The sequence below is a fragment of the Bradyrhizobium sp. SZCCHNS1050 genome, from assembly GCF_032484785.1.
Classification (GTDB): Bacteria; Pseudomonadota; Alphaproteobacteria; order Rhizobiales; family Xanthobacteraceae; genus Bradyrhizobium.
On record NZ_JAUETR010000001.1, the window covers coordinates 3,274,450 to 3,735,822 of the forward strand.

The following is a 461,373-nucleotide window of genomic DNA, read 5'->3' on the forward strand; positions in this document are numbered from 1 at the left end:
CCGGTCCTCGGCGATCTCGGCGCGCACCAGCTTGGGATCGAGATAATAGGGACCGGATTCCGACTGCGGCGTCAGGATGCAGGCGTCGTCGGCATTCGCCGATGCGGGAGCTGTCTCCGACGCGGCGCGCGCCGGCGGCGTCAGCAGCGCTGCGCCCGCCGAGAGCAGGCCGAGAACGCCACGGCGTGTTGCGTTGGTCAGAGCAGCCTCCCGCAGTCGAATGCGACGGAAGCGGCAGTCGATCAGCCGGGCATGGCAACAATCGGACGCCCGGCGGCCATTCGGCCAGGAGCCCGCTCACACCTGCGTCAGCGGCTTCTCTCCATGGCGCTCCGAGAGCGTGAAGATCTCGACGCCGTCGGCGGTGACGCCGACCGAATGCTCGAACTGCGCCGACAGTGAGCGGTCCCGCGTCACCGCGGTCCAGCCGTCGGACAGGATCTTCACATGCGGCTTGCCGAGATTGATCATCGGCTCGATGGTGAAGAACATGCCGGGCTTGAGCAGCACGCCCTCGCCGGGACGGCCGACATGGATGATGTTCGGCTCGTCATGGAACAGCCGGCCGAGACCATGGCCGCAGAAGTCGCGCACCACGCTCATGCCCTGCGGCTCGACGAAGCTCTGGATCGCATGGCCGATGTCGCCGGTGGTGGCGCCGGGCTTCACCGCGGCGATGCCGCGCATCATCGATTCGTAGGTGACCTCGATCAGCCGCTCGGCCTTGCGCGCGATCGGGCCGATCGCATACATGCGGCTGGAATCGCCGTACCAGCCGTCGACGATGAAGGTGACGTCGACATTGATGATGTCGCCTTCCTTCAGCGGCCGGTCGTTCGGCATGCCGTGGCAGACCACGTGGTTGATCGACGTGCAGGTCGAGTAGCGATAGCCGCGATACATCAGCGTCGCCGGATAGGCGCCGTGGCTGAAGGCGAAGTCCCGGACGAAATCGTCGATCCGCGAGGTCGGCACGCCCGGCTTGACGATGTCGGTGAGCGCATCGAGGCACTTCGACACCAGCGCGCCGGCCTTGCGCATGCCGGCAAAGCCGCTCGGGCCGTGCAGCTTGATCTGGCCGTTCTTGCGCGCAGCGGTGTCGGTCGCTTCGATATAGTTCATGGGCCTGTTTCGTTCTCAGGGGTGTCGCGGGGTGATCGCCTAATTTAATGATCGTGCCGGCCGGTGCAAGCCGGGTGTGCACGGCCGGATCTGCCGCCTAGCCGGTCGGCACCTCCAGCGTGGTCTCCACCGGCAGCGCACCTCCGCGAACGCGAAGCTCTCGCACCGGATACGGCACCCTGATGCCCTCGCGCTTGAAGGCCTCCCACAGCGCCAGCATCACCTCGCTCTTGACGCTGTCCATGTAGCTGGGGTCGGCGATCCATGTGGTCAGCGAGAACTTCATGCCGGCCTCGGTGAACTCGGTCAGCAGGCAGTTCGGCGCCTTCGATTTCAAGGTGCGCGGCGTCTCGGCCGCGATCTCGGTGGCGAGCTTGCAGACGACCCGGGGATCGGCGTCGTAGTTGGTGCCGAAATTGACCTTCACCAGCGTGTTCTTGTCGGTGTAGGTCCAGTTGGTCACCTTCTGGGTGACGAGGTCCTCGTTCGGGATCAGGAACTCGCGGCCGTCGCCGGCGGCGACCGAGATGTAGCGCGTGTTCATCGCGCTGATGCGCCCCGAGCTGTCGCCGATGGTCACGAGATCGCCCGGCTTCACCGATTTGTCGGCCAGCAGGATGATGCCGGCGACGAAATTGGCGACGATGCGCTGCAGGCCGAGGCCGATACCGACACCGGCGGCGCCGGAGAAGATCGCGAGCGCCGACAGGTTGATGCCGACCGCGCTGATCGCAATCGCGACGCCGAGGATCATCAGGCCCATGCGGACCATCTTGATCAGGAGCACCTGGATCGACGGCGTCAGGTCGGTCGAGCGCGTGATGCGGCTCTCGACGAAATTGCTGGCGATGTTGGTCAGCCACAGCACCGCGAGCAGCAGCACGCCGAGCTTGATCACCAGCAGCGGCGTCAGCCTGAGGCCGCCGAGCACGACCGAGATGGAATCGAGCGCGTCGACGACGTTGTCGAGCTGGCCGATGATGCTGAGCGCGGCAACCAGCCAGGCCGAGATCGACACGATCTGCACGATGAAGGTGCTGCGGATCACCGAGGTGATCAGCCGGATCACGAGCCAGGCGAGCGCCAGCTTGAGCGCGACGGCGAGCAGGTAGCTGCGGCTCGGCCAGGTCCACAGCAACATGCCGGTGCGGGCGATCCGCATCAGGATCACGAACACGACCGTGGTGACGCTCTCCAGCAGCACCCGTAGCAGCTGCCGCAGCGGGCCAGGCCAGCCCATCGCCAGCGAAGTCAGGTCGATGCGCGCACGCACGGCGGCGCTCGCCGCAAAGGCGATGCCGGCGCCGCTCAGCACCAGCCCGAGTTGAAGATAGAACCACGGCGAGGTGACCTCGGCGCCGATCGAGCGGCCAACGGTCTGCAGGAAGTCGAGAACGTCTTTCAGGTCGAGGTCCATCAGCGGGGTCTCGGAGGGGAACAGTGGCGCGGGTTGGCCGGATCTGCGGAATTTAGTTCGGTTTCGTCACAGGCGATTGCCGCGAAATATACCCCGAACGCGGGCAAGGATGGAAAAATGGGCATATCGCCGCGATAAGAGCAAATCCGGTTGGCGTGCAAGTGTGGCGACGATAAGGATGTAAAACTCGGATCCATCAACGTTTTTTCATGTCATCCCTCGACGCCGTCAGCATTGCGATCCTCCTCGGTGCGGTCCTCGTCATGGCCGGCATCCTGTCGAGCCTGCTGGCGTTGCGCTTCGGCGCACCGCTGCTGCTGGTGTTCCTGGTGATCGGCATGCTGGCGGGCGATTCCGGCCCTGGTCATATCGAATTTCAGGACGTCCGTACCACCTATCTGGTGGGCTCCGTCGCGCTGGCGCTGATCCTGTTCGACGGCGGTCTGCGTACGCGCTTCCAGAGCATCCGCACCGTGCTGGCGCCCTCGATGGTGCTTGCGACCGTCGGCGTGCTGATGACCGCCTTCATCACCGCGCCCGTGGCGAAATATGCCCTCGACCTCGGCTGGACCGAGGCGATGCTGGTCGGCGCCGTCATCGCCTCGACGGATGCGGCGGCCGTGTTCCTGCTGGTCCACGCCCAGGGCCTGCGGCTGCGCCCGCGTGTCGGTGCCACGCTGGAGGCGGAGTCCGGCAGCAATGATCCGTTCGCGGTGTTCCTCACCCTGATGCTGGTCGAGCTGATCTCGGTCGGTCACGGGTCGTTCGGACATTTCGTGTTCGAGCTGATCCGCGAGGCGGTGCTCGGCACGCTGTTCGGCATCGTCGGCGGCCGCCTCGTCGTCATCGGCCTCAACAAGGTCGCGCTGCCGCAGGGCCTCCACGCGCCGTTCGTGACCACGGCCGCGCTGGTGATCTTCGGCATGGCGCAGATCGCCCACGGCTCCGGCTTCCTCGCGGTCTATCTCGCCGGCCTCATCGTCGGCAACCGGCCGACCCGCGCGCACAACTCTGTCGTCACCTTCCTCGACGCCGCGACGTGGCTCGCCCAGATCGTGATGTTCGTGCTGCTCGGGCTGCTGGTGTCGCCGCAGCGGCTGCTCGACAGCCTCCTGCCGGCGATTGCTGTTGCGCTGATGCTGATGCTGGTGGCGCGACCCGTTGCGGTGTTTGTCTGCCTCTATCCGTTCCGCTTCAACTGGCGGGAGAAGGCGTTCATCGCCTGGACCGGCCTGCGCGGCGCGGTCGCGATCTTCCTCGCCTCGATCCCGCTGCTGGTCGGCCTGTCCAGCGCCTATCTCTATTTCGACGTCGCGTTCGTGGTCGTGATCATCTCGCTGCTGGCGCAGGGCTGGACGCTCGGCGTGGCCGCGCGCAAGCTGCACGTGGCGCTGCCGCGCACGGATCGGGGCCCGCGCCGCATCGAGCTCGATCTGCCCGGCCAGCTCGAGCAGCAGCTGGTCGGCTATTCGATCCGCTCCAAGAGCCTGTACTTCCGCCGCGGCCTGATCCCGTCCTGGTCGAAGCCGACCCTGGTGATCCGTAACGAGCAGATTCTGTCGCCGCCCGAGGCCGAGCCGATCGCGCCGGGGGACTATCTCTATCTGCTGGCGCCGCCGGAAAAGGCCGAGTCGCTCGACCGCTTCTTCGTCGACATGCCGCCGTCGGCCGCGCCCGACCCGCATCTGCTCGGCGACTTCATGGTCTCGGCCGAGCATACGCTCGACGAGGTCGCCGGCATCTACGGCGTCAAGCTCGGCGAGGGCGAGGACAAGCTGACGCTCGCCGACTATTTCGACATCCATCTCGACAACGCGCCGAAGGAAGGCGCGACCGTGGCGCTCGACACCATCGTGCTGGTCGCCCGCTCGATCTCCGGCGGCCGCGTCAACGTGGTCGGACTGCGTCTGCCGGAGGACGAGGAGGATGTGCCGGTGCTGACGCGCAAGGAGCGGATGAAGCGCAAGCTGGCCAGTGTCTGGTCGTCGGTCGCAGGGGTGTGAGCGTCATTCTGCCGCCGGCAGGACGGCGATCGAGATCGCATTCTCCGGCGCGCCGCTGACCTGCAGCACGAAAGGCTTTGATCCCAGCTCGTACTTCATGGTCTTGCGAATGCCGTCGCAATCGGTGGCGCCGCTGAAGCCGGCCGGCTTGAGGATCTTGCCGTCCTGCACCACGTCGATCCAGGCCGCGGCCGACAGGCTGATGGTGTAGACGCCGGCCTTGGGCGCTCCGGCGATCCGCGTGAGGCCGGCGAAGCTGCCGTCCCTGGGCGCGCGCTCCGGCGGCATCGCCAGCTTGGCGTCAGCCGTCGGACGCAGCTCCAGCACAATCCCGGTCGCGGGAATAACGGCCATCTCGGCGCCAGATACGAGCTTCTCGCGGTCGGCTGCGGTCAGCGCGGCGTGCTCGCGCGCGATGTCCCATTTGAACTTGTCGCAGCCGCTCGGTTCGGCGGCAACCGCAGCCGAGTTCGCGGCCACCGTAACGAGGAAGGCGGTCGTGGCGGGACGGATCAGGATCATGACGGACTCGCGACTGTTACGCCGCGCAGCGGCGCGCGGCATCTTGATACCGCGATAACAGGAGGTGGAGGGACCGTCATCCCCTTCGATCGCCGCGCTGACGGCGCGAGCAATATCATCCTATGGCAATCGTCCCGCCGCTGCGACTCCCAATCACGGCAGCGTCGGCCGAATCAATTCTTGGCGTCCGGCGCATGCAGCACCGCTCGGCAGCCAGGCGGCAGTTGCGCCATCGTCAGCGGTTGCGGCGGCTTAGGGGGCTCTTTCGGCGGCAGCGGATGCAGCACCGCATCCGAGAACCAATAGTCGAGGTCGCCGCAGCCATCGCCGCCCTCCTGGTTGGTCTGGCCGTGGCAGTCCGGATTGCCCGGCGGGCACACCATGCGGATGTGGAAGTGATAGTCGTGGCCCCACCACGGCCGCACCTTGGTGAGCCAGCTACGGTCCCCCCTCGCGTCCCGGCACAGCGCCTTCTTGATCGCGGCGTTGACGAAGATGCGCTGCACCGACGGCTCCTGGGCCGCGGCGCGGATCACGGCGACGTGGCCCTTCGTGAACACCCGCGGATCGACATCGAGGCGATCAGGCCGAACCATCATGACCGCCGACATCTCCTCGCGCTCGTTGCGCGACAGCCTGTGGTCAGGCATCGGCGTCAGCCAGATGTCGGCGTCGAGCCCGATTTGATGGCTGGCATGGCCGGACAGCGCTGGTCCGCCGCGCGGCTGGCCGATGTCGCCGACCAGGATGCCGGGCCAGCCGGCATCCTTGTGCGCGCGGGTCGCCAGCCGCTTCAGCAGCGCGATCAGGTTGGGATGGCCGAAATTGCGGTTGCGCGACAGCCGCATCACCTGCCAGCCCTCGCCGTTGACCGGCATTCGCTCGGCTCCGGCGATGCAGCCGCGATTATAGGTGCCGATCACCCTGGTCGGTTGCGCCGACGGCAGGATCCTCCGGGCGAACAGCTCCTTGGCCGGCGTATTCGGATCGTCCGGATGCGCCAATGGCGGCAGGGCCTTTGGCTCGACGCTGCCCTTGTCCTGGGCATGGGCCGGGGCCGCCACGGCAATGACGGCCGAACTGATGATGGCGACCAGAATCAGGCGGACATGCATGGCGCCAGTGTAGCGTCTGCCGACCGGCCGAGTTGCCCAATTCTACGTCAACAGCGGGTCATTCGGGCCGTTTTAACCTGGCTCTAACCCTGCTGCCGGATTGGCGGAACCGGCTGAACACGGCTCAATTGCGTGAGTTCGTTCGGTAAATGAACAATAAGCGCAGGGCCATTGCACGGTATGCGGGTCTTTTCTGGCCCGTGGCAACCGACGTCACTTATCGCTGGTTGTACAGCAGCCCTTGGTTGATCCTCCGCGCAAGTCTCAACTCTCCAAATGCGCGAGTGCATCCACCTGTTCCCGTAACCAGTGGCTGTCGCGCCCTGCATCAAGATACCATTTTTTCAGAAACGTGGCCGAAAACTGCCGTTCGAGAAGGAGAGTGAGGCACGCGATGCGGCCCGTTCGGCCACCCACGGCAAAAAAGCGCAATCGCGTGCCAAGCGCCCGCGATGCAGTTCACCCGGTCAAGCCAAGCCCGAGATTGCGTTGGCACAATTTGCGCAAGCTCGCCCCCGTCGATGAGATCGGCGGCAAGTGCGCCGAAGTGGCGATGGCTGAGGCGAAGAAGGCGCATGATCGGCTCATCGAAGCGATCGACATTCTTCCCGAGGGGATCGTGTTCCTCGACGCCGACGGCCGCTACATTCTCTGGAACAAGAAATACGCCGAAATCTACAACCGCAGCTCGGACCTGTTCGAATCCGGCGCCCGGCTGCAGGATACGATCCGGATCGGCGTTGCCCGCGGCGACTATCCGGAAGCCGCGGGCCGCGAGGAGGAGTGGATCGCCGAGCGGCTCGAAAAGCTGTTTCATCCGAGCGGTCGCCATGAGCAGAAGCTGTCGGACGGCCGTACCATCCTGATCGAGGAGCGTCTGACCGGCGATGGCGGCATCGTTGGCCTGCGCGTCGACATCACCGAATTGAAGCAGCGCGAGGAGTCGTTCCGCCTGCTGTTCGACGGCAATCCGGTGCCGATGATCGTCTGCGCGACGGATGACGGGCGCGTGCTCGGCGTCAACGAAGCGGCGGCCCAGCATTACGGCTACAGCCGGGACGCCTTCGAGCGGCTCAGCATCCGCAGCCTGCAGGCCTATGATAGCGAGCCGCCCTGGGCAGGCGAGCAGTCCAGCGAGGAGCAGGCGGCGCGCACCTGGAAGCATGTCCGCGCCGATGGCGCCCTGATCGATCTCGCGATCTATTCGCGCCATCTCGTCCACAACGCCCAGCCCGCGGTGCTGCTGGCGCTGATGGACATCACCGAACGCAAGCGCGCCGAGGCGCGGCTCGCCTTCCTGGCCCAGCACGACGCACTGACCGGCCTGCCGAGCCGCAACCTGCTGCGCCAGAAGATCGATGACAAGCTCACCCAGATGCGGCGCGGCTCCGAGAAGATCGCCGTGCTGGTGCTCGGCCTCGATAATTTCAAGTCGATCAACGATACCCTCGGCCACGCGGTCGGCGACCGGCTGTTGCGCGGGGTCGGCAAGCGGCTGCGCTCGGTCCTGCGTCAGGAGGACATCGTCGCGCGACTGAACTCCGACGAGTTCGCGGTGGTGCAGGGCGGGCAGGCGCGGCCGGAGGATGCGGCCCAGCTCTGCCGCCGGCTGCTGGAGGCGATCGCCGATCCCTATCTCATCGACGGCAGTTCGGTGACGATCGGTGCCACGATTGGAATCGCCATGGCGCCGAACGATGGCGACGACGCCGAGAAGCTGCTCAAGAATGCCGACATGGCGCTGTCGCGCGCGAAGAACGAGACGCGCGGCTCCTTCAGCTATTTCGAATCCGGCATGGATGCGCGGGCGCAGAGCCGGCGCAAGATCGAATCCGAGCTGCGCGAGGCCATCCAGCGCGACGTGCTGCAGCCGCATTATCAGCCGCTGATCGACCTCTCGACCGGACGCATCACCGGTTTCGAGGCGCTGGCGCGCTGGCCGCATCCAGAGCGCGGCATGATCCCGCCGTCGGAGTTCATCCCGGTCGCCGAGGAGACCGGCCTGATCTCGGCGCTCGGCCGCGCGATGTTGCGGCACGCCTGCAACGACGCCGCGAAATGGCCGGACGACGTCCGTGTCGCCGTGAACATGTCGCCGCTGCAGTTCCGCGTCGGCAACGTGCTGTCGCTGGTGATGGACGTGCTGAAGCAGTCGGGCCTGCCGCCGAGCCGGCTCGAGCTCGAGATCACCGAGACGCTGGTGCTGGAGAAGAGCGGCCAGGTGCTGGCCACCCTGCATGCGCTGCGCGCGCTGGGCGTGCGCATCTCGATGGACGATTTCGGCACTGGCTATTCCAGCCTGAGCTATCTGCGCAGCTTTCCGTTCGACAAGATCAAGGTCGATCAGTCCTTCATCCGCGGTCTCGCGGCCAATCGCGAGGCGCAGGCGATCGTCCGCTCGATCGTCAGCCTGGGCAAGGGGCTCGGCGTCATCATCACGGCCGAAGGCGTCGAGACGGAGGCGGAGCTGCGCTGTCTGCGCGCCGAGGGCTGCCATGAAGGGCAGGGCTATCTGTTCAGCCGGCCCCGGCCCAATGTCGACATCGTCCGGCTCTTGCAGGCGCAGCGGGATGCCATGGACGGTACCTCACCCGGCAACGCGCTGGTGGCTTGAGCGAGCGACGTTGGCCGATGTTGGACGCGCCTCGAAGCGCCGCCGATAGGCCGCGGGCGACGTTCCGACGATGCGCCGGAAAGCGACGCGAAACGTTTCGAGCGACCGGTAGCCGCACTGCGCCGAGATGTCCGCCAGGGAGAGCGTCGCATTCTCCAGCAGCTCCCGCGCCCGCGTCATGCGCTCCTGCTGCAGCCAGGCCGCAGGGCTCGCGCCCGTGCTGTCCTGGAACGACCGCAGCAAGGTCCGCTCGCTCATCCCGGCGCGTTTTGCCATCGCGCTGACCGCAATCGGCTGCTCCAGTCGCCCCCGTGCCCAATCCATGACGGCGCCGATCGTCCGTCCCGGGCGGGCCTGGACCGGTGCGACGACGTATTGCGCCTGCCCGCCGTCCCGGCGCGGCGGCATCACCAGCCGCCGGGCAACGCTGTTCGCAACCTTGCTGCCGAAATCGCGCCGGACCAGATGCAGGCAGGCGTCGATGCCCGCAGCGCTGCCGGCCGAGGTGATGACATTGCCCTCGTCGACATAGAGCGTGTCCTCTTCGACGCGAATATTCGGATAGAGCCGCTTCAGGTCGGGAATGTGCCGCCAATGCGTGGTGGCGCGCCTGCCGTCGAGCAGGCCAGCGGCGGCCAGAACGAACACGCCGGAGCAGATCGACAAGCACCGCGCGCCGCGCGCGGCCGCCTGCGCGATGGCGCGCAGCAGGCGCTCGGGCGGCCGCTCGGTGCGATCGCGCCATCCTGGAACGATGATCGTGCTGGCTTGCTTCAGGCGTGACAGGGGCGCGCCGGCCTCGACCACGATGCCGCCGGTCGCGCGGGCACGCCGCGCTTCGGCAGAGACCACCGTGAACCGGTACCAAGGGAAGTCGAACTCCGGCCGCGGCAGCCCGAAGACTTCGACCGCGATGCCGAACTCGAACGTGCACAGCCCGTCATAGGTGATGACGGCGACCAATCCCGGATTCGGGTGTGGAGCATGGGTTGCGGCGCGGGGCATTGGCGGAAACTTACCGAACTTTGTCCGATCCGTCACTTGGGTCGCCCCGGGTAGCGCGCGAGATTGGAGGAGCTCACGCAACGTCGCAGGAGAGAGACGATGACGACCCATGTCACCGAGGTGCCCGCAGCCCCGTCAGCCCAGGCGCTCGCCCATTTCGAGGCGATGCTCTCATTCGAGACCGATTGCTGGGACGTGCACGAGAGTCTGCATGCAGCAGCTCCGGACTTCATCCTGGTGGATGTCAGGGGCCCGGCCTCGTTTGCCAAGGGGCACATCACCGGCGCCATCAACATCCCGCACCGGATTATGACCGCGGAGCGGATGGCCGAGTACGCGAAGGACAGGCTGTTCGTGGTCTACTGCGCCGGCCCGCACTGCAACGGCGCTAACCGCGCCGCGATCCGGCTTGCGCGGCTGGGACGGCCCGTGAAGATGATGATCGGCGGCATCACCGGCTGGCTCGACGAGGGCTTTGCACTCGCGACCGGCGATTGAAGCGGAGGCCCGGCTGTTACCTCATCACCAGCGTCGTCCCCGCGAACGCGGGGACGACACCGATTTTGGAGCTCGCCGCCTTGGAAGGCTGCGAGCCAAGAGGGCGGGATGGCGAAAGTCGCTCGCTACGCCGCCTTGCGCAGGCCGGCGAGGAAGGTGTCGACGCTCTTGAACAGGTCGTTCGCACGCTTGCCGAGGTCGCGCGTGGCGACCATGACGTGGTCGGCGAGCTCGCGTGACTGCTCGGCGGCGTCACTGGCGCCGACGACGTTCTGCGATACCTCGTTGGTCCCGGACGCCGCCTGCTGGACGCTGCGCGCGATCTCGCGCGTCGCCGAGTCTTGCTGCTCGACGGCGGCGGCGATGGTCGCGGCAATGCCACTGATCTCCTGGATCGTTGTGCTGATGCCGCCGATGGCGGTCACGCAGTCGGACGTCGCGGCCTGGATCGAGGTGACCTGGCCGGCGATCTCCTCCGTCGCCTTGGCGGTCTGTCCGGCCAGCTCCTTGACCTCGGCTGCCACGACCGCGAAGCCGCGGCCCGCCTCGCCGGCACGCGCCGCCTCGATGGTCGCGTTGAGCGCCAGCAGGTTGGTCTGGCTCGCGATCGCGTCGATCAGGCGCAACACGTCGCCGATCCTCTCGGCGGCTGCGGCGAGGCTGCCGACCATCTCGGTGGTCTGGCGCGCCTTGACGACCGCGGCATCGGCCACCTTGCTGGAATGCGCGACCTGGCGACCGATCTCGGTCACCGAGGAGGCGAGCTCCTCGGAGGCCGCAGCGACGGTCGACACGCCGCTCGAGGCTTCCTCGGACGCGGCAGCGGCGGCCGCTGCGCGCTGCGAGGTGCCGTTGACGCTGACCGTGATCTCGTGGACGACGCGCTCCATGTCCGCCGTGGCCTTGGCAACCGAGGACACCACGCCCTTGACGTCGGCCTCGAACCGGTCGGCCATCTGCCGCTGCAGCGCCTGCTTCTCCTGCTCGGCGCGGTGTTGCGTCGCCTCCTGCGCCTCGCGCAGGCTGGCCGTCTCGATCATGTTGCGGCGGAACACGTCGACCGCCTGCGCCATCGTGCCGAGCTCGTCCTTGCGCTGGCCGCCGGGGATCGCGACCTCGGTGTCGCCGCTCGACAGCCGGTGCATGACGGCGGTGATGGCGACCAGCGGGCGCGAGATGCCGCGAGCGACGAACAGCGCGACGATGACGGCGAGCAGCAGGATTACGACCGTGCCGATGATCAGCTGCTGCTGCGCGCTGGCGGCGGCGGCCTCATAGGCGGTGGTGTCCTTGATCAGCTCCAGCACGGCGATCGGGTCGCCGGCGTAGTTCCTGATCTGGCCAGCATAGACCGCGGCGGGCTTGCCGGCCAGGGTGGCATCGCGCAGCAGCGCCGTGCCCTTGAACACCGCGAGCACCTCGTCCGGGGTGGCGACGGTCTCGTCGCCGAACGTCGAGGACAGCCGCTTCGGCTGGCCGTCGTTGATCCAGTAGACGGCGAGATCGATGCCGAAGCGCTGCTTGGCGCGCTCGACGAATTCCTTGCCGAAGGCGGCGCCGACGTCGACGGTCGCGATCACCTTGCCGTCGCGCACGATCGGGGTCATGCCGAAGATGCCGAGCGACAGCCGGCTCTGCTCGACGCCGGCGATCAGGCGGCCGGTCTGGTTGGCCTGCACCACGGTGATGCGGCGCTTCGAGGTGTCGTCGCCGAACACCTTGGGCTCATGCACGCGATAGAAATTGGTGGCCGGCGGCGCCCATACGTTCACCAGCGGAATGCCCTGCGCCTTCAGCGACGTCATGGCGCCGCCGAGCAGGGCGCCAAGCGCGTCGCGGTCGCCCTTGAGGTAGGCGTCGGCGATCGGGGGCAGCGCCGCCAGGGTGGAGCTGACCGCCAGCGCGGCGCGGCCTTCATAGTCGATGCCGGCCGACACGCTGTCGAACTGCAGCTTGAGTTGCTGCTCCAGCGCCAGTCGGGTCAGAGCGCGCTGCTGGATGACGGAGAAGGTGCCGAGCACGGCACAGGCGATGGCGACGGTCAGCGAGAGCGCGATGATCAGGCGGGCGGAGATCGACCGGAGGCGGGACATTCGGGGCATTCCTTGCTTTGCAGCAAGGGTCTCAGGATACCATTAAGGAACAGATACCGTAGTTGCACGGGAGCGCTGGTTCCGCTTTGGAATCCGGATTTTCTTCAGCCTATCGTGCTGATGAAACCAGAGAGGGGGGCGGGCCCGCGCCTCAGCTATCCACCTTGAGGGCGGCGATGAAGGCTTCCTGCGGGATGTCGACCTTGCCGAACTGCCGCATCTTCTTCTTGCCTTCCTTCTGCTTCTCCAGAAGCTTGCGCTTGCGGGTGATGTCGCCGCCGTAGCACTTCGCGGTGACGTCCTTGCGCAGCGCGCGCACGGTCTCGCGCGCGATCACCTTGCCGCCGATCGCCGCCTGGATCGGGATCTGGAACATGTGCGGCGGAATCAGGTCCTTCATCTTCTCGACCATGGCGCGTCCCCGGCCTTCGGCGCGGGTCCGGTGCACCAGCATCGACAGCGCATCGACCGGCTCGTTGTTGACGAGGATCTGCATCTTGACGAGATCGGCCGGCTTGTAGTCGGTCAAATGATAGTCGAACGAGGCGTAGCCCTTGGAGACCGATTTCAGCCGGTCGTAGAAGTCGAACACCACCTCGTTGAGCGGCAGGTCGTATTTGACCATCGCGCGGCTGCCGACGTAAGTCAGCTCCTTCTGATTGCCGCGGCGGTCCTGGCAGAGCTTGAGCACGCTGCCGAGATATTCGTCCGGCGTCAGGATCGTCGCCTCGATCCAGGGCTCCTGGATCTCGGCGATCTTGACCACGTCGGGCATGTCGACCGGGTTGTGGATCTCGATCTCCTCGCCGTCGGTCAGCTTCATCTTGTAGATGACGCTCGGCGCGGTCGCGATCAGGTTGAGATCGAACTCGCGGGAGAGACGCTCCTGGATGATCTCCAGATGCAAGAGGCCGAGGAAGCCGCAGCGGAAGCCGAAGCCGAGCGCGGCGGACGTCTCCATCTCGAACGAGAAGCTGGCGTCGTTGAGCCGGAGCTTGCCCATTGCGGCGCGCAATGTTTCGAAATCATCGGCATCGACCGGGAACAGGCCGCAGAACACGACCGGGATGGCCGGCTTGAAGCCCGGCAGCATCTCCGAGACGGGCTTGCGGTCGTCGGTGATGGTGTCGCCGACGCGGGTGTCGGCCACCTCCTTGATCGCGGCGGTGATGAAGCCGATCTCGCCGGGCCCGAGCTCGTCGACCTGCGTCATCTTCGGCGTGAAGAAGCCGACGCGCTCGACGTCATAGGCGGCCCCGGTGCCCATCATCCGGACGCGCTGGCCCTTCCTCATCACGCCGTCGACGATGCGCACCAGCACGACGACGCCGAGATAGACGTCGTACCAGCTGTCGACCAGCAGCGCCTTCAGGGTCGCCTCGCGGTCGCCCTTGGGCGGCGGCAGGCGGGTGACGATCGCCTCCAGCACGTCGGGAATGCCAAGGCCGGTCTTGGCGGAGATCATCACCGCGTCGGAGGCGTCGATACCGATCACGTCCTCGATCTGCTGCTTGATCTTCTCGGGCTCGGCCGCCGGCAGGTCGATCTTGTTGAGGACCGGGACGATCTCGTGATTGTTGTCGAGCGCCTGATAGACGTTGGCGAGCGTCTGCGCCTCGACGCCCTGGCTGGCGTCGACCACCAGCAGCGAGCCCTCGCAGGCCGCCAGCGACCGGGAGACTTCGTAGGCGAAGTCGACGTGGCCGGGCGTGTCCATCAGGTTGAAGATGTAATCCTTGCCGTCCTTGGCATGGTAACGCAGGCGCACGGTCTGCGCCTTGATGGTGATGCCGCGCTCGCGCTCGATGTCCATCGAATCGAGCACCTGCTCCTTGCCCGCCATCTCGCGGTCCGACAGCCCGCCCGTCATCTGGATCAGGCGGTCGGCCAAAGTGGACTTTCCATGGTCGATATGGGCGACGATGGAGAAGTTGCGGATGTTGGGAATGGGGGCGGTCGTCATGGGTCGCGCAGATAGCACCCCAAGCCCCTCACCAGCAACCATATTGCTGAATTTCCAGGGGCTTTCTTCACGGCAAGCTGATTCCCCGCGCCGCCAAAACAGGCTACCGAGGGCGGATGTCGAGTACCTCTCTTCCGCCTCTCGCGGCGCGCATGCGCGGCCGTCTCGGACCGCGGCGAATCTCCGCCTGGCTGGTGGCGCGCGCCACGGCGCCGGCAACGTCGATCTGGGTCGTCGTCACCTTCGCGATCGTCCATGCCGTGCTGTGGACGGCGGTCCTGACCAATCTGAAGGCGGCGCAGGACGTCCACATGGACGTCGCCGAGGCCTATGCCTGGGGCAGCCGCTTCCTGCTCGGCTACGGCAAGCATCCGCCGCTGTCGGGCTGGATCGCCGGGCTGTGGTTCGCGGTGTTTCCGGTCAAGGACTGGGCGACCTATGCGCTGGCGATGGCCGTGAACGGCAGCGGCCTCGTCATCGTCTGGCTCGCGAGCCTCAAGGTGGTCGACCGCCGCCGCGCCTTCTTCGTCGTGGTGATGGTTGCGCTGTACCCGATCTTCAATTTCAAGGGCTTCAAGTACAACGCCGACCTGGTCCAGCTGCTGACCCTGCCGCTGCTGGTGCTGGCCTATCTCAACGCGTTCGAAAAGCGCAGCGCCGCCTCCGGCCTGTGGCTCGGCCTCGCCGGCGCGGCGGCGCTGATGACCAAATACTGGGTGCTGACCATGATCGGCGCCATCGGCCTTGCGGCGCTGCTGCACCCGGAACGGTTGCGCTTCCTGGCGTCGCCCGCGCCGTGGATCGCGATCGTCACCATGCTGGTGGCGATGATCCCGCATCTGGTGTGGCTGTGGCGGGTCGATTTCGTCGCCATCACCTATGCCGGGGATGTCTATACGCTGTCGGATCGCGGCCGCGCCGCCGAGCTCGTGCTCGGCTATGTCGGCCACAATCTGGCGCTGCTGGCTTTGCCGGTGGCGCTGGCGGCGCTGGTGATGGCCTGGCCGCCGCGATTCGCCTTCCGCAACTGGCGCGGCGGTCCCAATCCTGGCGTGAATGTAAGCCAGGCGATCAATGTTTGGCTGGTGCAGGCGATCGTTGCCGTCGGGCCGCCGCTCGGCGGCCTCGCCTTCACGATCTACATGAAGACCGATTGGGGCATCTCGCTGTTCTTCCTGGTGCCGCTGGCGCTGGTCGCAATTCCCGCGCTGCGGCTGCGATCGGTCATGCTGCCGCGGCTCGCCGCCGTCTGGCTCGTCCTGTCGCTGCTCACGCTGATCGCCTCGCCCTGGATTGCCCGGCGCGAGATGGCCGCCAATCCGAACGGCGCCACCGGCTATGGCGCCCGTTCGGAGCTGGCGCGGGAGCTGACCAAGGCCTGGCATGCCCGATTCGGCTCGCCCTGGCCGCTGGTGGCCGGCTTTGCCGAGATGAACACGCCGATGACCTTCTACAGCCCGGACCACCCAAGGCCGTTCACGGTGCCCACCACGCCCGAGGAGACCTGGAGTTCCGGCCTGAGCGCGCTGGAGGACCTCAAGCGCGAGGGGTTCATCGGCATCTGCGACACCACCGACAACCGGATCGCGGCCTGCGAGGCCTGGATGGCCAAGGAGGCCCCGAAAGCCGAGCCGCTGGTCATGACCACGCAGCGCTTCTTTCACGGCCAGGCGGGCCCTGCAATCGTTTGGAAGGTGTATATTCAGGCATCGGGGGGATAGCTCCGCGGTCGTCCCGGCCAAGCGCTCCTGCGCGCGAGGCCTCCCGATCACCGGAGCAGGGAATCGAGCTGGCGGATCAGCTCTCCGACCCGGCCTCCTCCGGGCGGCGGACCAGGATAACGCCTGAGGACGTCCACGACCTCTCGAGAAGCAAGGAGCCGTGATCGCGCGAGGTAGTCAGTGCCGACGGCGGGAACGTCTCCGGCCGAGATTTCGAAAGCTCGCGCCGCGTGGCCGGCAGCTCCGAGGATGTGCTTGACCTGGGAAGGGTTCGCGAGGGGATGAAGGAAGCCCGCGCCCGCCGCGGCAAGGGCAGCGCGAGCGGCCTCATAGGCCGCGCGCAACCCTTCATCGCGGGCTTCGATTGCCGCCCGCTGCGCCGCCCACGCGCTATCCCGTAGGGATTTGCTCCGACTCCCGCCGCTCGCAAAGCTTCGGGCGGCCTGTATTGCGGCTCGTGCACGAAGATCATCCGGTCGGTCGCGTTCGAAGATCGCCAGCGCCGGATGTGCAGAGAGGGCCGCGTATTCAGCCACGGCTCGCAGGTCTGCCTCGCTCAGCCGAATAGTGCTACTGGACATGCCATCCTTACCGCGTCGCTATGCGAGGATAGGCGCAAATCGGGTAGAATGCCCCATTGCGGCATGGCGAAACGCGTTTCGGGAGGCCCTTACACGCCTTCTTCGTGGAACTTGTCGTTCACCAGGTCGGTGATCGCCTGCAGCGCGGCCTCCGCCTCGGGCCCGGTGGCGGAGACCAGGATCTTGGTTCCCGGCGCCGCCGCCAGCATCATCAGGCCCATGATCGAGCGGCCGCCGACGGTCTCGCCGCCGCGCGTCACCCAGACCTCGGCCCGGAACTTCTCGACCATCTGCACGAATTTCGCCGAGGCCCGCGCATGCAGGCCGCGCTTGTTGGTGATCAGCAGCTCTCGCGAGATGGCTCCGGCAGGGACAGCCGGGCCGGCGACGTTGTCCTGCTGAGCATCCTCGTCGCTCATTTGCCGGCGAGCACCCGGCTGGCGATGGTGACGTATTTGCGTCCCGCCTCCTGCGCCATCGCGATGGCGTCGGGCAGCGAGCGCTCCTCGCGCACCTTGGCGAGCTTCACCAGCATGGGCAGGTTGATGCCCGCGAGCACCTCGACCTTGGGCCGGCTCATGCAGGAGATGGCGAGATTCGACGGCGTGCCGCCGAACATGTCGGTGAGAATGGCGACACCGTCGCCGGTGTCGACGCGGTTCACGGCTTCGATGATGTCGCTGCGACAGAGATCGGAATCATCGTCGGCGCCAATCGTGACCGCTTCGATTTGTTTTTGAGGACCCATGACGTGTTCCAGCGCCGCCCTGAACTCGTCGGCGAGGCGCCCATGGGTCACCAGTACCAGGCCAATCATCGGATACTCCTCGCGGGCGCCTTGGGTGCACCGCACGAACGCGCCACTTTGACCATCCGGAGCCCTCGCGCAAGAGGGCATATTCGCGAGTCTCCCGGATTCTGGCATACAGAATGGGAGGGGGCGGCGGTCTACTCGGTCGCGATAGTGGGGCTGATATGGTTACCAATTTGCCCCACACAATCGGCCGAAAGATTACCGGAACATGAAAGCTTGAGTGGTAATTAGTTCCGCCACAACCAGCGGGAGGGGTGAGAAACCCGGGCCGACAGGTATCCGTGGCAATTCGATACCGTTGAGATGAATCCGAAGCGATTCGGCGTTCGGCAGGCGGGCAGCGTCCTCGGCCATCAGGTCAACCACAAGCCCAAGTTTCGCCTCCGACACATGGTCGCAGGCGCGGATTCCAAGGCCGCGGATCTCGATCAGCCCGGCCAGAGCGGGCGCGGGGCTCACCCACATTTCCCCGCCGCGTGTGGCGAGATGAACACGGTCGTCGCCCACCAGAACCGTTGGCGGCAGCTGTCCCGCGCGTCCGGCGAGGATCAGATCGAAGGCGAGTCGGGATTTACCGGAACCGGAGGGGCCCCGGATCAGGACGGCCTGCTCCCCAACCTGGACGGCAGACGCATGGATGCTCGCCGTTTCGTTCGTCACGACGCCGGCAGCCGGACGACGAAGCGAGCCCCGGCCGAGGTCGGATGTCCGTCGGCGTCAACAGGGCCGGGCCGGTTCTCGGCCCAGATCCGCCCGCCATGGGCGTCGATGATCTGCTTGGAGATCGACAGGCCCAGCCCGGAATTCTGGCCAAAGCCCTGGTGCGGCCGGTCGGTATAGAACCGCTCGAAGATGCGCTGCAGGGCGTCCTCGCGAATGCCGGGGCCGTCATCATCGACGGTGATCTCGATCTCCGAGCGCACGCGCCGGCAGGTGATGCGCACCTTGCCGCCGGCCGCGGAGAACGATTGCGCGTTCGACAGAAGGTTGGAGATCACCTGGCCGAGCCGCGAATCATGCCCGGGCACCGAGAAGGTGTCGTTGGCGCCGCGGCCCTCGAAGCGGACCTCGACGGTGACGTCGGTGCCGAGCTTGGTCTCGTTGGCGACCGAGGTCAGCGTGTTCAGCAGCCGGCGCAGATCGACCAGGGTCATGTCCTGGCGCTGCAGCTCGGCATCGAGCCGGCTGGCGTCGGAAATGTCGGAGATCAGCCGGTCGAGCCGCTTCACGTCGTGCTCGATCACGGCGAGCAGGCGGGCGCGGCTGTTGTCGTTGCGCGCCAGCGGCAGCGTCTCGACCGCCGAGCGCAGCGAGGTCAGCGGGTTCTTGAGCTCGTGGGCAACGTCGGCGGCGAACATCTCGATCGCCTCGATGCGGTTGTAGAGCGCGTCTGTCATGTCGCGCAGCGCCCCGGAGAGATGGCCGATCTCGTCGCGGCGGCGGGTGAAGTCGGGAATCTCGACGCGGGTCTTGATGCGGCGGCGGACCCGCTCGGCACTGTCGGCGAGCCGGCGCACCGGACCGGCGATGGTGCTGGCGAGCAGCAGCGACAGCACGATCATGACGGCGGAGGCGACGCCGCCGACCTTCAGAATGGCAAGACGCTCGGCGGTGACCATCTGGTCGATGTCGTCGCCCTGCGTCGACAGCATCAGGGCGCCGTGGATGGTGCGCGAGCGCTGCACCGACACCGCGACCGAGACGATCACTTCGCCGCGCGAATTGACCCTCACCATGCTGCGCTTCTGGCCCTTCAGCGCGTCGGCGACTTCCTCGTAGCCGTTGCCGTTCTCCGGGCCATATTCGCGGTACAGCGGCAGGTCGCCGCGATTGAGCCAGGTGCGTACCGAGATCAGCGCACGCTCGACGAAGCCGGGCTTCTCGCTCGACGGCGGCGGCAGGTCGAAGCGCAGCACGTTCTCCAGGTTGCGGCTGTCGAGCAGGAGCCCGCCATTCGGATCATAGATGCGCGCGCGCGTCTTGGTCGGCGAGATCAGCGTGCGCAGCACCGGCGCGACGCGTTCCGGATTGATCGGGAAGTCGAGCGGCGAATATTCGTCCGGCGCGCCGTAGCTCTCGCCGGGCTTGAGATCGAGCAGGCGCTCGGGATCGATGGTGATGGTGTTGGTCTGCACCGTGGCCGAGGCGGCGATGGCGCCGGCGATGATCTCGGCCTGCACCAGGAGGCTCTGCGCACGCGCATCGATCAGGCCGGCGCGGAACTGCGACAGGTACAGGATGCTTGCAACCAGTGCGAGCAGGCCGGCGATGTTCAGCGAGACGATGCGGCGGGTGAGGCTCGAGAACGACAGCGCGAACAGGAACTGTCCGGCGCGGCGCAGCCAGCTCAGCGGACGCTGCCAGCCGGAGACGTGCGGGGTCTCGTCCGCCGCCTCGGACGCGATCGCGGCGGCGGCGTCGTGGGCATTCACGGCTGGGTCAAGCTGCGTGCGATCGAGCAATGTGAGTGCTCCGATTCCGAATTTCGTAGGGGTTGTGCGGCGAATTCCCGCGAGAACTCGACTTGCCGCACCCGAATTCGCCGCAACAATGGCCCCGTTCCGGCATCTGCGCTCGGACAAACGCGCAGGAGGCGTAGCCTATCCAATCGAGACCGCGACGTCAGCGCGCAATTTCGCATGACGTCGCGCAAGGCAATGCTTCAGGTCCCTTGCTGCAGGGCTTCAGGTTTCCTTGAAGCGATAGCCGACGCCGTAGAGGGTCTCGATCATCTCGAACTCCTCGTCGACCATCTTGAACTTCTTGCGCAGCCGCTTGATGTGGCTGTCGATGGTGCGGTCGTCGACATAGACCTGGTCGTCATAGGCCGCGTCCATCAGCGCATTGCGGCTCTTGACCACGCCCGGACGCTGCGCCAGCGCCTGCAGGATCAGGAACTCGGTGACGGTCAGCGTGACCGGCTCGTTCTTCCAGGTGCAGGTGTGACGCTCCGGATCCATGCGCAGCAGGCCGCGATCGAGCGCCTTGGCGTCGTTCTCCTTCGGCAGCGCCGTCGGATCCTTCGGCTGCGAGCGGCGCAGCACGGCCTTGACGCGCTCCACCAGCAGGCGCTGCGAGAACGGTTTGCGGATGAAGTCGTCCGCGCCCATCTTCAGGCCGAACAGCTCGTCGATCTCCTCGTCCTTGGAGGTGAGGAAGATCACCGGCAGGTCGGACTTCTGGCGAAGCCGCCGCAACGTCTCCATGCCGTCCATGCGCGGCATCTTGATGTCGAGGATGGCGAGGTCAGGCTGGCTGGTCCGAAAACCGTCGAGCGCCGACGCACCATCGGTATAGGTCATGATCCGATAACCCTCGGCCTCGAGCGCGATGGAGACGGATGTCAGAATGTTGCGGTCGTCATCGACCAAGGCGATTGTGGGCATGAGCCTGCTTTCAGAGTCTGGTTACGCCGAGACTTCGAGAATCAAGATAAGGGCCGCATATTTGGGCTTCGAACATGGTCAACGAGCAATGCAAGCTGGGCTGAAGTGTGACCGAGTTCCACAAATACCATGGCAAAGTCTTGTGCCGCGCCCAGGTTTGTGGCCCGTTTAGCCGAAAAAAGGCCTTCATTGCAACTGGATGGACGAGGGAAAAGACGATGTCTGCGAGCTTTAACCCTAACCGCGTGACGCAATCCCTGCTGCGCCGAAGCCGGCAGGGCGCACTTGCGACCTTGATGGTTGGTACGGGCGATCCCTACTGCTCCCTCGTCAACGTCGCCACCGCGTCCGATGGTGCTCCGATCATCCTGATCTCGCGATTAGCTGTACACACCAGGAATCTACTTGCCGATTCGCGCGTATCGCTGATGCTCGACGAACGGGCGCCGGGCGATCCGCTCGAGGGAACTCGCATCATGCTGTCGGGCAAGGCCGAGCAGGCCACCGACGACAATCGCGAGATGATGCGCCGTCGGTATCTCAATGCGCATCCGTCCGCTGCGGACTATGCGGATTTCGCCGACTTCTCGTTCTTCGTGATTCGTCCGTCAGGCGCGCATCTCGTCGCCGGATTCGGCCGCATCGTCGATCTCAAGCCCGAGCAGTTTCTCACGGATATCTCCGATGCTGATGAACTGATTCTGGCAGAGCAGGGCGCTGTCGATCACATGAACGAAGATCACCGTGAGGCGCTCGCCCTCTACGCGACGAAGCTGCTCGGCGCCGAAGCCGCGGAGTGGCGGTGTAGCGGCTGTGACCCGGAAGGATTGGATCTGATGGCCGACGGCAAGACGCTACGGCTCGGGTTTCCCGAGCGCGTAACCACGCCCGGGGCGTTGCGCAAGATGCTTGTGCGGCTTGCTGACGAGGCACGCGCGAAGTGAGGTGTAGTTCGAGCCCGCTTTGATGGCTGTGCTCATCCTCTCGTGACGAAAGACGACAAAGTTCACGCATGAACGCAGTTGCGGTGAAGCTCGATGAGTACGCTCCCTGTCCAGCGGAGGGCAAGCGCCGCGCAAACCCATGGCGTGGGCGCGAGTGAGCTCGTTGACGTCGCGGCCGGGCGAAGTCGGGATTATGTGATCCCGCAAGCGCGAGGCAATCGTGAATGGAAGCTGGCTGATCGGGTGGGCGACGACACGGCTGATCACCGACGCATTCCGTCGGCTCGGGCGGCGTCCCTTGATCGGTTGCAGCGAGGCGGTGCGACGGGCGTTGGCCGGATGCTCGGTCTTCGCCTTGGTCTTCGCTTGCCGGCGCGAATTCGTCGATTTGAGCGTCGTTCGTCGTTCTCGTGAAACCCAACCGCGCTGATATATCTGTTGCGTTGCAGCAACTCAGCGGGGCGCAGGCGGCTGCTGCTGGAATGTGCATGGAGCGGCAAAACATGAGCTACGTACATCACGGTTTGCCAATAACCAATTGGGCCGGATCGTCTTGGCAAGACCAGCGTTGATCAGTATTAGGTCGGCGACCGCGCTTCGATAAGGCGATGTAACGGCAACGGTCACCGCGCAACGCGCGCGACTGCGCGCAACAGATGCGGGCTCTCAGGAGGGATCTTCGTGCAAGAGACGGGTATTCGCAACGGCGCCTTCGGTGCCGACAAGTTCGGCTTAAAGAACCTCAAGCAGGTGCACTGGAATCTCGGCGCTCCCCAGCTCTATCAGTATTCGCTGGCGGCGGGCGAGGCGGTGCTGTCGGCCGACGGGGCGCTGTGCGCGGATACTGGCGAGTTCACCGGCCGCAGCCCGAAGGACAAGTTCACGGTGCGTGACGCCTCCACCGAAAAGATGTGGTGGGCGGGCAACCAGGCGATCACGCCCGCGCAGTTCGAGGCGCTGCATCAGGACTTCATCAAGCACGCCGAAGGCAAGACCCTGTTTGCGCAGGATCTCTATGGCGGCGCCGATCCGAGCTTCCGCATCAAGACGCGCGTCTTCACCGAACTTGCCTGGCATTCGCTGTTCATCCGCACGCTTCTGATCCGCCCCGAGAAGATCGAGCTCGACACCTTCGTGCCGGAGCTCACGATCATCGACATGCCGAGCTTCCGTGCCGACCCGAAACGCCACGGCGTGCGCTCGCAGAACGTCGTCGCGATCGATTTCGCCCGCAAGATCGTCCTGATCGGCGGGTCCTATTATGCCGGCGAGATGAAGAAGAGCGTGTTCACCACGCTCAACTACTACCTGCCCGAACGCGGCGTGATGCCGATGCACTGCTCGGCCAATGTCGGTTCGAACGGCGACACCGCTGTCTTCTTCGGCCTGTCCGGCACCGGCAAGACGACGCTGTCGGCCGATCCGAACCGCACCTTGATCGGCGACGACGAGCATGGCTGGGGACCGTCCGGCGTGTTCAACTTCGAGGGCGGCTGCTACGCCAAGTGCATCAAGCTGTCGCAGGAAGCCGAGCCGCAGATCTATGCGGCGTCGACCCGGTTTGGTGCGGTGCTCGAGAACGTCGTGCTCGATGAGGATACGCGCGTTCCCGATTTCGACGACGGCTCCAAGACGGAGAACACCCGCTCGGCCTATCCGCTCGACTACATCCCGAACGCCTCGCGCACCGGCCGCGCGCCGCATCCGAAGAACGTCGTGATGCTCGCCGCCGACGCCTTCGGCGTGCTGCCGCCGATCGCAAAGCTCTCGCCGGCGCAGGCGATGTACCACTTCCTGTCCGGCTACACCGCCAAGGTCGCGGGCACCGAGCGCGGCTTGGGCTCCGAGCCGCAGCCGGAATTCTCGACCTGCTTCGGCTCGCCGTTCCTGCCGCTCGATCCGTCCGTCTACGGCAACATGCTGCGGCAGCTGATCGCCGAGCACAATGTCGACTGCTGGCTGGTCAACACCGGCTGGACCGGCGGCAAGTATGGCACGGGCTCGCGCATGCCGATCAAGGTGACGCGCGCGCTGCTGACGGCGGCGCTCGACGGCAGCTTGCGCAACGTCGAGTTCCGCACCGACAAATATTTCGGTTTCGCGGTGCCGACCGCGCTGCCGGGCGTGCCGACCGAGATCCTCGACCCGGTCAACACCTGGAAGGACAAGGCCGAGTTCGACAAGACTGCGCGCGCGCTGGTCGGCATGTTCCAGAAGAATTTTGCCAAGTTCGAAGCCCAGGTCGATGCCGAGGTCCGTAACGCCGCGCCGGATCTGAAGCTGGCGGCGGAGTAGGGCTGCAAACGTCAAGGGGGCGGTCGCGTTGCGGCTGACCCCACATTTTCCCGCTCCGCCCCGTTCAATGCACGAGAGGCGCGAGCTCAAGCCATACCCACAGCTGTCGTCCCGGCTCAAGGCCGGGACGACGCCGTTTTCTTGGCTTGCGTCCCGGCTTTCACGCCTTGAAATACGCGATCTGCGTCGTCGTCGCGAGCAGCCGGCCGGACGGCGACCATAGCTCGCCGTGTTGGTCCTGGTAGCTGCGGTTGAACACCTTGGCGTCTGCGGTCGCGAGCACGTGCGTGATGTCCTCGGCCGCGAGCTCGTCCCGGCTGACGTGGAAATAGGTCGTCAGCGACACCGTGCCGAACGGCACCAGCTCGCCGCGGGCGTGGAAGACGCGACCGAAGAAGGCGTCCGACATCGATAGCACCGACAGGCAGTCGAGCTTGCGCGGCTTGCGGTCGGAGATCCACAGCCGGGAATAGCTGCTGTGCGGCTCCCCCGACGATGCACCAAACGTTGGACGGCCCTCGATGAAGCGGAAATCGTACTGCTTGGTCCAGGACATGTTCGTGTCGGGATGTCGCTTGACCTGATCGAACGGCGGCGCCTCGGGCTTTGTGGCCGGCTGATGCGACCAGGACGGCCGGCGCTCGGCGAACACGGCGGTGGCGAGCGTCGCCGCGTCAGAGTCGCCCTGGCTCAGCTCGACGCACCAATGCTGCGAGGAGCGGTTGGCCTTCACCAGCCGCACGTCGAGATCGAACGGCCCTTCCGCGATCGGCGCGCAATAGTTCACCGTCACCGCCAGCGGATCGCCCTGAATTTGCGGATGCTGGATCAACGCGCGCAGCACGGTCGCCGCCGTGACGCCGCCAAACGGGCCGACGAACGCCCAGTAATCCGGGCTGGTCCGTCCCTGCCAGCGGCTGTCGCCGGCGGTGACGCGGGTGGCCTCGTCGAACAGGTGAGCTGGCGGTTCGGTCATGCATTCCTCCCGACGGTCATCGTATGATGGCCGTCAGATGAAACGCAATGGAAGGCCTCTGCAATGACGTCATGGGTCATTGCTGAAGGCGAGGGGAAGGGCCCGTCACGCCCGCTGCGCTTGCACCGGCGCCATCGCCAGCCCGACCGGCACGTTCCAGATGTCGTCGGCATATTCGCGGATGGTGCGGTCGGAGGAGAACCAGGCCATGCGCGCGACGTTGAGGATCGAGGCGCGGGTCCAGGCCGGCACGGTCTGCCAGCGCGCATCGATGCCGCGCTGGGCCTCGTAGTAGGAATCGAAATCGGCCGAAACCATGTAGTGGTCGAGATGGCGCAGCGCATGGGCGATCGGCTCGAACCGGCCGGGTTCGTCCGGCGAGAACGCGCCGGACGCGATCGCATCGATCGCGCGCGCCAGCCGCGGTGACCGGTGGATCACGTCGGACGCGTCCAGTCCCTGCTTGCGGCGGAGCATGACCTCGTCGGCCTCCATGCCGAAGATCGCGATGTTGTCGGCGCCGACATTGTCGCGGATCTCGATATTGGCGCCGTCCAGCGTGCCGATGGTAAGGGCGCCGTTCAGCGCCAGCTTCATGTTGCCGGTGCCGGACGCCTCCATGCCGGCGGTCGAGATCTGCTCGGACAGGTCGGCTGCGGGAATGATCGTTTCCGCCAGGCTGACATTGTAGTCGGCCATGAACACGACCTTCAGCTTGCCGCCGATCGCGGGATCGTTATTGACGACCTCCGCGACGTCGTTGATCAGCTTGATGATCAGCTTGGCATAGCGGTAGCTCGCCGCCGCCTTGCCGGCGAAGATCTTCACCCGCGGCACCCAGTTAGCTTGCGGGTCGTCCTTGATGTCCAGATACAGCGCGACCGCTTCGAGGATGTTCAGGAGCTGGCGCTTGTATTCGTGAATGCGCTTGATCTGCACGTCGAACAGCGCGCCCGGGTCGAGGCGCACGTTCATGCGCTCGCCGATCAGACGCGCCAGCTGCACCTTGTTGTGGTGCTTCACGGCGCGGAACTTCTGGTGGAAGCCGGCGTCGGCGACGTAGCTCTCGAGACTCGAGAGCAAGGTCGGATCGTCGACGACGGCGTCGCCGCAGGCCTCGCGCAAGAGGTTCGTCAGCTTGGGATTGGCGAGGGTCAGCCAGCGGCGGAAAGTGATGCCGTTGGTCTTGTTGGTGATGCGGCCGGGATAGAGATGGTTGAGATCGTGGAACACGGTCTCCTTCATCAGGTCGGAATGCATCGCCGAGACGCCGTTGATGCGGTGCGAGCCGACGAAGGCGAGCTGGCCCATGCGCACGCGGCGGCCGCTCTTCTCGTCAATCAGTGACACCGAGGCGCGGTAGTCGATGTCACCCGGTGCGCGCTGCTCGGCGAGCGCGAGATGCTGCGCATTGATGCGATAGATGATCTCGAGATGGCGCGGCAGCAGCCGCTCGAACAGCTCGACCGGCCAGGTCTCGAGCGCTTCGGGCAGCAGCGTGTGGTTGGTATAGGACAAGGTCGCGATGGTGATCTTCCACGCCTCGTCCCAGCGGAAATTGTGCAGGTCGACCAGGATCCGCATCAGCTCGGCCACGGCGAGCGAGGGGTGCGTGTCGTTGAGCTGCACCGCGGCCTTCTGCGCCAGGCTGCGCAACTGGCCGTCGGAGCCGAGATGGCGCTTGACGAGATCTTGCAGCGAAGCCGAGACGAAGAAATATTCCTGGCGCAGCCGCAGCTCGCGTCCCGCCGGGCTCTCGTCGTTCGGATACAGGAATTTGCAGATCGCCTCGGCGCGCGCTTCTTCTGCCGAGGCGCCGAGATAGTCGCCGGAGTTGAACACGTCGAGCTTCAGCGGATCGGGCGAGCGCGCCGACCATAGCCTGAGCGCATTCACGTGCTGGCCGCGCCAGCCGACGATCGGCGTGTCATAGGCCACCGCCTGCACGGTCTCGCCTGGATGCCAGATCGCGCGAGCCCGGCCCTTGTCGTCGATGTGCTCGACGCCGCCGCCGAAATGAACGTGATAGACCACCTCGGGGCGCTGGAACTCCCAGGGATTGCCGAACGACAGCCAGACGTCGGGATATTCGTGCTGCCAGCCGTCGACGATGACCTGGCGGAACAGGCCGAAATCATAGCGGATGCCGTAGCCGATCGCAGGGATCTGCAAGGTCGACATGCTCTCCATGAAGCACGCCGCGAGCCGTCCGAGGCCGCCATTGCCGAGCGCGGCATCGGGCTCGCATTTGCGCAGGTCCATCAGGCCGACGCCCAGATCGCCGAGCGCGGTCTCGAACACCTTCATCAGGCCCATGTTGTTGAGCGCGTCGGTGAACAGACGGCCGATCAGGAATTCGAGGCTGAGATAATAGACCCGCTTGCGCCCGGCGTCGTAGCTCTCCTTGTCCGCGGTCAGCCAGCGATGCACGATGCGGTCGCGCAAGGTCAGCGCCGCGGCGTGGTACCAGTCCTGCTGCGTCGCCTGGCTCGCCTCCTTGCCGATGGCGAGGCGAAGCTTGGCCAGGATGTCGCTCTTGATCTCCGCGACCGCCAATTCGTCGACGGGCTGGCCGGTGCTTACGAAGCTGCGCTGGGACGGCTGATCTGTCACCTTGGAAACCTGTGATGCTACGAGGAACCGGTAAAAGCATACGATGGTTGCGCGCGGTCCGAAACCCGGGGAAAGGCTGGTCCGCACAGCAAGGTGATGGAAAATGATGCAAAAACGGGGCCGGAGTTCCGGGGGCGGAACGCGCTAGGATGGTGCAGGTGCGTCGTGGAGTTGAGGGCTCTCCCCATCGTCATCCCGGCGAAAGCCGGGATCCAGACTCACCTTGTGAGGCGAGCGACGAACATCTGCTCGATCCGACGGCGCCAATCCGGCTCGTATTCCGCGTTCATGCCTTCGGCCCGCAGCACGGCCGCGGCGAACGCCTGCGGAGAGGGCGGTTGGCCGTCCAGCATCAGGTCGTCCGCGGTGAGGCGGCTGCAAAAGCCCCAGTCCACGCATAGGCCGCGCAGCAGCCAGTCGAGACGCTTGCGCAGGGCTGCATCGGTTTCGGTGTTGGAATTCTCCATGAGAGCGGCGCGCCTCCTTTGAGAAGGGATGGACAATCGGCTAGGAACAAATTAAGAACAACTTAGCAAGCGATCGTTTATCCTGACAGCGATTCGATCCGCCAGCCCCCCGGCATCAGTGCATCCCGCGAGGACACCCATGTCCAATATCGCCTTCGATCCCCTGGCCCTGACCCGCATTGCCGACTTCGCGCGCAGCCTGACGCGGCTGCACAAGGCCGCGCGGCGGCGGGCCATCGACGACGACCAGATCGACCGCGCCTTCAACGCCGTCTGCATGTCGGTCTGGGGCTACACCACCGACGACATTTCCGACGATCTGTTCTCGGCCACCGACCACACCTTCCTCGATGGCCTCGACGAGGCGCGGGCGCGCATCTTCGCCGCCGAGCAGGGCTACGACCTGGTCGACGACGAGGGCATGCTGACCGATTGGTGGGGCTTCTGCTGGATGATCCTGGCCGAGAAACGCGGCCTGCTGACGCCGGACAACCGCGCCGCCGCGCGGGCGGCGATCGAGGAGAAATATCTGGAAGCGCCGAACGTCATCGGCGTGATCGTCGCGCGCTAGGTCAGCATTCCGTCATTGCGAGCGCAGCGAAGCAATCCAGGGTGGTGTGCGGGACTCTGGATTGCTTCGCTGCGCTCGCAATGACGAGTCCGGGCTCAATCCACATCCGCGCGCTTGGCGCGGCCGGTGGCCGGCTTCGGCGCGATCGTCAGCGGCGGCGCGACGCTGACATTGCTGGCGCTGGCCTCCGGCGGCGGCATCGCGGCGAGCGCATCGGCCGCCAGCATCTCGGCGCGCACCGGTGCGACCTTCATCTCGCTCAGCTTGGCCCGCATGTCCGAGTTCAGCCCGGGATAGGAGGCGACCGGCTTGAAGTCGGCCGGCTGGCTGCCGCCGCCGCGCGGGCCGGAATAGGCGACGAGCCCGTCGCTGGTCGCGACCACGTCGCCGGGCCGCAGCGAGGTGTCGAGCGACAGATCGACCGGCGCCAGCCCGGCCGGATCGCGGCCGTTGCAGGTGCAGTCGGCGCGCAGCGCCTGGCGATAGGCGAACGCGTTCTCGCTGTCGGCATAGCGCTCGCCGTTCGCCGCCGTGGCGTAGTCGATGTTGGAGCCGAAATAGATCTTGGTCGGGCTGGCCGGGCAGAACGCCTGGCACATCTGCGCCGGCGAGGCGAGGCCGCGGGTCAGCGGAAAATAGCGGCCGTCGCAGACGCGCACGCAGAACGCCGCGCCGGATCCGCCGCTCGCGGCGCGCGGCTGGGCGGGGGCCTGCGGGTTGGTGCCGAACGGATCGGCGAAGAAGCTGCCTTGCGCCGCCGGCCGCTGCGATTGCGGCTTGGTGAAGCCGCCGAACAGGAAGTCGAACAGGCCCTGGGCCGACGCCATTCGCGGCGCCAGCGCGCCAGCCGCGACGAGGCCGACCGTCGCCGCGACAGCGACGTGGCGGGACCTCCGCCGAAACGACAACACGCTACGCAACGCCCGCTCCATCGCCAGGATCTTCACCGCAAAGCCACGCCGTGACGCGGCAACCCGCGTCGCTCGATCATGTGCGATCGAACGTGCCTTGCCCAAGGCATGGCGCCATCAGCTTTGCGGTAACCTTAACGGGCGTTGGTAAATGAGCGGTATGCGCGGGCGGCGAATTGCGCCGCGCGCCAGGCGCCTCAGAGGAATTCGTGCGCCTTGTAGAGCGCCCGGAACGGCAGGCCGGCCTGGGCGAAGGTCTCGGCGGCGCCTTCCTCGCGGTCGACCATGGTGAACACCAGCGCCACCTCGGCGCCGGCCTCGCGCAGGGTTTCCACCGCCTTCATCGCCGAGCCGCCGGTGGTGGTGACGTCCTCGACCACGACGATGCGTTTTCCCGCCAGGGTCTCGTCGCGGGTCAGGCCTTCGATCGCGAGCCTGGCGCCGTGCTCCTTCGGCTTCTTGCGGACGAAGAAGGCCGCGATCGGATGGCCCTTGATCCAGGAGATCTGGGCGATCGCGCCGGCGAGCGGCACCGCGCCCATCTCCAGGCCGCCGATATAATCGAAGCCCTCGTCCTTCAGCGCCTCATAGGTGAGCTCGGCGAGCAAGGTGGCGCCCTCCGGGTCCATCATGGTCGGCTTCAGGTTGAAATAGAAATCGCTCTTGCGGCCGGAGGCCAGCGTGACCTCGCCACGGCCGAACGAGCGCCTGCGGATGATCTCGAGGAGGCGGGCGCGGGAGGCGGATTTGGACACGGCGTTTCCCCTGAGGGTGGATTCTTGGGTGGCGCAATCTATCGGGGGCGGGCGGCGGAGACCAGCCGCCACGATGTCCCATCAACAACGGTACGTTTGAAGCCGGATGCAGTTTCGAGCTAATGGAGCCCGCGACCAAGCAAGGACGGTTGGGAAGGATGCCCCGCATGACGATCGAGCTGTACACCTGGAACACCCCAAACGGGCGCAAAATCTCGGTCGCGCTGGAGGAGATGGGGCTGCCCTACCGCGTCGTTCCGGTCGACATCACCAAGGGCGCCCAGATGGCGCCGGAATTCCTGGCGATCAGCCCCAACAACAAGATCCCGGCGATCGTCGATCCCGACGGCCCCGACGGCAAGCCGGTCAGCGTGTTCGAATCCGGCGCCATCCTGCTCTACCTGGCTGAGAAGACCGGCCAGTTCCTGCCGAAATCCCTCGCCGAGCGGATCCCGGTCTATGAATGGCTGATGTGGCAGATGGGCGGTTTCGGCCCGATGCCCGGCCAGGTGCACCATTTCATCGCGCTGACCAACGAACAGGACCGTGCCTACGGGCTCAAGCGCTACATGGCCGAGACGGTCCGGCTCTATGGCGTGCTCGACCGCCGGCTGGCGCAGCACGAGTTCGTCGCAGGCGCTCTCTCGATCGCCGACTTCGCCATCGTCGGCTGGGCCTGGCGCCACCCGCGCCACAAGGTGGATCTCGCCGACTTCCCGAACGTCAAGCGCTGGTACGATACCCTGATGGCCCGCCCCGCCGTGAAGCGCGGCATGGAAGCGAAGCTGGACTGAGAAGCTCATCGGCCGTTCCTTGCCGACGATGACTTCCGAGATCTTTCGGCACGCGCGGTGCCCCCTCTCCCGCTCTCGTCCGCCTTTGCCGAGAGGCTTCGGCGGACAAGGCGGGGGAGCCGATGGAAATCACCCCCGCCGCGCCTCCAGCGCCATGCGCACCGCAAGTCCCGCGAGCACCGTGCCCATCAGATAGCGCTGCACGAGCGCCCAGCTCGGCCGTGTCGCCAGGAACAGGGCAATCGATCCTGCCGCCATGGCGATCATGGCGTTGACGCTGACGCTGATCACGATCTGGATCGCGCCGAGCACCACCGACTGCGTCAGTACGCTGCCGACAGCGGGATCGATGAACTGCGGCAGCAGCGCCAGATACAGCATCGCGATCTTCGGGTTCAGCAGATTGGTGGCGAGCCCCATCAGGAACAGCCTGCGTGGGCTGTCGATGGCGAGCGTCCTCACCTGGAAGGGCGAGCGTCCACCCGGCTTCACCGCCTGCCACGCCAGATAGAGCAGGTAGGCAGCGCCGGCGAGGCGCAGCGCGTCATAGGCGAACGGCACGGCAAACAGCAGCGCCGTGATGCCGAACGCCGCGGCCAGCATGTAGACCAGAAAGCCGACGGCAACGCCGCCGAGCGAGACCAGGCCCGCGACGTGACCCTGCGTGATCGCGCGCGAGATCAGATAGATCATGTTCGGCCCTGGTGTCAGCACCATGCCGAGCGAGACGAGGGCGAAGGCGAGCAAGGATGATGTGTGCGGCATCACTGGTTCGATGATCGGGATCTCTGCCGCTGCTTTAGCGCGGACGATCACGCATCGTCATCCGGTCAATTGCACCGAGAGCAATCAGCCCGCCGCCGGCGGCGCGACGTCCAGCGCAGGCAGCGGTCTGCCGGAGCGGTCGAACACACCGGCGATGCTCAACGCCAGCAGGACCAGCAGAATGGCCGCCGCGAACGGCACGGAGTGCCCGATCATGGCGAGCAGGCAGGCTCCCAGCGCGATCACGAGGCCGATCTCCAGCGGCGCGATCGGCTCGCCGGCGTCGCTCCGCGCCTTCCAGTGGAGCGCGATCCCCGCCGCCACCATCGGCATGTCGTAGATCATCGCATAGGGCGTGGCGATGATGCTGCCGACCGCGACCAGCGCGATCGCCTGCTGCGTTGAGCCGCGTCGCCAGGCATCCCAGACCATCACGACGACGGAGCAGGACAACAGGAGCTGAACCAGGTAGCCGATCGGCGGCGGCGCGCCGAGCGCGTGCAAGCCAGCGATGACCGTCGGCATCATGTGATCGAGGCTGACCTGGTTGGCCTGCAATTGCGCCTGATAGCTCGGAAACTTCACGATCCATTCGAGCCAGATCCACGGATCGAGCGCAGCGCTGGTGACGACCGCGACGATCACGGTCGTGGCGATGGCCGAGAGGATGGCGCGCCAGTTGCGTGACGCCAGCAGCACGACCGGCATCAGCAGCACGAATTGTGGCTTGTAGGCGAGCAGGCCGAGCAGCGTGCCGGCAACGATCGGGTGGCGCGCGAGCAGGCGCAATCCGCCGATCAGCAAGGCCGCCGAGAGAAATCCGTTCTGGCCGGTAATCGCGTTGATGAGCGTCGTCGGCGCGGCGAGCAGCGCAAGGCCCGACAGTGTGCGCCAGTCGCGGCCGAGCGTCGCCAGGCCATACAGCGCGAACGTCAGCGAGATCCAACAGACATAGGCGACAGGCAGCGCCAGCATCCCCAGCGGGATCAAGGCCAGCAGGAAGGTCGGCGGGTAAGGATAGGGAAATCCGCCGCCGCCGAGGGCGGGATCCAGCGTCTGCTGGTAGCGCGCGAGCGCGACAGGATCGTAGATGCCGGCGCCGGACAGCGCGGCATATTTGCCGAACGACCACAGGCCGAAGAAGTCACCGAACGCCGGCTGCGGCGACGACAGCGTCCAGCTGACGAGATAGGCGCCGTTGTAGAGCGCCATCGCGACCAGCAGGATCAGCACCGCGCGCCGGTCGCGCGTCTTGGGGTGAGCTGCGGATGAGGTCGCGGTCATGGAGCTCTTCGTTCTGCGCCCTCGGCGCAGTCGTGGCATGGGGATGATCGGAGCTGTCAGCGATCGCTCGCGTGCGGTGCCTCTCCAACCTTGCCAGGGTGCGCTGCACGTCGTGTTACCGTCCGTCCATCCGGCCAGGCGCGATCTCATCGTGCCTAACGGGGGGTAAAATCGCCGCGTTCCGAGTGACCGTGAACAGGGGACGGCGTCATCTCTCCGCATCGGGCAACGCGATCGTCAAGATTTATATTGCTATTTTTCCGAAGTCATGCTCTATTCAGCGCATCCCGTCCTCATGCAGAGGGGCGTACGCGTCGTCACGATACGTTGAGGCGGGGAGCGGTGGCCGCGGGCCTGTCAGGTGCTTTTGCGCTGGACGATTGGCAGTTCGCGGACGTTCAAGCCGTGTGGTCCTGGCGCCCCGAAGCTGGCGCCAAGCCTGCGTGACATCACGTGTCGCGCTGGTGACGGGGGCAAACAAGCCGGTCCCCGGGGAGAGCTCGGAGCAGACGTTAAGCCCATCGCGCAGGGAGGGCCGGGCCTGTCCGGCTGAACCTGTGGTACCTGCCGCCTGCATTCTTTTGAGCAGGCGGGCCACGGGCCTCAGTCGGGGCCCGGCCTTCCCTGCGCCCTCTGCAAAATTCAGAGGGCGAACGACATGCATCCCTCGAGCAAATCATGCTGCGAGAAGGCTGAGGCATGTCTACGGCTCGCGTTGCAGCCAATGATCATCGTATCGGGGAGCATCAAACGGATGCGTATGAGGGCTGCGTTGCGAGGCACGCTGCCCACCCTCCCCTGGAGGGGGAGGGTCGCCTCTCATGAGCGCAGCGAAACGTGAGGCGGGGTGGGGTGATCTCTCCACAGGCGCCAGCGCCCGCGGCTCACCCCACCCCGCTCGCCCGCTTCGCGTGCGATCGACCCTCCCCCTCCAGGGGAGGGTGGCATCTCGCTCGTGGACGGATTTCGGCGCACGCGATGACGAAGCAGAGATCACCGCGATCAGCTCAATGCGCCTCGTCCCAATTGTCGGCGGCCCGCGCATCGACATGCAGCGGCACCGACAGCAGCACCGCCGGGAAGGGGGCGTCCTGCATGACGTGCTGCACCACCGGCAAGGTCGCGGCGACCTCGCCGTTCGGCACCTCGAAGATCAGTTCGTCATGCACCTGCAGCAGCATCTGAGCCGACAGCTTCTTTTGCGCCAGGGCCTCCTCGACGCGGATCATGGCGCGCCGGATGATGTCGGCCGCGGTGCCCTGCAGCCGCGCGTTGATCGCGGCGCGCTCGTTGAAGGCGCGCACCGAGGCGTTGGAGGCCTTGATCTCGGGGTAATGGCACTTGCGGCCGAACAGCGTGGTGACATAGCCGTGCTTGCGGCAGAACTCCTTGGTCGCGTCCATGTAGTCGCGAATGCCGGGGAAGCGCTCGAAATAGCGCTTGATGTAGGCCGAGGCCTCCTCGCGGGCGATGCCGAGCTGGTTGGCGAGGCCGAACGCGGAGATGCCGTAGATGATGCCGAAATTGATCGCCTTGGCGCGGCGGCGCACCTCGCTCGGCATGTCCTTGATCGGCACGCCGAACATCTCGGATGCCGTCATCGCGTGGATGTCGAGCCCGTCCTTGAACGCCTGTTTCAGCACGGGGATGTCGGCGATCTCCGCGAGCAGCCGCAACTCGATCTGCGAGTAGTCGGCCGACACCAGCTTATGGCCCGGCGTCGCGATGAAGGCGCGGCGGATCTTGCGGCCATCTTCGGTCCGCACCGGGATGTTCTGCAGATTCGGCTCGTTCGACGACAGCCGGCCGGTGGTGGTCGCCGCCAGCGCGTAAGTGGTGTGCACGCGATGCGTCTGCGGGTTGACATAGGTCGGCAGCGCATCGGTATAGGTCGATTTCAGCTTCGAGACCTGGCGCCATTCCAGGATCTTGCGCGCGAAATCGTTGCCCTGCTCGGCGAGATCATCGAGGATGGAGGCAGAGGTCGACCAGGCGCCGGTCTTGGTCTTGGTGCCGCCCGACAGGCCCATCTTGCCGAACAGGATGTCGCCGATCTGCTTCGGGCTGCCGACATTGATCGGCTCGCCGGCCAGCTCCTGCAACTCGGCCTCGACGCGCGCCGCGGTCTGGGCGAAGTCGCCGGACAGGCGCGACAGCACCTGGCGGTCGATCGAGATGCCGCGCCGCTCCATGCGCGCCAGCACCGACACCAGCGGCCGCTCCAGGGTCTCGTAGACCGCGGTCATGCGCTCCGCCGTGAGGCGCGGCTTCAGCACGCGCCAGACCCGATGGATGACATCGGCGGCTTCCGCGGAATGCGCGGTCGCGCGATCGATGGCGACCTGCTCGAAGGTCAGCTTGTTCCGGCCGCTCCCGATCAGCTCACCTTCACTGATCATGGCGTGTCCGAGCACGTGCTCGGACAGCGAGTCGAGCTTCTGCGATCCACGTCCGGCGTCCAGCGCGTAGCTCATCAGCTGCACGTCGTCGGTGTTGGTCAGGGTGATGCCGGCCTGCGCCAGCATCACGGCCGTGAACTTGATGTTGAAGCCGATCTTGAGCAGGCCGGCCGATTCCAGGATGGGCGTCAGGGCAGCGAGCGCCTCGCTGTCCCTGATCTGGCCAGGTGCGAGCCCGGCATCGAACAGGCCGCCGCCATCGCCGGCCTGGCGATGAGCCAGTGGGATGTAGCAGGCGTCGTTCGGCGCCAGCGCCAACGCGATGCCGCACAGGCTGGCCTGCATCGGATCGATCGAGCTGGCTTTGACATCGATGGTGACCCGACCGAAGTCATGGACGCGGGCGAGCCACGCATTCAGCTCCGGTACGGTGCGCACGGTCTGATATTTATCGCGATCGATCCGCGCGCTCTTGGCCGCCTCGGCCCTGGACTCGGCGAGGCTGGCGGGTGTGCCTTTGCTCATCGCCGACTTGTCGGTGCGCGGGTCACCGCTGCGAGGAGCGGCGGCTGGCTTGCTCAGTGTGCTCCCTCCCCCGCTTGCGGGGGAGGGCGGGGTGGGGGCTGCGGCCGGACTCGATCCCACCTTCAACTGTTCATCCGCCGACACGTCGGCCGGATCGATCTGCGAATACTCGGCGACGCGGCGCGTCAGCGTGGTGAACTCCATCGCCTTGAGGAAGGCGATCAGCTTGCGCGGATCGGGCTCGTGCACCGCGAGGTCGTCGAGTGGCACATCGAGCACGACCTTGTCGTCGAGCAGCACCAACTGGCGCGAGATCCGCGCCTTCTCGGCGTTCTCGATCAGAGCCTCGCGCCGCTTCGGCTGCTTGATCTCGCTTGCGCGCGTCAGCAGGCCTTCGAGATCGCCATAGTCGGTGATCAACTGCGCGGCGGTCTTGATGCCGATGCCGGGCACGCCCGGCACGTTGTCGGTGGAATCGCCGGCCAGCGCCTGCACCTCGACCACCTTCTCCGGCGGCACGCCGAACTTCTCGATCACCTCGGCGACCCCGATGCGCCGGTCCTTCATCGTGTCGTACATCGTGACGCAGTCGTTGACGAGCTGCATCAAATCCTTGTCCGAGGACACGATGGTGGTGGTGGCGCCGCGCTCGCAGGCAAGCCGCGCATAAGTCGCGATCAGGTCGTCCGCCTCGAAGCCCGATTGCTCCAGGCACGGCAGGTCGAAGGCGCGGACGGCCTCGCGGATCAGCGCGAATTGCGGGATCAGGTCGTCGGGCGCCGGCGGCCGGTGCGCCTTGTAGTCGGCGTAGATCTTGTTGCGGAACGTGACCTCGGACTTGTCGAACACGATGGCCAGATGCGTCGGTCGGTCGGTCTCGGGCATGTCGCGCAGCAGCTTCCACAGCATGTTGCAGAAGCCGAGCACGGCATTGACCTGCAGCCCGTCGGACTTGCGGTTGAGCGGCGGCAGCGCGTGATAGGCGCGGAAGATGTAGGACGAGCCGTCGACCAGGAACACATGGTCGCCGTTGGCCGCGCCCTTGGCGGCGGCAGGCACAGGGGCGGCGGGCGTGGCGGCGGCTTTCTGGGGAGCTTTGGGCATGGCCGCAATGTAGGGATTTTCGCTCGCATTGACAGCCGTGACGACGCCATGCGCACCGGATTTTTCCGCCCCTCAGTCCGGTCGGACGCAGCGGGTCAGGAACTCCATGACGGCGCGAATGAGGGGCGTGCGCCTGAGGTCGCGATGAACGATGAGCCAGATGTCCCTGCTGATGGCCGCGCCGGCTTCGAAGCGGGTGAGGTCGGGATCATGATCGCCGAGAAAATGCGGCAGGGCGGCGAGCCCCAGCCCTGCGCGCGCCGCTGCGGCCTGGCTCTCGAGATCGCTGCTCCGAAACACGATCGGGCGCTGCCCGGCGACCGCCTTCAGCCATTGCTGCTGGGGTGCCGAATCCATGCTGGCATCATAGGCGATGAATCCGAGCGCATGCTGCGGCGTCTCCTTGAGATAGTGCGGCGCGCCGTAGAGGTTGAAGCCGAAGCGGCCGATCTTGCGTGCGATCAGGCCGGGCTCGTCGGGACGGGACAGTCGCAGAGCGATGTCGGCTTCCCGTCGGTTGAGCGAGGCGCTGCGCTTCTCGCCGATCAGCTTGATGATGATGGCGGGATGCCGTCGGCGCAGCTCGACCAGCCGTGGCGCGATCAGCCTGTTGGCGAGCGTCGGCGGCGCGCTGACCGAGACCTCACCGGCCAGACCGGGACGCGATGCGACCACGGCGCGCTCGATCGCGAACGCGGCCTGCTCCATCGGGCCGGCGGCCGCGGCGAGGCGGCGGCCGTCCTCGGTCAGCTCATAGGCCCGCGCTCGGCGGTCGACCAGCTTCAGCCCGGTGGCCCGTTCCAGGGCCGCGACCCGGCGGGCCACCGTGACATGATCGACGCCGAGACCACGTGCGGCGGCCGACAGCGTGCCCTCGCGGGCCAGCGTCACGAAGTGGTGAAGGTCGGTCCAGTCGATCCGCATGTTCGAATATTCACAACAGGGGAGCCAAATTGGGCAATTCCGCAGAATGCCAACGCTGACCACACTGTCCGGATCAAGGCAAGATGTGTGGAGACGGGCATGGTTGCTATCGTTCGACTGAAGTCACCCGGCGGCGCGGAGAATCTGGTGCTCGAGAATGTTGAGCTGCCGGCGCCGGGCGCCAACGAGATCCGGCTGCGCCACACCGCGATCGGCGTGAACTTCATCGATATCTATCAGCGCAGCGGCCTCTATCCGCTGCCCGACGGAATTCCTGGCGTCGAAGGGGCGGGGGTCGTGACGGCGAAAGGCGCGGACGTGACAGAGTTGTCCGTCGGCGACCGCGTCGCCTATGCCGGCGCCCCGGTCGGCGCCTATGCCTCGGAGCGAAATCTGCCCGCCTGGCGCGCGATGCCGCTGCCCGACGCCGTGTCTGAAGCGAGCGCTGCGTCGACCCTGCTGAAAGGCATCACGGCGGCGATGCTGCTCAATCGTACCTATGCCGTCGGAGCCGGAACGACGCTGTTGGTGCACAGTGCCGCCGGCGGGCTCGGCCAGGTGCTGACGCGACTGGCTCGGCTGCGCGGCGCGACCGTCATCGGCACGGTGAGCTCGGAGGCCAAGGCGGAGCTCGCGCGTGCCGCCGGCGCGCGCCATCTGATCGTCGGCCGGGATGCTGACTTTGTCGATGCCGTGAAGCGATTGACCGACGGGCGCGGCGTCGATGTCGCCTATGATGGCGTCGGCGGCAAGACGCTTGCGCGGACGCTCGCCTGCGTCAGGCCGTTCGGGACGGTCGCCAGCATCGGTCAGTCCGGCGGTCCAATTCCAAGCCTTACCGTCGAGGAGCTGGGGCCGCGCCGCAGCCTGTCGCTGGCACGCCCGAGCGTGATGGCCCATATCAACGATGTCGCCGACTATCGCAGGGATGCAGCGACGGTTCTCGCCGCGCTCGCCGATGGCGATCTCGTCGGCCACGGCACCGCGTATCCGCTGGCGCGGGCCGTCGAGGCCCATATCGATCTGGAGAGCGGCCGCAGCCGTGGCGCGCTGCTTCTGGTGCCCTGACGGTGACGCTACTCCGCCGGCTGCAACACGGCTTTCGGCTTCGGCGGCGCGATCCAGAACGCGATCGGGCGCTCGAACAGGAAGCGTGCGCCGAGGCGCAACGCGAGGCGCCAGATCACGAGCGCGCCGAGCACGCCGGCGACGGTCACGAGCAGGGAGATCGTGCCGATGTCGGCGATGGCGCCCGTCTTCAGCAACAAGGTGCGGGTCGCCGCCATCGGCAGGAAGAAGGCGAGATAGATCACGATCGAATGCTCGCCGCAGAACCGCAATGCGTTGAGGAGCTGCGCGCGCGCCAGCAGCGTGCCGGCGATGATGATGGCGACGGCGCCGGCATAGCCGAGCATGAGGGAGACAGCCGGCCATTCGCTGACACCGAGGTTCACCAGCGATTGGTTGATCACCGCCCAGGCGAGCAGGCCGACGATGGCGAGCATCGGCTGCGACCGCGCGCGATCCGACAGCGCGAAGATGGTGGGCGCGAACAGATAGCCCGAATAGATGTAGACGAAGCGGGCGCAGAATTCGTCGATCACGGTCCAGCCGGTGACGATGTGCGCCATTTCGAGGCCGGCCGCGACGCCCCAGATCACCGGCGCGGGCAGCTTTCGCGTCAGTTTGATGACGACGAAGAAGATCGGCAGCAGATAGATGAACCACAGCGTGCCGAACGGCTCGATGAAGGATTCCAGGTACAGGTAGCCGGCGTGCGGCCAGCCGGATGCGGCGGCGAAGCCGGGCGCCTTGAAGCCGAACTGGATGGTCACCCACAGGACGTAGAAGTAGGCGAAATGCACGACCTTGCGGTCGAGATAGGTACGCCAGTCGCGGTTGATCACCAGTGGCAGAAACAGGCCGGAAATCAGGAAGAAGTCGGGCATCCGGAACGGCTTGGCGAAGGCGACGACGGCGTGCATGAAGCCGGTCTCGCCGGCGGCGAGCTCGACGCCGAGCACCGAGTGCATCATCACCACCATGATGATGCAGATACCCTTGGCGTAGTCCACCCAGTCGATGCGCGTCTCGGTTCCGGCCGTTTTCGGCGTACCATTCGCGGTCATGCTGTCCCTCTTTGGCGCGGAGCTGCCGCATTGTCGGGCAGAGCCGTTAATACTCCTCCTTGTCATCCAAACGTCATGCCGTTTTCTAAATTCCCCTTGAACCGCAAATGGTTTAAGACGCGAAAGTATTAACCTTGAAGGATGGGTTTCGATGCGAATTGCGATGATCGGCACGGGCTATGTGGGTCTGGTGTCCGGTGCCTGCTTCGCCGATTTCGGTCACCAGGTGACCTGCGTGGACAAGGACGAGAGCAAGATCGCCGCGCTGCATCGCGGAGAAATCCCGATCTTCGAGCCCGGCCTGGATGCGCTGGTCGCGGCCAACGTCAAGGCCAAGCGGCTCGATTTCACCACGGACCTCAAGCAGCCGGTCGCCGAGGCCGACGCCGTGTTCATCGCGGTTGGTACGCCGTCGCGGCGCGGCGACGGACACGCCGACCTCACTTACGTCTATGCCGCGGCGCGCGAGATCGCGGCCTCGCTCACCGGCTTCACCGTGGTCGTGACGAAGTCGACGGTGCCGGTCGGCACCGGCGACGAGGTCGAGCGCATCATCCGCGAGACCAATCCGACGGCCGACGTCGTCGTCGCCTCCAATCCGGAATTCCTGCGCGAGGGTGCCGCGATCCGCGATTTCAAATGGCCGGATCGCATCGTCGTCGGCACCGCGGACGAGCGCGGCCGCAAGGTGCTCGGCGACATCTATCGCCCGCTGTCGTTGAACCAGGCGCCGATGATGTACACCGAGCGCCGCACCGCCGAACTGATCAAATACGCCGCCAATGCGTTCCTCGCCACCAAGATCACCTTCATCAACGAGGTCGCCGATCTCGCCGAGAAGGTCGGCGCCGACGTGCAGGAGGTGGCGCGCGGCATCGGTCTCGACAACCGCATCGGCTCCAAGTTCCTGCATGCCGGTCCGGGCTTCGGCGGCTCGTGCTTCCCGAAGGACACGCGTGCGCTGATCAAGATCGCGCAGGACTACGACACGCAGCTGCGCATCGTCGAATCGGTGCTGGCGGTGAATGACAACCGCAAGCGCGCGATGGCGCGCAAGGTGGCGCATGCCGTCGGCGGCAATCTGCGCGGCAAGACGGTCGCGGTGCTCGGCCTCACCTTCAAGCCGGAGACCGACGACATGCGCGAGGCACCGTCGATCCCGCTGGTGACCGGTCTGCTCGACATGGGCGCCAAGGTCCGCGCGCATGATCCCGTCGGCATCGAGCAGGCCAAGAAGGAGCTGCCGGAGATCGCCTACTACGACGATCCCTATGAGTGCGCGACCGGCGCCGATGCGATGGTGCTGGTCACCGAATGGGTGCAGTACCGCGCCATGGATCTCGATCGCCTCAAGGAGGTGATGGCTCATCCGGTCGTCGTCGATTTGCGCAATGTCTACCGCCCCGACGAGATGGCCGCCCACGGCTTCGTCTACGAGAGCGTCGGCAGGCCGTCGGTGAAGGGCGGTTGACATGGCATTGTCATACCCTGCGCAGGCGGGGTATCCAGTACGCCCGATCTTCGTGATCCGCGAGATTTGCGCTTACTGGATCATCCGCCTTCGCGGGTGATGACGGGTTACTGCTATTGCCCTTTCGCTTCGACACACCGCTGCCCATCGATGCCGTGCTGGACGAACTGTCCGGCGCGCTCGAACGCAGCAACACCGCCGTGCTGGTGGCGCCGCCCGGCGCCGGCAAGACCACGCGGGTGCCGCTGGCCTTGCGTGATGCGCCGTGGGTCGGGACTAAGAAGATCATCGTGCTGGAGCCCCGCCGGATCGCGGCCCGCGCCAGCGCCGAGCGGATGGCGAAGTCGCTCGGCGAGCGCGTAGGCGACACCGTCGGCTATCGCGTGCGGTTCGGCTCGAAGGTCTCGCGCGCGACCCGCATCGAGGTCGTCACCGAGGGCATCTTCACCCGGCAGATCCTCGATGATCCCGAACTGACCGGCGTCGCTGCCGTGCTGTTCGACGAATTCCACGAGCGCTCGCTCGACGCCGATCTCGGCCTCGCATTGGCGCGCGATGCGCAGCAGGGGCTGCGCGAGGATCTCCGTATCCTCGTGATGTCGGCGACGCTCGACGGCGCCCGCGTCGCCAGACTGCTCGGCAATGCGCCGGTGGTCGAGAGCGAGGGCCGCGCCTATCCGGTCGAGACCCGTTATGTCGGCCGCAAGCCGGATGCGCCGGTCGAGCGCCAGATGGCCGAGACCATCGCCAGCGCGCTGCGCGCCGATGCCGGCTCGGTGCTGGCGTTCCTGCCGGGCGCGGCCGAGATCCGGCGTACCCAGACCATGCTCGCCGAGCGCGTTCATGATGCCAGCGTTGAGATCGTGCCGCTGTTCGGCGCACTCGATTCCGCCGTCCAGGACCGCGCGATCTCGCCCGCCCCGAAAGGGCAGCGCAAGGTGGTGCTGGCGACCTCGATTGCCGAGACTTCGCTGACCATCGAAGGCGTCCGCATCGTGGTCGATTCCGGTCTCGCCCGGGTGCCGCGCTACGAGCCGGACATCGGCCTCACCAGGCTGGAGACGGTGCGGGCTTCGCGCGCCGCTGTCGATCAGCGCCGCGGCCGCGCCGGCCGCACCGAGCCTGGCGTCTGCTACCGGCTATGGGACGAGCCGCAGACGGCCTCGCTGGCGGCCTATACGCAGCCGGAAATCCTCAGCGCCGACCTGTCCTCGCTGGTGCTCGACCTGGCGCAATGGGGTGTCAATGACCCCTCCGCGCTGAGCTTCCTCGATCCGCCGCCGCAACCGGCTTGGAAGGAGGCAAGGGACCTGCTGCGCGAGCTCGATGCGCTCGATGCCGATGGCAGGCTGACCAACGAGGGCCGGCGGCTGCGGGCGCTGGCGCTGCCGCCGCGGCTGGCGCGGATGATCGTCGATGCCGCCGACCACGGCGCGGCGGCGCAGGCCGCCGACATCGCCGCCATCCTGACCGAGCGCGGGCTGGGCGGCGACAGCGTTGATCTCGAGGTGCGGCTCGATCAGTTCCGCCGCGACCGCTCGCCGCGCGCGCAAAGTGCCCGCGACCTTGCGCGGCGGTGGGCGCAGCAGGTGTCGTCCGCGTCCGCCCGCGCCGGAGACGCGGACATCTCCACCGGCCTGATGCTCGCCTTCGCCTTTCCCGACCGGGTCGCGCGCAATCGCGGCAATGGCAGCTTCGTGCTCGCCAATGGCCGCGGCGCCGCCGTCGACCCCGCCTCGTCGCTGGCGCGCGTGCCGTATATCGCGGTCGGTGAGCTGACGGGAACGGCGGCCAGCGGCCGCATCCTGCTGGCGGCGCCGCTGGCGATCGAGGATATCGAGCGGCATTTTGCTGCACATATCGAAGCGAGAGACGAGGTCAGCTTCGATCAAAACGCGATGGCGTTGCGGGCGCGCCGCCGGCGCAAGCTGCATGCGATCACCATGGCGGATGCGCCAGTCGCGCTGACGCCGTCGGAGGAGACCGCGCGCATCTTCGCGGAAGGGATCTGCGCGGCCGGGCTCGACCGGCTGCCCTGGTCGAAGGCCGCCAGGCAGTGGCGTGACCGCGTCACCTTCCTGCGCAAGGCGGAAGGCGACAGTTGGCCGGACCTGTCGGAGGCGGGCCTGGCCGAGCGGCGCGAGGACTGGCTGGTGCCGCTGCTCGCCGACAAGACCTCGCTCAAGGACATATCGCCCGGCGACGTCTCCGACGCCGTGATGGCGCTGCTGCCCTGGGATCTCCGCGCCCGGCTCGACCGGGAGGCGCCGACGCATTTCGAGGCGCCGACCGGCACCATGCTGGCGATCGACTACGAGGCCGAGCAGGGGCCCACCATCGCGGTGCGGCTGCAGGAGCTGTTCGGCCTGAACGTCCATCCCTCGATCGCGCGCGGCGCGGTGCCCCTGGTGCTGGAGCTGCTGTCGCCGGCGCAGCGGCCGGTGCAGGTGACGCGCGATCTGCCCGGCTTCTGGCGCGGTTCCTATGCCGCGGTCCGCACCGACCTGCGCGGCCGCTATCCGCGCCATCCTTGGCCCGACGATCCGGCCCATGCCGAGCCGACCCGGCGGGCCAAGCCGCGGGGGACGTAGCTCATGCAAATTGTACCGCCGCCGTCGTTGTCGTTAACGCTTCACTCATCGTTTTCGCCAAAATGGCGGCGGCAGCCGGTCGTTCGCAGTCGCCCGTCAGCGGCTTTGATGGTCAAATCGGTTGCGGGGTAAAGTCGGGCGTTTGCGTCATGCGTAACATAATGATCTTCGCGGCCGTTCTCGTCGGTCTCGGCACCTTCATGGCGCAACTGGCCGATCGCCTGACCCCCGCGTCGGCATCCGCGACGCCGTCCGCGCGGGTTGCCACGGCGGAACCGTCTGCTGCGGGCCAGCGCAGCCTGAGCATTCCGACCGACCGCCGCGGTCACTTCCGCGCCGACGGCCGCATCGACGGCCAGCGCATCAGCTTCATGGTCGATACCGGCGCCTCGATGGTCGCGCTGAACGAGAGCTCGGCCGCCCGTTTCGGCCTGCGTCCGGCGCGCGGCGACTACACCGCCACCGTCACCACGGCCAACGGCACCGTGAAGGCCGCCCGGGCCAGGCTTGCGATGGTCGAGCTCGGCGAGCTCACCGTGCGTGACGTCGATGCCCTGGTGCTGCCCGATACGGCGCTGTCGGAGAATCTGCTTGGCCTGTCGTTCCTGTCCAAGCTGAAGCGTTTCGCCTACGCCAACGGCCAGATGGTGCTGGAGCAGTAGGCTGCACCGAAGCGGAATGTTGTTTCGCGCGTCACCGGCCCCCACATACCGGCAGGCAGGCCGATCCCGAGTCGCAGTCATTGAATAGTTCGTCGGGTGGCCTACTCGAGCGGTCCTGCCCGATTGTTGCCTGCATTCCTCTGCCTTCTGACACTGTTGTCTGACGTCGTGCTAAGCACGAATGCCTTCTTCCATTGATGTGATATTGCCGAGGCCGTCTCCAGATGTTTCCGAAACCCAAGCCCGTCCTGGTTCCCAATACCTACGCCTTCGAATCCGAGCCGATGGTGAAGCCGACGGGCTTCCGCGAGTATGACGCGCGCTGGCTGTTCAACAAGGAGATCAATCTGATGGGGGTGCAGGCGCTCGGCATGGGGCTGGGCGCGCTGATCGCCGAACGCGGCGTCAAGCAGGAGATCGTGACCGGGCACGATTTCCGCGGCTACTCCGCCTCGATCAAATACGCCCTGATCTCGGGCCTGATGGCCGCCGGCTGCAAGGTGCATGACATCGGCCTTGCCGTGACGCCGATGGCCTATTTCGCCCAGTTCGATCTCGACGTGCCCTGCGTCGCCATGGTGACCGCCTCGCACAACGACAACGGCTGGACCGGCGTGAAGATGGGGGCCAACCGCCCGCTCACCTTCGGCCCCGAAGAGATGACCCGGCTCAAGGAGATCGTGCTCGAGGCCGCGTTCAAGAATGGCAGCGGCGGCTCCTATCAGTTCCATGAGAATTATCCGGCGCGCTACATCGCCGACCTCACCAGCCGTCCCAAGCTGAAGCGCAGGCTGAAGGTGGTCGCGGCCTGCGGCAACGGCACCGCGGGCGCGTTCGCGCCGCAGGTGCTGGAGGCGATCGGCTGCGAGGTTGTCCCGCTCGACACCGAGCTCGATCACACCTTCCCGAAATACAATCCCAATCCCGAAGACATGGAGATGCTGCACGCCATCCGCGATGCCGTGCTCGCGCACGAGGCCGATGTCGGCCTCGGCTTCGATGGCGACGGCGATCGCTGCGGCGTGGTCGACAATACCGGCGAGGAGATCTTCGCCGACAAGGTCGGCGTGATGCTGGCGCGCGACATGTCGGCGATCCACAAGGACGCGCAGTTCGTCGTCGACGTGAAGTCAACCGGCCTGTTCATGACCGATCCGGTGCTGCAGGCGCAGGGCGCGAAGACCGCCTACTGGAAGACCGGCCATTCCTACATGAAGCGCCGCACCAACGAGCTCGGTGCGCTCGCCGGCTTCGAGAAGTCGGGCCACTTCTTCTTCAACCGCCCGTTCGGGCGAGGCTATGACGACGGTCTGGTCTCGGCGATCGCGATCTGCGAGATGCTCGACCGGGCGCCGGGCAAGTCGATGGCCGACCTGAAGAACGCGCTGCCAAAGACCTGGTCGTCGCCGACCATGTCGCCGCATTGTGGCGACGAGGTCAAATACGGCGTCGCCGACGCTGTCGTGAAGCACTTCCAGGCGCTGCAGCAGCAGGGCGGCAAGGTGGCGGGGCAGAAGATCCGCGATCTCGTCACCGTCAACGGCGTCCGCGTCACCGTCGAGGACGGCAGCTGGGGTCTGGTGCGAGCGTCATCCAACAAGCCCGAGCTCGTGGTGGTGGTCGAAAGCCCGGTGTCCGAGCAGCGCATGCACGACATGTTCGAGGCGGTCAACGAGGTGCTGCGGACGCATCCCGAAGTCGGCGCCTACAACCAGACGATCTGAGGCCGCGTCGATGATGTCGCGCTAGGGCGCTGATCCCATCCTACTCGATGGGATCAAGCGGCCCTCAGGGAGCTCAGGAACTGATCGACCTCGGATTTGAGCCGGGTCGATTGCGAGGTGAGTCCGGTCGCGGACTCCAGCAGGCGCGAGGCGGCGCTGCCGGTCTCGTCGGAGGCACGGGTCACGCTGCCCATGCTTTGGCTGACCAGCCGCGTGCCTTCGGCCGCCTGCTGCACGTTGCCGGAAATTTCTCCGGTGGCGAGGCCCTGCTGCTCGACCGCGGTGGCGATCTCCTTGGAGATGTCGTCGATCTCGGCAATCGTTCCCCCGATCGCCTGGATGGCGGAGACGGCGTCACCCGTTGCGCTCTGGATGCTCTGCACCTGGCTGGAAATTTCCTCGGTGGCCTTCGCGGTCTGGTTGGCGAGTGCCTTGACCTCGCTTGCCACGACGGCAAAGCCCTTGCCGTGCTCGCCGGCGCGCGCCGCCTCAATGGTGGCGTTCAGCGCCAGCAGGTTGGTCTGGCTGGCGATCGTCTGGATCAGCGTCACCACCTCGCCGATCTTCTGAGTGCCGGCAGCCAGGCTCGCGACCACGGTGTTGGTGCGGCGAGCTTCGTCCGCCGCTTTCGCGGCGATCTCCGCCGACCGCGTCACCTGCTGTGAGATACTGTTGATCGACGCAGTCAGCTCTTCCGTTGCGGCAGCGACCGTCTCGACATTGGTCGACGCCTGTTGCGAGGCGCCGGCCGCGGCCGACGTCTGGCGCGAGGACTCCGCGCTGCTCCGGCTCATCGACGAGGACAGGCTCTGCATCTCGTTGGCGGCGACGGCCACCGCCTCGACGATGCCGCCGATCTTGCGCTCGAAGCCTTCCGCAAGCTCGCGACGGGCAAGATCAGCCTGCTGCTTGACGCGTTGCTCGGCCTCGAACCGCTCGGCGGTGGCGCGCGCCTCGGCAGCGATCGCCGATTCGGCTTCCGCGGTCTTGCGCGCGCTGGTTTCGAACAACTGCGTCAGCTTGAGCGCAAGGGCGATGAGAACACCGGCCTCGATCAGCAGGATGACCGCATGCAGCACAACGCGGCCGAAATCAGCGCCGCCCGGGTAGATCGCTGCAGGAAAGACGAAGTTCAGGACCAGATGGTGAAGCGCGACGGCGACGGTGCCGGCCAGGATCGGCCGGTAGTCGCAATATGCGACCAGACAGGCGAGCGCGGCGAAGAAATACATGTGCATGTCGATCTGCCAGGCATGTCCGGACATCTGGTAGACAAGCACGGATACACCGCCCATGACGGCGACCGCGACCGTGAGCTGGGTCGACAAGGTGTCGCCGGCGCTGCGCCAGGAAAGGGTCGCCACCACCGCCATGACGACCATGAGCATGGTCGGCATCAGCCAGTCGCCGCGCGACAGCCCGATGATGAGGGAGAGCGGAACGTGAACCCAGAGTACCGCCAGCAGAAGCTTGCTGGTCGTGTGCCGGAGGGTTGCCAGATCGCTGGTCTCGACGTTCATTTCCGATTCCCCCAAAGAGATCATTTTGCAAGGCAGGCGGAGACCGCCTGCGGATCGATGATGAGCCAGGCTCCGGCCTCGCGCAGCCGCGCCGAGCCGTCGTGTTCGCCGGGACGAACGACCAGCAGCGATGAAATGGTCGTTGTGCGCACGAGCGCGGCGTCAGCCGAGGCCGCAGCGAGCATCGCGTGTTGCGCGCTCCACCAAGGTGGGAAAGCGACGGCCACGATTTCGCTCCCCGCGCGCACTTGGAGTGACAGCGCTGCGACCGCGACAAAGCTCGCGATCAGAAGCGCCGTGGCATTGAGCCACGGGCGCGAAGACTGAGGTATGGTTGCACCGGACGTCATCACATCCAAGAATAGAGGGATGGGAATAACTTCCGGTAAACGTTCGTTAGGGATGACGACTGGAGTTCGGGACGCCGGCGCTGCAACGTCCAAGCGGCCCGGAATGCTCGGCTCAGACCGGCGGCACCGGCAGCGCCGTGACCGACTTGATCTTCTCCATGGCGAAGCGCGAGGTGACGTTCTTCAGGGGCACCGCGCTGATCAGCTTCTTGTAGAAGACATCGTAGCTCTGCATGTCCGCAACGACGACGCGCAGCATGTAGTCGACGTCGCCGGCCATCCGGTAAAACTCCATCACCTCCGGCATCGAGCTGACCGCCTCGGCGAATTTGCGCAGCCAGGCCTCGGAATGGTCGGCACTCTCCACCGACACGAACACGGAGATGCCGAGCCCGATCTTGTTCTGATCGACCAGGGCCACCCGGCGCAGGATCACGCCATCGGCCTCCAGCCGCTGGATGCGCTTCCAGCACGGTGTCGACGACAATCCGACCCGATCGCCGATCTCGGCGACGGAGAGCGATGCGTCCTCCTGCAGGACCATCAGAATCTTGCGGTCAATGGCATCGAGCCGGCGATTGGCCTCGGAGCCTTGGGCGGCGACATCGGTCATGGAGAAACTTGTTCCATAGGAAGGCTATAAAACCCTCATATAGAGAAAATCGTTCCAAGGCAAGGATCGGCCGTTCAGCCCTTTGCGGCCGGGTCTGGCCGTTTCCGCAGAGGGCCGGGCTGGTTTCCTGTTACCGCTCGTCGTTCTCCTTCAGCCAGCGGCCGACCAGATGATGAGCAATGGCGAACGGATGCGGTCCCGCCAAGCCATCCGGATGCTGCCGCAGTAGCATCTGCCGGGCCTCGTCGCGGCTGAACCAGCGCACGTCCTCGAGCTCGGTGCGGTCGATGACGATGTCTTCGTTGAGCGCTCGGGCGCTGCAACCGATCATCAACGACGACGGATAGGGCCAAGGCTGGGTCATGTAATAAGTCACGTCGGTACAGCGAATGCCCGATTCTTCGAACACCTCGCGCCGGACGGCGTCCTCGATCGTCTCAGCCGCCTCGACGAAGCCGGCGAGGCAGGAATACATGCCGGCCGGAAACTGCTTCTGCCGCCCGAGCAGGCACTTGTCGCCCGAGGCGACCAGCGAGATCACGACCGGATCGGTGCGCGGGAAATGCTCCGTCTTGCAGCTCGGGCATTCGCGCTTCCAGCCGCCCTCGCGCATCGCGGTCTTGGCGCCGCAATTGGCGCAGAAGCCGTGGCGCTGATGCCATGATACCAGGGACTTCGCCATCGCGATCGTCGCCAACTGGTCGACCGGGATCGCGCCCTGCATCGCCACCCCGCGCAGCTCGGTGACCGCCACATCGTCGCGCCCGGCGAGCTTCTCGACGGCCGCCGGCGAGATGCCCATGCCGAACACCGCCGCTTCGTCCTGCAGCCCGAGGAAGATCGTTCCCGGATTGGCACCGAACTTCAGCGCCTCGTCGATCGACAGCAGCGCGCGCAGCTTGTCGCCCTCGCGCTTCAGCACCAGCGAATCGCGATGCACGACATAGGCCCGCGTCGACGGCTTGCTTTCAAAGGCGATCAGCTTGTCGTCATGGAAGCGCAGATGGGCGGCGCGATCGATCGGATGGCCGACGAAGGCCGGCTTGCCCAACGGAAACAAGTCGAATGGCGACATCTCTCACCCTAGCCAGATCTTGCGCCTGATAGCGCTGATGAACTGCTGCACCTCCTGCGCATCGTGGGGCACAGCGGGCGCGGCGCCCCACACCGGTCGCGGCCAGGCCACGTCACTCGTGCGTCGCGCGATGATGTGGACGTGCAACTGGGGCACCATGTTGCCGAGCGCGGCGACGTTGAGCTTGTCGCATTTGGTGATCTCTTTGAGCGCGCGTGACGCCCGCGTGATCTCGGTCATCAGCTGCGCCTGCGCGACCTCGTCGAGATCGATGATCTCGACCGCGCCCTCGCGCCGCGGCACCAACAGCAGCCAAGGATAGTTCGCGTCCTTGATCACCAGCACGCGGGACAGCGGCAGGTCGCCAATGTCGATCGTATCCTTCGCAAGTTGCGGATGCAGCGACCAGGCTGATTCGGGCATGCGGCGGTTCCTGGCGGATGGTCAGGTGGGGAGCTCGCGGGCACCTAAAGCCTTTCCGAGCTGCGGCACAAGCCCGCGGGGCGGTAGACTAGGCCGGCGAAGCTCGCGCTTGCTTTCCGGACCATTTGGCCCCAAATAGGCAGCGGGAGATTGGCGGTGGACGAGCCACTCGCCAACCGGGTCAGGTCCGGAAGGAAGCAGCCCTAACGAGGTCCGGATCGGGTCGCTCGTCAGTCTCCTACCTGTTTTCTCGAGCGAATCGCGCAAAGATGGCGGGGACCCCGCGCAGGGCGGGCGCTCGACCGCGCTCCGGCTGATTGCGTCGACGATCGCGATCGATGCCGGCCTGGAATGCTCACTTGCGGATCGCTCGATGACCGACGCTGGCGCCCCACCTGTTCCGCCTGACAGCGCCGACGCTCCCGCCAAGCCCTACCGGGTGCTGGCGCGCAAATACCGCCCCTCCAGCTTCGCAGATCTGATCGGCCAGGAGGCCGTGGTGCGCACCGTCTCGAACGCGTTCGAGACCGGCCGGATTCCGCAGGCCTGGATTCTGACCGGCGTCCGCGGCGTCGGCAAGACGACCACCGCCCGCATTCTCGCCCGCGCATTGAATTACGAGCTGCCGGACGGCTCGGTGAAGGGGCCGACCATCCATATGCCGGTGCTCGGCACCCATTGCCAGGCGATCATGGAAAGCCGGCACATGGACATCCTCGAGATGGACGCGGCGTCCCACACCGGCGTCGATGACGTCCGCCAGATCAATGACAGCGTCCGCTATGCGCCGGCCAGCGCGCGCTACAAGGTCTACATCATCGACGAAGTCCACATGCTGTCGACAGCGGCGTTCAACGCCTTCCTGAAGACCTTGGAGGAGCCGCCGGAGCACGCCAAGTTCGTGTTTGCGACCACCGAGATCCGCAAAGTGCCGGTGACGGTGCTGTCGCGCTGCCAGCGCTTCGATCTGCGCCGCGTCGAGGCCGACGTGCTGATGAAGCATCTTTCGGGCATCGCGACCAAGGAAGGCGTGACGATCGAGCCCGAGGCGCTCGGCATCATCGCGCGCGCCGCCGAAGGCTCGGTGCGCGATTCGTTGTCGCTGCTCGATCAGGCGATCGCGCACAGCGCCGGCGAAGTCCGAGCCGACGATGTCCGTCAGATGCTGGGCCTCGCCGACCGCACCCGCGTGATCGACCTGTTCCACCATCTCGCCAGCGGCGACATCGCTGCCGCCTTCAAGGAATTCCGCGAGCAATATGACGTCGGCGCCGACCCCGTGGTCGTGCTGTCGGATCTGGCCGAGTTCGTGAACTTCGTCACCCGGGTGAAGGTCGTGCCGGCCACGGCCGACAACGTCGCCTTCAGCGAGACCGAGCGGCTGCGCGCGCGCGACTTCGCCACCAAGCTGTCGATGCGGGTGCTGTCGCGGATGTGGCAGATGCTGCTCAAGGGCATCGCCGAGACCCAAGGCGCGACGCGCCCGGCCGCCGCCGCGGAAATGGTGCTGGTACGGATTGCCTACGCGGCCGATCTGCCGACGCCCGACGAAGCCATTCGGATGATCGACCAGAACGGCGGCGGATCTCCCGTTGTCACGAACGGCGGCGGAGCGCGTGCTGCGCCGGCATCCACCATGAGCGCGGGAACGCCGCCTGTGATGACGTCGGCGCCGATGCAGGCGCCGCGCGCGCAAGGCCCGACGCTCGCCGCAGTCGGCGGCTCGATGCGCCCGCAGGCGATGTCGTCACAGCCGGCGCCGGCAACACAGGACCAGCCCGCGCTACGCATCGCGAGCTTTCAGGAACTCGTCGCGCTGGCCGGCAAGAATCGTGACCTGATCACCAAGAGCGCGCTGGAGATGGACGTGCGGCTGGTCCGCTTCGAAGAGGGACGGCTGGAGATCGCGCTGGAACGGACGGCGCAGCGCTCGCTTGTCTCGGACCTCGGCCGCAAGCTGGAAGACTGGACCGGCCGGCGCTGGACGGTGATCGTTTCCAACGAGCCGGGTCAGGCGACCTTGCGCGAGCAGAACCTGCGCGCCAAGAGCGAGCGAGAGGCGGCGGCGGAGGCCGATCCGCGCGTACAGGAGATCCTGGCGCGGTTCCCGGGCACCAAGGTGGTCGAAGTGCGCCGGCTCGCCCCCGAGCCGCCCGAATCGGACGCCAGTGCTGTCGAGCCGCCCGACGAGTCCGACGATGATGATTTCTAGAGCATGATCCGGAAAAAGTGGAAACCGGTATTCCTCGCGACAAACGCCAAAGGCGTTTGCGCGGAGATCATGCTCAACAAGATGGCTGATGATGAGGTGCTCCGATGGCTGACTTTCTCGGCATGATGAAACAGGCGGCGCAGCTGCAGACGAAGATGCAGGAGATGCAGGAGGAACTCGGCAACGTCGAGGTCGAGGGCATCTCGGGCGGCGGTCTGGTTGCCGTGCGCATGACCGCCAAGATGGACGTGAAGAGCATCAAGATCGATCCGTCGCTGCTCAAGCCGGAGGAGGCCGAGATCCTGGAGGACCTGCTGGTCACCGCGCATGGCGATGCGCGGCGCAAGGCGGAAGCCGCGATGCAGGAGAAGATGCAGGCCATCACCGGCAAGCTCGGCCTGCCGCCAGGCTTCGGTTTTGGTTAGTTGACCTGATGACATTCGTGAACTGATGGCCGTCGCTGGTCCTGAGATCGAACGCCTGATCCAGCTGCTCGCGCGCCTGCCCGGCCTCGGGCCGCGTTCGGCGCGGCGCGCCGCCCTGCATCTCATCAAGAAGCGCGAGGCGCTGATGGTGCCGCTTGCCTCGGCGCTGCAGGTCGCGATCGATCGCATCCAGGTCTGCAAGACCTGCGGCAACATCGATACGCAGAATCCCTGCACGGTGTGCACCGATCCGCGGCGCGATCCCGCGATGATCGTCGTCGTCGCCGATGTCGCCGACCTCTGGGCGCTGGAGCGCGCCAAGGCCTCGAACGGCCGCTATCACGTGCTCGGCGGCACCTTGTCGCCGCTCGACGGAGTCGGTCCGCAGGATCTCACCATCGACGCGCTGGTGCAGCGCGCGCATGCGCCGGAGGTGCAGGAGATCATCCTCGCTCTGAACGCGACGGTCGACGGCCAGACCACGGCGCACTACATCACCGACCTCCTGCAGGAGGCGAACGTCAAGGTCACGCGGCTGGCGCATGGCGTGCCGGTCGGCGGCGAGCTCGACTATCTCGACGAAGGCACGCTCTCGGCCGCGATGCGGCAGCGGACCTTGTTCTAAGCACAGACGGAAGTGAATTGATGACGAAACGCGGATTCGGCAAACGGCTGGCTTTGGGCGCGATTCTGGCGGCACTCTCGGCGCCGTCGGTGCTGGCGCAGCAAAGCGAGGCACCGCAGAAGGCGGGGCGTCCGCTCAATGCCGGTGACGTGCTGTCGGGCGAGCTGACGGCGCTGAAGCTGAAAGGCGCCAAATCGGGCCAGCCCTCCGCCGCCTATCAGATCACCAGCGAGCCGCGCCGCCTGCCGCCGCCGAGCGGGCTGTGCAATCTCGAGACCGGACCGGAGACGTTCCAGCTCGTTACCGCGAACACGGCGCAGGCCTCGCAGCTCAAGGGCCTGCTCGGCAAGCAGATCGCGGTCAAGGTCGACGAGATCGCCTGCGCCCAGGATGCGGGACAGATGAGCGAGGCGGTGGTGACCAAGTGGAGCTTGGTAAAGCGGTGACACTTGGGACGCTGCGAGCGCCGCGTCCTGACTTCTGCAGTCATCGCCCGGCTCGACCGGGCGATCCACTACGCCGCGGCCCCTCGGTTGATAGCTGACGTCTCTGGAATACAGGGTCACCCGCCTTCGCGAGTGACGACAGTTGACGGTGAGGCGGCAGCTACAGCTTCACCGGCCCCAAATCATCGAAATGCCCACGCCGTTGCAGCCAAGCGAGCAGCACGAGGCTCGGGATCGCGACGAGCACGCAGATGACGAAGAATGCAGGCCAGCCGGTCGCTTTCGCCACATAGCCCGCGCCCGATGACAGATAGGTTCGTCCAACCGCGGCGAGCGCGGTGAGCAGCGCATATTGGGTCGCGGTGTGCAGCGGGTTCTGGCACAGCGCAGAGAGATAGGCGACGAAGATCACGGTGCCGATCGCGCTGGTGAAGTTCTCCGCAGAAATCGCCAGCGCCAGCGCCCACTGATTGACGCCGACGATGGCGAGCCATGAGAACGACAGGTTGGCCAGCGCCTGCACGATGCCGCCGATCCACAGGCTGGTGGCGAGCGAGTAGCGCCGCGCGACGAAACCGCCGGCAAAGCCGCCGGCGAGCGTGGCGGCGAGGCCGACGCCTTTCACGATCGCGGCGTAGTCGACCTTGCTGAAGCCGAGATCGATCACGAACGGCGCGGTCATCGTGCCGGAGAAGGCGTCGGTGAACTTGAACAGCACGACGAAGGCGAGCGCCGTGAGCGCATCACGTCGGCCGAGGAATTCGACGAAGGCTCCGGCAGCCGCGTGCATCACGCGGGTGAGCGCGGTGTCCGCACCCATCGCGGCCTCCGCCTGCTGCGACTGGGCCGGCTCGGTCGCCGCGAGGGCCGTGATCGTGCCGATCAGCACCAATCCGGCCATCGCAACATAGCCCCACATCCAGGACGACGGACGCGTCAGCCCCGAGTTCTCGAATGCACTGACCACCACCAGTGCGCCGGCGGTCGAGACCAGCATGCCGATGCGGTAGGCGGCGACATACGCCGCCATGCCCGCGGCCTGCTCACTCTCCGGCAGGCTCTCGACGCGGAAGGCATCGACCACGATGTCCTGGGTCGCCGACATCGCGGCGACCAGCAGCGCGGCCAGCGCCACCATGAACGGCGCGTGCGCCGGGTCGGTCAACGCCAGCAGCAGGATGGCGGCGATCAGCAGCAGTTGCGCGAACACCAGCCAGCCGCGCCGCCGCCCGAAGGCGCGCGTCAGCAGCGGCACGTGCAGCGCGTCGACCAGCGGCGCCCAGAGGAATTTCAGCGTGTAGGGCGTGCCGACGAGCGCGAACAACCCGATGGTCCCGAGGTCGACGCCGAGCTCGCGCATCCAGATCTGCAAGGTCGAGCCGGACAGCGCCAGCGGCAGCCCCGACGAAAATCCGAGGAACAGCACCACGAGCACGCGCGGCTGCAGATAGACGGCCATGCTCTCGCGCCAGGTGGGGGCTTTTGGCGCAGCCTCGGGCTTTGCGCCGGTCGCGGTGATGTCGGAAGAAGCCTCAGGTACGGTCATGGATGGGTGGTAGCAGATTTGCGCAAGAAACGCTCCCCATCTCAGCTGTCATCGTCCGCGAGCCGGGCGATGACAGTCTTGGCAAAATTCAAGCTGCGACAAGGGCGAGCTACCCAATCACTCGCCCGCCTGCACGCGTCCCGCCAGCGGAAACAAATCCGGCGCGGTGCTCGTAGCCGGCGCGATGCGTGGCGACTCCACCGGCGTGTCTTGTTTGCTGAAGTCGAGCTCCTCGATCCGCGCGGCGCGCTTCTCGATCTTGTCGGCCGAGATGAGGATCTGGCGGATGTCCTCGCCGACATCGCCGAAATGCTTCTGCAGCTTGAGCACGCGCTCGCGCAAGCGGCCGAGATCGTCCCCGAGATGGATCACCTCGTTGCGGATCTGGTCGGCGGCGTCGCGGATGCGTGCGTCCTTCATGATCTGCTGCATGACCTGGATCGCGAGCATCAGCAGCGACGGCGACACCAGCACGACGCGCGCGCGATATGCTTTCTGGATGACGTCGTCGAAGCCATCATGGATCTCGGCATAGACCGATTCCGACGGCACGAACATCAGCGCGGTGTCCTGCGTCTCGCCGACCACCAGATATTTCTCCGCGATGTCGTTGACGTGACGCAGCACGTCGGTACGCAGGCGCTGTGCGGCGGTGCGCTTCTCCTCGTCCGTCTCCGCATCATGCAGCGCGGTCACGGCTTCCAACGGAAACTTGGCGTCGATGCACAGCGGCCGCGCATCGGGCAGGAACACCACGCAGTCGGGCCGCTTGCCGCTGGCGAGCGTGTGCTGGAACGCGTAGCTGCCCTTCGGCAGTCCGTCCTGCACGATCGCCTCCATCCGTGCCTGGCCGAACGCGCCGCGCGACTGCTTGTTGGCGAGGACGTCGCGCAGGGTCGTGACCTGGGTCGTCAGCTCGCTGAGATCACGGTGGGCATTGTCGATGATGCCGAGCCGCTCGTGCAGCACGCGCAGACTATCCATGGTGTGCCGCGTACTCTGCTCCATCGACTGTCCGACGCGATGAGTCACCGCATCGAGCCGTTCGTTGACGCTGCGGGCAAGATCAACCTGCCGGCCGGCGAGCAGCTGCGCCATCGCGTCGACCCGGCCGGAGGCCTCGCTCTGGACGCGGATCATCTCGCTGAACCGTTGTTCGATCTCATCGCTGCGCATCGCCTGCTGGGCCGCGAGCTCGGCGCCGCGCCGGCCGGAACGCACCACGGCCGCCACGATCATCACGAGCAGCAGCACCACCAGCACGCCAAATCCGATCAGCGCATCGCTGGCGCGGACCGGAAGGTCGCCGATCATGATGACGACAGGATTGAGGGACTGGCTGGCGGCGGTCATCACGCCCGTCTATCCGATTCGCACAAGCTCGCGAACGAAGAGAGAACATTTATGGTTAAGGCCAGGTTAAGAATCATGGTTAACGAGGCGTTGAAATTCATGGTTAGCGAAGTCTTAACTGCGAGCCATCACATTGACCGCGCCGGTTCCGCGGCTTAAATCGCGCGCCATGTCCCTAAGAGAAATCATCATTCTGCCGGACCGGCAGTTGCGGCTGGTGTCCAAGCCGGTCGAGAAGGTCACGCCGGAGATCCGGCAGCTGGTCGACGACATGTTTCAGACCATGTACGACGCGCCTGGCATCGGGCTCGCAGCGATTCAGGTCGCGCAGCCGCTGCGCGTCATCACCATGGATCTGGCCAAGCCCGACGCGAACGGGGAAGGCAAGCGCGAGCCGCGCGTCTTCATCAATCCGGAGATCGTTGCCAAGTCGGACGAGCTGTCGGTCTACGAGGAAGGCTGCCTGTCGATCCCCGAATATTACGAGGAGGTCGAGCGGCCGGCGCGGGTGCGCGTGCGCTTCACCGATCTCGACGGGCTGGTTCGCGAGGAGGATGCCGAGGGGCTCTACGCCACCTGCATCCAGCACGAGATCGACCATCTCAACGGCGTGCTGTTCATCGACTATCTGTCGAAGCTCAAGCGCGACCGCGTGATGAAGAAGTTCGCCAAGGCCGCCAAGCGCGCCAGCGAGTAACGATCAACTCTCTCCTCCGTCATGCCCGGGCTTGACCCGGGCATCTACGTCGCGCCGCGCGTTACAGGCAGCTCGACGTGGATGACCGGGACAAGCCCGGCCATGACGCGGAGGATTCGGCAATGCAGGATCTTCCACCAGATGCCGCTTCGCCTGATCTTCATGGGCACGCCGGATTTCGCCGTGCCGACCCTGCTCGAACTCGCCGGCCACGGCCACGAGATCGCGGCGGTCTATACGCGCGCGCCCAAACCCGGCGGCCGCCGCGGCCTGGCGCTGGTGCCGACGCCGATCGAGACCGAGGCGCGCCGGCTCGGCATTCCCGTGCTCACGCCGAAGACGCTGAAGACCGAGGACGCGCTGGCTGCGTTCCGCGCCCATGAGGCCGATGCCGCCGTTGTCGTCGCCTATGGCATGATCCTGCCGCAGGCGATTCTCGATGCACCGAAACTCGGCTGCTACAACCTCCACGCCTCGTTGCTGCCACGCTGGCGCGGCGCCGCGCCGATCAACCGTGCCATCATGGCAGGGGACGCTGAAAGCGGCGTGATGGTCATGAAGATGGATGTCGGTCTCGACACCGGCGACGTTGCGATGGCCGAGCGTCTGCCCATCACCGACGCGATGACGGCGTCCGATCTGCACGATCGCCTCTCGCGGATCGGTGCCGACCTGATGGTGCGCGCGATGGCGGCGCTGGAGCGCGGCGGGCTGACGTTGACGAAGCAGGCCGAGGAGGGCGTCACCTACGCTGCCAAGATCGAGAAGGCGGAGGCGCGGATCGATTGGACGAAGCCGGCGCATACGGTGCTGCGGCACATCCACGGCCTGTCGCCATTTCCCGGCGCCTGGAGCGAGGTCGTGCTCGACGGCGAGGCGGTACGGCTGAAGATGCTGCGCTGTGAGCAGGCCGGCGGCGCGGGCGCGCCCGGCACTGTTCTGGATGACCAGCTCACCATCGCCTGCGCCGACGGCGCGATCCGCATCACCGAGCTGCAGCGCGCCGGCAAGGGCCCGATGAAGGCCGCGGATTTCCTGCGCGGCACCCCATTGAATCGCGGTGCTCGTTTTTCGTAACGCTGTCATACCCCGCGAAAGCGGGGTATCCAGTACGCTGAGACGTGCATTGTCGCGCCGAGACGTCGGCGAATACTGGATCGCCCGCCTGCGTGGGCGATGACGGCAGCAATAGACCGAATGCCCCGCTACAAGCTCACCATCGAATATGACGGCGCGCCGTTCTGCGGCTGGCAGCTGCAGGAGACCTTGCCGTCGGTGCAGGGCGCGCTCGAAGCGGCGGTGCAGGCGACCTGCGGCGTGCCCACGCGTGTGCACGGCTCAGGCCGCACCGACGCCGGCGTCCACGCTACCGGCCAGGTTGCGCATTGCGACATCGCCAAGGAGTTCCGCCCGGACAAGCTGCGCGACGCGCTCAACGCGCATCTGCGGCCGAACCCGGTCGCGGTGCTCGCCGCCGAGATCATGCCCGACACCTTCGAAGCGCGGTTCTCCGCGCGCAGGCGGCACTACCGTTACCGGATCGTCAATCGCCGCTCCAACCTCGCGCTGGAGGTCGGCCGCGTCTGGCGGGTGCCGCAGCGGCTCGATTCCGATGCAATGCATGCAGCCGCGCAGCGGCTGATCGGCAAGCACGACTTCACGACGTTCCGCGATACCGAATGCCAGGCGAAATCGCCGGAGAAGACGCTGGATCAGCTCGACGTCGTGAGGGACGGCGATGCGATCACCATCCTCACCTCCGCCCGCTCCTATCTGCATAGCCAGGTCCGCTCGATGGTCGGCTCACTGGTGTGGGTCGGGCAGGGTCGCTGGACCGCCGATGATCTGGCCGCCGCGCTCGCCGCGCGCAACCGCGCCGCCTGCGGCGTCGTCGCGCCGCCGGAAGGGCTTTACCTCGTGAAGGTCGACTACTAATTGCGGCCGTTCCGGTCGAGATCGCGGTGGCGCACAATTGAGGCGCCAAGCGATCGAGATCGCTGCCGCGGAGACCTCCTGGATTCCTTCGCTGCGCTCGCAATGATGCGCAGAGAGGGGGTCACGCGAAGTAGCGATCGAGAATGCCGCGATAGATCTTCGTCAGGGTGGCGATGTCGGCGACCGAGGCGCGCTCGTCGATCTGGTGCATGGTCTGGCCGACCAGGCCGAACTCGATCACCGGGCAGTAGCTCGAGATGAAGCGCGCGTCGGAGGTGCCGCCGGTGGTAGAGAGCTCCGGCTTGCGGCCCGTCACGCTCTCGATCGCCGCAACCGCGAGGTCGGTGAACGGTCCGGGCTTGGTCAGGAACACGTTGGAGTTCGACGGCAGCCAGTCGATGCGGGCGCGGATGCGATTGCCGCAGGCCTTCGTCAGCCGCTCCTCGACCAGCGCGCGCAGCGTCTCCTGCGTATGGCAGTCATTGTAGCGGATGTTGAACTTCGCCCGCGCCAGTCCGGGAATGACGTTGCTGGCGGTGTTGCCGACATCGACGGTGGTGAATTCGAGATTCGACGGCTGGAACTGCGCGCTGCCGTTGTCGAGCGGTTCGTCCGACAAGGCCACGATCAGGCGCGAGATGTCCGGCACCGGGTTGGAGGCGCGGTGCGGGTAGGCGACGTGGCCCTGCTTGCCCTCGACGATCAAGGTGCCGGACTGCGAGCCGCGGCGGCCGATCTTGATGCAGTCGCCCATGACCTCTTGATTGGACGGCTCGCCGAGCACGCAATGGTCGAACCGCTCGCCGCGCTCGGCCGCCCACTTCAACAGCTTGATGGTGCCGTTGATCGAGACGTCCTCCTCGTCGCCGGTGATCAGGAACGAGATCGAGCCCTTCGGCTGTCCGCTGTGATCGCGCAGATAGTCGAGTGCAGCCGCGACGCTGCAGGCGATGCCGCCCTTCATGTCGACGGCGCCACGGCCATAGATGTAGCCGTCCTTCACCTCGCCCGAGAACGCCGGCAGGCTCCACGCCGCTTCATCGCCGGGCGGCACCACATCGGTGTGGCCGGCGAACGTGATGTGCGGCCCGTCGGTGCCGATGCGGGCATAGAGGTTGTCGATGTCGGCCGTGCCTGCTTCGGAGAACGTCACGCGATGCGTCGTGAAGCCCGCGTCTTTCAGCAGGGCCTCGAGCACGCCGAGCGCGCCGGCATCGGCCGGGGTCACGGAGGGGCAGCGGATCAGGTCGCGGGTGATGGCGAGGGCATCGGTCATGCCTTTCGCTTAACATGCTATTTTGCCGGCGGGCTAGTGCTGCCGATTGCCGCTTCCCCTCGCGGCGGGCTCGCAACGTGCGGGGTGAACTCCAGCTCCTTGTGCTGGTTCCAGGCGGGCGCGGGCGGTCTTGGCTGGCCGGAGCGTTCGCTGGATCGGACCTTCGGCAACGGGTTGGGCCCGAAGCGATTGGTCCAGGGATCGCCGGCAAGGCAGTACAATTCGATGAAGGCCCACAGCGAGAGCAGCGCACCAGCGCCGCCCACGATCGCTGGAATGACCGTCCCGGGAATCCGCTCCGCGTACTGGTTGACCAGCCCGGGCACGACGAAGAACGGAACCGTCCACCAGCCGCTCCTGTCGCGGTCATGCAGCCGCTTGATGGCGCCTGCGGCAAACACCCAGACGAACACGGGGGTGAGGATGACGTGGAAGGTGGCGGGGACGATATCGGCGCGGGTCAAGCCGCGAAAGGTGTCCGGGTCGAGGACCGCGAAGATGTCGGTCAGATTGAAGCTGAAGGCCGTCGGGCCGCCCAGCAGCCTGCTCGCGCCCGCCACCAGCGCGGCGGCAAAGACCATCCAGCAGAGCACCACCAGCAACGACAGCCAGAGCTTGGCGCGGTTGATCCGGCCGTGGAAGCGAAACAGAAACCAGGTCCAGTCCATGGACGTCCTCCGGACCGATGGCTTGGCCGGCCCGGAGATTCGTTGCCGCGGCCGCAGCCGCGGTTCAATCAGTCGCGCAACAGCTCGTTGATCGAGGTCTTGGAGCGGGTGCGCTCGTCGACGCGCTTGACGATGACGGCGCAGGCGGTGGAGGGGCCGATCTGGCCGTTCTTCATCGGCTTGCCCGGCAGCGCGCCCGGTACCACGACGGCATATTCCGGCACCTCGCCGACGAAAACCTCGCCCGTCTCTCGGTCGACGATCTTGGTCGACGCGCCCAGGAAAACGCCCATCGACAGCACCGCCCCCTTGCGGACGACCACGCCCTCGGCAACCTCCGAGCGCGCGCCGATGAAGCAGTCATCCTCGATGATCACGGGGCCGGCCTGCAGCGGCTCCAGCACGCCGCCGATGCCGACGCCGCCGGAGATGTGCACGCGCTTGCCGATCTGGGCGCAGGAGCCGACCGTCGACCAGGTGTCGACCATGGTCGCCTCGTCGACATAGGCGCCGAGATTGACGAAGGACGGCATCAGCACGACGTTCCTGGCGATGAAGGCCGAGCGGCGCACGATCGCGCCGGGCACGGCGCGGAAGCCGGCGTCGCGAAAGCGGTTCTCGCCCCAGCCCTCGAACTTCGACGGCACCTTGTCCCACCACGACGCCTGGCCGGGGCCGCCGGGGATCACGCTCATGTCGTTGAGGCGGAACGACAGCAGCACGGCCTTCTTGAGCCACTGGTTGACGCTCCACTTGCCGTCAGTGCCGCGCTCAGCGACCCGGGCCTCGCCCTTGTCGAGCAGCTCCAGCGCGCTCTCCACGGCGTCGCGGACCTCGCCCTTGGTCGTGGTCGAGACGCCATCACGGGCATCGAAGGCGCTGTTGATGGTGGATTCCAGGGCGGACAGTGACATCGGTCGATCCTCGCTTGGTCCCTGGGCAGAAAGCCGGGGACGGCCGTGTACGAGCATGGTGGGCAGGGCGGCTTTTTCGGGATTTGGACCCGGAGAGTCAAGGACGCATCGGTGGCGGGGGCCGTCCGCGCGGGAGGTGCGGCTTATCATGCTCCGTCATTCCGGGATGGTCCGAAGGACTAGGCCCGGAATCTCGAGATTCCGGGTTCGATGCTTCGCATCGCCCCCGGAATGACAGCTCAATGCGTGGCGGGTTTCACCCCACCAGCCGCTGCAAGAACCCGGTCAGATCGTCCGTGACATGATCGACATGCGGATCGTCGCGCCCCGCCAGCTCCCAGTCCTCGCGCACCACCTCCTTGGTGCCGTCGGGCACGACCAGCACGGTCGTCATGCCGAGGTCGTGTGGCACCGCGAGGTTGCGGGAAAGGTCCTCGAACATCGCGGCCCGCGTCGGATCGACGGCATGCAGCTCGAGGAACTTGTCATAGGTCTCGCGCGCCGGCTTCGGCGTCAACTCGGCGGCGATGATGTCGAATACGCCGTGGAAATGCGCGGCAATGCCGAGCCGCGCCAGCACCGCGTCGACGTGGTCGACCGAGCCGTTGGTCAGGATCAGCTTGCGCCCAGGCAGCTTCTCGATCGCCGCGCCCATCGCCGGGTTCGGCTCCAGCGGCGAGTGGTCGATCTTGTGCACGTAGGCAAGGAAGTCGTCGGCGTGCACGCCGTGCTCGGTCATCATGCCGCGCATCGTGGTGCCGTAGCGGCGGTAGTAGTCTTTCTGGATGCGGCGCGCCTCCTCCGCATCGACCTTGAGCCAGTTGGAGACGAACTCGCCGATCCTGGCATCGACCTGCTGCCACAGATTGACGTGATGCGGATACAGCGTGTTGTCGAGGTCGAACACCCAGGTGTCGACGTGATCGAAGGCGCGAGGGGATTTTGTCATGTGGGCGTCGGTCCATCCTGCCTTCGGTCATCATGCCCGGCTAGGGCGGCATATTCCGCTGTCGTCCCGGCGAACGCCGGGACCGATACCGCGGAAGCTATCTTGCGGCATGATGGCTGATGCCGATGGCCCAAACCTCGGCCGGTGGTTATGGATCCCGGCGTTCGCCGGGATGACAGCTGTGGGTGTTGTGGCAACGTGGGCAACATCGCTATGCCCATCACGGCAGCGCGAAGCGCAGCGTCTTGCCGCCGCGGGTGATGTCGACGGCGGTGAATCCGGTGGCGGTGAAGCCGCGGCTCGGGCAGTCGCCCTGCTCTGATGTCTCGAACTTGTTCTCGCGGGTGCAGAGCTGCACCAGCCCGCCCCAGTTCAGCGGCTTGTTCTTCAGTTTGATGGTGCGGTTCTCATCGTCGACCGCCTCGGCGAAGCTGTAGACCTTCTTCGGCTGCCCGGTGATGTCGGGATGCAGGCATTTGCCGGCATCGATGCGGTACCAGCCGCGGCTGACCACGGTGCGGCCGTCGTCGGTGCCGACCGCCGCCATGACCTTGTGCGGGGTGTCGTTGCACCAGGTCAGCCCGGTGGGTGAGGGCGTCTGCACCGCGTCCACCATGGCCGCGAAGAAATTCGGCTGCGACACGACGTCGGATGACAGCCCGCGGCTTTTCAGGAACGCCGCGAGCGCGGCTTGCGTCTTCGGCCCGTCGACGCCGTCGATCGGCGAGGCGTCATAGCCGGCGATGCCGAGCAGCCGCTGGATGCCGGCGAGCCGCGCCTGCTCGTCGTCATATTCGGCGCTCTCGGCGAGATAGGCGATCAGGGTGCCGTCGTCGGCCTTGCTCGGCGTCACCTGCGTGAACGCCGCCGGCGTCTGACCGGTGCGGCACTGGCGGGCGGCGGCGATGACGAAATTGTCCGCCGCCACGCACAGCTGGTCGTTGCCGTTCTCGGCGAGCGGCGACGCGCCGTAGAGGCTGAGCGCGCGTGCATGCAGGAGAATGCGGTCGGCGGTCATCGTCCCCTGCAGCACCACGCGGCAGGTCGCCGGATCGAGCCGGAACCAGCCGCGGGTCGCGGTTGCCGCCTTCTCGTCGATGCCGATTGCGGCCTCGACGACGTAGCTCATTCGGTTGCAGAGCTTGAGGTCGGCGCGGGCGGGGGTGAGGGAGGCGAACAAGGCCAGAAGGATCACAGTGAGGCTGAGCGGAGCGCGAGTCCGGAAGGGTTTGATACGCCCCGCTCTCTCCCCATCGTCATGCCCGGGCTTGACCCGGGCATCCATGTTTCTCGCTCCGAACTCGCCGAACAACGTGGATGGCCGGGCTGTCTGCATTGCGAAGACGCGCTCCGCGCTTTCGCCCGGCCATGACGGAGAGAGTTGGCGGGAAGTGCTCACTTGTGGATCAGCGTGCCCGTGCCCTGGTTGGTGAACAGCTCGAGCAGCACGGCATGCTGCACCTTGCCGTCCAGGATGACGACGCCCTGCACGCCCTGCTCGAGTGCGTAGATGCAGGTCTCGACCTTCGGGATCATGCCGCCGGAGATGGTGCCGTCGGCGATCAGCTTGCGTGCGTCCTTCACCGACAATTCCGGAATCAGCTTCTTCGACTTGTCGAGCACGCCGGGCACGTCGGTGAGCAGCAGGAGGCGCTTGGCCTTCAGCGCACCGGCCACGGCCCCGGCGAACGTATCGGCGTTCACGTTGAAGGTCTGGCCTTCCTTCGAGGTCGCCAGCGGTGCGAGGATCGGGATCAGCTCGTAGCCGATCAGCTGATTCAGCAGCGTCAGATCGACCTTGTCCGGCTCGCCGACGAAGCCGAGATCGACCACCTTCTCGATGTGACTGTCGGGATCGACCATGGTGCGGGTCGCCTTGACCGCGCGCACCATGTTGCCGTCCTTGCCGCACAGCCCGACGGCCTTGCCGCCGGCCTCGTTGATGTAGCCGACCAGCTGCTTGTTGATCGAGCCGGCCAGCACCATCTCGACGATCTCGATCGTCGCCGCGTCCGTGATGCGCAGGCCGGCGGCGAATTCGGAGACGATGCCGAGGCGCTTGAGCATGGTCGCGATCTGCGGGCCGCCGCCATGCACCACCACCGGATTGATCGCGGTCTGCTCCAGCAGCACGATGTCGCGCGCGAACGCTTTTGCGGTGTCCTCGTCGCCCATGGCGTGGCCGCCATATTTGATGACGATGGTTTCGTCGTCGTACTCCTGCATGTGCGGGAGCGCTTCGGACAGGATGCGGGCCTGATCGAGCGGGCTGATGGTGGTCGCGTCGGTCATGTCTGGGAGGTCTCGGCTGTCGGGGGCGTCGCGCCGCGTTCTAGCCGATTGCCGCCCGCGGCGCAAAGCGCCGGATCACGCCCGCCGCGGCCACAGCGCGCAGACCGCGAGTGCGAGCCAGCTCGCGATCTGCAAGCTACCGCCGATCGGCGCCGCGAACGGAAACAGCCGGTCGCCGGTGAACTGCCGCATCAGGAGGTCGCTGGCGAACAGGGCCGGGCCGAGCACGAAGCCGATCGCCGTGACCAGGCCGATGCGCCGATGAACCACGCCGCGCTCTGCCAGCGCGATGGTGCCGAGCAGGGCGCAGGCGTGGAACAGCAGCATGGTGGAGGCGGTCGCGAGCCGCGCTGCGTCGGGCTCGTGCGCGGCCTTGGCCGCCAGCGCGACGCCGGCGGCGCCCATCAGCCCGGCCATTGCGACCAGGATTCGCCACGGCGTCATCATGTGCTGCGCTCTTCCAGCAGCCGCACCATGGCGGCACGCAGCTCCGGCATGCCGGTGCCGGATCGTGACGACGTCGCCAGCACGTGAGGAAACGCCGCCGGATGCTTGGCGAGCGCGGCCTCGGTCTCGGCGATCCGGCTTGCGAGCTCAGCCGGCTTGATCTGGTCGGCCTTGGTCAGGACGAGCTGATAGCTGACGGCGGACCGGTCCAGCGTCTTGAGGATCTCCTGATCGACTTCCTTCAGCCCATGACGGGCATCGATCAGCACATAGACGCGGGCGAGAGAGGCGCGGCCGAGCAGGAATTTGTGGATCAGCTCGGTCCAGGACGCGACCTTGGTCTTCGCCGCGGCGGCATATCCATAGCCGGGCATGTCGACCAGCCGCAGCGGCGCATGCTCGGGCCCCTCGAAGAAGATCAGCTCCTGGGTGCGGCCCGGCGTATGCGAGGTGCGCGCCAGCGCGTTCTGGCCGGTCAGCGCGTTGATCAGGCTGGACTTGCCGACATTGGAGCGGCCGGCGAAGGCGACCTCGATCGCCCCCATCGGCGGCAGGCTTTCGATCGAGGGAGATGCATGGGTGAAGCGCCACGATTGGGCGAACAGCTTGCGACCTTTTTCGATCAGGCGCTCGTCGGTGTCGTGGCTGGTGGTCATGACAAGGCCTCGCTCTTCGTCATGCCCGGGCTTGACCCGGGCATCCACGCCCATTGCGCGGGATATCAAAACGTGGATGGCCGGGACAAGCCCGGCCATGACGGTAGATGGTTGGTTGCTTCAGCGGCTCACGCCGCCTTACTCGTCACGCCGCTTTTTTTTTGAACGTGCCGCGGATGTTGTCGAACAACTCCACCTTCACGCCATTGCGGCGCATGATGAAGCCCTGCTGCAGCACCGAAAGCGTGTTGTTCCAGGCCCAGTAGATCACGAGGCCGGCCGGGAAGCCCGCGAGCATGAAGGTGAAGATCAGCGGCATCCAGTTGAAGATCATCGCCTGGGTCGGATCGGGCGGCGTCGGGTTCAGCTTCATCTGGAACCACATCGTGATGCCCATGATGATCGGCCAGATACCGAGCGCGAGGTAATGGCCGAACAGCGGCAGCTGGGTCGGATCGAAATGCAGGAGCCCGAACAGCGTGAACAGATTGGTCGGATCCGGAGCCGAGAGATCCTTGATCCAGCTGATGAACGGCGCGTGCCGCATCTCGATCGTGACGAAGAGAACCTTGTAGAGTGAGAAGAACACCGGGATCTGCAGCACGACCGGGAGACAGCCGGCGACTGGGTTGATCTTCTCCTTCTTGTAGATCTCCATCATCTCCTGCTGCTGCTTCATCCGGTCGTCCGGATAGCGCTCTTTCAGCGCCTGGAGCTGCGGCTGGATCGCCTTCATCTTGGCCATCGAGGCATAGGACTTGTTAGCCAGCGGGAAGAACAGGGCCTTCACCAGCACCGTCACCAGCAGGATCGAGACGCCGAAATTGCCGAAGAAGCGGAAGAAGAAGTCGAGCGCCAGGAACATCGGCTTGGTCAGGAAGTAGAACCAGCCCCAGTCGATCAGGAGATCGAAATGGTTCAGCGCGAGCTTCTGATTGTAGCCGCCGAGGCCGCCGATCGGGAAGTTGATGCCGACCACGCCGGCTTCCTTGGCGCCGGCGAACAGCCGGGTGGAGACCGACGCCGAGCCGCCGGCCGGCACGGTCTGCGGGGTCTCGACATAGTCGGTCTGGTAGCGGTGCTGGTTGTCGACCAGCTTCGACGAATAGTTCGCCTGCAGCCGCGCATCGGTCATCGGCAGCAGCGCCGCCGCCCAATATTTGTCGGTGATGCCGAGCCAGCCATTGGTGACGTCGAACTTCGCCGCCTTCTCGTCGTCCATCTTCTTGTAGGTGAATTCCTGCAGGCCCTTCTCGCCGAGATAGCCGATCAGGCCTTCGTGCAGGATGTAATAGCCCGACACGTGCGGCGTGCCGTGACGCGAGATCAGGCCGTAGGGATACAGCGTCACCGGTGCGTTGCCGGCGTTGGTGACGTCGTCCTTGATGGTGAAGAGATAGTGATCGTCGACGCTGATGGTGCGCTGGAAAGTCAGGCCGTCGCCGTTGGTGGTGGTCAGCTTCACCGGGGTCGACGGCGTCAGCGCATTCGAGCCGTCCTGCTGCCAGACGGTGTTCTGGTCGGGCACCTGCACCTTGGCGCCGGCGGCGTTCACCCAGCCGAACTCGGCATAATAGGGCTCGGCGGTGTTGGACGGGGAGAACAGCACGATCGCCGGCGATTTCGGATCGACCGTCTCGCGGTACTGCACGAAGGCCAGGTCGTCGATGCGTGCGCCCTTGAGCGAGATGCTGCCGGTCAGCCGCGGTGTGTCGATCTTGACGCGCGGCGTGGCGGCGATGGCGGTGTCGCGCGGCATCACGCCGGTGCCGGTCACGGCGCCGCCCGGCGCGCTCGGGCTGCCGGTCGCGGCCGCGCCCGGCTGCGGGGTGGCCGACGGCGCGGCGCTGTCGGGCTGCGTTGCCGGCGCCTGCTTCTTGGCGAGCTCGGCCTGCATCTGGGCCTGCGCGCGCTGCTTCTCCATCTGCGGTCCGTTGTAGAAGACCTGCCAAAGGATCAGCACGAGGCCGGACAGAATGACGGCGAGGATGGTGTTGCGATTGTCGGTCATCGTTTTCTTATCGTCTCGTCGTTCAATCCGGTTTGCGGGAATGCGCGTCCGGTGCGGGAGCGTTTGGCTTGTCCGCATCCGACGGCTTGCGCGGCTGCGGCTTGGCCTGCGGCCGGTCGAGGCGGCGGAGCGTCGCCTGGAGATCGGCGAGCATGGTCTGGAAGTCGCGTGACAAGGCATCCCGCCGGCCGACCAGCACGTAGTCAGTGTGCGGCCGCATCGACAGGGGATCGAGCCGTTTCACAAGCTCGCGCAGCCGCCGACGGATGCGATTACGCTCCGTGGCGGTGCCATTCTTCTTGGTGACGGTAAAGCCGATCCGGACCGGGCCCCGGTCCGGCCGTTCCCGGCGCTGGACGACGAAGGCAGGGCTGTTCGCCCGCACGCCATCGGCAACGGCGAGGAAGTCCGCCCGCTGCCGTAGCCGATCCATGATGGAAATCTCCGGGACAGACGCCCTGGCTTCAGGCGCTGAGACGCTTGCGGCCCCGGGCGCGACGCGCGGCAAGGACCTTGCGGCCGCCGGTGGTGGCGAGACGGGCGCGGAAGCCGTGACGGCGCTTGCGCACCAGTTTGCTGGGTTGATAAGTCCGCTTCACGGGTCGTTCTCCGCTGACGGGCAATTTGCCAGTTGACAACTTGCCTGCTTGAAATGTCGATTGATGTCCGGTGATGTTTACGGGCCCGAAATGGACCGCTGCCGGCCCTGAAATCGAGCCGCTCCCGGGCGAGCCGGGTCATCGCGGACGGTTGGCGCGGCTTATAAGGGAGCGTCCTGCCTTCGTCAATCGCGGCAAGACGTCATAGGCGGTGCAGGGATCGACGACGCCGAGATCTCGTCAAGACCTTCGTCACCAGCCGTGGGTCAGCGTCGCGAACGACACGAGGCAGGACGAGAACGCAAGTCCCTGCGCACAAGACCCTGCGCACATGACGAAGGCAAGAATGGCTTCGGCGCGGCGGGGTTGAAGACGTCAGAGATCGTGCAGTTTCGGGTTCCATTATGAACGATTTGGAAACCGGAACATGAGCGATCCGTAATTTGACCGGACTCCGGTGCAGTCCCATCTTGCGGTCCCGTAAGGGTGGGGTGTCTCTTACAAGGGCGATACGTGACCGAGAGCGACAACCAGCCAATCCTGGAGCGCCTGCGACCGAAACGGTCGCGGCGGCTCGGCTTGTCTGGAAAGCTGCTGCTGTTGACCATTCCGCTGGTGATGATCGCGGAGGTGCTGATCTACGTGCCGGCGATCGCCAATTTCTGGACCAACCGGCTCAACGACCGCCTGGCGGCCGCAAATACCGCTGCCCTGGTGCTCGACGCCGCACCGTCCGGCATGGTGCCGGATTCGCTGGCGCGGCAGATCCTCACCTCCATCAACGCGCGCGGCGTCGCCATCAAGATGGGCCAGCAGCGCCGTCTGCTCGCGAGCGCCGACCTGCCCGCCTCGATCGACCACGACTTCGACATGCGCGACATGACGGCGTGGTCGTCGATCGTGAACTCGCTGACGATGATGACGGAGACCGGCGACCACACCATGCGGGTGATCGGACCGGCGCCCGGCCGCGCCCAGTTCATCGAGGTCGTCACCGACGAGAAGCCGCTGCGCAAGGCGATGTACCGGTTCTCGCGCAACCTGCTCGGCGTGTCGCTGCTGCTGGCGGTGCTGACCGCGGCGCTGGTCTATCTTGCCCTGCATTTCCTGTTTGTGCGGCCGATGCGGCGCCTCACCGCGAGCCTCGTCGGCTTCCACGAAAATCCGGAGAGCGTGGCGCGAATCATCGTGCCGAGCCAGCGTTCCGACGAGATCGGCGTCGCCGAGCGCGAGCTCGCCGACATGCAGCGCGACCTCGTCTCGATGCTGCATCAGAAGAGCCGGCTCGCCGCGCTCGGCCTCGCCGTGTCCAAGATCAACCACGATCTGCGCAACCTCTTGGCCTCGTCGCAGCTGCTGTCGGACCAGCTCGCCAGCGTGCCGGATCCGCGGGTGCAGCGCTTCGCGCCGAAGCTGATGCGCTCGCTGGAGCGCGCCATCGCGTTCTGCCAGTCGACGCTGTCCTACGGCAAGGTACAGGAGCCGGCGCCGGACCGCCGCATGGTGGTGGTCGAGCCCGTCGTCGCCGAGGTGCGAGAGACCGCCGGCCTGTCGCCGGATGCCTCGATCACCTGGATCGCGGCGATCGAGCGCGGGCTGAAGATCGATGCCGATCCCGACCAGCTGTTCCGCGTGCTGCTCAACCTGGTGCGCAATGCCGCCCAGGCCCTGGACAGCCTCGCGGCGGACGCCGGCGTGCGCCAGATCCGCATCACCGGCCGCCGCGAAGGCGGGGTGGCGATCCTGGAGGTCTCGGACACGGGTCCCGGTGTCCCGGCGAAGGTGCGGGAGCACCTGTTCGAGGCCTTCCGCGGTGCCGGTCGTCCGGGCGGCTCGGGGCTGGGCCTTGCGATTGCGGCCGAATTGGTCCGGGCCCATGATGGCGACATCCAACTGGTCGAAGGGACCCTGGGGGCCACCTTCCGAATCACGATCCCCGACCGTCCTGTCGAGCTGCAGACCTTCTGGACCGAGCGCGCCAGCGCCTGAACCCGGACCGGCCTCACCCGCCATTCCCGCGGGCGATGCCGCAGGCGTCGAGCCCGGAACTCCTGGCGTGTCGGAACGAAGCCCGTCCGCTCCGGCCATGCCGAACCGCGCCGGCGCGTCTGCGGAAAAATGGTCGCAAAATGTCCCGCTCCAGCCTTGCCAAGCGGTCTCCGAGCCGTTAGTCAGGGGCCCTTCGCGAGGCCTGCCGGCGTTTGCCGCTCCGGCCTTCCGGGATCCGGCCACTGGCCCGGAGCCTGCCAAATGCGAAAAACGCGCCCGTAGCTCAGCTGGATAGAGCATCAGACTACGAATCTGAGGGTCGGACGTTCGAATCGTTCCGGGCGCGCCATCTATCCTATTCACATATCATCGATTTCCGCATTGGCTGAAAATCGCCCCAGACTAAGATCTCCATTTAGTCTGGGTTTTAGTCTGGGGATTTTTAGCTGGACTCGAGACTCGTTTGCGCTCTACGAAAGTGGGGAGCTGCCCTCCAGGCCTCTTACCGACGCTCTCATCATTGGCCGTCTTTGTCTTCGCTTGGCCAAAGGTTCGCCGTCACGGTCCATGCTTCCCCCCAACCATGACCAGTCCTAAAAGTCGAACCGCAACCCGACCGTTATCGATCGCGCGACCGCTATCGTGAGTCCGAGTCCCTCCCTCTCCGCCATCCCAGCGTTTGCATCTGTTCGCTGCCGTCCGCCAACCCCCTGAAAAATAGCCATAATTTTAGCGTTTGGATGCATTCTCGCGTTCGCGCCGGTTCGCCCCGAAAACGTGGGTAGACGCGTGCAGGACGCGGGTAGCATCGTGGGTACGGCTGCCAGGCAGAGATGGCGCATCCAGTGGGCCGCCCGACGGCACTGAAGGGTGCGAAGGTCAAGAAGCCCGGCATGTACGCCGACGGAGCCTCTATCTGCAGGTTACAGGCGACGGCGAAAACACGCCTGCCAAATCCTGGATCTTCCGCTTCACCCTTCGCGGCCGCTCCCGCGAAATGGGCCTCGGTTCTTTCTCGATCTTTGGGCTGGCCGAAGCGCGCGCAAAGGCGGCCGAGTGCCGACGGCAGGTTTACGAAGGTATCGATCCGATTGAGGCTCGCCGAGCGCACCGCGCCCAGGCTGCCCTTGAGGCAGCCGCCGCGCTGACCTTCAGGGAGTGCACCAAGTAGTATCTCGCGGCTCACAGCGCCGGCTGGCGCAACGCCAAGCACGCGGCGCAGTGGAGCTCGACGCTTAAGACGTACGCCGAGCCGGCAATCGGGTCGCTTTCGGTTCACGGCATTGACACCGCGCTGGTGATGAAGATCATCGAGCCCTTGTGGGCGAAGAAGCCGGAAACGGCCTCGCGACTGCGCGGCCGAATCGAAGCCGTGCTCGATTGGGCGACGGTGCGCGGCTTTCGTCAGGGGGAGAATCCAGCGCGATGGCGCGGGCATCTCGACAAGCTGTTGCCGGCGCGCGCCAAGGTGCGCAAGGTCAAGCACCATGCGGCCTTGCCTTATGATGAACTACCCGCATTCATGACCGCGTTGCGCGCCCAGGACGGCGTTGCGGCACGGGCGCTCGAATATCTGATTCTCACTGCGGCGCGCACCGGCGAGGTGATCGGCGCGCGACCTGAAGAGATCAAAGACAAGGTCTGGACGGTACCGGCCGGTCGCATGAAGGCTAGTAAGGAGCACCGCGTTCCATTGTCCGCAACGGCGTTCGCCATCATCGAGAAGCTGCGCAAGGAGCAGGGCGGAATATTCCTGTTTCCGGGCGGCAAGCCTGACAAGCCGCTCAGCAACATGGCCATGCTGGCACTGCTCGACCGGATGGACCGTTCCGACATCACGGCCCATGGCTTTCGCTCGACCTTCCGGGACTGGGCCGCCGAATGCACGAACTATCCGAATGAAGTGGTTGAGATAGCGCTGGCTCACATGATCAACAGCAAGGTCGAGGCGGCTTACCGCCGTGGTGACTTGTTCGAGAAGCGCAAGGCGCTGATGTCGGACTGGGCCGAATTTTGCATGGCAAACAACAGTGCGGATCGGGCCATCATCGCGATCCGCGCATGAATTGCCCATTGCCTGTCTTGCGATGTGTATCGCTCCGCTGCTGCCGGAGCGTGGGCGGCGCTGTCCTATGTCCATGTAGGCTCATAGCCCGCGGGTCGTTGGTTTAAATCCAACCCCGCAACCTATTTTCCTTATTGCAACTCTAGCTTTTGCCGCGCGGCGCCGTATGTCCTCGGTACGTTTAAGACCTGCGTTCGACAGAGGCGACGATGATGGAAGAGCAAAAGGAGGAGAAGGTGCCGAACCTTACGAACAGTTCAACGAATCTGTTATGAGGGCGTGGCGTGTTTGACTGCATCGAATTCTCATGAACGACCCTCGTACCCATCCAGTCGATTGTGCTGACAGAGATCCAGGGTGATGAGCCAATGGTGGACAGGCGTTTGTTGTACGCGGCGTACAGGCTCTCCACGATACATTCTGCTCCCGATGGATCGTCAAAGGAGGTCCATGGAACTTGCTTTCTCATTAAATCAGAGGCGTCCTTGTTCGCTGTGACGAACAGGCACAATCTGGATCTCGCCTTCAAGGACCACGCTTGGCTCGGTTATAAGTTCGAGGCGTTCAAAATATCCGGTTATTCAGACAATGAGCATTACTATGAAACCATTCCAAGAAGCCTCGCGCGCTTCATCTTTGCAGCAAATTCGGGGGAAGACGTTGCGGTGTTCGATCTCACCGACGGGCAAATGCAGTACCTCCGCCGCAGGAAACCGGCAGAGGCGCCCGGAACGGTGGTCGGACCGCCGGCCCTTTTCAGTGCCGAGATTGATATGCTAGCGACGGACGACGATCTACGGCGACTTGCGCCAGGAGCGCAAATATTGATGCCGAGCTACTCATTACACTATGACAGAAGTAGCGAGCGGCCTGTGATGCGGGGAGGAATTGTTTCGAGCGATCCCGCTAGCGATTATCAAACCGAGGGACAGGAGCCCGCTAGGCGCGTGCTGCTCCAAGTGCAATCTGCCTCCGGAGCTTCTGGCGCGCCTGTCTTCGCCCAACTGGATGCTGAGGCCGTGCTACTTGGTGTAAACGCTGGCCAGCTTTTGATTGGCGGGTTGCCGTCCGGCTTCTCGTATTGCTTCAAAGCGCAATGCATTCGCGAATGCATTCAGAATCTGATCGCCCTGCGAGGGTAGCTCCTCCTTGCTTCCGTATTCGATGGTGCCGCAGAAGTTTTCGGAACATGGCAGTCAAGGAATTTCGATCGCACGATGAATCCGTTCGCCAGCGCACTGCTTTCCAATTCGACGTAAGTCAGGCTGCTCGATTCTACTGAGCGCCGACATTCTCTAGTGCTGCTCTGATAGAGCTCGATATCTCTCCCTGAAACTAAACCGGGCGTGCTGCTCAAGCTTCGAAATCGCCGCATCATCCGCCGCATTCTTCGAATATGTGGCGACTCCCAAAGCCTCATCAACCACGGCAATGATCCACGAGTGGGTAAATGTGCCGCCAGTTCCGTGTTCATCGTACTTCTTTTCGCGGTAATGCTGCAATTTGACGAGTAACACTAGGCGCTGCGCTTTCGCAGCGAGCAACTCCCTCATAAATTGCGCGTCGCAATATAGTGCGTCACCCTGTTCGCGATCCGCTCGTCGTCCATGGCCGGTGTGCCGACCCCAAGCGAGTGATTGAAAGGCATGCCGGCCAGTAGGCTCATTCCAAGCGGTTTGCCATGCGCCGGTTGCCCTCAACCTACGCTCCTTAATGGTCCGACCAGCTGGGCAATGACGAGCAAGCGCAGAGCGCGACCCCAGCGGATCGTCTTCGTCTAGCTTACATTCCGCTTCTCGATTGAATGTCCAAGGCTCCAGCGGAGCGTATTCGTCGCCTAGACGATCGTCAGGATGATGATCGGGCAACCACATGTGGAATTCCGAGGAAGTAGTTAGGCTCCGAGCAGCCAGATCGCTATCTCCTTCAGGCACGAGAGCGGACATAATCGAGACGCTCACATTGTCCGGCGAACTCCACGAGCCCGCCACTATCAATCGATCATCCACGGAGAGGTTGGCTCCGATCCCTGCAAGGGATAAGAGCAAAGTGGAATCGTGAGCAGGTGTATCCTTGTTTCCATTACCCGCGATAAGGTCGTGCTGAGCAAACGAAGGATAAAGACTCGTTCCATCGGCTAACCAAAGTCCGTCTTTTCTCGTAATAGAAAAGCGTGCAACAAAGTCCTCCCAAGGATCTTCCCACTCATGGGCCTTTTGCAGGGGGGTGGTCAGGAGAAGTTGTCCGCCCACGATCGCGAGAGCATGCCATGCGAGATACGTACCATAATTGTGATACTCGTCGGCAGTCCCCAAGTTGTAGTTGCGCGTATCTCCTCGCTTTGGACGGCCGGCGAAATCGTACATCGACTTCACATTTTGGTCCCAGCCTCGTATGCACGTGACGAGTTGATCGCGGATTTGCCAATCGGGCATTCCAAATAGACGACCAAGTCTGCCCGGTTGATACTTTTCGAAATCATATTCGAAACCAAAATCAGGCGTTGGCTCTGGGATGTCATTTGGCCGTTTAGAATATCGCGCCGCCGAATGCTTGGAGGGATCTCCTACAAGTTGGAACTGCGAAGCGTTAATTCCAGCCAAAGACCTTGCGAGTTGTCGAGCGTTGCGATCTCTCTTGCCTTTAGTGATCGCGAGCAGCGCGCGCTTTGCGGCCTCACGCATTCCCACATGAGGGAAACCATCATTCAAAGCGATCGCCTGAAGTTCGTTGGTAAACTGCGCGACCTGCTCTGGAAAGTCGAGTGCCACGCGGCCGATCGCGATAAGGAGCCATAGTCGCGCGTGCAGAACAAAAAATGGCAACGATCGATCTTGGAAGGGGCCCGCGTCAGAATCCTTGGAACACGCAAATAAATGAGTGATTACTTCCCACTTTCCCAGGCGTGCCAATTCCCGGACGGCGTGGGCGGCGCGCCATCGCATGGCTGCTTCTGGTGCGCCGAGGCAAAGCCATACGAGCCCTGCCACGGTACGAAGTTCGTTCTCGCCCGGATCAAGCTCGCCACGCCATGCTCCATCCCCCACGTTATCGGCCAATCGTGCTGTACCACTATCCATCAATCTTTCGAGGGCTTTCTTGGCGACGGCCGGATCTGCCTTCTCCGAGAGCAGCGTCCCCAGATTGAGCCAGGTGGTCGAGGCTGCATCTATATCCCGAGTAGTTGCCGCCTCCACAAGCTTCATGGCGAGCTCCCATCTAGGTCGCCCGGAAACCTCCGCAAGTTTGTTAAGTTCCCAATTAAAGCCCCACGACTTCCCGAGCAATTCCGCTGCATGATCTTGGATGAGCCTGCCACCAGCGGCGAGACTATCTAAGCCGGAAGGCGAGTCCGGCTTCCAATCGCGTTTAGTGTCTTCTAGTAGCGCGTTCTTTGTGAAGAGTTCCGCGTTCCTCGCTCCAAGCAGCGCTTCGATGTGTCTGCCGCGATCACCATACGACACTCGAGCCCTCAGTCGCTCGAATGCGAACTGCTTAAGCTCTAATGCTCCGTCCAGTTCGGATATTGTGTCTAGGAGCGCTTCAAGTGAAGCTGGATCTAACGGGTCAGTATGCTCCACTTTCATTGTGATGGTGGCTCGCTTATCGGGTTTTTCTCGATGCATGTCGGGCTGACCCGCCAGAGGTGGCGTATTTCGGTCAACGGTACGACGGTGAGAAGCCCGGTCCCTAAGGTCATCCAACTTACTTCTGACTGATGCGAAGACTTGTGGCGAGCTTTCGAGAACTGCGCGTACCTCATCGAGCCGATAATAATTACCAGAAGGGTGCGCGCGCTCGTAGGCGCGCAAAACGTCAGAGAAGAGTGCGACGCTTGCTCCGACGTCGATAAGGGACTGGCACAAGTCTTTCCAGCCCCAATCCCACATCTCAACAAGGTCAACTAACCCCAGCATGCCGACGGCGCTTTCTGGCGAGAGAAGTCGATCGCGAACCAAGAAGCACAGCGCAGGCGGAAGCGTTAGTTCTAGATCTACTTTGTCTCGATCATGCCAGCGTCCGATCTGGGCAAGGTAGCGAAGTCCCCAGATCCGAGAGAACGCTTGGCCAGTCAGCGCCCACGGAAACTTGCGCGAGTCATAGTTGTTCAGCTCGCAAACCTTGGCGACTCGGAGGGCTGAGATCGAGCTGAGGGGGCCACTGCGAATCGATGTAGAAAACGCAAGGAGCTCATTTGTGAAGCCATAGTCACCGGAACCTATTGCGTCGAGCTCGGTAAGGCCTCGGTGAAAAATCGCCCGCGCTTCGTTTTCATCCGCGGGCAGAATTGCTCTTGCCAGCTGCGCGAACAGGGCAGCACGGCCGGTCACATCGTCTTCGTTCTGTATGCTATTGACCGCCTCAACGGCCAGCCTACCGGCGGTTATCTTGCCGGTCGCTTGGTTTGCAAGTTGGGAGATGAATTGGAGACGCCAGGCAATAGGATAGGCGTTGCTGCTTTCCGCGCAGGTAGCAAATCGAGCTGCGGAGTGCGAGTTGACCTGCCCAAGGGCGGTCAAAATAGCGGTCCCAGTCGATGAGTACAAATCGTCCAAGAACTGTTTCTTGGTGTTGAAATCGTACGATCTCTCCTTGGGCGCATTCTGATAGTTCGCCCAAGCGTCGAAGAAAGCGTTGATCCTCGTCTCAACTTCGCGTTCGTCTCTGGCGGTGACAATGGCGACCAAATCGCGGACCAACTGCAGCACTGATTTGACTTCACTCCGTATCCGTCGGGGTGCGTCTTCCAAGTCTGATGGCGAAAGGGTGCGATCCTTAGGTTTGTCTTCTCCCTTGGATTTTGTTTTCTTTTCATCAAGCTTCTTAAGTAATAGGCTTATCTGATCCGTCTCTGCTGCCGGACAGGTCTCATCGTTGATCAAGCCGTAGAGCTCGGAGGGCAAACATTCAAATAGCGTCGGCTCCCTGTTCTCTGCAGCTGCTCGCGCCGCGACAGAGAGCGCCCACGGAACGATGTAATGAGCAGACCAGGGATGGTGAAGGGAGTAGAATTGATATCTGCGCGGCGAGGCATGTTCGATTATTGCGATCGCCTCCTTTCCCAAGCCCAAATGGGCAGCGCGCAAAGCGCATCGGATCAAGGCCATTCGGTAACTGTTTTGCTCTCCTCGCATTTCGAAGTCGTCGCCGATTTGGTCGGTATTTTTCGCAACAGAAACGACACGTCGGAGCAATTTGCGGCTGACGTCAGCGGAAAGCTCTGGGAAGACGTAGAAAGTTGCGGCGATCAACGAGGCCGGTGGATGGCGGCACCGGCCGAGTGTCTCAGCGAGATCCGAAAGCTGAGCAAATGCCCCAGCGGAGTGGGATACTCGCGCGAGTTCAAGCATTCGAACCGAGAGCTGATATCCGTACCAGCCATACCACCGGGCAAGAAAACGTGCAGCATCGACGAAGCGCCGGGCTCTGACGAGATAAAATGGGATTGAGACCCGATCATCGATTTGGGGATGGATGCGATCTCGGAACTCTCGATTCTCAGCGTTTTGTTCTACCCAGCGGAGCCATTCGTCGGCACGAACAACGTGATTATGGGCATCTCCTTGGGTCCCCTCCGTTGTGTATGCAATGGCTAGCCGCGCATGTCTCGTTCCAGGCCAACTCGTTCGTACTTCGAATAATCGTCGGAGGGTTTCGGTATCACCCAAGGTAACAGCGAGGTCAGCATTGTTCAGCAGATAGGTCTCGCCTCGTTCGTCCGCGAGAGCAATTGAGGAGAGCTCAACAAGCACATCAACAGCTGTGTTAAAGTCGGCAGCCTTGGCGGCAGCACTTAGCGCAGTCTTAAGCCGGTTTAGGCGAATACCTCGCTTAGCCACGTCGCTGCTGAGTTCACTTGGAAATCTCTGGTCAAAAGCTAGTTGCCTTAAGGTCTCTACTTGCCCCATGGCAAATAGTAGGCCCGGCAAGGCGCGCGCAGCGTATACTGACGTCGACTGGGCGGCATTGAGACGTACAACTACGTTCGTGAGCAAATCGAGTTTAGCTCCGTATTTCTCACTGACGAGCGTCTCCGTAGGCTCATCGCGAAAAATGAGTCCGTACCGCGTTCGTTCTAAGAGTGGCGACAAATCGGCAGCAAGACTTTCGGCCTCGGCCTCCGATAGTCCGAACGCGGTAGCGATCTCCTTTACCGGCACCGGCGGGGGTAAGACAGACAGCGCGCACAGGAATGTAGCGATCGCGTCTTTTTGAGCGCCACTTTGATCGGCCTGCCGTATTGCGCGTTCGATGCGCTCTTCTATGAGCGACGGAAGTGCAACCTTGGTGTCCGTTTCAGTTTCACCTTGCAAGGAGCGGTCCGGTGCGATGAGATTGGCAAGTACCCTGGGATTTCCTTCCGAACGAACGGAGAGGACGCTAATCTGTGCTGATGTCGCTTCCGGCCGCCTCGCGTGTACAAATTTCTCGATTTCCGAGGGTGTAAATGGACGCAGCTCGAATTGCTGGCAAGACGCATTTCCGATGGCTTTCTCGCGCCGTTCCGTCCGTGCAGTCGCGAGGAGCACTAATCCTTCGATCGCCTCCGTTCGGTGAGATAGACTCTCTAACAGGTCTCGTGGAAATGACGGTTGCCCGCGGTTTGCCGCTTCGATTGCTGAGTTGTCTGCAGCGTCCATGATGATGATGAGCCGCGCTGCGGGCCTTGTTCGCCGTAAGGTGACGAGCGATTGCTCAAATCGCTGCAGGCTGCGCCGAATGACTTCGCTTGGATCGCTAGATTCAGGGAGAATAGGATCGCACAGACCGCGACACGCCAGTTCGTTCACTATGTGGAGCAAGCCTCGTTCAGGCCGGTGACGGCCATCCGTTGGAGACCGATAAGCCCCGCCTCCGAAGCAGTCGAACAAAACGACTTCGTCGGTATCCGCGAGCTTCTTCGCGGCGCTTTGAATAAAAACGGTCTTTCCTACTCCACCTGTGGCGTGAAGAACCCAGCAGCCACTTGAACCCACCTCCTTAACGAACTCTGCCAGCTGCACGCGCTCGACGACGTCGCCGACATTGGGGAAGGCGTCTCGCGCCGGAAGCAATTGCTCCTCGTCGGCAACACCGAGCGCTGCGAGAATGTCGACCTTCACGATCAGCTTGTTGGTTTGGCCAGCAGACCCCGCCTTGTCGCGAACGAGTTTGCGAAGGTCTCCAAGCCGAGCCCTTGCCAGGGCATCGTTTGATGCCGACCAATTTGCGATGATTGCTGCATTGGCGCCCTCGATTTCCCCAAGCTTGGCAGTCCTTGCCTGGATGCTAAGCCGTGGAAGAAATTTGGCGCAATGCGCCGGCGAAAGATTTACAGCCTGCAGAAGCTGATTGTACTGTTCCTTCGGTTCGCCGGTCAGAGCGGTCGGATCCGCAAAGCCTGCCAGCGCGGACTTGAGATCTTCCGAGATAGGGCGGTTCGTAATGAACGTGTATCTAAATCGATCCCACGTGCCGGCCTCTCCGTACTTTTTGATGAAGTCTTTTTCCGCGTCACCGAATTTTTCCAGCGTTTTCTTAAGGTCGAAGGCTCTGATACCAGTTTCCGCCTTCGCCACAGAATATTTAAACTGGGCAACCTCAATTCGCGAGGCGTCTTCGTACGTTGCGGATTGACCGAAATATAGCGTCGCGTCAGCAATCTCGATAATTGCCGGTGAGGCGTCCTCTTCGATATCGTCAGACAAACCTTCAACAGCAATCCCACAGAGGTCATCCTTTGGGAGAAGCAGACCTAGCGCTCGCCGCGCTACCCACGCCTCGTGAAACTGATGGCCGTCCCGAGAGGCTCTTACGATATCGACGGAGGCTTCAGACATCAAAATGAGGCTTCAGACATCAAAATATTAAGTGCGAGTCGCACAATGTCTCCAATCGCCGTTGCATCGGGAGCCGGACCGCGGATGGATCGTGGATCTATTCATTGGGGTTATCGCGTGGCGATGATTCGGTTCAGGTTTCCTTGAAGGCGTAGAATACAAATGTTGAGGCTTATCGTCAGCTGATTTTCGACTGGAAGTCACCTGTGCCATCGACTCGATCGCGGATCTTGTCTGCGGTTGATCGAAATGTACACGCTTTGCGTGTGCAATCCCAGAGTCAAATTGACCTCGTCGAAAAGGGAGTCTGCGGCCCCAGGCCGGTAAGGCAACCGTTCGGAATCAGGAGGCGGAAAATGGTGGGCCAGTGTAGTCGCTGCGCTCCGGTCCGCACTAGCTCGCTTGTCTTCCGGCCTGTGACGGCCAACTCTCTGCTCGTCGGCGTAGGCCTAGCCGGTGTTGACCACGGATATATCCCGAGCTGCTATCCCAGTCCGAACGGTGGGCATCTCGGCTGGGCGGCACGCTGACAATAGGTGAGGCAATAGTCGTCCTGTCGGGCCCAACTCGTTGGGGCCGACAAGTGGATCGCACAGGCAACTAACCGGCGCCTCTTCGGGATCCGGCTGCAATCAGGCGCTCTGGGGTCGTATGCAGCGCAGCTGCCAGGCGCGCAAGGACAACGATGGTCATATTGCGCTTTCCCCGTTCGACCTGAGAAATATAGGTACGATCAAGACCTGCCTCGAAAGCAAGTTCCTCCTGAGACCAGTTCAACGCTTTTCGCGCTCGTCGCACGTTCGCAGCGACTATCTCCACAATTGCCGATTCATCCACCATGAGGACAAATCGAAAAGAATGTAGACTATTGGTCTACGGACTATGAATCCCATTTCTGATTGCCAAGTTGTAGACGATGGTCTACATTTCAGGTCCGGCCCTTAGCCAGACAATCGGATGGGGAATGAGAAATCGAGGGTGGTCGCTATGCCAGGTCGTGGCAACGTCGAAGATGGCGCTCTGAACACAAGCGGGTCCAGATCGCTACCCCGCAAGGAGCATGCCTCTGGTGATCGCGTAATGGCCGTTACGGCTATCGATTATTGCGGCCACGTACTGACGGTGGTCAGCCAATCTGACGGGACCTGGGGATCCACTCAGTCGGCCGAGGTCATTCCGTTCATGACCATAATGTTCGGAGGGCCTCTGGGCCAGATAACGTGGACAGCCGATACATGGGCGAACTCCCTTCGAAACCACGAAGCGGCGGTCAGCAAGCTGATCGAGTCGATTTATTCGTCGGGCCGCGTCTGAACGGCTGAAGCGGCTCGTTGGGTCTTGAGGATCGTCGGACAAGCTGCCATCGAGCGCCGATTTGTTAGCTGAAGGAATGATGCCAGCCCTTGTCGGCCGGACCGGCGGCCACGGGCGGAAACTTCGTTCCCAGCTGCTCGGCTGCGGGACGACCGCTAACCTCTACCGTGAGCGGACTTCATCGAGGTCGCCGTTCGGACGCCATCCGACTGGATCTGCAATCCAGCGGTTGATGTCGGATTCGTGCCAGCCAGCCCCATTGGTGCTGATCTTCAGCTGAGCTGGGAACGTGCCTTCGGCGATCTTGCGGTAGATGGTGGACCGGGACAGCCCGGTCCTCGCCAGGACGGTTTTCAGGCGGATGATCCGGTCTGGTTCGCGCATGGCCGCTCTGCCCCTTGCTGGCAGTTTCTGAGTGCTGGTGATCCAGACAGGGCAGGCCTTCGTAAGCGCGCAAGAACGTTTTCGTGTCGTAGCAGGGTAGGATAGACGCGGCGGAAAATAGGCCGAGTTAGCGTTCGAGGCCGCGGCCTCTTCCAAGATCGATGCCGTGGGCGACGGCGAGTTCCTGGCCGAGCCGGCGGCCTGACTCGAACGCGATGCCGAGCTCCCGCTTGCGATTGTCGAGGAGCGATTCCAGTTGCGGATCGCGTTCGAGGCTTCTTGCCATGTCGCCCATCGCCGAGCGCGTGGCCCTGTAGCCGGAGAAATCGCCCGCCTGATACTGGCGCAGGCTGGCCTGGTCGAGCCTCTGCCAGTCCGCCACGAAGCGGTCGGCGCGGCGGCTCGGATCCATACGCAGTTCGGTCTCAAGCTGGAGCGCGCGGATGGCGCGGTTGACCCGGCTGCCAGCCGCCTCGCGGGCAAGCTCCGGGTTCTTCTTGTAGGCGGCTTCAGCATCGCGTGAGCCATAAGGCCGCACCTCCTCGAACACCTGACGGGCCTTTTGCAGTTCTTTCACCTGCTCGGGACTTACCTCGCCGCCCATCTCCTGCGCCTCAAAGATCGCATCCACGGCGCGGGCATGACGCACGAGCGCGCGGGTACGCACGCGACGCAATTCCTTTTCCGCCTCTTCCGGCAGCTTCCTTTCCGGCGCTTCTGTTCCGCCCCTAAGGGTTGCCGTGTCACTCCTTTCTCTTTCCGGCGTTTCCCGCTCCGGCCTTTGTCGACCATCCGGGTCGGGCATATCTGATGGAGAGCGAAGGCCGTCCAACACGTTGCGTATTTTCTCGGGTACGACCTTGCGCACGATCTCGGCCACGCGCTCGCGGAAGGTGATCCCGCGCCGCTCGGCGTAACTCTGCACCGGATCGGCCCGGTCGTAGTCCGATGCCATGTCCTTGGACCGGTCGCGCGAGAGGGGGCGGACCAGCGGGTCCCGCCCGGCAAAGTCATCGCGGCCATAATGCAGGTCCACGCCGTCGCGGTGTCGGGACAGGGCGACATAGCTGCTGTGGGCGTCCATTCCCGGCGTCGCCAGCACATGGACGCGGTCGACCGTCATGCCCTGCGCCTTGTGGATCGTCGCCGCATAGCCATGGTCGATCCGGTCATAAACCTTGAGGTCGAACCGAACGGATCGGCCATCGTCGGTCTGCACGGTCATGGATTGCGCGCTGACCTGCGCGACGATGCCGAGCGTACCGTTTTTTACGCCAAGACCGCGTTCGTTTTGCAGAAACATGACGCGATCCCCGCTGGCAAAATTTCTCGCGCCGCGCTCGACTGTCAGGCGGACGTCATCCCCCAGATCGCCGGCGGCCCGCATTCGCTCGCGCGCTGCCTCGTTGAGAGCGCGGACTTCGTCGTTGGTGTGGGTAAGGATGATCCGGCTCTTGCCGGGCGACGCCTGCCGGTCGCGGTCCCAGCGCTCGATCAGATCGCCGCGCGCCTGCTCGCGTGTCTGGGCCTCATGCACCATGCCGTGGGAGCGATAGGCTTCGAGCGCGTTGCCGGTTCGGCGATTGGCCAGATCGCGCGTGGCGTCGCGCTGCCAGTCCTGGCGCTGACGGCGCACTTCGCCGATTTCCGCGCCGCCGTGTCGCTCATGGATCGAGCGGAATGCCGCGCCGGCCTCGATGGCTTGCAGTTGTTGCGGATCGCCGACCAGCACGACCTTGGCGCCGGCCTCCGCCGCATGGGATAGGACTCGCTCCAACTGGCGCGTGCCGACCATACCGGCCTCGTCGATCACCAGCACATCGCTCGACCTGAGCAGGTCGCGGCCCTGTCCCCAGCCATGTTCCATGCTGGCGATTGTGCGGGACGCAATGCCCGATCCGCTTTCGAGATTTTCCGCCGCAATGCCGGACAGTGCCACGCCCCGGACCTCGTAGCCCGCCGCTTCCCAGGCCTCCCGCGCCACGCCCAGCATCGCACTCTTTCCCGTTCCGGCGTGGCCGACGACAATGTCGAGATCGCGTCCATCGGTGATATGCGCCAGCGCCTCGGCTTGTTCGCCGGAAAGGACAAGGCCGCGCGCTTCCGCGCGTGCCAAAGCGGCCTCGCGGTCCGCGTCCCGCATCACATGGCGTTCCCGTTCCGCCATGAGTCCGGCTGCGCGGTGCAGGCGCTGTTCGGCCTCAATCATCTCGCGGGTGGTGAAGCGATCGTCGCCGCGACCGTCGTTGCCGAGTTCGACCAGGCCAGGTGCACTACGCATCGCACTCATGACCTCATTGAACTGGTCGATCCCATCGCTGTGCCGGTGCGCAAACTTCGCCATGTCGCGCTGTGTGAAGGTCGATTGTTGCCGGGTGATAGCGTCCAACCCAATGGAGGGATCCGCGATGATCTGCGCGCCATTGCTGTGCGCGATCTCGCGGTGCATCTCGGCGCGATCGGCCTCGCTCCCTTCGCCCTCGATGCCGCGGTCCTCAATGCGTTTGGCGGGTGCGCCGATCTGGCTTTGCGGCTCCAGCGCGATGCCCTGGGCTTCCAGACTGCGATGGTCGATCCGCGCGTCAATGTCGAGCTCCGCCAGCCGCTCATTGGCGATCTCCGCCCAGCGTTCACGCCAGCGCTTGACCATCTCCGTGCGGTTCCACTCCCGCACCTTTTTGCCAAAGCCGTTCTCGTCCACCGCGCGCATGGTGAGCATGACATGGGCATGCGGTTTAGGCATGCCGTCCTCGGCCATGTCCCAATGCACATTGAGATCGGCGAGCATGCCCCGATCGACGAATTCGGCCCGAGCGAAGTCGCGAGCCAGTTCGATGCCCTGAGCCTCACTCATCTCGCGGGGAAGGGCAAACTCGACCTCGCGGGCAAGCTGGGCATCCTTGCGGATTTCGAACGCCTCGACATCGTTCCACAGCCGTTCGCGGTCGCTCCATGCCTGCGGCGCATTCTCCGGCAGCATCACCTCGGAATGGACGACGCCGCGCTTGCCAGAAAAGTCGTGGCTGCGGTCCAAGCGCTGGTCGCGCAGCCGCGAGCCCGAACGGTAGGCGGCTGACGCCACCGCGCTGGACCCAGACTTGCGGCCAATGACCTTGACGTGAAGATGATAGATCGCCATCGCGGCCGGATCATCTACACGGCGAAGCGCACGTCGGCACGACGTATAAGCGCGCCCTCCCTCGAAAAAATCTCGGCAGGGATCGTACCGTCTCAGCCCGTCCTGATGACCCTACAGCATTGTCCTGGGTGCCCAGCTATCATTTCTCCATCAACACTCATGGAGGCGACGATGCGCAAACCGAGGGATTTTGATGCAGACCTAAAGGCCCTCGAAGACAAAGCGCGCGGACTGAAAACCCGTAAGGTGCGCCAGCTAGGCGAATTGGTCATCGCCACCGGAGCCGACACACTCACCGTTGAAGAACTGGCTGGCGCGTTGATCGTGCTAGCCGAGACGAAAGAGGCCGGAAAGAGGGAGGCATGGGCCAAGCGCGGGGCCGCGTTCTTTCAAAGCCGGTCGCGGCGAAATGCACCGACAACTGAACGCAACGTGGACGGCCCTCCTGCGCAACCGAGCGGCACACAACCGGCAGCAAGCCGCAAGGGCGGGACATGAAATGCGCGCGTGGCAGGTCGAACGCCGTAAGCGCACGCTGCATCTTATTGAACTGGGTGGCCTCATCGCCAAAGCCCGCATCGTGGAACTGACCGGCGATGATCGCGCCATCATCTACGGCGCGCTGCTCTGGATGGCTGACAAGCTCCAAAGCGATCAGGGCGAACATGCTCGTGAGCTATGGATTGCAAAGGGAAAGCAAGCGTTCGAGGCTGCCCCGGCGAGACACAAGGGGAGAGGTCGGAATGTTTCGGCAGCTCTTGGTTAATGCGCCACAATCGTATGTCAGCCAAGCGACTACGTACCCGGAGCGACGCTCGATAATGCGATAGCGCTGGAAGCGGCGGAGGGGCGGCTACGTCAACGCTAAGGTAGCCAGTCCCGCCCGCCCGGTCTCCAGAGCGCCTCGGTCACAAAAAATGACGACGGGCGCCGAATAGATCCGGCGCCTCTTGCACTTATAGTCTCGTTACGGGCTGTGGCGCCGTCGCGGCCCAGGCACGAAATTACACCCTGATTGCGTCCTCCAACCATCCGTATATTCTCCGTCCTGGAGGAGCACGTCATGGTGTGGGGTTTGAAAAAATCGTCGGCGCCGTCGCCAATTGTTGAGCCGAAGAAGCCCGAGCAGTCTCCGGACGAGATCATTTCGGAAATGCTCAATGCCTATCAGCAGCACTTCTACGAGCAGCAGAAAGCCCGGCTAGATCCTTCAGCCGAAGAAGCTAAAAACCTGATAAAGCGAGCCGAAAGGCTGATTCAGGATAGCCGCATTGGGTACTCAATTTGCGAGCTAGTGGACCACACAAAGCGCTGGCCGTCCTGGTCCAGACGCGACGACTTCCAAAAATACGTCGGCTTCCCTGCCCTAGACATTTCCGCCACTGTCTCAAAGACCGATGGGCGAGACCCGCACGACAAGGTGACCGTGCATTTCATTTATTCCGGCAGGCAATACGCCACGACTTTCGTGGACGAAGGCATCCCGAGTTGGGACGAAGACTACAACCGGTATGGCAGGGTCGAATTTTTCGCAGGCAGCGATCGTATGCTCGGTGTCGAGATCATCGCCGATACCAAGAGGGGATTTGAGTATGAGCGGTGGACATTTTGGACAGTCTTTGCGTTCGCGCCGGGTCAATGGATGAAAGATCTAGTTGAGATAGCGGCGCATATCGATGCGCACCGGACGAGCAGCCGCAATCAGCTCTTCGATGACATCGCCATCGAGAAAGCCAAGAATATCCGTCTCTGACTTTGCTTCCACACACCGTCGCCATACTTCCGCGTGAGTGTAGGCACATGCGTGCGCCTCTGCGCACGCATGTGCCTAGTCCCTTTGCTTTTCCGTCCTTTGTTCGCGCGTGCATCAGTCCGCGACTTCCTATCGTCTGTTTTCTTCCCTTTTTCCTGTGCTGCATTCCATCCCGTCCGGTGATGGTTCCGTCCATGAAAAGTGCAGGCAGAACAACCTCCGCTTCCTCCGGTCGTACGTTTATCCTCGCTTTAACGGGCTGTCGTATCGAGTCCATGAGCGGAGCGACGTGCGCGAACGCTCCGATTGGCGGAGGGAAGAATTCCTGCGGGAGGCGACCAAACGGCTCGACGAACAGCGCGCCAGTTTCCTGTACCATGCCGTCGATACGGTCTTCGCTTCACGAACAAAAACCGGAACCCGGTCGCGACCTTGATGCGACGGTATAAGCGATACCGTTTAACGGCACGATCCGCTCGTTCATCCGACGGCTGATCGAATTGCCCCTGCTAAGGACTGAAGAGCGCAAGCGATTGACGAACTGATGCCGCTGCGAGGTCGCACGTGACGCCGCCTTGAGATCGACAATTTGAGGGATGGTTGATGACCGTGCCGCGGAGAATCCCGACCTCGCCGGAGGCTCATCGCGTCGAGTGCGCAGGCCGTCACACCTTCTTGCGGCGCGGTCGAATTCCGCCTTGTCGTCGATCGATCAGGAGCGTTCCGTCTGGTCCCGGAGAAACCTCTTCAGTACGGCGCTCCCGATAGTGGCTTGCGCGATGAGCGAGGATATCGAACGCCTCGTCCAGCCGCTGTTGACGTTCGGATGCCGATGCGGGGGCCGGTCCGGCGGCCACGCTCAGGACCTGCTTGTCGATCGCAAAAAATACCCCGTCGTCGATCTCCCGCCCGACGTAGCCTTCGCTCGCTGCGTCCAGCAGGACGGCGTTCTCGCTATCGAGAAAGAACGAATAGGCCTCGGTGATCATTTCCCACTCGTCGAACGTCACTTTGATGCCGTTCACGTTTCCTTCGGGATCGATGACTTGTCCTTCGGCGCCTGAGGCCTTCAGCGTGAAGAACGTCGCGCAGCGGGTCGCGGGTTGGGTGCCGTTAACCGAGCGAAGCGCAGAGACTTGCCCGAGGGCCTTGCCGATCGCGGTCTGTGCTGGCCGGCGGACGCGACCCTTGCTCTCAAACACGTGCATCTCGGCCTTCTTCACGCCGATGAAGTCGGGTCGACTCTTCAGCGATGGAGGTGAAGCTCCCGTCTTCGGCGATGCCGCAGCGGACGATGTGCCCCAAGTCGTCGATTCGAAACCGGCGACGTGAAGGAGAAATTCGATGTCCATCCGGTCCTGTGCGAACCAATGCGTGAAAGCCTGGCCCAGCAGGAAAGAGACGCCCACCTTCTCCGTCTGCTCTAGATTGCGGAAGTATGCCGTCGTGCGCAGTGCCCGATCGAGGTAGCCGTACGCCATCGCGGAAAGCATTCGGATTCGCCAAGGACCGACTTTGCGGGACGCCTTCTTGCGGCTCGGATAGCCGACTGTCAGCAGCGACCGGATTATGTCGGCCCGCGTGGCGGTTATGTCCGTCGAGCCGTTCAGCTTCGCGAGTGCTCCCGTGAATTGCGACACCACGACCTTGCCGGCCATCAGCCCCTCGCCTGCGAGTTCACTCGTCTTGCGCCGGAGTCTTCTCGGCCGGCGGCGCGCTCAGCCGCTTGGCGAGAGAAAGTCGTCCCGCCCGACGCGCGCCCCGTTCGAGACAGGTGAGCAGGTTCGTCTTGTCCAACATTCGCGCGGTACGAGTCCGCAACTCCGCGCCGTCGCCTAGGGATTTCAGATAGGCCGCGGCCCGTTCTTCGAAGAGCTCCGGATAGAAATCCCCGCGGCCCAGATAGAAGAGTGCTTCGAGGTCCGCGGCTTCGTGACTGGTGATCGTCTCGCTTAGGGCATCCACGCATTCGCGTCTCTTCTTTATGTTCGCGATCAGACCCGCCGACCTGAAGCGGCTCCCTTGGACGACCTCAGGCTCCCTTCCCGCGCGGTCGGCGTGGAGGGTGCGCCATTTCTCGACGACGAGCATTACCTCGTCGTCGAGCAAAGAAGGAAGATCGGTCTCGCCGCCGATCATCCCGTAGAATTCGCGGTTGGCCTTGATCGCATCGATGGCTTTGCTGAATTGGGTGTTGCTGAGCGCGAAGCGCGCCTTCACGGCATTCTTCGCCTCGGTAAAGGCGTCGCTGCCCCAGTCGGCGAGGGGAGGCATCATGCCAGCGATTTCACGGAGATCCGCGCGCGAGCAGCGGGACGTGTACGTGCCACTCTTCCGCTCGGCGACGAAGCCGATCGTTCGGTGCATTATTCCATCGACTACCGACGACAGTTCCTTGAGGCTGTCGCGGATGACGACGATGTTCGCCAAGGATTCTCCCTTGAGGCTCGTCTCGCCGTCGCGGTTGATGTGGTACCGCAATTCCTGTCCGTCATCGTCTATCCGATCGAGGCTGACGACGAAGCGCTCCAGGGCCTTCAGGTGGTTCCGTATCGCTTCATCGGCGACGCCGGCCGCGACCAGGTGGTCCCAATGTCCCTTGATATCGTGATTGGCCGCATGCCGCTGCGCGATGACGCCGCAATCGAACAGCTGCCCGGCGACGAATTTGAGGACGAGTTCGATGGCATGGCGTGCATTGTAGAGAATCGGAAGGACGAGCGTGTCTCGTTTGGCGAGCATGTTCTGGTCGATCACCGCGTTGGCGAGCTCGCACGCGGCTTCTAGATAACCTTCGACATAGTGAAGTTCGTCGCCCTGTTTCCCGATGCAGGCGTTCCAGGTGCTTTCTTCAGACAGACCGAAAAACGGGTCGTCGCTCATGTCGCTCACTCAGAGGCAGCCTCTCTCTGGGCTCGGATTTATAAGACGAGCCGGTATATTTGGCACGAGGCGACCGGCGCGACCGCTAGAATGCTGTTGTCGACTAAGCAAGAGGCTCCAACTCCACGGTCTTCCAGTCCGGCTTGGTGCCGAGATCGAGCAGCTTTCCGATCGCAGACACGTACAAGGTGAAGCCATCCTGCAATATCGCTTCGACGGTCATTCCACTTCGCGGTTTCAACGAGCCTCCGTGTGTGGCTTGATTTCGAAGTTCATAGAGCGAGGCGATCGCCTGCCGATTTCGCGAACGCACGTCGACCTGTCCGCCGACCAGTTGTGCGCACCTCACGCTTACCTTCCAGCTCGGCGGAGCATTGTCGCCCAGCTCGCTCAAGGCGATCTCGAAGGCGAGCGCGAGATCCAGGACACGATCGATCGACTGTTTGCGGGATTGGCTCAGACGGAATCTCTCCATCGATCGGAGGAGCCGCGAGCGTTGATCGCCGACCAGTCCTGCATATCTCCCGGTACTCGTGGTGATCCGATCGCCATCGGCCGCCACCGCGAGCTTAACGGATGGATGGATCTCGGGCAGCAGCCAGGTCAGGCTGTTCTCCCACTCAGCCCATTCGAGTTCTCTGTCCGCGTATTCGAACCAGCATGCGACGGCGACAGGACTGCCGACGCAGGAGGCCTGAAGAACGATGGAGAGCTCGTCTACCTTCCGCATTGCGCCGTTCATGACTTCGAAGGCCGCCGCGTCGCCTCGGATGTAGGGAAAATTCAGAAGCGTCTCGACGAACGCAGCCGTCGGACGGTCATAATATGTCTGCAGGAGCCACTGCGACCCGTCATAGCAGGGGTGCGCCCGATCAAGGATCCTTCTTTTCATGTGGGACTCGGTAAGAGAGTCGAACGGCATCAAGCGCGACTGCGGCCCTATGACAACTTCGCGATCGATCCGCAATCCCCAGAAAGCAGCCTTGAAGAGACCCGTCGTTTCGCGCGTGGTCATCAGGCGCGTAAGCCAGGAAGTCGCGCCGTCGACGTCGTCGGCGAAATGGACGCCTTTGTCGAAAAACCGTACAGCCAGACCATGGGCGTCAATGACTGGTCCCGAGCCGCCGCTGAACAGAACCTTGCCTGCGATTGCGCGATAGGCTTCGGATCGTTCGATCGCGGCCACTAGCGTGGCGAGGGCGCCGGCACTCGGGCCGCCGCCGAGCAGCGTCGGCTTCGGCTCCTGCCGCTTGTAGTCCTTCGAGACTGCCTCCAAAGCAGTTCGGAGAACACCGGCGTCGTCTTCAAACATCGCCCTCGGTCCCTTTCGCCAAGGTCACAATTGTGTCCATTGCGATCAGTCCTCGCTCGCCGAGATACCGCATCCTCGTCTTCGGTCCGCCCGCTGCCGCGTCCGAAATATGCTCCGGTATCTCCAGATCCAGAAGCGCGTGGGCCGGCGTGACGAACGCGATGTCGGTCGCGGCGGCGTAGCTGCATGATGCGATCCCGAACACGCGCCCGGCGGCGTCGAAGACGGGACCGCCGCTCGACCCACCGTGCAGGTTGATGCTGGTCCGGAAATAAGAGGGTTCAGCTTAGCCGACGGGCCGCGCTCCTCAAAGTGCTCCGCCATCCTTTATTGAACTCGCGCATGACCTTGCCCCCAAGTTTTTATCCAGATCTGAGTTCGTTCGGGCGGTTGGATGTGCCCATCCGGGCGGTGGTAGCGGCGGGAGCTGGCGCGGAGCTCACGGCATAGCGCAGCGCTAGATCCCGATGCGGATTGCAGGTGGTGGCGAACTCGGATGGCGTCTTCCATCCGAGCTGGGAGTGCGGTCGAGCGTCGTTATAGTCGGCCTGCCAGCATCGGAGCGCAACGCGGGCCTGGGCGAGCGAGGTGAACAGCGTCTCGTTCAGCAGTTCGTCCCGCAGGCGGCCGTTGAAGCTCTCGATGAAGGCGTTCTGCATGGGTTTCCCCGGTGCGATGTAGTGCCAGGCGATGCGGCTCTGATCGGCCCATGTCAGGATGGCATTGCTGGTGAGCTCGCTGCCGTTTCCGCTTCGCAGCGGGCGTTACCACTTCTTTCCAAGGAGATCCTTCAGGGCGGCATTGTCCAGCATGGCGTCCGCCAGCAGCCGCTTGAGCCGCGTGTTCTCGTCCTCCAGCGTCTTCAGCCGCTTGGCCTCCGAGACGTCCATTCCGCCGAACTTGGCCTTCCACTTGTAAATGCTGGCGTCGCTCACGCCATGCTTGCGGCAGAGATCGGCGACCGGAACGCCGGCCTCGTGCTCCTTCAAAATCCCGATGATCTGCTCTTCCGTAAAGCGGCTGCGCTTCATGCTCTGGTCCTCGTTGGGGCCAGAACGAACTTCAAGCTGGATTAAGCCCGAGGGGCAAGGTCAATAGCGATGCCGTCGCGATGGCGATGGCGATGGCGGTTCGGGAGGAGCTCGGCAAACTCTTGAAGGCGCGCCAGCTTCGCATGACGAGGCTCTTCTTCTATGGGCCGTTCGCTCTCTCGGTCTTTCTCGGTCAGCAGCTTACATCGATCGGGAAGGTCCAGTTGTTCGAGTATCGAGACCCCGGTTATGTTCCGAGCTGCCTTCTGAAAACCTAGCCTCCCGTTTATCGTATCCCTTCCCGTGCCCGCTCTTGTAAACGACCAAAATTGATACGACTTCAAAAAGCTTTCGAGGAGGAGGCCGAGAAGGCTCCGACCTCATAATCTACAGCGAAGCGTAATCTCGTCCGCGAGGCGCTGCCCACCGAAGCGTTCGCGCCGATTGCTGAGCGGGCTTCTTAGGCAACGAACGAGTATGGCGCAAACCCCTTATCGTCAGACTGCGAACGTAAGATTCTGCGCGACCAACGGGCGATATGCAATACGATCGGTGTTAGCGATCGGTAGGCTAATGTAAGCTGCGGCCAACCGGTTCGAAAAACTTCACAAAACATAGCTCAACAGACTCGTGCACTCATGGGGGATTGGATGGCCAAGAAAGACGAGCCGCTCGGATTTGACATCCTGGAACGTGCGGATAGCCTGTTTGATGGCATTTCCGACCTGACCTTGTTGGTATTGAAAGCACATTTGTTGTTAGAGGAGGAGCTTTATAATCAATTGCGAAGGCTCTTTCCCAGCCCCGAGCAATACGACAGGCTGAATCTTCGTTTCATTCAGAACATCATGCTTGCGCGGGCGTTCTGTATCCGAAGAACGGCTGAGGGACAGCCTATTGAGCACGTCGAGTTATGCTGGGATGCGCTGGAGGCGCTCAATACTTTTCGAAATAGACTCGCTCATAATTTAGAGCCTGGGGACGTCAATAATCTCTTAGCTCGCTTGCAACTGACGCAACCGCAACCGCTTTCAATCGACGATCCTGAGCTCGTATCGAAGCTTAACATTCCGATTGGATTTTTGCTGCAGTTTGTCTCAAGCCTAATTGCTTTTAGCAGCTTCGATATCGCTGTGCATCCACTGCCTGCGGCTGGACCGAATACATTTGACGTAGAATGATACGTGAGCTGAGCGGTAAAAATAGATAAGGGGTGAGTAATTCCAGGCGGGCGCTCCCTCGGCAAAACTGTTCTAGCTGTATCCATTCCTTCTAACCGAAAGAAAGCATCTATGCGGCGGCAGTAGTGACCTCGGTAAATTCGGCGGTGTCCTAGCTAAGTTGCAGCCGTAGAGTCCTGAGCGCGGAGACGGATGGCGGATCTTCGAAGAGAATCGCCGTCAAGGTGGCGGCGTCTCGAAGCCTACGCTCTACGCTGCCATCAGCGTTTTCGCAGATCTGATTTCTAATTCGAACCGCCGCGCCGGCCCCTCCACCTTTGCACTTAAGAGCCATCCAAACAAACGAAGATCACGTTTCACCTCGAAGCCATGCACAACCAGCTCTGATATTCTTTGCTGCTGGTGACGCAGGTGATCCCTTAACAAGCGATCACGCGTGATGTACCCGGCGTTCACGCCGGGAAGCGAATGGTTCATCAACAGATGAATGTCGAGCTCCGAAACACCTGCCGCTTGTGCAAGCGTGCGATAGCTCTGCCGCAGATCGTTGCCCCATTTAGAAAGGACATTTCGATCTTCCTTGTGCTCCACGAGATGTCCTAGTTCACTGTCGGCTGGAAACAACCATAATTCCCCTTGCTCGGGATACATGATACGCCCCCACCTGATTGCTCGGATTACGCAGCGGATCATCGGTCGCGATAGTGGGATGTCGAACGCCTTCTCCTCGCCACCCTTGGGCTTCGGGATATGGATGAGCCTTCCTTGTAGATCGATATGCTCCATTCGGATCTTCTTAAGCGCTGTTGGTCGTGATCCACTGAGGAGCGTCAAAAGGTGAAATTCCCGCCTTAGCGGATTGTCCATTGCGCGCAGCTCCTTAAGCCAGCCGCTGATGTCGTTCGGGCCCATTCCCGTGTTGCGCCGATGTTCTTTGTTCCAATCGATAGCGGAGACGGGATTTGCGGCAGGCAAATCGGTATTGCTCTTCCGGGCGTGGTTGTAGACTGCCCGCAGACTGCGCAGGGCTCCGTTGGCAATATAGGGGCCGTTTTCCTTCGTAATCTTGTCGTGGCGTTCAACGACAAGATTGGGCTGGCGGCCAAGCCGAGCAAGCGGATTGTCGAGCCAATCCTTGAACAGCCGCTCCATGTGATCTCGATAGTTTCCAATGGTCCCTGGGTTTCGGCCTTTGCGTTCCATGTGCGCATCGCGATACCGCTCCCAGGCCTGTCGAAGCGTCATTGAACCGGGTTTAATTTTCAGAGCTTCACCAGGACGCTGGCCTTTGGCGATCGAACCTAGTGCTTCCTTGGCCTTGCCACGCGCCTGACGCGTGGTCATCTCGCCAAGCTCGCCGAGCTTTACCTGGGCACTGAATTCACGAACGCCGTCGCGCCAGAACTCCCCTTGCGCCATGAAAGTCTTCCGGCGCTTGCCGACCAGGACGAAAAACCCCGGAAGCTCGCTGTCGCGCACCTTGTACTGCTTTTCCCTTGCGCACAGGCGCGCAATGCTCTTATCGGTGAGAATCTCACGCTGATCAGCCATTGGTACCTTCACCATCTTAGTCTGGGTTTAGTCTGGGGAAGTTCTCGATGAGAATTATCGAGGTCGAATCACGCCAGACTACGCTGCGACACGAAAATACATGGCTGATCAGTATCTTACTTGGAGGGCGAGAGTGTGGCGGGGTACCGCCGCGTGCCGTCTGAAAGCGTCAAATTCATACTACGAATCTGAGGGTCGGACGTTCGAATCGTTCCGGGCGCGCCATTAAATCAACGGCTTAGCCAAAATCGCCGTTTGAAATGTGGAAACTAAAACGGTTTTTCAAACGGTTTTGCTGAGCGACATGCGTGCTTGCGGGCGGCGCCGCTCCCGGCAGGAGATGGCGTCCAGGTCGGAGAGTTGACGGGGGTTCGAATCCTCGCCCTACCGCCCTCCGCGGCCGCTCCCCCGAATTGGTCCTTGTTTCTCCCCTCCCTAATGGCGCTGTCGTATATGCCCAGGTTCCCTAGAGAGCGAAAGCTAGCCCTCGTCTCCTCTAAGGCGCCGACCGCCGTTCGGCCCAAGCTCTTGTGAGTGCCGCTATGCGTGCGGGCTACTACCGCGCGCGACGTCGTCACTTGTTGCCAGTCTCGCAGATGAGATCAACGCGCGAAGCTTCGGCCAATCTACCGCCAAGCCATCCGCAAGCTACCAACCGTCATGCAGTCGACGTCGAGTTACTTAAAGATCTTGAACGTGTTCGATCATTTTCTATTTCTTCGCCAGCAGATCAGCTTGCGAGAATATGTAGAGCGCCACTGTTAATCCGAAGAGCTAAGCATCCAGTAAATCTGGCTTCAGCAACTTCCAAACTTCGATCTTTAATGCCTTGGCGATCTTTTCGATGTTGTCGATCGACACATTTCGTTCACAGCGCTCTACCGAACTGACGTAGGTTCGGTTGATTTCAGCGTCGTGTGACAGCGTCTCCTGGCTAATACCCTGGGCCGCTCGCAACATTCGCATGTTACGGGCCAGGATCTCCCGCGCTCGGCGTCTATGGGCTCGCTTTTCCACGACGCATATCCAGCCGATTGACGCTTATAAGGCGACTTGCTATAGGTATCAAAATGACGACTATGAGGTACATTGCTCAACGCCTCAGGATGCTGATGGGGCAATCTGAGCTTGGAGCAGGTTTCAGGTCATGGGCAATATCCGAGATCTGCCGCGCTGCAGTATTCGCCGAGCGTCGCGTCCAAGGCGGCACGACGCAAAGCTGATTGCGCTTGGTAAGCAATATGATGCTGCGACTCGAGAGCTTTCGTTATTGGAAATGGATGAAGCTGCTTCGATGGCTCATATCGAAGCGTTCTTGGCTAGCATGGAGCCTCTGGAGCGCGCGATCCTATCGACTCCGGCTGATGGCATAAAGGGGATCGCGGTAAAGGCTCGTCTGGCAGCCCACATTGTCTCGCACTACTGGACCGTGTCACCGGATTGTCTAGACCTCGAAGCCCGAGCATTTCGGCTCCTGGTGGATGCAGTGTGCTGTGTCGCAGGAGTGTCGCTTCCCTTCGAGGCGACTCGAGCCCAGGTCGATCCTCTAAAGTTACCAAGCGTGGCCATGCAGCAGAAGCTTCGCCGCGGTGATCTAACTGGATAGCCGTTGCAGAAAGTGATTGGCTATATTGAGCTCACCCGCGTTGCGGCAGCAGTGCTTCTTCAGTTGTCATCGAATTTAATGTTGGACGCCATCCTACCGGATCTGCGATCCAACAGTTGATCTCGGATTCATGCCAGCCGGTCCCGTTGACGCTGATCTTGATCTGAGCTGGGAACGTGCCCTCAGCAATCTTACGGTAGATGGTGGATCGGGAGAGTCCGGTCCTGGCGAGGACGGTCCTTAGCCGGATGATGCGGTCTGGTTCGCGCATGGCCGCGCTGCCCCTTCCTGGTTGTTTCTGATGCTTCTGAGATCAGACACGCCAAGCAGTTGGAGGCAGACAAGAGGATCCTCGTGCGGTGTCGGTTGTGGCGTAGAGCCGGCGGCAAACAGGATGGGTCAAATTGTAATGCCCCGGCCTCTGCCGAGATCGATGCCATGGGCGAGAGCCAGTTGCTGGCCGAGCCGTCGGCCTGACTCGAACGCGATGCCAAGGTCGTTCTTACGGCTGGCGAGGATGGATTCCAGTTGTGGATCACGTTCGAGGCTTCTCGCTATGTCGCCCATTGCAGAGCGGGTCGCCTTGTAGCCGGACATGTCGCCGACCTGATATTGGTGCCGGCTAGCTTGGTCGAGTTTCTGCCAGCGCTCCACGAAGCGGTCAGCGCGGCGGCTTGGATCGGTGCGCAGCTCGGTCTCGAGCTGGAGTGCGCGCACGGCGCGCCCGACCTGGCCGCCGGCGGCCTCACGGGCCAGCTCGGGGTTCTGCTTGTAGGCTGACTCGGCGTCATGTGAGCCATAGGGTCGCACCTGCTCGAAGGCCTGCCGAGCCTTCTGCAGCTCTTTGACCTGCGCAGGTGTGGCCGCGCCGCCCATCTCCTGCGCTGTGACGATGGCATCGACTGCGCGGGCATGGCGGACGAGTGCCCGAGTGCGCAAGCGACGCAATTCCTCGCCCGGCTCTTCGGCCACCTGCCTTTCCGGCGCTTCGATGTCGCGCCGGTCGGCTCCCGTCCGCTTCGCTTCCCTTTCCGGCGATGCCTGCTCCGGCTTGCGTCCGCCATCCAGCCGGAGGGCATCTGCAGGCGAGCGCAGGCCGTCGAATATATCGCGCAGCTTCTCCGGCACGATCTTGCGCACTATCTCGACCGAGCGCTCGCGGAACGCGATCCCGCGCCGTTCGGCATAGCTCTGGACCGGATCGGCCAAGTCGTAATCCGAGGCCATATCCTTGGCGCGGTCGCGCGACAGGGCGCGGGTGAGCCGGTCCGCATTGGCAAAATCGTCGCGACCATAATGCAGGTCCACCCCGTCACGATGCCGCGACAGTGCGACATAGCTGCTATGGGCGTCCATACCCGGCGTTGCCAGCACATGGACGCGGTCGACCGTCATGCCCTGGGCCTTGTGGATCGTGGCGGCATAGCCATGGTCAATCCGGTTGTAATCCTTGAGGTCGAAACGCACGGATCGGCCATCGTCGGTCTGCACGGTCATGGATTGCGCGCTGACCTGCTCGATGGTCCCGAGCGTGCCATTCTTCACGCCAAGCCCGCGCTCGTTCTGCAGGAACATGACGCGATCGCCGCTGGCGAAGGTTCTCGCGCCGCGCACGACCGTCACATGCACCTCGTCGCCCAGATCGCCCGCGGCCCGCATCCGCTCGCGCGCTGCCTCGTTCAGGGCGCGGACCTCGTCGTTGGTGTGGGTCAGGATGATCCGGCTGCGGTCCGGCGACGCCTGCCGGTCGCGGTCCCAGCGCTCGATCAGATCGCCGCGCGCCTGCTTGCGGGTCTGGGCCTCGTGCACCGTGCCGTAAGCGCGGTAGGCTCCGAGCGCCTGGCCCACTTTGCCGGTTGCCAGATCGCGCGTGGCCTCGCGCTGCCAGTCCTGGCGCTGGCGGCGCACCTCTCCGATTTCCGCGCCGCCGTGACGCTCATGGATGGAGCGGAACGCCGCGCCCGCCTCGATGGCCTGTAATTGTTGCGGATCGCCGACCAGCACCACCTTTGCGCCAGCTTCGGCTGCATGGGACAGCACGCGCTCGAGCTGGCGCGTGCCGACCATCCCCGCCTCGTCGATCACCAGCACATCACTGGATCTGAGCCGATCACGGCCTTGTTCCCAGCCATGCTCCAGGCTGGCGATCGTGCGCGACGCAATGCCCGATCCGCTTCCGAGGTTTTCTGCGGCAATGCCGGACAGCGCCGCGCCCCGAACCTCGAAGCCGGCTGCCTCCCAGGCGTCCCGCGCCACCCCCAGCATCGCGCTCTTTCCCGTCCCGGCATGGCCGAGAACGACGCTGAGATCGCGTCCGTTCGTGACATGCGCCAATGCCTCTGTCTGTTCACCAGAAAGGACCAGACCACGCGCTTCCGCCCGCGCTAAGACGGCTCGGCGGTCCACGTCGCGCACCCCGTGGCGCTCCCGTTCCGCCATCCGTTCAGCGGACTGGTGCAGGCGCTGTTCCGCCTCGATCATTCCGCGGGTGGTGAACCGATCCTCTCCGCGGGCATCCTTGCCGAGTTCGATCAGATCGGGCGCTCCCTGCATCGCGCCTACCACCTGGTTGAACTGATCGAGCCCGTCGCTGTGCCGGTGCGCGAACTTGGCCAAGTCCCGGCGTGTGAACGTCGATTGCTGATGGGTGATAGCATCCAGCCCGACAGAGGGATCGGCGATGATCTGTACGCCATTGTTCCGCGCGATCTCGCGGTGCATCTCGGCGCGGTCGGCTTCACCCCCTTCGCCTGCAATGCCCTGAACCTCGATGCGTTTTGCCGGTGCACCGATCTGGCTTTGCGGCTCCAGCGCGATGCCCTGGGCTTCCAGACTGCGATGGTCGATCCGCGCGTCGATGTCGAGCTCGGCCAGCCGCTCATTGGCAAGCTCCGCCCAGCGCTTCCGCCAGCGCTCGACCATCTCGGTGCGGTTCCAGTCCCGTACCTTCTGGCCAAAACCCTTCTCGTCCACCGCGCGCATCGTCAGCATGACATGGGCATGGGGCTTGGGCACGCCGTCCTCGGCCCTGTCCCAATGCACGTTGAGGTCGGCGATCATGCCGAGACCCACGAACTCACCCCGAACAAAATCCCGGGCCAGCTCGATGCCCTGCGACTCAGTCAGTTCTCGCGGAAGAGCGAACTCGACCTCGCGGGCCAGCTGCGCGTCCTTGCGGGTTTCGGCCGATTCAACATCATTCCAAAGCCGTTCGCGATCGCACCATGCCTCCGGCGCGTTCTCTGGCAGCATCACCTCGGAATGAACGACGCCGCGCTTGGCGGAAAAGTCCTGATCACGGCCGAGCCGCTCGTCACGCAGCCGCGACGCCGAGCGGTAGGCCGCTGATGCCACCGCACTGCTCCCGACCTTTCGGCCAATGACCTTGACGTGAAGATGATAGATCGCCATCGCGACCAGATCACTGGCACAGCAAAGCGCACGTCGGAACGACGTATAAGCGCGCCCTCCCTCGAAAAAATATCGGGAGGGACTATCCCGTCTCAGCTCGTCCTGACGACCCTAAAGCATTGCGTCGACCGCCCAGCTATCGTTTCTTCATCAACACTCATGGAGACGACGATGCGCAAACCGAGGGACTTTGATGCGGACCTGAAGGCACTTGAAGACAAGGCGCGCGGCCTGAAAACCCGTAAGGTACGCCAGCTCGGTGAACTCGTTATCGCCACCGGAGCCGACACACTCACCGCCGAAGAGCTGGCGGGTGCGCTGATCGTACTGGCCGAAACCAAAGAAGCCGGAAAGAAGGAGGCATGGGCCAAGCGCGGCACCGCGTTCTTTCGAAGCCGATCGCGACGAAATGCGCCAGCAACTGACCGCAACGCAGACGGCTCTTCTGCGCAACCGAGCGGCGCGCAACCGGCATCAGGTCGCAAAAGCGCGACATGACACGAGTACGTGGCAGGTTGAGCGCCGAAAGCGTACACGGCGTCTCATCGAGCTGGGTGGTCTCGTCGTCAAAGCCGGCCTCGTCGAACTTACCGGCGACGATCGCGCCATGATCTACGGCGCGCTAATCTGGATCGCGGAGAAACTTAAGGGCGATCAGCGCGAACAGGCGCGCGCGCTCTGGACCACAAAGGGAACCCACGCGTTCGGCATGGACCCAGTGTCACACAAGGGAGTGGATCATTGATACGCGAAATGGCACGCCGGCCAAGATCGAACGCGCGAGTCAACGTTGACCCCGATAGAGGACTTCTGCCATTCCGGAAGCGTTCACTGTCTGACACTGAGTCGATCGGCGTGGGGCTTTGATCCACTTGGTATCCATCATTCTGATCCGAGCGGCTCTGTCCAGTCACGGGAGAAAGCGCAGACGCTGCGATGAATGACTCATCTTGGCGAGAGGCCGCGGGACAGCCAATGAGCGCCAGCGTTCTGTCGATCTCCTCACAAAGAATAGCCAGCGCCTTGGCTGCCGCGGCCTCGCCGCTTGCGGCCAATCCATAGAGGACGGATCGACCGAGCAGCACCGCCTGGGCGCCTAAAGCAATTGCTTTGACAATATCGGAGCCACGACGCACGCCGCCGTCGACCAGCACGGGCCCGAGATGGCGGACCTGGGGCAGAATCTCCATGGGCGAGACGGAGTCGTCGAGCTGTCGCCCGCCGTGGTTCGATATCACCACCGCATCGGTGCCGATAGCAAAGCAGCGCGCGATGTCTTCCGGACGGCACACGCCTTTGACCAGCAGGCGTCGCGGCCAGAGATCGCGAAGGCAGGCGAGATCATCCAAATCGAAGCTTGCGTCCCTCTCGCGCCGCAGAAGTGCATTTTGTGCCTGCAGTGTGGTTGCGTTGTCAGCGGCCAGATTTGCGAGCGTTGGCGTACCGTTCATGAGAATGCTGGCCGTCCATCGCGGATGCGTGAGAGCGTCGAGGATCGTTCGGGCTGAATAGCGCAATGGGATCTGAAACCCGTTCCGGAGGTCTCGCTTGCGCTTTCCGTTGACGGGGACGTCGACGGTTAGGATCAGGGCTGCGTATCCCGCGTTCGCTGCACGGTCGACAAGGCTCGCCGCGAGCTGCCGATGGACGACGTAGAGTTGGAACCAGAGTTCGCCTCCGACCTTTGCGACGGTCTCCAGACGCTCGTTGGAGGCCGTCGAAAGGCCGAACGGAACGCCGGCTCGCTTGGCGGCCGTTGCAAGCGCGGTGTCTCCGTTCGGCCAGATCGCGCCGTTCAGACACGTTGGTCCAACCACGAGAGGGGCAGCGATCCTGGTGCCCAGCAGATCGACATCGGTCGTTCTCGTGCGGACGTCTCGCAGGCGGTGCGGCAGCAACTTGATCTTGCTGAATGCCGCGACGTTTTCCGCAATGGTCCGCTCGTCCTCGGCGCCGCCTGCGAGGTCGTCGAACAGCATCGTCGGGAGACGCCGCTGGCGAGCCGCGTCAAATCCCATATGGAAGCGGGTGGCATCATGGTGTCAGCATCGAGTGCCTTCTCGCGGAATTTCCGGATGACTCAGGGGCTAAACCGCTGTCTCATTTGATTAGATGGCGCGTTCGGAAGCGCTGCGCGCTTGAGTATCGTAGGTCACGGAGGATGTGCTCGTCATATTTTGCGCGCGGGGATGTGGCGACCAACGACGGCGAGACCGGTCATGGCGACACCCATCATCAGGGGATAGCCGTTCTTTCCGCCGGCCTTGATCACTGTTGCTCCGGTAAAGGCGCTGGGGCTTGCTCCAAGTCGGCCAAAAGCGAGAGCGGAGGCCGTGCCCGTGGCCTGGACAGTGGTCGGGTAGACGTGCGCGCATACGGCATACATGGTCGGCTGCAGAAGCTCTGCACACCGAACCCGGCTATCAGAATGCCGGTCTGCAGCGCGATGTTGACGCTGGTCAGGTAAAACGCGGTGGCGGCAGAGCATCGACAATGAATTGATGATCAAGGACTCGGTCCCAAACCACGGCGTCTATCCCATGCCGATCGGAAGCAAGGGTGCTGCTATGGTCGATGCCCGCGACATCGCCGAGGTTGCCGTGATCGAGCTGGTCCGTCGCGACCGGGCTTCGGAAAAGCTTCCGCTCGAGACCATCAATCTAGGCGGCTCCGATACGTCGACCGGCCCGCAAGTTGCGAAGATTTGGACGGACCTCCTAGGTCGAACGATCATCTACGTCAGCGACGATCCGAGCGCTTTCGAGGCATACATGGCGACCTTCACGCCAAAGTGGACGGCTTACGAGATGCGTTTGATGGCCGCTCGCTAGGTGACCGACGGCATGGTCCCCGCTGCCGGTGACGTCGAGCGGTTGAACCAAATTCTAGGCCGACCCCTGCACACCTATGGCGACTTCGCGGCTGGAGACCTACCCGCCCAGAAGGCGGCGGCTTGAACTGCGCTTCAAAGTCAACGTCAAATGATGCAAGTCCTCGATCACGGGGTTGGGCGGGCAAGATGATGCCCCGCTAGCCGAGCCGATGGAGACCGCCCATTGCGGCGCGTGGATGCCCGAAAGCCGGATTGCCGGATCTTCGCTCCGAGCTGGGGCCGGCGGGATGCATGCATCCCGCCGCAGTACCAAGAACGGTTCCTATGCTAGATCAAACTTCAGTGTGCCAAGCTTCTCAATCCGGCTGATGATCTTATCGCCGGCCTTCAACCAGACCTGCTTCTCCTTCGGCATTCCAATGATCACGCCCTCCGGAGTGCCCGTAAAAATGATATCGCCTGGCTCCAGGGTAAAAAGTTTCGAGGCATAAGAGATCACCTTCTGCGGATTGAAGATGAACTTCGAGGTATGCGACGATTGTCGTGGCTGGACTTCATCATTCACGAATGTCTCGATCGTAAGGCTGTTCGGATCGACCAGATCGGCCGAGACGAAATAGGGTCCAATAGGAGCAAATCCATCCAGCGTCTTACCAACCATCCACTGGCCACCCATCTCTAATTGGAGGTCACGTGCAGTGAAATCATGGCCGACGGCATAACCGGCAACATAGTTGAGTGCCTCTGTTTCTGGGACATTGCGCGCTGTCTTCCCAATGATCACGACCAACTCGGTTTCGTAGTCGAACTTGTAAGAGACGTCAGGTGTAGGCAATTTTACAGTGCAATTGTGTGCGGCAAGCGTATTGTTGTACTTGTTGAAAAGAACAGGAACTTTTGGAAGTTTTTCGCCGGCCTCTTCCGCGTGCGCCTTGTAGTTGAGTCCGACGCAAATAATCTTACCCGGGCTTGTAAAGAGCCGGCCAAACTTGATTGTTCCTTCGTCCTTTAAGAACTCCGGCTTGTTGTTTGCCGCCGCAACCAGACGTTCGAGCGAGGCGGCGGTTCCACGCGAGAGCAGTTCGTCAATGCTTGTCGGCACGACCAAGTCCAGGGTCTTGCTGGCTAAGGCTACATCAAGAATCCCGTTTGACAGCTTGACGCCAAGCGACTCACTGCCATCAGCCTGAATAAAGGACAACAATGTAAGCCCGCGCGGCATTTGTCTTTCCGCACTCTCCGCCGTGGTTGAGTGCGCTCCGTCGGCCTGTGACAGAACTGTGCTCCCTAATCCAGCTACAACTGCAGTTTTTATAAAGTTCCGGCGGGTCGTCACGCTCGTCTCCATCATTGTGCACGCAAGAGTCGGAATCGTTGTCCGTAAAGCTGAGGAGATCAGATGGTGCGCGATGTTGCAGTCAATCTCCATCGTCGAAGGGGGCCTACTTGGTCGACAGCACCTCGCCGAACCGCTCCCACTGCTTGCCGGTGAAACGCATGAACTGCACCTGCTCGACCGGCAGGTGATCGCTCTCGGAAGTGTTGACCTTGATGCCGGGTAGCAGCATCGGCAGCTCCAGGTCCTTGATCGACAGCGCCTGCTTGAGGATGTTCTCGCGCGACAGATCGTTGCCGGCGGCCTTGAGCACGTGCTCGAGCACCATGCCGTTGTTGTAGCCGTTGACGTAGTTGGAATCGCGGATGTCGCCGTCGGGTACATATTTCGCCATGTACTCGCGCCAGCCCTTGACGCCGGCATCGTCGGCCCAGACCGGATCGAGAGGGTCCTTGACATAGGCGGTCGAGATGATGCCGGTGCCGGCCTCTAGGCCGGCCGGCTCCATCACCGAGGATATCCACACCGAGACGTTGGTCAGGAAGGTCATCGGCCGCCAGCTGATTTCATAGGTCTTGCGAATCGCCTGCGCGGCGAATTTCGGCGTCGCGGCGATGATCAGCGCATCGGCTCCGGTCGATTTCAACTTAACGATCTGCGAGTCGATGGTCGGCTCGGTCGCCTCGTAGCTCGCCACCGTCACCGCGGTGTCGAAGCGCTCGCCGAGCACGTCCTTCAGCCCGGCGAGATAGTCGCGGCCGAAATCGTCGTTCTGCGCCAGGATCGCGAAGGTCGCATCCGGCTTCTTCTGCAGCGCGTAGCGCGCATACATCCGCGCTTCGTTGCGGAACGGCGCCATCACGCCCATCAAGGCCAGAGGAAATTGCGCAGGGTCGCCGAACTTCGAGGCGCCCGAGGCCACGAACAGCTGCGGCACCTTCTTGCCCTGGAGATACTTGGCGATCGCGGTGTTGTGCGCGGTGCCCATGGTCGAGAAGATGAACGACACCTCGTCGCTCTCGACCAGACGTCGCGTCTGCTCCACGGTCTTGGGCGGCACGTAGCTGTCGTCCAGCGAGATCAGGTTGACCTTGCGGCCGTTGATGCCGCCGCGGTCGTTGATCATCTTGAAATAGGCCACCTCGCCCTTGCCGAGGATGCCGAAGGCGGACACCGGCCCGCTGTAGGGCATGGTCTGTCCAATGCGGATCTCGGTGGCGGAGACGCCGGGCTGATCCTCGGCGCGGGCTGGCATACAGAGCGCGGATGTGACGATCAGCAACCCCGCGGCTGCGATGGCGCTTCGCATGGACACCTCTCTGATCGGCCGCATTGGTGGCGGTCCTCGTGCGTCACCATAGGAGGGGCTTGGCATCAGGGCAAGGAAAATATATTTTATAGGTAAAGTATACTTTGTTGTGCTATGGTAGGGGCAGCCATCAAGAGCGAACGTATGTCCGGAAGCGCCACCCAGACCGTCTATGAGCAGCTCCGCGCCGGCCTGCTCGCAGGCCACTTCCGCCCGGAAGAGAAGCTGAAGATCAGCGAGCTCGGATCCTCCTTCGACGTCAGCCCAGGGGCGGTCCGCGAGGCGCTGGCGCGCCTGACGGCGGAAGGGCTGGTCACGGCAATGCCGCAGCGCGGCTTCCGCGTCGCGCCGGTGTCGGTTGCTGACCTGCGCGACCTCAGCGACATGCGCATCGAGATCGAAACCAAATGCCTGCGGCGTGCCATCGCCCAAGGTGACCTCGCCTGGGAAACAGCGATCGTGGCCGCCCATCACAGGCTGGCTTCGACGCCGATCCAGGCCGACGATGGCAGCTTCTCGCCGGCCTGGACTCTGGCGCATGGCGACTTTCATGCTGCCCTGGCCCAGGCCTGCGGCAGCGCCTGGATGATGCGGGTGCGCGATCTGCTGGCCGCGCATAATGAGCGCTATCTCGACCTCGCCCGCAAGACCGATCGCGGCAACCGCGATGCCGCGGGCGAGCACCGCGCACTGATGAAGGCGGCGCTCGCACGCGACACTGAGCGCGCGGTCAGCGTAATGACGGCACATATCGGCAAGACGCGCGATACGATCGAAGCGGCACTCATGCGAGCGGAGATGGACGACGTCCTTTGAGGGATCTGCGAGTTGGCCTCGCGAGCGGTGCTCGGGGGAAGTAAATCCGCACGCTCAGACGCCTACGCCTGCCGGCTTGACCGCCAACCTGCGCGACAGCATCCGCGCCCTTCGGACATTCGATAGAGTACGTTTTTTTTGGTTGGTCGCTCGTTGTTTGAAGTCAAGCCGACTCGTGCGCAAGCCCGGCTGCACGCCGTCCTAGCGTGTCGCCCTCCCCTGCTAACGTGCGCTGTGTCGACTAGGCAACGCGCTTTGTCGGGATAGGTTGATGTGTGGCATCTCGACGTCAACGCTTGGTTGGACGTGCGGGCCTGAATTGTCTATCGACAAGTAGTGCCCCGTTGTCACGTCCGACCTGTGCTGTTCGACCGCTCACGTAGCTGCGCCGAATGCTTAGCTCCGAGCCAGGGGCCAGCTGACGTGACGTCAATCGCTCCTGATCCTATCAGGAAAGCTGCGGTTGTTCGCGCCAAACGAGCGCTGCTATCATGAGTCCTGCTCGTCGGCCAGCATCTCCGTCGCGACTGTCGTCAGACGCTCGATCAGCCGCTGCAAGGTCTGCAGCTCCTCTTTGCTAAGATCCTTCAGCAAGCGCCGGTTGCGCTCGACGGCTGCGGAAAGGATAGTGTCGTGCACGGCGCGCCCTGCTTGGGAGAGCGACACCAGAATTTCCCGTGTGTCCTTCTCATTAACGGTCTTGCAGATCAGCCCTCGTCGGACCAGCTCAGCCAGTGCGCGGCTGATCTGCCCCTTGTCCATGCCGACGCTTGCGGCAAGCTTGGCAACGCTGATCGGGCGGCGCCGGCCCAGCGATGCCAAAATCCCGAACTCGACCGAGGATAGCCCAACGAGTCTTTTGTAGCGAAGGACAGCACCCCGCCGAAGCAGGTTCGCGAGGACGATGATGCGGGACGACATGATCGCGGTGATCGGCGCAAGCCCCCCGTCGTCCAGTTCCGGCGTCGCGTCAACCTGGTGGCGTCGAGGAGCAGCTGCTTTCTTCATGGTGATGCTTTGCCAGCAAAGGTCGCGGCTGCCAATTCGAAAGATCGTTGACATTGTCATCGGTCTCGGATTTGATCGGCGAAAGCTTAAAAGCCCGGTCTCTGCAAGACTGGCCAAACGGGGAAATGCCAATGACTATCAGCCAAACGGATCGTGAGCTCGGCACCGGCTATGCGTTACGAGCCGCCGCAACGCGGACTGAGCTGACGATGGTGGGGCGCGGCACCCCGATGGGTGAACTGTTGCGCCGTTATTGGCATCCGATCGGCTTAGCCGCTGACGCCGGTGACACTCCGAAGAGAGTGCGCGCGCTTGCGGAAGATCTGGTGCTGTTCCGGGACAGGCTTGGGCGAGCCGGCCTTTTGCGCGCGCGCTGCTGCCACCGCGGCACTACGCTGTACTACGGCAAGGTCGAGGAAGACGGCATCCGCTGCTGCTATCACGGCTGGAAGTTCGACCATGAGGGGCGCTGCATGGAACAACCCTGCGAGCCCGAAGGCGGTCTGTTCAAGGAGCGGGTAAGGCAGCCTTGGTATCCGGTCGAGGAGCGCTACGGACTGATCTTTGCCTATATGGGGCCAGCCGAAAAGAGGCCGGTGCTGCCGCGCTATGAATGCCTCGAGCAACTCGATCCCGGAGAGTTCGTCGAGGCCGATGACAGCTCAATCGGTGGCGGCGGACCGGCCGTGATTCCGTGCAACTGGCTGCAGCATTTCGAGAACGTGGTCGACCCCTATCACGTTCCGGTTCTGCACGGCTCATTCAGCGGGCCGCAATTCACTAACATGATGGCCTCGATCCCCGACGTGACGTTCGAGATGTCTGCCTCCGCAGTCTCGGTCCGTTCGACGCGGAGGCAGGACGATGGCAAGTTGTTCTATCGCATTGCCCAAGCTGTGCTGCCGACGCTGCGGGTCGTGCCGAACCCGCGAGTCGCAGAGTTCGCGCGTGTCGAATCCATCGGCTGGGTGCTTCCGATCGACGACACCTCGTTCCGCATCTACGTCGCCGGGCGGGCTAAAAATCCGGGTGATACCGGTCGCATGCGCTCCAAATTCAACGGCAAGTTCTGGTGGGACATGACCGAAGAGGAGCACCAGAAATTTCCGGGCGACTATGAGGCCCAGGTCGGGCAGGGCGCGGTGACGATCCATTCCGAAGAGCATTTCGGCCAGACTGACCGTGGAATCGTCATGCTCCGACGCTTGCTCAACGATCAGCTCGACGCGATGGCCGCGGGCCGCGATCCAGTTGGGGTCTCATTCGACCCGGCTGCAGAGCCGATCATTTTCGATGCGGGCAACTACATGCGGGAAGCCTGAGCTGCATCGTGACGCGATAAGACAAGAGAGCGCGACGTAAGCGCCCCGAGCCCAATTAGAATCCGGAGGAAACAAGTGGCCGATCTCGCCTCATCGGCGGCGACTGCGCGCGCCGCCACTCTTACGCCGCCAACGCGGCGCTATTTCGTACTTGGGTTGCTAACGATCGTCTATGGCCTGAACTTCCTCGACCGCACTATCTTCAACGTGCTGATCGAACCCATAAAGAGGGAGTTCGCGCTCAGCGACACAATTATGGGCCTGCTCGCTGGCTTTGGCTTTGCGCTATTTTACTCACTTCTCGGTCTTCCGATTGCACGGCTTGCCGACCGGCTCAACCGGCGTAACATTATTGCGTTAGCCCTGGCGTTCTGGAGTGCGATGACCTGCTTTTGCGGGATCGCGCAGAGCCTAGCGGGGCTCGCCGCTGCTAGGATCGGTGTCGGCATTGGCGAATCGGCCGGCACTCCGGCATCGCAGTCGCTGATCTCCGACATGTTCAGCAAGAATGAGAGGCCGCGCGCGCTCGGCATCTACGCCGTCGGTACCTATCTCGGCGTCTTCCTGGGCTATTTCATTGGCGGCTATATGAGCCAACATTACGGGTGGCGTGCCGCGTTCTGTTCCGCTGGCCTGCCAGGCCTCTTGCTCGCCATCGTGCTCTGGTTCACCGTGCCAGAGCCGCCGCGCGGCACGGCCTCCGCCGCCAGCGTCGCGTCTGGGACGATCGGACCGACCCTGCGCTTCCTGGCCAAACAACGCAGCTTTGTCATCGTGCTGATCGGCTTCTGCCTGACCTCGTTCACGAGCTATGCCACGTCGGTTTGGACCCCACCCTTCCTGTCACGCGTGCACCATCTTAGCAGTGCCGAGATCGGGTTCTATGCCGGCACCTTCAAGGGCCTTTGCGGGATGGCCGGCACGCTGGCTGGCGGTCTCGTCGTTACGCGGATCAGTCAGCGGGATGATCGCTGGAAGCTATGGGCACCGGCGGTGATGTCGGCGCTGGCTGGACCCGTCTTTGCTGTCTGTATGCTGACTGACAGCTTTCCCTCGATGCTTACCCTGCTTGCGCTTGCCTCGTTCCTGATCGGCTTTCATCTCGGACCGATCTTCGCTATCGGCCAGACTGTTTCCCGTCCCAACATGCGGGCGTTGTCTGCGGCCATCCTTCTGCTGACAGGCACGTGCTTCGGTCAGGGCCTCGGGCCGCTCACCGTGGGGTTGATCAATGATGTGCTGAAGGACGATTTCGGTGTCGATGCGATACGCTACTCTCTTCTATCCGCGAGCCTGACAACACTGCTCGGCGCATCTCTGTTCGCGCTCGCTGCCCGCAATCTCCGTGACGATATTATTCGTGCTTCATAGGTTGGTTGAATTCATCGCTCGATGACGAAGCGCTTAATAGGAGCCGGGCGTCCGACATATTCGTGTTTAGGCCGACGTGAGAAGACTGCGAGTGTCGCGCCAGCACAATTGACGCATCGAAAGCGCGCCGAGGCGGCTTCCAGGTCGATCCTCGGTGATATGCCAGCTCTTGGGGCTCCGCCTGGACCTGATCGCCTCCGCGACGAATGAGCATCGCTGGCACTTCGTTACACAATGAAAGGGAGACTGGCGATGCTCCCGAAACTCTACATTCTCGCTGACGCCGCTAGCATATTTCGTGCGACTAAGCAGGTGTTAACCCTGTTCATTGCCCGACAAGCCCTTCATCGGGCAATCGTCCAAACAAAACTGTTTACCGAGCGAGGCATCCCACGGCTCTACGAGCTAACGGACCTCCTCTCGAAAGCGACCAGTGCCGAGCCGCCACCGGCTCTGGCAGCTCGCTCCGAGGCATTTCAGTTTGCAAGGATTGCGACGGCTCATGTCGCAGGCATTGCCAAAGCTCCAGCAGCCACCGCGCCAGTTTTCCACGCATCGCGTGGAAGAGGCGCCAAGGGGACGAGCACCCACGCGATCTCGATGTACCAGCATCTCAACCGCGTATCGGTCGTTGCACGCGCCATCAAGTACGCGCTGACATCCTTTGCAGCGGGCGCGGCTGTCTCTGTGACATGCGGCCAATCCGACCCAAACACCAATCGATCCTCTGAAATCTCGACCAGCCGCCGCCCGATCGCAACCGCGTTGGCGTAACCCGGACCGGACGCCCTATCCTCGTGATACGGACCCGATAGCTTGATCCAAGTACGCCCCTTGTTGAGGAGACGCAAAATAACTCGCCAACCAGGGTCGGGCTCGAACTGCGGTAGCTTTACTCGACCGACATGATCCAGCACGAGATCTGTAGGGAGAGAATTGAGCAGGTCTTCAAAGCCCATGAGATCGTGAGCCCTCATGTGAAGCTGAACATGCCAGCCGAGCTCCGCTATTCGGTCGGCAAGTGGCTTCATCATGCTCATGGTTGTTGCGCCGGCTTGCACCTGGTTAAACCTGATGCCGCGGATCCCCGTTTCGTTCCAGCGGGCCAGATCCAGGGACGATGCTGTTTCGTCGATGACGATGATCGCGCGGACGCGCCCCTCGAACCTCGACAGCGCCTTCAGCGTGCAGCCGTTGTTCGTGCCGTATAATGACGGTTGCACGATAACACCTCGGGACGTCCCTAGCTGGTCAGCGAACACCCGATACTGCTCGACGGTCGCCGTCCGGTTCGACACGTGCGCGTTGGCTAGACTAGGAAAGGACGCATCCATGACGTGAAAGTGGCAATCGCATGCGTCATCAGAATACTGCTCGAGCCGCTGGCGGCTCAGCTTGCCGCGGAGCGCGGTTCAGACGAGCTTGCCAAGCAATTGGAGTCCTGCAATCGACGGATGGCCGGCGCGATCGCTAAATCAGGCCCGCAGTCGATCGTCAGGATTCAGGAAGCCAACCGCGCGTTCCACCACCTTCTTCTCGACAGCGCTGGTGCGCCTCGATTGTGGACAATCCTGGATACGCTGATCGAAATGCCGATTATCACACGGTCGTTTCAACTGTACACACATGACGAATTGAAACAGAGCCTGCATCAACACGAAGATCTGACACAAGCGGTGGCATCCCGAAACGGTGAGTTGGCGCGGGACATCATGTAACTGCATCTGCGAATGTCACATAGCCGGTTCGTGCGACGCCGCCGAACTTGGCGTAGGGACCAAACCCAGACGCCTTCGGACCTAGACGAGTAGAACGCATTGGAGGGGACTAGCGTCGGTACTCGCGCGTGGGCCCTGAATGCGTGCTCTCACAAGGTGTTGGGGGACTCGGGGAGAAGGATTGGCTGTCGATTCATGACTCATGCCGCCAACGGGTGCTGCTGCGATCGACTCGCGGGCGTATTGAGAGGCTCCGACCACACCCCACCGTGACACGGCCTTCACATTCAGCCTTAATCGTTTGCCGTTTTCCGCTGCAATTCGGCGCTATGATGTGGGTGAAGCAGTGGCAGCTGATGCCAAGATCCGTCTAAGAGCCTGATGCGAAACTAAAATCTGCCTCGAATGTGCGGACACTCTATCCGCCAGTTGTACGATTTTACCAGTCTCCGATCATGGGCTGCTTCGCGGGCGATATTGCGCGGTTGCCAAATTGTGAAAGCCGGTTGGGCTGCTCTCAGCAACGTACGATCGATAGGACAATGTGCGGTGGTAGGACCTCACTTGCTGTTCCGCAGATGACATATCTCGCCGTGACACGGGCAGACGCGTACGACCTCTTGGCCTGTCGGATCGCGGGCAAGTGCCGCGACGTTCGCGAGGATGTCAATTCGCTCGCCTGGGAGTCCTGGCCGGAGGGGCTTCAAGCTTCTGACCAGGAATCGAAGGGCACATGTGGCAACGATGAGTACATGCCGCACGCCAATTGTCGCTGTGTCGAAACGCGTCCAAAATCCTGGCGTTTGGCCAGGCCGACTAGGGACGAATCTTCGATGGAGCGAACCCAAACTCCTTCGCAAACCTCCGAGAGAAGTGCGCGAGATTCGTAAATCCCCAATAGTAAGCAATCTCCGAAACCGATGCCTTCAGGGGATCGCGCCTGAGGAGATACTCCTTGCAGCGTTCGAGTCGCAAACGCATGATCGTCTCAGAAAGAGACTCTGGCTCATCTCCAAAAAGCCGATGAAGCTGGCGTACGCCAAGCCCCATTTCGTCGGCTATAAATTTCGGCCCCAGCTTCGGATTGCGAAGATTAGCCATGATAAGCTGCTTGATCCGCTCTATCGTCAGCAGCTGATAGTTTGTACGGCTGCCTCTGATAGTCTCATAGGCAAGTTCCAGTCCTTTCCAAACCTCATCTTCTATCGTCTGATCGAGATCGCAGTCCTCAGCAAACGGATGATGCCGCCGCAGGATCTTTCGCAGACTCTCTGATACATATCGGCCGGCTCCAACCGCACCATCGAAACAGAACGTCTTGCTGAGATTCCAGGCAGGGAAGCGTTGCCGAAAGTCATCACCGCGAAGCTCGAATATGACGTGCCGCATGTCCCCCGGGAAGCCGTGCATGTAGGGTTGATTGGTGTCGTAGAGAACGCAGTCTCCCTCGTTAAGTACGAGACAGTCGTTGGCCCTGTTGACGAACGCCTTGCCGCGGCTCAGGAGGGTAAGGAATACCGCATCCTTCTCGACCCTGCGGATCAGGTCGGGAGTGCGCTCGACGACATGCTGCCCACCCGCGATATCGATCAGTTTCATTGCGCCAAAATCGACGTATTGAAACTGGGCCTGAAGCCCGGTTGGCTCAAGCGACGTGCACCGAAGCCCGACGACCCTGTCAGCGCACTTCTCTTCCCAGAAGCTGATACGCCGGGGCGGAGGAACCGCAGCGGTATCAAATTTGATAGGCCGTCCCGCGCGGCCCTCCGCAAGGCAGGCTGCTTGCATGTCCCCTCCCGGTCATACCCGCATATTTTTCGATATGCTAACCGGTCGCGCCAACCGCTTCAATGGCCATGATGCCGTCCGCTTGCCTTCACAAAAGCAGGACAAGTCGAACGCTCGCTCCAAACGACCGAAAATTGTGTTCTCCGGCCCTGTCAACCCTAGTCAATATCATCCTTGAGTTACGATGATTTTCACGTCGGCCGGGTTGCTCAGCAAGCGCTCGAAGCCATCTCGCACGACGTCTCCCAGCTGGATTTGTCGCGTTACGATGCGTGACGGATCGAACAGGCCAGCAGCGACCAGGGCGATGAGATCCGGGTAAACGTGCCGGTAGCCGACACTTGAGATGAGATCGATTTCCCGATTCACCAAGCCGAAAGCGTTCACGGTAGGCGGTTTCCCGAAAAGGCCAACAAGGACAAGACGCCCGCCCTTTCGCAACACTTCGAACGCACCTGTGAGGGTCGACTGAACGCCGACGGCTTCGAAAGAGATGTCGACGTCCTGGACATGGTCGGACAGAGAATCACGATTGGTATTCACCGCGATTGTCGCACCAAGGTCAGCGGCCATCTGGAGGCGCGCATCGGAAAGATCGCTGACTGCGATCTCGCGCGCACCCGCGAGCTTTGCCAGTTGAACGATCAAGAGTCCAATGGGGCCAGCGCCCACCACCGCACAACGCATCCCGGCACCCAAGCCGCTCCGCCGCAGGGCGTGAAGGGCGACGGCTGCAGGTTCGAGAATGGCAGCCTGGGTAAAGGAGACCTCATCAGGTAGCGCGTGGGCCATGTAGGCAGGAATCGTCGCCTCCTCGGCCATGCCGCCATCGCCCATGAGCCCGGCAAAGCCCATCGACTCGCAAAGATTGTAGTCCCCGCGTTGGCAAGCGCTGCAGCTTCCGCATCGGTACTCCGGCTCGACGACGACCCGTTGCCCCATGCGGAAGCCGGTCACACTGCTGCCCACCTCGCTCACAGTGCCGCAGAACTCGTGCCCCAACACGATCGGCGCCTTGCGCCGCGATAACGGATGCTCCTGCAGGACCGGAATCGCGTGAGGCCCATTCACGTATTCGTGGAGATCGCTTCCACAAATTCCGCATTTTGCGACCTTGATGCGAAGTTCATGGGCTGAGAGCGCGGCGCTATGTCGAGCCTCTACTCTGATATCTCGCGCGCCATACCAAACGGCGGCGGCAAACCGACGGTCGTCCACGGTGAACCTCAGCGGAACAGCTTGTCAATGTAGGCCGCGCCGATGCCGACCTTGTCGTAGTGTTTGCGGGCCAGATCGATGTACGTGTGCACGTCGAAATAGCCGTCTGGATCACCATTCTCGTTTAGCCAGATGAGGGGGCCGGTCACATTGAACTGAACCCGCATCGGCTCATCACTCTCATACGCGACCAGCGTATGACCTTCGCCGGGGGTTTCGTAGACGAAATCACCCGCGGTCGCGGTCCAGTCGTGCTCGAGATAGCCCCACTTGCCGGAAATCGTGTAGGCGAAAACCTGATGAGGATGGTAGTGGCGATTTACTAACCCGGCCTTCTTGGCCATCAGGATGTCGCACCATCGGTTTTGCGACGGTGAGATCCAGAGGGGACGCGTTGAAACGGTTTCCGTGAGTGGGACGTAATAGCGCTCGTCGTTGATGGGCGCGTTCGGAATGTAGACTTCAGGTTGCGCGTCTGGCTGGAAGATCTTTTCAATCGGCTTGATGTTTCTCCAGAACTCTTTTGTCGCCGCCTCGGGCATCGGAATCCTCCACTTGAATTGAGGCTGGCACCTTTACATGAACGTCGCGGAAGCTGTTGCGAGGCGGTTTGATCCAGAGCGGCCGATCGTTTTGCTCACAGCGACATGCATGGTTCTGGCTTGGGACAACGCGGGGAGCCTCGGCTATGAAACCGAGCCGCTTCTTCAGCGAGCCGGCCCAGCACAGGCTTGTCGCGGGTGCGGATATGGCGGGCAATGCAGGTCAAGAAGCATGGCCAAAGAAACACAGGAGGGGGAATATGGACAGTAAGCGTCTCACAGGTATGACGCGTCGGTCGGTCTTGGCGGCGGGTGTGGCGGCGCTTGCAGCCCCCGCAGTTTTGCGGGCGAAGTCGTCCGGCACGATCAAGATCGGATTTGTGAGTCCGCGGACCGGGCAGCTCAGTCAATTCGGCGAGACCGACGAATATGCTCTCAATTGGATTCGTAAGTTCCTCGGAGACGGTCTCGAAATCCGGGGCAAGAAGTATCCAATCGAGATCCTCGACCGTGACGCACAGTCGAACCCCAATCGCGCCTCCGAGCTCGCCGGCGAATTGATCCAGAATGGAGAGGTCCACCTCATGGTGCCGGCCTCGACGACGGACGTGACGCTCCCAGTGTCGGAGCAATCCGAGCTCTACGGCGTTCCCTGTGTCTCATCGACGGCGCCGTGGCAAGCCGTGATCATGCCGCGCGGCGGCGGCCAGTTTCAATGGACTTACCATTTCTTCTGGGGCCTTGAGGACATCATTGCCACCTATGTCAACATTTGGAGATCCACCGAAAGCAATCACAAGGTCGGCTTGCTTCTTCCCAGGAATACGGACGGCGAGGTCTGGGGCGACGAGAAGATCGGACTGCCGCCATCGATGCGCAAGGCTGGCTTCGAGGTCACGGCGCCAAGCAAGTTTCAGCCTCGCACCAACGACTATTCTGCGCAGATCGCGGAGTTCAAGAAGGCGGGCTGCGATATTCTCGGAGGCCTCGTCTATCCGGGCGACCTGAAGACCTACGTGCTGCAATCGGCGCAGCAAAACTGCAAGCCGCGTGTCGTCACAGCTGCAGCGGGGCTGCTCTTCCCGTCTGCGGTCGAAGCAATCGGTCCGCTGGGAACGGGAATGAGCACCGAGGTGTGGTGGACACCCTCTTTCCCGTACAAATCATCGCTGACCGGCGAGACGTCCGCGGAACTTGCGGCAAAGTGGGAGAGCTCGACTGGCAAGCAATGGACCCAGCCGCTCGGATACTCGCACGCCATTTGGGAGGTCATCATCGATACACTGCGGCGGAGCCAAGATCCGCTGGATCGCGGGGCGATTCGGGATGCGCTCAAGACGACGGATCTGCATACGCTGGTTGGTCCGGTGAAGTTCGGTGGCGTGCACCCGAACGTTTCCAAGACGCCGATCCTCGGTGGCCAGTGGCTCAAGGGCGACAAGCGTCCCTTCGATCTCAAGATCGTGGAGACCTCGCTCTATCCGATCATGGAGCCCGAAGGCAAACTTCGGCCCATGTCGTGGTGAACCCCATGGCCGTTGAACGAATGGACCGCGCCTCGGGCGCGGTCCTGCTGTCAGCTCGTGGCGTTTCGAAATCGTTTGCCGGCTTGCATGTCGTCAAGAATGTCGACCTTGACGTCCGAGCAGGCGAGGTCCTGGGGGTGCTTGGTCCAAATGGAGCAGGGAAGACCACCCTCTTCAATCTGATCAGCGGTGACCTCGCATTGAGCTCCGGCGAGATCACACTCACGGACCGGCCCATTTCGAAGCTGCCAGCCCATCGACGAGCTGCGCTTGGGATTGGAAGGACCTATCAGATCCCGCGCCCGTACGGGGCCATGACGGCTTTTGAGAATCTTCTGGTCTCGGCGATGTTCTCGGCGGGGAAATCGGAGCGGGACTCGTCTCGGACCTGCCTGACGGTGCTTGAGGATTGTGGTCTGTCTTCCCAGGCGAACCGCCCGGCAGGCTCGCTGACCCTTCTCGACCGCAAGAGACTTGAGCTGGCGCGAGCCTTGGCGGGTCAGCCGAAGCTGCTGCTGCTGGACGAAATCGCGGGCGGGCTGACCGATGAAGAAGCTGCGGATCTGGTCCTGCTGATCCGGAAGATCCAACATAGCGGCGTGACGATCATCTGGATCGAGCACGTTGTCCACGCCTTGATGACGGTCGCAGACCGCATGATGGTTCTCGATTTCGGCTCCAAGATTGCGGACGGCAGGCCAGGTGACGTCATGGCTGATCCGGAGGTTCGTCGAGCGTACATGGGGATGGAGGCATGACCGCAATCCTTGAGGTGCGCAATCTGTGTGCGGGTTACGGCGACTTTCAAGCGCTCTTCAATGTCGATCTTGAAATCGCAGCCGGCGAAGTTATCGCGCTGATCGGCGCGAATGGCGCGGGCAAGAGCACGCTCTTGAAGGCCATCACAGGTCTCGTAACTCCCAGCGCCGGCAGGATCGCATTCGCAGGCGAAGCGACTGCGAATCGTCCGGCGCACGCCCTGGTGCGCAAAGGTCTCGCGATGGTTCCTGAAGGGCGCAGATTGTTCAGGGGAATGACGGTGGAGGACAATCTGCGCGTCTGCCTTGACCGGGCGCGAACGGATGTCGAGCCGGCATCGCGATGGACGATTCCGCGAATCCATGAGCTGTTCCCGGCATTGAAGGAGCGCCGTCGCGAGCTGGTCGAAAGACTGTCGGGCGGGCAGCAGCAGATGGTTGCAATAGGCCGTGCGCTGCTGGCACAGCCTCGCTTGCTTCTTTGTGACGAGATCTCACTGGGTCTCGCGCCCAAGGTCGTCAAAGAGATCTATCAGAAGTTTCCAGAGATCCGTGCGAGCGGCACGTCGATCGTGATCGTTGAGCAGGACGTGTCTCTCGCAAAATCCTCGAGTGATTTCCTCTTTTGCATGCTGGAAGGGCGGGTGACGCTCTCCGGTCCGTCGCGCGAGATCGGTCTCGAGGAGATTTCCCGCGCATACTTTGGAGCACATTCATGAGGTGGCTGGACGCGCTCGTTCAAGGTGCTCTTCTGGGCGGGCTCTATGCCCAGTATGCTCTGGGAATGGCGTTGATGTTCGGTGTGATGCGAATCGTCAACATCGCGCATGGCGATCTCGTCATCCTGCTGGCGCTGCTCGGAATATCTCTTGTCAGCGTGCTCGGAGTGTCGCCGCTTGTTGCACCCTTTCTGCTGGTGCCGGTTGGTGTTCTCATCGGGTGGGCTCTTCAGCGTGGAGTCCTGAATAGAGTCGTCAAGGCCGATCCGCTGCCATCCCTCGTTGCAACATTCGGCCTGTCGATCGCGTTGCAGAACCTGATGCTGCAGATCTGGTCGGCCGATACGAGATCGCTTTCGCTTGGTGCGCTCTCGTCCATGTCGATCGAACTGGGTTCCATCTATGTGGGAGTCCTCCCGCTCTGCGTGTTTGCCTTCGCGGTCGCACTAACGGCCTGCCTTCATCTGGCACTGCAATTCACGAAGTTCGGACGTGCCTTGCGGGCGGCTGCGGCCGACGGAGAGGCTGCAACTCTATCGGGGGTCGACACCAAAGGAGTCTATGCAGTCGCTACCGCCATTGCAGTTGGCATTCTCGGCGCAGCAGCCTTTTGCCAGGCGACGCGCACGACCGTGGCCCCGGCGGATGGTGGCGCTCAGCTCATCTACGCGTTCGAAGCCGTCATCATCGGAGGGATGGGCCATATCAGTGGCGCATTTCTCGGGGCCATGATCGTGGGCATCGCGCAGGTGGTCGGCTCTCGTGCCGATCCGGGATGGGGCATCCTGTCCGGTCATATCGTTTTTCTACTCGTGCTCGCCTTGCGTCCGCAGGGCCTGATGTCCCGCACCTGAGCAGCCAGCAAATCGATGCCTGATTCCAACGTAATTTTGTGGCGGCAGACGACTTCTAGCGTCATTGCGCTGGCGGTCAGTGTGTTGATCCTCGTGGCCATTCCGACCATGCCGTATTGGGCGAGCAACGGTCACATTCGATGGGCGATCGAATTGAGCTGTCTCGTGGCGATCGCCCAGATGTGGAACTTGCTTGCTGGATATGCCGGACTGGTATCGGTCGGCCAGCAGGCATTCATCGGGGTCGGCGGCTACACTCTTTTCGTACTGGCCAACAACATGGGCTTCAATCCGTTCTTGACGGTACCACTGAGCGCTTTCGCTGCAGCTGTGGTTTCGGTCCCGGCCTATGTCCTGTTGCGTCGACTCGACGGGCCCTATTTCGCCATCGGAACGTGGGTATTCGCTGAAGCACTTAGGCTGCTCACGGCAAATATCCCCTATGTGAACGGCGGCTCAGGCATGTCACTGCGCGTGATGGCGCAGTACACGGCGGATCAACGAGCTTTGGGTCTGACGATCATGAGCTCACTCCTGCTGTTGTGCACGGTCGGAGGGTCCTACGCGCTCCTGCGCTCGCGCTTCGGTCTCGCTGTCATGGCGATCCGCGACGAGCCGGTCGCGGCAGCGAGCCAAGGCGTCAACGTCAAGAGAATCCGCCTGATGATCTGGATGCTGGCTGCGGCCGGAACGGGAATGGCTGGGGCATTGTACTACGCCGCCCAACTGCGTATCACGCCCGACGCAGGTTTCGACCCCTATTGGTCGTCAATCTGCATTTTCAGCGTGATGGTCGGTGGTGTAGGGAGGTTGGAAGGGCCTATCATCGGAGCGCTGCTGTATTTCTTCGCTACGCGGTTTCTTGGCCAGTACGGCGCGACCTATCTTGTTGCGCTTGGTCTGTTGACCCTTCTCATGGCGCTATTTTCGCCTGGCGGCCTCTGGAGCCAGCTGTCGAAGCTCGGGAATTGGCCTTGGTTTCCGGTGACTAGGACCGTTGTTAATCTGCCCCGACGGGCGGAGGACGTGAAAAGTGCAGGTGGAGCAGGGGGACTCGCGCCGCGACATTCCAGCGGTGGTTGATCCGCGATCCGCCTCGCGCCATAGATCATCCAGCGGTCCCGTCAAGGATCTGTCCGGTGGTCGGCTTGGGCAGAGTTACCGTTGCTCTTTTGGGAAGCCCACCCTCATGATGGCTGCGGATAGCGCTACTCCGGCGCGCAAGGACATCGAAGCTCGGATCACGCCCCTGACCTCCCTGATCGGGTCAGCAATTGCCCGTGATCGTTCGCCGTTTTCCGGTACAATCCGCCGTTCTGATGGGGGTGAAGCAAAGGGCAGCCTGCAATGAGATCTACCTAAGCGCTTGAGGTGCAATGACAATTTTCTCGATCCGCGCGGACTCCCTCTCCGCCAATGCCTCTGAGGTCCTATAAATCATCGAAGCCGTCGAGATGGCTATGGCGTGGCCGAAGCAACGCGTTCGAGAAGAGCCAGTAGCCCGCGGAGAATTTCGAGCGGAGCCGGCGGGCACCCCGGGACATGCAGATCGACCGGCACGACCTCTCCCACGCCCCCCACCACGGCATAGCTGCCGGCGAAGCACCCGCCGTCGTGGGCGCAGTCGCCCACGGTCACGACCCACTTCGGATTTGGTGTTGCGTTGTAGGTCCGCTCCAGCGCCATGCGCATGTTCTTCGTCACCGGCCCAGTCACCAGCAGCACGTCCGCGTGGCGCGGTGAGGCGACGAAGCGGAGGCCGAAGCGTTCGAGATCGTAATAGGCGTTGTTGAGTGCATGAATTTCCAGCTCGCAGCCGTTGCAGGAGCCGGCGTCGACTTCGCGGATCGACAGCGACCGGCCAAGGCGTCGGCGGGCCGCCCGCTCCAGCGCAGCGCCCACTTCTGCAAATGCCCGGTCGTCGGCCGACGGCGCCGGCTCCGTCAACGGCATCTGCACGAGACTCTGGAACAGCAGCTTTCTCATCTGGATGGACGTCCCTAGAGGTCGTGGCCCGAGTAGGAGCAGTTGAATGATTTGTTGCAGAGCGGGAAATCGGCAACGATGTTGTCTTGGATCGCGGCCTCCAGCAGCGGCCATTGGAACCAGGAAGGGTCACGCAGATGGCAGTGCGCAATGCTGTTGTCGGCATTGAGCCTGAGCCAGACCAGGATGTCGCCGCGAAAACCCTCCACCAGCGCCATGCCCTCGCGAACCTCGCCGGCCATGGGCAGATCGATCCGCAACTCGCCCTGCGGCATCCGCTCCAGCAGTTGGGTGACGAGCCCTAGACTCTGCTCGATCTCGCGAACGCGAATCCACACCCGCGCGTTGACGTCGCCGGCCTCGAGCACAGGAATCTCGAAGGCGAGCTTGTCATAGGGCGCGTAGGCAAGATGCTTGCGTGCGTCGAAGGTGCGGCCCGATGCGCGGCCGATGAAGCCGCCGGGTGCGTATTGACGGGCGAGATCGGCCTTCACCGTGCCCGTGGTGACGGTGCGATCCTGGAGCGAGGCCGTGTTGTCGTAGAGTTCGACGAGGGCTGGGAAGCGTGCCTGGATATCGCTCACCAGCGATCGGATCGCCTGGATGCCATCCTGGTTGATATCGGTCGCAACGCCGCCGGGCAGGATCAAGTCGCGCATCAGGCGGTGCCCGAAAACATTGCCCGCGCCGCGCAGCACCTTCTCGCGTAACACGCCGCAATGGGCCAGCATCAGGGCGAAGGAAGCGTCGTTGCAGATTGCGCCGAAATCGCCGAGATGATTGGCGAGACGTTCCAGCTCCGCCATCAGCGCGCGCAGATGGTGCGCACGCAGCGGAACTTCCACCCCCAACGCAGCCTCCACCGCGCGCGCGAAGGCCAGTCCGTAGGCGACCGTGCTGTCACCGGAGGCGCGAGCTGCGAGCTTGCCCGCCTTCCCAAGGTTCGCGCCCGCAATCAGGCCCTCGATACCCTTGTGCACATAGCCGAGCCGAGGCTCTAACCGCACCACGGTCTCGCCGTTGGCGGTGAAGCGGAAGTGGCCGGGCTCGATGATGCCGGCATGGACCGGGCCGACCGGAATCTGATGCAGGCCGGCGCCTTCGACGGGAAGGAACGCATAGGTCTTGTCGATCGGCGTCGGCTCGGGCTTCGCAGCGAGCGGATGCCGCAGGCCCCAATTGCCGTGGTCGAGCCAGGCGCGCGGGTCCGGCAGGCCCTGCGGCTCCAGGCCGCGGAGATCGCGGATGGTCCGTTCCAGCCGAAGTGCCGGTGGGTGGTGCAGACCGACCGACGGATAGCGGCGGGTCGGGCAATCGAGCGTGACGATGCCGACCACAGTTTTCGGCGCATCGAGCAGCGCCATGTGAACGCGATCCGCCTCGCCCCAAAGGCCGAGCAGTTCCCAGTCGGCGCCGGCAAGTCCCGCGATCGCCGCGTTCCAAGTCGCGACGCCGACGACGGCGCGCGGCCAGGGACAGGGGCTCGATGCAAGCTCGCCTTGGCGCAGGAGTTCGTCGAGGCCCATTGCGATCACCCCAGAATATCGGCGACGTGCCGGAACCACATGACCAGCGTGGGCGGGAGGAAGATTCCGGCGATCAGCACGAGACCGAAATGCACGATCATCGGCATGTAGGAGGCATCCGATGGTGCAGTGCTCCCGGTCGGCGCGCCAAAGGCGATACCGTTGAGATGATAGAACAGCGCGCCGAGCGCGAGCAGGATGCCGAACACGAGCGGGATGGCAAGCAGCGGCTCGCGCGCGAAGGTTGAGGTCACGACCAGGAATTCGCTCATGAAGACGCCGAACGGCGGCAATCCGGCGATGGCCACGACACCGATCACGAGGCTCCAGCCGAGCGCCGGATGGGTCGCGGTCAGGCCGCGGATATCGGCGATCTTCTGCGTGTCCTTGATCTGCGCGACATGGCCAACGGCAAAGAAGATTCCCGACTTGGTAAGGCTGTGCATCACCATGTGCAGCAGCCCGGCAAAATTGGCGACCGGGCCGCCCATCCCGAAGGCAAAGGTGATGATCCCCATGTGCTCGATCGAGGAATAGGCGAACAGGCGTTTGATGTCGCGCCGCCGGTAGAGCATGAAGGCGGCGAACACCAGCGACACCAGACCGAGTGTCACCATTAGGGGTCCAGGAGCCACCGCGCTCGGATTGGCTGCCAGCACGATCTTGAAACGAAGCACTGCGTAGAGTGCGACGTTGAGCAGGAGGCCGGACAACACCGCGGAGATCGGCGTCGGCCCTTCCGCATGCGCATCCGGCAGCCAGGCGTGCAGCGGCGCCAACCCCACCTTAGTGCCGTAGCCGAGCAGCAGGAATATGAAGGCGACGTTGATCAGCGCCGGATCGAACTGTGAGGCATGCGCGACCAGCACCGTCCAGACCATGCCGTTGATGCCTTCGCCCACCACGGGGAGCGCAGCCATGTAGACCAGGATGGTACCGAACAGTGCGAGCCCGATGCCGACGCTGCCGAGAATGAAATATTTCCAGGCGGCTTCGAGCGCTTCATGGGTGCGGTAGATGCCGACCATCAGCACGGTCGTCAGCGTCGCCAGTTCGATGCCGACCCACATCAAGCCGATATTGTTGGCGGTCAGCGCGAGATTCATCCCGCCCATCATGACCTGGAACATGGCGTGGTAGAAACGCAAGTATGCAGGCGTCAGCCGCCCGGTCGCCAGCTCGTGGCCGATGTAGCTTGCCGAAAACACGCTGGTGGTGAAGCCGACGAAGGTATTGAGCACGATGAACGCGATGTTGAGTTCATCGACGAACAGGTAAGAGCCGGGCTGGATGTGATCGGCGAAGAACATCGAGAGCGAGGCCGCGAAGGTCAACCCCGACGCCAGCACGTTGAGGCCCGCGGACAGCCGATAGCCGGGAAGCAGGGCCAGCACAGCGGCCGAGACGACCGGAATGACGGTGACGAGGACGACGCCCTCGTTGGTGGACAACATCATCGGCGCTCTCCGCGAAAGCGATCCAGCGCCTGGACATCGACGGTATCGAAGCGCTCGCGGATCCGGAACAGGAAGACGCCGATCACGAAGAAGGCGATCAGGATCGAGAAGGCGACGCTGATCTCGACCACCAGCGGCATGCCGCGCGCGCCGGTGCCTGCGAGCACCAGCCCGTTTTCGAGCGACATGAAGCCGACCACCTGGCTCACGGCGTTACGCCGGCTCACCATCATCAACAGGCCGAGCAGTACGACCGCCAGCGCGAAGGCGAGGTCCTCGCGCGCGAGCGGATCGGCGGCGGGGGTGACCTTCAGCATGACCGTCATTGAGAGCGCGACCAGTCCCATGCCGGTCAGCATGGTCGTTCCGGAGCCGATCACGGTTTCGATCTCGCGATGGATGCCGAGCCGCTGGATGATGCGATGCAGCCCGACCGGCACGACCACGGCCTTGAAGACCAGCGCGATCATGGCGGTGACATAGAGATGCGGCGCGCTCTGGACGTGGGCCTGCCAGGCGACCGACATCGCGAGCAGCACGGCCTGTAGCGCAAAGGCGTTGAGCAGGGCATAGAGCCGGTGCTGTGTGATCATCAGGAAGCTGACCAGCAACAGGCTGCCCGCCAACAGGTGCGCGACGTCGAATGTCAGTCCGTGCGCCATTGCTAGAGGCTCCTCGATACGAACAACAGCAGCGTGCCGAGCAGGCCGAGCATCAAGGCAGCGCCGATGAAATCCGGTAGGCGGAACACCCTCATCTTCGCAATGGCGGTCTCGAACACGCCGAGCAGAAAGCCGAACACAGTGAGCTTGGCGAGATAGCCGGTGAATCCGGTCAGATGGCTTGCGGTGCTCGCGCTGGGCGCAGCCAGCGTCCACGGCACGAAGATGCAGCCGATCAGCGAGATGTAGAGCAGCAGCTTGACCGCGGCGGCGAGTTCGATCATGGCGAGGTGGCGACCTGAATATTCCAGCACCATGGCTTCATGCACCATGGTGAGTTCGAGATGGGTCGCCGGGTTGTCGACCGGAACGCGGCCGTTTTCGGCGATGGCGACGATGATCAGCCCGACCATCGCAAGGCCCAGCGAGACACGCAGGCCGACGCCCGAGGCGAACAGATCGGCCACGGCCGAGAGCTGCGTCGAGTGCGCGACCAGCGCCATGGTGAAGACGACCAGCAGCATGGCCGGCTCGGCGAGCGAGGCGATCATCATTTCCCGGCTCGCCCCGATGCCGCCGAAGGCGGTGCCGATATCCATGCCGGCGAGCGCGAGGAAAAACCGCGCGCTGGCGAGCAGCGCGATGATGGCGATGAGGTCCGCGGACCAGCTGAACAGCAAACCCTTGGCGAAGGTCGGCACCAGCGCGGCGGCGACCCAGGTCGCCGCGAAGATCAGATAGGGCGCGACGCGGAATATCCACGAGGCATTGTCCGCGACCACGACCTCCTTCTTCAGGAGCCGTAGGATATCGCGATAGGGCTGCACGATCGGCGGGCCGCGGCGGCGCTGGAGACGCGCCTTCACCTTGCGGATGAAGCCGGTCAGCAGCGGCGCCGCCAGCAGCACCAGCATCATCTGCGAGACCTGAACGAGAAGGGCGGAGATCAGCTCCATATCGCCAGCACCAGCAAGAGCAGCACGAGGGAGAGGAAGACAAGACTGAGGTAGCGGCGGATGGTGAGGAATTGCAGTTTGTTGAGCTGGAGCGCGGCGCGTTCGACGGCGCCGGCAACCGGCTCGTAGAGCCAGTCCCACACCGGATCGGCGATCGTCAGTGTGAAGCGGGCGGCGCGTGTGTCGCCGGGCGCGGGCACGGTGACCTCTTCACTCGTAAAAGGAGTCCGCGCCAGGAACACGCGGCGGATAGGCTGGGCAAAGCTCGAGCCGGAATATTGCGTCAGCGGACTGGGATCGGGAAAGCCGCAATCCCATGCCGGGCCGCGGCGGATCGCGTGCGAGGCGAAGCGGTGGATGGCCCACACCGCCAGCAGCGCGGACGTGGCGATGAAGAGAAAGACGAGCAAGCCGTTATAGGAGCTGCCGGTTTCGGCCTCCGGCACGATCGTGAGCCAGGGCCGGCTCCCCTGCGTCGTCAGCGCCGTGCCGGCAAGCTGGTGCGTGATCGGGGCGATGGCATCGATGATGAAGCCCGGAACGATGCCGGCGATCAGGCAGAGCAAGGCAAGTGTCGCCATGGCCGAGAGCGAGAAGCGGTCCACTTCCGTTGCTTGTCCCGCTTCCGTGCTGCGTGGACGGCCGAGGAAGGTGATACCAAAGGCCTTGACGAAGGTCGCGCCCGCCAGCGCTGCTGCGAGCGCGAGCAGGCCGCCTGCCGCCGGCACCATGACCTTCAGCAACCATCGCGCCAGGTCGGGACTCTGAAGCACGGCCTGGAAGGTTAGCCATTCCGACACGAAACCGTTCAGTGGCGGCAGTGCCGAGATCGCCATGCAGCCGACCAGGAACAGGAAGCTCGTCACCGGCATGCGGTGGATCAATCCGCCGAGACGATCCATGTCGCGCTCGCCGGTTGCGGTCAGCACCGCACCGGCGCCGAAGAACAGCAGGCTCTTGAAGAGGGAATGGTTGAGCACGTGCAACAAGGCCGCCGTTATGGCCAGCGCGGCCGCCGCATTCATGCCGTCGGCTCGGAACGACAGCGCGAGGCCGAGCCCGATGAAGACGATGCCGATATTTTCAATGGTCGAATAGGCGAGCAGCCGCTTGACGTCGTCCTGCATCAGGGCCTGCAACACGCCGAGGACCGCGCTCAGGCTGCCGATCGCGAGCAGTAGCGCGCCCGACCACCAGGGCAGGTCGCCGGCAAGATCGAACACGATGCGGATGAAGGCGTAGATCGCGACCTTCGTCATCACGCCGCTCATCAGAGCCGAAACGTGACTTGGCGCCGCCGGATGCGCAAGCGGCAGCCAGGCATGCAGCGGCACCAGCCCGGCCTTGGATCCTGCACCGATCAGGACCAGTACGAGGACCATCGCAGCCGTCAGCGGCGTTCGCACGCCATGTCTGATTGTCTCGAAGTCGTAACTGCCGCCCGGCCCGGCGAGCAGGCCGAGGGCGAGCAGGAGCGCGAGCGTGCCGAGGCTCGCCATGATCAGATACACGTAGCCGGCGCGTCTGTTCTCGGGATCGCGATGATGCGCGATTACGAGCGCCCAGGAGGCCAGTGACATGAACTCCCAGGACAACAGATAGCTGAAGGCATCAGCCGCCAGCAGGACCAGATTCATTCCGGCGAGGAAGGCTGGAAAGAACGGCAGCACGCGATGCGGCTCCTCCGCGTGTGCGCCGTAGCCGAGCGCGTAGAGACTCGCTGCGGCGCCGCCGATATTCACGACAACGAGAAAAAAGGCCGCGAGCGCATCGATCGCGAAGTGTGCGCCGATCCAGGGCAGGCCGAGCGGCAGAACGAGGTCAGTCGGAGCGCCGGCATGGCCGGCAAGCGCGAGAACCGAAAAAACCGTCGCCGCGCTGCACAGCGCCAGCATGGCGCCGTAGATGATGCGGGTCGCCGCATACCCGCGCGAGATGGCTACCGCCAACAGCGCAACCCCCAACATCGCCGCTGCGCAGAGCATGAGGAATGCAACGACACTCATCTCAATTGGATCCTATGCCCTTTTCGCCATACCCTTCACGTGGCGCGAGTCGGAGAGTGCGGGCTCCTTGAGCCGGACTCCGCGGCCTCCGGTCTGACTGGCGGCTCCGTCGCCGATAAGTTCGATACCGCTCTGGCTCAGCGCCTCGATCAATTTCATCAAGGAATCGACGTTGCCGCGCACGACCCCCTCGCTCGCTTCCATACGCTGGATCGTGGGGACCGAAAGGCCAGACAGTTCGGCAAGCTGGCGCTGGTCGATGTCAAGAAGCGCCCTGGCCGCGCGGAGCTGTGCTGCGGTGATCATCGTTGAGATGCCAGTACTGATACTTGGTACATCAATACTGCACGTAAAAGTGCTAGCTGCTCGCTCAATTATACCAATGAAGTTGTTTTGTATAGCTATGTTGATGTTCGAGACCTCATTTGCCGAAGATTTTGTCCCAGGCATCAACGCATTGGAGGGTGCGTATTGCAGGCCGCCATTGATCGACTCGCTTGATGGACTTTCGGCGATGACGGATTATTGGCAGAACAGGTCGTTGTCGGGGGCCAAACCCTATTCTCCGGCCGTAGCTCAATTGGTGGGTTTGGGTCGGGGAAGAACGAAAATGCGTTCTCTTTCAATGGAGATTGACTGATACTCTCTCCGCCACAGGGGAGCTTGTGCCGTCATCTATACAGAAGAGCGGATCGCTACACACGTTTCGCGCGTCTAGGAGCCGACACTAAGCACCTCTCTCCCACGGAGTGAGCTCTTGCTGTTCCGCGATCGCTGACTTCAGCCCGTGTTGCCCGCGAATGTCGTCAGCGATAACATGGGCACGTGGGTTGAGAAGTTGCGAGTTGGTGGATTTTGGCCACGGACGGATATTTGGGCTATTCGCATTCAATGCCGCAAATACCGCACTGCTGATCGCTTGTTGTTGGCGTCGTAGGTGATCCTCCAGCAGCTTAGGGCGAGTGATGTAGCCAGCGTTCACGCCGGGAATTGCGTGGTTCATCAGCAGCTTTGCATCGAACTCCGACACGCCGGCTGCGGCGGCGATGGTGCGAAAGCTCTGCCGTAGATCGTTACCCCATTTCGACAGCGTGGCCCGATCTTCTTTCTGCTCGACTATGTGCCCCGACACGCTGTCGGCCGGGAATATCCATTGGCGGGCGTGCGACGGATGCATCTGATGTCCAAAGCGCATGACTCGGATCAGGCAGCGGATCATTTCCCGAGATAGAGGAATGTCGAAGGCCCGCTTCGCGCCGCCCTTGGGCTTCGGAATGTGCAGGATCCGTCTCTTGAAATCGATATTGCCCGGAGTGGTTTCCTGCAACGCGGTGGGCCGACATCCCGAAAGCAGCGTGAAGAGATGGAATTCACGGCGGATCGGATTGTCCAAAGCCGACAATTCGGAAAACCAGGCCCTCAGATCACCGGGCCCCATTCCGGTGTCGCGTCGCTTCTCTCCATTCCAGTCGATAGCCCCGACGGGATTATCGGGCGGCAAGGTCTTGTTGGCTTTGCGGGCGTGGGAATAGATGGCCCGGAGAGTGCGCATGCTTCCATTCGCAATATATGGCCCGTTCTCCTTGGTGATTTCGTCATGTCTCTCGACCACCTTTGCTGGGTGGCGGCCCAAATCTTCCAATGGCGTATCGAGCCATTTGATGAAGATTCGTTCCACGTGATCCCGATAGCTCTCGATTGTGCGCTCGCTACGGCCTTTCCTAATCATGTGGGCGTCGCGATATCGCTCCCACGCTTGCCTGAGCGTGATGCCGCCGGATTGATGCGCGGTCGGGCTATCCCCGCTGGCCGCGACGCGACTCGGTTTCGACCCGGCCTTGGGATGCTGACCCCGGCTTATCTGAGCAAGATATTCTTTGGCAGTCGCTCGGGCCGTCCTTGTCGAGAGTTCTTTGACGTCGCCGATTGCGACCCGGATCGACGTCGCTCGCTTGCCGTCCTCGCGAAGGTCGCCTTGGACGGTAAAGGTTCGTTTCCGCTTTCCGACGACGACGAAGAAGCCCTTCAGTTCGGTGTCGCGCGCCAGATACCAGCCCTTCCTCGGGGTCGGCAGGCGAGCGATTTCTTTGTCGGTCAGCAGGAGGCGGACATCGGCCATCGGAGCGCTCCGAAACTAAAACGGTTTTTCAAACGGTTTTGGCAAATCGGGGAGTTCGACGGTTCGACCCCGACCTTGTAGGAGGATGTGCGATAAAAGGCTCGAAATTAAGGACTTTTGCGTCTATCGTTGCGCTGTGGCGTACAGTTGGATAGCGTGGCGAAGCAATGTTTTTGAACTACGAATCTGAGGGTCGGACGTTCGAATCGTTCCGGGCGCGCCATTTGCCGATGATCCACACCACGTTCAGTTCGCACGTCCATCGCTTCCGATCGATGCGTCGATCGGCGGATCTCGGGTGCGCAGGAGAGCAATCTTGAGTCGCTTCTGGTCCGAGCTCGTTCATCGGCTGTCGCCCTATGTGCCCGGCGAGCAGCCGCAGATCCCGGGCCTGGTCAAGCTCAACACCAATGAGAGTCCGTTCGGGCCCTCGCCGAAGGCGATCGGGGCCATACGGGCCGCCGCGGCCGACACCTTGCGCCTCTATCCCGATCCCCAGGCAACGCGGCTGCGCGAGGCCCTCGCGGCCTATCACAAGGTCTCACCCGAGCAGGTGTTCGTCGGCAACGGTTCGGATGAGGTGCTGGCGCATGCCTTCGCGGCGCTCCTGAAGCAGCCGGCGCCGCTTCTGTTCCCTGACGTGACCTACAGCTTCTATCCGGTCTACTGCCGGCTGCTCGGAATCGACTACGCGACCGTTCCGCTCGATGCCGAGATGCGCGTGCGTATCGACGATTATGTCGGCCGTCCCGGCCCGGTGATCATCGCCAATCCGAACGCACCGACCGGAATTGCGCTGTCGCGTGCCGAGATCGCACGGCTGGTTGCTGCCCGCAGCGACGCGGCCGTCGTCATCGACGAGGCCTATGTCGATTTCGGCGCCGAGACCGCGATCCCCTTGATCTCCGAGCATCCCAACCTGCTGGTGGTGCAGACGATGTCGAAATCGCGCGCGCTCGCAGGACTCCGCGTCGGCTACGCGATCGGCGACGCCGCGCTGATCGAAGGCCTGACGCGGGTCAAGGACAGCTTCAACTCCTACCCGCTCGGCCGCCCCGCCCAGGCCGGCGCGATCGCCTCGATCGAGGACGACGCCCATTTCCAGCAGGCGCGCTCGGTCATCATGAAGAACCGCGCGGACCTCACCGCCGCGCTGGTTCGTCTCGGCTTCGAGGTGCTGCCGTCCAGCGCCAACTTCGTCTTCGCCCGGCATCCGGGCCATTCCGGCCAGGCGCTGTCCGCAGCGTTGCGCCAGCGCGCCGTGCTCGTCCGCCATTTCACCGCCCCGCGGATCGTGGACTATCTGCGTATCACCATCGGCTCGGAGACGGAGCTCGCGCGGCTGACGGACGCGCTGCGCGAGGTGTTGGCGCAGAATGATTGAGGGCCGTGGCTGAGACGACGATCGGTCGGAGCCGATCCGCCACGGCCGGCACACTCTGCGACGTCTGGATGCCATTGCTCCAAGACATCAGGCCCGGATCGCGCGCGCAATCGCCAGTAGCCGCGGCACCTGCACCTCAATGTCCGCCGTCACGTCGCGGTCGAGCCTGTCGCGCCAGCGCGCAGGAATCGCCGCCAGCCCATGGGTGGCGCCGGCCAGCATGCCCGCGAGCGCACCCGTCGTGTCGGCATCGCCGCCCTGGTTGACGGTCTGCACAAGGCATTCGGTGAACGAGTCGGCGGCAAGATAGTGGTGCAGCACGGTCTGCATGGTGTCGACGACGAAGGCCGAGCTCTGCCCCGGATAGGGGACGAAGCTGAAGGCGCGGTGCTTGCCGATCAGAGCATCGGCTTCGCGGCGGACGGCGTCCTGTCCCTCACCCAGCAGCAAGGCGTGAGTCATGCGCACCAGCGCGATGCAGGCGTCGTCCGACAGCGGATGATGGTGCGTGGCGCGTGCCTGCGCCAGCGTCCAGGTCTCGGCGTTGTCCGGTGCTTCCAACGTCGCGAGCGCCACCGGCAGCACGCGCATCGCCGCGCCATTGCCGGCGTCGCCTTCGGCGTAGACGCCTTCGACCGTGCCGTGCATGACGTAGCGGCGGATGCCGCGGCGGCAGGTGTTGCCGACATCGGCCGGCCCGGTCCGGAGCCAGGCGGCAAACTCCTCGCAGACGTCGCGCGCGTCGAAGCCGCGCTTGCGGATCAGCGAGCGTCCCAGCGCCAGCGACATCTCGGTGTCGTCGGTGACCTCCCCCGGCCTGAGCTTGAGCCAGCCGCCGCCGATGATGTCGCGATGCACGCCGTATTGCGCGACGATCTCGCCTCGGGTCATGAACTCGACGGTGGCGCCGAGCGCGTCGCCGATGGCAAAGCCGAGATAGGCCGCGAGCGCGCGTTCCTCGACATCGGGTGCGGTCATGCTGCGATCCGCTCACACATAGTCGACGCTCACGCGGTAGTCGCCGCCAATCACGAGGTATTCGCCTTCGCCCTTCAGCGCATGTGACGACAGCAGGCCGTTGAAGAACACGATCTTGCTGACGGGAATCCGCGCGGTGAGGATCATGTCGCCGAAGCAGCCCGCAGTGTCGCGGTCGGAGGAGAACGAGACGAGGTTGTTGAGCCGGACCACCGCCTCGCGCCGCGTTGTTCGCGCCACGATCCAATGCTCGTCGAACGAATTGACGCCGCGATGCAGCGTCAGATGCGTCTCGCCTGGAAAGGCGAAGCGGCGGATCGCCCATTGGCAGAATTCGAACAGCAGATCGAGCTGCACCCAGATCGCATTGTTGTGGAAGCGGCTCGACATCTTCTCCTGGACATAGGTCGTCCAGGCCCGGCTTGCCACGCGTTCGATGATCTCCTTGTGGTAGGACGGACCGAGGCCGAACCGGCTCTCGACCCAGCCCTTGAGCACGGCGCCCTCCGGGCCGTTGCTGTCGAAGCCCCAGCCCTGGATCAGCCGCAGGAAGGACGAGCGGAAACGCCGCTGGCCGCCGGACGTCGTGGCGCGTTGCTCGGGATCGAGGCCGAACATCGCCATCATGTAGGCCGAGAAGGCCTGGCCGGCCTCGTTGAGATGCTCCGCCTGCGCGAGCATCGTGAACAGGCTGGGGTTCATCTCGGTGACGCCCCAGATGTGCAGCGGCGCCGCGCTGTCGTTGAAGGCGCAGCTCGCCAGCCATTCCGAGGGACGTCCCACGAGATTGGTCGAATGGCCGATGCCGCGCCGTGCTTCGTCGTTCATGACGCGCATGATGCCGCGTCGGATGCGAACAGGAAAGTCTACGGCGGTGACACCGGCGAGGAGCGATTGATTGTCAGCTGCAGCCGCCGCAGCCGCCGCCACCACCGCCTCCACCACCACCTCCGCAACCGCCACCGCCGCAACCACCGCCACTGCTGCTCAGCGCCTTGGATGTTGCCAGCACCGAAGCGTAGGCGGTGCCGGACAGCACCGCCGCGCCGGTCAGTGCGACGGCCAGTAGCAATTCATGCTCGCGCGGGGCGCGGGCTGCGCGCGCATGGGTCGCCTGATAGCTCCGCAGCACCTCGTTGCCGGCGTATGTGCGGGAGGGCGCCTTTGCGATCATCGCCGCGCCCAGCGCCGTAAGACCGAGTAGTAGTATTAGAAAGCCTACGTCGTGTTGCCGCGAAGCGCCGACGAGGACCTTGATCAGTCCGAACAGGATGAGCGCGCCGACGAACGGCAACACGGTCTTGCGGAATGCCACCATCTGGCTGTCGGTCGGTGCATAGCCGAGAGCCTCCAGCCGCGCCTGAATGCGCGCCGTAAGTGGCGCAAGCGCCTGCTGGAATTCCTGCCGTGTCATCTCCGGGCGGAATGCAAGCCGCGGCGGACGGTCCATCAGCGCCGCCAGCGACGTCTGATCAGTCACTGTTATCTTGTGATCGCGGGCGGTGAAGGTTGCTGCGCCGTTCGCAGCGAAGCCGAGCAGCACGGTATCGCCGAAACGTGGCGCGCCGCCGGCGAGATAGGCCAGCTCGAGCTCGTTCAAAGGCGGCTGGGGCTTGGCCGCGGCCGGGCCGATCGTGCCGCGTAGAGCGAAGGCCTTGAGGAAAATGATGGCGCCGAGAACGATGTAGACGAGTAGGAATGGGCCGGCCGTCCAGTCGAACGGATTGAGCGCCATATTCATCTCCTGAACAGCCGCCGCAGCCATGCGCGGGGCCGGGGCAGAATGAGCCAATGGGTGAGGTCGGTGACGTGATAGCGCGGTCCGGCGAAGCGGATGTGTGTCGCAGGCCACAGATCGGGGCTGGGCGGACCGAAGAAGCGTTCATGCAGTGCCAGCGTCTCGGCATATTGCCGGCGGTAGGTCATCTGCGCCTGCGGTCCGCCGGGCGTCGGATCATGATGCAGCGGGGCCTGGAGCCGTTCGCCGCACCAGATCACCCAATAGTCGCGCGAATAGATCAGATGCTGGTGCCAGACCTCGTCAACTACCTCGCTGGGCGTCACCGGCGTCGGCGAAACCATCGCGAGAAAGCAGAAGCGGCGATAGGCCTCGATCGCGGCCCGGGCCTCATCGAGGCTCCAGCCATGGTCGCGCGCCAACCGCTGGGTGAAGTTGAACGGCGTATCCGGCTCGAAATCATGCGCGGCAATGCGCTGCCATAAGTCCTGTCGCGCAGGTGCCCAGTCCGGCTCGTCGGCCTGGACATCGACCTTGACCTGCGCGCGTCGCACCGAAGGCTCCCGGAGATCGTGCACGGCAGCACCTTAGCATAGATGCGCGCCGAGTTCCACGGGGGCAGGCGTCGCCGGCAGGTATGCTGAATATCAGCCTCCAAGACGGACCCTGGTCTGTGCCAATTTGCGCCACTCGGCGTCGAGTTGGGCCGAAAGGTCGCGCGCCGCATCCGGTGAGAGCAGTCGCGCGATGGCCGGGGCCTCGATCGGATCGACCGCGGGGAGCGTGGCACAGCCCAGATTGGCAAGGCTCGCACGGAGCGGCGGGTGGGTCGAGTTCGGGTCCTCCATGGACTCCTCCTCGATCGTCTTGGCCGCAGCAGCGGTGAGCGCATCATGGTCGCGGATGTCGACGAGATGGGTCGACATGCGCTGCAGCGGCGTCGCCGGCAGGCTGATGGCGCCGAGCATGTCGGTCTCCAAGGGAGAGAACACCAGCTCGCGCAGTCGTGCCACGCCACCGGCGATCAGCACGAGCGATCGCGTCATCTCGGATGGTCCCATAAGCGCGGCCGCGCGCCGGTCGGCGGCCAGCTCATTCTGACGTGAGAGTGCGAGATACTCCCTGTTGACCCATCCAAGCACGGCACGCAGCAGCCGTGCTGCAATCCGGCCGGTGATGGTGCGATCGGGGTTCGCATAATGCAGAACGTTCTCGCAGGCGCGCAGAAAGTCGAACAGATTGCCGGCCCCGGTGATGTGACGCAGCTCGGCATGGGCAACCTCGTGGGCGATGGTGGCGCGGATTGCCCGCTCGTCGAGGATCATCAGCAGCGGCAGTCCGACGGTCATCGTGACGTGCTGGCGGAAGATGCCGGCATAGCCGCGCGCTTCGCTGATCGACGCATTGAACTCGGCGTCGAACCGCAGCGTGCGCGTCGGCTTGGCGAAGGCTGGATCGAGCTCCTGCCAGATCCGCCAGAGCGCGGGCGCCATTGCTTCGTCCAGGACGTTGCTCCGCTCGCGCCGGGCCGGCACGAAAAGAATTCCGAGCGCCAGCGCGACGGCGGCCGCGACCACGCAGAACATGATGGGGGCGGTGATGAGCGCAACTCTCGTGTAGTCGTCCAGCGCGATCAGCCAGATGAACAGCAATCCGGCGGCCAGCGCGACGACCGGCAGAACAGCGTAGCGCCCGAGCAGCAGGATGCATGACAGAACGAGACGCTTCATTTACACGCCCGGTACGCCGTCCTCGGGCCGCACCAGCTTGATGTCCTGTGCTGCGGCCCACGACCAGATGTCCTGGCGCTTCAGCGCGGTTGCCATCAACTCCGGAAACTGATGCGGCGTGCAGGCGAACACCGGACAGCCGAGCGCGGCCAGGATCGCGGCGTGCTTGGCGTCGTAGGCCGGGCGGCCATCGTCGTTGAGCGCGAGCAGCACGATCAGGTTGACGCCCGACGAGACCAGCGCCTTGGCGCGGGCCAGCATCTGCTCGGCGATGCCGCCCTCGATGAGGTCGCTGATCAGCACCATGTGCGTGCGCGCCGGCTCGCGCACCAGGCGCTCGCAATAGGCCAGCGCCTGGTTGATGTCGGTGCCGCCGCCGAGCTGCACCGAGAACAGCACCTCGACCGGATCGGCCAGCTCCTCGGTGAGGTCGATGATGTTGGTGTCGAACACCACGAGCTTCATCGCGATCGCCGGGATCGAGGCCAGCACCGCGGCGAAGATCGAGGAGTAGACGACGGAGGTGCCCATCGAGCCCGACTGGTCGACACACAGGATCACCTCCTCCAGATTGGTCCGGCGCGCGGCGCGCGCGTGCCCGATCAATGTCTCCGGCACGATGGTGCGATGCTCGGCCTGCCAGTGGCGCAGGTTCTTGCCGATCGTGCGCGGCCAGTCGATGTCGCCGGCGCGCGGTCGGCGGGTGCGGCGGCGGCGGTCGACCGCACCGCGGATCGTCTCGGTGGTGCGGGCATCGAGCTTTTCCATCAGCTCCTTGACGACCTTGGCGACGACTTGGCGCGCCGTCGACTTGGTCTTCTCCGGCATCACCGAGCGCAGCGCCATGAGGTCGGCGACGAGATGCACGTCGGCTTCGAGGGCTGCGAGAAACTCAGGCTGCAGCAGCATCTCCTTCAGGCCGAGCCGCTCGAAAGCGTCCTTCTGGATCACCTGCACGACCGGTGCCGGAAAGAACTCCCTGATGTCGCCGAGCCAGCTCGCGACGCGCGGCGCCGAGCCGCCGAGACCGCCGCGTCGGCCGCCGCCGCGCTTGCCGCCGGAGCCGGCGTCATAGAGTCCGGCCAGCGCCGCATCGAGGCGCCGATCGCGATCGGACAGGCCGGCCTGGTCGTCGCCGCCAAGCACGAGGCGCCAGCGGCGGTTGCGCTCGGCATCAGCGTCGTCGCTCATCGATTGGCCTCCTTGATCGGCCGGTCGGCGCCGAGGATGGTCAGCAGCAAGGGCAGGGCCGCGTCGAAGCCGGCGGCGGTGGCCGGCAGCGGCGCGGGCGGCAGCAGCGGGCTGGCGTCGGAGGTGGAGCCGACGGCCAGCGGCCGCTGCCTGGCCAGTTCGTCCAGCAGGCGCCGCCGCTCGTTGCGGTCGAAGCTCGCGAAGGCACGGCGCATCACCGGCAGCAGGTTGTTGAACGCCTCGTCGTCGATCGCAGCCAGCCAGCCGTCGATGATCCGGCGCAGCATCTGGTCGTGCAGCAGCACTTGGCCGCTCTGGCCGAGAAACCCGTCGAGCCAGTCGCCGGCCTCCAGCGTCGGCACGCTGTGGGACAGCGCGCGCGACAGTGCCAGCGCGGTCTGCTCCGGTGACACGATGCCCTGATCGTACAGCACGCGGTTCGCCAGGCCCTTCAACAGCGGATGCGCCGCCGCATCGGCGGCGACGTGCAACAGCGCGCGGCTCCAGCCGTCGCGCAGGCCGCGATCCTCGATCAGTCCGATCGCGACGTCGAGCCGCGCCAGCCTGCCGCGGAGATCGGCGGCGACGTCGGCCTGCAGGCTGCGGCAGGCATAGACGAGGCCGGCACAGATCGCCTCGACGAGGCTGGTCACCAGCAGGCGCAGCGCCTCGGTCGGCAGCGCCCGTGCGGTGCCGTAACGCAGGATTTCGGCGAGCGGCGGCACGGCCTCGGTGAGATCGGCAACATCGCTTGTCGCGGCCGAGCGCTGCTGCAGCAGCGCGATCGTCGTCTCGGCCGCCTCGCTCAGACCCGCTTCGAGACAGCCGCGCACGATGGCCGCGACGGTGTTCAACGAGGTCGCCGCCTGTGCGTCGGTGACGGCGGCATTGCCCGCAGCCTGCGCGACGGTGGTGCCGTGCACCAGCGCCTCGACGAGACGCACCGAGAATTCCGGCTCCCAGCGCAGGCGCCAGTTCTCGCGAAAGGTGCCGCGGCTCTGTCCCGATCCCTGCAACCGTCCCCACGGCACCTGGATCAGGCCCAGCCGGTGCAGGAGCTGCGACTTGGCAAGCCCGGCCTCGCTGCGCAGGTCGAGCGCGATGTCGGTGTCGAGCGCCTCGGGCTTCAGCTTCAGCTTGCGCTGCCAGCGCGCGAGATCGGCGGCGAGCGGCATCTGCGGCACGCTGTCGTCGATCTCGCCGACACGTTGCCCGATGATGAGCTGCTGCTCGATCAGGCGGAACGGCGCCGTCTCGCCCTCGCAGAGCGTCGCAAGGCTCGCCTCGCGCATCTCGGCCAATCCCGGCAAAGCGACGTCGCGCAACGCGGCCAGCGTGATCGCGAGCCGGGACGCCTCGATGACAGATGCCGTCGATGCCGGCCGCCCGTTCCGCCGCAGCAGCTCCGCGACACGGGCCTGCCAGCGGGTCGTGAAGCTGGTGGCGTCGAGCGCGGCGGCCTGGCCGTGCTGCAGTCCCTGCCACAGATGCGCGTACCAGCCCGGCGAAATTACGCCGGCGCCATAGCCGGACGCGGCGGCGAGGCGCGTCTCCGTCCACGGCACCCAGGTGGCGGTGACCTTGACCTGCGGCAGCCCCTTCAGCAGCGCGCGATCGTCCTTCAGCGCCAATTTCCGCCGCAGCGCCGGCACGTGCCAGGCGCCGCAGATGACGGCGACGGCCCCGTCCTGCTCGCCGAGCGCCGCCGCGATTTCCAAGCGCATATGCGCTTCGCGGCGCAGCTCGCGCTGGGCTTCATCGGCAGGCTGGTAGGGCAGCGGATCGATCTTGTCGCGCAACGCCGCGATCGCGGCTTCCAGCGCGGCAAAAATCTCCGGACCATGCACCCCCTGTTCGACGATCGCATTCCACCAGGACTCGCTGTCGTCATAGCCGGCAAGGGTGGCGAGATAGGCCAGCGGATCGCGCCGGATCTGCGCCAGCTCAGGATCGACCGTGTCCGGCTCATCTGGCGCAGTCGCATCGGCGTCCTCCGGCGCGGCCTCGCTTTCATTGCCCTCCGGCTGCTTCGGCTTGGCCCGTTCGGCGAGGCGGTAGGACGCCGGCAGGTCGATGAAGCGGACCGGCCGTCCCCTCGCCAGCGCCCAGCGGATCGCCTGCCATTCGGGCGAGAACAGCGCGAACGGAAAGAAGCTCGCATTGGCGGCATCGTCCTGGGCGTGGACCAGCAGCGCGATCGGCGGCGCCATCGCGGGCGAGGCGGCGAACGCGATCAGCTCATCGGCATCCGGCGGCCCTTCGATCAGCACCACGGCCGGATCGGCCGCGTCGAGCGCTGATAGCACGGCGCGCGCCGATCCCGGCCCGTGATGCCGGATGCCGAGCAGATGCAGGCGATCGGGTTGCGGCGCGGCCATGTCAGATCACGTCGCGGATCGCGCCGTACAGATCGGCCCACGGCTTGCGCTCGCGCACCACCGTTTCGAGATATTCCTGCAACACGACCTTGTCCTGCACCGGATCCTTGACGATGGCGCCGACGAGGTTCGCCGCCATGCTCTGCGCATCGATCACGCCGGAGCCGAAATGGCCGGCTTCCGCCCAGGCGCCGATGGTCACCGCGATGGCCTCCGCCGTCGACAGCGAGCCCGACGGCGACTTCAGCTTGAGCCGGCCGTCGAGCGTCTGGCCGTCGCGCAGCTCGCGGAACACCGTGACGATGCGCATGATCTCCTGGTCGGCCGGCGCGATCTTCGGCAGCTCGAGACCGCCGCCGATTTCGCCGACGCGCTTGGTGACGATCCTCACCTCCTCATCGAGGTCGGCCGGCAGCGGCAGCACCACGACGTTGAAGCGCCGCTTCAGCGCCGAGGACAATTCGTTGACGCCCTTGTCGCGCGCATTCGCCGTCGCGATCATGTTGAAGCCGCGCCGGGCGTGAACGGCGTCGTTGATCTCCGCGATCGGCATCAGCTTCTCCGACAGCACCGTGATCAGCGTGTCCTGCACGTCCGACGGCATGCGGGTCAGCTCCTCGAAGCGTACGATCCGCCCCGCTTCCATCGCGCGCATCAAGGGCGTCGCCACCATGGCCTCGCGCGAGGGGCCCTTGGCGAGCAGCAGCGCGTAGTTCCAGCCGTAGCGGATCTGGTTCTCGTCGGTGCCGGCCGTGCATTGCACGATCAGCTCGGACGAGCCGGAGATCGCGGTGGCGAGATGTTCGGAGACCCACGACTTCGCCGTGCCGGGCACGCCGAGGATCAGCAGCGCGCGGTCGGTCGCGAGCGTCGCCACCGCGGTCTCGATCAGCCGGCGGTTGCCGATATATTTCGGCGTGATCTCGACGCCCGATTTGGTGCGGCCGCCCATCAGATAGGTCACGACCGCCTGTGGCGACAGCCGCCATTGCGCCGGCCGCGCCCGCGTGTCCTCCTGCGCCAGCGCCTCGAGCTCGTGGGCATGCAATGCTTCCGCGGAGCGGCGCAACTGGCCGTCGCTTGGGCTCGCATCAGCGTTTGTCATGGGCGTGCTCCGGACTGTTTGATGGTGCGTTACGTCGGCAACGCGAGAACGAGGTCGGTGAAATCCTTGGCCGCGCGCGCGGTCGCGGGGGACAGCGGGGTGAGCGTGGCGACGAAGGCGGGCATCGTCGCGCGCGGCATCAGCGCAGCCATGAGCACCAGCCGGCCGTCGTCCTTCTGCGCCGCCGGCGTCGTCGCGTCGGCGAGGTCCTGAATCGCCTTCTGCCAGGCCGGCGATGCGAGCACGCGTTCGGCGACCTGCGGCGCGAGCGGCTGGCGGGCCTTCGCCGCCAGGGACATCAGCGCATATCCGTGCAGTGCGTCACCGCCGCAGAGGCGCGCGCCGATGATGCGCAGCACGGTGTCGTCATCGCCCTCGGCCGCGGCGGCATCCATCAGCAGCGTGAGCACGCGGTGCTCGGACGGCGGCAGTGAAGCGATCAGCGCCTCGGGCAGCGCGCCGACCGCCGTGGCGAGCGCGGTGAGCCGCAGCCCGCCGAACAGCCGCTCGCGCAACGCCTCGGCCTCCTGCCATTTCAGGCCGTCGGCCGGCAGCTTGAAGGTCACTGTCGACGCCGCGCCGAGGCCGATCTTGGCCAGCAACGAGCCCGCGCGCTGGAAGCACCGCGCGGCCTCGGTCAGCCGGGCGCCGTGCTCGGTGCGTTCGGCGATCCGGGTCAGGAGCTGTGCGGCGATCTGCTTGACGCTGTCGGCGCGATCGGCGCTCAGGCTCTCCAGAAACGGCTGGTCATCGGAGCCGAGGCCGACCATCAGTGCATCGAGCAGCGCAGCGCGGACCGGCGCGGGCTCGCTCTTCCAGACCGATTCGATCAGCGCGCGGCCGTCGGCGGGATTGTTGCGGCGCTGCTCCGCCACGAAGGCGCGGCGCTGCGTCTTCGGGAAGGTGGTCCAGTTCTCCATGGTGATGCGTTCGAAGAACAGGCCCTTGGTGGCATCGTCATCGGCGTCGGAGGCGATCAGCGCCAGATAAGCGCGCTCGGCGAGGCCCTGGTCCTCGGCATTGGCTTTGATGTGCGGCACGAAATCCGGCAGATCGAACGGATGCAGCCGGCAGCCGGCGGCCTGGATACGGCGCAGCGCGAGCGGCAAGGCGCTCGACGCCAGCGACTTCTCGACGCTGCGCGCCAATGCCTTGAGCGCGCGCCGCGCCGCCTCGGGCAGGATGGGCCGCGCGTCCTGGTGCAGCCGCAGGGCGGCGTCCGGGACGGGATCGGCGACAGGCGCCGCGGCGCCGGCGAAGCGCTGCCATTGCGCGGCCAGCGCAAGGAGTGGCAGCGCAGGCTCGCGTCCGTGTGGCAACAGTTCGGCCAGCGCCGGCGGCGTCGTCAAGGGCTGCCGCGCCAGGCCAAGCAGGAAGGATTGGCGCAGGCGGGCATGGCTCTGGGGATCGATCGCGCTCGCCATCGTCAGCCCTCGTGATGCCAGCGGCCGAGCGCCGTTTCGGCGGCCAGCACCTGCGCAATGCGGCCGTCCCACAGACACAGCAGCGACAGGTCGTCGAGGCCGAGCAGCGGCGTCAGTTGGTCGAACTGGCCGCGCTCCACCGCGATCGCAGCTCCGGCCTCGTCGGCGATGACGAGCGCACCCTTTCCCGCGGTGTGAAGCGTGACGCCCGCGAGCAGCAGCGGCCAGCGATCGAGCCACGGCAGCGCGGCGAGCCGCGCCGTGTAGTCCTGCAGCGCTGGGGCGAGCCCCGGCAATGGCCGCGGCCAGGTCGCGGTCGCCGCCGTCTTGCGGCTCGCCAGCAGCCCGCGCAACGGCGCGGCCGACGGATAGAACACGACCTCGCCGTCGATGATCTCCCCCGGCGCGAACGGAAATCCGGCGCCGCCGCCGGACACCGGCACGAAATCGATCAGCACCGCGGCGCGTGGCTGGCCGGGGTCATCGCCCGTGTTGACGAGCCACGTCTCCAGCCTGCGCAGCTTGTCCGGCTGCACTTCGGACAGGTTGGCGGCAACGATCCACACGCTGCTCGCGCGCGGGGCCGTGGCGTCCGCCAGCAGCTCCTCGCGGCGCAGCGACCAGCCGACCGCGCGTCGGACATCCTCGCGCAGCGGTGCCGGCAGCCGGTCCTGATGCCGGTAGGCCGAGGCGATCAGGGACATGATGCCGAGCTGCTCGATGGCGAGATCGGCGCGGCGATCCTCTCCGACGCGATACAGTTCGGATGAGAGCTGGTCGAGCCGCGCAGCGAGGCCGCCGGCCTTGGTGTCGACCAGTCGCGTCGACAGCGTGCGCGCGGCGGACGCGGCGCGGGCGGCGAAATCGGCAAGCCCCTGGTTGAGCTGATCCGCGATCCAGCGCTCCAGCTCGTCGAGTCCGGCGAGGATCGTCGCCTCGCGCTCGGCCCTGATCCGCTCGCGCTGCGCCTCGGCGCGCGCGGCAGCCTTTGGGTCGGCGGGAGCAATCGTCGCGGCCTCTGCCAGGGCAGCATCGAGCGACGGTGGCGCGCCCGCATCGTCGCCCTCCGGCTTGGGCTTGCCCGGCGCGCGGCCGCTCGAGCCGCGCCGCCGCGCGCTCCAATCCTCGACCCATTGCGGCGGGCTGGTGGTCTCGAACCGCTCGGGCTTGTCGACCCGCTGCCACAGCACCGCCAGCACGTGCTTGCAGGGAAACTTGCGGCTCGGGCAGGTGCATTTGTAGCCGCTGCCGTCGGCCGCGGCGACCACGCGATACGGCGTCGCGCCGGAGCCCTGGCATTCGCCCCACAGCACCTCGGCATCGCTGCTCGCGGCCAGCATTGGCCAGTTGGCAGGCTTCACGAGCTTCAGCGCTGCGGCGAGTGAGGCCTGATCAGGCGCGAGCCCTTCGATTCGTTCGCGTGTCAGAGACACCCACTCTCCCAACCGGCTGATCGCGCGATGCCGCACTCCCTAGCAGATGGCGGCGGAGCCGCACAACAATTCCAGCGCGATGCCTGCTGATTTCGCTTCGCGTCGCGCGGGAAAGAAACTGAGCGATCTGCGCAACGCTCGTCGCGTCACGCGCACGCCGGCGGAACTGCGGAGTTTCCTGGGCGGGCATGAGGCGGGCGCGATATCTCCGACGCCGCGGCGAGCTCGCGCACCGGACGCTCTGAAATCGCCGCCGCTCATACGGAACTACATCGCCGTTTCGCCGTCGGAACGGCTCGTCCGTGAAGCACATCAGCGCGCTGTCGGGCCCGTTGTCTTCCATCACATCGAACCCCGCTGCTCGCGCGCGCTGTGTTCAGCACGGAGGCCATCAGCATGGCCGCCCTTGGAATTTTTCCCGGCCATGCACTGGTGAGATGCCCGGATCATCCGCGTCGTACTGTAATCCTGCGGTAAGGCCGTGACGCTAGCTTCAACGCGTCCTTGATCGAGGTCAGATCGGTTTGCCATCGACAGCGTGTCATGATGAGCCATTGCTCGCCGTCTCTCGATGTGGCGTTCGATCGGAAGGACATTGGAGCGCCGCCGCAGACCCGAAAGCCCGGCCTGATCAGGTCGGCTCCGTCCCACCTGCGGCACCTTCCATCATGATCTGGCGCCGCATGGCTTCGAACGTCGTCGGAGTCCAGTGAGCAGGCCGTTCGGTTTGTGTCCCAGCCCCACACGTCCGAACGGCCTGCCATGATGGAGCTCGGGGCGGTGCTCGCGCTCACATGTTCGTTGTGCATCTGCCATCCGCCGTCTGTAATGATGCGGTAAGCCGCAGCCACGAGGCTCTCGCAGCGACGGCCGAGCCGATCGCAAGGAGAACCCAATGAAACGAATTTGCGCGCTCATGATCATGGCCTCGACCATCGCTGGCACGATCGCCACGCCGGCCAACGCTGGCGGGAATCGCGGAGCGGCGGTCGCCGCCGGCGTCGTCGGAGGTCTGGCGATCGGAGCCCTGATCGGTTCGGCGGCAACCGCCCGTTCCGCGCCCACCTATGTCTACAGCTACGACGACTATCCGCCGCCGCGGGTCGTCTATCGTCGTCACCGCGTCTATGAGTACGACGCGGAATACGGCAACTATGGCGACGGCTATTTGTCCGGCTACCGGGACGGCTATTCCGACGGATCCTGGGACAACGACTGAGACCGCCGCCCGAGGACAAGGTCCCGCCAATACGGGACCTTGTCCTTGGTCCGAATGTTCGGATGCGCTGACGAGGCTGCCGCGTCCGGCGTTGCCTCAATCCTATGGTTCCTTCGGCCGCGTCACCAGGAATGCCACCACCGTTCGTGTGCATCCTGTCCAGCCGAGCAGCCGCGCCTGCACCGCGAACTCGCGCTTGACGTAGGTGCCGGATCGGGCGGCCGCCGCTTCCGCCGCGCCGATGCAATCCGCCTGGTCGCGGAAGCACAGCGAAATCCAGCCTTCGCTGCCAGAGTCCGCACCGGTCTTGTGGATCGAGACGGGCAGACCGTAAGCGGGATGATCAGCGCTGTAGAAGGCGGTTGCGAGCGCGAGACTCTCGGTGCCGCCGACATGCTCGAGCGGCTTCCCCGTCAACTCCCGCCATTGGCGCGTCGCTTCCCGCGCGGTCTGCTGGTAGAAGGTGCGGCCTTCCTCATAGCCGTGCCTGTTGCGGTAGAAGGCGTGGAGCGGCGCCGCGACGATCGCAGCCAGGACGGCGATCCCGGCCGTCAGCACCGCGATGTTGACGGTGTGGAAGCGCGCGATCGGATAGCCTGCGCCGCAGACGATCACCACGACGAACAGGAACAGTCCCTGCAGCGCCCATAGCGACGGCAGGTCGGTGCCCATGATCAGCGCGTTGATGACGGGCAGACCGACCGTGCCGATGGCGATATAGGACAACAGCCGGAGGCCGCCGTTCAGCGCGGCCATCTCCGTGGTGAAAGACCTGATCCTGGCGCCGGCGACGATCAGCCAAGTGGCAGCCGGCACGGCCATCGCGGCCGCGAGCCCCAGCAGGAAGAACAGGGAATCCCGCGACGACGTTGCCAGGGTGGAGCGCGCGTGCATCAGCGCGTGCTGGATGGGCGCTGCGTCGTGTCCGACGAGCCAGTCGAGATGCATCGACAGCGCGGCGAGGCCTGCGGCCGTGGAGATCCATGGCGACGCCGAGGTGAAATAGGCGCGTCGCTGCGGATGCGCCATGGCGGCGAATGCGAAGCTCATCACCAGAAAGATCGAGTAGTACTTGCCGAGCAGCGCGAGCGCGGCCGTCAGGCCGGCGGCCGCCGCCCAGGGCATCGTTCGCGTTTCGAACGCGCGCAGGAAGCAGTAGGTGGCGAGCGGCCACGTCGCCAATTGCACCGAGTTCGCGTTGAAGCGCTGCGCGTGAAACTGATAGGCCGGCGTCAGCATCAGCAGCAGCAGCACGATCACCCGCTTGTCCCCGACGACGAAGCGGCGCGAAATCAGGTCGACGAACCACAGCGCCAGCGCCGCATTGGTCATCGCCATCAGGTGGAACGACCAGTCGGAAAGAGGGAAGACGGCGGTCCAGGCGCCGGCGATCCAGCCCATCAGTGGCGGATGCTTGTCGTAGCCCCAGGCGAACTGCCGTCCGAATGTCCAGGTCTCGATCACGTCGGGATGCAGGCCGGCGCCGGCATAGGCGATCGAGAGATAGGCCGTCCACACGGCCACGAAGCACACCAGCAGCAGCGGCACGGCCCAGCCGGCCTCGATGCCGTCGAGCCAGCGCAGGAACGGACGGCGCCAGGCCGCCGGATGACAGTCCGACCGTTCGGCGACGGTCGAGAACGCAAAGCCATGGAACATGTCGGTGTTGATCAATGATGAGGCGACGGATGTGACGCGCGATCGGCAGCCGCGGCCGACAAAGAATGGCGGATCGCCCGGTATGTCCGGTCGATCATGCGGCAGGCTTCATGCGGGCGAATCCTCGGCGCGTATTTGAATGCCAGTCTAGGCCGAGACGATTACGAAAGGCTGACGTCGAAAATCGTATCATCGCGGCATGGCACGTCATACCACCGCAATCGCGCCGGCCGAGAAGTCGTTCAGCTTGCAACTGAGATATCGCGATGGAGGCTCGATCAGCCCTGGCAGATCGGGTCGACTTCGATTGAGCGCTGAAAAAAACAACGGTATCAAAATGCCGCCGACGTAATCCTATTGTAATCCGTCTGTAATGATAGGAACAGCCGATTGTCGATGTTGCGGGAGGATGGCGTGCGCGTTCTGGTCGTTGAGGACGATCCCCAGCTCGGGCTCTGGCTGCGGGATGCACTCGCGACGGCGTTCGGCTCGTCGGACATCGTCACGACGCTCGACGAGGCGCGGGCGGCGATCGCGGTGCGCAATTTCGAGCTCGTGGTGATTGACCGCGGACTACCGGACGGCGACGGGCTGGCGCTATTGCCGGACCTGCGGCAGCAGAAGCCGAGCCCCGCGACCGTGGTGCTGACGGCGCTCGACGATCCCGCCGACATCGCGCGTGCGCTCGACGAGGGCGCGGACGACTACGTCGCCAAGCCGTTCGAGCCGATCGAGCTGGTGGCACGAGCGAGGGCGGTGCTGCGCCGGCTGTTTCTCGACCGCGGCGCGATGGTCTCGATCGCCAATCTGGGCTTCGACATCGTCAATCGCGCGGTCTGCGTCGACCAGGCGCCGATCGTGGTGCCCAGGCGCGAACTGGCGATCCTCGAGGCGCTGGTTCGCCGCAGCGGGCGGGTGGTGCTGCGCGAGACGTTGGAGACCGCGGCCTACGGCTTCGAGGACGAGATCCAGTCGAACGCGATCGAGGCCCATGTGTCGCGGCTGCGCCGCCGCCTGCGCGAAGCCAATTGCAGGGCGACGATCAGGCCGGTGCGCGGCCTCGGCTATCTCCTGAGCGGCGAGTGACGCAGGTGAGGTGGCAGAAGCTCAGCCGTATCCGCCGCTCCATCACGCTGCTCTCCGCGACGCTGATTGCGGTCGTTACCACCATCATGCTGATCTGCGCCGCTGCCTTGCTGATCCGCTTCGGCGGCGACGATGACGGCACGTGGGGTGCGGCCGACGTTGCCGACGCGCTGAAGGAGGCCGTGGCTCGCGATGCTGGCGGCCAATTGCTCGTGAAGCAGACGCCCCGCCTCGACACGATCATGCAGGACTTCCCGACGTTCTGGTACGTCGTCTCCGACAAGAGCGGCGAGGTGAGCTACGGGCCGATTCCGAAATGGCGGCCGCACAAGGGTCCGTCGTCGCAGAACGGCACCAGCTTCCTGGCCTATGCGATCGACGGCGAGACCCGGCGCCTGAAACGGATGATGGCGGTCCGCAATACGCCGGTCGGCGAGGTCTTGATCGAGACCGGCGGCGTCGCCTACACGTCGACGCAGCTGATGACGGGCACCTTGACCGACGCGACCATCGTCGCGCTTCCGATCATCCTGGTCCTGGTCGCGACGGTGCTGGCGGCGCTGTTGTTCGTGCCGACGCTGATCGCCCGCCCGGTGCGTGCGGTCGCACGCGCGGCCGAGATGATCGACGGCGTTCCCGACGGCCGAAGGCTGCCCGAGCGGGACGCGCCGGCCGAATTGCTGCCGCTGGTCACCGCCTTCAACCGCGCCTTGTCGCGCATCGACCACGCCGCCGAGGCGCAGCGCAACTTCCTGTCCAATGCCGCCCACGAGCTGCGGACCCCGCTGACCAACGCCCGCACCATGCTGGAGGCGGTGCCGGATGCCGGCCTGCGCGCGAAACTGGTCGGCGAGAACCAGAAGCTGTCGTCGATCGTCACCATGCTGCTGCAACTGGCGCGGATTTCGCTGGAGCCGGACGAGCTGGGCGAGATCGACCTGGTCGCGTTGGCGCGGCGCGTCACCGCCGAGCATGTGCCGATGGCGCTGCACTCCGGGCTCGAGATCGGCTTCGCCGGCTGCGATGCGCCGGTCCGGATCCGCGGCTCGGAGCCGGCGATCGCGGTCGCGCTCTCCAACCTGATCAGGAATGCGGTCGCGCATGCCGGCGCGGGCGGTCCGATCCTCGTCGAGGTCGACGCCGCGGCGCGCCTGCGCGTGATCGATTCGGGGCCCGGCCTGCAATCCGATCAGCCCGAACGCCTGCTGCAGCCGTTCGAGCGCGGCCACGCCCGCGGCGAAGGCATGGGGCTCGGGCTTTCGATCGTGTCGCAGGTCATGGCGACGCATCAGGGCCGCGTCGCGCTGCGCGAGACGCCGGGCGGCGGCACCACGGTCGAGCTCAGCTTCGCGCGCGCCGCGCCTTCGCAAGGCGACGCTGCGGATGCGACATTGCCGGCCGCCCGGCGCACGGCCGAGCAGGCGGGATCGCCGCCGCGCGCTTGATGCCGGGACGTCGTTTCCGGCGGCCCGCGCTCAGCGCGGCTCCCTGCTCCGCTGCCACTTCAGGAAGTCGCTGTAGAGTCGCGCGGCCTCGTCCGGCGACATCCGCGCCTGCGCCTTGCGCTCGTCGAGAAACTTGCGGAATTCGGCCGGGTTGGCATCCTGGCCCGGCGACTGCATCGCGCGGGCGCCATCGAGCCATTCCTGCGCCGCCTTGAAGCGGACCAGGCCCTGCACCGGCGCCGACAGCACGGTATCGCGCCATTTCGGATGCCGCGGCGGCGATTGCAGCACCTGGATCTTGCCGAACAGCGCGTCGACGAACCGCGCCGTACGGCGATAGCGCTCGCTGTTCTCCGGCCAATTGTAGACCATCAGCACGGTCGAGGCGGCGACGGTCTCGACCTTGGTGCCCGGCGGCACCAGGTTCGGATATTCCTCGGACGAGAACGACGACGGCAGATAGATGTCCTGCAGCGCGTGGTCATAGGGGACCGTCAAGAGGTGCAGCCGGCCGCCCTCGTTCTTGATGCCCTTGATGATCGGCGCGTCCTTCGACACCGATGCGATCCAGGCATCGCCCTGGCCGTCGATCAGCTTCTGCAGCCCGCCGGTCGGATCGGTCTGGGAGTCGATGTCGGCGCGAATGCCGAGCCGGCGGAAGATCGTGCGCGCCGCCGGCAGGCCGATCGAGCGCTCGGCGAACACCCGCCGTCCATTGAGATCCTCCAGCGAGCGGATCTCGCGCCGCGCGACGATGTGGACGTCGTTGTGGAAGAGCTGCGCGATGTAGCGCACGCGCTGGGCGATGTCTGGAATGTTGTATTCCGTCTTCACGAATTCCAGCGCGTCGGTGGTGACGAAGCCCATGTCGATGTTCTTCAACATGATGATGTCGATGAGGTTCTGCGCCGAGCCCCTGCCGAGGATCGGCAGCACGCGCAGGCTCTCGCCCTCGTCGAGCACCGCGGCCATGTCGGAGCCCATGACCGACATCGGCCCGCCGATCGGCGCGGTGATCACGGTGACGGTGCCGGAGTTCAGCGCCTCGCGGTCCGGCAGCGTACCGACGGCGCCGCCGGTGGGCGGGCGCTGCGGCAATTGCTGCGCTCGGGCGCTGCCAGACAGCGCCACGAGGGATGACAGAACACATGCAAATAGGAATGCGCCAACAGTTACGCGCGCGACACGATTCACCGAACGCTTCCTCGATACATTCTAAATTGACAGTGGACTTAGCAGTTCGATCCCGGCCGAAGTTTGGCCGTGAGGTGGCGATCCGCGAGATGCTGCAAAGTCGCCCGGCCCGCTTCACCGCTGTGCTGAAAATGCGGTGCAGGAGCGTGATCGAGTGTTGCGATCGGGGACCGGCGCTGAGCGCGCCGAATCCTCGATCACAGGCCGTGTTCGGTGGAGAACGACCGTCCTGCGTGCGTGTCGAAACGTCGCACGCCTGGCGCTGAATGGTGGCGTCGCGCGCCGGCGCTCACGCGCTCGCCGCGTCGAGCCGCGCGACCTGGTCCGCGGTCAGCGCGAGCTCCGTCGCCGCCACCAGCGTGTCGACGTGCTCGGGCCTGGTGGCGCTGGCGATCGGCGCCGTCACCGAGGGCTTGGCCAGCAGCCACGCCAGCGCGATCGAGGCCTGCTGCGCTCCGGTCTCCCTTGCGACCGCGTCCAGCGCGGCGAGGATGCGCATGCCGCGCTCGTTCATGTATTTCGGGATGCCGCGCTGTCCGCGCGGGCTCTTGCCGAAATCGGCCTCCGAGCGATACTTGCCGGTGAGGAAGCCGGCGGCCAGCGAGAAGAAGGTGATGACGCCGACGCCGTAGTTCTCGCAGACGCGTTGCAGCGCGCCTTCGTAGGATGCGCGCTCGGCGAGGCTGTATTCCGGCTGCAGGCTCTCATAGCGCGGCAAGCCGCTCTTCGCCGACAGCTCGAGCGCGGCCCGCAGCCGCTCCGCCGAGAAGTTCGAGGCGCCGATGACCCGCACCTTGCCGGCCTTGATCAGCCTGTCATAGGCCGCCAGCGTCTCCTCCTGCGGCGTCGTCTCGTCGTCCTTGTGCGATTGATAGAGATCGATCACGTCGGTCTGCAGCCGGCGCAGGCTGTCCTCCACCGCGCGCGCGATGTAGTCGGCCTTCAGCCCGACCTTGCCGTCGCCCATGTCCATGCCGACCTTGGTGGCGAGGATGACACGATCGCGATTGCCGCGCAGCTTCATCCATTTGCCGATGATGGTCTCGGACTCGCCGCCGCTGTGGCCGGGCACCCAGCGCGAATAGACGTCCGCCGTGTCGAGGAAGTTGATGCCGGACTCCAGCACCTTGTCGAGCAGGCGGAACGAGGCCGCCTCGTCCACCGTCCAGCCGAACACGTTGCAGCCGAAGCAGAGGGGCGGAACGTTGAGGCCGGAACGGCCGAGCGGGCGCATCTTCATGGGAGGCTCTCGATCTGAATGATGTTGGCTGCATCCGTCGCGGACGCCTGCCGCAGATTGCCGTCATTCGTCGCGCGAGACCAGCGCGGCAGGAGCATGGCGGGCCCGCCCGGCCGCATCCAAACCGTGGCGCGGCTGCCCCGAAGTGGGTCCGGCAGCGTCAGACTTTTCACTCACTTGCCGATGATGGTCGCAGCCTGCGAACGCCTCGCAGCTGGAGACGCGGGGCCATGATCAAGGAGTCCGTCTGATGAACACGCTGACCTATGACCAGCTCGGGCTGAGCTCAGATGGCCTCATGATGCCCGATCCGGCCGCGGCGGCGAAGAACACGACGACCAATATGGATGCGGCTGCCTCGCCTGTCGTGCTGCCGCCCGGCGCGGTGTCGGATCCGGTGGTGCACGCCGACGGCTCCGAGACCGTCTCGGTTCACACCGGCGGTCTCACCTTCAACCTCACCTTCGATGCCGCCGCTGCGGCCGCGCCTGAAAGCTTCCGCGCCGGCGTCGAGCAGGCGGCGGCGATCCTGTCCTCGGCGATCACCGATCAGGCCACGGTCAACCTCGCGATCGATTTCGCCGGCACCGGCGGCGGCGCCGGCGCCAATGTCTCCAATGGCGTGTTCGCCAGCTACGCGCAGCTCCGAACCGATCTGCAGGACCACGCGGCGGCCGGCGACACGGTGTTCGACAACCTGCCGACGGGGCGGGCGGTGCAGGGCCATTCCCAGGTGTTCGTCGCCAACGCCCAGGCCAAGGTGCTCGGGCTCATCGATCCAAACAGCACGACGACGGAGGACGGCTTCGCCGTCTTCAACACCGACATCCCGACGCAGTCGCTGGTCGGCGTCGCGCTGCACGAACTGTCGCATGCGCTGGGACGGGTGCCGTCGCCGGGCAATCTCGACATCTTCGACCTGTTCGACTTCACCAAGCCGGGGCAGCATCTGATCAACAACAGCATCAGCTCGGCGCCTCCCGCGTATTTCTCGCTCGACGGCGGGCTCACCAAGATCGCCGATTACGGCCAGATGTCGGACCCGGCCGACTTCCTCAACACCGGCATCCAGGGCGCCCGCGATCCCTTGAACGAATTCTACAATCCGACCACGTCGCAGACGCTGTCGCCGATCGATCGCGTGGTGCTGGAGACGCTCGGCTACAATATCTCGACCCCCGACACGCAGGCGCTGCTCGCCCAGATCCCGCACGCCGCCGGGGTCGCCGCACCGGTGCAGACGCCGCAGCAGGCCGTCGCGATCGCCTCCGCGGTGGCCGCCGAGACGGCCGCCAGCCTCACCAAGCTGGGTGATGCCGCCGGCGCCGCGCAGGTGCTGGCGAATGCCCAGGCCGACGCTGCTGCGCTGAATGGCGCCGATGCCGGCGCGAACCATGACCACGCAACGGCCCATGCGTCCTATTCCGCCGAGCCGCACCACGATCCGATGATGCTCGCGATGCATCTGCACGCGATCAGTGCGAACTGAGGCGGTCGCTACCAGCAGAGGATTGATTGGGCGCGAGAAGGCCATCGCGTAGTCGATCTAAGTCATGCCCGCCATTTCATCGTCGTCATGGCCGGGCTTGCCCCGGCCATCTCCGTCGCACTCGCCTGAACTGAAAGGCGTGATGTAGCCAGGCGATCGGGCGGATCGGAGGTGCGGTCTGCTCACGATCGATCGCCATGTGTCCGACGCGACAGGTCAGGATCGCTCGCGGTCGCGTTGTCGGTCGAGCTTGCGCAGATAGCTGAGGCCGCACACGGTCAGCCGGCCGGGATCATGCACGCCTTGTTCGGCCAGTCCGCGGATATGCCGCGCCAGGGCGCGCCGCGCTCCCTGGTCCAGATCGTGTCTGGCCACGCGACGATAGATCTGCATCGCTCGAACGAGCGGCTTTGCGAGTTCGATCTCAGGCATCCGGGCCAACGGGCGGCGACGGCGATGGTTCCGACGCATCAGGGCGCAGGCGCCGGCTTGGCCGGGCGCAGCGTGACAACGACGGGAATAGCGATCGCGTAGATGGCGACGACCGACAGCCAGATCGCCCCGGGCCATTCGTCCCTGACGGCGAAGTACAGGCTCGAGAAGCCGAGCGGCGCAACGATCGAGGCGAGGCTGACCGTGGCGGCGAGCACGCCCTGGAACTGGCCCTGCAAATGTGCGTCCACCTGCCGGGTGGCGATCGACTGCAGGGCCGGCATGCCCATGCCGCCGAGCGCGAATAGCGGCATGGCGCCGAACACCATCCAGCTCTGCCTGGCGAACGCCATGGCCGTGAGCGCCGTGCAGACACAGGTCACTCCGGTCAGGATGGCGCCGCGCTCGGTCAGCAATCTCACGGCCGGACCGGGAAGGAATATCTGCGCCAGCATCTGGCACACCCCGAAGGTGCCGAGCGACAGGCCGATCCAAAGACCGCTCCAGTGGAAGGTGTCGCCGCCCCACAGCGCCCAGCAGACGCCGTAGGCCTCGCCGGTCGCGCTGAACAGGAAGAAGAGGAGAACGACCGGCAGCAGGCTCTTGACGGCGAACACCCAGCGCAGTGGCCGCAGCGGGTTCAGAACTGCGATTTCGATCCTGCCGGAGTCCGGCGGTCGCGATTCCGGCAGCATCAGCAACGCCAGCAGGGCGTTGCATCCGTTCAAGGCCGCCGCCACGACGAACGGCAGCCGCAGCCAATGGTCGCCGAGCGCGCCGCCGAGCACGGGCCCGATGATGAAGCCCATGCCGAACATCGCATTGAGCAGCCCGAAGCGGCGGGGCCGCTCGTCCTCGCGCGAGATGTCGGTGATGTAGGCCGTGGCCACCGAGACGTTTGCGCTGGTGACGCCGGCGATGGCGCGGCCGAGCAGGAGCATCCAGAGATCGGATGCAGCGGCCAGGAACAGGTAGTTGACGATGGCGCCGGCCAGCGAGACCAGCAGCAGCGGGCGCCGGCCGAGCCGATCGCTCAGCGAGCCCAGCACCGGGGCGCAGATGAATTGCATCGTGGCGTAGAGCGCCGTCATGACGCCGAGAAGGAACGCCACGTCGCCGGTGTGGGTCACGTCATGCAGCAGCGACGGCAGGATCGGAAAGATCAGCCCGATGCCGGCGGCATCGAGCACGATGGTGAGATAGATGACGGCAACAGCGCTGGTCATGGCGCGCTCCGGTGCACGCGAGCCGACGGCGCAGATGTGCGCGACAGCTCGCTGGAGCCTGACGATCGGTCAGGCGATTGATGTGTGGGAGACGCTGGGCCGGTCCGTGCCAGAAAGGCAGATGGACGGCTTGTACTCGGCCGCAGGCAACGGCCGCTTTTCGCGACAGGCGCCGTCTATACGTGACGATCGGGCAGCGCAAGCGGCTTTTTCCGAACGACGATCGGCGCGTTCAATGCATAGTTGAGCGCCGGTCAGTGAGCGCCTCCCGTCGCAGCAGGTCCTGGGCGACCGCTTGACGAATGTATCATCAATTGATACATCCATGCCATGATCAGGAGCTTCCGCGGCAAAATCACAGAAGCCGTGTTCAATGGCGAAAACCCGAAGGGCTTTCCATCCGATCTGGTCAAGGTGGCACGTCGAAAGCTGCGCTACCTCAATGCCGCGGCCGATCTCGGCGATTTGAAATCGCCCCCCGGCAATCGCCTCGAGGCACTCGTTGGAGATCGCCACGGACAACATTCGATCCGCATCAACGATCAGTTCCGGGTGTGCTTCGTCTGGACGGCAGAAGGCCCCGCGGAGGTCGAAGTCGTGGACTATCACTAGAAGGGACGCTGCGATGACCAAGAAGCTCAAGCCCATGCACCCCGGGGAGGTTCTGCGCGAGGAATTCCTCATTCCGCTCGAGATGTCCGCGGGTGCCCTCGCGAAGGTGTGCGGCCTGCCGCGGACACGGATCGAGCGCATTGCCGGCGAGCAGACCGGCATCACGGCTGACACCGCGCTCCGGCTCGCCAAGGCGCTCGGCACGACGCCGGAGCTCTGGCTCAATCTGCAGACTGATTACGACGTCCAGATCGCGAAGCGCGATCTCGGCAAGATTCTCGATCGCATCGAGACGGTGAACAAGCCGCGGGCGGCTTGACGGCTGGAGGCTTGAGCCGTCCGCAAGGCAGGTGGATCTGAAGTTTCGTGCACTGTCACTGTAACCCTGGCTCAATCTGAAAACGGACTGCGATCTCCAGATCGCGAAGCGCGATCTTGGCAACACCCTCGACCGCATCGGGAACGTGAAAAAGCGGCGGTCGGCTTAAAGGACTGGAGGCTTGGCTTGTCCGTGGCCAATTGGACCTCAAGTTCGTGCACTGTCACCGTGACGAATAGGTGTTAAGGCTGGCGATGGTGAATTCGTCGCTCATCCGCAGCCATTCCTATTAATTAGCTTGACGATTACTATGCGAATGCAACCATAAAGAGTGTATTCTTTAATATCAATGGCCCGAGCGGTCAATATTCAGTAGTTCGACCATTTGCAAGAGAGGCAATCGATCCCGATGCAAGTAAGCCAAAGTACGACCGCGCAGCCCGGATTTTTGCCGCTCGTCATAGTAGGAGCAGGACCTGCGGGTCTTGCGGCTGGAATTTCTTGTTTAACGTCTGGCATCGACTTCCGAATCATCGACATGGGTAACTCGCTTGAGGGCCGCAGTCATGCAAGTCTCTCGGACCTGGGTCATGGGATCGGCGGAGCGGGTCTTTACTCAGATGGAAAGTTCTCGTTCTATCCGTCCGCAACGCAGCTTTGGCTCTTGGAGCCGCGTCATGATCTTGAAAAATCGTACGAATGGATGGCGTCGGAGCTGCACCGAATCGGAGTTCCATTACCGAACATTCCCTCGGACGTCTCAACCACGGAATCGACAGATTTAATAGCCGAACAGTTTCTAGAGAAGTCTTACGCGTCGCTTTATGCTAATTTTGAACAACGAGAAATCCTAATCCAGAAGATGCAAGGTGCTCTAACAGGTCGGATCTGGTCAAATACGAGGTTGTACCAAGTTGAAGAACATGAGCGAGGGCGTCTGAGCTGCCACCGAAGTTTCATCCAGCAGAGTTTAGAGTCCGGGTGGGTTGTACGCCGAGTGGCGCGGGTGGAGCAACGGGCGATTGGCGGAGCTGGTCGGGGTTGCGCAGCCGATCGCCCGTTGCGGTGAGGTTGGCGGCAAAGGCCGCAGGGGTCTGGTATCTCAGCGAGGAATGCGGCCGCGCGTTGTTGTAGTCGGCAACCCAGGCGGCGAGCCTGCGCCTGGTATCATCGAGACCGAAGAACAGCGTTTCATTCAAGAACTCGTCGCGCATCCGGCCGTTGAAGCTCTCGACGAAGGCGTTCTGGATCGGCTTGCCCGGTGCGATGAAGTGCCAGTCGATCGCGTTGTCCCTGCACCAGGCCAGCATCGCGTTGCTGGTAAACTCGGTGCCGTTGTCCGAGACGATCGAGCCCGGCTTGCCGCGCCGGGCGATGATCGAGGTCAGCTCCCGCGCCACCCGCCGCCCCGAGAGCGAAGTGTCGGCAATCGCGCCCAGGCACTCCTTGGTGACGTCGTCAACGATGTTGAGGATGCGGAAGCGCCGCCCGCCTACGAACTGATCGGACACGAAGTCCAGCGACCAGCGCGCATTCGGCCTCGCATCGACCAGGATTGGCACGCGGACGCCGCAGGCCTTGCGGCGGCTGCGGCGCTTGCGCACCGTGAGCCCTTCCTCCCGGTAAAGTCGATGGACGCGGTTGATCCCGGACGGCTCGCCCTCCCGCCGCAACAGAATGAACAGCCGTCGATAGCCGAAGCGCCGCCGCTCGCTGGCGAGCTCGCGCAAGCGGCCCCGAAGCGCGGTGTCGGGGGGCCGGCGGGACCGGTAGCGGACCATCGTCCGGTCCGCTCCGACGATCGAACAGGCCCGCCGTTCCGACAGGCCCAGCTTGGCCTGCAGGTGCGCCGCCGCGGCGCGCTTGGCGGCAGGCCTTACCATTTTTTTGAGAGCAGCTCCCGCAGCGCGGCCGCATCGAGCATCTGCTCGGCCAGCAGCTTCTTCAGCTTGGCATTCTCGTCCTCGAGCGCCTTCAGCCGCTTGGCTTCGGAGACGTCCATGCCGCCGAATTTAGCCTTCCAATTGTAGAACGTCGCTTCCGAAATCCCGTGCTTCCGAGCCAGATCGGCCGTCTTCGCACCGGCCTCGTGCTCCTTCAAAACCGCGATGATCTGCTCTTCCGTGAACCGCTTTCGCTTCATCTGTCCGTCCTTCGTCAGGCCGGACTCTAAATCGTTCTGGAGGAAATTCTTAGGGGCAGGTCACCGGGACGACAGCGGAGAACGAGGCGGGTGCGTGCCCATGCCATCAAGCTTGGCGCGCGCTCGACAACTACTTCCTGATCTTCACGCCCTTGGTCGTGAACCGCTGCGGCCGCGGCTCGGCTCGCACCGGCCGCCGCGTGACGGCGGCCTTGCCCGTGCCGGGCGGCTGATGCGCGGGCACCAGCTGATCCGGGCGGGAGCCGATCAAATCGGCGCGGCCCATGGCGCGGAGCGCGTCGCGCAGCACCGGCCAATTGTCCGGATCGTGATAGCGCAGGAACGCCTTGTGCAGGCGTCGCTGCTTCAGGCCCTTGATCGCCTCGACCTTGTCGCTGCCGTCATGGCGGACGCCGCGCAGCGGGTTGACGCCGGTGTGGTACATCGCGGTGGCCGTGGCCATCGGCGACGGCAGGAAGGTCTGGACTTGATCCGCGCGGTAGCGGTTCTTCTTCAGCCACAGCGCGAGGTTCATCATGTCCTCGTCGGACGTGCCGGGATGCGCGGCGATGAAATACGGGATCAGATAGTACTTCTTGCCCGCCTGCGCCGCGGCCGCATCGAACATCTGCTTGAAGCGGTCATAGCTGCCGATGCCCGGCTTCATCATCTTGTCGAGCGGGCCGCGCTCGGTATGCTCCGGCGCGATCTTCAGATAGCCGCCGACGTGATGCGTGACCAGCTCCTTGATGTAGGCCGGGCTCTCGACCGCGAGGTCGTAGCGCACGCCGGAGGCGACCATCACGCGCTTGACGCCCTTGACCTCGCGCACCTTGCGATAGAGCCGGATGAGGTCGTCATGCGAGGTGTTGAGGTTCGGGCAGATCTCCGGAAACACGCAGCTTGGCCGGCGGCACGCGGCCTCAACCTTGGGGTCCTTGCACGCCATCCGATACATGTTGGCGGTCGGGCCGCCGATGTCGGAGATCACGCCGGTAAAGCCCGGTGTCTTGTCGCGGATGCGCTCGATCTCCTGCAGGATGGAGCCCTCCGAGCGGCTCTGGATGATGCGGCCCTCGTGCTCGGTGATCGAGCAGAAGGTACAGCCGCCGAAGCAGCCGCGCATGATCGTCACCGAGAACTTGATCATGTCCCAGGCCGGGATCTTGGCGTCGCCATAGGACGGATGCGGCGCGCGGGCATAGGGCAGATCGTAGACGCTGTCCATCTCCGCCATGGTCAGCGGGATCGGCGGCGGGTTGAGCCAGAGGTCGCGGTCGCCATGGCGCTGCACCAGCGGCCGCGCATTGCCCGGATTGCTCTCGCGATGGAGCACGCGCGAAGCGCGGGCATAGGCTTCCTTGTCGGCCTCGACCTGCTCGCAGGACGGCAGGCGGATGACGACGTCGCCCTTCTCCCGCGCCGCGCCTTCGTCGGCGGAGTCGAGATCGTCGGCGTGCAGCTCGACGAAGCCCTCTGGCACTTTGCGGAACAGCGCGGTGCCGCGGACCGACTGGATGTCCTTGGGCGCTTCGCCGCCGGCGATGCGGTGCGCGACCTCGATCACGGCGCGCTCGGCATTGCCGTAGATCAGGATGTCGGCCTTGGCGTCGGCCAGTACCGAGCGGCGCACCTTGTCGGACCAGTAGTCGTAATGCGCGATGCGGCGCAGCGACGCCTCGATGCCGCCGAGCACGAGCGGAACGTCCTTGAACGCCTCGCGGCAGCGCTGCGCATAGACCAGCGTGCAGCGGTCCGGCCGCCTGCCGCCTTCGCCATTTGGCGTATAGGCGTCGTCGCTGCGGATGCGGCGATCGGCGGTGTAGCGGTTGACCATGGAATCCATGTTGCCGCCGGTGACGCCGAAGAACACGCGCGGTTTGCCGAGCGCCTTGAACGGCTCGGCGGAGTGCCAATCGGGCTGCGAGATGATGCCGACGCGAAAGCCCTGGGCCTCGAGCAGCCGGCCGATGATCGCCATGCCGAAGGAAGGATGGTCGACATAGGCGTCGCCGGTCACCAGCACGATGTCGCAGGCGTCCCAGCCGAGCGCGTCCATCTCCTTGCGGCTCATCGGAAGGAACGGCGCAGGCCTGAGGTCCGCGCGATGGCGCGGCCAGGAACTCAGCGGTGGGGCGGTGAGGGCGATGTTCATCGCCCACGCATAGAGCCGCAGCGCTGCGAGTTCAACCGAAGCCCCGGTCGCAGGCGAGGGCAGGTGGTCAATTTGTCCGGAATGGTTCCCGCGGCGTTGCGCGGCCGACCTGACGTCGCGGTTCCTGCCGTCTCAGTTGAGGTGATGCGACGCGCCGTTGCGGCGCTTGAGCCAGCCATGGCCGAAATAGGCCAGCAGCGCGGCTGCGGCAAGCATGATCCACATCGAGGGCATCTTCGAGCGCGGGCTGCCGCCGGCCTCGCCGACCGTGACGGGCGCCATGCCGGGCTCGGTCATCGACACCAGCCGCAGGCCGGCGGCGTCGGTCGCGCGCCGCATGTCGGCGATGGCGGAGTGGGGCAGCGGGTCGGACGCGAACAGCCGACCTGTCGCCGGTGCGTCGGACGCGGCGAGGTCGCTCGGCGGCGGCTCCATCGAAGACTGCGCGGCCTGGGTGCCGGAGGGCAGCTGCGCAAAGGAGTTCAGGTTCGCCGGCCGATGCGGCTTCGGTCCGTGCTGCGCCATCCGGTCCGGCTTCTCGGCCTTGTCCATCTTCTTCGGCGTCATGCTCTGCGGCACCGCGACCCGCACCTGCGGCCGCGAATAGGACGCCGGCTGGGTGACGGCCAGCATGCGGTCGGACCAGGCCATATAGGCCTTGCAGAGATCGTTGCAGTACTGGCCGTTGACCATGTCGCCGTTGGCGGGGCCGGCCTGCGCGGCGCCGGGCGCGGCAATGCAGATGACGGAGACCAGCGCGGCGGCCGCTCCGAGCCTCGACGATGTCAAAACAGGCAATGCGCTCAACTGGCCGATCATCGCAATTTCCCCCGTCGCGGTTTCACGCCGTTTGAGGAATAACGACAGCTGGTCTGGTCGAGAGTTGGATCAGATCGCGTCAACATCCGGATGAGTTGAGGTCAATTTGCTGATGCGAGGCGTTATCAATAAAAGGGGACGGGCTTTGCTGTTCGACATCGACGGCACGCTCGCTGATACCGATGCGCTGCATCTGCAGGCCTTCAACGCGGTGTTCGGGCCATATGGCCATGCGTTCGACCGCGCGCGGGCGGCACGCGAACTGCTCGGCCGATCCAATTTGTCGATCTCCGCCCAATTTCTGCCCGATGAGCCGCCCGAGCGGCGCGCGGCGGTCATGGCGCAGAAGGAGGAGGTGTTTCGCAGCCTCGCCGCCGGCGCGGTGCAGCCGCTGCCGGGCCTGATGGCGCTGCTCGATCGGGCCGCGGCGGCGGCGATTCCAGTGGTGGCCGTGACCAACGCGCCGCGGGCCAATGCCGAGCTGATCCTGCACGGGCTCGGCCTGATGGACCGGTTTCGCGCCGTGGTCATCGGCGACGAGCTGCCGCACGGCAAGCCGCACCCGCTGCCCTATCTGGAAGGCCTGCGCGCGATCGATGCCGTGCCGGAACGGTCGGTCGCCTTCGAGGATTCCCGCGCCGGCATCGCGGCGGCGACGGCGGCCGGCATCGCCACCGTCGGCATGCGCACCAATCTCGGTCACGACGAGCTGATCGCGGCCGGCGCGGCGCTGACCGCGGCTGCGTTCGACGACGCCGGCGTGCTGGATCTGGTGATGGCGCGGCTGGGAGGGAGATTGTGAGCGACGCGTCGCCATCCGGCGATAATGCCGCCTGCGGCGGAGCTGACATGTCGCTGACATCCGGCAACAGCTTGCGGTCACCGCGCTTGCGGCATGGTGTCGACGAACGCGGCCGCCGGGTTGGCCGTGACGAGATCAAGGTGAGACGCATGCGCAAGTTGTTGATCGCGGCCGGCCCCTCGGAACAGCCGTTCCGGCTGATGTTGCAGGTCGATGACGAGGGATCAGCATCCAATCAGCGCGGCCGTCGCCCCAGTGGAGCAGGGCGAGCCAAGCGCGCCGATGGCCGCGCCAAGCGTTCGGCCCGGCCGTTTCGCTGGGCGCAGCCGTCGCGCGCAATGGCCGCCATCCTTCGCGGCTTGCGGGCGACGCTGCTGGCGTTCTCTCCCGTGGAGATCCGGAGCGATGTGAGCGTACGCCAGGAGGCCTTGCGGGACATGTCGCCGGTTGTGCCGCGGCTCCGCGCCGTCGGCGGCTGCGGAGGAACGCGCGAGGCCGCCGCCGTGCCGGCCGGCGCGCTCAATGCGATGGTCTGCGCTGCGGCCACGCCGCGCCATCACGTCCGGTCGATGGAGACGCCGCGTGCCCAGCGCCGGCGGCTGCGCGCCTGCTGATCGCATCACCGCATGGGTGCCCCTGCATGCACCGTCCGTCGCAACTTGCTTGTCCGCAGCCCGATGCCGTGATTGAAACGGACGGTGCGCGCCAGGCTCGCTGTGCTCGCCTCGCAGAAGGACGGATCGATCATGTTCGTGGCGCGTGTCCTGCCGATGGCCGCCGCCTTTCTCTGCGCGACCGCCGCCCTCGCGGCCGACAAGCCCGGCGACACCAGGGGTACGGTGCTGGAGCCGTCGCCGGCCAATCTTGCGCTGACCTGGAGCGGGGCCAACCTGGTGTTGCCGGCGACACTCGCCGGCGGACGGCGCTGGGAGGGCCGTGCGGAGGACGCGCCCGACGTGATCGGGATCGCGCCGCTCGTGATCGTGATGCACGGGTCGAGCGGCGTCGCGCCGGCGGTGAAGGAGTTCCAGGCCTGGCTCGCCGACGAGCTCGGAGTGGCATCGGTGGCGCCCGACAGCCTCGCGATTCCCGACCGGCTGACCTACACCTCGCCGGTCGACGTCGCGACCTATGAGCACGTCCACGCCTTGCGGCTGGCCGAGCTGGAGAACGCGCTGAAGGCGTCGCGCGACTGGAGCTGGGTCGACCGGCTGCGGATCGTGCTGGCGGGCACCAGCGAGGGCGCGGTGGCGGTCGGCCGCTACGCCGGCAAGGACGTGGCGGCGCGGCTGATCTTTTCGTGGTCGTGCGAGGACAACTACTTCGTCACCGCGCCCGGACTCGGCATCGGCCCGACCGAGCCGGTGCTGAACGCGATTTCGGCGCGCGATCCCTATTTCTCGGCCGCCAATCCCTGGAACAAGGACCGCGCCGTCACCGGCTCCTGCGCCGCCGCGCTCAAGGACGATGCGAAGGCGGAGGTGATGGTGATCGATGCCGACGTCCATACGATCCTGAACCGGCCGGAGGTGCACGAGCGGAGCGCGCGATTCCTGCGCGGCGTGTTGGATCCGTGATCGGGCGGGCGGAGGTTTGACGAGTGCTGAGACTGCTCGTGCTCGAAGGCAACTCGCTGGACGGCCGGCGCCGCTGGGCCGAGGTCGCCGGCGCCACGCCGTCGGAGAGCTACGCGGCCGTGCTGCGCGCGCTGGCGCCGCACGCGGCGATTGACATCGCCACGCCCGCTGATGCCGATGCGCGCCTGCCGCAGCCGATCGAGGCCTATCAGGGCATCGTCATCACCGGATCAGCGCTCAACATCTATCAGCGCGAGCCGGAAGCGCTGCGCCAGATCGAGCTGGTGCGGACGATCTTCGCGCGGGGCGTGCCGATGTTCGGCTCATGCTGGGGACTCCAGCTCGCAACCGTGGCGGCCGGCGGCGAGGTGTCGCTCAATCCGGCCGGCCGTGAGGTCGGCTTTGCGCGCAAGATCGCGCTGACGGAGGCGGGCCGCGACCATCCGATGCATGCGGCGCGGGGCGCCGTGTTCGATGCCCCGGCGATCCATAGCGACATCGTCACCCGGCTGCCGCCGGATGCGACGGTCACCGCGCATAATGCCATGAGCGAGGTGCAGGCCGCGGAGATCCGCAGCGGCTACGGCCGGTTCTGGGGCGTCCAATATCATCCCGAATTCAGCCTGCAGGACGTTGCCTGGGTGCTCCGCCGCATCGGCCAGCCGCTGGTCGAGGAGGGCTTCTTCGTCGATCCGGCGGAGCTCGAGCGCTACGCAGCCGATCTCGCCACCCTGCATCACGACCGCGCCCGGCGCGACATTCTGTGGCGGCTCGGGCTCGACCAGGACGTCGCGAATGACGGGGTCCGGCAGGCCGAGATCAGCAACTGGATCGCCTCGCTCGCGTGACGCTGAGAACGCTACCGCATGAACTGAATGATGAGCGGCGCCAGCGCCACGTTCATCAGCCCGACCAGCACCATCACGAGGCCGGCGATCGCGCCTTCCTCGCGGCCGATCTGGTGGGCGCGCGCGGTGCCCGCACCATGCGCGCCGACGCCGAACAGCGCGCCCTTGGCGAGCGTCGAGCGCAGTGGCAGCCGCGCCAGCACGACGTCGCCGACGGCGGCGCCGATGATGCCGGTGAGCACGACGAACACGGCCGTGAGATCGGGGATGCCGCCGATCTCGCCTGAGACTTCCATCGCGAACGGCGTGCTCATCGAGCGCGGCAACAGGCTCAGACGCAGCTCGCCATCGATGCCGAGGACATAGGCCAGTGCCCAACTGGTCGCCACGGCGGTGAGGCTGCCCGCGACCATGCCGGCCAACAGCAGCGGCCAGCGGCGGCGGATCAGCGCGCGTTGCTCATAGATCGGCACGGCGAAGGCGACGGTGGCCGGGCCGAGCAGCGCCACCAGCCAATGCGTGCCGCGGATGTAGTCGCGATAGGAGACGTTGAGCGCGAGCGCCGCGATCATCAGCAGCGCGGGCGCCACCGCGAGCGGCATCAGCCACCAGCGCGGCCAGCGCCGGTGCACGCGCTTCGCCAGCAGATAGAGCAGGATCGTCGCGAGCGACCAGACCGCCGCCTGGATCAGCGGCTCACGCCACAGCGCGGCGAGGGTCATGACGCTCGGTCCAACGGTAGCAGAGGTCGATCGTGAGCGCGGTCACGCACATCACGGCGGTGGTGCTGACGACGATCAAGGCAAAGATCTTCAGGCCAAGCAGGCCGAACAGCTCGCGATGGTCGAGCAGCGCCAGCACCGCCGGCACGAAGAACAGCAGCATCTCGGCGAGCATCCAGTTCGCGCCGCGCTTCATGCTGGCGACCTTCAGCCCGCCGGCCAGGAACAGGGCGAGCGCGAGTGCCATTCCGATGATGCCGCCGGGCAATGGCAGGCCGGTCGTCCGGGCCAGCGCCTCGCCGACAGCCCAGAACAGGCCGAGCAGGCCGATCTGCACCAGTCGGCTGCGGCGGAACAGGCGATGGACCCCAATGGAAATGTTGCGATGCATCATGCGGCGGCGTCCAAAAAGTGATTGTGCTTTTCAAGGTATGCCGCATCGCAGCATGTAGAAAGCGAATTGAATGAATGGTAATAAGTCCAAAATAGAATACTAGGGCGCGATTATGGAACTCCGTACCCTCAGGACCTTCGTCGAGGTCGTCCGGCAAGGCGGCTTCTCCCAGGCCGCCAAGGTGGTGTTTGCGACCCAGTCGACCGTGAGCAAGGCCGTCAAGCAGCTCGAGGACGAGCTTGGATTGCCGCTCTTGGACCGGCTCGGCCACAAGAGCCGCATGACAGCGGCTGGCGAGATCGTCTATCGCCGTGCGATCCGGCTGCTGACGGAGCGCGATGATCTGCAGGCGGAGCTCGCCGAGCTGCGCGGCTTGACGCGCGGCGTGCTGCGCCTCGGCCTGCCGCCGATCGGATCGAGCACGCTGTTCGCGCCGTTGTTCGCGCTCTACCGCCAGCTTCATCCGGAGATCGAGATCCGGCTGGTGGAGCACGGCAGCGACCGGCTCAGCGAATTGCTGGCTGCAGGCGACATCGATTTTGCCGGCCTGCTGCCGCCGATCGCCGATGAGTTTGCCGCGCAGATCGTGCGCCGCGAGCCGCTGATGGCGCTCGTTTCTGTCGAGCATCCGCTGGCCCGCCGCGAGACGATCACGCTCGCCGAGCTGCGCGACACGCCGTTCGTGCTGTTCGAGGCCGGCTTCGCGCTCAACCGCATCCTCCGCGAGGCCTGCCGCCGCAACGGCTTCGAGCCGGTTGTGGCCGCGCGCAGCACGCAGATCGATTTCATTGCCGAACTCGCCGGCGCCGGTCTCGGGGTTGCCTTTCTGCCGCGCATGATTGCGACCCAGCGCACGCAGGTGCCGATCAGTCTCGTCCTGCTCGACGAGCCCGGCACCGAATGGACGCTGGCGATGGCCTGGCGTCGTGGCGCCTATCTCTCGCCGGCCGCGGCGGCGTGGCTACGGCTGGTGCGCGAGCGCGGCGAGGCGTGAACATGAGTGCGACGATGTCGCTTCATCTGTGAGGAACGTGCGGCGAGACGGTCGGTGTCGCCATGGCGATTGGAAAGGACCTGAGCTCTACGCACAACTCGCAACGATCGAACACCTGTCGCAACGCCGCGAAAGCGCGAGCCCGGAGAGGCGACCTCGGACGTGCGGACGGGAACGGCAGGAGCTGACGAAGGTTGCCTTCGCGCATGACTCGCTGAGCTGCGCTCCCACAGGCTGACGTCCCGTGCGTGACTGAGTGCGCGGGAACCAGGGGTGCTTTGACGCGTTTCCGCCTGCTCCGAAAGAACGTGACACGCGCAGGCGTGCCGCGAGCCCATTGATTGAACCGGAGGGGCAGGATGTGCCGCTGGATCGCGTACCGCGGTGAGACGACCGCCTTCGAGCACTATGTGACCGAGCCGGAACATTCCCTGGTGACGCAGAGCATCCGCGCGCTGGAATCCACCGCAGGCACAAATGGCGATGGCTTCGGTCTGGGTTGGTATGGGGATCATCCTGAGCCCGGCCTGTATCGCGAGACGCGCCCGGCGTGGTCCGATGAGAACCTCCGCTATCTCTGCCGACACCTGCATTCACATCTGTTCTTCGCGCATGTGCGCGCCGCGACCGGCACGGCCGTGACCCGTCAGAACTGCCATCCGTTTGCCTGCGGCCGCTGGCTATTCATGCACAACGGCTTCGTCGGTAGCTGGAACAGGCTTCGCCGCAAGGTCGAGGCAATGATCCCGGACGCGCTGTATCCGTCGCGGCTCGGCACCACCGATTCCGAAGCCGTGTTCCTCGCCATCGTCGGCGCCGGCATCGATCAGGACCCGATCGGTGCGACATCGAACGTGCTGCGCGCGCTCCGCCAGCTGGTCAACGAGGACGGTCTGCGTGAGCACCTGCGCTTCACGTCCGCCCTGTCGAACGGCCACGATCTCTACGCATTTCGCTTCGCTGCGAATGATCGCGCCAACTCGCTTTACTACCGGGAAGATGGTGATCAGGTCATCGCCGTCTCCGAGCCTTTTGACAAGGAGCCGGACTGGATCGAGGTTCCGCCCGATCACGTGCTGGTCGCGCGCGCGTCCAGACGCGCTGAAATCGTTCCGCTATTTGACGCAGACTCTGCCGGTTTCGCCGCGGAACACAAACGAAGACAGAGGGTTGTCGGCGGCACCTAAGAACAACAGGAACTGGATGATCCGCGATGTGCGGCATTTGTGGTGAAGTCAGGATTTCCGGACAGCCCGCGCTCGCGGCGCTCGGCCGCGTCAACGATGCGATGCAGGCGCGCGGTCCCGACGCCACTGGCCTCTACGTGCAGGGCGGAATCGCGCTGGGCCACCGTCGTCTCAGCATTCTCGATCTATCAGCCGCCGCGCAGCAGCCGATGATCGATGCCGCGCTCGGCCTCGGCATCGTGTTCAATGGGTGCATCTATAATTTCCGCGAGCTGCGCGCCGAGCTGCAGGCGAAGGGCTATCGCTTCTTCTCCGACGGCGATACCGAGGTGATCCTCAAGGCCTATCATGCCTGGGGCAAGACCTGCGTTCAGCGCTTCAAGGGCATGTTCGCCTTCGCGCTGTGGGAGCGCGACAGCGGACGCGTCGTGATCGCGCGCGACCGTCTCGGCATCAAGCCGCTGTACTACACCGAGGGGCCAGGCTTCCTCCGCTTTGCCTCGTCCCTGCCGGCGCTGCTCGCCGGTGGTGATGTCGACACCTCGATCGACCGAACGGCGCTGCATCATTTCTTCAGTTTTCACGCCGCCGTTCGGGCGCCGCGTACGATCCTCAATGGCGTGAAGAAGCTCGAGCCGGCGACGTTGCTGACGATCGAGCCCGATGGAACGCAGCGCCGCGAAAGGTACTGGCAGTTCAGCGTCGGCGCGTCGCGCTCTACCGATCGCGCCATGAGCCAGGAAGAATGGTCGGATGCATTACTGGACGCGATGACATCGGCGGTGGACCGTCGCCGCGTCGCCGACGTGCCCGTCGGTGTGCTGTTGTCGGGCGGGCTGGATTCGTCGCTGCTGGTCGCGCTGCTGTCCAAGCTGGGACACGAGGACATCCGCACCTTCTCGATCGGCTTTGACGCTGTGGGCAAGCACACCGGCGATGAATTCCACTACTCCGACATCATTGCACGGACGTTCGGCACCAACCACGAGCAGATCAGGATAGGCGGCAACCGCGCGCTCGACGCCTTGCCCCATGCCATCGCGGCCATGTCCGAGCCGATGGTCAGCCACGACGCGGTCGCATTCTATCTCCTGTCGTCCGAGGTCGCCAAGCGTGTCAAGGTGGTGCAGAGCGGGCAGGGTGCGGACGAGGTGTTCGGCGGGTACAGCTGGTATCCGGGCTTTCTCTCGGCCAACGATCCCGTTCAGCAATATCAGAATGTCTATTTCGACTGGACGCATTCGGATCTGCAGCGGCTGCTGGCGCCGGAGTGGCTCGGCGGCGACGAGAGCCTGGCATTCGTGGAGCGCTTCTTCGCAGCTCACGCTGGCGCTTCGGCGGTGGACAAGGCTCTGCAGATCGACACCGAGATCATGCTGGTCGACGATCCCGTGAAGCGGGTCGACAACATGACGATGGCGTTCGGGCTGGAGGCCCGCGTGCCGTTCCTCGATCACGACGTGGTGGAGCTCGCCGCGCGCATCCCCGCCGAGCTGAAGGTGAAGAGCGGCGGCAAGCACATTCTCAAGGAGGCGGCACGCCGCTGCGTGCCGGCGGAGGTGATCGACCGTCCCAAGGGATACTTTCCGGTGCCGTCGCTGCGCTATCTGCGCGGCCCGTTCCTCGACTATGTCCGGGACGTGCTCAACGACGAGAAGGCGCGCGCACGCGGCCTCTACCAGCGCGACCTTATCGACCACATGCTGCAAAACCCCGAAGCCGAGATGAGCCCCAAGGGACATTCGCGGCTGTGGCAGGCGGCCCTGCTCGAGGCATGGCTGCAGACTCACGGCATTTGACGTCTGACAGGATTGATCACATGGGATTGGATCCACGCATCTTGGAGAAGCTGCGGCTCGGCCTGAGCGATGACGAGCGTCGTCTGGTGATCCGCTCGGCCACCGGCAGCGAGGAAGTCACGGAATATTCGTTCGGCATCGAGGAGGAGTACTTTCTCGTCGATGCGCAGACGCGCGATGTCGCGATCCGCACGCCGGACGATCTGTTCGAGGCCGCCAACTGGTCGACCGGCGGGCAGGCCATGCGCGAGATGCTGCAGGCGCAGCTCGAGGTCGCCACCAACGTGCATGTCGATGTCGGCGATGCGCGCGAGGAGCTGAAATTCCTGCGGCGTGAGGTTGCCAGCGTGGCGAGTCAGTATGGCCTGACCATTCTGGCCTGCTCCACGCATCCGACCGCGACGTGGCGCAGCTCACAGCCGAGCCCCAAGCCGCGCTACGCGGAGATGATGGAGGACCTCCGCATCGTCGGCCAGCGCAACATGCTGTGCGGCATGCACGTGCATGTCCAGTTGCCGGACCCGGACCTGCGCTTCGCGGTGATGCGGGCGATGCTCCCTCACATCCCGGTGTTCGTCGCGCTGTCTGCGTCCTCGCCGTTCTGGAATTCGCGCGAGACCGGCCTGAAGGGCTATCGGCTCGCCGCCTATGACGAGCTGCCGCGCAGCGGCCTGCCCGAGCTCTTCACCTCGAAGCAGCAATATGATCGCTATGTCGCGGCGCTGACGAAGTCCGGCGTGATGCCGGACGAGAGCCATGTCTGGTGGGCGATGCGGCCGTCGCTGCGGCATCCGACCTTGGAGTTGCGTGCGCCCGACGTCTGCACGTCGGTGGATGACGCCGTGGCGATTGCCTCGCTCTATCGCGCTTTGGCACGCTACCTCTATCTCAATCCCGATCTTGCGGAGAGCGTCGGCAATGTCGAGCGCGCGATCGCGGTCGAGAACAAGTGGCGGGCGCAGCGCTATGGCACCGACTGTCTGTTCGTGACCGAGGACGGTCCCGTGACGGGCCAGGAGATCCTCAACCGCATGATCGCGGATGTCGCACCGCATGCGGAGGCTCTTGGATGTCTCGCCGAGGTCGAGCACTGCCGCATCATCATGCAGTTCGGCAGCTCGGCCGACTATCAGCTGCAGGCCTATCGCGAGTCCGGCGGACAATTGTCGGCCGTGACGCGCTGGATCGAGTCCGCGACGGTGTCGCGCGCCGAGCCGCCGCGCTCACAGGCACCGGTCGAGCCGGCACAACGACGCGGGCCTAGGTCGGCTGCCTGATCACACGGCCGTCGCGCGCGATGAGGCGGCCGTCCTTGTAGACTGAGCGGCCCTTTGGCACGGCGACGACGGCCTCCGGCACGTGCTCGGCATCGAGGGTGATGAAGTCGGCCCGCGCGCCGACGCGCAGGCCGTAGTCCGCAAGCCTCAAGGCCTTGGCGCCGGCCTCGGTGACGAGGTCAAAGGCCATCCGCAACTCGTCATCGACATAGAAGCCGGAGCGATAGCCGACCATCATGGCGCGGTTCAACAGATCGCCGTCGCCATAGGGCCACCAGGAATCGCGGATGTTGTCGTTGCCGCTGAACACGGTGACCCCCGCCGCGCGCAGCACCGCCACCGGCGGGAAGGGCCGCGCGCCCGGAGCGTTGGTCATGATGGCGACGCCAGACGCCGCCAGGACGTCGGCAATCTTCTTCAGCGGGTCAGCAGGCAGGTCGCCGAGCGCGTAGGCGTGGCTGACCGCGACGCGCCCTTGCATGCCGAGGGCGCGCGTGCGCGCCGCGATCTGCTCCAGCTCGAACAGGCCGAGCATGCCCGGATCGTGCAGATGGATATCGACATCGACGCCGTGCTTGTGGGCTGTGCCGAACACGACGTCGAGATGCCTTTCGACGTCGCGGTCGAAGCTCGCGGGGTCGAGCCCGCCGACGAGGTTGGCGCCGAGCCGGATGGCCTCGTCGAGCAGCTCGGGCGTGCCCGGGCTCTTGAGGATGCCGCTCTGCGGAAAGGCGACGAGCTGGATCTCGATCAGCTCGCGATACTCGTCGCGGACGCGCAGGATCGTTTCCAGCGATGTGAGGCCGACGGAGCCGTCGACCATCACATGGCTGCGCATCCGCGTGGTGCCGTGGCCGATGCAGAGATCGAGCTGGTTGCGGGCGCGCACGTCCATCGGCGCCGCCGCCGCCATGTTCTGCGCCTGGAACGTGACGCGCTCATGCACGTCGAAGCCGTTGGTGCACGGCTTGTGCGGCTTCCAGGCATCGCCGTAGAAGCTGGTGTCGAGATGGATGTGGCCCTCGACCAAGCCTGGCACGAGCAGCGCGCCGCCGAGATCGATCACCTCGCGCGCCTCTGGGCGCTCGGTCTCAGCGAGAACACCGCTGATGCGGCCGCCGTCGACCGTGATCGCATGGCGCGCGCCGCGGTCGAGCCGCGCATTGATGAACAGCTTGTCGACGGCCATGCACGATCCTTCCCATCCATCCGCCAGCATCGGAGCCGCCGGAGGGGCGGTCCGATGCTGGTGCCGATGAGACCACATTCTTGGCGAGGAGCCGCGACAGCCGCAAGCGTCTTCAGGCGGCGATCGCCTGCGGCAGTCCGGCGAGCCAGTCGCGCGCCAGCGTCACATCCGCCTGCGACAATTGGTGCCCCGCCGGAAGCGTCGTGTGGGTCACGTCGGCGCCGGCCTCGGTGAGCTGCGTGCACAGCTTCGCCGAATTGCTGGCGGGTACGATCGGATCAGCGAGCCCCGACAGCATCAGCACCGGCCGGCGCGCGAGCCTGGCGGCCGGAGGATGCGCCAGCGGCACCATGGCGCGGAACAGCACTGCACCGGTCAGCGCTTCCGGCTGCAGCAGCAGCAGCGCGGCGGCGATGTTGGCGCCGTTGGAGTAGCCGACCGCGACCGGCGCTCCGATCCCGTAGTGCTGACGCGCCTCGCCGACGAAGGCGCCGAGCTCCAGCGCGCGCCGGCGGACGTCGTCCTCGTCGAACACGCCCTCGGCAAGCCGGCGGAAGAAGCGCGGCATGCCATGCTCGAGCACCTGTCCGCGCGGCGACAGCAGGGCGGCGCCGGGCGACAGCGTGGCGCCGAGCGGCAGCAGATCGTTCTCGTCGCCGCCGGTGCCGTGCAGGAGCAGCAGTGGGGCTGCTCCCGGCGTGTGTCCCGGCTGGAAGCGGTGGGTGAAGGACAATGCCACGGTCATGATGCGGCCTCTTCGAGGTTGGGCAGCACGCCTTCGATCTGCTTGCGGTGCGATTCGAGGAAGGCGGGCAGCTTCAGGTTTCGTCCGAGCTCGGCGACCGGCTCGTCGACCGCGAAGCCCGGGATATCGGTCGCGATCTCGAACAGCACCCCGCCTGGCTCACGGAAGTAGATCGAGCGGAAGTAGTTGCGGTCCTTCTGCTCGGTCGGATGCAGGCCGTGGCGATCGACCAGCCGCTGCGCCATCACGCCCTGTGCGGCGTCATCGGCGGCGCGGAAGGCGATGTGATGCACCGACCCGGCGCCCTGCGCGCCGCGCAGGAAGCCCTTGGCCTCGTAGATGTCGACCACGCTGCCCTGCGCGTCGCCCGGCGCCTTGAAGCGGATGACCGAGCCTTCGCGGCCTTGCTCTGCAAAGCCGAACACATCGGTCAGCACGGCGGCGGTCTTCTCGGCGGAGTCGAGCAGCAGGGTCACGCCGTGGAAGCCGCGGATCGCGTGCTCGGCCGGAATGTCGCCATTGCTGCAGCCGGGCTCGTTCTCCGCGCCGGGGACGCCGACCAGCGCGAGCGCCATGCCGTCCGGATCGGCGAACGGCAGCACGGATTCACCGAAGCGCTTCTCCAGCGCCTCATAGGCGATGCCCTTCTCGGTCAGGCGCTGCGTCCAGTAGCCAAGGGAGCGCTGCGGCACCCGGAACGCGGTCTGGTGGGTCTCGCCGACGCCGCGGCGGCCCGGCCGCACGCCGGCCCAGGGGAAGAAGGTCAGGATGGTGCCGGGGCGGCCGGTCTCATCGCCGTAGTAGAAATGATAGGTGCCGGGATCGTCGAAATTGACCGTCTTCTTGACGAAGCGCAGGCCGAGGTCGCGGGTGTAGAAGCCGAAATTGCGGATCGGATCGCCGGCAATCGCAGTCACGTGGTGCAGTCCGGGCATGTGGGTCTCCTGTCGATGGGCCGCCGAAAGGGCCGTTGATTTCCTGGGCACAATATTGGCCGGCTTTGATTTGGAGACAATCCGTGCTCTTGTGACGTCTCTGTCTACGATTTGGCGACAATGGCGGGCCTATGGACAAGCTGAGCAGCCTGCGGGCCTTCGTGAAGGTGGTCGAGAGCGGCAGCTTCGCCGAGGCCGGCCGGCAGTTGCGGCTGTCGCGCTCGGCGATCTCGAAATATATCGGCGAGCTTGAGCAGAGCCTCGGCGTGCAGTTGATCGTCCGCACCACCCGCCATGCCAGCCCGACCGAGACCGGCCAGCTCTATTTCGAGCGTGCAGTCTCGATTCTCGCCGAGCTCGACGCCGCCGATCAGGCCGTCAGCCAGTCGCAGGCCGCGCCGCGCGGGCTCTTGCGCGTCAATGCGCCGATGTCGTTCGGCACCATGCGGCTCGGTCCCGTCGTCGCCGATTTCATGGCCCGCTATCCCGAGCTGCAGTTGCAGATCGTGCTGAGCGACGACCTGCTCGATCCGGTCCAGGACGGTTTCGATGTGACCTTGCGGATCGCCGAGCTGGAATCGTCGAGCCTGGTGGCGCGGCGGATCATGCCGGTGGAGCGCGTGATCTGCGCCGCGCCGGCCTATCTCGCGCGGCACGGCACGCCTGGCAGCCCGGAGGAGCTGCGTCGTCACACCTCTCTCACCTACGGTTTCCTGCTGACCGGCAATCAGTGGAAGCTCACCGGCCGCGACGGCGACCACTGGGTCCAGCCGGCGTGGTCGTTGTGCGTCAACAATGCCGAGGTGCTGCGCGACGTTGCCATCAGGGGACAGGGCATTGCGCTGATCCCGCGCTTCATTGCGGCGGACGCGCTCGAGAGCGGCGCGCTGACCGCGATCCTCGCCGATTACGCCGCGCCGCCGCTCGCGCTGTATGCGATCTATCCGCCGACGCGGCACCTCTCGGTGAAGGTGCGGCTGTTCATCGACTTCCTGGTCGAGCGCTTCGGCAAGGAGCGCGACGTGACCAGCCCGTAGGCTGAGACTGAACTGCAAATCGCCTCGAACCTTTAACCTGGCGCTGATAGTGTTCCGAACCGGCAGCAGAGGGAACGATGCATGGGGCGGCTGAGCACGCATATTCTGGATACAGTCAGGGGCAAGCCCGCGGCCGGCGTCGCGATCGATCTCGATGTCCTCGAGCCGGACGGCTCCTGGCGCCGCGTCAAGCAGGTCCGGAGCAATGCCGACGGGCGCACCGACCAGCCGGTGCTGGCGGACGATGACTTCGCCACCGGCACCTACATGCTGACCTTCCATATGGGAGCTTATTTCAAGGCCCATGGCCTCGCCTTGGGCGACCCGCTGTTTCTCGATCTGATCCCGCTCCGCTTTTCCGTCGCCGATGCCGGCGCGCACTATCATGTGCCGCTGCTCGCGACGCCCTGGAGCTACCAGACCTATCGCGGGAGCTGATCCGGATGAGTGCTGACGTCTATCCGCGCGACATGGTCGGCTACGGCCGCACGCCGCCGCATCCGCGCTGGCCCGGCGATGCCCGCATCGCGGTGCAGTTCGTGATCAACTACGAGGAGGGCGGCGAGAACAACATCCTGCACGGTGACGCCGCCTCCGAAGCCTTCCTGTCCGAGATCGTGGGCGCCCAGCCGTGGCCGGGCCAGCGCCACATGAACATGGAATCGATCTACGAGTTCGGCTCGCGCGCCGGCTTCTGGCGGCTGTGGCGGATGTTCACCGCGCGCAAGCTGCCGGTGACGGTGTTCGCCATCGCGAGCGCGATGGCGCGCAATCCGGATGCTGTTGCTGCGATGAAGGAAGCCGGCTGGGAGATCGCCTCCCACGGCCTGAAATGGATCGACTACCGCGATGTCCCCGAGGTCGACGAGCGCGCCGATATCGAGGAGGCTATCCGGCTCCATACCGAGCTGACGGGCGAGCGGCCGCTCGGCTTCTACCAGGGCCGCACGTCGGAGCGCACGCTCGACATCGTGTTGAACGAGCAGGGCTTCGTCTACAGCGCCGATTCTTATGCGGACGAATTGCCGTACTGGATCGCAGGGCCGCACGGCCCGCAACTGATCGTGCCCTATACGCTCGATGCCAACGACATGCGCTTCGCCACCCCGCAGGGCTTCAATTCCGGCGACCAGTTCTTCGCCTATCTGAAGGACAGTTTTGATACGCTCTACGCGGAGGGCGCGGAGAGCCCGCGCATGATGTCGGTCGGGTTGCACTGCCGGCTGGTCGGCCGCCCCGGGCGCGCGGCCGCGCTGGCGCGCTTCCTCGACTACATCACGGGTCATGACAAGGTCTGGGTCGCGACCCGGCTCGACATCGCGCGGCACTGGATCCGGACGCATCCGCCGGCCGGCGCGTGGCGGCCCTCGCAGATGTCGCGCGTGCTGTTCGTGGAGCGCTATGGCGACATCTTCGAGCACTCCCCGGAGATTGCCGACCGCGCCTATCGCGCCGGCCTGTCCGCATTCGACGACGCCGCGGACGCGCTGCATACGACGCTCATGAACGTCGTCCGCGCCATGAGCCGCGACGAGAAGCTGAAGCTGATCCGCGCCCATCCGGAGCTCGCCGGCCGCGAGGCACTGGCGGGTGAGATGACGAACGACTCGATCGGCGAGCAGGGTCGGCTCGGCTTCACCTCGCTGTCGCGCGCCGAGTTCGAGCGCGTCGCCGACATCAACCGCCGCTATCGCGACAAGTTCGGCATGCCGCTGATCGTCGCTCTGGCGCTGCACGCCGACCGCCCCTCGGTCATCGCCGAGATGGAGCGTCGCATCGGCAACGACCCGGACAGCGAGATCGCCAACGCCATCGACCAGATCGGCCACATCACCCGGGCCCGGCTGGCGAAGAAGTTCGATCAGGACTGAGCAAGGATCCGCTCGGCGTCGGCAGCGACATCGAGCAGCAGGCGGTCGTGGCCGCGGGCCGCGATGAGTTGCAGACCGAATGGCAGCCCGTGAACGTTGGCGCCGCAGGGGATCGAGATCGCCGGCACGCCGGCGTGATTGGCGTAAGGCGTGAACACCGCATGCGCGCGCGGGCTCGCCGGCTTGCCGCCGATCTCGGACGGGCCGAGCTGCGTGAACGGCCAGGCGACGCAGGGCACGGTCGGCGCCAGCAGCACGTCGGCCTGTGTGAAGAAGCTTGCGAAGGCCCGCGCGATCTGCGCGCTTGCCTCGAGCGCACGCGCGACGTCGGCGCCGCTCAGGCCGAGCCCGCGCTCGATCTGCTTGGCGATATCTGGATCGAATTGCGCCGGATCATTGTGGAAGGCATCGCCGTAGAGCGCGGCCAGCCCGGCATGCTGGAGCGGCATCACCGCGTCCTCGGCAAGGCCGGCCGGCCAGACGGGATCCTTGTCGACGATCGGCATGCCGCCGGCGCGGAGGCGGTCGACCGCCCGCCGCAGGCCAGCGCTGATGTCGCCATCGACCGCGACGTCCAGCCCGAGTCGCGGCGAGAACGCCACGCGCAGCGGCGTTGCATGATCCGCCGCGGCCACATCGAACGTATCAGGATCGCGCGGATCGGCGCCGGCCATGATCTCGAACGCAAGCCTGGCATCGCCGACATCGGCCGCAATCGGCGCAATCACCGAGATGCGCCAGAATGGCTCGGGGAATCCCGGGCCGTAGGCAATGGCGCCGAACGACGGCTTGAAGCCGACCACGCCGACATGGGCCGGCGGCCGGCGGCTCGAGCCCCCGGCATCGGTGCCGATCGCGAGCGGCACGAGCCCAGCCGCCACCGCAACGGCGGGACCGCCCGACGAGCCGCCGGGCGTGAGCTGCCGGTCCTGCGGATGAACGGTCGGTCCGAACAGCCGCGAGGTCGTCACGCCCTTGCAGGCGAACTCGGAAGTTGCGCCGATGCCAACGATCACGGCGCCAGCGCGGCGCAACCGCGCAATCGCGATCGCATCCTCGGGCGCGATGAAATCAGCGAACAGCCGCGAGCCCTGCGTGATGCGCCAGCCCTCGACCCAGATGTTGTCCTTGACCACGATCGGCACGCCGGCGAGCGGCATTGCTTCGCCGGCGGCCACGCGCGCATCGACGGCATCGGCCTCGGCGCGCGTTCGCGCCGGATCTGTGGTGACGACGGCGTTGAGATCATGGGCCGCGGCGATCCGCGCCAGCGCCTGCTCGGCCATCTCTCTGGCCGTGCTCCGCCGCGCCATGACGGCGCCTGCGATGTCACTCGCGCGCATGGGATCGCTCCATCAGCAGTACGGCTGTGCCTGCGGCCGCCGTCAATCCGAGCGCGACGAAGCTGCCGCCGAGTCCCACGCGGGGAGTCAGCAGCGCGACGAGCAGCGGTGCGGCGACAAGGCCCAGGAACGAGGCGGTGAGCACTGCGCCTGTCGCCTCGGCGACGCGTCCGGGCTTGGCGAGATTGGCGATCTCGGCGATGAACACGCCGTTCCAGCCGCTCGCCGTCAGCCCGAACACGATCGTGAGCAGGATCAGGATCGATCGGCTCAGCAGTGGCCCGCAGAGACCGAGCAGCATCGCGCAGATGGCCATGCCCACGCCCGCCATCAACAGCACGGCGCGCGCCGAGCGCAGGCGCGTCGCGACCACGCCCCAGCCCAGCCGTCCCATCAGGCCGGCGCCTTGCGCCGACGCCAGCACCCAGCCGGCCTCGACATGGCTCAGCGCGAGCTCTGACGTGCCGAAGCTGACGAAGCAGGTGTTGAGGATGACCTGCATGCCACTGAACGGAATCGAGGCGACGGCGAGCGCGGCCATGCGGCGGTCGGCGCTGATCAGTCGCAATCGATCGAACAGGCCGAGCCGCGGCATGGATGGCGGCGTCATGGCATAGGCCGGTCTGAGACGCTCGAAGCCGGCGAAGGCGATGGCGGCGCAGACGATCACGGCGGCATAGGCGGAGCTCGGCGCCAGCAGCACGGCGATCGGCGGTAGCAGCAGCGAGCCGACGACGGCGCCGATCTGGTTGCCGGTCTGCCGGCTCGAAAACACCATCGCGCGCTTCTCGGCCGGCACGAGCCGTCCGAGCAGCGCCGAGCTTGCCGGCGTCTCCGGTCCGACCGCAAGGCCGAGCATCAGCCCGGCCCCGAGCAGCGCCCATCCGCTCTCGAACAGCGCCAGCGACATGCCATCGCAGACGGCGACCGCGCACAGGGCCGCCACGCGCAGCGAGCCGACGCGCTGGACCAGCGTGCCGCCCCAGAACGAGGAGACGAGGCTGATGGTGAAGGCTGTGGTGGAGAACAGCGACAGTTGCTCGATGCTCAGTCCAGCGCGCGGCGCCACGACGCCCGGCGCGAACAGCGCCAGCGACACCAGGGCCTGCAGCGCGGTCATCGCAGCGACTGCAGGCCACAGCGGCGGCGCTGGCGCTGATGCTTGCTTCGCGGCTATCATGCCGCGACAACCTGATGGCGGAGCACGAAATGGCCGGTGGAATCTCGGTTCATGCGGTTGATGTGGCGAACGGGCGCCCCGCGCGTGGCCTGCGCGTCGCGATCTGGCGTGTGACGCCCGATCGCACGCTGCTCGCGGAGGGACAGCTCGGCGCCGATGGCACCCTGGAGGCGCCGGTCGTCGGGGGCGACGGCGTGACCGCCGGCGAGTATGAGGTGCTGTTTCATGTCGGCGAGTTCTTCGGGACTGGCGCTCAGACGAAATTCCTCACCACAGTGCCGTTTCGCTTCGCGATCGACAAGGTCGAGGAGCATTTTCACCTGCCGCTCAAATTCACCCCGTGGGGCTATTCGATCTTCCGCGGGGCTTAGAATTCGCCTCCGGCAAAGGTGGCAATCAGTTTCTCGTCATGCCCGGGCTTGTCCCGGGCATCCACGTCCATCCGCGATTGCCGGCCGACGTGGATGGCCGGGACAAGCCATGACGGCGCTGATGGAGACAGGCACAAGCTGGCACCGACGAGACCCGAGCGGCCCTAGCCCGTCAGCCGCTTCGACAATCCCGTCGTGCGCTCCATGATCGCCATCAGGGCCACCGTGGCGATGATCAGCACACTCGACAGCGCGGCGATGGTGACGTCGAGCTTGCCTTCGAGGTCCTGCCACATGCGGATCGGCAGCATGTCGGTGGCGGCGTCGCGCAGGAACAGCGACACCGGCACGTTGTCGAACGATGACATGAAGGCGATGAAGGCACCGGAGATGATGCCGGGGCGGATCAGCGGCAAGACGATGCGGCGGAACGTGTAGAGCCTGGAGGCGCCGAGGATCGCCGAGCTTTCCAGCAGGGTCGGCTCGAGCTGGGCCAGTGCCGCGACGGTGTTGCGGACGACATAGGGCACGCAGACGATGGTGTGGCCGATCACCAGGGTCAGCAGCGACACCGGTAGGCCGATCAGCGAGAAGAACATCAGCGCCGCCAGGCCGAAGGCGAGTGCCGGCAGTACCAGCGGCGACATGAACAACGAGTCCAGGAGCTTCGCCGTGAGCGTCTTCGAGCGCGAGATCGCCAGCGCCGCGGCGACGCCGAGCATGATCGACAGACCCGTCGACCATAGCGCGACGACGAGGCTGTTGCGTGCGGCGAACTGCAGCTGCCAGGCGTTCCACAATTCGACGTACCAGCGGGTCGAATAGCCCGGCGGCGGGAATTTCAGCGAGAAGCCGGACGTGAAGGAGACGATCACCACGACCAGCGACGGCGACACGATCAGGATCAGCGCCAGCACGGCAACCACCGTCATCACGATCTGGAAGCTCAGCGCTTCCCAGTTGCGCTGGCGCTGGCTCATCTGGCGTCTCCATAGCCGCGGGCACGCCGCCCGAGGGTCGAGAACAGCGCGACGATGGCGAGCACTGCGAACAGGAAGATGATCGAGATCGCCGCGGCGAACGGCCAGTTCTGCAGGGTCGAGGCCTGCTGGTAGAGATACATCGGCATGAACAGCATCTGCCCGCCGCCGACCAGGGACTGCGTGATGAAGGCGGTGATCGCGGCGGCATAAGTCAGGGTGCAGCCGGCGATGATGCCGGGCATCGACAGCGGCAGCATCACCTTGACGAAGGTGCGCCAGCTACCGGCGCCGAGCGAGGCCGAGGCGTCGGAGAGATTGGGATCGATGCGGCCGATCGCGGTGATCAGTGGCAGCACCATCAGCGGCATCTGTACCTGCGCGAGCGCCGCGACCAGTCCGCCTTGCGTGTAGATCATGCGCAGCGGCGTGCCGATCAGCCCAAGCGATTGCAGCACGGAGTTGATGATGCCTTGCCGGCCCAGGATCACGATCCAGGCGAAGGTGCGGACGACGACGCTGGTGAGTAACGGCAGCAGCACGATCATGATGATCAGGGTCTGCACCCGGCTGCCGGAGCGCTGGTACAGCCAGGCGATGGGATAGCCGAGCACGAGACAGGCGAGCGTCACCTCGGCGCCGAGCAGAAGCGTCGAGCCGAGCACGGCGAGGCTGAAGGGGTCGGTCAGGAATTTGACGTACTGGCCGAGCCCCCACACCGTCGCCGCGGTGTCGTTGTGCAGCGAGAGAAAAAGAAGTTGCGCCAGCGGCAGCACGAAGAAGATCGCGAACACCAGGCCCAGGGGCAGAGCAAGCCCCAGGCTGAAGCTGGTCACGTCTCCAGGTGCGGTCGTGGCGCTCTTCATCGCGTCAGATCTTGATGTCGCGATTGAACTTCTCGATCCAGGACGCGCGCTGCTCGTTGATCTTCTTCCAGTCCTGGAACACGAACTTCTTCTTCAGCTCCGCGGTGTCCTTGGCGAGCACCTTGGCGATCTCGCCGGTCATCGCGACCTTGGTGTTGGTCGGCACGATCAGATAGGGCGAATTCATCAGGATAGTCTGCACCTCCGGTGACAGCGCCGCCTCGATCAGCTTGAAGGCAAGCTCCTTGTTCGGTGAGTTCTTGACGATGTGGATCGTGGTCTTGAAGGCGATCGCGCCTTCCTTGGGCGCCACGAACTCGACGGGCACGCCGCGCGCTTTCAGGATCTGGATGGCGTTGAAATTGCCGGGCGAGATGTCGATCTGGCCCTGCTGGAACAGGGTCGCCAGCGCGCCGGGATTGGCGGCGACGGCGGCGAGGTTCGGCTTCAGCTCCTCCAGCGCCTTGAAGCCCTCGTCGACATTGGCCTCGGAGCCGCCGCGCATGCGCGCGATCTCGACCAGCCAGCCGGTGCCGAGCGTGGAGTTCAGGTTGGTGATGCCGACCTTGCCCTTGAACTCGGGTTTCCACAGGTCGGCCCAGGAGGTCGGCGGCGTCTTCACGGTCTCCGGATTGTAGGTGAGGCCGACGACCTGGAAGAACGGCGCCGGGCCCATCGCGTCCTGCGCTTCCGGAATCAGGTCCTTGAAGTACGCGCTCTTGTCGGCCGGGAACGGCTCGACGAGATCCTGGCCGATCGCGACCAGCGCCGGACCCGGGTCGTGCAGCATGACGTCGATCGGCGGATTGGCCTTGGCGGCGTTGACCTTGGCGATCTGGTCGACCGACAGCATCGGATCGAGCACGATCGCCGCATCGGCGTTGGCCTTGCGGAAGGCAGGGACGAGCACGGCTTTATGTGCTTCTTCCCAGCTGCCGGTGAAGGTCGCGAACACCAGCGGCCGCGCCTGCGCGAGGCTCAAGCCCGGGAAGGCGTGCATGGCTCCCAGCGTCAAGGCGCTGGTCAGGAGCCGGCGGCGATCAAGCATCATGTTCCACTCCGATGTGTCTGTTGGTCTATTGCGGGAAGACGGTGGCGAGGCCGGGTGCGATCGGCGCGACCCGCACCGGGGCGCCGGCCTCGCGCAGCGGCGTGCCGCCGGTGCGGGCCTGCGAGATCTTGATGCTGGATCCGTCCTTGGCCTTGATCTCGTGGACGACGGTGGCGCCGAGCGGCAACGCCATGCCGATCTCGCCGGCAAAGCCGGTGTCGTCGCTGACGAAGGTAAGGTGCTCGGGACGCAGGCAGACGGTGACCTTGTCTGAGGCACTGACCGGATGCGGTGCGCGCGCGATGATCTCGCCGCCGGCCTCCAGACCGACCTTGACACTGCCCGCGTCGGTCGCGATCACGGTCCCCTTCATCTTGTTCGCCGTGCCGACGAAGCTGTTCACGAACAGCGTCTGCGGTTGGTCGTAGATCTCGGACGGCGTGCCGAACTGCTCGAGATGACCATGGCTGAGCACGGCGACGCGGTCGGCCATCGACAGCGCCTCCTCCTGGTCGTGCGTCACGATCAAGGTTGTGGTGCCCGCCATGCGCTGCAGCCGCTTGACCTCGATCTGCATGTCGAGCCGCAAATTCTTGTCGAGCGCCGCGAACGGCTCGTCGAGCAGCAGGATCGACGGCTTGATCGCCAGTGCGCGCGCCAGCGCCACGCGCTGCTGCTGTCCGCCGGACAACTGCCGCGGCAGCCGCTCGCCGAACGGGCCGAGCTGCACCATGTCGAGCAGCCGCTGCGCTTCCTTGTTGCGCGTCGCCTTGTCGACGCCGCGCGCGGCGAGGCCGTAGCCGACATTCTCGGTGATCGAGAGATGCGGAAACAGGGCGTAGTTCTGGAACACGATGCCGACGGCGCGGCGGTTGGGCGGCAGCGCGTCGACGACGTCGTTGCCGATGATGACGCGCCCCTCGCTCTGGCCGATGAAGCCGGCGATGATGCGCAAAAGCGTGGTCTTGCCGCAGCCCGAGGGCCCAAGCAGGGCGATGATCTCGCCGCCTTTCACATCGAGATTGACGTCGGAGACGGCCATCGTGCCGCTGGCGAAGCGGTGCGTGATCCGATCCAGAACGAGCGACTTGGCGTCCGATACGCTGGCCATGGGCTTCCTGCTCTATTCGTTTGAAAAAGCAAGAAGCGTGCCGCCTTTTCAGGCAGTGGCGGCTGCTTGTGTACAAAAGAGGATATGACAGGTACGCCAGTATTAAGATGCCATTCCAGCTAGGAGGCACGGGCGTGCGCCGACGGCGATGCGCTCCCTCTCCCCGCAAGCGGGGAGAGGCAAGGATCGAGCAAGCCCACTAACAGTGTCGTCCAGCTAACCGTCGCGATGCTCCAGCCGTGCGGCCAGCGCCGCGGGCAAGCCCGTCGTCGGTTTCGCGGCCGGGCGGCGGAAGGTGCCGGCGGTGGCTTTGCGCATCTTCAAGGCGAGCAGTGCTTCGGCCTGCTTCACCGCCGCGATCACCTGATCGACCACCGGCACCGGGATACGATGCGCGACCCGGGCCGCGAGGCCGGACAGCGGCGCGCCGGCGAAGATCAGGACGTCGGCCTCGTTCTCCTCGACCGCGCGCAGCGCCAGCTCGACCAGCAGCTCCTCCTTCTCGTGCTGCACGTCGGAGATCTGCTTGAAGCTGCCGTCGAGCATGCGGATGCCGGCGCAGCGCTCCATCAGCCCGTGCATGCGCACGCACTCCTCGTACCAGGGGCCGAGCGCCTGCGCGAAGGTGACGATCGCGAAGCGCCGTCCAGCCATGCAGGCCGTCAGCATCGCGGCCTCCGCAAGCCCGATCACCGGCACGTCGAACAGCTCGCGCGCCGCGAACAGGCCGGGATCGCCGAACGCAGCGATGATCGCAGCGTCGAAGGTGCCGTGACGCTCCGCCAGCATCTCCAGTGCGACGGCGCCGCCGATCTGCGCCTCGGCGCGGGTGGCGATGTAGGGCACGCCGCGCGGCGCGGTGCAGGGGATCAGGGTGGTGCCGGGCGCAGCAGCCTCCCGGCCGACCTGCAGCATCAGGTCGGTGATGTCGGTGCGGATGTTGGGATTGAGCAGCAGGATGTTCATGGCGCCTCGCGAGTGGATATGCGAGCTTGCCCGAGGGATTGCCGCATTGTCCACAACGGTGACCGTCAGAGCGCGCCCTTGACCACGATGCCTATCAGCGTGGCGAGCAGAGACAGTATTGCACCAAGGCTGAGCAGCCGCCGCAGCTTCAGGAACCAGGCTCGTCGATCGTCGCCGCCGAAGCTGAACTCATCGTAGACCAACGCGGTCAGCAGCGCGGCTTCGAGCAGCACCAACGCGGGCAGCGGCGGCAGCAACAGCGCGACCCAGCCGAGCAGGGACGGCGTCACCCCCCAGCTCATGCGCGGCCAGACTGCCAGCGCCGGCGTCTGCACGGCGACGCCCCAATGGATCGCGCCGAGAAAGCTCACGATGACCGCGCCATAGCCGATCTGCGCGCGCAGCGCGGCCAGCCGGATCGGATCGTCACCTGCAATCACCAATGCGGCGAGGCCCGCGAACGGAATCAGCCCGGCGAGGCCGAGAATGCGCATCGGAGCGGGGACGCCGGACATCATGACGCTAGCCTCCGCGGCTCCTGGCGATCGCAGTGGGCGTCCGGCCGCGGTCGGATCGGCAGCGGTCCGAGCAGTATCTCACCTCGTTCCAGTCGCGTGCCCATTTGCGCCGCCACGCAAACGGGCGGCCGCACGCAGCGCATATCCTGGTCGGCAAGTCGGCCTTGCGCCGCATCTTCGGCATGGCGTCACCACGGGACCCGCATGCCGCGCCGGGGCAGGGCGGCATCTGCCGCCTCCCTGCCGGAACGCGTCGCGGTCCGCTCGTCCGTCACGTTCGCCCTCGCCGATCAGTGCGACGCGCCGGCTTCCGGCCGGCACCGTCCACGCTGAACAACGATCGATGGGCGCCGCCGGATCAGTGGCCGGCGGGGCGCTCGTGGTTGCGGCTCAGGCTTTGGTCACGTGGACGGCGGGCGTGGTACCGCCGTTCCACTTGCCCTCGATCGCGCGCTCGATCTGGGCGGCCAACTGCAGCAGCAGGCCGTCGTCGGCCTGCTTGCCGATCGCCTGGATGCCGAGCGGCAGGCCGTGCTCGTTGGTCGCGAGCGGCAGCGAGATCGCCGGAATGCCGCAGAGGTTGGCGAGCGGCGTGAACGCGAAGTTGCGCCAGAGATTCTCGAACCAGTTGAGCACGTCCGGATTGTCGCTGATCGTCAGATATTCGGTAGTGCCGATCTTCGGGGTCGGCAGCGCGGTGATCGGCGTCAGGATGATATCCCAGTCCTCGAAGAAGGCGCCGAAGGCGCGCGAGGTGGTGTTGAACACCGCCTGCATCGCCGCGCGCTCGGCGAAGCTGGTATCGCGGCCGGCCTCCCAGATGCGGATGTTGATGGGCTCGATCAGCTCGGCCGGCGGCCGCTCGAGCTTGCGCGACGCGAGCAGGTTGTTGATGACGATCGCGAAGTTGGAGATGTAGCAGGTGGTCTGCGCCGCGAATGCGGCGCGATAATCCACGTCGGGCAGCGCGTAGCCGACGTGGTGGCCGAGGCCCTCGAGGAACTTGCCGACACGCGCCAGCTCTGAAGCGATGTGCGGCGTGGCGCGATAGTCGCCCCATTGATGCGACAGCGCGATCCTGAGCTTGCCGGGATCGCGCTTGATCAGCTCGACGTAAGGCTCCGGCGTGGTCCAATACGGCATGAACTCGCCCGGCGCGCCGCCGCGGCAATGATCGACGAACGCCGCGGTGTCGCGCACGCTGCGCGACTGGCAGCCCTGGATCGAGACGAGGCCGGAGAGATCCGACAGATGCGGCGCGATCGAGAACACCCCGCGCGAGACCTTCAGCCCGATATTGCCATTGACGCCTGCGGGAATCCGGATCGAGCCGCCGCCATCGGTGGCATGCGCGATCGGCACCACGCCGGCGGCGACCATCGCGGCACTGCCGGCCGACGAGCCGCAGGTCGTGTAGTCGGTATTCCACGGATTGCGCGTGACATAGACGGCCGGGTTCTCGGCCGAGCTGCAGACGCCGAACTCCGGCGTAGTGGTGCGGCCCATCAGGTTGAGGCCGGCCTTGCGCATCTTCGCCGTCAGGTGCGTGTCGGCGGCGGGACGGTTGCCGCGCATGAACAGCGAGCCCTGCTCCTGCAGGCGCCCGGCCATGGTCGGCCCGAGATCCTTCATCAGGAACGGCAGGCCGGCGAAGGGGCCTGCGAGATTGGCGCCGGCCTTCGCCGGATCTTCGACGGCGTCGGCGAAGACTTCGATCACGCCGGACAGTGCGGGATCGACTTTTGCGATTGCCTCGGCGGCCTGCCTTGCCAGCTCCGCCGCCGTCAGCTCGCCGCTGCGAACGCGCGCCGCGAGCGCCATGCCATCTTGCCGGGCCCACTCGTCCCAGCTCATCGCCAACGTCATCTGTCTTCCGATCCTTGCGCGCCGACCATCGATGCTACGCGTCCGAACGGTGCGATGATCAGGCGCTGTTCCACTTCCGGCCGCGAACCTTAGTTTGCACGAGAGCCAAGTCAATCAATCGCCCTGCATGCTGCCATACGATCCTATCATGCGGCGCGGCCGACCATCGTCCGCAATGAAGCCGACATACGAGCCGTTCCGGAAAACGGGACTGCGGCCCGCGGCGCCGGACGTTGACGCGCGTCAAGGCCGGCGCATGGCGCGCGTGCTTGATGCGGTCTATGGATATCCTGACCTTTGGCGCGGCGGGCGCCGCGCTGCTCGTCACGCCCGGCCCAACCAACACGCTGCTCGCCACTGCCGGTGCGAGCCGTGGCGTGCGCGCATCCGTTCATCTGCTGCTCGCCGAGCTTGCCGGCTATCTGCTCGCGATCGCGACGCTGCGCATCACGCTCGGTCCGCTCGTTGCGACCGCGCCGCTGGTCGGACATGCTCTTCGTGTCGTGGTCGTCCTCTATCTGCTGCACCTCGCGGCCGCGCTCTGGCGCCACGGCAGCGGCAGCGCAAGCGATGCGGCGCCGGTCACCCTGCGCGGCGTGTTCATCACGACGCTGTTCAATCCAAAGGCCATCATCTTCGCTTTCACCTTGCTGCCGCTGGAAGGCGATGCGGCGAGCCTATGGCCGTTCCTGGTCGTGCTCGGGCTCTCGACCGCGACGATCGGAGGAGCCTGGATCGTGCTCGGCGCGACGCTGCGCTGCGGTCTCGGACATGTCGTGCCGGCGTGGCTCGGCTATCGCTGCAGCGCTGCGGCCCTGGCGCTGCTCGCCTGCGTGATCCTGGCGCCCGCCCTTGGCGCGCCATGAGCGGTTCCGCTTGTTACATTGTTGCTGATCGACAACCGCGCCGGCCACGTGCTATCCGCTCGCCGAACAGGGGGCGCGGTGCGCAGCATTGGCAAACGAGACATCACGAGCCGTCCGCGCATGCTGCGCCGGATCGTGGCCGCCTGCCTGATGCTCGCTTATGTCCTCGCGGGCGCGCTGCACGGCGCTTGTGACATCGACGTCGCCCATCCCTCCGCGGGCAAGCCGGAGATCGCGTCGCTGCTCGACCGAGCGGGCCACACCGATCAGCGCGGCATCGCCGACCATCATTGCCATGGCTGCTTCTCGGTGGCCGTGCCGCAGCCGCAGTTCGCCGCCGTGCCGGCCGAGGTCGTGGCCGCAACCGGCTGGGCCGTTCCCCTGCTCAGTGCAGGCGTCCTCCCCGAGTCCGAGTCTCCGCCGCCAAAACGCCTGAGCTGACGCAACGTTCCGGACGGCCGACGCCGTCCATCCTTGCCCGTCCAGACAGGTTCATCTCATGCCATTCCCCGGGATGGCTGCGCGTGCCATCGGCGCCGCAGCCCTGCTCGCTCTGTCCGTGCACGCCTCCGCGGCGCAGACGCTGACCCTCCGCGCGGCGCTGTCGCGCGCCCTCGCCGCCAATCCACGGCTATCCGCCGCCGACCGCGACATCGGCATCGCCTCCGGCCAGCGGCTCCAGGCCGGCGCGCTGCTCAATCCCGAGCTGTCCTACGAGCAGGACAATTCATTCGGCTCGGGTCAATATCGCGGCACGCGATCGGCCGAGACGACCTTGCAGATCAGCCAGGCGTTCGAATGGTTCGGCAAGCGCGACGCCCGCATCGCCGCCGGCCAGGCCGGCGTGCGCGCCGCCGAGATCCAGCGCCAGGCGGTACGGCTGGAGATTTTGTCGGAGACCGCGATCGCCTTCGTGACGGTGCTCGCCACGCAGCGGCGCATCCAGATCCTCGACGATCAGGTCGCAGCGCTCGATCGCCTGACGCCGCTGCTGCGCCGTCGCGTCGAGGCGGGCGCGTCGTCGCCGGCGGAGACCGGCCGCGCCGAGGTCGCCTCGGCGCTGGTGCGAGCCGATCGCGAGCGCGTCAAGGCGACGCTTTCGAGCGCACGCCGCGAGCTCGCCGTGCTGATCGGCGACAGCTCGGCGAAGCTCTCGGCCGTCACCGGGCGGTTCGATGCGACCGGCCAGCCGCCGGCGTTCCAGACCGTGATCGCGGCGATCGATGCCAATCCGCAGCTCGTCCGCTGGACCGCGGTCTACGCGCAGCGCAATGCCGAGCTGCTGCTGGCGCGGCTGAAGCCGTACCCCGACGTCCGCATCGGTGCCGGCTGGCGGCATTTCAACGACACGCAGGACGACGCCGTCAGGCTCAGCGTCTCCGTGCCGATCCCGGTGTTCGACCAGAACCAGGGCAACATCCTCTCGGCGCAGGAAAGCCTCGCCAAGACCGAAGCCGAGCGCAAGGCCAACCGCAACGCGCTGCTGGTGATCGCCGGCCGCGCCTACGACTCGCTGCAGGGCTCGCTGCGGGAATTGTCCGTGCTGCGCGAGATCGCAATTCCGAAGGCGCAGGAGGCGGCCGACGAGATCGCGCAGGGCTACAGCGCCGGCCGCTTCTCGTTGCTCGAGGTGCTGGACGCACAGGCGAGCGTGGCGCAGGCGCGGCTGCGCGAGCAGGAGGCGCTGCAGAACATCCATGTCGCCGTGGCGACGATCGAAGGCCTGGTCGGCCGTCCCTTCACCCTGGAACGGGAGACTGCGCGATGAGACCATCCACCGTCATCCTCATTGTCATCCTGGCGGCCGCCGCCGGCGCCGGCGCATCGCGCCTGCTGGTCGAGGCGGAGCCGCAGGCCCAGGCAACCGTCGGCCATGCCGATCATGCCGAGAAGGCACCGAAGGACCATGTCGAGCAGGACGAGCATGGCGCCGACCGCATCCGCATCAGCGACGTGAAGCTCGCCGCGGCCGGCGTCGAGCTCGCCGAAGCCGGCCCTGCGACCTTGTCGGATACGCTGGCGTTCAACGGCGTGCTGCGCGCCAATCAGGAAGCGCTGGTGCAGGTGACGCCGCGCTTTCCGGGCATCGTCCGTGCCATCAAAAAGCGCATCGGCGACACCGTCGCCAAGGACGAGCTGCTCGCCGCGATCGAGAGCAATCAGAGCCTGACCTCGTATGATCTCAAGGCGCCGATCGGCGGCACCATCATCGACCGCCAGATCTCGCTCGGCGAATACGCCTCCGAGCAGAAGCCGGCCTTCGTGGTCGCGGATCTCTCCACGATCTGGGTCGACCTGTCGATTTATCGCCAGGATCTCCGGCGCGTCCGGCTCGACGACGAGGTGCTGATCGATCCAGATGACGGACGCGGCGCGATCCGCGGCCACGTGTCCTACATCGCCCCCGTCGGCGCCAGCGAGACGCAGACCGCGCTTGCCCGCGTCGTGCTGGCCAATCCCGACGGCCGGCTGCGCCCGGGCCTGTTCGTCACCGCGCGGCTGGTTCTCGCCAAGCGCAGCGTCGCCGTGGCGGTCCGCGCGAGCGCGATCCAGACCCTGGAGAACAAGACCGTCGTGTTCGTGCGCGAGGAGGGCGACAAGATCGAGGCGCGCCCCGTGGTCACCGGCGAGTCCGACCCGACCTATGTCGAAATCCGCGATGGCCTCGCCGCCGGCGAACACTACGTTGCCGAGAACAGCTTTGTGGTGAAGGCGGAGATGGGCAAGGGGGAGGCCGAGCATGATTGACGCGATCCTCGGATTTGCCGTGCGCCAGCGCTGGCTGGTGCTGATCGTTGCGCTCGCCGCCGCCGGATTCGGCGCCTGGAATTTCACCCGGCTGCCGATCGACGCCGTGCCCGATATCACCAACGTGCAGGTGCAGATCAACACCAAGGCGCCCGGCTACTCGCCGCTCGAGACCGAACAGCGCATCACCTTTCCGGTCGAGACCGCGATGGGCGGCCTGCCGAAGCTGGACTACACGCGCTCGCTGTCGCGCTATGGGTTGAGCCAGGTCACCGTCGTGTTCCAGGACGGCACCGACATCTATTTCGCGCGCCAGCTCGTCAACGAGCGCATCCAGCAGATCAAGGATCAGCTGCCCCCGGGCGTCGAGGTCGCGATGGGACCGCTCTCGACCGGGCTCGGCGAGATCTTCATGTATGCGGTCGAAGCCAAGCCCGGCGCCAAGACGCCTGATGGCACCGACTACTCGCCGACCGATCTGCGCACCATCCAGGACTGGATCATCCGACCGCAACTGCGCGGCGTGCCGGGCGTGATCGAGGTGAACACGATCGGCGGCTTCGAGCGCCAATTCCACGTGCTGCCCGATCCCGGCCGTCTGATGGCCTACAAGATCAGCTTCCGTGACGTGATCGCGGCGCTGGCGTCCAACAATGCCAATGTCGGCGCCGGCTATATCGAGCGCAATGGCGAGCAATATCTGGTGCGCGCGCCCGGCCAGGTCGGCAGCGCCGCCGAGCTGAAGGACATCGTGATCGGCGCCCGCGGCGGCACGCCGGTGCGCATCGGAGACGTCGCCGAGGTGACCGAAGGGCGCGACCTGCGCACGGGGGCGGCGACGCTCAACGGCGAGGAGGCGATCCTGGGCACGGCGATGCTCCTGATCGGCGAGAACAGTCGCGCCGTTGCGCGCCGCGTCGCCGCCCGGCTCGACGACATCGCGAAGTCGCTGCCCGAGGGCGTGGTCACGCGCACGCTCTATGACCGCACCCATCTGGTCGAAGCGACGATCCGCACCGTGGAGAAGAACCTGCTCGAAGGCGCCGCGCTGGTCGTCGTCGTGCTGTTCCTCCTGCTCGGCAACATCCGGGCCGCACTGGTCACAGCCTGCATCATCCCGCTGTCGATGGCGATGACCATCACCGGCATGGTCGAGAGCAGGGTGAGCGCCAACCTGATGAGCCTCGGCGCGATCGATTTCGGCATCATCGTCGACGGCGCCGTCATCATCGTCGAGAACTGCCTGCGGCTGCTCGCCCAGGCGCAGCATCGCAAGGGCAGACTGCTCACGACCGCCGAGCGGTTGCAGACCATCATCAGCGGCGCGCGCGAGGTGATCGGGCCGAGCCTGTTCGGCACCGGCATCATCGCCGTGGTCTATCTTCCGGTGCTGACGCTGACCGGCGTCGAGGGCAAGATGTTCACGCCGATGGCGCTGACGGTGCTGATGGCGCTCGGTGCCGCCGTGCTGTTCTCGATCACCTTCGTGCCGGCAGCGGTCGCGATCTTCGTCACCGGCAAGGTATCCGAGCGGGAGAACCTCATCATGCGCGGCGCGCGGCGGGTCTACGCGCCGCTGCTGCGCGGCGTGATCGCGCACCGCCTGATGGTCGTAACTCTGGCCGTGGTGATCGTCGCGGCGAGCGGCTTTGCCGCGACGCGCATGGGCGGCGAGTTCATTCCGAGCCTTGACGAGGGCGACGTCGCGCTCGCGGCCCTGCGCATCCCCGGAACGAGCCTCACCCTCTCGGTCGACCTGCAGAAGGCGCTGGACGCGCGGCTGCGACGCATCCCGGAGGTGAAGGACGTGTTCACCCGCATCGGCACGGCCGAGGTCGCGACCGATCCGATGGCGCCGTCGCAGGGTGACGGCTACATCATGCTGAAGCCGCGCCAGGCGTGGCCCGACCCGGCGAAGCCGAAGGCGCAGCTCGTCGCCGAGATCGAGGCGGCGGCCGACGAGATCCCCGGCAGCAACTACGAGATCTCGCAGCCGATCCAGTTGCGCTTCAACGAGCTGATCTCCGGCGTGCGCAGCGACGTCGGTATCAAGATCTTTGGCGACGATCTCGATATCCTGCAGGGCGCGGCGCGCCAGGTCGAAGCCGCGATCCGCGGCGTCAATGGCGCGACCGACGTCAAGACCGAGCAGGTCGCGGGGCTGCCGATCCTGACGGTCAGGATCGACCGCCAGGCGCTGTCGCGCTACGGCCTCAGCGTGGCCGAGGTGCAGAGCGTGGTCGAAATCGCGATCGGCGGCAAGGCGGCCGGAAAGCTGTTCGACGGCGACCGCCGCTTCGACATCGTCGTCCGCCTCCCCGAGCGTCTGCGCGGCAATCTCGATGCGATCCGCGCGATCCCGATTCCACTGCCGGCGGGTGAGGAGGCGAATGCCGCGCCGCTGCGCACCGCCTTCTCCTCGGCCGCACAGCCGCGCTACGTGCCGCTGTCGTCGGTCGCGGCCGTGGCTTCGGCGCCGGGGCCGAACCAGGTCAGCCGCGAGAACGGCAAGCGGCGGATCGTCGTGTCAGCCAATGTTCGCGCCCGCGACCTCGGCTCGTTCGTGACCGAGGCGCAGGCCGCCGTCGCGGAGAAGGTCAAGCTGCCGCCAGGCTATTGGATCGGCTGGGGCGGACAGTTCGAGCAACTGGTGTCGGCGACCAAGCGTCTCACGATCGTGGTGCCGATCGCGCTCGCGCTGGTGTTCCTGCTGCTGTTCATGAGCATGGGTTCGTTCGCCGATGCCGCGCTGGTGTTCTCCGGCGTGCCGTTGGCGCTGACCGGCGGCATCGCGGCGCTGCTGCTGCGCGGCCTGCCGCTGTCGATCTCGGCCGGCGTCGGCTTCATCGCGCTGTCAGGCGTCGCCGTGCTCAACGGCCTGGTCATCATCGCTTTCATCGAACGGCTACGCCGGGAGGGACGCTCGGTGCGGGCCGCGGTGGAGGAGGGCGCGCTGGCGCGATTGCGGCCGGTGCTGATGACGGCGCTGGTCGCCTCGCTCGGCTTCGTGCCGATGGCGATCGCGACCGGCGCCGGCGCCGAGGTCCAGCGCCCGCTCGCCACCGTCGTCATCGGCGGCATCATCTCGTCGACGATGCTGACGCTGCTGGTGCTGCCGGCGCTCTACGTGCTGTTCAGACGCGAGGCGCGGTCCGCGTCGGCATAAGCGGCATGCAGTTCCCGACTTGATAGCTGCATGCCGCCCGCCCGCGACGGCGTCGGGACCTAGTTGAAGGCCATCGGCGCCGCGCTGGCCATCCAGCCGTCGGAGCGTGCATTGCGGGCGAACCGCTGATATCTCGGCGCACGGGCCTCGCGCGTGACACGAGCCGCTGCGCCGAACATCGTGGAACCGCCGTTCGGGTTCACGATCGCGTAGCCGGCGATCGACCGCGGATGCTCGCGGGTGACGTGACCGCCGGAATTGCCGTCATGCACATACCAGACATTGCCGGCGACCTGCTGCTGCAGGATCATGACGTGGCCGGAGCGGACCGCCGCCATGCCCGGTGCGGGAGCCGCGCGTGGAAAGCGACGCCAGTTGGATGCGAGATTCAACTCGGGAATGACCCGGCCGAACGTGTAGAGCGACGCTTCGCAGCCGCAGAAGGCATGCGGGCATCCCGACGGCCGGCCACCGACGACGCGGCCCTCGCCGGGGATCGAGGCCATGGCGTTCATGAAGGAGTGATGGTGACGGTACGAGTAGTGATGATGATGGTGACGAGGACGCGCCTCGGCTTGAACGGAGAGAGCCAGCAATGCGGCGACGACAATTACAACGCGGTACATTCGGAGGACTCCTGTACACTGTGAAATCCCCCTGCCGCGCGCCAATCAACGTCCAAACATGTCCTCAAAGTGACCGAATCACCCCTGAGCCATGCAAATGCGGGACGGCGCTGCCCGCTCGGACTGGTTCCAAATCATTCGAAGTGATTGACTCTCGACGTCGAGAATGACTCACAACAAATGAATGTTCCGCCTTGGGAAGATCAGACTACCTACTAACAGCGCGGCGACCGCGGCCGGCCTTCAGTCGTCCTAATAGCCACAAAGATGCAATGAGGATAAATAACATCCTCCACGCGTGCGGCGCTCTTGGGCATTTCGTTCCAGACCACGACAGGAGATCGTCATGACCACGTTCCGCGGCAGTTGCCTCTGCGGCCGGGTCGGCTTCGAGGTCGATGGGCCGTTCGACAACTTCCTCAATTGCCATTGCTCGCGCTGTCGCAAGGCCAGCGGCACGGCGCACTCCTGTGAGGTCATCGTCAAGGCGTCGGCGCTGCGGTGGATGCGGGGCAAGGCGAACGTCACACGGTTCGACCTGCCGCAGGCGCGCAGCTTCGCCACCGCCTTCTGCAGCACATGTGGCAGCCCGATGCCGCATCTGACGCGCAGCGGCCGCGAAGCGATCATTCCCGCCGGGAGCTTCGACGAGCCGCTCGGCGCCGCTCCCGATCGCCATGCGCATTGGGCGTCACGTGCCGACTGGTACGTCGATGGTGACGGGCTGCGCGTCGAGGACTGACGCAATCAGAATGCCGCTCGTCGGGCGACTCATGCCCCTCACGCCGAGATCGGACAAGCCTGTCGAGGCTTCATATCCGCCCGATCGCCGCTGCGTCCGGAATCCGATTTCACGAGCAAGTCCGGGCTGATTTGGGCTGTCCAGTCCCGGCAGAAAAAATATCCTGCTTGGCAATTTCGGAAAATCATGATTGTTTGTCGCTGTCCCGCCTCATCGACGAGGGGCGCTGCGCGGTCGTCACGAAGCGTGAAGGTGGGATGTGATGGGCGGGCCGGTTTGCAGCGTGGTCATTCGCGCGGACGAACAACATCGGCTCGCACGGTCAAGTCGCGTGGTCCTGATACTCCGATGCCAGTATCAAGCCTGCGCTGGCGCCAATGGCGCCGCGTGGGTGACGGTGACCAAAAAGCCCGGCGCACCGGGGAGAACGCGAAGCAGCCGTAGCGCCATCGCGCAGGGAGGGCCGGATCATCCGGCTGGACCTGTGGTACCTGCCGCCTGCATTTTTTGAGCAGGCGGGCCACGGGCCTCAGTCGAGGTCCGGCCTTCCCTGCACCCTCTCGTTTGAAGAGGGTGAGACCACTGTATCACTCGGACGCCTGGGCGCCGCGAGGCTACGGACGCACATCCCCATATGCACATCCCATATACCTCAAAATTGTTGATCACGACGGCGCCAATGGCTCGGTGCCCACCCTCCCCTGGAGGGGGAGGGTCGGTCGCCCGCGAAGCGGGCGAGCGGGGTGGGGTGATCTCTCCGCGAGCGCTTGTGCACGTGGAGAGATCACCCCACCCCGGCTCACGTTTCGCTTCGCTCACCACGAGGCGACCCTCCCCCTCCAGGGGAGGGCGGGCACCGAGCTCGCGGCTTAGCTTTGGAGAGCGACTGATGCGGATCCATAGGGCCCGTTTTGAGGTGTCGGCTATGTTTCCGAACACCTTCACGGCAGTTGTCCGGGCCATGCCCTGCACGGCGACGAGGGCGGAGAGGCGATGCAGGAGCCGTCTCCCGTTCACCATTGACCGCCCCATCGATTGGCCTATCTCTTCAACACCGCAAAGAAACGGAACTGGATCCCCTGATGACCGCACATCCGCGCAACTTCGATGCCGCCATCGATCCCGTCAAGCTCGACCGCCTGGCCGAGGTGGCGGTGAAGGTGGGCCTGCAATTGCAGCCGGGTCAGGATCTGCTGCTGACCGCGCCGTCGGTGGCGCTGCCGCTGGTGCGCAAGGTCGCCGAGCACGCCTACAAGGCCGGCGCTGGGATCGTGACCTCGTTCTTCTCCGACGAGGAACTGACGCTGGCGCGCTACCGTTTTGGCCGTGACAACAGCTTCGATCGCGCCGCCGACTGGCTCTATCAGGGCATGGCCAAGGCGTTCTCGGAGAATACCGCGCGGCTCGCCATCGTCGGCGACAATCCGATGCTGCTGTCCGGCCAGGATCCGGCCAAGGTGGCGCGCGCCAGCAAGGCCAACTCCAAGGCCTATCAGCCGGCGTTGGAAAAGATCACCAATTTCGAGACCAACTGGAACATCATTGCCTATCCGAGCCCGTCCTGGGCCAAGCTGGTTTTCCCGGACGTGCCGGAGGAGGTCGCGGTGGCGAAGCTCGCGGACGCGATCTTCGCAGCGTCGCGTGTCGACCGCGAGGATGCCGTGTCTGCCTGGGAGCGCCACAACGCGGTGCTGCGCGAGCGCACCGAGTGGCTCAACGGCCAGCGTTTCAGCGCGCTGCATTACACCGGACCCGGCATGGACCTGACGATCGGTCTTGCCGACGGCCATGAATGGGAGGGCGGCGCCTCGACTGCCAAGAACGGCATCACCTGCAACGCCAACATTCCGACCGAGGAAGTGTTCACGACGCCGCATTGCCGCCGTGTGTCGGGTCACGTCGTCAGTTCCAAGCCGCTGTCCTATCAGGGCACGCTGATCGACAACATCCAGGTCAGATTCGAGGAGGGTCGCATCGTCGAGGCCAGGGCTTCGAAGGGCGAGGAGGTGCTTAACAAAGTGCTCGACACCGACGAGGGCGCGCGCCGGCTCGGCGAAGTCGCGCTGGTGCCGCACTCCTCGCCGATCTCCAAGAGCGGCCTGTTGTTCTACAACACGCTGTTCGACGAGAACGCGGCCTCGCACATCGCGCTCGGCCAGTGCTACTCCAAATGCTTCGTCAACGGCACGTCGCTGTCGCCGCAGCAGATCGCAGCCCAGGGCGGCAACCAAAGCCTGATCCACATCGACTGGATGATCGGCGCGGCCGACACCGACATCGACGGCCTCCATGAAGATGGCCGCCGCGTCCCGGTGTTCCGCAAGGGCGAGTGGGCCTGACGCATGACAGGCCGGCGCCACGCGTGCACCGGCCCGAAGCGAGCCGCGAGCCGCGAGCGATGCTCGCGGCGGTGTCGTCGTCGATCGAACCTGCCTACTGCTTGGCGCTGCCGGTGGTGGCCTGAACGTCGATCGTGATCCGCTCCGACATCACCGGCTTGTTGTGGGGGATGTGGCTCCAGTCGCCGAGCACGAGCTGCAAGGTGTGCTTGCCCGGCGTGAGATTGACCGAGGCTTCAGTCTGGCCCTTGCCGAAATGCACGTGGCCGGCATCGACCGGGATCGCCTCGTTGAGTGCGTCGCCCTCGAGCGCGGGCGCGTCGATCAGCAGGTGGTGGTGCCCGGTGTTGGGAGCCTCGGTGCCGGACGGCGCGACGCCCATGCCGGACAGGCCGAAGCGGATCAGGACCGGCGAGGAGACGGTGTCGCCGTCCTTCAGGTTGATGAAGTAGGCCTTGGCGTTTTCGGGGGCGGGCGTTTCGCCCGCCATGACGAGACTGCTGGTTGCAAGGGCGGCGGCGGACAGCGTGAGGGCGAGTGCGAGGCTCAGTCGGCGCATCCTGGGAAATCCTTATCTCTGCGAAGGCGGCAAATCTTTAAAGGTGACGGCACGGCGCAGGATGGGCAGGGCGACCGGAGGGGCGCCTGTCCGCATCTTGCAGTGCGAGCAAACAGTAGATCAGCAGGTTTGGCGAGGCCGCGAACAAATTGCGGCGTTCGCGTGAAGTTTATAGCGCTTGCGTGTTTGTGATGCGACGGCTGGTCGCGGTGGTCTGTTCAAATCTTAACGACTGCGGAAAGCAGCCATTAGGTGCAATCGGCTACGCTCGCAAGCTCGTGCCGGCGTTCGCCCGGTCATTTCAGTCCCATGCATTTGAGGTCCAAGATGTCTCCGTCCTTGATCGAAACCGCCAATCTCGCCGTCGACCTGGCGCCCGCTCCGATCGAGCCGTCCTGGATCATCGAGGGCAATCCGACCGCGACCTCCTGCACCATCGCGCGCAGCAGCGACGGGCTGGGCTCGACCATCGTCTGGCACTGCACCGAGGGCAAGTTCAACTGGTACTACGATTTCGACGAGACCATCCTGATCCTCGAAGGCGCGATCACGCTGGAGAGCGAGGGCATGCCGGCGAAGCGCTACGGGCCGGGCGACGTGATCTTCTTCCGCGACGGCGCGCATGCCAAGTGGCATGTCGAGGGTCACGTCAAGAAGCTCGCCTTCTGCCTGAAGACCCAGCCCTACGTGCTCGGCCTCGCGGTGCGGGTCATCAACAAGCTCAAGCGCATGTTCCTGACGCCGGAAGGCCGCCGCGGCACCAGCCTTGCGGGCGCCTAGACGCCGTCGAGGATGATCACGGTCGGGACCTGTGGCAGCAGCTCGCGCGACATCTTCAAGGTGCGCTCGGCGCGGCGGTCGATCTCGAACTGCTGGCCGATCTTGCGCATGAACTCGTCGAGCGGCGTCGCGAAGCGGTGCATCGGCAGCACCACCGAGGCGCGCAGCCGCTTGGTGATCTCCGAGATGCCGTCGAGCGACATCGTGTAGGTGCCGTCGATCGGCACCATCACCACGTCGAGCCGGCCGATCGCGGCGAAATGCGTCTCGTCGAGCTTGACGTGCAGGTGGCCGAGATGGCCGATGCACAGGCCGGCGACCTCGAAGATGAAGATCGAGTTGCCGTCCTTGATCATGTCGATGCCGATGGAATCTCCGAAATAGCGGCGGGTGTCGGTGGTGATGTTGCGGATCAGCACGTCGCCGATTCGCTCGAAGATCTGGGCCGGCTTGCCGTCGTCGCCCCAGCCGCGCAGCACATGCGGGATGCGCGAATCGGGCGCCAGCGTGTAGTGCGTCGAATGCGCGCGGTTCATGGTGATCACGTCGGGCAGCCGTCCGACCTGATAGGCGCCGCTGTAGTCGGTCGCGATGCGGATGCCCATCGGCGTGTCGATGAAGTAGGTCGAGTGGCCGGCATAGGTGATCGTCACCTCGTTGCCGGCAGACGCCGTCCGGCGCAGGCTGACCGGCGTCGCGCGCGGTTGGTTGCCGGCCATCGCCAGGCACTCGCTGGTGCGCGGCCCCGATTGCGCCAGAGCGGGCGATGCGAACGCGACCAGCACGGCAAGCAGCGAGACCAGCGAGCGCAGCATGGCAGTTCCCCTTCGACAGCGGGTGTGAGTGTAGCGGGGAATCCGGATCAGAACTATCCTCGGCGCAACGGCCGGCTCGAGAGCGCGGCGCGACGACGTGGAGAGATGGCATGACGGATCGGGTGTTGCAGCCGTTGCGGGAAATCGACGCAGGCGTGCTCCGCATTGCCTATGTCGAGAGCGGGCCGGCCGATGGCCCCGTCGTCATCCTGCTGCACGGCTATCCCTACGATATCCACTCCTATGTCGAGGTCGCGCCGCGCCTCGCCGCGCAGGGCTGCCGCGTCATCGTGCCCTATCTGCGCGGCTATGGACCCACTCGTTTCCGCGACGCATCGACGCCGCGCTCGGGCCAGCAGGCCGCGGTCGGCGCCGATCTGGTCGCGCTGATGGATGCGCTGGCGATCCCGCGCGCCGTGTTCGCCGGCTATGATTGGGGTGGCAGGGCTGCCTGCGTCGGCGCGGCGCTGTGGCCCGAGCGCTGCACGGGCCTGGTCTCCGTGAACGGCTATCTGATCCAGGACATCGCGCGGGCATTGGAGCCGGCGCCGGTGCCGCGCGAGTTCGCGTTCTGGTATCAGTGGTACTTCCAGACCGAGCGCGGCCGCGCCGGGCTCGCCGCCCACCGCGCCGACATCGCACGGCTGCTGTGGCAGCAATGGTCGCCGCAGTGGCGCTTCGACGATGCGACCTTCGCGCGCGCGGCGGAGGCGTTCGACAATCCCGATCACGTCGATGTCGTGATCCACAGCTATCGGCATCGCTACGGGCTGGCCGATGGGGATCCGCGCTATCAGGAGCTGGAGCGGCGATTGGCGACCCTGCCCGTCATCACCGTGCCTACGATCACGCTCGATGGCGACGCCGACGGCGTGATCCCGGCAACGGACGGCCAGGCGCATGCTGCGAAGTTCAGCAACCGGATCGGCCATCGCGTGATCGCGCGGGCCGGCCACAATTTGCCGCAGGAAGAGCCGGAGGCGTTCGCCGCCGCCGTGACGGAGCTGCTGCGCTGAACGCTTCACGCCCGCGCCGGGCTCAGCTTCCAGGCCGCGAGCAACAGGCCCGCGGTCATCAGGCCGCAGACGATGGCGGCCTCGGGCAGCGCGAGCGCCAGCGCCGCGGTCGCCGCCCAGCCGATCGAGGAGAACGCCTCGGCAAAGGTCGCCAGCCGCGACGAGGTCTGGCGGCGGCGAAACTGGCTGCGACGCGCCTGGATCCGGAACCAGAGCTGGATGGCCGTGGAGGAGACGGTCGCGACCAGAACGGCAACGGCCGTGACCACCGCCTGCGCCGGTGCGACCCAACCGAGCGCAAGCACGAGCGGAGCGAAGATCATCGCGATCGTGATCAGCACGACCTCGACCTTGGCGCGCACGATGCGCGTCGCCGGCAGCGGCGCCGTCGCCACCAGCTCGGGCGCGTCCTCGCCGGAGATGGTGAGCCAGGCGAGGCCGCCCGCGAGCTGGCCCGCCGCCATCACGACGACCGGCGTGATCAGGAACACCGCCTGCGAGCTGTCGGAGTAGCTGCGCCACAGCAGCAGCGCCGGAGGCACCAGATAGAGCAATTGCATCAGCGTCTGCGAGATCAGCCAGGGATCGCGCCGCAGCAGCATGAACTCCTTGCGCCGCAGCGCCTGCTGCCGCGAGCCGCCCCGAAACGACCTGACGCGTGCGCCGGCGCGGCTGGAGATGCCCTGGGCCGCGGCGCGGATCGCGGTGTCGGCGAAGCGCGGCGAGAACACCATCATGACGACGCCGAGCAACAACAGTCCGGCTGCCAGCAGAATCAGCAGCGCCTGGCCGTCGCCGAGCGCCGCTCGAGCCGGCAGCCAAACAAGACTGTCGGGATCGGGCGCGATGGCGGCCGCGGCATCCGAGGTGAGGATGGCGAAGCGCGACAGCGTGCCATAGGACACGATCGCCGCGATCTGCAGCACGATGACGAAGCCGGCGCCGATCACGGCCGCCAGGATCTGGGCGACCAGCCGCGTTCGCGCCGGACCAATGAGGCGGAACAGGACGATCGTGATGGCAATGGCGACCGCGGCCGCCGACAGGCCGACGGCCGCGACCACGACGAACGCCGCGAGCCAGCGCGTGCCACCCTCGATCAGCAGCACGTCGACGAAGGGGGTCGCGAGCAGCAGCGCCATGCTGGTCACGGAGAGCGCGATCGCCGCGATCCGGACGGAGAAGATCTCGGCCAGCCGCACCGGCGACGACATGATGAGATCGAGGTCGGCACGGGCGTAGAACACGCGTGTGACGGATTCGATCGCCTGCGACAGCATCAGCGCCCAGGACAGCATGATGGTCGCGGTGATGACGATCAGCGCGGTCTTGTCGAGCGGCAGCTCGAGATCGGCGTAGCGACCGACCACGACCCAGGCCGGCAGATGCATGAGGGCGCCGAACAGCACGAGACCGATGATGGCGGCCCGCGTGCGGCGGCGCCTGCCGGCCGTGATCATGCCGAGCCATTCCCGCCAGGCGAGCCGGAGCTCGTGACGGGCGAACCAGGCGAGCGTCGCCGCCCGCGTCATGCCGCGGACTCGACGTCGACCAGTGCGATGAACAACTCCTCCAGGCTGGTGTCGGTGCGACCGTTCTGCTGGCGCAGCTCGGCCAGAGTGCCTTCGGCGACGACGCGCCCGGCGGCGATCACGCCGATCCGGTCGGCCATGCGCTCGGCGACTTCGAGAATGTGCGTGGTCATGATCACCGTGCCGCCGCGGCGGACGCGCTCGGCGAGCAGGCCCTTGACGTGCCGCGCCGACACCGCGTCCAGGCCCGTCAGCGGCTCGTCCAGGATGATCAGCCGCGGGTCGTGGATCAGCGCGCCGGCGAGCGCGACCTTCTGGCGCATGCCCTTGGAAAAGCCTTCGCAGCGCTCGTGCAGATGCGGCTCCAGCCCGAGCGAGACCAGAAGTTCGGTTGCCGCGTTACTCGAGGTCGCCGGATCGATGCCCCACAGTCCGGCGACGAACTCGAGATATTCGAGCGGCGTGAGCTTGTCGTAGATCATGGGCTCGTCGGAGACCCAGGCCATCACCTGCTTGGCGGCGATCGGGTCGCGCAGTGCATCGATGCCGAAGATCTCGATCCGCCCGGCATCCGGCCGCAGCAGGCCCGCGACCATGCGCAGCGTCGTCGTCTTGCCGGCGCCGTTCGGGCCGACCAGTGCATAGAATTCACCCGAGCGCACCACGAGGTCGAGCGCATCGACCGCCGGCCGCTCGAAACATTTCGTCAGTTCTCGCACGGCGAGGGCGGGGCTGCCTGGGGTCATGACGGCACTATCGCCTCGTTCGGTTCGCGTCTGCAATGTGGATGCAACTCGTTGCGGCGCGGTGAACGAGCCGCCGCATCGTGTCCTTCGGTGCCGGCCGGTTCCGTCGGCGCACTGGCCGCATTCCTTCCGTCCTCGTCCCGTGAACTCCCGGCCACGTCTCAAGTTGTGGGCACGCGGCAACGATGCGCGATCGTCAATAGTTCACGGAAGCCGTCCCCTCAGGCGACAGCGCCCGGACCTCCGCCATCAGGGGCAAAGCCTGATACCGGGAGATGCCGGTCTCGTCGATCACGAACAACGGCCGCACCTGCCGCGCATCGCTGTCCTGGATCATCGCCATGCGCTGATTGTCGAGCATCAGCCAATGCCCGTCGAGGCGCGCCGCCGCGACGGCGTGATCCTCGTCCCGGACGACATCGTGCAGGATCACGATCCGCAGATCGTCGATGGCAACGCCGGCCATCCGAAGCGCGACGAGCTTGGCGATCGCGTAGTCCTCACAATCGCCGGCACGGCGTTCGAAGGTAGCGAGAGGGGGGGCCCACACGTCCACCTGGCCATATTGAGCGAGATCACTGGCCGGCCGGATGGCCAGATTGACCGCCCGATTGATCTCGCCGAGCCTTGCCCGTCCCGCCCGGAGACGGCCCTGATCGATGATCGCCAGCAGGCTGAGGGCGGCAGGGGAGACGCAGCGCTCGCGGTCGCCATCGCACAGCGCAAGCTGCACGCGCTCGTCTTCGAGCTTGCGCGCGAGCGCCAACCACTTGTCGCGCAACGGGCCTGCCTCCAGGCCGACCCGCGGCAGGCCGAATGGCTCGGCCGTATCCTCGATGGCGGTTGCGAACCCCAATGGCTGCGCGACAGGACCGGCGCCCGCTGGGCCGCCGATCCATATGGCGGCGCTGGCGGCCGCGGCCGCCAGCGATGCGCGCATCAGCGCGAGAAAATTCATGTGACGCCCCGTGCCCGGATCTCGGCCGGCGCGACGCAGCGCCTGACGGAACCGGATGCTTGTTGGGGGTCAGCATGGGTGCGGAGGCTTGGCCTCTGCTTAAAACCGGCAATCCGGCGACCAAATCGCAGGATTTACGCTGAACGTTGTGTTGCTCCGATGCGACAAATCCTAGCGAAAGCTGAACGATGGTCGCGAAGGTCTGGAGGGTTCGCGGTGAAGTTGTGCTTCGAACCCATCCGCAGCTCCTGCCAAATTGATGCAATTCGTCGATTCTTGTTCTCCCACCCGAAGTCCTCCACTTGAAATCCGTTGTCAGGGGTAAGCCAGTGCGGATGTTGATGTCGGCAAAGGTATTGGATGGCCTATGAATACTTGGAATTACTTTTGTTTTCTGAAGAGAGGTGAATTTTGACTTGGCAAGTCTCAGCCCGGGCTAGCTTTAAAGAGGGCAGAAACTCGACAACATCGTAGCGATCCCGCGGAAGCCGCCGTTTTTGGCCACCTGAAGCACAAGCTGAAGGTGGTTCCGCCAGACACTTGCCAGTGATATGCACGCCTTGAACACTCATTCTTATGTATTCATTAACCATAGTCGGTGGCCCCTTGAATTACGCTGGCAATTTTGACGCCGCGCTTTTCTCCGAAGGCCGGGGCGCCTCTTCGCACGGTCACGTGCGGCTGGAGACGCCGCATGCCCATGCGCCGACCGACGCGATCGTCGTTCCGGACGCGCATTTTCTGTTCAATGCCGATTTCAAGCGGTCTGGTCTCGACCTGATCCTGTCGTCCAACGGACGCGAGATGGTGCTGCCGGACTATTTCAAGGGCGAGAAACGCGCGCCGCTGGCCTCGCCGGACGGCGCGCATCTGACCGGCGACCTCGTCAACGCGCTCTCCGGCGCGGTGCAGGTCAGCCAGGCCGGGGCGGCCGCGAGCGTGAGCAAGGTCATCGGCCATGTGACCAAGCTGCAGGGCACCGCGACGGTCATCCGCAACGGCGTTTCGATCCTCCTTCACAACGGCGACAACGTCGAGAAGGGCGACGTCGTCCAGTCCGGCTCGGATTCGACGCTCGGCATCACCTTCATCGACGGCACCGTGTTCGGCCTGTCGTCCAATGCGCGGATGGTGCTGAATGAAATGGTGTACGACCCCAACGGGTCGAACAATTCCTCGCTGATCAGCCTCGTCGCCGGCACGATCTCGTTCGTGGCCGGCGAGACCGCCAAGCACGGCGACATGAAGGTCGACACGCCCGTGGCGACCATGGGCATTCGCGGCACGGCCGTGCTGGTCGAGATCGACTTCACGGTGCCGGGGCAGGGCAGTCTGCCCGATGCCAAGTTCCAGGTGCTGGTCGAGCCCGATGGCCACACCGGCTCCTACGTCCTGTTCGACAAGACGACGCTGCAGCCGATCGCTGTGGTGAATCAGGCCGGACAGCAGATCCAGATCAGCAACGGAATCGTGAATCAGAGCGCTGTCCCGCTCACGCCGGACATCCAGAAGCTCATCAATGACGTCTTCACGCTGAAGTTCACCGACAACAGCAATCCGAAGTCGACGACCCATTTCACCGACATCGGGGTGCCGCAGACGCTGACGCCGCTGACCTTGCCCAATGGCACCAGCGCGACGCCGATCATCCGCGTGGTCGACGACACCGGCGCGACGATCGGGACTGGCCAGACCGGCGAGCAGCTGTCGCACATCCCGGGTCCGCCGGAAGTCAGGATTCTCGATACCGGCGGCCGGCTGATGACGGCTTTCGGAATTATGGAGCGCGCCGGTCAGACCGGGAACGGCGCCGATCTCGACGCCGTGCTCAGTCGCGTCAATTTCGTCGACGTCAATGGCATCGACCGGCCGACGGTGTCCGTCAGTTTCAGTTCCTACGCCTATAAGAGCGCGCAGCAGGCCGACGTCACGGCCTCGTTGAATGCCCTACAATTGCAGGACGTCCTGGCGACCGCGGTGAAGATCACGGTCACGCCCGATCCGAACAACAAGAATTTCGGCACGGCGACGCTGACCTACAGCGTTCCCGACAAGTATTTCGATTTTTTGGCGGCAGGTGAAACGCTGACACTGACTTACATCGTCCGCGTCGACAACAACTTTGCGCCGTCCAACGAATTCGCTCTGGTCCCGATCACGATCACCGTGACGGGGACCAACGACAAGCCCGAGATCGTCGCGAGCGTCCAGACCATCGCGTTCGAGGGCGGCACCAGCGTGCCCGGCGGCCCGCTGACATCGGACGATCCGACCTCAGGCACGCTGACCTTCACGGACGTTGATCTCACGGACAGCCATACCGTCTCGGCGAAGCTGACCAGCGCGGTTTTGGAGGGCGGCGGCAGCATTCCGCCGGCCCCGTTCGCGCTGTTCGAACAGGCCCTGACTGCGTCTCTGGCCTCCGACAGCACCGGAAGCGGCACCGGCAAGATCAATTGGAGCTTCGCCAACCTGCCGGTCTATGTCGCGGATTTCATTCCCGCAGGCCAGACGCTGACGCTCACCTACACCGTGACCGTGACGGACTCGCAAGGCGCGACATCGACGCAGACGGTCACGGTGACGATCACCGGCACCGACGATCCGGCGGTGGTCTGGATCGCCACGACGCAGCCTGGCGAGAGCAGCGGGGGGCAGGTTCATCTGTGGAGCGACGGCGCGAACTGGGCAACCGGTCTGGCTCCGACCGCCGATGATGACGTCATCATCATCACCGATCAGCTGCACGGCCTGACGCCGGCCTTTCCGGTGACGGTCGACGACAACGCCTACGCCTACGCCAAATCGGTCACGCTGAATGATTTCGGCGGCGGCGCCGTTCCGGAGCTCGACAATAACGGCACGCTGACGATCAGCGGCGCGCTGACGGCCAAGGCCGACTCGCTCATCTACAACTTCTCGGGTGCGACGATCACCGTCGGCGGCTCCGCGCAGATCCTCGAGCAAAGCGAGTTTCACAATGCCGGCACGGTGCTGCTGGCTGGCGGCGGCGTGTTCGGGGCGAACGCCGGCATCTTCAACACCGGAACGATCGAGCTGTCCGGCGGTACGCTGACCGTGCATGGTGACGTTGCGAACGCCGATGAGGACAGCTCCGGCCTCATCCAGGTCGACCTGGGCGCGACGCTGACCCTGGAGGGTGGCAGCATCGATGGCGGCACCATCCTGATCCAGGGAATGCCGATCGTTCAGAATTTTGGCACGCTGGAGAACGACGGGCAAACGCCGCCGCAGGCCAACGGTCTGCTCGTCCTGAAAGGCGGAGCCGACATCAGCAATGGCCAGCTGACCAATTTCGGCGCGGTCGATGTGTCTGGCGCCGGAAATGCCATCTCGAACGAGATCGTCACGAACGTCGGCCTGATCGACATCAAGGCGGGTGGCGCGCTTGCGCTCGCCAACGACACCAGCATCGACAATACCGACGGTACGATCACGGTCGAAGACGCCGGAACGCTGACCCTGTCACAGGCGCGCGTCAGCGGCGGCACGCTGATCAACGAGTCCGGCGGAGCGGTGGCCCTGATCGGCCACGCCGCGCTGATCGGCGGGACGCTCGACAATTTCGACACGATCGCCGTGTCCGGCAGCGGCAATGCGTTCGAGGACGAGACGATCACGAATGCGAACGCCGCCGCGATCACCATTGCGCTGGCTGGTGCTCTCTCTCTGAGCGGCACGAGCATCGCCGGCGGCGCTATCACCAGCGATGGGACGATCTCCGTCGACGGCGACAGCACGATCGACGGCAGCGCCGTCGCTGGCGGAGAGCTGCTGATCGGCGAGACCGGTCCGCTTGCGGAAATGACGGCGATCCTGACCGTTCAGGGCGGCGCGTCGTTGACCGATGTCGACATCACGATCGGCGACGGCTCGACGCTCGAGGTTGCTGCAGACGAGACCGCGACCCTGGCCGGTGTCACCGTCGACAATTCCGGCACAGTCCAGGTGGACGACGGCGCGCTGCTAGTGATCGAGAGCAGCACGATCACCGGCGGCGATCTCGTCAACCACGGCATCGTGCATGTCGAGACTGCGGCGGCGACCACGTTCGACAATGTCACCATCGATAACACGGACGGTCAGATCATCATCGATGAGGATGGTGAGACGCCGGTCCCGTCGACGCTGGTGCTCGACGGGAGCACGACGCTCACCGGCGGCACCTTGAAGATCCAGATCGCGGGCACGCTGGAGATCGCCGGTCACGTGACGCTGAGCGGGGTAGACGTCGAGAATCTCCACGTCTTCACCGTCGATCTCGGCGCCTACCTCGATCTCGCCGACACCAAGGTGAGCGGCGATGGTGAGCTGCATGTCCATGGCACGATCACGGCGAGCGGCACGAGCGGCCTCAGTGGAACGATCTACAACGACGGCACGATCGAGATCACGGGCGGTACGTTCGAGATCACTGGCGATGTCCAAGGCTCCGGCCAGATCAAGGTCGATGCCGACGCCATCCTGAAGATCGACGGCCATATCGAACAGACGATCGACTTCAGCAGCAAGGGAAGCAGCGAGATCGTCATCGACGACGCCAGCTTCTCCGCCAAACTCGCCGGCCTCGGCGTCGGCGACAAGATCGACCTGCAGACGATCAAGTGGAGCGCGGCGACGACGGCGACCTACGATTCGGAAGCGGGCGTGCTCAGCGTCATTGACGGCCAGGGCCACCGCATCGATCTGACGCTCGTCGGCAACTATAGCGATGCGCATTTTGCCGGGAGCGATGATGGCCATGGCGGAACGCTGATCACGCTCATGGCGAAGGATGACGTGCCGGTGGTCGCCGATCCCGACCAGGCCGGCGCCATCACTGAGACGCCCAGCACGACCGGATCGTCAGATCCGCGCAGCGTCGGCGGCACCATTCACTTCACCGATGTCGATCTGACGGACCGCCCGACGGCTGCCATCCTCACCAATGCGCAGACGGTGAAGTGGACCGCGGCCGACAACACCGATCTGTCCGGTCAACTGACGCCGGACCAGGTCTCTGCGCTCGCGCAGGCGCTGCATCTGGTTCAAAGCGACAACACCAACAACGGCTCTGTCGATTGGACCTATGCCATCGCCGATGGCTCGCTGGATTTCCTCGGCGACGACCAGACCGTCACGGTGACCACGACCGTGACGCTCGACGACCATCGCGGCGGCACCGCGGCCTCGACCATCGTCGTCACCATCACCGGGACAAACGACCTGCCGGTGGTCAAGTCGGTGGCGCAGGCCGTTGTAATCGCCGAGCACTCCGGCAAGTCGGAATCGAGCGATCTCGACACCGCGCACGGCACGATCACCTTCACCGATGCCGACGTCGCCGACACGCATGCGGTCAAGGTGATCAACGTCGAAGTCGATGGCGCCCACAGCGGTCTTCCCTCGGACACATCGCTGCTCAAGAGCTGGCTGTCGCTCGGAGCTCTCACCGATTCCGTGGGAGGCGCTACCGCATCGCAACCCTGGACCTTCTCCGCCCAGGACAAGGCGTTCGACTATCTCGGAGCCGGCCAGCACGTGACGCTGACCTACACAATCGAGATCGCCGACGGCCACGGCGGCGTTCAGAACGTGCCCGTGACCATCACGGTCAATGGCGCCGAGGACGCGCCCGTCATTGCCGGCGAGACCAATCCGACCGTGCAGACCGTCGTCCTGGCCGAGCGGGCGACCGTGCTGGCGAGCACCGCCAAGACCAATGCCGAGGGCATGCCGACCGAGACGTTCGATCGCGTGTCGGAGGGCTCGATCTCCGACAACGGGCGCGGTCACGGCAGCTTCTACAGCGAGGCGCTGCACGCAACCTTCACGGCCAGCGGCAATGCGGGAATCGTGCACGGCTCCTCCCCGGTGTCGGCGGCGCCCTACATGGCCGACGGCGCCGACAAGACCAACTATCTCAGCGTCGGCAGCCACGCGCAGGAGACCATCACCTTCGACAGCGTCAAGAACAGCTTCGGGCTGTATTGGGGCTCGGTCGACAGCTACAACAGCATCTCCTTCTACAACGGCAACAAGCTGGTGGCGTCCTACACGGGCAGCGACGTCGCGCCGCTGCTCGCCAATGGCGGGCAGGCGTCGCTGGCCTCGAACGGCTATGTCGAGTTTCTCGGCCTGTCGCCGTTCAACAAGGTGGTGCTCGCCAGCAGCCAGAATGCGTTCGAGCTCGACAATGTTTCGGCCGGCTTCATCGCCGATCAGCCGGTGAAATTGACGAGCGGCATGTCCGGCACCTTGACGGTGCTCGACAGGGATGTCGGCGACACGCTGACCGCTTCGGTGGTCCAGAACGGCGTGATCAAATACAATGGCTTGCCGAGCCTGCCTTCGAACGCCCATGTCCAGGCGCTGGCCGACGCCCACGCGATCACCTTCGACAGCGCGATATCCGATGGCGACTCCGAGGTGCTGCACTGGACATATCATCCGGCCGATGTGAACCTGGATTTTCTCAATCCCGGTGACACGCTGACCGTGACCTATCAGGCGGACGTCAGCGACGGCCGAGGCGGAACTGCGACCAAGGCGCTGACCGTCACGTTGGCCGGCAACGGCGCATCGACGATCAACGGCACGGACCAGAACGACAATTTCGTCAATGTCGGCGGCGGCGTGACGATCTTCGGCAAGGACGGCAACGACACCTTCGTCTTCAACCCGCATTTCGGCAGCGCCACGATCGGCGATTTCGATCTCAACAAGGACATCGTCGAGCTCGATCGTTCGCTGTTTGCCAGCGTCGAAGCGGTGGTCGCTGCCGCGCAGTCGGCCAATGGCGGCCACGACACCGTCATCACCGATGCGGTGCATGATACGCTCACGCTCAAGGGGGTGACGTTGGATCAATTCAAGGCGCATCACGACGGTTTCCACCTCGTCTGAGCCCGCACGTCCGTCTGCGATGCGGGCGCCGGCGTTGCCAAGCCGAGCGCTCGTTGGAGACGATCAGACGCCTCGGATCGCCCGCCTCGGCGTGATATCGGATGCTGCATGAAGCGATTGAGAGCAGTTCCTCGATGGTTCGCACGCAAGTTCGGCTTTGCGCGCCTGATGTGCCTGGTGCTGCTGGTCGCCTTCGCGGCGCTGCGCGCTGCCGATCCCCCGCCGATGCAGGAGCTGCGCCTCCGCACGTTCGACAACTTCCAGGCGTTCAGCCCGCGGGTGAAGACGGTGCGTCCGGTCACGATCGTCGATATCGACGAGAAGAGCGTCGCCGATCCCAAGCTCGGTCAGTGGCCGTGGCCACGGACGCGGATCGCTGAGATCATCGAAAAGCTCACACGCCTCGGTGCCCTCGTCATTGCGTTCGACGTCGTGTTTGCCGAGCCGGACCGGTTGAACCCGGCGATTGCGGCCGAGACCTTTCCCAATCTCGACGAGGCAACGCGCGAGAAGCTGAAGGCGCTGCCCTCGAACGATCAGGTGCTCGCCGATGCTCTGCGACGGTCGCGGATCGTGCTCGGTGAGACGGCCAGCAACGAGGTCCGCGCCGATCTCGACAAGACCTTGCCGGTCACGGGCGTTGCGACAATCGGGCCCGAAGCCGATGGCTTCATGGAGAGCTACCCGGGACTGTTGCGCAACGTTTCGGTGATCGAGCATGCCGCGTCCGGACGTGGGCTGTTCACGATCCCGCCGGAGCGCGACGGCATCATCCGTCGTGTGCCGATGATTCTGCAGGCGCAGGACATCACGATGCTGGCGCTCAGCTTCGAGATGCTTCGAGTGGTGAGCGGCGCTGACACCCTGGTGATCAAGGCCGATATCGGCGGCATCAAGAGCCTTCGCATCGGCGGTTTCGAGATTCCGACGGATCGCAAAGGCAGGATCTGGGTGCACTATGCCCGCTCCGATCCGTCGATCTACGTGTCGGCCATCGACGTGCTCGAAGGGCGCGTGCCGCCGGAGAAGATCGCAAGGAAGCTGGTCCTGATCGGACCGTCCGCGATCGGCCTGAACGACATCAAGACGACGCCGGTCGATCCGGCCATGCCGGGCGTCGAGGTGCATGCGCAGGTTCTCGAATCCGTCCTCACGAACTCGATCCTGTCCCCGCCGTTCTGGGGGCTTTCGGCCGAGTTCTTCGGTGCCGTGATCTTCGGTCTGCTCGTGATCGTGTTCGCGCCGCGGCTCGGTGCCGTCACGCTGGTACTCGTCGGCGCCCTGTTCGCAAGCGTTCTGATTGGCCTCTCCTGGTACGCCTATACGCAGCACCGGTTCTTGATCGACTTCACCTATCCGATGCTGTCGACCACGGCGATCTATCTGACGCTGATCTTCGCCAGCTTCATTCGCGAGCAGCAGCAGCGCAAGGAGATTCGCGGCTGGTTCGCCCAATACATGTCGCCGGTGCTGGTGGAGCAGCTCGCGCAATCGCCGGAAAAACTCGTGCTCGGCGGCGAGGAGCGCGAGATGACCATCATGTTCTCGGACGTGCGCGGCTTCACCTCGATCTCGGAAAGCTATAAGCACGATCCGCAGGGCTTGACGACACTGATGAACCGCTTCCTGACGCCGTTGACCGACGCGATCATCGCGCGCAAGGGCTATGTCGACAAGTACATGGGCGATGCCATCATGGCATTCTGGAATGCGCCGCTCGACGACCGGGAGCATCACCTCAACGCCTGCACGGCGGCACTCGACATGCTGGACAAGATCGACGAGGTCAACCGGCAGCGCGAGCAGGAGGCCGCCCATGGCGGCCATGTCTACATCCCGCTCAACGTTGGCATCGGCCTCAATACCGGCATTGGCGTCGTCGGCAACATGGGCTCGGAGCTCAAGAAGAACTATTCGGTGCTGGGCGACAGCGTCAACCTCGCCTCGCGTCTCGAAGGCCAGACCAAGGAATACGGCTTTCCGATCATCGTCGGCTCGGCAACGGCGATGGCGGTCAAGGACAAGCTCGCGATTCTCGAGCTCGACTTCATCATGGTCAAGGGTAAGACCGAGCCGGAGGTGATCTACGCCATCGCCGGCCGCGAGGACGTGATGTATTCCGAGCGCTTCCAGTTGCTCCGCAACCTCACCATCGAGATGCTGGCGAGCTATCGCAGCCGCGATTGGGAAGGGGCGCTGGCCGCGATCGAGCGCGGCCGCAAGAGCGACCAGGGACAAGACTTGGCCAAGCTTTATGATCTCTATGACGCACGCATCCGCAACTACCAGGTCAATCCGCCGCCCGAGGATTGGAACGGGGCGTACGCACTGCTGACGAAGTAGCCGGTGCTCCGTTCCCGAGTTCGCATCATGTCGCGGCGGCCTCGTTGGCCTGGTCCGGTGCCCGCGCGATGAGTATGCTCATCATTTGCAGACCACATAAGCCGAATAGGGCGGGCAACGCTTGCTGCGCTCTTCCGTGCCGGGGACGGGGCGGGTCGAGTGCCGTGGCGGGAGGCTTCGCTTGGCACGCGGCAGCGTGCCCGCATCGTGCTTCGATGACGATGGGATGAAGGGGTTTCCAGGCCCATTGGATGATGTCTGGGCGTCCACCGCCGCGAGCTTGCCGATGAATGCGAGCGACAGGATGACGAGCTTGACCGAACGATAGCGCGCTCCAGTCTGCGGGACGAGTACAAGGATAGCGCAATCGAGCAGGCGTCGAGCGCATCGCGTTTGTTGCGAGGTTGCAACAGCGGGATAAGAAGCAACTTGTGTCATGTGACGTCGATTGCACGAAACTGCGCGTGCTTGTAGCATGTTTCTACTCAAGATAGAAAGTGCTGCAGATGGGGGGCATCGATGCAGTCTTCTGAGGACAGGAGTGCGGCTGGTTTGACGCGGGGCAGGCCGGCACGGGGTGCGATCAAGCGTTTCACTCTACCAGTTGCGGGCAGCCTCATCGCTGCTGTGGCTTGTGTGCTCGGGGCGGGCGCGGTGTCGGCCGCGGATCTCCCGGTCAAGGCGCCGCCTCCGCCGGTCTCTTTGTGGGAGTTCGAGGTCGGCGCCCGCTATTTCTACAGTTCGGGCCGCACCCGCTACACGTTGGGCGATCCTTTCGTCGCTGGCCAAACCAATTCTCTGCTGACCTACAAGAATCTCAACAGCCATGCCGGCGAGGGGTTCGCCAGGGCCGATCACAGTCTGGGTTTCTTCGCCAAGGGCTTTGCGGGCGGTGGCAACATCTTCAGCGGCAGGCTCAACGACGAAGACTTCCCGCCGGCCGTCATTCCGTACTCGAATACGGACAGCAGCGTGAACAGCGGCAGGCTTTGGTACGGCACGGTCGACGCCGGCTACAATTTCTGGAGGGGGCCGGCGTTCAAGGTCGGCGGCTTCGTCGGCTACAATCATTTCTACGAAACCGTGAACGCATACGGATGTACCCAGGTCGCGACCAATCCGTTTATCTGTGGTCTCGATCCTGTTGCGGGGGGCGTGCTGGTGCTCAGCAAGACCGAGAACTGGGATTCGCTCCGCGTGGGGTTGAACGGCGTCTTCAAGCTCGGCCAGAGCTGGAACGTCACCCTCGATGGCGCCGTTCTGCCCTATGTCCGGTTGAGCGGATTCGACAATCACTGGCTGCGCCCCGACATCAATCCGCTTCGGCAATCTGGAAATGGCTGGGGCTACCAGCTCGAGGGCGTTGTGTCATACGACGTGACGAGAAATTTCAGCGTCGGCGTCGGCGGCCGCTATTGGTACGCCCGGACGACCAGTGGGACCACCCAATTTCCTGGAGTCCCGGGGTCGCCCACGACCTTCAGCTACGAGCGGTACGGCGGCTTTCTCCAGGCCTCCTACAAGTTTGACTCGGGCGCCTTCGGGAAATGAAATACTGGCTGTCGTGCTGAAGAGGAAGCCCGGCAAAACGCCGGGCTTCTTTCTTTGCGAGCGCGACGGCAGCCGGCCCGGTCAGTTATTCCGCCCCGATCGTCGTGAGGTCCTGGAACCAGTGTTGCGCCTGCACGAACTTCTTGACCTTCGGCGATAGCGCGTGCGGGTTGGTGTCGTGCACGACCCAGACCAGCACCGCATCGTCGACCACAGCCGCATGCGCCTGCGCGATCAACTCGTCCTGCTTGGCCGGATCGAACGTCTGCTTGGCTTCAGCAATCAGCGCATCGACCTTGGGATTCTTGTAGCCGCCCCAGTTGACGCCAACGGGTGCGATCTGGTCGGAGGCGAAGAAGCGGACGATCGCGTAGAGCGGGTCCGATGTGACATAGGCGATGTTGTTGGCGGTGATGCCGGCGTTCATCTCGTCCGCCGCGCCCTTGCGCCAATGCGTGTACAGCGTCTCCAACTCCACGACCTTGAAGTCGATGTCGATGCCGATTTCCTTGAAGCTCTGCTGCAGATATTCGTTCATCGGCAGCGACAGCATCTGGCCGGTGCCGCCCTGCGCGATGATGAAGGTCGTCTTCAGCGGCTTGGCTGGCGAATAGCCGGCTTCCTCGACCAGCTTCTTCGCGGCGGCGAGATCGTATTTCAGCTCGAAGGTCGGCTTGCCGAACCACGGGCTCGACGGGTCGACCTGGCCCTTGGCGGGCTTGGCGAGGCCGTTCATCAGCCCGACCACTTCGTCGCGATTGATCGCGAGATTGAGCGCCTTGCGCAGGCGGATGTCGGTCCAGGGCGAGCCCGGCAGCACGCTGAGATGATAGTTCCAGACATGCGGCGTGACGTTGTCGACGAGCTTCATGCCGGCCGCCTTGAGCTGCGGCACGGCGTCCGGCGCCGGCGTCTCGATCAGGTCGACCTGGCCGGCGAGCAGCGCGTTGGTGCGCGTCAGCGCCTCCGGCATCGGCACCAGCACCAGCTTGTCGGTCTTGGGCAGCCGGTCCTTGTTCCAATATTCGGAATTCTTGGTGAGCTCCGCGAGCTCGCGCGGCACCAGTCTGGTCAGCTTGAATGGTCCCGTGCCGGAGGGCTGACTGGCGAACTTGTCCCAATCCTTGCCGAGCTTCTCGTACTGCGCCGGGCTCGAAATCAGGAACCACAGCATCTGATAGGGGAAGAAGGAGTCGACCGTCTTGGTGGTGATCTCGATCGTGGAGTCGTCGATCTTGGCGTAGCTCGCGACTGAGGGAAGGCGTGTTTTGACCTGCGCGCTCTGCCGCTTGTCGAACTGCGGTGCCTTATCGTTGAGCACCTTGTCCAGATTCCAGATCACCGCATCGGCATTGAAGTCGCTGCCATCGTGGAACTTGACCCCCTTGCGCAGGGTGAAGCGCCATTTGGTCTTGTCGGCCTCGTCGATCTTCCATTCGGTGGCGAGGCCGGGAATGAGCTTGCCCGGTCTGTCGGCGATGCTCATGTCCCAGGCCACCAGCGGATCATAGATCGTGTAGCCGGTAAACTGATAGGCGCCGGCGCCGCGATCGGGCTGGCCCGTCGTCAGCGGAATGTCCGCCATCGAGATGCCGTAGCGCAGAACCGTTTCGGCCCGCGCCGCGACCGCGGAAAGACTGAGCGCGAGCGTAGTGGCGAGTAATGAGAATCGGATACGCATGAAGATGAAGCTCCGTTGAAACCGGATCAAATTCGACGCGCAAGACCTGCAATCGGGGTGCCAAGCCTCTGACCGGATCGTTCGAGCACAAACGGTTGTGACCTCGCGTCGCAGGCACGAGATCGGGAGCACCGCTGGCATGGGCGTTGCATAATGCTGCCCAGAATTTAGCCAGCTGATCGGAGACCTTGATCGTGCATTTGCGTATTGCGACCTCAATGACGACGCGCGTGGCCGTTGCGGCCGCCATGATGACCAGCGCTGCCATCCTCGTGCTGCCGGCGCAGGCGGGCGCGGAAACCGTATTGCGCATCGGCATGACTGCCGCAGACATTCCGCGCACGCTCGGCCAGCCCGATCAGGGCTTCGAGGGCAACCGCTTCACCGGCCTCACGATGTACGACGCGCTGACGATGTGGGACCTGTCGTCGGCGGACAAGCCGAGCGTCGTCATTCCGGGCCTCGCCACCGAGTGGAAGGTCGACGAGGCCGACAAGACCAAGTGGACGTTCAAGCTGCGTCCCGGCGTCACCTTCCATGACGGCGCGCCGTTCAATGCCGACGCCGTGGTGTGGAACGTCGAGAAGGTGCTGAAGCAGGACGCGCCGCAGTTCGATCTGAGCCAGGTCGGCGTCACCGCCTCGCGCATGCCGACGCTGGCATCGGCGCGCAAGATCGACGATCTCACCGTCGAGCTGACGACAAAGGAGCCGGACAGCTTCCTGCCGATCAACCTCACCAATCTGTTCATGGCGAGCCCGACGAAGTGGCAGAAGCTCTATGAGTCCGCGACCGGCGCCGACGACAAGGCGAAGTCGCAAGCCGCCTGGGCCGCCTTCGCCAAGGATGCCTCGGGCACCGGTCCGTGGAAGATGGCGAAGTTCACGCCGCGCGAGCGGCTGGAGCTGGTCAAGAACGATGCCTATTGGGACAAGGCGCGTGTGCCCAAGGCCGACAAGATGATCCTGCTGCCGATGCCCGAGGCGAACGCGCGCACCGCGGCGCTGCTGTCCGGACAGGTCGACTGGGTCGAGGCGCCGGCGCCGGATGCGCTGCCGGAGATCAAGCAGCGCGGCTTCAAGCTCTACGCCAACGAGCAGCCGCATGTCTGGCCCTGGCAGTTCTCGCGCGTCGAAGGCTCGCCGTGGAACGACATCCGCGTTCGCAAGGCTGCCAACCTCTGCATCGATCGCGAGGGCCTGCGCGACGGCCTGCTTGCCGGCCTGATGGTGCCGGCGACCGGAACCTTCGAGAAGGGCCATCCCTGGCGCGGCAACGTCACCTTCGAGATCAAGTACGACAAGGCGGCCGCGCAGAAGCTGATGCAGGAGGCTGGCTACGGCCCGAACAAGAAGCTCGAGGTCAAGACGCAGACGTCGGCGTCGGGCTCGGGCCAGATGCAGCCGCTGCCGATGAACGAATATCTGCAGCAGGCACTGGCCGAGTGCTATTTCGACGTCAAGCTCGACGTCATCGAGTGGAACACGCTGTTCACCAACTGGCGCCGCGGCGCCAAGGATCCGTCCGCCAACGGCGCCAGCGCCACCAACGTCACCTACGCGGCGATGGACCCCTTCTTTGCGCTGGTGCGCTTCCTGCAGTCCTCGATGGCGCCGCCGGTCTCCAACAACTGGGGTTTCATCAACAACCCGAAGTTCGATGAGCTGGTGAAGAAGGCGCGCCAGACTTTCGATCCGGCCGAGCGCGACAAGGCGCTGGCGGAGCTGCATGCGGCGTCGGTCGATGACGCGGCGTTCCTCTACGTGGCGCACGACGTCGGCCCGCGCGCGATGAGCCCGAAGGTGAAGGGCGTGGTGCAGCCGAAGAGCTGGTTCATCGACTTCTCGCCGATCTCGGTGGAGTAGCCGTTCGCGTGGTGGAGTATTTGTCCACGTTCGCAGGCTGATCTCGCCGCTTGCCCCGCTGCGCTCCCTCCCCCCTTGTGGGGGAGGGGTGGGGAGGGGGGGTACTCCGGCGGCAGTTTTTGTGTGGACCCCCACCCCCCACCCCTCCCCGCAAGGGGGAGGGGAGCTTTCTTGGTGCCGCTTGTATCTCGCGACTCTCCGCCGATGAGGAGAGGCTTATGAAGGTGACTCGTGCTCTCTTATGCTGCCAGGCGGATGGTCTATGCGATCCCGATCATCATCGGCGTCGCGCTCGTCTGCTTCATGCTCGTTCACATCACGCCGGGTGATCCGCTCGTTGCGGTGCTGCCGGCCGACGCGTCGCAGGAGCTGGCACAGCAGCTGCGCGTGGCCTATGGCTTCGACAAGCCGCTGCCGGTGCAGTTCGGGCTGTGGTTGTGGCGCGCCGTCAATGGCGATCTCGGCAGCTCGATCGCCACCGGCCGTCCCGTGCTCGCCGAGGTGCTGCGCGCAGTCTCCAACACCGTGACCCTGGCGATCGCAGCCGCCATCATCGGATTCTCGCTCGGCCTGTTCTTCGGCCTCGTCGCCGGCTATTTCCGCGACAGCTGGATCGACAAGGTGGCGACGTCCATTGCGATCGCCGGCGTATCGCTGCCGCACTATTGGCTCGGCATGGTGCTCGTCATCATCTTCTCGGTCGAGCTGAACTGGCTGCCTGCGGTTGGCGCCGGTCCGTCCGGCTCGGGCGCATGGTCGTGGGACTGGGCCCATATCCGCTTCCTGGTCCTGCCCGCGATCACCACCTCGGTGATTCCGATGGGCATCATCACGCGCACCGTGCGCGCGCTGACCGGCGACATCCTCAGCCAGGATTTCGTCGAGGCGCTGCGCGCGAAGGGCCTGCGCGAAACCCAGGTGTTCCGCCACGTGCTGAAGAATGCCGCGCCGACCGCCCTGGCGGTCATGGGCCTGCAGCTCGGCTACATGCTGGGCGGCTCGATCCTGATCGAGACTGTGTTCTCGTGGCCCGGCTCGGGTCTGCTGTTGAACTCGGCGATCTTCCAGCGTGACCTGCCGCTCTTGCAGGGCACGATCCTGGTGCTGGCGATGTTCTTCGTCATCCTCAATCTCGTGGTCGACATCGCGCAGGCCGCGATCGATCCGCGCATCAAGCGAGGCTAACGATGAGCGTCAGTACCCCCGGCGCCCTCAACGACGCCTCGCTGCAGGCCGCGCCGATCGCGAACGCACGCGGCTATTGGGCGACCGTCGGTCGCCGGATCGTCCGCGACAAGCTCAGCATGGTCTGCGTCGCGATCCTGCTGCTGATCTTTCTCTCCGCGCTGCTCGCGCCCTATCTGCATCTCGCGGATCCCTATCAGGGCTCGATGATTCGGCGCCTGCGCCACATCGGCACGCCGAACTATCCGCTCGGCACCGACGAGCTGGGACGCGACATGCTGGCGCGGCTGATCTATGGCGGCCGGCTGTCGCTGCTGATCGGCATCTCGCCCGTGATCCTCGCCTTCGGCATCGGCACGATGCTCGGCCTCGTCGCCGGCTATGTCGGCGGCTGGGTCAACACCGCGATCATGCGCACCATCGACGTGTTCTACGCCTTCCCCTCGGTGCTGCTGGCGATCGCGATCTCGGGCGCGCTCGGCGCCGGGATCACCAACTCCATCGTGTCGCTGACCATCGTGTTCGTGCCGCAGATCACCCGCGTCGCCGAGAGCGTCACCACGGGTGTGCGCAATCGCGATTTCGTCGAGGCCGCGCGCGCCTCGGGCGCGAACGCGTTCACGATCATGCGCGCGCACATGCTCGGCAACGTGCTGGGGCCGATCTTCGTCTACGCCACCGGCCTGATCTCGGTATCGATGATCCTCGCGGCCGGTCTTTCGTTCCTTGGTCTCGGCACCAAGCCGCCGGAGCCGGAATGGGGCTTGATGCTGAACACCTTGCGTACGGCGATCTACGTCAATCCCTGGGTGGCGGCGCTGCCGGGCGTGATGATCTTCGCTGTCTCCATCTGCTTCAACCTGCTCAGCGACGGCCTGCGTAGCGCGATGGACATCCGGAGCTGAGAGGCATGAATGAAGCATCGGAAGTCACCGGACTGCAGCCGATCGAGGACCTCGGCGGCAAGGCGCAGCCGCTGCTGCGGGTCGATGGCCTGACGAAGCATTTCCCGGTGCGTGGCGGCCTGTTCGGCGCGCGCAAGACCGTGCGCGCCGTCGACGACGTCTCGTTCGTCATCGGCAAGGGCGAGACGGTCGGCATCGTCGGCGAGTCCGGCTGCGGCAAGTCCACCACGGCGCGGCTCCTGATGCATCTGATGGACCGCGATGCCGGCGAGATCATCTTCGACGGCCGGCAGGTCGGCCACGAGATGTCGTTGCGCGAGCTCAGGCGCGGCATGCAGATGGTGTTCCAGGACTCCTATGCCTCGCTCAATCCGCGGCTGACGATCGAGGAGTCGATTGCATTCGGGCCGAAGGTGCACGGCATGACCGACACTGCGGCGCGTGCGCTGGCGCGCGAGCTGCTCGGCAAGGTCGGCCTGAGGCCCGAGACCTTCGCCAACCGTTATCCGCACGAGATCTCCGGCGGCCAGCGCCAGCGCGTCAACATCGCCCGTGCACTCGCTTTGTCGCCGCGACTGGTGATCCTCGACGAGGCGGTGTCGGCGCTCGACAAGTCGGTCGAGGCGCAGGTGCTGAACCTGCTGATGGACCTGAAGCGGGAGTTCGGCCTGACCTATCTGTTCATCAGCCACGACCTCAACGTCATCAACTACATTTCCGACCGCGTGCTGGTGATGTATCTCGGCGAGGTCGTCGAGCTCGGTCCGGTCGAGGAGGTCTGGGCCAGGCCGGCGCATCCCTATACACGGGCGCTGCTGGCGGCGATGCCGTCCTCCGATCCCGACAGGCGCACGGAGGAGCCGCCGCTGTCTGGGGATCCACCCAACCCGATCGATCCGCCCGCCGGCTGCCGCTTCCACACCCGCTGTCCATTTGCCGAGCCGCCATGCGCGAATGTCGCGCCAAGATTGACGGAGCTGGATACAATGGGCCATCAGGCCGCCTGCCACATGGCGATCCCAGGCTCGGGACACAGCCGGGCGCCGGCCGCCTGACGGGCAGACACCAGCAGCGAGAAGCGGAATGACCAGACCCACGCCCCAGCAAGTCAGTGCCATCGCGGAGGCCTCCGGCCTGCCGGTCGACAAGGAGGTTGCCACCCGCATCGCCGACTCGATCGGACCGGCCTTCGACAACTTCGCCGCGGTTGCCGGTACACTCCCATTCGACCTGGAGCCGGCGAGCTACGTCCTGGCGCAGACGCTGAAGGTGGGCCGATGAGCACCGAACCTGCCTTGATGACCCTGACCGACGTCGCGAAGGCGATTGCGGACAGGAAGCTCTCTTCGGTCGAGGTGACGCGCTCCTGCCTGCATCGCATCGCGCAGTGGCAGCCGAAGCTGAACGCCTTCATGGCGATCGAATCCGAGCCGGCGCTGAAGGCCGCCGCCGAGGCCGATGAAGCGCTCGCCAAGGACGGCCCCAAGGGCCCGCTGCACGGCGTTCCGCTTGCGCACAAGGACATGTATTACGAGGCCGGCCACATCTCGACCTGCGGCTCGCTGATTCGGCGCGACTTCGTCGCAACGACGACCTCGACCGCGCTGCAGCGGCTGAAGGATGCCGGTTCGATCCGGCTCGGCACCCTGCAGATGGCCGAATTCGCCTACGGCCCGACCGGGCACAACGCGCATTACGGTCCGGTGCACAATCCCTGGAAGCTCGGCTACGTCACCGGTGGCTCGTCGTCCGGCTCCGGCTCGGCGGTCGGCGCGCGCCTGACCTTCGCGGCACTCGGCTCCGATACCGGCGGCTCGATCCGCATGCCCGCGAATTTCTGCGGCGTCACCGGCCTGAAGGTGACCTGGGGCCGCGTCAGCCGCGCCGGTGCGATGCCGCTGTCGCAGTCGCTCGACACGGTCGGGCCGCTGGCGCAGACCGCGGAGGATTGTGCGCTGATCCTTGGGCTGATGGCTGGTCCCGATTCCGAGGATCCTACCGCCAGCGCGGCACCCGTGCCGGACTATGTCGCCGCCACCCAGGCCTCGATCAAGGGTCTCAGGATCGGCGTGCCCAAGGCGTTCTATGTCGACGACCTCGATCCTGAGGTGGCGCGCTGTCTCGATGCGACGATCGCGGTGCTGAAGACCGAGGGCGCCGATGTGGTTCAGGTCGAGCTGCCGAATCAGCGCCAGCTCACCGCAGCCTGCCAGCTCGTGCTAGCGGTCGAGGCGGCCGCCTTCCACAAGCGCTGGATGATCGAGCGTCCGCAGGACTATGGCCCGCAGGTGCTGATGCGGCTGCAGAACGCTCTGGCCGTCTCCGGCGTCGCCTATCTCGAAGCGCTGCGTTGGCGCGGTGCGGCGCTGGCGGCGCATGTCGCGGCAACCTCTGGCGTCGATGCCGTGATCGCGCCGGTGTCGCCGCTGGTGACGCCCTCGATCGCCGAGAGCGATGTCGGCGGCGCGCCGGGTGCGGAAGCTGTGATCCAGCGCATCACCCGCTTCACCCGCCCGGTGAACTATCTCGGCCTGCCGTCGCTGGCGATCCCGACCGGCTTCACGTCGACGGGGCTTCCTGTCGGCATGCAACTGATCGGCCGCTCCTTCGATGAGGCTACGATTCTGACCATCGGCGCCGCCTTCCAGCGCGCGACTGATTTCCACGCCAGGGTGCCGACGCTGCCATGAGGGAGACCTGTGCATACCGTCCGACGGTCTCACCCTCCCCTGGAGGGGGAGGGTCGATTGCGCATCTCATGCGCAATCGGGGTGGGGTGACGGTCTCTCCCCTTGGAAGCAAGTCCATGGAGGGGCTGTCACCCCACCCCGTCTCGCATTCCGCTGCGCTTCATGCGAGCCGACCCTCCCCCTCCAGGGGAGGGTCGCAGCTCACTTCGCAATTGGCCACGGTGTTCCTGACGGCAAGGTGAGATAGCCTCCCCATGACCAACCTCGTCGAGATCGACAATCTCACCATCCGCTTCACCGGCGAGCGCACCGTGCATGCGGTGAACGATGTCAGCCTGTCGCTCGGCGATGGCGAGGTGCTCGGCCTGCTCGGCGAGTCCGGCTCGGGCAAGAGCGTGACCATGCGGGCGCTGATGCGGCTGTTGCCGAACAAGCGGACGCAGATCTCCGGCAGTGTCAAGGTGCTGGGCCGCGACGTGCTGGCGATGAACGACGAGGAGCTGTCGCAGTTTCGCGGCCGCTCCGTGTCGATGATCTTCCAGGAGCCGGGGCTTGCGCTCGATCCGGTCTACACCATCGGCCGGCAGATCGCCGAGACCGTCATGCGGCACGAGGGCAGGAGTTTTGCGGAAGCGCAGGCGCGGGCGCTGGAGATGCTCGACGTCGTCAGGATTCCCTCGGCGAAGCGTCGCCTGGAGTCCTATCCGCACGAGATGTCCGGCGGCATGCGCCAGCGCGCGATGATCGCGCTGGCGCTGGCGTGCCGGCCGAAAGTGCTGCTGGCCGACGAGCCGACCACCGCACTCGACGCCACCGTGCAGATCCAGATCCTGCTGCTGCTGCGCGAACTGCAGCGCGAGTTCGGCATGTCCGTCATCTTCGTCACCCACGACATCGGCGTCGCGATCGAGATCTGCGACCGCCTCGCCGTGATGTATGCCGGAGAGATCGTGGAGCAGGGCAGCTTGCGCGAAATCGTGCGCCAACCCGTGCACCCCTATGCGCGCGGCCTGCTGGCTTCGACGATCCATGGTGCCAGGCGCGGCGAGCGGCTGCAGACCATTCCCGGCACGCCACCCTCGCTCGACCGGGCGCCTCGGAGCTGCTCGTTCGCACCACGCTGCGGCCTGGCGCAGCCGCGCTGCTCGGAGGCGATGCCGCCGAACATTGCGCTCGGACCACAGCGGCTGGCGCGCTGCGTCCTGGCCGAGGCGCCGGCAAGTGTGGCGGCAACGTAACGGTTCGCCCGAAACGCGCTCCTCACCGGCCGAAACCGTCCATCGCGTGTCGAAGCGTCGCAACGGCCTCGCTAAGGTGCTGCCACGCGTGGGACCGATCGTCCGCGCTGGATGAGGACACGCCATGCACGTATCGAACGAAGGTATCCTGGTCATTCTGTTCGTTGGCCTGGTTGCAGGCTGGCTGGCCGGCAAGATCGTCCGCGGCACCGGCTTCGGGCTGGTCGGCGACATCGTGATCGGCGTGCTCGGCGCCTTGGTCGCAAGCCTGATCTTCCCGCGGCTTGGCGTCCGGATCGGCACCGGCCTCGTGTCGGAAATCGTCTATTCCGCGCTCGGCGCCATCATTCTCCTGCTGGTGGTGCGGCTGGTGCGGACCGGCGGGCGGCTCTAGGACTTGCGATCCGGCGTGGCTGAACGTTTGCACCGCGCCACGCGACATACCCCAGCACATAGCTAATTTACGCTAAAGTGAGCATCGTTGGACGCTCACCGCGGGAATCAGTATATTTCGCCTTGTTTGCCGCCAGTTTGTGCTTTTGGTCGGCGGCCACGTAGCTCATTTGATCAATTGAAGAGATGGTGGTGATGGCGGCTGCACCTCACGTGAGGCAATCCGAGCTCAGCGATGCCTTGCGCGGTTGCCGTAGCGCCTTCATCGGCGTCGGGGTGATGAGCTGCATCATCAACCTGCTGTATCTCACCGGCTCGATCTTCATGCTCGAGGTCTACGATCGGGTGCTGCCGAGCCGGTCCGTGCCGACGCTGATCGGCCTGATCATCATCGCCGCGGGGCTTTACGCCGCCCAGGGCGCGCTCGACATGATCCGCAGCCGCATTCTCGGCCGGATCGGCACCGCGCTGGACGAGAGCCTGAACGCGCGGGTGTTCGACACCGTGGTGCGGCTGCCGCTGTCCGCCGGCGGCCGCAACGAGGGCCTGCAGCCGCTGCGCGACCTCGATAACATCAGGAGCTTCCTCGGCAGCCAGGGGCCGGGCGCGTTCTTCGATCTGCCGTGGCTGCCGCTGTATCTGGCGATCTGCTTCGCTTTTCACGTGATGCTCGGCGTTACCGCGCTGGCCGGCGCCATCATCCTCGTCGCCCTGACGCTGATCACCGAATTCCTCACCCGCACGCCGGCCAAGGAGGCGATGGGGCTCGCCGCCCGCCGCAACGATCTCGCCACCTCAAGTCGCCGCAACGCCGAGGTCCTGGTCGCGATGGGCATGACCGGGCGCATGCTGTCGCGCTGGAGCGAGACCAACGAAAAATATCTCGCCGGCAACCAGCGCGCCAGCGACGTCGCCGGCGGCCTCGGCGCCATCGCCAAGGTGCTGCGCATGATGCTGCAGTCCGCGGTGCTCGCGGTCGGCGCCTATCTCGTGATCCATCAGGAGGCGACCGCGGGCATCATCATCGCCGGCTCGATCCTGAGCGCGCGGGCGCTGGCGCCCGTCGATCTCGCGATCGCACATTGGAAGAGCTTCGTTGCCGCGCGCCAGAGCTGGCGCCGTCTCAGCCATCTGTTGCAGACGATGCCGCAGCGACCGGCGCCGACCCTGCTGCAGCCGCCGGTCGGCAAGCTCTCGGTCGAGGCCATCTCGATCGTCGCGCCGGGGGACCAGAAGGCGATCGTGCAGGACGTGAGCTTCGCGTTGTCGGCCGGCAATGGCCTCGGCATCATCGGTCCGAGCGCGTCGGGCAAGTCATCGCTGGTGCGGGCGCTGGTCGGTGTCTGGCGTCCGGTGCGCGGCCATGTCCGGCTCGATGGTGCGGCGCTCGACCAATGGTCGACGGACGAGCTCGGCCGTCACATCGGCTATCTGCCGCAGGATGTCGAATTGTTCGCAGGCTCCGTCGCGCAGAACATCTGCCGTTTCGATCCGCAGGCCTCCGCCGACGGCATCATCGCCGCCGCCAAGGAAGCCGGCGTGCACGACATGATCATCAAGATGCGCGACGGCTATGACACAGAGATCGGCGAGCAGGGGGCCGCGCTGTCGGCAGGCCAGGCGCAGCGCGTGGCGCTGGCGCGCGCGCTCTATGGCAATCCGTTCCTGATCGTGCTCGACGAGCCCAACTCCAATCTCGATACCGAAGGCGACGAGGCGCTGTCACGCGCGGTGCGCTCAGCGCGGGCGCGCGGCGCGATCGTGGTCGTCGTCGCGCACCGGCCGATCGGCATCGAGGCGGTCGACCAGGTGCTGGTCATGAAGGACGGCCGCGCCCAGGCGTTCGGTCCGAAGGAGACGGTGCTGGCGCAGGTGCTGCAGCCGCGTGCGCCGTCGCCGATCAAGATCGTCTCGGAAGCCGGAGTGGCAAAGCCATGAGCAGTCAGGTCGTTGCCGGTCCACTTCCTGGCGGCCGCAAGACGGAGAGCGTGCGCGAGTCGATCCGCCGCCACCTGCTGATCGGCATGGGCGTCGTCGTTGCGGTCGCCGGCGGGCTTGGCGGCTGGGCCGCGACGCAGCAGATTTCCGGCGCGTTGATCGCGCCCGGCCAGATCGTGGTCGAATCCAACGTCAAGAAGGTGCAGCATCCGACCGGCGGCGTGGTCGGCGAGCTTCGGGCGCGCGACGGCGACGTCGTCAAGTCCGGCGACATCGTGGTGCGGCTCGACGACACCGTGACCAAGGCAAGTCTCGCCATCGTCACCAAGAACCTCGATGCGCTGCAGGCGCGCGCCGCCCGGCTGGAGGCCGAGCAGCGCGGCTGGGCCAAGATCCTGTTTCCGCCGCAGTTGCTGCAGCGCATGAGCGATCCCGAGGTCAAGAGCCTGACGGCGAGCGAGACCAAGCTGTTCGAGGTCCGCGTCAACGGCCGCATTGGTCAGAAGGCGCAGCTGCGCGAGCGCGTCACCCAGCTGAACGAGGAGATCGAGGGACTCTCCGCGCAGGTCAGCGCCAAGGACCAGGAGATCGCGCTGGTCCAGAAGGAGCTCGACGGCGTGCGCCAGCTCTATGAGCAGCATCTGGTGCAGCTGTCGCGCCTGACCACCTTGGAGCGCGACGCCGCCCGCCTCAACGGCGAGCGCGCGCAATTCATCGCCGCGCGCGCCCAGGCCAAGGGCAAGATCAGCGAGACCGAGCTGCAGATCATCCAGGTCGACAAGGACATGGTCAGCGAGGTGTCCAAGGATCTGCGCGAGACCACCGACAAGATCGGCGAGTTCGTCGAGCGCAAGGTCACCGCCGAGGACCAGCTTCGCCGCGTCGACATCCGCGCGCCGCAGGACGGCATGGTGCTGCAGTCGAGCGTCCATACCGTCGGCGGCGTCATCACCGCCGGCGACACCATCATGCTGATCGTGCCGCAGAGCGATGATCTCCAGGTCGAGGCCAAGGTCAATCCGCAGGACATCGACAAGCTGCAGGTCGGCCAGAAGACGTTGCTGCGGCTGTCCGCCTTCAACCAGCGCACCACGCCGGAGCTGAACGGCGTCGTCAGCCGCGTCTCGCCCGACGTCACCACCGACCAGCGCACCGGCCAGAGCTATTACACCATCCGCGTCTCGATGCCGCCCGAGGAGATCGCAAGGCTCGGCGACGTCAAGCTGATTCCGGGCATGCCGGTCGAGGCATTCGTGCAGACCGGCGACCGCACTGTCATTTCCTACCTGATGAAGCCGCTGCACGACCAGCTGATGCGTGCGTTCCGGGAGAAGTGAAGGGCCCTGCTACCGTCCCTGCAGAGACCGCGGGCAGCGCTCCAATCTCGCTGTCATCCCCGCGAACGCGGGGATCCATAACCACAGGGAGCAGTCGTGGTGCGAGATGCTCGTGACGTCTCGCGTCGCGCCCCATTTCTGCTGCGGAGTATGGGTCCCGGGTCGGCGCCCGCCGACGCTGCGCGTCATCGGGCTTGCCCGGGACGACAGCGGTTTATTCGTCGAGTTTCTTGAGTAACAGCTCCAGCGCGCTTTTCGCGAACAGCTGCATGTTGGCAAAACGGTCGCTGTGGCCGCTCTCCAGAGTGACGACTGCGGTCGCGGGCCCCGCAACCGCGAAGCACGCATGTCCCGCCGCGTCGCCATAGCGATTGCCGGCAGGACCCGCGGCACCGGTCTCCGACACTCCCCAATCAGTCGCAAAGCGCGTCCTGATCTGCCGCGCCAGCAGCTCCGCATAAGGCTCCGACGCCGAGCGGATGCCCTTCATCGCCTCGTCCGGAATGTCCATCAGCACGCGGCGGGCGTCGCGCGTATAGACCACGGCGCCGCCGAGGAAATAGGCGGAGGCGCCGGGCACCGCGAGCAGCGCCGCCGCGATCAGGCCGCCGGCGGAGGATTCCGCAACGGCAATGGTCTGCTTTTTGGCGGTCAGCCGCGCCGCGACCTTCTCGGCGACAGCGATGAGGTGCTGCATGGCGTTCATCCTTCGGCAGCGTCGACACCCGCCGCTGCCGGCTGCTGTTCATTCCCCACCATCATGCGCCGAAAGCGCGCGCCAAGGAAGGCGCTGCCCCTCGCAGCGATCACGCAATGATCGGCTCGCGCGCCGCGACGGCCTGGCGGCCGCCGCGATAGACGGTCATCGCTGCGATGATACCGAGCACGGCGGCGCACATCAGCCAGTAGCCGGGCGAGGCCTTGTCGCCGGTCTTGTTGATGAGCCAGGTCGAGACCGCCGGCGTCGCGGTGCCGAACAGCCCAGCCGCCAGCGCAAAGGCGATCGAGAAGCAGGTGGTGCGGACATGCGCAGGCACGATCTCGACCAGGCAGCCCAGCATGGTGCCGCTGTAGACGCCGAAATAGAACGAGAACAGCATTTCGACCGCGAGCAGCTTGCCGAAGCTCGGCGCCGCCGCGAGCCAGTGCAAGGCGGGATAGGCGGTCAGCAACGCCAGAGCCGCGATGGTCACCAGCACCGGCTTGCGTCCGATCCGATCCGACACCGCGCCGCCGACCGGATTCCATAAGAAGTTGGTCACGGCGACCAGCAAAGTGACGAGCAGTGAATCCGACGCCGACAGCTTCAGCTGCTTGCCGAAGCCGGGACCGTAGACGGTGATGAAGTAGAACGTCGTCGTGGTCAGCACCGCGATCATCATGCCGAGGATCACGATGCGCCAGTTCTCCAGCGCCGAGGCGAATACTTCGCGCGCGGTCGGGTGCTTCTTCATCGCGAGGAAGGCCGGCGTCTCCTCCAGCGTGCGGCGCAGGAAGAAGATCAGCGGAATGATCAGGCAGCCGATGAAGAAGGGAATGCGCCAGCCCCAGGCGGCCACCATGTCCGCCGGCATGGCCTGGTTGAGCACGTAGCCGATGACTGACGCGACGAAGATCGCGACCTGCTGGCTGGACGACTGGAACGAGGTGTAGAGGCCGCGATTGCCGGGCGTGGAGATCTCGGACAGATAGACCGACACGCCGCCGAGCTCGACACCGGCCGAGAAGCCCTGCAACAGCCGGCCGAGCAGCACGATGATCGGGGCCGCGATGCCGATCGTCGCATAGGTCGGGCAGAATGCGATGACGATCGTGCCGATCGCCATGATGCCGAGCGTCACGATCAGGCCCTGGCGCCGGCCGATCTTGTCGACATAGGCGCCGAGCACGATGGCGCCGACCGGTCGCATCAGGGCGCCGAGCCAGAACACGCCATAGGCATTGAGCAGAGATGCAGTCTCGTTCTCCGATGGGAAGAACGCCTTGGCGATGATCGGGGCGTAGAAGCCGAACAGGAAGAAGTCGAACTGCTCGAGGAAATTGCCGCTGGTGGCGCGCAGGATCGCGCCGATGCGCGAATGGATCGTAGCCGGCTGCGGGATTGACGTTGAGGACACGCGGGGAAACTCCTACCGTCGAGAGGCTCGTGCGGAGGATTTCTACGCCGGCCGAGGGGAAAGGTGCGACAATCTGCCACGCCAAGCCCTGGCGGCCAATAGCTTTGCGCTCAAGGCGCTCTAGGCCTGAACAGAATTGGCGGCGGCCGACTTCTGCTGCATTGCACCCTTCAGCCATTGCCGGAACGCCTTCAGCTTCGGCGGATCGGTCCGGCCCTCCGGCGTCACCAGATAGAACCCGGCATCGCTCGGCAGCGTCATCTTGAACGGCACCACCAGCCGGCCCTTGGCGATGTCGTCCTGGACGTAGGCCGTACGCCCGATCGCGACGCCGAGCCCGTCGATCGCGGCCTGAACGGTCATCAGCGACAGGTCGAAGCTCAGCCGACCCTGCCTCGACATCTCCACCGGCAGACCCGCCGCGGTCAGCCATAGCCGCCAGTCGTCGTCATAGCCGCCGCTGACCTGCAGCAGCGTGTGATGTGCGAGGTCCTCCGGACAGCGTAGTGGCTTGTCGCCGTGCAGCAGCGCCGGACTGCACACCGGAAACAGCTCGTCGGCCATCAGCCACTCCGCCCGCACGCCCGGCCAATGGCCACGGCCATAGCGGATCGCGGCGTCGACGTCGTCCTTGCGAAAATCGACCAAGCCGGTCGACGTCGTGATTCGCACGTCGATGCCGGGATGGGCCTCCTGAAAGGCCGTCAGCCGCGGCAGCAGCCATTTGGCGGCCAGCGAGGCGATGGTGGAGACCGTCAGCACCTTGGCGTTGTCCTTGCGGACCAGCCGTTCCGTTGCCAGCCGGAGATCGTCGAACGCGGCGCGCACCAGCGGGAGATAGTCGCGGGCCTGCGGCGTCAGCGCCAGGCTACGGTTCTGGCGGACGAAAAGGCGCAGCCCGAGCTCGTCCTCCAAGCGCTTGATCTGATGGCTGATTGCGGTCTGCGTCACGTTCAGTTCGGAGGCCGCGCGGGTGAAGCTCAGATGCCGCGCCGCAGCCTCGAACGCCCGCAATCCATTCAGCGACGGCAGTCGGGCCATTCACGGCCTCCCCGGTTCATGACGTTATTTCATCCGAAACGGTAGTAAATGTCGTTTGTGGATGAAGCGCAAGCGCTCAATATTGCAGCCTCAAGGAATTTTCAGGAGGCTTTCATGTCCATCTACGTCTCCTCGTCAATGACGAAACATCATGGCCCGGGGTTCTGGTCCGGCGTCGTGGAGCTGCTCGCCGCGTGGCGCTTCCGCTACCGCACACGGCACGAGCTGGCGCACTGGTCGGAGCGCGACCTGCACGACCTCGGTCTGTCCCGCAGCGATATCGCCGCCGAGATCGACAAGCCGTTCTGGCGGGGTTGATCCCCCTTACTCATCCCGCCGCGCCGGTGCCGCTCCGCAAAGGAGGGCGCCGGCAAGCTTCCCGGTTGGAGCCGCGCATGCCGACGCCCGCCATTGCCGATATCGCTGCCGGCTCCAACATCATTCACACGCGGCGTGGCGAGGAGGTGCGCCTGCGCTTCGTCACATCTGACGACGCCGAGGCGCTGCAGAGCTATGTCCGGTCCTTGAGCCAACGTTCGCGCCACAAGCGTTTCCTCGGCGCACTCAACGAGCTGCCAAAGGCGGTGCTCGAGGATTTCGTCGCGCTCGGCCGCAACGACCGCTACAGCCTGATCGCGACGATGGACCATGAAGGTGTCGAAACCATCGTGGCCGAGGCGCGCTATGCATTCGATCGCGGCGTCGGTCGTGTCGAGTTTGGCCTGTCGGTCCATGACCGCTGGCAAGGCCACGGCATCGGTCCGGCGCTTATCGCGAATCTGGAAGAACGCGCGCTGGCGTTGGGTGGCGTGACCCTGTCGGGCGATGCGCTGCGTACCAACGACGTAATGATTGCATTGGCCCGCAAGGCCGGTTTCGCGATCAAGCCGCATGCGGACGATTGGACCCTGGTGCGGTTCGAGAAGGGTCTAAGCGGAGTGGTGGCTCATTCAGTGGGGGCAGATTTGCGCGTGGTCGGTCGCGAGCCGCAAGTCGCCACGTCCGAGATCAAATGACGTCATGCCTGCGAAGGCAGGCATCCCGTACGCCGCGGCCTCACCGTGTCACCAGCCATCAGTTGCGTGTACTGGATCGCCCGGTCGAGCCGGGCGATCACAGTTGCTATGAAGCGACCATCGATCCGCGTCATTGCGAGCGCAAGCGAAGCAATCCAGAGTCCTTGCTCCGCTCTGGATTCTTCGCTTCGCTCGCAATGACGGTGATCGTGGTGCGTCTGTGCCCACGTCATACGGAACATCAACTTCTCAAAACGTCTCCACCCACGGCCGCAGCTCCATCTCCCAACTCCAGGCACTCCGTGGTTGCTGCAGCACGCTCCAATAACTTGCGGCGATGGCATCCGGATCGAGCATCGAATTCGGGCGCTCCGCGGCTTCCTGACGCTCTGCGCTCTTGATCGCGCCGTCGATGACGAAATGCGCGACGTGGATGCCCTGCGGCGACAGTTCGCGCGCCATGCTCTGGGCGAGGCCGCGCAGCGCGAACTTGCCCATCGCGAACGGCGCCGACTGGGCGTAGCCCTTCACGCTGGCGGAGGCGCCGGTGAACAGGATGGCGCCGTGCTTGTTCGGCAGCATGCGCTGTGCCGCCTGCTGCGCCACCAGGAAGCCGCCGAAGGCGCTGACGGCAATCGACTGCTGCACGTCGGCCGGCACGAGATCGGTGAGCGCTCCGCGCGCCCGCGCGCTGGCATTGTAGACCACGAGATCAGGCGCGCCGATCTCGCGCTCGACGATGCCGAACAGCCGCTCGACTTCCTCCGGATTGGTTGCATCGCAGGGGTAGGCGCGGGCGCCGGTTTCGTTGCAGAGCGCGCCGAGCTTCTCGATCTTGCGGGCGGCCAGCGCCACGCGGATCTTCTCGCGCGCGAACAGCCTCGCCAGCGAGGCCGAGAGCCCCTCGCCGGCACCGACGATGAGGGCGATCTTGTAGGCAGGGATGTCCATGGGCATGTCCTTGGGCCAAAGCGTCCGCAGACATCAAGCTAGTGCACCGGCGGCCGACTTCCTACAGCTCGTCTCCACATTTTTGTCGCGCGTCCTCAGGTGGGACGCGGCTGCAATCCGGCGAGGCAGCCGATCTCCTCCAGCACGACATCGAGCCGGCTGCGATCGTGCAGGAAGGCGTATTTGCCGCGGAGCATTGCCAGCGAGCGCGCGTGATATTTCTGCGGCTTCTGCATCCATGTGAAGTCGCCGAACTGGACGCGGAAGACGCTGCGGTTCTCGGCCAGTGCCTGCTCGTTGGCGAGCGTCCATGGCATGAACAGCGCGCCGACCTGACGGGTCAGGATCGGCATCAAGGTCAGTGATAGTTCCGGCCACAGCTCGAACTCGCCTTCGGCGCGCGGCCATAGCATGCGGTGGATCCAGGCCAGCACATGCGGCGCGCGGCCTTCGATCAGGGCGCCGGCCGTCGGATCGGTCCACAGCTCGTAGAGCTGGCCCCACAGTCCGAAATCGCCGTAGGCCGGACGGTGGCCGAACAGATACGGCCTGACCGAGAGATGCCGTTCGAGCAGGTCGAGCATTTCGGCAAAGCCCTGCTCGATCTGCGGCGCGTTGATCTCGTTGGAGCCGACATACCACAGCCGCTCGACCATGCGCGCGCGGATCTTCTCGGCCAGCTCGCCCAACTCGGCCTCGTCCGCCCTGGGGGCGCGGATGCGGGCGATGCGTCCGGCCGAGGCGCGCTGGTCGAGATCGCGCGCCCAGCGATAATGGAACATCCACTTGTTGCCCCACTCGTCGCCGAACTCCTCGATCAAGGCCGAGATGAAGCTCGTCAGCGCGTCGCCGGGATGAATCGTGGGTTGCGGAAAGTCGAGCTCCAGTGCGTCGATGATCGGCGTCGAGTCCTGCATCGGCACCTCGTCGGGGGCGACCACCAGCGGAATGATCGGCAGCTTGGCGTGCCGCGCGAACTCCGCCTCGCTTTCCGCATTGCGCAATATCCAGTGATGCGGGATGCCCTTGTAACGCAGATACGATCGCACCTTGACCGAATAGGGCGACATCTCCGCCCCGAAGATGCGATAAACCTCCGTCGGCTGATTGGTCATGGATCTGCTCCCGGTTCGGCGCACGCCGCTGCCTGTTGTGTATCCGATCAGGCGCAACCTGTCGAAGAGTCCATCAGAGACTTGCGGAAACGAACGAGGGCTTAACGATCATGCATCAGTTCCTGAGGCGCGATGACGTGATGACCGGCGGCGCAAGGCCGGAGCTGCTGGCGCCCGATACCACCGGGCTGAACTTCTATCGCGCCGACCCCGCGCTCGCCGATCTCCTGCGCATCCATCTGCCCGAAGCGCTGTTTCGGCACCTCGTGCCGCATCTCGACCGTCTCGGCGAGCTCGCCGGCTCCTATCTCGACGAATGCGCCCGCTTGGCTGACCGCCATGGCCCTGTGCTGCACCAGCGCGACCGCTTCGGCCGCGACGTGCAGTGGGTCGAGTACCATCCGGCCTATCGCGAGCTCGAGCGCGCCGCCTTTGGCGAGTTCGGCATTCACGCCATGTCGATCCGCAAGGGCATTCTCGGCTGGCCGACCAAGTATCCGGTCACGGCCAAGCACGCCTTCACCTTCCTGTTCAACCAGGCGGAGTTCGGGCTGGGCTGTCCGATCAACGTCACCGACGGATGCGCCAAGCTGCTGGCGAGCTTCGGTAGCGACGGGCTCAAGGCCAAGTACCTCGATGGCCTGACCCAGACCGACATGAGAAAGCTGACCCAGGGCGGCCAGTTCATGACCGAGAAGGAGGGCGGCTCCGATGTCGGCACGTTGACGACGGTCGCCGTCCCGGAGGGCGACCATTGGCGCCTGCATGGCGAGAAATGGTTCTGCTCCAATGCCGATGCGAAAGTCGTGATGCTGCTGGCGCGGCCGCAAGGTGCCGAAGCTGGAACGCGCGGCGTCGGCCTGTTCCTGATGCCGCGCTTCCTCGATGACGGCAGCCAGAACCACTATCGGATCGTGCGCCTGAAGGACAAGCTCGGAACGCGCTCGATGGCCTCGGGCGAGATCAAGCTGGAGGGTGCCGTCGCCTATGCGGTCGGGAGGCTCGATCGCGGCTTCGTGCAGATGGCCGAGATGGTCAACTCGTCGCGTCTCTCCAACGGCGTCAAGTCGACGGCGCTGATGCGGCGGGCCTGGCACGACGCGATTACGGTCGCGCGCAACCGCGTGGTGTTCGGAAAACGCATCGTCGACCTGCCGCTCGGGCGGCGGCAACTGCTGAAGATCCTGCTCGCGACCGAGCAGGCGCTGTCGCTGAGCTTCCTCACCGCCGACGCGCTCGACCGTGCCGAGGCCGGCAGCCAGGATGCCGCGGCGCTGCTGCGCATTCTGACGCCGACATTGAAATTCCGCGCCACGCGCGACGCGCGCAAGGTCTGCGGCGATGCGTTGGAGATGCGCGGCGGGATCGGCTATGTCGAGGAGTTCGTCACCGCGCGGCTGCTGCGCGACGCCCATCTCGGCTCGATCTGGGAAGGCACCGGCAACATCGTCGCGCTCGATGCGCTGAAGCGCGCCGTGGGCCGGCACGGTGCGGAGGCCGCGCTGGCAGCCGACCTGCATGCGCGGCTCTACGACAGCGCCGCCGTGCCGCAGGCCTGGCGCGATCAGCTGCATCGACTGGTGGACCGTGCCGTGGGCTTTGCGCGCGAGGTCGCGGGACGCGCCGACAATGAGTCCGAAGCGCGCCGCGCCACCAGCCTGCTGTATCACGTGGCGAGCGCCGTCTCGACGACTTGGGAAAGCGGGCGCATCCACGCGATGCGCGGCGACGCGCGCAGGCTGCTGCTGGCAAAGCTCATCGTCGCGCACCGGCTGACGCCGTCCGATCCGTTCCGGCTCGCGGAAAATAGGATGGATGATGCCATCGCGACACTGCTGCTCGGCGAACGTACCGCTGACATGGAGGAGGTTGGCGAACTGCTGTCAGCGGCGTAGGCTTGCCGCGACCAACAACAAACAAGATCGGGAGAACGCCAATGAAAGCCGCCGTGCTGATGGAGGTCAACAAGCCGCTGGTGATCGAGGACATCAGTGTGCCCAAGCCGGGGCCGCGGGAAGTGCTGATCCGCACGGCGGTTGCCGGTCTCTGCCATTCCGACCTGCACTTCATCGAAGGCCTGTATCCGCATCCGCTGCCCGCCGTGCTCGGCCATGAATCGGCTGGGATCGTCGAGCAGGTCGGCGCCGACGTGACCTATGTGAAGCCGGGCGATCACGTCGTCACGTGCTTGTCCGTGTTCTGCGGCACCTGCGACAACTGCACCACGGGCCGCCCGGTGTTGTGCACCGATACGACGGTGAAGATGCCGCCCGGCGCCTCCAACCGGCTGTCATGGGGACGAAGCGAGAAGCTGCACCAGTTCCTCAACCTCTCGTCCTTCGCCGAGCAGATGCTGGTGCACGAGAACGCGATTGTGAAGATCCGCCCGGACATGCCGCTCGATCTCGCAGCGCTGATCGGCTGCGGCGTCATCACCGGCTATGGCGCCGTCGTCAACACGGCGCGGGTGCAGGCCGGCGAGACGGTGGCCGTGATCGGCTGCGGCGGCGTCGGCATGGCTGCGATCAACGGCGCCGAGATCGCGGGCGCGGGCCGCATCATCGCCATCGACACCAATCCGGCCAAGCTGCAGCTTGCGACGAAACTGGGCGCGACCGACATCATCAATCCCACTGAGGGCGACGTCGTGGCCCAGGTGCGCGAGCTCACCAAGGGCGGCGTGCACCACGCCTTCGAGGTGCTCGGGCGCAAGGAGACCGCCGAGCAGGCGTTCGCGATGCTGGCGCCGGGCGGCACCGCGACCATCGTCGGCATGATCCCGTTCGGCCAGAAGATCGAGCTGCACGGCTTCGACTTCCTGCGCGAGCGCCGCATCCAGGGCTCGTCGATGGGCTCGAACCACTTCCGCGTCGACATGCCCCGCCTCGTCGAGTTCTATCTGCGCGGCAAGCTGCATCTGGAGGACTGGATCTCCGCCAAGCTGAAGCTGTCGGAGATCAACGAGGGCTTTGCCAACATGAAGGCAGGCAAGACGCTGCGCAGCGTGATCATGTTCGATGCGTGAGGTGGGTGGTCGGGTGTGAGGCAGGTGATGAGGTTCGGCGGGTCTGCCTATTAGTTACCCGTCATGCCCGGGCTTGACCCGGGCATCCAGCCTCTCTGCAAGATGGATGGCCGGGTCAAGCCCGGCCATGACGATGTGGGACGACGGCGGAACTTGGCGAGGCGTTGTTGAATAAGCCCGATCGCGAACTAGTTCGCGAACCGCGGCGGCGGGACGAAGCCGCCGAATTCGCGCTCGATCAGGTCGGCGAGCTTGAGCGGCGTGCGGTCCTCGAGGAACGGGCCGACGATCTGCACCCCGACCGGCAGGCCGTCGGCGAGTCCAAGCGGAATCGCGGTGGCGGGCAGTCCGGGCAAGGTGGCGATGCCCGGCCAGGCGAGCTGATCGGTGTAGCAATGCTCGACGCCGTCGATGCTGATGCGGCGCTGCTCCTGGTCGGGCGAATGGTCGTGCGGATAGGCCGGCGTTGGCATGATCGGGCAGATCACGGCATCGAACTGCTCGAACAGCGTTCGCCATTGCGCGCGCAGCCGCGCCCGCGCCCCGCCGGCCTGCACCCAGTCGCGATGGCTGAGCGCGATGCCGCGCAGCCGCTCGGCCGCGAGGCTCGCTGCCTCCTTCGGCAATTGCGCGGCCGCGTGACTGGCGCCGGCGTGGACCTCCGCCGGCATGGTGGCGCCGATGAAGCCGAGCAGCATGCGCATGTAGAGCCGGCTCGATGCGGCGAAGTCCGGCAGCAGCGGGCTGTCCGTCGTGACGCTCACGCCGGCCCGTGCGAGGTCGGCCGTCAGCCGCTCGATCGCGCCGCGCACGGCGCTGTCGGTCGGCAGCAGCGGATCGCTCGCGACCACCAGCACGCGGAAATCCCGCAGGCGACCGTGGCGCGGCGGCGGCAGGTCGAGGCGATATGCCTTGCCGGCCTCGAGCGGGTCGGGGCCTGCGATCACATCGAGCAGCAGCGACAGATCGGCGGCCGAGCGCGCCATCGGGCCGACGACGGCGAGGTCGGCCTCGCCCGGCAGCGGCTGAAACGGCGGCGGCGTATGGCCGCGCGAGGCCACCAGGCCGTAGCTCGGCTTGTGCGCGGTGACGCCGCAATGAAACGCCGGCGCCCGGAGCGAGCCGCCGATATCGGAGCCGAGCGACAGCGAGCCGTAGCCGGCCGCCAGGGCCGCGGCCGATCCGCCTGACGAACCGCCCGGCGTGCGGCCGAGATCGTAGGGATTGTTGGTGGTGCCGTAGATGTCGTTGTAGCTCTGCCAGTCGCCGAGCCCGAGCGGCACGTTGGTCTTGCCGAGCACGATGCCGCCGGCATCCTTCACGCGCGTCACCGTCAGCGCATCCTCGGCCGCGATGAAATCCCTGTGCTGCGGAAAACCCCAGGTCGTCGGCAGGCCGGCAACGTTGTAGGATTCCTTCACCGTGAGCGGAAGGCCGAGCAGGGGCCGCCGTTCGCCGCGCGCCAGCGCCGCGTCGGCGGCGTCGGCGGCAGCGAGCGCGCGCTCGAAATCGCGCACGCAGACGGCGTTGATCTCGGAGTCATGACGTTCGATGCGGTCGATGGCGAGCTTGGTCAGCTCGACCGACGAGATCTCACGATCTGCCAACGCCTTCGCCGTGTCGACGGCAGTTGCGAACGTCCATTGCGGTGCGGCCAAGGTCGATCCTCCCGGTGAGATGTTTGCCGGGAGTCCTAACCGATGCGGATGGCGATCGCTTGACCAAAATTGCGGATTCTAGCCCGGTAGCATCCGCTGCATGACGCGGTCGCGATAGATGAAGACGTGCGCGAGTGCGGCGGCGACGTGAACGACGATCAGGATCAGCAGCAGCCATTCGGAGGCCTGGTGCAGCCCGTCGATGGCGCGGTTACCGGCCGGGTTGCGCGCGGCCAGCATCGGCAATGGAAACAGGTAGAAGAACGACACGCTCCAGCCGCGGAAGGAGGCGAACAGCCACCCGGTGATGGTGCTCGCCAGCACCATCACATAGAGCATCCAGTGCACGACCTCCGAGCTCAGCCGCTGCCAGGGCGGCAGCGAGCTCTCCGGTGCGACCGGATGGGTGAGCCGCCAGACGAAGCGCACGGCGATCAATGCCAGAATGGTGAGGCCGAATGAAATGTGCAGGATCATCGGCGCGCCGGGGGGTGTATTGGCATGCAGGTCCGGCATCAGCCAGCCGATCGGATACTGGATGGCGAGCAGCGCTACCACCAGCCAGTGCAGGATCTTCGCGGGCGTGCCGTAATGCAGGCGTGGCGTCATGACGAGTTTTCCGTTGTGATCGGTCCGGCGCCATCAGCCTCGCGGCTGAGCGTTTGGCAAGACGCGGGGGTGCGGATGCTAGGCCGCTCCTATGAGAATTCCGACGCCGAGCACGATGATGCCGCCGAGCACGATCTGGAACACCGCCTGCAGGAACGGCGTGTCCATGTAGCGCGCGCGGATGTAGGCGATCGCCCACAGCTCGAAGAACACGACGAGGCTCGCGATCGCGGTCGCGATCCAGAACGCGTTGGTCCAGGAGTCCGGGACGAGATAGGGCATCGTGTGCCCCAGTCCGCCGAGCGTCGTCATCGCGCCGCACACGGCGCCGCGCAGCCACGGCGAGCCGCGGCCCGTCAGCGAGCCGTCGTCGGACAGCGCCTCGGCAAAGCCCATGCTGATGCCGGCGCCGATCGAGGCGGCAAGGCCCACCAGGAAGGTCTGGAAGTTCTGATGCGTGGCGAAGGCGGCGGCGAACAGCGGCGCCAGCGTCGAGACCGAGCCGTCCATCAGGCCGGCGAGACCGGGCTGGACATATTGCAGCACGAACACGCGCCGCCGCGTCTCGTCCTCCTTGTGCCGGACGTCCGGACTGAGGATCTTGTCGGTCAGTTTCGCCGCCACCTTCTCGTGGCCCTTCTCGGCCTCGGCGAGATCGCCGAGCAGCCGGCGCACGCCGACGTCCTTGGCCTGCTCGGCCGCCTTGGCGTAGAAGCGCTCGGCCTCGAACTCCATCGTGCCGACCTCGCGGCGGATGGCGTCGAGCGACAGGTTCTTGGTCAGCCAGATCGGCCGGCGCTGCATGAAGCCCTTGACGTTCTCGCGCCGGATCGGCGGCAGGTTCTTGCCGAAGCGCTCCTCATAGAGTTCGAGCAGCATGTGGCGGTGGCCCTTCTCCTCCTCGGCCATCTGCTCGAACAGCTTGGCTGAATCCGGATAACGTTCCGCCAGATCCTCCGCGAAGCTCATATAGATACGGCCGTCTTCCTCTTCGGCCGAGATCGCGATTGCCAGGATCTCGCGCTCGGTGAGGTCGGCGAAGTTCTTCATTCCAAGGTCCCCGGATCTCTCGCTCTCAACATTCGAGTGTTTAGAACGTTTCTAAAGTCTATATGGATTTGCCGCACCGCGGTCAAACTCCGGCCGCTGATTGGTCGCGAAACCCTTTGGTGACAGCGCATTCAAGCTCCAGTCATGGAACTGCGAGGATAGTCCGTCGTTCGCGTTCCGCTCAGCCACCTAAGGAGTTCTCATGGATAGCGTCAAATATCGGCTCAACGATCCAGGGTTGGCGCCGCGCCGCACCCGGATGGATATCCCGGGCTGGGCAGGCGAACGCCAGCCACGAGCGAATGGCTCGCATGAGCAGGTCTGGCATTGCGTACCATTCTCGGAAGGTGCGCAATATGGCATCGAGCTATTTTATCCGTACGACTTCGAGCTGCACGTCACCACGCGCGACGGCAAGCTGGAGCTGTCCGGCGACTGGGGCGAGCCGCCGAGCCCGAGCCTGCAATGGCCGCCGTTCCGCAATTTTGGCGATGCCTTCTACACCTACCAGATCCTGCTCGATCTCAAGGTGCCCAACGGCTTCGCGATCCGGACCGAGCCGCATCCGCGCTTCTATACCGACCGCAGCGATACCTGCCCGATCGCGGTGCCGGCGTTGGTGCGCAATTTCTGGCCGATGCTGTTCTTCTGCGTGTTCAAGGCGCCCGCGGAAGGGCGGACGCATATCTTCCGTCCGGGCGAGCCGTTCGCTCAGGTGATCGTGATTCCGGAGGAGGCAAACTTCACGGTCGAGCCCATGACTCCGGACGAGGCGGCCGAGCGCGAGTTGCAGTCGCGCCGCATCCACGCCAGCCGTCCGGTGCTCGCCAAGGAGACCGAATGGGTGTCGAGCACCGACACGGTGTTCGACGGCACCTACCGCCACCTGCATCGCGCGGCGAAGGACAAGGCGCGCAAGTCCTGACGCTTCCGTCTTCCTCAAACGAAAGAGCGCCGACCTCACGGCCGGCGCCCCCCGAGCTTTCACCTCTCAACGATCAGTAGCGATCGTAGTACCAGTGGTGATGGTGATGATGGTGGTGGTGATGGTAGTACCGGCGCGGCACCACATAGACCCGGGGGCCGTAGCCGTACCCATAGCCAGGACCGTAGCCATAGCCGCGCCAGTAGCCATGGTGATGGTGGTGATGATGGTGGTGGTGATGGTACCACTGCGCCAGCTGCACCTTCGGTTCGGCCTCCGGCGGCGCCTGCTCGTCGAGCGCCTGCAGCACCTTGGCCGCATTCGGGATCGGCTCGAGCAGGTCGGCGTAGGAGTTGGCCTTCAGCACGTCGCTCGGGGCCGGAGCCGCTGACGCCTGCGCCGTGCCGAGCGCGCCGACAGCGGCGACCGCGCCCAACAAGCCTGCGATCTTCTTATCCATAAATCTTCTCCTGATGCGCATTGCCCGGATGCAAAAACGTCAACCCCGAATGTTCGTTCCTCGATTCGCCTAATACGTCGGAACGGCGTCCGAAATCAGGCTGTCGATTTGTTCAGGAACGTGAACAGGAGCTCATTGACTCGTTCATGTTGCTCCTGCTGCACCCAATGTCCGGCGCGATCGATCAGCTCGCACAGGATCATGTTGGTGCACACTCGGGACTGCATCGCTTCGAACACACCGGGCCGTTGGTAGATGCCCCAGTCTTGCAGGCCGGAGATGAATGCGGACGGAACGTCGATCGTGAGATCCGACCAGGTCTGCAATTCAGCGTCGAATAGACCAGACGTGCCGCAGCGGTACCATTGCAGCCCGCCCTGGAAGCCGTTTCGTTCATATTCGGCGGTATAGACCGCGAGCTCATGGTCCGGCAGCCAGCGATTCGTCGCGATCGCCGCCGCATCCGGCATCTCCTCGGCGACGGTCTCGGCCATCGTCTTGTCGAGGTCCATGACGTAGTAGGTCGGTAGCTTGGCGAGTTCGGCCGCGTCCCAGGCCTGCAGAGGAGAAGGGGCGTTGGCCGCCCAGTCTGCGCTCTTGTGATGGTAATAGGCGCGCAGGAATTCATGCAGCCCCTGCGGGGGATGATGCATGTCCGCATTGGCCTGCCGCGTCGCGTAGTACCATTGATAGTGCTTGCGCGGACGCGGCAGCGCAGCCAGTTCGCGATGCACGGGATCCTCCTGCGCCGCGAGGGGATGGCTGGCGATGTCGAACGGTGCTGCGGGTGGCCCCGGGAACGGTGCGCTCATCATCACGACCGATCGAAAGACATCGGGGCGGATCACCGCGCACCACGCCGCGACGGGGCTGCCGAAGTCGTGGCCGACGACAGACGCGACATGGCGATGGCCGAATGCATAGACCACGCCGAGCGCATCGCGCACCAGATTGGTGAAGCGAAACGGCGCGAGATCACCGTCATAGTCGGCGCTCCACCCTGTGGTGCGGCCATAGCCGCGCTGGTCCGGCGCCAGCACGTGGTAGCCGGCGGCGGCCAGCGCCGGCATCACCTTGCGCCAGCTATAGGCCAGCTCGGGAAAGCCGTGTAGCAGCAGCACACAGGGACGGCCGGGCGTCTCGAAGCCGGCTTCGAGCACGTGCATGCGCAGGCCGTTGATGCCGTCGACGAAGCGGGACCGGATCGTGGGTGGGAGGGGAAGCGGGGGAAGGGAAGTCGACATTCAAACGTCTCCTCGTCATGGCCGAGCTTGACCGGCCTGCGGGGCCGAAGCCCCTTCAGCGCGGCGAAGGCCCGGCCATCCACGTCTTCTCTTGTGCCAGCTTGAAAGACGCCGATGCCCGGCACAAGGCCGGGCATGACGGAATTTTGCGGAATGATCGCGTGCTAGGCCGCGCCCTTCTTCGGCCAGTAGCGTTCGCGCAGGTGGCGCTTGACCAGCTTGCCGGTCGGCGTGCGCGGAAGCTCCGGCTCGAAATCGATCGAGCGCGGGCACTTGATCGGCGACAGATGCTGGCGGCAGAACAGGATCAATTGCTCCTCAAACGCCTTGCCGGCGCGCGCCATGTCGTGCGGCTGCACCACCGCCTTGACCTCCTCGCCCATCTCCTCGTTCGGCACGCCGAACACGGCGACATCGGCGACGTCGGGATGCGTGATGAGGACGTCCTCGGTTTCCTGCGGGTAGATGTTCACGCCGCCGGAGATGATCATGTAGGACTTGCGGTCGGTCAGATAGAGGAAGCCGTCGGCATCGAGATAGCCGACGTCGCCGAGCGTCGACCAGCCCTTGTCGTTGTAGGCCCGCTTCGTCTTCTCCGGATCGTTGTGATAGGAGAACACCGGCGCGTCGGCGAAATACACCGTGCCGATCTCGCCGGTCGGCAGCTCCTCGTCATTCTCGCCGAGGATCTTGATCTTGCCGACAACGGCGCGCCCTACGCTGCCGCGGTGCTCGAGCCACTGCTTCGAGGTACACACCGTGACGCCGTTGCCTTCGGAGCCGGCATAATACTCGATCAGGATCGGACCCCACCACTCGATCATCCTGGCCTTGACGTCGACCGGGCAGGGCGCAGCGGCATGGATCGCGCCCTTCAGGGTCGACACGTCGTAGCGCTTGCGCACGTCCTCCGGCAGTTTCAGCATGCGCACGAACATGGTCGGCACAAGCTGCGACTGCGTGACCTTGTACTTTTCGACCAGCTTCAGGAAGTCTTCGGCGTCGAAATGCTCCATGATGATCGAGGTGCCACCGAGCACTGAGACCATCATGTTGAAGCGCAAGGGAGCTGCATGATAGAGCGGCGCCGGCGACAGATAGGTGCTCTCGGCGTTCATGCCGCACATGTCGGCGCACAGCACGCGCAGGAACTGGTTCGGCTGATCGATCGGATTGCCTTCGAAATCCTTCTTGATGCCCTTCGGCCGTCCGGTGGTGCCCGACGAATACAGCATGTCGTAGCCGGCGACCTGATCGGCGATCGGCGTCTTGGGCTGGGCGCCGGCCTCCTTGTCCCAGGAGCGGAAACCGGGCTCGGGCTCGTCGACCATGAAGAACAGCGGGCCGTCCGTGGCGCTCACGAGATCGCGCACCTGCTCGGCGCATTTCGGCGAGGTGATGAAGACCTTGGCGCCGCAATCCCTGATGATGTAGGCGATCTCGTCCTTGGTGAGATAGCGGCTGATCGCGGTGTAGTACAGGCCGGAGCGCTGCGCCGCCCAGGCGATTTCCATGAACGCCAGCCGATTCTCCATCAGGAAGGCGATATGGTCGCCGGCCTTGAGCCCCAGCGCACGGAATAGATGAGCGCCTTGGTTCGAGAGCTCGTCGAGCTCGCGATAGGTGATGGCCTTGCCGGTGCCGGCCATCTGATAGGCGATCTTGTCGGGATGGCTGCGGGCGTGAATGGAGGGGTGGGTCATGAAAGACTCCGGCGGGAAGGCGCGAGTAACGAATGGCGAGTAGCGAATAGGGAATGGCGAATAGCGGAGCGTCTGGGCGAGCGGAGCGGGATCGCTCTCCCTATTCACCACTCGCCATTCGCTATTCGTCTCCTACAGCCTTTCCACGATCGTCACGTTGGCCATGCCGCCGCCTTCGCACATCGTCTGCAACCCATAGCGCTTGTTGCGGGCCTTCAGCGCATGCAGCAGCGTGGTCATCAGCTTGGTGCCGGAGCCGCCGAGCGGATGGCCGAGCGCGATCGCGCCGCCATTGACGTTGAGGCGGTTCGGATCGGCGCCGGTGGTCTTCAGCCACGCGGTCGGCACGGAAGCGAACGCCTCGTTGACCTCATAGAGATCGATCTCGTCGATCGACATGCCTGCCTTCTGCAGCGCGCGCTGCGTCGCCGGGAGCGGCGCCTCCAGCATGATGACGGGGTCGCCGCCCATCATGGTCATGTGATGGACGCGGGCCAGCGGCTTGACGCCGAGCGACTTCAGGCCGCGCTCGTTGACGACCATGACGCCGGACGCGCCGTCGCAGATCTGGCTGGCCGTGGCCGCCGTCAGCTTGCCGTTCTCGGCGATCAGCTTGACGCTCTTGATGCCGTCGAGGCTGACGTCGAAGCGGATGCCCTCGTCGATGTGGTGGGTGTCGGTCGAGCCGTCGGCACGGGTGATCTCGAGCGGGATGATCTCGTCCTTGAAGTGGCCTGCTTGCGTGGCGGCAATCGCGCGCTGATGGCTGTTATAGGCGTATTCGTCGAGCTCATCCTTGGAGAGACCGTACTTCTCCGCCATCATTTCCGCGCCGGTGAACTGGCTGAACTGGATGTTCGGATAGCGGCTCTCGATGCCAGGGCTCTTGTAGTGCCCGAAGCCGTTCTTCGCCGGAAGCGTGGAGGAGAGACCCATCGGCACCCGGGTCATCGACTCCACGCCGGCGGCGATCACGACATCCATCGCGCCCGACATCACTGCCTGCGCGGCGAAATGCAGCGCCTGCTGCGACGAGCCGCACTGCCGGTCGATCGAGGTGCCCGGCACGCTCTCCGGCAGCTTCGAGGCCATCACCGCATTGCGCGCGATGTTGTTCGATTGCTCGCCGGTCTGCATCACGCAGCCCATGATCACGTCCTCGACCTGGTCCGGCGCGGCGCCGGAGCGCTCGACCAGCGCGTCCAGCACCTTCGCGGCGAGATCGGCCGGATGCCAGCCGGCCAAGCGGCCTCCCTTGCGGCCGCCGGCCGTGCGTGCGGCCGCGACGATGTAGGCTTCCGCCATGACGTATCCTCCCTAGACTTGGTGTTCGTGATTGGCCGCGATTTAAATGCTCGATCGAGCCTTAGTCAATCGATCAATTAACTCTTGAGATCAACTCCGGCTTCGGCTTATCTGCCTCGATCAAGCGCGAGACATGTCTTGGGACCTCAGCTTCACAACAGCGTGCCAGAGAAACTTCCCGCGGGGCGGAATGCGACGGCGGAGAAGCTGCTGGACGCCGCCAGCGAGCTGATGATCGCGAGGTCCTCGATCGAAATCTCGCTCAGCGACATCGCGCAGAAGTCCGGCTCTAATGCAGCGCTGGTGAAATATCATTTCGGCAACAAGGACGGCCTGCTGCTGGCGCTGCTCGCCCGCGACGCGGCGACCGAGGTGGCCAATCTCGAATATCTCCTGGCGCAGCCGCTGCCGCCGACGGCGAAGCTGAAGCTGCACATCAGCGGCATCATCCGCGCCTATCACCGGTTTCCCTACATGAACCGGCTGATCCATTATCTGCTGCATGAGAGCAGCGCGGAGGCGGCCGACGAAGTGTCGAAGTTCTTCGTGGCGCCGCTGCTCGATTTCCATCGCCGGCTCATCGAGGAGGGCGTCGCCAGGGACGAGTTTCGCGCCGTCGATCCGGTGCTGTTCTACACCAGCCTGATCGGCGCCTGCGATCACCTGTTCTTCGGCCGCCACGCGATGTCGCGCGCGATCGGCGTCGGCCCGGTCACCGATGATGTCTGCCGTCAGTACATCGCCCACATGGAGGCGCTGATCTGCGGTGGAATATTGAAACGGGCGAGTGGCGAATAGGGAGTAGCGAATGGGGGAAGCCTCTATTCGCTACTCCCTATTCGCTATTCGCAAGCAAAAACGTCTAGGGAGGAAACCTGACATGCAGTTGAACAACGTTGCCGTTCTCATCACCGGCGGTGGCTCGGGTCTCGGCGCAGCTACGGCGCGCGCCATGGCGGCCAAGGGGGCCAAGGTGGCCGTGCTCGATCAGAGCCTGGAAAACGCCGAGAAGATCGCCGCCGAGATCAAGGGCGTCGCGCTGCATGCCGACGTCACCAATGAGGATCAGGTCAAGGCCGGCCTCGCCAAGGCCGAGGCGGCCCACGGCATCGCCCGCGTGCTGGTGAACTGCGCCGGCATTGGCGGCTCGCAGCGCATCGTCGGCAAGGACGGCGTCTATCCGCTCGCCAAGTTCGCGCGCATCATCAACGTCAACCTGATCGGCACCTTCAACGTGCTGAGGCTGTTTGCCGAGCGCCTCGTCACCGCCGAGCCGGTCGGCGAGGAGCGTGGCGTCATCATCAATACCGCCAGCGTCGCGGCCTATGAAGGCCAGATCGGCCAGATCGCCTATTCGGCCTCGAAGGGCGGCGTCGTCGGCCTGACCCTGCCCGCTGCGCGCGATCTCGCCAGCCAGAAAATCCGCGTCAACACCATCGCGCCCGGCCTGTTCCTGACACCGCTGCTGATGGGACTGAACGAAGAAGCGCGCAAGAGCCTGGGCGCCCAGGTGCCGCATCCGGCCCGGCTCGGCGACGCCTCCGAGTACGGTAACCTCGCCGTCCACATCGTCGAGAACCCGATGCTGAACGGCGAAACCATCCGCCTCGACGGCGCCATCCGCATGGCCCCGCGCTGACGGCAACCTCCGCCGTCGTCCCCGCGAATGCGGGGACCCATACTCCGCGGCGTCTGTGATAGGCAGACTGGCAGACGCCGCACTCTCACCAATCAAGCCGGTGGCTATGGATCCCGGCGTTCGCCGGGATGACACTGAGGGTGGAGCGCGCGCCATGTCCCAACCGCTGCTGATCGAACACGACAAGGGCGTCGACCGGGTGACGCTCAATCGCCCGGAGAGCCTGAACGCGCTCGACCCGGCGCTGATCGACGCGCTCAACGCTTATTTCGAAAGCCTGCAGCGCAATCGCACCACGCGAGTCGTCGTGCTCAAGGGCGCCGGCAAGAACTTCTGCGCGGGGCTCGATCTGAAGGCCGCGATGCAGCGGCGCGGCGGCGTCAATGAGCCGCCCAGCGTGACCGAGTCGCTGGACTCGCAGCGCCGCATCGCCGACATCGTGATGCTGATGCGGCGTTGCCCGCAGCCGATTATTGCGCTGGTGCAGGGCGCAGCCGCCGGCGGCGGCTTTGCGTTGGCGCTCGCGGCCGATATCCGCATCGCCAGCCGCTCGGCGCGGATGAACTGTGCCTTCATCAAGCTTGGCTTAGGGGGCTGCGACATCGGCACCAGCTACTTCCTGCCGCGCCTCGTCGGCGTCTCCGTCGCCTCAGAACTGATCCTCACCGGACGCTTCATCGGCGCCGAGCGCGCGTTGATGGTCGGACTGGTGTCGGAGATCGTCGAGGAGGATATGCTCGAGAGCGCGGCCGCGCCCTTCGTCGATGCGATGATGACGGCCTCGCCGGTCGGACTTCGACTCTCGAAGGAATGTCTCAACATGAGCGTCGATGCGTCGTCGATCGAAGCCGTCATCGCGATGGAAGATCGCAACCAGGTGCTGTGCAGCCGCTCGGAGGATTTCAAGGAGGGCATTCAAGCCTTCCTCGAGAAGCGAAAGCCGGTCTATACCAACCGCTAGATATCAAGATCCGCAAAGGACGATATTTCGGGAGACGCAAAATGGACGGGACGGCAGCGAAGGTGTTGGAGAAGCCGGCATTCCGCAAGGTCAATTGGCTGGCGCGCGACATCGATATCGAGAGACGCGGTGACGGCGTCATCGTCATCAAATCGCGCATTCCGCTGCAGGCCTATGAGCCGCATTTGGCGGCGCCGCTCGCCCGCTGGGCCAAGGAGGCGCCGACGCGGACCTGGCTCGCGCAACGCAGCGGAGCCGAGCGGCAATGGCGCAAGCTGTCCTATGCCGAGGCCAAGCGCACAGTCGATGGGCTGACGCAGGGCCTGCTCGATTTGAAGCTGGACGGCCGCCCCGTCGCCGTCCTCTCCGGCAATTCGATCGAGCATGCGCTCATCACCATGGCTGCGATGCAGGCCCGTTCGCCGGCCGCTCCGGTGTCGCCGGCCTATTCACTGATGAGCCACGATCATCTCAAGCTGAAATATCTGTTCGGCCTCGTGAAGCCGGGCGTGGTCATGGTGCAGGACGGCCCGACCTTCGAGAAGGCGCTGAAGGCGCTCGATCTCGACGGCGTCACCGTCGTTCATGTCGCGCGTCCGTGCGAGGGCATTGCGAGCATCAGCTTCGCTGATCTCGCCGCGACGCCGGTCACCGGCGCGGTCGACGCGTCGATTGCGCAGATCACACCGGACACGGTCGGCAAGCTGCTGTTCACCTCCGGCTCGACCGGCATGCCCAAGGCGGTCATCAACACCCAGCGCATGATGTGCGCCAATGCGGCGATGATGATGCAGACGCGGCCGCGCGGGCCTGATGCGCCGATCTCGACGGTGCTCGACTGGATGCCATGGAATCACACCATGGGCGGCAATGCGCTGTTCAATCCGCTCTTGATCGAGGGCGGCACGCTCTACATCGACGACGGCCGGCCGATGCCCGGCATGTTCGACGAAACCATCCGGAACCTGCGCGAGGTGTCGCCGACCTATTACGCCAATGTGCCCGCCGGCTATGCGGCGCTGGCGGCGGCGATGGAGAAGGACGACGCGCTGTGCCGCTCCTTCTTCAAGGATCTGGGCATCATGGCCTATGGCGGCGCGCGGCTGCCGGACGATCTGTACGAGCGCATGCAGGCGCTGGCGGTCAAGACCACCGGCGAGCGCATCGTGTTCTACACCGGCTGGGGCTCGACCGAGACGGCGCCGACCTCGACCGGCACCTATTGGAACACGGAGCGGGTCGGGCTCATCGGCCTGCCGTTCCCCGGCGTCGAGCTGAAGATGGTGCCGACCGGCGACAAATACGAGCTGCGCCTGCGCGGCGTCAACGTGATGCCGGGCTATTTCGGCCAGCCCGAGCTGACGAAGAAGGCGTTCGACGAGGAAGGGTTCTATTGTATCGGCGATGCCGGCGTGTTCGTCGATCCCAATGACCCGGCGCAAGGTATCATCTTCGCCGGCCGCGTGGTCGAAGATTTCAAGCTCACGACAGGCACCTTCGTCCATGTCGGCTCGCTTCGCACCGATGCGATCGCAGCCGCAACGCCGGCGATCCACGATGCACTGGTGACCGGGCAGGATCGCGAATATGTCGGTCTCCTGGCCTGGCCCAATCTGCACGCCTGCCGCCAGTTGGTCGGCGATCCCAACGCGACGTTCGAGGACGTGGTGAAGCATCCGGCCGTCATCGACTGCGTCCGCCGTGGTCTCGAAGCCCATAATAAAGAGTGCGAGGGTGCGACCAGCCGGCGCATCGGCCGCGCCATGCTGATGGTCGAGCCGCCCTCGATCGACGGCCATGAGCTGACCGACAAGGGCTACATCAACCAGCGCGCCGGTCTCGAACGCCGTGCCGCACTGGTCGAGCGGCTCTACGCGGCCGAGCCCGACAGCGACGTGATCGTGTTGTGACGACGCATTTTGAAACCGTCATTCCGGGGCCCTCGCGAAGCGAGTGAACCCGGAATCCAGAGATAAATCAGATCGAGATTCCGGGTTCGATGCTGCGCATCGCCCCGGAATGACGATCAGGAAGCAGGTGAGGCCATGAACTTCGATTTCTCCGACGACCAGAAGCAGTTGCGGGACCAGGCGCGGAAATTCCTCGCCGAGAAGTGTCCGCCCAAGGCGGTGCGTGTCGTGCTCGATGGCAAGGAGCCGTATGACCGAGCGCTGTGGAAAGGCTTTGCCGAGATGGGCTTCCTCGGCGTCGCCATTCCGGAGGAGTACGGCGGCGCGGGCGCCGGCCATCTCGAGCTCTGCGTGATCGCCGAGGAAGTCGGCCGCGCGCTGGCGCCGGTGCCGTTCTCGTCGACCGTGTATCTTGCGGCGGAGGCGCTGATGCTGGCCGGCAGCGATGCGCAGAAGCAGGCCTGGCTGCCGAAGATCGCCAATGGCGAGGCGATCGGCACCTTGGCGTTATTCGAGGGCACCGGCAATCCGTCGCCGAAAGCGATCAAGTGTGAGGCCGCCAACGGCGTGCTCAACGGCACCAAGAAGCCGGTCGCCGACGGCGCCATCGCGGATCTCATCATCGTTGCCGCGCGTACCGGCTCGACCGGCCGCGACGGCGACATCTCGCTGTTCCTGGTCGGCCCCAAGGCGGGCGGCGTCGAAGCCAAGGCGCTGACCAATCTCGATCCGACGCGCGGCCAGGCCGAGCTCACCTTCAAGAACTGCAAGGCGGAGCCGCTCGGCGCCGCCGGCGAGGGTTGGAGCATCATCACCCAGGTGCTCGATCGCGCCGCGGTGCTGACGGCGTTCGAGCAGGTCGGCGGCTCCGACCGCGCGCTGGAGATGGGCCGCGACTACGCGCTCGACCGGATCGCCTTTGGTCGTCCGATCGGCTCGTTCCAGGCGGTCAAGCACATGCTGGCCGACATGTACGTCTCGGCGACCTTGGCGCGCTCCAACTCCTATTATGGCGCCTGGGCGCTCTCGACCAATGCGCCGGAATTGCCGGAGGCCGCGGCCTCAGCGCGCATCAGCGCGACGCAAGCCTTTCAACACTGCGCCAAGAACAACATCCAGGTTCATGGCGGCATGGGCTTCACCTGGGAGTTCGACTGTCACATGTACTACCGACGCGCCAACGCGCTCGCGCTCGGCCTTGGCAGTCTCTCTTACTGGGAAGACCAGCTGATCGACCGCATGCGCAAGCGCAATGCGGCGTGAGAAGTGCACGTCATTCCGGGGCGCTCGCAACGCAAGCGAACCCGGAATCTCGAGATCACCAACCTCTGGATTCCGGATCGACCCGCGTTGCGGGTCGTCCGGAATGACGAGTTGAAAGGGATTCGCCATGAATTTCGATGACACCCCGCAAGAGGCTGCGTTCCGCGCCGAGGCGCGCTCCTGGATCGCCGCCAATGCGCCGAAGCAGTATGAAGACGAGCTGCGCGCGACCTCGCTCGGCCGCGTCGGGCTGAAGAACGCCGATATCCTTGAGGTCGCCAAGGCCTGGCAGAAGAAGAAGGCTGATGCCGGCTGGGCCTGCCTGCATTGGCCCAAGGAGTATGGCGGTCGCGGGTCCTCACCCATCGAGCGCGTGATCTGGCAGCAGGAGGAGGGGCCCTACGGCAAGCTGTCCGGCATGTTCATCATCGGTCATGGCATGTGCGGGCCGACCATGATGGCCTACGCCTCGGAGGCGCATAAGCGGCAGTATCTGCCGCCGCTGGCCTCGGGCGAGAAGGTGTGGTGCCAGCTGTTCTCCGAGCCGGCCGGCGGCTCCGACGTCGCCGGCCTGCGCACCCGCGCCGAGAAGCGCGGCGACGACTGGGTGATCAACGGCCAGAAGATCTGGACCTCGGGCGCGCACTACTCCGACTACGGCATCCTGCTGACGCGCACGGATCCAACAGTGCCCAAGCATAAGGGTCTCACCATGTTCTTCCTGGACATGAAGAGCCCGGGTGTCGAGGTCCGGCCGATCAAGCAGGCGAGCGGGCACTCGGATTTCAACGAGGTCTATTTCACCGACGTCGTGATCCCGGACTCGCAGCGTCTCGGCGCGGTCAATGACGGCTGGAACGTCGCGCTCACCACCTTGATGAACGAACGCATGTCGATCGGCGCCGGCGTCGCCACCGGCTTCCCGGAGCTGTTCGACTTCTGCTCCAACCTGATGCTGGACGATCGTCCCGCGATCGAGGACCGCAATGTGCGCTCGAAGCTCGCGAGTTGGGCGGTGAAGGCGAGCGGGCTGAAATACACCAGCATCCGCGCCATCTCGGCGCTGTCGAAGGGCGAGCGGCCGGGACCTGAGAACTCGATCGGTAAACTGGTCGCAGGACCGATGATCCAGGACGTCGCGACCTACGCGCTCGACCTGCAGGGCGCCGCCGGCGTGCTCAGCGGTCCCGAGGCCGAGCTCGCCGGAAAATTCCAGGCGATGCTGCTGCGCGCGCCCGGCACCCGCGTCGAAGGCGGCACCGACGAGATCATGCGCAACATCATCGCGGAGCGCGTGCTGGGTCTTCCTGGCGACATCCGCGTCGACAAGGACCTTCCGTTCAACCAGGTTCCGACCAAGGGACGAAGCTAACAAGTGCAGTCGTAGGGCGGGTTAGCGCAGCGTAACCCGCCGCTAGCTCGTACAACGCTGATCAAGTGGCGGGTTACGCCTTCGGCCAACCCCCGCCCTACGCATATCAAGTGAGGGTCAGGCATGAACTTTGACGACACCCCGCAGGAAGCCGCTTTTCGCGACACCGCGCGCGCTTGGATCGCGGCCAACGCGCCGAGGGAGCTGGAGGAGGAGCTCGCGAGCTCCTCGCTCGGCCGCATCCGGCTCAAGCACGCCGACATCGTCGAGGTCGGCAAGGCCTGGCAGAAGAAGAAATCCGATGCCGGCTGGGCCTGCCTGCACTGGCCGAAGGAGTATGGCGGCCGCGGCGCGACGCCGATCGAGCGGGTGATCTGGCAGCAGGAGGAGGGCGTCTATGGCAAGCTGACGCAGCCGTTCCAGATCGGCGAGGGCATGTGCGGCCCGACCGTGATGGCCTATGGCAGCGAAGAGCATAAGCGGCGCTATCTGCCGAAGCTCGCTTCCGGCGAGGAGATCTGGTGCCAGCTGTTCTCCGAGCCCGCCGGCGGCTCCGATGTCGCTGGCCTGCGCACCCGCGCCGAGAAGCGCGGCGACGACTGGCTCATCAACGGCCAGAAGATCTGGACGTCGGGGGCGCACTACTCGGATTACGGCCTGCTGATCACGCGCACCGATCCCAATGTGCCCAAGCACAAGGGCCTGACGATGTTCTTCCTGGACATGAAGAGCCCGGGCGTCGAGGTCCGCCCGATCAAGCAGGCCAACGGTATGCAGGAGTTCAACGAGGTCTATTTCACCGACGTGGTGATCCCGGACTGCCAGCGCCTTGGCGCGGTCGGCGACGGCTGGAACGTGTCGCTGACCACCTTGATGAACGAGCGCATGTCGATCGGCGCGCGGCTCGCCACCGGCTTCCCGGAGATGTTCGAGTTCTGCGCCAATCTGATGACCGAGAGCGGACTCGCCATCGACGATCGCGCCACGCGCTCGAAACTGGCGTCGTGGGCGGTCAAGGCCAGTGGGCTGAAATACACGAGCTACCGCGCGATCTCGGCGCTGTCCAAGGGCGAGCGGCCCGGACCTGAGAATTCCATCGGCAAGCTGGTCGCCGGCGTCATGCTGCAGGATATCGCGACCTACGCGTTGGATCTCGAAGGCGGCGCCGGCGTGCTGACCGGCGCGGACGAGACGGTGACGCAGGGCCAGTTTCAGCAGATGCTGCTGACCTCGCCCTCGATGCGCATCGCCGGCGGCACCGACGAGATCCTGCGCAACATCATCGCCGAGCGCGTGCTCGGTCTGCCCGGTGACATCCGGGTCGACAAGGACGTGCCGTTCAACAAGGTGCCGACCAAGGGGCGCAGCTGATCCGACGGCATCATGACGGCCGTCTTCCGGGGTCGGTCGCTGCGACCGGTCCGGAAAGACGGGGGGTGGAGGGCGAGCACAAAGCGAGCGTCGCCGGTCGAACTGTACGGAAGGTTGTCATGTCATCTGCGGCGCCAAGGTCTGAGCAGGATCCCATCACCATTCTCGAAGAGCTGATGGCCGCGCGCTTCTCCTGCCGCAGATTCCAGCCCGAGCCCGTGCCGCGCGCCACCATCGAGCGCATCCTGACGGCGGCGCAGAAAACTGCGTCCTGGTGCAACAGCCAGCCGTGGCGTGTCGAGATCACCTCTGGTGCGGCGACCGAGGCTTTCCGGAAGGTGATGTATGCGGCGGCCTCCAGCGGCAAGGCGGCGTCGGGCGACTTTCCTTTCCCGCGCGAATACACCGGCGTCTATCTGGAACGGCGGCGCGAGAGCGGTTTCCAGCTCTACAACGCGCTCGACATCCCGCGCGGCGACAAGGCGGCTTATGCCCGGCAGGCGCTGGAGAACTACAATTTCTTCGGCGCGCCGCATGTGGCGGTCATCCACAGCGACGAGGCGCTCGGCACCTATGGCGCGATCGATTGCGGCGGCTACGTCACGAGCTTCATGCTGGCGGCGCAGGCACTCGGCATTGCCACCGTGCCGCAGGCGGCGCTCGCGTTTCACTCCGACGTGGTGCGGCAGCACTTCGGGCTTGGCGCCGACCGCAAGGTGGTCTGCGGCATCTCGTTCGGTTGTCCCGATCTCGGTGACAAGGCCAACTCCTACCGCACCAGCCGCGCCACGGTCGCCGAAACGGTCCGCTTTCACGACGAATAACTTCCTGTCCGTAGGTCGCACGCGCGTATTTGTTGCCGGCGGAGTTCCGTTATCCGGGACTCCGGAGGGGGCGAGACGCCCCACGAGTCCATTTTTGTAAACCGAGTTTGCTGAACAGGGAGCAGCTCCGGCGGCGGCGCCATGATTTTGCCGAGGTGTCGTCCACGTTCGGCGAGCGCGTTTCGGCAACGATGCTCGTGCCCTCCTGTCCGACCTTCACATCGAAAGCCGCCCTGAAATCAACAGTTTGTGTCTGCGATGCACCAATCGAGACGCGCCGCTGCAGGGACCGGACGTGTTGCGAGAGTCGGTGCAGGAGCGCTAATGGCTGCTGTTGGTCGAATTGGGCGCGCACTTTTCCTTCAGCTCGTGGGCTTCAAGCAATGATATTGACAAAATTCTCTCTAACATTTTGAGTTGCATCGCCCGAGCGTCAACGATGCAAAATTGCAGACGCTCGATGATCTTCTCGATTGAAGGTTCAGTCACGGCTCAAAACCTGAAGTGTCAGCGATGGATTCCATGAACACGCCGTCCAACCTTTATGCCCTCGAGGTGGACGAGGCGACGCTCCTTGGTCACCGCCTCTTGAAGGCTTTCCATAAGCTCAGGCTGAAGCGGCACAGGGAACAGATCATTGCGCTGGCTGAGCGGCTGGTGGAAGATGAAGAAAGATATCCGGCAGGGCCTGGCGGCTGACGTCTTCGAGCCCCTGCCACGTGAGGGTTGGCCGCGTCAGGCCGATCTGCTCGCAGAGTGACTTCCATGTCGTTTCATCGCAGTCGACGAGCACGGCCATCACCGACATCCCGTCCATCATGTGAGGTACGCCGAGCGGCCGCGCCTTCCAGCCGCACTTCTCGAACCGCGGCAGCCACCAGGTTTCGAGCACGATCGAAAAGCCGGTCAACCCGATCGAGATGCCGTACTCCATGATTGCGGTGAGCAGCAGCATGTCGATCCGCGGGCCGGCATGCTCGCCGCGGCGCTCCGGGATCACGAAGATGCGCGACAGTTCGTAGACGTCGGGGCGCTGGATCGGGCCGCGCAGATTCAGATACGGGAAGATGTCGCTCATCAGCGTCGGCAACTGCGTCGGCACCGCGCGCATCGACCCGATCAACTGGCCGTTGTCGATGCAGAACAGATAGACCGAATCCTCGGTGTCGAACTGATCGATCTCGCGCCCGTCGGGACGATCGAGCGCCATCCACTTGCGCTGCTTGACGTAGATCTCGTGGCGCAGCCGGTAATACGGATCGAAATATTTCTCGTACAGAGCGCGATTATCTTTTCGAACGACATGAATCTCAGGCATCGAAACCCCCGGTCGTCTGAATCAAATTGGGGTTTGCAGATTGCCGATGCGCTCGAATTGATCCAGTGGGAGAAACGACAGATCAGATCGAGATCTCGCCGTTGACAAGAGCGGTCGCAACCGTCGCCGTCTTGTTCTTCGTTGCTAGCTTGCGCTGTGCTTCTTCCAGATGCCACCGGACGTTGCGTTCGGAGACACCGAGGATGCGCGCCGTCTCCCACGCGGTCTTGCCGCGCGCCGCCCAGCCCAGCACCTCGGCCTCGATTCGCGACAGGCGTCGGCTCTGGTCGCTCGCGGCGGAGCGCGCCAGTGCGCGAAGCCTGCTGTGCGTGAAGATGCTGATCAGGTGCAGCGCGCCCCGCGCATCGGGAGCGAGATTCGGATTTTCGCCTGCAAGGCTGACGGCGCCCACGGCATCGTCGTAGTGGATGGGAACGCAGAAGCCTTCGTTCAATCGGAAGTCCTTCGCGCGCGTCATCACCTCGTGCGCGCCGGGCTCGTCCTCGCGGTCATAGGGAGCCTCCGACCACGCAAATGGATTCAATGTCGAGATGCAGTGCCGCGGAATCGGATCGCAGCGGTGAAACTGCTCGCGCGCATACATGTCGAACCATTCCCGCGGCCAGCCGTTGGCGAGAATGGTTTGCTGCAGCGATTGGCCCGAGGTCGGCACGCCGGCCATGATGTAGGCGTGAAAGCCCAGGTTGCTGATCATCTTCTCGAACTGGGAGAGCACGCTCGCGCTGGTCTTCGACGCTTCGATCGCATCGACGTACTCCAGAGCTCGTCGTCCCCAATACGCGTCCATCACTTGCATGTGAAAGTCTCCGCCCGTGGTTCAAGCTAGCCACGGACAAAAGGCTGTCAACCGCAAATTGGAGATTCAGGTCGATAGTTCGTTGAGCGTGTGTCAGAACACCGGCTGGATACAGACGTTTGCATGCAAAATTTATCAGTTCGGGACGCGGCTGCGCTCAGAATTTCGGCGTTCTCTTCTCTGCAAACGATTTCATGCCTTCCTGGATTTCGGCGCCGCTCATGCTGTCCCGATGCCTGCGACGAGCCGCCGCATCGTCGAGGGCTCCGCGTGCAAACTCGTTGATGGCGCGCTTCATGCCGCGCATGGCCTGCGGGGCGTTGCCGGCCAGAATGGCCGCCAGCCGGTCGATCTCCGCGTCGAGCGCATCGGCCGTCGCCACGCCGGTGAGATAGCCGATGCGCAGCATCTCGGCCGCGTCGATCTTCTCCGCCGTCAGGAACAGACGCTTGGCATTGTCGATACCAAGGCGGGACACGTAGCGCTTGATGCCATTCGGGTAGTAGTGCAGCCCGAGCCGCGCTGCCGGCATGAACATCTCGCTGGTATCGACCCCGATCCGGAAATCGCAGGCCAGCGCCAGATCGGTCGAGCCGCCATAGACCCCGCCGTTGAGCCGGCAGATCGTCGGCAGCGCGAGGTCCTCCAGCCGGTCGACGACCTCCTCGAATGCCGGGCTGGAAGCCTCGGCCGTATCCGCCGGCGTTGCGCCGATGGCGCCAAGGTCGAAGCCGGCGCTGAACGCCCGCCCGGTGCCGGTCAGGACCAGCACGCGCAAGGCGGCGTTGGCCTCGACCCGGTCGAACAGCGCCAGCAGCTCGCCGAGATCCTCTGGCTGGAGCCGGTTGAGATGCTGCGGCCGATTGAGCCGAATGGTGGCGCGTGCGCCGTCGATGGTCAGGAGCGGCATGCTCGGTGCGTCATCGGCCTGGCTGGTCCGTCCTGTCGTCATGTCCTGTTCTCCATGGTTCGGCGCCTGGCCTCGGCATCGATGCTCTGCGCCAGATCGGGGTGGCGTGCCATCAGCACGCGGAAATCGACGAGGTCGAGGACCAGCAGCTTCGACAGTCCGGTCGTGCTGATGTCGGCCGAACGCAGGTTGTTCCCGAGCAGCGCCATCTCGCCGAAGAACGCGCCCTCGCCGAGCCGGACCTTCTTGCCGGGAAGGTCGACCTCGACCTCGCCGGCGGCGATGAAATACATGCAGTCCCCCGGCTCGCCCTTGCGGATCACGGTGGCGCGCGGCGGCAGGTCGATGGTGCGCAGCATCTGCGCGACGTCGGCGATCGTGGCGGGCCCGAGGCTGGCGAAGAACGGTACCCTGCTGACCGATTCCCAGGTCTTCAGAAAGTTGTCGCGCCGGGTTTCCGCGGCGAAGCCGGTCGCCAGGATGCCGGTCCATAGGCCGAACACGCCGAGGCCGGAGATCATCACCGTGGCGGCGACCACCCGCCCGAGCGGCGTGATCGGCACCACGTCGCCATAGCCCGTGGTGGTGAGGGTCACGACGGCCCACCATAGCGCGGAGGGGATGGTGCCGAAGGTGGCCGGCTGCTCGTCATGTTCGAGCGCGTATTCGGCGACCGATCCGAGAAACAGCACCAGCAGGAACAGCACCAGCACCGACAGCAGCGGGCGTGCTTCGACCACGAGCACCCGGCGGAGCTGGCGCAGGCCAGGCACGCCGGGGATCACCTTGAGCACCCAGATGACCGCCAGCAGCCACGCGGTACGTGACTCCATGCCCGAGACCAGCGCAACCGGCACGGCGAGGGCGGAGAGCGTGTCCAGCAGTCCCCGGCCCGACATCAGGTAGGCGGCGGCGCGATGCGCCCGCACGGCCTGCTGAACCCGAGCGGCCCATTCGACGACGAAAAAGACAAGGCATCCCCACAGCAGGGCGATGATCCAGCGCCCCCCGGCCTCGTAGGCGGGGTCCATCGTCAACAACACCATGGCGCTCATGCCGAGCGCCACGGCCACATAGGCCGCTCTGGTCATGTTGCGTCCGGTCAGCGCGGTGACGAATGCCGCCAGGGCAGGGTGCTGCGGTTTGGTCATTGCGGGCGGGCGTCAGTCGCTGATCTCAGAGCCGCAGGAGATCGCGGCGGCGTCAAGGTGCCCCGATCGGGGGAATCCCGTCAACGATGCGGGTGGATCGGTTTTGCAGCGTCATCCGGCAGGTCCAACCGTTCTACTTCGACCGGGGAATTTTTCCGTACCGGCTCAAATACCGGTTCAAACGTCGTCTGTTCGCCGTATATCAGAGGTCGGCATGGACACGCTAAATTAGGCAAAAGGAGGCTCGGAACCGAGCGTCCGCCCTCCTGCGTCCCAAGAGTCTGGTTGATCCCGATGGATACCTCACACCTGGTCGAACATGCGGGCGCCGCCGGCAGCCTCTTCGCCTCGATCTTCGTGGTCGCCACGCTGTCGATGCGGACGATGATTCCGCTGCGGGTATTCGCCATCCTCACCAATATCGTCCTGATCGCGACCGCGGTGCCGATGCACAACTACCCGGTCCTGATCCTGCACGGGGTGCTGCTGCCGCTCAACAGCTACCGGCTCCACCAGATGCTGCAGCTGGTCCGCGACGTGAAGCAGTCGGTCAACAGCGACCTCTCCATGGAATGGCTGAAGCCGTTCATGACCGAGCGCAAATGCGGTCCAGGCGAGGTGCTGTTCTACAAGGACGAGAAGGCCGACAGCATGTACTACATCGTCAGCGGCCGCTTCCGCCTGGTCGAATCCGGTATCGAGCTGCCGGTCGGTGCGATCGTCGGCGAGTTCGGCATGATCTCGCCGTCCAATACGCGCACGCAGACGCTGGAATGCGTCGAGGGCGGTCTGATCCTGTCGGTCTCCTACGACCAGGTCGAGCAGCTCTACGTCCAGAACCCCGCCTTTGCCTTCTACTTCCTGCGCCTCGCCAGCGCCCGGCTGTTCCAGAACATCGAAACGCTCGAGCGGCGGCTGGCGCAACAGACCACCGCGCCGGCGCCCGTCGCCAAGCCGGCGTGATCCGGGGAGTCTGAAGCCCAGTGGAAAGCGTCCGGTCCTCGCTGCGATATCTGTTCGCCGACGTCATCGGCGTCGACGATGGCGAGCCGCCTTTTCTGCCTCAGGGCCTTCCTGACGCCGCCGTGCCGGCGGTGAGCGATGGCATCCATCTGCTGATGGAGTATCAGGGCGCGAGCTACGCGCAGCTCTATGTCGATCGCATCAAGCGGTTCGTGCGAAGATCGAACGTCGATGCCGGCATGCTGTCTCAGATCGCGCAGCTGCTGGCCGCCCGCATGGCCTACGAGGATCCGATCCGGATCGCCCAGCTCAGATTGATCAGCCTCGACATGGGGAAGCGCCCGGGGGGACGCGAGAGCGACGACGTCAGGAGGTTTCGCCTCGACGAGCTGATCGGTGCGCTGCCGCAAGCCGTGGCGGAATCGTTGCTGGCAGCCTTCGAGCAGATCGGCTGGTTAGGTCGGCGCCGGGTCAAGGTCCGCTTTTCGGTCCGATCGCGGTTGGCCATTCGCCGCCTCAAGCTGATGGCCGGCCTGCGGCGCTGGCGGCTGCAGTCGGTGCGCTATGGCGAGGAGCGCGCCTGGGCCGAGCGGTGGCTGCACATGATCGCGCGCGCGCTGGACAAGCAGCCTGCGGCGGCGCCCGCCGTGATCGCGACGGCGACCATGATCCAGGGGCAGGGCGACGGCTACCGGCAGGGTCTCGCTGATTGGCATGCCATCATCGATGGCCTGGCCAAGCCCACCTTCGATGGCGTCCTGCCGATCTCGGATCTCGCCTCCGCCATCGCCGAGGCGCGCGCCGTTGCGCTGGCAGAGCCGGGACAGGGGGCGCTGAAGCGGACCATCGCGCAGATCCGGGCGAGGGCGCTCTCAGTGCCGAAGACCAACGCCGCGGAATGACGTCGCCGCGGCGACGGTTGCCGCCGGATGCGCCGCGGCGTGGGTAACCTTACCCCCGGCGGGATTGCCGCGAAGGGTAGCAAGGTGCGATTTGAAGTTCCCTTTCGCGTGCAATTCGCTACCGGAGATGTCATAAGCGTCGCATACGCGTCGAATTGGCCGGGTATTCTCATCAGATTGCGCTGAACGCCTCCAGTTCCCCGTGCGTCCAAGGGTTGGTTCCAAGGGTTAGTCGTAGCGAGAGCGTCAGCTTTGTCTTTTCCCTCTTTGTCGTCGCAGGTTCCGGTTGGTGCGCTGGTCGGCTGGATGCTGCTGCTGACCTTCAAGCACATCATTGGCGACTTCGTGCTGCAGAACGCCTGGATGGCCTATGGCAAGGACCAGCGGAAGGGCTGGGCGCTGCCGCTGTTGGTGCACTGCCTGATCCATCTCGCCGTCGCCATGGTCCTGATCTTGATCGTCGCGCCGAGATTCTGGTTCGTCGCCGTGATCGACTTCGCCATTCACATCACGATCGATCGCATCAAGGGCATCTGCTCGTCGCGGTTCGGCATGAATACCGAGCACCCCTGGTTCTGGACCCTGATCGGCGTCGACCAGGCGCTGCATCACCTCACCGGATTCGGCCTCTCGATCTTCATGGCCGCAAACGGCTGAGCGTTCGGCCACGGTGCGTCACGGCGAAGCCGCACCGACCGCGGCAGTCCCGTGTCAAGCCGGGGGTGGGACGACCGTTCGGTTTGGTTAACCGGTCATTAGCGATTCGCGCTGCATCGTCGCGTCATGGCAATCAAACCGATGCTTCAAAGCCGCGATGCGTTCGACAGCGATTCGTGCCCGGTCGGCGACGAGCTTCTCGGTGAGCTCTACCGTGCCGACGCCAACGGGCTGCCCGCGCTGGTCGAGAGCGTCTCCGCCGATGTGAGGGCCATGCTGGCGCTGTTCTGTTACCGGCGCACGCATCTTCACCCGCTGGCGCTTGCGATTGCATCCACCTGCAGCGAGCAGGTCCTGTCGCAGTTCGGCGGCCGGGTCGGATCGGCGCTGTATGCGCAGTCCCGCGGCGGTCGGGCGGGTCCGGCCGGCGCGACCTCGAGCCGCAAGCCGATCTCGCTGTCGACCAAGCCACTCTCGGTGATGAAGCCGTTCGAGGACGATCTCGACGACAGCCCCGAGCCGGTCACGGCCTGACTCCCCGTCTTCCTTGCCTTTGCTCAGGCGAGCACGGGCAGCCCGAACTTGCGCCGGGCCATCGCGCATTCGGCGTCACCCGGCATGCAAATGCGGCACACCTCGGGACGGATCGCGTAGATCCGGCACGCCACGGCGCGCGCGATCTCGCCATCGAGCGCACAGCAGCGGTTGCCGTCGCAGCGCATGCCCGACAGCCGCTCGTTGACCAGCTCGGCCGGGATCAGGTCGAGCGCGGCATCCTCCTCGATCGTGAAGCGCGGCCAGTTCGACGAATAGGCGCAGCACGCGCCGCAGCTCTGACAGGGGCTGCTGTCAGTTTCGCCAGACATCGGTTTAGACATCCTTGGGAACCTCCCACACCAGGCTGCGCCGCCATTTGGCGCGCAGCGCCTCGCGCCTTTCGGGATATTTATCGTCGAGATAATCCGCCTCGACGACACGGTCGGTCCTGAAGCTGCGGAAGTCGCGGCGCAGCTCGCACCAGGCGGCGAGGATGCGCACCGCGTCATGATAGCCGATCGCGATCGGCCAGATCACGCGCTCGCTGTCGCGGCCCTGCTCGTCGCGATAGCGCAGCCTGATCTTGCGTCCCTCGTGGATCTGCGAGCGCGTGCGCGACATGTCGATGCGGTCCGGCTCGCGCATCCACGGCCGCGGCGCGCGGCTCGCCGGTTCCAGCACGAATGGCCGCAGCCGCTCCGGCACGGTGTCGGCGATCTTGGCCATCAGGTCCTCCGCCGCGCGCGCCAGCACCGGGTCGGCATTGACCGCGACCCATTGCGCCCCGAGCACCGCCGCCTCGATCTCGTCCGGCGTCAGCATCAGGGGTGGCAGATCGAAACCTTTCTCCAGGATGTAGCCCATGCCGGCCTCGCCGCGAATCGGCACGCGCTGGCCGATCAGGGTGGCGATGTCGCGATAGATCGTGCGCTTCGAGGTCTCGAGCTCGGCCGCGATCGCATCCGCCGTCAATGGGCGGCGCGTGCGTCTCAGCACCTGGATGATCTGGAATAGCCGGTCGGCGCGTCTCATGGTGTGTCCTGCATGGGCGAGCACCCCCGCCGATGCTGACAGGATGCTGGCAGCAGCCTGTCCTTATACCGGGCCAACAACGAGATTGAAGGGGTGATATCGATGATGATGTTTTATGGCCTTGGCCTTGCCACCACGCTACTGCCGCTGCTGACACCATGGTGGCAGCAGCATGCTCGTAGCGTCCGGCGTCTGCTCAGGAAGTCGGGAGTGCTGTCATGATCACATTGTTCGGTTTGGGCGCGGGCTTCGGCCTGCCGGAGATCAGCCCCTTCGTCACCAAGACGGAGGTGCAATTGAAGATGGCGGGCCTCGCTTTTCGGAAGCAGCGGGCGATGCCGCCGGCGTCGCCGAAGGGGCAACTGCCCTTCATCGACGACGGCGGCGAGCTGATCGCCGATTCGACCTTCATCCGCGCCCATGTCGAGCGCAAATATGGCTTCGACTTCGATCATGGACTCGACGTGCGCGCGCGGGCGCAGGCCTGGGGGTTCGAGCGCATGATCGAGCATCACCTGTATTTCGCGCTGGTCGGGGCGCGCTGGGTCGATCCGGTCAACTTCGCCAAGGGGCCGGCCCACTTCTTCGACGGCGTGCCGGCCGACAAGCGTGAGAAGCTGCGCGAGGACGCGCAGTTTCGCGTCGCCGAGAACTATCTGATCTCCGGGCTCGGCCGCCACGCGCCGGACGAGGACGTCGATCTCGCCGCACGCTCGCTGCGCGCGCTGTCGGTGCAGCTCGGCGACCGGCCCTATCTGATGGGCGATCGTCCTTGCGGCACCGATGCGACGGCGTTCGCCGTCGTCGCCGGCATCCTCACGCCGTTCTTCGAGTCCGAGCTGCGCCGCCGCACCGAAAGCTTCGGCAATCTGGTCGCCTATGCCGAGCGCATGATGGCGCAATATTTTCCGGAGTTCGAATGGGGCAGGGCGGCCGAGGCGGCGTGAGCTGATCAGTCGAGTCCCACTCACCGTCATTCCGGGGCAAGGCCGCAGGCCTTGAACCCGGAATGACTAACAAGCCAAAGGCGCGGCCCGCAGCGCGCAGGACCTAGGCGGAGGGCTTGCTCTCGCCCTTCAACCGCGCCAGTTCGGTCTCGAGCTCCGCGATGCGAGCATCGCGAACGGCCAGCGCTTCCGCGACGTCGGCCGCGTCGAACTTCTGCGGGATGTGCTGCGGGCAGTTGGTGTCCCACGCGCTGATCGTGAACAGGATGACGTGCTCGGGCCGCGCCTTGTAGCCTCTCGGCATCAGCGAGGCCGTCAGCGCGGCATCATCCTCCACCACCCGCGCCGTCCCCCAGATCTTCACCCGGCGGCGATGCGCGTAGTCCATGATGAAGATGTAGGCGTGCGGGTTCTCCGACAGATTGCCCTGCGTGATATATTGCCGGTTGCCGCTGAAGTCGGCGAAGGCCAGCGTGTGGCTGTCGAGCACCTTGAGAAAGCCCTTCGGTCCGCCGCGGTGCTGGATATAGGGCTGGCCGTCGGCCGAGGCGGTCGCGAGATAGAAGCTCGTGGCCTCGGCGAGGCGGCCGGCGAGATCGGCGTCGACCTCGTGGCGAAAGCCGCGGCTCTGCTCCACATGCGCGTAGCTCTCGCGCGACCCCTTGCGCGCCTGGATCGCCTTGACGGCGGGTGAGAACATGACGTCGCCGGGTGCCTGGATGGTTGTCTGGGTCATCGCAATGACTCCTTGTCGCTGCGGCAGTGACTGCCGCCGTGGAGCCAATATGGTCCCAATCCTCTTCGGAAATAATCTGGCCAGTTGACATTGGATCGTTGCAGATGTTGCAATAATCCCATGGACCGCATCGATGCCATGCAGGCTTTCGTCACCGTCGCCGAGCTGAACGGCTTCGCACCGGCGGCGCGCCGGCTCGGGCTGTCGCCATCGGCGGTCACCCGTTTGGTCGCCGCGCTCGAATCGCATCTTGGCGTCCGCCTGCTGCAGCGGACGACGCGCTCGGTGACGCTGACCGATTCCGGACGACGCTATCTCGACCGCGCCAGCCGCATCCTGGCCGATCTGGCGGAGGCGGAGCGCGCCGCGGAGAGCGAGCGCCTGCAGCCGGTGGGGCGGCTGGTGGTCTCGGCGCCCGTCGGCTTTGGCCGGCTCCATGTCGGTCCGGTCATGGCCGCGTATCTGAGCCGCTATGCCGAGGTCGCGGCCGAGCTGCGCCTCGAGGACCGCCAGATCAATCTGGTTGAGGACGGCGTCGACTGTGCCGTTCGTATCGGGCATCTCGGCGATTCGTCGCTCGTGGCCCGCCAGGTCGGCAGCATGCGCCGGATCGTGGTCGGAGCTCCCGCCTACTTCAAGGTCCATGGTGAGCCGCGGACGCCCGAGGCGCTGACGAAGCACCAGACCATCCAGTTCGGTCCGTCCGACGAATGGCGCTTCGTCAAGGACGGCAGGGAACTGCGGATGGCGGTCAGCCCGCGGCTCGTCACCAACAATGCCGACGCCGCGATCCAGTATGCCGAGGCGGGCGGCGGCGTGACGCGGGTGATGGCCTATCAGGCGGCGGACACGCTGCGCGGCGGCCGTCTCAAGCGGGTGCTGGCGAAATACGAGCCTCCGCCGCTCCCGATCCACATCGTGTTTCCGAGCTCCCGCCTGCTCTCCGCCAAAGTGCGCGCCTTCATCGACCTGATCACCGCAACCTGCGACTGGCGTTTCGACTGAAAGCGACTACGACGCCACACCCCGTCATTCCGGGGCAAGGCCGAAGGCCTTGAACCCGGAATCCCGATGTTGTCTTGCCTCTGTTCTTCATCATCTCGAGATTCCGGGACAATCGACAACGCGCAGATGCGCGTTGCCGATTGCCCCGGAATGACGAGTGGATGCGATTGCGCCGACCTTGGTGCGACACTGGTCTTGATGCGAAAGATCGGCGGTTTCGATCACCCCTTCTTCGGCACCACCCGGAAGGTCGCGTTCGCGCGCGCGATCACGGCGTCGTCGGCCAGCACCAGGCTCTGGACGAAGCAGACGGTGCGTCCGCTCTTGATGACGTCGCTCTCGACGCTGAGCCACTGTCCGGTCCCGGCGCTGCCGATGTAGTCCACCGCGAGGTTGATCGTCACCAGCGACGCCTTCCAGCCAAGCGCCTGGGCGCAGCTATAGCCCATCGCATTGTCGGCCAGCGATGCGATCAGCCCGCCATGGATCAGCCCGCGCGAATTGGTGTGCGGCGTGGCGAGCCGCAGGCCGAGGATGACGGCCTTGTCGGTTTTCTTGGCGTAGAGCGGCTCCCAGGGATCGGTGAACGGGCTCTTGCGGAAATGCGGTTCGAATCCGGCGGGGACGCTGCTCATGCGTGTCTCGATCGTTGCTGACGATGTCCGCAGTCAACGACATCAGCGCGGATTTTGCACCGCCTACAAAGTTTCAAACGTCTTTTGCGCGGGCGTTTGACACGTTGCGCATCGGATGCACGGGATGGGTCGCGCGCGATGTCGCCGGGCGTCCGGTGCGGCCCTGCGGCAATTTCGTGGTGCGATGCTCCCGCCGTGCAATTTCGGGTGCAGGCGAGATCCTTAACGTGTTAATGAAATAGCCATGGCCTGCAACTTTCGTCTGCCAGACTTGCGCTGGCGGGCGCGCTAGGCTCCGCTTGGCGCGTGCACTGGTGGCCAACCTGCTGCCGCGCTTGCAATGATGCTTATATGCTATAACAATGAAGCAAAGGGCCCTCGAAGGCCCACTGATGGAGGAGACGATCCCGATGAGGAAGACGCTTCTGGCGTTGGCTCTGGCCGCCGGTGTGACCCCCGCGCTCGCGCAGGACAAGACATTCGAATTGAAGATCTCGCACTGGGTGCCGGCGAGCCATCCGCTGCAGAAGGCGCTGGAGGATTGGGCCGCGTCGGTCGAAAAGGCCTCGGGCGGGACCGTCAAGGGCAAGGTGTTCCCGGCCCAGCAGCTCGGCAAGGCGTTCGACCATTATGACATGGCGCGCGACGGTATCGCCGATGTCACTTATGTGAATCCCGGCTATCAGCCTGGCCGTTTCCCGATCATCGGCGCCGGCGAGCTGCCGTTCCTGATTTCCGACGCCAAGGGCGGCTCGGAAGGTTTGGACGCGTGGTATCGCAAATATGCCGAGAAGGAGATGAAGGACGTCAAGTACTGCCTCGCCTTCGTCCACACGCCGTCGGCTTTCCACACCCGCACCAAGAAGGTCGTCGTGCCCGAGGACGTCAAGGGCATGAAGATCCGTCCTGCCGATGCGACGATCGCCAATTTCGTCACCCTGCTCGGCGGCACCAACGTGCAGTCGTCGGCGCCGGAAGTGCGCGACATCATCGAGCGCGGCGTCGCCGACGGCGTCACCTTTCCGGCGGGCTCGCTGGTGCTGTTCGGAGTCGACAAGGTCACGAAGTACCACATGGATGCGCCGTTCTACGTGACGACCTTCGTGTTCGTCATGAACAAGGACAAGTACAACCAGATGTCTGCGATGCAGAAGAAGGCGATCGACGACAATTGCAACACGGAGGCCGCCGGCAAGGTCGGCGAGCCCTGGGGCAAGTTCGAGGACGCCGGCGTCGACAAGATCAAGGCCGAGTCCGGCCAGGAGGTCTACAAGCTGACGCCGGAGCAGACCGCGTTGTGGAAAAAGGCCTCCGAGCCGCTGTTCAAGACCTGGGCCGATGGCGTCAAGAAGACCGGCGTCGATGCCGAGGCCGCCATGACCGAGCTGAAGGCCTCGCTCGCCAAGTACAAGGCGCTGGCACAGTAGCTTCTTTTCATACCCAAGCTCTTGCGCGGCGGACGGTGCGCTCCCTCTCCCCGTTCCTTACGGGGAGAGGGTTGGGGTGAGGGGCAGCCGCACGCACCGACCGTGCGGAGAGCCCCTCACCCGGATTGCATCTACGATGCAATCCGGCCTCTCCCCGGGAGCGGGGAGAGGCTAAGAACCGCCCGCTACGCAGCAGCTCGCTTCGCATCCACCATAACCACCAAGCTTTCTGACACGGGGACGCCATGCAGCGCGCCTTCATGGACCGGATCATCGACGGGATCGAGTGGATCGCCGCGTTCTTCGTCGGCATCGTCGCGCTCGACATCTTCCTGTCGGTGCTGCTCCGCAACACGCTGAACTATTCGATCCCCGATTCCTTCGACATCGGGCGCATGCTGCTCGGCATCCTGATCTTCTGGGGCATCGCTGCGACGTCATACCGCGGCACCCACATCACCGTGGATCTCATCTGGGGCAATGTTGGCCCGCGCTATCAGCGCTGGATCGACATCTTCGCAACGCTGGTACTGCTGTTCGTCGTCACGGTGCAGACCTGGACCCTGTTCGACAAGGTGCGCGGCACCTATGAGGACAACGTCCTCACCTTCGATCTGCACATGCCGACCTGGCCGTTCTTCGCCGTCGCCTGGATCGGCGACGTTTCGGCGGTGCTCCTGATCGCCATCCGGACCTATCGCCTGATCTTCCACCCCGAGGAGATTCATGACCCTCAAGTCAAGCCCACGGAGTAGTGCCGCATGAGCACGGATGCGGTTGCCGTCATCGGCTTCGTTGCGCTGTTTGCGCTGATGCTGCTGCGCGTGCCGGTGGGCATGGCGATGGGACTCGTCGGCGTGTCCGGCTTCGCCTATCTCGTCAACGGTACGGCGGCGCTGAAGCTGGTTGGCCAGACCTCGATGCGCACGGTCACGGACTACACGTTCGGCGTGATCCCGATGTTCCTGCTGATGGGAACGTTCGTGTCCAACTCGGGCATGAGCCGCGAGCTGTTCCGCGCCGCCAACGGCTTCGTCGGCCATCTGCGCGGCGGGCTCGGCATCGCCACGGTGGCGGCCTGCGGCGGCTTCGCCGCGATCTGCGGCTCGTCGGTGGCGACCGCCGCGACCTTCTCGGCCGTGGCCTATCCGGAGATGCGCCGCTTCGGCTATCCGCAGTCCTTCGCCACCGGCGTCATCGCCGCCGGCGGCACCTTGGGCGCGATGCTGCCGCCGTCGACCGTGCTCGCCGTCTACGGCATCATCACCGAGCAGGACATCGGCAAGCTGTTCATCGCCGGCATCATCCCCGGCCTCTTGGCGATGACCATGTACATGATCACCATCACGGTGATCGGCCGTGTCAGGCCGGATTTCCTGCCCAGGGGCGAGGCGCCGCCGTGGCGCGAGCGCATCGCCGGCCTGAAGGGCATCTGGGCGCCGGTGCTGCTGTTCCTGTTCGTGATCGGCGGTCTCTATGGTCTTCCGTTCCTGCCGCGCTTCACGCCGACGGAAGCCGGCGGTGTCGGCGCCACCGGTGCGTTCCTGATCGGCGTATTCACCGGCCGGCTCGACAAGGACAAGATCCTGGCCTCGCTGCTGCAGGCCACGCGCACCGCCGCGGCCGTGTTCACGGTGCTGATCGGCGCCTTGATCTTCGGCTACTTCCTGACGGTGACGCAGACGCCGCAGAAGGTGACGGAGTTCCTCACCGGTCTCGGCCTCGGGCCCTACGGGGTGCTGGCGCTGATCATGGTGATGTACCTCGTCCTCGGCTGCCTGATGGACGCGATGGCGATGATCATCCTGACCGTGCCGATCATCTTCCCGGTGATCTCGCATCTCGGCTTCGATCCGATCTGGTTCGGCGTCATCATCGTGATGACCGTCGAGCTCGGCCTGATCCATCCCCCCGTCGGCATGAACGTGTTCGTGATCAAGAGCGTGGTGAAGGACGTGTCGTTCTCGACCATCTTCAAGGGCGTGCTGCCGTTCGTCGCGACCGACCTGATCCGGCTGGTGATCCTGATCGCCTTCCCGCTCCTCGCCACCTGGCTGCCGCAACAGATGATGGCCCGCTGATGACGACTCCGATCCTCGAGACTCGCTACGTCTTCACCCTCACCGTGATGATCGGCGACGTCACCAGTGCCGGCGAGACCGGCATCGGCGTGCGCCGGATCATCCCGATCCATGGCGGAGAGGTGAAGGGCCCCGGTCGCGCCGGTGAGGGCATCAGCGGCAGGATCTGCAACTTCGGTGCCGACTTCCAGATCATCCGCCCCAACGAGCTGATCGACCTCGAGGCCAAATACGCCTTCGAGACCGACGACGGCGCGACCATCTACGTCGAGAACCGCGGCATCCGCTTTGGGCCGGTCGATTTGCTGCAGAAGCTCAAGCGCGGCGAGCCGGTGGACCCCAGGCTGATCTACTTCCGCACCCACCCGCGCTTCGAGACCGGCCACGAGAAGTATCGCTGGCTGATGGAGCACGTCTTCATAGGCTCCGCCGCGCGGCACGCGGACCGGGTCATCATCGACGTGCACGTGGTGCTGTAGGCCCATCGGCCTACCACACACTCCGTCATTGCGAGCGCAGCGAAGCAATCCAGAATCCCTCCGCAGGGACAGTCTGGATTGCTTCGTCGCTGCGCTCCTCGCAATGACGGTTTGGCGAGAGCTGTCGCTCCAACCACCGTGCGTTCGCAGGGACGACAGCGGAATCTGTGGTGCCGGCCCTCGCCTCACACGATACCGGAGCTTGCGGCGGCGACGTCCGGACGCCGTGGCGTCGAGCTAGGCAATCCGGACGCTCGAACTCTCGCGGGACGGACGATTAGTCCTCGTCGTCCCAATCCGAAGCCCTGCCGTAGCCGTGATCGCAATCGCGGTAGCGATGAGCCGGCACGTAACGGTAGCCCTCATAGCCGTAGCCGTCATACGCCGCGTCGCGGTAATGCGAACGATACACCGGCGCAGGCTCATAGGCCTGCGCTTCCGACGCCGAGGCCAGCGCACCGCCGATGAGAGCCCCGGCAACCAGGCCACCGATCAGCGCCGCGTTGCGCCCGTCATGGGCCTGAGCTGGTGCAGACCCGGCGAACAGCGTTGCGGTCACGGCGAGCGCGGCGATGCCGCCGGCGAGAGATGTCTTCAGCGAAACCATGGTCCCCTCCATTGGGAAGTGTGGTGCCGGTGACGTTCTACAGGGCGGGCTTTGAAGCCATGCTGAACGTGCCGTTGTCGGCGGTTCATTCGCGAAGCCGAACTCGAAGTCCTGCGATTGGCAGCCCAAACGCCTCTCTTCGGGTGATCAGCGGCAGTCTGGCGCTGGGTGGATAAGCTGACCGCAGCGTGGATATCCGAGGCCAGTGTTTGGTCTCCCGGAGCTTCGGCCTGGGCTAACTGCTGCCGTTGATTGAGCGAGAATTATATGGAAGGGTTCGACGACCCAGGCGACCTGTGAGGAATTAAGGATGTCGCCACCACTCGTGACTTTACTTGTCCTGTCTATTCCGCTCGCCATTCAGCTGGCCTTTAGCTTGGGTAGAGGCCAAATCAGGATGCGAGGCGGATCGGTCATACGTCGGGATGAAAATCCCTGGCGCTATTGGGCCATGATTGCGGCGCAGGTCCCCGTACTGACAGTCATCTTTTGGTTCATCTTCGGGCTCTTTGGGGGCAAGCCGACGTAAGAGGCACAGCATCCACTGACGGTTCTTTCCGTCGTGGCTCAGAGCTGCCGTTCGCTTCCATGCTTTCTTGCTCCCTGTTGGCTTCCGACGGTGGACATCATCAAGGCGGCGAAAGGCGAGATTGATGAACGGGCAGTGCCTCCGGCGAAATGTTATATTCGGAAAAAAATAAATATCTTGCGAGTTTTCGGAAATCGTGATTGTATCGCGCCATCCCGTCCCAAGCCGAGGGGCGTAGCGCGCGATCGTCACGACACGCGGGGCGGGGAGCGGTGGCCCGCGATCATGTCGCAGCGTGTCTTCGGGCGCGCGGACGAACGATGTGACGCGGACGTGAAGTCGCAGCGTCCTGACACCCCGTTGCCGGTGTTACGTTCGCGATGGCGCCAACGCGCCGCGCGGATCATGGTGGCCAACAAGCCGGTGCACCAGGGAGACTGCGTATAAGCGTGAAGACCATCGCGCAGGGAAGGCCGGGCGTTCTCGGCTGCACCTGTGGTACCTGCCGCCTGCATTTTTCTCGCAGGCGGGCCGCAGGCGTCAGCCGGCGCCTGGCCTTCCCTGCGCCCTCCGCACCGGAGGGTGAAGAATATCAGCAAGCCCCGGGCGTGATTTCGCCGCGGGAATGCCGGATCATGTCATTTGCCTTTGCGCGCAGGCGGGCCTTACGATGCTGCGCGACCGAGCCCCTCGGCGGCTTGTTCTTTTGCATTGCACAACATGATGTCGGGCGCCGCTTGTTGACTCCCGCGAAGATCGTTATAAAACATAACTATTCTGAACAGGACACAATAGAGCCCATGGGAAACGCCGACACCGCCACGCCTGCGGGGGATTCGTCTCTGCTGCAGATCGAACAGCAGGGCGCCGTCCTGACGATCGGGCTCAACCGCCCGGCCAAGCGCAACGCGCTGAATGACGGCATCATCCTCGCCATCGGCGAGTGCTTCACCAGCCTGCCTGACGACGTCCGCTGCATCGTGATCCACGGGATTGGCGACAATTTCTCCTCCGGCCTCGATCTCTCCGAGCTGCGCGAACGTGACGCCACCGAAGGCCTGGTGCACTCGCAGATGTGGCATCGCGTGTTCGACCGCATCCAGTATTGCCGCGTGCCGGTGATCGCCGCATTGAAGGGGGCCGTCATCGGCGGCGGTCTCGAGCTCGCCTGCGCCGCGCATATCCGTGTTGCCGAGCCGTCGGCTTACTTCGCGCTGCCCGAGGGCCAGCGCGGCATCTTCGTCGGTGGCGGCGGCTCGGTGCGGCTGCCGCGCCTGATCGGCGTCGCCCGCATGATGGACATGATGCTGACCGGCCGGGTCTATTCGGCGACCGAAGGCTCGTCCTACGGATTCGCGCAATATCTGGTCGAGGCCGGCGCCTCGATGACCAAGGCGATGGAGCTGGCGGCGAAGATCGCGAACAACGCGCCGCTGACGAATTTCGCGGTGCTGCAGGCGCTGCCGATGATCGCCGAGGCCAATCCGCAGACCGGCCTGCTGATGGAATCGCTGATGGCCACCGTCGCGCAGAGCGACAAGGAGGCCAAGAATCGCATCCGCGCCTTCCTCGATCACAAGACCGCCAAAGTGAAGCCGACGTGACATGACCGCACAAACAATAACAAGCACACAGGGAGGAACGGACGACACGGCGCGCAGCGCCAGTGTTCATCCGTTGCGCGCGATCTCGTTCAATGACCCGGCCGTCACGGTCGACCGCCGAGACGACGGCACCATCTATCTCCGTCCGAAGCAGCCGCTCGGCGACTATCCGCCGCGGATCACCGACCGGCTGCATCACTTCGCCAAAGCCACGCCTGAGCGCGTGTTCATGGCCGAGCGCGTTGGCCCGGAGGGCTGGCGCGAGCTGAGCTATGCCACGCTGCTGGCGGCGAGCCGGCACATCGCGTCGGGGCTGCTCGCGCGCGGGCTGTCGCCGGACCGGCCGGTCATGATCCTGTCGGGCAATTCGATCGACCATGCGCTGGTCGCGTTCGGCGCGCTCTATGCCGGCGTGCCGTTCTGTCCGGTGTCGCCGGCCTATTCGCTGGTGTCGCGCGACTACGGCAAGCTCGCCTACCTGATGAAGCTGCTGACGCCGGGCCTCGTCTTCGTCGACGACGCTGACAAGTTCGCCGACGCGCTCATCGCCAACGTACCCGAAGGCACCGAGATCGTGGCGTCGTTCGGCTCCGTGCCGGGCCGCAAGATCACGATGCTCGCCGATCTGATCGCATCGCCGCTGTTTCCTGGCCTCGACGCCGCCCATGACAAGATCGGCCCGGACACGATCGCGAAATTCCTGCTGACCTCGGGCTCGACCGGCAATCCGAAGGCCGTCATCAACACCCAGCGCATGATCTGCGCCAACCAGGTGATGATCCGCGAGACGCTCGCCTTCCTCAAGGACGAGCCGCCCGTGATCATCGACTGGTTGCCCTGGAATCACACATTCGGCGGCAACCACAACATCGGCCTGACGCTGTTCAACGGCGGCTCGATGTATCTCGACCAGGGCAAGCCGGTGCCGGGTGGCATCGAGGAGACCGTGCGAAACCTGCGCGAGATTTCGCCCACGGTCTATTTCAACGTCCCGAAGGGCTACGAGTCGCTGCTGCCCTATTTCCGCGAGGACCCGGCGCTGCGGAAGTCCTTCTTCCAGCGGCTGCACGCGATGTTCTTCTCCGGCGCCGCACTGGCGCCGCATGTCTGGAACGAGCTCGACGAGCTCTCGGTGGCCGAGACGGGCACTCGCGTGCCGATGCTGACGGGCCTCGGCTCCACCGAGACCGCACCGTTCTTCATGTCGGTCAATCCGCGCACCAGCCGCTCCGGCCATGTCGGCCTGCCCGTCTCCGGCAACGAGGCCAAGCTCGTTCCCAACAACGGCAAGATGGAAGTGCGCGCCAAGGGGCCGAACGTGACCCCGGGCTATTGGCGCCTGCCGGAGGTCTCGGCCGCGGCCTTTGATGACGAAGGCTACTACAAGATGGGCGACGCGCTGAAGCCCGTCGATCCCGACGACTTCAATGCCGGCTTCGATTTTGACGGCCGTGTTGCCGAGGACTTCAAGCTGGCGAGCGGCACCTGGGTTTCCGTCGGCCCGTTGCGGGCCCGCTTCGTGGCTGCGTGCGCGCCGCTGGCGCGCGACGTGATCATCGCCGGCATCAACCGCGACGAGATCGCCGCCATCGTCGTGCTCGATCTCGATGGTTGCCGCCTGATCAACGCGACCTTGCCGTTCGACGACCTCGCCGCCACGGCGGCCGATCCGCTGATCATCGAGGCCTTCCGTCAGCGCTTCGCAAAATTCCTGCAGACCGCGACCGGCTCGTCGACGCGCATCACGCGCGCCGTCCTGCTCGGCGTGCCGCTGTCGATCGACAAGGGCGAGGTCACCGACAAGGGATCGATCAACCAGCGCGCCGTGCTGGAGAACCGCAAGGACCTGATCGAACGCATCTACGCCGCGACGCCGGACGACGACATCATCATCGCCGGCTGATCGACGCATCCAAGGGAGAAACGACAATGTTGTTGAAGGACCAGGCCGCCATCGTCACCGGCGGCGCTTCCGGCCTCGGGGCCGCCACCGCCCGCAAGCTCGCTGCGCAGGGCGCCAAGGTCGCGGTGTTCGATCTCAACGCCAAGCTGGCGGAGGAGGTCGCGGCCGAGATCAAGGGCGTGCCGGTGGTCTGCGACGTCTCGGACGCCGCCGGCGCGGAAGCGGCCGTTGCCAAGGCCGTCGAGGCGCTCGGCCAGCAGCCGCGCGTGCTGGTGAACTGCGCCGGCATCGGCGTCGCCAAGCGCGTCGTCGGCCGCGACGGCCCGATGCCGCTGGCCGATTTCGAGAAGGTCATCAAGGTCAACCTGATCGGCTCGTTCAACATGCTGCGTCTGGTCACCAACGGCATGACCAAGCTGGAGCCGCAGGCGACCGGTGAGCGCGGGGTCGTCATCAACACCGCGTCGGTCGCCGCCTATGACGGCCAGATCGGACAGTCGGCCTATTCCGCCTCCAAGGGCGGCATCGTCGGCATGACCCTGCCGATCGCGCGCGAGCTCGCGCAGTTCGGCATCCGCGTGCTGACCATTGCGCCGGGCCTGTTCCTGACGCCGCTGCTCGCCAACCTGCCGCAGGAGGCCCAGGACTCGCTCGCCGCCGCGATCCCGTTCCCCCGCCGTCTGGGTCATGCCGATGAGTTCGCCGCGCTGGCGCTGCACATGGTCGAGAACGCCTACCTCAACGGCGAAGTCGTCCGCCTCGACGGCTCGCTGCGCATGGCGCCGAAGTAAGTGCCGCGCGCCGACGTCCACGTGGTTGTCATTCCGGGACGACGCGCCAGCGTCGGGCCCGGAATCCATTCGGCGTCTAGCACTGCCGAGAGATGGATTCCGGGCTCGCGCTCCGCGCGCCCCGGAATGACGACGTAGAGAAACGGAGGGTGGGCAAAGCGTAGCGTGCCCACCGCCGCTGAAAATGGTGGGCAAGGCGCTGCGCGCCGTTGCCCACTCTCCAGATCGCTGTCGGCGATGGTGTGAGGCTTTCAAGACATGTTCGTTCACCGCCGCGACGTGCAGATCCAGTGGGGCGACTGCGATCCCGCCAACATCGTCTACTACCCGCGCTATTTCGCGATGTTCGACGATGCGACCTCGGTCATGTTCGAGGCGGCCGGGTTCTCCAAGCAGGACATCGTCCGTCGCTACGGCCTGGTCGGCATCCCCATGGTCGACACCCGCGCCAAGTTCTACATCCCCTCGACCTATGGCGACTGGATCACGATCGAGAGCCGGATCGAGAGCGTCAAGCGCTCGTCCTTCGACGTCACCCACAAGGTGTTCAAGGGCGAGGCGCTGGCCATCGAAGGGTTCGAGACCCGGGTGCTGGTCGGGCGCGATCCGGCCGACCCGGACAAGCTGAAATCGGCGCCTTTCCCGGAGGAGATGCGAGCCAAGTTTCTCGGGGAATGAGGCGCGGAAATGGGTGCGACATGCGGCCGTCTTAAGGATGTTCAGCTGTCGTGCTTTGGTCGACTGGTGAGGAGTGATCTTCTCGTGTTCAATGCTATGATCACGTTTGGACACATATCGGCCGGTCGTGTTGGAAGATGCCCCAGACAGGGGGCGGGACTGCAAACAGGATCGGCGGATCACGAGCTGAACCGAAAAGATTGAGGGAGGATTTTATGAGGAAGGCCTATCTGGCGGCGGCTGGCGTCATCGCGATGCTGGCATCAGCGCCGGCGCTGGCGCAGACCAGCGAGATCACCATCGGCATCACCACGACGACGACGGGGCCGGGCGCGGCGCTCGGCATCCCCGAGCGCAATGCGCTCGAGTTCGTGCCGAAGGAGATCGGCGGCGTGCCGCTCAAGGTGATCGTGCTCGACGACGGCGGCGATCCGACCACGGCCACGACCAACGCCCGTCGCTTCGTGACGGAATCGAAGGCTGATATCATCATGGGCTCGGCGCTGACGCCGCCGACCATCGCGGTGTCCAACGTCGCCAACGAGGCCGGCATTCCGCATTTCGGCCTGGCGCCGTTCCCGGTCACGCCGGAGCGGATGAAATGGTCGGTTGTGATGCCGCAGCCGGTGCCGATCATGGGCAAGGTGCTGTACGAGCACATGAAGGCGCACAACATCAAGACCGTCGGCTATATCGGCTACTCCGACTCCTACGGCGACCTCTGGTTCAACGATCTGAAGAATCAGGCTGTGCCGATGGGCATCACCATCGCCGACGAGGAACGCTTTGCGCGTCCCGACACCTCGGTCACCGGCCAGGTGCTGAAGCTGGTCGCCGCCAATCCGGACGCCATCCTGGTCGGCGCCTCCGGCACCGCCGCGGCGCTGCCGCAGACCGAGCTGCGCGAGCGTGGCTACACCGGCCTGATCTATCAGACCCATGGCGCCGCGAGCATGGACTTCATCCGCATCGCCGGCAAGGCGGCGGAGGGTGTGATCATGGCGTCAGGTCCGGTGATGTCGCCGGAGACGCAGGACGACAGCGCGCTGACCAAGAAGCCGGGCATGGAGTTGAACAAGGCGTATGAGGGCAAGTATGGCCCGAACAGCCGCAGCCAGTTCGCCGGCCATTCGTTCGACGCGTTCGAGATCCTCAAGCGCATCATCCCGGTGGCGCTGAAGACCGCCAAGCCCGGCACGCCGGAGTTCCGCGAGGCCATCCGCCAGGCGCTGCTGACCGAGAAGGACCTGGCGGCCTCGCAGGGCGTCTACAACTTCACCGAAAAGGACCGCTCCGGCCTCGACGACCGCGCCCGCATCATCCTGACGGTGAAGGATGGCAAATACGTCCCGGCGAAGTAACCGGACGGACGATATCTTCGAGTGAGGAAGGCCGGCTCGGTGAGCCGGCCTTTCGGCCATTTGGACGATGATCTTTGTCGTTTTGGGAGCCCCACCATGATTCCCGCCCCCACCGGAGCCACGCGGCTCCACATCATCATCGGCGATCCCGTCGCGCAGGTGCGCGCGCCGGCCGGCGTCAGCCAGGCGTTCTCGGAGCGCGGCAGCGATGCGATCCTGGTTGCGGTCCAAGTCACGCCGGGTGACCTGACTGACTTCCTGGCGACGATGACACGGGTGAAGAATCTCGACGGCATCGTCGCGACCATCCCGCACAAATTCGCCTGCTACCGCGCCTGTGCGACGGCCACCGAGCGCGCGCATTTCATCGGCGCCGTGAATCTGATGCGACGTGGTCCTGACGGCCTTTGGCATGGCGACATGGTCGACGGCCTTGGCTTCATCGGCGCTGCGAAGGGGGCGAGCTTCGATCCTGCAGGCTGCCGCGCGCTACAGATTGGCGCGGGCGGTGCGGGCTCGGCAATCGCTTTGGCGCTGATCGACTCCGGCGTGCGCGAGCTTGCCATTCACGACAACGATGCCGGACGCCGCGATGTGCTGATCGCGCGCCTCAACGAGCGGGGCAAAGGCCGCGCCGTTGTCGGCTCGATGAACGCAACAGGCTTCGACATGGTTGCCAACGCCACGCCGGCAGGCATGCAGCCCGGCGATCCTCTGCCGGTCGACATGACGACCGTCAGCCCGTCGGCCTATTGCGGCTGTGTCATCACCCGGCCCGAGGTCTCGCCCTTCATCGCCGCTGCGCGCCAGCGCGGCTGCCTGACGGCGACCGGCACCGACATGTACCGGGCGCTGGAGCGCGTGATGGTCGATTTCCTGCTGTCGAAGGAGGCGCCCTCCTGAAGCAGCGCCTCACCCTATCGACATCAGGCTCAGCTCGCGGCCGCCTCGGCAAAGCCGAGATAGCTCGCCGCCACGCGCTCGTCGGTGGCGATCTCGCTGGCCTTGCCGTTGAGCACGAACTCGCCGAGTTCCATGACATAGGCGCGGTCGGCGACCTTGAGCGCGGCCTTGGCGTTCTGCTCGACCAGCAGCACCGAGACGCCTTCCTGGCGCAGCTTGGCGACGATTTCGAAGATGCCGGCGACGATGATCGGCGCCAGGCCAAGGCTGGGCTCGTCCAGCATCAGCATCTTTGGCGCGCCCATCAGCGCGCGCCCCATCGCCAGCATCTGCTGCTCGCCGCCGGAGAGCGTGCCGGCGAGCTGCTTGCGCCGCTCCTTGAGCTTCGGAAACAGCGTGTAGACGTGCTCGAAGCCGCGTGCGGCGTGGGCCTTCGACATTCTGAAAGCGCCGAGCTGCAGATTATCCTCCACGTTCATGGTGGCGAACAGCTCGCGATGCTCCGGCACCAGACAGAGACCGCGCGCGACGCGGTCCTCGATCTCCAGCCGGGCCATGTCCTCGCCCAGGAAGGAGACGCGACCCTTCAGCGGAAACACGCCCATGATGGCACTGAGCAGCGTGGTCTTGCCGGCGCCGTTGGCGCCGATGATGGTGACGATCTCGTTCTCGGCCACGGTGAGCGAGACCGAGCGAACCGCCTCGACCTTGCCGTAGGAGACATGGGCGTCGGTGACTTCCAGCAGCGTGCTCATGCGGTGGCTCCGAGATACGCCTTGATGACCTCCGGATTGGTCTTGATCGCGGCAGGTGTGCCCTCGGCGATCTTGGTGCCGAAATCGAGCACCACGATGCGGTCGGCGAGGTCCATGACAAATCCCATGTCGTGTTCGACCAGCAGCACCGACATGCCGCCGGCGCGGAGGTCGCGCAGCAGCGCGCCGAGGCGCTGCTTCTCCATGTGGCGCAGGCCGGCGGCCGGCTCGTCGAGCAGCAGCAGCATCGGATCCACGCACAGCGCGCGGGCGATCTCGACGATGCGCTGCTGGCCGAGAGACAACGAGCCGGCAAGCTGGTGCATCTGGTCGCCGAGCCCGACGCGCTCGATCTGCCGCGCGGCTTCCGCGAGCAGCTTGGCTTCGTCGCCGCGATCGAGCCGGAACATGCTCGTGAGCGCGTTGGAATGGCCGCGCAGATGCGCGCCGATCGCGACGTTCTCGAGCACCGTCATGTCCGGCACCAGCTTGACGTGCTGGAAGGTACGGGAAATGCCGAGCTTGACGACGTCCTGCGGCGGGGCGTTGCCGACGGCCTTGCCGAGCACCGAGATGTTGCCGGAGGTCGGCGGCAGCACGCCGGTGATCAGGTTGAAGGTCGTGCTCTTGCCGGCGCCGTTCGGGCCGATCAGCGCGACGATCTCGCGGGACTGGACATCGAACGAGACGTTGTTGACCGCGACCACGCCGCCGAACTGCTTACGCGCGTTGTCGACCTGGAGCAGCACGTTTGGAGTCGTCGCAGATCGCTCCCGCGCGGGCAGTTTGACCGACGTGTCCGGCTGCTTGGCAACCGGCTTGAACGGCAGCCGCGCCGTCAGCCACGGCCACAGGCCGGTCGGGGCGAGCTGGAGAAGCGTGACGAGGAGAATGCCGAACACGATGGTCTCGAGCTGGCCCTCGCCATGCAGCAGCAGCGGGAGGTAGCTCTGCAGCACCTCTTTCAGCACGACGACGATCGCCGCGCCGAGCACGCCGCCCCAGACATAGCCGGCGCCGCCGACGACGGCGACGAACAGATATTCGATGCCGGCCTGGGCGCCGAACGGCGTCGGGTTCACGGCGCGGGTGAAGTGCGCATAGAGCCAGCCCGAGAGGCCGGCGAGCACGGCGGCATAGATGAACACCAGCAGCTTGGCGCGAGGTGCATAGACGCCGAACGCTTCCGCCGCGATGTGGCCGCGGCGCAGCGCGCGAATGGCGCGGCCGGTGCGGGAGTCCAGCAGGTTCATCGTCAACAGTGCGGAGATCAGAACGGCGGCCCAGATCGCGAAATAGATCGTGCCGGGATCGAGCATCTTGAGGCTGCCGATCGACAGCGGCGGGATGCCGGAGATGCCGTCGTTGCGGCCGAGGAAGGCGAGCTTGCTGAACAGATAGAACAGGCCGAGGCCCCAGGCGAGCGTGCCGAGCGGCAGATAGTGGCCGGACAGCCTGACCGTGACGAGGCCGAGCAGAACGGCGGCGAGGCCGGACACCAGCAGCGACAGCGGCAGGGTCAGCCACGGCGATACGCCGTAATTGGCCGACAGCACCGCAGTCGTGTAGGCGCCGAAGCCGACAAAGGCGGCCTGGCCGAACGAGGTCAGACCGCCGACGCCGGTCAGCAGCACCAGCCCCATCGCGACCAGCGCCGACAGGCCGATATTGTCGAGCAGCACGATCCAGAACGGCGGCATGCCCGGGACGAACGGGATCGCCGCGACGATGACGGCAAAGACGATGAGAGGCCAACGCTCGCGCACGGCTCAATCCTTCTCTTCTTCGACCGCGGGCGCGGCGAGCGAACGCAGCAGCAGAACCGGGATCAGCAGCGTGAAGACGATCACCTCCTTGAAGTTGGAGGCATAGAACGAGGAGAACGCCTCGACGATGCCGACGACGAGCGCGGCGACCGCAGTCAGCGGATAGCTGATCAGGCCGCCGATGATCGCGGCGATGAAGCCTTTGAGGCCGATCAGGAAGCCGGTGTCGTAATAGAGCGTCGTGATCGGGACGATCAGGATACCCGAGAGCGCGCCGATGGTGGAGGCCAGCAGGAACGCGATCTGGCCCGACAGCGTGGTGCGGATGCCGACGAGGCGGGCGCCGAGCCGGTTGACGGCGGTGGCGCGCAGCGCCTTGCCGTAGAGCGTCAGGCCGAAGAACAGCCAGAGGCCGACGATGAAGGCGATGGTGATGCCGTAGACCGCCATGCCCTGCCCGGTGAAGCGCAGCGAGCCGAGCGTCGCCGTGGCATTGAGCAGGGTCGGGCCACGCTGGCCCTCGGCGCCGAAGAACAGCAGGCCGAGGCCCTGCAGTGCGAGGTGAACGCCGACCGAGGCGATCAGCAGCACCAGCACCGAGGTGTGCGCGAGCGGCTGGAACACGATGCGGTAGAGCGACAGGCCGATGCTGGCCACGATCAGCAGCGACAGCACCAGGCTGACGCCGGCGGGCATGCGCTGGTTCGCCGCCCACATGCTGGCGAGCAGAATGACGACAGGGAGGGCGACGTTGAGGCCGAAGGTGCGCGCGATCTTCGGCGCGTGCAGCGTCTTGCGCATGGCGTAGAGGTCGAAGGCGAAGGCCGCGAGCCCGATCACGACGGCGAGCTTCGCGGTGCCGGGCATTTGGCCGGCAGCGAGCGAGGCATAGGTGAGGGCGCCGTAGGTGACGAATTCGCCCTGCGGGATCAGGATCACCCGGGTGACGGCAAACACCAGCACGAGCGCCAGCCCGAGCAGCGCGTAGATCGCGCCATTGGTAATGCCGTCCTGCAACAGGAACAGCAAGATCGTTGTGTTCAAGACAGGACGCTCCCCCTCTGTGGTGACCGGGCGCGGCCGGCGCCCTGCGCCGTCCGCCGGTCTTGGGCAGTTGAATTGGGCTGCCCGTGTTTGATATAGTGGATAACAATTATCGATTATAATCTCAAGGCCGCTGTTCCGGCTGCGGCATTCGAGACCAGGGATGGAAGCAAATGCGATGAATTTGGCGGACCGTGATGGCCGATAGCGCCAAGCCCGTCAGCAAGAGGGAAAGCCGCAAGGAAGCTGCCGTAGCGGCCGACGAGACGCAAGCGGTCCAGCTCGGCGAGCTGTCGGATCTGCTTGGCTATGTGCTGAAACGGGCGCAGTTGAAGGTGTTCGAGGACTTCCTGCGCTGCGTCGCGCCGCTGCAACTGACGCCGGCCCAGTTCTCGGTGCTGCTGCTGCTCGACGCCAATCCGGGCCGTAACCAGACCGAGATCGCCAACACCCTGGGCATCCTGCGGCCGAACTTCGTGTCCTTGCTGGACAGCCTCGAGAGCCGCGACCTGTGTGCGCGGGTGCGTTCGGCCAACGACCGGCGCTCGCACATCCTGATGCTGACCGAGAAGGGCCGCGCCGTGCTGGCCCGCGCCAAGAAGCTGGTGGTGTCGAAGCATGAGGCGCGGCTCAACGAGCTGCTGGGCCCGGATGGTCGCGACGCGCTGCTGGCGATGCTCACCAAGATCGCGGAGGAGTTCTGAAGGACGCAGTCGCGCCCCTCAATCGACCAGGATGACCCTGACGTCGTTCACGTTGGTGAGGGTCGGTCCGGTCTGCAGCAGGCCGCCGGTCGCGGCGAAGAACGCGGTGGCGTCGTTGTTGGCGAGATAGGCCTGCGGATCCAGCCCCTGCGCCCGCATCGCGGCGATGACCTCGGCATCGACGAGCGCACCGGCCGGATCGGAGGCGCTGCCGCCGCCGCCATCGGCGCCGTCGGTGTCGCCGGCGAGCGCCGCGACGCCCTCCATGTCCTTGAGGAGGTCGGCGAGCGCCAGGGCATATTCCTGGTTCGGGCCGCCGCGGCCCTGGCCGCGCACCGTCACGGTGAGCTCGCCGCCGGAAATGATCGCCATGCGGCGGCCGAGCGCGCGGGCCTCGCGTGCCAGCTTGGCGTGATCGGCCGCGACCTCGCGGGCCTCACCCTCGAGATCGGCGCCGAGATCGAGCACGTCGTAGCCCGCGGTCTTGACGCTGGCCACGGCCGCCTCCAGCGAGCTGGCGGGGCGCGCGATCAGCTCGAACGAGGCGCGGGCGAAGGCGGCATCGCCGGGCTTGCAGCTCTCATTGGCGGCATCATCGAGCGCCCGGCCGATCGCCGGGTCGACCTCGAGCTTGTATTTGGCGACGATGCCGCGGGCATCGGCCAGCGTGGTCGGATCGGGCACCGTCGGACCCGATGCGATCGCCGAGGGATCGTCATGCGGCACGTCGGAGATCGCCAGCGTCACGATCTCGGCCTTCTGCCCGGCCCGCGCCAGCCGGCCGCCCTTGATGCGCGACAGATGCTTGCGGACCGTATTCATTTCACCGATCGGTGCGCCCGAGCGGAGCAGCGCGCGGGTCAGCTGCTGCTTCTGCGCGAAGCTGACACCGTTCACCGGCGCGACCCAATTGGCGGACCCACCACCGGAGAGCAGCACCAGCATCAGGTCGCCGGGCTCGGCGGTTGCCGCCAATTGCAGCGTCTCGTCGGCGGCCTTCAGCCCGGCCTCGTCCGGCATCGGATGTCCGGCCTCGATCACCTTCACCCGCCGGGTCGGCACGCCATGGCCGTGGCGGGTGGTTGCGATGCCGGTCAGCTTCGCGGGATCGAACCCGAGCGTGTCCAGGTAATGGCGCTCGGCCGCGAGCGCCATCGCGGCCGCGCCCTTGCCGGCGGCGAGGCAGATGATTCGTCCTTTCGGAGCCGCCGGCAGGAATGCCGGCAGCACCACGTCGGGATGCGCCGCAGCGACGGCAGCATCGAAGATCGAGCGCAACAACGGACGGCGGCTGGTCATGCGGCGCCGCCCGTCTGCCGTGCAGAGCCTATTTCAGCTCGCCGCTCATGACCTCGCCGAACAACTGCCAGCGCTCGCCCTTGAACTGCATCAGCTGCAGCTGCTCGATCGGCTGGAAGTCGTCCGGACCGGTGGTCAGCGTGATGCCGGGCAACAGCCCGCCCTGCGCAAACTGCTTCAGGCCTGCCGCCTGCTTCATGACATTGGCGCGGGTCAGTTCGTCGCCGCATCGCTTCAGCACCTCGACCATTGTGGTGGCGATGTTGTAACCGGTCAGCGCCGACGAATCCACGGGGTTGATTTCCGGCAGATATTTGGCGAGCAGCTCCCTGAACGCGCCAAGACCGGGGTCGTTGGCCCATTGCGGATCGGAGGCATCCTTGGCATAGGCGGCCGAGATCACCCCTTGCGAGTTCTCGACGCCGGCCGGCCGCATCACCGCCGCGGTCGAGGCGCTGACGTTCGAGATGATGGTGAGCGGCTTCCAGTTCATCTCGCCGAGCTTCTTGATCGCCTGTGCGCCGGATTTCGGTGTGGTGAACAGCACGACGATGTCCGGATTGGCCGACTTCATCTTGACGATGTGCGACTCGATTGTGGGCTCGGCGATCTCATAGCTCTCCTCCAGCACCACACGGGAGGTGTCGCCAAGGCCATCCTTGAGACCCTTCAGATAGTCCTTGCCCATGTCGTCGTTCTGGTAGAGCACCGCGATCTTGCCGGTCGGATTCTGTGCGGTGAGGTATTTGGCATAGATGCGGGCTTCCGACTGATAGCTCGGCAGCCAGCCCATGGTCCATGGATTGGTCTTGGGCTCGTTCCACTTGGTGGCGCCGGTGGCGACGAACAGCTGCGGCACCTTCTTGGCGTTCATGTATTTCTGGATCGCCGTGTTGGGCGCAGTCCCGAGCACGCCGAACAGGAAGAGCACCTCGTCGCTCTCCACCAGCTTGCGCGCCTGCTCGACGGTCTTTGGCGGCGAATAGGCGTCGTCGTAGGAGATGAAATTGATCTTGCGACCGTTGATGCCGCCCTCGTCGTTGACCTTCTTGAACACTGCCGACATCGCCTTGCCGACCGAGCCGTAGGCCGAGGCCGGGCCGCTATAGGGCACGATGTTGCCGATCCTGATCTCGGTGTCGCTGGCGCCGGTGTCGTATTTCTTGTCGGCATGGGCGCTGCCGGCAACGGCGCCAGCCAGGGCGAGACCGAGCAGGCTGGAGAGCGTGCGGCGGGTGAGGGCAGTGGTCACGTGGGGACTCCTTCTCGGCCTTGGAGCTTGGCCTTGTTGTTGGATCCGCCCGCAAGGCGGGCGACTCGTTTCACTCCGGACGAGTCCCCATAGCGCAGCCGCGCGCTCGGCGTAACCGGCGCCGCTGCATGACCGCCTCTCTTTCAACTCCTAGCTTAAGAAATTCTTGGCAAAGACAGCAAAGATGCTTGGAGAGAGCGCTGCCTGCGGCGCGAGGCCGCAGGCGGCGGTTTCAACTGCGTCTCGTCGTTAGCCGCCGACGTCGGCGGAGATCACGTCGCCGAACAGCTCCCACTTCTCGCCCTTGAAGCGCATCAGTTGCAGCTGGCTGACGGGTGCGAAGTCGGTCGCCGAGGTGTTGATCGTGATGCCAGGCAGCAGCATCTCGGTGCGGAAGTTGCGCAGCGATGCGGCCTGCTTCATGACGTTCTCGCGAGTGAGGTCGTCGCCGCATTGCTTCAGCACCTGCACCAGCGTCTGGGCCACGCTGTAGCCGACGACGGTGCCGCCATCGAGTTTGTCGCCCTCGGGGAAATCCTTTGCCATGAAGTCGAGGAATTGTTTCATCCCGGCGTCATCCTTCCATTGCGGATCGGAGACGTCCTTGAGATAGGCCGCCGAGATGATGTCCTGCGAATTCTCATAGCCGGCCGGCTTCAGCACGCTGCCGACGGAGGCGGAGACGTTGTTGAGGATATGCAGCGCCTTCCAGTCGATCTCCTTGACCTTCTTGATTGCCTGCGCCGCAAATTTCGGCGTGGTGATGTTCACGAATACGTCGGCCCCGGTGGACTTGAGTTTGACAATGTGATTGTCGATCGAGGGTTCGGCGGTCTCGTAGCTCTCCTCCATGACGATCATTGAGGCGGCCTTGGCGCCAAGCCCATCCTTCAGCCCTTTCAGATAGTCCTTGCCGTAATCATCGTTCTGATACAGCACCGCGATCTTGGCGTCCGGCTTTTCCTTCAGCAGATATTTTGCGTAGATTCGGGATTCGCTCTGGTAGTTGGGCTGCCAGCCCATGGTCCAGGGGAAATCCTTCGGATCGTTCCACTTGGTGGCGCCGGTGGCGACGAACAGCTGCGGGACCTTCTTCGAGTTCATGTACTTGTGGATCGCCGAGTTCGGCGGCGTGCCCAGCGAATTGAAGATGAACAGCACTTCATCGCTCTCGACCAGCTTGCGTGCCTGTTCAACCGTCTTCGGCGGCGAATAGGCGTCGTCATAGGAGATGAAGTTGATCTTGCGGCCGTTGATGCCTCCCTCGGCGTTGATCTTCTTGAAGTAGGCCGCCTCCGTCTTGCCGATGATGCCGTAGGCCGAGGCCGGCCCGCTATAGGGCATGATGTTGCCGATCTTGATCTCGGTGTCGGAGGCGCCGGTATCGTATTTCTTGTCGGCGGCGATTGCGGAGCTCGAGGCGAGAACGATGGCGGCAGCCGAGGCAAGGGCGGCCCGTCGCGTGATCATCATGGTGCGTTTCTCCCGTGTTGGTTCTGGATGACGTGCCGTGGCTCCTTGACGGAAGCTCTCGTGTGTCGGGAAACTATAGCAGAGCCGCCGCGGCGTGGTTGCGACATCACGGCACGGTCCGTGTTTTATCGGTCCGCGTCCGCGCAACATCTGCGCAGTTGCGAGAAGCGCGCACAATTTGGGCGGGTGATTGCTCTGCGAGAACAGCCTGAGATCAGCTGGACGGTGTCTATCCACCGTTCATGGCATCGTCGGTGCGACCTACGAAAAAGCCCTCCGCGCGGATGGCGCGGAGGGCGAGGTTGAGATCGGCACCGCTCTCGGCGGCGATGCTCGATTGCACGATTACTCGATGGCGCCGCTGATCGCCTCGCCGAACAGCTCCCACTTCTCGCCTTTGAACCGCATCATCTGCAATTGCTCGATGGGCGCGAAGTCGGTAGCCGAGGTGTTGATCTTGACGCCCGGCAGCAAGGTGTCGGGCGCGAAGTCCTTCAGGCTGGCGGCCTGCTTCATCACATTGGCGCGGGTGAGGTCGTCGCCGCACATCTGCAGCACCTTCACGAGCGTCTGTGCGGCGCCGTAGCCATAGACGGTCGAGCTGTCGAGCTTGTTGGCGTCGGGATAATACTGCGCGAGGAAGTCGAAGAACTTCTTCATGCCGGGATCATCGTTCCACTGCGGATCCGCAGCGTCCTTGGCATAGGCGGCCGAAAGAATCCCTTGCGAGTTCTCGAAGCCGGCCGGCTTGATCACGCTGCCGACCGAGGCCGAGACGTTGACGACCAGATGCGTCGGATGCCAATCGATCTCGGCAAGTTTCTTGATCGCCTGCGCCGCGAACTTGGGCGTCGTGACGCTGAAGAAGACGTCGGCGCCGGAGGCCTTCAGCTTGACGATGTGGCCGTCGATCGAGGGTTCGGAGGTCTCGTAGCTCTCTTCCATGACGATCATGGACGCGGCCTTGTCGCCGAGGCCATCCTTGAGGCCCTTCAGATAATCCTTGCCGAAATCGTCGTTCTGGAACAGCACGCCGACCTTGGCGCCGGGCTTGTCCTTGAGCAGGTACTTCGCATAGATGCGGCCCTCGCTCTGGTAGCTCGGCTGCCAGCCCATGGTCCAGGGGAAGTTCTTCGGGTCGTTCCACTTGGTTGCGCCGGTGGCGACGAACAGTTGCGGGATCTTCTTGCCGTTGAGATATTTCTGGATCGCCGAGTTCGAGGGCGTGCCGAGCGGGTTGAAGACGAACAGGACCTCGTCGCTTTCGACCAGCTTGCGCACCTGCTCGACCGCCTTGGGCGGCGAATAGGCGTCGTCATAGCTGACGAAGTTGATCTTTCGGCCGTTGATGCCGCCCTCGGCGTTGATCTTCTTGAAATACGCCTCCTCGGTCTTTCCGATCACGCCGTAGGCGGACGCCGGCCCGCTATAGGGCATGATGTTGCCGATCTTGATCTCGGTATCCGACGCGCCGGCGTCGTATTTCTTCTGGGCGAGTGCTGCGCCCGAGGTGAGGGCGATGACCGCCGTCGCGATCGCGGCGATTCGTAGTTGTTGAACGACCTGCAAGAGTTCCTCCTTAGTTCTTTCTGAGTTTGCCGAGCAGCTGCTGCGCCACCATCGCCACCTGCCGCGAGCCGTGCGGCACGAGGAAGATGACGAGGAACAGCAGCACGCCGAACACCGCGCCGGACAGGCCCTTCGAAATGCCTTCGGCGATGTTGGGAACGAAGATGATGAAGGCCGCGCCGACGAACGATCCGGGCAGCCAGCCGACGCCGCCGACGACCATGCCGAGGAACAGCGAGATCGCGAGAACGATCGTGTAGCTGTCGGGTGCCACGAACTGCACGGCGATGGCGCCGAGGCCGCCGGCGACGCCGGTGATGCCGGCGCTGACGCCGAACGCCAGCGTCTTGTAGGTCGCGACGTCGATGCCCATGGCGGACGCTGCGATCTCGTTGTCGCGGATCGCCATGAAAGCCCGCCCCGAACGCGAGCGTAATAGGTTCACCGAGAACACGTAGATCGCGATCGTGATCGCCAGCGTGAAGTAGTACAGCCACATGTCCTGCGACATCGGTAGGCCGAACGGCGCGTCCGGCTTGGTGACGACGAGGCCCTGCACGCCGCCGGTCCATTCCTCGAAGAAGCCGAGCTTGAGGATCTGCGGCATCGCGGTGGCGAGCGCGAAGGTGGCGAGCGCGAGATACACGCCCGAGAGCCGCAGCGCCGGTTGGCCGAACAGGAAGCCGAAGCCGAAGCAGATGACGCCGGCGACCGGCAGGGTCAGCGCGTAGTTGACATTGTACTGCTCCATCAGGATCGCCGACGTATAGGCGCCGACCGCATAGAACGCGCTCTGCCCGAGAGAGAACTGTCCGGAGCCGCCGGTCAGGATGTTCAACGCCAGCACGGCGAGTCCGTAGATCAGGAGCATCGTCATCTGGAAGATGATGAAGTTCTTGACGAACAGCGGAACCACGAGAAGCAGAAGCACGACGACGAAGGTGGTGCCGGAACTCAAGGTCATGGCCCGCTTCGGAACGGCATCGACCGCGGGCGCCTGGGATGCGATGTCCTCGACTGCGCTCATGATCAGACTCGCTTCACGATGTTGCGGCCGAACAGGCCGGCCGGTTTGATGACTAGGACGGAGATGATGAGGGCCAGTGCGATCGGCAGCTTCATCTCATTGCCCACGTGGGGAATGTAGGTGCCGGCGAGATTCTCGAAGATGCCGACCAGGAAGCCGCCGAGCACCGCACCGAAGGGGCTGGTGAGGCCCCCAAGCACGGCCGCGGCGAAACCGTAGATCAGCACGCCGCCCATCATGTTGGGCTCGAGGAACACCACCGGCGCGATCAGCATGCCGGCGATCGAGCCGATCGCGGCCGCCATGCCCCAGCCGAGCGCAATCATCCAGGAGGTGTTGATGCCGACCAGCCGCGCCGATTCCGGCAAGGCTGCGGCCGCGCGCATCGCAAGTCCGACACGGGTGTACTGGAAGAAGAAGTACAGCCCGATCAGGAGCAGCAGGGTGATGCCGATCATGCCGGCCTGATGGGTCGAGATCAGCTGGCTGCCCAGGAACGGCGAGGAGCCGAACGGCGTCGGGTACTGCTTGATGGTGAAGTCCCAGATCAGCCCGGCGCAGGAGTTGATGATCGAGAACAGCGCGATGAAGCCGGCGACCTGGGTCAGGATCGGCGCCTTGGTCAGTGGCTTGAACAGCACCCGCTCGATCACGATGCCGCCGGCGAAGGAGAAGGCCAGCGTCACCACGAAGGCGACCCAGTAGGGCAGGCCCCATTGCATCAGCTGCCAGGAGATGAATGTCGAGAACATCGCCATCTCGCCTTGCGCAAAGTTGAGATGGTCGATGGCCTGGTAGATCATCACGACGGCGAGCGCCATGCAGGCGTAGATCGCGCCCGTCGCAATGCCGGCCAGGACCTGGTTGGTGAAGAGCTCCATTGTCCCGCCTCCGTTAGTAGCCCAAATAGGATTTGCGGACGTTCTCGTCTTTCGCGATGTCCGAGGCCGCGCCCGACATGACGATGCGGCCCGTCTCGATCACATAGGCCCGATCGGCGAGCTCGAGCGCGAGCTGCGCATTCTGCTCGACCACGAGGATCGAGACCTTTTCCTCGCGGTTGATCTTGCCGAGGATGCCGAAAAGGTCGCGGACCACCAGCGGTGCCAAGCCGAACGACGGCTCGTCGAGCAGCATCAGCCTGGGTCGCAGCATCAGCGCGCGGGCCACCGCCAGCATCTGCTGCTCGCCGCCGGATAAGGTGCCGGCCTGCTGGGTGTGGCGTTCCTTCAGCTTGGGGAAGTAGGAGTACATCCGCTCGATGTCGGCGACGATGCCCGCCTTGTCGCTGCGCGTGATGGCGCCGAGCTGCAGGTTTTCTTCCACCGTCATGTTGGTGAAGGTGCCGCGGCCCTGCGGCACGTGCGCGATGCCGAAGCGCACGATGCTCTCGGTCGATTTGTTGTTGAGCGGCTTCCCCTCGAACTCGATCGCACCGGTCGAGCGCACCATGTTGCAGATGGCGCGCAGGGTGGTGGTCTTGCCGGCGCCATTGGCGCCGAGCAGGGTCGTCAGCGAACCCTCGTTGAGGGAGAAGGAGAGGCCGTGCAGGGCCTGGACCTGGCCGTAATAGGCGCGCAGGTCCTTGACGTTGAGCAGCGGCGTCATTGATCCTTGCTCCCGAGATAGGCCTTGATGACGTCGGGATCGGCCTGCACCTGGGCGGGCGTGCCCTCGGCGAGCTTGCGGCCGAAATTCAGCGCCACGACGTGGTCGGCGATCGACATCACCAGTCCCATGTGATGCTCGACCAGCAGCACGGTCACCTTGCGGTCGTCGCGAATGCGCCGGATCAGATCGCCCAGCACATGGACTTCCTCATGATTGAGCCCGCCGGCGGGCTCGTCGAGCAGCAGGATCTTGGGATCGGCGGCGAGCGCGCGCGCCAGCTCGACGCGCTTCTGGGTGCCGAACGGCAGCCCGGACACGGTCTTGTGCGCGACCTCCTCGAGGTCGAGATAGGCGAGAATTTCGTGAACCTTGGTGTTGACGGAATTCTCGCTGCGCCGGACCCAGGCCAGACGCAGCGAATCCGAGATGATGTCGCTGGAGGTGCGCGCATGGGTGCCGACGCGGACGTTGTCGAGCACGGAGAGATTGGGAAACAGCGCGACATTCTGGAAGGTGCGGCCGATGCCGATCTCGGCAATGCGGTGCGGCGGCCGCTTCAGGATGCTGTGGCCTTCCATCAGGATGTCGCCGGAACTCGGCTGGTAGAGCCGGCTGAGGCAGTTGAACAGGGTGGTCTTGCCGGCGCCGTTCGGGCCGATGAGGCCGAGGATCTGACCCTCGCGCATCTCGAACGAGACGCCGTTCAGCGCCACGATGCCGCCGAACACGACGCTGACGTCGCGGACGACGAGCAGCGGATCGTTGGTCTGGGCGAGTTGTGCCTGCGTCATCTCGTCTCGCCCCTCCCCAAATCGTTCAGGTCAGGACGCGGCGCCAGCCGACCGCGATGATGCAGGCTATCTGATACCCTCGGCAACACGGGCAACTTTTCCTCCTGGCTTCGGCTTTTTATTGAGTTCTTTGTTTGATGGGCTGCTTGTTTGATTAGTTGACGGCGCGAGGCCGCCGAGCGCCGCTTCGATGTTCCTTACCATCGCGACGAGACGAGGTCCAATGTCGGTGCGCAAGCGCTCTTCCGTGAAGCGGAATGCCGGTGCTCCGCAATTCACGGCGTAGGGACCGGTTCCGTCGTTCAGCCGCAACGCGACGCCGACCGCATGAACGTCGTCCTGCCATTCGCCGGCGGAGATCGTGAAGCCATATTTCGCGACGGTCTCGCCGGCGCGCTCGATGCCGTCGCGGATCTTCGGCCAACGGCTGCCGTAATGCTCGCGCATCTCCCGCATCAGCGCGGCGCGGTCCTCGTCCGGCAGCGCCCAGATGTAGGCGCGGCCCATCGCGGTCGTTGCAATCGGAATGCGCGAGCCGACGTCGAGTTGAACGTTGATGACGCCGTGACGGCTCTGGCCGAAATAGATCATGCTCAGCCGGTCGCGGCCGCCGATGGCCACCGCGCCGCCGGTCTCGCGCATCAGCTGCTCGCGGAACGGCTCGGAAAGATGGCGGATGCCGAGATTGGCGAGCGCGGCGTAGCCCAGCGCCAGCGCCGCTGGGGCCAGCTGGTATTTCTCGAAGCGCGGCACCGGGGTGAGATAGCCGAGCTTGGTGAGCGTGTAAGTGAGGCGCGAGACCGTCGCCTTCGGCAGGTTGGTGCGCGCGGCGATTTCCTGATTGCCCAGCAGGCCGTCATTCGGCCGGAACGCCCGCAGCACGTCGAGGCCGCGCGCCAGCGCGACGACGAAGCTCCGATCGGTCGCGGGTTTCTTCCCTGGGCGTTTCATGTCATCGGCTGTTGATTGATGAGCCTCGTTGACAACGCTCGTGCTTCAAAATAACCCTGGATGTCAAGATGTGGAATTAGATTTCGCACTGCGGAATTGATGTTCGGCAGCGGGTAGACGCAAGCAAGGCTGATACTCTGCGCAAATGAAGAGCCAAGAATTGGCCGGTGCGTTAACCGGCCGCAAAGAAACGACATCCCAAGGAGCTTACGCGTGAGCGAAGTGGCAAAGCTTGACCGTCATGACATCATCGGCATCGTCACCATCGACAGCCCGCCCGTCAATGCGCTGAGTGCCGCAGTTCGCGGCGGCATCCTGGACAACGTCAAGGCGGCGATCGCCGATCCCGCGATCAAGGCGATCGTGCTGACCTGCGGCGGCCGTACCTTCATCGCCGGGGCCGACATCACCGAGTTCGGCAAGCCGCCGAAGCCGCCGGCGCTCAACGACGTGCTGAGCACGATCGAGAACAGCCCCAAGCCGGTCATTGCGGCGATTCATGGAACGGCCCTGGGCGGTGGTCTCGAAGTGGCGCTCGCCTGTCATTATCGTGTCGCCACCAAGGAGGCGAAGCTCGGACTGCCCGAGGTGAAGCTCGGCCTGCTGCCGGGCGCGGGCGGCACCCAGCGCCTGCCGCGCGCCGTAGGCCCCGAGCTCGCAGTCAAGATGATCGTCGGCGGTGATCCGATCGGCGCAGCGGAAGCGCTGAAGGCGGGCCTGATCGAGGAGATCGTCGAGGGGCCGGCATCGGGCGGCGAAGCCTTCGCGCGCAAGGTGGTGGCGGAGAACCGTCCGCTGCGCAAATTGCGCGATGACGATTCCAAGCTGGCGGCCGCCAAGGCCGATCGCACGATCTTCACCAGTGCGGTGGCGGCGATCACCAAGAAGTCGCGTGGGCTCGAGGCGCCGTTCGCGGCGGCCGACGCGGTGGGCTACGCGATCGACCTGCCGTTCGACGAGGGCCTGAAGAAGGAGCGCGAAGGTTTCCTCAAGCTGCTTACCAGCGATCAGTCCAAGGCGCAGCGCTATGCGTTCTTCGCCGAGCGCGAGGCCGCCAAGATCGCCGGCGTGCCCGAGGGCACCAAGGGCCGCAAGGTCGAGCGCGTCGCGATCATCGGCGCCGGCACCATGGGCGGCGGCATTGCGATGTCGTTCGCCAATGCTGGCATTCCGGTCACGCTGATCGAGACCGCCGAGGAGCAGCTGAAGCGCGGCATGGGCGTCATGCAGAAGAACTGGGAGGCGACCGCCGCGCGCGGCGGCATCCCGGCGGATGCACCGGCCAAGCGCATGGCGTTGATCGACGGCAAGGTCGGTCTCGAGAACGTCAAGGACGCCGACCTCGTCATCGAGGCGGTGTTCGAGACCATGGCGGTGAAGAAGGAAGTGTTCGGCAAGCTCGATCAATACGCAAAGCCGGGCGCGGTGCTGGCCTCGAACACGTCCTATCTGAACATCGACGCCATCGCCGCAGAGACCAGCCGGCCCCAGGACGTGCTCGGCATGCATTTCTTCTCGCCGGCTAACGTCATGAAGCTGTGCGAAATCGTGCGTGCGGAGAAGACGGCGCCGGATGCGCTCGTCACCGCGGTGTCGATCGCGCGCAAGATCGCAAAGGTGCCGGCCGTGGTCGGCGTCTGCGACGGCTTCGTCGGCAATCGCATGCTGGCGCAGCGCGGCAAGCAGGCCGAGAAGCTGTTGTTCGAAGGCGCGCTGCCGCAGCAGGTCGATGCGGTCGTCACCAAGTTCGGCATGCCGATGGGCCCGTTCGCGATGGGCGATCTCGCCGGTCTCGACATCGGCTGGCGCTCGCGCAAGGACCGCGGCATCAAGAGCGAGATCGCGGATGCGCTGTGCGAGGCCGGCCGCTTCGGCCAGAAGACCGGCAAGGGCTATTACAAATATGAGGCGGGCTCGCGCGCGCCGCTGCCGGATCCCGATGTCGAGAAGCTGATCGACGAGACGCTCGCCAAGCTCGGCCTCAAGCGGCGCGCGGTCAGCGACGAGGAGATCCTCGAGCGCATGATGTATCCGATGATCAACGAGGGCGCGAAGATCCTCGCCGAAGGCATTGCCGCGCGTCCGTCCGACATCGATGTGGTCTGGCTGTACGGCTATGGCTGGCCGATCTATCGCGGCGGCCCGATGTACTGGGCCGACAGCGTCGGCCTGAAGCACATCGCCGAGCGGCTGGCGTTCTATGCCAAGGAGACCAATGATCCCTCGCTCGAGCCGGCGCCGCTGCTGAAGCAGCTCGCGGAGGAAGGCAAGACGTTCGCCTCGCTGGCGCAGGGGAAGGCCGCTTGAGGCTTTGCCCTAGCTCCGTGCACAGCTGCGCCCCCCTCCCCCTTGCGGGGAGGGGTTGGGGGTGGGGGTCCACAACGGCAGTCTCGCCCGGAGCCACCCCCCTCCCTGGCCCTCCCCCACAAGGGGGGAGGGAACGGGAAGAGCGGGGCCGCCTTACGGCAAGAAACACAGAGTCCGCATGACCCATCCTGGCGAACAGTTCTATCCCGAAGGCGTCCGCTGGGACGCGCCGATCGCGCGTGGCACCTTGCCAGATCTGCTGGCAAAGGCGGTCAGTGACTTCGGCGATCGCGACGCGCTGGAATTCCGCGACCGCCCCGTCACCTTCAAGCAACTCGCGGCGCTCGTCGACCAGGCTGCCGCCGCGTTCCTGCGAGCCGGTTTTGGCAAGGGCGCGTCGATCGCGCTGTTCCTCGGCAATACGCCGGATCATCCGATCAACTTCTTCGGCGCGCTCAAGGCCGGCGCCCGCGTCGTGCACCTGTCGCCGCTCGATGGCGAGATCGCGCTGTCGCACAAGCTCAGCGATTCCGGCGCACGCATTCTCGTCACCTCGAACCTGTCGGCGCTGCTGCCGACGGCGCTGAAGTTCCTCGAGAAGGGCCTGCTCGACCGCCTGATCGTCTGCGAGGATGATCACTGGGGCAAGGTCGGTACGTCACAGACGCCGTTGCCGGATAGCTCCGCCGTGACCACCCATCGTGCCTTCGTCGAGGGCGCCGTGGCGCCGGCAGCGTGGCCGGCCATCTCGCCCGACGACATCGCCCTGCTGCAATATACCGGCGGCACCACCGGCCTGCCCAAGGGCGCGGTGCTGACCCATGGCAATCTCACCTCGGCGGTGTCGATCGCCGAAATCTGGGGCCGCGCGACGCGCGCGAACGGCAACGGCTCCGACCGAGTCATCTGCGTGCTGCCGCTGTTCCACATCTATGCACTGACGGTGGTGCTGCTGACCTCGCTGCGTCTCGGCAGCCTGATCTCGCTGCACCAGCGCTTCGACTTGGAAGCCGTGATGCGCGACATCGAGGTCAAGCGCGCGACCTATTTTCCCGGCGTGCCGACGATGTGGATCGCGATCGCCAACCTGCCCGATCTCGACACGCGCGATCTGTCGTCGCTGACCAGCGTTGGCTCCGGTGGCGCGCCGCTGCCAGTCGAGGTCGCGCGCATCCTGGAGCGCCGCGTCGGCATGAAGCTGAAGAGCGGCTGGGGCATGACCGAGACCTGCTCGCCCGGCACCGCCCATCCCAAGGGTGGCCCGGACAAGCCCGGCTCGATCGGGATCACGCTGCCCGGCATCGAGATGGACGTCGTGTCGCTCGAGGATCCCGCAAAGGTGCTCGGCGTGAACGAGGTCGGCGAGATCCGGATCAAGGGGCCGAACGTCACCAAGGGCTATTGGAACCGGCCGGACGAAACGGCGCAGTCGTTCGTCGGCGATCATTTCCTGACCGGCGACATCGGCTATGTCGACGCCGACGGTTTCTACTTCCTGGTCGACCGCAAGAAGGACATGATCATCTCCGGCGGCTTCAACGTCTATCCGCAGATGATCGAGCAGGCGATCTACACCCATCCGGCGGTGCAGGAGGTCATCGTGATCGGCATTCCCGACGCCTATCGCGGCGAGGCGGCCAAGGCCTTCATCAAGCTGCGCGACGGCTTCGCGCCGTTCCCGGTCGAGGATCTCCGCGCCTTCCTCACCGGCAAGCTCGGCAAGCACGAGCTGCCGGCGGCGGTCGAGTTCGTCGACGAGCTGCCGCGCACGCCGGTCGGCAAGCTGTCGCGTCACGAACTGCGCCAGCAGCAATCACCCACGTCTCACAGCAAACATCCGTAACAACAACAGGAGGTCGCCCATGACCGATGCCGTCATCGTTTCCACCGCCCGCACGCCGATCGGCAAGGCCTATCGCGGCGCGCTCAACGCCACCGGCGGCGCGACGCTGCTCGGCCACGCCATCGGCGAGGCCGTCAAGCGCGCCAAGGTCGATCCGGCCGAGGTCGAGGATGTCGTGATGGGCGCAGCCCTGCAGCAGGGCTCGACCGGCGGCAACATCGCGCGCAAGGCGCTGCTGCGTGCCGGCCTGCCGGTGTCGGTCGGCGGCACCACCATCGACCGCCAGTGCGCCTCCGGCCTGCAGGCGATTGCGCTCGCGGCGCGCTCGGTGATCTTCGACGGTGTCGAGATCGCGGTCGGCGGCGGCGGCGAATCGATCTCGCTGGTCCAGAACGACAAGATGAACACGTTCCAGGCCACCGATCCGGCGCTGCTCGAGATCAAGGGCGACGTCTACATGCCGATGATCGACACCGCCGAGATCGTCGCCAAGCGCTACGGCATCTCCCGCGAGCGCCAGGATGAATATGCGCTGGAGAGCCAGCGCCGCACCGCTGCCGCGCAGCAGGGCGGCAAGTTCAACGACGAGCTGGCGCCGATCTCGACCAAGATGGCGGTCACCGACAAGGCCACCGGCAACGTCTCGTTCAAGGACGTCACCCTGTCGCAGGACGAAGGTCCGCGTCCCGAGACGACGGCCGAAGGTCTCGCCGGCCTCAAGGCAGTGCGCGGCGACGGCTTCTCGATCACCGCCGGCAATGCCAGCCAGCTCTCCGACGGCGCCTCCGCCTGCGTCATCATGAGCGACGCCACCGCGGCCAAGCGCGGCCTGCAGCCGCTCGGCATCTTCCGCGGCTTCGTCGCGCATGGCTGCGAGCCCGACGAGATGGGCATCGGCCCGGTGTTCGCGGTGCCGCGTCTATTGAAGCGCCATGGCCTGACCGTCGACGACATCGGCCTGTGGGAGCTCAACGAGGCGTTCGCCGTGCAGGTGCTGTACTGCCGCGACAAGCTCGGCATCGACCCCGACAAGATCAACGTCAATGGCGGCGCCATCGCGGTCGGCCATCCCTACGGCATGTCGGGCGCGCGGCTTACCGGCCACGCGCTGATCGAAGGCCGCCGCCGCAAGGCCAAGTATGCGGTGGTGACGATGTGCGTCGGCGGCGGCATGGGCGCTGCCGGCCTGTTCGAGGTACTGCAATAGGTCTTCGTCATTCCGGGGCGCGCGGAGCGCGAGCCCGGAATCCATACTCACGATGGTGGTTATGGATTCCGGGTTCGCCTCTTCGAGGCGCCCCGGAATGACAGCTCGATTTGTCGACGAATATATACACACGGGAGGTTCCGATGGATCTTGCATTCACGAAGGAAGAGCAGGCGTTCCGCGAGGAAGTCCGGCAGTTCTTCAAGGACAATGTCCCGCCGGAGACCCGGCGCAAAATGATCGAAGGCCGCCATCTGTCGAAGGACGAGATGGTGACCTGGTGGCGCATCCTCAACAAGAAGGGCTGGGGTGTCTCGCACTGGCCGGAGGAATATGGCGGCACCGGCTGGACCTCGGTGCAGCACTACATCTTCAACGAGGAGTTGCAGGCCTATCCGGCGCCGCAGCCGCTCGCCTTCGGCGTCAGCATGGTCGGCCCCGTCATCTACACCTTCGGCAACGAGGAGCAGAAGAAGAAGTATCTGCCGCGCATCGCCAATGTCGACGACTGGTGGTGCCAGGGCTTCTCCGAGCCGGGCTCGGGCTCCGACCTCGCATCGCTGAAGACCAAGGCCGAGCGCCGCGGCGACAAGTGGATCATCAACGGCCAGAAGACCTGGACCACGCTCGCGCAGCACGCCGACATGATCTTCTGCTTGTGCCGCACCGATCCCTCCGCGAAGAAGCAGATGGGCATCTCCTTCATCGTGTTCAGCATGAAGTCGAAGGGCGTCACGGTGCGTCCGATCCAGACCATCGACGGCGGCCACGAGGTCAACGAGGTGTTCTTCGACGACGTCGAAGTGCCCATCGAGAACTTGATCGGCGAGGAGAACAAGGGCTGGGACTACGCCAAGTTCCTGCTCGGCAATGAGCGCACGGGGATCGCCCGCGTCGGCGTCTCCAAGGAGCGTATCCGCCGCATCAAGGAGCTCGCCGCCAAGATCGAATCCGGCGGCCGTCCGGTGCTGGAGGACCCGTCGTTCCGCGAGAAGCTCACGGCCTGCGAGGTCGAGCTGAAGGCGCTCGAGCTGACGCAACTGCGCGTCGTCGCCGACGAGGGCAAGCACGGCAAGGGCAAGCCCAATCCGGCGTCCTCGGTGCTGAAGATCAAGGGCTCCGAGATCCAGCAGACCACGACCGAGCTGCTGATGGAGGTGATCGGCCCGTTTGCCGCGCCCTACGACGTCCATGGCGACGACGACAGCAACGAGACCATGGATTGGACCGCCCAGATCGCGCCGAGCTACTTCAACAACCGCAAGGTCTCGATCTACGGCGGCTCCAACGAGATCCAGCGCAACATCATCGCCAAGGCGGTGCTGGGGCTCTGAGTTGCTGTCATTCCGGGGCGCCGCGAAGCGGCGAGCTACGACGCGCAGTTGCGCGTCGGAGAATCCATAACCACCATCGTGAGTATGGATTCCGGGCCCGCGCCTTGCGGCGCGTCCCGGAATGACGCCGATGATGAATTCCGGGTACGAGGATAGAGAGCATGGATTTTGATCTCACCGAGGAGCAGCGTCTCCTCAAGGACAGCATCGACGGCCTGCTGGCGGATGCCTACGATTTCGACAAGCGCAAGCTGTACATGAAGGAGAAGGGCGGCTGGAGCCGCGCGATGTGGTCCAAGCTCGCCGAGCAGGGCCTGCTCGGTCTGCCGTTCTCGGAAGACGACGGCGGCTTCGGCGCCGGCGGCGTCGAGACCATGATCGTGATGGAGGCGATGGGTCGCGCGCTGGTGCTCGAGCCGTATCTCGCAACCGTGGTGCTGGCCGGCGGTTTCCTCCGTCATGGCGGCTCGGCGGCGCAGAAGGCCGCGCATCTGCCTGGGATCATCGACGGCAGCAGGACGTTTGCATTCGCCCAGCTCGAGAAGCAGTCGCGCTATGACCTGTTCGACGTTGCGACGTCTGCGAAGAAGAAGGGCGATGGCTGGGTCATCGACGGCGAAAAGTTCGTCGTGCTCAACGGCGAGAACGCCGACACCTTGATCGTGACCGCGCGCACCTCGGGCGGCCAGCGCGACAAGTCGGGCATCGGCGTGTTCATCGTGCCGGCCGACGCCAAGGGTATCACCCGCAAGGGCTATCCGACCCAGGACGGTCTGCATGCCGCCGACATCACCTTCACCGGTGTGGAAGTCGGCGCCGACGCCGCGATCGGCGATCCGGTCAATGCCCTGCCGCTGATCGAGCGCGTCGTCGACGAGGCCCGCATCGCGCTGTGCGCGGAGGCCGTCGGCCTGATGGACGAGTCGCTGAAGACCACGGTCGAGTACATCAAGACGCGCAAGCAGTTCGGCGTCGCGATCGGCTCGTTCCAGTCGCTGCAGCACCGGGCGTCCGACATGTTCGTCGCGCTGGAGCAGGCCCGCTCGATGTCGATGTTCGCGACCATGGCCGCCGAGTTCGACGACGCCAAGGAGCGCGCCACCTCGATCGCCGCGGCCAAGGTGCAGATCGGCAAGTCGGCTAAGTTCGTCGGCCAGCAGGCGATCCAGCTCCATGGCGGCATCGGCATGACCATGGAGGCCAAGATCGGCCACTACTTCAAGCGTCTGACGATGATCGAGAGCACCTTCGGCGACACCGACTACCACATGCGCCGCGTCAGCGAGGCGGGCGGGTTGATCTAGAAAGCTTGGTCGTTGCCGGGCTTGACCCGGCAACCCATCGCTTTCTGAAGATGGATGCGCGGGCCTTCGCCGCGCCGAAGGGGCTTCGGCCCCGCAGGCGGGTCAAGCCGGCGCATGACGGATTTGAGAGGGCTACGCTGCCGGTGTCGACCGGCTCCGGAGTGATTTGATCAATCGAGCCGTCATTGCGAGCGAAGCGAAGCAATCCAGGGCGGTATGCTTGACTCTGGATTGCGTCGTCGCTTCGCTCCTCGCAATGACGCGGAGGAAGCAGACATGACCCCCAATCCCTTCGACCTCTCCGGCCAGGTCGCCGTCATCACCGGCTCGAGCCGCGGAATCGGCCGGGCGTCGGCGGAGCTGCTCGCGCAACTCGGCGCCAAGGTGGTGATCTCCAGCCGCAAGGCCGACGCTTGCGAGGAGGTCGCGAGCGCCATCCGCGCCAATGGTGGCGAGGCCCACGTCATCCCCTGCAACATCTCCCGGCGGGCCGAGGTCGACGCGCTGATCGACGGTGCCGTCAACCAATACGGCCAGGTCGACATCCTCGTCTGCAATGCTGCGGTCAACCCGTATTACGGTCCGCTGCTCGACATCACCGACGAGGCGTTCGACAAGATCATGGCCTCCAACGTGAAGAGCAATCTCTGGCTCTGCGCCAAGGCGATCCCGCCGATGGCCGCGCGGGGCAAGGGCTCGGTGATCATTGTCTCCTCGATCGGCGGCCTGCGCGGCTCGACCGTGATCGGCGCCTACGGCATCTCCAAGGCCGCCGACTTCGCGTTGTGCCGCAGCCTTGCCGGCGAATGGGGGCCGCACGGCGTGCGCATCAATTGCGTCGCGCCCGGCCTGATCAAGACCGATTTCGCCCGCGCGCTGTGGGAGGACGAAGCCCGCCTGAAGCAGCGCTGTGCCACCACCCCGCTGCGTCGCATCGGCGAGCCGCACGAGATCGCCGGCGCGGTCGCCTACCTCGCCTCGGATGCGTCGACCTTCATGACCGGCCAGACCATCGTCGTCGACGGCGGCGTGACAACGGCCGCGGTGTAGCCTTCGTATCCGAGCGGCGGTGCTGATCGCGGGTGTTCACCTCCCCCTCCAGGGGAGGGTGGATAGACACGTGCCGCTCCACCTTGACCTCGCCCGCCCGATCCGCTTGCTTGTCGGCCCAACGTCGTCAACCTACCGGGAAGAAAACCCATGTCCTTCGTGCTGGCCATCGATCAGGGCACCACGTCCTCGCGCGCGATGGTGTTCCGCTCCGACATCTCGATCGCCGCGGTCGCGCAGCAGGAATTCCCGCAGCATTTCCCGGCCTCCGGCTGGGTCGAGCACGAGCCGGAGGACATCTGGACCTCGACGGTGATGACCTGCCGCGATGCGCTTGAGAAGGCGGGACTGACGGCCAAGGACATCGCGGCGATCGGCATCACCAACCAGCGCGAGACCACCGTGGTATGGGACCGCGCCACCGGCCAGGCCGTCCACCGCGCCATCGTCTGGCAGGACCGCCGCACCGCCGACATCTGCGCCAAGCTCAAGGCCGATGGCCACGAGCCGGATGTCAGCGCCAAAACCGGCCTGATCATCGATCCCTATTTCTCCGGCACCAAGGTGGCCTGGATTCTCGACCATGTGCCGGGCGCGCGCGAGCGCGCCGAACGCGGCGAACTGATGTTCGGCACCGTCGACTGCTACCTGCTGTGGCGGCTGACCGGCGGCAAGGTGCATGCCACCGATGCCACCAACGCCTCCCGCACGCTGCTGTTCAACATCCACACCGGTGCGTGGGACGAGACGCTGCTGAAGCTGCTGCGCGTGCCGCGCTCGATGCTGCCCGAGGTGAAGGATTCCTCCGCCGATTTCGGCACCACCACGCCGGATCTGTTCGGCGGCCCGATCAAGGTCGCGGGGATCGCCGGCGACCAGCAGGCGGCGACCATCGGCCAGGCCTGCTTCACGCCGGGCATGATGAAGTCGACCTACGGCACCGGCTGCTTCGCGCTGCTCAACACCGGCGCCACGCCGGTGAAATCGAACAACAAGCTGCTGACGACGATCGCCTATCAGCTCGACGGCGTCAGGACCTACGCGCTCGAAGGCTCGATCTTCGTCGCCGGCTCGGCCGTGCAGTGGCTGCGCGACGGGCTCGGCATCATCAAGCATGCCGCCGAAACCGGCCCGCTCGCCGACAAGTCCGACTCGATGCAGTCGGTCTATCTGGTGCCGGCCTTCGTCGGCCTCGGCGCACCGTATTGGAATCCGCGGGTGCGCGGCGCGCTGTTCGGCCTGACCCGCAATACCGGCCCGGCCGAGCTCGCGCATGCCACGTTGGAGAGCGTGTGCTACCAGACCTACGATCTGTGGGCCGCGATGCGGGCCGACTGGCCCGATGCGTCCGCGGCGACGATCGTGCTGCGCGTCGACGGCGGCATGACCGCCTCGGACTGGACCATGCAGCGTCTCGCCGACCTGCTCGACGCACCAGTCGACCGTCCCATGATCCAGGAGACCACCGCGCTCGGCGCCGCCTATCTCGCCGGCCTCCACGCGGGCGTCTATCCGGAGCCGGAAAAGTTCGCCGACAATTGGCGGCTCGAGCACCGCTTCCGGCCGGCGATGAGCGCGGCGACGCGAGAGCGCAAGCTCGCCGGCTGGGCTCGCGCCGTGAAGGGGGTGCTGGCGAGCGACGAGGGCGAGTAGGGCGCTCGCCTCCCACAGCAGCTAAGCCAGGAACGCAGCAAGGTCGGCATTGACCTGCTTCATGTGGGTCACGAATATCCCATGCGGGCCGCCGGGATAGACCTTCAGCTCGGCGCCCTTGATGCCCTTGGCGGTCGGCCGTGCCGTCATGTCGAGCGGCGCTGAGACGTCCTTGTCGCCGTGCAGGATCAGCACGGGACGGTCGATCTTCGCAAGCACCGGCCGCAGGTCGGTCGCGATCAGCGCGCGGTTGGTGGCGACCGCGACGGGAATGGGCATCTGGCGCATCATCGCCGCGACCCATTCCATCATCTGCGGCGAGGCGTCCTTCGTGAAGAACGGCAGCTTGTTGTCCTCGATCCATTTCGGAAAGTCGCTCTGCCACGCGGCCCAGCACTGCTCGAAATAGCCGTGGGGCGCGCCGAGCGCATTGTCCGCGGTCTGCAGCGGAAACGGCGTCGTCGGTCCGAGCATCGCGATGCGCGAGATGCGTCCCGTGCCGTGCCGCGCGACGTAGTTGAGGATCTCGTTGCAGCCCATGGACATGCCGACCAGCGCGACATCATCAAGGTCGAGCTGCGCGATGACCTCGGCGATGTCGTCGGCCAGGCGGTCGAGCTCGTAGCCGCTGCCCGGCACGTCGGAGCGTCCATGGCCGCGGCGGTCGAAGGCAATGCAGCGCAGCCCGCGCTGGCTGAGATCGGAGATCTGGTAGGTCCACATCGCGCTGGTCAGCGCCCAGGCATGTACGAACAGCACCGGCCGGCCGCTGCCCCACTCCTCGTGATAGAGCGTCACGCCGTCGCTGCAGCGGATACGGGGGCGCGCCGCGGTCGGTGCGGCGGCGAGGCTCGCTCCCGTCGCCGCGAAGCTGGCTGCTGCCGCGGTCAGCAGCACGTCTCGTCGTTGCATGGGCATGGCTCCTGATGTTGAATGCGCCGACCATGCCGGGACCGCTGTGCGGTTCCAATTACGTCCGGGGTAAGCAGGTTGCCGATCACTCTCCAATCAGGTCGTCTTGAGTGACCATTCCCGACGGATATTTCGACGTGCCGCCCGGCAAGGTCGCGGCCGTGGTGACCTCGCTGGAAATGCTGGCACCGCCGGTGCTGCCGCCCGATCCGGTCGGCGACTGGAGCATTCGCCGCGTCGCGCAGCCCGATCTCGCTTGGTACCGCGACCTCTATGCCCGCGTCGGCTGGGAGTGGCTGTGGTCGCAGCGCACGCGGATGAGCGATGCGGAGCTTGCCAAGACGATTCGCGCTGACGGAGTCGAGATCTACACCTTGGCGCATGGCGGCGGTGATGAAGCCCTGCTGGAGCTCGATTTCCGCAAGAAGACCGATTGCGAGCTGGCGCTGTTCGGCGTCACGTCGAAGCTGATCGGCACCGGCGCCGGACGGCTGCTGATGAACCACGCGCTGCGCCGCGCCTGGGCGCAGCCGCTGACGCGGCTCTGGGTCCACACCTGCAGCTTCGATCATCCCCGTGCGCTGGCCTTCTACCAGCGCTCCGGCTTCCGTCCCTTCCAGCGGCAGATCGAGATCGCGCCCGACCCGCGCCTCGACGGCACGCTGCCGCGCGACGTCGCAGCGCATGTGCCGCTGCTCGCCTGAACATGGGAGCTGACAACGGCGCCGAACGGCGCTTCAATGCGCCGCACAGGAGGATAACCGATGTTCCTGATCGGCCAATACGACTCGCCTTTCGTCCGCCGCACCGCGATCGCGCTCAAGCTCTACGGCGTGCCGTTCGAGCACAAGCCGTGGTCGACCTTCGGCGACGCCGACAAGATCGCGCCGTACAATCCGCTGCTGCGCGTGCCGGTGCTGGTGCTGGATGACGGCGAGGCGCTGATCGATTCAGCGGCGATCCTCGATCATCTCGACGAGACCGTCGGGCCCGAGCGCGCGATGCTGGCGCGGAGCGGCGCGCTGCGCCGCAGGCAGCTGCATACGATCGCGCTCGCGACCGGTCTCGGCGACAAGGCCGTCAGCCTGATCTACGAGCGCGTGCTGCGCAAGGACCGCCTCGCGCTGTGGGTCGCGCGCTGCGAGGCCCAGATCTCCGGCGTGCTGGCAATGCTGGAGGCCGAGCGCGCAGATGTGACGAGCGCCTATTGGTATGGCGACAACATCGGCCACGCCGACATCGCCGTCGCCTGCGTGCTGCGCTTCACACGCGAGGCGCATCCGCATCTGTTCGACGCCGCGCGCTATCCGGCGCTGGCGGCCCACGCCGCAAGGTGCGAGGCGCTGCCGCCATTCCAGGAGATCGTCCAGCCGCTGGCCCCGCCGAGCGGGGATTGATGGAGTCCATCGAGACGTCAGACCGTGCCGCTTGCTCGGTGCTCACCCTCCCCTGGAGGGGGAGGGTCGCCGCACGATGAGCGAAGCGAAACGTGAGGCGGGGTGGGGTGATCTCTCATCAGCAGCAGTGCTCGTGGCTTCACCCACCCCGATCGCCCGCTGCGCGTGCGAGCGACCCTCCTCCTCCAGGGGAGGGTGGGCAGCAGCGCACGAGGCGTAGGCCGAACGGCGCGCCCCTCACGGCTTGAAATACACGTCCACCTTCATCCCAACCGCGAATGGCCCCGGCTCGGCCAGATCGACCAGCACTTCCACCACGTCGACATCGGTCATGTTGCGCTGGCTGAGCGCAGCAGTGCGGCTGCTCTCGACCAGCGGGGCGATGGCGGCGACCTTGCCGGCGACGTCGCGGCCGCGGAAGGCGTCGGAGCGGACCACCGCCTGCTGGCCGACCTTGATCTTGTCGAGGTCGCGCTGGTCGAGCTCGGCGCGCACGCGCAGCGAGGACGTGTCGCCGAGCAGCACCAGCGGTGGCGTCGTCTGCGGCGAAGCGATCTCGCCGGTGCGCGCATTGACCTGCAGCACCGTGCCGTCGAGCGGCGCGCGGATGGTGAGCTTTTCCAACGTGGCGCGGGCGCTCTGCAGTTCGCTGCGGGCGACGTTGAGCTGGCCCTCGGCGCTGATCGGCAGTGGCGCATCAGCGGTGACCTTGCGCAGCTCGTCGGCCTGCTGCTCCAGCTTCGCCTGCGCGGCTGTCAATTGCGTGCGTGCGGTGTCGACATCGGCATCGGCGCCGCGCCCGGCGCGCCGCTCGGTCACGGCCTTGTCGAGCGCAGCACGCGCGTCGAACGCCGCCGCCTGCGCATCGGCGAGGCCGTCTTCGGCGCGGCGCCGGGGACCCGCGCCAGACGGCGTCGACTCCTTGTTGCGCACGCGCTTGCGCATCGCGACCTGCGCCTCGGCGCTGGCGAGCTGCGCGCGAGCTTCGCCATCGCTGAGCCGCACCAGGGCCTGGCCGGCGAACACGGTCTCGTTTGGCCTGACCAGCACCTCCTGGATCAGCCCAACCACCGGCGCGCCGAGCTTGATCAGGCCGGATGCCGGCTCGACCCGGCCGGGTGCGACGGCCAGCCAGCGTTCCTCCTGGGCATTGGCGGCACGCGCCGTCGGTGGAATCGAGGTCGGCGTGACGATGATAGCCAATGCAGCCGCGGCGACGAGCCCGAGCAGGTGAGCGCGTTCTGGAATTCCCGATATCATGCGTGCGAGACTTTCTTCATGGACTCGCCGCCGCTCTCCTCGCGGACGATGCGGCCGTCCTCGATGTGAATGACGCGATTGGCAAACGGCAGGATGCGCGGATCGTGCGTCACCACCAGCACCGCGCGCGACGGATCCTTGGCGATATCGGCGAGCAGGGTCATGATCGCCTGACCGTTGGCGGTATCGAGTGCGCCGGTCGGCTCGTCGGCGAGAATGACCTGCGCCTTGCCGACGATGGCGCGGGCGATCGCGACGCGCTGCTGCTCGCCGCCCGAGAGCTGGCGCGGGAACGACCGCTTCTTCGGGCCGAGGCCGACCCGCTCGAGCACCTCGCGCGCCGCCAGTTTCGTGGCCCGCGCGCGTTCGCCGCGCACGTCGAGCGCGAGCCGCACATTGTCCTCGGCGTTCAACGTCGGAAACAGATGATAGGATTGGAAGATGAAGCCGATGCGCTCGCGGCGCAGCTTCGCCAGCGCCTCGGGATCGAGCCCCGCGACCGGCTGGTTGGCAACCCGCACGGCACCGCCATCCGGCGTCATCAGGCAGCCCAGGATCGACAACAGCGTCGTCTTGCCGCTGCCTGAGGGGCCCATCAGCAGCGCCAGCTCGCCGCCCTTCAACGACAGGCTCACGCCCTTCAGCGCCTGCACCCGGCCGGCCCCCTGGCCGAGGTGATGCACGAGATCGGTGGCCTCGAGCACGGTGTCGGTCATCGCGAGAACACCAGGGTCGGGTCAATGCGCATGACCTTGAGGATCGCCGCGATCGCCGAGCCGACGCACATCGTCAACGTCAGCACGAACAGCGCGACCGTCAGCGTCGGGGTCATGATGACCGGCAGCGCCGATTCCGCGGTCGCCGCCGCCACGATCCTGCCGATCGCCGCAGCGCCGGCGAAGCCGACGATGGCGCTGAGCAGCGCCTGCCAGATGATGACGGTGTAGATGTAGCGGCTGGACGAGCCGATCGCGCGCAGGGTCGCGAACTCGTTGATGTGATCCTTGGTGCTGGAATAGAGCGTCTGCGCCACGATCACGGTGCCGACGATGAGGCCGAGCAGGGCGCCGGCGAACAGCGCGGCACCCGCGCCGGTGCCGAACAGCCAGAACGAGCGGCTGCGGCTCGCGAACTCGGCTGCGGTCAGCACGTCGACATTGGACAGGCTGTCGCGCAGCGCCCGCTGCACGGTCCAGAGGTCGGCCTCGGCCGCCAGCCTGACCACCAGATAGGACGCCTTGTTCGAGGCGATGCCGGTATAGGCGCGGGCGCGGTCGACGTCGGTGAACACGTAAGGCGTTGTCGTGAACGAGCGGATGCCTTTGGTGACAGCCATCACCTGCACCTTCTGGTCGCGGAGCTCCGCAGCCTGGCCGGCGCCGCCGATGCCGAGCCGCTCGAAATAGGTCTGGTCGATGGCGACCGCGCCCGGCACGGACAGGTCGTCCAGCCGTCCCTCCACCACGTTCCAGGGATGCAGCCCGAGCCCGCGCAGTTCCGAGCCGACCACGAAGACCGGCGTCGTGGTGCCCTGCGGCAGCCGCCATTGCGCATAGCCGATCACCAGCGGCGTCGCCTCCGCCACGCCGGGAACAGCAAGCGCGCGGAACCGCTGCCGCTCGTCGAGCAGCGAGGGGTCCTCGAAGCATTTGGTGCCGACCGGCATGATCCACAGCTCGGCCGGGGAATGGTCGATCATGGTCGTGACCATCCGGCGGAAGCCGACATAGAGGCCCATCTGCACGGTCACCAGCACGATCGAGAAGATGATGCCGATGATGGTGGCAATGAATCGAAGCCTGTCATGGAACAGGTTTCGGGACGCAAGCCTGAACTGCAACGACATGAACGAAAAACCACCCGGAGGCCCCGGCGGCATTTCAGCCGGTTACCGGGGATAAGTCCACGCTGCATCGCATGGCGCCGGCTGTGGCGCATTGTCATTCGCGGCGGCCGTGGCGCGGGGGACACGGGCAGGGGCGTCCAAGTGCAGCGTGTGAGCCGAGCAGGGGGCGTCATAACCGCTGTCGTCCCTGCGAACGCAGGGACCCATAACCACAGGGAGATGTCGTCTTGCGCGATATCAGCCACCGCGGACGACGGGTAGATCACGCGGTATGGGTCCCCGCGTTCGCGGGGACGACAGCTGTGGATGGGGCGACCGCGCCGGCTACTTCGCGCCGACCGCCTTCTTGCGCCAGGCGAGATGAACGGCACAGGTGCAGCCCACCGGATGGCTCGCGAGCTCGGCGGGGGCGGCGTCGTTGGCCGGAGCGGGCGAAGCGACGGCGCGCGCTGCCGCGTCCGCCTGCTGGCCGCCCCTTGCCGGAATGTAGTTCAGGATCGGCGCCAGCCAGCGCTCGACTTCGGCGACAGTCATGCCCTTGCGCGCGGCGTAGTCCTCGACCTGGTCGCGCTCGATCTTGCCGACGCCGAAATAGAAGCTCTCCGGCGAAGCAAAATAGAGGCCCGACACCGACGAGCCCGGCCACATCGCAAAGCTCTCGGTCAGCCGCACGCCGGCATTCTTCTCGGCGTCGAGCAGCTCGAACAAGGTCGCCTTCTCGGTGTGGTCGGGTTGCGCCGGGTAGCCGGGCGCGGGACGGATGCCGTGATACTTCTCCAGGATCAGATCGTCCGGCGAGAGCGCCTCGTCCGGGGCGTAGGCCCAGAACTCGCGGCGGACGCGGGCATGCAGGCGCTCGGCGAACGCCTCGGCGAGGCGGTCGGCCAGCGCCTTCACCAGGATCGAGGAGTAGTCGTCATTGGCGTTCTTGAAGCGGTCGGCGACGGCATCCTCGCCGAGGCCTGTCGTGACGACGAAGCCGCCGACATAGTCCGGCACGCCGGAACCCACAGGCGCGATGAAGTCGCTGAGCGCGGTGTTGAAGCGACCCTCGCGCTTCTCGAGCTGCTGGCGCAGCGTGTGCAGCGTCGCGATCTGCTTGGTGCGGCCCTCGTCGGCATAGAGCACGATGTCGTCGCCGGCCGCATTTGCCGGCCAGAAGCCGATCGCGGCGCGGGCCGTGAACCACTTCTCGTCGACGATGCGCTTGAGCATCTTCAGCGCGTCGTCATACAGCGCGCGCGCGGCCTCGCCGACCTTGGCGTCGTCGAGGATGCCAGGAAAACGACCGGCGAGCTCCCAGGTCTGGAAGAACGGCGTCCAGTCGATATAGGGCACCAGCTCGGCGAGGTCGTAGTCGACGAACGTCTTGGTGCCGAGGAAGGTCGGCTTGACCGGCTTCGCCTTGGCGAAATCGATCTTCGGCGCGTTGGCGCGGGCGTCCGCGAGCTTCAGCCGCTTCTTGTCGGCCTGGCCGCGCAGATGCGCGGCGGCGATCTTCTGATACTCGCTGCGAACCTCCGTGGCGTAGGAATCCTTGCGCTCCGGCGACAGCAATGAGGAGGCGACGCCGACGGCGCGGCTGGCGTCGTTGACGTGAACGACCGGGCCATTCTGGTAGTTCGGATCGATCTTGACCGCAGTATGGACACGGCTCGTCGTGGCGCCGCCGATCAGGAGCGGCACGTTCAGGCCCTGGCGCTCCATCTCCGAGGCGAGATACGCCATCTCGTCGAGCGAGGGCGTGATCAGGCCGGAGAGACCGATGATGTCGGCGTTCTCGGCCTTGGCCGTCTCGATGATCCTGGCCGCGGGCACCATGACACCGAGGTCGATGACCTCGAAATTGTTGCACTGGAGCACGATGCCGACGATGTTCTTGCCGATGTCGTGGACGTCGCCCTTGACGGTGGCGAGCACGATCTTGCCGGCGTTGGAGCGCTCGTTGGCCCGGCCCTTGTTGGCAGCCTTCTCCGCCTCCATGAACGGCATCAGATAGGCCACCGCCTGCTTCATCACGCGCGCGGACTTCACGACCTGCGGCAGGAACATCTTGCCGTCGCCGAAGAGGTCGCCGACCACGTTCATGCCGGCCATCAGCGGGCCTTCGATGACGTCGAGCGGCCGCGTCGAAGCGGCGCGCGCCTCTTCCGTGTCCTGCTCGATGAACTCCGTGATCCCATGCACCAGCGCGTGGCTCAACCGCTTGTCGACCGGCCATTCGCGCCAGGCGAGATCGGCCTCCTTGGTCTGCTTGCCCTGGCCGCGGAATTTCTCGGCCAGCGCCAGCAGCCGCTCTGAGGCGCCGGGGTCGCGGTTGAGCACGACGTCTTCGCACACCTGGCGCAGCTCCGGATCGATGTCGTCATAGACGATCATCTGGCCGGCATTGACGATGCCCATGTCCATGCCCGCCTTGATGGCGTGATACAGGAACACCGAATGCATGGCTTCGCGCACCGGCTCGTTGCCGCGGAACGAGAAGGAGAGATTGGAGACGCCGCCCGAGACATGCGCATGCGGCAGGTTCTGCCGGATCCAGCGTGTCGCTTCGATGAAGTCGACGCCGTAATTGTTGTGTTCCTCAAGTCCGGTCGCGATGGCGAAGATGTTGGGATCGAAGATGATGTCCTCAGGCGGAAAGCCGATCTTCTCGACCAGGATCTTGTAGGCGCGGGCGCAGATCTCGGTCTTGCGCTTGTAGGTGTCGGCCTGGCCGGTCTCGTCGAACGCCATCACGACCACGGCGGCGCCGTGGCGACGCGCGATCTTCGCTTCGTGAATGAACTTCTCCTCGCCTTCCTTGAGCGAGATCGAGTTCACCACCGGCTTGCCCTGCACGCATTTCAGGCCGGCCTCGATGACGTGGAATTTCGAGGAATCGACCATCACGGGAACGCGGGCGATGTCCGGCTCGGCAGCGACGAGGTTGAGGAAGGTCCGCATCGCGGCTTCCGAATCCAGCAGGCCCTCGTCCATGTTGACGTCGATGACCTGGGCGCCGTTCTCGACCTGGTCGCGCGCGACCTGCAGCGCCGCGGTGTAATCGCCGGCGGTGATCAGCTTGCGGAATTTGGCCGAGCCCGTGACGTTGGTGCGCTCGCCGACATTGACGAACGGAATCGCGGGCGTGAGTTCGAACGGCTCGAGGCCCGACAGCCGCAGCCGCGGCGCGATCTCCGGCACGGCGCGAGGCTTGTGCGGGGCGACGGCGGCGGCGATCGCCGCGATATGTTCGGGCGTGGTGCCGCAGCAGCCGCCGACGATGTTGACGAGGCCGTCCCGCGCAAATTCGCCGATCAGTCGCGCCATGTAGGCCGGCGTCTCGTCATACTGGCCGAACTCGTTGGGCAGGCCGGCATTGGGATAGGCGCACACCAGCGCGTCGGCGACGCGGCCGATGTCGGCGACATGGGCGCGCAGATCCTCGGCGCCGAGCGCACAGTTGAAGCCGATGGTCAGCGGTTTCGCGTGGCGGACCGAATTCCAGAACGCCTCCGGCATCTGGCCCGAGAGCAGGCGGCCGGACTTGTCGGTGATGGTGCCCGAGATCATCACGGGCACGTCGATGCCGCGCTCCTCGCAGAGCTCGGCGATGGCGTACAGCGCCGCCTTGGCATTGAGCGTGTCGAAGATGGTCTCGAGCAGCAGGATGTCGGCGCCGCCGTCCAGGAGCCCGCGCGCCTGCTCGCCATAGGCGAGCCGGAGGTCGTCGAAGGTCACGGCGCGGTAGCCGGGGTTGGAGACGTCGGGCGAGATCGAGGCGGTGCGGTTGGTCGGGCCCATTGCGCCGGCGACGAAGCGCTGTTTGCCGTCCTCGGCCGCAACGCGGGTCGCGGCATTGCGGGCGAGCCGGGCGCCCTCGCGGTTCAGTTCGTAGATGATGTCGGAGAGGTCGTAATCGGCCTGCGCGATCGAGGTTGCCGAGAAGGTGTTGGTGGCGACGATGTCGGCCCCGGCGCGCAGATATTGCGCGTGGATGTCCTCGATGGCGTCGGGCTGCGTCAGGATCAGCAGGTCGTTGTTGCCGCGGAGGTCGCGATGGAAGTCCTTGAACCGCTCGCTGCGGAAGGCGGCCTCGTCGAGCTGCAGCGCCTGGATCATCGTGCCCATGGCGCCGTCGAGGATCAGGATTCGCTTGGCTGCAGCGGCAAGGAAGGCGGTACGCGCTGGAGATACAGGGGTGGACATCAGGCGGCAGCCTTGTTGGCGGACTTCGGACGGATGCCGAGCAGATGGCTGATCGCGAACACGAGGTCGGCGCGGTTCATGGTGTAGAAATGGAAGGTGTCGACGCCATGCTTGGCGAGCTTTTGCACCTGGCCTGCGGCGACGGTCGCCGCGACCAGCTTGCGGGTCTCGGGATCGTCGTCGAGACCGTCGAATTTTTCGGCCAGCCAGTCCGGCACCGTCGTGCCGGCGCGGGTCACGAAGCCACGCGCCTGCTTGAAATTGTGCATCGGCATGATGCCGGGCACGATCGGGATCGTGATGCCGCGGGCGCGGACGCGGTCGAGGTAGCGGAAGTAGAGATCGTTGTCGAAGAACACCTGGGTGATGGCGCGGGTGGCGCCGGCGTCGACCTTGGCCTCGAGCATGTCGATGTCGGCGTCGAAGTCGCGGCTCTCGGGGTGCTTCTCCGGATAGGCGGAGACCGAGACCTCGATATCGGGATGGCGCTTCTTGATGCCGGCGATCAGCTCGGGCGAGCTCTGATAGCCTTCGGCATGGGTGTAGTAGGGCGTGCCGATGCCGCCGGGCGGATCGCCGCGAAGCGCCACGATGTGGCGGACGCCGACCTCGTGATAGCGGTCGACGACCTCGTCGATCTCGTGGCGCGAAGCGCCGACGCAGGTGAGATGCGCCGCCGGCAGCAGCGCGGTCTCCTTCAGGATGCGCGCGATCGTGGCGTGGGTGCGCTCGCGCGTCGAGCCGCCCGCGCCGTAGGTCACCGAGACGAAGCTAGGCTCCAGAGGGGCGAGGCGCTCGATCGAGGCCCACAGCGTCCGGTCCATCTCCTCGGTCTTCGGCGGGAAGAACTCGAACGAGATCTTCGGCCGGATGATTGCGGCGTGGCCGTCGGCGATGGCGAGGTCGGTCATGGCAGCGCAGGTTCCCGGTGGCGCGTAAATTTCAACTCAAGAGGGGATCGCTCTTTGGATGTGGGAAGATAAGGGAAGTGCGTCGCAATAGACAGCCCACCCCAAATGGGATTTCGCCCACTTGTATGTATTTTGATGACTTTTGTCCGCTGTCATCGATTGTGTGATGGGCAGATAAAATGTTGATGTTTCAATGTGTGCTGGCTGTGGGTGAACGGATTTGATCGAGATCGAGTGTGGGACGTCTCGATGGCGATGTTGTATACAATGTCCGTGTCCCAACTCGGGATGATGTCGATCCCTGCATTTCCAGCAGGGCTCCGCCGCGGTTGGCCCATTGTGGCACGCCGCGCAGTCATTAGGTTGAAGCCATGATCCCGCTTTCAGTGCTCGACCTCTCCGTCACGACCACCGCCACGCCTGCCTCGGCGGCACTGCGCAACAGCATCGATCTGGCCCGCCATGTCGATCAGCTCGGCTACGTCCGCTATTGGCTGGCTGAGCACCACAGCCTGCCGTCGGTGGCGAGCCCGTCGCCCGACATCATGATTGGGCAGATCGCGGCAGCGACGCAGCACATCCGCGTCGGCTCCGGCGGCGTCATGCTGCCCAACCATGCGCCGCTGGTGGTCGCGGAGCGCTTCAAGATGCTGGAGGCACTGTTTCCCGGCCGGATCGATCTCGGCCTGGGCCGCGCGCCGGGCACCGACGGCACCACGGCCTATGCGCTGCGCAGCCGGCTCGACCGCCGCGAGGGCGACGACTTCCTGGAGCGGCTGCATGAGCTGATGCTGTGGGAGACCCGCGAGTTCCCTGCCGGTCATCCTTACAACAACGTCATCGCCATGCCCGACGACGCGCCATTGCCGCCGATCTGGCTGCTCGGCTCCAGCGACTATTCCAGCGAGCTGTCGGCGCAGCTCGGCATGGGGTTCGGCTTCGCACATCATTTCGCCAGCCACGACGCTGTCGACGCGATGCGAACCTACCGCGCCCATTTCACGCCGTCGCGCTGGCGGACACAGCCGCATGCGATCCTGGCGGTCGCGGTGGTGACGGCCGAGACCGACGCCGAGGCGGAGCGGCTGGCGTCGTCGATGGACCTCAACCGCCTCAGGCGCGACCGCGGCCAGTTCCTGCCGCTGCCGAGCCCCGAGGAGGCCGCGGCGTACATGTATACAGACGCCGACCGCGCCTCGATCGCACGCAACCGGTCGCGGCTGTTCGTGGGCAGCCCGGCGACGGTGCGAGCCAAGCTCGATCCGATGATCGCGGCAAGCCAGGCCGACGAGCTGATGGTGATCACGGCGACCTTCGACCACGACGCCCGCAAGCGCTCCTACAGCCTGCTTGCCGACGCCTTCGGCCTCGAGCGGAAGGCGGCGGCGTAACGAGAGTCGTCAACAGACCTCGATCGGATTTGGGGGGAGCGGCAGAGCAGGATCATCTCCCCGCCATCTCGATCGAGGATCTGAGTTTTGCGCCCCTCGCTCTCCACATCGTCATGGCCGGGCTTGTCCCGGCCATCCACGTCGATCGGCATGTTGAGAACGACGTGGATGCCCGGGACAAGCCCGGGCATGACTGAGTAATTCACAAGCAGGCTTATTCGTCGGGACAGCTCCGCATCTTCCCTGCTCACCACGTGATTAGCGGCGAACGACGCAGGAAGCTGTCGTCGCTCACCTGGTCCACCGCGAAGCGCGCGACATCGGCCCGCGCGATCGTGCCGCCGTGAAAACCTGTGAGGTCCGTCAGCGCGCGGACCGTCTGGCCGCCCGGCTTGTCGTTGAGCATGGCGGGTGTTCAGCCCGGGGACATAGCTGACGGGTGTTCGGGGAGATGGTTGACACTTCAAAATCGGCTCGATTCGTCAAGCAGAGGGGCGAGCGATGCCGTGGCGAGAGGTGTCTGTCATGGACCAGCGACGAGAGTTTGTGATGCTTGCCAAGCAGGAAGGGGCGAACCGGCGGGAGCTGTGTCGGCGGTTCGGCATCAGCCCTCAGACGGGCTACAAATGGATCCAGCGGCATGACGCTGGGGACACGGCGCTGGCGGATCGGTCGCGGCGGCCTCATCGAAGTCCGGAGCGCACCGCGGCTGCGACCGAGCAGCAGATCGTCGCATTGCGCGATGCTCACCCGGCCTGGGGCGCGCGCAAGCTCGCACGGTGTCTTGAGCGTGATGGTCAAGCTGTCCCGGCGATATCCACCGTGCACACCATCCTGCGCCGCTACGATCGAGTGGTCGAGCCTGCAGGCACGCCCGGACAGCCCTACACGCGGTTCGAGAAGGATGCGCCCAATCAGCTGTGGCAGATGGACTTCAAGGGGCACAGTGCGCTGGAGAACGGTGTGTCCTGTCATCCGCTGACAGCGTTGGACGATCACTCCCGCTTCTCGTTGTGCCTGGCGGCTTGTGACAACGAGCGCGGCTCTACGGTCAAAGGACATTTGGAGACGACGTTCCGCCGTTATGGACTGCCGGATGCGATGTTCGTCGACAATGGTGGCCCCTGGGGATTTACCCTCGAAGACCCCTGGACCGCGTTGACGGTCTGGCTTCTGAAGCTCGGCGTTCGAACGATCCACAGCCGGCCCTACCATCCTCAGAGCCGCGGCAAGAACGAACGCTTCCACCGTAGTCTGAAGGCCGAGGTGTTTGCCTTCAGGCGCTACCGTGATCTTCCCGATGTCCAGCGGGCACTCGACGGATGGCGCTCTGTCTACAATCTCGACCGGCCGCACGAGGCCTTGAACTTCGACGTGCCGGCAAGCCGCTATCAACCGAGCCAACGTGCGATGCCCGACCGGCTTCCGATCGTCGAATACGACGAGGGTGAGAGCATCCGTTCCGTGTCGAGCACGAAGGCCTACGTCAGTTTCGAGGGGCGGCTCTGGAAAGTCCCGCAAGCCTTCCGAGGTGAGCGGCTGGCTATCCGGCCACTCAGTGCCGACGGAAAGTTCGGAATTTTCTTTGCCGCACATCAGATCGCAGCGATTGATCTGCGCGACCCCAAAACTGTCAACTATGTCCCCGAACAGGTGTAAGCTATGTCTCCGGGCTGAACACGGGACGGACGATGACCCAGTCGAGCCCGCTATCGCGGATGATCGCCTCCTGCCGGTTCTTGTCGGCATAGACGTTGCGCAGCAGCAGCGGCAGGATCAGCCGGTCGTAGACGAAGCCGCCATGTCCCCGGCTGTCGCCTGCGCCGATCCCGGTGATGGCGACAAGGCGCGCAACATTCTCGGCCTCCATCGCCTTGACGAGCGCCCGCGTCGATGTCGAGAGCGTGGTGACCTCGCGAAACGGGCTGAGCGAGGTGCCCAAGGAACTGATGACGACATCCTGTCCCTTGAGCGCCTTGCGAAGCGTGGCTTCGTCGCGCGCATCGCCGACGATCAGTTGCGCGCCTTGCAGGTCCCCGGCCTTGTCGGGCGAGCGCACCAGCGCGGTGACGTGATGGCCGCGCGCCAGCGCGTCGCGCACGATCAGCCGTCCGGTGCCGCCGGTGGCGCCAAGCACGAGGATGTTAGACTTGGGTGTGGTGACATTGCTATCTTGACTAGTCATGATGATCTCCATGGAGGGGGCGCATTCGCGGAAGCGCGCCGCGCAATTTGGTTTCGGGGGATGATGAGCGGCTCGGCTTCAGGCCGTGGCCGAGATCTCGGCGACAAAGTCGCGGTACGAGCGCAGCGGCCGGCCCAGCAGCGTGGTGAGGCGCGCGACGTCGCCCTCGTCCGGCACCATGCCGTCGGTCAGGAAGCGCTCGGCCATCAGTCGCATGTCGAACGCCATCCAGCTCGGCATGACCTGCCGGAGGTTGGTCTCGAACTGCGCGGTGTTGTCGCCGCCATAGGCGATCGTGCGGCCCAGCACGTCAGACCAGATCGCAGCGGCATCAGCGTCGGTCAGCGTGTCCGGACCGACCAGGTTGATGCGATCGAGCGGCAGCGGCACGGCTGACTGCTCGCGGCGGATCAGCTCGATCGCTGCGATCTCGCCGATGTCGCTGACGTCGATCATCGCGAGGCCCTTGGCTCCGATCGGCATCGGGTAGACGCCGTAGTCGAGCACGACGTCCTTGATCGCGAGATCGTTGTTCATGAAGTAGGCGGGGCGCAAGATGGTGGCGTTCAGGCCCATCTGCTCGATCATCCGCTCGACGGCGAACTTGCCGGCGAAGTGCGGCACGTTGACGTAGACGTCGCCGTGGATCACCGACAGATAGACGATGCGCTCGATGCCGGCCTCGCGGACCAGATTGAGCGCGATCAGCGCCTGAGTGAATTCATCAGGCGTGACGGCGTTGAGCAGGAACAGGGTCGAGACGCCCGAGAACGCGCCGCGCAGCGAATCGACGTCGAGCAGGTCGCCTTGGGCGATCTGAACGCCCGCCGGAAGCTTGGCCTTCCCAGGATCGCGGACGAGGGCGCGGACATCGGCCCCGCGCCTGACGAGTTGTTCGACGACGCGACGGCCGACGGTTCCAGTGGCACCGGTCACGAGGATGGTCATGGGATCACTCCGGGGTTGGTGTTGAGACACCCGGAAGATATCGATCCAAACGCGAGCCAATAGGCGCTATATTTGGACATGTCGTCTCATTGGTGGAACAGATGGATCTGCTCGCGCTCGCCGATTTCACGCTCGTCGCCCGCCACGGCGGCTTCGGCCGGGCCGCCCGCGCCAGCGGTCGTCCGAAGGCAACGCTGTCCCGCCGCGTCGCGGAGCTCGAAGCGAGCCTGGACATCAGGCTGATCGAGCGCGGCGGGCGCACACTGAAGCTGACCGAGGAAGGGCGGGCGCTGTTCGAGCGCACGGGCGCGCTGCTGACCGAGCTCGACGAGACCGTCGGTGCGATAGCCTCAGGCGGCGATCAGCCGCGCGGCCGGTTGCGGATCAGCGCGCCGCTGCTGTTCTCGCAGACCGCGATGGGTAAGCTCGCCGCTACGTTCGCGCTCAGATATCCGGAGGTCCGGCTCGAGGTGACGACCGACGACCGCGCCGTCGACATGGTCGAGGAGGGCTATGACCTGGTGATCCGGGTCAATCCCGATCCCGATGAGAGCCTCGTCGGCCGCATCTTCCTGCGCGATCAGCTGGTGGTCGTGGCCAGCCCAAGCCTGACGCGGCCGGCGGACGGCGCGCTCGTTCCTGCGGTTGTTCGTAGCACCGAGCAGATCGCAGCGTGGGACGTCATGGCTGCAACGGGATCGTCGCGCATCGCGATCGATCCGATCCTGCGGTTGTCATCGCTGATCATGGTGCGCGATGCGGTCCGTGCCGGCGTCGGTGCCGCATGCCTGCCGCTCTCGCTCGTCAGCCGCGATCTGGCGGCTGGCCGGCTGGCGCATTGGGGCGATTTGGACGCGCCAGCGGTTGCGCTGTGGGCGCTGTATCCGTCGCGGCGGCTGTTGAGCGCGCGCGTCTCCGCCTTTCTCGACCATCTGAAGCAGGCATTCCCGGTGGGAACGCCGGCCGAGCTGGCGGCCTATGTGGAGCCGCGGGATGACGGTCCGATCATTCCATCCGCTCGCTGAAGGTCGCGCGGAACGGATGCGCCGGATAGACGCCGACGATGCGCAGTTCGCGCGAGAAGAACTTCAATTCCTCCAGGGCGAAGGCCAGCCCCTTGTCGTCGGGATGGCCGTCGACGTCGGCGTAGAACTGCGTCGCGAAGAAATTGCCGTCGACCATGTAGCTCTCGAGCTTGGTCATGTTGACGCCGTTGGTCGCAAAGCCGCCGAGCGCCTTGTAGAGCGCAGCCGGCAGGTTGCGGACGCGGAACACGAAGCTCGTGACCAGCGGCCCGGAGTTCTGCTCGGCCCATTGCTCCTGGCGCGCCAGCACGACGAAGCGGGTGGTGTTGTGGGCCTCGTCCTCGATGTCCTCGGCGAGGATGTCGAGGCCGTAGATCTCGGCGGCGAGGCGCGAGGCGATGGCCGCCACGCTCCTGTCGCCGCGCTGCGCCACGTCCCGGGCGCTGCCCGCGGTGTCACCGGCGACGATCGGCCGGACGCCGAGCTGGCGGATGATGCGGCGGCACTGGCCGAGCGCGTGGACGTGGCTCTCGACGGTCTTGATGTCGGCGAGCCTGGTGCCCTTCAGCGCCATCAGCTGGTGGCGGACCGGCAGGAACCACTCGCCAATGATGTAGAGGCCGGAGGCCGGCAGCAGGTGATGGATGTCGGCGACGCGGCCGGCGACCGAATTCTCGATCGGGATCATGCCCAGGTCAGCCTCGCCGGAGGAGATCGCGCTCAGCGCGTCCTCGAAGGTCGCGCACGGCATGGCCTCGGCGGTCGGATAGGCCTCGGAAATGGCGATGTGGGAATTGGCTCCCGGCTCGCCCTGGAATGCGATTTTCAAGATCTTGCTCATGAGGGGCCTTGTAGCAGCAGCTTAAGACTTGGACAGCAGCCGGCGTGCGGTTTCGAGGTCGGCGGGGGTGTCGACGCCGCGGGGCACGGCGTCGACGACCATCACGTCGATGCGCATGCCGGCTTCCAGCGCCCGCAGCTGTTCCAGCTTTTCCTGTTGCTCCAGCGGCGACGGCGGCAGGCTGACGAAGCGCTCCAGCGCCGCCCGGCGGTAGGCGTAAAGCCCGATGTGATGGTACCTCGGTCCGTCGCCATACGGCGCCGTGGCCCGGGTGAAATACAACGCGCGCAGGCGCCGGCCGCCGAGAGGCGAGCCGACCGCCTTGACGACGTTCGGATTGAGGCTCTCCTCCTCGGTATGGATCTGCGCGGCAAGGGTCGCGATGTCGACGGCGGGATCGTCCAGCGGCGGCAGCACGTCGCTGATGTTCTGCGGGTCGATGGTCGGGAAATCGCCCTGCAGATTGACCACGATCTCGGCCTCGCGCGCAGGGTCGAGCTTGCACATGGCCTCGTAGATGCGGTCCGACCCGGAGGGATGATTGGGCTTGGTCATCACCACCTCGCCACCCGCCGCCGTCACGGCGTCCGCGATCTCCAGCGTGTCGGTTGCCACGGCCACGCGGCCGATCGCGGCCTCCTGCGCGCGCCGGAGCACCTGCACGATCATCGGCTGGCCGGCGATGTCGAGCAGCGGCTTGCCGGGCAGGCGGGTCGAGGCCATGCGGGCAGGGATCAGCACGAGGATTTTGGACTTGGTCATCCGGGAAACGGCAGGTCGGAGCCGGTCGCAACAGCGCGGGCCGGACTGGATGGGGACAGCAGGGGCGGCCCGCTTATACGGGTTGCCAGAGCACGGGCAAACCGATATCTCACTTCTGCCGCAGGGGGAGGCGCGACGGCTCGATTCCGCTCGATGCCTTGACGAATCCTGGGGCGATTCACGGTCGCGGCCCCGCGGCCTCCCAAGCAATGAAATCCGCCCTCGGAGCCTGATTCCAAAATGGACTCCTTCGAACTGAACAAAATCCTCGGCGCCGTTCTGGCCGCCTGTCTGGTCGTGCTGGTCACGAGCTTCTCCGCTGGCGCGATCTTCGCGCCGAAAATGCCGGAGAAACCGGGGTTCGAGATCGCCGTGAAGGAGGCCCAGGGCGCAGGCAAGGAAGCCGCTGCGCCGGCCGCGGCCGAGCCGATCGAGAAGCTGCTGCAGACCGCCTCGGTTGAGAAGGGCGCTGCCGCCGCCAAGAAATGCGCGGCCTGCCACACCTTCGACAAGGGCGGCAAGAATGCCGTCGGCCCCAACCTCTACGGCATCGTCGGCGACAAGATCGGCGAAGGCCGCGGCTTCAACTTCTCGGCCGCGATGAAGGCCAAGGGCGGCACCTGGACGATCGAGGATCTCAACCACTTCATCGCCAATCCGAAGGGCTACATCCCGGGCACCGCGATGGGCTTTGCCGGCATCCAGAAGGACTCGGAGCGCGCCGACGTGCTGGCCTACCTGAACTCGCTGTCGGACAATCCGGCGCCGCTGCCGACCGCAGCCAAGTGATCGGCTGCTAACCCCCCAATTTCCGACGGCCGGGCCTCAAGCCCGGCCGTTTTGCTTTGCGGGACGAAATTCGCCGCATTTGGGACCTTTGGTCGCATCCACCTCGTTCACAACCCGGTATCATGAGGAAAAAGCAAGGTTATTGGTCGAAACCTTGCCGTATATTGGTCCCCTGAATGGAACGGGTTCGCGGGGCCGGAGCACCCTGGCTGAGGCCGGCGAAACCTGCCCTTGCGAATTGGGTTACGATCGAACGTTGGATCTGGGAGCAGCAGCGGCCACGGCCGACCACCTGCTTCAAGCGGTCTTATTCAGAGGAAGTCTCATTTGACGATTACCCGACGACAGCTCCTGCAGAGCAGCGTCTTCGCTGCGATGACCCCGGCGCTCGGCACCGCCGCCAGCCTTGCCCCGCTCGACGCCGCGCAGGCGCAGGCCGGTGAGCAACTGGTCTGGCGCCACGGCCTGTCGCTGTTCGGCGAGATCAAGTACCCGGCGGACTTCAAGCGCTTCGACTACGTCAATCCCGACGCGCCCAAGGGCGGCACAGCGCGGATGATCTCGCTCGGCACCTTCGACAATTTCAACATCGTCGTGATGTATGTGAAGGGCAACATCGCGTCCGCGGCGGGGCTGGTCTACGAGACCCTGATGACGCGCTCGCAGGACGAGGTGTCGACCGAATACGGCCTCCTCGCCGAATCGGCGGCCTATCCGGACGACTACTCCTGGGTCATCTACCGGCTGCGCAAGGAAGCGCGCTGGAACGACGGCAAGCCGGTGACACCCGAGGACGTCATCTTCTCGCTGGACGTCTTGAAGAAGAACAGCCCGCACTACTCGTCCTATTATCGTCATGTCGTGAAGGCCGAGAAGACCGGCGATCTCGAGGTCAAGTTCACCTTCGACGGTCCGGGCAATCGCGAGCTGCCGCACATCGTCGGTGAGCTGCTGGTTCTGCCCAAGCACTGGTGGGAAGGCACGGACGCGCAGGGCCGCAAGCGCGACGTCACCGCGACGACCTTGGAGCCGCCGCTCGGGTCGAGCCCGTATCGCATCAAGGAGTTCGTGCCCGGCCGCTCGATCAAGATGGAGCGCGTCAAGGACTACTGGGGCGCCAGCCTGCCGGTCCAGATCGGCCAGAACAATTTCGACGAGCTGCAGTTCGAGTATTTCCGCGACAACATCGTCGCCCTCGAGGCGTTCAAGGCCGATCAGGCCGACTGGATCAACGAGAATTCCGCCAAGCAATGGGCGACGGCCTACGACTTCCCGGCCATCAACGACAAGCGTGTGGTCAAGGACGAATTCCCGATCAGCGATTCCGGCCGCATGCAGGGCTTCGCCTTCAACCTGCGGCGTCCGCAATTCCAGGACGCGCGGCTGCGGCGTGCCTTCAACTACGCCTTCGATTTCGAGGAGATGAACAAGCAGCTGTTCTACGGTCAGTACAAGCGGATCAACAGCTATTTCGAAGGCACGGATCTGGCCTGTTCCGGGCTGCCGCAGGGCCAGGAGCTGCAGATCCTCGAGGAGCTGCGCGACAAGGTGCCGCCGGACGTGTTCACCACGGTCTACCAGGCCCCGGTGGGCGGCAATCCCGAGAACGTTCGCGCCAATCTGCGCGAGGCCACCAGGCTGCTGAAGGACGTAGGCTTCGAGATCAAGGACCGCAAGCTCGTCGATCCCGCCGGCAAGCCGGTCACGGTCGAACTCTTGGTCCAGGACCCGTCCTCCGAGCGTATCGTGCTGTTCTACAAGCCGTCGCTGGAGCGCCTTGGCGTTGCTGTCACGGTACGCCAGGTCGACAACGTCCAGTATGAGAACCGGGTGCGCACCTTCGACTACGACATGATCATCGATGTCTGGGGGCAGTCGCTGTCGCCCGGCAACGAGCAGCGCGATTTCTGGGGTTCCAAGGCCGCCGACGAGTCCGGCTCGAAGAACACGATCGGCATCAAGAACCCCGCTGTCGACGCGCTGATCGAGAAGATCATCTACGCCAAGGATCGTGCCTCCCTCGAAGCGGCGACGCATGCGCTCGACCGGGTGCTGCTGTGGAATTTCTACGTCGTCCCCCAGTTCACCTACCCGTTCGCGCGCAGCGCACGCTGGGACCGCTTCAGCCATTTCACGCCGTTCCCGAAATATGCGCGGTCCGGCTGGCCGAATCTGTGGTGGTACGATGCCGACAAGGCCGCCAAGGTGAAGCGCTCTTGAGCCGGCTCCCGCATCTGTCGCGCCGCGGCGTGCTCGGGCTTGGGTTCGGCGCGCTCAGCTATCCGCTGCTGACGCCGGCCGTGGCCGCGGAGTTCGGCCCCGAGTCGCACGGCACGTCGGCCTTCGGCGACCTGAAATATCCAGCCGACTTCCATCATTTCGATTACGTCAATATCGACGCTCCGAAGGGCGGGATGTTCTCGCTGATCCCCTCGGTGCGCGCCTATAACCAGTCCTATCAGACCTTCAACTCGTTCAATGCCTACGTCCTGAAAGGTGAGGGCGCGCAGGGCATGGACATGACGTTCGCGACCCTGATGGTGCGCGCGAGCGACGAGCCGGACGCGGTGTACGGGCTCGTCGCGAAATCCGTGGCGGTCTCCGCGGACAAGCTGGCCTACCGCTTCACCTTGCGGCCCGAGGCGCGCTTCCATGACGGCAGCAGGATCACCGCGCAAGACGTCGCCTTCTCGCTGAACACGCTGAAGGAGAAGGGCCATCCACTGATCGTTGTTCAGCTGCGCGACTTCGTGAAGGCCGAGGCGATCGACGATGCGACCGTCGTGGTGAGCTTCGTCGAGAAGCGCGCGCGCGACGTGCCGCTCTATGTCGTGACCCTGCCGATCTTCTCCAAGGCCTGGTACGCCAACCGCGCGTTCGACGAGGGTCCGCTCGACGTGCCGCTCGGCTCGGGGCCGTACAAGGTCGGCAAATACGAGATCAACCGCTACGTCGAGTTCGAGCGTGTCAAGGACTGGTGGGCGGCCGATCTGCCGGTCAGCCGCGGCATGTATAATTTCGACATCGTGCGCTACGAGTTCTATCGTGACCGCGACGTCGCCTTCGAGGGCTTCACGGCCAAGAGCTATCTGTTCCGCGAGGAGTTCACCGCGCGCATCTGGGCCACGCGCTACGACTTCCCGGCGATCAAGGACGGCCGCGTCAAGCGCGAGCTCTTGCCGGACGAGACGCCGTCCGGCGGGCAGGGCTGGTTCATCAACACCCGCCGCGACAAGTTCAAGGATCCCCGCGTCCGCCAGGCGTTGACCTACGCGTTCGACTTCGAGTGGACCAACAAGACCATCATGTACGGCGCCTATGCGCGCACGGTGTCGCCGTTCCAGAACTCGGACATGGTCGCGGTCGGGCCGCCCTCGCCCGAGGAGCTGAAGCTGCTCGAGCCGTTCCGCGGCCAGGTGCCCGACGATGTGTTCGGCGAGCCGTTCGTGCCGCCGGTCTCGGACGGCTCCGGCCAGGATCGCGCGCTGCTGCGCAAGGCGACGCAACTGCTGCAGCAGGCCGGCCTGCCGGTCAAGGACGGCAAGCGGCTGCTGCCGTCCGGCGAGGTGTTCGCGATCGAGTTCCTGATCGACGAGGTCTCGTTCAAGCCGCACCACGGCACGCTGATCAAGAACCTGCAGACGCTCGGCATCGACGCCGATCTGCGGATCGTCGACGCCGTGCAATATCGCGCGCGGGTCGAGGACTTCGACTTCGACATCGCCATTCAGCGGATGTCGATGTCGCCGACCCCCGGCGACGGCCTCCGGGCTTACTTCACCTCGGACACGGCCAAAACCAAGGGCTCCTACAATCTCGCAGGGATCAGCAATCCCGCGATCGACGCGCTGGTCGCCAACGCGATCGCCGCGGAGACGCGCAGCGAGCTGACCTTGGCCTGCCGGGCGCTCGACCGCGTGTTCCGCGCCGGCCACTACTGGATACCGCAATGGTATCGCCAGACCCACCCGATTGCCTATTGGGATCAGTTCGACCATCCGCCGAAGCCGCCGAAATACGCCTCGGGCGTCGGCGCTCCCGACATCTGGTGGTACGATGCCGCCAAGGCCGCAAAGTTGGAGCAGGCGAAGTAGTTCATGGCTGCCTATATTGCCCGTCGCATCTTGCTGATGCTCCCGACCCTGCTCGGGATCCTCTTCATCTCCTTCGTCGTGGTGCAGTTCGCGCCGGGCGGTCCGGTGGAGCGCGTCATCGCGCAATTGACCGGCGCCGACACCGGCGGGACCTCGCGGATTTCAGGCGGCAGCGGTTCGGATTTCGGCGCGCGGCCGCCGGGACAGGTGGGATCCGGCAGCGAGCTGAACTCGAAATACCGCGGCGCGCAGGGGCTCGATCCCGCCTTCATCAAGCAGCTCGAAAAGCAGTTCGGCTTCGACAAGCCGGCGCCGGAGCGGTTCGCGCTGATGGTCTGGAACTTCGCGCGCTTCGATTTCGGCAAGAGCTATTTCCGCGACACGTCAGTGCTGCAGCTCATCAAGGAGAAGCTGCCGGTGTCAATGTCGCTCGGCATCTGGATGACCTTGCTGACCTATTTGATCTCGATTCCGCTGGGGATCCGCAAGGCGGTGCAGGATGGCTCGCGCTTCGACGTCTGGACCTCGGCCGTGATCATCGTCGGCTACGCCATTCCGGGCTTCCTGTTCGCGATCCTGCTGATCATCCTGCTCGCTGGCGGCTCGTTCCTCAACATCTTCCCGCTGCGCGGGCTGACCTCGGATGGCTGGTCGGACTTCCCGTGGTACTGGAAGATCATCGACTATTTCTGGCATCTCACTTTGCCGCTGGTGTCGATGGCGCTCGGCGCCTTCGCGACCATGACCTTGCTGACCAAGAACTCGTTTCTCGACGAGATCCGCAAGCAATATGTCATGACTGCGCGCGCCAAGGGCTGCAGCGAGAACCAGGTGCTGTACGGCCACGTCTTCCGTAACGCCATGCTGATCGTGATCGCCGGCTTTCCGGGCACCTTCATCCACGCGTTCTTTTCCGGCTCGCTGCTGATCGAGACCATCTTCTCGCTGGATGGGCTCGGCCTGCTCTCGTTCGAGAGCATTCTGAATCGTGATTATCCCGTTGTGTTCGGCAATCTCTTCATCTTTTCGCTGCTCGGCCTCGCCATCAACCTGGTCTCGGATCTGACCTACATGTGGATCGATCCGCGGATCGACTTCGAGGCGCGGGAGGTCTGATGACGATCACAGCCCCCCCTCCGGTCGAGACCACGACGCAGGCCCCGCTCGGCGAGGCCGTGCCGCCGACGCGGCATCGTTTCCGGCCGTCGCCGCTCAATCAGCGCCGCTGGCAGAACTTCAAGGCCAACCGCCGCGGCTACTGGTCGCTGTGGCTGTTCCTGTTCCTGTTCGTCGTGTCGCTGTTCGCCGAGCTGATCGCCAACGACCGGCCGTTCCTGATCAAGTTCGACGGCCACCTTTACTTCCCTGCGTTCGTCTCCTATCCGGAAACGGCATTCGGCGGCGACTTCGAGACCGCGGCCGACTACCGCGATCCCTATTTGCAGAAGCTGATCGCCGACAAGGGCGGTACGGTGATCTGGCCTTTGATCCGCTATTCCTACGCCACGCATAATCTCGACCTGCCGACGCCCGCGCCGTCGCCGCCGACCTGGATGCTGAAGGAATCGCAGTGCAAGGCGGTGGTCGAGAGAAAGGGGCTGAAGAGCTGCCGGGATCTCGAATACAACTGGCTCGGCACCGATGATCAGGGTCGCGACGTCGTCGCGCGGCTGATCTACGGTTTCCGCATCTCCGTCCTGTTCGGCCTGTCCCTGACGTTCTTCTCCTCGATCATCGGCATCGCCGCCGGCGGCGTGCAGGGCTATTTCGGCGGCTGGGTCGATCTCCTGTTCCAGCGCTTCATCGAGATCTGGAACGCGATTCCCTATCTCTATCTGCTGCTGATCCTGTCGGCGGTGCTGGTGCCCGGCTTCTTCACGCTGCTCGGGATCATGCTGCTGTTCTCCTGGGTGTCGCTGGTCGGCCTGGTCCGCGCCGAATTCCTGCGCGGCCGCAATTTCGAATACATCCAGGCCGCGCGCGCGCTCGGCGTCTCCAATGCCGTCATCATGTGGCGGCATCTCCTGCCGAACGCGATGGTCGCGACCATGACCTTCCTGCCCTTCATCGTGTCGAGCTCGGTGATGACCTTGACCGCGCTCGACTTCCTCGGCTTCGGCCTGCCGCCCGGCTCGCCGTCGCTGGGCGAGATGCTGTCGCAGGCCAAAGCGAATGTGCAGGCGCCGTGGCTCGGCCTGACCGGCTTCTTCTCGGTCGCGATCATGCTGTCGCTGCTCATCTTCATCGGCGAGGCCGTGCGCGACGCGTTCGATCCGCGCAAGACGTTCAGGTGACCGACATGGATGCGATCAGCCAGCCGCTGCTCTCGGTCAGCGATCTCTCGGTGGCCTTCCACCAGCAGGGCCGCGTGTCGACCGCCGTCGACCACGTCTCGTTCGACATCAGGCGCGGCGAGTGCGTTGCCCTCGTCGGCGAGTCCGGCTCGGGCAAATCGGTCAGCGCGCTGTCGGTGCTGAAGCTGCTGCCCTATCCGGTCGCCTCGCACCCGTCGGGTAGCATCCGCTTCAACGGCCGCGATCTGCTGCCGCTGTCGGAGGGCGAGATGCGCGGCATCCGCGGCAGCGACATCTCCATCATCTTCCAGGAGCCGATGACCTCGCTCAATCCGCTGCACACGATCGAGCGGCAGATCGGCGAGATCCTGCATCTGCATCGACCGATCTCGAACGGCGCGGCGCGGGCGCGCGTGCTCGAGCTGCTCACGCAGGTCGGCATCCCCGAGCCGGAAACGCGGCTCGGCAGCTATCCGCATCAGCTCTCCGGCGGCCAGCGCCAACGCGTGATGATCGCGATGGCGCTCGCCAACGAGCCGGATCTGCTGATCGCCGACGAGCCGACCACCGCGCTCGACGTCACCGTGCAGGCGCAGATCCTGGCGCTGCTCGCCGACATCCGCGCGCGGCTCGGCATGAGCCTGCTCTTCATCACCCACGATCTCGGCATCGTCCGGCGCATCGCCGATCGCGTCTGCGTCATGAACGGTGGCAAGATCGTCGAGCAGGGGCCGGTGGAGCAGGTGTTCACCGCGCCCTCCCATCCCTACACCAAGGCGCTGCTCGCGGCCGAGCCGAAGCCGGACCCGGCGCCGCCGCGGCCCGATCAGCCGGTCGTGATGCAGGCCAGGGACCTCAAGGTCTGGTTTCCGATCAAGCGCGGCCTGTTCCGCTCCACGGTCGGCCACATCAAGGCCGTGGACGGCGTCAGCATCGCCGTACGCAAGGGCGAGACGCTTGGTGTCGTCGGCGAGTCCGGCTCCGGCAAGACCACGTTGGGCCTGGCGCTGCTGCGGCTGATCTCCTCCGACGGCCCGATCGTGTTCCTGGGCAAGGAGATCCAGGGCCTGTCCTTCAAGGATGTCCGGCCGTTCCGCCGCGACATGCAGATCGTGTTTCAGGATCCGTTCGGCTCGCTCAGCCCGCGCATGTCGGTCGGCGACATCATCGCCGAGGGCATCAGCGTGCATCAGCCCAGGCTCAGCGAAGAGGAGCGGGAGGCCAAGGTCATCAAGGCGCTGAACGAGGTCGGGCTCGATCCGACGACGCGCTTCCGCTATCCGCACGAATTCTCCGGCGGCCAGCGCCAGCGCATCTCGGTCGCGCGCGCCGTCGTGCTCGAGCCGAGCTTCGTCGTGCTGGACGAGCCGACCTCGGCGCTCGACATGCTGTTTCAGGCGCAAATGGTCGCACTGCTGCGCGACCTGCAGCGCAAGCTCGATCTCACCTACATGTTCATCTCGCATGATCTGCGCGTGGTCGCCTCACTCGCCAGCCACCTGATCGTGATGCGCCACGGCAAGGTGGTGGAGGAGGGGCCGGCGGTGGAGCTGTTCAAGGCGCCGAAGACCGACTACACTCGCGCGCTGTTTGCGGCGGCGTTCCGGAACGAGACGGCGGGGAACGGCGCGGCGGCTTCGTAGAGGATCAGCGGACCTCCGCAGCCGAGCAATCGCGAGACAATGCCATCCAAGCTGGATCTCATCAGAGCTCTTCTGCTGTCCGAGTGGGACCCGATCGGTGTTTCGGGCTGCGAGGGCGCCGAAGACGAATATGACCGCTACGCTCTGCAGGTCTTCAGCATGCTTGACGATGGTGCCGATGCCGAGTCGATCGCGAACTATCTCACCGAAGTCGTCACCGACAGAATGTCACTTCCGGGTCGTCCTGAAGCGGATCGCCTGATCGCGGCCAGGGCAGTCATGATCCATCAAAGCCAAGCCGCCGGCGACGACGGCGGATAGGTGTGATGATTTGCCCGACGGGTCGTGTCTGCGAAAGCCCGTCCAGCCCCTCCTGAAAAAATATTTCTGTTTCTTATTTTCGGAAGTCGTGCGTGCTCCGCCCCGTCCTGCCCACGAGAGGGACGTACGCGTCGTCAGCGATTGCCCGAGCGGGGTGCCGTAGCGCTCCGGTTGCTGGAGCGCGAGGCAGACCGACTTCACGCGAGGCGCAACGCCGCGCCATCGTCGCGAAGCTCGCTGCACCATTTCGAGCTCGATCAGCGAGCTCGCCTGCAGCGCTCAAATCCCCATAGAGCCTGCCGCGCCAGTCCTGCCCACCATGCACGGTGTCCTCCCTTGGAGGCTTTCGGACGCCGGCCGCCCGAATATGCCGCGCCGTCAATCGTGCTGCCGGCATCCGAAACCCTTCACAGCAGCGGACTCGCGCGCTGCACAAATCGAGACCTCGGGCGTCGATGCATGTCTTCGCGATCGGAGCGTACTACTGGCGAGCCTGCTGAATTCTGGCCTTCAGCGTGGCAAGTCCGACCGCGCCGACGATGACATTGCCGCCGATGACATAGCTCGGCGTCCCGTTCAATCCCAATTTCTGCGCAAGATTGCCGCTCTCATCGAGGCTTTGGCGCACCTCCAGGCTGTCCATGTCCTTTTCAAGCTGAGCAACGTCGAGACCGATCGTCTGCGCGATGGCCAACGCGCGCGCCTTGTCGGCGGGTCCGCTGCTTTGGAGCAGCCGCTGATGAAAGTCGAGGTATTTCGCGCCCGTCGGGTCTTGCATGCGTACCGCTACCGCGACGCGCGCCGCCTCCAGCGAGCCGGGGCCGAGGATCGGAAATTCCTTGAGCACGATCTTGAGCTTGGGGTCGCTCTTCAACAATTCGAGTATCTCGCCGAGCGCGCGCTTGCAGTAGCCGCAGCTGTAATCGAAGAACTCGACCAGGGTGACATCACCCAGCGGGTTGCCGAGCGTGACCTGGTGCGCGGACGCGAACAAGGCCGGCGCATTTTGCTTGACCAGTGCGGTCTTGTCGGAGCCGGGCGCTGCCGCCGGCATCGCGGCTTGCCGCTTCTTGATCAGGTCGGAGATGGCCTGTTGCACGGCTTCGGGGTGCTTGGCGAGGTAGTCCTTCACGACCTGCTCGATTTCTTCGGGATGGGTCGCTATGTAGTCCTTGACGATCGCCTCGATGTCGCTGCGCGAACTCTCCGCTCGGCCGGGCTGCACGCAAAGCAAAGACAGCGTGAAGACGGCAGCCGCCGTGGCAACGCTACGGATCAAATTGGTCATCGGTCATCCTCCATATGGCTGCCGACTTCCGCAGTTGGCGTGCAGTAATGATTTGCGAATTCGTGTCCTCGTGCATCGCTGCTTCCTTCATCGTCGCGGCATCATCATGCCGGGCGGGGGGGCCGGTCTGACCCCCGGCATGCGCGGCGCAAATCGGCCGGTCGGCCGGCAGCGCGCGCCAAGCGGCCCCGGAATCCAACCGGGGGGGCAGACGATCGGGCGACCGACATCCGGCGCCCGCCGGTCCCGCGTCACCCCCGGCTTGCGTGCCACGCACACGCCGTCGGCATTGCGCCGCTCACCAGGTTGGCACGTCGTCGGCAGCTTCGGAATCACGGGGACGACCGTGGTGGACTTCTTCTCGATCGTCTTGGAGCACTGGCTTCGATCCTTTGGGTCGACCGGGGCCGCGCAGCACTCGCCGCTCGTCGTCAGATTCGCGGACGCGCAGCATTTGCTATTCGCAGTCGGCACGAAGCCCGAGGCGCAACACTGTGAAAGTCTCGGCAGCCAGTGCAGCGGTATGCATAGCGTGCCGTCGGGGCTCGCAATCTGGCCGGCCGGGCAGCACTGTCCCTTCGACGTCGCCTGGCTCTTGAGACAGCACTTGCCGGCGATCTTCACATAGCCGGTTGCACAGCAGCTGGGGCATTTCCAGTCCGGGATTTTCGGCTTCAACGGATCGCACACGCCGTTCACCACGGTCGTCCCGCAGCAAAGTTGTTGGCCAATCGGGCCGGAATAGATCTGGCTGTTCTCGCAGCATTCATTGTTCGGGCCGATCGCCGTCTGGTTGACGCCGCACATCGGCTTGCCGATATCAGTCGACGGATTGTTGTTCGAACAGATGCCCCCCGGCTGCAGGTCTTTGGGCGAGCAGCATTGGCCATTGACCAGAACATTGGGCGGGGCGCAGCTCGACGCGCAGCTCTTGGTCTTGATGATCCAGATCTGATTGGGCGGACAAACCGATCCGTCCGAACCGCAGACATGGGTCTTGCAGGTCTGCAGACCCGGCGGCTTCGGCATGCCGGCGGGAGGCGGCGCGCCGGCTGGACGCGGCGCCAGCCGTATCCGTGCGGCTTCCCTTGTACACGCGCGCAAGATGGCGATATCTCCCATGTGCCCGCGAGCTGATAGATCGGGCGGCGCGTCGGCATAGTCGATGAAGTAGCTGAGCAGCGGTGGCTCATCGCCGCGGCGGATGCGCCAGATCGGATTCCCCTGCAGTCCGTCGATCGCAAGCGCGTCGTTCTGGCCGAGTTGAGCCACGAGCTTGGGATCGGTGGCGTTGCGCAATTGTTCGCCGGTGGTCCAGACGAAGCCGCCGCAGGAGGCCGGATTCATGGTCCCGCCCATGTCGTAGCTGTAGCCGATCGCGACGCCGCCATTGCCATTGCGGAAACGTTCGGGGAATCCCACCGCATATTCGTCCGGCAAGGGCTGCCAGATCGGCTGCCTGATCTCAGTGACACCGATCAGCGTATAGCGCAGCACGCGGCCGATCGACGGCGCGGACAATGCCTCGAAATCCTGCGCCCCGGTCGGAGCCGGCCGCTCGGCCAAAAACATCCGTCCCTCATCGTCGAAAGTAATCCTGGAGATCTCGGTGGGACCGGCGGCGGGCGGTGCGACGACTTCGATTCTGGCGTCCGCACCGAACGAGCCGTTCGCGTTGAGCCCGACCGACCACACCCGCAAGCCCTCGGCGACCGCGTAGTAGAGCCGGCCGTCGCGAATGGCGAGGCCGAACACTCGCCGAACCGGTGCCGCGTAGCCCCAGGTCTCGGGCTGCGCGCTGTCGAATTGAGGACTCGTAATATCGACGCCTGGCCCGGCTGGCGCCGGCGCCGTTGGAAGTTCCGCGGCTGCGTTGCCGGCGACGCCGTGATCATAGACACCGAGGTCGACGCCGTTCGGGCCGAAGCGATGGATCAGCCCGGTCTCACGGTCGGCGACGAACAGAGACTTGGTCGCCGGATCATAGGCCAATCCCCCGAGTGCCGCGCCCGAATTGGCCTTGTCGCCCGTGGTGACATTCGCGAACAGCGTCACCGCGCCGGTGGCGCCATTGATCTTCCAGATCGATCCCGGACCGCCGCCCGGCCCCCATTGTGCCGGCATGAAGGTCGCGCCGCTAGTCCCGAGCCTGACATGTTGCGGTCGACCTTCAGGTCCCGGCGCGACGATCGAGAGACCATAGGCGGATGTCGCCGCGACGTAAATGTTGGCGGGGGAACTGTCGTCCAGAGCGACGCCAAACACCTGCCCGATCGACTTCGCGCTGACAGTGAACGGCTTCGGCGCACCGACCAATTGCGCCTGGGGCGGACCGCCCATGCGTCTTAGATCGACGATGCGCAGCGACGGCCCTCCAGGATCGATGATGGTCCGAACGTCGGGATCCTGACCGGGCTCGATCTCGAACGGGCGAATAGCCCCGGAGAATCCGGTGACTGCAGCATCGCCGGGGGTGTAAACGCCGGGCGGCGTTTGCGCCGACGCGGGCCCCCCGAGTGCGAGAGGCAGGATCAGCAGCCAGGCGAGGCGCCGCATCGCACGGACGGCGGCTGTCAAGGACGTCTGTCGGCCGAGCTCAATCATGTCCGTCCGCCTCATTTCGGCTGCTTGGGCCGCGGCTCGCAGGAGCCGGTCTTGACGTTGGGCACGGTGTCCGGCGGGCAACATTCTCCACAATTGGTCATCTGCGCGGGATTGCAGCAGCTTCCGTCAAAGGCCATTCCCTGGCTCTTGTCGGAGCAGGGCGTGACACAGGGGCTGTTCTTGTCGCCGCCGAGTCTTGTCTGTCCGGCCGGGCAGGCCGCGGGCGGACACATGCCGTAGGGCGCAAAGCCGAAGACCGCCACCTGGTTGGTGTCGTCGCACAGGCACTCGGAGAGCCCGTTCGACTTCAACACGCCGGGATGGGTGTCCTTCGGGCAATCGCACGAGAACACGTACTTGCTATCGCCGGATCCGGGGTTGGGGACCTGTTGCCAGTGCGGCACCATCGGTTTCGGACAGGTGCAGTAACTGCTCCCTGTGTGGCAGGCGTAGGCGCCGGGATCCGTGACCACCAGCGTCCCGTCACCGGTTTCCACCATGCCCACGCCATATCGATCGTATTGATCCTGATAGACGCCTTTGCTGGAAGGGCTGAAGATCGAGCCGGGACCGCCGATGCCTTGACATTCCGGGTACCTCCACCACTCCATGTAAGGTACTTTTTCGCACGTCGCGTTGATCGCGGCGCATGTGGCTTGAGCAGGCGGAAGGACCTCGCAATCGCCGCAGGACTGCATGCCAAGCTCTTCCTGCCCCCAGCACAACACCTCCTGAAGACATGAGCCGATTTCGGAACCCAATCCAACGGTGCTCTGCTCGCTCTTGCAGGCGCATTTCACGACGTCTGCGGCCGCGCCAATGGCTGCGAGCTCCTTGGAAAGATCGCCGAGAACATTTTCTGCGATCGCGTTGCCAAAGATCGTGTTCAGCTTGCTGACGACTTGGTCGGCGTCGCCCTGCGCCTCTGCGCAGAATTGATTGACCAGGGCTTGCCCTTTCCCCGTGTCCGACCCTGACAAGGCGACGCCGCTGAGTGCTGCGGTCAGTGCAATCGCTGCGTAGCGGCTTGCGTCATTCTCATAGACCGACTTGCACACATATGCGGCGGACAGCGTCCCGATAAAGGCATCCGCGATGTCTTCTGGACTGCAGCCCGCTCGCGCCGGCGACGCTAGTAGAATCATCGCGGCGACGATGGCCGCTCCTTGAACCCGCCAGCGTCCTGCGCACACCATGGTCCGCCCCTCTGTCGCATCAACGTGGGCGTTCTTCTCAATTCCAGCCTTGCGCTAGATCAACAGAGGCGATGGCAATCGCGCCATCAACCGACTGCGCCAACCGGCGCCATCAGGATCGACACCTCATCACCGCACGACCGCCATTCTGCAAAGCTGCTCGTCGTGCCCGCCGCTCATCGACCGGCCACGGTGGAAAGCGCCTCCGCACCAGTCCTGCCCACCATGCGCGGCTTCCTCCCTTGGAAGCTTTCGGACGCCGGCCGCCCGAACATGCCGCGCCGTCAATCGTGCGGCCGGCATCCGAAACCCTTCACAGAAGCGGCAATCGTCTGCCGGGCCACGAATCGGTCACTATACTCTCGAGATCGGGCGAATTACCAAAAGCGCCGACAGTCAGAATCTCAGCTCTCTTGGGCTGCGGCGAGAACCCACGCGATTGCGGGTGATTTGGCCGACGGGCGCGGTCCGCGAACGCCTGTCCAGTCCTCTCGCGAAAAATATTCATCTTTCTTTTTTTCGGAAATCGTGCATACTCCGCCCCGTCCTGCCCCACGAGAGGGACGTACGCGTCGTCACGGACGTCGGGTGCGGGATGCGATGGCCGCGATGATGTTGCAGTGTGCATGTGCGCACCGACGAACGGCGTCATGCGGACGACGAAGTCGTGTGGTCCTGGCGCCCCGATGCTGGCGTCAAGGTCGCGGGAGCCGATGAGGCCTGCGGCCGACAGGGGCAAGAAAGCCGGTCCCTGGGGAGATCACGAAGTAAGTCGCAAAACATCGCGCAGGGAAGGCCGGATGTTCGGCCCGTACCTGTGGTGACTACCGCGTGCTTGTTGCACGCAACCACGGGTGCGGTCGGCACCCGGCCTTCCCTGCGCCCTCTCATGTTGCCGAGGGCGGATGATTGCAGCAGGACTCGGACCGATGCGGCCGCGAGAATGCGGATGCTTGCCCTGCTGTTTGGCGCGGCCTGTTGCTGTTTGATAGGTATATCGGACTCTTGCGCCGCTCTCTCCGCGTCATTGCGAGCGCAGCGAAACAATCCAGAGTCGTGGGCGGGCCTCTGGATTGCTTCGCTTACGATCGCAATGACGGAGGAGGGAGCCTGCGTCTCAAAACCTCATCGGGAGGACGCGCCAGCGCGATGAGGCGAGTCAATCCAGCCGCTTGATCGCGAGCACATCGCTCCCGCTCGCCTTGATACGGGCAATCGCTTCGCCGATCGGCTCGATCTGCGTGGCCATATGAAACGCGTTGGCGTGGACGATCGTGTCAGCATCGCGCACGATGGCGACGTGGCCCTTCCAGAACATCAGATCGCCGCGGCGAAGCGGCTCTCCCCCGTCGAGCAAGCGCCCCAGCGCGGCGAGCTGCATGTCGCTGTCGCGCGGGCACGGCACACCCGCAGCATTCAACGGCACCTGCACCAGGCCCGAGCAGTCGATGCCGAGGCTGCTTTTGCCGCCCCACAGATAGGGCGTGCCGACAAAGCGCTCGGCGACTGCGACGAAATCGGACTCGACATGGTCGAGACCGACGACATGCTGCTTCGGCACGAACCAGCCCTCGGCCGTCACGACGAAGCTCGACTCCTCGCGGACCACCGCGACAGCGGACCCCATCGGCAGCGTCGCGACCGGCGGCAGCTTGATCGACGGACCCGGGAACGCGAAGCTGCGCAGCGCGCTGATCTTGTGCGTTGGCGCCGCAGCCGGCGTTGCCAGCGCCGCCTCCGGCAGCCAGCCGACATACTGATCGGCTGCAAGCTGGCCCCAGGCCCAGCCCTCGCCATTGCGGTCGTAGACCGTGACGCGCTCGCCCTTCAGCGCCTGCGTCGCCAGCTCGGCGCCGGAATATGGCTGCTGGCGCGCCGGCGCGATCGGATCGATGACCACGAGCGCCTCGCCCTCGACGAAGCGCTGAGCGGTCACCTGTCCCCTGAGATGCTTGGCCGCGATGTCGCCGCGCGCGGGCGTGAGGCGCGGATCAGGCATAGCGCTCGCTCAGCAGCTTATAGAGCGCGCGCGCGGCCTGGCACTCGCCGCCTTCGGGCCGGCCCGGCTTGGCGGACGGCGTCCAGGCGAAGATGTCGAGATGCAGCCAGCTCTTCGCGTGCTCGACGAAGCGCTGCAGGAACAGCGCGCAGGTGATCGAGCCGGCGAAGCCGCCCGAGGGCGCGTTGTTGAGGGTCGCGACCTTGGAGTCGAGCCACGAGTCGTAGGGCGCCCATAGCGGCATCCGCCACAGCGGATCGTTCTCGGCGGCCGCGCAGCGCGCGACGTCCGCGGCGAGCGCCTCGTCCTGGGTGTAGAACGGCGGCAGGTCGGGACCGAGTGCGACGCGCGCGGCGCCGGTCAGCGTGCCCATGTCGATCAGCAGGTCCGGCTTGTCCTCGTCGGCCAGCGCCAGCGCGTCAGCCAGGACCAGCCGGCCCTCGGCATCGGTATTGCCGATCTCGACCGTGATGCCCTTGCGCGAGGGAAACACGTCGAGCGGACGGAAGGCGTTGCCGGCGACCGCGTTCTCGACCGCTGGAATCAGTACGCGCAGATGCAGCTTGAGCTTGGCATCCATCACCATCTGCGCCAGCGCCAGCACGTTGGCGGCGCCGCCCATGTCCTTCTTCATCAGGAGCATGCTGCTCGACGGCTTCAGGTCGAGCCCGCCGGTATCGAAGCAGACGCCCTTGCCGACCAGGGTCACCTTGGGATGCGATGGATCGCCCCAGACGAGCTCGATCAGGCGCGGCGCGCGGGTCGAGGCGCGACCGACGGCATGGATCAGCGGATGGCTCTGGCGCAGCAGATCGTCGCCGACTATGCTGGTGAAGCGCGCGCCGAAGCGGTCGGCGACCTGCTCCGCCGCGGCCTCGAGCTCCTCGGGTCCCATGTCGTTGGACGGCGTGTTGACGAGGTCGCGCGCCAATGTCGCCGCGTCGGCAAGGCGGTTCAGCTCGGCGGCGTCGACGCCATCGGGCGGAACGAGGCGGACCTCCGGCGTCTCGGTCTTGCGGTAGCGGCCGAAGCGGTAGCTGCCGAGCGCAAAGGCGAGCGCGGCGAGCCGTGCATCGTGCGGCGCATTGGCGAAGCGGTAGGTGCCGGCGGGCAGCAGGCCGGGCAGGGCGCCCGGCCGGAACAGGTCACGGTGCTTGGCGTCGTCGTCCTCGAGGCCGAACAGCACCCGCGCGATGTGGCCGTCGGCGGTGGGCAACGCCAGATAGCTGCCGGGCTTGGCGGCGTAGACGTTGGCCTCGGCGAAGTTGCGTGCTTCAGCCGACAGGCTCTCCTTGATCCCCGGCCAGCTCGCCTTCGTTACGAAGGTGATCGGGATGGCGGACGTTGTGGAGGCGGTCTCGAACATCGACGGCATGCCTAATGGTTCCCTAACTGGCGCGCGGCAGCCAGACTTCGCAGAGTTTGAAGGCCGCTGCAATCACGCCGGCCGCCTAGCCCGCAAACCGACGCGGATGTGACGATGGCGCCGTGGCCGCGCCATTAACCGGCTGTTAGCGTTAACAGTTTATTGCTGGCGCGTTCAATTCGCTCGTTCGAGTCCACGTGACATGCGTCAACCGCCTTTCATTCCCCGGCTGCTTGCGTCCGTTGTCCTCACCGCGCTCGTCGCTGCGGGCCTCGGCGGCTGCCAGACCATGTCCGACGTCACGGGCTCGCTGCGCGGTCGGGCCGAGCCGCCGCCGCCCGCGACCCCGCAGCGCGCGGTCGAGGTGTATGGCGAGCGCTACCGCGCCAACCCCAAGGATGCGGCCATCGCAGTCGCCTACGGCCAGGCGCTGCGCAACAACGGCCAGCGCGAGCAGGCGGTTGCGGTGCTGGAGCAGGCGACGCTCGCCAACGCCGGCAACAAGACCGTGCTCGCGGCCTATGGCCGAGCGCTGGCCGACAACGGCAATTTCAAGCTCGCCTTCGACGTGCTGTCGCGCGCGCACTCGCCGGACAATCCCGATTGGAAGCTGCTGTCGGTGCAGGGCACGGTGCTTGACCAGATGGGCCGCCACGAGGAGGCGCGGCGCTATTACGATAGCGCGCTGAAGATCGTGCCCGGCGAGCCCTCGGTGCTGTCCAATCTCGGCCTGTCCTACATGCTGACGCGGGAGCTGCCGAAGGCCGAGGAGGTGCTGCGGCAGGCCTACGGCTCGCAGGGGGCGGACGCGCGGGTGCGCCAGAACCTCGCGCTCGTCGTTGGCCTGCAGGGACGCTTCGCGGAGGCCGAGCAGATCGCACGGGCCGATCTGCCGCCGGACGAGGCCGCCGCCAACGTCGCCTATCTCAAGCAGATGATTCAGGGGCAGAGCCAGGGCAAAGGCAAGGCGCGCAATGCGCCGATCGCCGCGCTCAACCAGCCGGACTGACGACGTGCCTCGCTGATGACCCGCCTATCGTGTCGCGCCTGTCAGCAGGCGGCGGCAGGTGTCGACGAACACGTCGGCGCCGGTGACGATGTCGGCATCGGAGGTGTTCTCGGTCCAGTGATGGCTGATGCCGCCGATCGACGGCACGAACAGCATGCCGGCCGGCATGATGGTGGCCAGCACCTGCGCGTCGTGTCCGGCGCCGCTCGGCATCCGCAGCGACTTGCCGGCCGCGAGATCGCGGCTGGCGGCCTCGACCGCATCCTGGAACGTGCCGTCCATCATGGCCGGCGCGCCGGTCCGGATGCGCTCGACGGCGACATGGCAGGGACCTGCGTCTGACGCCTGCGCAGCCACCTCACGCAGCAGCTCTTCGAGCCGGTCGACCACGGCGGCATTGTCGTCGCGGATCTGGAACAGCATCTCGGCCTGGCCGGGGATGATGCTCGGTGCGCCGGGATCGAGCGTGATGCGTCCCGTGGTCCACACCGTGCGCGGGCCGCAGGCGGCCGGAAAGCGCGCATCGATCGCCACACAGAACTTGGCGAGCGCGAGCCCGGCATCCTTGCGCACCGCCATCCGCGTCGTACCGGCATGGTTCTGCTCGCCGGTGAAGGTGATGCGGTATTGCCAGATGCCGACGATCGAGGTGACGACACCGATCTTGAGCCCGCCCGCCTCGAGCGTGTCGCCTTGCTCGATATGAGCTTCGAGATAGCCGATATGCCGGCCGCGCTCGGCCTGCAGGCGCGGCCGTCCGGCGAGGCCCATCTCGGCAAGCGCCTCCCGCATCGTGCGCGGGCTGCTGCGGTCGCGGGCAGCATCGATTTCGGCCTCGCTGACGTCGCCGACATAGGACCGGCTGCCGAGCATGCTGCCGAAATGGCCCTCCTCGTCGCACCAGGAGGCGACCTCCACCGCACCGACAATGGACGGATCGGGATTGAGCACGCGCGCAGCCTCCAGCGCGTAGACGACACCGAGCGGGCCATCGAGCCAGCCGGCCTGGTTCTGGCTCTCCAGATGCGATCCGGCCAGCAGCTTGGGGCCTGGCTTGGCGCTGGTGCCCAGCACGTTGCCGATGCCGTCGATATCAGGCGTCAGTTGCGCGTCGGGCAGGCGCTCGGCGAGCCAAGCGAGAGATTGACGATGGGCGTCGGAGAAGGTCGGCCGGTGCACGCCGGTCTTGTAGGTGCCGAAGGCGCGCAGTGCGTTCAGATCGGCCAGGACGCGGGCGCCATCGGCGCGGCGGAGCTTGTCGGACATCAGGCGGAGACCTCGATCATGCTCCGCCTAGCTTCCAGCGTAGAGCCGCGACCGCAAGCGAAATTTCTCGCGAGCGGTCTACCTCTACTGCATGGCCGCGACCTTGATGCCGGTCGGTCCCAGAATGACCACGAACAGCACCGGCAGGAAGAACAGGATCATCGGCACCGTCAGCTTCGGCGGCAGCGCGGCCGCCTTCTTCTCGGCCTCGTTCATGCGCATGTCGCGATTTTCCTGCGCCATCACGCGCAGCGATTGCCCGAGCGGGGTGCCGTAGCGCTCCGATTGCTGGAGCGCGAGGCAGACCGACTTCACGCCTTCGAGGCCGGTGCGGCGGGCGAGGTTCTCGTAGGCCACCTTGCGGTCCTGCAGGTAGGAGAGCTCCGCGGTGGTCAGCGTGAACTCCTCCGACAGCGCGATCGACTGGCTCGAGATCTCGATCGCCACGCGGCGGAAGGCGGCCTCGATCGACATGCCGGATTCGATGCAGATCAGCAGCAGGTCCAGCGCGTCGGGAAACGCGCGCTTGATCGACAGCTGCCGCTTGGAAATCGCGTTGCTGAGGAACAGCATCGGAGCCTGCAGGCCGAGATAGGCCATGCCGACGCAGATGCCGATCTTGACCGGCATCGATTTCTGCAGATGCGCGATCACGAAGACGTACAGCACGGAACCGACGAACAGAACCAGCGGCGTCACCAGGCGCGCGAACAGGAAGGTGATATAGGGCGCCTGGCCGCGGTAGCCCGCCATGATGAGCTTCTCGCGGGCCGCCTCCTGAGCGAGCCATTTGGTGAGGTTGAAATCCTCCACCACACGAGAGATGAGCTGCTTCGGCGTCTGCCGCAACGAGACCTTCTCGCCGGCGTTCAACCGCTCGCGCTCGCGCTGCTTGATCCGCTCGCGTTCGCTGGCGACCGCCTTCATGCGCTTGTTCAGGTTCTCGCCTGCGAACAGCGGCATGATCAGCGTATAGACGGTGGCCGTCGCCGCGATGGCGGCGAAGAACATCGTCATGAAGTGCGGGTCGTGCAGCTTGGAGACCAGAATGTCGACCATGGTCCACCTCAGAAATCGAAATTGATCATCTTCTTCATGACCAGGATGCCCATCGACATCCAGATCACGCAGCCGACCAGCATCAGCTGGCCGGTCGGATGGGTCCAGAGCAACGAGATGTAGTCGGGCGTGCTCAGATAGACCAGCAGCATCACGATCGGTGGCAGCGATCCGATGATGCCCGCGGACGCCTTGGCCTCCATCGACATCGCCTGGATCTTCTCGCTCATCTTCTTGCGGTCGCGCAGCACCTTCGAGAGGTTGCCGAGCGCCTCGGAGAGATTGCCGCCCGACTTCTGCTGGATCGCGATGACGATGCCGAAGAAGTTGGCTTCGGGAAGCGGCATCCGTTCATAGAGCCGCGCACAAGCCTCGCCGAGCGGCATGCCGATCGCCTGGGTCTCGATGATCCCGAGGAACTCGCTGCGCAAAGGCTCCGGCGCGTCGGCGGCGACGACCTTGATGGATTCGAACAGCGGCAGGCCTGCCTTGATGCCGCGCACGATCACGTCGACGGCGTCCGGCAATGCCGCCAGGAATTTCTTCTCGCGCCGCTTCTTGAGGTAGCCGAGGATCCAACGCGGCAGACCGAGACCGGCGGCGAAGCCGAGCCCGAGCGCGCCGAGCGGGCCGCCACCGGCGAAGAAGGCAACGGCGCAGACGACGAAGCCGAGGACACCGGAAACGATCCAGAATTTCTGCACGGTCCAGTCGAGTCCGGCCTGCGAAATCCGCATGTTCAGCGGGACTTTACTCTGCTTCTGGGCCTTCGCCTCGAGATCCTTCAGCGAGGACTCGACCTGCTCGCGGCGCGAGCGTTGGCTGCGTTCGGCCTGTCGGACCACCGGCTCGGACTTGGCGACGGTGCTGCGCCGCTGCTCGGCCTTCCGCTCACCCGACAGCAGGGGATAAAGGAACACCCAGGCGATGCCGCCGATCGCGGTGGCGGCGAGGAAGGCAAGGGCGAGAGCCTGAAGCTTCATGGGGTCTCTCCTCAGTCCTTGCTCGCAACTTCGGCGGCATCGAGTGCAGCCGCAAGCCGCTTCTCTTCGCCGTAGTAGCGCGCACGTTCCCAGAACCGCGGCCGGCCGATTCCGGTCGAGCGGTGGCGCCCGATGATCTTGCCGTTCGCGTCCTCGCCGATCATGTCGTAGAGGAAGATGTCCTGGGTGATGATGGTGTCGCCTTCCATGCCCATCACCTCGGTGATGTGCGTGATGCGGCGGGAGCCGTCGCGCAGTCGCGCCGCCTGGACGATGACGTCGATCGAGGCGCAGATCATCTCACGGATGGTCCGCGACGGCAGCGAGAAGCCGCCCATCGTGATCATGGATTCGCAGCGGGACAACGCTTCGCGCGGGTTGTTGGCGTGCAGCGTGCCCATCGATCCGTCGTGACCGGTGTTCATGGCCTGCAGCAGGTCGAAGGCCTCGGGTCCGCGGACCTCGCCGACGATGATGCGCTCGGGCCGCATACGCAGGCAGTTTCTCACCAGCTCGCGCATCGTCACCTGGCCTTCGCCCTCGATGTTGGGCGGCCGGGTTTCGAGGCGCACCACATGTGGCTGCTGCAGTTGGAGCTCGGCGGCGTCCTCGCAGGTGATGACGCGCTCGTCGTGATCGATATAATTGGTCAGACAGTTCAGCAGCGTGGTCTTGCCCGAACCGGTACCGCCGGAGATCAGCACGTTGCAGCGGACGCGGCCGATGATCTGCAGGATCTCCGCGCCCTCCGGCGAGATCGCGCCGAACTTGACGAGCTGATCGAGCGTCAGCTTGTCCTTCTTGAACTTACGAATGGTGAGCGCGGGGCCGTCGATCGCCAGCGGCGGAACGATGGCGTTGACGCGCGAGCCGTCGGCGAGACGCGCGTCGCAGATCGGTGACGATTCGTCGACGCGGCGGCCGACCTGGCTGACGATGCGCTGGCAGATGTTCAGGAGCTGTTGGTTGTCGCGGAACCGGATGCCCGTGCGCTGGATCTTGCCGTTGACTTCGATAAAGACCGTACCGGCGCCGTTGACCATGATGTCAGCGATGTCGTCACGCGACAGCAGCGGCTCCAGCGGGCCATAGCCGAGCACGTCGTTGCAGATATCGTCGAGCAGCTCTTCCTGCTCGGCGATCGACATCACGATATTCTTGATCGCGATGATCTCGTTGACGATGTCGCGGATTTCCTCGCGCGCGGATTCGCCGTCGAGCTTGGCCAGCTGAGCGAGATCGATCGCCTCGATCAGCGCCCCGAAGATCGTCGCCTTGACCTGATAGTAACTGTCCGAACGCCGGGCCTCGACAACCGGTGGTGGCGGCGGCGGAGCCTGCCGGGTCGGAGCCAGAGGTGGCGACGGCACGGCCGGAGACGCCGCGCGTGGTGCAGCCGGCGCCGGCTCGGGCGCCGGCGCGGCCGGCCTGAGGGCCCTGGTATCGTTGTCCAATCCGCTACGCTTACCAAACACGACTTAGAACTCCACGCGTGCTTACTTCGCCCTCAGCTTGTCCAGCAGAGGCGACAGGAAGGAGCCTTTCGGCTTCTTTGTCTCGCTGCGGCCGGTGAGCCGCTGCGCGATCTGGAGAAACATCTCCGTCGTCCGATGGCTGGGAGACATCTCCGCAATCATCTGGCCGTTGTTGGCGGCCGCGCCGAAGATCTGCGGCTCGAACGGGATCGTTGCGATCGGCGGGCTTTCGATCGCCTTGGCGAACTCGCTCGCATTGATCTCGGGCCGCTTGGGAACGCCGACCTGGTTCAAGCAGTAGAGCGGCATGCGATCGTTCGGCCGGGCGGCCTTGAGGAGATCGAACATGTTCTTGGTGTTGCGCAGCGAGGCGAGATCCGGCGCCGCGACGATCAGGATATCATCCGCGGAGATCAGCGCCCGCTTGGTCCAGCCTGCCCATTGATGCGGAACATCGAGCACGATGCATGGCATCGAGGCCCGCAGCGTGTCGAAGACCGCATCGAATGCCTCGGCGCCGAAATCGTAGACCCGGTCGAGCGTCGCAGGCGCGGCCAGCAGGCTCAGATGATCGGTGCATTTCGACAACAGCCGGTCCATGAAGGCGATGTCGATCCGGTCCGGTGAGAAGACGGCGTCCGCGATGCCCTGCGCGGGATCCTGGTTGTAGTCGAGGCCGGCGGTGCCGAACGCCAAATCGAGATCTGCCACCACGGAGTCCATCGACAGGTCGCGCGCGATCGCCCAGGCAATGTTATGGGCCAGGGTCGAGGCTCCGACGCCGCCCTTGGCGCCGACGACGGCAACGATGCGCCCGACGGCCTTGGCTTCCGGCGCGGAGAATAGGTTGCAGATCGAGCGGACGACGTCGATCGGCGTCACTGGCGACAGCACATAGTCGCTGACGCCGCGCCGAACGAGCTCGCGATACAGCGTGACGTCGTTGACGCGGCCGATCACGACGACGCGCGTGCCCGGGTCGCAAACCGTCGCGAGCTGATCCAGGCCGGCCAGGATGTCGGTGCGTGCATCCGTCTCCAGAATGATGACGTTCGGGGTCGGGGCAGACCGGTAGGCCTCGATCGCCGCCGCCATGCCACCCATCTGAACCTTCAGATGGGCCTTGCCGAGGCGCCGGTCCTCACCGGCGGCCTGGACCGTCGCGGCGGTTTCCACCGTCTCACAGAACGCCTGCACGGACACGCGCGGCGCGGGCGCGATGTGATCGTCGGCCGGCGGCGGCACGACGTCAGGCTGCTCCTCTTGGGTCTGTCGGGCGTAGCTGATCATTTGCCTGTGTCGCTGAGTTTGGCCTTGTCGGCCTCTGGATACGTGATCGCGGTTGATTGTCCCTTGCGATATTTGTCGAACAATGCCGTGCGCCGGGTGGTATAGGACGGCGTTTCGGATCGCGGCTGCACGAGATCCGACGGGTTGGCGACCATTGCCGCCATGTTGCGCTGGTAGGCGCAGCCGTAGTTCCAGTCAGGCTTGTTGTCGAACCAGTTCTTGTTCTTGATCGACGGCCCGAGGTCATCCGGCCAGATCCCGCAGGGCCCCACCGTGGCCGACATTTTTGGGTAGCTCAGCCGGATCGCGGCCATCTGGCGCGGGTCCTTCGGCTGATAGTTGCGTACGGTGATGCCGTGCGGCGGGACGCCGGCGGCGGCCAGCAGGGAGTGGATCTCCCGCATCGAGTCGGCGGCCGCCCGTGCGTTGGGGGTGCCGCTCGGCACGTCGGCGCTGATCGCGCCCGTGCCTTGGCGAATCCAGCTCTGGGCCAGTCCCATCACGTCGGCGCGCTGCTCGGCCGTCAGGCCGCCACGACCCTGGCCGACGAAGACCACCAGGGAGTCCGGGGCCTCCTGGATCGCGATCGGGTGGCGCAGCCGGTAGTCGTCGGGGATGCTCGCCGTGGTGGCGGCGTCTCTGGTGTAGTTGCAGGCGCCGAGCAGGGCTGCGGCTCCGGCGAGCGCTGCGGCAAGGGGCAGGCGTCGGTATCGGGCGGGGCTGGATGTGGTGGTCATCGTTGCAGGTCCTTGTCCCGGCTCAGTCCGTGATGAAGCCATAGGTGCCGCGATAGTTGCGTCCGGGTTCGACCCGGCCGGGTACGCCGTAGATGCGGTTGATGCTACCCAGGAGATCGGCCTGGGGGTCGGACGCGGCCGCAAAGCCGTCGTCTGGGCGGGAGAGATCCTTCTGTGCCACGGCGCGGACGACGAACGGCGTCACCAGAACCATCAGTTCGGTCTGGTTGTTGACGTAGTCGCGGCTGCGGAACAGCGCGCCGAGGACCGGCAGCTGCATCAGGCCCGGCATGCCGCTGATCGCCTGCTTGGTCTGCTGCTGGATCAGGCCGGCCATCGCCATGGCGCCGCCGGAGGGAATTTCGAGCGTGGTCTCGGCGCGCCGGGTCTTGATCGATGGAACCGTCAACGAGTTGACCGTCGTCGAGCTGACGGCTTGCGACAGCGTGATCGAGTTCTCGTTTGAGAGCTCCGAGACCTCGGTCATCACCCGCATCGAGATCCGGCCCTCGCTGAGCACGACGGGCGTGAAGTTGAGCGAGATGCCGAACTTCTTGAAGCTGATCTGCGTCGTACAGACATGGGTCGTCGGATCACAGGAGTAACCGGCGGGAACCGGAAACTCGCCGCCGGCGATGAAGGTCGCGGACTCGCCCGAGATGGCGGTCAGATTGGGTTCGGCGAGCGTACGGATCACGCCCGCGTTCTCCATGGCGCGCAGTGTCGCCTGCACCGTCGGGGTCGCCCCGCCCAACGCTGCGGTCACGGCGTTGTTGGAGACGAGATTGCTACCGTAGGCGGTGAACGGATTGGAGTTCGCGAATTTGACGACAGCAGTTCCGTAGTTGAGCTGGCCGGAGAGATCGATGCCAAGCTGCTTGACGACCGAGCGCTGCACCTCGGCGACCGTCACCTTCAGCATCACCTGGTCCCGGCCGCGCACGGTGATCGAGTTGACGACCTTGTCGGCGCCGCCGGCGAGCCGGGCGGCCAGTTCGCCGGCCTGCTGGGCTTCGATCTGGCTCGACGCCGAGCCGGTCAGCACGATGCTGTCGGCGAGGCCCTCGATCTGGATATCGGCATTCGGCAGCAACTGCTTCAGCGCCGCCCGGGCGCCGTTCAGGTCGCGCTTGACCGCGATGTCGTAGGCCGCGATCTGCTGGCCCTGCGCGTCGAAGAAGACGATATTCGTCTGACCGATCGCCGCACCAATGATGTAGGCGCGCTGAGAGGAGCGCACGACGGCATTCGCGATCTTCGGATCAGCGACAAGAACGTCCTTGATGTCGCGCGGCAGATCGATGACGACGGACTTGCCGATGCCGAGCGCAAGGAAACGTGCATTGATCTGGCCGTCCGCGGCGGCGGCTGCAGTCGCCGGGCGATAGTCTGCCGCGATCACCGGCGCGATCGCCGGATTGAGGGTCAGCGCAGCGGCGGCCGAAAACGACAGCGCGCGGACCAGCAGGGTCCGCATCTTACGCTGATTTTCGCTGCAGGTCATCTGGGTGGTCCTCTTGCTCACTTCTGCGTCGTCATCGTGCTGGGAATGCCGAAGCGGACGACGGCAACGCTGTCGCTGCGCTTGCGGCTGGTCTCGTCCGTGCGGCGCTCGGCCACGTTGACGTCGGCGATGCTGCGGAGCGCCAGGGACAGCGTTCCGGTTTGACGGGCACGCGCGAGCGTCTCGGCCTGTTCCGGCTTCAGCTCCAGCGTGACGGTCTTGCCGACCACCGTGGTCTGGCCGTCCTTTTCCTTGGGGGCCTGATCGATCGCCAGCACACGGATGTTCGACAGGATGATATCGGAGCTGACGACGTCGCCCGCGTTGGGCTGATCCGGATTGCGTTCGCGCTTGGACAGGATCACGTCGACGCGGTCGTTCGGCAGGATGAAGCCGCCGGCGCCGGTCTCCGGAGAAATCTCGGTGGAAACGGCGCGCATGCCGGCCGGCAGGATCGCGGCCATGAAGCCCGAGCCGTCGGCCTTGACGAGCTTTTGTTCGCGGATGGGCTCGCCGGCAATGAACGGCGCCCGCGCGATCGTGCCGGTTATCTGCGTCTGTCCTTCAGGCCGCTCGTTGCGGCGGATGAAGCTGGCACTAGCCGTGGCCGCCGGCCAGCTCTGCCACTGCAGATCTTCGGGCTTGAGGGATTGGCCGAGGGCGATGTCGCCCTTGGCGACGAGAACGTCGACGGTCGGCATCTGCGGCGCGGGCGCGGCGACTTGAGCCGGCCGGTCGTCGGACCCGCTCGCGAGATATGCGGCCACGCCGCCAGCGCCTACAGCGATGGTCAGAACCACAATGCGTGCGGTATTCATACGCTTCACTTTCCACATGACGCCGCGACGTTTCCGCCGCCGTGATGGGAGTTGAGCAGTTATTCGTCAAAGCATGGTTAATGAGGCGTATCTAAATCGCCTTAACACCGCGTTGACACGGTGTGTTCAGAGCAATGCAAGGCGCGCGGCGTCGATCGCCTTCACCCAATCGGTCTCCGGATAGACCATCAGAGCGCCCAGGGCGAGCGCGATGCCATAGGGCACGCCGCTCTCCTTGGCGTGCAGGCGTGCAAGCCAGGGTTGCCCCGCCAGCATGTAGGGCAACGGCCATTGCCGGAACTGCATGAGGGCGAGGGTGAGCACGCCGCCGAAGATCGAGGCGTACAACAGGTAGTTCATCAGGTGGGCGAAGCCGAACCACAGGGCGGCGGCGGATGCGACCTTGGCGTCACCGCCGCCGATCCAGCCGAATGCAAAGCAGCTGAAAGCAATCACCAGCAGGGTCGCGCCCGCGCCCAGATGCATCAGCATGTCAGCCATGCTCATCCCGCTCAGCGGCGCCAGAACCAGGAAGCCGGCGACGAGCGCCAGGGAGACCCGGTTCGAAATGGTCATCGTGAACAGGTCGCTCGCCGCGGCAAAGGCCATCAGGGCCGGAAACAGCAGAAGGCGCGCGAGATCGAGGGTCATGGGCTCTCAATGGCATCGACGCGGGGCATGGGTGCGCCGCTGCGCCAGAGCCTAGCTGCAAGAAATAAACGATCGGGAAACAGCCGGAATGGCTGGCTGGTTGTCATTCTCACCAGACGCTGACGATGCGGGCCGCCAGAGCGAGGATGGACAGGCCGAGGCCGCCGCAGATCCAACGCAAGGCGACGTCGGCCCCGCTGGACGGAGGCCGGGACGCGGCTGCGGACAAAACGTGGTTACGCATCACTGAACGCCGCGAAGCTGAATGTGGAAATGATAAAGGCCCCGGATGTCCGGGGCCTTTTTTGCTCGGCCGTGACGACCGCTTACTTCAGCGAGGTGTTGATCGCGCCGAACTTGGAGCTCAGGCTGGAGCCGAGACCGTTCACCGCGGCAATGATCGCGAGCGAGATGCCGGCGGCGATCAGACCGTATTCGATCGCGGTCGCGCCGGATTCATCCTTCACGAAGCGAGCAAGAAGATTCTTCATAGGTAACTCCATGTACACGTGGCTGGTCGAACAAACTCTGGTCGTTGCGGCGTTCTCAGCACCGTGACCATGCGGCCACCGTAGGGGGCAGGAATTTCGGCGTAGTTAATTCGGTCGCCGAAACACGGCGACAAATGGCTGTTATTGTGCAGAGTAAACATTGGATGAAGTGCAGCACGACCATTCGAAATAACGCATGGCCACGCCGCAGTCGGTCTCGCTGAAAAGACGAGCGCAGGGTTTTGGCCGTCATGCCCGGCCCCATCCATCGCCAGGCCTGCTCCGCATTCCACACTATCCACACGATATGCATGGGGCCGTGTCGACCTGGCTGGTGGAGCATGTGGCTCGATGTCGATCGCGCTGGGCCGATCGGCAGAGCGGTTCTGCGGGCGCGCAGGTTCACGGCTCCTTAAGCGCCTGGGAGTACCCCTCGGAACAGTTCATGAGATGAGGAATGTGATGTCCGGTCTGCCATGGGAAGTCGCGCTGATGCTCGGCCAGACCATCGAGAAGGTGTTGCCGATCACCTTGATGCTGGCAGTGGTGTTCTCGGTGCTCAGTCACTTCTGGGCCTGCAATCCCGGCAAGCCGTGGTGGCAGAAGCGCGAGCTCGTCACCGACGTGGTCTACTGGTTCTTCGTGCCGGTGTTCGCGCGGGTGCTCCGCATCGGCTTTCTCGTGCTCGGCGCCAGCGTTGTCTTCAAGATCCGCGACGCCGACGAGTTGATCGCCTTCTATGAAAACGGGCACGGCCCGCTGGCGCAGCTTCCCGAATGGCTGCAGGGGGGGCTCTTCCTCGTGCTCTCCGACTTCATGCTGTACTGGACGCATCGTCTGTTCCATGGCGGCGAGTTCTGGAAATACCACGCGGTTCACCATTCGTCGGAGGATCTCGAGTGGATTTCGGCGGCCCGCTTCCATCCGATCAACCTGATCCTCGGCACGATCGCGGTCGACGTCATCCTCTTGATGGCCGGCATCTCGCCCAACGTCATGATCTGGGTCGGACCGTTCACGACGTTCCATTCGGCCTTCGTCCACGCCAATCTCAACTGGACGCTGGGCCCGCTGAAATATGTCCTCGCCACACCCGTCTTCCATCGCTGGCACCACACGTCGATGGAGCAGGGCGGCAACACCAATTTCGCCGGCACGTTCCCGATCTGGGACATCCTGTTCGGCACGTTTCGGATGCCGGAGGGGCAGTTGCCCATGGCCTACGGCAAGGACGAGGCGACGATGCCCGGTGAGTTCGGCGGTCAGCTCGCCTTTCCGTTCCGAAGATGACGTGTTCTGCAACCGCCCGAGGCTTCGTCGCGACGTTTGCAGATCATTCACCAATTGAGCGCAGATTTGCCGCGTCGGGCGCCGTCACCGCTGCGTATCGCTTGAGACGGCTCGTCAATGTCCCGGGGTTGAGTATGTCGTTCTTTGTGTCGTGTCGTCCTAGTGTTTCCTTCGCATTGCGGGCGGCCGTCGCCGCGGTGCTGCTGTGGCCGGCTGCCGTCTCGGCGGAGCCTGATCCCGCCATCGCCGTGAATGTCGACCAGGCCAAGCTGGTCAAGTTGCCCGACCGGGTCGCGACGCTCGTCGTCGGCAATCCGATGATCGCCGATGTGACCTTGCAGAGCGGCGGCATCATCGTCGTCACCGGCAAGAGCTACGGTGCCACCAACTTCATTGCGATGGATCGCGGCGGACAGGTGCTGATCGATCGCCAGATCCAGGTCGCCGGACCCACCGACCAGCTCGTGACGGTGTATCGGGGCGTCGATCGTGAGACCTATAGCTGCATGCCGATCTGCCAGCGCCGGGTGACCTTGGGCGACGGCGACAACTACTTCAAATCGGTGCTCGACCAGGCTGGAACGATGTCCAGCACGGCGAGCGGCAACGCGGCAGCGGCCTCGAAGACCAACTGAGCGCTGGCCTGGCCATGCTTGGCCGGGTCGATGGCAGCGCCTGACCGGATCTCCACGCGCCTCCGCACCGACGATGCGGTGAGCCTTGCCGCCGGTGCTGCGGCTGGATCGCCCGATTCGTTTGGTTTCGATGATCGGGTCGGGCAGGTGGCGCGCTGCCTCGAAGGGCTGGCTGCGAGCGAACCCCCAAGCATGGTTAGCGGGACGTTGATGCGGCGGGCCATACTGTCCGTATTGTAGGAAACTCTTTCCCAAGGAGTTTCCGCTATTCGTTTCACCCAGGTTGATGCCTTCCAGTCCGGATGACCCCATGCAAGCCCCCGTCTCCTTGACCGCTTCGATGCGCCGGCTGTTGCGCCGCTTCCGGCGTAACCGGCGGGCATCGGCCGCGCTCGAATTCGCGCTGGTCGCGCCGGTCTTCTTTGCGCTGCTGTTCGCGATCATCGAAACGGCGCTGATGTTCTTTGCCGGCCAGGTGCTCGAGACGATCACGCAGGACTCGGCGCGCATGATCCTGACCGGACAGGCGCAACAGGGCGCCTATACGCAGTCGCAGTTCGCGAGTTACGTCTGCACCCAGGTTCCCGCGCTGTTCGACTGCAACAAGATCTATATCGACGTGAAGAGCTACTCCTCGTTCGGGAGCGTCTCCATCAGCAACCAGATCGACAACAGCGGCAACTTCGTCAACAACATGACCTACAGCCCGGGCGCGGCCGGAGACATCGTCGTCGTCAGGCTGTTCTATCAATGGCCGATCTTCGTGACGGGGCTCGGCTACAACATCGCCAATCTGAGCGGCAGTAAGCGCCTGCTGGTGGGTACGGCCGCATTCAAGAACGAGCCGTATTCATAACGCTGACCTCGCGAGCTTCTTCTGAGGGACACCAGGAATTCATCATGCCGTTGGGAAGAATGCCGGGTATGTCTTCGAGCCTGCGCCTGTGGCGTCGCATCGACGCCTTCGCTGCCGATTGTCGCGGTGTCGCGGCCACCGAGTTCGCATTCATCGTGCCGCTGATGCTGGTGATGTTCTTCGGCACGGTCGAATTCTGCTCGGCCATCGCCGTCGACCGCAAGGTCACCCTGATGGCGCGCACCCTGTCGGATCTGACCTCGCAATCGACCTCGGTTGGCGACAGCGACATGTCGAACTTCTTCGCCGCCTCGACCGGCATCATGTACCCGTATTCCACGACGCCGGTGAATGCGACGATCACCGAGCTCTATGTCGATCCCACCACCAAGCAGGCGACGGTGAAGTGGAGCAAGGGATCGACGCCGCGAACCGTCGGCATGACGGTCGGCGTGCCGGCTGAATTGCTGGTGTCCGGCACCTATCTGATCTTCAGCGAGGTGAACTACCAGTACGTTCCGACGATCGGCTACGTCATGGGCAAGACGGGCGTCAATCTCAGCGACGTCGCCTATACCCGCCCGCGGCAGTCGACCTGTGTGATGTATAGCCCGGCGACTTCCTGCTGAGGTGAGGGCTGCCGCAACGGAGCCCGCCCGGCCCCGGGGCCGCAGTCGCATACGCGCCTGCGAACCGGAGCGACCGACACTACGGTCATTTGGACGAGCAGAACTCGGCGGCAAACAATCAAGGCAATAAAAAAGGCCGCGCAAGGCGGCCTTTCGTTGTCCAGATGGGCAATCGCATGCGCGATCGCCCGGCGTCGCTCAATTGGCGGCGCGGAGATTGTCGGCCGACGACTTGCCCGAACGGCGGTCCGCCACGATCTCGTAGGAGATCTTCTGGCCTTCCCGCAGCGTGCCGAGACCAGCGCGCTCGACGGCGCTGATGTGCACGAACACGTCGTTGCCGCCGTCGTCCGGCTGAATGAAGCCATAGCCCTTGGTTGCGTTAAACCACTTCACGGTTCCCATGCTCACGGGGTAGTTCCCTTCTCAGATACCAAATGCGTAGCCCAGTCTCCTGGGCTGGTTAGATCGAATTTTTGGAAGGGTCGTCAGCGTCTGAACCGGCTGTACCGGTAATAGCTAATCTCGTCCGGCCGAAAATCGATTGCGGGATATATTATTGGAAATGCCCGCGCAAAACAATCCTGAGCTGCGCGAGAGTGCATGATTTTTTGACGCGCCGGCTCGACGCCGACGCGCTGAATTGTCGCTGATTGCGCAAGGCTTGATCAATCCGCCGGGCCGGGCGGAACATTGCTCCGCCCAATGCCCCTAGCGCCGACGGAACTGGCCGCCGCGCTGCGCTGCGCCACGCGGAGGACCGCCGGGCGAGCTGGCACGCTCGTCCTTGTGGCGGAAGATCAGCCGGCCCTTTTCGAGGTCGTAGGGCGACATCTCGACCGTCACGCGGTCTCCCGCGAGCGTCTTGATGCGATTCTTTTTCATCTTGCCCGCGGTGTAGGCGACGATCTCGTGCCCCGCGTCGAGTTGTACCCGATAGCGTGCGTCGGGAAGGATTTCGGTGACCAGCCCTTCGAACTGGATCAGCTCTTCCTTAGCCATGTCTTTCTCCAGATCGATAGACGTCTAGTTTGGCCGTTGGTTGCGGTTTTGAGCGTGGTTTTTGGGTCTGCCCTCGCGATGCAGGAAAGCAACGCCTTGAATCGACCCGGCCTTACCGCCGCCTTGCGACGGCCGCTGGGGCTCCTGACGATTGCCTGGCAGAGACGCCATCTTAGCATTGGAACGACGGTGACGGCGAGGGCCTTTTGCGGCGGTGCCACCCTCGTTGGTCCGCGCATTCTGCATGCCAGGACGGCCACCGCGCTGAGGCGGCTTGGCCGGTGCAGCGGCCTCGCGGAGGCCGGGCGTGCGGCGATCGTCGCGCGGCAGCGAGATCTTGATCAGCCGTTCGATGTCGCGAAGGTAGGACAGCTCGTCCGATCCGGCCACGAGCGAAATCGCAACGCCCTCGGCGCCGGCGCGCGCCGTGCGGCCGATCCGGTGGACGTAGGTCTCGGGCACGTTCGGCAGGTCGAAATTGACGACATGGCTGACGCCGTCGACGTCGATGCCGCGGGCCGCGATGTCGGTTGCGACGAGGGTTCGGATCTCGCCGGTGCGGAACGCCGCCAGGGTGCGCTCGCGATGGTTCTGCGACTTGTTGCCGTGAATCGCCTGGGCGGGGATGCCGGCTCTTTCGAGGCTCTTCACGACCTTGTCGGCGCCGTGCTTGGTGCGGGTGAACACCAGCGCGCGGTTGACCGGCTCCTGCTTGAGCAACTGAGCCAGAAGGTTCGGCTTGGCCGAGTGGTCAACGTGGATGACGCGCTGGGCAATGCGCTCGACCGTCGAGGAGACGGGGGTCACCGCGACCCGCGCGGGGTCGCGCAGCATGGCGTCCGCGAGCTCGGCGATGTCCTTAGGCATGGTGGCCGAGAAGAACAGCGTCTGCCGCTTGATCGGCAGCTTGGCCACGATCTTCCGGATGTCGTTGATGAAGCCCATGTCGAGCATGCGGTCGGCTTCGTCGAGCACCAGGAACTCGACATGGGTCAGCTTCAAAGCGTTGCTCTGAACCAGATCGAGCAACCGGCCAGGGGTGGCAACCAGCACTTCGAGGCCGGGCATGATAGCGCGGACCTGGCGCCCCATCGGCACGCCGCCGATCGCGAGCGCCGAGCTCAGCCGGATGTGCCGGCCATAGGTGTTGAAGCTGTCGAGGATCTGACCCGACAATTCGCGGGTCGGGCTCAGCACCAGCACGCGTGCCGTCTTCGGCTGCGGCTTGATCCGGTTCTGCAGCAAGCGGTGCAGGATCGGCAGCGCAAACGAGGCCGTTTTGCCGGTTCCCGTCTGGGCGATGCCGATCACGTCGCGGCCTTCGAGCGCGAGCGGGATGGTCTGGGCCTGGATCGGGGTAGGGGTGGTGTAGTTCTCTTCCTTCAGCGCGCGCGTCAGCGCGTCGGCGAGGTTAAAATCCTGGAAGGATGTCAAAAGATGGGGCTTTCCATAAGAGGATAAGGCCCGTGTCGGCAGGCAGCCGGACGCGGGTGGGTGGTTGAGAGACACCCGCGTGTTTGGAGCGCCTAGATTGGATGGGTGAGAATGCGAAGCCAGAAGCTCTGGTCGAGCTAAAGAACACGCGGCTTGCAAAGATCCGGCCGATTCGCCCTGATCTACCAGCTATATGGAACAGATGGACGGCACTTTCAAGGCCGGTGCGCAACGGATTGGCTTTCCGGGTGGTACTCGGCTGCTTTAAATTTAGCCATTCAAAACAAAGTGCACAAATCCTGCGCTGTATGCCATCTGATTAATCATCGGGCTTGCTCAATCCGGCAGCAGAAGGTCGCGGTACCTCTCTGCGAGAACGCCTAGTTCCACTTTTATGTCAATGCCTTACCAGATGTGCACGGCATGGCACACTTCTTGCGATTCCTGCCTGCGCAGACCGCCGGCCGCCTTGGCTGCGAAGCAGGTCTGCGTCAGGGAGATATTACCTCATGCTTACTCGACTCACTCGGGAATTAACGGCGCCGTTCAGCCGCCGTCGCTGGCTGGCTGCTGCTGCCGGCCTGGCGCTCGGCGCAGCCGGCTTTGGCCCGGCCAAGGCCGCTGACGACACCATCAAGATTGGCGTTCTGCATTCTCTGTCCGGCACCATGGCCATCAGCGAGACCACGCTGAAGGACACGATCCTGTTCTTGATCGACGAACAGAACAAGAAGGGCGGCGTGCTCGGCAAGAAGCTCGAGGCCGTCGTGGTCGACCCCGCTTCGAACTGGCCGCTGTTCGCCGAGAAGGCGCGTGAGCTGATCACCAAGGACAAGGTCGCGGTCGTGTTCGGCTGCTGGACCTCGGTGTCGCGCAAGTCGGTGCTGCCAGTGTTCAAGGAGCTGAACAGCATCCTGTTCTACCCGGTCCAGTACGAAGGCGAGGAGAGCGAGCGCAACGTGTTCTACACCGGTGCGGCGCCGAACCAGCAGGCGATCCCGGCGGTCGACTACCTGATGAAGGAAGAGAAGGTGAAGCGCTGGGTGCTGGCCGGCACCGACTACGTCTATCCGCGCACCACCAACAAGATCCTCGAAGCCTACCTGAAGTCCAAGGGCGTGGCTCAGGACGACATCATGATCAACTACACGCCGTTCGGTCATTCCGACTGGCAGACCATCGTCGCCGACATCAAGAAGTTCGGCTCGGCCGGCAAGAAGACCGCCGTGGTCTCGACCATCAACGGCGACGCCAACGTTCCGTTCTACAAGGAGCTCGGCAACCAGGGCATCAAGGCCAAGGACATTCCGGTCGTCGCATTCTCGGTGGGTGAGGAAGAGCTCGCCGGCATCGACACCAAGCCGCTGGTCGGCCATCTCGCCGCCTGGAACTACTTCGAGTCGATCAAGACCCCGGCGAACGAGAAGTTCATCAAGGACTGGCAGGCCTACACCAAGAACCCGAAGCGCGTGACCAACGACCCGATGGAAGCGCATGTGATCGGCTTCAACATGTGGGTGAAGGCGGTGGAGAAGGTGAAGTCGACCGATCCGGACAAGGTCATCGACGCTCTCCCGGGCACCGAGGCGCCGAATCTGACCGGCGGCGTGTCGAAGATGCTGCCGAACCACCACATCACCAAGCCGGTGTTCATCGGCGAGATCAAGGGCGATGGCCAGTTCAGTGTCGTCTACAAGACCAAGGACCTCGTCCCCGGCGACGCCTGGTCGAAGGAGCTCGAGGGCTCGAAGGACCTGATCGGCGACTGGGTCGGCAAGAAGTGCGGCAATTTCAACGTCAAGACCAACAAGTGCCTGGGCTCGGGCTCCTGATCTCGGCCTGACGCGACCATGACGACAGGAGAAGGCGGCGATGTTGCCGCCTTCTCCCGACCTCCTGAACTCCTGCCGGGGTTGTCCAGTGCCTGCTCTTTTTCTGGCGATCATTCGCCGTCTGCTTGTTTTGCTCGCCCTGATCGCCGTTTCCGTTCCCGCCTTCGCAGCCAGTTTCGAAGAGTCCGTCGCGAAGTTCGCGAACGATGATTTCTCGGACACGGACGAGGCCGTCGGCGAGATCGCCGTGTCGGGCAACCCGCTGGCTTTCCCGATCATCAGCGCGCTCCAGGACGAGCGGCTGATGTTCGATGCCGACACCAAGAAGGTCTTCATCAAGCAGGCCGACGGCAGGATCATCGATGCTGCCACCGGCGCCGCCGTCGACAAACTGCCCGACAATGCCGCCGCCGTCAGCCTCAACAACCGGCTGCGCCGCAGCGTCGATGCCGCGCTCGGTGGTTTGACGCTGCTGTCGCCGGATACCAACACGCGCCTGACCGCCGCAAGATCGGTGTTCAAGTCGCATGACGAGGCGACGTTGCCGACGGTGGAGTCGGCGCTCGCCAAGGAAACCAATCGCGCCGTGAAGCAGGCGCTGACCGAGGCGCGTGCCGCCATCCTCCTGTTCAAGTCTGACGCCAGCGAGGTCGACAAGCTCGAAGCCGTCGCCACCGTGAGGGCGCGCGGCGACCAGGAAGCCCTGGCGCTGCTGACGGAGATCGGCGGCGCGGACCAGCCGGCAACCGTCGCCAAGGCCGCGGCGAGCGCGATCTCGTCGATCCAGAGCTCGCTCGCAATCTGGTCCGGCGTGCAGAACGCCTGGTACGGCCTGTCGCTCGGCTCGGTGCTGCTGCTGGCGGCCATCGGCCTTGCCATCACCTTCGGCGTCATGGGTGTCATCAACATGGCCCATGGTGAGATGGTGATGCTCGGCGCCTACACCACCTTCGTCGTCCAGGAGGTCATCCGCACGCGCTACCCGGCGCTGTTCGACTATTCGCTGCTGATTGCCGTCCCGCTCGCCTTCCTGGTGGCCGGCGCGATCGGCGTGCTGATCGAGCGTACCATCATTCGCTTCCTCTACGGGCGTCCGCTGGAGACGCTGCTCGCCACCTGGGGCCTGTCGCTGATCCTGCAGCAGGCGGTGCGCACGGCGTTCGGTCCGACCAACCGCGAGGTCGGCAATCCCTCCTGGATGAGCGGTGCGTTCGAACTCGGCCAGATCACCATCACCTACAACCGGCTCTGGATCCTCTGCTTCACGATGGCCGTGTTCGCCATCCTGCTGGCGATGCTGCGTTACACCGCGCTCGGCCTGGAGATGCGTGCAGTGACGCAGAACCGGCGCATGGCGGCGTCGATGGGCATCGCGACCTCGCGGGTCGATGCGCTCACCTTCGGGCTCGGCTCCGGTATTGCCGGCATCGCCGGGGTGGCGCTGTCGCAGATCGACAATGTCAGTCCGAATCTCGGCCAGAGCTACATCATCGACTCCTTCATGGTCGTGGTGTTCGGCGGCGTCGGCAATCTCTGGGGCACCTTGGTCGGCGCCTTCACGCTCGGCATTGCCAACAAGTTCCTGGAGCCGGTCGCCGGCGCCGTGCTCGGCAAGATCGCGATCCTGGTGCTGATCATCCTGTTCATTCAAAAGCGCCCGCGCGGGCTGTTCGCGCTCAAGGGCCGGGCGGTGGAAGCATGATGCCGCACGTCCTCACCCGGTCGCTGGACCGCGCTGCGACCGTCTTCGTGCTCGTCGTCGCCGCCTGCGGCGTGCTGATCCCGCTGTCCAACCTGCTGCTGCCGGCCGGTTCGGCGCTGCAGGTGCCGACCTATCTGGTCGCGCTGTGGGGAAAATATGTCTGCTACGCGATCCTGGCGCTCTCCATCGACCTGATCTGGGGTTATTGCGGCATCCTCTCGCTCGGTCACGGCGCGTTCTTCGCGCTCGGCGGCTATGCGATGGGCATGTATCTGATGCGCCAGATCGGCACCCGGGGCGTCTATGGCAATCCGATCCTGCCGGACTTCATGGTGTTCCTGAATTATTCCAAGCTGCCCTGGTACTGGCACGGCTTCGACATGTTCTGGTTCGCGGCTTTGATGGTGCTCGTGGTGCCCGGCCTGCTCGCCTTCTGCTTCGGCTGGCTCGCCTTCCGCTCGCGCGTCACCGGCGTGTATCTGTCGATCATCACCCAGGCGATGACCTACGCGCTGCTGCTCGCCTTCTTCCGCAATGATTTCGGCTTCGGCGGCAACAACGGCCTGACGGACTTCAAGGACATCCTCGGCTTCAACGTCCAGGCGGAAGGCACCCGCGCCGCGCTGTTCGCGCTGAGCTGTCTCGCGCTCATTCTGGCGTTCCTGATCTGCCGGGCCGTCGTGTCGTCGAAGCTCGGCAAGGTGCTGATCGCGATCCGCGACGCCGAGTCGCGGACGCGTTTCCTCGGTTATCGTGTCGAGTCCTACAAGCTGTTCGTGTTCACGCTGTCGGCGTGCATGGCCGGCGTCGCAGGCGCGCTCTACGTTCCTCAGGTCGGCATCATCAATCCGTCCGAGTTCGCGCCCGGCAATTCGATCGAGGCCGTGATCTGGGTCGCGGTCGGCGGCCGAGGCACGCTGGTAGGTGCTGCGCTCGGCGCCGTCGTCGTGAACTACGCGAAGACGTTCTTCACCTCGGGCGTGCTGGCGCCGTACTGGCTGTTCATGCTCGGCGCATTGTTCGTGCTCGTCACTCTGCTGCTGCCCAAAGGCATCATCGGCACCTTCAATTCCTGGTGGGATCAGCTCGGCAGCAGGAGGCTGAACGCCGAGAGCGCCGCCCGCGAGGACGGCGTCACCGAACCCAAGATGGCGGAGTGAGCGCATGAACGTGATGGACACCCGCGCGACGTCGTCGCTGCTCTATCTCGACGGCGTGCACGTCTCGTTCGACGGCTTCCACGCCATCAACAATCTCTCGCTGACGCTCGAGCCCGGCGAGATGCGCGCCATCATCGGCCCGAACGGGGCCGGCAAGACCACGATGATGGACATCATCACCGGCAAGACCAAGCCCGACGAGGGCACGGTGCTGTTCGACGGCAAGACGGATCTCACCCGCCTCGACGAGACCCGCATCGCCGAGCTCGGGATCGGCCGCAAGTTTCAGAAGCCGACGGTGTTCGAGAGCCAGTCGGTCGAGGACAACCTGCTGCTCGCGCTCAATGTCGATCACAGCGTCAAGGGCACGCTGTTCTGGCGCGGCTCGAGGAGCGAGTCCGAGCAGATCGACCGGGTGCTCGAGACCGTGCGGCTCAAGGATGCCAGACGCAAGCTCGCCGGCAGCCTGTCGCACGGCCAGAAGCAGTGGCTGGAGATCGGCATGCTCCTGGCACAGGACCCGAAGCTGCTGCTGGTCGACGAACCGGTCGCTGGCATGACCGACGTCGAGACGCATCAGACGGCTGAGCTGCTCAAGGAAATCAACAAGGATCATACCGTCATGGTCGTCGAGCACGACATGACCTTCGTGCGCGAGCTCGGCGTCAAGGTCACCTGCCTCCACGAAGGCACGGTGCTGGCCGAGGGTACCATCGATCAGGTGTCGTCGAACGATCGGGTGATCGAAGTGTATCTGGGGCGCTAGGCGATGTTGGACGTCAAGGACATCAACCTCTATTACGGCGCCGCCCAGGCGCTGCGCGGCGTCTCGATCGCGGCGGAGCCCGGCAAGGTCACCTGCGTGCTCGGCCGCAACGGCGTCGGCAAGACCTCGCTGCTGCGGGCGCTGGTCGGACAATATCCGCTGGCCTCCGGCAGCATCACCTTCGATGGCGCCGACATCACCCATCTCAAGCCCTATGAACGGGCGCGCAAGGGCATCGGCTTCGTGCCGCAGGGGCGCGAGATCTTCCCGCTGCTCACGGTGGAGGAGAACCTCAAGACCGGCTTCGGACCGCTGAAGCGCAGCGATCGCAGCATCCCGGACGACGTGTTCTCGCTGTTTCCGGTGCTGGAATCGATGCTCGGCCGCCGCGGCGGCGATCTTTCCGGCGGCCAACAGCAGCAGCTTGCGATCGGCCGTGCCATGGTGATGCGGCCAAAGCTCCTGCTTCTCGACGAGCCGACCGAGGGCATCCAGCCCTCGATCATCAAGGACATCGGCCGGGCGATCTCGTATCTGCGCAATCTCGGCAACATCGCGATCGTCCTGGTCGAGCAGTATCTCGACTTTGCCTGCGAACTCGGCGACAACTTCGCCGTCATGGATCGCGGCGCGGTGAAGTTCACCTGCACCCGCGCCAATCTCGATCAGGCCGAGATCAGCCGCCAGATGGCGCTGTGATCATCACGTAGCTTCTCGACGCGGTCTCGCCCGCGTCTGGTCCCAGGGGAGGGGATCGATGCGGGCCGATCCCGCCAGCGCCGCTGCCGACATCTTCGAGGCCAACCGCGCCCGAGGCGCGGTGCGCTTCGACGTGCGGCTGCAGGATGGCATGACGCGGCGCCATCATCTGCATGAATCCGGCTCGCTGCGGGTGCGCTTTCCCTCGCCCGAGGACGACGGTCTGTCGGCGATGTTCGTCAACACGGCCGGCGGCATCGCCGGCGGTGACCACTTTGCGATCGAGGTCACAGCCGGCGAAGGTAGCCGCATGACGCTTTCGAGCGCCGCGGCCGAAAAGGTCTATCGCGCCGCTGGCAAGCCCGCAGAGCTCGATATCGCGCTGACCGCCCATGCGGGTGCCCACATCTCCTGGCTGCCGCAGGAGACCATCCTGTTCGACCGCGCCCGCATCCATCGCCGGATCGACATCGACCTTGCCGATACCGCCTCGCTGTTGTTGTGCGAGATCGTCGTGTTCGGCCGCACCGCGATGGGCGAGCGCATGCGTGAGGGCGAATTCGTCGATCGCTGGCGGCTGCGGCGCGGCGGCAAGCTGGTGTTCGCCGAGACGGTCCGCCTCGACGGCGACGTCGGCGACAAGCTGGCGCAGCCGGCCATCGCCAACGGCGGCGCGGCCATCGGGACCGCGCTGATCGTGCCGGGCGACGCCGCGCTGGTCGAGCGCATCCGGGAGAGCCTGCCGGCCTTCCGGGGAGAGGTCGCGCTGTCGGCCTGGAATGGATTTGCAATGGCCCGCTTCTGTGCCCAAGATGCCGCAAGCCTGCGCGCCGACATGATGGCGGTGCTCGGCTGTGCTTCGAATGGACCGCTGCCGCGGCTGTGGCTCAACTAGACGTTTACCAACTGATGACTACCAAAAGACCATCACCAGAGAGTCCGCATGAACCTGTCTCCCCGCGAAAAGGACAAGCTCCTGATCTCGATGGCCGCCATCGTGGCCCGCCGCAGGCTCGATCGCGGCGTCAAGCTGAACCACCCCGAAGCGGTCGCGATCATCTCCGACTTCATCCTGGAAGGCGCGCGTGACGGCCGCACCGTGGCCGAGCTGATGCAGGCCGGCGCCCAGGTCCTGACCCGTGACCAGGTGATGCCCGGCATCCCCGAGATGATCCACGACATCCAGGTCGAGGCGACGTTTCCGGACGGCACCAAGCTGGTCACGGTGCACGAGCCGATCCGCTAAGTCATTGCACGTCATTCGGGGACAGCGCGCAGCGCTGGGCCCGGAATCCAGAGGTGGCTTGAAAACAATCGTTTGAGATTCCGGGCTCGGTCCTGCGGACCGCCCCGGAATGACGGAGAAAAAGCGAAATGATCCCCGGCGAACTCTTCATCCAGGACGGCGAGATCGAGCTCAATGCCGGCCGCAAGACCGTGACCCTGTCGGTCGCAAATACCGGCGACCGGCCGATCCAGGTCGGCTCGCACTACCATTTCTTCGAGACCAATCCGGCGCTGAAGTTCGATCGCAGACGCGCGCGCGGCATGCGGCTCGACATCGCGGCCGGCACGGCCGTGCGCTTCGAGCCTGGCCAGACCCGCGACGTGCAACTGGTGGCGCTCGCCGGCAAGCGCATGGTCTACGGCTTTCGCGGCGACGTCATGGGCAAGTTGTAAGCCGATGCTGACCGGATTACGCCTCGTCTCCGAAGCCGCCGAGCTGGCGGCGCGCCGTCACGCCGGCCAGCAGCGCAAGGGCCGCGACGAGGAGCCTTACATCAATCATCTCGCCGAGGTCGCAAACATCCTGTCGGCAACCTGCGACGGCGAGGACGCCGAGCTCGTCGCGGCAGGCTGGCTGCACGACACCATCGAGGACACCGATACGGCCTCTGACGAGCTCGCGGAGCGCTTTGGGCGTCGTGTTGCCGACCTCGTCGTGGAAGTCACAGATGACATGACCCTGCCGAAGAGCGAGCGGCGCCAGGTCCAGGTCATCGCCGCGCCCGGCAAGTCCGCTGGTGCCAAGCAGATCAAGATCGCCGACAAGATCAGCAACATCCGCGCCCGAATCTTCTTCGAGCCGGACCTGGAGCAGCAGCTCGAGCTGATGGAGTATCTCGGCTGGGCCGAGCAGGTCGTCGCCGGCTGCCGCGGTGTCAACGCGCGGCTCGATGTGCTGTTCGATGAGACGGTTGCGAATGCGAGGGCGACGTTGTGAGCGTATTGGCTCGCATGCGCCCTGCTGCTGTCTGCGGCCTGCGTGCGGCATCGGCTCTTGCAGCATTTGCCTCTGCTGCTTGGGCGGCCGACGATCAGCGCTGGCGCATTTTCGAACAGGACGGGGGAGCGCTGCTATCTCCGAGTCATAGCGATGAGGCCACCGACGATGTCGGTTCGCCCTCCTTTCGCTGCAAGGCCAAATCCGGGACCATCGCCGTCACGGGAGATGCCGGCCAGGAGCTTCGCAATGCGGTCGCTGATCTTCTGCGGTCCAACGGCTATCCGCAGGTCGAGATGGTCCCGGCGAGCCGGTTCGGGCAAGCCCTCCTGAGCGTGTCCTACAGCGAGGCGGGATCGGTCTGGGAGTATAGCTTTGAGTTGGAGGCGGATGCGCCCGCCTTCGATGCGTTTAAGCGGTCCGGACGATTGACGTTCAAAGTCGGCAAGACCGTCGTTCGCGAGGAGTTCAAGGCGGGTCTTGAGAACGTCGCCAAGTTTCAATCGATCTGCGCGCGTCCCAAATGAGCCGCACCGGATATATTTGAGAGCTAGAGGCTGGAGCACGACATGTCCGTCAAGATCAAGCGTTCCGTCTACGCCGACATGTTCGGCCCGACCACCGGTGACAAGGTCCGGCTCGCCGACACCGACCTGATCATCGAGGTCGAGAAGGACTTCACCACCTATGGTGAGGAGGTGAAGTTCGGCGGCGGCAAGGTCATCCGTGACGGCATGGGCCAGTCGCAGGCGACCAACAAGCAGGGCGCCGCCGACACGGTCATCACCAATGCGTTGATCGTGGATCACTGGGGTGTCGTGAAGGCCGACGTCGCGATCAAAGAGGGCATGATCTCAGCGATCGGCAAGGCCGGCAATCCGGACATCCAGCCCGGCGTCACCATCGTGATCGGCCCGGGCACCGACGTGATCGCGGGCGAGGGCAAGATCCTCACCGCCGGCGGTTTCGACAGCCACATCCATTTCATCTGCCCGCAGCAGATCGAGCACGCGCTGATGAGTGGCGTCACCTCGCTGCTCGGCGGCGGCACCGGCCCGTCGCACGGCACCTTCGCCACCACCTGCACGCCCGGCCCCTGGCACATCGGGCGCATGATGCAGTCGTTCGACGCGTTCCCTGTGAACCTCGGCATCTCCGGCAAGGGCAACGCGTCGCGCCCGGCCGCGCTGGTCGAGATGGTCAAGGCCGGCGCCTGCGCGCTGAAGCTGCACGAGGACTGGGGCACGACGCCGGCGGCGATCGACAATTGTCTCTCGGTCGCCGACGATCACGACGTGCAGGTCATGCTGCACTCGGACACGCTGAACGAGTCGGGCTTCGTCGAGGACACCATCAAGGCCTTCAAGGGCCGCACCATCCACGCCTTCCACACCGAAGGCGCCGGCGGCGGGCACGCGCCTGATATCATCAAGGTCGCCGGGCTGAAGAACGTGCTGCCGTCGTCGACCAACCCGACGCGTCCGTTCACGCGCAACACCATCGACGAGCATCTGGACATGCTGATGGTGTGTCACCATCTCGACCCGTCGATCGCAGAGGATCTCGCCTTCGCCGAGAGCCGCATCCGCAAGGAGACGATCGCGGCGGAGGACATCCTGCACGATCTCGGCGCGCTCTCGATGATGTCATCGGATTCGCAGGCGATGGGCCGGCTCGGCGAGGTCATCATCCGGACCTGGCAGACCGCCGACAAGATGAAGAAGCAGCGCGGCGCGCTGCCGCAGGACAAGGGCAAGGACAACGACAATTTCCGCGTCAAGCGCTACATCGCCAAATACACGATCAACCCGGCGATTGCGCATGGCGTGTCGAAGCTGATCGGCTCGGTCGAGAAGGGCAAGCTCGCCGACCTCGTGCTGTGGTCGCCCGCCTTCTTCGGCGTCAAGCCGGACTGCGTCATCAAGGGCGGCACCATCGTCGCCGCGCCCATGGGCGATCCGAACGCCTCGATCCCGACCCCGCAGCCGGTGCATTACCAGCCGATGTTCGGCGCGTTCGGCAAGTCGTTGACGGCTTCGTCCGTGATCTTCACCTCGAAGGCGGCCATCACCGGCGGGCTCGCCCGCAAGCTCGGCCTTTCGAAGAAGCTCTACGCGGTGCAGAACACCCGCGGCAGGATCTCGAAGAAGAGCATGATCCACAATGATGCGACGCCCAATATCGAGGTCGATCCGGAGACATACGAGGTGCGGGCCGACGGCGAGCTCCTGACCTGCGAGCCGGCCGAGGTGCTGCCCATGGCGCAGCGCTACTTCATGTACTAAGCTCCCGCCCGGTACCAGAACCAGAAAAGTACCGGGAGGACGAGTTCGTGATCTATGTCGTTGCCACCTTGACCATCAAGCCCGAAACCCGTGCGGAATTCATCGCCGCTGCGGCTGCCTGCATTGCGGGGACCCGCAAAGAACCCGGCAATATCGCCTATGATTTGCATGAGAGCGTCACCGACCCGAGCAAGATGGTCTTCGTCGAGCAGTGGGAGAACGCCGAGGCCTTGGTGCCGCACCGCGCGACCGAGCACATGAAGACGTTCGGGCGCGTCGCGGTCAAATGCATGTCGGCCCCGCCGAAGATCGAGATCATCACGCCTGAGAAGGTCGATGTCCGCTGAGCGGAATAAGAGTGAGCGCAATAAGAGAATGAGAGTTTCAGCATGATCCGCGCGACACGCGTGCTCGGGCAGCATCGTTGGAAGGAGGCTGCCGCCGATTCCATCCTGCTCGATTTCGATGACCGGCACCGGCGGCGGCTGGTGATGACCGGAACGCGTGGGCTGGAGTTTCTGCTGGACCTCGAGCACGCTACCGCATTGCGCGGTGGCGATGCCCTGGTGCTGGAGGACGGCCGGCTGATCGAGGTCGTGGCGGCGGCCGAGCCGCTGCTCGAGATCCGGGCTTCCGATCCGCATCATCTGGTGCGGCTGGCCTGGCACCTCGGCAACCGGCACCTGCCGACGCAGATCATGGCCAAGAGCCTGCGCATCCGCCGCGACCACGTGATCGAGGCCATGGTCAAGGGTCTCGGCGCGCGCGTCATCGAGATCGAGGCACCGTTCGATCCGGAAGGCGGCGCCTACGCCGAGCCCAGCCATGCGCACGGCCACGATGATCATGATCACCACGGTCACGATCATCATCACGATCATGCCGGGCACGATCACGCGCATCACGGCCACGACGACGGCCATGCACATGATCATCACGTGCATGACGAGCACTGCGGCCATGACCATCACGATCACGGTCATTCCCATGCTCATGAGCACAAATGAGGAGGGGGCTCGGCCGGCTGCAATCAGGGCCGCGGATTCGGCTGCGCTGTATCGGCTGCTGACATGGCTGTCGCCGGCGTTTCCGATCGGCGGCTTCTCCTATTCGAGCGGCATCGAATGGGCCGTGGAGGCAGGCGACATCGGCGATGCGGCGGAGCTGCGCGGCTGGCTCGCGACGATGCTGACCAACGGCTCCGGCTTCTGCGACGCGGCTTTCCTCGCGCACGCGTATCGCGCGGTCGAGCTCGACGATATGGCCAGCCTCCGCGAGGTGGCCGAGCTTGCGGCCGCGTTCGTACCGTCGCGCGAGCGTCAGCTCGAAACCACCGCGCAGGGCCGGGCCTTCATCGAGATCGCGCGGTCCGCCTGGAACTGCGCAGGCCTCGACGAGGCGGTGGCGCGCTGTGAGACCATCGTCTATCCGGTCGCCGTGGGGCTGGTCGGCGCGCTTCACGGCGTTCCTCTGGGACCCCTGCTGCACGGCTTTCTGCACGCCCTGACGTCGAACTGGATTTCCGCCGGCAGTCGTCTCGTACCGTTGGGGCAGACCGACAGCCAGCGCGTGCTCGCCGCGTTGGAACCTGTCGTCGCCGCGACGGCGGACCGCGCTCTGCTCGCCTCGCTCGATCACATCGGCGGCGCAACGTTCCGCTCCGATCTCGCAAGCCTTCATCACGAGACGCAATATACAAGGCTGTTTCGGTCGTGATGAAGCGGGGCAACGGCTGCTCGATCACGGCCCCGCGCGGTCGCGCGCACGACAGAAGGATAAATGACATGGCATCGTCTCACGGTCCGCTCCGCGTTGGCGTCGGTGGCCCGGTCGGGTCCGGCAAGACTGCGTTGATGGATCTGCTCTGCAAGTCGATGCGGGAGCACTACGACATCGCTGCGATCACCAACGACATCTACACCAAGTGGGACGCGGAGTTTCTCGTTCGCTCGGGATCGCTGACTCCGGATCGTATCGCCGGCGTGGAGACCGGCGGCTGCCCGCATACTGCGATCCGCGAGGACGCGTCCATGAACCTCGCCGCCGTGGCCGACATGCGAGCCAAGTTTCCCGGACTCGACCTGGTGTTGATCGAGTCGGGCGGCGACAACCTCGCCGCAACGTTCTCGCCGGAACTCGCCGATATCACGATCTACGTCATCGACGTCGCGGCGGGCGACAAGATCCCGTCGAAGGGCGGACCGGGTATCACCCGCTCCGACCTTCTGGTGATCAACAAGATTGACTTGGCACCCCATGTGGGCGCTTCTCTGGAGAAGATGGAGACGGATGCCAAGCGCATGCGCGGCTCACGGCCCTTCGTCATGACCAACCTGAAGAAGAGCCAGGGGCTTGACCGGATCATCGGCTTCATCGAAGCCAAGGGCGGTCTGAAGCCGTCGGCCTGAGCGCGGGGACGGATCTGCGTCGCACGGCTCTTCGTTGCTCGATGCGTCTGCTGGAATGACCGACGCAAAAAAGCCTCATCCGGCCGGAACAACTTGAGCCCTCGGGTGTTGCCTCGACCCGGGGTGCGCCTTGCCCAAGGCGTCTCGGCGCCGATGCACCGGTATCCTGGGATCGCTATCCGCTGATCGCTCCGATCACTTCCGATCGCCCCGAGGTGCGTCCTTGAGTTGCAGGCCCGGTTATTGGATGACTCGTCTCCTCCTTCGCCAACCCTTTACTTCAGAGTGAACGAGTGCTCCGGCTGGGTGTCATCATCGGTTTGATCGCGCTGGTCGGGACGGCGCTGTCCGGCTTGGCCGCCTATCGCGTACACGACCAGGAGCTGGCGCTCGATCGCATTGCGCTGGCCCGTGCCATCGACGTCCATGCCAGCCTCGTCCAGGACCGGCTGACCGAACGTGAGCTGCTGGCCCGGGTGGCCTCCGGGCTGTTCCGCGCTCCCTCCGTGATCAAGGCAAATATGCTGGAGCCGCTGCGATCGTCGATCTACGCGTTCAAGACCGACTTCGTGGTGGCATCGTGGATCGCACGGCTGCGGCCGGATGAGCTCCCCATCGCGCAAGCCGAGCTGCGTCAGGCTGGCTTCCCGAATCCAACCATTCGCAATTTCGACGACATGCCGCTCGGGCCGAACGTCGATCGTCCGTTGGACGTTCTGATGGATCTCGAGCCACGCAATGCCGAGACCTCGAAGCTTCCCGGTATCGCACTCGACCGGCAGCCGATCGTCGGACCGATGCTCGCGCGTGCCATGGCCGAGGGCAAGCCGGTCGCATCCGATCCCACTCCGCTGGTGCGGAGCGATGGTCCGATCGGGATCGTGCTGGCAGCCCCGGTTGTCCCGCAAGGTGCCACTGCGCCGGCGGGCTTCGTGACGTTTTCCTACGAGATCGGGCCACTGCTGCTCACCAATGACGATCTGTCGTTGTTCTCGGTGGCGTTGAAGGATCCGCGCAACGCCTCGGATGAGCTGGTTGCCAACGATCAGGGGGCGGTGACGAGCCGGACCCGCAGGCCGGACGATCCTGCTCCGTCGTCGACCCGCACCGTGGCCTTCGGCAATCACGACTGGTCGCTGGTCTATTACGCCAAGGGCAATGCGGTCCGGCGCGCGCAACAGACCGCGGCGATCGTCGGCGTCATCGGGATGGCGCTGACCGGTATCATCTGCGGCCTGTTCGGCTACGTCGCCTACAACAATCTGCGCCTGAGCCGCGAAATCCAGGTGCGGATCGGCTTCGAGCGCCGACTGACGGCGGTCATCGACGAGCTGAACCACCGGGTCAAGAACATCCTGGCGGTGATCCAGTCCATCGTGACGCGCACGCTGCGTCATGGCAGCGACATGGACGTCGCACGCGAGCTGCTGATCGGACGGATCCATGCGATGTCGAACGTCGTCACGCTGCTCAGCGAGAGCCAATGGCAAGGCGTGCAATTGCGCGGACTGTTCGAAGCTCGCGCGATCCCGCATGCGGACAGGATTGCGGTCAACGGACCCGACATCACCGTGAGCGCGCGTGCCGCGCAGAGCCTGTCGCTGCTGTTTTTCGAACTCGCCTCGCACTCGGACGAAGGCCTCTCGCTCGTGGGAAAGCACCCGCACATCACCGCCAAATGGGAGGTGACCGGCGAGGAGCCGAATGCCGTCTTCCACTTCCGTTGGGAGGAATTGAACACCAGTGAAGCAACGCGGCGGCCGGACAGCGATTTCGGACTGATCCTGCTCGATCGCGTGGCACCGGAGGCGCTCGGCGGCACGTCAAAGCGCTTCTTCACCGAGGCGAGCTATGTGTATGAGCTGACCGCTCCGATGGAGACGGTGATCGACATGACCGAGCGCGATCGCACCGAGCAATTCTCCGCGCCGGTGCATCCGGCGCGATAGCCGCAGCGCTCGTCGGCAAACAGGATGCCAGGGCGCACGATGCCCGAGTGCAAGTGATCAACAACAACAAGAAGAGGCGGCTCTTTCGCGAGCCGCCTCTTTGCTGGTTCGGTTGCGACGGCTTGGCTGATCAGCCGCCGCTGCCGCCGATCACCGCCCGCACGGTCTCGTCCGGGCCGAAATCCTCGGCGCCTTCGACATAGAGCAGCGCTGCCAGCTTCGAGCGCGCGCGGTTCACGCGGCTCTTGATGGTGCCCACCGCGCAGCCGCAGATCGCTGCCGCATCCTCGTAGGAGAAGCCCGATGCACCGACCAGGATCAGCGCCTCGCGCTGGTCCTGAGGCAGCTTCTCGAGCGCCGCGCGGAACTCCTCGAACTCGAGATGCGCGCCCTGCGAGGGATGCGTCTTGAGCGTCTTGGCGTAGTTCCCTTCGGCATCCTCCACTTCGCGCCGGCGTTTGCGGTAGTCGGATCGGAACAGGTTGCGCAGGATCGTGAACAGCCAGGCAGGCAGATTCGATCCCGGTTGAAACGAGTCGATGTTGGCCAGCGCCCGGAGCAGGGTTTCCTGCACGAGGTCGTCGGCACGATCGCTGTTACCACTCAAGGAAATCGCAAATGCGCGAAGGCTGGGGACGGCCGCGAGGATATCGTCCCTCAAGGAATCAGTGAGAGGCATTCACTCCCTCCCGTCGGTTTGGTCGTTGGATCCCCCGCCGTTCTCCACGTGGGACTGTGCTGCCGGCGCATCAAGCTTCCGCACCAGTTCCGCGAAGCGGTCCGGCACTCCCTGACGGACGACGTCGTCGTACATCGCGCGGAGTTGATGACCGATTCTGGATTGAATTTCCGCGTTCAGTCCGCCGGGCTTGCGCGGTGCCGCATTCTTGCTGGCTTGAGACTTTACATCTTTCATGACCTTTTCCACGTTTCCCCGAGAGTTAAGTCCCTGAAGCTTCAAGAATTATTCTCGCCACCGAGAGGGTCTGTCGGGAACTAATGCGACGGGGCGATAAAAGTTCCACGCGTTTGGGGAACTTTTCGTCGGTTCGGGCGTAATCAGCCCATCATGGAACCCGGGCGGGAAGCCCAGATGACCGAATGGAGTGGGGATGAGCCGATCACAGCTTGTTGCTGAACATTTGCCGCTGTTGCGCCGGTATGCGAGGGCCCTCACCGGTAGCCAGGGTTCCGGAGACGCCTATGTCGGAGCGATGCTCGAGGCGCTGATTCAGGATCCCGCTCTGCTGGACGAGCGCTATGGCCCGCGGGCTGCGCTGTTCCGGCTGTTCACGCAGATCTGGAACTCGGTGGCGCTCAACGACGACGCCGAAGTGGCGACTCTGCCGATGCCGCCGGAGCGGCGCCTCTCCAACATCACCCCCTTGCCCCGCCAGGCCTTCCTGCTGCTCTCGCTCGAGGGTTTTCCCGAGGAGGAAGTGGCCTTCATCCTCGACATCGACGTCGCGGAAACCCGCCGGCTGGCGGATGCAGCCGGACGTGAGCTCGCCGCCGAGATCGCCACCGATGTCCTGATCATCGAGGATGAGACCTTCATCGCGATGGACCTCGAGAGCCTCGTCAAGAACCTCGGTCACAACGTGATCGGCGTGGCCCGCACCCATGCCGACGCGGTGGCTCTGGCCAAGAACAAGAAGCCCGGTCTGATCCTGGCTGATATTCAGCTCGCGGATGGTTCGTCCGGCCTGGATGCCGTCAACGAGCTGCTGCGCACCTTCGAAGTGCCGGTGGTCTTCATTACCGCCTATCCGGAGCGCTTCCTCACGGGTGAGCGGCCCGAACCGGCGTTCCTGATCTCAAAGCCGTTCCAGCCGGCCATGGTGTCGGCAGTCGCCAGCCAGGCTCTGTTCTTCCAGCGCAACTCGCGCAACAGGATGCCGAAGCCGGCGGCCTGATCAAGCCGCGCGCACAACGTCGCCCCGGCGCGTTCCTCACGGAGCGCGCCGGATTTCGTTGCAGCATCGAAGACGAGATCAGCAGCCGCGGCACACGCCGTTGAGCCGTGCCTTCAGCGTCGCGTCATTCGGCTTGGTCTCTTGGAGCTTCAACGTTGTCTCCTCAAGCCGGATGATTGCGGACGTCCGTCGAGGCGCGAACACGATCGGCACGAGAAAAGTGAGATCGCCGTCCGCCAGTTCCGGCGGCGGTGGCGCAAATGGTTGGGCTCGCTCCACCATGGCGAGCGCTTCCCGGTCGAGCGCGGGGTCACCGGTCGTTTCGGCCAGCACCGCCGAGATCAGGTGGCCTTCGCGGTCGATGTGAAACAGGACCTTGGCCGTCCCGCCCTGATCCGAGGCCTGCAGCGGATAGCGACGCTGAACCTTCAATTGTGCGACGAGGTTCTTGATCCAAGTGTCCCTGGCGCCGTCGGCCGCTGCAATCCCGGGAAACAGGCACACGAGAACCAGCGCCAGTCCAAACCCTCTCCATACGCCGACGCGATCCAGCGAGCTCAGCATCCCTGCCCCCACGCGCGCGGACCATGAACGCAGCCGCGCTGCTTCAACATATAACCGGGACGAAAAGGGGATAAAGCGCCGCGAATGTCGGGGCAGCGATCTGACCGGAAGGGCGGATCAGAAAAGAATGCGGGGCACCGCCGGCATCACCACGGCGGTGCCCCGCGTCGCCGGTCAATGGGGCAGGGGGAATAACCGGCTGCCGAGATGACGCGCGACCCGAAAAGTCGTTCCGCGTGAGATCGAATTTTTTGGCGCCATGAAATTGAAGAATACCGCCGCAGTTTACACACGGTTAAGTGATTTGCCCAACCGAGAACCCAGTTCCTGCGACTTACGTTGGTATGCCGATCGCCTTACGGCGAGGGGAGCAGAGACATGTCGCAGACCAGGAAGGTTATCGTTTTGGGTTCGCTTGCGGCTTCCGCGATGCTCGTGGGCGCAATGCAACTGGCTTCAGGCCATGATCTTGGCGCCAACCTGCCGGTTCAGAGCCCCTCTCCCCAGCCGATCGTCGCAACCGCGAATGACGTGAACCGGGCCGCCAAGGCTGACCGCGCCAAACAAAACGGTACTGCGGCGCCGTCGCAGACTGTGTCGATCAAGCTGGCAGCCTTCGCGGAGACCTCCTTCTTGGTGCGGCTTCCCTTCAACCCCACGGGTGTAAGCGCGGGCTCGTTACCATCGCCGCAGGGATCGCAGCTCATCACCACCGGCAACGAGCGGCAGGCCGTCAAGCATCCGGTGGCGTGCGAGCCGTCGGTGTCCGTGCTGACGGAGATCGCCAAGCGCCTGCAACCGGGACGGTGTGTGACTTAGTTACAGCCCCTCGCACCAGGCCCGCGGCTCAAGCGGCGGATCAACGCCTGGCAAATGATAAAAGCCGTCCGATGACGGTCAGGGGCAGTCCTCACTCTGCGGGAGTTTGCTCCTCCGCGGCTGGGCGGCTGACCATGAATCCGAGCGCCAGACCGCCCAAAGCCAGAATGGGAATCAGCCGCTTGATGCCAATCATGCGGACGATCTGCAGGCCGCTAGCCAACAACATCGGGTCTGCGAAAGCAGATTGGACTGCCGACCGCGCCGTTTCCGCGGTCCGCGCGGCACGACTCTCGATTGCGCGCTTGCGCGCCATGTAGCTGATTGCGGCCATCAACGTCACCACGAAGAAGATGGCGGCACCTGTGAGGCACGCGGCCACGAGCCCGTAACGATCCAGGACGGCGACAAAAGCTGCGGCGCACAGAAAGCTCGTGGTTACGAACAGTCCGACCGCTGCAGCGATTGCGAGCGATGTGAGCCGAACGGCATGCCCGGTCGATTCCTGGAAGTCCGCAATCAGGCGCTGCAGCATGTCATTCTCCTCCTCGTCTCGTTCATCTGCGCAACAAACTCAAATCGGCGCCGATAACGCGGCGCCGAAACAAGACGACCTCTGGATTTCAGGGGCCAACCCTCAGCGTCTCCAGGCGGCGCCGATGAGAAATCCGAGTCCGAGCGCAAGACCCACGGTGGCGAGTGGGCGATGGGAGATCACGTCCTCAAGGCGCTCCTCCAGCGAGTTTGCGGCATCCTGGGCTGCACCAAACATCGCAGTGCCGCGCTCGGACATGTCGTCGAACGTCTGGTCTACGTTCTCGCGTGCCTGACGATAGCCGCTGCGGGCCTGCTTGCTGGCCTGCCCAGCGAAAGCATTGAGCGCGTCGGTGATCTGTTCGGTGAGAGCTGCGATATCGTTTTTCACGGCGTGGACATCCTTCTGCAGGCGTTCGTAGTTCGCTTTGTCGACGAGATCTTTCAGGGCGGTCTCACCGTCAGTCGGTGGCATGGCAAGCTCCCGGAGCAAGGTGATTGCGTCTGCTCGACAAACGCGGGGTCTCAGCCGAAGTTCCGACGGTGGAAACCGAATTAGTCTGCCGGCAGTTGCGGCGAGTCGTCCGGCAGCAGATGCTCCTTGACGATGAGGGCGACGATCAGGAGCGGCGAGGCAAGGAAGGCTCCCATCGGGCCCCACAGCCAGGTCCAGAATGCCAGCGCGATGAACACCGCGAGTGCGTTGAGAGCCAGCCGCCTGCCGATGATGGTCGGCGTGACGAAGTGGCCTTCCATGAAGGTGATCACGGCGAAGATGGCGGGCGCGACCATGCCGGCGCTCAAGGTCGGGAATGCGATTGCGCCGACCAGGACGAGCACCGCGAACATCGCGATCGGCCCGATGATGGGGATGAAGTTCAGCGTTGCCGCAAGCGCCCCGAGGCCGGCGGGATTGGGCATGCCGGCGAGGGCGCAGGCGAGGCCGGCTGCAATACCGACACCGGTGTTGATGAGCGTCACTGTCAGGAGGTAGTTGCCGAGGTGCAGCTCGAGCTCATTGAGGATGCGCAGCGTCCGCAGCCGTGCCTCGTGATCACCAAAGGTCATGATCAGCGCTCGCCGGAGATCGCGCCAGCTTGCGATGAACAGCACGAGCGTCGCGAAGAACAGTAGGAATTCGGTGAAGGTCGGCGACAGGAATTCGATCGTTGGCTGAACCCAATCGAACTTGGGGAGCTCCAGGCTGGCCGAGGCTTGTGCGCTTCCGCCGCCGACGGCCGCCTGCATTTCGTGCCACAGCGCCAGCGGTCGATCGAAGACGTGCAGCTTGGCCTTGAGCGTCGTGGCAAGCTCGGGAAGGCGATTGGTCCAGTCGAGCACAGGCGCCGAAATCAGGCCAATGATGAAGGCGAGCCCGGTGGCAACGGCGATCACGATCAACACGGCGCCGACGCCGCGCGGCACGTGATGGCGTTCGAGAAAGTTGGCGGCCGGCGACAGCATGGTGCCGACCACGAAGGCCATGACGATCGGCAGGAAAAACCCCCGGGCGACATAGAGGACACCCGTCACGCAGACGGCCGTGAGGATGACGAGAGCGATGGCGACGACGTCAGCCCGCCTAATCACGGGCGGTACTTCTTGGCGACTTTCATTCAAGGCTGAATCGTCGTTCCCGCTGGCGAGCAGCCGCTCGGTGGGAAGTACACGCACCATGAATCTCCCGATCGAGTCGTTCGCGCACAGCTCGCGTGGTGACGTTCTCGTCATCCAACAGCCGAGGGGCCATCCGGTTCCGTCGCGCAAACGTGAGAACTCATACGCTTGACTGACGCAGGGCGACCACACCGGGCCGGAACTACGGCGAGACGTTCGGCGTTTGGAAAGCAATCACGCATCGTACCGCGATGCTCGTCTGACAGGGGCACTCCATGACACAGCTCGTTTCCGATCACCGCAGCTTTGCGCGGACCGCTTCGCTGATCGCCGGCGTCGCGGTTCTTCTTGTTGCTGGTCCCACCGCGTCTCACGCACAGAGCCTCGGATATGCGTCGGTCGAACAGCAGCAGGCCTTCCCGCCGGACGAGGCGACTGCACCCGCCGTGGAGCAGGACGAGGACAGCCGGCTGCCCGACAGGTTGCGGCGCACGATCGTCAATCTCGATACGCGGGAGGCGCCGGGGACGATCATCATCGATACCGGCAATACCTATCTGTACTACGTGCTCGGCGGCGGCCGCGCGCTGCGCTACGGCGTCGGCGTGGGGCGCCAGGGCTTCACCTGGTCGGGTGTCCAGACGGTGACGCGCAAGGCGGAATGGCCGGACTGGCATCCGCCGGCGCAGATGATCGCGCGCCAGCCCTATCTGCCGCGATTCATGGCCGGCGGCCCAGGCAATCCGCTCGGCGCCCGGGCCATGTATCTCGGGTCCAGCGAGTATCGCATCCATGGCACCAACGACCCCACGACGATCGGCAAGTTCGTGTCGTCGGGCTGCATCCGCCTGACCAATGAGGATGTTTCCGACCTGTTCAGCCGCGTGCAGGTGGGGACGAAGGTCGTGGTGCTGCCGAAGGCCGCCTTGCTGCAGGCGCGCACCAATGCCGGCCGTACGCCGCGCGTGACGTCGCTGCCGTCGGGGCGGCAGGCGATGTCGCTGCCCGTCTCGGCCGTCAATTGACATGGGAGCGGAATGATGAACGGTCGACGTGCACTCGCCGCCATTGCAGTGGCAACCATGGCAACCGCGGGTGCGTTGGCAGCGCCGACCACAGCGGGCGCGCAGGATTTTTTCTCGGCGCTGTTCGGTGGCTTCAACGCACCGCAGCGTCAGGCGCCCTATATCCGGATGCCGTTCGCCGACGAGGCGCCACCGGCGCCACGGCCGGCCCCGCGGGGCGACGTCACCTATCGCGGCGGCAGCAGCAGCGTCGCCTGGTGTGTCCGCACCTGTGATGGCCGCTACTTCCCGCTCGGCGCGACCGGCGACCAGAGCAAGGAAGCCGCCTGCAACAGCTTCTGCCCGGCGGCCAAGACCGAGATTGTCTATGGCAGCTCGATCGACGGTGCCGAGACCGATGGCGGCAAGCCGTATTCGGCGCTGCCCAACGCCTTCAAGTATCGCACCGAGATCGTCGACGGCTGCACCTGCAACGGCAAGGACCATTTCGGCCTTGCCAAGGTGTCGATCGACAACGATCCGACCCTGCGCAAGGGCGACGTCGTTGCCAGCGACGACGGCCTCAAGGTCGCCAACCGGACCGGCAGCGGCAAGCGCGCCGAGCTGAACTTCTCGCCGGCGCCCGCGGCGTTGCGCGCGAAATACGAGCGCGCGCCGGTGACGGCGTCCGACTGATCCTGCGAGGTCGTCAGGCGGCGCGGATCTTGCCGAGGAAGTCCCTGACCTGATGACCGAGATTCCTGCTCTGGCTCTCCAGCGTCTCTGAGGCGGAGCGCACGTTGTCGGCCGCCGCCGCAGCGGCATCGGCGTCCGACTTGACGCCGGTGATGTTGTCGGAAACGTTCTTGGTGCCGTCGGCGGCGAACTGGGTGCTGCGTGAGATCTCCTGCGTCGCCGCCCCTTGCTCCTGCACCGCCGCGGCGATCGCGGTCGCCACCTCGTTGACCTCGCCAATGATGCCGCCGATGCGCTTGATCGCGTCGATCGCGTCATTGGCGACGCGCTGGATGTCGGCGATCTGCTCGGAAATCTCGTCGGTCGCCTTCGCGGTCTGGCTCGCCAGCGTCTTCACCTCGGAGGCGACGACCGCAAAACCCTTGCCGGCCTCGCCGGCGCGCGCTGCCTCGATGGTCGCGTTCAGCGCGAGCAGGTTGGTCTGCGAGGCGATGCTGTTGATCAGCCCGACCACCTCGCCGATCCGATTGGCCGATTGTGCCAGCCCCTGCACCGTGCCGTCGGTCATGCGGGCCTGCTCCACCGCGCGGCTGGCGATTCCGGCCGCATGCGACGCCTGCTTGCTGATGTCGGCGATCGAGGCGTTCAGTTCCTCCGCGGCCGAGGCGACCGTCTGCACGCTCGTCGACGCATCGCTGGAGGCCTTCGAGGCCTCCTCGGCGCGGGCATTGGTCTGCCGCGAGACGTTGGTCAGTCCGGCGGACGTCGCCTGCATGTCGGTGGAGGCGCGGCCGAGCTGCTCGAGCGAGTCGCGGACCAGCCCCTCGAACTCGCTCACATAGCTTTCGATCGCCCGCTGGCGCGCGACCGTCGTTTCGTTGCGTTGGCGCTCCTGGGCCTCGATCGCGAGCTTGTCCTTGGCCTGCTGCTTGAACGTTTCGAGCGCGCCCGCCAGCGCACCGATCTCGTCCTGTCGCTGCATGTAGCCCGTCTCGACGCTGAGGTCGCCGCCCGCAACCGCCAGCATGGCATCGCGCATCCTGTTGAGTGGCTGGATCACCCGGCGGCTCACCAGCATCAGCGCGGTGCCGCCGATCATGGTCGCAGCGATCAGGAGGCAGAGTTCGACCCCAAGGGTCCGCATGGCCGCCGCATGCTGCTCCTCGATATAGGTCCTTGCGGTCTCGAGCGCGGTCTCGGCGACCGCAACCGCCGCATTGAGGCGCCCGACCGTGAATGGGCTCCATTTGTTGGCGACCATCTCTGGCGTCTCGCCGCTCGCGAGCGCGTTGACGAGGCGATCGCGCAGCGCCGTGTACTCGGTCTCGAAATAGGCCTTGCGCGTGGCCTCCAGCGCGGCCGTCATCGCGGCCGGCCATTTTGCGCCGGTGGTCGCGAGTTCGAGCGCCTTCCATGCGGCCTCGGCGCCGCCGACCGCCTTGGTATAGTTCAGCCGCGCCTCGGGCGTGATCTTGCCTGCGGCGAGGCCATTCGAAACCAGGAAGGATGCGTCGCCGGCGGTGTTGCGCAGCAGCCATGCGATCTGCTTGATCTGCAACAGCTGATCGATGGTCGGATCCGCATGGTTGACCTCGGCCGCGAGAATGGCCTGGATCTTCTCCAGCGTCTCCAGCAGCCTGTCCTCGGTCTGCATGTATTCCTTGCCGAGCGCCAATCGGCGCGACGCCTTCGGCTTGGCGACCTCCTGCCAGAATTCCTTCTGCTGATCGCTCAGCGTTGTCAGCAGTTGCTGGAATTGCGAGAGCAGCGCCGCCTTGTCGGCAAACTCGATGCCCGGAAGGGTGCCCAGCGCGCGGCCCATGGCGGGCATGGCGACGTCGCGCAGGCTGCGGACGTATCGCTCGGTCTCTGGCTCGACCTTCTCGTCCACAGTCACCATGCGGTTCGAGGTCGAGCGGTCGGCCCGCAGCTTGTCCATCGCCTTGAACATGCTTTCGGAGGCATCGACGATCGAGCTGATGCGCGCGGTGAGCTCGAGCTGCTGCCACGAATTGTAGGCCCGCGAGGCGAACAGGCCGACAAACAGGCATGCCGTCACCAGGATGATGGCCTTCAACGTCGTGGAAATGGTCAGGCGGTTCAGCATGTTGATCTCCGATTCACCGCATTTGACCGCAGAGCCGTAAAAATCTGGATGAGGGCTGGCTCCGTTGAACTACGGAGACAGTCGCTGAGCACCCAGGTTCCGGGAGTGGAACTACCAGCCGCCGAGCGTGTTAGCTGATCACCGCCAGCGCATCCTCCTCTCGTTCAGGGGCTCATTCATGCTCGTCAGTGCTCTCGTCACCTTTCTCGTCGTCATCCTGATCCTCTATTTGATCAACCTGCTGCCGATCGACGGCCGGGCCAAGCAGATCTGCCGCGTGATCGTCATCGTGCTCGGCGTGATCTCGCTGCTTCGATTCATCGCGGTGATATGATCCAGCATCATGTTACCTTCGGCAGATCAAAAAAAGCCCCGGCGGATGGCCGGGGCTTTTCGCATCAGGCGCTTGCCTTCGCCTCGCGGCGCCGCGCCGTGAGGATGTATTCGGTGTAGCCGTTCGGCTGGGTGCGGCCTTCGAACACGAGGTCGCAGGCCGCCTTGAACGCCACGCCGTCGAACGACGGCGCCATCGGCTGATAGAGCGCGTCGCCGGCATTCTGCTTGTCGACCACGACGGCCATGCGCTTCAGCGAATCCATCACCTGCTCCTTGCTGACCACGCCATGGTGCAGCCAGTTGGCGAGATGCTGGCTCGAGATGCGCAAGGTGGCGCGGTCCTCCATCAGGCCGACATCGTGGATGTCGGGCACCTTGGAGCAGCCGACGCCCTGGTCGATCCAGCGCACGACGTAGCCGAGAATGCCCTGGCAGTTGTTGTCGATCTCCTGGCGCACGTCGTCGGGCGCCCAGTTCGATTGCGACACCGGAATGGTGAGGATGTCGCCGAGCTTGGCGCGCGGGCCGCCCTTCGCGAGTTCCGCCTGGCGGGCGTGAACGTTGACCTGGTGATAGTGCAAAGCGTGCAGCGTCGCCGCGGTCGGCGACGGCACCCAGGCGGTGGTGGCGCCGGCCTGCGGGTGGCCGATCTTCTGCGCCAGCATGTCGGCCATCTTGTCCGGCGCCGCCCACATGCCCTTGCCGATCTGGGCATGGCCGGGCAGGCCGCAGGTCAGGCCGTTGTCGACGTTCCAATCCTCGTAGGCCTTGATCCAGGGCTGCGCCTTCATCTCGTTCTTGCGGATCATCGGACCGGCTTCCATCGAGGTGTGGATCTCGTCGCCAGTGCGGTCGAGGAAGCCGGTGTTGATGAAGACGATGCGCTTGGACGCCTGCTGGATGCAGGCCTTGAGGTTCACCGTGGTGCGGCGCTCCTCGTCCATGATGCCGACCTTCATGCTGTTCTCGGGCAGGCCGAGCATCTTCTCGACGCGCGCGAACAGCTCGACCGTCAGCGCCACCTCGTCCGGGCCGTGCATCTTCGGCTTGACGATGTAGATCGAGCCGGTGCGGCTGTTCCTGACCTTGGAGAGACCCTTGAGGTCGTGCATCGCGAGCAGGCCGGTGACCGCGGCGTCGAGAATGCCCTCCGGCACCTCCTTGCCCTGGGAGTCGAGCACGGCGTCGGTGAACATGTGATGCCCGCAATTGCGGATCAGCAGCAGGCTGCGGCCGTGCAGCGTGAGGCTGCCGCCGGACGGCGTGGTGTAGCTGCGGTCGCTGTTCAGCGCGCGGGTGAGTGTCTTGCCGCCCTTCTCGAAGTCGGCCGACAGCGTGCCGTTCATCAGGCCGAGCGTGTTGCGGTAGACCAGCACCTTGTCCTCGGCGTCGACGGCGGCGACCGAGTCCTCCATGTCGAGGATGGTCGAGACCGCGGCTTCCAGGATCATGTCGGAGACGCCGGCCGGATCGTCCTTGCCGATGACATGGCTGCGGTCGATCACGACCTCGACGTGGAGGCCGTTGTTGGCAAGCAGGATGACGGAGGGCGCGTCGGCCGAGCCTTGATAGCCGGCGAACTGGTCGGCGTTCTTGAGCGCAGTGGCGTTGCCGCTCTTCAGCTTGGCCGAGAGCTGGCCGGCAATGACGCTGTAGGCGGTGACGTCGGTGTGGCTGCCGGTGGCGAGCGGCACGGCGGCGTCAAGGAAGGCCTTGGCCTTGGCGATCACCTTGTCGCCGCGGGCCTTGTTGTAGCCCTTGCCCGCTTCGCTCGGATCGTGCGGGATGGCGTCGGTGCCGTAGAACGCGTCGTAGAGCGAGCCCCAGCGCGCATTCGCCGCGTTCAGCGCGTAGCGGGCGTTGGTGAGCGGCACCACGAGCTGCGGCCCGCAGATCTTGCCGATCTCTTCGTCGATATTGGCGGTCTCGACCTTGTGCGTGGCCGGCTCGGGCAGCAGGTAGCCGATCTCCTTCAGGAATGCGGTGTAGGCGCCGAGGTCGAAGGCCTTGCCCTTGTTGGCGAGGTGCCAGGCGTCGATCTTGTGCTGCAGGGCGTCGCGGAAGGCGAGCAGCTCGCGGTTCTTAGGGCCGAGATCGCGCAGGATCGCGGCAAGGCCGGCCCAGAACGCGTCCGGATCGATCCCGGTCTTCGGCGCGGCCTCCTTGGCGATGAAGTCGAACAAAACGGGGGCGATCTTCAGTCCATGGGCGTCGATACGGGTCATGATGAGACGTTTCTCTCGAATAGGGCGACGTTGCGCGTGTCTTGGGCGTGCTGAAATGGCCGCCTCGAAGGGCGGCGTGTGCAGTGCATTTAGCGCCAAAGCGGGGGCCACGAAAGGGGGGAGGGGTATCGCCGTTGGTCGGGGGAGGGCAGCGGACAGGCGGGCTGGTTCCGGGCGGAGTGATGACAAGTAATTTCGCAGGACCGCCTCAGAGTTCGGCCGCGAGCCCACAGCCGTGCAGAGCCCTCGGATCGGGCACGCTGCCACCCTCCCCTGGAGGGGGAGGGTCGACTCGCAACGAGCGAAGCGAGATGCGAGGCGGGGTGGGGTGATCTCTCCACGAACGCCGGTGCCCGTGGCATCACCCCACCCCGCCGCGCATCGCTGCCGCGACGCGCGCCGACCCTCCCCCTCCAGGGTAGGGTGACAACGCACAGCGTGCCGCAAATGGCGTTTCGACGTACACCAAACGGCTGCGGACAACTCAACGAAGGTGATCGCTCGTGGTGGTGATGGCTCATGCAACTTCGTCCTCGCGGCGCCTGTTCGCGTCCGAGCTTTGCACACTTGCCGCCCCTCGATCACGAGAGGCGCAGGGAAGGCCGGGTGCAGGCTGCACCCATGGCCCGCCTGCAGAAAAAAATGCAGGCGGCAGTCACCACAGGTACGAGCCGGACATCCGGCCTCCCCTGCGCGATGGCTCTACGGTTGCTCCGTGGTCTCCCCGGTGCGCCGGGCTTTCTGGTCACCGTTGCCTGCGCAGCGCGTTGGCGCTGTGCAGGCGTGGCATCGGCATCGGGATGCCAGGACCCCACGACTTGGCCGTGCGCCTCGGGGCTGTCCGTCGACATGATCGCTCACGCCGCAGCCCAAGACGCCCACCGCATCCCGCACCCGACGTCCGTGACGGTCGCGAACTGTCCCTCGTGTGGGACGGGATGTGGAGAGATAAGCATAAATTCGGGAAAAAAGAAAGAAGAATATTTTTGAGCCGGGGACTGGACAGGGCAAATCAGGTTGATGCGGTTCGAGAATTCGGCTTTTCGGCGCAGGCAGATTTTGCGGACTTCGGGGCATGGCAAGCTGGCGAGCTAGTGCCGACCGAGCTTCCATCTGGTCTTGCCTGTTGGCTTTGTGAGAACCTTCGAATATGACGTCCGCGCCGGCAGAGTGTTCGCACAACGGAGCCCATGCCGATGGCTCGCCTGAAAGATCGATACGAACTCAATGCGCTGCTGCCGGAAGATGCACGTCGTGCGGAGCTCCTGACACTGATTGATCGCCTCTGTCCGGGAGGATCAATCCATCATGTGCTGAGGCATATCCCCGAGCAGGCTGAAGACGTCTATACCATCCTTGTCGATGATCATTCTGTCGTGAGCTTCGATGTACCGCGCGGGCGTGATCCGATGACTCTAACGGGAGTCAGAATTCAGAGCTTAAAGGAATTTCGCCATGAGATCGGCCAGGGCAAGGACCGGATCAGATTGGATCGCGCCGCTGACCAGGCGAGGAAGCTGCTCGGATCGACCTCCGCACCGCGCTCGTGAGCGCGGGTGCTCTGTAGGCGTGGTCCGGAAGCGGGCTTGGCCGCTCCTCAGGTCGATGGCGGCGTCCGGAATTGACTTGGTAGCGACTCCCCTCCGTGCTCCCAAATGCCAGCATTCGTGAAACGGTTGGGTTTTGCGGATGCAAAAAGCCATTCGTGACCGTCAGACGTGTCGCTGCGTCGATCCGGGCCGTCCGTGCTATGCCTGCTCAGAGCCGGGCTAATGCGCGGAACGCCCTGAGGGTCGACGGTTTGACCAGGGTCGATAGCCTCGTTCCGCAATAGGGGCAGACTTGGATTTGGAACGCGGCGGTCAGGCTCACATCTCCGGCGGTGCCGTGCGGCCTTCCGGCGAGACGGCGATCGATGTCGCTTCATTGGGCCAGCGCTTCTGTCTCGCGGCATCGACGAGTGTGGCGATCGTCAGCGGCAACTGGGGGCGGCGCAGGCGAAGAACGGTCAGGACAAGCCGGGTCAGCGACAGGCCCTCCGGTCCGAAATGGCGGTCGAATTCGAAGCCGGACAGGTCGACGTCGAACGCCCGCTGGAATGCAAGCATGAATTCGCGCGCATCATCGCCGTCGACGCCGAGGTCTCCGGCGATGTCGGACTCGTCAGAGATTTGCTCGCGGATCCCGGTCTCGGCCCTGACGAAGTCCAGAATCTTCTGAAGGAGTTGGTCTGAAGTCTGTGACATCATCCAACTATCCGACACCTTCTGCTGCAGGCAAGCGCAGGTCGCTCGTGGGCCGGGCAAAGGCGCGGAGCGCCGTGCTCACCATGCTTCACCGGTTTGAGATGGGGGGCACGCGCCGCCTGCCCGCGCCGCTTTGCCCACCCGATGGTCGCAAAAGATCGCAGGCGCGTCGCTGAATGAATAGCAAACCATCAATCCGCATGGCGCTTTCCTTTGTCCGCGCCTAGGCTATCCAACGAGCTTGTCGTAGTCGGCATGCGAGCCGATCCAGAACCATAAGTAGCCGTCATCGATCTCGGTCACGAGGGCTCGGTAGCGAGTCCGACCCGAGCCGACCAGAAACGTCCGACCTTCTTAAACTGCAGAGAGGGTGACGCGGGTCGCGTTTCAGCAGCTCAGAAATTCTGATCGGCGAGCCTTTGATGGCTTCAGGCAGCAACTCGTAGGCCGCCCAAAATTTCGGGGATGCGAAATGGGTCACAATAGCCGGGAGCGGCCGGCCCGATGCGCGGCAAGAGCTTCGTCCGCCAAGGCGTCGAGTTTCCCCGTATGAGCATCACGCTCGATCGCAGCATCGAATGACGCAGCATCGAACCGTTCGAACCATGCGCGAAAGCGCGCGAGTTCGTCTGGATTGAGCTGTTGGACGGCCTTTTCGATCTCTTCTGCGGTTGTCATGATGGGAACATAGAACTGAACATTGAAGCCGAAAAGGTGGGGGCCCGATGGGACCATAAAACGGCATTGAGGGATCGCGTTGTCGAATGTGACGTAGGCGTGTTGCTTGAGCGTGCCGCGACACGGCAGGACCGGTCCCGGATGTCGCCGAGCTCATCCCGGCTACGCGCTACCCTCACGCTCTTGATGGCGCCAAGCGGAATTCGACCACGTCTTGCGCGCTCGACAAATCGCGCGCCATCTGGGCGGTCTCGAACCGGCCGGCGGCCTGCAGCACCAGCTCGAAATGGAATTGCCGCTTCGCCTCGCTGTATTCGTAGCACCAGTCCAGCACGTCGAAGCCATAGGCCCGCATGCATTCGCGCAGTTCTGCCTCGCTCGGCTGCAGGCCGTGGCGGTAGACGACCGACAGCGACAGCGTGGTCTGATGCGGCAGCCATTTCTCGACTTGGCCGAGCAGGGTCATCGCGGCCAGCGACAATGCCGTGGCGCACAGCGCGGTGCCGTAGAAGCCGATGCCGATGATGATGCCGATCGCCGACGTCATCCAGATCGAGGCGGCCGTCGACACGCCGCGGATGGTGAAGCCGTCCTTGATGATGACGCCGGCGCCGAGGAAGCCGATGCCGGTCATCAGGCCCTGGATCACGCGCGTCGGATCGGAGACGGTCGGCGACACCGCCATGCCGCCATACCAGCTGCCGGGAAAGCCGTTGATCGCCGTCAGCAAGGTCGATGCGACGCAAACCAGGGCGTAGGTCCGCATGCCGGCCGCGCGTCCGTGATAGGTGCGCTCGTAGCCCAGCAGCAGGCCGACGGCCGCCGCACCCATCAGGTGCAGCAGCAGAATCCCGTTCGTCTCCAGTTCGGCCGTCGACCAATAGGCCGCCAGATGCTCCATCATGCGCCTCGACCGCGTTGCTGCGGGTGGCGTGAACTGTGCGGATCAAGTGCTAATTTCTGCTTGCCGATGCGGCGGCCGCGCCGTGGGCAAGCTGCTGTCCAGGCACGAGCCGGCGTACTCCTCCGTAGTTCTCCGGCCAGGATGCGCGCAGCGCCTGACGCGCCGACGCGCCGTCGTCGATGGAGGCGGCAGGTTCTCACATTCGCCGCGCCGGCTGTTCTCGACGCACGCCGGCATCGCGTCCGCCGATGGCGGTCAGGCCGGCGCACTGACGCCGCTCAATCCCGCCTGCGCCGATTCATTGCCCCCGCACAGTCCCACTTCGGACGCAAAAGCTATCGATAACGATTTGCATTAAGGGGATGTCGGGGGAGACGGGCGATGTCGTTCACGGGGCTGCGGTCAGTCGTCTTGTGTCTTGGCCTGCTCGCCCTGCCCGCGCTTGCGGCGGACAAATCTGTAGCGCCCTATCTCGCGGCAGCTCCGCAAAAGCCGACCTTGCTGCAAATGCTGGCTTCAGTGTTGAAGCCGAAATCGGCGCACGCGGCGCCGTCCGAGCACAGGCCGAGAATCCGCCACGCCACCGCGGCGGTGAGGAAGCAGCCGAAGGCGCCGTCAGCACCTGCCGTAACCGAGGCGCCGGTGGCTGAGCCCACCACGGTCGGCGCCGCCGTGGCGCCACCGGCCCAGCTCTCCGAAGCCGAGCTCGCCGCCAAGGGGCTGGAGCTGTTCAACGACGCGAGCCTCTCCGGCGGCGGCAAGGCGTCCTGCGCGACCTGCCACTTCTCGACCGGGCATACCAACAACAAGACCTATGTCGGCCTCGACGTGGTCGCCGACGGCGATCCCAATGGCCGGAATACGCCGACGCTGTGGGGCGTCGGCGAGCGTGCGGTGTTCGGCTGGACCGGCCAGGCGCCGACCCTGGAGGACAGCATCCGCGGCATCATCGTCAATCGCATGAAGGGGCCGGAGCCGTCGCCGGAGACCCTGGCGGCGCTGGTCGCCTATGTGCGCACGCTGAACTACCCGGCGAACTGGCAGGTCAAGGGGGACGGCACGCCGAGGGAGGATGCCAGCGCGGCCGTCAGGCGCGGCTATGAGCTCTATATCGGCGACGGCGGTTGCGGCACCTGCCATCAATTGCCGAGCTTCGACAAGAAGAGCAAAGACGACATCGGCACCGGCGGCAAGTTCAAGGTGCCGACCCTGCATGCGGCCGCGTCGACCGCGCCGTATTTCCACGACGGCCGCACGGCGTCGCTGCGCGACGCCGTCAAGCTGATGTGGGAGTTCTATGCCAAGAAGATGGAGACGCGGCTGCCGACCGAGGCCGAGCTCGACGATCTCACCGCCTATGTCGGCGCGCTGTAGCGTCGGGCTGAGCTGGGTCGCGCTTCACCGTCATTCCGGGGCGATCGGCAATGCGCAGCCGTGAAGCGGCTGTGCGTCGACGATCGAACCCGGAATCTCGAAGTGATTGGGGATTGAGCGCAAGGCAATGTCGAGATTCCGGGTTCAAGGCCTGCGGCCTTGCCCCGGAATGACGGAGTGCATGACAAGTCTGGAAGCAGACGTCAGATATTCGCGCCGAGATCGGCGATGTCGTCGAACAGCACGGATGTCCGCGACAGCAGCGCCTCGAGCTCGTCGGTGGCGTCCGCAATCCCGCGCGTCGCGGTGTCGATCACCAGCTCCGCATCGAGCGGCGGCTCGTAGTCGGTGCCGATGCCGGTGAAGTTCTGCAGATTGCCGGCGCGGGCCTTGGCGTAGTGGCCCTTGGGGTCGCGGCTCTCGCAGATCTCGGCGGCCGTCGCGACGTAGACCTCACGGAACAGGTCGCCGGCGACGCGGCGCGCAGCCGCGCGGTCCTCGCGCGCGGGCGATACCGCGGCGACGATCGCGATGTGGCCGTTGCGGGCGAGATGGGTCGCGACCTCAGCGAGGCGACGGATGTTCTCGGCGCGGTCCTCCGGCGTGAAGCCGAGATCCTTGTTGAGGCCGGCACGGACGGTGTCGCCGTCGAGCAGCACCGGGGCGCCGCCGCGGCTGAACAGCCGCCGCTCCAGCGCGCGCGCCAGGGTCGACTTGCCGGCGCCGGGCAGGCCGGTCATCCACACGACGGCGCCCTTGTGGCGATAGCGGTCGGCGCGCTCCTGCGGCTGCAGCGCCGATTCCACCGGCATGATGTCGACCGGTGCGGCGCGCTTGCCAGCGGCGATCGACAGCACCAGCCCGCCGCCGGCGATGCGGCCCTGCACCTCGATGACGAGACGGCCGGTGCGCGCATTCTCGGTGTAGGGATCGACGGCGACCGGCTGGGTCAGTGCGATCTCGATCTCGCCGACATGGTTGCGCGCGATCGATGCGTTCTCTTCGTTGGACAGCGAGCCCGGGTCGACCGCCTTCGCGATCGCGACGACGCTGCCGCGCGCCTCGCGGGTGCCGAGCCGGACCAGGATGCTGTCGCCTTTCGACAGCGGCTGGTCGTGCAGCCAGAAGATGCGGGCATGCAGCCGGCGCGCCGCCTGCGGCTCGCGGCCGACATGGGCGATGACGTCGCCGCGTTCGATGAACAGCTCGCGATCGAGCGTGATGCCGACCGAGCGGCCCGCACCCTGCGCCGTGGTCACCGGGGTCTGCGGCCAGCCCTCGACGGTCCTGATCTTGGCGATCTTGCCGGCGGGCATGATCACGATCTCGTCGCCGGCGCGCAACTCGCCGGCCTCGACGCGGCCGGCGACGATGCGGCGGTCGTCAAACTTGTAGATCGCCTGCACCGGCAGGCGCAGCGGCAGGCTCGACAGCGGCTTGGCCGGCTCCAGCCCGTCGAGCGCCTCGACCACGGTCGGGCCGTCGTACCAGCCGATCCGCGAGGTCAGCTCGGCGACGCCGTCGCCGTCGCGCGCGGAGATCGGGATGACGGCGACCGGCTTGACGCCAAGGCCTTCGAGATGCGCCGAGATCTCGGCCTTGATCGCGTCGAAGCGGTCTTCGCCGAAATCGACGCGGTCCATCTTGTTGACGACGACCGCGACCTGCTTCACGCCGAGCAGATGCAGGAGATAGCCGTGGCGGCGGGTCTGGTCGCGCACGCCTTCGAGCGCGTCGATGATCAGCACCGCGCCATCGGCCTGCGAGGCGCCGGTGATCATGTTGCGCAGGAATTCGGCGTGGCCGGGCGCGTCGATCAGCACGACCTCGCGCGCATTGGTGCGGAAGCGGATCTGCGTGGTGTCGATGGTGATGCCCTGGTCGCGCTCGGTCTGCAGCGCGTCGAGCAGGAACGACCATTCGAACGGCATGCCGCGGCGGGCGGAGACGGCCTGCAGCATCTCCAGCTTGCCCTCGGGCAGGCTGCCGGTCTCATGCAGCAGACGGCCGACCAAGGTCGACTTGCCGTGATCGACATGGCCGACGATCACGATGCGGACCTGCGGACGGGTGGTGCCGTTCGGCGTGGCGGGGACGGCTGACGGGACTCGCATGTTCATCGCCTCGTCCCCCCTCACAGATAGCCGGCGACGCGAAGCCGCTCGAAGGCGTCCTCGGTCTCGTGGTCGAGCGCGCGGCCGGCACGCTCGGGCACCTTGGTGCTTTCGAGTTCGGCGAGAATCTCGGGGATGTTCGAGGCGTTCGACGCGACCGGGAAGGTGATGTCCTGATCGCCGAGCGAGCGATAGCGCTTGCCGTTCCTGGACAGATACAGCGGGATGATCGGAATGTTCTCGCGCGCCGTGTAGGCCCAGATGTCGGCCTCGGTCCAATGCAGGATCGGATGGATGCGCAAGTGAGCGCCCTGCGGCGGCGAGGCGTTGAAGTGATCCCAGAATTCCGGCGGCTGGTCGCGCACATCCCAATGGCCCTCGGCCCCGCGCGGCGAGAACACGCGCTCCTTGGCGCGCGTCGCCTCCTCGTCGCGGCGGATGCCCGCGATCAGGCCGTCGAAGCCATGCTTGGCGAGCGCCATCTTCAGGCCCTCGGTCTTGCGCGCAGCCGAGCGTGCGGCGGGCGGCAGGGTGGGATCGACGGCATCGATCGGCGGGCACGGCTCGACCTTGAGATCGAGGCCCCATTCCTTCGCGTAGGTGTCGCGGAAGGCGTACATCTCGGGAAACTTCTTGGCCGTATCGACATGCATGGCGGGGAACGGCACCCGGCCGAAGAACGCCTTGCGCGCCAGCCAGATCATCACGTTGGAATCTTTTCCCAGCGACCACAGCAGCGCCAGCTTCTTCAGCCGTGCAAAGGCCTCGCGAAGGATGTAGATGCTCTGCGCCTCCAGCTCGTCGAGATGGTCCATCGTCGGTGCGGCGTTGAGGACGCGCGGCATGGAAGATGCTTGCTCGATCTCGGAGGAGGGCAACCGATCTCTGGAAACGTCGTTTGTGAGAATGTGCATGCTATCAGCCATCGCCTGCCTGGGAGAAAATTCTATGGCGGAGCCAAGGAATAATTTTCTCTTTACGTCGTGGGCGGGACACTTATATAGAAAATAATTCCAGTCAACCCCCAAGTGCCGAAGCTGAAGAACGCAATGCAATATCTGCCGGTGTTTCTCGATCTGAAGACCGGCCCCGTGCTGCTGATCGGCGCGGGCGAGCTCGTGCGCGCCAAGCTTCGCGTGTTGCTGTCCGCGGGCGCACGGATTCGCTGGTTCGCCACCGACGGCGACTTCGATCTCGCGGGTCTGCGCGATCAGCACGGCCGGATCGAGCGCGCCGAAGGCGACCCGCTGAGCGCCGATCTCACTGGCGTCATCGCCGTGCTGTGCGCGGGCGCTGCCGACATCGGCGTTGCGATGTCGGCGCGGGCGCGCAGCGTTGGTCTGCCCGTCAACGTCATGGATGACCTCGCGCATTCCAGCTTCATCTTTCCGGCGATCGTCGATCGCGGCGACGTGGTGGTGGCGATCGGCACCGGCGGCTCCTCGCCCGTCGTGGCACGCCGCGTGCGCGAGCGCATCGAGGCGCTGCTGCCGGCGCGGATCGGCGAGCTCGCGAGCTTCATCGGCGACTTCCGCAAGACCGTCAACCCGCAGATCGCCGAGATGACGCTGCGCCGCCGCTTCTGGGAGCGCATCGTCGACGGCCCGATCGGCGCGCTGGTGCTGGCGGGCCGCAAGCAGGAAGCGGAGGCGGCGCTGCGTGGCATTGCCGATCCCGCGGCGTTTGCGGGCGCGGATCATGCCGGCCGCAGCAACGGCCATGTGACCTTGGTCGGCGCCGGTCCCGGCGATCCCGACCTGCTGACGATCAAGGCGCTGCGCGCGCTGCAGGACGCGGATGTCGTGTTCTACGACGAGCTGGTCACGCCTGAGATTCTCGACCGCATCCGCCGCGATGCCTCGCGCGTGCCGGTCGGCCGCCGCGTCGGCAAGCCCGGCATTGGCCAGGACGCTGTGAACAGGCTGCTGATCGAAGCGGCACGCGAGGGCAAGCGCGCGGTCAGGCTGAAAGGCGGCGACTCCTACGTGTTCGGCCGTGGCGGCGAGGAGGTCGATGCGCTGCGCAAGGCGGGCGTGTCCTACACGATCGTGCCCGGCATCACCGCCGGCCTCGGCGCCGCCGCGCAGTTCGAGGTGCCGCTGACCTTCCGCAGCAAGGCGCTGCGCATCACCTTCCTCACCGCGCACAAGGAGCGCGATGCCGAGGCGGTCGACTGGTCGGCGCTGACTGACACCAAGATGACCGTCGTCGTCTACATGGGCATGACCGCGGCGCCGGCGGTGCGCGCAGGGCTCCTCGCGGCGGGCCGCTCGCCGCAGACGCCGGTCGGTGTGTTCGCGAAGGTGACGCGCCCCGATGCGCAGGCGGCGGTCGGCACGCTCGATCAGTTGCCGGATCTCGTCGGCCAAATCGATGGCGGTCCGGCCATCCTCATCATCGGTGACGTCGTGGCGCACTCCGCGCCGTGGCGTCAGCAGACTATCAGTGGCGTGATCGCACAACTCCTGGAACCCGTCTGAATGACCTCCCCGCTGCAACAGAAGATCAAGATCACCGGGCCCTCGATCATCACCGCGAACCGGACCTGGGATGGCGCGGTGATCTACCGCACCGGCACCAAGAGCTGGTCGGATGAGCTCTCCGATGCGGCGATCGTCCGCACCGCCGACGAGGCGCGCGCCCTGCTGTCGGAAGCGGTGGCCGACGATCTCGGTGCGATCGGTCCCTACATCGCGCCGGTCGAGGTGGGCGCCGACGGTGCGGTCAAGCCCGGCAATATGCGCGAACACGTCCGGCTCACGGGCGCCTCCATCGCGCTCCCGGCTCAAGTCTGAAGGCCTGTCATGTACGCTTATGACGAAATCGACCGTACCTTGGTCAACGAGCGCGTCGCCGAATTCCGCGACCAGGTGAAGCGGCGCCTGTCGGGCGAATTGTCCGAGGACGAGTTCAAGATGCTGCGGCTGCAGAACGGCGTCTATCTGCAGCTCCACGCCTACATGTATCGCATCGCCATCCCCTACGGCACGCTGGCGTCGAACCAGCTCCGCCGGCTGGCCCATGTCGCGCGCCGCTACGACCGCGGCTACGGTCACTTCACGACGCGGCAGAACATCCAGTTCAACTGGATCAAGCTCGCCGAGCTGCCGGATGCGATGGCCGACCTCGCCGAGGTCGGCATCCAGTCGATGCAGACCTCCGGCAACAACATGCGCAACGTCACCTCGGATCAGTGGGCGGGCGTCGCGCCGGGCGAGGTCGAGGATCCCAGGATCTGGGCGGAGCTGCTGCGCCAGTTCACGACGCTTCACCCGGAATTCTCGTTCCTGCCGCGCAAGTTCAAGATCGCGATCACGGCGTCCGACCACGACCGCGCCGCGATCAAGATCCATGACATCGGCCTGCGTCTCAAGAAGAACGAGCAGGGCGAAACCGGCTTCGAGGTGCTGGTCGGCGGCGGCCTCGGCCGCACGCCGTTCATCGCCAAGACCATCAAGCCGTTCGTCCACGGCCACGACATCCTCAGCTATGTCGAGGCGATCCTGCGCGTCTACAACCAGTACGGCCGCCGCGACAACATCTACAAGGCGCGCATCAAGATCCTGGTGCATGAGCTCGGCATCGAGAAGTTCGCCGCCGAGGTCGAGGAGGAGTGGCAGCAGATCCGCGACGGCGTGCTCAAGCTCGATCAGGGGATCATCGAGGACATCCGCTCGCGCTTCTTCTATCCGGCCTACGAGACGCTGCCGCACATGCCGGAGGAGCTGAAGCAGGCGGCGCACGATCCGAAGTTCGAGGCATGGCGCAAGAACTCGGTCTTCCCGCACAAGGTGCAGGGCTATGCCATCGTGACCGTGTCGCTGAAGCCGATCGGCAAGCCGCCTGGCGATGCGACCGCCGACCAGATGGATGCGCTGGCCGACATCGCCGACAAATACTCGTTCGGCGAGATCCGGGTCGGGCATGAGCAGAACCTGGCGCTGCCGCACGTCCGCAAGCGCGACCTGCCGGCCGTGTGGAAGGCGCTCGAGGCCATTGGCCTCGCGATCCCCAACGTCAACCTCGTGTCCGACATCATCGCCTGTCCGGGCCTGGACTACTGCTCGCTGGCGAACGCGCGCTCGATCCCGATCGCGCAGGAGATCACGCGCCGCTTCGCCAATCACGACACGGCGAACCTGATCGGCCGGCTGCACATCAACATCTCCGGCTGCATCAATGCCTGCGGCCACCATCATGTCGGCCATATCGGCATCCTCGGCGTCGAGAAGAACAACGAGGAATTCTATCAGATCACGATCGGCGGCCGCGCCGACGAGGGCGCCGTGCTCGGCACCCTGATCGGACCCGCGGTGCCCTATGCCGAAGTGGCCGATGTCGTCGAGGACATCGTCGAAGCCTATCTTGCGCTGCGCGCGAGCCCCGAGGAGCTGTTCGTCGACACGGTGAAGCGGCTCGGGGTCGAACCATTCAGGGAGCGGGTCTATGCCACTCGTTAAGGGCGGACACATCATCGCGGACGCGTTCGTCCGCCTCACCGACGATGCCGAACTGCCGGCGCAGGGCGCGATCCTCGTCTCCGAGACGCGTTTTCTCGCCGGCCCCGACGCGCTGGTCAGCCGCTCCAGTGGCAAGCTCGGCGTGATCTGGCCGAACAATCGCGACGTCGACGATCTCGTGCCGTATCTCGACCGGCTCGCGCTGGTCGCGCTGGTGTTTCCGAGTTTTCGCGACGGCCGCGCTTATACCCAGGCGCGCCTGTTGCGCGAGCGCTATGGCTTCCGCGGCGAGCTGCGCGCGACGGGGCAGGTGCTGCGCGATCAGTTCGTGTTCATGCTGCGCGCCGGCTTCGATGCCTTCGACGTCAAGAAGCAGGCCGATGCCGAGGCGTTCACCGAGACCGTGAAGCGCTATTCGGTGTTCTATCAGCCGACCGGCGACGGCCGGATCTCGGCGCTGCATCAGCGCCTGCAACTGCGCCATTCGGAGAGTGCCGGGCTGTGAGCACGCTGGCTGCATCGCCTTCCGTTGCGGAGATCCCGGTCGCGGCGCTCGACGCCGCGCTGCGCACGGCCGCGCCGCATGAGGTCATTGCCGCTGCTCTCGCGGCGATCGGTCGCGAGCGGCTGGCGGTGGTGTCGTCGTTTGGAACGGAGTCGGCTGCGCTCCTGAAGGTGACGTCCGACGTCGATCCGGCGATCCCGGTGATCTTCCTCGACACCGGGCACATGTTCGCGGAGACGCTGGCCTATCGCGACCGGCTCATCGAGATCCTCGGCCTGCAAGACGTCCGCTCGATGAAGCCGGACGCCGCCGCGCTCGAGCGCGAGGACGCCGACAACGATCTGTGGTTCTCCGATCCCGACGCCTGCTGCCGCATCCGCAAAGTCGAGCCGCTGGCACGCGCGCTGGCGCCGTTCGCCGCCTGGATCAACGGCCGCAAGCGTTTCCAGGGCGGCTTGCGGGCGGCGATCCCGGTCGTCGAGCAGGACGGCGTGCGGGTGAAATTCAATCCGTTCGCCAATGTGACCCGCGAGGAGATCGCGGCGATCTACCGCTCTGCCAATCTGCCGCAGCATCCGCTGGTCGCCGCCGGCTTCCGTTCGATCGGATGCATGCCCTGCACAAGCCGCGCCGACTCCGGCGAGGACGAGCGGGCCGGCCGTTGGCGCGGCCGTGACAAGACCGAATGCGGCATCCACACGATCGCGACCTCGAAGGTGTAGTTCGAAACTCACCGGCCGGCTGACCTGGCAGCCCATGACGACATTGTGCCGCGGCAAGAACAGCTATCCCAACGCCGAGCGCTTCGTAGCAAAATGCCTATGTCCGGCCGGAAACAAGAAAATCCGGTTCCGTTGACTCCGACGTGAACATTTGGCGATCTGCAGTGCGCGCCTGCAACATTGCGGGCGGTGAATGGAACGGAGAGCTTGGATGAAGATGCGACGTCTTCTGGCTGCGGTCGCAGGCCTGGCATGGGCAGGATCGGCCTACGCCGCGGACATCAGTCTGCTCAACGTCTCCTATGACCCGACCCGCGAGCTCTACGTCGAGTTCAACAAGGCGTTTTCAGCCGCCTACCAGAAGGAGACCGGCAAGAGCGTCGAGGTCAAGCAGTCGCATGGCGGCTCCGGCGCACAGGCCCGCAGCGTCATCGACGGGCTGCAGGCCGACGTCGTGACCCTGGCGCTCGCCTATGACATCGACGCGATCGCGGGCAAGGGTCTGCTCGACAAGGAATGGCAAAAGCGACTGCCGCAGAATGCCTCGCCCTACACCTCGACCATCGTTTTCCTGGTGCGCAAAGGCAATCCCAAGGGCATCAGGGACTGGGACGACCTGCTCAAGAAGGGCGTCGACGTCATCACGCCCAATCCGAAGACATCCGGCGGCGCGCGCTGGAACTATCTGGCTGCCTGGGGCTATGCGCTGAAGAAGTTCGGCTCGGCCGACAAGGCCAAGCAGTTCGTCGGCGACCTCTATCAGCACGTCCCTGTGCTCGACACCGGCGCCCGCGGCGCCACCGTGACCTTCGTGGAGCGCGGTGTCGGCGACGTCCTGCTCGCCTGGGAGAACGAGGCGCATCTGGCCCTGCGTGAGTTCGGCAAGGACAAGTTCGAGATCGTCGCGCCGCAGCTGTCGATCCTGGCCGAACCGCCAGTTGCGGTGGTCGACTCGGTGGCCGACAAAAAGGGCACGCGAAGTGTGGCTGAATCCTACCTGAAATACTGGTATACAAAGGAAGGTCAGGAAATTGCCGCACGCAACTCCTACCGTCCGCGTGATCCCGAGGTGGCCAAGAAGTACGAGGCTGCCTTCGCCAAGGTCGAGCTGTTCACCATCGACGAGGTGTTCGGCGGCTGGACCAAGGCCCAGAAGGACCATTTTGCGGAAGGCGGAATCTTCGATCAAATCTACAAGAATTGATCGAATCAGAAGGAACAAGTTGGTGACCGCCGATCTGATACGGCTTCGAGACAACAAGGCAAGAAGCTGGCGTTGCGGCGATCTGCGATATCGCGCATGAGACGCGGTCCCCGGTCTCGATTGCCGAGACGAGGCTGGGGGCGGCGGCCGGACACCACAATCGATTCAAGCCCATCGACACCGATCATCAACGGACCAGGCCTTTTTTTGAACGTACTTGCACCACGTCGCAGCACCTTGCCAGGCTTTGGTCTCACCATGGGGCTGACGCTGACCTGGCTGTCGCTGATCGTCCTGATTCCACTGGCGGGACTGTTCGTTCGCTCGACCGATCTCAGCCTGGAGCAGTTCTGGGGCATCGTCACCAGCCGTCGCACCTTGAGCGCGCTGAAGATCTCGTTCGGGCTCGCCTTCGCCGCCGCCTGCGTCAATCTGGTGATGGGCACCATCGTCGTCTGGGCGCTGGTGCGCTACCGCTTTCCCGGGCGCCGCCTGTTCGACGCCATCGTCGACGTGCCGTTCGCGCTGCCGACGGCGGTGGCGGGCGTGGCGCTGACGGCGCTGTTCGCACAGAAGGGCTGGCTCGGCGCGCCGCTCGCCGCAATGGGCATCAAGGTGGCGTTCACGCCGCTGGGCATCTTCGTTGCGATGATCTTCATCGGCATCCCCTTTGTCGTCCGCACCGTGCAGCCGGTGCTGATCGATCTCGATCCGGAGATCGAGGAGGCGGCGGCGAGCCTCGGCGCCGGGCGCTGGCAGATCGTGGCCCGCGTGATCCTGCCGAGCCTGACGCCGGCGCTGCTCACGGGCTTCGCACTCGCCTTTGCGCGCGCGGTCGGCGAGTACGGATCGGTGATCTTCATCGCCGGCAATCTGCCGAACGTCTCCGAGATCGCGCCGCTGCTGATCGTGATCCGGCTGTCCGAATTCCGCTACGCCGATGCCACCGCGATTGCGGTGGTGATGCTGGTCGTGGCGTTCCTCATCATCTTTGCCGTGAACCGGTTGCAGCGCTGGGCGCAGAGCCGGGCGCCCTTGAACTAGGACCCGACATGAGCGTGGAGATGACCCTGCAGGCGCCATCCGTGGCATCGTCCGCGGCCAGCCCGCACGTCGCGCAGGCCGGCCGCCCCGATCCGCGCACCGAGCCGCGCCTGGTCCGCATCGTCATCACGACGCTGGCGTTGGCGTTCCTGTCGGTGTTCGTGGTGCTGCCGCTGATCGTCGTGTTCGTGGAAGCGTTCGGCAAGGGCATCGCGGCCTATTTCACCGCGCTTGCCGACGCCGAGGCGTGGGCCGCGATCCGCCTGACGCTGCTGGTGGCGCTGGTCTCGGTCGGAACCAATCTCGTGTTCGGCCTGTGCGCCGCCTGGGCGATCGCCAAGTTCGACTTTCCGGGCAAGACGTTCCTGATCACCCTGATCGATCTGCCGTTCTCGGTGAGCCCGGTGATATCGGGCCTCGTGTTCGTGCTGCTGTTCGGCGCGCAGGGGTTCTTCGGCCCGTGGATGCAGAGCCATGGCCTGCAGATCCTGTTCGCCTTTCCCGGCATCGCGTTGGCGACCGTGTTCGTGACCTTCCCGTTCGTGGCGCGCGCACTGATCCCGCTGATGCAGGAGCAGGGCACGCAGGAGGAGGAGGCGGCGATCTCGCTCGGCGCGTCCGGCCTGCAGACGTTCTTCCGCGTCACCCTGCCGAACATCAAATGGGGCGTGCTGTATGGCGTGCTGCTCTGCAACGCGCGCGCGATGGGCGAGTTCGGCGCCGTCTCGGTCGTGTCCGGCCATATCCGCGGCGAGACCAATACGATGCCGCTGCTGGTCGAGATCCTCTACAACGAATACCAGATGGTCGCCTCGTTCGCGATCGCCTCGCTCTTGGCGATGCTCGCGCTGATCACGCTGGTCGTCAAAACCGTCCTCGAACGGCAACTCGATGAGGGAGGTCCGCGTGACCATTGAAGTCAGGGGTGTCGTCAAGACGTTCGGCACGTTCAAGGCGCTCGACGGCGTCGATCTCAAGGTCGCCGACGGCGAATTGCTGGCGCTGCTGGGCCCGTCCGGGTCGGGCAAGACGACCTTGCTGCGGATCATCGCCGGGCTGGAGTGGCCCGATTCTGGCGAGATCCTGTTCGACGGCGAGAGCGCGCTCGATCGCGGCGCGCGCGAGCGTCACGTCGGCTTCGTGTTTCAGCACTACGCGCTGTTCCGGCACATGAACGTGTTCGAGAACGTCGCCTTTGGCCTGCGCGTGCAGCCGCGCCGCATCCGCAAGAGCGAGGCTGAGATCCGCGCGCGCGTGAAGGAGCTGCTCGACCTCGTCCAGCTCGACTGGCTCGCCGATCGCTATCCGAGCCAGCTCTCCGGCGGCCAGCGCCAGCGCATCGCGCTGGCGCGCGCACTCGCCATCCAGCCGCGCATCCTCCTGCTCGACGAGCCGTTCGGCGCGCTCGACGCCAAGGTGCGCAAGGAGCTGCGGCAATGGCTGCGCACCCTGCATCACTCGATCAACGTCACCTCGATCTTCGTGACGCATGATCAGGAGGAGGCACTCGAGGTCGCGCACCGCGTCGTGGTGATGGACAAGGGCCGCATCGAGCAGGTCGGCTCGCCCAGCGACGTCTATGACAGCCCGGCGACCGCGTTCGTGCACGGCTTCATCGGCGAGTCGATCATGCTGCCGGTCGAGATCGCCGGCGGCGCGGTACATCTCAACGGGCGGCCGCTGGACCTGGCTGCAGGGGGCGTGGCCGCGGGCGCCTCGACCTTGTTCGTGCGCCGGCACGACATGTTGATCGGTCCGGCGGACAGCGGCACGCTGCACGGCGCCGTCACCCACGTCCGCAGCTTCGGCCCGGTGCAGCGCGCCGAGATCGCGCTGACTGAAGGCTCGACCATCGAGATCGACGCCCCCCGCGACCGCGAGCTCCGGATCGGCGACCGCATCGGCCTGAAGCCGCGGCATTATCGGATTTTCGCGGCCGGGTAGGGGCTGCTCGGGCTCGTCCCGGCTCTCTGCCAAACATGCGGTGTCGTCCCGGACAAGCCCGGCAACGCGAAAGCGTTGGCGGGCGCTGATCCGGGACCCATACGCCGTGAAGCTTGCTTGAGGCACGCCGGAGCGGCATCGGGTCTCACCACGACCGCTGCGGAGTAAGGTCCGGCTCAAGGCCAGGACGACACCGAGGGCGTCGTGCCGTTCCTGGCTTGACCGAACTGCTCCTATGGTTGACGAACGGTTGCCGGCAGGAATGGCCGCAATTGTCGCGACGGAACTTACCGCCGATTCACCTTTCAGCCACGGTTGATGTGCAACAACCCGCCTCTCGCATCGGCATAGGGATTGGTTCATTGAAGCGTTTGGCTCTCGCTCTCTCCATTGCATTCCTGCTCGCCGGCTGTGCGGCCGAGACGCCGGTCGTGCAGGCGCCGACCATGTATGCCGATATGGCGGTCGCGGGCGCCAAGCTCGATGCGGTGGCTGCGGCGACGATGATCTCGCAATACCGCCAGAACAACGGGCTCGGCACGGTCGAGGTCGATCCCGAGCTGATGCGGCTGGCGGAATCGCAGTCGCAGGCGATGGCCGACAAGAACAAGCTCGATCATGACGTGCGCGCCCCGCTGGCGAAGCGCCTGACGGGTGCCGGCTATGACGCTGTCGTCGCGGTCGAGAACGTGTCGGCCGGTTATCATACGCTGGCGGAAGCGTTTTCCGGCTGGCGTGACTCGCCGCCGCATCGCGCCAACATGCTCAAGAGCGGTGTCACAAAAATAGGCATCGCAGCGAGCTATGCTCCGAACACCAAGTACAAAGTGTTCTGGACCATGATCCTGGCCGCGCCGGACGGCAAGAAGCCCTCCTGACAGGCTGGGCTGCCGCCGCCCTGCGCAGGCCGCGTGCGCATGGCTCGCGCGCGAGTCAGGCCGGCCTAGCCCTTGGGGTGGATTGACGTCACCGCGAAGTGACGCCACGGTGGCGCCTTGCTTTGCTAATGACCGTGATAATGACGCAACATCCATTTCCCCCGCTGCCTGCAACCCCCGCCGAATCGCAACGCGTGCTCGTCCTGCAGGGCGGCGGCGCGCTCGGCTCCTATCAGGCCGGCGCCTATCAGGCACTGTGCCATTTCGATTTCGAACCGGAATGGGTCGCCGGTATCTCGATCGGCGCCATCAATGCCGCGATCATCGCCGGCAACGACCGGGAGAAACGCATTGGCCGTCTCAAGGAATTTTGGGAGATGGTGTCGTCGCCGGTGCCGTGGAAGCCGCTGCTCAATGGCGATCATCACCGCTCGGCCTTCAACGAAGTCAGCGCCGGGCTGATCGCGGCGTTCGGCGTGCCCGGCTTCTTCACGCCGCGCTTCCCACCGGCGCCCCTGTGGCCGTCAGGCACGCTGCAATCGGTCAGCTATTACGACACCGCGCCGCTCAAGCGGACCCTGGAACGGCTGGTCGATTTCGACCGCATCAACGATCTGAAGACGCGGCTCTCCGTCGGAGCCGTCGGCGTCACCACCGGCAACTTCACCTATTTCGACAATGTCGAATTCAGGAAGCAGGGCAAGCGGATCGGGCCCGAGCACATCATGGCGTCGGGCGCGCTGCCGCCCGGCTTCCCGCCGGTCGAGATCGACGGCGAGCACTATTGGGACGGCGGCATCGCCTCCAACACGCCGCTGGACTACGTGCTCGATACCGAGACCGATCGTGATCTGCTGATCTTCCAGGTCGATCTGTTCTCCGCGCGCGGCGATCTGCCGCGGACGCTGCTGGAGGCCGCCGAGCGCGAGAAGGACATCCGCTATTCCAGCCGGACGCGGATGAACACCGACAAGAACCGCATGATCCACAACACGCGCAAGGCGCTGCGCGAGCTCTATGCCAAGCTGCCCGACGAGCTGCGCAACGATCCCTCGCTTGAGATCCTGTGCAAGGCGGCGCAGGAAAACACCGTCACGGTGGTGCACCTGATCTATCGCAGCAAGAACTACGAGACGTCCTCCAAGGACTACGATTTTTCCCATGTCGCGATGGTCGAGCATTGGGAAGCGGGCGTGCGCGATGTCCACCAGTCGATGCGCCACAAGGACTGGCTGGAGCGGCCGCAGTCCGGCGAGACCATGGTCACCTACGATCTCACGCAGGACGGCAGTCTCGCTGCCGCCAAGAAGGAGTGAAGCAATGACGACGAATCTGAAGGGCAAGACCGCGGTCGTGACCGGCTCGACCAGCGGCATCGGGCTGGCCTATGCGCGCGCCTTCGCGTCCGCCGGCGCGAACATCGTGCTCAACGGTTTCGGCGCGCCAGCCGACATCGAGAAGGAGCGTGCGGCGATCGAGAGCGACTTCAAGGTCAAGGCCGTGCACTCGCCGGCCGACATGAGCAAGCCGGCCGAGATCGCCGGCATGATCGCGCTCGGCGAGACCACGTTCGGCTCGGTCGACATCCTCGTCAACAATGCCGGCATCCAGTTCGTCTCGCCGGTCGAAGACTTCCCGCCGGAGAAGTGGGAGCAGATCATCGCGATCAACCTGTCGTCCGCGTTCTACGGCATCCGTGCCGCCGTGCCCGGCATGAAGAAGCGCGGCTGGGGCCGCATCATCAACACGGCGTCCGCGCATTCGCTGGTCGCCTCGCCGTTCAAGTCGGCCTATGTCTCGGCCAAGCACGGCATCGCCGGCCTCACCAAGACCGTGGCGCTCGAACTCGCGACCTTCAAGATCACCTGCAACTGCATCTCGCCGGGCTATGTCTGGACGCCGCTGGTCGAGAAGCAGATCCCCGACACGATGAAGGCGCGCAACCTCACCAAGGAACAGGTCATCAACGACGTGCTGCTCGCGGCGCAGCCGACCAAGGAGTTCGTGACCTCCGAGCAGGTCGCGGCGCTGGCGCTGTTCCTGTGCGGCGACGATGCGGCGCAGATCACCGGCACCAACCTCTCGATCGACGGCGGTTGGACGGCGGCGTAACGATCGCAGGGAGCGCTGAACAAGGCACCAGTTTCGCGCCGGGGCGGGTTTCGCTTCGGCGCGGTCCATTCTACAAGCGTGCGTTTCCACGACCAGCGCACGGACCCTCGACCTTGCTCACCACCATCATCGGCCTCGGCGCCGCCATCTGCACCACGAGCTCGTTCCTGCCGCAGGTCATCAAGGCCTGGCGGTCGCGCTCGACCCATGACATCTCGATGGGCATGTTCGTTCTGCAGACCACCGGCAACTCGATGTGGCTGCTCTACGGCGCGTTGATCAGCGACCTGCCGCTGGTCGTCGCCAACGCGATCACGCTCGGCCTGGTGGCGGCGATCCTCGGCCTGAAGCTGCGCTACGGCTAGGAAACCTCAGCCGATCAGCTGCGGCGGGCGAACACGTTGGCGGTGGTGGACGCGACGCTCTGGCCCGGCGGCAGCACGACCACGGTCGATCCGAGCTGGACGTGGTTGTAGAGGTCGGCGACGTCGGTATTGGTCATGCGGATGCAGCCCGACGAGATCGCCTGGCCGATATATTCGGGCTGGTTGGTGCCGTGGATGCGGTACAGGGTGTCCTTGTTGCCCTCGTACAGATAGATGGCGCGGGCGCCGAGCGGATTCGCCGGGCCGCCGGCGACGCGCTTCGGATACGGCCCGAGGCGCGCCTGGATGTCGGCGGTGGGAACCCAGTCCGGCCATTCCGCGAGCTTGCCGACGGTGGCGACGCCGGAGAAGGCCATCGCCTCTTCGCCGACGGCGACGCCGTAGCGGATCGCCTTGCGGTCGGGCAGCACGTAGTACAGGAAGCGCGCATCGGTATCGACGACGATCGTGCCCGGCTGTTCCTGCCGGGTGTAGTCGACGATGTGGCGCTGGAACTGTTGCGGGATCTGCGCCTCGGCATAGGGCGCGTGCGCCAGCAACTGACGGTCGCGGGGCGTCAACGCCGCGTCTGACGTCGGCGACAGCGTCGCTTCCATGCAGCCGGCCAGCATCACGGTTCCGGCCAGCGATAGTGCGACCCCCAGTCTCGACATCTCATTCTCCCCCAGCGCGCATTCAAATCATGTGCCCGGAGGATCGCGCCAATATCAAGGCGTTGCACCCAACACTTGCGTGATCGCCGGGCGAGACGAGGCGTGGCGGCACGACGCTCGCAGTTCCGCCAAGGCGAGGCCAAGATGACGCAACAGATGCGTCAATATGGTTTCCTCAAGATGCCTTGCCGAAGGCGAGGACATGCAGCCCGAGCCGCTGCTTGACGATCCGGAACAACAGCACGGTCTCGAAGGCCAGCGACAGCGAGGTCGCCGCCGCGGCGCCGTGGCCGCCGAACTGCGGCACCAGCAGGATGCAGAGCACGAGGTTCATGACGAAGGCCGCCGCATAGGCCATGGCGCAGGCGCGCTGCTGGCCCAGCATGTTGAGCAGCCGCTCCACCGGTCCGATCGCGGCGCGTACGACGAGCCCGATTGCGGCGATGAACATGATGTCGTAGCCGGCGGTGAACTGCGCGCCGAACAGAAACAGCAGCGGCTTGCCGAGCGCGAGCAGCACCAGCGTCGCCGCGAGCGAGGGCCAGAACGTCCACTTGATCGCATGCGCGACATAGGCCGACAGCCGCGCCTTGTCGCCGAGCGCGTGGTATTCGGCGAAGCGATGCGCCGTCGTCGCCGACATCGCGTAGTGGATGAACGACACCAGCGCGAGCGTCTTCACCACCGCGAAATAGATGCCGACCTCCTCGGAAGAGCGGAATTGCTGCAGCACCAGCACGTCGGTGTAGGACAGCAGCAGATAGAAGCTCTCGACCAAGAGGATCGGCAGCGAGATCGCGAGCCAGCCGCGGAGATCATATTGTTTGGGACCTGGCTCGACGTGGCCGCGGAGCCGGTTGTTCAGCACCAGCATCTGGCCGAGCATCGCAAGCCACACTGCGGCCGCGCTCGCGGCCATCGCAGCGGTGGCGCCGAGATCGAGGCCGAGCACGAAGGCGCCTGCCGTGAAGCCGATGATCAGCGTCTGGCGGATGATGAATTGCGGCATCAGGCCGAGCGTCATCCAGTCGTGCGAGCGGGCGATGCCGTCCTGGGTGTTGGCGACGACGAAGGCTGGCAAGGTGAGGCAGCCGATGTAGAGCGGCATGCGCTCGCCGGCGTCGATCCAGGGCGACAGCAGCGCGATCAGGCCGGCGAGCAGCAGCGCCGCAGCGGTGGACGTCGCCAGCGTCAGCCAGCGTCCGCCGGAGAGGAAGCCGCGCAGCAGCGCCTGCTGGCCCGAGGTGCGGTAGTCCGGAATGATCTTCTGCGCCGAGGAGGCGATGCCGACATCCAGCATGCTGCCGAGCAGCAGCACCCAGGTCCAGACATAGACATAGGTGCCGTAGTCCGAGCCACCCATCCAGCGCGCGAGCAGGATCTGGCTGAGATAGGCGAGGCCCGCGCTGAGCACGCGGATCAGGAAGATGGTGCCAGCCAGGCGGCGCGTCAGCGATGCCTCGCCGCTGCCGCCGAGCGCGGCCAGGCGCGCCTTCAGGCGGGCCGCGAGGCCGGTCGATGCGGGGGCGTTGCGGGCATCCATCACGGCCACGGCGGGGTCCGGCTCCACGGCCGCGCGGATGGCGGCGATGGTGCTTCCCTATCAACGCAACGTTAAGATTGAGTTGGGCCGGCGCCGCGTCGGTCGCGCGGCGCTACCGCCGTCACGGCAGAGTGAAGTTGAACTCGTAAGACTTGTCGGGGCCGACCAGCGTGAATTTCAGGGCCGCGCCGTCCGGCTTCACGCCCGGCGGAACGCCGTCGAGCTCGAAGGCGAAGCGCTTGATGCCCGGCATGCCGCTGTCGCGCACGGTCGGGATCGGCAGTGCCCAGTCAGGCGTCGGCCCCTCGACATAGAGCTGGACACCGCGCGGATCGGCGACGGCGACGTCGACGACGACGTCCTTCGGGCCGTCGCGCTTGACGTCGCGGATCGTCAAGGGAATGGCGTCGCCGACAGTGGCCGGCTTCGGCACCGTGTCGAGGGCCGCCGAGAGCGCCGTATCCTCGGTGCTGGCGACGCTGGTGAAGGCGAGCTCGGCCTTTGCTTCGACGGGAATGCAGATCTTCTCGCAGACCGCGTAGCTGACGTCGGCGCGCAGGGTCATCGGCTTGTCGGGGTTCTTGGCGACGATGCGCAGCGGCAGCACGACCTGATCATGATAGCCGAGCGAGTGTCCGCCGGCGCCGTCATCGAACTTTGTCGGCGCGGGCCACAGAACCGTCACCGCTTCGACGTTCTCCGACTTGGAAAAGTCGAACCGCGGCGGCACGCCAGAATCGCCGGGCGTTCGCCAATAGGTCTTCCATCCCGGCTGCAGCGCGAAGGCGATGCCGCCCAGCATGACCGGACCGCTGCGCGAGCCCGCGAGCAGGCGCACCGCGGAGTGGCTGTCGCGCTGCCAGGGCGAGGAATCCTGCGCCTGCGCGCCGAACGCAAGGCAGGATGATACGACGGTCGCGACGAGCAGTGTGGCAGAGTGGTGAGGAACCAAGGCGGACATGAGACGTCTTTAGAGTGCGGTTCGGGCGCAAACCATTGAAATGCTTGTGAGCAGATTTCCTCGCGAGGACCTGAACCTTGATTGACAGATGCGCATCCCAATATCAGGATATCGATGATCATGAGAGTCCTTGCGGATGAATCCTGAGGCAAAAAGGCTGGGCGACATTCGCCGCAAAGTGACAGGGATCGGGGATCACACCTCTCACGGTGGTTACCTCGACGGTCAGCTGCTGGTTGCGATGCCCGTGATGGGCGATTCCCGTTTCGAGCGCTCGGTGATCTATCTCTGCGCGCACTCGGCCGAGGGCGCCATGGGTATCATGGTGAACCGGCCGGCGGGCAGCATCGACTTCCCTCAGCTCCTGATGCAACTGAATATCATCGAGAAGAGCGATCAGATCAGCCTGCCCGACAGCGCCGAGACGATGAAGGTGCTGAGCGGCGGCCCGGTCGATACCGGGCGCGGCTTCGTGCTGCATTCGAGCGACTACTTCATCGCCAACGCGACCTTGAAGATCAACGACGGCGTCTGCCTGACGACGACGATCGACATCCTCAAGGCGATCGCCAAGGGCGACGGTCCGAAGCACGCCATCCTCGCCCTCGGCTATGCCGGCTGGCGCGCCGGCCAGTTGGAGGAAGAGATCCAGGACAATGGCTGGCTGCATTGCGACGCCGATCCGGAGCTGATCTTCGGCGACAATGTCGACGCCAAATACGATCTCGCGCTGCGCAAGATCGGCATTGATCCCGGCATGCTGTCCAACGCCGCCGGGCACGCATAGGCCTTATCGTCCGGTTGGAGCTCCCGTGCTCGCTGGGATCAGAGAAGGCTCAATGGGGCGCTCTGCCTCTCCGCCGTCATTGCGAGCGCAGCGACTTGTCCGCCGAAGCTTGGAGAGCGTAGGCGGAAGCAATCCAGAATGTCCACCGCGGATGCTGTCTGGATTGCCTCTGCGCTTCGCTCCTCGCAATGACGACATGGAGAGGGATGAGGCCGCGCATCTCTGCTGAAGGCAGAACTACTCCGCCGCCTGCTGCGCGACCGTCGGTTCGGTGCCGGCCACCGTGGCGCGGCGCATGTCGCGCGGTTGCGACTGATCGTAGCGACGCACGCGATGCATGGTCTGCCTGTTGTCCCACATGATCAGGTCGTGCAGCGTCCATTTGTGGACGTAGACGAACTCGGGCCGCGTGGCATGCTCGGTGAGGTCGCGCAGCAGCAGCCGGCCTTCCGGCATGCTCATGCCGATGATGGCGCCGGCATGCGATGACAGATAGAGCGACTTGCGGCCATGGGCAGGATGAGTGCGGACCAGCCGCTGCCTGACCGGCTTGAACATCTCCTTCTCCTCGTCGGTGTAGTCGAGGAAGCCGAGCGCGCCGCGCGAATACATCAGCGAATGTTCGCAGACGAGATCCTCGATCTCGGCCTTGGTCTCCTGGTCGAGCGCGTCATAGGCGGCGCGCATGTCGGCGAATTCGGTGTTGCCGCCCTTCGGGTTCACGATCCGCGCCGAGAGGATCGAGTATTTCGCCGGGATCGGCCGGAACGAGCTGTCGGAGTGCCACAGGCAGTTGCCGAGATTGAACAGATGCGTGCGATGGTCTGATGGCAGCGGCTTGCCATCCTTGCCGAGATTGGAGACGTCGTTGAGGCCGGTGGTGAGGCGGTAATCCTCCTTCTTGGTGACGGTGCCGCCGCGCGCCTGCTCGCGGTCGCCGAAGCTGAGCGCGAAGGCGAGCTGCTGCTCGTCGGTGACGTCCTGATCGTGAAATACGAGAACGGCGTAGTGATCGATCGCGGCCTGCAACTGCGCGACCTCGTCCCCAGCGAGAGGCTTGCGCAGATCGACACCGGACACTTCGCCGACGAAATGCGGATGCAACTGCCGGATGGCGATCGCCATGATGTCCTCCTCGCGTCCTCATCAGGGCGGACACCTGTCCGCTTCTTCTGAAGGAAGAGGCTACGCCGGCGATGCGCGAAGTCAACGCAAGGCGCGGATCGCCGCCTGCACGGCTGTCATGCCGGCGCGTCAGACGTCATGCATTGCGGGCCATCAGCCCGCCGTCCACCGGGATCACCGCTCCGGTGAGGAACGAGGCGGCCGGCAGGCACAGGCTCAAGGTCATGTGCGCGACTTCTTCGGGATCGCCATAGCGGCCAAGCGCGGTGCGGCGCCGCGCGTAGACCGCCTTCTGCTCGTCGGGAATGCGCGCGGTCATCGCCGTGGTGATCGGGCCCGGACAGATGCAGTTGACGGTGATGCGATCGCGGCCGAGCTCGACCGCGAGCGAGCGCGTCAATCCGGTCACCCCGGCCTTTGCAGCCGAATAGGCGCTGTGCCGCGCGGTTGCGCCGAGCGCCTCGGTCGAAGCGATGTTGACGATGCGCGGGCTGTTAGAGCGGCGCAGATGCGGCAGCGCGGCACGGATGACGCGCTGCTGCGCCGTCAGCATGATGGCAAGCCCTCTTGCCCAGGCCTCGTCGTAGGCTTCGTCGTCGATCGCGACATGCACCGAGATGCCGGCATTGTTGACGATGACGTCGAGCCCCCCGAAATGCGTCGCAGCATCGCCGACGACGGCCGCGATGGCGTTGCGGTCGACGAGGTCGAGCCGCCAGGCGCGCGCCGTTCCGCCGCTGGCCTCGATGTCTGCCGCCACCGCGCGGGCCGCGTCCTCATCGACATCGGTGACTGCGACCCTGGCGCCTTCATCGGCGAACACGCGCGCGGTCGCGCGCCCCATCCCCGACGCTGCGCCGGTGATCAGGACGGTCAATCCCTTGACCGAGCGGCTGAGTTGCCTGTGCTGGTGCATATTTGCGGCTCACGGAAAAATGCGGATCGCATGCTCGCCGTCGGGATTATCACTGATCGGACGCATTCGGTAGGCACCGATCCGGCATGGCCGAATTCTCGTTGCCGACGACACAAATCAACAAACCGGAGTGATCATGGTGCTCTCCACGACCTTCATGCGCCTGGCATTGGTGATGGGACTCGTTGCGACCACGGCTGCGCGAGCCGAGAGCATCAATGCCGGCGATCGCAAGGCAAGCGCCGTGCGCCCGTTCGAGGCGCGGAGCGTTGCCGAGTTCGATACGCCCTGGGCCATCGCCTTCCTGCCGGATGGGCGGATGCTGGTCACGGAGAAGCCGGGCCGGATCTTTCTCGTCACGCAAGGTGGGCAGAAGATCCAGATCGGCAACGTGCCCGCCGTCGCGGCGCGCGGACAGAACGGCCTCCTGGACATTGCGGTGTCGCCGAGCTTCGCGACGACGTCGCAAATCTGTCTCACCTACACCGAGCCGAGCAGCGAGGGCAGCCGGCTCGTCCTGACCCGTGCCGTGTTGTCGGTTTCGAATGACAACGCCACGCTGACCGACCCCACCGTCATCTGGCGCCAGACGCCCGCCGGCGGCGGCGGTCAGCCCGGCGGCATCATCGCGTTCGATCCGTCGGGAACGCATCTGTTCCTGACCGTCGGCGACCGCATGCAGCCGAACAGCGCCCAGGATCCACGGCAGGCGCGCGGCAAGGTGCTCAGGCTCGATCTCGACGGCGCGACTCCGTCGGACAATCCCATGGCCGAGGACAAGGGCGTGCCGGCCCAGACGTGGACCACCGGCCACCGCAATCCCTACGGGCTCGCCTTCGCATCAGATGGCAAGCTCTGGCTGCACGAGATGGGACCGCGCGGCGGCGACGAACTGAACTTGATCGAGCCGGGCAAGAACTACGGCTGGCCGCTGGTGTCGAACGGCGACAATTACAACGGCACGCCGATCCTGCGGCATGCGACGCGGCCCGACCTCGCGCCGCCGCCGCTCTATTGGGATCCTGTGATCGCGCCGGCCGGCCTGGTCTTCTATGATGGTCCGATGTTTCCGCAATGGAAGGGATCGGCGCTGATCGGAGGCTTGCGGGTGCACGCGCTGGTCCGCGTTGCCTTCCGGGCCGATGGTCAGCCTGACGAGGCCGAGCGCTGGGACATGGGCGAGCGCATCCGCGACGTCGCCGTGGCGCCGGACGGCGCCGTCTGGGTCATCGAGGACGACTCGCCCGGCCGCCTGCTGCGGCTGACACCGATGAAGTAGCTGCGCAGCAGCATTGATGCGAAGGCGCCGATGCCGGGGTCGCCACAGCCCGCGATGCCGTTGACAGGGCCTGCGCCGATCCCCACACCATCCGACAAACAACAAGAGAAGGAGTGGGGAGATGAACGCGCTCGATTTCACGGGACGCTCGGTGCTGGTGATTGGCGGATCGAGCGGCATCGGCAACGGCATCGCGCAGGCGTTTCGCGCGCAGGGCGCGCGCGTCGACGTCAGCGGCACGCGGGCGAGCGCCGCCGATTATGCCGAAGGTGAGGGCTCCGATCTCGCAGGGGTGAACTACTATCAGCTCGATGTGAGCGATCCCGGCGCGATCGAGAGCTTCGCGCCGCGGCTCGATCGGCTCGATGTGCTGGTGCTGGCGCAGGGCGCGGTATTGTACCGGCGCGGCGAATTCGCCATGGAGGGCTTTCGCAAGGTGGTCGAGGTCAACCTCATCAGCCTGATGGCCTGTGCGACGAAATTTCACGACCTGCTGCGCGATGCCGGAGGCGCGCTCATCATCGTCTCGTCGACCGCCGCCTATCATTCGACCATGGGCAATCCGGCCTACAACGCCTCGAAGACCGGCGCGATGGGATTGACGCGAACCCTGGCGGAGGCGTGGGCGGAAGATGGCATTCGCGTCAACGGGATCGCGCCCGGGCTCGTCGACACCAAGATGACCAAGGTGACGACCGCCAATCCGAAGCGCCTCGAGGGCGCGCTGCAGCGCATTCCGCTGCGGCGGCTGGGGACGCCGCAGGACATGGCCGGTGCGGCGCTGTTCCTGGCCTCGCCGCTGTCGTCCTACATCATCGGCCAGACCCTCGTCGTCGACGGCGGCCTGATTTTGTAGTCATCCGGAACCTGCGCCGTGCTGGCCGGTTAGCAGGCCAGCAATCCCGCACAATGCAGAGAAGGAGAGCGGCAATGGATCAGGATCGGCTGACCGGTACGGCCAAGGATGTCGCAGGCAAGATCGAAGGCGGCGTCGGCGAGATGTTGGGCGACAAGAGCACGCAGGCGTCGGGGCGTGCACGCGAGGCCTCGGGCGTCGTGCAGAACATGTATGGCCAGGCCAAGGACGCGGCGCGCGAGGCTGGCGATGCGGCGATGGATTTCGCCAAGGATACGTTCGGCAACGGCTCCGAGACGCTGCGTGACGGCACGCAGGCGCTGACCAAGCGGGTTCAGGACAATCCGATGGGCGCGCTGCTGGTCGCCGGCGGCATCGGCTTCCTGCTGGCGATGCTGATGCGCTCGCCGAGCCGGCCGCAGCCGCCGCAGCGCTGGCGCTACTGAGCCCGCCAAGACCCGCTGACGATCAGATGACAATCGGCCCGCATTCGCTCTCGAATGCGGGCCGGTTTGTCATTGGCGCCTTGGTCCGGAATGATCCGCGTCGATCGCCCTCAGCGCCGAAATGTGGTCGCGATCAGCGGCCCTGGGTCTCCAGCGATGCTGCCGAGCGGCCGACCAATCCTGGCGGCCGCGGCGGCGCGTTCGGATTGCGCGCGGCGGGCGGCCGCGCCGGCTGCTGTTGCTGCTGAGGCGCGCCGAAGCCGAAAAACTCACGAACGCCCTGATTCGGCTGCGGCGTTTGGGCTGGCGGCTGCTGGGTGGGCGCCCCCGGCGTGGTCAGCCGCCTTTGCCGCGGCGGCGACACCGGCCCAGGTGCTGCCGGCGTCGCTTCCGCCGGCGAAGTCGCGGCCATCGGCGCTTCGGGCCGGGTCGGCTCCTTCGGCGGCTCCTTGGCCTGCTCGCGGCCGACCTCGCGGCGAGGCCAGACGAAATCGTCGGCGCGGCCGGCCGGCGGGCTCAGCGCCTCGCCCTTGACCAGGGTTCGGGCCGCCAGCGCGTCGACCGCCGCAGGTCGGGAGCCGGGGCCGCCCAGCAACTGATCGGTGCCGACGGATGACGCCACCAGCGGCAGGATCGGGCCGGCGACCGGCCGCGGCGCCGGCTGGCCCGGTACGGCATTGGCGTCCGGCGTGGCCGGCTCATTCGGCAGCTCAAGCGGCGCGGAACGCGCCGCGAGCAGCCGGTTGATCTCACGCTCGGCATAATGGGCGAGCTTGCGCGCGCCCGGCTTGGTGAAATAGACGCCGTCATAGGAGCGCAGCTGGCGGATCTGGCCCTCGAAGTCCGGGCCCTTCTGCAGGAAGCGGCCGGCCTCGTCGACGAAGCCGTCCCAGACATCGACATAGGTGATGCCGGCCTTGCCGGCGGCATCGCGATACAGCGAGTCGAGGAACAGCGTGTCCGCCGTCCCCTTGGGACCGCGAACCGCGGGCAGGCCGACCCAGAGCACGGGCACGCCCTTGCTCTTGGCGATCGCGATCATCTCGTCGATCTTCTTCGTATACAGCTCGACCCAGCGCTCGTCCCGGAACTCGTAGAGGCCGCCCGGCGAGCGGGCGGCCTTCTCCGGTGCCGCGACCGCGGGCGTGTCGTTGTCGGCCTCGTCCTGCGGCAGATCGGTATCGGCAGCCTTGTCGTCGGGCTTGGCCGCCGTGTCGGCCTTGCCATCCGGCTTGGCTTCGCCCGGCTTGGCCTCACCGGGCTTTGTCTCACCAGGCTTTGTCTCACCAGGCTTGGCCTTGGCATCCTTCTTGGCCTTGTCGCCCTTCTTGTCGTCGGTCTTCTCGATCGCGGGCTCGCGCAGCGAGATGCGGTCGTTGAGGCCGAGCATGATGACGATGGCGTCGGCGCGTTCGGTCGCCAGGATGCCCTTGGCGGCGGCGGCCCAGTCGGCCGGCTCGCCCCTGGGCTGGTACTTGATGAGGCCCGACGTGGTCCTGATCCTGCGGGTGACGCCCATGTCGGGCTGCTCGGCATAGGCCTCTTCCAGGCCATAGGCGAGCCAGTCGGCCATGGCGTCGCCGAGCACCAGCACGTAGCGGTCCGGCGCGCCGTCACGCTTCTCCGGCGGCGGCGCCTTGGAATAGTCCTGGATCACCCTCTTCGGCTGTTGCTGCGGGAACGGAGCGAAGAATTCGCCGCCGAACCAACCTCCGCCACCTCCACCGCCGCGCGGTGCCGGGCGGGGCGAAGCGAACGGGTTGAAGTTGAAGAACTGGGCCGAGGCGGGACCGGCGATGCCGACGAGCATGGCGATGACGACCGCCAGCACGACCAGCGGGCCGGGCTCGTTCAACAGCTTGAGGATGGACTTCAGCTTTGACATGCGCACCCGTCGCGCGGCGTGATCGTGACGATTCATATAATAGGACGCGAATCAGGCCGCAAACGGGCATTCACCGGATGGTGTTGACGGCGCCGGTAATCGCCCCAGAAGGTTACCGGCAGGGCAGATTGGGCTGCGATCAGCGCGTCCGCAGCCGTTCGAGCACATCCGAGGTGGCAAATCCGTCCGCCGGCGCCCCGATCGAGGCCTGGAAGTTCCGCAGCGCCTCGCGCGTCTGGCCACCGAACTGGCCGTCCGGCGTTCCGCGGTAAAATCCGCGCTCGGCGAGCAATTGCTGCAGCTCGAGCCGCTCGCCGCGCGACAGCGTTCGCTCCTCGCGCGGCCAGGCCTGAACGAACGGCGGTGCGCCACGGAGACGGTCGGCGAAGTGTCCGATCGCCAGCGCATAGGCTTCCGCAGGGTTGTATTTCATGATGACGCGGAAGTTCTGCAGCATCAGGAAGCCGGGGCCCTGGGCGCCGGCCGGCGCCAGCAGATAGGCCTTTTCGGCGCCAGTCGGAAACGGCTGACCGTTGGCCCGCCGCAGGCCGAGCTGTTCCCACTGGGCGAAGCTCATGCTCTTGGCGCGGTCGGCGAGCATGTAGTTGAAGCCCTGGGGCACCACGACCTCGTAGCCCCAGCTCTGGCCGCTCTGCCAGCCGTCCTTCTTCAGATTGTTGGCGGTCGAGGCGATCAGGTCGGCCGGATTGTCGACGACGTCGCGGCGGCCGTCACCATCGGCATCGACGGCGAAGCGCTTGAACGCGGTCGGCATGAACTGGGTCGGGCCGAAGGCGCCTGCCCAGGAGCCGCGCAACTGCTCGGGGCGCAAATCGCCGCGATTGAGGATTTCCAGGGCGGAGAGGAACTCATCCTTGAAATAGGCCTGGCGGCGGCCGATGCAGGCGAGCGTCGCGGTCGACTGCAGCACGCTGCGGTCGCCGATCTGGGTCGAGTAGTTGGACTCGATGCCCCAGATCGAAGCGACGATGTAGCGGTCGACGCCATAGGTACGCTCGGCCGCATCGAACTGCGGCTTGTACTTCGCCAGAACCTCGCGGCCCTTCGCCAGCCGGTTGTCGTTCACCAGGATGTCGAGATAGTCCCAGATCGATTTGGTGAATTCGGGCTGCGCGTCGAGCAGGTCCATGATGCGCAGGTCCGGCGACAGGCCGGCGGTAAAGCGCTGGAAATTGTCCTGCGTGATGTTGCGCCGTGCGGCATCTGGCCACATGCCGGCGACGCAATTGTCGAAATTGCCGGCGGCTTCGCGGATCGCCGCCGCCGTCATCAGCGGATGGCCGGAGGCGCCGTCCTGGCCGCTCCACGGCTGCGGCCCGCCGGCGGCAGGGGGCTGGTTGGGGGCGGGGTCGCCCTTCGTCAGGGTGCCCGTGAACAGGCCGTCGAGAAAGTTCAGCGGCCCGCCTGAGGATTGCGCGACGGCGGAACCAGACACCACCGTCAACGCCGTGACCAGAACCGCCGCGCCAGCACCGGCCTTCAGAGCTGTCAGCATCACGTTCCGTCGCATCATGTCTCGATCCAGATCGCATGGAAGATCGGCCTCCACGAGGCCCGGTCCTGCTTAACGGGAGATTAACAAGGTTAACGATTTCCGCAGCGAAATTTAGCCGTTCGGTCCGTGTCGAGCGGAACACTGGACCAACATCCGCCTTTGTTCTCGGCTGCAAACGAGCTACCTAAAATGCGATCGATTTCGCATTCATATCGCCACAAGGTCTAGTCATCCCCATGAAGATCCGCAAAGCCGTTTTTCCGGTCGCCGGTCTCGGCACCCGCGTCCTGCCCGCCACCAAGGCGATGCCGAAGGAAATGCTGACGATCGTCGACAAGCCGCTCATCCAATACGTCTTCGACGAAGCCAAGGAGGCGGGCATCGAGCATTTCGTGTTCGTGACCGGGCGAAACAAGACCGCGATCGAGGATCATTTCGACCGCATGTACGAGCTCGACGCGACGCTCGCGGCGCGCGGCAAGAAGACCGAGATGGAAATCCTCGCGCGCGACCAGCCGGAGGCCGGCGCGGTCAGCTTCACCCGCCAGCAGGCGCCGCTCGGGCTCGGCCATGCCGTGTGGTGCGCGCGCGACATCGTCGGTGACGAGCCGTTCGCGGTGGTGCTGCCCGACGAGCTGGTGCTGAACGCGCCGGGGTGCCTGGCGCAGATGATTGCTGCCGCCAGCAAGCTGCCGGAAAAGAGCAACGTGCTCGCCGTGCAGGAGGTGCCAGCCGACCAGACCCATCAATACGGCATCTGCGGCGTCGGCAAGCGCGACGGCAAGATGTTCGAGGTCGACGGCATGGTCGAGAAGCCGGCCAAGGGCACCGCGCCGTCGAACTTCTCGATCACCGGGCGCTACATCCTGCAGCCGGAGATCTTCCAGATCCTCGCGACGCAGGAGCGCGGCGCCGGCGGCGAGATCCAGCTCACCGACGCGATGATCGGCCTGTCGAAGACGCAGAAATTCTACGGCGTGGACTTCGACGGCGAGCGGCATGATTGCGGCTCGAAGTCCGGCTTCCTGAGGGCCAACATCGCCTTCGCCATGGCGCGAGCCGACCTGCGCGATGGCCTGCGCGCGGACATGAAGCGCTATCTCGAAGGCAGGGGCTGAGGCCAAGCCGGCGCGAAATGCCGCGCCTTCGAGGCGGTTGGCGGCATCACGCCGCCAGCGAGGCCGCGGGTGACGGATGACGCACCGCTGCGCTGGCGCAGCGGTTACGGCCCGCGGCCTTGGCCATGTACAGGGCGCGGTCGGCGGCATTGAGCAGGCCGGTCCAGTCCGTGTCGCGCGACGGCGTGACGCTGGCGGCGCCGATGCTGATCGAGGTGGTGCACGCTTCTCCCGCCCACAGCTTGACCTTGCTGCGGATCGTCTCCGCGACGCGCAGCGCATCCGCTTCCGAGGTCCCCGGCAGCAGCACCGCGAACTCCTCGCCGCCATAACGCGCGGCGCAGTCGCCGGCGCGCCGCACCGAATCGGAGATGCACACGGCGATGCCGACCAGCACCTGATCGCCGGCCTGGTGCCCATGGGTGTCGTTGTAGCTCTTGAAGTGATCGGCATCGATCATCAGCAGCCCCAGCGGCGCGCCGGTGCGCTGCGCCCGCCGCCATTCGAGTTCGATGGTCTCGTCGAACTTGCGCCGATTCTTCAGGCCCGTCAGCGGATCCGTGGTCGCGAGCTGCTCCAGTCTGGATTCGACCTTCGCCCGGAGCTGGATCTCGCGCGCGGCGACCTGCGTCGCGGCCAGGACGAACACGATCAGCGCCAGCATCATCGCCCCGATCTCTGCAGCCTCGTTGCGCCAGTATGCATAGACGCTGTCCCACGACTTGCTGGCGATCACGACCAGCGGCTCATTGGCGTTGCGCCAGACCAGCAGCCGCGGCAGATCGTCCAGCGCGCCATAGCTGCTCGACCAGCCGGCCGGCTCGGTGAGCGCGCGGGTCACGGCCGGCGCCCGCGCCAGGTTGCGCCCGATCGCGCCGGAATCGAACGGCGCGCTGACGATGACGGTGCCGTCGCGCCGGAGCACGGTGATGTTGTCGCCCGCCCCGAGCGTGAGCCTTGCGAACAGGTCGCGGAAATAGCCGAGGCGGATCGAGCCGGCGACGACGCCGGCGAAGCGTCCGTCCGGCGTCGAGATGCGGCGGCTGAGAACGATGGAATATTGGCCATGATGCTGAGCGGGCCGCCCGACATAGAGCCCGGTGTCGGGCCGGTCGCGATGCACCTGGAAGAAATCGGCGTCGCTGCGGTCCTCCGGCAGCGGGTCGAGCGTCGACGACTCGAGCGACAGCCGCCCGCGGGCATCAAAGACTTGGATGGTGCCGAAATTCTTCGCGGTGGACGAACGGTCGAACAGGATCAATTGGCGGACGTGCTTGCTGACCTCGTTGATTTCGGGCAGCAACATGTTGCTGGCCACCGCCCGCAGCGAGAGATCGTAGAGCTCGACGGTGCGGCTGATGTCGGCGCCGATGCTGGCGGCCATGTTCTCCAGCGCCTGCCGGGCGCGGACTTCCTCGCTCCGGCGCAGGTCGATCATGACGCTGGCGCAGATGGCGGAGAAACCGATGATGGTCGAGATGGAGCAGGTGATCAGCGTGCGCGCCGAGAGCCGCCAAGGCTGCGTCGCCCGGCCCGTTCGGCGTGTCCAGCGCATCGGATCGTCCCGTCCCCCGTGGAGTCCCGTCCGTAGACTGACGGATAAAGCCGAAGTAACGCATGTTAGGTTAACGAGTCGTTGCGTTCGCCGCGCCTGTCGTCAAGGCGGCCGCACACGCGCTGGTACGATGGAGTCGAGACTTGCCGGACTATGATGCGCTTCGAGACTATCTCAAGCGGCAGACCCGCCCCGAGCTGGTGCTCAGCCTCGACGAGATCGAGGAGCTGATCGGCGACGGCCTGCCGCGCGCCGCGCAGCGCGCCTCGTGGTGGGACAGCCTGCGAAGTCCGCAGGAGAAGATGCCGCAGCGCGAGGCCTGCCTGGCGGCAGGCTATGTCGCGACCCGGCTGCCCGATGGCAAGGGCGTCCGCTTCCGCAAGCTGAAGCCGGAGCGCTGAGCTGCATCCGTGTCCGCGGCACTGGGGCTGTGTCCTGATTTTCCGGCGGTAGTGCTTCGCGCTCAACGTCGACGAGGCGATCGAGGTTTTGGAGAACGCCGGCTGGAAGAAGGGCGCGAGCGGCATTCGCGAGAAGGGCGGCAAGCCGCTCAAGCTCGTGGTCCAGATCTCCACCAACGTCCCGCGGCCGAAGAACCATGTCATCGTCACGTAGGCCTGCCAGAAGGCGGGCATCGAGCTCGAGCCGAAGTCGGTGGTGGCTCGGCGTTCTTCTCCAGCGACGTCGCCAATTCCGACACCTACACGCACGTCTACTGCGACATGGAGATGCTGATGATCAACGATGGCGTCGCCGGGTCCGCGCGTCAGCGGCATCCGCAAAGGTTTGTCGAGCCATTCCTCGGAATGGGACAATGACCTTTGGCAGTTGCCGAACTGGTGTCGCGAGAGCTGAGCGCACATCGAGAGCGTTCATTCCGAAGCAGAACATTCCGGTGTGTGGCGACCGTCGCGAGCGACGTAGTTCCATTTTCCGGGATGTGACTCGCAGTCAATCTTTCCGCATCTGCGAAGTGCGACAATCGATCCGTTCTTTATTGCGGAATTGGCCCGGATTCTGCTTTGACAGTCGCTTCGAAGGCTGATCCAATTTTATGCAGTTCCCGATCGATCCAGGACGGGGACGCGTTTTTGGCATTCAGCACCACCTTTGGAGTCGATGGATGAACGAGCGTGACCTCCGTAGCCAGATCGCTGATGTCAAAGCAGGACGTCTGTCACGGCGCGAATTTGTGCAGCGGATGATTGCCGTGGGGCTGACCGCGCCGATGGCTGGCGCGATGCTCTCCTACTCAGGTGCCGCGGTCGCTGCTGATGCCATCCCCTACAAGCCGACCAAGGCCGGTGGCGGCGGTCCGCTCAAGCTGCTGCTCTGGCAGGCGCCGACGCTGCTCAATCCGCATTTCGCCATCGGCACCAAGGACCAGGAGGCCAGCCGCCTGTTCTACGAACCGCTGGCCGGATGGGACAAGGAGGGCAATCTGGTGCCGATTCTCGCGGCCGAGATTCCGAGCAAGGAGAATGGCGGTCTTGCCGCCGACGGCATGTCGGTGACCTGGAAGCTGAAGAAGGGCGTCAAATGGCACGACGGCAAGCCGTTCACCGCCGACGACGTCATCTTCAACTGGGAATACGCCAACAACCCCGAGACCTCGGCGGTCTCGATCGGCAGCTACAAGAACGTCAAGTCGATCGAGAAGATCGACGATCTGACCGTGAAGCTGGTCTTTCCGCAGCCGACGCCGTTCTGGGCCGATGCCTTCGTCGCCTCGTTCGGCTGCATCATCCCCAAGCATCACTTTGCGGATTATATCGGGGCGAAGTCGCGCGAGGCGCCGGCGAACCTGAAGCCGGTCGGTACCGGTCCCTACATGTTCGTGGACTTCAAGCCGGGCGACACCGTCGCCGGCAAGCGCTTTCCGGACTATCACGTGCCGACGCAGCCCTATTTCGACACGGTCGAGATCAAGGGCGGCGGCGACGCGGTCTCCGCTGCGCGCGCAGTGCTGCAGACCGGTGAATACGATTACGCCTACAATCTGCAGGTCGAGGACGAGATCCTGACCAAGCTCGAGGCCGGCGGCCAGGGCAAGACCGAACTGACGCTGACCGGAAACATCGAATATATCGGCCTCAACGTCACCGATCCCAATGTCGAGGTCGACGGCGAGCGCGCCAGCCTCAAGACCAAGCATCCGTTGTTCTCCGATCCGGAGGTGCGCAGGGCCATCAACCTGCTGATCGATCGCGCCTCGGTGCAGAAATTCATCTACGGCCGCGCCGGCGTCGCGACGCCGAACTTCCTCAACAATCCCGAGCGCTACCGCTCCAAGAACAACAGCTTCGAGTTCTCGATCGAGAAGGCCAACCAGATCCTCGATGCCGCCGGCTGGAAGAAGGGCGCGTCCGGCATCCGCGAGAAGGACGGCAAACCGCTCAAATTCGTGTTCCAGACCTCGATCAACGGGCCGCGTCAGAAGAACCAGGCGATCATCAAGCAGGCCTGCCAGAAGGCGGGCATCGATGTCGAGCTGAAGTCGGTGGTCGCATCCGTGTTCTTCTCCTCGGACGTCGCCAATCCCGATACTTACACGCATTTCTACTGCGACATGCAGATGTATCAGACGACGATGCCGCAGGCCGATCCGCAGTTCTTCATGAATCAGTTCACCTCCTGGGAGTGCGCCACCAAGGAGAACAAGTGGCAGGGCCGCAATGTCTGCCGCTGGCAGAACAACGACTATGACGAGACCTACAAGCTGGCCCAGAGCGAGCTCGATCCGGTCAAGCGCGCCGCGCTGTTCATCAAGCTCAACGACCTCGTCGTGCGCGACAATTACGTGCTTCCGGAGATCAACCGGCTCAACGCGATCGGCGTCAAGAACGGCATGGTGCTGTACAAGAGCGGCTGGGACAACGACCTGGCGTTCATCGCATCCTGGTACCGGGCGAGCTGACGCGCGGCCAGCATGATCAGCCAGACATCGTAGGGGTGGAGCGATGGGAAACTACCTTCTCAGGCGCCTCATCGTCGCTGTGCCGAGCCTGCTCGGCATCAGCCTCATTCTGTTCGTGCTGCTCGCGCTGGCGCCGGGCGATCCGTTCGGCGAGCTCGCGACCAATCCGAACGTGCCGCCCGAGGTGCGCGAGGCGCTGCGCATCAAGTTCGGGATGAACGATCCCGTGCTGTTGCGCTATGTCCACTGGCTGGTCGCCATGTTCCAGGGCGACTGGGGCTTCTCCTTCGCCAGCCGCGTCAACGTCGACACGCTGATCCTGCAGCGGATACCGACCACGCTCTACGTGGTGGGCACCGCGCAGATCCTGGCGCTGGCGGTGGCGCTGCCGGTGGGCGTGCTCGCGGCGCGGCGGCCGTATTCGATCTTCGACCAGATCGCCAACACCTTCGCCTTCATCGGCTTCTCGCTGCCGACCTTCTTCACCGGCCTGCTGTTGATCCTGATCTTCAGCGTCAATCTCGGCTGGCTGCCGTTCGTCTATCGCGCCGACCTGCAGGCGACCGGCTGGCAATGGTGGTGGGAGAGCATCAAGCAGGCGATCATGCCGATCACGGTGCTCGGCCTGTATCAGGCCGCGTCCTATACCCGCTATGTGCGATCCGCGGTGCTCGACGTCATCAAGCTCGATTATGTCACGACGGCGCGCGCCAAGGGCCTCGACGAGCGCAAGGTCATCGTCAAGCACGTGGTGCGCAATGCGCTGATTCCGGTGGTGACCCTGGTGGCGCTGCAGATGCCGACGGTGTTCGGCGGCGCCATCGTCACCGAGCAGATCTTCCGCATTCCCGGCATCGGCTCGCTGCTGATCAGCGCCATCCTCGCCAACGACACGCCTGTGATCATGGCGGTGACCTTCGTGTTCGCCTGCCTCGTCGTCCTCTTCAACCTCATCGCAGACATTCTGTATGGCTGGCTTGACCCACGCATCTCCTTCCGTTGAGACGGTGCCGGTCGTCGCATCGCCCAAACGGCGTTTCTCGCCGGGCCGCGACGCGCTCCGCCGCTTCCTCCGTCACCGCCTCGCGGCGGCCAGCATCGTCGTGCTGCTGCTGCTCGCGCTCTCGATCCTGCTCGGCCCGTGGCTGTGGCGGATTCCGATCAACGAGATCGACTTCACGGCACGCCTCGCGCCGCCGTCCTGGGAGCACCCGTTCGGCACGGACGATCTCGGCCAGGATCTGCTGGCGCGCATGATCTATGGCGGCCGCATCTCGCTTGCGGTCGGCTTTGCCGCGATGGGCGTGGCGCTGTTCGTCGGCATTCTCGTCGGTGCGATCGCCGGCTCGGCCAAGGGACCGGTGGATGCCGCGCTGATGTGGCTGACCGATCTGTTTCTGTCGCTGCCGCAACTGCCGCTGCTGCTCCTGATCATCTATTTGTTCCGCGATTTCCTCAAGGGCTGGCTCGGCCCGGAAGGCGGCGTGTTCGTGCTCATCGTGCTCGTGATCGGCGGCTTCCGCTGGATGCATGTGGCGCGTCTGGTCCGCGCCCAGTTCCTGTCGCTGCGCGAGAAGGAATTCGTCGAGGCGGCGCGCGCGCTCGGCGCCTCCAACACCCGTCTCGTCGTCCGCCACATCCTGCCGAACGCGCTGGGGCCGGTGATCGTCGCCGGCACCATCGACGTCGCGGCCGCGATCATCGCGGAATCGACGTTGTCGTTCCTCGGTCTCGGCTTCCCTCCGGACATTCCGACCTGGGGCCGGCTGCTGTTCGACGCCAAGGACTATCTCGACATCGCGCCGCATTGGGCGCTGTTCGCCGGCGGCGCGATCTTCCTCACGGTCATCGCGATCAACTTCATCGGCGATGGCCTGCGCGATGCGCTCGATCCGCGGAAGGTGATGTGATGGACGCGCGCGTAGCTCCGCTGCTCGAGATCAAGGGGCTGAAGACCTATTTCAACACCGACGAGGGCGAGGTCCAGGCCGTCGACGGCGTCGACATCTCGATCGGCAGCGGCGAGACCCTGTGCGTGGTCGGCGAGTCCGGCTCCGGCAAGACCGTCACCGCGATGTCGGTGCTGAAGCTGATCGCGATGCCGCCCGGCCGCATCGCCGGGGGCCAGATCCTGTGGCAGGGCCGTGACCTGGTGCCGCTCGGCTCGTCCGAGATGAACAAGATCCGCGCCAGCGAGATCGCGATCGTGTTCCAGGAGCCGATGACCTCGCTCAACCCGGTCTACACCGTCGGCGATCAGATCGCCGAGGTGATCCGGCTGCATCAGGGCCTGTCCAACAAGGCGGCGATGGATCGGGCGGCCGAGATGCTGGCGCTGGTGCAGATCCCCAATCCGAAAGCCCGCGTGCACGACTATCCGCACCATTTCTCCGGCGGCATGCGCCAGCGCGTGATGATCGCGATGGCGCTGTCATGCAATCCCAAGCTCCTGATCGCCGACGAGCCGACGACGGCGCTCGACGTCACGATCCAGGCGCAGATCCTCGATCTGCTGCTCGACATGAAGGAGCGGCTCGGCATGTCGATCATGCTGATCACCCACGCGATGGGCGTCGTGGCCGAGGTCGCGCAGCGTGTCGTGGTGATGTATGCCGGCCGGGTCGCGGAGGAGGCGCCGGTCGAGCGGCTGTTTGCCAATCCGCGCCATCCCTATACGCAGGGCCTGATCCGCTCGATCCCGCGGATCGATCTCGACGCGGTCAGGAAGAGCCGGCTGGAAAGCATCCCCGGCAGCGTGCCGAAGCTGGTCAATCCGCCGGAGGGCTGCCGCTTCGCCTCTCGCTGCCGCTTCGCCATTCCCGATTGCAGGACCGCGCAGCCTCTGCTGCGCGAGATCGAGCCCGGCCACAAGGTGGCGTGCATCCGCGCCGAAGAGGCGTTGCTGTGATGACCGAAGCTGCCATTGCCACCCCCGTCGTACCCGCGCCGCTGCTCAGCGTACGCAACCTGACCAAGGCGTTCCCGATCCGGGGCGGGCTCTTGAAGCGCCAGATCGGCAGCGTGCGGGCCGTGGACGGCGTCAACTTCGACATCGAGCCGAGCGAGACCTTCGGCCTCGTCGGCGAGTCCGGCTGCGGCAAGTCGACCACCGGGCGCTGCGTCCTCCGGCTGATCGAGCCGAGCTCGGGCGAACTGAATTTCGAGGGCAAGGACGTCATCGCGCTGTCCGGCGAAAGCCTGCGCGCGCTTCGCCGCGACATCCAGATCATCTTCCAGGACCCCTATGCCTCGCTCAACCCGCGCATGACCATCGGCGCCATCATCGGCGAGGCGCTGACCATCCATGGGCTGGCGACCTCACGCCAGCAATACGAGGCGCGCATCGTTCATCTCCTGGAGACCGTCGGCCTGCAGGCCGACCACATGACGCGCTATCCGCACGAGTTCTCGGGCGGCCAGCGCCAGCGCATCGGCATCGCGCGGGCGATCGCGGTCGAGCCCAAGCTGATCATCTGCGACGAGCCGGTGTCGGCGCTCGATGTGTCGATCCAGGCCCAGGTCATCAACCTGCTCGAGGATCTGCAGCAGAAGTTCGGCATCGCCTATCTGTTCGTCGCCCACGACCTCTCGGTCGTCGAGCACATCAGCCGCCGCGTCGCGGTGATGTATCTTGGCCGCATCGTCGAGACCGCGCCGTCACGCCAGCTCTATTCGACGCCGAAACATCCCTACACCGAGGCGCTGCTGTCGGCGGTGCCGATCCCGGATCCGAGTGTCAAGCGCAAGCGCGTGCGGCTCAAGGGCGAGGTGCCGAGCCCGATCAATCCACCATCGGGCTGTCACTTTCATACCCGCTGCCCGATCGCCAAGGACGTCTGCAGCAAGGAAGTGCCGCCATTGAAGGCAAGCGCCGAGGGGCATCTCGTCGCCTGCCATTTCCGTTGAGGCGGAGATCGGCGCGTTACGCCGCCTGACGGTCCGAGACCAGCGCCGTCAGCCGCGCCGATTGCTCCGGGGTCAGTGCGAACTGGACCAACGCGGTGCGGTCGCCGACGCGGGTCACGGTCCCCGGCAGATCGGACACCATGCCGGTGATGGCAAGCGTCACCGACGTGTTCATCGTCAGACGAACCGGAACGGCTTCGAGCAGGGCGCCGCCGAGCGAGAGGTTGCGCACGGTGACAGGGATCGCTTCGCCGTTCACCTGCAGCGTGCCCGGGCGGTTGATGTTGAGCCGCGTCGACAGCCGGCGATCGACGTCGGCAGTCGACGTCCGGATCACCCGCACCAGTTCGGTGCGCAGCCGCTGCACCTTGTCGGCGACAACAGTCGAGCCGTCGCGGATGTCGGTCGAGCGCCGGCCGGCCTCGCTGGCTTCGCGAGAGACCTCGGCGATCTGGCTGGCGACCTCGCGCGCGGCGGCGGACGTCTCCTCGACCGTGCGCGAAATCTCGATGGTCACGCTGTTCTGCGCCTGGATCGCATCGGCAATGCCGGAGGATACGGCTTCGACGTTGCGGATGACTTCGCCGATCGCCCCGATCGAGGTGACCGAGGCGCGGGTCGAGTCCTGAATCTCGGCAATCTGCTGCGCGATCTCGCTGGTCGCCTTGGCGGTCTGCTCGGCGAGCGATTTCACCTCGGAGGCGACGACCGCAAAGCCGCGGCCTGCATCGCCGGCCCGGGCGGCCTCGATGGTGGCGTTCAGCGCCAGCAGGTTGGTCTGGCCGGCAATCTCGCTGATCAGGCTGGTCACGGCGCCGACCTTGTCGGCGGCTTCCGACAGCTTCGCGATGGTGGCCTGGGCGTCGGACGAGGCGGCGACGGCCTTGCGCGTGAGCTCGCGCGACGAGCTGACCTGGCTGGAGATCTGCGAGATCGAGGCGGCGAGCTGGGCCGACGCCTTGGCGACCGTCTGGGTGGTGGCGAGGGCCTGCTCGGCCGCCGCCGCAACGCTGCTCGAGTTGCGCTCCAGCGTCAGCGCACTGTCGGTCATCGACTTGGCATTGTCGGCCATGTGGCCGGTTCCCTGCGCGACCTCGCCGACCGCGCTGCTGGCGGCCTGCTCGACGGCTTCGGCCATCTCCTGCAGCGCCTTGGTCTTGATGCGCTCTGCGACCTGGCGCTGCTCGTCTTCGAGCATCGCGGTCTGCCGCGCCTTCTCCTCGGTCTTCTGCCTGAACTGCTCGATCGAGCGCGCCATGTCGCCGAGCTCGTCGCTGCGGTTCTGGCCCGGCAGCTTGATGTCGAAGTTTCCATTGCCGAGCTCGGTCAGCGCGCCGCTCATCGCGGCCAGCGCCGACGACATCCGCCGTGCGATGATCAGCGTGATCGACCCGATGATCAGCATCACCAGCATGGCGGCAATGAACACGCTGCGCTTGCTCTCCCACATCTGGGCTTCGAGATCATCGACATAGACACCGGTGCCGATGATCCAGCCCCAGGGCTCGAAGCCGGCGACATAGGACATCTTCGGCTGTGGCGCATCCTTGCCGGGCTTCGGCCACATGTAGTCGACGACGCCGGCGCCCTGGCGCTTGACGACATCGACCATTTCGACGAACAGCCGCTTTCCGGTCGGGTCCTTGTTGTCAGCGAGGTTCTGACCATTCAGCTCCGGCTTGATCGGATGCATGACCATCTTCGGACCCATGTCGTTGATCCAGAAGTAGTCGCCGCTGCCGTAGCGCAGCTTGCCGATCCGCTCGGCCGCCTTCTTCTGCGCGACCTCGGGCGCCACCTTGTCGCGCGCGATCGCGTCATATTCCTCGCGGGCGATGCTGACTGCCGTCTGCGCCAGATGGCTCAGCTCGCTCTGCCGCTGATCCTTGAGAGCGGTCTCGAGGTTTTGGCTCTGCGTTGCGGCGAGCCCGACCAGTCCACAGAACGACAGGCCGATGATCGCGTAGATGCGGAAAGCGAGAGAGAAACGCGGCTGAGCCATGGGGCGGTCCGGGCAAATGAGGGAGCTAGATGCGAGTGATTTTAAGGATTCGCAGTTGATGCCCGGTTAAGTGTGGATGGTAACTAATTGCCGCACTCGTGAGGCGTTCCCGTAGTAGTACGGACGCCATCTTGTGAGTGAGTTGAGTAGTTGCGTAGTTCTGGGTCAGGACATATCGGGCCTGATCAGCTCGGTCGCGTTTTCATCCTTCAGTCGTGCGACCAGATCGGCGCGGCGGGTGAGCACCGCGCGCTGGTTGATATAGCCCTTGTCAGTGATCTCGCCGGCATCGAGCAAGGGCGGCTCCGCCATCAACAGCGCACGGGTCGCATAGCGGGAAGAGCCGACCGCCTCGGTGCGAAGCCTGGCCAATCCTCGCGCGATGGCGGTGCGCACCGATGGATGCGCCAGAACGTCGCCGGCCGGGACGGTCTCGGTCATCCCGGCAGCGCCGCGGCACGCTGCGATGTTGGGCACGATGAGAAAGTGCACCTCGTCGGTGCCGTGGCCGGCGATCACGATATCCTGCGCCAACGGCGCCAGCGCCGCGATGCCGGCGACGCGCAGCGCGCCCACGTTCACCCATGTCCCGGAGCTGAGCTTGAAATCCTCGGTGATGCGGCCGTCGAAGAACAGGCCGCGCTCCGGATGCTCGGGATCTGCAAGCTTCACGGCGTCGCCGATCTTGTAGAAGCCCTCCTCGTCGAAAGCCGCGGCCGTGAGTTCGGGCGCCTTCCAATAGCCCGGCATCACGTTCGGCCCGCGCACGCGGACCTCGAGCTTCTCGCCGGTCGGCACCAGCTTGAGCTCTGTGCCGGGGATGGGCACGCCGATGTTGCCGGCGCGCTCGGCGAAGAAGTGGCAGTCGGTCGCGAGCGGCGATGTCTCGGTGGCGCCCCACGCCGACACCAGCGGTGCAGGGCGGCCGATCGTGGCCCGGCTCATCTCGTTGAGCGCATCCCACAGATTTTGCGGCAAGGCCGCGGCCGCATAGAGGATGCACCTGACGCCGGAGAAAAATCTGCGGCGCAGATCGTCGTCGGACCTGAGTGCCGCGACCAGCATGTCGAAGCCGCGCGGCACGTTGAAATAGATCGTCGGCACCAGGCTGCGCAGATTGGCGAGCGACGTCTCGAACAGGCCCGGCGCAGGCTTGCCGCCGTCGATGTAGATCGACCCGCCGTGGCTCAGCACCAGGTTGAAATTGTGGTTGGCGCCGAAGGTGTGGCTCCATGGCAGCCAGTCGACGATGACGGGGCCGCCCTCGACCTCGCGCAGGAACGTCCACAACTGCGCCTTGGCCTGCTGGCTCATGGTCAGCATCCGGTGCGTGTTGATCACCGCTTTCGGCTGCCCGGTCGAGCCGGAGGTGAACAGCAGCTTGGCCACCGTGTCCGGCGTGACCGCGGCGAAGGCGCGGTCGACCTCCGGCCCGGGCTTTGTCGCGAGCAGGGCCTGCAGCGACAGCGCGCTCGTTGCATCGCCGTCGCCGGCGATGACCGTCGCCCGATGCAGGCCGTCGACAGCGGCGAGCGCGCGCGCGAACGGCTCGCGCTGCGCGACGAAGATGGCGCCCGGATCGAGCAGACGGATCATCGCGCGCAGCTTCTCGTGATCCGTCGACATCAGCGAATAGGCCGGCGAGATCGCGCAGACGGGGATGCCGACATGCTGCGCTGCGAGCGCCAGCACGGCATGGGCGATGCTGTTGTCGGAGAGGATCGCCAGCGGACGCTCGGGACCGAGGCCCTGCGCGAGCATCCAGGCCGCGGCGGCGCGGACCTGCATCAATGTTTCGCCGTAGGTGAGCCAGGTCCAGTTGTCGCCACGACGTTCGGCCAGGAACGTGCGATCCGGGAAATGGCGGCCCCAATGCTCCAGCCATTCGCCGGTGCAGCGCGCGGCCGGCTGCAGCGGCATGCGCGAGCGCAGGATGATCGCGCCGTCGTCGCGCCTGACAGCCTCGATCGACGGCTTGGCGAACATCGCAGGCTCGGAGGCGCGGCGTTCTGCATCAGCCATGGCGTGTCTCCGGGCTGCGGGAGGTGATCGCTGAAGCTGCAGTGCGGGAGGAACACGCAGCGCGGCGGGCGCCGCGATCGGGTGCAATGCGCTGCCGCATTGCGGTTGCAGTGCAGGCAACCGTCGCCATCGATGACGGCATGCGTTTCCCTCCCATGTTGTATTCGTTGACCGCGAGACTAACAGAATGGTTGTACTTTGCAATTATTGTGGATGTGACCGATTGGAGCGGCTTGCCCCTGCGACGGCATCGGTCTAGGCAGGGATGCCTCATGTCAGCGAGCCAGCATGCCGAAGAGCGCGAGCACCGGAGCGCAGCGAGACGCAACCAGCCAGGATTCCGGGATCGGTCTCGGTGAGCTCGAGAACCATCTCGGCTATTTCGTCCGCCGCCTCCAGCACTGGATTTTCCGCGACGTCAACGCCGCGCTCGCGACGATCGACCTCGACGTCATCCTCTATTCGATCCTGGAGACGATCGCGGCCAATCCCGGCGCCGCGCAGATCGCGATCGCCGGCGCGCTGGGCATCGAGCGCGCGCGCATGGTCGCGCTGCTCGACGACCTGCAGCAGGCCGGCCTGATCGTGCGCGAGCGCTCCGAGCACGACCGCAGGGCCCATGCGCTCGGCCTGACGCCGCGTGGCCGCCTGATGCTCAAGAAGGCCAATGCACTGGTCGCCGCGCACGAGAAGCGGGTGGCACGCCGGCTCGGGGGCGACAATTATCGCCGCGCGCTCACGGCGCTGTCGCAGTTCGAGACGGACTAGGCTCGTCGCGAACGGGCCATGTCGCGAGCCTTCTGCCCCGCAAGCACGCATCGGTCATCACTCACACGGCACCCTTTACGCGGTACCGCAGTAAATCTACCTCAAACGAAGCAAAATGAAAGATGCATCCTGAGGCTGTTGCCGTCCTGGATGCATTGCAGCCTCAGCTCGCCGCTTCCAGCCGCTCTTCCGTGAGAAGCCGCATCGCGGCGTCGGCGTCCATCGGCTCGCCGAAGGCGTAGCCCTGGGCGTATTCGCAGCCGAGCTGATAGAGCTCGACGGCATCGGAGTCGGTCTCCGCGCCTTCCGCCACCACGTCCATGCCGAGGTCGTGCGCCAGCGCGATGATCGATTTGAGGATGACGGGACGGGTGCCGCGCGCGGTGGTGCGCACGAACGACTGGTCGATCTTCAAGGTGTCGAACGGGAAGCGCTGCAGATAGGCCAGCGAGGAATGGCCGGTGCCGAAATCGTCGATCGACAGGCCGACGCCGAGCTCGCGGATGCGCGCCAGCATCTGCGCGGCGTGCTCGGGGTTTTCCATCACTAGCGATTCCGTCAGCTCGATCTTGAGCGAGCCGCGCGCCACCGAAGAGCGCGCCAGCACCGAGCGGATGTCGTGGATCAGGTCGTGGCGCAGGAGCTGGCGGGAGGAGACGTTGACGCTGGCGAAGATCGGCTCGCGCAGCCGTGTCGCGCGCTGCCACACCGAGAGCTGCCGCGCCGTCTGGTCGAGCACGAAGGTGCCGAGATCGACGATCAGGCCGATCTCTTCCGCGATGGTGATGAACTCGATCGGCGACATCCGGCCGAGCTTCGGATGGTCCCAGCGTGCCAACGCCTCGAAGCCGGCGATCGAGCGATCCTCCAGCCGCACGATCGGCTGGTAAAGGATGGTGATCTCCTGGCGCTCGATCGAGCGGCGCAGCTCGCTCTCCAGGGTCAGGCGGTCGTTCTTGCGCGCGCGCATCGCCGGCTTGTAGACGTCGATGCGGTCGCCGCCGATGCGCTTGGAATGATACATCGCAAGCTCGGCATCCTTGATGATGTCCTCCGACAGTTGCGTCTGCGGATCGGACAAAGCGAGCCCGATCGAGGCGGTCAGGAAGATCTCGCGCTCGTTGAAGGCGATCGGCGCGCGGATGGTCTTGCGGATGGTCTCGGCGAAAGCGGTGATGCGGGCGGGGTCCTGCTCGGACAGCAGGATCAGGCCGAACTGATCGCCGGCCAGCCGCGCCAGCGTGTCCTGGGGTTTGAGGATGCGCGACAGCCGCCGCGCCAGGGTCAGCAGGATGGAATCGCCGACCGCGATGCCGACGGAGTCGTTGACCTGCTTGAAGCGGTCGAGATCGATCACCATCAGGGTCGGCCGCATGGCCGGCATCGACTTGGCGAAATTGGCGACGGCGGCAAGACGGTCGATGAACAGCTTGCGGTTGGGCAGGCCGGTCAGATTGTCGTGCACGCTGTCGTGGAGCAGGCGCTCCTCGGCATTCTTGAACTCGGTCACGTCCGTCAAGGTGCCGACCACGCGCGAGACCTCGCCGTCGGAGCCGACCACGGGGCGCGCCTTCAGCGCGAACCACATGAAATGGCCGTCGGGCGTGCGCAGCCGGAAGTCCTGCACCAGGCGGCCGCGGCGCTGGTCGAGGACACTGTCGAGCGCGGCGCGGAAGCGGTCCTGATCGAGCGGATGCAGCACCTCGAGCCATTTCGCGGCCGGGCCTTCGAGCGTGCCGCGCTTGAGGCCGAGCAGGCTCTCGGTCTCCGGGCTGGTGAACACCTTGTCGGCGGAGACGTCCCAGTCCCAGATCAGGTCGCCGGAGCCGGCGAGCGCCAGCGCGCGGCGCTCGACGTCGGAGACGATGCCGGTGGTGGCGCCGCCGCCGGCGAAGGCGTGCTGCATCACGGTGAAGCCGATCAGCATCACGATCAGCACGAGGCCGCCGAGCAGCGCCGGGCCGACGATGTCGTTGGTGACCTGGCCCGCAACCGTCATGCCGGCGGCGGCGACCCACACCGTGAGCAGGAACCAGGTCGGGATCAGCAGCACCGCGCGGTCGAAGCCGTGGCTGGAGAGATAGACGATCAGCGCAAAGCCCAGCACGGCGATCAAGAGCAACGACATGCGCGCGATGCCCGAGGCCACCGCCGGGTCGAACAGCGCCACCGCGACCAGCGAGCCCAGGAAGAACAGCCAGCCCAGCGTGATGTGCGAGTAGCGAACGTGCCAGCGCGACAAATTGAGATAGGCGAACAGGAACACCAGCAGGGTCGCGGCGAGGATCGCCTCGCCCGCCGCGCGCCAGACGCGCTCGGCATTGTTCGACATGTCCAGGACCTTGCCCCAGAAGCCGAAATCGACGCCGATATAGACCAGCACCGCCCAGGCCAGCGCCGCGGCCGCCGGAAACATGATACTGCCCTTGACCACGAACAGGATCGTGAGAACGAGGGCGAGAAGACCGGAGATGCCGATCACGATGCCCTGGTACAGCGTGAACGAGTTGACCTTGTCCTTGTAGGCCTCGGGCTCCCACAGATAGAGCTGCGGCAGCTTGTCCGTGCGCAGCTCGGCCACGAAGGTAACGACCGAGCCCGGATCGAGGGTGACGCGGAAGACGTCGGCGGTCGGGCTCTCCTGCCGCTCCGGCAGGTCGCCGACCGAGGGCGTGATGGTGGCGATGCGCGACAGGCCGAGATCGGGCCACAACACGCCGGAGCCGACCACGCGGTAGTGCGGTGCCACGATCAGGCGGTCGAGCTGGTCGTCGGTGTTGTTGGCCAGTGCGAACACGATCCAGTTCTGGCCGCCCTCGCGGGCCCGCACCTCGATGCGGCGGACGATGCCGTCGGTGCCGGGCGCGGTCGAGACCTGGATGCGGTCGTTCTCGCTGCGCTGATGATCGAGGATGCCCGTGAGGTCGATCGCAGGCGCATCGCTGCGAACGCTGACCGCGTCAACGGCCTGAGCGGGGGCAGCGGCACCACACATCACGAGGCCCAGCGCCGCCAACGACGCGAGGCACCTGATCAGACGCAATGTCAAATCTCCGCGTTCGACACCAATCCAAAGCGAAACAAGCCAAATCGAAAGAGGTCGTCGCCGGGCTAATTGGAGCCGTTCCAGGCACGGTTCAGCTGTGCGCGATCATTGGCACGAAAGCGAGGAGAATCAAAGAGTTTCCAAACACGCTGTGTTTAGACTGCGCCTAGATTTCCAACACAATTTTGCCAATATGTTGGCTCGTCTCCATGCGTGCATGCGCTTTGGCTGCATCTGCGAGGGGAAAGGTCGAGTCCATCAATGGCTTGATGCGGCCCTCGCGCAGGAACGGCATCACCTTGGCCTCGATCGCCGCCACCATCGCCGCCTTGTCGGCGTTGCTGCGCGGGCGCAGCGTGGATCCGGTATGGGTCAGGCGCTTCACCATCAGCTTGACGAAATTGACTGACGCCTTGGGGCTGGCGAGGAAGGCGATCTGGACGATGCGGCCATCGGTGGCCGCGGCGTCGTAGTTGCGCTCGATGTAGTCGCCGCCGACCATGTCGAGGATGACGTTGGCGCCCTTGCCGCTGGTCGCTTCCTTGACCACGGCGACGAAGTCCTCCGTCTTGTAGTTGATGGCGCGGTCGGCGCCGAGCTTCACGCAGGCGTCGGCCTTGTCCTGCGAGCCGACGGTGACCAGCACCTTGGCGCCGAATGCCTTGCCGAGCTGGATCGCCATGGTGCCGATGCCGGAGGAGCCGCCATGCACCAGCAGGGTCTCGCCCGCCTTCAGGCCGCCGCGCTCGAACACGTTGTGCCAGACCGTCATCAGGGTCTCGGGCAGGGCGCCGGCTTCCAGGAGGGACAGCGCCGGCGGCACCGCCATCGCCTGCGCGTCTTGTGCGATGCAATATTGCGCATAGCCGCCGCCGGCGACCAGGGACATCACGGTGTCGCCGAGCTTGTGCCGGACGGCGCCCTCGCCGAGCGCCACGACCTCCCCGGCCACTTCCAGCCCCGGCAGGTCGCTGGCGCCGGGCGGCGGCGGATAGCTGCCGGAGCGCTGGGCGACATCGGGACGGTTAACGCCGGCGGCCTTCACCTTGATCAGGATCTCGCCGGGGCCGGGCTTGGGCACGGGCCGGGTTTCCGGCTTGAGCACCTCGGGTCCGCCCGGCTGGCTGATGGCGACCACGGTCATTTGCGCGGGCAGCTGTTCCATGAGAAATCCTTCGGCGAGGGCTGAAAGCGGGTGCTGCCGCGTGCTTAAGCCAGCCGGGGCATGGCTGGCAACCGGGAGGAGGGTGAGATGGCGAACGAGGACGACGATCGGCCGCGCAAGGCCGTTTCGCACGAGATCGGACAGGATCTGTCGATGCTGTCGGTCGAGGAGCTGACCAGCCGGGTGGCGCTGCTCCGGGCCGAGATCGAGCGCATCGAGCAGGCGGTGGCGAAAAAGCGCGCCTCGCGTGATGCCGCCGCCAGCATCTTCAAGTCGTGAACCTCGCGGCCGTAGAAACGCGGTCGGCCAGTGGCCGACATGGCTAACGAAGATTGAAAAATTTTCGCCATTTACGGTTGATTAAGCTTTCGCGTTTACAACCGGAACCGTCCTCGTTTGGACACCGAGTGGCTCCTGTCCACTCTGTTTGACGCCTCCCTGTTATCAACTTCAAAGCCGCCGGAAACGGCGGCTCTTTTTTTGCGCCCGCGCCGAGCCGGGCGAACCGGGCGGTCGCCCGTGGCGCGCTCCCCCATGCGCAGGCGGCGATCGTGGAACGAACGTCGTGCCGGCTCATTGCGCCCGTGCCGGTCTTCGGTCGCCAGCAGGTCAGGCGCGAAAATCCTGTGCGCCGCGGCAGGCGTGACGATCCTCGTTCGACGACTGCAAACTATTGCCGTGATCATGGTTGCTAGTTGAGCTGATCGTGCGACTCGGCCGCGATCGGCCGTGTTGCAGTCGCAAATGGTACGAGGGCACGGCATGGCCCACGCCGTGGAAACCATAAAAGGCGTTGCTGCTGGACTCTCGAAACCGGCCGCGCAATGATTTGTTCATCATACCGGCGACGTTGCCGGGTTGCGTAAACAGTCGCGTTTAAGAGGCGTTAACCATGTCGGACCGTTTGCTGGGCGATGGCGCTCTGGTTCAGTTCAACGAGCGGCTCACCAATTCTGCTGCATTCGGCGCGCTGTTCCGGGAAGGCATGGATCTGGTCGAGGAGACCGCCGCCTATCTCGATGGCGACGGCCGCAACGAGGCCAAGGCGCTCGACCGCGCCGTCAGCCTGACCTACGCGACCGAGAGCATGCGTCTCACCACCCGCCTGATGCAACTGGCGTCCTGGCTGCTCCTGCACCGCGCGGTGAAGGAGGGCGAGATGACCCTGAGCCAGGCCAACCGCGAGAAGACCAAGGTCAAGCTCACCGCCGCAGATCCCGGGCCGGATGATCTGCTGGAGAAGCTGCCGCAGCAGCTGCAGAGCCTGATCTCGCGCTCGATGAGCCTGCAGGTGCGGGTCCGCCGGCTCGACTCGACCATTCATTCCCCGCCGCCGGACCAGAGCGCGATCGGCAATCCGCTGGTGCCGCATCTCAACCGGCTGAAGGCCGCGTTCGAGCAGTAGGCGCCGGCATCGGGCGGCCCCGCCGGGCCGCTCCCCAGCCGAAGGTCTCGTTGCGACCAGCTCAGAAACAAAAACGCCCCCGTTTCCGGGGGCGTTTTGCTGTGAGCTCTCGATCAGGCGCAGGCCAGGAAGGCCGGTGCCGAGGGCAAGAAGGCATCAATCCTTCTTGAGGAAGCCCTGGAACTTCTTCTGGAAGCGCGAGACACGGCCGCCGCGATCCATGATCTGCTGGGTGCCACCGGTCCAGGCCGGGTGCGACTTGGGGTCGATGTCGAGGTTGAGCTTGTCGCCCTCTTTGCCCCAGGTCGAGCGGGTCTGGTACTCGGTGCCATCGGTCATCACGACCGTAATCGTATGATAATTCGGGTGAATGTCGGCTTTCATGGCTGATCCTACGGCACGATGCGAAGACATGATGCGACGCGGCCGCGCCTGATCCTGTCGTCACTGAAGGGGGACAATTGGCGCGCTCTATAGCCCAAGGTTCTGCCCAAAACAAGCCAAGGTCGCGGATGAACACCTTGGTACGTTTCCGGATTTGCCAAGCCCGGCCCGGCGGGCCTATCAGGACGGCAGATCGGTATTTGGAAGAATTCTCAGGTGGCCCATGAGCGCAGTGGAACGGCTTGACGAGCGGCAGGGCGCTGCCCCAGGGCAGGATCCGGTTGGAGATGCCGTTGCGGCCGTCGAGGCATTGGCCGAGCCGGCAAGCCCTGTGCGGCGCTCGAAGCTGCGCCCGCTGTTGGCGCTGTCTCCCTATGTCCTGCGCTATCGCGGCCGCGCCCTGCTGGCGCTGATCGCGCTCACGGTCGCGGCCCTGACCACGCTTCTGGTGCCGATCGCGGTCCGCCGCATGATCGATTTCGGCTTCACGCCGAAAGGCATCGAGCTGATCAACAGCTATTTCAGCGTCATGATCGCCGTCGTGGCGGTGCTCGCGCTGGCAAGCGCGGCCCGCTACTACCTCGTCATGACGATCGGCGAGCGCATCGTCGCCGATCTCCGGCGCGACGTGTTCGCGCATCTGATGTCGCTGTCGCCGTCCTTCTTCGATTCCGCGCGCTCCGGCGAGCTGGTGTCGCGGCTCACCGCCGACACCACCCAGATCAAATCGGCGGCGGGCGCCTCCGTGTCCATCGCGCTGCGCAATCTGCTGCTGTTCATCGGCGCCACCGCGATGATGGTGATCACGAGCCCGAAGCTGTCCGGCTTCGTGCTGCTGGCGATCCCGCTGATCGTGCTGCCGCTGGTGGCGTTCGGGCGCTGGGTCCGGCGGCTGTCGCGCAACGCCCAGGACACGCTCGCCGACGCCTCGGCCTATGCGTCCGAGCTGATCGGCTCGATCCGGACGGTGCAGGCCTATACCAGCGAGAGGCTCGCGGCGGCGCGTTTCGGCGGCGAGGTCGAGCAGGCCTACGAGGCGGCGCGGATCTCGACCCAGGCGCGCGGCGTGCTCACCGCGATCATCATCTTCATCGTGTTCTCCAGCGTCGTCGCGATCCTCTGGGTCGGCTCCCACGACGTGCTGACCGGTGCGATCAGCGCCGGACGGCTCGGTCAGTTCGTGCTCTACGCGGCCTTCGCGGCCGCCGGGCTCGGCCAGCTCTCGGAGGTCTGGGGCGAAGTGTCGGCGGCGTCCGGCGCCGCCGAGCGGCTGTTCGAGCTGTTGCACGTGCAGCCGGAAATCACGGCGCCGGCGCAGCCGCGCCCGATGCCGGAGCCGGCGCGTGGCGACCTCGGCTTCGAGCGGGTCAGCTTCGCCTATCCGGGTCGCCCCGATGTCCGCGTCCTCGATGACGTCTCGTTTGCGATCCGCGCCGGTGAGAAGGTCGCGATCGTCGGCCCCTCCGGCGCCGGCAAGAGCACGCTGTTCCATCTTCTGCTGCGCTTTTACGATCCCGCCTCCGGCTCGATCTCGTTCGACGGTGTGCCGGTGCGCGCGGCCGACCCGCGCAGGATGCGCGAGCGCATCGCGCTGGTGCCGCAGGAATCCGTGGTGTTCGCCGCCAGTGCGCGCGAGAACATCCGCTTCGGCCGGCCGGAGGCGACCGACGCCGAGGTCGAGCGCGCCGCCGATCTCGCTCATGCCAGCGAATTCATCCGCCGCTTGCCGGACGGCTTCGACACCTCGCTCGGCGAGCGCGGCGTCACGCTCTCGGGCGGCCAGCGCCAGCGCATCGCCATCGCGCGCGCCATCCTGCGCGATGCGCCGCTGCTGCTGCTCGACGAGGCGACCTCGGCGCTCGACGCCGAGAGCGAGACGCTGGTGCAGACCGCGCTCGAGGGGCTGATGAAGGACCGTACCACCCTGGTGATCGCGCATCGCCTCGCGACGGTGCTGTCCTGCGACCGCATCCTGGTCATGGATCGCGGCCGCATCGTCGAGCAGGGCACCCACACGTCGCTGGTTGCGGCCAACGGTCTCTATGCGCGGCTGGCCCGGCTGCAGTTCGAGGGCGTGTAGTTCCTGCAACACCGTGGACGGCCGGCAACACCCTCGGAATTCTCGTTCCCGACCCTGCAACCTTTCTCCCGCCTTGTACGTTCCCTGCCGGAACAGATGGCGCGCCGCTCGTAGCAGGCGTGCCGGGTCCCAACAGGAGCAACGGACATGCCTTATCGTCGTGGCAGTTTTGCCCTCACGCCGCCCTCGTTCGTCATCTTCGCAATTGCGCTGGTGCTCGCCCTCGTCGCGATGCTCGCGCACTACATGCACGCCTCGGTGCCGCTGCTGTCGGCCGCCCACGCCTTCGACGCGCTGGCGATCGCGTTCGTGGTGCTGACGATCGGTGTGCTGTTTCGCGGCGTTTGAGGACAATACGAAACGGGTCGAGCAGAGAAGTCGTTAGCTCCCTGCGCCAGCAATTGTGTGAATAGAAATCGCGGCGCGCTCGGTGCACCTCGCCCCGCGTGCGGGGAGAGGTCGGATTGCATCGTCAGATGCAATCCGGGTGAGGGGGGCTCTCCGCACGGTCGGTGCGCGTGGCTGCCCCTCACCCCAACACTCTCCCCGTAAGAACGGGGAGAGGGAGCGCAGCGTCATTGCGGCACCATCTCGGATTCAACAGATTGTGTTGGCATCCACACCATCCGCAGCACGGGACGGCCCGAGGTCGGGTTGACGTCCTCGCCGGCTTCAATGAAGCCGTTGCGCTTGTAGAAGCGGATCGCGCGCGCGTTGTCTTTGTTCACAAGCAGCGTGATGCCGTGAGGTGATCGCTCCTTCGCTGCATCGACCAACTGAGTAGCGAGCGGCGAGCCCCAATGCTCGGGCGAGACGACCAGCTGATCGAGATAGCCCGTCGCATCGATCGTGACGAACCCGGCGAGCACGCCCTCCGCCTCGGCCACGATCACATCGGCCTTCGGCACCAGCTCGCTGCGCCAGCGTTCGCGCCACCACGGAACGCGCGCGGCGAAGTCGATGGCGGGATAGGCGAGCTGCCACGTCTCCTGCCACAGCGCGATTGCCGCGTCCTCGTCGTCGGCGCGATAGGGGCGCAGGGTGGAGCTCGACGTCACCGCTCCGTCAGCTTCAGCTCGATACGCCGGTTGCGGCGGAAGGCGTCCTCTGTGTTCGCGGGGTCGAGCGGCTGGAATTCGGCGAAGCCCGCCGCGACCAGGCGCTGCGCCGGCACGCCGAGCGAGATCAGATACTGCACCACCGAGATGGCGCGCGCCGAGGACAACTCCCAGTTCGACTTGAACACCGGGCTGTTGATCGGACGAACGTCGGTGTGGCCGTCGACCCGCAGCACCCAGGAGATCTCAGCGGGGATCTGCTTGTCGAGATCGACCAGCGCCGTCGCCACCGAGTTCAGCTCCTGCTGGCCCTCGGGCAGCAGGGTGGCTTGCCCCGTGTCGAAGAACACCTCGGACTGGAACACGAAGCGGTCGCCGACGACGCGAATGTCGGGACGGTTGCCGAGGATGGCGCGCAGCCGGCCGAAGAACTCCGAGCGGTACCGGGTCAGCTCCTGGACCCGCTGCGCCAGCGCGACGTTGAGGCGCGAGCCGAGATCGGCGATGCGGCTCTGCGATTCCTTGTCGCGCTTCTCCGAGGCATCGAGCGCATCCTCGAGCGCGGCGAGCTGGCGGCGCAGTGCGCTGATCTGCTGGTTGAGCACCTCGATCTGGGCCAGCGCCCGCGCCGTGACCTGCTTCTCGGAGTCGAGTGCCCGGTTGAGTTCGTTGGCGCGGCCGGCGGCATTGCTGCCGGCATTGGCGAGCCCGTCATAGAGGCCCTTGACGCGGTCGCGCTCAGCTTCGGCGCTTGCGAGCCCGGCGCGCAGTTGCGCAACCTGGTCGTCCAGCGAGAGCTTGCCGAGCTTCTCCAGGGACAGCATCTCGTTGAGCTGCGCGATCTTGGCGTTGAGTTGCTCCAGCGCCTTGTCCTTGCCGGTGACCTCCTGCGACAGGAAGAACTGCACCACCAGGAACACGGTCAGCAGGAACACGATCGACAGCACCAGCGTCGACAGCGCATCGACGAAGCCCGGCCAGTAGTTGAGGCCGGAATCTCCACGGCGGGTACGGGCAAGCGCCATTCAGCGTCTCCTAGTTCGTCTTCGGCCGGCCGGCGGAGCAGCTCAACTCTTCTCGGTCTGCCGCGCCAGCCGCTCCAGCAGCCGCTTGATCTCGCGGTTCTGCTCGCCCTGGCCATCGGCCCATTCGCGGATCATCTGCTGCTCGGTGCGCATGTGCCCGACCAGGCCCTGGATCGCCTCGGCGAGGTTGGCCATCGCCGCGGTGGCGCCGCGGTTGGAGCCGTCCTCCAAGGCGGTGCGCAGCCGCTCGATGGCAACCGAGAGGTCGGCACCGGTGTCGCCGCTGCCGCCATATTCCCGCACGGTGCCAGCGAGCCAGTCCTCCAGATCGGTATAGAAGCGGTTCTGCGCCTGGCTCGATTGCAGGTCGAGGAAACCGAGGATCAGCGAGCCGGCGAGGCCGAACAGCGAGGACGAGAACGAGATGCCCATGCCGCCCAGCGGCGCGGCAAGGCCGCCCTTCAGCGTATCGAACAGCGCGCCGGCGTCGCCACCGACCTTGAGCCCCTCGATCACCTTGCCGACCGAGCCGACCGTTTCGATCAGGCCCCAGAACGTGCCGAGCAGGCCCAGGAACACCAGGAGGCCGGTCATGTAGCGCGAGATGTCGCGGGCCTCGTCGAGCCGGGTGGCGATCGAGTCGAGCAGGTGCCGCATGGTCTGCTGCGAGATCGACATTCGCCCCGAGCGCTCGCGGCCGAGGATCGCGGCCATCGGCGCCAGCAGGACCGGGTGGCGAGGCACCGCCAGGCCGGGATCGGCGATGCGGAAATTGTTGACCCAGGACACTTCCGGATAGAGCCGGACCACCTGGCGGAACGCCAGGATGACGCCGATCAACAGTACCGCCCCGATCAGCGCGTTCAGGCCGGGATTGGCGAAGAACGCCAGGATGATCTGCTTGTACAGCACGACACCGACCAGGGCGCACAGCACCAGGAAGACCAGCATCCGCACCAGGAAGATCCGGGGCGTGGACAGCTTGGTCGGTTCGAGATCCATCGCGGAGCGGGAAGGGGAGCCTTGAGGCATTGTCGATGACATCCGTTGCGGGGACCGGTCCCTGAAATCCACTATGGCACAGCAGCAGCGGGAAAAAAGCCGCGATCAGCGCAATCCCGTCCCTGCGCGGAACTATGGCTGAAACCGGCGGGCATCCGCGGCGTAGTTAGTCCCGTGGCTCATATCTAACGGGAACGCCCTGGCTTTGTCATGACCGTCGTTGAATATCTGCAGGCGCTGCTGGCGATGGCCGTGGCGATGTCGGTGCTGATGGGGCTCGCCTGGGTCGTGCAGCAGCGCACCGGCAACTCCGGCTGGGTCGACACGATCTGGACATTTTCCGTCGGGCTGGTCGGCGCCGCCGGCGCGATCTGGCCCGCCGGCGGCGCCGCCCCCAACGCGCGGCAGTGGCTGGTCGCGGTGCTGGTGGCGGTCTGGTCGCTGCGGCTCGGCGGCCATGTCGCAGCGCGCAGCCGCGGCATCTCCGACGATCCGCGCTACGCGGAGTTTGCCCGGCAATGGGGTGCGGCCGCACCGCGAAAGATGTTCCTGTTCCTGCAGCAGCAGGCCTGGGGCTCGATCCCGCTGGTGTTCGCGATGTTCGTCGCCGCCCATGCGCCGGCCGCCGAGCTTCGGCTGCAGGACTATCTCGGCATCCTCGTGCTGTTCGCAGGCATCGCCGGCGAGGGCGTCGCCGACGCTCAGCTCAAGGCGTTCCGCGCCGATCCTGCCAACAAGGGCAAGGTGTGCGACGTCGGCCTGTGGCGCTGGTCGCGCCATCCCAACTATTTCTTCGAGTGGGTGTGCTGGCTGTCCTATCCGGTCATCGCGCTGTCGTTCGACCATCCGTGGGGCCTCGCCAGCCTGCTCGCGCCATTGTTCATGTACTGGATCCTGGTCCACGTCACCGGCATCCCGCCGCTGGAACAGCAGATGCTGCGCTCGCGCGGCGATCGCTACCGGGCCTATCAGGCGCGCACCAGCGCGTTCTTTCCCCTGCCGCCAAATCCTTTTACGAAGTAACGGAGCCACCGCATGAGCTTCATCTCGACCATCATCGGCGCCGCCGAGCGCGTGCCGCTGCCCGATGCCGTCATCCGCTCCGCGATCTCCGAATTGTGCTCGCGCACGGCGGCGCGGCTCGGCGGGGCCGATGCGATGGGTGACCCAGAGTTCGCCCGCCTGCTGACGACGCGGCCGATCGCCGAGCATACCGACGCGGCGAACAGCCAGCACTATGAGGTGCCGGCGGCGTTCTTCGCCCGCGTGCTCGGGCCGAACCGCAAATACTCCTGCTGCTTCTACAAGGAGCCGGTCTCGACCCTGCGGGAGGCGGAGGAGGAGGCGCTGCGCCAGACCGTCGCCAATGCCGATCTCCAGGATGGCCAGACCATTCTGGAGCTCGGCTGCGGCTGGGGCTCGCTGTCGCTGTTCATGGCCCGGCAGTTCCCGCGTGCGAAGATCACGGCGGTCTCCAACTCGCACTCGCAGCGCCGCGCGATCGAGGAGATGGCGGCCGCGCGCGGCCTGCTCAACCTGCGGGTCGTCACCGCCGACATGAACGGGTTCGCTCCCGACGCGCGCTTTGATCGCATCGTCTCGGTCGAGATGTTCGAGCACATGATGAACTGGCGCGAGCTGCTGTCGCGGGTCAGATCATGGCTCGCGCCGGACGGCCGCCTGTTCATGCACATCTTCACCCACCGCACCGGATCCTACCTGTTCGACCGCAACGATCGCGAGGACTGGATCGCGCAGCACTTCTTCACCGGCGGCATCATGCCGAGCCACGGCCTGATCCGGCAGTACGCGGATCTGTTCGCGGTCGAGAAGGAATGGCGCTGGAGCGGCACGCATTATCAGCACACGGCACGGGACTGGCTCGCCAATTTCGATGCCGATTACAACCGCATCCTGCAGGTGCTGCAGCCGGTCTATGGCGACGACACGGCGCTGTGGATGCGCCGCTGGCGCTGGTTCTTCCTCGCCACCGCGGGTCTGTTCGGGCACGACGAAGGCCGTGAATGGGGCGTCAGTCACTACCGCCTGCGGCCGGCGAACTAATTTGTTCGCTGCGGCGGGATGCCGCAGTGCTGGAGGGGGATTCGCGTTTCGCTCCGCGGAACCTGCTGGGAACCTGCTGCCACAAAGCACTCACAATTAGGTGAGTCCCGAAAAAGCTTGATCTATCAGTTATGTAGTTCGTGTGACATCAAGCCGCCCGGGTTTCGCGTTGCGTCGCAGCAGCTCTTTTCTATGTTGCAGCAAGGCGAGCGCCAGAATGGCGCCATGACTGGGCCATCCGGTCGACTGTTTTCATCATCATCATCGAGGGGGCTCCTCCACGCATGTCACGTTTTCGCGCGTCGCTGGTCAGCAGTGCATTGATGCTCGCGGCCGCCGCGCCGCTGCTGGCCGGCTGTAACGACCCCATCCAGGCTCAGGCCTCCGCCAATGAGCAGATCGTCATTCCGGACGTCGGCATCGTGACCGTCGAGCAGAAGGCGCGAGCGATCGTGCGCGAGCTGCCCGGCCGCATCGCGCCGACCCGCGTCTCCGACGTCCGTCCGCGCGTCTCGGGCATCATCGTCGAGCGGCTGTTCCGCCAGGGCAGCGAGGTCAAGGCGGGCGATCCGCTCTATCGCATCGATCCGAAGCCGTTCGAGGTGGAGATCCTGTCGAGCCGGGCGGCGCTGGCCAAGGCCGAGGCGGTGCATGAGCGCGCGGTGCAGCAGGCCCACCGCATCAGCCTGCTGTTCAAGGAGCGCGCAGCCCCGGCGGTCGAGAACGAGAAGGCGATCTCGACCGAGCGCGAGGCAGCGGCCGACATCGAGGCCCGCAAGGCCGATCTTGCGCGTGCCCAGCTCAATCTCGACTATGCGACCGTGCGCGCGCCGATCGACGGCATCGTCGGCGCGGCCCAGGTCAGCGAGGGCGCCATCGCGGTCCAGAACGAGACCTCGCTGGTCACGATCCAGCAGCTCGATCCGATCTATGCCGACTTCACCCAGTCGGTGAGCGAGCTCAACCGCCTGCGCCGGGCGTTCGAGTCCGGCGACCTCGACCAGATCGCGCCCGACGCGATCAAGGTCCGTCTCGTGCTCGACGACGGCACGCCGTATTCGATTCCGGGCAAGCTCCTGTTCTCCGACGCCAAGGTCGATGCCGCCACCGGTCAGGTCACCTTGCGCGGCGAGTTCGCCAATCCGAAGCGCGAGCTCCTGCCGGGCATGTATGTCCGCGTCCGCATCGAGCAGGGCATCGACAGCGACTCCGTCGGCGTGCCGCAGCAGGCGGTGCAGCGCAACGCGGCCGGCGGGTCCGAGGTCTACGTCATCCGCGACGACAACCGCGCGATCGCCAGGCCGGTGCGCACCGGCCCGACCCAGGATGGCCTGGTGCTGATCACCGACGGTCTGCGCGCCGGCGACAAGGTCGTGGTGGACGGCTTCCAGAAGTTCGCCGCCGGCGACAGGGTCGCGCCGCAGGTCTGGACCGAGGTCAGCGCCGCGACGCAGCTCGAATCGAAGTCGGCGACGCGGTAAGTCGCCATGCCGAGCTTCTTCATCGACAGGCCGATCTTCGCCTGGGTGGTCGCGCTGTTCATCTGCCTGATCGGCGCGATCGCGATTCCGCTGCTGGCGGTGGCGCAATATCCGATCATCGCGCCGCCCTCGATCTCGATCTCGACCAGCTACCCCGGCGCGTCGCCGGAGAATCTCTACAACAGCGTGACGCGGCTGATCGAGGAGGAGCTCAACGGCGCCTCCGGCATTCTCAACTTCGAATCCACCAGCGATTCGCTCGGCCAGGTCGAGATCACGGCGAACTTCGTGCCGGGCACGTCGACCAATGACGCCTCGGTCGAGGTGCAGAACCGCCTCAAGCGTGTCGAGGCGCGGCTGCCGCGCGCCGTCATCCAGCAGGGCATCCTGGTCGAGGAAGCCTCCGCCGCCGTGCTGCAGATCATCACGCTGCAGTCGACCGACGGCAGCCTCGACGAGGTCGGGCTCGGCGACTTCATGATCCGCAACGTGCTCGGCGAAATCCGGCGCATTCCCGGCGTCGGCCGCGCCACGCTGTATTCGACCGAGCGCTCGCTGCGCGTCTGGCTCGATCCCGCCAAGCTGATCGGCTACGGCCTCACTGCCGACGACGTCACCAAGGCGATCGGCGCGCAGAACGCGCAGGTCGCCTCGGGCAGCATCGGCGCCGAGCCCGCGACGACCTCGCAGCGCACCTCGGCGCTGGTGCTGGTCAAGGGCCAGCTCGATTCGCCCGACGAGTTCGGATCGATCATCCTGCGTGCCAATCCCGATGGCTCGACGGTGCGGCTGCGCGATGTCGCGCGCGTCGAAATCGGCGGCCTCAGCTATCAGTTCAACACCCGCCTCAACGGCAGGCCGACCGCGGGTCTCTCGGTGCTGCTGTCGCCGACCGGCAATGCGCTGGCGACCGCGAGCGCGGTCGAGGCCAAGATGAAGGAGCTGTCGCGCTTCTTCCCCTCCAACATCAGCTATGAGATCCCCTACGACATCACGCCGGTGGTGAAGGCGTCGATCAAGCGGGTGCTGATGACCCTGGTCGAAGCCGTGGTGCTGGTGTTCGTGGTGATGTTCCTGTTCCTGCAGAACATCCGCTACACCATCATTCCGACCATCGTGGTGCCCGTGGCGCTGCTCGGCACCTGCGCAACGCTGATGCTGGTCGGCTACTCCATCAACATGCTGACGATGTTCGGCATGGTGCTCGCGGTCGGCATCCTCGTCGACGACGCCATCGTCGTGGTCGAGAACGTCGAGCGCATCATGACCGAGGAGGGGCTGTCGCCGAAGGAGGCGACGCGCAAGGCGATGGGCCAGATCACCGGCGCCATCATCGGCATCACGCTGGTGCTGATGGCGGTGTTCGTGCCGATGGCGTTCTTCCCCGGCTCGGTCGGCATCATCTATCGGCAGTTCTCGGTCACCATGGTGGCGGCGATCGGCTTCTCGGCGCTGCTGGCGCTGTCGCTGACCCCGGCGTTGTGCGCGACGCTGCTGAAGCCGGTCACGGCCGGCCACGGCCACGCAAAGAAGGGTGTGTTCGGCTGGTTCAACCGCTTCATGGACAACAGCCGCAACCGCTACACCGGCGTGGTCGGCGGCGCGCTGAAGCGCACCGGACGGCTGATGCTGATCTATGCGATCTTCCTGGTCGGGCTGACCTTCGCCTTCATCCAACTGCCCGGCGGCTTCCTGCCGGTCGACGACCAGGGCTTCATCACCACCGACGTGCAGACGCCGGCGGATTCCTCCTACGCGCGGACGCAAGCCGCGGTGGAGGCAGTCGAGAAGTATCTGGCCAAGCGCGAGGGCATCGACGATGTCACCTTCCTCACCGGCTTCAGCTATGCCGGCCAGGGCGTCAACACCGCGCAGGCCTTCATTTCGCTGAAGGACTGGTCGGAGCGCGGCAAGCGTGACAGCGCCGCGGCGCTGGTCGCCGACATCAATCGCGATCTCGCCGGCTTGCGCGACGCCAAGATCACCGCGCTGCAGCCGCCGCCGATCGACAATCTCGGCAACTCCTCGGGCTTCAGCTTCCGCCTGCAGGATCGCGGCCAGAAGGGCTATGCTGCGCTGACCGCTGCCGCCGACCAGCTGATCGCGGAAGCCAATGCGAGCCCGGTGCTGCAGAAGGTCTATGTCGAGGGTCTTCCGCCGGGACCCCAGATCAATCTGATGATCGACCGCGAGAAGGCCGGCGCCTTCGGCGTCACCTTCGAGGACATCAACACCACGATCTCGACCAATCTCGGCTCTACTTACGTGAACGACTTCCCGAACCGTGGCCGCATGCAGCGCGTCGTCGTCCAGGCCGATCGCATCAGCCGCATGAACGCGGACGAGATCCTCAACTACAGCGTCAAGAACACCAAGGGCCAGCTGGTGCCGTTCTCGTCCTTTGCTACCATCCAGTGGGCGAAGGGGCCGACCCAGATCGCCGGCTTCAACTACTATCCGGCCATCCGCATCTCCGGCGAGGCCAAGCCGGGCTACACCTCGGGCGACGCGCTCAAGGAGATGGAGCGCCTCGCCGGCAAGCTGCCGCGTGGCTTCGGCTATGAATGGACCGGACAGTCGTTGCAGGAGAAGCTGTCGGGTTCGCAGGCGCCGCTGCTGCTCGGTCTCTCGGCGCTGGTCGTGTTCCTGTGTCTCGCTGCGCTCTACGAGAGCTGGACGATCCCGCTCGCGGTGCTCTTGACCGTGCCGCTCGGCATCCTCGGCGCCGTCGTCGCCGCCAATCTGCGCGGCCTGTCCAACGACGTGTACTTCACGGTGGCGCTGATCACCATCATCGGTCTCGCCGCCAAGGACGCGATCCTGATCATCGAGTTCGCCAAGGATCTGCGCGCCCACGGCAAGCCGCTGGTCGCGGCGACGATCGAGGCCTGCTCCTTGCGCTTCCGCCCGATCATCATGACCGGTCTCGCCTTCGTCTGCGGCGTGCTTCCGATGTCGATGGCGACGGGCGCCGGCGGTGCCAGCCAGCAGGCGCTCGGCACCAATGTGATGGGCGGCATGATCGCGGTGGTGATCCTGGCGCTGTTGATGGTCCCCGTGTTCTTCGTCTCGGTCCAGCGCGTGCTCGCGGGGGATCGGGAGAAGACGGAGCCGGTGGCGGAGCTTGAGGCTTATGGGCCGCCGGCACCGGCGAAGCCGTGAGTGAGGTCGAATAGGCCTTTTTCGGAGGATTGTGCTGCGGTCTTGCCTCGCAGGCGGTCCGCTCCCCTCTCCGCAAGGGGGAGGGGAGCACACCGCTCGTGCCGGGAGAACGGAACTCCACCGACGCCGGCTGGAGTTCGCCACTCTCCGCGTGTATGCTCCCACAGCATGTAAACGGTCACGGCATGTCGATGGTCTCTCGCAAATCTGTCTTCGCAATCGCGCTTGCTGGTCTCTCCTTCGTCAGCCACGCGGCTCACGCCCAATCAGGTCCCGTCAAATACTGGCTGCCGGGCTGGCCGGTCGGCTTCAGCGATGCCGGCAGCCTCGACTCCTACGGCAACTTTCCGAGCTTCACGACGAACGGCAGCGACAGCGGCTTCTTCGCGCGGCGCTACAGCGTGACGAACAATTGGGCGGCGCTTTCGGGAGTCGGCCTGAGCTCGAACATCGTCAATCGCTATGGGGCGCTCGGCTCGTACACCACCGAGGGCGCGCAGTACGGCTACACGTTCAAGAGCGGGGTCAGCCTCTACGGCGGCTTCGACACGCTGAAATACAATCCCGGCCTGGGCGGCCCGTTCGCAACATTCGACGGACGCTCGACGTCTACGCCGGCCTACGCGATCAATGGCGGCGTCGAGTTCAAGCCGACGTCCAATGTCAGCCTGTCGCTCGGCTTCAGCTATGCCGGCCAGTCGTCCGATCGCATCGACAGCGACATCAATTCCCCGGCATTGCCCGGCGCGACGCCGCAGGCGTTCACCAGCGGGCGCAGATAGCGTTCAGGCTGTAGATAGCTTTCCGGCGGTAGAGCTCGGCCGCCAACTCCATCCTCGGCGTCGTCCCGGACAAGCGCGCGTATGCGCGCGCAGATCCGGGACCCATACCCCCAGGGAGATGTTTGAGGCGCGCAGGTCGCCCCATCTCGCTCCATCAGAACAGCCGGTGGTTATGGGTCCCGGCTCAAGGCCGGGACGACACCGTATGTGACGCGAGCGGTGTGGCATTCTATAAGAAGGCGAACGGCGTGGCCGCGCAGAATCAAAACTACGCCGCCGCCTTCAGCACCTTCACGAGCTCGCGGTGAATGACCTCGTTGCCGCACACGACGTGCCCAGTCGCCAGCGCGTCTTCCTTGCCGTCGATGCCCGATACGGTGCCGCCGGCCTCGCGCACCATGATCAGGCCGGCCGCGATGTCCCAGGGCTGCAGGTCGCGTTCCCAATAGGCGTCGAAGCGACCGGCGGCGACGAAGGCGAGGTCGAGCGAGGCGGCGCCGAAGCGGCGGAGCCCTGCGACCTTGACCTGCAGCGAGGTCATCTCGCGCAGGAACAGCTGGTGGTCGCCGCGGCCGATATGCGGCAGGCCGCAGGCGATGACGCATTCATGGAGCTGGCGCCGTGCGGCGACGCGCAGCCGCTGGTCGTTGAGGAACGCGCCCTTGCCGCGCTCGGCGATGTAGAGCTCGTCATTGGCGGGATTGTAGATCACGCCGGCGATCACGGTGTCCTCGCGCTGGAGCGCGATCGAGATCGCGAATTGCGGGATGCCGTGCAGGAAGTTGGTGGTGCCGTCGAGCGGATCGACGATCCAGGTGTGCGACTTGTCGCTGCCTTCCCGCTTGCCGCCCTCCTCGCCGAGAAAGCCGTAGCCGGGCCGGGCCTTGGAGAGGTCCTCGTACAGCATCTCCTCGGCCTTCTTGTCGGCGCGCGAGACGAAGTTCGCCGGGCCCTTCAGCGACACCTGCAGGTGCTCGATCTCGCCGAGATCGCGCTTGAGGTTGCGGCCGGCGCGGCGCGCGGCCTTGACCATGACATTGATGAGGGCGGAATGGATCATGAGCTCGATGCGCTGGGCTGACCGCACCTCGCGGTGCGCGCCTTCCCCGGAAGCGGACGAAGGCGGGTGAAATGGCTGGCTGTGGGTGCCCTGCCGGGGCCGCCGCGTCAAGGCCGGATCAGCGGCCGGTCACTTGATGGTGCCCAGCCAGCGCTTGGCGGCCTGTTCGCCCTTGGCGCGGTCTTCGGGGGGCATGTCGGCGAATTTCTCGTCGAGCTTGGGGTCGCCCTTGCCGGCGGTCTTGGCCACCAGGTGCCATTTGTAGGCCTCGACCTTGTCCATCTGGGTGGCGATTCCATACAGCAGCACCCATGCCAGTCGGTTCTGGGCGACCGGGCTGTTCTGCCGCGCGGCCCTGCGCAGCAGCGCGATCGCCGCGGGCTGGTCCTTCGGCACGCCGGTGCCGTTGAACAGCGCGATCGCGTATTCGACCTCGGCGTCGACATTGTCGGCGATCGCCGCGGCCTGCAGCAGGCGAGCGGCCTTCTCGAGGTCTTTCGGCACGCCGGTTCCTTCCTTGTAGAAGGTCGCCAGCGCGTATTGCGCCTCGGCGTTGCCGGCATCCGCAGCAAGGCGCAGCAGCTCGGCCGAGCGTCTGAGGTCCTGCGGAAAGGTCTGGCCGTCGAGATAGAGCAGCGCGAGATTGTAGGCCGCCTTGGGCTCGCCGAGCTTGGCGGCGGAGGCCAACAGCTTGACCGCCTCGAGCTTGTCGACAGGGCCGCCGCGCCCGGCCAGCCGCATCATCGCCAGCGCGAACATCGCTTCGCGGTCGCCGGCCTCGGCGGCGCGTTTGTACCAGATCGCCGCCTTGTCGTAGTCGCGGCGGATGCCCATGGCGTTTTCGTAGAGCTGGCCGAGCATCGCCATGGCCTTGGGATCGCCGGCCTGCGCCCGCGGCGTGGCGAGATCGAAGGCGGTCTTGTACTGGCCACGCTGATAGGCGCCGTAGACCAGGTCGACATTGGGATCATTGGCGGCGGGCGGCGGCGTCGCGGCCGGCGCCGGGGCGGCCGGCTTGGCCGATGGGGCAGGGGCTGGCTTCTTCGCAGCGGACGGTGCCGGCGGCTTGGGCCTCTCCGCCGGCCTTTCGACCGGCTTGGGCTTTTCCGTCGGCGGCTGCTGAGCAGGCGGCGTCAACGAGATCTGCGCGGCCGCGCCCGTCGTCGCCATGGCGAGCGCAGCAACAACACATGTCAGGCGCAGGATCGTCATCGGCAGCGGTTCAGCTCTGTCCCGGCGCGTCGGCCGGCACGGCCGCATGGGCGCTGCGGATCGCGGCACTGATCTCGGCAAGAGCAGGGGCCGGACCGCGGGCGTCGTTCCAGACGAGGTCGTCGACCAGCACGAAATCGGCTCCCGCGGCGACGAAGTCCGCGGCTTCCTTGAGCGAAATCGCATAGCCCACGCAGGGCGGCTCGAACAGCTCGGCCCACCAGGCCAGGCGCTCATTGACGGCATCCGGCGAGGGCCGCCGTCCCTGCGCGTCGCGCTCGCCGAACAGCACATAGTCGGCGCCGAGCTCGCCGGCGCGCATCGAATCATGGCGTGTCGACAGGCCGCCGCAGCCGGCGATGCGGTCCGGCTTCAGGCCGGGCAGTGCCTCCTCCAGCGCGGCGACGCCGGTCAGATGTGCGCCATCGGCGCCGGCGCGGGCCACGATGTCGGGATGGCCGTCGATCAGCAGCGCCGCACCGGCGCCCTGGATCGCCGGCGCCAGCGTCTTGACCGTCGTGATCATGCTGCGCGGATCGCTCTCCTTCAGCCGCACCAGCACCGCCGCCAAATCGGCGCTGGCGAGGATCGCCGGCAGGCCGGCGGCCAGCGCCGCCGCGTCGGTCACGACCGGCGTTGCTAGATACAGGCGCGGCGCGGGCCGCGCGGATGTCGTCTTGCCGGACACTAGGCGGCCTCTTTCTCGAGCGCGGCGGTCCACTGGCCGCGGCTGGCAAGCGCGTTCATGCGAGCGCGGTGGGTGAAGGCCCGCTGGCCGGTAGCGACGTTCGCCGCCTTGCCGGCCCATGCCTGTTGCGGCGCGGCCTGCAACGCACGGCCATAGGAGAAGGTCAGCCTCCAGGGCAGCGGACCGAGCCGGTTCATCGCGTCGAGATGCGCGGTCGCGCTCTCGTCGGATTGTCCGCCGGACAGGAAGGCGATGCCGGGCACCGCCGCAGGCACGCATTCCTTCAGCAGTTGGACGGTCCTTTCGGCGACCTCCTGCACCCCGGCCTGGTCCGGCGATTGCTTGCCCGGGACCGCCATGTTGGGCTTCAGGATCATGCCTTCCAACGCGACGCGCTGGATGCGCAATTCACGAAACACCTCGTTCAGGACGCGGCGCGTGACGTCGAAGCAGCGAGCGATATCATGATCGCCGTCCATCAGCACCTCCGGTTCGACGATCGGCACGATGTTCGCGGCCTGGCACAGGGCGGCATAGCGGCCGAGCGCATGCGCGTTGACATGGATCGCTGTCATCGAAGGGATATTGTCCTTGTCGATATCGATCACGGCCCGCCATTTGGCGAAGCGCGCACCCAGCGCGTAGTACGTCGCCAGCCGATCCGCAAGCCTGTCGAGCCCGGCCGTGACCCGCTCGCCGGGGCAGCCGGGCAGCGGTTGCGTTCCCTCGTCGACCTTGATGCCGGGAATGGCGCCGGCCGCTTCGATCAGCTTCACCAGCGGGGTGCCGTCGGCGGCGTTCTGCCGGATGGTTTCGTCATAGAGAATGACGCCGGAGATGAACGACATGCCTGCGCTGCGGAACAGCATCTCGCGATAGTCGCGGCGGTTCTGTTCGGTCGATTCGACCTTGATGGCATCGAAGCGCTTCTTGATCGTCCCGGTGGATTCATCGGCGGCGAGAATGCCCTTGCCCGGCGCGACCATGGCAAGGGCCGTGGTGTTCAGTGCGGAGAGGTTCATGCTTGGCTCCAGACGCACCTGCCCTGCCCATCAAAATAGACGGTTCTCGGGCGGTTGCCGAGCAAACATTGGCCGCAGGTGAGGCGGACTCTCGGAGAGGTGAAGGGAGGTTGCTGATGGGGCAACCTTGTCAACTCAGCGGCAGTCGGCTCCCCTCCCCGCACGAGCAGGGCGATCGCATTTGACGAATTCGGCAATCGCGGCACGAACTGCTGCCAACGAGTTACTCCCTCATGGCCGGGACAAGCCCGGCCATGACGAAGTGGAAAAAGGCGGGCGCAAGACGTAAAGCGCCAGATGCGATAGCCCTACCCGCAAGGGGGAGGGGAGCACACCGAGTTCAGGGCGAAGGTCGAACTACACGACGAACGCTCACGCGACCTTCGGGGCGAGCTCACCCTTGGCGTAGCGCTTGGCCATCTCGGCCGTCGTCAGCACGCGCTTGATCTTCGAGGCCTGGCCGGCGGTGTTGAACTCCTGCAGGCGCTGCTTGCACAGCTTGGCCATCGCCTCCATCGCCGGCTTCAGGTACTTGCGCGGATCGAATTCCTCCGGGTGCTCCGACAGCACCTTGCGGATCTGGCCGGTCATCGCCATGCGGTTGTCGGTGTCGATGTTGATCTTGCGGACGCCGTTCTTGATGCCGCGCTGGATCTCGCTGACCGGCACGCCCCAGGTCGGCTTCATCTTGCCGCCATAGGCGTTGATGATCTCCTGCAGATCCTGCGGCACCGACGACGAGCCGTGCATCACGAGATGCGTGTTCGGCAGCTTGCGGTGGATCTCCTCGATCACGTTCATGGCGAGGATGTCGCCGTCGGGCTTGCGCGTGAACTTGTAGGCACCGTGCGACGTTCCCATCGCGATCGCGAGCGCGTCGACCTGGGTCTCGCGCACGAACTTCACGGCCTCGTCCGGATTGGTCAGCAGCTGGTCGTGGGACAGCTTGCCCTCGGCGCCGTGGCCGTCCTCCTTGTCGCCCATTCCGGTCTCGAGCGAGCCGAGCACGCCGAGCTCGCCCTCGACCGAGATGCCGCCGAGATGCGCCATGGTGGCGACCGTCTTGGTGACGCCGACATTGTAGTCCCAGTCAGCCGGGGTCTTGCCGTCGGCCTTCAGCGAGCCGTCCATCATCACCGAGGTGAAGCCGGACTGGATCGCGGTCATGCAGGTGTCGGGACCGTTGCCATGATCGAGATGCACGCACACCGGAATGTGCGGATAGATCTCGGTGACCGCGTCCATCATGTGCTTGAGCATGACGTCGTTGGCATAGGAGCGGGCGCCGCGCGAGGCCTGGATGATGACCGGCGCGTCGACCGCATTGGCCGCCTCCATGATCGCCAGCGCCTGCTCCATGTTGTTGATGTTGAACGCCGGGACGCCGTAGTCATTTTCCGCCGCGTGGTCGAGCAATTGACGCAACGTGATACGAGCCATGGCTGGAACTCCCTGAGATTAAGGATTGGACCGTGCGGCAGGATGCGCACGCGCCGAAACTGCTGCACCGTGCATAACGCGGTGGTGGGCGGATTCCAAGGGCAGTGGCGACGCAGCCTGGAGGAGGAGGCGGTCAGGATACGTCTAGGGTTAGCGCGTAGGGCTGGCGCGTTGCCGGTAGCTCAACGATGGGAGATCAGGTCTTCCTGGCTTCAAGAGCGGTGATGCGTTCCTCGACCTCGGTGACACGCACGTCTAAGTCACCGGCGGCCGCGCGCATCATCACCAGCATGCCGGCAGAGTCCCGACGCTGCCTGCGGATCAAGGCTTCCATGCGCTCGTGCTCGGCTCGATTATCCAGCCTGAACTGTCCGACCTCTGTCCGGAGCGCAGCAATGCTCTCCTGGATCTTGATCAGGATCGAATGGTCTGTCGGAGTCTCGACCATGGATGGAACATAACAGAAACATCCATGGCCGACAACGTTCGAGAAATCAGATCTTCAGCACCTCGACGCCCGGCAGCGGCTTGCCTTCCATCCACTCCAGGAAAGCGCCGCCGGCGGTCGAGACATAGGTGAAGTCCGAGGCAACTCCGGCCTGGTTGAGCGCGGCGACGGTATCGCCGCCGCCGGCCACCGAAACCAGCTTCTTGGCCTTGGTACGCTCGGCCGCGTGCTTGGCGGCGACCATCGTGCCGCGGTCGAACGGCGTCAGCTCGAAGGCGCCGAGCGGACCGTTCCACACCAGCGTCGCGGCGTCGTCGATCGCGGCATGGATGCGGGCGGTCGATTGCGGGCCGACGTCGAGGATCATGCTGTCCGGCGGGATGGCGTCGAGGCCATAGGCGAAGGACGGCGAGTTGGCCGCGAAGTGATACGAAACGGTGGCATCCACCGGCAGGATGATGGCGCAGTTCGAGGCCTCGGCCTTCTCCATGATCCTGAGCGCGGTGGCGGCGAGATCCTTCTCAGCCAGCGACTTGCCGATCTGCACGCCCTGTGCATGCAGGAAGGTGTTGGCCATGCCGCCGCCGATCACCAGCGCATCGACCTTGGTGACGAGGTTTTCCAGCAGGTCGATCTTGGTGGAGACCTTGGCGCCGCCGACGATCGCGATGACCGGCTTGGCCGGCCGGCCCAGCGCCTTGTCGAGCGCGTCGAGCTCGGCCTGCATGGTGCGGCCGGCATAGGCCGGCAGCTTGTGGCCGAGGCCTTCGGTCGAGGCGTGGGCGCGGTGCGCGGCGGAGAAGGCGTCGTTGACCCAGATGTCACCGAGCTTGGCGAGCTCGGCGACGAACGCCGGATCGTTCTTCTCTTCCTCCTTGTGGAAGCGCGTGTTCTCCAGGCACAGCACGTCGCCGTCCTTCATCGCGGCGATGGCGGTCGCCGCCGGCTCGCCGATGCAATCGTCGGCAAAGGCGACAGGACGCTTGATCACCTGCGAGAGCGCAGTGGCGACCGGCTTCAGCGAGTCCTTGGCATCGCGCCCCTTCGGCCGGCCGAAATGCGCGAGCAGGATGACCTTGCCGCCCTTGGTCGCGATCTCATTGATGGTCGGCGCGACGCGCTCCAGGCGCGTCGCATCGCTGACGTGGCCATTCTCCATGGGCACGTTCAGGTCGACGCGCAGCAGCACGCGTTTGCCTTTGACGTCGACGTCGTCGAGGGTGCGGAATTGTTTCATTGAAGCCACCGTTGAACGAGGGACTATCAGGGCTGATTGTAGCCGTTGGTGTTTTCCGGCGGATCGCCTTCCTGCTTCGTCGTCACCCGCATGCCTTGGCGGAAACCATAGGCAATCAGGCCGATCAGCAGCAGCGCGCCGGGGATTCCAAGCCAGTTGGGAAGGGTCATCGCGCTTCCTCAGCCGTCGTTCCGGGGCGGTCCGCAGGACCGCACCCGGATCTCGAGATTCCGGGGGCCTCTCTGCAAGGCGCCCCGGAATGACTGGGCGAGAGTTAGAGCAGCTTGCCCATCGCGACGGCGGTGTCGGCCATGCGGTTGGAGAAGCCCCACTCGTTGTCGTACCAGGACATCACGCGCACGAGGTTGCCGTTCATGACCTTGGTCTGGTCCATGTGGAACGTCGAGGAGTGCGGATCGTGGTTGAAGTCGATCGAGACGTTCGGCGACGTGGTGTAGCCGAGCACGCCCTTGAGCTCCTGCTCGGCGGCGCGCTTCATCGCCTCGTTGATCTCCTTCGGGTCGGTGTTGCGCTTGGCGACGATCTTGAGATCCACCACCGAGACGTTCGGCGTCGGCACGCGGATCGCGACGCCGTCGAGCTTGCCCTTCAGCTCGGGCAGCACCAGGCCGATCGCCTTGGCCGCGCCGGTCGAGGTCGGGATCATCGACATCGCCGCCGCGCGGCCGCGATAGAGATCCTTGTGCATGGTGTCGAGTGTCGGCTGGTCGCCGGTGTAGGCGTGGATCGTGGTCATGAAGCCGGTCTCGATGCCGACGGTGTCGTTCAGCACCTTGGCGATCGGCGCCAGACAGTTGGTGGTGCAGGAGCCGTTGGAGACGACGAGGTGATCCTTGGTCAGCGTCGTGTGATTGACGCCGTAGACGATGGTCGCGTCGGCGCCGTCGGCCGGGGCCGAGACCAGCACGCGCTTGGCGCCGGCGGTCAGATGCGCGGAGGCCTTGTCCTTGGAGGTGAAGATGCCGGTGCATTCCAGCGCGATGTCGACGCCGAGGTCCTTCCAGGGCAGCTTCGACGGATCACGCTCGGCGGTGACCTTGATCTTGCCGTTGCCGATATCGATCGTGTCACCGTCGACGGTCACGGTATGGGGGAAGCGGCCGTGCACGCTGTCGAAGCGCAGCAGGTGGGCGTTGGTCTCGACCGGGCCGAGATCGTTGATGCCGACCACCACGATGTCCTTGCGACCCGATTCCGCGATGGCGCGCAGAACGTTGCGGCCGATGCGGCCAAACCCGTTGATCCCGACCCGGACTGCCATTTTCGTCTCCTTCAATGACGTTTCTCGTCCCTCGCAGCCGGCCCCTGGCAAGGGCTCTACGAGGGTTTGGACCTGTTGACGCCCGGTTCTGCCGGGCGCGAGCGGACGATATGGCCCTTTCGTAGTCCTTTTTTTGCGCTCGCTCAACCGTCGCGAATCATGTTCGCGCGGCGCTCCTGATTTGGTGAACCGCCGCGCAGGATCGAGCGGGCTTTACGCCAGCCGCTGTACGGCCGCCGCGACAGCCGCCTCGGCGGTGATGCCGAAATGCTTGTAGAGCTCCTTGGCCGGGCCGCTCTCGCCGAACGAATGCATGCCGATGAAGATGCCGTCCTGGCCGATCACCGCGTCCCAGCCCCAGCGCACCGCGGCCTCGATGGCGATCTTGACCGGAGCGTTGCCGATGATCTTGGCCCTGGCCTCGGCCGGCTGCTCGAGCAGCAGCTCCAGCGACGGTACCGAGACGACGCGGGCTGGGATGCCACGCTCGGCGAGCTGCTTCTGCGCGGCCACGGCGATCTCGACCTCGGAGCCGGTCGCGAACAGCGACACCTTGGCCTCGCCCTGCGCGGCGACGAGCTCGTAGCCGCCCCGGCTGCACGGATTGTCCGCCGGCGCGGAGGTGCGCAGCTGCGGCAGGTTCTGCCGCGTCAGCGCCAGCACGGTCGGGCCGTTGGTGCGGTTCAGCGCCAGCTCCCAGCATTCGGCGGTCTCGACCGCGTCGCACGGCCGGAACACGCGCATGTTCGGGATCGCGCGCAGCGCCGCCAGATGCTCGACCGGCTGGTGCGTCGGGCCGTCCTCGCCGAGGCCGATCGAATCATGCGTCAGCACATAGACGACGCCCGCGCCCATCAGCGCCGACAGCCTGATAGCACCGCGCGCGTAGTCCGAGAACACTAGGAAGGTGGCGCCGTTCGGCGCGAAGCCGCCATGCAGGAAGATGCCGTTCATGCAGGCGGCCATGCCGTGCTCACGGATGCCGTAGTGGATGAAGCGGCCCTTCGGCGTCTTGGCCGAGAACGAGACGGCCGACTTCGCCTTGTTGTTGTTGGAGCCGGTGAGGTCGGCGGAGCCGGCCACGAACTCGAACGGCATGGCGGCTGCGATCACCTCGATCGCGGCCTCCGACGATTTGCGGGTGGCGACGTTGAGCGGGGTCTCCAGCAGCGCCTTCTTGTGGTCCTTCAGCGCCTTCGCCAGCGCGGCGGGCCGCTCGTGGCGCAGCCGCCGTTCGAACTCGGCGCGCTTGCGCGGGCCCATCTCGCCGAGCCGGGTCTCCCACTCCGCCCGTGCGGTTGCGCCGCGGCGGCCGGCCTCGCGCCAGGCGGCGAGCACGTCGTCGGGCACGGAGAACGGCTCCTGCGAAATGCCGAGCTTCTCCTTGGCGCCCTTCAATTCCTCCGCGCCGAGCGCCTCGCCATGCACCTTGGAGGTGCCGGCCTTGGTCGGCGCGCCGTAGCCGATGGTGGTCTTGCAGGCGATCAGCGACGGCTTCGACGACTTCTGCGCCCGCGCGATCGCGGCCGCAATCGCCTCGGGATCATGGCCGTCGATCAGCTCGGCGGCCCAGCCGCACGCCTTGAAGCGCTTCACCTGGTCCACCGAGTCGGCGATCGACAGCGGGCCGTCGATCGAGATCCCGTTGTCGTCCCACAGCACGATCAGCTTGTTGAGCTTCCAGTGCCCGGCCATCGCGATCGCTTCCTGGGAGATGCCCTCCATCAGGTCGCCGTCCGAGGCCAGCACATAGGTGTGGTGGTCGACGATCTTCTTGCCGTATTCCGCCTGCAGCATCTTCTCGGCCAGCGCCATGCCGACCGCGGTGGAGATGCCCTGGCCGAGCGGGCCGGTGGTGGTCTCGATGCCCTTGGTGCGGAAATTCTCCGGATGGCCGGGGGTGAGCGAACCGACCTGGCGGAAGCGCTTGATCTGGTCGAGCGTCATCTCCTCGTTGCCGGTCAGATACAGCAGCGCATAGAGCAGCATCGAGCCGTGGCCGGCCGACAGCACGAAGCGGTCGCGGTCCGGCCAGGCGGGCGCTGCGGCATCGTATTTCAGCACGCGGGTGAACAGCACTGTGGCGACGTCCGCCGCGCCCATCGGCAGGCCGGGATGGCCCGATTTGGCCTTCTCGACGGCGTCCATTGCGAGCCCGCGGATGGCGTTGGCCATGCGGGAATGATCGACCTGCGTCATGCTGGAATCCGTCCAAACGTGAAATGCTGATGACAGGAGCGCCGCCGGTATTGCTGGCGGGCCGGGATTTTGCGGGCTGATTAGCACCTCGGTTCCGGGAATCAAAGGTTCTGCAACGCCGGGAACCTCCCAAAAGTTGCTTAGTAGTGCATAGTTTCGGCCGAGCGTTGCGCTTGGCTCGCCCACCACGTAAGATTTTGCCCGTAACCGCTTGCCGGACAGCGCTTTTGTCGCATCCCGCTTGCTCCGAGGGCCTCGCATCCGTGCCATGAACGATCACCCTGCCAATCTTACCGGCCAGGTGGAACCCGGCGCCGCCGATCTCGAGGCGGCGACGCGGCGACTGATGACGGCCCTCGACGCGCTGGAGAGCGCGGTCGAGCGGCGGCGCGAGGCGGATCGTGACGAGGACGAGCTGGCGACGCGCATCCAGGCGCTCGGCGCCGACCGCTCGCGTCTCGCCGACGAGCTCGACGGCTCCCTGATGAAGACGCGCCGGCTCGAGCGCACCAACCGCGAGATCGCCGAACGCCTGGACACCGCGATCGGCACGATCCGCGCGGTGCTCGCTGGTGGCGACGGGCAGGACGCCGCGCATGATGATGAGGACGAGGAATGAGCCACATCAACGTCACCATCAACGGCCGTCAATATCGCATGGCCTGCGAGGAGGGCCAGGAGCTGCGGCTGCTGAAGCTCGCGGAGAGTCTCGAGACGCGCATCACCAATCTGCGCGGCAAGTTCGGCGAGATCGGCGACGCCCGACTCACCGTGATGGCGGCGCTCACCGTGTGCGATGAGCTGATCGATGCCAATCAGCGCGTCCAGGTGCTGGAGCAGGAGCTCGAAGGCCTGCGCAACGTCCGCAACCAGGCCAGCGACCGCGCCCGTGCCACGCAGGTCGCGGTGGCGAAGGCGCTGAACGCCGCCGCCGAGCGCATCGAGCGCACCACACAGGTGCTGAACCGCACCATCGGCGGTGGTGTGGCGATCGGGTGAGACGATTCAAGCCCTCGCGACAACGTATCATCGTGTTGTGGGTCTCTCCATCAGCGATTGTCTGACCTGCCGCCTCATCCAAGGTGTCGTCCCGGCCTTGAGCCCATTGGGGCGGCTGGTGCCGCCACGCGTTCGCATTCACAGCTGCGCCTCGATTGCGGCCTTGTCGATGACCGACCACACCTCCACGATCTTGCGCTCGCGGAATTCGTAGAACACGTTCTCGGTGAAGGCGACGCGCTGGCCGTCGATGGCGAGCCCGAGAAATTCGCCGGATGGCGTGCAGTCGAAGTACAGCCGGCTCGCGACGCGGGGCGGGTCTGATAGCAGCAGGCCGATGTTGAAACGGAGATCGGGAATGTCGGCGAAGTTTCCGATCAGCATGTCGCGATAGCCGGAGAGTCCGAGCTGCCGGCCGTTGTGAACGACGTGCTCGTGCACGAAATCGCCGAGCTGCGGCCAAGCCTGCGCATTCAGGCACACGATATAGCCGCGATAGTGATTGGCGAGCTCGGGTCCGGTCATGGCGCGGCTGTTTGGACGAACGCGTTGCATCGAACAACACGGGGCCGGCATGGCGGTTCCCA

403 protein-coding genes, 1 tRNA gene, 1 other RNA gene and 7 pseudogenes (1 of these 412 only partly in view) are annotated in these 461,373 nt (G+C 65.1%); 197 read left to right on the plus strand and 215 right to left on the minus strand.

Going from position 1 to position 461,373, the window contains the following annotated elements; all coding sequences use genetic code 11:
- The 3 genes from QX094_RS14825 to QX094_RS14835 all read right to left on the minus strand — a co-directional run.
- Positions 1-201, minus strand: partial view of an intradiol ring-cleavage dioxygenase gene (locus tag QX094_RS14825; RefSeq protein ID WP_315752320.1) — the 5' portion only. 603 nt of this gene lie to the left of the window's left edge; the window shows 201 of its 804 coding nt (coding positions 1-201); the start codon lies at positions 199-201; the stop codon falls past the left edge of the window.
- Positions 202-297: 96 nt separating this feature from the next.
- Positions 298-1,122 carry a type I methionyl aminopeptidase gene (gene map, locus QX094_RS14830; protein WP_315715310.1) on the minus strand — a complete coding sequence of 275 codons (825 nt, stop codon included), beginning with the start codon at positions 1,120-1,122 and terminating at the stop codon, positions 298-300.
- A 97-nt stretch (positions 1,123-1,219) separates the two neighbouring features.
- A complete protein-coding gene (locus QX094_RS14835) occupies positions 1,220-2,539 on the minus strand; it encodes a mechanosensitive ion channel family protein (protein ID WP_315715311.1) in 1,320 nt (439 codons plus the stop codon).
- 209 nt (positions 2,540-2,748) lie between these two features.
- On the opposite strand from QX094_RS14835, the gene QX094_RS14840 reads away from it, so the two are divergent.
- Complete coding sequence (locus QX094_RS14840; RefSeq protein WP_315715312.1) at positions 2,749-4,542, plus strand: potassium/proton antiporter; 1,794 nt, start codon at positions 2,749-2,751, stop codon at positions 4,540-4,542.
- 3 nt (positions 4,543-4,545) lie between these two features.
- On the opposite strand, the gene QX094_RS14845 is transcribed toward QX094_RS14840, so the two are convergent.
- Positions 4,546-5,064, minus strand: a complete 519-nt coding sequence (locus QX094_RS14845; RefSeq protein WP_315715313.1) for a hypothetical protein — start codon at positions 5,062-5,064, stop codon at positions 4,546-4,548.
- A gap of 173 nt (positions 5,065-5,237) precedes the next feature.
- A complete protein-coding gene (gene mepA, locus QX094_RS14850; RefSeq protein ID WP_315715314.1) occupies positions 5,238-6,179 on the minus strand; it encodes a penicillin-insensitive murein endopeptidase in 942 nt (313 codons plus the stop codon).
- Positions 6,180-6,573: 394 nt separating this feature from the next.
- Here mepA and QX094_RS14855 point away from each other — a divergent pair, with 394 nt between their 5' ends.
- Positions 6,574-8,793 (plus strand): putative bifunctional diguanylate cyclase/phosphodiesterase, encoded by a 2,220-nt coding sequence (locus QX094_RS14855; RefSeq protein ID WP_315752237.1) that lies wholly within the window; start codon positions 6,574-6,576, stop codon positions 8,791-8,793.
- On the opposite strand, the gene ftrA is transcribed toward QX094_RS14855, so the two are convergent.
- The gene (gene ftrA / locus QX094_RS14860; RefSeq protein WP_316187971.1) at positions 8,767-9,798 is read right to left on the minus strand and encodes a transcriptional regulator FtrA; all 1,032 of its coding nucleotides are present in this window, start codon (positions 9,796-9,798) and stop codon (positions 8,767-8,769) included. The two genes, QX094_RS14855 and ftrA, sit on opposite strands and share 27 nt — an antisense overlap.
- Positions 9,799-9,897: 99 nt before the next feature.
- Between ftrA and QX094_RS14865 the strand changes: the two genes are divergently transcribed.
- Entirely contained in the window at positions 9,898-10,296 is a 399-nt protein-coding gene (locus tag QX094_RS14865) for a rhodanese-like domain-containing protein (protein ID WP_316174517.1), read from the plus strand.
- Between the two features lie 125 nt (positions 10,297-10,421).
- Here the strand turns inward: QX094_RS14865 and QX094_RS14870 are convergent, their stop codons facing one another.
- Positions 10,422-12,389: a methyl-accepting chemotaxis protein gene (locus tag QX094_RS14870; RefSeq protein WP_315752234.1), complete on the minus strand. Its 1,968-nt coding sequence runs from the start codon at positions 12,387-12,389 to the stop codon at positions 10,422-10,424.
- 151 nt (positions 12,390-12,540) lie between these two features.
- Positions 12,541-14,352, minus strand: a complete 1,812-nt coding sequence (gene lepA / locus QX094_RS14875; protein ID WP_315825850.1) for a translation elongation factor 4 — start codon at positions 14,350-14,352, stop codon at positions 12,541-12,543.
- Between the two features lie 116 nt (positions 14,353-14,468).
- Between lepA and QX094_RS14880 the strand changes: the two genes are divergently transcribed.
- The gene (locus QX094_RS14880) at positions 14,469-16,073 is read left to right on the plus strand and encodes a glycosyltransferase family 39 protein (RefSeq protein ID WP_316174519.1); all 1,605 of its coding nucleotides are present in this window, start codon (positions 14,469-14,471) and stop codon (positions 16,071-16,073) included.
- A gap of 47 nt (positions 16,074-16,120) precedes the next feature.
- Here the strand turns inward: QX094_RS14880 and QX094_RS34555 are convergent, their stop codons facing one another.
- From QX094_RS34555 to QX094_RS14905, 6 genes are all read right to left on the minus strand, one after another.
- On the minus strand, positions 16,121-16,654 hold the full coding sequence (locus tag QX094_RS34555; protein WP_410052689.1) for a putative immunity protein: 534 nt from the start codon (positions 16,652-16,654) through the stop codon (positions 16,121-16,123).
- Positions 16,655-16,743: 89 nt separating this feature from the next.
- Positions 16,744-17,073, minus strand: a complete 330-nt coding sequence (locus QX094_RS14885) for an HPr family phosphocarrier protein (RefSeq protein WP_316174521.1) — start codon at positions 17,071-17,073, stop codon at positions 16,744-16,746.
- Entirely contained in the window at positions 17,070-17,471 is a 402-nt protein-coding gene (locus QX094_RS14890) for a PTS sugar transporter subunit IIA (protein WP_006611446.1), read from the minus strand. The genes QX094_RS14885 and QX094_RS14890 overlap by 4 nt, the downstream gene beginning before the upstream one ends.
- A 195-nt stretch (positions 17,472-17,666) precedes the next feature.
- The gene (locus tag QX094_RS14895) at positions 17,667-18,128 is read right to left on the minus strand and encodes an HPr kinase/phosphatase C-terminal domain-containing protein (protein ID WP_316169611.1); all 462 of its coding nucleotides are present in this window, start codon (positions 18,126-18,128) and stop codon (positions 17,667-17,669) included.
- The gene (locus QX094_RS14900) at positions 18,125-19,930 is read right to left on the minus strand and encodes a sensor histidine kinase (protein ID WP_316174523.1); all 1,806 of its coding nucleotides are present in this window, start codon (positions 19,928-19,930) and stop codon (positions 18,125-18,127) included. The genes QX094_RS14895 and QX094_RS14900 overlap by 4 nt, the downstream gene beginning before the upstream one ends.
- Positions 19,931-20,152: 222 nt before the next feature.
- Complete coding sequence (locus QX094_RS14905; RefSeq protein WP_006611449.1) at positions 20,153-20,854, minus strand: response regulator transcription factor; 702 nt, start codon at positions 20,852-20,854, stop codon at positions 20,153-20,155.
- Between the two features lie 218 nt (positions 20,855-21,072).
- On the opposite strand from QX094_RS14905, the gene QX094_RS14910 reads away from it, so the two are divergent.
- Both QX094_RS14910 and QX094_RS14915 read left to right on the plus strand, forming a co-directional pair.
- Positions 21,073-21,798: a HugZ family protein gene (locus QX094_RS14910; RefSeq protein WP_316174647.1), complete on the plus strand. Its 726-nt coding sequence runs from the start codon at positions 21,073-21,075 to the stop codon at positions 21,796-21,798.
- Between the two features lie 681 nt (positions 21,799-22,479).
- Positions 22,480-24,093, plus strand: coding sequence for a phosphoenolpyruvate carboxykinase (locus QX094_RS14915; RefSeq protein WP_316167255.1), 1,614 nt, complete (start codon positions 22,480-22,482; stop codon positions 24,091-24,093).
- A 160-nt stretch (positions 24,094-24,253) separates the two neighbouring features.
- Here the strand turns inward: QX094_RS14915 and QX094_RS14920 are convergent, their stop codons facing one another.
- The 3 genes from QX094_RS14920 to QX094_RS14930 form a co-directional block, all read right to left on the minus strand.
- Positions 24,254-25,069 (minus strand): thioesterase family protein, encoded by an 816-nt coding sequence (locus tag QX094_RS14920; RefSeq protein ID WP_316187972.1) that lies wholly within the window; start codon positions 25,067-25,069, stop codon positions 24,254-24,256.
- A gap of 105 nt (positions 25,070-25,174) precedes the next feature.
- On the minus strand, positions 25,175-27,682 hold the full coding sequence (locus tag QX094_RS14925; protein ID WP_316167260.1) for a glycogen/starch/alpha-glucan phosphorylase: 2,508 nt from the start codon (positions 27,680-27,682) through the stop codon (positions 25,175-25,177).
- A gap of 218 nt (positions 27,683-27,900) precedes the next feature.
- Positions 27,901-28,149: a hypothetical protein gene (locus QX094_RS14930; RefSeq protein WP_316167262.1), complete on the minus strand. Its 249-nt coding sequence runs from the start codon at positions 28,147-28,149 to the stop codon at positions 27,901-27,903.
- A gap of 139 nt (positions 28,150-28,288) precedes the next feature.
- Between QX094_RS14930 and QX094_RS14935 the strand changes: the two genes are divergently transcribed.
- A complete protein-coding gene (locus QX094_RS14935) occupies positions 28,289-28,720 on the plus strand; it encodes a hypothetical protein (protein WP_315825855.1) in 432 nt (143 codons plus the stop codon).
- A 95-nt stretch (positions 28,721-28,815) separates the two neighbouring features.
- On the opposite strand, the gene QX094_RS14940 is transcribed toward QX094_RS14935, so the two are convergent.
- Both QX094_RS14940 and pyrE read right to left on the minus strand, forming a co-directional pair.
- A complete protein-coding gene (locus tag QX094_RS14940) occupies positions 28,816-29,640 on the minus strand; it encodes a DUF2865 domain-containing protein (RefSeq protein ID WP_315826184.1) in 825 nt (274 codons plus the stop codon).
- A 188-nt stretch (positions 29,641-29,828) separates the two neighbouring features.
- Positions 29,829-30,386, minus strand: a complete 558-nt coding sequence (pyrE, locus tag QX094_RS14945; RefSeq protein ID WP_315752224.1) for an orotate phosphoribosyltransferase — start codon at positions 30,384-30,386, stop codon at positions 29,829-29,831.
- Positions 30,387-30,553: 167 nt separating this feature from the next.
- Here pyrE and QX094_RS14950 point away from each other — a divergent pair, with 167 nt between their 5' ends.
- Entirely contained in the window at positions 30,554-31,180 is a 627-nt protein-coding gene (locus QX094_RS14950) for a glutathione S-transferase family protein (protein ID WP_315715332.1), read from the plus strand.
- 129 nt (positions 31,181-31,309) lie between these two features.
- On the opposite strand, the gene QX094_RS14955 is transcribed toward QX094_RS14950, so the two are convergent.
- The 4 genes from QX094_RS14955 to QX094_RS14970 form a co-directional block, all read right to left on the minus strand.
- Positions 31,310-31,945 carry a LysE family translocator gene (locus QX094_RS14955; RefSeq protein ID WP_315715333.1) on the minus strand — a complete coding sequence of 212 codons (636 nt, stop codon included), beginning with the start codon at positions 31,943-31,945 and terminating at the stop codon, positions 31,310-31,312.
- Between the two features lie 84 nt (positions 31,946-32,029).
- Positions 32,030-33,229 (minus strand): glycosyltransferase family 87 protein, encoded by a 1,200-nt coding sequence (locus QX094_RS14960; protein ID WP_315825856.1) that lies wholly within the window; start codon positions 33,227-33,229, stop codon positions 32,030-32,032.
- 1,007 nt (positions 33,230-34,236) lie between these two features.
- Positions 34,237-37,257, minus strand: coding sequence for a DNA polymerase I (gene polA, locus QX094_RS14965; RefSeq protein ID WP_315825857.1), 3,021 nt, complete (start codon positions 37,255-37,257; stop codon positions 34,237-34,239).
- 72 nt (positions 37,258-37,329) lie between these two features.
- Positions 37,330-38,181, minus strand: coding sequence for a LysR family transcriptional regulator (locus QX094_RS14970; RefSeq protein WP_315753825.1), 852 nt, complete (start codon positions 38,179-38,181; stop codon positions 37,330-37,332).
- 99 nt (positions 38,182-38,280) lie between these two features.
- Here QX094_RS14970 and QX094_RS14975 point away from each other — a divergent pair, with 99 nt between their 5' ends.
- Positions 38,281-39,249, plus strand: a complete 969-nt coding sequence (locus QX094_RS14975) for a quinone oxidoreductase (protein WP_315825858.1) — start codon at positions 38,281-38,283, stop codon at positions 39,247-39,249.
- A gap of 8 nt (positions 39,250-39,257) precedes the next feature.
- Here the strand turns inward: QX094_RS14975 and QX094_RS14980 are convergent, their stop codons facing one another.
- Positions 39,258-40,310: an acyltransferase family protein gene (locus tag QX094_RS14980; protein WP_315825859.1), complete on the minus strand. Its 1,053-nt coding sequence runs from the start codon at positions 40,308-40,310 to the stop codon at positions 39,258-39,260.
- A gap of 151 nt (positions 40,311-40,461) precedes the next feature.
- Here QX094_RS14980 and QX094_RS14985 point away from each other — a divergent pair, with 151 nt between their 5' ends.
- The 4 genes from QX094_RS14985 (at position 40,462) to QX094_RS15000 (ending at position 46,758) form a co-directional block, all read left to right on the plus strand.
- A complete protein-coding gene (locus QX094_RS14985) occupies positions 40,462-41,781 on the plus strand; it encodes a UDP-glucose/GDP-mannose dehydrogenase family protein (RefSeq protein WP_315825860.1) in 1,320 nt (439 codons plus the stop codon).
- Positions 41,782-41,897: 116 nt separating this feature from the next.
- A complete protein-coding gene (gene hrpB / locus QX094_RS14990) occupies positions 41,898-44,372 on the plus strand; it encodes an ATP-dependent helicase HrpB (RefSeq protein ID WP_315825861.1) in 2,475 nt (824 codons plus the stop codon).
- Between the two features lie 161 nt (positions 44,373-44,533).
- A complete protein-coding gene (locus tag QX094_RS14995) occupies positions 44,534-45,034 on the plus strand; it encodes a TIGR02281 family clan AA aspartic protease (RefSeq protein ID WP_315799204.1) in 501 nt (166 codons plus the stop codon).
- Positions 45,035-45,258: 224 nt separating this feature from the next.
- Complete coding sequence (locus QX094_RS15000; protein ID WP_315825862.1) at positions 45,259-46,758, plus strand: phosphomannomutase/phosphoglucomutase; 1,500 nt, start codon at positions 45,259-45,261, stop codon at positions 46,756-46,758.
- 53 nt (positions 46,759-46,811) lie between these two features.
- On the opposite strand, the gene QX094_RS15005 is transcribed toward QX094_RS15000, so the two are convergent.
- The 5 genes from QX094_RS15005 to QX094_RS15025 all read right to left on the minus strand — a co-directional run bounded on the left by QX094_RS15005 (position 46,812) and on the right by QX094_RS15025 (position 50,739).
- Complete coding sequence (locus QX094_RS15005) at positions 46,812-48,278, minus strand: methyl-accepting chemotaxis protein (protein ID WP_316167266.1); 1,467 nt, start codon at positions 48,276-48,278, stop codon at positions 46,812-46,814.
- A 20-nt stretch (positions 48,279-48,298) separates the two neighbouring features.
- Positions 48,299-48,628, minus strand: coding sequence for a hypothetical protein (locus QX094_RS15010; protein ID WP_315752316.1), 330 nt, complete (start codon positions 48,626-48,628; stop codon positions 48,299-48,301).
- 112 nt (positions 48,629-48,740) lie between these two features.
- The gene (locus tag QX094_RS15015; RefSeq protein ID WP_315715344.1) at positions 48,741-49,241 is read right to left on the minus strand and encodes an Lrp/AsnC family transcriptional regulator; all 501 of its coding nucleotides are present in this window, start codon (positions 49,239-49,241) and stop codon (positions 48,741-48,743) included.
- 130 nt (positions 49,242-49,371) lie between these two features.
- Positions 49,372-50,316 (minus strand): NAD(+) diphosphatase, encoded by a 945-nt coding sequence (gene nudC / locus QX094_RS15020; protein ID WP_316174527.1) that lies wholly within the window; start codon positions 50,314-50,316, stop codon positions 49,372-49,374.
- A gap of 3 nt (positions 50,317-50,319) precedes the next feature.
- Entirely contained in the window at positions 50,320-50,739 is a 420-nt protein-coding gene (locus QX094_RS15025; RefSeq protein ID WP_315752213.1) for an HIT family protein, read from the minus strand.
- Positions 50,740-50,884: 145 nt separating this feature from the next.
- On the opposite strand from QX094_RS15025, the gene ffs reads away from it, so the two are divergent.
- From ffs to QX094_RS15050, 5 genes are all read left to right on the plus strand, one after another.
- Positions 50,885-50,981, plus strand: an RNA gene (ffs, locus tag QX094_RS15030) — signal recognition particle sRNA small type.
- 131 nt (positions 50,982-51,112) lie between these two features.
- Positions 51,113-52,951 (plus strand): DNA polymerase III subunit gamma/tau, encoded by a 1,839-nt coding sequence (locus tag QX094_RS15035; RefSeq protein WP_316169602.1) that lies wholly within the window; start codon positions 51,113-51,115, stop codon positions 52,949-52,951.
- Positions 52,952-53,055: 104 nt separating this feature from the next.
- Positions 53,056-53,376, plus strand: a complete 321-nt coding sequence (locus QX094_RS15040) for a YbaB/EbfC family nucleoid-associated protein (protein WP_315715348.1) — start codon at positions 53,056-53,058, stop codon at positions 53,374-53,376.
- 25 nt (positions 53,377-53,401) lie between these two features.
- A complete protein-coding gene (recR, locus tag QX094_RS15045) occupies positions 53,402-54,001 on the plus strand; it encodes a recombination mediator RecR (RefSeq protein ID WP_315715349.1) in 600 nt (199 codons plus the stop codon).
- Positions 54,002-54,021: 20 nt separating this feature from the next.
- On the plus strand, positions 54,022-54,447 hold the full coding sequence (locus QX094_RS15050) for a hypothetical protein (RefSeq protein ID WP_315715350.1): 426 nt from the start codon (positions 54,022-54,024) through the stop codon (positions 54,445-54,447).
- Between the two features lie 160 nt (positions 54,448-54,607).
- On the opposite strand, the gene QX094_RS15055 is transcribed toward QX094_RS15050, so the two are convergent.
- On the minus strand, positions 54,608-55,993 hold the full coding sequence (locus tag QX094_RS15055) for an AmpG family muropeptide MFS transporter (RefSeq protein ID WP_315715351.1): 1,386 nt from the start codon (positions 55,991-55,993) through the stop codon (positions 54,608-54,610).
- 117 nt (positions 55,994-56,110) lie between these two features.
- Positions 56,111-57,346: a DNA recombination protein RmuC gene (locus QX094_RS15060; protein ID WP_315715352.1), complete on the minus strand. Its 1,236-nt coding sequence runs from the start codon at positions 57,344-57,346 to the stop codon at positions 56,111-56,113.
- A gap of 169 nt (positions 57,347-57,515) precedes the next feature.
- Here QX094_RS15060 and def point away from each other — a divergent pair, with 169 nt between their 5' ends.
- The 3 genes from def (at position 57,516) to truA (ending at position 59,978) form a co-directional block, all read left to right on the plus strand.
- A complete protein-coding gene (gene def / locus QX094_RS15065; RefSeq protein WP_315715353.1) occupies positions 57,516-58,043 on the plus strand; it encodes a peptide deformylase in 528 nt (175 codons plus the stop codon).
- Positions 58,044-58,184: 141 nt separating this feature from the next.
- Positions 58,185-59,120 carry a methionyl-tRNA formyltransferase gene (gene fmt / locus QX094_RS15070; RefSeq protein ID WP_316167270.1) on the plus strand — a complete coding sequence of 312 codons (936 nt, stop codon included), beginning with the start codon at positions 58,185-58,187 and terminating at the stop codon, positions 59,118-59,120.
- A gap of 120 nt (positions 59,121-59,240) precedes the next feature.
- Positions 59,241-59,978: a tRNA pseudouridine(38-40) synthase TruA gene (gene truA / locus QX094_RS15075; RefSeq protein ID WP_315752208.1), complete on the plus strand. Its 738-nt coding sequence runs from the start codon at positions 59,241-59,243 to the stop codon at positions 59,976-59,978.
- A 121-nt stretch (positions 59,979-60,099) separates the two neighbouring features.
- On the opposite strand, the gene dapE is transcribed toward truA, so the two are convergent.
- From dapE to rpmH, 11 genes are all read right to left on the minus strand, one after another.
- Positions 60,100-61,254, minus strand: coding sequence for a succinyl-diaminopimelate desuccinylase (dapE, locus tag QX094_RS15080; protein ID WP_315825868.1), 1,155 nt, complete (start codon positions 61,252-61,254; stop codon positions 60,100-60,102).
- A 17-nt stretch (positions 61,255-61,271) separates the two neighbouring features.
- The gene (locus QX094_RS15085; protein WP_315825869.1) at positions 61,272-61,922 is read right to left on the minus strand and encodes a DUF805 domain-containing protein; all 651 of its coding nucleotides are present in this window, start codon (positions 61,920-61,922) and stop codon (positions 61,272-61,274) included.
- Positions 61,923-61,990: 68 nt separating this feature from the next.
- On the minus strand, positions 61,991-62,836 hold the full coding sequence (dapD, locus tag QX094_RS15090) for a 2,3,4,5-tetrahydropyridine-2,6-dicarboxylate N-succinyltransferase (protein ID WP_015669883.1): 846 nt from the start codon (positions 62,834-62,836) through the stop codon (positions 61,991-61,993).
- A gap of 256 nt (positions 62,837-63,092) precedes the next feature.
- Entirely contained in the window at positions 63,093-63,785 is a 693-nt protein-coding gene (locus QX094_RS15095) for a pyrimidine 5'-nucleotidase (protein WP_315715358.1), read from the minus strand.
- 220 nt (positions 63,786-64,005) lie between these two features.
- Positions 64,006-65,070 carry a DUF1036 domain-containing protein gene (locus QX094_RS15100; RefSeq protein WP_315825870.1) on the minus strand — a complete coding sequence of 355 codons (1,065 nt, stop codon included), beginning with the start codon at positions 65,068-65,070 and terminating at the stop codon, positions 64,006-64,008.
- Between the two features lie 110 nt (positions 65,071-65,180).
- Positions 65,181-66,077: an acetylglutamate kinase gene (gene argB, locus QX094_RS15105; protein WP_012047096.1), complete on the minus strand. Its 897-nt coding sequence runs from the start codon at positions 66,075-66,077 to the stop codon at positions 65,181-65,183.
- Positions 66,078-66,152: 75 nt separating this feature from the next.
- Entirely contained in the window at positions 66,153-66,524 is a 372-nt protein-coding gene (locus tag QX094_RS15110) for a DUF423 domain-containing protein (RefSeq protein WP_315752203.1), read from the minus strand.
- On the minus strand, positions 66,521-67,180 hold the full coding sequence (yihA, locus tag QX094_RS15115; RefSeq protein WP_315715361.1) for a ribosome biogenesis GTP-binding protein YihA/YsxC: 660 nt from the start codon (positions 67,178-67,180) through the stop codon (positions 66,521-66,523). Before yihA ends, QX094_RS15110 begins: the two co-directional genes overlap by 4 nt.
- Before the next feature lie 145 nt (positions 67,181-67,325).
- On the minus strand, positions 67,326-69,191 hold the full coding sequence (yidC, locus tag QX094_RS15120) for a membrane protein insertase YidC (RefSeq protein ID WP_315825871.1): 1,866 nt from the start codon (positions 69,189-69,191) through the stop codon (positions 67,326-67,328).
- A gap of 22 nt (positions 69,192-69,213) precedes the next feature.
- Positions 69,214-69,624, minus strand: a complete 411-nt coding sequence (gene rnpA, locus QX094_RS15125) for a ribonuclease P protein component (RefSeq protein ID WP_315715363.1) — start codon at positions 69,622-69,624, stop codon at positions 69,214-69,216.
- Between the two features lie 31 nt (positions 69,625-69,655).
- The gene (gene rpmH / locus QX094_RS15130) at positions 69,656-69,790 is read right to left on the minus strand and encodes a 50S ribosomal protein L34 (protein WP_006609582.1); all 135 of its coding nucleotides are present in this window, start codon (positions 69,788-69,790) and stop codon (positions 69,656-69,658) included.
- A gap of 513 nt (positions 69,791-70,303) precedes the next feature.
- Between rpmH and QX094_RS15135 the strand changes: the two genes are divergently transcribed.
- The 4 genes and pseudogenes from QX094_RS15135 (at position 70,304) to QX094_RS15150 (ending at position 74,986) form a co-directional block, all read left to right on the plus strand.
- Positions 70,304-71,779 carry a HAMP domain-containing sensor histidine kinase gene (locus QX094_RS15135; RefSeq protein ID WP_315715364.1) on the plus strand — a complete coding sequence of 492 codons (1,476 nt, stop codon included), beginning with the start codon at positions 70,304-70,306 and terminating at the stop codon, positions 71,777-71,779.
- 272 nt (positions 71,780-72,051) lie between these two features.
- Positions 72,052-72,128 (plus strand) — tRNA-Arg (locus QX094_RS15140).
- Between the two features lie 484 nt (positions 72,129-72,612).
- A pseudogene (locus QX094_RS15145) lies at positions 72,613-73,844 on the plus strand (tyrosine-type recombinase/integrase).
- Positions 73,845-74,329: 485 nt separating this feature from the next.
- The gene (locus QX094_RS15150; protein WP_316187973.1) at positions 74,330-74,986 is read left to right on the plus strand and encodes a hypothetical protein; all 657 of its coding nucleotides are present in this window, start codon (positions 74,330-74,332) and stop codon (positions 74,984-74,986) included.
- Between the two features lie 153 nt (positions 74,987-75,139).
- Here QX094_RS15150 and QX094_RS15155 read toward each other — a convergent pair whose 3' ends face one another.
- From QX094_RS15155 to traA (QX094_RS15170), 4 genes are all read right to left on the minus strand, one after another.
- Complete coding sequence (locus QX094_RS15155; protein ID WP_316187974.1) at positions 75,140-81,664, minus strand: hypothetical protein; 6,525 nt, start codon at positions 81,662-81,664, stop codon at positions 75,140-75,142.
- Positions 81,665-82,264: 600 nt separating this feature from the next.
- Complete coding sequence (locus tag QX094_RS15160) at positions 82,265-82,504, minus strand: helix-turn-helix transcriptional regulator (protein WP_316187975.1); 240 nt, start codon at positions 82,502-82,504, stop codon at positions 82,265-82,267.
- A 636-nt stretch (positions 82,505-83,140) separates the two neighbouring features.
- Positions 83,141-83,362 (minus strand): helix-turn-helix transcriptional regulator, encoded by a 222-nt coding sequence (locus QX094_RS15165; protein ID WP_316187976.1) that lies wholly within the window; start codon positions 83,360-83,362, stop codon positions 83,141-83,143.
- 127 nt (positions 83,363-83,489) lie between these two features.
- Positions 83,490-86,501, minus strand: a complete 3,012-nt coding sequence (gene traA / locus QX094_RS15170; protein WP_316187977.1) for a Ti-type conjugative transfer relaxase TraA — start codon at positions 86,499-86,501, stop codon at positions 83,490-83,492.
- 171 nt (positions 86,502-86,672) lie between these two features.
- On the opposite strand from traA (QX094_RS15170), the gene QX094_RS15175 reads away from it, so the two are divergent.
- From QX094_RS15175 to QX094_RS15185, 3 genes are all read left to right on the plus strand, one after another.
- Positions 86,673-86,999 (plus strand): conjugal transfer protein TraD, encoded by a 327-nt coding sequence (locus tag QX094_RS15175; protein ID WP_316187978.1) that lies wholly within the window; start codon positions 86,673-86,675, stop codon positions 86,997-86,999.
- Position 87,000: 1 nt separating this feature from the next.
- On the plus strand, positions 87,001-87,267 hold the full coding sequence (locus QX094_RS15180; RefSeq protein ID WP_316187979.1) for a conjugal transfer protein TraD: 267 nt from the start codon (positions 87,001-87,003) through the stop codon (positions 87,265-87,267).
- 297 nt (positions 87,268-87,564) lie between these two features.
- Complete coding sequence (locus QX094_RS15185; protein WP_316187980.1) at positions 87,565-88,254, plus strand: hypothetical protein; 690 nt, start codon at positions 87,565-87,567, stop codon at positions 88,252-88,254.
- Positions 88,255-88,919: 665 nt separating this feature from the next.
- Here QX094_RS15185 and QX094_RS15190 read toward each other — a convergent pair.
- From QX094_RS15190 to QX094_RS15205, 5 genes and pseudogenes are all read right to left on the minus strand, one after another.
- Positions 88,920-89,912, minus strand: coding sequence for a hypothetical protein (locus QX094_RS15190; protein ID WP_316187981.1), 993 nt, complete (start codon positions 89,910-89,912; stop codon positions 88,920-88,922).
- A gap of 19 nt (positions 89,913-89,931) precedes the next feature.
- Positions 89,932-91,137 (minus strand): hypothetical protein, encoded by a 1,206-nt coding sequence (locus tag QX094_RS15195; protein ID WP_316187982.1) that lies wholly within the window; start codon positions 91,135-91,137, stop codon positions 89,932-89,934.
- A gap of 103 nt (positions 91,138-91,240) precedes the next feature.
- Complete coding sequence (locus QX094_RS15200; protein WP_316187983.1) at positions 91,241-92,449, minus strand: HEPN domain-containing protein; 1,209 nt, start codon at positions 92,447-92,449, stop codon at positions 91,241-91,243.
- Positions 92,442-92,717, minus strand: a pseudogene (locus QX094_RS34560) (hypothetical protein); the annotation flags it as partial. The gene QX094_RS15200 and the pseudogene QX094_RS34560, both read right to left, overlap by 8 nt.
- A 94-nt stretch (positions 92,718-92,811) precedes the next feature.
- Positions 92,812-93,480: pseudogene (locus tag QX094_RS15205) on the minus strand (integrase core domain-containing protein).
- 62 nt (positions 93,481-93,542) lie between these two features.
- Between QX094_RS15205 and QX094_RS34565 the strand changes: the two are divergent.
- Both QX094_RS34565 and QX094_RS15210 read left to right on the plus strand, forming a co-directional pair.
- Positions 93,543-93,758: pseudogene (locus tag QX094_RS34565) on the plus strand (SAVED domain-containing protein); the annotation flags it as partial.
- Between the two features lie 372 nt (positions 93,759-94,130).
- Positions 94,131-94,661 (plus strand): hypothetical protein, encoded by a 531-nt coding sequence (locus QX094_RS15210; protein WP_316187984.1) that lies wholly within the window; start codon positions 94,131-94,133, stop codon positions 94,659-94,661.
- Between the two features lie 249 nt (positions 94,662-94,910).
- Here the strand turns inward: QX094_RS15210 and QX094_RS15215 are convergent, their stop codons facing one another.
- The 4 genes from QX094_RS15215 to traA (QX094_RS15230) form a co-directional block, all read right to left on the minus strand.
- On the minus strand, positions 94,911-96,212 hold the full coding sequence (locus QX094_RS15215) for an integrase family protein (RefSeq protein WP_316187985.1): 1,302 nt from the start codon (positions 96,210-96,212) through the stop codon (positions 94,911-94,913).
- Between the two features lie 774 nt (positions 96,213-96,986).
- A complete protein-coding gene (locus QX094_RS15220; RefSeq protein ID WP_315715365.1) occupies positions 96,987-97,229 on the minus strand; it encodes a helix-turn-helix transcriptional regulator in 243 nt (80 codons plus the stop codon).
- A gap of 620 nt (positions 97,230-97,849) precedes the next feature.
- A complete protein-coding gene (locus QX094_RS15225) occupies positions 97,850-98,089 on the minus strand; it encodes an AlpA family transcriptional regulator (protein WP_315715366.1) in 240 nt (79 codons plus the stop codon).
- A 128-nt stretch (positions 98,090-98,217) separates the two neighbouring features.
- Positions 98,218-101,229 (minus strand): Ti-type conjugative transfer relaxase TraA, encoded by a 3,012-nt coding sequence (gene traA / locus QX094_RS15230; RefSeq protein ID WP_316187986.1) that lies wholly within the window; start codon positions 101,227-101,229, stop codon positions 98,218-98,220.
- A gap of 171 nt (positions 101,230-101,400) precedes the next feature.
- On the opposite strand from traA (QX094_RS15230), the gene QX094_RS15235 reads away from it, so the two are divergent.
- Together QX094_RS15235 and QX094_RS15240 are read left to right on the plus strand one after the other, a co-directional pair.
- Complete coding sequence (locus QX094_RS15235; RefSeq protein WP_316187987.1) at positions 101,401-101,727, plus strand: conjugal transfer protein TraD; 327 nt, start codon at positions 101,401-101,403, stop codon at positions 101,725-101,727.
- Complete coding sequence (locus QX094_RS15240) at positions 101,639-101,974, plus strand: conjugal transfer protein TraD (RefSeq protein ID WP_316187988.1); 336 nt, start codon at positions 101,639-101,641, stop codon at positions 101,972-101,974. Before QX094_RS15235 ends, QX094_RS15240 begins: the two co-directional genes overlap by 89 nt.
- Here the strand turns inward: QX094_RS15240 and QX094_RS15245 are convergent.
- Positions 101,874-103,247 (minus strand): alpha-hydroxy-acid oxidizing protein, encoded by a 1,374-nt coding sequence (locus QX094_RS15245; protein ID WP_316187989.1) that lies wholly within the window; start codon positions 103,245-103,247, stop codon positions 101,874-101,876. The two genes, QX094_RS15240 and QX094_RS15245, sit on opposite strands and share 101 nt — an antisense overlap.
- Positions 103,248-103,399: 152 nt before the next feature.
- Positions 103,400-103,738 carry a hypothetical protein gene (locus tag QX094_RS15250; RefSeq protein WP_316187990.1) on the minus strand — a complete coding sequence of 113 codons (339 nt, stop codon included), beginning with the start codon at positions 103,736-103,738 and terminating at the stop codon, positions 103,400-103,402.
- Between QX094_RS15250 and QX094_RS15255 the strand changes: the two are divergent.
- A pseudogene (locus QX094_RS15255) lies at positions 103,716-104,186 on the plus strand (NmrA/HSCARG family protein); the annotation flags it as partial. The gene QX094_RS15250 and the pseudogene QX094_RS15255 sit on opposite strands and share 23 nt — an antisense overlap.
- 198 nt (positions 104,187-104,384) lie before the next feature.
- Here QX094_RS15255 and QX094_RS15260 read toward each other — a convergent pair.
- Positions 104,385-105,398: a fumarylacetoacetate hydrolase family protein gene (locus tag QX094_RS15260; RefSeq protein ID WP_316187991.1), complete on the minus strand. Its 1,014-nt coding sequence runs from the start codon at positions 105,396-105,398 to the stop codon at positions 104,385-104,387.
- A 106-nt stretch (positions 105,399-105,504) separates the two neighbouring features.
- Positions 105,505-106,707 carry an ABC transporter substrate-binding protein gene (locus tag QX094_RS15265; RefSeq protein WP_316187992.1) on the minus strand — a complete coding sequence of 401 codons (1,203 nt, stop codon included), beginning with the start codon at positions 106,705-106,707 and terminating at the stop codon, positions 105,505-105,507.
- A 144-nt stretch (positions 106,708-106,851) separates the two neighbouring features.
- Between QX094_RS15265 and QX094_RS15270 the strand changes: the two genes are divergently transcribed.
- Positions 106,852-107,523: a GntR family transcriptional regulator gene (locus QX094_RS15270; protein ID WP_316187993.1), complete on the plus strand. Its 672-nt coding sequence runs from the start codon at positions 106,852-106,854 to the stop codon at positions 107,521-107,523.
- Positions 107,524-108,012: 489 nt separating this feature from the next.
- Here QX094_RS15270 and QX094_RS15275 read toward each other — a convergent pair whose 3' ends face one another.
- Positions 108,013-108,585, minus strand: coding sequence for a MarR family winged helix-turn-helix transcriptional regulator (locus tag QX094_RS15275; protein ID WP_316187994.1), 573 nt, complete (start codon positions 108,583-108,585; stop codon positions 108,013-108,015).
- 77 nt (positions 108,586-108,662) lie between these two features.
- On the opposite strand from QX094_RS15275, the gene QX094_RS15280 reads away from it, so the two are divergent.
- Positions 108,663-109,853 (plus strand): aromatic ring-hydroxylating dioxygenase subunit alpha, encoded by a 1,191-nt coding sequence (locus tag QX094_RS15280; protein ID WP_316187995.1) that lies wholly within the window; start codon positions 108,663-108,665, stop codon positions 109,851-109,853.
- A 75-nt stretch (positions 109,854-109,928) separates the two neighbouring features.
- Positions 109,929-111,224 carry an MFS transporter gene (locus QX094_RS15285; RefSeq protein ID WP_316187996.1) on the plus strand — a complete coding sequence of 432 codons (1,296 nt, stop codon included), beginning with the start codon at positions 109,929-109,931 and terminating at the stop codon, positions 111,222-111,224.
- Positions 111,225-111,724: 500 nt separating this feature from the next.
- On the opposite strand, the gene QX094_RS15290 is transcribed toward QX094_RS15285, so the two are convergent.
- Positions 111,725-112,558, minus strand: coding sequence for an amidohydrolase family protein (locus QX094_RS15290; RefSeq protein ID WP_316187997.1), 834 nt, complete (start codon positions 112,556-112,558; stop codon positions 111,725-111,727).
- Positions 112,559-112,561: 3 nt separating this feature from the next.
- On the opposite strand from QX094_RS15290, the gene QX094_RS15295 reads away from it, so the two are divergent.
- Positions 112,562-112,942 carry an FCD domain-containing protein gene (locus QX094_RS15295; RefSeq protein ID WP_316187998.1) on the plus strand — a complete coding sequence of 127 codons (381 nt, stop codon included), beginning with the start codon at positions 112,562-112,564 and terminating at the stop codon, positions 112,940-112,942.
- An 816-nt stretch (positions 112,943-113,758) separates the two neighbouring features.
- Here QX094_RS15295 and QX094_RS15300 read toward each other — a convergent pair.
- From QX094_RS15300 to QX094_RS15310, 3 genes are all read right to left on the minus strand, one after another.
- A complete protein-coding gene (locus QX094_RS15300) occupies positions 113,759-114,730 on the minus strand; it encodes a helix-turn-helix domain-containing protein (protein WP_316187999.1) in 972 nt (323 codons plus the stop codon).
- A gap of 168 nt (positions 114,731-114,898) precedes the next feature.
- A complete protein-coding gene (locus QX094_RS15305; protein ID WP_316188000.1) occupies positions 114,899-115,948 on the minus strand; it encodes a 2,3-butanediol dehydrogenase in 1,050 nt (349 codons plus the stop codon).
- 8 nt (positions 115,949-115,956) lie between these two features.
- A complete protein-coding gene (locus QX094_RS15310) occupies positions 115,957-116,490 on the minus strand; it encodes a 2,4'-dihydroxyacetophenone dioxygenase family protein (protein WP_315715380.1) in 534 nt (177 codons plus the stop codon).
- Between the two features lie 146 nt (positions 116,491-116,636).
- Between QX094_RS15310 and QX094_RS15315 the strand changes: the two genes are divergently transcribed.
- The 5 genes from QX094_RS15315 to QX094_RS15335 are packed head-to-tail and all read left to right on the plus strand — an operon-like array spanning position 116,637 to position 121,430.
- A complete protein-coding gene (locus QX094_RS15315) occupies positions 116,637-118,016 on the plus strand; it encodes an ABC transporter substrate-binding protein (RefSeq protein WP_315715381.1) in 1,380 nt (459 codons plus the stop codon).
- 5 nt (positions 118,017-118,021) lie between these two features.
- Positions 118,022-118,774 carry an ABC transporter ATP-binding protein gene (locus tag QX094_RS15320; protein WP_315715382.1) on the plus strand — a complete coding sequence of 251 codons (753 nt, stop codon included), beginning with the start codon at positions 118,022-118,024 and terminating at the stop codon, positions 118,772-118,774.
- On the plus strand, positions 118,771-119,493 hold the full coding sequence (locus QX094_RS15325) for an ABC transporter ATP-binding protein (protein WP_316188001.1): 723 nt from the start codon (positions 118,771-118,773) through the stop codon (positions 119,491-119,493). Before QX094_RS15320 ends, QX094_RS15325 begins: the two co-directional genes overlap by 4 nt.
- Positions 119,490-120,347, plus strand: a complete 858-nt coding sequence (locus QX094_RS15330) for a branched-chain amino acid ABC transporter permease (protein ID WP_316188002.1) — start codon at positions 119,490-119,492, stop codon at positions 120,345-120,347. Before QX094_RS15325 ends, QX094_RS15330 begins: the two co-directional genes overlap by 4 nt.
- Before the next feature lie 15 nt (positions 120,348-120,362).
- On the plus strand, positions 120,363-121,430 hold the full coding sequence (locus tag QX094_RS15335; protein ID WP_316188003.1) for a branched-chain amino acid ABC transporter permease: 1,068 nt from the start codon (positions 120,363-120,365) through the stop codon (positions 121,428-121,430).
- Positions 121,431-121,805: 375 nt separating this feature from the next.
- Here the strand turns inward: QX094_RS15335 and QX094_RS15340 are convergent, their stop codons facing one another.
- From QX094_RS15340 to QX094_RS15375, 8 genes are all read right to left on the minus strand, one after another.
- Positions 121,806-122,333 (minus strand): NADH-quinone oxidoreductase subunit NuoB, encoded by a 528-nt coding sequence (locus QX094_RS15340; protein ID WP_316188004.1) that lies wholly within the window; start codon positions 122,331-122,333, stop codon positions 121,806-121,808.
- 14 nt (positions 122,334-122,347) lie between these two features.
- Positions 122,348-123,859 carry an NADH-quinone oxidoreductase subunit C gene (locus QX094_RS15345; protein WP_316188005.1) on the minus strand — a complete coding sequence of 504 codons (1,512 nt, stop codon included), beginning with the start codon at positions 123,857-123,859 and terminating at the stop codon, positions 122,348-122,350.
- Between the two features lie 5 nt (positions 123,860-123,864).
- Entirely contained in the window at positions 123,865-125,313 is a 1,449-nt protein-coding gene (locus QX094_RS15350) for a hydrogenase 4 subunit F (protein WP_315715437.1), read from the minus strand.
- Complete coding sequence (locus QX094_RS15355; protein WP_315715388.1) at positions 125,313-125,978, minus strand: hydrogenase-4 component E; 666 nt, start codon at positions 125,976-125,978, stop codon at positions 125,313-125,315. The genes QX094_RS15350 and QX094_RS15355 overlap by 1 nt, the downstream gene beginning before the upstream one ends.
- Positions 125,979-125,980: 2 nt before the next feature.
- The gene (locus tag QX094_RS15360) at positions 125,981-126,934 is read right to left on the minus strand and encodes a respiratory chain complex I subunit 1 family protein (RefSeq protein ID WP_315715389.1); all 954 of its coding nucleotides are present in this window, start codon (positions 126,932-126,934) and stop codon (positions 125,981-125,983) included.
- Positions 126,925-128,940 (minus strand): hydrogenase 4 subunit B, encoded by a 2,016-nt coding sequence (gene hyfB, locus QX094_RS15365; protein WP_316188006.1) that lies wholly within the window; start codon positions 128,938-128,940, stop codon positions 126,925-126,927. The genes QX094_RS15360 and hyfB overlap by 10 nt, the downstream gene beginning before the upstream one ends.
- A 12-nt stretch (positions 128,941-128,952) precedes the next feature.
- Positions 128,953-129,246: a helix-turn-helix transcriptional regulator gene (locus tag QX094_RS15370; protein ID WP_315715391.1), complete on the minus strand. Its 294-nt coding sequence runs from the start codon at positions 129,244-129,246 to the stop codon at positions 128,953-128,955.
- A 421-nt stretch (positions 129,247-129,667) separates the two neighbouring features.
- A complete protein-coding gene (locus QX094_RS15375; protein WP_316188007.1) occupies positions 129,668-131,059 on the minus strand; it encodes a tyrosine-type recombinase/integrase in 1,392 nt (463 codons plus the stop codon).
- 316 nt (positions 131,060-131,375) lie between these two features.
- Here QX094_RS15375 and hisC point away from each other — a divergent pair, with 316 nt between their 5' ends.
- Positions 131,376-132,443 (plus strand): histidinol-phosphate transaminase, encoded by a 1,068-nt coding sequence (hisC, locus tag QX094_RS15380; RefSeq protein ID WP_316174551.1) that lies wholly within the window; start codon positions 131,376-131,378, stop codon positions 132,441-132,443.
- An 87-nt stretch (positions 132,444-132,530) separates the two neighbouring features.
- Here the strand turns inward: hisC and draG are convergent, their stop codons facing one another.
- The 10 genes from draG to QX094_RS15430 form a co-directional block, all read right to left on the minus strand.
- Positions 132,531-133,421, minus strand: a complete 891-nt coding sequence (gene draG / locus QX094_RS15385) for an ADP-ribosyl-[dinitrogen reductase] hydrolase (RefSeq protein ID WP_315752200.1) — start codon at positions 133,419-133,421, stop codon at positions 132,531-132,533.
- Between the two features lie 12 nt (positions 133,422-133,433).
- Complete coding sequence (locus tag QX094_RS15390) at positions 133,434-134,258, minus strand: NAD(+)--dinitrogen-reductase ADP-D-ribosyltransferase (protein WP_315752314.1); 825 nt, start codon at positions 134,256-134,258, stop codon at positions 133,434-133,436.
- A gap of 64 nt (positions 134,259-134,322) precedes the next feature.
- Positions 134,323-135,156: a TIGR04222 domain-containing membrane protein gene (locus QX094_RS15395; protein WP_315752199.1), complete on the minus strand. Its 834-nt coding sequence runs from the start codon at positions 135,154-135,156 to the stop codon at positions 134,323-134,325.
- Between the two features lie 2 nt (positions 135,157-135,158).
- Positions 135,159-135,713: a hypothetical protein gene (locus QX094_RS15400; RefSeq protein WP_315752198.1), complete on the minus strand. Its 555-nt coding sequence runs from the start codon at positions 135,711-135,713 to the stop codon at positions 135,159-135,161.
- A gap of 93 nt (positions 135,714-135,806) precedes the next feature.
- A complete protein-coding gene (locus tag QX094_RS15405) occupies positions 135,807-136,889 on the minus strand; it encodes a M48 family metalloprotease (protein ID WP_315752197.1) in 1,083 nt (360 codons plus the stop codon).
- The gene (locus tag QX094_RS15410; protein ID WP_315752196.1) at positions 136,890-138,080 is read right to left on the minus strand and encodes a vWA domain-containing protein; all 1,191 of its coding nucleotides are present in this window, start codon (positions 138,078-138,080) and stop codon (positions 136,890-136,892) included.
- Positions 138,077-140,458, minus strand: a complete 2,382-nt coding sequence (locus QX094_RS15415) for a DUF5682 family protein (protein WP_315752195.1) — start codon at positions 140,456-140,458, stop codon at positions 138,077-138,079. The genes QX094_RS15410 and QX094_RS15415 overlap by 4 nt, the downstream gene beginning before the upstream one ends.
- A 1-nt stretch (position 140,459) precedes the next feature.
- Positions 140,460-141,563, minus strand: coding sequence for an AAA family ATPase (locus tag QX094_RS15420; protein ID WP_315752194.1), 1,104 nt, complete (start codon positions 141,561-141,563; stop codon positions 140,460-140,462).
- A 29-nt stretch (positions 141,564-141,592) separates the two neighbouring features.
- On the minus strand, positions 141,593-142,987 hold the full coding sequence (locus QX094_RS15425; protein WP_315752193.1) for a DUF5691 domain-containing protein: 1,395 nt from the start codon (positions 142,985-142,987) through the stop codon (positions 141,593-141,595).
- A 2-nt stretch (positions 142,988-142,989) separates the two neighbouring features.
- Entirely contained in the window at positions 142,990-144,420 is a 1,431-nt protein-coding gene (locus tag QX094_RS15430; protein WP_315752192.1) for an SWIM zinc finger family protein, read from the minus strand.
- An 895-nt stretch (positions 144,421-145,315) separates the two neighbouring features.
- Between QX094_RS15430 and QX094_RS15435 the strand changes: the two genes are divergently transcribed.
- Positions 145,316-145,639 (plus strand): hypothetical protein, encoded by a 324-nt coding sequence (locus tag QX094_RS15435; RefSeq protein WP_315715405.1) that lies wholly within the window; start codon positions 145,316-145,318, stop codon positions 145,637-145,639.
- Between the two features lie 102 nt (positions 145,640-145,741).
- Here the strand turns inward: QX094_RS15435 and QX094_RS15440 are convergent, their stop codons facing one another.
- Positions 145,742-147,298 (minus strand): glycosyltransferase family 39 protein, encoded by a 1,557-nt coding sequence (locus QX094_RS15440; RefSeq protein WP_315752191.1) that lies wholly within the window; start codon positions 147,296-147,298, stop codon positions 145,742-145,744.
- A gap of 414 nt (positions 147,299-147,712) precedes the next feature.
- Here QX094_RS15440 and QX094_RS15445 point away from each other — a divergent pair, with 414 nt between their 5' ends.
- Together QX094_RS15445 and QX094_RS15450 are read left to right on the plus strand one after the other, a co-directional pair.
- Positions 147,713-148,384, plus strand: a complete 672-nt coding sequence (locus tag QX094_RS15445) for a response regulator transcription factor (protein WP_315715407.1) — start codon at positions 147,713-147,715, stop codon at positions 148,382-148,384.
- Entirely contained in the window at positions 148,381-149,829 is a 1,449-nt protein-coding gene (locus tag QX094_RS15450) for a HAMP domain-containing sensor histidine kinase (protein WP_315752190.1), read from the plus strand. The genes QX094_RS15445 and QX094_RS15450 overlap by 4 nt, the downstream gene beginning before the upstream one ends.
- A gap of 30 nt (positions 149,830-149,859) precedes the next feature.
- Here the strand turns inward: QX094_RS15450 and QX094_RS15455 are convergent, their stop codons facing one another.
- Both QX094_RS15455 and QX094_RS15460 read right to left on the minus strand, forming a co-directional pair.
- A complete protein-coding gene (locus QX094_RS15455; RefSeq protein ID WP_409998662.1) occupies positions 149,860-150,972 on the minus strand; it encodes a TAXI family TRAP transporter solute-binding subunit in 1,113 nt (370 codons plus the stop codon).
- Positions 150,973-151,312: 340 nt separating this feature from the next.
- Positions 151,313-152,263 (minus strand): aldo/keto reductase, encoded by a 951-nt coding sequence (locus QX094_RS15460; protein ID WP_315752188.1) that lies wholly within the window; start codon positions 152,261-152,263, stop codon positions 151,313-151,315.
- A 250-nt stretch (positions 152,264-152,513) separates the two neighbouring features.
- Here QX094_RS15460 and QX094_RS15465 point away from each other — a divergent pair, with 250 nt between their 5' ends.
- Complete coding sequence (locus QX094_RS15465; RefSeq protein ID WP_315752187.1) at positions 152,514-153,752, plus strand: NF038122 family metalloprotease; 1,239 nt, start codon at positions 152,514-152,516, stop codon at positions 153,750-153,752.
- Between the two features lie 216 nt (positions 153,753-153,968).
- On the opposite strand, the gene QX094_RS15470 is transcribed toward QX094_RS15465, so the two are convergent.
- Together QX094_RS15470 and QX094_RS15475 are read right to left on the minus strand one after the other, a co-directional pair.
- Complete coding sequence (locus QX094_RS15470) at positions 153,969-154,184, minus strand: hypothetical protein (RefSeq protein ID WP_316174552.1); 216 nt, start codon at positions 154,182-154,184, stop codon at positions 153,969-153,971.
- Between the two features lie 38 nt (positions 154,185-154,222).
- Complete coding sequence (locus QX094_RS15475; RefSeq protein WP_315752185.1) at positions 154,223-155,410, minus strand: TCR/Tet family MFS transporter; 1,188 nt, start codon at positions 155,408-155,410, stop codon at positions 154,223-154,225.
- Positions 155,411-155,740: 330 nt separating this feature from the next.
- Here QX094_RS15475 and QX094_RS15480 point away from each other — a divergent pair, with 330 nt between their 5' ends.
- Positions 155,741-156,022 carry a type II toxin-antitoxin system RelE/ParE family toxin gene (locus QX094_RS15480; protein ID WP_315752184.1) on the plus strand — a complete coding sequence of 94 codons (282 nt, stop codon included), beginning with the start codon at positions 155,741-155,743 and terminating at the stop codon, positions 156,020-156,022.
- A gap of 13 nt (positions 156,023-156,035) precedes the next feature.
- Positions 156,036-156,341, plus strand: coding sequence for a HigA family addiction module antitoxin (locus tag QX094_RS15485; RefSeq protein ID WP_315752183.1), 306 nt, complete (start codon positions 156,036-156,038; stop codon positions 156,339-156,341).
- 956 nt (positions 156,342-157,297) lie between these two features.
- Here QX094_RS15485 and QX094_RS15490 read toward each other — a convergent pair.
- The 3 genes from QX094_RS15490 to QX094_RS15500 form a co-directional block, all read right to left on the minus strand.
- Positions 157,298-158,484, minus strand: a protein-coding gene (locus QX094_RS15490; protein WP_316188008.1) for an IS3 family transposase whose coding sequence is annotated in 2 segments (ribosomal slippage) — positions 157,298-158,223 and positions 158,223-158,484 — 1,188 coding nt in all. Because the reading frame shifts where the segments join, the coding sequence is not laid out codon by codon here.
- Positions 158,485-158,614: 130 nt separating this feature from the next.
- Positions 158,615-160,639 carry a YgiQ family radical SAM protein gene (locus tag QX094_RS15495; RefSeq protein WP_316183743.1) on the minus strand — a complete coding sequence of 675 codons (2,025 nt, stop codon included), beginning with the start codon at positions 160,637-160,639 and terminating at the stop codon, positions 158,615-158,617.
- Between the two features lie 132 nt (positions 160,640-160,771).
- On the minus strand, positions 160,772-161,458 hold the full coding sequence (locus QX094_RS15500) for a hypothetical protein (protein WP_315752178.1): 687 nt from the start codon (positions 161,456-161,458) through the stop codon (positions 160,772-160,774).
- A 106-nt stretch (positions 161,459-161,564) separates the two neighbouring features.
- Here QX094_RS15500 and QX094_RS15505 point away from each other — a divergent pair, with 106 nt between their 5' ends.
- From QX094_RS15505 to QX094_RS15520, 4 genes are all read left to right on the plus strand, one after another.
- Positions 161,565-162,260, plus strand: coding sequence for an HAD-IA family hydrolase (locus QX094_RS15505; protein ID WP_315752177.1), 696 nt, complete (start codon positions 161,565-161,567; stop codon positions 162,258-162,260).
- A gap of 149 nt (positions 162,261-162,409) precedes the next feature.
- A complete protein-coding gene (locus QX094_RS15510; RefSeq protein ID WP_315752176.1) occupies positions 162,410-162,874 on the plus strand; it encodes a hypothetical protein in 465 nt (154 codons plus the stop codon).
- 132 nt (positions 162,875-163,006) lie between these two features.
- Entirely contained in the window at positions 163,007-163,837 is an 831-nt protein-coding gene (locus QX094_RS15515; RefSeq protein WP_315752313.1) for a hypothetical protein, read from the plus strand.
- 23 nt (positions 163,838-163,860) lie between these two features.
- Positions 163,861-164,685, plus strand: coding sequence for a type 1 glutamine amidotransferase (locus QX094_RS15520; protein WP_315752175.1), 825 nt, complete (start codon positions 163,861-163,863; stop codon positions 164,683-164,685).
- 11 nt (positions 164,686-164,696) lie between these two features.
- Here QX094_RS15520 and QX094_RS15525 read toward each other — a convergent pair whose 3' ends face one another.
- Together QX094_RS15525 and QX094_RS15530 are read right to left on the minus strand one after the other, a co-directional pair.
- Entirely contained in the window at positions 164,697-165,407 is a 711-nt protein-coding gene (locus QX094_RS15525) for an LrgB family protein (RefSeq protein WP_315752174.1), read from the minus strand.
- Complete coding sequence (locus QX094_RS15530; RefSeq protein WP_315752173.1) at positions 165,382-165,801, minus strand: CidA/LrgA family protein; 420 nt, start codon at positions 165,799-165,801, stop codon at positions 165,382-165,384. Before QX094_RS15530 ends, QX094_RS15525 begins: the two co-directional genes overlap by 26 nt.
- A 112-nt stretch (positions 165,802-165,913) precedes the next feature.
- On the opposite strand from QX094_RS15530, the gene QX094_RS15535 reads away from it, so the two are divergent.
- The 4 genes from QX094_RS15535 (at position 165,914) to QX094_RS15550 (ending at position 171,058) form a co-directional block, all read left to right on the plus strand.
- Complete coding sequence (locus tag QX094_RS15535; RefSeq protein WP_315752172.1) at positions 165,914-166,795, plus strand: LysR family transcriptional regulator; 882 nt, start codon at positions 165,914-165,916, stop codon at positions 166,793-166,795.
- Positions 166,796-167,154: 359 nt separating this feature from the next.
- A complete protein-coding gene (locus QX094_RS15540) occupies positions 167,155-167,982 on the plus strand; it encodes a class II glutamine amidotransferase (protein ID WP_315752171.1) in 828 nt (275 codons plus the stop codon).
- A gap of 26 nt (positions 167,983-168,008) precedes the next feature.
- Positions 168,009-169,781 (plus strand): N-acetylglutaminylglutamine amidotransferase, encoded by a 1,773-nt coding sequence (locus QX094_RS15545; protein WP_315752170.1) that lies wholly within the window; start codon positions 168,009-168,011, stop codon positions 169,779-169,781.
- Positions 169,782-169,801: 20 nt separating this feature from the next.
- Positions 169,802-171,058 carry a carboxylate-amine ligase gene (locus tag QX094_RS15550; RefSeq protein ID WP_315752169.1) on the plus strand — a complete coding sequence of 419 codons (1,257 nt, stop codon included), beginning with the start codon at positions 169,802-169,804 and terminating at the stop codon, positions 171,056-171,058.
- On the opposite strand, the gene QX094_RS15555 is transcribed toward QX094_RS15550, so the two are convergent.
- The 3 genes from QX094_RS15555 to QX094_RS15565 form a co-directional block, all read right to left on the minus strand.
- Entirely contained in the window at positions 171,042-172,247 is a 1,206-nt protein-coding gene (locus QX094_RS15555) for an amidohydrolase family protein (protein ID WP_315752168.1), read from the minus strand. The genes QX094_RS15550 and QX094_RS15555 overlap by 17 nt on opposite strands.
- Positions 172,248-172,359: 112 nt before the next feature.
- Complete coding sequence (locus QX094_RS15560) at positions 172,360-172,992, minus strand: alpha/beta hydrolase (protein WP_315752167.1); 633 nt, start codon at positions 172,990-172,992, stop codon at positions 172,360-172,362.
- The gene (locus QX094_RS15565; RefSeq protein WP_315752166.1) at positions 172,989-173,927 is read right to left on the minus strand and encodes a ring-cleaving dioxygenase; all 939 of its coding nucleotides are present in this window, start codon (positions 173,925-173,927) and stop codon (positions 172,989-172,991) included. The genes QX094_RS15560 and QX094_RS15565 overlap by 4 nt, the downstream gene beginning before the upstream one ends.
- Before the next feature lie 131 nt (positions 173,928-174,058).
- Between QX094_RS15565 and QX094_RS15570 the strand changes: the two genes are divergently transcribed.
- From QX094_RS15570 to puuE, 3 genes are all read left to right on the plus strand, one after another.
- A complete protein-coding gene (locus QX094_RS15570; protein WP_315752165.1) occupies positions 174,059-174,964 on the plus strand; it encodes a LysR family transcriptional regulator in 906 nt (301 codons plus the stop codon).
- A gap of 81 nt (positions 174,965-175,045) precedes the next feature.
- Complete coding sequence (uraH, locus tag QX094_RS15575; protein ID WP_315752164.1) at positions 175,046-175,402, plus strand: hydroxyisourate hydrolase; 357 nt, start codon at positions 175,046-175,048, stop codon at positions 175,400-175,402.
- 5 nt (positions 175,403-175,407) lie between these two features.
- On the plus strand, positions 175,408-176,835 hold the full coding sequence (gene puuE, locus QX094_RS15580; protein ID WP_315713681.1) for an allantoinase PuuE: 1,428 nt from the start codon (positions 175,408-175,410) through the stop codon (positions 176,833-176,835).
- Here puuE and QX094_RS15585 read toward each other — a convergent pair.
- On the minus strand, positions 176,826-178,178 hold the full coding sequence (locus QX094_RS15585) for an amidase (RefSeq protein ID WP_315752163.1): 1,353 nt from the start codon (positions 178,176-178,178) through the stop codon (positions 176,826-176,828). The two genes, puuE and QX094_RS15585, sit on opposite strands and share 10 nt — an antisense overlap.
- Positions 178,165-179,358: an MFS transporter gene (locus QX094_RS15590; protein WP_316188011.1), complete on the minus strand. Its 1,194-nt coding sequence runs from the start codon at positions 179,356-179,358 to the stop codon at positions 178,165-178,167. Before QX094_RS15590 ends, QX094_RS15585 begins: the two co-directional genes overlap by 14 nt.
- Before the next feature lie 29 nt (positions 179,359-179,387).
- On the opposite strand from QX094_RS15590, the gene QX094_RS15595 reads away from it, so the two are divergent.
- Entirely contained in the window at positions 179,388-179,729 is a 342-nt protein-coding gene (locus tag QX094_RS15595; RefSeq protein WP_315752161.1) for a hydroxyisourate hydrolase, read from the plus strand.
- A 164-nt stretch (positions 179,730-179,893) separates the two neighbouring features.
- Here QX094_RS15595 and QX094_RS15600 read toward each other — a convergent pair whose 3' ends face one another.
- The 8 genes from QX094_RS15600 to QX094_RS15635 form a co-directional block, all read right to left on the minus strand.
- Positions 179,894-180,709 (minus strand): ABC transporter permease, encoded by an 816-nt coding sequence (locus QX094_RS15600; RefSeq protein WP_315752160.1) that lies wholly within the window; start codon positions 180,707-180,709, stop codon positions 179,894-179,896.
- Complete coding sequence (locus tag QX094_RS15605) at positions 180,706-181,575, minus strand: ABC transporter permease (protein ID WP_315713686.1); 870 nt, start codon at positions 181,573-181,575, stop codon at positions 180,706-180,708. The genes QX094_RS15600 and QX094_RS15605 overlap by 4 nt, the downstream gene beginning before the upstream one ends.
- 4 nt (positions 181,576-181,579) lie before the next feature.
- Positions 181,580-182,626, minus strand: coding sequence for an ABC transporter substrate-binding protein (locus QX094_RS15610; protein ID WP_315752159.1), 1,047 nt, complete (start codon positions 182,624-182,626; stop codon positions 181,580-181,582).
- A 25-nt stretch (positions 182,627-182,651) separates the two neighbouring features.
- A complete protein-coding gene (locus QX094_RS15615; RefSeq protein ID WP_315713688.1) occupies positions 182,652-183,737 on the minus strand; it encodes an ABC transporter ATP-binding protein in 1,086 nt (361 codons plus the stop codon).
- A 216-nt stretch (positions 183,738-183,953) separates the two neighbouring features.
- On the minus strand, positions 183,954-184,703 hold the full coding sequence (locus tag QX094_RS15620) for an aspartate/glutamate racemase family protein (RefSeq protein WP_315713689.1): 750 nt from the start codon (positions 184,701-184,703) through the stop codon (positions 183,954-183,956).
- A gap of 65 nt (positions 184,704-184,768) precedes the next feature.
- A complete protein-coding gene (locus QX094_RS15625; RefSeq protein ID WP_315713690.1) occupies positions 184,769-185,221 on the minus strand; it encodes a DUF3429 domain-containing protein in 453 nt (150 codons plus the stop codon).
- Between the two features lie 4 nt (positions 185,222-185,225).
- Entirely contained in the window at positions 185,226-185,405 is a 180-nt protein-coding gene (locus tag QX094_RS15630) for a DUF2256 domain-containing protein (RefSeq protein WP_315713691.1), read from the minus strand.
- A 206-nt stretch (positions 185,406-185,611) separates the two neighbouring features.
- Complete coding sequence (locus QX094_RS15635) at positions 185,612-187,087, minus strand: amidase (protein ID WP_315713692.1); 1,476 nt, start codon at positions 187,085-187,087, stop codon at positions 185,612-185,614.
- 281 nt (positions 187,088-187,368) lie between these two features.
- Between QX094_RS15635 and QX094_RS15640 the strand changes: the two genes are divergently transcribed.
- From QX094_RS15640 to QX094_RS15660, 5 genes are read left to right on the plus strand one after another with little or no spacing between them, the layout of a single operon-like run.
- Positions 187,369-187,953 (plus strand): LysE family transporter, encoded by a 585-nt coding sequence (locus tag QX094_RS15640; protein ID WP_316174569.1) that lies wholly within the window; start codon positions 187,369-187,371, stop codon positions 187,951-187,953.
- A 21-nt stretch (positions 187,954-187,974) separates the two neighbouring features.
- Positions 187,975-188,394 (plus strand): hypothetical protein, encoded by a 420-nt coding sequence (locus tag QX094_RS15645; protein WP_315713694.1) that lies wholly within the window; start codon positions 187,975-187,977, stop codon positions 188,392-188,394.
- A gap of 58 nt (positions 188,395-188,452) precedes the next feature.
- The gene (gene ihpA / locus QX094_RS15650) at positions 188,453-189,721 is read left to right on the plus strand and encodes a divalent metal ion exporter subunit IhpA (protein ID WP_316167311.1); all 1,269 of its coding nucleotides are present in this window, start codon (positions 188,453-188,455) and stop codon (positions 189,719-189,721) included.
- Positions 189,718-190,701 (plus strand): divalent metal ion exporter adaptor subunit IhpB, encoded by a 984-nt coding sequence (gene ihpB / locus QX094_RS15655; RefSeq protein ID WP_316174571.1) that lies wholly within the window; start codon positions 189,718-189,720, stop codon positions 190,699-190,701. Before ihpA ends, ihpB begins: the two co-directional genes overlap by 4 nt.
- Positions 190,694-193,867 carry a CusA/CzcA family heavy metal efflux RND transporter gene (locus QX094_RS15660; protein ID WP_316174573.1) on the plus strand — a complete coding sequence of 1,058 codons (3,174 nt, stop codon included), beginning with the start codon at positions 190,694-190,696 and terminating at the stop codon, positions 193,865-193,867. Before ihpB ends, QX094_RS15660 begins: the two co-directional genes overlap by 8 nt.
- Before the next feature lie 59 nt (positions 193,868-193,926).
- Here the strand turns inward: QX094_RS15660 and QX094_RS15665 are convergent, their stop codons facing one another.
- Positions 193,927-194,493: a hypothetical protein gene (locus QX094_RS15665; protein ID WP_315825903.1), complete on the minus strand. Its 567-nt coding sequence runs from the start codon at positions 194,491-194,493 to the stop codon at positions 193,927-193,929.
- Positions 194,494-194,839: 346 nt separating this feature from the next.
- On the opposite strand from QX094_RS15665, the gene QX094_RS15670 reads away from it, so the two are divergent.
- Together QX094_RS15670 and QX094_RS15675 are read left to right on the plus strand one after the other, a co-directional pair.
- Positions 194,840-195,235, plus strand: coding sequence for a GFA family protein (locus QX094_RS15670; protein WP_316167315.1), 396 nt, complete (start codon positions 194,840-194,842; stop codon positions 195,233-195,235).
- 1,082 nt (positions 195,236-196,317) lie between these two features.
- The gene (locus tag QX094_RS15675) at positions 196,318-197,574 is read left to right on the plus strand and encodes an aminopeptidase (protein WP_315713699.1); all 1,257 of its coding nucleotides are present in this window, start codon (positions 196,318-196,320) and stop codon (positions 197,572-197,574) included.
- 94 nt (positions 197,575-197,668) lie between these two features.
- Here the strand turns inward: QX094_RS15675 and QX094_RS15680 are convergent, their stop codons facing one another.
- Positions 197,669-198,133: a DUF4399 domain-containing protein gene (locus tag QX094_RS15680; protein ID WP_315754975.1), complete on the minus strand. Its 465-nt coding sequence runs from the start codon at positions 198,131-198,133 to the stop codon at positions 197,669-197,671.
- Positions 198,134-198,460: 327 nt separating this feature from the next.
- Here QX094_RS15680 and QX094_RS15685 point away from each other — a divergent pair, with 327 nt between their 5' ends.
- Positions 198,461-198,913 carry a cupin domain-containing protein gene (locus QX094_RS15685; RefSeq protein ID WP_315754973.1) on the plus strand — a complete coding sequence of 151 codons (453 nt, stop codon included), beginning with the start codon at positions 198,461-198,463 and terminating at the stop codon, positions 198,911-198,913.
- On the opposite strand, the gene QX094_RS15690 is transcribed toward QX094_RS15685, so the two are convergent.
- Positions 198,910-199,728, minus strand: a complete 819-nt coding sequence (locus QX094_RS15690) for an MBL fold metallo-hydrolase (RefSeq protein WP_315754972.1) — start codon at positions 199,726-199,728, stop codon at positions 198,910-198,912. The genes QX094_RS15685 and QX094_RS15690 overlap by 4 nt on opposite strands.
- 110 nt (positions 199,729-199,838) lie before the next feature.
- Here QX094_RS15690 and QX094_RS15695 point away from each other — a divergent pair, with 110 nt between their 5' ends.
- Complete coding sequence (locus tag QX094_RS15695) at positions 199,839-200,744, plus strand: alpha/beta hydrolase (protein ID WP_315713703.1); 906 nt, start codon at positions 199,839-199,841, stop codon at positions 200,742-200,744.
- Positions 200,745-200,749: 5 nt separating this feature from the next.
- On the opposite strand, the gene QX094_RS15700 is transcribed toward QX094_RS15695, so the two are convergent.
- The 3 genes from QX094_RS15700 to QX094_RS15710 form a co-directional block, all read right to left on the minus strand.
- Positions 200,750-202,276, minus strand: coding sequence for a permease (locus QX094_RS15700; protein ID WP_315754970.1), 1,527 nt, complete (start codon positions 202,274-202,276; stop codon positions 200,750-200,752).
- Positions 202,273-203,022, minus strand: a complete 750-nt coding sequence (locus tag QX094_RS15705; protein ID WP_315754967.1) for an ABC transporter ATP-binding protein — start codon at positions 203,020-203,022, stop codon at positions 202,273-202,275. Before QX094_RS15705 ends, QX094_RS15700 begins: the two co-directional genes overlap by 4 nt.
- A gap of 196 nt (positions 203,023-203,218) precedes the next feature.
- Positions 203,219-203,980, minus strand: a complete 762-nt coding sequence (locus QX094_RS15710) for a transglutaminase-like cysteine peptidase (protein WP_315754965.1) — start codon at positions 203,978-203,980, stop codon at positions 203,219-203,221.
- Positions 203,981-204,586: 606 nt separating this feature from the next.
- Between QX094_RS15710 and QX094_RS15715 the strand changes: the two genes are divergently transcribed.
- Both QX094_RS15715 and QX094_RS15720 read left to right on the plus strand, forming a co-directional pair.
- A complete protein-coding gene (locus tag QX094_RS15715; RefSeq protein ID WP_315754963.1) occupies positions 204,587-210,886 on the plus strand; it encodes a VCBS domain-containing protein in 6,300 nt (2,099 codons plus the stop codon).
- 108 nt (positions 210,887-210,994) lie between these two features.
- Positions 210,995-213,229 carry an adenylate/guanylate cyclase domain-containing protein gene (locus QX094_RS15720; RefSeq protein ID WP_315754962.1) on the plus strand — a complete coding sequence of 745 codons (2,235 nt, stop codon included), beginning with the start codon at positions 210,995-210,997 and terminating at the stop codon, positions 213,227-213,229.
- Positions 213,230-213,310: 81 nt separating this feature from the next.
- Here QX094_RS15720 and QX094_RS15725 read toward each other — a convergent pair whose 3' ends face one another.
- Positions 213,311-213,667: a hypothetical protein gene (locus tag QX094_RS15725; protein ID WP_315754960.1), complete on the minus strand. Its 357-nt coding sequence runs from the start codon at positions 213,665-213,667 to the stop codon at positions 213,311-213,313.
- Between the two features lie 81 nt (positions 213,668-213,748).
- Here QX094_RS15725 and QX094_RS15730 point away from each other — a divergent pair, with 81 nt between their 5' ends.
- Entirely contained in the window at positions 213,749-214,780 is a 1,032-nt protein-coding gene (locus QX094_RS15730; protein WP_316188013.1) for a hypothetical protein, read from the plus strand.
- 85 nt (positions 214,781-214,865) lie between these two features.
- On the opposite strand, the gene QX094_RS15735 is transcribed toward QX094_RS15730, so the two are convergent.
- Positions 214,866-216,461, minus strand: coding sequence for an ABC transporter substrate-binding protein (locus tag QX094_RS15735; protein WP_315754955.1), 1,596 nt, complete (start codon positions 216,459-216,461; stop codon positions 214,866-214,868).
- A 218-nt stretch (positions 216,462-216,679) separates the two neighbouring features.
- On the opposite strand from QX094_RS15735, the gene QX094_RS15740 reads away from it, so the two are divergent.
- The 10 genes from QX094_RS15740 to QX094_RS15785 all read left to right on the plus strand — a co-directional run bounded on the left by QX094_RS15740 (position 216,680) and on the right by QX094_RS15785 (position 228,012).
- Positions 216,680-218,326 (plus strand): ABC transporter substrate-binding protein, encoded by a 1,647-nt coding sequence (locus tag QX094_RS15740; protein WP_409998698.1) that lies wholly within the window; start codon positions 216,680-216,682, stop codon positions 218,324-218,326.
- Between the two features lie 231 nt (positions 218,327-218,557).
- Positions 218,558-219,511 carry an ABC transporter permease gene (locus QX094_RS15745; protein WP_315713711.1) on the plus strand — a complete coding sequence of 318 codons (954 nt, stop codon included), beginning with the start codon at positions 218,558-218,560 and terminating at the stop codon, positions 219,509-219,511.
- A 2-nt stretch (positions 219,512-219,513) separates the two neighbouring features.
- Positions 219,514-220,416 (plus strand): ABC transporter permease, encoded by a 903-nt coding sequence (locus tag QX094_RS15750; protein WP_315713712.1) that lies wholly within the window; start codon positions 219,514-219,516, stop codon positions 220,414-220,416.
- A gap of 5 nt (positions 220,417-220,421) precedes the next feature.
- Complete coding sequence (locus tag QX094_RS15755) at positions 220,422-221,471, plus strand: oligopeptide/dipeptide ABC transporter ATP-binding protein (RefSeq protein WP_316174580.1); 1,050 nt, start codon at positions 220,422-220,424, stop codon at positions 221,469-221,471.
- A gap of 28 nt (positions 221,472-221,499) precedes the next feature.
- Positions 221,500-221,697, plus strand: a complete 198-nt coding sequence (locus QX094_RS15760) for a hypothetical protein (RefSeq protein ID WP_009026147.1) — start codon at positions 221,500-221,502, stop codon at positions 221,695-221,697.
- Positions 221,694-223,106: an amidase gene (locus QX094_RS15765; protein ID WP_316174582.1), complete on the plus strand. Its 1,413-nt coding sequence runs from the start codon at positions 221,694-221,696 to the stop codon at positions 223,104-223,106. Before QX094_RS15760 ends, QX094_RS15765 begins: the two co-directional genes overlap by 4 nt.
- 254 nt (positions 223,107-223,360) lie before the next feature.
- Positions 223,361-224,344 carry an ABC transporter ATP-binding protein gene (locus QX094_RS15770; RefSeq protein ID WP_316174583.1) on the plus strand — a complete coding sequence of 328 codons (984 nt, stop codon included), beginning with the start codon at positions 223,361-223,363 and terminating at the stop codon, positions 224,342-224,344.
- 124 nt (positions 224,345-224,468) lie between these two features.
- Positions 224,469-224,738, plus strand: a complete 270-nt coding sequence (locus tag QX094_RS15775) for a GlsB/YeaQ/YmgE family stress response membrane protein (protein WP_315713716.1) — start codon at positions 224,469-224,471, stop codon at positions 224,736-224,738.
- Between the two features lie 194 nt (positions 224,739-224,932).
- Complete coding sequence (locus QX094_RS15780) at positions 224,933-226,675, plus strand: type I secretion system permease/ATPase (protein WP_316172701.1); 1,743 nt, start codon at positions 224,933-224,935, stop codon at positions 226,673-226,675.
- A complete protein-coding gene (locus tag QX094_RS15785; RefSeq protein WP_315713718.1) occupies positions 226,672-228,012 on the plus strand; it encodes an HlyD family type I secretion periplasmic adaptor subunit in 1,341 nt (446 codons plus the stop codon). The genes QX094_RS15780 and QX094_RS15785 overlap by 4 nt, the downstream gene beginning before the upstream one ends.
- A gap of 214 nt (positions 228,013-228,226) precedes the next feature.
- Here QX094_RS15785 and QX094_RS15790 read toward each other — a convergent pair whose 3' ends face one another.
- The 3 genes from QX094_RS15790 to QX094_RS15800 form a co-directional block, all read right to left on the minus strand.
- Positions 228,227-228,709 (minus strand): CinA family protein, encoded by a 483-nt coding sequence (locus QX094_RS15790; RefSeq protein ID WP_316169566.1) that lies wholly within the window; start codon positions 228,707-228,709, stop codon positions 228,227-228,229.
- 109 nt (positions 228,710-228,818) lie between these two features.
- On the minus strand, positions 228,819-230,129 hold the full coding sequence (locus QX094_RS15795; RefSeq protein ID WP_316174585.1) for an MFS transporter: 1,311 nt from the start codon (positions 230,127-230,129) through the stop codon (positions 228,819-228,821).
- Positions 230,130-230,249: 120 nt separating this feature from the next.
- Positions 230,250-231,170 (minus strand): transcriptional regulator GcvA, encoded by a 921-nt coding sequence (locus QX094_RS15800; protein WP_316167334.1) that lies wholly within the window; start codon positions 231,168-231,170, stop codon positions 230,250-230,252.
- A gap of 114 nt (positions 231,171-231,284) precedes the next feature.
- On the opposite strand from QX094_RS15800, the gene QX094_RS15805 reads away from it, so the two are divergent.
- Both QX094_RS15805 and QX094_RS15810 read left to right on the plus strand, forming a co-directional pair.
- On the plus strand, positions 231,285-231,488 hold the full coding sequence (locus QX094_RS15805) for a DUF1127 domain-containing protein (RefSeq protein WP_316167335.1): 204 nt from the start codon (positions 231,285-231,287) through the stop codon (positions 231,486-231,488).
- Positions 231,489-231,565: 77 nt separating this feature from the next.
- A complete protein-coding gene (locus QX094_RS15810) occupies positions 231,566-232,186 on the plus strand; it encodes a GNAT family N-acetyltransferase (protein WP_316167337.1) in 621 nt (206 codons plus the stop codon).
- 249 nt (positions 232,187-232,435) lie between these two features.
- On the opposite strand, the gene QX094_RS15815 is transcribed toward QX094_RS15810, so the two are convergent.
- On the minus strand, positions 232,436-233,137 hold the full coding sequence (locus QX094_RS15815; protein WP_315713724.1) for an SDR family NAD(P)-dependent oxidoreductase: 702 nt from the start codon (positions 233,135-233,137) through the stop codon (positions 232,436-232,438).
- A 95-nt stretch (positions 233,138-233,232) separates the two neighbouring features.
- The gene (locus QX094_RS15820; RefSeq protein WP_315825924.1) at positions 233,233-234,252 is read right to left on the minus strand and encodes a glutathione S-transferase family protein; all 1,020 of its coding nucleotides are present in this window, start codon (positions 234,250-234,252) and stop codon (positions 233,233-233,235) included.
- A gap of 110 nt (positions 234,253-234,362) precedes the next feature.
- Here QX094_RS15820 and QX094_RS15825 point away from each other — a divergent pair, with 110 nt between their 5' ends.
- The gene (locus QX094_RS15825) at positions 234,363-236,147 is read left to right on the plus strand and encodes an acyl-CoA dehydrogenase family protein (protein WP_316188014.1); all 1,785 of its coding nucleotides are present in this window, start codon (positions 234,363-234,365) and stop codon (positions 236,145-236,147) included.
- 41 nt (positions 236,148-236,188) lie between these two features.
- On the plus strand, positions 236,189-237,277 hold the full coding sequence (locus tag QX094_RS15830; RefSeq protein WP_315713727.1) for a Zn-dependent alcohol dehydrogenase: 1,089 nt from the start codon (positions 236,189-236,191) through the stop codon (positions 237,275-237,277).
- Between the two features lie 188 nt (positions 237,278-237,465).
- Here QX094_RS15830 and QX094_RS15835 read toward each other — a convergent pair whose 3' ends face one another.
- The 3 genes from QX094_RS15835 to mbfA form a co-directional block, all read right to left on the minus strand.
- The gene (locus QX094_RS15835; protein ID WP_316188015.1) at positions 237,466-238,935 is read right to left on the minus strand and encodes an amidase; all 1,470 of its coding nucleotides are present in this window, start codon (positions 238,933-238,935) and stop codon (positions 237,466-237,468) included.
- Positions 238,936-239,013: 78 nt separating this feature from the next.
- Positions 239,014-239,544 carry a cytochrome b gene (locus QX094_RS15840; protein WP_316167340.1) on the minus strand — a complete coding sequence of 177 codons (531 nt, stop codon included), beginning with the start codon at positions 239,542-239,544 and terminating at the stop codon, positions 239,014-239,016.
- A 78-nt stretch (positions 239,545-239,622) separates the two neighbouring features.
- Positions 239,623-240,594: an iron exporter MbfA gene (mbfA, locus tag QX094_RS15845; RefSeq protein ID WP_315713729.1), complete on the minus strand. Its 972-nt coding sequence runs from the start codon at positions 240,592-240,594 to the stop codon at positions 239,623-239,625.
- 202 nt (positions 240,595-240,796) lie between these two features.
- On the opposite strand from mbfA, the gene QX094_RS15850 reads away from it, so the two are divergent.
- Positions 240,797-241,519: a hypothetical protein gene (locus QX094_RS15850; RefSeq protein ID WP_315713730.1), complete on the plus strand. Its 723-nt coding sequence runs from the start codon at positions 240,797-240,799 to the stop codon at positions 241,517-241,519.
- A gap of 73 nt (positions 241,520-241,592) precedes the next feature.
- Here QX094_RS15850 and QX094_RS15855 read toward each other — a convergent pair whose 3' ends face one another.
- From QX094_RS15855 to QX094_RS15870, 4 genes are all read right to left on the minus strand, one after another.
- A complete protein-coding gene (locus QX094_RS15855) occupies positions 241,593-241,979 on the minus strand; it encodes a hypothetical protein (RefSeq protein ID WP_315713731.1) in 387 nt (128 codons plus the stop codon).
- A 95-nt stretch (positions 241,980-242,074) separates the two neighbouring features.
- Complete coding sequence (locus QX094_RS15860; RefSeq protein ID WP_315826189.1) at positions 242,075-243,145, minus strand: alpha/beta hydrolase; 1,071 nt, start codon at positions 243,143-243,145, stop codon at positions 242,075-242,077.
- Positions 243,146-243,387: 242 nt separating this feature from the next.
- Positions 243,388-244,926 carry an acyl-CoA synthetase gene (locus tag QX094_RS15865; RefSeq protein WP_316188016.1) on the minus strand — a complete coding sequence of 513 codons (1,539 nt, stop codon included), beginning with the start codon at positions 244,924-244,926 and terminating at the stop codon, positions 243,388-243,390.
- Positions 244,927-245,058: 132 nt separating this feature from the next.
- On the minus strand, positions 245,059-246,231 hold the full coding sequence (locus QX094_RS15870; RefSeq protein ID WP_315713733.1) for an acetyl-CoA C-acetyltransferase: 1,173 nt from the start codon (positions 246,229-246,231) through the stop codon (positions 245,059-245,061).
- Positions 246,232-246,369: 138 nt separating this feature from the next.
- Here QX094_RS15870 and QX094_RS15875 point away from each other — a divergent pair, with 138 nt between their 5' ends.
- From QX094_RS15875 to QX094_RS15910, 8 genes are all read left to right on the plus strand, one after another.
- Positions 246,370-247,029: a TetR family transcriptional regulator gene (locus tag QX094_RS15875; RefSeq protein WP_316167343.1), complete on the plus strand. Its 660-nt coding sequence runs from the start codon at positions 246,370-246,372 to the stop codon at positions 247,027-247,029.
- 82 nt (positions 247,030-247,111) lie between these two features.
- Positions 247,112-247,870 (plus strand): SDR family NAD(P)-dependent oxidoreductase, encoded by a 759-nt coding sequence (locus QX094_RS15880; protein ID WP_315825931.1) that lies wholly within the window; start codon positions 247,112-247,114, stop codon positions 247,868-247,870.
- 154 nt (positions 247,871-248,024) lie between these two features.
- Positions 248,025-248,831, plus strand: coding sequence for an enoyl-CoA hydratase/isomerase family protein (locus tag QX094_RS15885; RefSeq protein ID WP_315713736.1), 807 nt, complete (start codon positions 248,025-248,027; stop codon positions 248,829-248,831).
- Between the two features lie 41 nt (positions 248,832-248,872).
- A complete protein-coding gene (locus QX094_RS15890; RefSeq protein ID WP_315713737.1) occupies positions 248,873-250,741 on the plus strand; it encodes an AMP-binding protein in 1,869 nt (622 codons plus the stop codon).
- A 135-nt stretch (positions 250,742-250,876) separates the two neighbouring features.
- Positions 250,877-252,004, plus strand: coding sequence for an acyl-CoA dehydrogenase family protein (locus tag QX094_RS15895; protein WP_315713738.1), 1,128 nt, complete (start codon positions 250,877-250,879; stop codon positions 252,002-252,004).
- A gap of 127 nt (positions 252,005-252,131) precedes the next feature.
- Entirely contained in the window at positions 252,132-253,376 is a 1,245-nt protein-coding gene (locus QX094_RS15900; RefSeq protein ID WP_315713739.1) for an acyl-CoA dehydrogenase, read from the plus strand.
- A 123-nt stretch (positions 253,377-253,499) separates the two neighbouring features.
- Positions 253,500-254,747 carry an acyl-CoA dehydrogenase gene (locus tag QX094_RS15905; protein WP_315713740.1) on the plus strand — a complete coding sequence of 416 codons (1,248 nt, stop codon included), beginning with the start codon at positions 253,500-253,502 and terminating at the stop codon, positions 254,745-254,747.
- 176 nt (positions 254,748-254,923) lie between these two features.
- Positions 254,924-255,571 (plus strand): nitroreductase, encoded by a 648-nt coding sequence (locus tag QX094_RS15910; protein ID WP_316169639.1) that lies wholly within the window; start codon positions 254,924-254,926, stop codon positions 255,569-255,571.
- A gap of 634 nt (positions 255,572-256,205) precedes the next feature.
- Here the strand turns inward: QX094_RS15910 and QX094_RS15915 are convergent.
- The 4 genes from QX094_RS15915 to QX094_RS15930 all read right to left on the minus strand — a co-directional run bounded on the left by QX094_RS15915 (position 256,206) and on the right by QX094_RS15930 (position 259,767).
- Positions 256,206-256,889 carry an acyl-homoserine-lactone synthase gene (locus QX094_RS15915; RefSeq protein WP_315713741.1) on the minus strand — a complete coding sequence of 228 codons (684 nt, stop codon included), beginning with the start codon at positions 256,887-256,889 and terminating at the stop codon, positions 256,206-256,208.
- A gap of 82 nt (positions 256,890-256,971) precedes the next feature.
- Positions 256,972-257,706 (minus strand): LuxR family transcriptional regulator, encoded by a 735-nt coding sequence (locus tag QX094_RS15920; protein WP_316174594.1) that lies wholly within the window; start codon positions 257,704-257,706, stop codon positions 256,972-256,974.
- A gap of 157 nt (positions 257,707-257,863) precedes the next feature.
- Entirely contained in the window at positions 257,864-258,658 is a 795-nt protein-coding gene (locus QX094_RS15925; protein ID WP_316174596.1) for an enoyl-CoA hydratase/isomerase family protein, read from the minus strand.
- Positions 258,655-259,767: a cyclic nucleotide-gated ion channel gene (locus tag QX094_RS15930; protein ID WP_315825938.1), complete on the minus strand. Its 1,113-nt coding sequence runs from the start codon at positions 259,765-259,767 to the stop codon at positions 258,655-258,657. Before QX094_RS15930 ends, QX094_RS15925 begins: the two co-directional genes overlap by 4 nt.
- Positions 259,768-260,061: 294 nt before the next feature.
- Between QX094_RS15930 and QX094_RS15935 the strand changes: the two genes are divergently transcribed.
- The 4 genes from QX094_RS15935 to QX094_RS15950 all read left to right on the plus strand — a co-directional run bounded on the left by QX094_RS15935 (position 260,062) and on the right by QX094_RS15950 (position 262,823).
- Positions 260,062-260,730, plus strand: coding sequence for a cyclic nucleotide-binding domain-containing protein (locus QX094_RS15935; protein WP_315713745.1), 669 nt, complete (start codon positions 260,062-260,064; stop codon positions 260,728-260,730).
- A 20-nt stretch (positions 260,731-260,750) separates the two neighbouring features.
- A complete protein-coding gene (locus QX094_RS15940) occupies positions 260,751-261,632 on the plus strand; it encodes a DUF6537 domain-containing protein (RefSeq protein ID WP_315825939.1) in 882 nt (293 codons plus the stop codon).
- A gap of 306 nt (positions 261,633-261,938) precedes the next feature.
- Complete coding sequence (locus tag QX094_RS15945; RefSeq protein WP_315714361.1) at positions 261,939-262,289, plus strand: DUF3307 domain-containing protein; 351 nt, start codon at positions 261,939-261,941, stop codon at positions 262,287-262,289.
- 141 nt (positions 262,290-262,430) lie between these two features.
- A complete protein-coding gene (locus tag QX094_RS15950; RefSeq protein WP_315714362.1) occupies positions 262,431-262,823 on the plus strand; it encodes a hypothetical protein in 393 nt (130 codons plus the stop codon).
- A gap of 23 nt (positions 262,824-262,846) precedes the next feature.
- Here QX094_RS15950 and QX094_RS15955 read toward each other — a convergent pair whose 3' ends face one another.
- Both QX094_RS15955 and QX094_RS15960 read right to left on the minus strand, forming a co-directional pair.
- A complete protein-coding gene (locus QX094_RS15955; RefSeq protein WP_410051897.1) occupies positions 262,847-263,155 on the minus strand; it encodes a YkgJ family cysteine cluster protein in 309 nt (102 codons plus the stop codon).
- Positions 263,156-263,159: 4 nt separating this feature from the next.
- Complete coding sequence (locus QX094_RS15960) at positions 263,160-263,858, minus strand: YafY family protein (protein WP_315713748.1); 699 nt, start codon at positions 263,856-263,858, stop codon at positions 263,160-263,162.
- 218 nt (positions 263,859-264,076) lie between these two features.
- Here QX094_RS15960 and QX094_RS15965 point away from each other — a divergent pair, with 218 nt between their 5' ends.
- Positions 264,077-264,805: a glutathione S-transferase family protein gene (locus QX094_RS15965; protein WP_316169556.1), complete on the plus strand. Its 729-nt coding sequence runs from the start codon at positions 264,077-264,079 to the stop codon at positions 264,803-264,805.
- Between the two features lie 103 nt (positions 264,806-264,908).
- On the opposite strand, the gene QX094_RS15970 is transcribed toward QX094_RS15965, so the two are convergent.
- Positions 264,909-265,541: a pyridoxamine 5'-phosphate oxidase family protein gene (locus QX094_RS15970; RefSeq protein WP_316174598.1), complete on the minus strand. Its 633-nt coding sequence runs from the start codon at positions 265,539-265,541 to the stop codon at positions 264,909-264,911.
- A 120-nt stretch (positions 265,542-265,661) separates the two neighbouring features.
- Between QX094_RS15970 and QX094_RS15975 the strand changes: the two genes are divergently transcribed.
- Positions 265,662-266,546 carry a LysR family transcriptional regulator gene (locus tag QX094_RS15975; protein WP_316174600.1) on the plus strand — a complete coding sequence of 295 codons (885 nt, stop codon included), beginning with the start codon at positions 265,662-265,664 and terminating at the stop codon, positions 266,544-266,546.
- Between the two features lie 221 nt (positions 266,547-266,767).
- Here the strand turns inward: QX094_RS15975 and QX094_RS15980 are convergent, their stop codons facing one another.
- The gene (locus tag QX094_RS15980) at positions 266,768-267,181 is read right to left on the minus strand and encodes a PaaI family thioesterase (RefSeq protein WP_315713752.1); all 414 of its coding nucleotides are present in this window, start codon (positions 267,179-267,181) and stop codon (positions 266,768-266,770) included.
- 410 nt (positions 267,182-267,591) lie between these two features.
- Between QX094_RS15980 and QX094_RS15985 the strand changes: the two genes are divergently transcribed.
- From QX094_RS15985 to QX094_RS16000, 4 genes are all read left to right on the plus strand, one after another.
- On the plus strand, positions 267,592-268,608 hold the full coding sequence (locus QX094_RS15985; RefSeq protein WP_316174602.1) for a TRAP transporter substrate-binding protein: 1,017 nt from the start codon (positions 267,592-267,594) through the stop codon (positions 268,606-268,608).
- A gap of 245 nt (positions 268,609-268,853) precedes the next feature.
- On the plus strand, positions 268,854-269,363 hold the full coding sequence (locus QX094_RS15990) for a TRAP transporter small permease (protein ID WP_315713754.1): 510 nt from the start codon (positions 268,854-268,856) through the stop codon (positions 269,361-269,363).
- A 6-nt stretch (positions 269,364-269,369) separates the two neighbouring features.
- Positions 269,370-270,689, plus strand: a complete 1,320-nt coding sequence (locus QX094_RS15995; protein ID WP_316172687.1) for a TRAP transporter permease — start codon at positions 269,370-269,372, stop codon at positions 270,687-270,689.
- Positions 270,689-271,168 carry a DUF3237 domain-containing protein gene (locus QX094_RS16000; RefSeq protein WP_315825941.1) on the plus strand — a complete coding sequence of 160 codons (480 nt, stop codon included), beginning with the start codon at positions 270,689-270,691 and terminating at the stop codon, positions 271,166-271,168. Before QX094_RS15995 ends, QX094_RS16000 begins: the two co-directional genes overlap by 1 nt.
- A 277-nt stretch (positions 271,169-271,445) precedes the next feature.
- Here the strand turns inward: QX094_RS16000 and QX094_RS16005 are convergent, their stop codons facing one another.
- Entirely contained in the window at positions 271,446-271,775 is a 330-nt protein-coding gene (locus QX094_RS16005; RefSeq protein ID WP_316169552.1) for a hypothetical protein, read from the minus strand.
- Between the two features lie 1,329 nt (positions 271,776-273,104).
- On the opposite strand from QX094_RS16005, the gene QX094_RS16010 reads away from it, so the two are divergent.
- The 6 genes from QX094_RS16010 to QX094_RS16035 all read left to right on the plus strand — a co-directional run bounded on the left by QX094_RS16010 (position 273,105) and on the right by QX094_RS16035 (position 279,544).
- Positions 273,105-273,908 carry a crotonase/enoyl-CoA hydratase family protein gene (locus tag QX094_RS16010; protein ID WP_315714363.1) on the plus strand — a complete coding sequence of 268 codons (804 nt, stop codon included), beginning with the start codon at positions 273,105-273,107 and terminating at the stop codon, positions 273,906-273,908.
- 1 nt (position 273,909) lies between these two features.
- Positions 273,910-275,811 (plus strand): feruloyl-CoA synthase, encoded by a 1,902-nt coding sequence (locus tag QX094_RS16015; RefSeq protein WP_316174603.1) that lies wholly within the window; start codon positions 273,910-273,912, stop codon positions 275,809-275,811.
- A gap of 26 nt (positions 275,812-275,837) precedes the next feature.
- Positions 275,838-276,602: an SDR family NAD(P)-dependent oxidoreductase gene (locus QX094_RS16020; protein ID WP_315825944.1), complete on the plus strand. Its 765-nt coding sequence runs from the start codon at positions 275,838-275,840 to the stop codon at positions 276,600-276,602.
- Between the two features lie 258 nt (positions 276,603-276,860).
- Positions 276,861-277,280 (plus strand): thioesterase family protein, encoded by a 420-nt coding sequence (locus QX094_RS16025; protein ID WP_316174604.1) that lies wholly within the window; start codon positions 276,861-276,863, stop codon positions 277,278-277,280.
- 215 nt (positions 277,281-277,495) lie between these two features.
- The gene (locus QX094_RS16030) at positions 277,496-278,641 is read left to right on the plus strand and encodes an ABC transporter substrate-binding protein (RefSeq protein WP_315713761.1); all 1,146 of its coding nucleotides are present in this window, start codon (positions 277,496-277,498) and stop codon (positions 278,639-278,641) included.
- Positions 278,642-278,737: 96 nt separating this feature from the next.
- Positions 278,738-279,544 carry a shikimate dehydrogenase gene (locus QX094_RS16035; protein WP_316174605.1) on the plus strand — a complete coding sequence of 269 codons (807 nt, stop codon included), beginning with the start codon at positions 278,738-278,740 and terminating at the stop codon, positions 279,542-279,544.
- 29 nt (positions 279,545-279,573) lie between these two features.
- On the opposite strand, the gene QX094_RS16040 is transcribed toward QX094_RS16035, so the two are convergent.
- From QX094_RS16040 to QX094_RS16050, 3 genes are read right to left on the minus strand one after another with little or no spacing between them, the layout of a single operon-like run.
- Positions 279,574-280,299: an ABC transporter ATP-binding protein gene (locus QX094_RS16040; RefSeq protein WP_315713763.1), complete on the minus strand. Its 726-nt coding sequence runs from the start codon at positions 280,297-280,299 to the stop codon at positions 279,574-279,576.
- Complete coding sequence (locus QX094_RS16045) at positions 280,296-282,065, minus strand: branched-chain amino acid ABC transporter ATP-binding protein/permease (protein WP_315713764.1); 1,770 nt, start codon at positions 282,063-282,065, stop codon at positions 280,296-280,298. Before QX094_RS16045 ends, QX094_RS16040 begins: the two co-directional genes overlap by 4 nt.
- Before the next feature lie 3 nt (positions 282,066-282,068).
- Positions 282,069-283,109, minus strand: a complete 1,041-nt coding sequence (locus tag QX094_RS16050; protein WP_316174607.1) for a branched-chain amino acid ABC transporter permease — start codon at positions 283,107-283,109, stop codon at positions 282,069-282,071.
- Positions 283,110-283,306: 197 nt separating this feature from the next.
- On the opposite strand from QX094_RS16050, the gene QX094_RS16055 reads away from it, so the two are divergent.
- Entirely contained in the window at positions 283,307-283,813 is a 507-nt protein-coding gene (locus tag QX094_RS16055) for a MarR family winged helix-turn-helix transcriptional regulator (protein ID WP_315713766.1), read from the plus strand.
- Between the two features lie 18 nt (positions 283,814-283,831).
- Here the strand turns inward: QX094_RS16055 and QX094_RS16060 are convergent, their stop codons facing one another.
- From QX094_RS16060 to QX094_RS16100, 9 genes are all read right to left on the minus strand, one after another.
- Positions 283,832-285,112 carry a glycerate kinase gene (locus QX094_RS16060; protein ID WP_316185861.1) on the minus strand — a complete coding sequence of 427 codons (1,281 nt, stop codon included), beginning with the start codon at positions 285,110-285,112 and terminating at the stop codon, positions 283,832-283,834.
- A 28-nt stretch (positions 285,113-285,140) separates the two neighbouring features.
- Entirely contained in the window at positions 285,141-286,364 is a 1,224-nt protein-coding gene (locus tag QX094_RS16065; protein WP_316185860.1) for an ABC transporter substrate-binding protein, read from the minus strand.
- 249 nt (positions 286,365-286,613) lie between these two features.
- Positions 286,614-287,837 carry an ABC transporter substrate-binding protein gene (locus QX094_RS16070; RefSeq protein WP_315825951.1) on the minus strand — a complete coding sequence of 408 codons (1,224 nt, stop codon included), beginning with the start codon at positions 287,835-287,837 and terminating at the stop codon, positions 286,614-286,616.
- 345 nt (positions 287,838-288,182) lie between these two features.
- Positions 288,183-289,406, minus strand: coding sequence for an ABC transporter substrate-binding protein (locus QX094_RS16075; RefSeq protein ID WP_315713771.1), 1,224 nt, complete (start codon positions 289,404-289,406; stop codon positions 288,183-288,185).
- A gap of 10 nt (positions 289,407-289,416) precedes the next feature.
- A complete protein-coding gene (locus QX094_RS16080) occupies positions 289,417-290,433 on the minus strand; it encodes a branched-chain amino acid ABC transporter permease (RefSeq protein ID WP_315713772.1) in 1,017 nt (338 codons plus the stop codon).
- 2 nt (positions 290,434-290,435) lie between these two features.
- Positions 290,436-291,314, minus strand: a complete 879-nt coding sequence (locus QX094_RS16085) for a branched-chain amino acid ABC transporter permease (RefSeq protein WP_315713773.1) — start codon at positions 291,312-291,314, stop codon at positions 290,436-290,438.
- A 13-nt stretch (positions 291,315-291,327) separates the two neighbouring features.
- The gene (locus tag QX094_RS16090; protein ID WP_315713774.1) at positions 291,328-292,041 is read right to left on the minus strand and encodes an ABC transporter ATP-binding protein; all 714 of its coding nucleotides are present in this window, start codon (positions 292,039-292,041) and stop codon (positions 291,328-291,330) included.
- A complete protein-coding gene (locus QX094_RS16095) occupies positions 292,038-292,835 on the minus strand; it encodes an ABC transporter ATP-binding protein (RefSeq protein WP_315713775.1) in 798 nt (265 codons plus the stop codon). Before QX094_RS16095 ends, QX094_RS16090 begins: the two co-directional genes overlap by 4 nt.
- Before the next feature lie 66 nt (positions 292,836-292,901).
- A complete protein-coding gene (locus QX094_RS16100; RefSeq protein ID WP_315713776.1) occupies positions 292,902-293,786 on the minus strand; it encodes an IclR family transcriptional regulator in 885 nt (294 codons plus the stop codon).
- A gap of 213 nt (positions 293,787-293,999) precedes the next feature.
- On the opposite strand from QX094_RS16100, the gene QX094_RS16105 reads away from it, so the two are divergent.
- The 7 genes from QX094_RS16105 to glpK all read left to right on the plus strand — a co-directional run bounded on the left by QX094_RS16105 (position 294,000) and on the right by glpK (position 304,484).
- On the plus strand, positions 294,000-296,093 hold the full coding sequence (locus tag QX094_RS16105) for a 3-hydroxyacyl-CoA dehydrogenase NAD-binding domain-containing protein (RefSeq protein WP_315825954.1): 2,094 nt from the start codon (positions 294,000-294,002) through the stop codon (positions 296,091-296,093).
- Positions 296,094-296,271: 178 nt separating this feature from the next.
- Positions 296,272-297,936, plus strand: a complete 1,665-nt coding sequence (pimA, locus tag QX094_RS16110; protein WP_315825955.1) for a dicarboxylate--CoA ligase PimA — start codon at positions 296,272-296,274, stop codon at positions 297,934-297,936.
- Positions 297,937-297,955: 19 nt separating this feature from the next.
- Positions 297,956-299,143 carry an acetyl-CoA C-acyltransferase gene (locus QX094_RS16115; protein ID WP_315825956.1) on the plus strand — a complete coding sequence of 396 codons (1,188 nt, stop codon included), beginning with the start codon at positions 297,956-297,958 and terminating at the stop codon, positions 299,141-299,143.
- 143 nt (positions 299,144-299,286) lie between these two features.
- Positions 299,287-300,477, plus strand: a complete 1,191-nt coding sequence (gene pimC / locus QX094_RS16120) for a pimeloyl-CoA dehydrogenase large subunit (protein WP_316174619.1) — start codon at positions 299,287-299,289, stop codon at positions 300,475-300,477.
- A gap of 161 nt (positions 300,478-300,638) precedes the next feature.
- Complete coding sequence (pimD, locus tag QX094_RS16125; RefSeq protein WP_316174620.1) at positions 300,639-301,781, plus strand: pimeloyl-CoA dehydrogenase small subunit; 1,143 nt, start codon at positions 300,639-300,641, stop codon at positions 301,779-301,781.
- A 276-nt stretch (positions 301,782-302,057) separates the two neighbouring features.
- Positions 302,058-302,831, plus strand: a complete 774-nt coding sequence (locus QX094_RS16130; RefSeq protein WP_316167369.1) for an SDR family oxidoreductase — start codon at positions 302,058-302,060, stop codon at positions 302,829-302,831.
- 150 nt (positions 302,832-302,981) lie between these two features.
- A complete protein-coding gene (gene glpK, locus QX094_RS16135; RefSeq protein ID WP_316167370.1) occupies positions 302,982-304,484 on the plus strand; it encodes a glycerol kinase GlpK in 1,503 nt (500 codons plus the stop codon).
- 21 nt (positions 304,485-304,505) lie between these two features.
- On the opposite strand, the gene QX094_RS16140 is transcribed toward glpK, so the two are convergent.
- Complete coding sequence (locus tag QX094_RS16140) at positions 304,506-305,396, minus strand: alpha/beta hydrolase (RefSeq protein ID WP_316167371.1); 891 nt, start codon at positions 305,394-305,396, stop codon at positions 304,506-304,508.
- Between the two features lie 110 nt (positions 305,397-305,506).
- Here QX094_RS16140 and QX094_RS16145 point away from each other — a divergent pair, with 110 nt between their 5' ends.
- Entirely contained in the window at positions 305,507-306,100 is a 594-nt protein-coding gene (locus tag QX094_RS16145; RefSeq protein ID WP_316167372.1) for a GNAT family N-acetyltransferase, read from the plus strand.
- A gap of 60 nt (positions 306,101-306,160) precedes the next feature.
- On the plus strand, positions 306,161-306,793 hold the full coding sequence (locus QX094_RS16150; protein WP_316167374.1) for a glutathione S-transferase family protein: 633 nt from the start codon (positions 306,161-306,163) through the stop codon (positions 306,791-306,793).
- Between the two features lie 237 nt (positions 306,794-307,030).
- Here QX094_RS16150 and QX094_RS16155 read toward each other — a convergent pair whose 3' ends face one another.
- The 5 genes from QX094_RS16155 to metF form a co-directional block, all read right to left on the minus strand.
- Positions 307,031-308,053: an HlyD family secretion protein gene (locus tag QX094_RS16155; protein WP_316167375.1), complete on the minus strand. Its 1,023-nt coding sequence runs from the start codon at positions 308,051-308,053 to the stop codon at positions 307,031-307,033.
- Entirely contained in the window at positions 308,050-308,769 is a 720-nt protein-coding gene (locus QX094_RS16160) for an ABC transporter ATP-binding protein (RefSeq protein ID WP_316167376.1), read from the minus strand. The genes QX094_RS16155 and QX094_RS16160 overlap by 4 nt, the downstream gene beginning before the upstream one ends.
- The gene (locus QX094_RS16165) at positions 308,766-309,899 is read right to left on the minus strand and encodes an ABC transporter permease (protein WP_316167378.1); all 1,134 of its coding nucleotides are present in this window, start codon (positions 309,897-309,899) and stop codon (positions 308,766-308,768) included. Before QX094_RS16165 ends, QX094_RS16160 begins: the two co-directional genes overlap by 4 nt.
- A gap of 324 nt (positions 309,900-310,223) precedes the next feature.
- A complete protein-coding gene (gene metH / locus QX094_RS16170; RefSeq protein ID WP_316188017.1) occupies positions 310,224-314,090 on the minus strand; it encodes a methionine synthase in 3,867 nt (1,288 codons plus the stop codon).
- Positions 314,090-315,001 (minus strand): methylenetetrahydrofolate reductase [NAD(P)H], encoded by a 912-nt coding sequence (gene metF, locus QX094_RS16175; protein ID WP_316188018.1) that lies wholly within the window; start codon positions 314,999-315,001, stop codon positions 314,090-314,092. Before metF ends, metH begins: the two co-directional genes overlap by 1 nt.
- 371 nt (positions 315,002-315,372) lie before the next feature.
- On the opposite strand from metF, the gene QX094_RS16180 reads away from it, so the two are divergent.
- Positions 315,373-316,392, plus strand: coding sequence for an LLM class flavin-dependent oxidoreductase (locus tag QX094_RS16180; RefSeq protein WP_315713793.1), 1,020 nt, complete (start codon positions 315,373-315,375; stop codon positions 316,390-316,392).
- Positions 316,393-316,639: 247 nt separating this feature from the next.
- Here QX094_RS16180 and QX094_RS16185 read toward each other — a convergent pair.
- Positions 316,640-316,804: pseudogene (locus QX094_RS16185) on the minus strand (NAD(P)H-binding protein); the annotation flags it as partial.
- A gap of 89 nt (positions 316,805-316,893) precedes the next feature.
- Between QX094_RS16185 and QX094_RS16190 the strand changes: the two are divergent.
- The gene (locus tag QX094_RS16190) at positions 316,894-318,051 is read left to right on the plus strand and encodes an IS481 family transposase (protein ID WP_315759740.1); all 1,158 of its coding nucleotides are present in this window, start codon (positions 316,894-316,896) and stop codon (positions 318,049-318,051) included.
- 22 nt (positions 318,052-318,073) lie between these two features.
- Here the strand turns inward: QX094_RS16190 and QX094_RS16195 are convergent.
- Positions 318,074-318,577: pseudogene (locus QX094_RS16195) on the minus strand (NAD(P)-dependent oxidoreductase); the annotation flags it as partial.
- Positions 318,578-318,655: 78 nt separating this feature from the next.
- Positions 318,656-319,525: an NmrA/HSCARG family protein gene (locus QX094_RS16200; RefSeq protein ID WP_316188019.1), complete on the minus strand. Its 870-nt coding sequence runs from the start codon at positions 319,523-319,525 to the stop codon at positions 318,656-318,658.
- Positions 319,526-319,626: 101 nt separating this feature from the next.
- Here QX094_RS16200 and QX094_RS16205 point away from each other — a divergent pair, with 101 nt between their 5' ends.
- Positions 319,627-320,550, plus strand: coding sequence for a LysR family transcriptional regulator (locus QX094_RS16205; RefSeq protein ID WP_315713796.1), 924 nt, complete (start codon positions 319,627-319,629; stop codon positions 320,548-320,550).
- Here QX094_RS16205 and QX094_RS16210 read toward each other — a convergent pair.
- Positions 320,531-321,391: a prephenate dehydratase gene (locus QX094_RS16210; RefSeq protein ID WP_315713797.1), complete on the minus strand. Its 861-nt coding sequence runs from the start codon at positions 321,389-321,391 to the stop codon at positions 320,531-320,533. The genes QX094_RS16205 and QX094_RS16210 overlap by 20 nt on opposite strands.
- 21 nt (positions 321,392-321,412) lie before the next feature.
- Positions 321,413-322,153, minus strand: a complete 741-nt coding sequence (locus QX094_RS16215; RefSeq protein WP_316188020.1) for a 3-deoxy-manno-octulosonate cytidylyltransferase — start codon at positions 322,151-322,153, stop codon at positions 321,413-321,415.
- A gap of 240 nt (positions 322,154-322,393) precedes the next feature.
- On the opposite strand from QX094_RS16215, the gene QX094_RS16220 reads away from it, so the two are divergent.
- The 7 genes from QX094_RS16220 to QX094_RS16250 all read left to right on the plus strand — a co-directional run bounded on the left by QX094_RS16220 (position 322,394) and on the right by QX094_RS16250 (position 331,294).
- Positions 322,394-322,942, plus strand: coding sequence for a c-type cytochrome (locus tag QX094_RS16220; protein ID WP_315825971.1), 549 nt, complete (start codon positions 322,394-322,396; stop codon positions 322,940-322,942).
- A 375-nt stretch (positions 322,943-323,317) separates the two neighbouring features.
- A complete protein-coding gene (locus tag QX094_RS16225) occupies positions 323,318-325,162 on the plus strand; it encodes an extracellular solute-binding protein (RefSeq protein ID WP_316188213.1) in 1,845 nt (614 codons plus the stop codon).
- Positions 325,159-327,036 carry an extracellular solute-binding protein gene (locus tag QX094_RS16230; RefSeq protein ID WP_316188021.1) on the plus strand — a complete coding sequence of 626 codons (1,878 nt, stop codon included), beginning with the start codon at positions 325,159-325,161 and terminating at the stop codon, positions 327,034-327,036. The genes QX094_RS16225 and QX094_RS16230 overlap by 4 nt, the downstream gene beginning before the upstream one ends.
- Before the next feature lie 3 nt (positions 327,037-327,039).
- Complete coding sequence (locus QX094_RS16235; protein ID WP_315713801.1) at positions 327,040-328,152, plus strand: microcin C ABC transporter permease YejB; 1,113 nt, start codon at positions 327,040-327,042, stop codon at positions 328,150-328,152.
- Positions 328,152-329,330 carry an ABC transporter permease gene (locus QX094_RS16240; protein WP_316172669.1) on the plus strand — a complete coding sequence of 393 codons (1,179 nt, stop codon included), beginning with the start codon at positions 328,152-328,154 and terminating at the stop codon, positions 329,328-329,330. The genes QX094_RS16235 and QX094_RS16240 overlap by 1 nt, the downstream gene beginning before the upstream one ends.
- A 5-nt stretch (positions 329,331-329,335) precedes the next feature.
- Positions 329,336-330,973: an ABC transporter ATP-binding protein gene (locus QX094_RS16245; RefSeq protein ID WP_315826193.1), complete on the plus strand. Its 1,638-nt coding sequence runs from the start codon at positions 329,336-329,338 to the stop codon at positions 330,971-330,973.
- Between the two features lie 39 nt (positions 330,974-331,012).
- Positions 331,013-331,294, plus strand: coding sequence for a hypothetical protein (locus tag QX094_RS16250; protein ID WP_315714400.1), 282 nt, complete (start codon positions 331,013-331,015; stop codon positions 331,292-331,294).
- A gap of 481 nt (positions 331,295-331,775) precedes the next feature.
- On the opposite strand, the gene QX094_RS16255 is transcribed toward QX094_RS16250, so the two are convergent.
- From QX094_RS16255 to QX094_RS16275, 5 genes are all read right to left on the minus strand, one after another.
- Entirely contained in the window at positions 331,776-332,582 is an 807-nt protein-coding gene (locus QX094_RS16255) for a DsbA family protein (protein ID WP_316172668.1), read from the minus strand.
- An 87-nt stretch (positions 332,583-332,669) separates the two neighbouring features.
- Entirely contained in the window at positions 332,670-335,159 is a 2,490-nt protein-coding gene (locus tag QX094_RS16260) for a hypothetical protein (RefSeq protein WP_316188022.1), read from the minus strand.
- A gap of 38 nt (positions 335,160-335,197) precedes the next feature.
- On the minus strand, positions 335,198-336,382 hold the full coding sequence (locus QX094_RS16265) for a hypothetical protein (RefSeq protein WP_316188023.1): 1,185 nt from the start codon (positions 336,380-336,382) through the stop codon (positions 335,198-335,200).
- A gap of 1,159 nt (positions 336,383-337,541) precedes the next feature.
- Positions 337,542-338,381: an NlpC/P60 family protein gene (locus QX094_RS16270; RefSeq protein ID WP_316188024.1), complete on the minus strand. Its 840-nt coding sequence runs from the start codon at positions 338,379-338,381 to the stop codon at positions 337,542-337,544.
- A complete protein-coding gene (locus tag QX094_RS16275) occupies positions 338,374-339,756 on the minus strand; it encodes a leucyl aminopeptidase family protein (protein ID WP_316188025.1) in 1,383 nt (460 codons plus the stop codon). Before QX094_RS16275 ends, QX094_RS16270 begins: the two co-directional genes overlap by 8 nt.
- Before the next feature lie 193 nt (positions 339,757-339,949).
- Here QX094_RS16275 and QX094_RS16280 point away from each other — a divergent pair, with 193 nt between their 5' ends.
- Positions 339,950-340,756: a tetratricopeptide repeat protein gene (locus QX094_RS16280; RefSeq protein WP_316188026.1), complete on the plus strand. Its 807-nt coding sequence runs from the start codon at positions 339,950-339,952 to the stop codon at positions 340,754-340,756.
- A gap of 24 nt (positions 340,757-340,780) precedes the next feature.
- On the opposite strand, the gene QX094_RS16285 is transcribed toward QX094_RS16280, so the two are convergent.
- From QX094_RS16285 to QX094_RS16330, 10 genes are all read right to left on the minus strand, one after another.
- Positions 340,781-342,022, minus strand: a complete 1,242-nt coding sequence (locus QX094_RS16285) for a Zn-dependent hydrolase (RefSeq protein WP_315713809.1) — start codon at positions 342,020-342,022, stop codon at positions 340,781-340,783.
- A gap of 84 nt (positions 342,023-342,106) precedes the next feature.
- Positions 342,107-343,081: a type II secretion system F family protein gene (locus tag QX094_RS16290; protein ID WP_315753445.1), complete on the minus strand. Its 975-nt coding sequence runs from the start codon at positions 343,079-343,081 to the stop codon at positions 342,107-342,109.
- Positions 343,082-343,089: 8 nt separating this feature from the next.
- On the minus strand, positions 343,090-344,064 hold the full coding sequence (locus QX094_RS16295) for a type II secretion system F family protein (RefSeq protein ID WP_315713811.1): 975 nt from the start codon (positions 344,062-344,064) through the stop codon (positions 343,090-343,092).
- Between the two features lie 11 nt (positions 344,065-344,075).
- Complete coding sequence (locus QX094_RS16300; RefSeq protein ID WP_315713812.1) at positions 344,076-345,539, minus strand: CpaF family protein; 1,464 nt, start codon at positions 345,537-345,539, stop codon at positions 344,076-344,078.
- Between the two features lie 21 nt (positions 345,540-345,560).
- A complete protein-coding gene (locus QX094_RS16305; protein WP_315713813.1) occupies positions 345,561-346,829 on the minus strand; it encodes a CpaE family protein in 1,269 nt (422 codons plus the stop codon).
- On the minus strand, positions 346,826-347,566 hold the full coding sequence (locus QX094_RS16310) for a CpaD family pilus assembly protein (RefSeq protein ID WP_315713814.1): 741 nt from the start codon (positions 347,564-347,566) through the stop codon (positions 346,826-346,828). Before QX094_RS16310 ends, QX094_RS16305 begins: the two co-directional genes overlap by 4 nt.
- Positions 347,567-347,588: 22 nt before the next feature.
- On the minus strand, positions 347,589-349,070 hold the full coding sequence (locus tag QX094_RS16315) for a type II and III secretion system protein family protein (RefSeq protein ID WP_315714366.1): 1,482 nt from the start codon (positions 349,068-349,070) through the stop codon (positions 347,589-347,591).
- 17 nt (positions 349,071-349,087) lie between these two features.
- Positions 349,088-349,888 (minus strand): Flp pilus assembly protein CpaB, encoded by an 801-nt coding sequence (cpaB, locus tag QX094_RS16320; RefSeq protein WP_315713815.1) that lies wholly within the window; start codon positions 349,886-349,888, stop codon positions 349,088-349,090.
- 126 nt (positions 349,889-350,014) lie between these two features.
- Positions 350,015-350,539: a prepilin peptidase gene (locus QX094_RS16325; RefSeq protein WP_315713816.1), complete on the minus strand. Its 525-nt coding sequence runs from the start codon at positions 350,537-350,539 to the stop codon at positions 350,015-350,017.
- 326 nt (positions 350,540-350,865) lie between these two features.
- A complete protein-coding gene (locus QX094_RS16330) occupies positions 350,866-351,030 on the minus strand; it encodes a Flp family type IVb pilin (RefSeq protein WP_231317342.1) in 165 nt (54 codons plus the stop codon).
- 462 nt (positions 351,031-351,492) lie between these two features.
- Here QX094_RS16330 and QX094_RS16335 point away from each other — a divergent pair, with 462 nt between their 5' ends.
- From QX094_RS16335 to QX094_RS16350, 4 genes are all read left to right on the plus strand, one after another.
- Complete coding sequence (locus QX094_RS16335; RefSeq protein WP_315713817.1) at positions 351,493-352,320, plus strand: sterol desaturase family protein; 828 nt, start codon at positions 351,493-351,495, stop codon at positions 352,318-352,320.
- Positions 352,321-352,454: 134 nt separating this feature from the next.
- Complete coding sequence (locus tag QX094_RS16340) at positions 352,455-352,955, plus strand: pilus assembly protein N-terminal domain-containing protein (RefSeq protein ID WP_315713818.1); 501 nt, start codon at positions 352,455-352,457, stop codon at positions 352,953-352,955.
- 310 nt (positions 352,956-353,265) lie between these two features.
- Positions 353,266-353,811 carry a TadE/TadG family type IV pilus assembly protein gene (locus tag QX094_RS16345; RefSeq protein ID WP_315713819.1) on the plus strand — a complete coding sequence of 182 codons (546 nt, stop codon included), beginning with the start codon at positions 353,266-353,268 and terminating at the stop codon, positions 353,809-353,811.
- Positions 353,812-353,879: 68 nt separating this feature from the next.
- Positions 353,880-354,440 carry a TadE/TadG family type IV pilus assembly protein gene (locus QX094_RS16350; protein WP_315713820.1) on the plus strand — a complete coding sequence of 187 codons (561 nt, stop codon included), beginning with the start codon at positions 353,880-353,882 and terminating at the stop codon, positions 354,438-354,440.
- A 198-nt stretch (positions 354,441-354,638) separates the two neighbouring features.
- Here the strand turns inward: QX094_RS16350 and QX094_RS16355 are convergent, their stop codons facing one another.
- From QX094_RS16355 to QX094_RS16365, 3 genes are all read right to left on the minus strand, one after another.
- Entirely contained in the window at positions 354,639-354,851 is a 213-nt protein-coding gene (locus tag QX094_RS16355) for a cold-shock protein (protein WP_006612155.1), read from the minus strand.
- A 300-nt stretch (positions 354,852-355,151) separates the two neighbouring features.
- Positions 355,152-355,442, minus strand: a complete 291-nt coding sequence (gene infA / locus QX094_RS16360) for a translation initiation factor IF-1 (protein ID WP_315713821.1) — start codon at positions 355,440-355,442, stop codon at positions 355,152-355,154.
- 24 nt (positions 355,443-355,466) lie between these two features.
- Positions 355,467-356,876: a DEAD/DEAH box helicase gene (locus QX094_RS16365; RefSeq protein WP_315713822.1), complete on the minus strand. Its 1,410-nt coding sequence runs from the start codon at positions 356,874-356,876 to the stop codon at positions 355,467-355,469.
- A gap of 509 nt (positions 356,877-357,385) precedes the next feature.
- Between QX094_RS16365 and urtA the strand changes: the two genes are divergently transcribed.
- The 16 genes from urtA to QX094_RS16445 all read left to right on the plus strand — a co-directional run bounded on the left by urtA (position 357,386) and on the right by QX094_RS16445 (position 371,901).
- On the plus strand, positions 357,386-358,708 hold the full coding sequence (gene urtA / locus QX094_RS16370) for an urea ABC transporter substrate-binding protein (RefSeq protein ID WP_315713823.1): 1,323 nt from the start codon (positions 357,386-357,388) through the stop codon (positions 358,706-358,708).
- 88 nt (positions 358,709-358,796) lie between these two features.
- The gene (urtB, locus tag QX094_RS16375) at positions 358,797-360,410 is read left to right on the plus strand and encodes an urea ABC transporter permease subunit UrtB (RefSeq protein ID WP_410051200.1); all 1,614 of its coding nucleotides are present in this window, start codon (positions 358,797-358,799) and stop codon (positions 360,408-360,410) included.
- Entirely contained in the window at positions 360,407-361,570 is a 1,164-nt protein-coding gene (urtC, locus tag QX094_RS16380) for an urea ABC transporter permease subunit UrtC (protein WP_315713824.1), read from the plus strand. The genes urtB and urtC overlap by 4 nt, the downstream gene beginning before the upstream one ends.
- Before the next feature lie 4 nt (positions 361,571-361,574).
- Positions 361,575-362,336, plus strand: a complete 762-nt coding sequence (gene urtD, locus QX094_RS16385; protein ID WP_316172657.1) for an urea ABC transporter ATP-binding protein UrtD — start codon at positions 361,575-361,577, stop codon at positions 362,334-362,336.
- A 3-nt stretch (positions 362,337-362,339) separates the two neighbouring features.
- Positions 362,340-363,035, plus strand: coding sequence for an urea ABC transporter ATP-binding subunit UrtE (urtE, locus tag QX094_RS16390; protein ID WP_315713826.1), 696 nt, complete (start codon positions 362,340-362,342; stop codon positions 363,033-363,035).
- A gap of 58 nt (positions 363,036-363,093) precedes the next feature.
- Positions 363,094-363,930 (plus strand): urease accessory protein UreD, encoded by an 837-nt coding sequence (locus tag QX094_RS16395; RefSeq protein ID WP_316188027.1) that lies wholly within the window; start codon positions 363,094-363,096, stop codon positions 363,928-363,930.
- 48 nt (positions 363,931-363,978) lie between these two features.
- Positions 363,979-364,281, plus strand: a complete 303-nt coding sequence (locus QX094_RS16400) for an urease subunit gamma (protein ID WP_315713828.1) — start codon at positions 363,979-363,981, stop codon at positions 364,279-364,281.
- A gap of 128 nt (positions 364,282-364,409) precedes the next feature.
- Positions 364,410-364,715 (plus strand): urease subunit beta, encoded by a 306-nt coding sequence (locus tag QX094_RS16405; protein WP_315713829.1) that lies wholly within the window; start codon positions 364,410-364,412, stop codon positions 364,713-364,715.
- A 4-nt stretch (positions 364,716-364,719) separates the two neighbouring features.
- Positions 364,720-365,259, plus strand: coding sequence for an HD domain-containing protein (locus QX094_RS16410; protein WP_316188028.1), 540 nt, complete (start codon positions 364,720-364,722; stop codon positions 365,257-365,259).
- On the plus strand, positions 365,256-365,786 hold the full coding sequence (locus tag QX094_RS16415) for a hypothetical protein (protein WP_315713831.1): 531 nt from the start codon (positions 365,256-365,258) through the stop codon (positions 365,784-365,786). The genes QX094_RS16410 and QX094_RS16415 overlap by 4 nt, the downstream gene beginning before the upstream one ends.
- A 42-nt stretch (positions 365,787-365,828) precedes the next feature.
- Positions 365,829-367,544 (plus strand): urease subunit alpha, encoded by a 1,716-nt coding sequence (ureC, locus tag QX094_RS16420; protein ID WP_315713832.1) that lies wholly within the window; start codon positions 365,829-365,831, stop codon positions 367,542-367,544.
- Between the two features lie 47 nt (positions 367,545-367,591).
- On the plus strand, positions 367,592-367,891 hold the full coding sequence (locus QX094_RS16425; RefSeq protein WP_315713833.1) for a putative quinol monooxygenase: 300 nt from the start codon (positions 367,592-367,594) through the stop codon (positions 367,889-367,891).
- A gap of 42 nt (positions 367,892-367,933) precedes the next feature.
- Positions 367,934-368,551, plus strand: coding sequence for an urease accessory protein UreE (gene ureE, locus QX094_RS16430; protein ID WP_316188029.1), 618 nt, complete (start codon positions 367,934-367,936; stop codon positions 368,549-368,551).
- A complete protein-coding gene (locus QX094_RS16435; protein WP_315714368.1) occupies positions 368,538-369,260 on the plus strand; it encodes an urease accessory protein UreF in 723 nt (240 codons plus the stop codon). Before ureE ends, QX094_RS16435 begins: the two co-directional genes overlap by 14 nt.
- A gap of 68 nt (positions 369,261-369,328) precedes the next feature.
- Positions 369,329-369,952, plus strand: coding sequence for an urease accessory protein UreG (ureG, locus tag QX094_RS16440; protein WP_315713835.1), 624 nt, complete (start codon positions 369,329-369,331; stop codon positions 369,950-369,952).
- Between the two features lie 293 nt (positions 369,953-370,245).
- The gene (locus QX094_RS16445) at positions 370,246-371,901 is read left to right on the plus strand and encodes an HWE histidine kinase domain-containing protein (protein ID WP_315713836.1); all 1,656 of its coding nucleotides are present in this window, start codon (positions 370,246-370,248) and stop codon (positions 371,899-371,901) included.
- A gap of 130 nt (positions 371,902-372,031) precedes the next feature.
- On the opposite strand, the gene QX094_RS16450 is transcribed toward QX094_RS16445, so the two are convergent.
- Together QX094_RS16450 and QX094_RS16455 are read right to left on the minus strand one after the other, a co-directional pair.
- Positions 372,032-372,580 carry a sigma-70 family RNA polymerase sigma factor gene (locus QX094_RS16450; protein ID WP_006612137.1) on the minus strand — a complete coding sequence of 183 codons (549 nt, stop codon included), beginning with the start codon at positions 372,578-372,580 and terminating at the stop codon, positions 372,032-372,034.
- The gene (locus QX094_RS16455) at positions 372,581-372,817 is read right to left on the minus strand and encodes a NepR family anti-sigma factor (RefSeq protein ID WP_315734569.1); all 237 of its coding nucleotides are present in this window, start codon (positions 372,815-372,817) and stop codon (positions 372,581-372,583) included. It lies immediately after the preceding gene.
- A 196-nt stretch (positions 372,818-373,013) separates the two neighbouring features.
- Between QX094_RS16455 and QX094_RS16460 the strand changes: the two genes are divergently transcribed.
- Positions 373,014-373,817, plus strand: a complete 804-nt coding sequence (locus QX094_RS16460; protein ID WP_315713838.1) for a response regulator — start codon at positions 373,014-373,016, stop codon at positions 373,815-373,817.
- A 78-nt stretch (positions 373,818-373,895) separates the two neighbouring features.
- Here QX094_RS16460 and QX094_RS16465 read toward each other — a convergent pair whose 3' ends face one another.
- On the minus strand, positions 373,896-374,381 hold the full coding sequence (locus QX094_RS16465; protein WP_315713839.1) for an energy transducer TonB: 486 nt from the start codon (positions 374,379-374,381) through the stop codon (positions 373,896-373,898).
- Positions 374,382-374,759: 378 nt separating this feature from the next.
- On the opposite strand from QX094_RS16465, the gene QX094_RS16470 reads away from it, so the two are divergent.
- On the plus strand, positions 374,760-375,200 hold the full coding sequence (locus QX094_RS16470) for a hypothetical protein (protein ID WP_315713840.1): 441 nt from the start codon (positions 374,760-374,762) through the stop codon (positions 375,198-375,200).
- 91 nt (positions 375,201-375,291) lie between these two features.
- On the opposite strand, the gene QX094_RS16475 is transcribed toward QX094_RS16470, so the two are convergent.
- From QX094_RS16475 to QX094_RS16485, 3 genes are all read right to left on the minus strand, one after another.
- Complete coding sequence (locus QX094_RS16475; protein ID WP_315713841.1) at positions 375,292-375,735, minus strand: hypothetical protein; 444 nt, start codon at positions 375,733-375,735, stop codon at positions 375,292-375,294.
- A 102-nt stretch (positions 375,736-375,837) separates the two neighbouring features.
- Entirely contained in the window at positions 375,838-376,209 is a 372-nt protein-coding gene (locus tag QX094_RS16480) for a YqjD family protein (protein ID WP_315713842.1), read from the minus strand.
- Between the two features lie 80 nt (positions 376,210-376,289).
- The gene (locus tag QX094_RS16485) at positions 376,290-377,408 is read right to left on the minus strand and encodes an AI-2E family transporter (RefSeq protein WP_315825993.1); all 1,119 of its coding nucleotides are present in this window, start codon (positions 377,406-377,408) and stop codon (positions 376,290-376,292) included.
- 218 nt (positions 377,409-377,626) lie between these two features.
- Between QX094_RS16485 and QX094_RS16490 the strand changes: the two genes are divergently transcribed.
- Positions 377,627-378,376, plus strand: a complete 750-nt coding sequence (locus QX094_RS16490) for a L,D-transpeptidase (protein WP_315825994.1) — start codon at positions 377,627-377,629, stop codon at positions 378,374-378,376.
- A gap of 15 nt (positions 378,377-378,391) precedes the next feature.
- On the plus strand, positions 378,392-379,051 hold the full coding sequence (locus QX094_RS16495; protein ID WP_315713845.1) for a DUF2865 domain-containing protein: 660 nt from the start codon (positions 378,392-378,394) through the stop codon (positions 379,049-379,051).
- A gap of 13 nt (positions 379,052-379,064) precedes the next feature.
- Here the strand turns inward: QX094_RS16495 and QX094_RS16500 are convergent, their stop codons facing one another.
- Positions 379,065-381,158, minus strand: coding sequence for a methyl-accepting chemotaxis protein (locus tag QX094_RS16500; RefSeq protein WP_316188030.1), 2,094 nt, complete (start codon positions 381,156-381,158; stop codon positions 379,065-379,067).
- Positions 381,159-381,336: 178 nt separating this feature from the next.
- Between QX094_RS16500 and QX094_RS16505 the strand changes: the two genes are divergently transcribed.
- Positions 381,337-381,492 carry a Thivi_2564 family membrane protein gene (locus QX094_RS16505; protein ID WP_315713847.1) on the plus strand — a complete coding sequence of 52 codons (156 nt, stop codon included), beginning with the start codon at positions 381,337-381,339 and terminating at the stop codon, positions 381,490-381,492.
- A 64-nt stretch (positions 381,493-381,556) separates the two neighbouring features.
- On the opposite strand, the gene QX094_RS16510 is transcribed toward QX094_RS16505, so the two are convergent.
- Positions 381,557-383,719, minus strand: a complete 2,163-nt coding sequence (locus QX094_RS16510; RefSeq protein ID WP_316188031.1) for a malate synthase G — start codon at positions 383,717-383,719, stop codon at positions 381,557-381,559.
- Positions 383,720-384,915: 1,196 nt separating this feature from the next.
- Here QX094_RS16510 and QX094_RS16515 point away from each other — a divergent pair.
- Entirely contained in the window at positions 384,916-385,269 is a 354-nt protein-coding gene (locus QX094_RS16515; RefSeq protein ID WP_315713849.1) for a hypothetical protein, read from the plus strand.
- 318 nt (positions 385,270-385,587) lie between these two features.
- Here the strand turns inward: QX094_RS16515 and QX094_RS16520 are convergent, their stop codons facing one another.
- From QX094_RS16520 to QX094_RS16530, 3 genes are all read right to left on the minus strand, one after another.
- The gene (locus tag QX094_RS16520; RefSeq protein WP_315713850.1) at positions 385,588-385,965 is read right to left on the minus strand and encodes a DUF1493 family protein; all 378 of its coding nucleotides are present in this window, start codon (positions 385,963-385,965) and stop codon (positions 385,588-385,590) included.
- A 477-nt stretch (positions 385,966-386,442) separates the two neighbouring features.
- Entirely contained in the window at positions 386,443-386,643 is a 201-nt protein-coding gene (locus QX094_RS16525) for a hypothetical protein (RefSeq protein ID WP_315713851.1), read from the minus strand.
- Positions 386,644-386,818: 175 nt separating this feature from the next.
- A complete protein-coding gene (locus QX094_RS16530) occupies positions 386,819-387,547 on the minus strand; it encodes an MgtC/SapB family protein (protein ID WP_316188032.1) in 729 nt (242 codons plus the stop codon).
- A gap of 381 nt (positions 387,548-387,928) precedes the next feature.
- Between QX094_RS16530 and QX094_RS16535 the strand changes: the two genes are divergently transcribed.
- Positions 387,929-388,921, plus strand: a complete 993-nt coding sequence (locus QX094_RS16535) for a cytochrome-c peroxidase (RefSeq protein ID WP_316188033.1) — start codon at positions 387,929-387,931, stop codon at positions 388,919-388,921.
- 203 nt (positions 388,922-389,124) lie between these two features.
- Here the strand turns inward: QX094_RS16535 and cysC are convergent, their stop codons facing one another.
- Both cysC and cysD read right to left on the minus strand, forming a co-directional pair.
- The gene (gene cysC, locus QX094_RS16540; RefSeq protein WP_316169494.1) at positions 389,125-391,041 is read right to left on the minus strand and encodes an adenylyl-sulfate kinase; all 1,917 of its coding nucleotides are present in this window, start codon (positions 391,039-391,041) and stop codon (positions 389,125-389,127) included.
- 14 nt (positions 391,042-391,055) lie between these two features.
- Complete coding sequence (gene cysD / locus QX094_RS16545; protein ID WP_315826002.1) at positions 391,056-391,880, minus strand: sulfate adenylyltransferase subunit CysD; 825 nt, start codon at positions 391,878-391,880, stop codon at positions 391,056-391,058.
- A gap of 204 nt (positions 391,881-392,084) precedes the next feature.
- Between cysD and cysG the strand changes: the two genes are divergently transcribed.
- From cysG to QX094_RS16610, 13 genes are all read left to right on the plus strand, one after another.
- The gene (gene cysG, locus QX094_RS16550; RefSeq protein WP_316188034.1) at positions 392,085-393,515 is read left to right on the plus strand and encodes a siroheme synthase CysG; all 1,431 of its coding nucleotides are present in this window, start codon (positions 392,085-392,087) and stop codon (positions 393,513-393,515) included.
- A complete protein-coding gene (locus tag QX094_RS16555) occupies positions 393,516-393,830 on the plus strand; it encodes a DUF2849 domain-containing protein (RefSeq protein ID WP_316188035.1) in 315 nt (104 codons plus the stop codon).
- Positions 393,831-393,839: 9 nt separating this feature from the next.
- Positions 393,840-395,495 carry a nitrite/sulfite reductase gene (locus tag QX094_RS16560; RefSeq protein ID WP_315826004.1) on the plus strand — a complete coding sequence of 552 codons (1,656 nt, stop codon included), beginning with the start codon at positions 393,840-393,842 and terminating at the stop codon, positions 395,493-395,495.
- Positions 395,482-396,000 (plus strand): DUF934 domain-containing protein, encoded by a 519-nt coding sequence (locus QX094_RS16565; RefSeq protein ID WP_316188036.1) that lies wholly within the window; start codon positions 395,482-395,484, stop codon positions 395,998-396,000. The genes QX094_RS16560 and QX094_RS16565 overlap by 14 nt, the downstream gene beginning before the upstream one ends.
- Positions 395,997-396,722, plus strand: a complete 726-nt coding sequence (locus QX094_RS16570; protein ID WP_315713860.1) for a phosphoadenylyl-sulfate reductase — start codon at positions 395,997-395,999, stop codon at positions 396,720-396,722. Before QX094_RS16565 ends, QX094_RS16570 begins: the two co-directional genes overlap by 4 nt.
- Positions 396,723-396,933: 211 nt before the next feature.
- Positions 396,934-397,926, plus strand: a complete 993-nt coding sequence (locus tag QX094_RS16575) for a sulfate ABC transporter substrate-binding protein (RefSeq protein WP_316188037.1) — start codon at positions 396,934-396,936, stop codon at positions 397,924-397,926.
- Between the two features lie 207 nt (positions 397,927-398,133).
- Positions 398,134-398,970, plus strand: coding sequence for a sulfate ABC transporter permease subunit CysT (gene cysT / locus QX094_RS16580; RefSeq protein WP_315713861.1), 837 nt, complete (start codon positions 398,134-398,136; stop codon positions 398,968-398,970).
- Positions 398,971-398,978: 8 nt separating this feature from the next.
- Complete coding sequence (gene cysW, locus QX094_RS16585) at positions 398,979-399,887, plus strand: sulfate ABC transporter permease subunit CysW (RefSeq protein WP_316165794.1); 909 nt, start codon at positions 398,979-398,981, stop codon at positions 399,885-399,887.
- Positions 399,877-400,914 (plus strand): sulfate ABC transporter ATP-binding protein, encoded by a 1,038-nt coding sequence (locus tag QX094_RS16590; protein WP_316188038.1) that lies wholly within the window; start codon positions 399,877-399,879, stop codon positions 400,912-400,914. The genes cysW and QX094_RS16590 overlap by 11 nt, the downstream gene beginning before the upstream one ends.
- Before the next feature lie 362 nt (positions 400,915-401,276).
- A complete protein-coding gene (locus QX094_RS16595; protein WP_315714371.1) occupies positions 401,277-401,792 on the plus strand; it encodes a CAP domain-containing protein in 516 nt (171 codons plus the stop codon).
- A 140-nt stretch (positions 401,793-401,932) separates the two neighbouring features.
- Positions 401,933-403,108, plus strand: coding sequence for a patatin-like phospholipase family protein (locus tag QX094_RS16600; RefSeq protein WP_316159343.1), 1,176 nt, complete (start codon positions 401,933-401,935; stop codon positions 403,106-403,108).
- Between the two features lie 4 nt (positions 403,109-403,112).
- The gene (locus QX094_RS16605; protein ID WP_172134430.1) at positions 403,113-403,904 is read left to right on the plus strand and encodes a 3-hydroxybutyrate dehydrogenase; all 792 of its coding nucleotides are present in this window, start codon (positions 403,113-403,115) and stop codon (positions 403,902-403,904) included.
- Between the two features lie 113 nt (positions 403,905-404,017).
- Positions 404,018-404,269 (plus strand): SemiSWEET transporter, encoded by a 252-nt coding sequence (locus QX094_RS16610; RefSeq protein WP_315713865.1) that lies wholly within the window; start codon positions 404,018-404,020, stop codon positions 404,267-404,269.
- Between the two features lie 14 nt (positions 404,270-404,283).
- Here the strand turns inward: QX094_RS16610 and QX094_RS16615 are convergent, their stop codons facing one another.
- The 3 genes from QX094_RS16615 to QX094_RS16625 form a co-directional block, all read right to left on the minus strand.
- On the minus strand, positions 404,284-404,943 hold the full coding sequence (locus QX094_RS16615) for a L,D-transpeptidase (RefSeq protein ID WP_316188039.1): 660 nt from the start codon (positions 404,941-404,943) through the stop codon (positions 404,284-404,286).
- Positions 404,944-405,118: 175 nt separating this feature from the next.
- Positions 405,119-406,495 carry a lipopolysaccharide biosynthesis protein gene (locus QX094_RS16620; protein ID WP_316188040.1) on the minus strand — a complete coding sequence of 459 codons (1,377 nt, stop codon included), beginning with the start codon at positions 406,493-406,495 and terminating at the stop codon, positions 405,119-405,121.
- A gap of 112 nt (positions 406,496-406,607) precedes the next feature.
- A complete protein-coding gene (locus QX094_RS16625; RefSeq protein ID WP_315713869.1) occupies positions 406,608-407,447 on the minus strand; it encodes a protein-disulfide reductase DsbD domain-containing protein in 840 nt (279 codons plus the stop codon).
- Positions 407,448-407,583: 136 nt separating this feature from the next.
- On the opposite strand from QX094_RS16625, the gene QX094_RS16630 reads away from it, so the two are divergent.
- Positions 407,584-408,234: a YqgE/AlgH family protein gene (locus tag QX094_RS16630; RefSeq protein WP_315713870.1), complete on the plus strand. Its 651-nt coding sequence runs from the start codon at positions 407,584-407,586 to the stop codon at positions 408,232-408,234.
- 237 nt (positions 408,235-408,471) lie between these two features.
- On the opposite strand, the gene QX094_RS16635 is transcribed toward QX094_RS16630, so the two are convergent.
- Positions 408,472-409,359 (minus strand): TauD/TfdA family dioxygenase, encoded by an 888-nt coding sequence (locus tag QX094_RS16635; RefSeq protein WP_316188041.1) that lies wholly within the window; start codon positions 409,357-409,359, stop codon positions 408,472-408,474.
- Between the two features lie 136 nt (positions 409,360-409,495).
- The gene (locus QX094_RS16640) at positions 409,496-410,275 is read right to left on the minus strand and encodes an SDR family NAD(P)-dependent oxidoreductase (RefSeq protein ID WP_315713872.1); all 780 of its coding nucleotides are present in this window, start codon (positions 410,273-410,275) and stop codon (positions 409,496-409,498) included.
- 136 nt (positions 410,276-410,411) lie between these two features.
- Here QX094_RS16640 and QX094_RS16645 point away from each other — a divergent pair, with 136 nt between their 5' ends.
- The 3 genes from QX094_RS16645 to QX094_RS16655 all read left to right on the plus strand — a co-directional run bounded on the left by QX094_RS16645 (position 410,412) and on the right by QX094_RS16655 (position 412,856).
- A complete protein-coding gene (locus QX094_RS16645) occupies positions 410,412-411,554 on the plus strand; it encodes a PQQ-dependent sugar dehydrogenase (protein WP_316188042.1) in 1,143 nt (380 codons plus the stop codon).
- A 121-nt stretch (positions 411,555-411,675) separates the two neighbouring features.
- Positions 411,676-412,410: an SDR family oxidoreductase gene (locus QX094_RS16650; protein WP_316188043.1), complete on the plus strand. Its 735-nt coding sequence runs from the start codon at positions 411,676-411,678 to the stop codon at positions 412,408-412,410.
- Between the two features lie 74 nt (positions 412,411-412,484).
- Positions 412,485-412,856, plus strand: coding sequence for a CsbD family protein (locus tag QX094_RS16655; protein WP_315713875.1), 372 nt, complete (start codon positions 412,485-412,487; stop codon positions 412,854-412,856).
- A gap of 133 nt (positions 412,857-412,989) precedes the next feature.
- Here the strand turns inward: QX094_RS16655 and QX094_RS16660 are convergent, their stop codons facing one another.
- Together QX094_RS16660 and QX094_RS16665 are read right to left on the minus strand one after the other, a co-directional pair.
- Positions 412,990-414,741 carry a DUF459 domain-containing protein gene (locus QX094_RS16660; protein WP_316188044.1) on the minus strand — a complete coding sequence of 584 codons (1,752 nt, stop codon included), beginning with the start codon at positions 414,739-414,741 and terminating at the stop codon, positions 412,990-412,992.
- Positions 414,742-414,880: 139 nt separating this feature from the next.
- The gene (locus QX094_RS16665; protein ID WP_315713877.1) at positions 414,881-416,275 is read right to left on the minus strand and encodes a lytic murein transglycosylase; all 1,395 of its coding nucleotides are present in this window, start codon (positions 416,273-416,275) and stop codon (positions 414,881-414,883) included.
- A 218-nt stretch (positions 416,276-416,493) separates the two neighbouring features.
- Between QX094_RS16665 and galU the strand changes: the two genes are divergently transcribed.
- A complete protein-coding gene (gene galU, locus QX094_RS16670; RefSeq protein WP_316188045.1) occupies positions 416,494-417,375 on the plus strand; it encodes a UTP--glucose-1-phosphate uridylyltransferase GalU in 882 nt (293 codons plus the stop codon).
- Between the two features lie 46 nt (positions 417,376-417,421).
- On the opposite strand, the gene QX094_RS16675 is transcribed toward galU, so the two are convergent.
- On the minus strand, positions 417,422-418,930 hold the full coding sequence (locus tag QX094_RS16675; protein WP_316188046.1) for a sensor domain-containing diguanylate cyclase: 1,509 nt from the start codon (positions 418,928-418,930) through the stop codon (positions 417,422-417,424).
- A 143-nt stretch (positions 418,931-419,073) separates the two neighbouring features.
- Here QX094_RS16675 and QX094_RS16680 point away from each other — a divergent pair, with 143 nt between their 5' ends.
- From QX094_RS16680 to QX094_RS16710, 7 genes are all read left to right on the plus strand, one after another.
- Positions 419,074-419,331, plus strand: coding sequence for a hypothetical protein (locus tag QX094_RS16680; RefSeq protein WP_315713880.1), 258 nt, complete (start codon positions 419,074-419,076; stop codon positions 419,329-419,331).
- 88 nt (positions 419,332-419,419) lie between these two features.
- Entirely contained in the window at positions 419,420-419,545 is a 126-nt protein-coding gene (locus tag QX094_RS34570) for a hypothetical protein (RefSeq protein ID WP_410051199.1), read from the plus strand.
- A 508-nt stretch (positions 419,546-420,053) separates the two neighbouring features.
- On the plus strand, positions 420,054-421,847 hold the full coding sequence (locus QX094_RS16690) for a peptide ABC transporter substrate-binding protein (RefSeq protein ID WP_316169484.1): 1,794 nt from the start codon (positions 420,054-420,056) through the stop codon (positions 421,845-421,847).
- Between the two features lie 43 nt (positions 421,848-421,890).
- On the plus strand, positions 421,891-422,850 hold the full coding sequence (locus tag QX094_RS16695) for an ABC transporter permease (protein ID WP_316188047.1): 960 nt from the start codon (positions 421,891-421,893) through the stop codon (positions 422,848-422,850).
- A complete protein-coding gene (locus tag QX094_RS16700; protein WP_315826014.1) occupies positions 422,816-423,757 on the plus strand; it encodes an ABC transporter permease in 942 nt (313 codons plus the stop codon). Before QX094_RS16695 ends, QX094_RS16700 begins: the two co-directional genes overlap by 35 nt.
- On the plus strand, positions 423,757-424,755 hold the full coding sequence (locus QX094_RS16705) for an ABC transporter ATP-binding protein (RefSeq protein WP_315713885.1): 999 nt from the start codon (positions 423,757-423,759) through the stop codon (positions 424,753-424,755). Before QX094_RS16700 ends, QX094_RS16705 begins: the two co-directional genes overlap by 1 nt.
- The gene (locus QX094_RS16710) at positions 424,755-425,753 is read left to right on the plus strand and encodes a dipeptide ABC transporter ATP-binding protein (protein WP_315713886.1); all 999 of its coding nucleotides are present in this window, start codon (positions 424,755-424,757) and stop codon (positions 425,751-425,753) included. Before QX094_RS16705 ends, QX094_RS16710 begins: the two co-directional genes overlap by 1 nt.
- Positions 425,754-425,769: 16 nt before the next feature.
- On the opposite strand, the gene QX094_RS16715 is transcribed toward QX094_RS16710, so the two are convergent.
- Positions 425,770-427,755: a cache domain-containing protein gene (locus tag QX094_RS16715; protein WP_315713887.1), complete on the minus strand. Its 1,986-nt coding sequence runs from the start codon at positions 427,753-427,755 to the stop codon at positions 425,770-425,772.
- A gap of 165 nt (positions 427,756-427,920) precedes the next feature.
- Positions 427,921-429,777, minus strand: coding sequence for a feruloyl-CoA synthase (locus QX094_RS16720; protein WP_315713888.1), 1,857 nt, complete (start codon positions 429,775-429,777; stop codon positions 427,921-427,923).
- A gap of 288 nt (positions 429,778-430,065) precedes the next feature.
- On the opposite strand from QX094_RS16720, the gene QX094_RS16725 reads away from it, so the two are divergent.
- The gene (locus QX094_RS16725; protein WP_315713889.1) at positions 430,066-430,545 is read left to right on the plus strand and encodes a MarR family winged helix-turn-helix transcriptional regulator; all 480 of its coding nucleotides are present in this window, start codon (positions 430,066-430,068) and stop codon (positions 430,543-430,545) included.
- A 163-nt stretch (positions 430,546-430,708) separates the two neighbouring features.
- Here the strand turns inward: QX094_RS16725 and QX094_RS16730 are convergent, their stop codons facing one another.
- Positions 430,709-433,588 (minus strand): EAL domain-containing protein, encoded by a 2,880-nt coding sequence (locus QX094_RS16730; RefSeq protein ID WP_315713890.1) that lies wholly within the window; start codon positions 433,586-433,588, stop codon positions 430,709-430,711.
- 169 nt (positions 433,589-433,757) lie between these two features.
- A complete protein-coding gene (locus tag QX094_RS16735; protein WP_315713891.1) occupies positions 433,758-434,756 on the minus strand; it encodes an NAD(P)H-quinone oxidoreductase in 999 nt (332 codons plus the stop codon).
- A gap of 87 nt (positions 434,757-434,843) precedes the next feature.
- Between QX094_RS16735 and QX094_RS16740 the strand changes: the two genes are divergently transcribed.
- Positions 434,844-435,035 carry a DUF1192 domain-containing protein gene (locus QX094_RS16740; RefSeq protein ID WP_315713892.1) on the plus strand — a complete coding sequence of 64 codons (192 nt, stop codon included), beginning with the start codon at positions 434,844-434,846 and terminating at the stop codon, positions 435,033-435,035.
- Between the two features lie 613 nt (positions 435,036-435,648).
- A complete protein-coding gene (locus tag QX094_RS16745; RefSeq protein WP_315713893.1) occupies positions 435,649-436,161 on the plus strand; it encodes a DUF1465 family protein in 513 nt (170 codons plus the stop codon).
- 156 nt (positions 436,162-436,317) lie between these two features.
- Here QX094_RS16745 and rpmE read toward each other — a convergent pair whose 3' ends face one another.
- Positions 436,318-436,545 carry a 50S ribosomal protein L31 gene (rpmE, locus tag QX094_RS16750; protein WP_012046762.1) on the minus strand — a complete coding sequence of 76 codons (228 nt, stop codon included), beginning with the start codon at positions 436,543-436,545 and terminating at the stop codon, positions 436,318-436,320.
- A 223-nt stretch (positions 436,546-436,768) separates the two neighbouring features.
- On the opposite strand from rpmE, the gene QX094_RS16755 reads away from it, so the two are divergent.
- Together QX094_RS16755 and QX094_RS16760 are read left to right on the plus strand one after the other, a co-directional pair.
- Complete coding sequence (locus QX094_RS16755) at positions 436,769-438,625, plus strand: ABC transporter ATP-binding protein/permease (protein ID WP_315713894.1); 1,857 nt, start codon at positions 436,769-436,771, stop codon at positions 438,623-438,625.
- Between the two features lie 147 nt (positions 438,626-438,772).
- Positions 438,773-438,973, plus strand: a complete 201-nt coding sequence (locus QX094_RS16760) for a hypothetical protein (RefSeq protein ID WP_006614616.1) — start codon at positions 438,773-438,775, stop codon at positions 438,971-438,973.
- 227 nt (positions 438,974-439,200) lie between these two features.
- Here QX094_RS16760 and QX094_RS16765 read toward each other — a convergent pair whose 3' ends face one another.
- From QX094_RS16765 to QX094_RS16775, 3 genes are read right to left on the minus strand one after another with little or no spacing between them, the layout of a single operon-like run.
- Positions 439,201-439,683: a GNAT family N-acetyltransferase gene (locus tag QX094_RS16765; protein WP_315713895.1), complete on the minus strand. Its 483-nt coding sequence runs from the start codon at positions 439,681-439,683 to the stop codon at positions 439,201-439,203.
- Positions 439,680-440,708, minus strand: coding sequence for a peptidoglycan -binding protein (locus QX094_RS16770; protein ID WP_315734445.1), 1,029 nt, complete (start codon positions 440,706-440,708; stop codon positions 439,680-439,682). The genes QX094_RS16765 and QX094_RS16770 overlap by 4 nt, the downstream gene beginning before the upstream one ends.
- A gap of 42 nt (positions 440,709-440,750) precedes the next feature.
- Positions 440,751-441,740, minus strand: a complete 990-nt coding sequence (locus QX094_RS16775) for a flagellar motor protein MotA (protein WP_315713897.1) — start codon at positions 441,738-441,740, stop codon at positions 440,751-440,753.
- A gap of 180 nt (positions 441,741-441,920) precedes the next feature.
- On the opposite strand from QX094_RS16775, the gene QX094_RS16780 reads away from it, so the two are divergent.
- The 5 genes from QX094_RS16780 (at position 441,921) to QX094_RS16800 (ending at position 449,199) form a co-directional block, all read left to right on the plus strand.
- Positions 441,921-442,733 carry a DUF1295 domain-containing protein gene (locus QX094_RS16780; RefSeq protein WP_315826019.1) on the plus strand — a complete coding sequence of 271 codons (813 nt, stop codon included), beginning with the start codon at positions 441,921-441,923 and terminating at the stop codon, positions 442,731-442,733.
- 12 nt (positions 442,734-442,745) lie between these two features.
- Positions 442,746-443,774, plus strand: coding sequence for a cyclopropane-fatty-acyl-phospholipid synthase family protein (locus QX094_RS16785; protein WP_316165777.1), 1,029 nt, complete (start codon positions 442,746-442,748; stop codon positions 443,772-443,774).
- Between the two features lie 284 nt (positions 443,775-444,058).
- The gene (locus QX094_RS16790) at positions 444,059-445,255 is read left to right on the plus strand and encodes an efflux RND transporter periplasmic adaptor subunit (protein WP_315713900.1); all 1,197 of its coding nucleotides are present in this window, start codon (positions 444,059-444,061) and stop codon (positions 445,253-445,255) included.
- Positions 445,256-445,261: 6 nt separating this feature from the next.
- Positions 445,262-448,417, plus strand: a complete 3,156-nt coding sequence (locus tag QX094_RS16795; protein ID WP_316188048.1) for a multidrug efflux RND transporter permease subunit — start codon at positions 445,262-445,264, stop codon at positions 448,415-448,417.
- A 185-nt stretch (positions 448,418-448,602) separates the two neighbouring features.
- The gene (locus QX094_RS16800; protein ID WP_316188049.1) at positions 448,603-449,199 is read left to right on the plus strand and encodes a hypothetical protein; all 597 of its coding nucleotides are present in this window, start codon (positions 448,603-448,605) and stop codon (positions 449,197-449,199) included.
- 268 nt (positions 449,200-449,467) lie between these two features.
- Here the strand turns inward: QX094_RS16800 and QX094_RS16805 are convergent, their stop codons facing one another.
- The 10 genes from QX094_RS16805 to tkt all read right to left on the minus strand — a co-directional run bounded on the left by QX094_RS16805 (position 449,468) and on the right by tkt (position 459,787).
- Complete coding sequence (locus tag QX094_RS16805; RefSeq protein ID WP_315713903.1) at positions 449,468-450,259, minus strand: inositol monophosphatase family protein; 792 nt, start codon at positions 450,257-450,259, stop codon at positions 449,468-449,470.
- A 129-nt stretch (positions 450,260-450,388) separates the two neighbouring features.
- On the minus strand, positions 450,389-451,471 hold the full coding sequence (locus tag QX094_RS16810) for a tetratricopeptide repeat protein (RefSeq protein WP_316188050.1): 1,083 nt from the start codon (positions 451,469-451,471) through the stop codon (positions 450,389-450,391).
- A 10-nt stretch (positions 451,472-451,481) separates the two neighbouring features.
- Positions 451,482-452,159: a thiamine phosphate synthase gene (locus tag QX094_RS16815; protein ID WP_316188051.1), complete on the minus strand. Its 678-nt coding sequence runs from the start codon at positions 452,157-452,159 to the stop codon at positions 451,482-451,484.
- The gene (locus tag QX094_RS16820; protein ID WP_315826025.1) at positions 452,159-453,181 is read right to left on the minus strand and encodes a class I fructose-bisphosphate aldolase; all 1,023 of its coding nucleotides are present in this window, start codon (positions 453,179-453,181) and stop codon (positions 452,159-452,161) included. The genes QX094_RS16815 and QX094_RS16820 overlap by 1 nt, the downstream gene beginning before the upstream one ends.
- A 372-nt stretch (positions 453,182-453,553) precedes the next feature.
- Complete coding sequence (gene fba / locus QX094_RS16825; protein ID WP_316165769.1) at positions 453,554-454,621, minus strand: class II fructose-bisphosphate aldolase; 1,068 nt, start codon at positions 454,619-454,621, stop codon at positions 453,554-453,556.
- A gap of 196 nt (positions 454,622-454,817) precedes the next feature.
- Complete coding sequence (locus tag QX094_RS16830) at positions 454,818-455,069, minus strand: hypothetical protein (RefSeq protein WP_315713908.1); 252 nt, start codon at positions 455,067-455,069, stop codon at positions 454,818-454,820.
- Between the two features lie 46 nt (positions 455,070-455,115).
- Entirely contained in the window at positions 455,116-456,306 is a 1,191-nt protein-coding gene (locus QX094_RS16835) for a phosphoglycerate kinase (RefSeq protein WP_315713909.1), read from the minus strand.
- Between the two features lie 26 nt (positions 456,307-456,332).
- Positions 456,333-456,476, minus strand: a complete 144-nt coding sequence (locus QX094_RS16840; RefSeq protein ID WP_315713910.1) for a hypothetical protein — start codon at positions 456,474-456,476, stop codon at positions 456,333-456,335.
- Between the two features lie 104 nt (positions 456,477-456,580).
- Positions 456,581-457,588 (minus strand): type I glyceraldehyde-3-phosphate dehydrogenase, encoded by a 1,008-nt coding sequence (gene gap / locus QX094_RS16845; RefSeq protein ID WP_315713911.1) that lies wholly within the window; start codon positions 457,586-457,588, stop codon positions 456,581-456,583.
- A gap of 213 nt (positions 457,589-457,801) precedes the next feature.
- A complete protein-coding gene (tkt, locus tag QX094_RS16850; RefSeq protein ID WP_315713912.1) occupies positions 457,802-459,787 on the minus strand; it encodes a transketolase in 1,986 nt (661 codons plus the stop codon).
- A gap of 268 nt (positions 459,788-460,055) precedes the next feature.
- On the opposite strand from tkt, the gene QX094_RS16855 reads away from it, so the two are divergent.
- Both QX094_RS16855 and QX094_RS16860 read left to right on the plus strand, forming a co-directional pair.
- Complete coding sequence (locus QX094_RS16855; RefSeq protein WP_315713913.1) at positions 460,056-460,406, plus strand: DUF4164 domain-containing protein; 351 nt, start codon at positions 460,056-460,058, stop codon at positions 460,404-460,406.
- Positions 460,403-460,786: a cell division protein ZapA gene (locus tag QX094_RS16860; protein ID WP_284423241.1), complete on the plus strand. Its 384-nt coding sequence runs from the start codon at positions 460,403-460,405 to the stop codon at positions 460,784-460,786. The genes QX094_RS16855 and QX094_RS16860 overlap by 4 nt, the downstream gene beginning before the upstream one ends.
- Positions 460,787-460,924: 138 nt before the next feature.
- On the opposite strand, the gene QX094_RS16865 is transcribed toward QX094_RS16860, so the two are convergent.
- On the minus strand, positions 460,925-461,311 hold the full coding sequence (locus QX094_RS16865) for an ester cyclase (RefSeq protein ID WP_315713914.1): 387 nt from the start codon (positions 461,309-461,311) through the stop codon (positions 460,925-460,927).
- Positions 461,312-461,373 lie beyond the last annotated feature (62 nt).

Bases quoted from the DNA above. Each gene is read 5' to 3' on its own strand.
- map (WP_315715310.1), bottom strand. From the start codon at position 1,122: ATGAACTATATCGAAGCGACCGACACCGCTGCGCGCAAGAACGGCCAG.
- QX094_RS14835 (WP_315715311.1), bottom strand. From the start codon at position 2,539: ATGGACCTCGACCTGAAAGACGTTCTCGACTTCCTGCAGACCGTTGGC.
- QX094_RS14840 (WP_315715312.1), top strand. From the start codon at position 2,749: ATGTCATCCCTCGACGCCGTCAGCATTGCGATCCTCCTCGGTGCGGTC.
- QX094_RS14845 (WP_315715313.1), bottom strand. From the start codon at position 5,064: ATGATCCTGATCCGTCCCGCCACGACCGCCTTCCTCGTTACGGTGGCC.
- mepA (WP_315715314.1), bottom strand. From the start codon at position 6,179: ATGCATGTCCGCCTGATTCTGGTCGCCATCATCAGTTCGGCCGTCATT.
- QX094_RS14855 (WP_315752237.1), top strand. From the start codon at position 6,574: ATGCGGCCCGTTCGGCCACCCACGGCAAAAAAGCGCAATCGCGTGCCA.
- ftrA (WP_316187971.1), bottom strand. From the start codon at position 9,798: ATGCCCCGCGCCGCAACCCATGCTCCACACCCGAATCCGGGATTGGTC.
- QX094_RS14865 (WP_316174517.1), top strand. From the start codon at position 9,898: ATGACGACCCATGTCACCGAGGTGCCCGCAGCCCCGTCAGCCCAGGCG.
- QX094_RS14870 (WP_315752234.1), bottom strand. From the start codon at position 12,389: ATGTCCCGCCTCCGGTCGATCTCCGCCCGCCTGATCATCGCGCTCTCG.
- lepA (WP_315825850.1), bottom strand. From the start codon at position 14,352: ATGACGACCGCCCCCATTCCCAACATCCGCAACTTCTCCATCGTCGCC.
- QX094_RS14880 (WP_316174519.1), top strand. From the start codon at position 14,469: ATGTCGAGTACCTCTCTTCCGCCTCTCGCGGCGCGCATGCGCGGCCGT.
- QX094_RS34555 (WP_410052689.1), bottom strand. From the start codon at position 16,654: ATGTCCAGTAGCACTATTCGGCTGAGCGAGGCAGACCTGCGAGCCGTG.
- QX094_RS14885 (WP_316174521.1), bottom strand. From the start codon at position 17,073: ATGAGCGACGAGGATGCTCAGCAGGACAACGTCGCCGGCCCGGCTGTC.
- QX094_RS14890 (WP_006611446.1), bottom strand. From the start codon at position 17,471: ATGATTGGCCTGGTACTGGTGACCCATGGGCGCCTCGCCGACGAGTTC.
- QX094_RS14905 (WP_006611449.1), bottom strand. From the start codon at position 20,854: ATGCCCACAATCGCCTTGGTCGATGACGACCGCAACATTCTGACATCC.
- QX094_RS14910 (WP_316174647.1), top strand. From the start codon at position 21,073: ATGTCTGCGAGCTTTAACCCTAACCGCGTGACGCAATCCCTGCTGCGC.
- QX094_RS14920 (WP_316187972.1), bottom strand. From the start codon at position 25,069: ATGACCGAACCGCCAGCTCACCTGTTCGACGAGGCCACCCGCGTCACC.
- QX094_RS14930 (WP_316167262.1), bottom strand. From the start codon at position 28,149: ATGGAGAATTCCAACACCGAAACCGATGCAGCCCTGCGCAAGCGTCTC.
- QX094_RS14935 (WP_315825855.1), top strand. From the start codon at position 28,289: ATGTCCAATATCGCCTTCGATCCCCTGGCCCTGACCCGCATTGCCGAC.
- QX094_RS14950 (WP_315715332.1), top strand. From the start codon at position 30,554: ATGACGATCGAGCTGTACACCTGGAACACCCCAAACGGGCGCAAAATC.
- QX094_RS14955 (WP_315715333.1), bottom strand. From the start codon at position 31,945: ATGCCGCACACATCATCCTTGCTCGCCTTCGCCCTCGTCTCGCTCGGC.
- QX094_RS14960 (WP_315825856.1), bottom strand. From the start codon at position 33,229: ATGACCGCGACCTCATCCGCAGCTCACCCCAAGACGCGCGACCGGCGC.
- polA (WP_315825857.1), bottom strand. From the start codon at position 37,257: ATGCCCAAAGCTCCCCAGAAAGCCGCCGCCACGCCCGCCGCCCCTGTG.
- QX094_RS14970 (WP_315753825.1), bottom strand. From the start codon at position 38,181: ATGCGGATCGACTGGACCGACCTTCACCACTTCGTGACGCTGGCCCGC.
- QX094_RS14975 (WP_315825858.1), top strand. From the start codon at position 38,281: ATGGTTGCTATCGTTCGACTGAAGTCACCCGGCGGCGCGGAGAATCTG.
- QX094_RS14980 (WP_315825859.1), bottom strand. From the start codon at position 40,310: ATGACCGCGAATGGTACGCCGAAAACGGCCGGAACCGAGACGCGCATC.
- QX094_RS14985 (WP_315825860.1), top strand. From the start codon at position 40,462: ATGCGAATTGCGATGATCGGCACGGGCTATGTGGGTCTGGTGTCCGGT.
- QX094_RS14995 (WP_315799204.1), top strand. From the start codon at position 44,534: ATGATCTTCGCGGCCGTTCTCGTCGGTCTCGGCACCTTCATGGCGCAA.
- QX094_RS15000 (WP_315825862.1), top strand. From the start codon at position 45,259: ATGTTTCCGAAACCCAAGCCCGTCCTGGTTCCCAATACCTACGCCTTC.
- QX094_RS15005 (WP_316167266.1), bottom strand. From the start codon at position 48,278: ATGAACGTCGAGACCAGCGATCTGGCAACCCTCCGGCACACGACCAGC.
- QX094_RS15010 (WP_315752316.1), bottom strand. From the start codon at position 48,628: ATGACGTCCGGTGCAACCATACCTCAGTCTTCGCGCCCGTGGCTCAAT.
- QX094_RS15015 (WP_315715344.1), bottom strand. From the start codon at position 49,241: ATGACCGATGTCGCCGCCCAAGGCTCCGAGGCCAATCGCCGGCTCGAT.
- nudC (WP_316174527.1), bottom strand. From the start codon at position 50,316: ATGTCGCCATTCGACTTGTTTCCGTTGGGCAAGCCGGCCTTCGTCGGC.
- QX094_RS15025 (WP_315752213.1), bottom strand. From the start codon at position 50,739: ATGCCCGAATCAGCCTGGTCGCTGCATCCGCAACTTGCGAAGGATACG.
- QX094_RS15035 (WP_316169602.1), top strand. From the start codon at position 51,113: ATGACCGACGCTGGCGCCCCACCTGTTCCGCCTGACAGCGCCGACGCT.
- QX094_RS15040 (WP_315715348.1), top strand. From the start codon at position 53,056: ATGGCTGACTTTCTCGGCATGATGAAACAGGCGGCGCAGCTGCAGACG.
- recR (WP_315715349.1), top strand. From the start codon at position 53,402: ATGGCCGTCGCTGGTCCTGAGATCGAACGCCTGATCCAGCTGCTCGCG.
- QX094_RS15050 (WP_315715350.1), top strand. From the start codon at position 54,022: ATGACGAAACGCGGATTCGGCAAACGGCTGGCTTTGGGCGCGATTCTG.
- QX094_RS15055 (WP_315715351.1), bottom strand. From the start codon at position 55,993: ATGACCGTACCTGAGGCTTCTTCCGACATCACCGCGACCGGCGCAAAG.
- QX094_RS15060 (WP_315715352.1), bottom strand. From the start codon at position 57,346: ATGACCGCCGCCAGCCAGTCCCTCAATCCTGTCGTCATCATGATCGGC.
- def (WP_315715353.1), top strand. From the start codon at position 57,516: ATGTCCCTAAGAGAAATCATCATTCTGCCGGACCGGCAGTTGCGGCTG.
- fmt (WP_316167270.1), top strand. From the start codon at position 58,185: ATGCCGCTTCGCCTGATCTTCATGGGCACGCCGGATTTCGCCGTGCCG.
- truA (WP_315752208.1), top strand. From the start codon at position 59,241: ATGCCCCGCTACAAGCTCACCATCGAATATGACGGCGCGCCGTTCTGC.
- dapE (WP_315825868.1), bottom strand. From the start codon at position 61,254: ATGACCGATGCCCTCGCCATCACCCGCGACCTGATCCGCTGCCCCTCC.
- QX094_RS15085 (WP_315825869.1), bottom strand. From the start codon at position 61,922: ATGGACTGGACCTGGTTTCTGTTTCGCTTCCACGGCCGGATCAACCGC.
- dapD (WP_015669883.1), bottom strand. From the start codon at position 62,836: ATGTCACTGTCCGCCCTGGAATCCACCATCAACAGCGCCTTCGATGCC.
- QX094_RS15095 (WP_315715358.1), bottom strand. From the start codon at position 63,785: ATGACAAAATCCCCTCGCGCCTTCGATCACGTCGACACCTGGGTGTTC.
- QX094_RS15100 (WP_315825870.1), bottom strand. From the start codon at position 65,070: ATGGATGCCCGGGTCAAGCCCGGGCATGACGATGGGGAGAGAGCGGGG.
- argB (WP_012047096.1), bottom strand. From the start codon at position 66,077: ATGACCGACGCGACCACCATCAGCCCGCTCGATCAGGCCCGCATCCTG.
- QX094_RS15110 (WP_315752203.1), bottom strand. From the start codon at position 66,524: ATGATGACGCCGTGGCGAATCCTGGTCGCAATGGCCGGGCTGATGGGC.
- yihA (WP_315715361.1), bottom strand. From the start codon at position 67,180: ATGACCACCAGCCACGACACCGACGAGCGCCTGATCGAAAAAGGTCGC.
- yidC (WP_315825871.1), bottom strand. From the start codon at position 69,191: ATGACCGACAATCGCAACACCATCCTCGCCGTCATTCTGTCCGGCCTC.
- rnpA (WP_315715363.1), bottom strand. From the start codon at position 69,624: ATGGATCGGCTACGGCAGCGGGCGGACTTCCTCGCCGTTGCCGATGGC.
- QX094_RS15155 (WP_316187974.1), bottom strand. From the start codon at position 81,664: ATGTCTGAAGCCTCCGTCGATATCGTAAGAGCCTCTCGGGACGGCCAT.
- QX094_RS15160 (WP_316187975.1), bottom strand. From the start codon at position 82,504: ATGGTGGATGAATCGGCAATTGTGGAGATAGTCGCTGCGAACGTGCGA.
- QX094_RS15165 (WP_316187976.1), bottom strand. From the start codon at position 83,362: ATGCGCGAACCAGACCGGATCATCCGCCTGAAAACCGTCCTGGCGAGG.
- traA (WP_316187977.1), bottom strand. From the start codon at position 86,501: ATGGCGATCTATCATCTTCACGTCAAGGTCATTGGCCGCAAGTCTGGG.
- QX094_RS15175 (WP_316187978.1), top strand. From the start codon at position 86,673: ATGCGCAAACCGAGGGATTTTGATGCAGACCTAAAGGCCCTCGAAGAC.
- QX094_RS15180 (WP_316187979.1), top strand. From the start codon at position 87,001: ATGCGCGCGTGGCAGGTCGAACGCCGTAAGCGCACGCTGCATCTTATT.
- QX094_RS15185 (WP_316187980.1), top strand. From the start codon at position 87,565: ATGGTGTGGGGTTTGAAAAAATCGTCGGCGCCGTCGCCAATTGTTGAG.
- QX094_RS15190 (WP_316187981.1), bottom strand. From the start codon at position 89,912: ATGGCCGGCAAGGTCGTGGTGTCGCAATTCACGGGAGCACTCGCGAAG.
- QX094_RS15195 (WP_316187982.1), bottom strand. From the start codon at position 91,137: ATGAGCGACGACCCGTTTTTCGGTCTGTCTGAAGAAAGCACCTGGAAC.
- QX094_RS15200 (WP_316187983.1), bottom strand. From the start codon at position 92,449: ATGTTTGAAGACGACGCCGGTGTTCTCCGAACTGCTTTGGAGGCAGTC.
- QX094_RS15210 (WP_316187984.1), top strand. From the start codon at position 94,131: ATGGCCAAGAAAGACGAGCCGCTCGGATTTGACATCCTGGAACGTGCG.
- QX094_RS15215 (WP_316187985.1), bottom strand. From the start codon at position 96,212: ATGGCTGATCAGCGTGAGATTCTCACCGATAAGAGCATTGCGCGCCTG.
- QX094_RS15225 (WP_315715366.1), bottom strand. From the start codon at position 98,089: ATGCGCGAACCAGACCGCATCATCCGGCTAAGGACCGTCCTCGCCAGG.
- traA (WP_316187986.1), bottom strand. From the start codon at position 101,229: ATGGCGATCTATCATCTTCACGTCAAGGTCATTGGCCGAAAGGTCGGG.
- QX094_RS15235 (WP_316187987.1), top strand. From the start codon at position 101,401: ATGCGCAAACCGAGGGACTTTGATGCGGACCTGAAGGCACTTGAAGAC.
- QX094_RS15240 (WP_316187988.1), top strand. From the start codon at position 101,639: ATGCGCCAGCAACTGACCGCAACGCAGACGGCTCTTCTGCGCAACCGA.
- QX094_RS15245 (WP_316187989.1), bottom strand. From the start codon at position 103,247: ATGGGATTTGACGCGGCTCGCCAGCGGCGTCTCCCGACGATGCTGTTC.
- QX094_RS15265 (WP_316187992.1), bottom strand. From the start codon at position 106,707: ATGCGAAGCGCCATCGCAGCCGCGGGGTTGCTGATCGTCACATCCGCG.
- QX094_RS15270 (WP_316187993.1), top strand. From the start codon at position 106,852: ATGTCCGGAAGCGCCACCCAGACCGTCTATGAGCAGCTCCGCGCCGGC.
- QX094_RS15275 (WP_316187994.1), bottom strand. From the start codon at position 108,585: ATGTCAACGATCTTTCGAATTGGCAGCCGCGACCTTTGCTGGCAAAGC.
- QX094_RS15280 (WP_316187995.1), top strand. From the start codon at position 108,663: ATGACTATCAGCCAAACGGATCGTGAGCTCGGCACCGGCTATGCGTTA.
- QX094_RS15290 (WP_316187997.1), bottom strand. From the start codon at position 112,558: ATGGATGCGTCCTTTCCTAGTCTAGCCAACGCGCACGTGTCGAACCGG.
- QX094_RS15300 (WP_316187999.1), bottom strand. From the start codon at position 114,730: ATGCAAGCAGCCTGCCTTGCGGAGGGCCGCGCGGGACGGCCTATCAAA.
- QX094_RS15310 (WP_315715380.1), bottom strand. From the start codon at position 116,490: ATGCCCGAGGCGGCGACAAAAGAGTTCTGGAGAAACATCAAGCCGATT.
- QX094_RS15315 (WP_315715381.1), top strand. From the start codon at position 116,637: ATGAAACCGAGCCGCTTCTTCAGCGAGCCGGCCCAGCACAGGCTTGTC.
- QX094_RS15320 (WP_315715382.1), top strand. From the start codon at position 118,022: ATGGCCGTTGAACGAATGGACCGCGCCTCGGGCGCGGTCCTGCTGTCA.
- QX094_RS15325 (WP_316188001.1), top strand. From the start codon at position 118,771: ATGACCGCAATCCTTGAGGTGCGCAATCTGTGTGCGGGTTACGGCGAC.
- QX094_RS15330 (WP_316188002.1), top strand. From the start codon at position 119,490: ATGAGGTGGCTGGACGCGCTCGTTCAAGGTGCTCTTCTGGGCGGGCTC.
- QX094_RS15335 (WP_316188003.1), top strand. From the start codon at position 120,363: ATGCCTGATTCCAACGTAATTTTGTGGCGGCAGACGACTTCTAGCGTC.
- QX094_RS15340 (WP_316188004.1), bottom strand. From the start codon at position 122,333: ATGAGAAAGCTGCTGTTCCAGAGTCTCGTGCAGATGCCGTTGACGGAG.
- QX094_RS15345 (WP_316188005.1), bottom strand. From the start codon at position 123,859: ATGGGCCTCGACGAACTCCTGCGCCAAGGCGAGCTTGCATCGAGCCCC.
- QX094_RS15350 (WP_315715437.1), bottom strand. From the start codon at position 125,313: ATGTTGTCCACCAACGAGGGCGTCGTCCTCGTCACCGTCATTCCGGTC.
- QX094_RS15355 (WP_315715388.1), bottom strand. From the start codon at position 125,978: ATGGCGCACGGACTGACATTCGACGTCGCGCACCTGTTGGCGGGCAGC.
- QX094_RS15360 (WP_315715389.1), bottom strand. From the start codon at position 126,934: ATGGAGCTGATCTCCGCCCTTCTCGTTCAGGTCTCGCAGATGATGCTG.
- hyfB (WP_316188006.1), bottom strand. From the start codon at position 128,940: ATGAGTGTCGTTGCATTCCTCATGCTCTGCGCAGCGGCGATGTTGGGG.
- QX094_RS15370 (WP_315715391.1), bottom strand. From the start codon at position 129,246: ATGATCACCGCAGCACAGCTCCGCGCGGCCAGGGCGCTTCTTGACATC.
- QX094_RS15375 (WP_316188007.1), bottom strand. From the start codon at position 131,059: ATGGCCGATGTCCGCCTCCTGCTGACCGACAAAGAAATCGCTCGCCTG.
- draG (WP_315752200.1), bottom strand. From the start codon at position 133,421: ATGACCGCACCCGATGTCGAGGAACGCGCGCTCGCGGCCTATCTCGGC.
- QX094_RS15390 (WP_315752314.1), bottom strand. From the start codon at position 134,258: ATGCGCGTCATGAACGACGAAGCACGGCGCGGCATCGGCCATTCGACC.
- QX094_RS15395 (WP_315752199.1), bottom strand. From the start codon at position 135,156: ATGGCGCTCAATCCGTTCGACTGGACGGCCGGCCCATTCCTACTCGTC.
- QX094_RS15405 (WP_315752197.1), bottom strand. From the start codon at position 136,889: ATGAAGCGTCTCGTTCTGTCATGCATCCTGCTGCTCGGGCGCTACGCT.
- QX094_RS15410 (WP_315752196.1), bottom strand. From the start codon at position 138,080: ATGAGCGACGACGCTGATGCCGAGCGCAACCGCCGCTGGCGCCTCGTG.
- QX094_RS15415 (WP_315752195.1), bottom strand. From the start codon at position 140,458: ATGGCCGCGCCGCAACCCGATCGCCTGCATCTGCTCGGCATCCGGCAT.
- QX094_RS15420 (WP_315752194.1), bottom strand. From the start codon at position 141,563: ATGACAAACGCTGATGCGAGCCCAAGCGACGGCCAGTTGCGCCGCTCC.
- QX094_RS15425 (WP_315752193.1), bottom strand. From the start codon at position 142,987: ATGGCGAGCGCGATCGATCCCCAGAGCCATGCCCGCCTGCGCCAATCC.
- QX094_RS15435 (WP_315715405.1), top strand. From the start codon at position 145,316: ATGAAACGAATTTGCGCGCTCATGATCATGGCCTCGACCATCGCTGGC.
- QX094_RS15440 (WP_315752191.1), bottom strand. From the start codon at position 147,298: ATGTTCCATGGCTTTGCGTTCTCGACCGTCGCCGAACGGTCGGACTGT.
- QX094_RS15460 (WP_315752188.1), bottom strand. From the start codon at position 152,263: ATGAAGATGCGCCCGCTCGGCCGTTCCGGCCTCAACGTTCCGCCCCTC.
- QX094_RS15465 (WP_315752187.1), top strand. From the start codon at position 152,514: ATGAACACGCTGACCTATGACCAGCTCGGGCTGAGCTCAGATGGCCTC.
- QX094_RS15470 (WP_316174552.1), bottom strand. From the start codon at position 154,184: ATGCCTGAGATCGAACTCGCAAAGCCGCTCGTTCGAGCGATGCAGATC.
- QX094_RS15475 (WP_315752185.1), bottom strand. From the start codon at position 155,410: ATGACCAGCGCTGTTGCCGTCATCTATCTCACCATCGTGCTCGATGCC.
- QX094_RS15480 (WP_315752184.1), top strand. From the start codon at position 155,741: ATGATCAGGAGCTTCCGCGGCAAAATCACAGAAGCCGTGTTCAATGGC.
- QX094_RS15485 (WP_315752183.1), top strand. From the start codon at position 156,036: ATGACCAAGAAGCTCAAGCCCATGCACCCCGGGGAGGTTCTGCGCGAG.
- QX094_RS15495 (WP_316183743.1), bottom strand. From the start codon at position 160,639: ATGAACATCGCCCTCACCGCCCCACCGCTGAGTTCCTGGCCGCGCCAT.
- QX094_RS15500 (WP_315752178.1), bottom strand. From the start codon at position 161,458: ATGATCGGCCAGTTGAGCGCATTGCCTGTTTTGACATCGTCGAGGCTC.
- QX094_RS15510 (WP_315752176.1), top strand. From the start codon at position 162,410: ATGCGCAAGTTGTTGATCGCGGCCGGCCCCTCGGAACAGCCGTTCCGG.
- QX094_RS15515 (WP_315752313.1), top strand. From the start codon at position 163,007: ATGTTCGTGGCGCGTGTCCTGCCGATGGCCGCCGCCTTTCTCTGCGCG.
- QX094_RS15525 (WP_315752174.1), bottom strand. From the start codon at position 165,407: ATGACCCTCGCCGCGCTGTGGCGTGAGCCGCTGATCCAGGCGGCGGTC.
- QX094_RS15530 (WP_315752173.1), bottom strand. From the start codon at position 165,801: ATGATGCATCGCAACATTTCCATTGGGGTCCATCGCCTGTTCCGCCGC.
- QX094_RS15535 (WP_315752172.1), top strand. From the start codon at position 165,914: ATGGAACTCCGTACCCTCAGGACCTTCGTCGAGGTCGTCCGGCAAGGC.
- QX094_RS15540 (WP_315752171.1), top strand. From the start codon at position 167,155: ATGTGCCGCTGGATCGCGTACCGCGGTGAGACGACCGCCTTCGAGCAC.
- QX094_RS15545 (WP_315752170.1), top strand. From the start codon at position 168,009: ATGTGCGGCATTTGTGGTGAAGTCAGGATTTCCGGACAGCCCGCGCTC.
- QX094_RS15550 (WP_315752169.1), top strand. From the start codon at position 169,802: ATGGGATTGGATCCACGCATCTTGGAGAAGCTGCGGCTCGGCCTGAGC.
- QX094_RS15555 (WP_315752168.1), bottom strand. From the start codon at position 172,247: ATGGCCGTCGACAAGCTGTTCATCAATGCGCGGCTCGACCGCGGCGCG.
- QX094_RS15560 (WP_315752167.1), bottom strand. From the start codon at position 172,992: ATGACCGTGGCATTGTCCTTCACCCACCGCTTCCAGCCGGGACACACG.
- QX094_RS15565 (WP_315752166.1), bottom strand. From the start codon at position 173,927: ATGCCCGGACTGCACCACGTGACTGCGATTGCCGGCGATCCGATCCGC.
- QX094_RS15570 (WP_315752165.1), top strand. From the start codon at position 174,059: ATGGACAAGCTGAGCAGCCTGCGGGCCTTCGTGAAGGTGGTCGAGAGC.
- uraH (WP_315752164.1), top strand. From the start codon at position 175,046: ATGGGGCGGCTGAGCACGCATATTCTGGATACAGTCAGGGGCAAGCCC.
- puuE (WP_315713681.1), top strand. From the start codon at position 175,408: ATGAGTGCTGACGTCTATCCGCGCGACATGGTCGGCTACGGCCGCACG.
- QX094_RS15585 (WP_315752163.1), bottom strand. From the start codon at position 178,178: ATGCGCGCGAGTGACATCGCAGGCGCCGTCATGGCGCGGCGGAGCACG.
- QX094_RS15590 (WP_316188011.1), bottom strand. From the start codon at position 179,358: ATGATAGCCGCGAAGCAAGCATCAGCGCCAGCGCCGCCGCTGTGGCCT.
- QX094_RS15595 (WP_315752161.1), top strand. From the start codon at position 179,388: ATGGCCGGTGGAATCTCGGTTCATGCGGTTGATGTGGCGAACGGGCGC.
- QX094_RS15600 (WP_315752160.1), bottom strand. From the start codon at position 180,709: ATGAGCCAGCGCCAGCGCAACTGGGAAGCGCTGAGCTTCCAGATCGTG.
- QX094_RS15605 (WP_315713686.1), bottom strand. From the start codon at position 181,575: ATGAAGAGCGCCACGACCGCACCTGGAGACGTGACCAGCTTCAGCCTG.
- QX094_RS15610 (WP_315752159.1), bottom strand. From the start codon at position 182,626: ATGATGCTTGATCGCCGCCGGCTCCTGACCAGCGCCTTGACGCTGGGA.
- QX094_RS15615 (WP_315713688.1), bottom strand. From the start codon at position 183,737: ATGGCCAGCGTATCGGACGCCAAGTCGCTCGTTCTGGATCGGATCACG.
- QX094_RS15620 (WP_315713689.1), bottom strand. From the start codon at position 184,703: ATGAACATCCTGCTGCTCAATCCCAACATCCGCACCGACATCACCGAC.
- QX094_RS15625 (WP_315713690.1), bottom strand. From the start codon at position 185,221: ATGATGTCCGGCGTCCCCGCTCCGATGCGCATTCTCGGCCTCGCCGGG.
- QX094_RS15630 (WP_315713691.1), bottom strand. From the start codon at position 185,405: ATGCCGAAGATGCGGCGCAAGGCCGACTTGCCGACCAGGATATGCGCT.
- QX094_RS15635 (WP_315713692.1), bottom strand. From the start codon at position 187,087: ATGACGTTGGCGATGAGCTGGGACGAGTGGGCCCGGCAAGATGGCATG.
- QX094_RS15640 (WP_316174569.1), top strand. From the start codon at position 187,369: ATGGATATCCTGACCTTTGGCGCGGCGGGCGCCGCGCTGCTCGTCACG.
- ihpA (WP_316167311.1), top strand. From the start codon at position 188,453: ATGCCATTCCCCGGGATGGCTGCGCGTGCCATCGGCGCCGCAGCCCTG.
- ihpB (WP_316174571.1), top strand. From the start codon at position 189,718: ATGAGACCATCCACCGTCATCCTCATTGTCATCCTGGCGGCCGCCGCC.
- QX094_RS15660 (WP_316174573.1), top strand. From the start codon at position 190,694: ATGATTGACGCGATCCTCGGATTTGCCGTGCGCCAGCGCTGGCTGGTG.
- QX094_RS15665 (WP_315825903.1), bottom strand. From the start codon at position 194,493: ATGTACCGCGTTGTAATTGTCGTCGCCGCATTGCTGGCTCTCTCCGTT.
- QX094_RS15670 (WP_316167315.1), top strand. From the start codon at position 194,840: ATGACCACGTTCCGCGGCAGTTGCCTCTGCGGCCGGGTCGGCTTCGAG.
- QX094_RS15675 (WP_315713699.1), top strand. From the start codon at position 196,318: ATGACCGCACATCCGCGCAACTTCGATGCCGCCATCGATCCCGTCAAG.
- QX094_RS15680 (WP_315754975.1), bottom strand. From the start codon at position 198,133: ATGCGCCGACTGAGCCTCGCACTCGCCCTCACGCTGTCCGCCGCCGCC.
- QX094_RS15685 (WP_315754973.1), top strand. From the start codon at position 198,461: ATGTCTCCGTCCTTGATCGAAACCGCCAATCTCGCCGTCGACCTGGCG.
- QX094_RS15690 (WP_315754972.1), bottom strand. From the start codon at position 199,728: ATGCTGCGCTCGCTGGTCTCGCTGCTTGCCGTGCTGGTCGCGTTCGCA.
- QX094_RS15695 (WP_315713703.1), top strand. From the start codon at position 199,839: ATGACGGATCGGGTGTTGCAGCCGTTGCGGGAAATCGACGCAGGCGTG.
- QX094_RS15700 (WP_315754970.1), bottom strand. From the start codon at position 202,276: ATGACGCGGGCGGCGACGCTCGCCTGGTTCGCCCGTCACGAGCTCCGG.
- QX094_RS15705 (WP_315754967.1), bottom strand. From the start codon at position 203,022: ATGACCCCAGGCAGCCCCGCCCTCGCCGTGCGAGAACTGACGAAATGT.
- QX094_RS15710 (WP_315754965.1), bottom strand. From the start codon at position 203,980: ATGAATTTTCTCGCGCTGATGCGCGCATCGCTGGCGGCCGCGGCCGCC.
- QX094_RS15720 (WP_315754962.1), top strand. From the start codon at position 210,995: ATGAAGCGATTGAGAGCAGTTCCTCGATGGTTCGCACGCAAGTTCGGC.
- QX094_RS15725 (WP_315754960.1), bottom strand. From the start codon at position 213,667: ATGACACAAGTTGCTTCTTATCCCGCTGTTGCAACCTCGCAACAAACG.
- QX094_RS15730 (WP_316188013.1), top strand. From the start codon at position 213,749: ATGCAGTCTTCTGAGGACAGGAGTGCGGCTGGTTTGACGCGGGGCAGG.
- QX094_RS15735 (WP_315754955.1), bottom strand. From the start codon at position 216,461: ATGCGTATCCGATTCTCATTACTCGCCACTACGCTCGCGCTCAGTCTT.
- QX094_RS15740 (WP_409998698.1), top strand. From the start codon at position 216,680: ATGACGACGCGCGTGGCCGTTGCGGCCGCCATGATGACCAGCGCTGCC.
- QX094_RS15750 (WP_315713712.1), top strand. From the start codon at position 219,514: ATGAGCGTCAGTACCCCCGGCGCCCTCAACGACGCCTCGCTGCAGGCC.
- QX094_RS15755 (WP_316174580.1), top strand. From the start codon at position 220,422: ATGAATGAAGCATCGGAAGTCACCGGACTGCAGCCGATCGAGGACCTC.
- QX094_RS15760 (WP_009026147.1), top strand. From the start codon at position 221,500: ATGACCAGACCCACGCCCCAGCAAGTCAGTGCCATCGCGGAGGCCTCC.
- QX094_RS15765 (WP_316174582.1), top strand. From the start codon at position 221,694: ATGAGCACCGAACCTGCCTTGATGACCCTGACCGACGTCGCGAAGGCG.
- QX094_RS15770 (WP_316174583.1), top strand. From the start codon at position 223,361: ATGACCAACCTCGTCGAGATCGACAATCTCACCATCCGCTTCACCGGC.
- QX094_RS15775 (WP_315713716.1), top strand. From the start codon at position 224,469: ATGCACGTATCGAACGAAGGTATCCTGGTCATTCTGTTCGTTGGCCTG.
- QX094_RS15780 (WP_316172701.1), top strand. From the start codon at position 224,933: ATGGCGGCTGCACCTCACGTGAGGCAATCCGAGCTCAGCGATGCCTTG.
- QX094_RS15785 (WP_315713718.1), top strand. From the start codon at position 226,672: ATGAGCAGTCAGGTCGTTGCCGGTCCACTTCCTGGCGGCCGCAAGACG.
- QX094_RS15790 (WP_316169566.1), bottom strand. From the start codon at position 228,709: ATGCAGCACCTCATCGCTGTCGCCGAGAAGGTCGCGGCGCGGCTGACC.
- QX094_RS15800 (WP_316167334.1), bottom strand. From the start codon at position 231,170: ATGGCCCGACTGCCGTCGCTGAATGGATTGCGGGCGTTCGAGGCTGCG.
- QX094_RS15805 (WP_316167335.1), top strand. From the start codon at position 231,285: ATGTCCATCTACGTCTCCTCGTCAATGACGAAACATCATGGCCCGGGG.
- QX094_RS15810 (WP_316167337.1), top strand. From the start codon at position 231,566: ATGCCGACGCCCGCCATTGCCGATATCGCTGCCGGCTCCAACATCATT.
- QX094_RS15815 (WP_315713724.1), bottom strand. From the start codon at position 233,137: ATGGACATCCCTGCCTACAAGATCGCCCTCATCGTCGGTGCCGGCGAG.
- QX094_RS15820 (WP_315825924.1), bottom strand. From the start codon at position 234,252: ATGACCAATCAGCCGACGGAGGTTTATCGCATCTTCGGGGCGGAGATG.
- QX094_RS15825 (WP_316188014.1), top strand. From the start codon at position 234,363: ATGCATCAGTTCCTGAGGCGCGATGACGTGATGACCGGCGGCGCAAGG.
- QX094_RS15830 (WP_315713727.1), top strand. From the start codon at position 236,189: ATGAAAGCCGCCGTGCTGATGGAGGTCAACAAGCCGCTGGTGATCGAG.
- QX094_RS15840 (WP_316167340.1), bottom strand. From the start codon at position 239,544: ATGACGCCACGCCTGCATTACGGCACGCCCGCGAAGATCCTGCACTGG.
- mbfA (WP_315713729.1), bottom strand. From the start codon at position 240,594: ATGAAGAACTTCGCCGACCTCACCGAGCGCGAGATCCTGGCAATCGCG.
- QX094_RS15850 (WP_315713730.1), top strand. From the start codon at position 240,797: ATGGATAGCGTCAAATATCGGCTCAACGATCCAGGGTTGGCGCCGCGC.
- QX094_RS15855 (WP_315713731.1), bottom strand. From the start codon at position 241,979: ATGGATAAGAAGATCGCAGGCTTGTTGGGCGCGGTCGCCGCTGTCGGC.
- QX094_RS15860 (WP_315826189.1), bottom strand. From the start codon at position 243,145: ATGCACGTGCTCGAAGCCGGCTTCGAGACGCCCGGCCGTCCCTGTGTG.
- QX094_RS15865 (WP_316188016.1), bottom strand. From the start codon at position 244,926: ATGACCCACCCCTCCATTCACGCCCGCAGCCATCCCGACAAGATCGCC.
- QX094_RS15870 (WP_315713733.1), bottom strand. From the start codon at position 246,231: ATGGCGGAAGCCTACATCGTCGCGGCCGCACGCACGGCCGGCGGCCGC.
- QX094_RS15880 (WP_315825931.1), top strand. From the start codon at position 247,112: ATGCAGTTGAACAACGTTGCCGTTCTCATCACCGGCGGTGGCTCGGGT.
- QX094_RS15885 (WP_315713736.1), top strand. From the start codon at position 248,025: ATGTCCCAACCGCTGCTGATCGAACACGACAAGGGCGTCGACCGGGTG.
- QX094_RS15890 (WP_315713737.1), top strand. From the start codon at position 248,873: ATGGACGGGACGGCAGCGAAGGTGTTGGAGAAGCCGGCATTCCGCAAG.
- QX094_RS15895 (WP_315713738.1), top strand. From the start codon at position 250,877: ATGAACTTCGATTTCTCCGACGACCAGAAGCAGTTGCGGGACCAGGCG.
- QX094_RS15900 (WP_315713739.1), top strand. From the start codon at position 252,132: ATGAATTTCGATGACACCCCGCAAGAGGCTGCGTTCCGCGCCGAGGCG.
- QX094_RS15905 (WP_315713740.1), top strand. From the start codon at position 253,500: ATGAACTTTGACGACACCCCGCAGGAAGCCGCTTTTCGCGACACCGCG.
- QX094_RS15910 (WP_316169639.1), top strand. From the start codon at position 254,924: ATGGCCGCGCGCTTCTCCTGCCGCAGATTCCAGCCCGAGCCCGTGCCG.
- QX094_RS15915 (WP_315713741.1), bottom strand. From the start codon at position 256,889: ATGCCTGAGATTCATGTCGTTCGAAAAGATAATCGCGCTCTGTACGAG.
- QX094_RS15920 (WP_316174594.1), bottom strand. From the start codon at position 257,706: ATGCAAGTGATGGACGCGTATTGGGGACGACGAGCTCTGGAGTACGTC.
- QX094_RS15925 (WP_316174596.1), bottom strand. From the start codon at position 258,658: ATGACGACAGGACGGACCAGCCAGGCCGATGACGCACCGAGCATGCCG.
- QX094_RS15930 (WP_315825938.1), bottom strand. From the start codon at position 259,767: ATGACCAAACCGCAGCACCCTGCCCTGGCGGCATTCGTCACCGCGCTG.
- QX094_RS15935 (WP_315713745.1), top strand. From the start codon at position 260,062: ATGGATACCTCACACCTGGTCGAACATGCGGGCGCCGCCGGCAGCCTC.
- QX094_RS15945 (WP_315714361.1), top strand. From the start codon at position 261,939: ATGCTGCTGCTGACCTTCAAGCACATCATTGGCGACTTCGTGCTGCAG.
- QX094_RS15950 (WP_315714362.1), top strand. From the start codon at position 262,431: ATGCTTCAAAGCCGCGATGCGTTCGACAGCGATTCGTGCCCGGTCGGC.
- QX094_RS15955 (WP_410051897.1), bottom strand. From the start codon at position 263,155: ATGTCTGGCGAAACTGACAGCAGCCCCTGTCAGAGCTGCGGCGCGTGC.
- QX094_RS15960 (WP_315713748.1), bottom strand. From the start codon at position 263,858: ATGAGACGCGCCGACCGGCTATTCCAGATCATCCAGGTGCTGAGACGC.
- QX094_RS15965 (WP_316169556.1), top strand. From the start codon at position 264,077: ATGATCACATTGTTCGGTTTGGGCGCGGGCTTCGGCCTGCCGGAGATC.
- QX094_RS15970 (WP_316174598.1), bottom strand. From the start codon at position 265,541: ATGACCCAGACAACCATCCAGGCACCCGGCGACGTCATGTTCTCACCC.
- QX094_RS15975 (WP_316174600.1), top strand. From the start codon at position 265,662: ATGGACCGCATCGATGCCATGCAGGCTTTCGTCACCGTCGCCGAGCTG.
- QX094_RS15980 (WP_315713752.1), bottom strand. From the start codon at position 267,181: ATGAGCAGCGTCCCCGCCGGATTCGAACCGCATTTCCGCAAGAGCCCG.
- QX094_RS15985 (WP_316174602.1), top strand. From the start codon at position 267,592: ATGAGGAAGACGCTTCTGGCGTTGGCTCTGGCCGCCGGTGTGACCCCC.
- QX094_RS15990 (WP_315713754.1), top strand. From the start codon at position 268,854: ATGCAGCGCGCCTTCATGGACCGGATCATCGACGGGATCGAGTGGATC.
- QX094_RS15995 (WP_316172687.1), top strand. From the start codon at position 269,370: ATGAGCACGGATGCGGTTGCCGTCATCGGCTTCGTTGCGCTGTTTGCG.
- QX094_RS16000 (WP_315825941.1), top strand. From the start codon at position 270,689: ATGACGACTCCGATCCTCGAGACTCGCTACGTCTTCACCCTCACCGTG.
- QX094_RS16005 (WP_316169552.1), bottom strand. From the start codon at position 271,775: ATGGTTTCGCTGAAGACATCTCTCGCCGGCGGCATCGCCGCGCTCGCC.
- QX094_RS16010 (WP_315714363.1), top strand. From the start codon at position 273,105: ATGGGAAACGCCGACACCGCCACGCCTGCGGGGGATTCGTCTCTGCTG.
- QX094_RS16015 (WP_316174603.1), top strand. From the start codon at position 273,910: ATGACCGCACAAACAATAACAAGCACACAGGGAGGAACGGACGACACG.
- QX094_RS16020 (WP_315825944.1), top strand. From the start codon at position 275,838: ATGTTGTTGAAGGACCAGGCCGCCATCGTCACCGGCGGCGCTTCCGGC.
- QX094_RS16025 (WP_316174604.1), top strand. From the start codon at position 276,861: ATGTTCGTTCACCGCCGCGACGTGCAGATCCAGTGGGGCGACTGCGAT.
- QX094_RS16030 (WP_315713761.1), top strand. From the start codon at position 277,496: ATGAGGAAGGCCTATCTGGCGGCGGCTGGCGTCATCGCGATGCTGGCA.
- QX094_RS16035 (WP_316174605.1), top strand. From the start codon at position 278,738: ATGATTCCCGCCCCCACCGGAGCCACGCGGCTCCACATCATCATCGGC.
- QX094_RS16040 (WP_315713763.1), bottom strand. From the start codon at position 280,299: ATGAGCACGCTGCTGGAAGTCACCGACGCCCATGTCTCCTACGGCAAG.
- QX094_RS16055 (WP_315713766.1), top strand. From the start codon at position 283,307: ATGGCCGATAGCGCCAAGCCCGTCAGCAAGAGGGAAAGCCGCAAGGAA.
- QX094_RS16060 (WP_316185861.1), bottom strand. From the start codon at position 285,112: ATGACCAGCCGCCGTCCGTTGTTGCGCTCGATCTTCGATGCTGCCGTC.
- QX094_RS16070 (WP_315825951.1), bottom strand. From the start codon at position 287,837: ATGATGATCACGCGACGGGCCGCCCTTGCCTCGGCTGCCGCCATCGTT.
- QX094_RS16080 (WP_315713772.1), bottom strand. From the start codon at position 290,433: ATGAGCGCAGTCGAGGACATCGCATCCCAGGCGCCCGCGGTCGATGCC.
- QX094_RS16085 (WP_315713773.1), bottom strand. From the start codon at position 291,314: ATGGAGCTCTTCACCAACCAGGTCCTGGCCGGCATTGCGACGGGCGCG.
- QX094_RS16090 (WP_315713774.1), bottom strand. From the start codon at position 292,041: ATGACGCCGCTGCTCAACGTCAAGGACCTGCGCGCCTATTACGGCCAG.
- QX094_RS16095 (WP_315713775.1), bottom strand. From the start codon at position 292,835: ATGACGCAGGCACAACTCGCCCAGACCAACGATCCGCTGCTCGTCGTC.
- QX094_RS16100 (WP_315713776.1), bottom strand. From the start codon at position 293,786: ATGAAACGCCCAGGGAAGAAACCCGCGACCGATCGGAGCTTCGTCGTC.
- pimA (WP_315825955.1), top strand. From the start codon at position 296,272: ATGACCCATCCTGGCGAACAGTTCTATCCCGAAGGCGTCCGCTGGGAC.
- QX094_RS16115 (WP_315825956.1), top strand. From the start codon at position 297,956: ATGACCGATGCCGTCATCGTTTCCACCGCCCGCACGCCGATCGGCAAG.
- pimC (WP_316174619.1), top strand. From the start codon at position 299,287: ATGGATCTTGCATTCACGAAGGAAGAGCAGGCGTTCCGCGAGGAAGTC.
- pimD (WP_316174620.1), top strand. From the start codon at position 300,639: ATGGATTTTGATCTCACCGAGGAGCAGCGTCTCCTCAAGGACAGCATC.
- QX094_RS16130 (WP_316167369.1), top strand. From the start codon at position 302,058: ATGACCCCCAATCCCTTCGACCTCTCCGGCCAGGTCGCCGTCATCACC.
- glpK (WP_316167370.1), top strand. From the start codon at position 302,982: ATGTCCTTCGTGCTGGCCATCGATCAGGGCACCACGTCCTCGCGCGCG.
- QX094_RS16140 (WP_316167371.1), bottom strand. From the start codon at position 305,396: ATGCAACGACGAGACGTGCTGCTGACCGCGGCAGCAGCCAGCTTCGCG.
- QX094_RS16150 (WP_316167374.1), top strand. From the start codon at position 306,161: ATGTTCCTGATCGGCCAATACGACTCGCCTTTCGTCCGCCGCACCGCG.
- QX094_RS16155 (WP_316167375.1), bottom strand. From the start codon at position 308,053: ATGATATCGGGAATTCCAGAACGCGCTCACCTGCTCGGGCTCGTCGCC.
- QX094_RS16160 (WP_316167376.1), bottom strand. From the start codon at position 308,769: ATGACCGACACCGTGCTCGAGGCCACCGATCTCGTGCATCACCTCGGC.
- QX094_RS16165 (WP_316167378.1), bottom strand. From the start codon at position 309,899: ATGTCGTTGCAGTTCAGGCTTGCGTCCCGAAACCTGTTCCATGACAGG.
- metH (WP_316188017.1), bottom strand. From the start codon at position 314,090: ATGTCCACCCCTGTATCTCCAGCGCGTACCGCCTTCCTTGCCGCTGCA.
- metF (WP_316188018.1), bottom strand. From the start codon at position 315,001: ATGACCGACCTCGCCATCGCCGACGGCCACGCCGCAATCATCCGGCCG.
- QX094_RS16180 (WP_315713793.1), top strand. From the start codon at position 315,373: ATGATCCCGCTTTCAGTGCTCGACCTCTCCGTCACGACCACCGCCACG.
- QX094_RS16190 (WP_315759740.1), top strand. From the start codon at position 316,894: ATGCCGTGGCGAGAGGTGTCTGTCATGGACCAGCGACGAGAGTTTGTG.
- QX094_RS16200 (WP_316188019.1), bottom strand. From the start codon at position 319,525: ATGACCATCCTCGTGACCGGTGCCACTGGAACCGTCGGCCGTCGCGTC.
- QX094_RS16205 (WP_315713796.1), top strand. From the start codon at position 319,627: ATGGATCTGCTCGCGCTCGCCGATTTCACGCTCGTCGCCCGCCACGGC.
- QX094_RS16210 (WP_315713797.1), bottom strand. From the start codon at position 321,391: ATGAGCAAGATCTTGAAAATCGCATTCCAGGGCGAGCCGGGAGCCAAT.
- QX094_RS16215 (WP_316188020.1), bottom strand. From the start codon at position 322,153: ATGACCAAGTCCAAAATCCTCGTGCTGATCCCTGCCCGCATGGCCTCG.
- QX094_RS16220 (WP_315825971.1), top strand. From the start codon at position 322,394: ATGGACTCCTTCGAACTGAACAAAATCCTCGGCGCCGTTCTGGCCGCC.
- QX094_RS16225 (WP_316188213.1), top strand. From the start codon at position 323,318: ATGACCCCGGCGCTCGGCACCGCCGCCAGCCTTGCCCCGCTCGACGCC.
- QX094_RS16235 (WP_315713801.1), top strand. From the start codon at position 327,040: ATGGCTGCCTATATTGCCCGTCGCATCTTGCTGATGCTCCCGACCCTG.
- QX094_RS16240 (WP_316172669.1), top strand. From the start codon at position 328,152: ATGACGATCACAGCCCCCCCTCCGGTCGAGACCACGACGCAGGCCCCG.
- QX094_RS16245 (WP_315826193.1), top strand. From the start codon at position 329,336: ATGGATGCGATCAGCCAGCCGCTGCTCTCGGTCAGCGATCTCTCGGTG.
- QX094_RS16250 (WP_315714400.1), top strand. From the start codon at position 331,013: ATGCCATCCAAGCTGGATCTCATCAGAGCTCTTCTGCTGTCCGAGTGG.
- QX094_RS16255 (WP_316172668.1), bottom strand. From the start codon at position 332,582: ATGACCAATTTGATCCGTAGCGTTGCCACGGCGGCTGCCGTCTTCACG.
- QX094_RS16265 (WP_316188023.1), bottom strand. From the start codon at position 336,382: ATGGTGTGCGCAGGACGCTGGCGGGTTCAAGGAGCGGCCATCGTCGCC.
- QX094_RS16270 (WP_316188024.1), bottom strand. From the start codon at position 338,381: ATGCCTGATCCGCGCCTCACGCCCGCGCGCGGCGACATCGCGGCCAAG.
- QX094_RS16275 (WP_316188025.1), bottom strand. From the start codon at position 339,756: ATGCCGTCGATGTTCGAGACCGCCTCCACAACGTCCGCCATCCCGATC.
- QX094_RS16280 (WP_316188026.1), top strand. From the start codon at position 339,950: ATGCGTCAACCGCCTTTCATTCCCCGGCTGCTTGCGTCCGTTGTCCTC.
- QX094_RS16285 (WP_315713809.1), bottom strand. From the start codon at position 342,022: ATGTCCGACAAGCTCCGCCGCGCCGATGGCGCCCGCGTCCTGGCCGAT.
- QX094_RS16290 (WP_315753445.1), bottom strand. From the start codon at position 343,081: ATGGTCGACATTCTGGTCTCCAAGCTGCACGACCCGCACTTCATGACG.
- QX094_RS16295 (WP_315713811.1), bottom strand. From the start codon at position 344,064: ATGAAGCTTCAGGCTCTCGCCCTTGCCTTCCTCGCCGCCACCGCGATC.
- QX094_RS16305 (WP_315713813.1), bottom strand. From the start codon at position 346,829: ATGATCAGCTACGCCCGACAGACCCAAGAGGAGCAGCCTGACGTCGTG.
- QX094_RS16310 (WP_315713814.1), bottom strand. From the start codon at position 347,566: ATGACCACCACATCCAGCCCCGCCCGATACCGACGCCTGCCCCTTGCC.
- QX094_RS16315 (WP_315714366.1), bottom strand. From the start codon at position 349,070: ATGACCTGCAGCGAAAATCAGCGTAAGATGCGGACCCTGCTGGTCCGC.
- cpaB (WP_315713815.1), bottom strand. From the start codon at position 349,888: ATGAATACCGCACGCATTGTGGTTCTGACCATCGCTGTAGGCGCTGGC.
- QX094_RS16325 (WP_315713816.1), bottom strand. From the start codon at position 350,539: ATGACCCTCGATCTCGCGCGCCTTCTGCTGTTTCCGGCCCTGATGGCC.
- QX094_RS16330 (WP_231317342.1), bottom strand. From the start codon at position 351,030: ATGAAGAATCTTCTTGCTCGCTTCGTGAAGGATGAATCCGGCGCGACC.
- QX094_RS16335 (WP_315713817.1), top strand. From the start codon at position 351,493: ATGTCCGGTCTGCCATGGGAAGTCGCGCTGATGCTCGGCCAGACCATC.
- QX094_RS16340 (WP_315713818.1), top strand. From the start codon at position 352,455: ATGTCGTTCTTTGTGTCGTGTCGTCCTAGTGTTTCCTTCGCATTGCGG.
- QX094_RS16345 (WP_315713819.1), top strand. From the start codon at position 353,266: ATGCAAGCCCCCGTCTCCTTGACCGCTTCGATGCGCCGGCTGTTGCGC.
- QX094_RS16350 (WP_315713820.1), top strand. From the start codon at position 353,880: ATGTCTTCGAGCCTGCGCCTGTGGCGTCGCATCGACGCCTTCGCTGCC.
- infA (WP_315713821.1), bottom strand. From the start codon at position 355,442: ATGGCTAAGGAAGAGCTGATCCAGTTCGAAGGGCTGGTCACCGAAATC.
- urtA (WP_315713823.1), top strand. From the start codon at position 357,386: ATGCTTACTCGACTCACTCGGGAATTAACGGCGCCGTTCAGCCGCCGT.
- urtC (WP_315713824.1), top strand. From the start codon at position 360,407: ATGATGCCGCACGTCCTCACCCGGTCGCTGGACCGCGCTGCGACCGTC.
- urtD (WP_316172657.1), top strand. From the start codon at position 361,575: ATGAACGTGATGGACACCCGCGCGACGTCGTCGCTGCTCTATCTCGAC.
- urtE (WP_315713826.1), top strand. From the start codon at position 362,340: ATGTTGGACGTCAAGGACATCAACCTCTATTACGGCGCCGCCCAGGCG.
- QX094_RS16395 (WP_316188027.1), top strand. From the start codon at position 363,094: ATGCGGGCCGATCCCGCCAGCGCCGCTGCCGACATCTTCGAGGCCAAC.
- QX094_RS16400 (WP_315713828.1), top strand. From the start codon at position 363,979: ATGAACCTGTCTCCCCGCGAAAAGGACAAGCTCCTGATCTCGATGGCC.
- QX094_RS16405 (WP_315713829.1), top strand. From the start codon at position 364,410: ATGATCCCCGGCGAACTCTTCATCCAGGACGGCGAGATCGAGCTCAAT.
- QX094_RS16410 (WP_316188028.1), top strand. From the start codon at position 364,720: ATGCTGACCGGATTACGCCTCGTCTCCGAAGCCGCCGAGCTGGCGGCG.
- ureC (WP_315713832.1), top strand. From the start codon at position 365,829: ATGTCCGTCAAGATCAAGCGTTCCGTCTACGCCGACATGTTCGGCCCG.
- ureE (WP_316188029.1), top strand. From the start codon at position 367,934: ATGATCCGCGCGACACGCGTGCTCGGGCAGCATCGTTGGAAGGAGGCT.
- QX094_RS16435 (WP_315714368.1), top strand. From the start codon at position 368,538: ATGAGCACAAATGAGGAGGGGGCTCGGCCGGCTGCAATCAGGGCCGCG.
- ureG (WP_315713835.1), top strand. From the start codon at position 369,329: ATGGCATCGTCTCACGGTCCGCTCCGCGTTGGCGTCGGTGGCCCGGTC.
- QX094_RS16450 (WP_006612137.1), bottom strand. From the start codon at position 372,580: ATGCCTCTCACTGATTCCTTGAGGGACGATATCCTCGCGGCCGTCCCC.
- QX094_RS16455 (WP_315734569.1), bottom strand. From the start codon at position 372,817: ATGAAAGATGTAAAGTCTCAAGCCAGCAAGAATGCGGCACCGCGCAAG.
- QX094_RS16460 (WP_315713838.1), top strand. From the start codon at position 373,014: ATGAGCCGATCACAGCTTGTTGCTGAACATTTGCCGCTGTTGCGCCGG.
- QX094_RS16465 (WP_315713839.1), bottom strand. From the start codon at position 374,381: ATGCTGAGCTCGCTGGATCGCGTCGGCGTATGGAGAGGGTTTGGACTG.
- QX094_RS16470 (WP_315713840.1), top strand. From the start codon at position 374,760: ATGTCGCAGACCAGGAAGGTTATCGTTTTGGGTTCGCTTGCGGCTTCC.
- QX094_RS16475 (WP_315713841.1), bottom strand. From the start codon at position 375,735: ATGCTGCAGCGCCTGATTGCGGACTTCCAGGAATCGACCGGGCATGCC.
- QX094_RS16480 (WP_315713842.1), bottom strand. From the start codon at position 376,209: ATGCCACCGACTGACGGTGAGACCGCCCTGAAAGATCTCGTCGACAAA.
- QX094_RS16490 (WP_315825994.1), top strand. From the start codon at position 377,627: ATGACACAGCTCGTTTCCGATCACCGCAGCTTTGCGCGGACCGCTTCG.
- QX094_RS16495 (WP_315713845.1), top strand. From the start codon at position 378,392: ATGAACGGTCGACGTGCACTCGCCGCCATTGCAGTGGCAACCATGGCA.
- QX094_RS16500 (WP_316188030.1), bottom strand. From the start codon at position 381,158: ATGCTGAACCGCCTGACCATTTCCACGACGTTGAAGGCCATCATCCTG.
- QX094_RS16505 (WP_315713847.1), top strand. From the start codon at position 381,337: ATGCTCGTCAGTGCTCTCGTCACCTTTCTCGTCGTCATCCTGATCCTC.
- QX094_RS16510 (WP_316188031.1), bottom strand. From the start codon at position 383,719: ATGACCCGTATCGACGCCCATGGACTGAAGATCGCCCCCGTTTTGTTC.
- QX094_RS16515 (WP_315713849.1), top strand. From the start codon at position 384,916: ATGGCTCGCCTGAAAGATCGATACGAACTCAATGCGCTGCTGCCGGAA.
- QX094_RS16520 (WP_315713850.1), bottom strand. From the start codon at position 385,965: ATGTCACAGACTTCAGACCAACTCCTTCAGAAGATTCTGGACTTCGTC.
- QX094_RS16525 (WP_315713851.1), bottom strand. From the start codon at position 386,643: ATGACAACCGCAGAAGAGATCGAAAAGGCCGTCCAACAGCTCAATCCA.
- QX094_RS16530 (WP_316188032.1), bottom strand. From the start codon at position 387,547: ATGATGGAGCATCTGGCGGCCTATTGGTCGACGGCCGAACTGGAGACG.
- QX094_RS16535 (WP_316188033.1), top strand. From the start codon at position 387,929: ATGTCGTTCACGGGGCTGCGGTCAGTCGTCTTGTGTCTTGGCCTGCTC.
- cysC (WP_316169494.1), bottom strand. From the start codon at position 391,041: ATGAACATGCGAGTCCCGTCAGCCGTCCCCGCCACGCCGAACGGCACC.
- cysD (WP_315826002.1), bottom strand. From the start codon at position 391,880: ATGCCGCGCGTCCTCAACGCCGCACCGACGATGGACCATCTCGACGAG.
- cysG (WP_316188034.1), top strand. From the start codon at position 392,085: ATGCAATATCTGCCGGTGTTTCTCGATCTGAAGACCGGCCCCGTGCTG.
- QX094_RS16555 (WP_316188035.1), top strand. From the start codon at position 393,516: ATGACCTCCCCGCTGCAACAGAAGATCAAGATCACCGGGCCCTCGATC.
- QX094_RS16560 (WP_315826004.1), top strand. From the start codon at position 393,840: ATGTACGCTTATGACGAAATCGACCGTACCTTGGTCAACGAGCGCGTC.
- QX094_RS16565 (WP_316188036.1), top strand. From the start codon at position 395,482: ATGCCACTCGTTAAGGGCGGACACATCATCGCGGACGCGTTCGTCCGC.
- QX094_RS16575 (WP_316188037.1), top strand. From the start codon at position 396,934: ATGAAGATGCGACGTCTTCTGGCTGCGGTCGCAGGCCTGGCATGGGCA.
- cysW (WP_316165794.1), top strand. From the start codon at position 398,979: ATGAGCGTGGAGATGACCCTGCAGGCGCCATCCGTGGCATCGTCCGCG.
- QX094_RS16600 (WP_316159343.1), top strand. From the start codon at position 401,933: ATGACGCAACATCCATTTCCCCCGCTGCCTGCAACCCCCGCCGAATCG.
- QX094_RS16605 (WP_172134430.1), top strand. From the start codon at position 403,113: ATGACGACGAATCTGAAGGGCAAGACCGCGGTCGTGACCGGCTCGACC.
- QX094_RS16615 (WP_316188039.1), bottom strand. From the start codon at position 404,943: ATGTCGAGACTGGGGGTCGCACTATCGCTGGCCGGAACCGTGATGCTG.
- QX094_RS16625 (WP_315713869.1), bottom strand. From the start codon at position 407,447: ATGTCCGCCTTGGTTCCTCACCACTCTGCCACACTGCTCGTCGCGACC.
- QX094_RS16630 (WP_315713870.1), top strand. From the start codon at position 407,584: ATGAATCCTGAGGCAAAAAGGCTGGGCGACATTCGCCGCAAAGTGACA.
- QX094_RS16635 (WP_316188041.1), bottom strand. From the start codon at position 409,359: ATGGCGATCGCCATCCGGCAGTTGCATCCGCATTTCGTCGGCGAAGTG.
- QX094_RS16640 (WP_315713872.1), bottom strand. From the start codon at position 410,275: ATGCACCAGCACAGGCAACTCAGCCGCTCGGTCAAGGGATTGACCGTC.
- QX094_RS16645 (WP_316188042.1), top strand. From the start codon at position 410,412: ATGGTGCTCTCCACGACCTTCATGCGCCTGGCATTGGTGATGGGACTC.
- QX094_RS16650 (WP_316188043.1), top strand. From the start codon at position 411,676: ATGAACGCGCTCGATTTCACGGGACGCTCGGTGCTGGTGATTGGCGGA.
- QX094_RS16655 (WP_315713875.1), top strand. From the start codon at position 412,485: ATGGATCAGGATCGGCTGACCGGTACGGCCAAGGATGTCGCAGGCAAG.
- QX094_RS16660 (WP_316188044.1), bottom strand. From the start codon at position 414,741: ATGTCAAAGCTGAAGTCCATCCTCAAGCTGTTGAACGAGCCCGGCCCG.
- QX094_RS16665 (WP_315713877.1), bottom strand. From the start codon at position 416,275: ATGATGCGACGGAACGTGATGCTGACAGCTCTGAAGGCCGGTGCTGGC.
- galU (WP_316188045.1), top strand. From the start codon at position 416,494: ATGAAGATCCGCAAAGCCGTTTTTCCGGTCGCCGGTCTCGGCACCCGC.
- QX094_RS16675 (WP_316188046.1), bottom strand. From the start codon at position 418,930: ATGCGCTGGACACGCCGAACGGGCCGGGCGACGCAGCCTTGGCGGCTC.
- QX094_RS16690 (WP_316169484.1), top strand. From the start codon at position 420,054: ATGAACGAGCGTGACCTCCGTAGCCAGATCGCTGATGTCAAAGCAGGA.
- QX094_RS16695 (WP_316188047.1), top strand. From the start codon at position 421,891: ATGGGAAACTACCTTCTCAGGCGCCTCATCGTCGCTGTGCCGAGCCTG.
- QX094_RS16700 (WP_315826014.1), top strand. From the start codon at position 422,816: ATGGCTGGCTTGACCCACGCATCTCCTTCCGTTGAGACGGTGCCGGTC.
- QX094_RS16705 (WP_315713885.1), top strand. From the start codon at position 423,757: ATGGACGCGCGCGTAGCTCCGCTGCTCGAGATCAAGGGGCTGAAGACC.
- QX094_RS16710 (WP_315713886.1), top strand. From the start codon at position 424,755: ATGACCGAAGCTGCCATTGCCACCCCCGTCGTACCCGCGCCGCTGCTC.
- QX094_RS16715 (WP_315713887.1), bottom strand. From the start codon at position 427,755: ATGGCTCAGCCGCGTTTCTCTCTCGCTTTCCGCATCTACGCGATCATC.
- QX094_RS16720 (WP_315713888.1), bottom strand. From the start codon at position 429,777: ATGGCTGATGCAGAACGCCGCGCCTCCGAGCCTGCGATGTTCGCCAAG.
- QX094_RS16725 (WP_315713889.1), top strand. From the start codon at position 430,066: ATGCCGAAGAGCGCGAGCACCGGAGCGCAGCGAGACGCAACCAGCCAG.
- QX094_RS16735 (WP_315713891.1), bottom strand. From the start codon at position 434,756: ATGGAACAGCTGCCCGCGCAAATGACCGTGGTCGCCATCAGCCAGCCG.
- QX094_RS16740 (WP_315713892.1), top strand. From the start codon at position 434,844: ATGGCGAACGAGGACGACGATCGGCCGCGCAAGGCCGTTTCGCACGAG.
- QX094_RS16745 (WP_315713893.1), top strand. From the start codon at position 435,649: ATGTCGGACCGTTTGCTGGGCGATGGCGCTCTGGTTCAGTTCAACGAG.
- rpmE (WP_012046762.1), bottom strand. From the start codon at position 436,545: ATGAAAGCCGACATTCACCCGAATTATCATACGATTACGGTCGTGATG.
- QX094_RS16755 (WP_315713894.1), top strand. From the start codon at position 436,769: ATGAGCGCAGTGGAACGGCTTGACGAGCGGCAGGGCGCTGCCCCAGGG.
- QX094_RS16760 (WP_006614616.1), top strand. From the start codon at position 438,773: ATGCCTTATCGTCGTGGCAGTTTTGCCCTCACGCCGCCCTCGTTCGTC.
- QX094_RS16770 (WP_315734445.1), bottom strand. From the start codon at position 440,708: ATGGCGCTTGCCCGTACCCGCCGTGGAGATTCCGGCCTCAACTACTGG.
- QX094_RS16775 (WP_315713897.1), bottom strand. From the start codon at position 441,740: ATGCCTCAAGGCTCCCCTTCCCGCTCCGCGATGGATCTCGAACCGACC.
- QX094_RS16780 (WP_315826019.1), top strand. From the start codon at position 441,921: ATGACCGTCGTTGAATATCTGCAGGCGCTGCTGGCGATGGCCGTGGCG.
- QX094_RS16785 (WP_316165777.1), top strand. From the start codon at position 442,746: ATGAGCTTCATCTCGACCATCATCGGCGCCGCCGAGCGCGTGCCGCTG.
- QX094_RS16790 (WP_315713900.1), top strand. From the start codon at position 444,059: ATGTCACGTTTTCGCGCGTCGCTGGTCAGCAGTGCATTGATGCTCGCG.
- QX094_RS16795 (WP_316188048.1), top strand. From the start codon at position 445,262: ATGCCGAGCTTCTTCATCGACAGGCCGATCTTCGCCTGGGTGGTCGCG.
- QX094_RS16800 (WP_316188049.1), top strand. From the start codon at position 448,603: ATGTCGATGGTCTCTCGCAAATCTGTCTTCGCAATCGCGCTTGCTGGT.
- QX094_RS16805 (WP_315713903.1), bottom strand. From the start codon at position 450,259: ATGATCCATTCCGCCCTCATCAATGTCATGGTCAAGGCCGCGCGCCGC.
- QX094_RS16810 (WP_316188050.1), bottom strand. From the start codon at position 451,471: ATGACGATCCTGCGCCTGACATGTGTTGTTGCTGCGCTCGCCATGGCG.
- QX094_RS16820 (WP_315826025.1), bottom strand. From the start codon at position 453,181: ATGAACCTCTCCGCACTGAACACCACGGCCCTTGCCATGGTCGCGCCG.
- fba (WP_316165769.1), bottom strand. From the start codon at position 454,621: ATGGCTCGTATCACGTTGCGTCAATTGCTCGACCACGCGGCGGAAAAT.
- QX094_RS16830 (WP_315713908.1), bottom strand. From the start codon at position 455,069: ATGGTCGAGACTCCGACAGACCATTCGATCCTGATCAAGATCCAGGAG.
- QX094_RS16835 (WP_315713909.1), bottom strand. From the start codon at position 456,306: ATGAAACAATTCCGCACCCTCGACGACGTCGACGTCAAAGGCAAACGC.
- QX094_RS16840 (WP_315713910.1), bottom strand. From the start codon at position 456,476: ATGACCCTTCCCAACTGGCTTGGAATCCCCGGCGCGCTGCTGCTGATC.
- gap (WP_315713911.1), bottom strand. From the start codon at position 457,588: ATGGCAGTCCGGGTCGGGATCAACGGGTTTGGCCGCATCGGCCGCAAC.
- tkt (WP_315713912.1), bottom strand. From the start codon at position 459,787: ATGACGCAGGTCGATCATTCCCGCATGGCCAACGCCATCCGCGGGCTC.
- QX094_RS16855 (WP_315713913.1), top strand. From the start codon at position 460,056: ATGAACGATCACCCTGCCAATCTTACCGGCCAGGTGGAACCCGGCGCC.
- QX094_RS16860 (WP_284423241.1), top strand. From the start codon at position 460,403: ATGAGCCACATCAACGTCACCATCAACGGCCGTCAATATCGCATGGCC.
- QX094_RS16865 (WP_315713914.1), bottom strand. From the start codon at position 461,311: ATGACCGGACCCGAGCTCGCCAATCACTATCGCGGCTATATCGTGTGC.